The 461373-nt window shown below is 70.7% G+C and carries 373 protein-coding genes and 9 pseudogenes (2 of these 382 only partly in view); 171 read left to right on the top strand and 211 right to left on the bottom strand.

The window, feature by feature from the left end; all coding sequences use genetic code 11:
* The 3 genes from OG381_RS35115 to OG381_RS35125 all read left to right on the top strand — a co-directional run.
* On the top strand, positions 1 to 479 hold the 3' end of the coding sequence (locus OG381_RS35115; protein ID WP_327720014.1) for a beta-galactosidase. The gene continues 1849 nt to the left of window position 1, outside the view; only the last 479 of its 2328 coding nucleotides appear in the window; its start codon lies beyond the left edge, outside the window; its stop codon occupies positions 477 to 479.
* A 114-nt stretch (positions 480 to 593) separates the two neighbouring features.
* Positions 594 to 1655, top strand: coding sequence for a LacI family DNA-binding transcriptional regulator (locus OG381_RS35120; RefSeq protein ID WP_327720015.1), 1062 nt, complete (start codon positions 594 to 596; stop codon positions 1653 to 1655).
* Between the two features lie 205 nt (positions 1656 to 1860).
* Positions 1861 to 4689, top strand: a complete 2829-nt coding sequence (locus tag OG381_RS35125) for a SpoIIE family protein phosphatase (RefSeq protein ID WP_327720016.1) — start codon at positions 1861 to 1863, stop codon at positions 4687 to 4689.
* A gap of 9 nt (positions 4690 to 4698) precedes the next feature.
* Here the strand turns inward: OG381_RS35125 and OG381_RS35130 are convergent, their stop codons facing one another.
* The 3 genes from OG381_RS35130 to OG381_RS35140 all read right to left on the bottom strand — a co-directional run bounded on the left by OG381_RS35130 (position 4699) and on the right by OG381_RS35140 (position 9456).
* The gene (locus tag OG381_RS35130) at positions 4699 to 6540 is read right to left on the bottom strand and encodes an ATP-binding SpoIIE family protein phosphatase (protein WP_327722628.1); all 1842 of its coding nucleotides are present in this window, start codon (positions 6538 to 6540) and stop codon (positions 4699 to 4701) included.
* Between the two features lie 775 nt (positions 6541 to 7315).
* Positions 7316 to 8770, bottom strand: a complete 1455-nt coding sequence (locus OG381_RS35135) for a sensor histidine kinase (RefSeq protein WP_327720017.1) — start codon at positions 8768 to 8770, stop codon at positions 7316 to 7318.
* A complete protein-coding gene (locus OG381_RS35140; protein ID WP_327720018.1) occupies positions 8767 to 9456 on the bottom strand; it encodes a response regulator transcription factor in 690 nt (229 codons plus the stop codon). Before OG381_RS35140 ends, OG381_RS35135 begins: the two co-directional genes overlap by 4 nt.
* 150 nt (positions 9457 to 9606) lie before the next feature.
* Here OG381_RS35140 and OG381_RS35145 point away from each other — a divergent pair, with 150 nt between their 5' ends.
* The 4 genes from OG381_RS35145 to OG381_RS35160 all read left to right on the top strand — a co-directional run bounded on the left by OG381_RS35145 (position 9607) and on the right by OG381_RS35160 (position 15641).
* A complete protein-coding gene (locus OG381_RS35145; RefSeq protein ID WP_327720019.1) occupies positions 9607 to 10947 on the top strand; it encodes a ferredoxin reductase family protein in 1341 nt (446 codons plus the stop codon).
* A 10-nt stretch (positions 10948 to 10957) separates the two neighbouring features.
* Positions 10958 to 11677, top strand: a complete 720-nt coding sequence (locus tag OG381_RS35150) for an FMN-binding protein (RefSeq protein WP_327720020.1) — start codon at positions 10958 to 10960, stop codon at positions 11675 to 11677.
* Positions 11678 to 11679: 2 nt separating this feature from the next.
* Positions 11680 to 12420, top strand: a complete 741-nt coding sequence (locus tag OG381_RS35155) for an FAD:protein FMN transferase (protein WP_327720021.1) — start codon at positions 11680 to 11682, stop codon at positions 12418 to 12420.
* 119 nt (positions 12421 to 12539) lie between these two features.
* Positions 12540 to 15641 carry an ATP-binding protein gene (locus OG381_RS35160; protein ID WP_327720022.1) on the top strand — a complete coding sequence of 1034 codons (3102 nt, stop codon included), beginning with the start codon at positions 12540 to 12542 and terminating at the stop codon, positions 15639 to 15641.
* Here OG381_RS35160 and OG381_RS35165 read toward each other — a convergent pair.
* The 13 genes from OG381_RS35165 to OG381_RS35225 all read right to left on the bottom strand — a co-directional run bounded on the left by OG381_RS35165 (position 15631) and on the right by OG381_RS35225 (position 35021).
* Entirely contained in the window at positions 15631 to 16848 is a 1218-nt protein-coding gene (locus OG381_RS35165; RefSeq protein ID WP_327720023.1) for a cytochrome P450, read from the bottom strand. The two genes, OG381_RS35160 and OG381_RS35165, sit on opposite strands and share 11 nt — an antisense overlap.
* A gap of 113 nt (positions 16849 to 16961) precedes the next feature.
* Complete coding sequence (locus OG381_RS35170) at positions 16962 to 19007, bottom strand: ArnT family glycosyltransferase (protein ID WP_327720024.1); 2046 nt, start codon at positions 19005 to 19007, stop codon at positions 16962 to 16964.
* Positions 19008 to 19186: 179 nt separating this feature from the next.
* The gene (gene fxsT, locus OG381_RS35175; protein WP_327720025.1) at positions 19187 to 22516 is read right to left on the bottom strand and encodes an FxSxx-COOH system tetratricopeptide repeat protein; all 3330 of its coding nucleotides are present in this window, start codon (positions 22514 to 22516) and stop codon (positions 19187 to 19189) included.
* Positions 22513 to 23814: a CHAT domain-containing protein gene (locus tag OG381_RS35180; protein ID WP_327720026.1), complete on the bottom strand. Its 1302-nt coding sequence runs from the start codon at positions 23812 to 23814 to the stop codon at positions 22513 to 22515. The genes fxsT (OG381_RS35175) and OG381_RS35180 overlap by 4 nt, the downstream gene beginning before the upstream one ends.
* On the bottom strand, positions 23804 to 26140 hold the full coding sequence (locus tag OG381_RS35185) for a hypothetical protein (RefSeq protein ID WP_327720027.1): 2337 nt from the start codon (positions 26138 to 26140) through the stop codon (positions 23804 to 23806). The genes OG381_RS35180 and OG381_RS35185 overlap by 11 nt, the downstream gene beginning before the upstream one ends.
* 298 nt (positions 26141 to 26438) lie before the next feature.
* Complete coding sequence (locus OG381_RS35190) at positions 26439 to 27380, bottom strand: AAA family ATPase (RefSeq protein WP_327720028.1); 942 nt, start codon at positions 27378 to 27380, stop codon at positions 26439 to 26441.
* The gene (locus tag OG381_RS35195; protein ID WP_327720029.1) at positions 27377 to 27739 is read right to left on the bottom strand and encodes a CU044_2847 family protein; all 363 of its coding nucleotides are present in this window, start codon (positions 27737 to 27739) and stop codon (positions 27377 to 27379) included. The genes OG381_RS35190 and OG381_RS35195 overlap by 4 nt, the downstream gene beginning before the upstream one ends.
* 76 nt (positions 27740 to 27815) lie before the next feature.
* A complete protein-coding gene (locus OG381_RS35200) occupies positions 27816 to 29018 on the bottom strand; it encodes an FxsB family cyclophane-forming radical SAM/SPASM peptide maturase (protein WP_327720030.1) in 1203 nt (400 codons plus the stop codon).
* On the bottom strand, positions 29015 to 29185 hold the full coding sequence (locus OG381_RS35205; RefSeq protein ID WP_307037131.1) for a YxD-tail cyclophane-containing RiPP peptide: 171 nt from the start codon (positions 29183 to 29185) through the stop codon (positions 29015 to 29017). The genes OG381_RS35200 and OG381_RS35205 overlap by 4 nt, the downstream gene beginning before the upstream one ends.
* Before the next feature lie 181 nt (positions 29186 to 29366).
* A complete protein-coding gene (gene fxsT, locus OG381_RS35210) occupies positions 29367 to 32354 on the bottom strand; it encodes an FxSxx-COOH system tetratricopeptide repeat protein (protein WP_327720031.1) in 2988 nt (995 codons plus the stop codon).
* Positions 32355 to 32433: 79 nt separating this feature from the next.
* Entirely contained in the window at positions 32434 to 33690 is a 1257-nt protein-coding gene (locus tag OG381_RS35215) for an FxsB family cyclophane-forming radical SAM/SPASM peptide maturase (protein WP_327720032.1), read from the bottom strand.
* Positions 33691 to 33725: 35 nt separating this feature from the next.
* Positions 33726 to 33923 (bottom strand): YxD-tail cyclophane-containing RiPP peptide, encoded by a 198-nt coding sequence (locus tag OG381_RS35220; RefSeq protein WP_266821109.1) that lies wholly within the window; start codon positions 33921 to 33923, stop codon positions 33726 to 33728.
* A gap of 15 nt (positions 33924 to 33938) precedes the next feature.
* The gene (locus OG381_RS35225) at positions 33939 to 35021 is read right to left on the bottom strand and encodes a hypothetical protein (RefSeq protein WP_327720033.1); all 1083 of its coding nucleotides are present in this window, start codon (positions 35019 to 35021) and stop codon (positions 33939 to 33941) included.
* Positions 35022 to 35344: 323 nt separating this feature from the next.
* Here OG381_RS35225 and OG381_RS35230 point away from each other — a divergent pair, with 323 nt between their 5' ends.
* Genes OG381_RS35230 through OG381_RS35240 form a run of 3 tightly spaced genes read left to right on the top strand, consistent with a single transcriptional unit; the run spans position 35345 to position 37838 of the window.
* Positions 35345 to 36481 carry an ABC transporter ATP-binding protein gene (locus OG381_RS35230; RefSeq protein ID WP_327720034.1) on the top strand — a complete coding sequence of 379 codons (1137 nt, stop codon included), beginning with the start codon at positions 35345 to 35347 and terminating at the stop codon, positions 36479 to 36481.
* Positions 36478 to 37173, top strand: a complete 696-nt coding sequence (locus tag OG381_RS35235; protein ID WP_266821106.1) for an ABC transporter permease — start codon at positions 36478 to 36480, stop codon at positions 37171 to 37173. Before OG381_RS35230 ends, OG381_RS35235 begins: the two co-directional genes overlap by 4 nt.
* Positions 37170 to 37838 (top strand): ABC transporter permease, encoded by a 669-nt coding sequence (locus OG381_RS35240; RefSeq protein WP_327720035.1) that lies wholly within the window; start codon positions 37170 to 37172, stop codon positions 37836 to 37838. The genes OG381_RS35235 and OG381_RS35240 overlap by 4 nt, the downstream gene beginning before the upstream one ends.
* 63 nt (positions 37839 to 37901) lie before the next feature.
* Here OG381_RS35240 and OG381_RS35245 read toward each other — a convergent pair whose 3' ends face one another.
* Genes OG381_RS35245 through OG381_RS35265 form a run of 5 tightly spaced genes read right to left on the bottom strand, consistent with a single transcriptional unit; the run spans position 37902 to position 42283 of the window.
* On the bottom strand, positions 37902 to 38348 hold the full coding sequence (locus OG381_RS35245) for a RidA family protein (RefSeq protein ID WP_327720036.1): 447 nt from the start codon (positions 38346 to 38348) through the stop codon (positions 37902 to 37904).
* A gap of 46 nt (positions 38349 to 38394) precedes the next feature.
* Positions 38395 to 38997, bottom strand: a complete 603-nt coding sequence (locus OG381_RS35250; RefSeq protein ID WP_327720037.1) for a GTP-binding protein — start codon at positions 38995 to 38997, stop codon at positions 38395 to 38397.
* On the bottom strand, positions 38984 to 39400 hold the full coding sequence (locus OG381_RS35255; protein ID WP_327720038.1) for a DUF742 domain-containing protein: 417 nt from the start codon (positions 39398 to 39400) through the stop codon (positions 38984 to 38986). The genes OG381_RS35250 and OG381_RS35255 overlap by 14 nt, the downstream gene beginning before the upstream one ends.
* A gap of 22 nt (positions 39401 to 39422) precedes the next feature.
* Positions 39423 to 39896, bottom strand: coding sequence for a roadblock/LC7 domain-containing protein (locus tag OG381_RS35260; protein WP_307024543.1), 474 nt, complete (start codon positions 39894 to 39896; stop codon positions 39423 to 39425).
* Positions 39893 to 42283 (bottom strand): sensor histidine kinase, encoded by a 2391-nt coding sequence (locus OG381_RS35265; protein ID WP_327720039.1) that lies wholly within the window; start codon positions 42281 to 42283, stop codon positions 39893 to 39895. Before OG381_RS35265 ends, OG381_RS35260 begins: the two co-directional genes overlap by 4 nt.
* Positions 42284 to 42630: 347 nt before the next feature.
* Here OG381_RS35265 and OG381_RS35270 point away from each other — a divergent pair, with 347 nt between their 5' ends.
* Positions 42631 to 43590, top strand: a complete 960-nt coding sequence (locus OG381_RS35270) for an ABC transporter substrate-binding protein (RefSeq protein WP_327720040.1) — start codon at positions 42631 to 42633, stop codon at positions 43588 to 43590.
* A gap of 81 nt (positions 43591 to 43671) precedes the next feature.
* Here the strand turns inward: OG381_RS35270 and OG381_RS35275 are convergent, their stop codons facing one another.
* The 7 genes from OG381_RS35275 to OG381_RS35305 all read right to left on the bottom strand — a co-directional run bounded on the left by OG381_RS35275 (position 43672) and on the right by OG381_RS35305 (position 51779).
* Positions 43672 to 44247 carry a GTP-binding protein gene (locus OG381_RS35275; protein WP_327720041.1) on the bottom strand — a complete coding sequence of 192 codons (576 nt, stop codon included), beginning with the start codon at positions 44245 to 44247 and terminating at the stop codon, positions 43672 to 43674.
* Positions 44234 to 44590, bottom strand: coding sequence for a DUF742 domain-containing protein (locus OG381_RS35280; protein WP_307024535.1), 357 nt, complete (start codon positions 44588 to 44590; stop codon positions 44234 to 44236). Before OG381_RS35280 ends, OG381_RS35275 begins: the two co-directional genes overlap by 14 nt.
* Position 44591: 1 nt before the next feature.
* Entirely contained in the window at positions 44592 to 45023 is a 432-nt protein-coding gene (locus OG381_RS35285; RefSeq protein WP_046263356.1) for a roadblock/LC7 domain-containing protein, read from the bottom strand.
* A gap of 56 nt (positions 45024 to 45079) precedes the next feature.
* Positions 45080 to 47995: a nitrate- and nitrite sensing domain-containing protein gene (locus OG381_RS35290; RefSeq protein WP_327720042.1), complete on the bottom strand. Its 2916-nt coding sequence runs from the start codon at positions 47993 to 47995 to the stop codon at positions 45080 to 45082.
* Between the two features lie 77 nt (positions 47996 to 48072).
* Positions 48073 to 49074 carry a substrate-binding domain-containing protein gene (locus OG381_RS35295; protein ID WP_327720043.1) on the bottom strand — a complete coding sequence of 334 codons (1002 nt, stop codon included), beginning with the start codon at positions 49072 to 49074 and terminating at the stop codon, positions 48073 to 48075.
* A 251-nt stretch (positions 49075 to 49325) separates the two neighbouring features.
* The gene (locus OG381_RS35300) at positions 49326 to 50141 is read right to left on the bottom strand and encodes an SAM-dependent methyltransferase (protein ID WP_327720044.1); all 816 of its coding nucleotides are present in this window, start codon (positions 50139 to 50141) and stop codon (positions 49326 to 49328) included.
* A gap of 144 nt (positions 50142 to 50285) precedes the next feature.
* Entirely contained in the window at positions 50286 to 51779 is a 1494-nt protein-coding gene (locus OG381_RS35305) for an LCP family protein (RefSeq protein WP_327720045.1), read from the bottom strand.
* 156 nt (positions 51780 to 51935) lie between these two features.
* On the opposite strand from OG381_RS35305, the gene tatA reads away from it, so the two are divergent.
* A complete protein-coding gene (gene tatA, locus OG381_RS35310) occupies positions 51936 to 52151 on the top strand; it encodes a Sec-independent protein translocase subunit TatA (protein ID WP_327720046.1) in 216 nt (71 codons plus the stop codon).
* Positions 52152 to 52965: 814 nt separating this feature from the next.
* Here tatA and OG381_RS35315 read toward each other — a convergent pair.
* Positions 52966 to 53418: a DUF6114 domain-containing protein gene (locus OG381_RS35315; RefSeq protein ID WP_327720047.1), complete on the bottom strand. Its 453-nt coding sequence runs from the start codon at positions 53416 to 53418 to the stop codon at positions 52966 to 52968.
* The gene (locus OG381_RS35320) at positions 53418 to 54089 is read right to left on the bottom strand and encodes a DUF6230 family protein (RefSeq protein WP_327720048.1); all 672 of its coding nucleotides are present in this window, start codon (positions 54087 to 54089) and stop codon (positions 53418 to 53420) included. Before OG381_RS35320 ends, OG381_RS35315 begins: the two co-directional genes overlap by 1 nt.
* A 630-nt stretch (positions 54090 to 54719) precedes the next feature.
* Between OG381_RS35320 and OG381_RS35325 the strand changes: the two genes are divergently transcribed.
* Positions 54720 to 55373 (top strand): Tat pathway signal sequence domain protein, encoded by a 654-nt coding sequence (locus OG381_RS35325; RefSeq protein WP_327720049.1) that lies wholly within the window; start codon positions 54720 to 54722, stop codon positions 55371 to 55373.
* An 18-nt stretch (positions 55374 to 55391) separates the two neighbouring features.
* On the opposite strand, the gene OG381_RS35330 is transcribed toward OG381_RS35325, so the two are convergent.
* Positions 55392 to 56321 carry a lytic polysaccharide monooxygenase auxiliary activity family 9 protein gene (locus OG381_RS35330; RefSeq protein WP_327720050.1) on the bottom strand — a complete coding sequence of 310 codons (930 nt, stop codon included), beginning with the start codon at positions 56319 to 56321 and terminating at the stop codon, positions 55392 to 55394.
* A 350-nt stretch (positions 56322 to 56671) separates the two neighbouring features.
* On the opposite strand from OG381_RS35330, the gene OG381_RS35335 reads away from it, so the two are divergent.
* From OG381_RS35335 to phsA, 9 genes are all read left to right on the top strand, one after another.
* Positions 56672 to 58471, top strand: coding sequence for a S8 family peptidase (locus tag OG381_RS35335; protein ID WP_327720051.1), 1800 nt, complete (start codon positions 56672 to 56674; stop codon positions 58469 to 58471).
* 289 nt (positions 58472 to 58760) lie between these two features.
* On the top strand, positions 58761 to 59408 hold the full coding sequence (locus OG381_RS35340) for a ScbR family autoregulator-binding transcription factor (RefSeq protein WP_327720052.1): 648 nt from the start codon (positions 58761 to 58763) through the stop codon (positions 59406 to 59408).
* A 22-nt stretch (positions 59409 to 59430) separates the two neighbouring features.
* Entirely contained in the window at positions 59431 to 60597 is a 1167-nt protein-coding gene (locus OG381_RS35345) for a damage-control phosphatase ARMT1 family protein (RefSeq protein ID WP_327720053.1), read from the top strand.
* 94 nt (positions 60598 to 60691) lie between these two features.
* A complete protein-coding gene (locus tag OG381_RS35350) occupies positions 60692 to 61666 on the top strand; it encodes an ABC transporter substrate-binding protein (RefSeq protein ID WP_327720054.1) in 975 nt (324 codons plus the stop codon).
* Positions 61663 to 62448, top strand: coding sequence for an ABC transporter permease (locus OG381_RS35355; protein ID WP_327720055.1), 786 nt, complete (start codon positions 61663 to 61665; stop codon positions 62446 to 62448). The genes OG381_RS35350 and OG381_RS35355 overlap by 4 nt, the downstream gene beginning before the upstream one ends.
* A 1067-nt stretch (positions 62449 to 63515) precedes the next feature.
* The gene (locus OG381_RS35360; RefSeq protein ID WP_327720056.1) at positions 63516 to 64250 is read left to right on the top strand and encodes an ABC transporter permease; all 735 of its coding nucleotides are present in this window, start codon (positions 63516 to 63518) and stop codon (positions 64248 to 64250) included.
* Positions 64251 to 64297: 47 nt separating this feature from the next.
* On the top strand, positions 64298 to 65086 hold the full coding sequence (locus OG381_RS35365) for an ABC transporter ATP-binding protein (protein WP_327720057.1): 789 nt from the start codon (positions 64298 to 64300) through the stop codon (positions 65084 to 65086).
* Positions 65087 to 65196: 110 nt separating this feature from the next.
* Positions 65197 to 67359 (top strand): germacradienol/geosmin synthase Cyc2, encoded by a 2163-nt coding sequence (gene cyc2 / locus OG381_RS35370; protein ID WP_327720058.1) that lies wholly within the window; start codon positions 65197 to 65199, stop codon positions 67357 to 67359.
* A 196-nt stretch (positions 67360 to 67555) separates the two neighbouring features.
* Positions 67556 to 69433 (top strand): O-aminophenol oxidase PhsA, encoded by a 1878-nt coding sequence (phsA, locus tag OG381_RS35375; RefSeq protein WP_327720059.1) that lies wholly within the window; start codon positions 67556 to 67558, stop codon positions 69431 to 69433.
* Here phsA and OG381_RS35380 read toward each other — a convergent pair.
* Positions 69421 to 70155, bottom strand: a complete 735-nt coding sequence (locus tag OG381_RS35380; protein WP_327720060.1) for a CTP synthase C-terminal region-related (seleno)protein — start codon at positions 70153 to 70155, stop codon at positions 69421 to 69423. The two genes, phsA and OG381_RS35380, sit on opposite strands and share 13 nt — an antisense overlap.
* Before the next feature lie 85 nt (positions 70156 to 70240).
* On the opposite strand from OG381_RS35380, the gene OG381_RS35385 reads away from it, so the two are divergent.
* Positions 70241 to 71101 carry a LysR family transcriptional regulator gene (locus OG381_RS35385; protein ID WP_327720061.1) on the top strand — a complete coding sequence of 287 codons (861 nt, stop codon included), beginning with the start codon at positions 70241 to 70243 and terminating at the stop codon, positions 71099 to 71101.
* 151 nt (positions 71102 to 71252) lie between these two features.
* On the top strand, positions 71253 to 71837 hold the full coding sequence (locus OG381_RS35390; protein ID WP_327720062.1) for a PDZ domain-containing protein: 585 nt from the start codon (positions 71253 to 71255) through the stop codon (positions 71835 to 71837).
* Here OG381_RS35390 and OG381_RS35395 read toward each other — a convergent pair.
* Positions 71830 to 72573, bottom strand: a complete 744-nt coding sequence (locus tag OG381_RS35395; RefSeq protein ID WP_327720063.1) for a phosphodiesterase — start codon at positions 72571 to 72573, stop codon at positions 71830 to 71832. The genes OG381_RS35390 and OG381_RS35395 overlap by 8 nt on opposite strands.
* Positions 72574 to 72711: 138 nt before the next feature.
* On the opposite strand from OG381_RS35395, the gene OG381_RS35400 reads away from it, so the two are divergent.
* From OG381_RS35400 to OG381_RS35410, 3 genes are all read left to right on the top strand, one after another.
* The gene (locus tag OG381_RS35400) at positions 72712 to 73335 is read left to right on the top strand and encodes a LysE family translocator (protein WP_327720064.1); all 624 of its coding nucleotides are present in this window, start codon (positions 72712 to 72714) and stop codon (positions 73333 to 73335) included.
* A 138-nt stretch (positions 73336 to 73473) separates the two neighbouring features.
* Positions 73474 to 74601, top strand: coding sequence for an aminopeptidase P family protein (locus OG381_RS35405; RefSeq protein ID WP_327720065.1), 1128 nt, complete (start codon positions 73474 to 73476; stop codon positions 74599 to 74601).
* A 49-nt stretch (positions 74602 to 74650) separates the two neighbouring features.
* On the top strand, positions 74651 to 75586 hold the full coding sequence (locus tag OG381_RS35410) for an aminoglycoside phosphotransferase family protein (RefSeq protein ID WP_327720066.1): 936 nt from the start codon (positions 74651 to 74653) through the stop codon (positions 75584 to 75586).
* 14 nt (positions 75587 to 75600) lie between these two features.
* Here the strand turns inward: OG381_RS35410 and treZ are convergent, their stop codons facing one another.
* A complete protein-coding gene (gene treZ, locus OG381_RS35415; protein ID WP_327720067.1) occupies positions 75601 to 77346 on the bottom strand; it encodes a malto-oligosyltrehalose trehalohydrolase in 1746 nt (581 codons plus the stop codon).
* Positions 77347 to 77531: 185 nt separating this feature from the next.
* Here treZ and OG381_RS35420 point away from each other — a divergent pair, with 185 nt between their 5' ends.
* The 3 genes from OG381_RS35420 (at position 77532) to OG381_RS35430 (ending at position 80034) form a co-directional block, all read left to right on the top strand.
* Complete coding sequence (locus OG381_RS35420; RefSeq protein ID WP_327720068.1) at positions 77532 to 78083, top strand: FHA domain-containing protein; 552 nt, start codon at positions 77532 to 77534, stop codon at positions 78081 to 78083.
* Between the two features lie 278 nt (positions 78084 to 78361).
* Positions 78362 to 79609 carry a dehydrogenase gene (locus tag OG381_RS35425; RefSeq protein ID WP_443061960.1) on the top strand — a complete coding sequence of 416 codons (1248 nt, stop codon included), beginning with the start codon at positions 78362 to 78364 and terminating at the stop codon, positions 79607 to 79609.
* Positions 79606 to 80034, top strand: a complete 429-nt coding sequence (locus OG381_RS35430; RefSeq protein ID WP_327720069.1) for an SSI family serine proteinase inhibitor — start codon at positions 79606 to 79608, stop codon at positions 80032 to 80034. The genes OG381_RS35425 and OG381_RS35430 overlap by 4 nt, the downstream gene beginning before the upstream one ends.
* 21 nt (positions 80035 to 80055) lie before the next feature.
* On the opposite strand, the gene OG381_RS35435 is transcribed toward OG381_RS35430, so the two are convergent.
* Both OG381_RS35435 and treY read right to left on the bottom strand, forming a co-directional pair.
* On the bottom strand, positions 80056 to 81306 hold the full coding sequence (locus tag OG381_RS35435; protein WP_327720070.1) for a M14 family zinc carboxypeptidase: 1251 nt from the start codon (positions 81304 to 81306) through the stop codon (positions 80056 to 80058).
* A gap of 328 nt (positions 81307 to 81634) precedes the next feature.
* Entirely contained in the window at positions 81635 to 83995 is a 2361-nt protein-coding gene (treY, locus tag OG381_RS35440) for a malto-oligosyltrehalose synthase (RefSeq protein WP_327720071.1), read from the bottom strand.
* Positions 83996 to 84076: 81 nt separating this feature from the next.
* Between treY and OG381_RS35445 the strand changes: the two genes are divergently transcribed.
* Positions 84077 to 85342, top strand: coding sequence for an MFS transporter (locus OG381_RS35445; RefSeq protein ID WP_327720072.1), 1266 nt, complete (start codon positions 84077 to 84079; stop codon positions 85340 to 85342).
* Here OG381_RS35445 and glgX read toward each other — a convergent pair.
* Positions 85339 to 87456: a glycogen debranching protein GlgX gene (glgX, locus tag OG381_RS35450; RefSeq protein WP_327720073.1), complete on the bottom strand. Its 2118-nt coding sequence runs from the start codon at positions 87454 to 87456 to the stop codon at positions 85339 to 85341. The two genes, OG381_RS35445 and glgX, sit on opposite strands and share 4 nt — an antisense overlap.
* A gap of 180 nt (positions 87457 to 87636) precedes the next feature.
* Between glgX and OG381_RS35455 the strand changes: the two genes are divergently transcribed.
* The 4 genes from OG381_RS35455 (at position 87637) to OG381_RS35470 (ending at position 92005) form a co-directional block, all read left to right on the top strand.
* Positions 87637 to 88461, top strand: coding sequence for a Tat pathway signal sequence domain protein (locus OG381_RS35455; RefSeq protein WP_327720074.1), 825 nt, complete (start codon positions 87637 to 87639; stop codon positions 88459 to 88461).
* A 56-nt stretch (positions 88462 to 88517) separates the two neighbouring features.
* Positions 88518 to 89840, top strand: a complete 1323-nt coding sequence (locus tag OG381_RS35460) for a copper amine oxidase (protein ID WP_327720075.1) — start codon at positions 88518 to 88520, stop codon at positions 89838 to 89840.
* 73 nt (positions 89841 to 89913) lie between these two features.
* Entirely contained in the window at positions 89914 to 91185 is a 1272-nt protein-coding gene (locus tag OG381_RS35465) for an SAV2148 family HEPN domain-containing protein (RefSeq protein WP_266899247.1), read from the top strand.
* Positions 91186 to 91282: 97 nt separating this feature from the next.
* On the top strand, positions 91283 to 92005 hold the full coding sequence (locus OG381_RS35470) for a 3'-5' exonuclease (protein WP_307024472.1): 723 nt from the start codon (positions 91283 to 91285) through the stop codon (positions 92003 to 92005).
* Positions 92006 to 92023: 18 nt separating this feature from the next.
* Here OG381_RS35470 and OG381_RS35475 read toward each other — a convergent pair whose 3' ends face one another.
* Complete coding sequence (locus OG381_RS35475; RefSeq protein ID WP_327720076.1) at positions 92024 to 92887, bottom strand: phosphotransferase enzyme family protein; 864 nt, start codon at positions 92885 to 92887, stop codon at positions 92024 to 92026.
* Positions 92888 to 93086: 199 nt separating this feature from the next.
* Here OG381_RS35475 and OG381_RS35480 point away from each other — a divergent pair, with 199 nt between their 5' ends.
* The 4 genes and pseudogenes from OG381_RS35480 (at position 93087) to mgt (ending at position 97394) form a co-directional block, all read left to right on the top strand.
* The gene (locus tag OG381_RS35480; protein WP_327720077.1) at positions 93087 to 94022 is read left to right on the top strand and encodes a carbohydrate ABC transporter permease; all 936 of its coding nucleotides are present in this window, start codon (positions 93087 to 93089) and stop codon (positions 94020 to 94022) included.
* Positions 94019 to 94852: a carbohydrate ABC transporter permease gene (locus tag OG381_RS35485; protein WP_327720078.1), complete on the top strand. Its 834-nt coding sequence runs from the start codon at positions 94019 to 94021 to the stop codon at positions 94850 to 94852. Before OG381_RS35480 ends, OG381_RS35485 begins: the two co-directional genes overlap by 4 nt.
* A complete protein-coding gene (locus tag OG381_RS35490; protein WP_327720079.1) occupies positions 94852 to 96132 on the top strand; it encodes an ABC transporter substrate-binding protein in 1281 nt (426 codons plus the stop codon). Before OG381_RS35485 ends, OG381_RS35490 begins: the two co-directional genes overlap by 1 nt.
* 22 nt (positions 96133 to 96154) lie before the next feature.
* Positions 96155 to 97394 (top strand): annotated as a pseudogene (mgt, locus tag OG381_RS35495) (macrolide-inactivating glycosyltransferase).
* A 107-nt stretch (positions 97395 to 97501) separates the two neighbouring features.
* Here mgt and OG381_RS35500 read toward each other — a convergent pair.
* Positions 97502 to 99766 (bottom strand): MMPL family transporter, encoded by a 2265-nt coding sequence (locus tag OG381_RS35500; RefSeq protein ID WP_327720080.1) that lies wholly within the window; start codon positions 99764 to 99766, stop codon positions 97502 to 97504.
* A 254-nt stretch (positions 99767 to 100020) separates the two neighbouring features.
* Here OG381_RS35500 and OG381_RS35505 point away from each other — a divergent pair, with 254 nt between their 5' ends.
* On the top strand, positions 100021 to 100569 hold the full coding sequence (locus tag OG381_RS35505; RefSeq protein ID WP_327720081.1) for a DUF1697 domain-containing protein: 549 nt from the start codon (positions 100021 to 100023) through the stop codon (positions 100567 to 100569).
* Here OG381_RS35505 and OG381_RS35510 read toward each other — a convergent pair.
* The gene (locus tag OG381_RS35510) at positions 100538 to 101383 is read right to left on the bottom strand and encodes a transglutaminase-like domain-containing protein (protein WP_327720082.1); all 846 of its coding nucleotides are present in this window, start codon (positions 101381 to 101383) and stop codon (positions 100538 to 100540) included. The two genes, OG381_RS35505 and OG381_RS35510, sit on opposite strands and share 32 nt — an antisense overlap.
* 57 nt (positions 101384 to 101440) lie before the next feature.
* Between OG381_RS35510 and OG381_RS35515 the strand changes: the two genes are divergently transcribed.
* Together OG381_RS35515 and OG381_RS35520 are read left to right on the top strand one after the other, a co-directional pair.
* Entirely contained in the window at positions 101441 to 102448 is a 1008-nt protein-coding gene (locus tag OG381_RS35515; protein ID WP_327720083.1) for a ketopantoate reductase family protein, read from the top strand.
* A 55-nt stretch (positions 102449 to 102503) separates the two neighbouring features.
* Positions 102504 to 103121 carry a mycothiol-dependent nitroreductase Rv2466c family protein gene (locus OG381_RS35520; RefSeq protein ID WP_327720084.1) on the top strand — a complete coding sequence of 206 codons (618 nt, stop codon included), beginning with the start codon at positions 102504 to 102506 and terminating at the stop codon, positions 103119 to 103121.
* Here the strand turns inward: OG381_RS35520 and OG381_RS35525 are convergent.
* The gene (locus OG381_RS35525; protein WP_327720085.1) at positions 103118 to 104401 is read right to left on the bottom strand and encodes an MFS transporter; all 1284 of its coding nucleotides are present in this window, start codon (positions 104399 to 104401) and stop codon (positions 103118 to 103120) included. The two genes, OG381_RS35520 and OG381_RS35525, sit on opposite strands and share 4 nt — an antisense overlap.
* 56 nt (positions 104402 to 104457) lie before the next feature.
* Between OG381_RS35525 and OG381_RS35530 the strand changes: the two genes are divergently transcribed.
* A complete protein-coding gene (locus OG381_RS35530) occupies positions 104458 to 105441 on the top strand; it encodes an ArsR family transcriptional regulator (RefSeq protein WP_327720086.1) in 984 nt (327 codons plus the stop codon).
* Positions 105442 to 105542: 101 nt separating this feature from the next.
* Here the strand turns inward: OG381_RS35530 and OG381_RS35535 are convergent, their stop codons facing one another.
* The 16 genes from OG381_RS35535 to OG381_RS35610 form a co-directional block, all read right to left on the bottom strand.
* Positions 105543 to 106292, bottom strand: coding sequence for a sirohydrochlorin chelatase (locus OG381_RS35535; RefSeq protein ID WP_327720087.1), 750 nt, complete (start codon positions 106290 to 106292; stop codon positions 105543 to 105545).
* 7 nt (positions 106293 to 106299) lie between these two features.
* On the bottom strand, positions 106300 to 107184 hold the full coding sequence (locus tag OG381_RS35540) for an ABC transporter permease (RefSeq protein WP_327720088.1): 885 nt from the start codon (positions 107182 to 107184) through the stop codon (positions 106300 to 106302).
* Positions 107171 to 107956 carry an ABC transporter ATP-binding protein gene (locus OG381_RS35545; protein ID WP_307024443.1) on the bottom strand — a complete coding sequence of 262 codons (786 nt, stop codon included), beginning with the start codon at positions 107954 to 107956 and terminating at the stop codon, positions 107171 to 107173. Before OG381_RS35545 ends, OG381_RS35540 begins: the two co-directional genes overlap by 14 nt.
* Positions 107957 to 107991: 35 nt before the next feature.
* Positions 107992 to 109095 carry an aliphatic sulfonate ABC transporter substrate-binding protein gene (locus OG381_RS35550; RefSeq protein WP_327720089.1) on the bottom strand — a complete coding sequence of 368 codons (1104 nt, stop codon included), beginning with the start codon at positions 109093 to 109095 and terminating at the stop codon, positions 107992 to 107994.
* Between the two features lie 231 nt (positions 109096 to 109326).
* Positions 109327 to 110655: a sulfate adenylyltransferase subunit 1 gene (locus OG381_RS35555; protein ID WP_327720090.1), complete on the bottom strand. Its 1329-nt coding sequence runs from the start codon at positions 110653 to 110655 to the stop codon at positions 109327 to 109329.
* Between the two features lie 2 nt (positions 110656 to 110657).
* Positions 110658 to 111596, bottom strand: coding sequence for a sulfate adenylyltransferase subunit CysD (gene cysD / locus OG381_RS35560; protein WP_327720091.1), 939 nt, complete (start codon positions 111594 to 111596; stop codon positions 110658 to 110660).
* Positions 111593 to 112156, bottom strand: a complete 564-nt coding sequence (cysC, locus tag OG381_RS35565) for an adenylyl-sulfate kinase (protein WP_327720092.1) — start codon at positions 112154 to 112156, stop codon at positions 111593 to 111595. The genes cysD and cysC overlap by 4 nt, the downstream gene beginning before the upstream one ends.
* Positions 112153 to 112863, bottom strand: a complete 711-nt coding sequence (locus OG381_RS35570; protein ID WP_327720093.1) for a phosphoadenylyl-sulfate reductase — start codon at positions 112861 to 112863, stop codon at positions 112153 to 112155. The genes cysC and OG381_RS35570 overlap by 4 nt, the downstream gene beginning before the upstream one ends.
* Entirely contained in the window at positions 112860 to 113039 is a 180-nt protein-coding gene (locus OG381_RS35575) for a hypothetical protein (RefSeq protein ID WP_307024434.1), read from the bottom strand. The genes OG381_RS35570 and OG381_RS35575 overlap by 4 nt, the downstream gene beginning before the upstream one ends.
* Positions 113036 to 114733, bottom strand: a complete 1698-nt coding sequence (locus OG381_RS35580; RefSeq protein WP_327720094.1) for a nitrite/sulfite reductase — start codon at positions 114731 to 114733, stop codon at positions 113036 to 113038. Before OG381_RS35580 ends, OG381_RS35575 begins: the two co-directional genes overlap by 4 nt.
* A 128-nt stretch (positions 114734 to 114861) precedes the next feature.
* Positions 114862 to 114945, bottom strand: coding sequence for a putative leader peptide (locus tag OG381_RS35585; protein ID WP_310591794.1), 84 nt, complete (start codon positions 114943 to 114945; stop codon positions 114862 to 114864).
* Positions 114946 to 115072: 127 nt separating this feature from the next.
* Positions 115073 to 115645: a GNAT family N-acetyltransferase gene (locus OG381_RS35590; protein ID WP_327720095.1), complete on the bottom strand. Its 573-nt coding sequence runs from the start codon at positions 115643 to 115645 to the stop codon at positions 115073 to 115075.
* Positions 115646 to 115720: 75 nt separating this feature from the next.
* A complete protein-coding gene (locus OG381_RS35595; protein ID WP_327720096.1) occupies positions 115721 to 116986 on the bottom strand; it encodes a hypothetical protein in 1266 nt (421 codons plus the stop codon).
* 152 nt (positions 116987 to 117138) lie between these two features.
* On the bottom strand, positions 117139 to 118428 hold the full coding sequence (locus OG381_RS35600; protein WP_327720097.1) for a GAF domain-containing protein: 1290 nt from the start codon (positions 118426 to 118428) through the stop codon (positions 117139 to 117141).
* An 809-nt stretch (positions 118429 to 119237) separates the two neighbouring features.
* Positions 119238 to 120869 carry an acyl-CoA dehydrogenase family protein gene (locus tag OG381_RS35605; protein ID WP_327720098.1) on the bottom strand — a complete coding sequence of 544 codons (1632 nt, stop codon included), beginning with the start codon at positions 120867 to 120869 and terminating at the stop codon, positions 119238 to 119240.
* 133 nt (positions 120870 to 121002) lie between these two features.
* Positions 121003 to 123036, bottom strand: coding sequence for a non-ribosomal peptide synthetase (locus OG381_RS35610; protein WP_327722630.1), 2034 nt, complete (start codon positions 123034 to 123036; stop codon positions 121003 to 121005).
* Between the two features lie 448 nt (positions 123037 to 123484).
* On the opposite strand from OG381_RS35610, the gene OG381_RS35615 reads away from it, so the two are divergent.
* A complete protein-coding gene (locus tag OG381_RS35615; RefSeq protein ID WP_327720099.1) occupies positions 123485 to 124624 on the top strand; it encodes a YihY/virulence factor BrkB family protein in 1140 nt (379 codons plus the stop codon).
* 43 nt (positions 124625 to 124667) lie between these two features.
* On the opposite strand, the gene OG381_RS35620 is transcribed toward OG381_RS35615, so the two are convergent.
* Entirely contained in the window at positions 124668 to 125501 is an 834-nt protein-coding gene (locus OG381_RS35620; protein ID WP_327720100.1) for an NmrA family transcriptional regulator, read from the bottom strand.
* An 80-nt stretch (positions 125502 to 125581) separates the two neighbouring features.
* Here OG381_RS35620 and OG381_RS35625 point away from each other — a divergent pair, with 80 nt between their 5' ends.
* Entirely contained in the window at positions 125582 to 126556 is a 975-nt protein-coding gene (locus OG381_RS35625; protein ID WP_327720101.1) for an AraC family transcriptional regulator, read from the top strand.
* Positions 126557 to 126662: 106 nt separating this feature from the next.
* Positions 126663 to 127349, top strand: coding sequence for a helix-turn-helix domain-containing protein (locus OG381_RS35630; RefSeq protein WP_327720102.1), 687 nt, complete (start codon positions 126663 to 126665; stop codon positions 127347 to 127349).
* Here OG381_RS35630 and OG381_RS35635 read toward each other — a convergent pair.
* Positions 127332 to 127733, bottom strand: a complete 402-nt coding sequence (locus OG381_RS35635; protein WP_327720103.1) for a VOC family protein — start codon at positions 127731 to 127733, stop codon at positions 127332 to 127334. The genes OG381_RS35630 and OG381_RS35635 overlap by 18 nt on opposite strands.
* 86 nt (positions 127734 to 127819) lie before the next feature.
* Complete coding sequence (locus tag OG381_RS35640; protein WP_327720104.1) at positions 127820 to 128452, bottom strand: VOC family protein; 633 nt, start codon at positions 128450 to 128452, stop codon at positions 127820 to 127822.
* Positions 128453 to 128619: 167 nt separating this feature from the next.
* Here OG381_RS35640 and OG381_RS35645 point away from each other — a divergent pair, with 167 nt between their 5' ends.
* Positions 128620 to 129309, top strand: coding sequence for a ThuA domain-containing protein (locus OG381_RS35645; RefSeq protein WP_327720105.1), 690 nt, complete (start codon positions 128620 to 128622; stop codon positions 129307 to 129309).
* 65 nt (positions 129310 to 129374) lie between these two features.
* Positions 129375 to 131033: a serine/threonine-protein kinase gene (locus OG381_RS35650; RefSeq protein ID WP_327720106.1), complete on the top strand. Its 1659-nt coding sequence runs from the start codon at positions 129375 to 129377 to the stop codon at positions 131031 to 131033.
* Between the two features lie 25 nt (positions 131034 to 131058).
* Here OG381_RS35650 and OG381_RS35655 read toward each other — a convergent pair whose 3' ends face one another.
* On the bottom strand, positions 131059 to 132102 hold the full coding sequence (locus OG381_RS35655) for a LacI family DNA-binding transcriptional regulator (RefSeq protein WP_327720107.1): 1044 nt from the start codon (positions 132100 to 132102) through the stop codon (positions 131059 to 131061).
* 539 nt (positions 132103 to 132641) lie between these two features.
* Here OG381_RS35655 and OG381_RS35660 point away from each other — a divergent pair.
* Positions 132642 to 134303 (top strand): carboxylesterase/lipase family protein, encoded by a 1662-nt coding sequence (locus OG381_RS35660; protein WP_327720108.1) that lies wholly within the window; start codon positions 132642 to 132644, stop codon positions 134301 to 134303.
* Here the strand turns inward: OG381_RS35660 and OG381_RS35665 are convergent.
* From OG381_RS35665 to OG381_RS35685, 5 genes are all read right to left on the bottom strand, one after another.
* Positions 134185 to 136038, bottom strand: coding sequence for a glycoside hydrolase family 127 protein (locus tag OG381_RS35665; protein WP_327720109.1), 1854 nt, complete (start codon positions 136036 to 136038; stop codon positions 134185 to 134187). The two genes, OG381_RS35660 and OG381_RS35665, sit on opposite strands and share 119 nt — an antisense overlap.
* Before the next feature lie 100 nt (positions 136039 to 136138).
* On the bottom strand, positions 136139 to 137191 hold the full coding sequence (locus tag OG381_RS35670) for a LacI family DNA-binding transcriptional regulator (protein WP_327720110.1): 1053 nt from the start codon (positions 137189 to 137191) through the stop codon (positions 136139 to 136141).
* 146 nt (positions 137192 to 137337) lie between these two features.
* Positions 137338 to 138768, bottom strand: coding sequence for a rifampin monooxygenase (rox, locus tag OG381_RS35675; protein WP_327720111.1), 1431 nt, complete (start codon positions 138766 to 138768; stop codon positions 137338 to 137340).
* Positions 138769 to 138943: 175 nt separating this feature from the next.
* On the bottom strand, positions 138944 to 139864 hold the full coding sequence (gene mmuM, locus OG381_RS35680) for a homocysteine S-methyltransferase (RefSeq protein WP_327720112.1): 921 nt from the start codon (positions 139862 to 139864) through the stop codon (positions 138944 to 138946).
* A 163-nt stretch (positions 139865 to 140027) separates the two neighbouring features.
* A complete protein-coding gene (locus tag OG381_RS35685; RefSeq protein ID WP_327720113.1) occupies positions 140028 to 142121 on the bottom strand; it encodes an autotransporter in 2094 nt (697 codons plus the stop codon).
* 205 nt (positions 142122 to 142326) lie between these two features.
* Here OG381_RS35685 and OG381_RS35690 point away from each other — a divergent pair, with 205 nt between their 5' ends.
* On the top strand, positions 142327 to 143406 hold the full coding sequence (locus tag OG381_RS35690) for a glycoside hydrolase family 43 protein (protein ID WP_327720114.1): 1080 nt from the start codon (positions 142327 to 142329) through the stop codon (positions 143404 to 143406).
* A 1-nt stretch (position 143407) separates the two neighbouring features.
* On the top strand, positions 143408 to 144817 hold the full coding sequence (locus OG381_RS35695) for an RICIN domain-containing protein (RefSeq protein WP_327720116.1): 1410 nt from the start codon (positions 143408 to 143410) through the stop codon (positions 144815 to 144817).
* Positions 144818 to 144819: 2 nt separating this feature from the next.
* On the opposite strand, the gene OG381_RS35700 is transcribed toward OG381_RS35695, so the two are convergent.
* Entirely contained in the window at positions 144820 to 146502 is a 1683-nt protein-coding gene (locus tag OG381_RS35700; protein ID WP_327720117.1) for a rhamnogalacturonan lyase B N-terminal domain-containing protein, read from the bottom strand.
* Positions 146503 to 146697: 195 nt separating this feature from the next.
* Between OG381_RS35700 and OG381_RS35705 the strand changes: the two genes are divergently transcribed.
* The 3 genes from OG381_RS35705 (at position 146698) to OG381_RS35715 (ending at position 151616) form a co-directional block, all read left to right on the top strand.
* Complete coding sequence (locus OG381_RS35705; RefSeq protein ID WP_327720118.1) at positions 146698 to 147744, top strand: rhamnogalacturonan acetylesterase; 1047 nt, start codon at positions 146698 to 146700, stop codon at positions 147742 to 147744.
* A 164-nt stretch (positions 147745 to 147908) separates the two neighbouring features.
* The gene (locus OG381_RS35710; RefSeq protein WP_327720119.1) at positions 147909 to 149600 is read left to right on the top strand and encodes a DUF2264 domain-containing protein; all 1692 of its coding nucleotides are present in this window, start codon (positions 147909 to 147911) and stop codon (positions 149598 to 149600) included.
* Positions 149601 to 149624: 24 nt separating this feature from the next.
* Positions 149625 to 151616: a PE-PGRS family protein gene (locus tag OG381_RS35715; protein ID WP_327720120.1), complete on the top strand. Its 1992-nt coding sequence runs from the start codon at positions 149625 to 149627 to the stop codon at positions 151614 to 151616.
* On the opposite strand, the gene OG381_RS35720 is transcribed toward OG381_RS35715, so the two are convergent.
* Positions 151594 to 151998, bottom strand: coding sequence for a hypothetical protein (locus OG381_RS35720; RefSeq protein ID WP_327720121.1), 405 nt, complete (start codon positions 151996 to 151998; stop codon positions 151594 to 151596). The two genes, OG381_RS35715 and OG381_RS35720, sit on opposite strands and share 23 nt — an antisense overlap.
* Before the next feature lie 71 nt (positions 151999 to 152069).
* Positions 152070 to 153452 (bottom strand): hypothetical protein, encoded by a 1383-nt coding sequence (locus tag OG381_RS35725; protein WP_327720122.1) that lies wholly within the window; start codon positions 153450 to 153452, stop codon positions 152070 to 152072.
* A gap of 100 nt (positions 153453 to 153552) precedes the next feature.
* On the opposite strand from OG381_RS35725, the gene OG381_RS35730 reads away from it, so the two are divergent.
* Together OG381_RS35730 and OG381_RS35735 are read left to right on the top strand one after the other, a co-directional pair.
* A complete protein-coding gene (locus OG381_RS35730) occupies positions 153553 to 153921 on the top strand; it encodes a VOC family protein (protein WP_327720123.1) in 369 nt (122 codons plus the stop codon).
* Positions 153922 to 153979: 58 nt separating this feature from the next.
* Positions 153980 to 154438, top strand: coding sequence for a hypothetical protein (locus OG381_RS35735; RefSeq protein ID WP_327720124.1), 459 nt, complete (start codon positions 153980 to 153982; stop codon positions 154436 to 154438).
* On the opposite strand, the gene OG381_RS35740 is transcribed toward OG381_RS35735, so the two are convergent.
* Together OG381_RS35740 and OG381_RS35745 are read right to left on the bottom strand one after the other, a co-directional pair.
* Complete coding sequence (locus OG381_RS35740; RefSeq protein WP_327720125.1) at positions 154408 to 155235, bottom strand: alpha/beta fold hydrolase; 828 nt, start codon at positions 155233 to 155235, stop codon at positions 154408 to 154410. The genes OG381_RS35735 and OG381_RS35740 overlap by 31 nt on opposite strands.
* Positions 155232 to 155816 carry a TetR-like C-terminal domain-containing protein gene (locus OG381_RS35745; RefSeq protein WP_327720126.1) on the bottom strand — a complete coding sequence of 195 codons (585 nt, stop codon included), beginning with the start codon at positions 155814 to 155816 and terminating at the stop codon, positions 155232 to 155234. Before OG381_RS35745 ends, OG381_RS35740 begins: the two co-directional genes overlap by 4 nt.
* A 195-nt stretch (positions 155817 to 156011) precedes the next feature.
* On the opposite strand from OG381_RS35745, the gene OG381_RS35750 reads away from it, so the two are divergent.
* The 3 genes from OG381_RS35750 (at position 156012) to OG381_RS35760 (ending at position 157685) form a co-directional block, all read left to right on the top strand.
* Entirely contained in the window at positions 156012 to 156734 is a 723-nt protein-coding gene (locus OG381_RS35750; RefSeq protein ID WP_327720127.1) for a VOC family protein, read from the top strand.
* Positions 156735 to 156774: 40 nt separating this feature from the next.
* Positions 156775 to 157245 carry a hypothetical protein gene (locus tag OG381_RS35755; RefSeq protein ID WP_327720128.1) on the top strand — a complete coding sequence of 157 codons (471 nt, stop codon included), beginning with the start codon at positions 156775 to 156777 and terminating at the stop codon, positions 157243 to 157245.
* A gap of 137 nt (positions 157246 to 157382) precedes the next feature.
* Complete coding sequence (locus OG381_RS35760; RefSeq protein ID WP_327720129.1) at positions 157383 to 157685, top strand: hypothetical protein; 303 nt, start codon at positions 157383 to 157385, stop codon at positions 157683 to 157685.
* Positions 157686 to 157716: 31 nt separating this feature from the next.
* Here OG381_RS35760 and OG381_RS35765 read toward each other — a convergent pair whose 3' ends face one another.
* From OG381_RS35765 to OG381_RS35810, 10 genes are all read right to left on the bottom strand, one after another.
* Positions 157717 to 158286 (bottom strand): hypothetical protein, encoded by a 570-nt coding sequence (locus OG381_RS35765; protein ID WP_327720130.1) that lies wholly within the window; start codon positions 158284 to 158286, stop codon positions 157717 to 157719.
* 46 nt (positions 158287 to 158332) lie between these two features.
* Positions 158333 to 159139, bottom strand: a complete 807-nt coding sequence (locus OG381_RS35770; protein WP_327720131.1) for an ABC transporter permease — start codon at positions 159137 to 159139, stop codon at positions 158333 to 158335.
* Positions 159139 to 159942, bottom strand: a complete 804-nt coding sequence (locus OG381_RS35775; protein ID WP_327720132.1) for an ABC-2 family transporter protein — start codon at positions 159940 to 159942, stop codon at positions 159139 to 159141. The genes OG381_RS35770 and OG381_RS35775 overlap by 1 nt, the downstream gene beginning before the upstream one ends.
* Before the next feature lies 1 nt (position 159943).
* A complete protein-coding gene (locus tag OG381_RS35780; protein ID WP_327720133.1) occupies positions 159944 to 160939 on the bottom strand; it encodes an ABC transporter ATP-binding protein in 996 nt (331 codons plus the stop codon).
* Between the two features lie 124 nt (positions 160940 to 161063).
* Positions 161064 to 163922 (bottom strand): glycoside hydrolase family 2 TIM barrel-domain containing protein, encoded by a 2859-nt coding sequence (locus OG381_RS35785; RefSeq protein WP_327720134.1) that lies wholly within the window; start codon positions 163920 to 163922, stop codon positions 161064 to 161066.
* 27 nt (positions 163923 to 163949) lie between these two features.
* Positions 163950 to 164825, bottom strand: coding sequence for a carbohydrate ABC transporter permease (locus tag OG381_RS35790; protein WP_327720135.1), 876 nt, complete (start codon positions 164823 to 164825; stop codon positions 163950 to 163952).
* Positions 164822 to 165787 carry a carbohydrate ABC transporter permease gene (locus OG381_RS35795; RefSeq protein ID WP_327720136.1) on the bottom strand — a complete coding sequence of 322 codons (966 nt, stop codon included), beginning with the start codon at positions 165785 to 165787 and terminating at the stop codon, positions 164822 to 164824. Before OG381_RS35795 ends, OG381_RS35790 begins: the two co-directional genes overlap by 4 nt.
* 20 nt (positions 165788 to 165807) lie before the next feature.
* A complete protein-coding gene (locus OG381_RS35800; protein WP_327720137.1) occupies positions 165808 to 167064 on the bottom strand; it encodes an ABC transporter substrate-binding protein in 1257 nt (418 codons plus the stop codon).
* A 280-nt stretch (positions 167065 to 167344) separates the two neighbouring features.
* Positions 167345 to 168592 carry an ROK family protein gene (locus OG381_RS35805; protein WP_327720138.1) on the bottom strand — a complete coding sequence of 416 codons (1248 nt, stop codon included), beginning with the start codon at positions 168590 to 168592 and terminating at the stop codon, positions 167345 to 167347.
* A gap of 114 nt (positions 168593 to 168706) precedes the next feature.
* Positions 168707 to 169960: an FAD-binding protein gene (locus OG381_RS35810; RefSeq protein ID WP_327720139.1), complete on the bottom strand. Its 1254-nt coding sequence runs from the start codon at positions 169958 to 169960 to the stop codon at positions 168707 to 168709.
* A 124-nt stretch (positions 169961 to 170084) separates the two neighbouring features.
* Between OG381_RS35810 and OG381_RS35815 the strand changes: the two genes are divergently transcribed.
* From OG381_RS35815 to OG381_RS35830, 4 genes are all read left to right on the top strand, one after another.
* Entirely contained in the window at positions 170085 to 171092 is a 1008-nt protein-coding gene (locus OG381_RS35815; RefSeq protein WP_327720141.1) for a hydroxyacid dehydrogenase, read from the top strand.
* 93 nt (positions 171093 to 171185) lie between these two features.
* Positions 171186 to 171848 carry a pyridoxamine 5'-phosphate oxidase family protein gene (locus OG381_RS35820; protein ID WP_327720142.1) on the top strand — a complete coding sequence of 221 codons (663 nt, stop codon included), beginning with the start codon at positions 171186 to 171188 and terminating at the stop codon, positions 171846 to 171848.
* Between the two features lie 59 nt (positions 171849 to 171907).
* Positions 171908 to 173227 (top strand): radical SAM protein, encoded by a 1320-nt coding sequence (locus tag OG381_RS35825; RefSeq protein WP_307024309.1) that lies wholly within the window; start codon positions 171908 to 171910, stop codon positions 173225 to 173227.
* Between the two features lie 252 nt (positions 173228 to 173479).
* Positions 173480 to 174949: a cellulose binding domain-containing protein gene (locus OG381_RS35830; RefSeq protein WP_327720143.1), complete on the top strand. Its 1470-nt coding sequence runs from the start codon at positions 173480 to 173482 to the stop codon at positions 174947 to 174949.
* Here the strand turns inward: OG381_RS35830 and OG381_RS35835 are convergent.
* The 3 genes from OG381_RS35835 to OG381_RS35845 form a co-directional block, all read right to left on the bottom strand.
* A complete protein-coding gene (locus tag OG381_RS35835; protein WP_327720144.1) occupies positions 174915 to 175472 on the bottom strand; it encodes an ATP-binding protein in 558 nt (185 codons plus the stop codon). The two genes, OG381_RS35830 and OG381_RS35835, sit on opposite strands and share 35 nt — an antisense overlap.
* A gap of 120 nt (positions 175473 to 175592) precedes the next feature.
* Entirely contained in the window at positions 175593 to 176567 is a 975-nt protein-coding gene (locus OG381_RS35840) for an MEDS domain-containing protein (RefSeq protein WP_327720145.1), read from the bottom strand.
* A gap of 66 nt (positions 176568 to 176633) precedes the next feature.
* Positions 176634 to 178751 (bottom strand): ATP-binding protein, encoded by a 2118-nt coding sequence (locus OG381_RS35845; protein WP_327720146.1) that lies wholly within the window; start codon positions 178749 to 178751, stop codon positions 176634 to 176636.
* A gap of 580 nt (positions 178752 to 179331) precedes the next feature.
* Between OG381_RS35845 and rsgA the strand changes: the two genes are divergently transcribed.
* The 3 genes from rsgA (at position 179332) to OG381_RS35860 (ending at position 182437) form a co-directional block, all read left to right on the top strand.
* Positions 179332 to 180423 carry a ribosome small subunit-dependent GTPase A gene (gene rsgA, locus OG381_RS35850; RefSeq protein WP_327720148.1) on the top strand — a complete coding sequence of 364 codons (1092 nt, stop codon included), beginning with the start codon at positions 179332 to 179334 and terminating at the stop codon, positions 180421 to 180423.
* A gap of 176 nt (positions 180424 to 180599) precedes the next feature.
* A complete protein-coding gene (locus tag OG381_RS35855; protein WP_327722631.1) occupies positions 180600 to 181958 on the top strand; it encodes a DNA-3-methyladenine glycosylase 2 family protein in 1359 nt (452 codons plus the stop codon).
* Positions 181955 to 182437, top strand: a complete 483-nt coding sequence (locus tag OG381_RS35860; protein WP_327720149.1) for a methylated-DNA--[protein]-cysteine S-methyltransferase — start codon at positions 181955 to 181957, stop codon at positions 182435 to 182437. The genes OG381_RS35855 and OG381_RS35860 overlap by 4 nt, the downstream gene beginning before the upstream one ends.
* Positions 182438 to 182460: 23 nt before the next feature.
* On the opposite strand, the gene OG381_RS35865 is transcribed toward OG381_RS35860, so the two are convergent.
* Together OG381_RS35865 and OG381_RS35870 are read right to left on the bottom strand one after the other, a co-directional pair.
* Positions 182461 to 182841, bottom strand: a complete 381-nt coding sequence (locus OG381_RS35865; RefSeq protein WP_327720150.1) for a PPOX class F420-dependent oxidoreductase — start codon at positions 182839 to 182841, stop codon at positions 182461 to 182463.
* 67 nt (positions 182842 to 182908) lie between these two features.
* On the bottom strand, positions 182909 to 183391 hold the full coding sequence (locus tag OG381_RS35870; protein ID WP_327720151.1) for a DUF456 domain-containing protein: 483 nt from the start codon (positions 183389 to 183391) through the stop codon (positions 182909 to 182911).
* A gap of 287 nt (positions 183392 to 183678) precedes the next feature.
* Here OG381_RS35870 and OG381_RS35875 point away from each other — a divergent pair, with 287 nt between their 5' ends.
* Complete coding sequence (locus OG381_RS35875) at positions 183679 to 185154, top strand: protein phosphatase 2C domain-containing protein (RefSeq protein WP_327720152.1); 1476 nt, start codon at positions 183679 to 183681, stop codon at positions 185152 to 185154.
* A gap of 27 nt (positions 185155 to 185181) precedes the next feature.
* Positions 185182 to 186924: a pyruvate dehydrogenase gene (locus tag OG381_RS35880; RefSeq protein WP_327720153.1), complete on the top strand. Its 1743-nt coding sequence runs from the start codon at positions 185182 to 185184 to the stop codon at positions 186922 to 186924.
* On the opposite strand, the gene OG381_RS35885 is transcribed toward OG381_RS35880, so the two are convergent.
* Positions 186921 to 188285 (bottom strand): transcriptional regulator, encoded by a 1365-nt coding sequence (locus OG381_RS35885; RefSeq protein ID WP_327720154.1) that lies wholly within the window; start codon positions 188283 to 188285, stop codon positions 186921 to 186923. The genes OG381_RS35880 and OG381_RS35885 overlap by 4 nt on opposite strands.
* A 226-nt stretch (positions 188286 to 188511) precedes the next feature.
* Between OG381_RS35885 and OG381_RS35890 the strand changes: the two genes are divergently transcribed.
* Complete coding sequence (locus OG381_RS35890; protein WP_327720155.1) at positions 188512 to 189126, top strand: hypothetical protein; 615 nt, start codon at positions 188512 to 188514, stop codon at positions 189124 to 189126.
* 824 nt (positions 189127 to 189950) lie between these two features.
* Positions 189951 to 190403 (top strand): ATP-binding protein, encoded by a 453-nt coding sequence (locus OG381_RS35895; protein ID WP_327720156.1) that lies wholly within the window; start codon positions 189951 to 189953, stop codon positions 190401 to 190403.
* 57 nt (positions 190404 to 190460) lie between these two features.
* On the opposite strand, the gene OG381_RS35900 is transcribed toward OG381_RS35895, so the two are convergent.
* Positions 190461 to 191504: a DUF2637 domain-containing protein gene (locus tag OG381_RS35900; protein WP_327720157.1), complete on the bottom strand. Its 1044-nt coding sequence runs from the start codon at positions 191502 to 191504 to the stop codon at positions 190461 to 190463.
* Between the two features lie 305 nt (positions 191505 to 191809).
* On the bottom strand, positions 191810 to 192655 hold the full coding sequence (locus tag OG381_RS35905) for a (2Fe-2S)-binding protein (RefSeq protein ID WP_327720158.1): 846 nt from the start codon (positions 192653 to 192655) through the stop codon (positions 191810 to 191812).
* Between the two features lie 168 nt (positions 192656 to 192823).
* Here OG381_RS35905 and OG381_RS35910 point away from each other — a divergent pair, with 168 nt between their 5' ends.
* Entirely contained in the window at positions 192824 to 193687 is an 864-nt protein-coding gene (locus OG381_RS35910; protein ID WP_327720159.1) for a GntR family transcriptional regulator, read from the top strand.
* 204 nt (positions 193688 to 193891) lie between these two features.
* On the opposite strand, the gene OG381_RS35915 is transcribed toward OG381_RS35910, so the two are convergent.
* Positions 193892 to 194665 carry a hypothetical protein gene (locus OG381_RS35915; protein WP_327720160.1) on the bottom strand — a complete coding sequence of 258 codons (774 nt, stop codon included), beginning with the start codon at positions 194663 to 194665 and terminating at the stop codon, positions 193892 to 193894.
* A 127-nt stretch (positions 194666 to 194792) separates the two neighbouring features.
* A complete protein-coding gene (locus OG381_RS35920; protein ID WP_327720161.1) occupies positions 194793 to 196466 on the bottom strand; it encodes a PucR family transcriptional regulator in 1674 nt (557 codons plus the stop codon).
* 366 nt (positions 196467 to 196832) lie between these two features.
* Between OG381_RS35920 and OG381_RS35925 the strand changes: the two genes are divergently transcribed.
* From OG381_RS35925 to OG381_RS35945, 5 genes are all read left to right on the top strand, one after another.
* On the top strand, positions 196833 to 197723 hold the full coding sequence (locus OG381_RS35925; RefSeq protein ID WP_327720163.1) for an FAD binding domain-containing protein: 891 nt from the start codon (positions 196833 to 196835) through the stop codon (positions 197721 to 197723).
* Positions 197723 to 198325 carry a (2Fe-2S)-binding protein gene (locus tag OG381_RS35930; protein WP_327720164.1) on the top strand — a complete coding sequence of 201 codons (603 nt, stop codon included), beginning with the start codon at positions 197723 to 197725 and terminating at the stop codon, positions 198323 to 198325. The genes OG381_RS35925 and OG381_RS35930 overlap by 1 nt, the downstream gene beginning before the upstream one ends.
* Before the next feature lie 2 nt (positions 198326 to 198327).
* A complete protein-coding gene (locus OG381_RS35935) occupies positions 198328 to 200724 on the top strand; it encodes a xanthine dehydrogenase family protein molybdopterin-binding subunit (protein WP_327720165.1) in 2397 nt (798 codons plus the stop codon).
* A gap of 221 nt (positions 200725 to 200945) precedes the next feature.
* The gene (locus OG381_RS35940; protein WP_327720166.1) at positions 200946 to 202403 is read left to right on the top strand and encodes an NCS2 family permease; all 1458 of its coding nucleotides are present in this window, start codon (positions 200946 to 200948) and stop codon (positions 202401 to 202403) included.
* A gap of 43 nt (positions 202404 to 202446) precedes the next feature.
* Positions 202447 to 203598 carry an XdhC family protein gene (locus tag OG381_RS35945; RefSeq protein ID WP_327720167.1) on the top strand — a complete coding sequence of 384 codons (1152 nt, stop codon included), beginning with the start codon at positions 202447 to 202449 and terminating at the stop codon, positions 203596 to 203598.
* A 220-nt stretch (positions 203599 to 203818) separates the two neighbouring features.
* Here the strand turns inward: OG381_RS35945 and OG381_RS35950 are convergent, their stop codons facing one another.
* On the bottom strand, positions 203819 to 204259 hold the full coding sequence (locus tag OG381_RS35950) for an SRPBCC family protein (RefSeq protein ID WP_327720168.1): 441 nt from the start codon (positions 204257 to 204259) through the stop codon (positions 203819 to 203821).
* A 183-nt stretch (positions 204260 to 204442) separates the two neighbouring features.
* Here OG381_RS35950 and OG381_RS35955 point away from each other — a divergent pair, with 183 nt between their 5' ends.
* The gene (locus OG381_RS35955) at positions 204443 to 205456 is read left to right on the top strand and encodes a DUF2278 family protein (RefSeq protein ID WP_327720169.1); all 1014 of its coding nucleotides are present in this window, start codon (positions 204443 to 204445) and stop codon (positions 205454 to 205456) included.
* A 134-nt stretch (positions 205457 to 205590) separates the two neighbouring features.
* Positions 205591 to 206805 carry a cytochrome P450 gene (locus tag OG381_RS35960; protein WP_327720170.1) on the top strand — a complete coding sequence of 405 codons (1215 nt, stop codon included), beginning with the start codon at positions 205591 to 205593 and terminating at the stop codon, positions 206803 to 206805.
* 15 nt (positions 206806 to 206820) lie between these two features.
* Here the strand turns inward: OG381_RS35960 and OG381_RS35965 are convergent, their stop codons facing one another.
* The 3 genes from OG381_RS35965 to OG381_RS35975 form a co-directional block, all read right to left on the bottom strand.
* Positions 206821 to 207609, bottom strand: a complete 789-nt coding sequence (locus OG381_RS35965; RefSeq protein ID WP_327720171.1) for a polysaccharide deacetylase family protein — start codon at positions 207607 to 207609, stop codon at positions 206821 to 206823.
* Positions 207610 to 207675: 66 nt separating this feature from the next.
* A complete protein-coding gene (locus OG381_RS35970; protein WP_327720172.1) occupies positions 207676 to 209124 on the bottom strand; it encodes a family 43 glycosylhydrolase in 1449 nt (482 codons plus the stop codon).
* A gap of 25 nt (positions 209125 to 209149) precedes the next feature.
* Positions 209150 to 210649 (bottom strand): family 43 glycosylhydrolase, encoded by a 1500-nt coding sequence (locus tag OG381_RS35975; RefSeq protein ID WP_327720173.1) that lies wholly within the window; start codon positions 210647 to 210649, stop codon positions 209150 to 209152.
* 204 nt (positions 210650 to 210853) lie between these two features.
* On the opposite strand from OG381_RS35975, the gene OG381_RS35980 reads away from it, so the two are divergent.
* Positions 210854 to 211261: a (2Fe-2S) ferredoxin domain-containing protein gene (locus OG381_RS35980; protein WP_327720174.1), complete on the top strand. Its 408-nt coding sequence runs from the start codon at positions 210854 to 210856 to the stop codon at positions 211259 to 211261.
* A gap of 51 nt (positions 211262 to 211312) precedes the next feature.
* Here OG381_RS35980 and OG381_RS35985 read toward each other — a convergent pair whose 3' ends face one another.
* Complete coding sequence (locus OG381_RS35985; RefSeq protein ID WP_327720175.1) at positions 211313 to 211786, bottom strand: Lrp/AsnC family transcriptional regulator; 474 nt, start codon at positions 211784 to 211786, stop codon at positions 211313 to 211315.
* Between the two features lie 79 nt (positions 211787 to 211865).
* Between OG381_RS35985 and OG381_RS35990 the strand changes: the two genes are divergently transcribed.
* The 3 genes and pseudogenes from OG381_RS35990 (at position 211866) to OG381_RS36000 (ending at position 214030) form a co-directional block, all read left to right on the top strand.
* Entirely contained in the window at positions 211866 to 212906 is a 1041-nt protein-coding gene (locus tag OG381_RS35990) for a Glu/Leu/Phe/Val dehydrogenase dimerization domain-containing protein (protein ID WP_327720176.1), read from the top strand.
* Between the two features lie 152 nt (positions 212907 to 213058).
* Positions 213059 to 213301: pseudogene (locus tag OG381_RS35995) on the top strand (SAM-dependent methyltransferase); the annotation flags it as partial.
* Between the two features lie 33 nt (positions 213302 to 213334).
* On the top strand, positions 213335 to 214030 hold the full coding sequence (locus tag OG381_RS36000) for an alpha/beta fold hydrolase (protein ID WP_327720177.1): 696 nt from the start codon (positions 213335 to 213337) through the stop codon (positions 214028 to 214030).
* A gap of 3 nt (positions 214031 to 214033) precedes the next feature.
* Here the strand turns inward: OG381_RS36000 and OG381_RS36005 are convergent, their stop codons facing one another.
* The 5 genes from OG381_RS36005 to OG381_RS36025 all read right to left on the bottom strand — a co-directional run bounded on the left by OG381_RS36005 (position 214034) and on the right by OG381_RS36025 (position 221471).
* Positions 214034 to 215167, bottom strand: coding sequence for an FAD-dependent monooxygenase (locus tag OG381_RS36005; RefSeq protein WP_327720178.1), 1134 nt, complete (start codon positions 215165 to 215167; stop codon positions 214034 to 214036).
* A 91-nt stretch (positions 215168 to 215258) separates the two neighbouring features.
* Positions 215259 to 216236: a methylmalonyl Co-A mutase-associated GTPase MeaB gene (gene meaB, locus OG381_RS36010; protein WP_327720179.1), complete on the bottom strand. Its 978-nt coding sequence runs from the start codon at positions 216234 to 216236 to the stop codon at positions 215259 to 215261.
* Entirely contained in the window at positions 216233 to 218416 is a 2184-nt protein-coding gene (scpA, locus tag OG381_RS36015) for a methylmalonyl-CoA mutase (protein WP_327720180.1), read from the bottom strand. Before scpA ends, meaB begins: the two co-directional genes overlap by 4 nt.
* On the bottom strand, positions 218416 to 220224 hold the full coding sequence (locus OG381_RS36020) for a methylmalonyl-CoA mutase family protein (protein WP_327720181.1): 1809 nt from the start codon (positions 220222 to 220224) through the stop codon (positions 218416 to 218418). The genes scpA and OG381_RS36020 overlap by 1 nt, the downstream gene beginning before the upstream one ends.
* A gap of 92 nt (positions 220225 to 220316) precedes the next feature.
* Positions 220317 to 221471, bottom strand: coding sequence for a magnesium and cobalt transport protein CorA (locus OG381_RS36025; RefSeq protein WP_327720182.1), 1155 nt, complete (start codon positions 221469 to 221471; stop codon positions 220317 to 220319).
* Between the two features lie 145 nt (positions 221472 to 221616).
* On the opposite strand from OG381_RS36025, the gene OG381_RS36030 reads away from it, so the two are divergent.
* Positions 221617 to 222720 carry a winged helix DNA-binding domain-containing protein gene (locus OG381_RS36030; RefSeq protein WP_327720183.1) on the top strand — a complete coding sequence of 368 codons (1104 nt, stop codon included), beginning with the start codon at positions 221617 to 221619 and terminating at the stop codon, positions 222718 to 222720.
* Positions 222721 to 222823: 103 nt separating this feature from the next.
* Here the strand turns inward: OG381_RS36030 and OG381_RS36035 are convergent, their stop codons facing one another.
* The 3 genes from OG381_RS36035 to OG381_RS36045 form a co-directional block, all read right to left on the bottom strand.
* Positions 222824 to 223615 carry a S1 family peptidase gene (locus tag OG381_RS36035; protein WP_327720184.1) on the bottom strand — a complete coding sequence of 264 codons (792 nt, stop codon included), beginning with the start codon at positions 223613 to 223615 and terminating at the stop codon, positions 222824 to 222826.
* Positions 223616 to 223839: 224 nt separating this feature from the next.
* Entirely contained in the window at positions 223840 to 226653 is a 2814-nt protein-coding gene (locus tag OG381_RS36040; protein WP_327720185.1) for a helix-turn-helix transcriptional regulator, read from the bottom strand.
* A 144-nt stretch (positions 226654 to 226797) separates the two neighbouring features.
* The gene (locus OG381_RS36045) at positions 226798 to 227622 is read right to left on the bottom strand and encodes a helix-turn-helix transcriptional regulator (protein ID WP_327720186.1); all 825 of its coding nucleotides are present in this window, start codon (positions 227620 to 227622) and stop codon (positions 226798 to 226800) included.
* 114 nt (positions 227623 to 227736) lie between these two features.
* On the opposite strand from OG381_RS36045, the gene OG381_RS36050 reads away from it, so the two are divergent.
* Positions 227737 to 229401, top strand: a complete 1665-nt coding sequence (locus OG381_RS36050; protein WP_327720187.1) for an AMP-binding protein — start codon at positions 227737 to 227739, stop codon at positions 229399 to 229401.
* A complete protein-coding gene (locus tag OG381_RS36055) occupies positions 229398 to 230984 on the top strand; it encodes an AMP-binding protein (RefSeq protein WP_327720188.1) in 1587 nt (528 codons plus the stop codon). The genes OG381_RS36050 and OG381_RS36055 overlap by 4 nt, the downstream gene beginning before the upstream one ends.
* Positions 230985 to 231042: 58 nt before the next feature.
* On the opposite strand, the gene OG381_RS36060 is transcribed toward OG381_RS36055, so the two are convergent.
* Positions 231043 to 231723, bottom strand: coding sequence for a hypothetical protein (locus OG381_RS36060; RefSeq protein ID WP_327720189.1), 681 nt, complete (start codon positions 231721 to 231723; stop codon positions 231043 to 231045).
* A gap of 166 nt (positions 231724 to 231889) precedes the next feature.
* Here OG381_RS36060 and gcl point away from each other — a divergent pair, with 166 nt between their 5' ends.
* A complete protein-coding gene (gene gcl, locus OG381_RS36065; RefSeq protein WP_327720190.1) occupies positions 231890 to 233668 on the top strand; it encodes a glyoxylate carboligase in 1779 nt (592 codons plus the stop codon).
* Positions 233669 to 233921: 253 nt separating this feature from the next.
* Here the strand turns inward: gcl and OG381_RS36070 are convergent, their stop codons facing one another.
* The 4 genes from OG381_RS36070 to OG381_RS36085 all read right to left on the bottom strand — a co-directional run bounded on the left by OG381_RS36070 (position 233922) and on the right by OG381_RS36085 (position 237852).
* Positions 233922 to 234158, bottom strand: coding sequence for a hypothetical protein (locus OG381_RS36070; RefSeq protein ID WP_046262412.1), 237 nt, complete (start codon positions 234156 to 234158; stop codon positions 233922 to 233924).
* A gap of 289 nt (positions 234159 to 234447) precedes the next feature.
* Positions 234448 to 235905: a catalase gene (locus OG381_RS36075; protein ID WP_327720191.1), complete on the bottom strand. Its 1458-nt coding sequence runs from the start codon at positions 235903 to 235905 to the stop codon at positions 234448 to 234450.
* A gap of 174 nt (positions 235906 to 236079) precedes the next feature.
* Positions 236080 to 236970, bottom strand: coding sequence for a 2-hydroxy-3-oxopropionate reductase (locus OG381_RS36080; protein WP_327720192.1), 891 nt, complete (start codon positions 236968 to 236970; stop codon positions 236080 to 236082).
* Between the two features lie 42 nt (positions 236971 to 237012).
* Complete coding sequence (locus tag OG381_RS36085) at positions 237013 to 237852, bottom strand: TIM barrel protein (protein WP_327720193.1); 840 nt, start codon at positions 237850 to 237852, stop codon at positions 237013 to 237015.
* A gap of 139 nt (positions 237853 to 237991) precedes the next feature.
* On the opposite strand from OG381_RS36085, the gene OG381_RS36090 reads away from it, so the two are divergent.
* The 7 genes from OG381_RS36090 to OG381_RS36120 all read left to right on the top strand — a co-directional run bounded on the left by OG381_RS36090 (position 237992) and on the right by OG381_RS36120 (position 243647).
* Positions 237992 to 238243, top strand: a complete 252-nt coding sequence (locus OG381_RS36090) for a hypothetical protein (protein ID WP_327720194.1) — start codon at positions 237992 to 237994, stop codon at positions 238241 to 238243.
* Positions 238240 to 238608, top strand: a complete 369-nt coding sequence (locus OG381_RS36095) for a helix-turn-helix domain-containing protein (RefSeq protein ID WP_327720195.1) — start codon at positions 238240 to 238242, stop codon at positions 238606 to 238608. Before OG381_RS36090 ends, OG381_RS36095 begins: the two co-directional genes overlap by 4 nt.
* Before the next feature lie 121 nt (positions 238609 to 238729).
* The gene (gene uraD / locus OG381_RS36100) at positions 238730 to 239239 is read left to right on the top strand and encodes a 2-oxo-4-hydroxy-4-carboxy-5-ureidoimidazoline decarboxylase (protein ID WP_327720196.1); all 510 of its coding nucleotides are present in this window, start codon (positions 238730 to 238732) and stop codon (positions 239237 to 239239) included.
* A 6-nt stretch (positions 239240 to 239245) separates the two neighbouring features.
* Positions 239246 to 239638 carry a hydroxyisourate hydrolase gene (gene uraH / locus OG381_RS36105; protein ID WP_327720197.1) on the top strand — a complete coding sequence of 131 codons (393 nt, stop codon included), beginning with the start codon at positions 239246 to 239248 and terminating at the stop codon, positions 239636 to 239638.
* 4 nt (positions 239639 to 239642) lie between these two features.
* Positions 239643 to 240566, top strand: a complete 924-nt coding sequence (pucL, locus tag OG381_RS36110) for a factor-independent urate hydroxylase (RefSeq protein WP_327720198.1) — start codon at positions 239643 to 239645, stop codon at positions 240564 to 240566.
* A 100-nt stretch (positions 240567 to 240666) separates the two neighbouring features.
* Positions 240667 to 242043: an 8-oxoguanine deaminase gene (locus OG381_RS36115; RefSeq protein ID WP_327720199.1), complete on the top strand. Its 1377-nt coding sequence runs from the start codon at positions 240667 to 240669 to the stop codon at positions 242041 to 242043.
* Between the two features lie 236 nt (positions 242044 to 242279).
* A complete protein-coding gene (locus OG381_RS36120) occupies positions 242280 to 243647 on the top strand; it encodes a nucleobase:cation symporter-2 family protein (protein ID WP_327720200.1) in 1368 nt (455 codons plus the stop codon).
* On the opposite strand, the pseudogene OG381_RS36125 reads toward OG381_RS36120, so the two are convergent.
* Positions 243648 to 243740 (bottom strand): annotated as a pseudogene (locus tag OG381_RS36125) (chitosanase); the annotation flags it as partial.
* Between the two features lie 3 nt (positions 243741 to 243743).
* Complete coding sequence (locus OG381_RS36130) at positions 243744 to 244544, bottom strand: AraC family transcriptional regulator (protein ID WP_327720201.1); 801 nt, start codon at positions 244542 to 244544, stop codon at positions 243744 to 243746.
* Positions 244545 to 244638: 94 nt separating this feature from the next.
* Between OG381_RS36130 and OG381_RS36135 the strand changes: the two genes are divergently transcribed.
* A complete protein-coding gene (locus tag OG381_RS36135; protein ID WP_327720202.1) occupies positions 244639 to 245493 on the top strand; it encodes an SDR family oxidoreductase in 855 nt (284 codons plus the stop codon).
* A gap of 139 nt (positions 245494 to 245632) precedes the next feature.
* On the opposite strand, the gene OG381_RS36140 is transcribed toward OG381_RS36135, so the two are convergent.
* Entirely contained in the window at positions 245633 to 247069 is a 1437-nt protein-coding gene (locus OG381_RS36140; protein WP_327720203.1) for an MFS transporter, read from the bottom strand.
* 91 nt (positions 247070 to 247160) lie between these two features.
* Here OG381_RS36140 and OG381_RS36145 point away from each other — a divergent pair, with 91 nt between their 5' ends.
* Positions 247161 to 247562: a winged helix-turn-helix transcriptional regulator gene (locus OG381_RS36145; protein WP_327720204.1), complete on the top strand. Its 402-nt coding sequence runs from the start codon at positions 247161 to 247163 to the stop codon at positions 247560 to 247562.
* Between the two features lie 69 nt (positions 247563 to 247631).
* Here OG381_RS36145 and OG381_RS36150 read toward each other — a convergent pair whose 3' ends face one another.
* From OG381_RS36150 to OG381_RS36165, 4 genes are all read right to left on the bottom strand, one after another.
* On the bottom strand, positions 247632 to 248264 hold the full coding sequence (locus OG381_RS36150) for a hypothetical protein (RefSeq protein WP_327720205.1): 633 nt from the start codon (positions 248262 to 248264) through the stop codon (positions 247632 to 247634).
* A gap of 70 nt (positions 248265 to 248334) precedes the next feature.
* Complete coding sequence (locus tag OG381_RS36155) at positions 248335 to 248946, bottom strand: histidine phosphatase family protein (protein ID WP_327720206.1); 612 nt, start codon at positions 248944 to 248946, stop codon at positions 248335 to 248337.
* Positions 248947 to 248978: 32 nt separating this feature from the next.
* A complete protein-coding gene (locus OG381_RS36160) occupies positions 248979 to 250133 on the bottom strand; it encodes a serine hydrolase domain-containing protein (RefSeq protein ID WP_327720207.1) in 1155 nt (384 codons plus the stop codon).
* Positions 250134 to 250200: 67 nt separating this feature from the next.
* Positions 250201 to 251409 (bottom strand): pyridoxal phosphate-dependent aminotransferase, encoded by a 1209-nt coding sequence (locus tag OG381_RS36165; RefSeq protein WP_266886319.1) that lies wholly within the window; start codon positions 251407 to 251409, stop codon positions 250201 to 250203.
* A gap of 87 nt (positions 251410 to 251496) precedes the next feature.
* Here OG381_RS36165 and OG381_RS36170 point away from each other — a divergent pair, with 87 nt between their 5' ends.
* Positions 251497 to 252135, top strand: coding sequence for a winged helix-turn-helix transcriptional regulator (locus tag OG381_RS36170; protein ID WP_327720208.1), 639 nt, complete (start codon positions 251497 to 251499; stop codon positions 252133 to 252135).
* Positions 252136 to 252202: 67 nt separating this feature from the next.
* On the opposite strand, the gene OG381_RS36175 is transcribed toward OG381_RS36170, so the two are convergent.
* From OG381_RS36175 to OG381_RS36185, 3 genes are read right to left on the bottom strand one after another with little or no spacing between them, the layout of a single operon-like run.
* Positions 252203 to 253006, bottom strand: coding sequence for a hypothetical protein (locus tag OG381_RS36175; protein WP_327720209.1), 804 nt, complete (start codon positions 253004 to 253006; stop codon positions 252203 to 252205).
* Positions 253006 to 254277 carry a VWA domain-containing protein gene (locus tag OG381_RS36180; protein WP_327720210.1) on the bottom strand — a complete coding sequence of 424 codons (1272 nt, stop codon included), beginning with the start codon at positions 254275 to 254277 and terminating at the stop codon, positions 253006 to 253008. The genes OG381_RS36175 and OG381_RS36180 overlap by 1 nt, the downstream gene beginning before the upstream one ends.
* A gap of 16 nt (positions 254278 to 254293) precedes the next feature.
* On the bottom strand, positions 254294 to 255808 hold the full coding sequence (locus OG381_RS36185; protein WP_327720211.1) for an IucA/IucC family protein: 1515 nt from the start codon (positions 255806 to 255808) through the stop codon (positions 254294 to 254296).
* Between the two features lie 86 nt (positions 255809 to 255894).
* On the opposite strand from OG381_RS36185, the gene OG381_RS36190 reads away from it, so the two are divergent.
* Genes OG381_RS36190 through OG381_RS36200 form a run of 3 tightly spaced genes read left to right on the top strand, consistent with a single transcriptional unit; the run spans position 255895 to position 258571 of the window.
* Positions 255895 to 257355: an IucA/IucC family protein gene (locus tag OG381_RS36190; protein WP_327720212.1), complete on the top strand. Its 1461-nt coding sequence runs from the start codon at positions 255895 to 255897 to the stop codon at positions 257353 to 257355.
* A gap of 20 nt (positions 257356 to 257375) precedes the next feature.
* The gene (locus OG381_RS36195; protein ID WP_327720213.1) at positions 257376 to 258281 is read left to right on the top strand and encodes a HipA family kinase; all 906 of its coding nucleotides are present in this window, start codon (positions 257376 to 257378) and stop codon (positions 258279 to 258281) included.
* Positions 258278 to 258571 (top strand): SelT/SelW/SelH family protein, encoded by a 294-nt coding sequence (locus OG381_RS36200; protein ID WP_327720214.1) that lies wholly within the window; start codon positions 258278 to 258280, stop codon positions 258569 to 258571. The genes OG381_RS36195 and OG381_RS36200 overlap by 4 nt, the downstream gene beginning before the upstream one ends.
* Here OG381_RS36200 and aceB read toward each other — a convergent pair.
* Both aceB and OG381_RS36210 read right to left on the bottom strand, forming a co-directional pair.
* Complete coding sequence (aceB, locus tag OG381_RS36205) at positions 258561 to 260195, bottom strand: malate synthase A (protein WP_327720215.1); 1635 nt, start codon at positions 260193 to 260195, stop codon at positions 258561 to 258563. The two genes, OG381_RS36200 and aceB, sit on opposite strands and share 11 nt — an antisense overlap.
* Positions 260196 to 260379: 184 nt before the next feature.
* On the bottom strand, positions 260380 to 260979 hold the full coding sequence (locus tag OG381_RS36210) for a nucleotidyltransferase family protein (protein ID WP_327720216.1): 600 nt from the start codon (positions 260977 to 260979) through the stop codon (positions 260380 to 260382).
* 218 nt (positions 260980 to 261197) lie between these two features.
* Here OG381_RS36210 and OG381_RS36215 point away from each other — a divergent pair, with 218 nt between their 5' ends.
* Positions 261198 to 261482, top strand: coding sequence for a DUF5955 family protein (locus OG381_RS36215; RefSeq protein WP_327720217.1), 285 nt, complete (start codon positions 261198 to 261200; stop codon positions 261480 to 261482).
* 1 nt (position 261483) lies between these two features.
* On the opposite strand, the gene OG381_RS36220 is transcribed toward OG381_RS36215, so the two are convergent.
* Complete coding sequence (locus OG381_RS36220) at positions 261484 to 262182, bottom strand: DUF6304 family protein (protein ID WP_327720218.1); 699 nt, start codon at positions 262180 to 262182, stop codon at positions 261484 to 261486.
* Positions 262179 to 262973, bottom strand: a complete 795-nt coding sequence (locus tag OG381_RS36225; RefSeq protein WP_307024138.1) for an IclR family transcriptional regulator — start codon at positions 262971 to 262973, stop codon at positions 262179 to 262181. Before OG381_RS36225 ends, OG381_RS36220 begins: the two co-directional genes overlap by 4 nt.
* 273 nt (positions 262974 to 263246) lie before the next feature.
* Between OG381_RS36225 and allB the strand changes: the two genes are divergently transcribed.
* Together allB and alc are read left to right on the top strand one after the other, a co-directional pair.
* Positions 263247 to 264584, top strand: coding sequence for an allantoinase AllB (gene allB, locus OG381_RS36230; RefSeq protein WP_327720219.1), 1338 nt, complete (start codon positions 263247 to 263249; stop codon positions 264582 to 264584).
* Between the two features lie 46 nt (positions 264585 to 264630).
* On the top strand, positions 264631 to 265746 hold the full coding sequence (gene alc, locus OG381_RS36235; RefSeq protein WP_327720220.1) for an allantoicase: 1116 nt from the start codon (positions 264631 to 264633) through the stop codon (positions 265744 to 265746).
* Between the two features lie 155 nt (positions 265747 to 265901).
* Here the strand turns inward: alc and OG381_RS36240 are convergent, their stop codons facing one another.
* A complete protein-coding gene (locus tag OG381_RS36240) occupies positions 265902 to 266639 on the bottom strand; it encodes an SDR family oxidoreductase (protein ID WP_327720221.1) in 738 nt (245 codons plus the stop codon).
* Between the two features lie 100 nt (positions 266640 to 266739).
* Between OG381_RS36240 and OG381_RS36245 the strand changes: the two genes are divergently transcribed.
* The 4 genes from OG381_RS36245 to OG381_RS36260 all read left to right on the top strand — a co-directional run bounded on the left by OG381_RS36245 (position 266740) and on the right by OG381_RS36260 (position 269735).
* A complete protein-coding gene (locus OG381_RS36245; RefSeq protein ID WP_327720222.1) occupies positions 266740 to 267555 on the top strand; it encodes an AIM24 family protein in 816 nt (271 codons plus the stop codon).
* A gap of 80 nt (positions 267556 to 267635) precedes the next feature.
* Positions 267636 to 268262, top strand: a complete 627-nt coding sequence (locus tag OG381_RS36250; protein ID WP_327720223.1) for a dihydrofolate reductase family protein — start codon at positions 267636 to 267638, stop codon at positions 268260 to 268262.
* A gap of 91 nt (positions 268263 to 268353) precedes the next feature.
* On the top strand, positions 268354 to 269259 hold the full coding sequence (locus OG381_RS36255) for a DMT family transporter (protein ID WP_327720224.1): 906 nt from the start codon (positions 268354 to 268356) through the stop codon (positions 269257 to 269259).
* 86 nt (positions 269260 to 269345) lie between these two features.
* Positions 269346 to 269735, top strand: a complete 390-nt coding sequence (locus OG381_RS36260; RefSeq protein WP_327720225.1) for a ribonuclease domain-containing protein — start codon at positions 269346 to 269348, stop codon at positions 269733 to 269735.
* Between the two features lie 24 nt (positions 269736 to 269759).
* Here OG381_RS36260 and OG381_RS36265 read toward each other — a convergent pair whose 3' ends face one another.
* Positions 269760 to 269960 carry a hypothetical protein gene (locus tag OG381_RS36265; protein WP_327720226.1) on the bottom strand — a complete coding sequence of 67 codons (201 nt, stop codon included), beginning with the start codon at positions 269958 to 269960 and terminating at the stop codon, positions 269760 to 269762.
* Positions 269961 to 270130: 170 nt separating this feature from the next.
* Here OG381_RS36265 and OG381_RS36270 point away from each other — a divergent pair, with 170 nt between their 5' ends.
* From OG381_RS36270 to OG381_RS36280, 3 genes are all read left to right on the top strand, one after another.
* Positions 270131 to 271390, top strand: coding sequence for a sensor histidine kinase (locus tag OG381_RS36270; protein WP_327720227.1), 1260 nt, complete (start codon positions 270131 to 270133; stop codon positions 271388 to 271390).
* 353 nt (positions 271391 to 271743) lie between these two features.
* On the top strand, positions 271744 to 272451 hold the full coding sequence (locus OG381_RS36275; protein ID WP_327720228.1) for a response regulator transcription factor: 708 nt from the start codon (positions 271744 to 271746) through the stop codon (positions 272449 to 272451).
* A gap of 43 nt (positions 272452 to 272494) precedes the next feature.
* Positions 272495 to 273679 carry a cytochrome P450 family protein gene (locus tag OG381_RS36280; protein ID WP_327720229.1) on the top strand — a complete coding sequence of 395 codons (1185 nt, stop codon included), beginning with the start codon at positions 272495 to 272497 and terminating at the stop codon, positions 273677 to 273679.
* 43 nt (positions 273680 to 273722) lie between these two features.
* Here the strand turns inward: OG381_RS36280 and OG381_RS36285 are convergent, their stop codons facing one another.
* A complete protein-coding gene (locus OG381_RS36285; RefSeq protein WP_327720230.1) occupies positions 273723 to 274724 on the bottom strand; it encodes a Gfo/Idh/MocA family protein in 1002 nt (333 codons plus the stop codon).
* A gap of 130 nt (positions 274725 to 274854) precedes the next feature.
* Between OG381_RS36285 and OG381_RS36290 the strand changes: the two genes are divergently transcribed.
* From OG381_RS36290 to OG381_RS36315, 6 genes are all read left to right on the top strand, one after another.
* A complete protein-coding gene (locus OG381_RS36290) occupies positions 274855 to 275592 on the top strand; it encodes a GntR family transcriptional regulator (protein WP_327722632.1) in 738 nt (245 codons plus the stop codon).
* Between the two features lie 167 nt (positions 275593 to 275759).
* On the top strand, positions 275760 to 276908 hold the full coding sequence (locus OG381_RS36295) for an ROK family glucokinase (protein ID WP_327720231.1): 1149 nt from the start codon (positions 275760 to 275762) through the stop codon (positions 276906 to 276908).
* A gap of 8 nt (positions 276909 to 276916) precedes the next feature.
* Positions 276917 to 277498, top strand: coding sequence for a sugar kinase (locus OG381_RS36300; protein WP_327722634.1), 582 nt, complete (start codon positions 276917 to 276919; stop codon positions 277496 to 277498).
* 111 nt (positions 277499 to 277609) lie between these two features.
* Positions 277610 to 280426 (top strand): DEAD/DEAH box helicase, encoded by a 2817-nt coding sequence (locus tag OG381_RS36305; protein ID WP_327720232.1) that lies wholly within the window; start codon positions 277610 to 277612, stop codon positions 280424 to 280426.
* Positions 280423 to 282486, top strand: coding sequence for an SWIM zinc finger family protein (locus OG381_RS36310; RefSeq protein WP_327720233.1), 2064 nt, complete (start codon positions 280423 to 280425; stop codon positions 282484 to 282486). The genes OG381_RS36305 and OG381_RS36310 overlap by 4 nt, the downstream gene beginning before the upstream one ends.
* Before the next feature lie 128 nt (positions 282487 to 282614).
* Positions 282615 to 283607, top strand: a complete 993-nt coding sequence (locus OG381_RS36315) for a hypothetical protein (RefSeq protein ID WP_327720234.1) — start codon at positions 282615 to 282617, stop codon at positions 283605 to 283607.
* A gap of 538 nt (positions 283608 to 284145) precedes the next feature.
* On the opposite strand, the gene OG381_RS36320 is transcribed toward OG381_RS36315, so the two are convergent.
* Positions 284146 to 288534, bottom strand: a complete 4389-nt coding sequence (locus OG381_RS36320; RefSeq protein WP_327720235.1) for an NACHT domain-containing protein — start codon at positions 288532 to 288534, stop codon at positions 284146 to 284148.
* A gap of 248 nt (positions 288535 to 288782) precedes the next feature.
* Here OG381_RS36320 and OG381_RS36325 point away from each other — a divergent pair.
* Both OG381_RS36325 and OG381_RS36330 read left to right on the top strand, forming a co-directional pair.
* Positions 288783 to 288988 (top strand): annotated as a pseudogene (locus tag OG381_RS36325) (winged helix-turn-helix domain-containing protein); the annotation flags it as partial.
* Positions 288989 to 289295: 307 nt separating this feature from the next.
* Positions 289296 to 289652, top strand: a complete 357-nt coding sequence (locus OG381_RS36330) for an ATP-binding protein (protein WP_319135122.1) — start codon at positions 289296 to 289298, stop codon at positions 289650 to 289652.
* 266 nt (positions 289653 to 289918) lie between these two features.
* Here the strand turns inward: OG381_RS36330 and OG381_RS49700 are convergent.
* From OG381_RS49700 to OG381_RS36350, 5 genes and pseudogenes are all read right to left on the bottom strand, one after another.
* A pseudogene (locus OG381_RS49700) lies at positions 289919 to 290071 on the bottom strand (IS21-like element helper ATPase IstB); the annotation flags it as partial.
* A gap of 3 nt (positions 290072 to 290074) precedes the next feature.
* On the bottom strand, positions 290075 to 291655 hold the full coding sequence (locus OG381_RS36335; RefSeq protein WP_319135089.1) for an oleate hydratase: 1581 nt from the start codon (positions 291653 to 291655) through the stop codon (positions 290075 to 290077).
* Between the two features lie 199 nt (positions 291656 to 291854).
* Complete coding sequence (locus OG381_RS36340) at positions 291855 to 292277, bottom strand: hypothetical protein (RefSeq protein WP_319135091.1); 423 nt, start codon at positions 292275 to 292277, stop codon at positions 291855 to 291857.
* Positions 292278 to 292320: 43 nt separating this feature from the next.
* Positions 292321 to 293535 (bottom strand): globin domain-containing protein, encoded by a 1215-nt coding sequence (locus tag OG381_RS36345; protein WP_319135094.1) that lies wholly within the window; start codon positions 293533 to 293535, stop codon positions 292321 to 292323.
* 301 nt (positions 293536 to 293836) lie between these two features.
* Positions 293837 to 295549: a SulP family inorganic anion transporter gene (locus tag OG381_RS36350; RefSeq protein WP_319138174.1), complete on the bottom strand. Its 1713-nt coding sequence runs from the start codon at positions 295547 to 295549 to the stop codon at positions 293837 to 293839.
* A gap of 346 nt (positions 295550 to 295895) precedes the next feature.
* Between OG381_RS36350 and OG381_RS36355 the strand changes: the two genes are divergently transcribed.
* Together OG381_RS36355 and OG381_RS36360 are read left to right on the top strand one after the other, a co-directional pair.
* The gene (locus OG381_RS36355) at positions 295896 to 296801 is read left to right on the top strand and encodes a universal stress protein (protein ID WP_319138176.1); all 906 of its coding nucleotides are present in this window, start codon (positions 295896 to 295898) and stop codon (positions 296799 to 296801) included.
* Between the two features lie 26 nt (positions 296802 to 296827).
* Complete coding sequence (locus OG381_RS36360) at positions 296828 to 297733, top strand: universal stress protein (protein ID WP_319138178.1); 906 nt, start codon at positions 296828 to 296830, stop codon at positions 297731 to 297733.
* 8 nt (positions 297734 to 297741) lie between these two features.
* Here OG381_RS36360 and ppk2 read toward each other — a convergent pair whose 3' ends face one another.
* The gene (ppk2, locus tag OG381_RS36365) at positions 297742 to 298545 is read right to left on the bottom strand and encodes a polyphosphate kinase 2 (RefSeq protein ID WP_319138180.1); all 804 of its coding nucleotides are present in this window, start codon (positions 298543 to 298545) and stop codon (positions 297742 to 297744) included.
* 264 nt (positions 298546 to 298809) lie between these two features.
* On the opposite strand from ppk2, the gene OG381_RS36370 reads away from it, so the two are divergent.
* The 4 genes from OG381_RS36370 to OG381_RS36385 all read left to right on the top strand — a co-directional run bounded on the left by OG381_RS36370 (position 298810) and on the right by OG381_RS36385 (position 305848).
* Positions 298810 to 301539 carry a bifunctional acetate--CoA ligase family protein/GNAT family N-acetyltransferase gene (locus tag OG381_RS36370; RefSeq protein ID WP_319138182.1) on the top strand — a complete coding sequence of 910 codons (2730 nt, stop codon included), beginning with the start codon at positions 298810 to 298812 and terminating at the stop codon, positions 301537 to 301539.
* Positions 301540 to 301552: 13 nt separating this feature from the next.
* Positions 301553 to 302287 carry a CBS domain-containing protein gene (locus OG381_RS36375; protein ID WP_319138184.1) on the top strand — a complete coding sequence of 245 codons (735 nt, stop codon included), beginning with the start codon at positions 301553 to 301555 and terminating at the stop codon, positions 302285 to 302287.
* A 16-nt stretch (positions 302288 to 302303) separates the two neighbouring features.
* On the top strand, positions 302304 to 302801 hold the full coding sequence (locus tag OG381_RS36380; protein ID WP_319138186.1) for a flavodoxin domain-containing protein: 498 nt from the start codon (positions 302304 to 302306) through the stop codon (positions 302799 to 302801).
* 743 nt (positions 302802 to 303544) lie between these two features.
* Positions 303545 to 305848 (top strand): SpoIIE family protein phosphatase, encoded by a 2304-nt coding sequence (locus tag OG381_RS36385; protein ID WP_319138188.1) that lies wholly within the window; start codon positions 303545 to 303547, stop codon positions 305846 to 305848.
* Positions 305849 to 306976: 1128 nt separating this feature from the next.
* Here OG381_RS36385 and OG381_RS36390 read toward each other — a convergent pair.
* Both OG381_RS36390 and OG381_RS36395 read right to left on the bottom strand, forming a co-directional pair.
* On the bottom strand, positions 306977 to 307687 hold the full coding sequence (locus OG381_RS36390) for a CBS domain-containing protein (protein ID WP_319138190.1): 711 nt from the start codon (positions 307685 to 307687) through the stop codon (positions 306977 to 306979).
* Positions 307688 to 307725: 38 nt separating this feature from the next.
* Positions 307726 to 308190: a Crp/Fnr family transcriptional regulator gene (locus tag OG381_RS36395; RefSeq protein WP_319138192.1), complete on the bottom strand. Its 465-nt coding sequence runs from the start codon at positions 308188 to 308190 to the stop codon at positions 307726 to 307728.
* Positions 308191 to 308383: 193 nt separating this feature from the next.
* Here OG381_RS36395 and OG381_RS36400 point away from each other — a divergent pair, with 193 nt between their 5' ends.
* From OG381_RS36400 to OG381_RS36445, 10 genes are all read left to right on the top strand, one after another.
* Positions 308384 to 308584 carry a hypothetical protein gene (locus OG381_RS36400; RefSeq protein WP_086747523.1) on the top strand — a complete coding sequence of 67 codons (201 nt, stop codon included), beginning with the start codon at positions 308384 to 308386 and terminating at the stop codon, positions 308582 to 308584.
* 97 nt (positions 308585 to 308681) lie between these two features.
* Positions 308682 to 309605: a carbamate kinase gene (locus OG381_RS36405; protein WP_319138194.1), complete on the top strand. Its 924-nt coding sequence runs from the start codon at positions 308682 to 308684 to the stop codon at positions 309603 to 309605.
* A gap of 948 nt (positions 309606 to 310553) precedes the next feature.
* Entirely contained in the window at positions 310554 to 311561 is a 1008-nt protein-coding gene (locus tag OG381_RS36410) for an Acg family FMN-binding oxidoreductase (protein WP_319138196.1), read from the top strand.
* 584 nt (positions 311562 to 312145) lie between these two features.
* Positions 312146 to 312586, top strand: coding sequence for a pyridoxamine 5'-phosphate oxidase family protein (locus OG381_RS36415; RefSeq protein ID WP_319138198.1), 441 nt, complete (start codon positions 312146 to 312148; stop codon positions 312584 to 312586).
* 238 nt (positions 312587 to 312824) lie between these two features.
* Complete coding sequence (locus OG381_RS36420) at positions 312825 to 313646, top strand: universal stress protein (RefSeq protein WP_319138200.1); 822 nt, start codon at positions 312825 to 312827, stop codon at positions 313644 to 313646.
* A 128-nt stretch (positions 313647 to 313774) separates the two neighbouring features.
* Positions 313775 to 316156: a phosphoketolase family protein gene (locus OG381_RS36425; protein ID WP_319138202.1), complete on the top strand. Its 2382-nt coding sequence runs from the start codon at positions 313775 to 313777 to the stop codon at positions 316154 to 316156.
* Positions 316157 to 316311: 155 nt separating this feature from the next.
* On the top strand, positions 316312 to 316935 hold the full coding sequence (locus OG381_RS36430; RefSeq protein ID WP_086747366.1) for a DoxX family membrane protein: 624 nt from the start codon (positions 316312 to 316314) through the stop codon (positions 316933 to 316935).
* Between the two features lie 266 nt (positions 316936 to 317201).
* A complete protein-coding gene (gene pflB / locus OG381_RS36435; RefSeq protein ID WP_319138204.1) occupies positions 317202 to 319463 on the top strand; it encodes a formate C-acetyltransferase in 2262 nt (753 codons plus the stop codon).
* On the top strand, positions 319460 to 320206 hold the full coding sequence (pflA, locus tag OG381_RS36440; RefSeq protein WP_319138206.1) for a pyruvate formate-lyase-activating protein: 747 nt from the start codon (positions 319460 to 319462) through the stop codon (positions 320204 to 320206). Before pflB ends, pflA begins: the two co-directional genes overlap by 4 nt.
* Before the next feature lie 141 nt (positions 320207 to 320347).
* Positions 320348 to 321124 carry a hypothetical protein gene (locus tag OG381_RS36445; RefSeq protein ID WP_319138208.1) on the top strand — a complete coding sequence of 259 codons (777 nt, stop codon included), beginning with the start codon at positions 320348 to 320350 and terminating at the stop codon, positions 321122 to 321124.
* A gap of 56 nt (positions 321125 to 321180) precedes the next feature.
* Here the strand turns inward: OG381_RS36445 and adhE are convergent, their stop codons facing one another.
* The 7 genes from adhE to OG381_RS36480 all read right to left on the bottom strand — a co-directional run bounded on the left by adhE (position 321181) and on the right by OG381_RS36480 (position 332077).
* Positions 321181 to 323841 carry a bifunctional acetaldehyde-CoA/alcohol dehydrogenase gene (gene adhE, locus OG381_RS36450; protein ID WP_327720236.1) on the bottom strand — a complete coding sequence of 887 codons (2661 nt, stop codon included), beginning with the start codon at positions 323839 to 323841 and terminating at the stop codon, positions 321181 to 321183.
* Between the two features lie 325 nt (positions 323842 to 324166).
* On the bottom strand, positions 324167 to 324895 hold the full coding sequence (locus OG381_RS36455) for a CBS domain-containing protein (RefSeq protein WP_327720237.1): 729 nt from the start codon (positions 324893 to 324895) through the stop codon (positions 324167 to 324169).
* A 546-nt stretch (positions 324896 to 325441) separates the two neighbouring features.
* The gene (ptsP, locus tag OG381_RS36460) at positions 325442 to 327145 is read right to left on the bottom strand and encodes a phosphoenolpyruvate--protein phosphotransferase (RefSeq protein WP_327720238.1); all 1704 of its coding nucleotides are present in this window, start codon (positions 327143 to 327145) and stop codon (positions 325442 to 325444) included.
* 114 nt (positions 327146 to 327259) lie between these two features.
* Positions 327260 to 329953 (bottom strand): pyruvate, phosphate dikinase, encoded by a 2694-nt coding sequence (gene ppdK / locus OG381_RS36465; RefSeq protein WP_327720239.1) that lies wholly within the window; start codon positions 329951 to 329953, stop codon positions 327260 to 327262.
* 112 nt (positions 329954 to 330065) lie between these two features.
* Positions 330066 to 331076, bottom strand: coding sequence for an alcohol dehydrogenase AdhP (gene adhP, locus OG381_RS36470; protein ID WP_327720240.1), 1011 nt, complete (start codon positions 331074 to 331076; stop codon positions 330066 to 330068).
* Between the two features lie 127 nt (positions 331077 to 331203).
* Positions 331204 to 331806: a universal stress protein gene (locus OG381_RS36475; RefSeq protein ID WP_327720241.1), complete on the bottom strand. Its 603-nt coding sequence runs from the start codon at positions 331804 to 331806 to the stop codon at positions 331204 to 331206.
* Positions 331787 to 332077: a universal stress protein gene (locus OG381_RS36480; protein ID WP_327720242.1), complete on the bottom strand. Its 291-nt coding sequence runs from the start codon at positions 332075 to 332077 to the stop codon at positions 331787 to 331789. The genes OG381_RS36475 and OG381_RS36480 overlap by 20 nt, the downstream gene beginning before the upstream one ends.
* Positions 332078 to 332432: 355 nt before the next feature.
* On the opposite strand from OG381_RS36480, the gene OG381_RS36485 reads away from it, so the two are divergent.
* Positions 332433 to 333125: a response regulator transcription factor gene (locus OG381_RS36485; protein WP_327720243.1), complete on the top strand. Its 693-nt coding sequence runs from the start codon at positions 332433 to 332435 to the stop codon at positions 333123 to 333125.
* A 145-nt stretch (positions 333126 to 333270) separates the two neighbouring features.
* Positions 333271 to 334299, top strand: coding sequence for a type I glyceraldehyde-3-phosphate dehydrogenase (gene gap / locus OG381_RS36490; protein ID WP_327720244.1), 1029 nt, complete (start codon positions 333271 to 333273; stop codon positions 334297 to 334299).
* A gap of 606 nt (positions 334300 to 334905) precedes the next feature.
* Here the strand turns inward: gap and OG381_RS36495 are convergent.
* Together OG381_RS36495 and OG381_RS36500 are read right to left on the bottom strand one after the other, a co-directional pair.
* Positions 334906 to 335583 (bottom strand): hypothetical protein, encoded by a 678-nt coding sequence (locus tag OG381_RS36495; RefSeq protein WP_327720245.1) that lies wholly within the window; start codon positions 335581 to 335583, stop codon positions 334906 to 334908.
* Positions 335580 to 336503 carry a hypothetical protein gene (locus tag OG381_RS36500; protein ID WP_327720246.1) on the bottom strand — a complete coding sequence of 308 codons (924 nt, stop codon included), beginning with the start codon at positions 336501 to 336503 and terminating at the stop codon, positions 335580 to 335582. Before OG381_RS36500 ends, OG381_RS36495 begins: the two co-directional genes overlap by 4 nt.
* Positions 336504 to 337266: 763 nt before the next feature.
* Between OG381_RS36500 and OG381_RS36505 the strand changes: the two genes are divergently transcribed.
* Positions 337267 to 338256 (top strand): Acg family FMN-binding oxidoreductase, encoded by a 990-nt coding sequence (locus OG381_RS36505; protein ID WP_327720247.1) that lies wholly within the window; start codon positions 337267 to 337269, stop codon positions 338254 to 338256.
* 162 nt (positions 338257 to 338418) lie between these two features.
* A pseudogene (locus OG381_RS36510) lies at positions 338419 to 338631 on the top strand (hemin transporter); the annotation flags it as partial.
* Between the two features lie 9 nt (positions 338632 to 338640).
* On the opposite strand, the gene OG381_RS36515 reads toward OG381_RS36510, so the two are convergent.
* Both OG381_RS36515 and OG381_RS36520 read right to left on the bottom strand, forming a co-directional pair.
* On the bottom strand, positions 338641 to 339771 hold the full coding sequence (locus tag OG381_RS36515; protein WP_327720248.1) for a hypothetical protein: 1131 nt from the start codon (positions 339769 to 339771) through the stop codon (positions 338641 to 338643).
* Positions 339772 to 340021: 250 nt separating this feature from the next.
* Positions 340022 to 340603 (bottom strand): Rv1733c family protein, encoded by a 582-nt coding sequence (locus OG381_RS36520; RefSeq protein WP_327720249.1) that lies wholly within the window; start codon positions 340601 to 340603, stop codon positions 340022 to 340024.
* A gap of 169 nt (positions 340604 to 340772) precedes the next feature.
* Between OG381_RS36520 and OG381_RS36525 the strand changes: the two genes are divergently transcribed.
* The 4 genes from OG381_RS36525 to OG381_RS36540 all read left to right on the top strand — a co-directional run bounded on the left by OG381_RS36525 (position 340773) and on the right by OG381_RS36540 (position 345065).
* Complete coding sequence (locus OG381_RS36525) at positions 340773 to 341474, top strand: PE-PGRS family protein (protein WP_327720250.1); 702 nt, start codon at positions 340773 to 340775, stop codon at positions 341472 to 341474.
* Positions 341475 to 342222: 748 nt separating this feature from the next.
* Positions 342223 to 342528 (top strand): FeoA family protein, encoded by a 306-nt coding sequence (locus OG381_RS36530; RefSeq protein WP_216827027.1) that lies wholly within the window; start codon positions 342223 to 342225, stop codon positions 342526 to 342528.
* Positions 342525 to 344474: a ferrous iron transporter B gene (gene feoB / locus OG381_RS36535; protein WP_327720251.1), complete on the top strand. Its 1950-nt coding sequence runs from the start codon at positions 342525 to 342527 to the stop codon at positions 344472 to 344474. Before OG381_RS36530 ends, feoB begins: the two co-directional genes overlap by 4 nt.
* A gap of 9 nt (positions 344475 to 344483) precedes the next feature.
* Positions 344484 to 345065, top strand: coding sequence for a NifU family protein (locus OG381_RS36540; protein ID WP_327720252.1), 582 nt, complete (start codon positions 344484 to 344486; stop codon positions 345063 to 345065).
* 103 nt (positions 345066 to 345168) lie between these two features.
* On the opposite strand, the pseudogene OG381_RS36545 reads toward OG381_RS36540, so the two are convergent.
* The 6 genes and pseudogenes from OG381_RS36545 to OG381_RS36570 form a co-directional block, all read right to left on the bottom strand.
* Positions 345169 to 345447: pseudogene (locus OG381_RS36545) on the bottom strand (DUF6457 domain-containing protein); the annotation flags it as partial.
* 48 nt (positions 345448 to 345495) lie between these two features.
* Complete coding sequence (locus OG381_RS36550; protein WP_327720253.1) at positions 345496 to 346131, bottom strand: vitamin K epoxide reductase family protein; 636 nt, start codon at positions 346129 to 346131, stop codon at positions 345496 to 345498.
* On the bottom strand, positions 346128 to 346913 hold the full coding sequence (gene narI, locus OG381_RS36555; protein ID WP_327720254.1) for a respiratory nitrate reductase subunit gamma: 786 nt from the start codon (positions 346911 to 346913) through the stop codon (positions 346128 to 346130). Before narI (OG381_RS36555) ends, OG381_RS36550 begins: the two co-directional genes overlap by 4 nt.
* Positions 346910 to 347737, bottom strand: a complete 828-nt coding sequence (gene narJ / locus OG381_RS36560) for a nitrate reductase molybdenum cofactor assembly chaperone (protein ID WP_327720255.1) — start codon at positions 347735 to 347737, stop codon at positions 346910 to 346912. The genes narI (OG381_RS36555) and narJ (OG381_RS36560) overlap by 4 nt, the downstream gene beginning before the upstream one ends.
* Positions 347734 to 349269, bottom strand: a complete 1536-nt coding sequence (gene narH, locus OG381_RS36565) for a nitrate reductase subunit beta (protein ID WP_327720256.1) — start codon at positions 349267 to 349269, stop codon at positions 347734 to 347736. The genes narJ (OG381_RS36560) and narH (OG381_RS36565) overlap by 4 nt, the downstream gene beginning before the upstream one ends.
* Position 349270: 1 nt before the next feature.
* Entirely contained in the window at positions 349271 to 352969 is a 3699-nt protein-coding gene (locus OG381_RS36570; protein ID WP_327720257.1) for a nitrate reductase subunit alpha, read from the bottom strand.
* Between the two features lie 401 nt (positions 352970 to 353370).
* Here OG381_RS36570 and OG381_RS36575 point away from each other — a divergent pair, with 401 nt between their 5' ends.
* From OG381_RS36575 to OG381_RS36630, 12 genes are all read left to right on the top strand, one after another.
* Positions 353371 to 354201, top strand: coding sequence for a DUF2249 domain-containing protein (locus tag OG381_RS36575; protein WP_327720258.1), 831 nt, complete (start codon positions 353371 to 353373; stop codon positions 354199 to 354201).
* A gap of 104 nt (positions 354202 to 354305) precedes the next feature.
* The gene (locus OG381_RS36580) at positions 354306 to 354809 is read left to right on the top strand and encodes a hypothetical protein (protein ID WP_327720259.1); all 504 of its coding nucleotides are present in this window, start codon (positions 354306 to 354308) and stop codon (positions 354807 to 354809) included.
* Between the two features lie 342 nt (positions 354810 to 355151).
* The gene (locus tag OG381_RS36585) at positions 355152 to 356426 is read left to right on the top strand and encodes a TIGR04053 family radical SAM/SPASM domain-containing protein (RefSeq protein ID WP_327720260.1); all 1275 of its coding nucleotides are present in this window, start codon (positions 355152 to 355154) and stop codon (positions 356424 to 356426) included.
* Positions 356407 to 359025 carry a multicopper oxidase domain-containing protein gene (locus OG381_RS36590; protein WP_327720261.1) on the top strand — a complete coding sequence of 873 codons (2619 nt, stop codon included), beginning with the start codon at positions 356407 to 356409 and terminating at the stop codon, positions 359023 to 359025. The genes OG381_RS36585 and OG381_RS36590 overlap by 20 nt, the downstream gene beginning before the upstream one ends.
* Positions 359025 to 359471 carry a hypothetical protein gene (locus tag OG381_RS36595; RefSeq protein WP_327720262.1) on the top strand — a complete coding sequence of 149 codons (447 nt, stop codon included), beginning with the start codon at positions 359025 to 359027 and terminating at the stop codon, positions 359469 to 359471. Before OG381_RS36590 ends, OG381_RS36595 begins: the two co-directional genes overlap by 1 nt.
* A gap of 429 nt (positions 359472 to 359900) precedes the next feature.
* Complete coding sequence (locus tag OG381_RS36600; protein ID WP_123994598.1) at positions 359901 to 360242, top strand: ArsR/SmtB family transcription factor; 342 nt, start codon at positions 359901 to 359903, stop codon at positions 360240 to 360242.
* A gap of 68 nt (positions 360243 to 360310) precedes the next feature.
* A complete protein-coding gene (locus tag OG381_RS36605) occupies positions 360311 to 361954 on the top strand; it encodes a SulP family inorganic anion transporter (protein ID WP_443062059.1) in 1644 nt (547 codons plus the stop codon).
* Positions 361951 to 362271 carry a pyridoxamine 5'-phosphate oxidase family protein gene (locus tag OG381_RS36610; protein ID WP_327720264.1) on the top strand — a complete coding sequence of 107 codons (321 nt, stop codon included), beginning with the start codon at positions 361951 to 361953 and terminating at the stop codon, positions 362269 to 362271. The genes OG381_RS36605 and OG381_RS36610 overlap by 4 nt, the downstream gene beginning before the upstream one ends.
* Positions 362268 to 362693: an ATP-binding protein gene (locus OG381_RS36615; protein ID WP_327720265.1), complete on the top strand. Its 426-nt coding sequence runs from the start codon at positions 362268 to 362270 to the stop codon at positions 362691 to 362693. Before OG381_RS36610 ends, OG381_RS36615 begins: the two co-directional genes overlap by 4 nt.
* A gap of 19 nt (positions 362694 to 362712) precedes the next feature.
* Positions 362713 to 363033 carry an anti-sigma factor antagonist gene (locus tag OG381_RS36620; protein ID WP_216827026.1) on the top strand — a complete coding sequence of 107 codons (321 nt, stop codon included), beginning with the start codon at positions 362713 to 362715 and terminating at the stop codon, positions 363031 to 363033.
* 49 nt (positions 363034 to 363082) lie between these two features.
* Complete coding sequence (locus OG381_RS36625) at positions 363083 to 363436, top strand: zinc ribbon domain-containing protein YjdM (RefSeq protein WP_327722635.1); 354 nt, start codon at positions 363083 to 363085, stop codon at positions 363434 to 363436.
* A gap of 415 nt (positions 363437 to 363851) precedes the next feature.
* Positions 363852 to 364214 carry an ArsR/SmtB family transcription factor gene (locus OG381_RS36630; RefSeq protein WP_123994594.1) on the top strand — a complete coding sequence of 121 codons (363 nt, stop codon included), beginning with the start codon at positions 363852 to 363854 and terminating at the stop codon, positions 364212 to 364214.
* A 554-nt stretch (positions 364215 to 364768) separates the two neighbouring features.
* On the opposite strand, the gene OG381_RS36635 is transcribed toward OG381_RS36630, so the two are convergent.
* Positions 364769 to 365191 (bottom strand): pyridoxamine 5'-phosphate oxidase family protein, encoded by a 423-nt coding sequence (locus OG381_RS36635; RefSeq protein ID WP_123994593.1) that lies wholly within the window; start codon positions 365189 to 365191, stop codon positions 364769 to 364771.
* Positions 365192 to 365583: 392 nt separating this feature from the next.
* Between OG381_RS36635 and OG381_RS36640 the strand changes: the two genes are divergently transcribed.
* The 6 genes from OG381_RS36640 (at position 365584) to narI (OG381_RS36665) (ending at position 374434) form a co-directional block, all read left to right on the top strand.
* The gene (locus OG381_RS36640) at positions 365584 to 366795 is read left to right on the top strand and encodes an MFS transporter (protein WP_327722636.1); all 1212 of its coding nucleotides are present in this window, start codon (positions 365584 to 365586) and stop codon (positions 366793 to 366795) included.
* Positions 366796 to 366842: 47 nt separating this feature from the next.
* Entirely contained in the window at positions 366843 to 367319 is a 477-nt protein-coding gene (locus tag OG381_RS36645; RefSeq protein ID WP_327720266.1) for a hemerythrin domain-containing protein, read from the top strand.
* Between the two features lie 260 nt (positions 367320 to 367579).
* Entirely contained in the window at positions 367580 to 371308 is a 3729-nt protein-coding gene (locus OG381_RS36650; RefSeq protein ID WP_327720267.1) for a nitrate reductase subunit alpha, read from the top strand.
* Positions 371308 to 373008: a nitrate reductase subunit beta gene (narH, locus tag OG381_RS36655; RefSeq protein WP_327720268.1), complete on the top strand. Its 1701-nt coding sequence runs from the start codon at positions 371308 to 371310 to the stop codon at positions 373006 to 373008. The genes OG381_RS36650 and narH (OG381_RS36655) overlap by 1 nt, the downstream gene beginning before the upstream one ends.
* Entirely contained in the window at positions 373005 to 373667 is a 663-nt protein-coding gene (gene narJ / locus OG381_RS36660) for a nitrate reductase molybdenum cofactor assembly chaperone (protein WP_123994589.1), read from the top strand. The genes narH (OG381_RS36655) and narJ (OG381_RS36660) overlap by 4 nt, the downstream gene beginning before the upstream one ends.
* The gene (narI, locus tag OG381_RS36665; protein ID WP_327720269.1) at positions 373664 to 374434 is read left to right on the top strand and encodes a respiratory nitrate reductase subunit gamma; all 771 of its coding nucleotides are present in this window, start codon (positions 373664 to 373666) and stop codon (positions 374432 to 374434) included. Before narJ (OG381_RS36660) ends, narI (OG381_RS36665) begins: the two co-directional genes overlap by 4 nt.
* On the opposite strand, the pseudogene OG381_RS49705 reads toward narI (OG381_RS36665), so the two are convergent.
* Together OG381_RS49705 and OG381_RS36685 are read right to left on the bottom strand one after the other, a co-directional pair.
* A pseudogene (locus tag OG381_RS49705) lies at positions 374383 to 375698 on the bottom strand (DASS family sodium-coupled anion symporter). The gene narI (OG381_RS36665) and the pseudogene OG381_RS49705 sit on opposite strands and share 52 nt — an antisense overlap.
* Positions 375699 to 375846: 148 nt before the next feature.
* Positions 375847 to 377586, bottom strand: coding sequence for a sensor histidine kinase (locus OG381_RS36685; protein ID WP_327720272.1), 1740 nt, complete (start codon positions 377584 to 377586; stop codon positions 375847 to 375849).
* A gap of 791 nt (positions 377587 to 378377) precedes the next feature.
* Between OG381_RS36685 and OG381_RS36690 the strand changes: the two genes are divergently transcribed.
* The 3 genes from OG381_RS36690 to OG381_RS36700 all read left to right on the top strand — a co-directional run bounded on the left by OG381_RS36690 (position 378378) and on the right by OG381_RS36700 (position 382520).
* On the top strand, positions 378378 to 379475 hold the full coding sequence (locus tag OG381_RS36690) for an IS110 family transposase (RefSeq protein WP_327720273.1): 1098 nt from the start codon (positions 378378 to 378380) through the stop codon (positions 379473 to 379475).
* A 348-nt stretch (positions 379476 to 379823) separates the two neighbouring features.
* Positions 379824 to 381527 (top strand): B12-binding domain-containing radical SAM protein, encoded by a 1704-nt coding sequence (locus OG381_RS36695; RefSeq protein WP_327720274.1) that lies wholly within the window; start codon positions 379824 to 379826, stop codon positions 381525 to 381527.
* 36 nt (positions 381528 to 381563) lie between these two features.
* Complete coding sequence (locus OG381_RS36700) at positions 381564 to 382520, top strand: NAD-dependent epimerase/dehydratase family protein (RefSeq protein ID WP_327720275.1); 957 nt, start codon at positions 381564 to 381566, stop codon at positions 382518 to 382520.
* Between the two features lie 168 nt (positions 382521 to 382688).
* Here the strand turns inward: OG381_RS36700 and OG381_RS36705 are convergent, their stop codons facing one another.
* The 3 genes from OG381_RS36705 to OG381_RS36715 are packed head-to-tail and all read right to left on the bottom strand — an operon-like array spanning position 382689 to position 387730.
* Entirely contained in the window at positions 382689 to 384557 is a 1869-nt protein-coding gene (locus tag OG381_RS36705) for a hypothetical protein (protein ID WP_327720276.1), read from the bottom strand.
* Positions 384554 to 385435, bottom strand: coding sequence for a hypothetical protein (locus OG381_RS36710; RefSeq protein WP_327720277.1), 882 nt, complete (start codon positions 385433 to 385435; stop codon positions 384554 to 384556). Before OG381_RS36710 ends, OG381_RS36705 begins: the two co-directional genes overlap by 4 nt.
* A 6-nt stretch (positions 385436 to 385441) precedes the next feature.
* Positions 385442 to 387730, bottom strand: a complete 2289-nt coding sequence (locus OG381_RS36715; protein ID WP_327720278.1) for an NACHT domain-containing protein — start codon at positions 387728 to 387730, stop codon at positions 385442 to 385444.
* Positions 387731 to 387878: 148 nt separating this feature from the next.
* Between OG381_RS36715 and OG381_RS36720 the strand changes: the two genes are divergently transcribed.
* Positions 387879 to 390233, top strand: coding sequence for a WD40 repeat domain-containing protein (locus OG381_RS36720; RefSeq protein WP_327720279.1), 2355 nt, complete (start codon positions 387879 to 387881; stop codon positions 390231 to 390233).
* Here the strand turns inward: OG381_RS36720 and OG381_RS36725 are convergent.
* From OG381_RS36725 to OG381_RS36740, 4 genes are all read right to left on the bottom strand, one after another.
* Positions 390230 to 391360, bottom strand: coding sequence for a polyprenyl synthetase family protein (locus tag OG381_RS36725; protein ID WP_327720280.1), 1131 nt, complete (start codon positions 391358 to 391360; stop codon positions 390230 to 390232). The two genes, OG381_RS36720 and OG381_RS36725, sit on opposite strands and share 4 nt — an antisense overlap.
* A gap of 5 nt (positions 391361 to 391365) precedes the next feature.
* Entirely contained in the window at positions 391366 to 393363 is a 1998-nt protein-coding gene (locus tag OG381_RS36730; protein ID WP_327720281.1) for a hypothetical protein, read from the bottom strand.
* A 493-nt stretch (positions 393364 to 393856) separates the two neighbouring features.
* Positions 393857 to 394063 carry a hypothetical protein gene (locus OG381_RS36735; protein WP_327720282.1) on the bottom strand — a complete coding sequence of 69 codons (207 nt, stop codon included), beginning with the start codon at positions 394061 to 394063 and terminating at the stop codon, positions 393857 to 393859.
* Positions 394060 to 394359 carry a hypothetical protein gene (locus OG381_RS36740; RefSeq protein WP_327720283.1) on the bottom strand — a complete coding sequence of 100 codons (300 nt, stop codon included), beginning with the start codon at positions 394357 to 394359 and terminating at the stop codon, positions 394060 to 394062. Before OG381_RS36740 ends, OG381_RS36735 begins: the two co-directional genes overlap by 4 nt.
* Between OG381_RS36740 and OG381_RS36745 the strand changes: the two genes are divergently transcribed.
* Both OG381_RS36745 and OG381_RS36750 read left to right on the top strand, forming a co-directional pair.
* Positions 394315 to 395070 carry a transposase family protein gene (locus OG381_RS36745; protein ID WP_327720284.1) on the top strand — a complete coding sequence of 252 codons (756 nt, stop codon included), beginning with the start codon at positions 394315 to 394317 and terminating at the stop codon, positions 395068 to 395070. The genes OG381_RS36740 and OG381_RS36745 overlap by 45 nt on opposite strands.
* 97 nt (positions 395071 to 395167) lie before the next feature.
* The gene (locus OG381_RS36750) at positions 395168 to 395515 is read left to right on the top strand and encodes a helix-turn-helix domain-containing protein (protein ID WP_327720285.1); all 348 of its coding nucleotides are present in this window, start codon (positions 395168 to 395170) and stop codon (positions 395513 to 395515) included.
* A 96-nt stretch (positions 395516 to 395611) separates the two neighbouring features.
* Here the strand turns inward: OG381_RS36750 and OG381_RS36755 are convergent, their stop codons facing one another.
* The 7 genes from OG381_RS36755 to OG381_RS36785 all read right to left on the bottom strand — a co-directional run bounded on the left by OG381_RS36755 (position 395612) and on the right by OG381_RS36785 (position 403267).
* Positions 395612 to 396004 (bottom strand): hypothetical protein, encoded by a 393-nt coding sequence (locus tag OG381_RS36755; protein WP_327720286.1) that lies wholly within the window; start codon positions 396002 to 396004, stop codon positions 395612 to 395614.
* A 133-nt stretch (positions 396005 to 396137) separates the two neighbouring features.
* Positions 396138 to 397118, bottom strand: coding sequence for a ComEC/Rec2 family competence protein (locus OG381_RS36760; protein ID WP_327720287.1), 981 nt, complete (start codon positions 397116 to 397118; stop codon positions 396138 to 396140).
* Positions 397119 to 397157: 39 nt separating this feature from the next.
* Positions 397158 to 397913, bottom strand: coding sequence for a hypothetical protein (locus OG381_RS36765; protein ID WP_327720288.1), 756 nt, complete (start codon positions 397911 to 397913; stop codon positions 397158 to 397160).
* 2 nt (positions 397914 to 397915) lie between these two features.
* Positions 397916 to 399004: a ComEC/Rec2 family competence protein gene (locus OG381_RS36770; protein ID WP_327720289.1), complete on the bottom strand. Its 1089-nt coding sequence runs from the start codon at positions 399002 to 399004 to the stop codon at positions 397916 to 397918.
* Between the two features lie 1539 nt (positions 399005 to 400543).
* Positions 400544 to 401776, bottom strand: a complete 1233-nt coding sequence (locus tag OG381_RS36775; protein ID WP_327720290.1) for a hypothetical protein — start codon at positions 401774 to 401776, stop codon at positions 400544 to 400546.
* Positions 401773 to 402228 (bottom strand): hypothetical protein, encoded by a 456-nt coding sequence (locus tag OG381_RS36780; RefSeq protein ID WP_327720291.1) that lies wholly within the window; start codon positions 402226 to 402228, stop codon positions 401773 to 401775. Before OG381_RS36780 ends, OG381_RS36775 begins: the two co-directional genes overlap by 4 nt.
* Positions 402229 to 402589: 361 nt before the next feature.
* Complete coding sequence (locus tag OG381_RS36785) at positions 402590 to 403267, bottom strand: hypothetical protein (protein ID WP_327720292.1); 678 nt, start codon at positions 403265 to 403267, stop codon at positions 402590 to 402592.
* Between the two features lie 458 nt (positions 403268 to 403725).
* Here OG381_RS36785 and OG381_RS36790 point away from each other — a divergent pair, with 458 nt between their 5' ends.
* The 3 genes from OG381_RS36790 to OG381_RS36800 all read left to right on the top strand — a co-directional run bounded on the left by OG381_RS36790 (position 403726) and on the right by OG381_RS36800 (position 408520).
* The gene (locus OG381_RS36790) at positions 403726 to 404166 is read left to right on the top strand and encodes a hypothetical protein (protein WP_327720293.1); all 441 of its coding nucleotides are present in this window, start codon (positions 403726 to 403728) and stop codon (positions 404164 to 404166) included.
* 1157 nt (positions 404167 to 405323) lie between these two features.
* Positions 405324 to 405992 (top strand): DUF6308 family protein, encoded by a 669-nt coding sequence (locus OG381_RS36795; RefSeq protein ID WP_327720294.1) that lies wholly within the window; start codon positions 405324 to 405326, stop codon positions 405990 to 405992.
* A 479-nt stretch (positions 405993 to 406471) separates the two neighbouring features.
* Complete coding sequence (locus tag OG381_RS36800) at positions 406472 to 408520, top strand: ATP-binding protein (RefSeq protein WP_327720295.1); 2049 nt, start codon at positions 406472 to 406474, stop codon at positions 408518 to 408520.
* 373 nt (positions 408521 to 408893) lie between these two features.
* Here the strand turns inward: OG381_RS36800 and OG381_RS36805 are convergent, their stop codons facing one another.
* From OG381_RS36805 to pglW, 6 genes are read right to left on the bottom strand one after another with little or no spacing between them, the layout of a single operon-like run.
* Complete coding sequence (locus OG381_RS36805) at positions 408894 to 411014, bottom strand: DEAD/DEAH box helicase (RefSeq protein WP_327722638.1); 2121 nt, start codon at positions 411012 to 411014, stop codon at positions 408894 to 408896.
* A complete protein-coding gene (gene brxD, locus OG381_RS36810; protein WP_327720296.1) occupies positions 411014 to 412306 on the bottom strand; it encodes a BREX system ATP-binding protein BrxD in 1293 nt (430 codons plus the stop codon). The genes OG381_RS36805 and brxD overlap by 1 nt, the downstream gene beginning before the upstream one ends.
* Positions 412303 to 415038 carry a BREX-2 system phosphatase PglZ gene (gene pglZ, locus OG381_RS36815; protein WP_327720297.1) on the bottom strand — a complete coding sequence of 912 codons (2736 nt, stop codon included), beginning with the start codon at positions 415036 to 415038 and terminating at the stop codon, positions 412303 to 412305. The genes brxD and pglZ overlap by 4 nt, the downstream gene beginning before the upstream one ends.
* Entirely contained in the window at positions 415035 to 418781 is a 3747-nt protein-coding gene (locus OG381_RS36820; protein ID WP_327720298.1) for a hypothetical protein, read from the bottom strand. Before OG381_RS36820 ends, pglZ begins: the two co-directional genes overlap by 4 nt.
* Positions 418778 to 422317: a BREX-2 system adenine-specific DNA-methyltransferase PglX gene (gene pglX / locus OG381_RS36825; RefSeq protein ID WP_327720299.1), complete on the bottom strand. Its 3540-nt coding sequence runs from the start codon at positions 422315 to 422317 to the stop codon at positions 418778 to 418780. The genes OG381_RS36820 and pglX overlap by 4 nt, the downstream gene beginning before the upstream one ends.
* Positions 422314 to 426552, bottom strand: coding sequence for a BREX system serine/threonine kinase PglW (gene pglW / locus OG381_RS36830; RefSeq protein ID WP_327720300.1), 4239 nt, complete (start codon positions 426550 to 426552; stop codon positions 422314 to 422316). The genes pglX and pglW overlap by 4 nt, the downstream gene beginning before the upstream one ends.
* Positions 426553 to 427485: 933 nt before the next feature.
* Here pglW and OG381_RS36835 point away from each other — a divergent pair.
* Positions 427486 to 428382 (top strand): DUF5655 domain-containing protein, encoded by an 897-nt coding sequence (locus tag OG381_RS36835; protein ID WP_327720301.1) that lies wholly within the window; start codon positions 427486 to 427488, stop codon positions 428380 to 428382.
* 176 nt (positions 428383 to 428558) lie between these two features.
* On the opposite strand, the gene OG381_RS36840 is transcribed toward OG381_RS36835, so the two are convergent.
* From OG381_RS36840 to OG381_RS36935, 20 genes are all read right to left on the bottom strand, one after another.
* Positions 428559 to 429926, bottom strand: a complete 1368-nt coding sequence (locus OG381_RS36840) for a DUF317 domain-containing protein (RefSeq protein WP_327720302.1) — start codon at positions 429924 to 429926, stop codon at positions 428559 to 428561.
* Between the two features lie 65 nt (positions 429927 to 429991).
* Positions 429992 to 431110, bottom strand: a complete 1119-nt coding sequence (locus OG381_RS36845; RefSeq protein WP_327720303.1) for a DnaB-like helicase N-terminal domain-containing protein — start codon at positions 431108 to 431110, stop codon at positions 429992 to 429994.
* The gene (locus OG381_RS36850; protein WP_327720304.1) at positions 431110 to 432381 is read right to left on the bottom strand and encodes a DNA cytosine methyltransferase; all 1272 of its coding nucleotides are present in this window, start codon (positions 432379 to 432381) and stop codon (positions 431110 to 431112) included. The genes OG381_RS36845 and OG381_RS36850 overlap by 1 nt, the downstream gene beginning before the upstream one ends.
* A complete protein-coding gene (locus OG381_RS36855) occupies positions 432378 to 434168 on the bottom strand; it encodes a type IV secretory system conjugative DNA transfer family protein (protein WP_327720305.1) in 1791 nt (596 codons plus the stop codon). Before OG381_RS36855 ends, OG381_RS36850 begins: the two co-directional genes overlap by 4 nt.
* Before the next feature lie 31 nt (positions 434169 to 434199).
* On the bottom strand, positions 434200 to 434400 hold the full coding sequence (locus tag OG381_RS36860; protein WP_327720306.1) for a hypothetical protein: 201 nt from the start codon (positions 434398 to 434400) through the stop codon (positions 434200 to 434202).
* A gap of 3 nt (positions 434401 to 434403) precedes the next feature.
* Entirely contained in the window at positions 434404 to 434631 is a 228-nt protein-coding gene (locus OG381_RS36865) for a DUF317 domain-containing protein (protein WP_327720307.1), read from the bottom strand.
* A gap of 15 nt (positions 434632 to 434646) precedes the next feature.
* Positions 434647 to 434844: a hypothetical protein gene (locus OG381_RS36870; protein WP_327720308.1), complete on the bottom strand. Its 198-nt coding sequence runs from the start codon at positions 434842 to 434844 to the stop codon at positions 434647 to 434649.
* Positions 434841 to 435353 (bottom strand): hypothetical protein, encoded by a 513-nt coding sequence (locus OG381_RS36875; protein WP_327720309.1) that lies wholly within the window; start codon positions 435351 to 435353, stop codon positions 434841 to 434843. Before OG381_RS36875 ends, OG381_RS36870 begins: the two co-directional genes overlap by 4 nt.
* 73 nt (positions 435354 to 435426) lie before the next feature.
* Complete coding sequence (locus OG381_RS36880) at positions 435427 to 436245, bottom strand: DUF317 domain-containing protein (RefSeq protein WP_327722639.1); 819 nt, start codon at positions 436243 to 436245, stop codon at positions 435427 to 435429.
* On the bottom strand, positions 436236 to 436592 hold the full coding sequence (locus OG381_RS36885) for a hypothetical protein (RefSeq protein WP_327720310.1): 357 nt from the start codon (positions 436590 to 436592) through the stop codon (positions 436236 to 436238). The genes OG381_RS36880 and OG381_RS36885 overlap by 10 nt, the downstream gene beginning before the upstream one ends.
* 28 nt (positions 436593 to 436620) lie before the next feature.
* Positions 436621 to 437424 (bottom strand): DUF317 domain-containing protein, encoded by an 804-nt coding sequence (locus OG381_RS36890; RefSeq protein ID WP_327720311.1) that lies wholly within the window; start codon positions 437422 to 437424, stop codon positions 436621 to 436623.
* Positions 437421 to 437804, bottom strand: coding sequence for a hypothetical protein (locus OG381_RS36895; RefSeq protein ID WP_327720312.1), 384 nt, complete (start codon positions 437802 to 437804; stop codon positions 437421 to 437423). The genes OG381_RS36890 and OG381_RS36895 overlap by 4 nt, the downstream gene beginning before the upstream one ends.
* A 275-nt stretch (positions 437805 to 438079) precedes the next feature.
* Positions 438080 to 438487 (bottom strand): hypothetical protein, encoded by a 408-nt coding sequence (locus OG381_RS36900; protein ID WP_327720313.1) that lies wholly within the window; start codon positions 438485 to 438487, stop codon positions 438080 to 438082.
* Between the two features lie 14 nt (positions 438488 to 438501).
* The gene (locus OG381_RS36905) at positions 438502 to 439152 is read right to left on the bottom strand and encodes a hypothetical protein (protein ID WP_327720314.1); all 651 of its coding nucleotides are present in this window, start codon (positions 439150 to 439152) and stop codon (positions 438502 to 438504) included.
* The gene (locus OG381_RS36910) at positions 439149 to 439904 is read right to left on the bottom strand and encodes a hypothetical protein (protein WP_327720315.1); all 756 of its coding nucleotides are present in this window, start codon (positions 439902 to 439904) and stop codon (positions 439149 to 439151) included. Before OG381_RS36910 ends, OG381_RS36905 begins: the two co-directional genes overlap by 4 nt.
* 23 nt (positions 439905 to 439927) lie before the next feature.
* Positions 439928 to 440623, bottom strand: coding sequence for a hypothetical protein (locus OG381_RS36915; protein WP_327720316.1), 696 nt, complete (start codon positions 440621 to 440623; stop codon positions 439928 to 439930).
* 11 nt (positions 440624 to 440634) lie between these two features.
* Complete coding sequence (locus OG381_RS36920) at positions 440635 to 441480, bottom strand: relaxase/mobilization nuclease (RefSeq protein ID WP_327720317.1); 846 nt, start codon at positions 441478 to 441480, stop codon at positions 440635 to 440637.
* A complete protein-coding gene (locus tag OG381_RS36925) occupies positions 441477 to 441902 on the bottom strand; it encodes a hypothetical protein (protein WP_327720318.1) in 426 nt (141 codons plus the stop codon). The genes OG381_RS36920 and OG381_RS36925 overlap by 4 nt, the downstream gene beginning before the upstream one ends.
* Positions 441903 to 442000: 98 nt before the next feature.
* On the bottom strand, positions 442001 to 442498 hold the full coding sequence (locus OG381_RS36930; RefSeq protein WP_327720319.1) for a hypothetical protein: 498 nt from the start codon (positions 442496 to 442498) through the stop codon (positions 442001 to 442003).
* Positions 442499 to 442753: 255 nt separating this feature from the next.
* The gene (locus tag OG381_RS36935) at positions 442754 to 443224 is read right to left on the bottom strand and encodes a hypothetical protein (RefSeq protein ID WP_327720320.1); all 471 of its coding nucleotides are present in this window, start codon (positions 443222 to 443224) and stop codon (positions 442754 to 442756) included.
* Between the two features lie 394 nt (positions 443225 to 443618).
* On the opposite strand from OG381_RS36935, the gene OG381_RS36940 reads away from it, so the two are divergent.
* Together OG381_RS36940 and OG381_RS36945 are read left to right on the top strand one after the other, a co-directional pair.
* On the top strand, positions 443619 to 445646 hold the full coding sequence (locus OG381_RS36940; RefSeq protein WP_327720321.1) for a hypothetical protein: 2028 nt from the start codon (positions 443619 to 443621) through the stop codon (positions 445644 to 445646).
* Positions 445647 to 445804: 158 nt separating this feature from the next.
* The gene (locus OG381_RS36945; RefSeq protein ID WP_327720322.1) at positions 445805 to 447037 is read left to right on the top strand and encodes a hypothetical protein; all 1233 of its coding nucleotides are present in this window, start codon (positions 445805 to 445807) and stop codon (positions 447035 to 447037) included.
* Between the two features lie 326 nt (positions 447038 to 447363).
* On the opposite strand, the gene OG381_RS36950 is transcribed toward OG381_RS36945, so the two are convergent.
* The 16 genes and pseudogenes from OG381_RS36950 to OG381_RS37025 form a co-directional block, all read right to left on the bottom strand.
* Positions 447364 to 447744: a hypothetical protein gene (locus tag OG381_RS36950; RefSeq protein WP_327720323.1), complete on the bottom strand. Its 381-nt coding sequence runs from the start codon at positions 447742 to 447744 to the stop codon at positions 447364 to 447366.
* 67 nt (positions 447745 to 447811) lie between these two features.
* A pseudogene (locus OG381_RS36955) lies at positions 447812 to 448991 on the bottom strand (hypothetical protein).
* Positions 448988 to 449446, bottom strand: a complete 459-nt coding sequence (locus tag OG381_RS36960; protein WP_327720324.1) for a hypothetical protein — start codon at positions 449444 to 449446, stop codon at positions 448988 to 448990. Before OG381_RS36960 ends, OG381_RS36955 begins: the two are co-directional and overlap by 4 nt.
* Positions 449447 to 449749: 303 nt before the next feature.
* The gene (locus tag OG381_RS36965) at positions 449750 to 450493 is read right to left on the bottom strand and encodes a glycosyltransferase family 2 protein (RefSeq protein ID WP_327722640.1); all 744 of its coding nucleotides are present in this window, start codon (positions 450491 to 450493) and stop codon (positions 449750 to 449752) included.
* A 48-nt stretch (positions 450494 to 450541) separates the two neighbouring features.
* Complete coding sequence (locus OG381_RS36970; RefSeq protein ID WP_425911349.1) at positions 450542 to 450988, bottom strand: hypothetical protein; 447 nt, start codon at positions 450986 to 450988, stop codon at positions 450542 to 450544.
* A 211-nt stretch (positions 450989 to 451199) separates the two neighbouring features.
* Positions 451200 to 452264 carry a hypothetical protein gene (locus OG381_RS36975; protein ID WP_327720326.1) on the bottom strand — a complete coding sequence of 355 codons (1065 nt, stop codon included), beginning with the start codon at positions 452262 to 452264 and terminating at the stop codon, positions 451200 to 451202.
* Positions 452265 to 452286: 22 nt separating this feature from the next.
* The gene (locus OG381_RS36980; protein WP_327720327.1) at positions 452287 to 453060 is read right to left on the bottom strand and encodes a hypothetical protein; all 774 of its coding nucleotides are present in this window, start codon (positions 453058 to 453060) and stop codon (positions 452287 to 452289) included.
* 30 nt (positions 453061 to 453090) lie between these two features.
* Positions 453091 to 454014 (bottom strand): hypothetical protein, encoded by a 924-nt coding sequence (locus OG381_RS36985; RefSeq protein WP_327720328.1) that lies wholly within the window; start codon positions 454012 to 454014, stop codon positions 453091 to 453093.
* A gap of 278 nt (positions 454015 to 454292) precedes the next feature.
* Positions 454293 to 454865 carry a hypothetical protein gene (locus tag OG381_RS36990; protein ID WP_327720329.1) on the bottom strand — a complete coding sequence of 191 codons (573 nt, stop codon included), beginning with the start codon at positions 454863 to 454865 and terminating at the stop codon, positions 454293 to 454295.
* Between the two features lie 14 nt (positions 454866 to 454879).
* Positions 454880 to 456394 (bottom strand): VirB4 family type IV secretion system protein, encoded by a 1515-nt coding sequence (locus tag OG381_RS36995; protein WP_327720330.1) that lies wholly within the window; start codon positions 456392 to 456394, stop codon positions 454880 to 454882.
* A gap of 28 nt (positions 456395 to 456422) precedes the next feature.
* A complete protein-coding gene (locus OG381_RS37000) occupies positions 456423 to 456884 on the bottom strand; it encodes a DUF6238 family protein (protein ID WP_327720331.1) in 462 nt (153 codons plus the stop codon).
* Positions 456885 to 456975: 91 nt separating this feature from the next.
* Entirely contained in the window at positions 456976 to 458448 is a 1473-nt protein-coding gene (locus OG381_RS37005) for an SCO6880 family protein (RefSeq protein WP_327720332.1), read from the bottom strand.
* A gap of 81 nt (positions 458449 to 458529) precedes the next feature.
* Positions 458530 to 459900 (bottom strand): SCO6881 family protein, encoded by a 1371-nt coding sequence (locus OG381_RS37010; protein WP_327720333.1) that lies wholly within the window; start codon positions 459898 to 459900, stop codon positions 458530 to 458532.
* A 36-nt stretch (positions 459901 to 459936) separates the two neighbouring features.
* Positions 459937 to 460629, bottom strand: a complete 693-nt coding sequence (locus tag OG381_RS37015) for a hypothetical protein (RefSeq protein ID WP_327720334.1) — start codon at positions 460627 to 460629, stop codon at positions 459937 to 459939.
* Entirely contained in the window at positions 460629 to 460943 is a 315-nt protein-coding gene (locus OG381_RS37020) for a DUF6112 family protein (RefSeq protein WP_011031268.1), read from the bottom strand. Before OG381_RS37020 ends, OG381_RS37015 begins: the two co-directional genes overlap by 1 nt.
* Positions 460944 to 461078: 135 nt before the next feature.
* Positions 461079 to 461373, bottom strand: partial view of a C40 family peptidase gene (locus OG381_RS37025; RefSeq protein ID WP_327720335.1) — the end only. Its footprint extends 830 nt past the window's final position; the window shows 295 of its 1125 coding nt (coding positions 831–1125); its start codon lies off the right edge, out of view; it ends in the stop codon at positions 461079 to 461081.

Raw genomic sequence — 461373 nt, forward strand, 5'->3', positions numbered from 1 at the left:
CCGCCCGGGAGGGGGCGCCGGACGGGGTGTTCACCCGGTACACCCTGGCGGCGGACGGCACCGGTGCCGGGGAGGCGCCGGTCACCCTCCTCAGACCTGCCGGTCCCGCGCCCGAGCCCGCCACCGGGGTGCAGGGGCGGGCCAGTGCGCCGGCCGACAAGTACTTCGACACGGCGGCCGCCGAGTACCGGGTCGACCTGCCGGAGGAGGTGCCGCCGGGGACACTGCTGCGTATCCACTGGACCGGGGACGTGGGGCGCGCCTACGTGGGGGACACCCTTGTCGCCGACCAGTTCTTCTCGGGACGGGTGTGGGACATCGGGCTGGACCGGATCCCGGCGGGGCCGCTGCGGCTGCGGGTGCTTCCCGGATTCGAGGGCGCCGACGTGTACGTTCCGCCGGAGGCCCGGGACGGCTGGGGGAGGGCGGACGTCGAGCGGGTGGAGCTGGTGACTGTTCGCCGTAGGGCCGTGGGGTGACGTGTCGGCCGCGGGTGCGTGGGGGGCTGGTCGCGCAGTTCCCCGCGCCCCTTGGGTGCGTGGACCGGTCGTATGCTGAAGCCGTCCCGGCAGCCTACTGAGGAAGCGCCTCCGATGAGCTCCAGCGCCGCTCCCGCCCCCAAAGGGCGCAGTCGACGCAACTTCGCGGGCTCGCGGCCGGTCATGGACGACGTGGCGCGGCTGGCCGGAGTGTCCAAGCAGACCGTTTCGCGGGTGCTCAACGACAACCCGGCCGTCCGTCCCGAGACGCGTGAAGTCGTGCAGGCCGCCATGCGGAGCCTCGGCTACCGGCCCAGCCGCAGTGCGCGGTCGCTGGCCAGCGGACGGACGCGGATGCTCGGGGTCATCTCCTTCGACGCCGCCCGCTACGGACCCGCCAGCACCCTGACCGCCATCAACACCGCCGCCCAGAAGGCCGGTTACCTGCTGAGCTCCATCGCCCTGGACGACACCGCCGACCACGCCACGGTCGCCGCGGCCGTGGAGCGGCTGTCGGCCGAGGGCGCGGACGGCGTCATCGCCATCGCGCCCCAGCACCGGGTGGGACAGGCGCTGGCCGACACCCACCTCGACACCCCGCTGGTGGTCCTGGAGAACGAGATCAGGGGCGGCACCCAGCTGGTCACCGCCGACTCCCGCAACGGCGCCCGCAAGGCCGTCGAGCACCTGCTGCGCCTCGGACACCCCACCGTGTGGCACATCGCGGGGCCCACCGGCTGGACCTCCGCCGACCAGCGCCTCATCAGCTGGCAGGACACCCTGAAGGCGGCGGGCGCCGAGGTGCCCGAGCTGCTCATCGGCGACTGGAGCGCGGACTCCGGCTACGACCTCGGCCGGCGGCTGGCCCGGCGCCCGGACGTCACCGCCGTGTTCGCCTCCAACGACCAGATGGCCCTCGGTCTGCTGCACGCCCTCCACGAGGCGGGCCGCCGGGTCCCCGAGGACGTGAGCGTCGTCGGCTACGACGACATCCCCGAGGCGGCCCATCTGCTGCCGCCGCTCACCACCGTCCGCACCGACTTCGCCGCGATCGGCCGGCGTTCGCTGCGGCTCCTGCTGGACCGGATCGACGGGCGGACCGAGGAGCGGGTCGAGCCGCTGATCCCCGTCGAGGTCATCGTCCGCCGCAGCTGCGGCCGGCCGCCGCGCGGCTGACAGCCCGCCTCGTCTCTTCAACAGGCCTCTGACCGAACGTCAAGGACGACGGTCGAACATGGGGACGAAAGGTGCCTCCGGGGCGCTTCAGGACTTTGTTGTGATCGGTATCACAAAGGGTCTAGGGTGAAAAACGACTGGGAGGACTCCGCCGGGGGGCGAGCCGAACGGCGGCGCGCCACCGGGTCCGTCGCCGGGTAGGGAAGTGATCCTGTTGTCCGTCGCCTGGGACGACATCGGCGGGCTCGTCGATGCCCACGAACGTTTTCTGGCCGGGGCCCGAGTGGACGCGGACGTCCGGGGCTCCGTGCTCGACTCCTGGAAACGGTGCAGGTCCGTCGGGCTGGAACCGGACCGCCTCCAGGCCGCCTACGCGCCGGACCTCACCCTGGACGACCCGCTCCTGCACGCGGCCGAGCCGGTCCTGAAGAACCTCGCCACCTCGCTCTCCGAGGCCGGCATGACCATCGCGCTGTGCGACGGACAGGGCCGCATGGTCCAGCGGCTCGGCGGCGGACGACAGCTCTGCGACCGCCTCGACGAGGTGAACTTCGCCCCCGGCTTCGACGCCTCCGAACGGGTCGTGGGCACCAACGGCGTCGGCACCGCGCTCGCCGAACGCAACCCCGTCTACGTCGTCGGCCGTGAGCACTTCGCCGACTGCCTCCAGCCCTTCGCCTGCGCCGGCGCGCCCGTCCGCAACCCGCTCAGCGGACGCATCGAGGCCGTCCTCGACCTCACCTGTCTGCGCGACGCGGGCGACCCCGCCATGCTGCGGCTGGTCCGTGAGGCCGCCCACGCCATCGAGGCACGGATGCTGGAGGTGGCCACGGACCGCGAGCGGGCCCTCCTCGCCGCGTACCGGCGGGCCACCGCCCACGCGTCGGCACAGTGGCGGCAGCCGGGGCGCCCGGACGGGGACGAACTCGGCCCCGTCGACCGGGCCGTGCTGCGCGAGAAGGCCGAGGAACTCCTCGCCTCCCCGCACCGCACCCTCGACGAGGTGACCCTCTCCGGCGGCCGCACCGCCACCCTGCTGCGCCGTCAGGTCCGGGGCGCGGCGGGTGAGACGGGCGTCGTCGTCGAGGCCCGCATCGTCGGCAGCCCGCACGTGCGCCAGGTCTGCCTCAGCGCGCCCGCCGCCCCGGTCACCCCGAACGCGGCCCTTCCACAGCCGGCCCCCTCCCCCGCACCGGTCCGGCCCGCGGTGGGATCCGCCGGACTGCGGACGGTCGTACCGACACCCGCCGAAGTGCAGTGGGACGCGCAGGGCGAGCCCGGGGCGACCGTCACGAGTGTCGGCGCGCTCCCGTCCGTCGCCGAGCGCGGCAGCGACGCCCCCGGGACGGACGCCCCAGGTGCCGACGCCCGGCTGCTTCTCCTCGGTGAGCCCGGTGTCGGACGGCTGGCCCTGCTCGCGCGCCGGCGCCTGGAGTTCCTGCACGACGCGGGCATGCGGATCGGTACCACCCTCGACGTCACCCGCACCGCGGAGGAACTCGCGGAGGCGACCGTCCCCCGGTTCGCCGACTTCGTCGCCGTGGACCTGCCGGACGGGGTGCTGCTCGGCGAGGAGCCGGGACCGCTGGGCGCGGACACCCCGCTGCGGCGGGTCGCCCTGGGCGCCGTACATGAGGAACCGCGTCTGCACCCGGTCGGCGGCCTCGTCCGGTACGCCGCGTCCACACCGCAGGCCCGCGGGCTGGAGGCCCGGCAGTCGATGCTCGAACCCGTGCTCGCCGCCGCCGGTATCCACTCCCTGGTCACGGTGCCGCTGCGGGCCCGCGGCGAGACCCTCGGCCTGGTCAGCTTCTACCGCGCCGAGAAGACCGCCCGCTTCGAGGACGACGACCTCTCCCTCGCCCAGGAACTGGCCGGCCGCGCGGCCATCTGCATCGACAACGCCCGCCGCTACACCCGCGAGCACAACACCGCGCTCGCCCTCCAGCGCAGCCTGCTGCCGCGGGGCCGGTCCGAGCAGAGCGCCGTCGAGGTCGCCTACCGCTATCTGCCGGCCCAGGCCGGCGTCGGCGGCGACTGGTTCGACGTCATCCCGCTCTCCGGCGCGCGGGTCGCGCTCGTGGTCGGGGACGTCGTGGGCCACGGACTGCACGCGGCCGCCACGATGGGCCGGCTGCGCACCGCCGTCCACAACTTCTGCGCCCTCGACCTGCCGCCCGACGACCTTCTCACCCACCTCGACGACCTCGTCGGCCGCCTCGACCGGGGCGAGGGCTGGGCGGCGGAGAACAGCCCCGACTCCGGGATCGTCGGGGCGACCTGTCTCTACGCCGTCTACGACCCGGTGTCCCGGCGCTGCACCCTGACCCGCGCCGGGCACCCGCTGCCCGCGGTCGTCGACCCCGACGGCACGGTGACCTTCGTCGACCTGCCCTCCGCCCCGCCGCTCGGGCTCGGCGGGATGCCCTTCGAGACCGTCGAGCTGGAGCTGGCGGAGGGCAGCCAACTGGTGCTCTACACCGACGGGTTGATCGAGGACCGGCAGCGGGACATCGACGCCGGGATGCAGAGGCTGGGCGCCGTCCTCGCCCAGGCCGGACGGCCGCCGGAGGAGACCTGCGAGGCGGTCCTGGACGCGCTGCTGCCGGCCCGGCCGAGCGACGACGTGGCCCTGCTGGTGGCCCGTACGCACGCCCTGGACTGCGACCGGGTCGCCCAGTGGGACGTGCCCAGCGACCCGGCGGCCGTCTCCCGCTTCCGCGCGGCGGTCACCGAACAGCTCACGGCCTGGGGCCTGGAGGAGCTGTCGTTCACCGTCGAACTCGTCGCCAGCGAACTGGTCACCAACGCCATCCGGCACGCCACCGGCCCGGTCCGGCTCCGGCTGCTCCGCGACCGCGCCCTGATCTGCGAGGTCTCCGACGGCAGCAGTACGTCCCCGCGACTGCGCCGTGCGAAGAACGAGGACGAGGGCGGCCGCGGGCTGTTCCTCGTCGCCCAGCTCACCGAGCGGTGGGGGACGCGCTACACCCCTGAGGGGAAGATCATCTGGACGGAGCTGGCGTTGCCGTGACGGACCCGGTCACGGCCGGTCGAGCTCGAACCAGACGATCTTGCCGGTGCTCAGCCGGGACGCTCCCCAGTGCCGGGCCACCCTGTTCACCAGGTACAGGCCCCGTCCGCCCTCGTCCGTGGCCCGCGCCTGCCCGAGCACCGGGAGCCGGGGCTCGTCGTCGGTGACCTCGCAGCGCAGCACGTGGGTGCGCAGCAGCCGCACGGTGATGGGCCGGGACGCGTACCGCACGGCATTGGTGACGATCTCGCTGACCAGCAGCTCCGCGGAGTCGCTCAGCTCCTCGAGCCCCCAGCGGGACAAGGTGCGCCGGACCAGCCGCCGCGCCCGGCCGGGTGTCGCCTCCGACGGTTCCAGGAACCAGTACGCCACGTCACTCGGCGCGATCCCCTCGAAGCGGGCGGCGAGCAGTGCGATGTCGTCGTCCCGGTCGCCCGGTCCGAGCATGTCGAGCACCTCGTCGCACAGCTCCTCCAGCGGCGGCGGACGCTCGGGGCCGGTCAGCCGCGCGGTCGCGGCGAGCTTCTCGCGCAGCTGCTCGATACCGGTCCACACGTCCCGCAGGCGCGATTCGACCAGCCCGTCGGTGTACAGGAGCAGGGTGGCGTCGGCCGGGGCGTCCAGCTCCACGGCCTCGAAGGCGACGCCGCCGACCCCGATGGGTGCGCCCGGGGGCACCCGCAGCACCTCGGTGCGGCCGCCCAGGTGCACCAGGATGGGCGGGGGATGGCCGGCGTTGGCGATGGTGATGCGGTGCGCGACGGGGTCGTAGACGCAGTAGACACAGGTTGCCATCCGGTCGGCGCCCAGCCGCTGGGCCTGTTCGTCGAGGTGGTGCAGCACTTCCTGCGGCGGCATGTCGAGACCGGCGAGCGTCTGGGCCGTCGTCCGCAGCTGGCCCATGACCGCGGCGGAGGTCATGGAGTGGCCCATGACATCGCCGACGACCAGCGCGACACGGCTGCCCGGCAGGGGGATCGCGTCGTACCAGTCGCCGCCGACACGGGCCGTCTCGGCGGCCGGGAGGTAACGGGAGGCCAGCCGGACGCCGGTCGGGCGGGGCAGGGTCTCGGGGAGCATGGCGCGCTGGAGTTCGTCGGCGATGTACGCCTCACGGCCGTACAGGGCCGCCTTGTCGATGCCGAGGGCGCTGTGGGTGGCGAGCTGGGCGGCGAGCAGGAGGTCGTCCTGTTCGAAGGCGGGGCGTTCGGGGCTGCGCAGGAAGAGGGCGGCGCCGATGACACGGCGGCGGCCGCGCAGGGGGGCGAGGATGGCGTGCTGTCCGGCCGGGGTCACCGACTCGCTGCCCTTGCCGAGGAGTTCGGGCAGGGCGGCCTGGGCCGCCGGGGAGTTGGTGAAGACGGGGCGTACGCCTCGCAGCACCTCGGCGAGCGCGCCGCCGCCCGGCACGGTGCAGCGCTCGGCGACGAGTTCGTCCAGCGCGGGTGGCCTGGGCCGTGGGTCGTCCACGAGCCGGAGACCGTCCTCCTCGGGCGGGATCCGGTCGGTCCGGTGCAGCCGCAGGACGAGCGGTTCGACGGGACGTTCGTCGCCGACCGGCAGCGGTTCGCGGAGGTACACGAGGATCGCGTCCGAGAAGGTCGGCACGCTGGCCCGGCACAGCCCGATCACGATCTCGTCCAGGTCGATACCGCGAGCGATCCGGCGGGTCGCCGCCCCGGCGAAGCGCAGCCGGTCGCCCTCGCGGCTCATGGGGGCGGGGGTCGTTGCGGAGGTCGGGGACGGTGGGAACGGTTTTCGCGTCCCGGCGGCGGGGGGTGGTGGTGAGGCGGTCGTCGGGGGTGCGGAGGCCGTAGACAGTGGGTCCGCGGTGTCGGTCGTGTCGGTCATGGCGGGTGTGGCTGCCGTGCGGGGTGAGGCTGTCGCCTCGCTCACGCCGAGTGCGGCCTGTGCCGAGAGCCGGTCGGCCGTCAGCACGTCGTCGGCGTCGAAGGCCTCGCGGTCGGGGCGGCGGAGGAACACGGCCGCGCCGAGCACGCCCCGCGCGTCGGACAGGGGGGCGAGGAGGACGCGATGCCCCTCCGGCAGCCCGGGAGCCTGGCCCAGCAGTTCCCGCAGCGCCGGTTCGATCGCGGGGGAGATCCGGCTCAACGTCTCACCCGCACGCAGGACTTCGGCCAGGTCACCGGAGCGCGCCACCGAGGCGAGAGCCGGTACCGGAGCGCCGGTCGAGCCGACCAGGTCCGGCCCGTCTGCCAGGAACCGGCTCGCGGTCAGGTGGAGTCGGCCGGGGACCGTTTCCCGCTCGTACGAGGGGCCGGGGCCGGGCGCGAGGTAGACGAGTACCGCGTCCGCGAAGTGCTCCACGCCCACCGCACAGAGTTCATGGACGACCTCCGCACGGTCCTCGGCGCGGGCGATGCGGCGAACTGCCGTGGCAAGCAAACGTTGGGGATCGGACCGCATCGCCTCTCCGCGCAGGTGACCACGGGGGTTGCCTCCCAGGGCACGGACTCCACAGCCCGGCGACTGCCATCCTGGGGGAGCCCGGAAGATCTGTCCAGCCGTTCATGGCGAGCCGGGCCTGCCAACTTGGCTTCCGCAAACGAGACTTGCCCGTCCGGTGACATTTCGTCGCCCGCGGGCCCGGCCGGGCCCGGTCCGTTCAGCCGCCCGCCGCCCCGCCTCCCAGCGGCAGCGACACCGTGAACACCGTCCGGCCCGGCTCGCTGCTCACCTCCACCGTGCCGCCGTGGGCCCATACGAGGGCGCGGGCCACGGCCAGACCCAGGCCACTGCCGCCGCGGTCGCGACTGCGGGCCTTGTCGACGCGGTAGAAGCGGTCGAAGACCTTCTCCTGGTCGGCGGGCGGGATACCGGGGCCCGCGTCCGTCACACGGACCAGGACCCGGGCGGAGTCGACCGTGACCGCCACCGACACCGGGGTGCCGGCCGGAGTGTGCACGGCCGCGTTGGTGAGGAGGTTGTCCAGGACCTGGCGGATGCGGTGCGGGTCCAGGCGCAGCATCAAGGACTGCGGGCCCTTGGTCAGCGTCAACGGGCGGTCCGGGTGTGCGGCGCGGAAGGCGTCGGCCGCGTCGTGGACCAGGTCCACCAGGTCCGTGTCCTTGGGCCGCAGCGGGGTGTCCACCTCCGCGGCGTCGAGCCGGGCGAGCATCAGCAGGTCGTCCAGCAGGACACCCATCCGGGCCGCCTCCGCGCGCAGCCTCGCCAGATGCCGGTCCCGCTCCTCGGGCTCGTTGGCGGCGGCGTACTGGAAGAGGTCCGCATAGCCCCGTACGGACATCAGAGGCGTACGGAGTTCGTGCGAGGCGTCCGCGACGAACCGGCGCAGCCGCTGCTCGGCCTCCGCGCGCACCGCGAGCGAGTCGTCGATGTGCTCCAGCATCGTGTTGAACGCGGTGCGCAGTTCCTCGACCTCCGGGCCGCCGCCCTTGCGGTCCGCGCGCAGCGGCAGCCGGGCCTCCGGGTCGCTGAGGTTGTGCGAGGAGATGCCGTGCGCGGTGTACGCCATGTCGCTCAGCGGTTTCAGGCCCTTGCGCAGCACCTTCCGCCCGAACAGCACCAGCGCCAGCAGCGCGAGGCCGAACGTGACGACCTGGATCGTGATCAGCTGCCCCACGGTCTCGTCGATCTCGTCCATGGGTGCCGCGCTGACCAGGACCACACCGGGCTCGACCTCACAGGCCCGCAGCCGGTAGTCGCCCGCGCCCCGGAGATGCGCGGTGCGCAGCAGCTCGCTGCCGGCGCCGGTCTGCGCCTGCGCCAGGGACGTGAAGTCGTCGACGTCCTCCGGCAGGTCGGTGGCGTCCTCGGGGGTACGGAGCCGGGCGGTGCCGTCCTTCACGTCGTACACGGCGTAGTACCAGCGCCAGTACTTCTTGCCCGCCAGCGAGCCGTGGTCCAGGATGCTCTTGGACTGGGCGACCTGGGCGATCTGGAGCTGCTCGTTGAGCTGGGCCGACAGATAGTCCCGCATGTACGTCGTCAGCGCGGTGCCCACGACGCCGAACACCAGCAGCGCCAGCACGCCGAGGCCGAGCGCCAGCCGGGTGCCGAGCCGGAGTCGGCGATACGCCTGACGGATCCGCCGGATCACCCGGCCGCCTGCCGGATCACATAGCCGAAGCCCCGGACGGTGTGGATGAGCGGATCACCCGTGTCGTCCAGCTTGCGGCGCAGTCGGCTCACGACCAGCTCGACGACGTTGGAACGGCCGCCGAAGCCGTACTCCCACACATGGTCGAGGATCTGCGCCTTGGTGAGCACGGTCGGTGACTTGCGCATGAGGTAGCGCAGCACCTCGTACTCGGTCGGGGTGAGGGTGAGCAGTTTGTCACCGCGGCGCACCTCGCGGGTGTCCTCGTCCATCGTCAGATCGGCCACCCGCAGCACCGACCGCTGGAAGCCGGGCCCCGCGGAGCGCCGCAGCACGGTCCGCAGCCGGGCCATCAGCTCCTCCACCGCGAACGGCTTCACCAGATAGTCGTCGCCGCCCCGGGTCAGCCCCGCCACCCGGTCGGCGACCGCGTCCCGGGCGGTGAGGAACACCACGGGCACCATCGTCCCCGAGCTGCGCAGCCGCTCCAGGACGCCGAAGCCGTCGATGTCGGGCAGCATGAGGTCGAGGACCACGATGTCCGGACGGAACGACGCGGCACGGCTCAGCGCCTCCTCCCCGGAGTTCGCCGTCACCGCGTCCCAGCCCTCGTAACGGGCGACGGTCGCCACGAGGTCGGCGATGGGCGGGTCGTCGTCCACGACGAGGAGGCGTACTTTTTCCACCCGTTCATAGTGCGTCACGCGGGCCCCGACTCCAGAGCCGATGCTCCCTCACGGCCACATCGATAACCACTTGAAAGTTGTACGACAGTAAATCGACAGGTCGCTCAAGCGAAGCTCGATTACCCAGGCCCCGATCAAGGAGCTCCGTCCGTGACGACGACCGTCAATCCGCCCACCGCGCCCCCCACGGCGATACGGCCCAAAGTGGTGGCCCGCACGGGCCTGTACGCCGTGATCGCCGCGAACGTGGCCGTGGTCGCCTTCTTCTTCGCCCAGGCCGGGTTCGCCTCCAACGCACTGATCGTGACCGGCCGGCTCGCCGGTCTCTACGGCGCCCTGTTCATGGCCTTCCAGCTGCTCCTGGTGGCCCGCCTGCCGTGGCTCGACCGCCGCATCGGCATGGACCGGCTGACCTCCTGGCACCGCTGGACCGGCTTCGGCATCCTGTGGACGCTCCTCGCGCACCTCGTCTTCATCGCCTTCGGCTACGCCGAGGGCACCGAGGTGGGCCCGGTCGGCACGGTCGTCGACCTCGCCGAGACCACCGAAGGCGTGCTGCGCGCGCTCACCGCCTTCGCGATCATCCTCGTCGTCGGCGGTGTCTCGGCCCGCTACGCCCGCCGCCGGCTGGCCTACGAGACCTGGCACTTCATCCACCTGTACACCTACGTCGCGGTGCTGCTGGCCTTCACCCACCAGGTCGCGGTCGGTACGACGTTCACCTCGTCGAACGCCGCGAAGACGTACTGGTACGGACTGTGGACCGTCGCCCTCGGCTCGGTGGTGCTGGGCCGGATGGTGCTGCCGCTGTGGCGCAACCTGCGCCACCAGTTCCGTATCCAGGCCGTCGTCCCCGAGTCCGACAACGTCGTCTCGATCTATGTCACCGGCCGTGACCTGGACAAGCTGCCCGCCCAGGCCGGCCAGTTCTTCCTGTGGCGCTTCCTGACCAAGGACCGCTGGTGGCAGGCGAACCCCTTCTCCCTGTCGGCGGCCCCCGACGGCCGCACCCTGCGCCTCACCGCGAAGGTCGCCGGTGACGGCACCGCCGCCCTGCGCCACCTGAAGCCCGGCACGCGCGTCTTCGCCGAGGGCCCCTACGGCGCCTTCACCGCGCTGCACCGCACCCGCCCCGAGGCCGTCCTCATCGCCGGCGGCGTCGGCGTCACCCCGATCCGGGCGCTCCTGGAGGAGCTGCAGGGGCACGCGGTCGTCATCTACCGCGTCGCCACCGACCGGGACGCCGTCCTCTACGAGGAGCTGCGAGAGCTGGCCCACGCCAAGGGCGCCGAGCTGCACCTGGTGACCGGCCCGCCGGTGCCCGACAAGCTGGCCCCGGCCGAGCTGCTCCGGCTGGTCCCCGACATCACCGACCGGGACGTCTTCCTGTGCGGCCCGCCCCCGATGATGAACGCCGTGCTCGGCAGTCTCCGTGAGCTGGACGTGCCCAAGGCGCAGACCCACTTCGAGCGCTTCAGCCTGGCGGGATGAGGAAGAGATCGTGAAGCGAGCCATACCTGTAGTCGTCCTCAGCATCGCGGGCCTGGTCCCCATCTGGCGCTACGAGCCGTCCATCGGCGGCAGCACGTCCACCACGGAGGCGGCCTCGACGCCGTCGGACTCCTCCTCGTCCTCGGGTTCGGGTGCGTCGTCGGGCACCGTCGTCAAGGGCACGACGGTCACCACCGAGAAGGGCCCTGTGCAGGTCCAGGTGACCTTCCAGGGCGACGAGATCACCGCCGTGAAGATGCTCCAGCAACCGAACCACCCGCAGACGACGGCCGCGGTGCCGAAGCTGATCGCGGAGACGCTGGAGGCGCAGAGCGCGGACATCGACACCGTGTCCGGTGCGACGATCACCACCGAGGGCTACAAGGAGTCCCTCCAGGCCGCGATCGACGCGAACGCCGAGGCGGCGGCCGCCTCGCCCTCGCCGTCCGCCTCGCCCTCCACCGCCTCGGCGGCGCGGACCGTCGACGGCCCGGCGGTGAACACCGAGAAGGGCACCGTGCAGGTGCAGGTGGCCTTCGAGGGCGACGAGATCTCCGCGGTGAAGATGCTCCAGCAACCGAACCACCCGCAGACGACGGCCGCGGTGCCGAAGCTGATCGCGGAGACGCTGGAGGCGCAGAGCGCGGACATCGACACCGTGTCCGGTGCGACGATCACCAGCGACGGCTACAAGGAGTCCCTCCAGGCCGCGATCGACGCGAAGGGCTGACCATGCACAGGGTCGAACATGTCATGGGGTTCCCGGTCTCGCTGCGGGTCGACGACGCGCATATCGGCGAGGAGACCGCGGACGCCGTCTTCGCGTGGCTGCGCGAGGTCGACGCCCGGTTCAGCCCGTTCAAGCCCGACAGCGAGGTGTCGCGGCTGGGCCGGGGCGAGCTGGCCGAAGGAGCGGTGAGCGCGGATCTGCGGACCGTGCTCGACCTGTGCGAGCACTACCGGGTCGCGACGGCCGGCGCGTTCGACATACGGCTGCCGGGCCGGGGCCTCGACCCCTGCGCGGTGGTCAAGGGCTGGTCGGTGCAGCGCGCCGCCGAGCTCCTGACGGCGGCCGGCGCCCGGCGCTTCGTCCTCAACGCCGGCGGTGACGTGGTCGCCGCCGGCGGGCCCTGGCGGGTGGGCGTACGCCACCCCGAGCACGCCGACCGGCTGTGCACGGTCCTGGAGCTCACGGACGGCGCGGTCGCCACCTCCGCCCGCTACGAACGCGGCGACCACATCCTCGACGGCCGCACCGGCCGACCGGCCACGGGCCTGCTCAGCCTCACGGTGGTGGCCGACACCCTGACCGAGGCCGACTCGGTCGCCACGGCCGCCTTCGCCATGGGCGCGGAGGGCGTCGACTGGGCGGCGGGGCTCCCGGGTTGCGAGGTCTTCGCGGTGGACGCCGAGCGCCGGGTACTGCGGACGCCGGGGTTCCCCACGGCACGGGAGCGCTCGACGGCGGCATGAGAACGTGCCGAAACCGGGTGCGGGGCGGGCGGGTTCGGTCCGCCAGCCTCGGTCCTCCCGGTGACTGCTCGTGGTCCCGACCAGGGGCGGTCGTGCGATCGGCTGACTAACCTGGCGCGGTGACCATCGAGTTGACGTTGCTGACGACCGTGGCCCATCAGGGGCGGGAGATCACCGCGCCCCGGCTGCGGGGGCTGCTCGCGCTGCTGGCGGGGGAGTTGCGCACGGGGTGCGGTGCCGGGCGGCTCATGGCGGGGCTGTGGCCGGAGGAGCAACCGGAGAACCCCGCGAAGGCGCTGCAGATCCTGGTCTCCCGGGCCCGGCGGCAGCTCGGCACCGAGGCCATCGCCGGCACCCCCACCGGATACCGGCTCACCCTGCGCGAGGACCAGGTCGACGCCTGTGCCGTCCTCCTGCACACCGCGGCCGCCACCGAGAAGTCCCGCGCCCAGGACCACGCGGGCGCCCTCGCCGAGGCCGAGGCCGGACTCGCGCTCTGGGACGGCGCCGAGGCGCCCGACGAGGAGGCCGTTCCCGGCGACCCCCTGGGCGCGCTGCGCGCCGAACGGGCCGCCGCCCACCACACCCTCGTCCGCTCCCGGGCCCTCGCCCTGGCCCGCACCGGCCGCCGCGAGGAAGCCGTCGGACCGCTGACCGCCCTGGCCGCCGCCCACCCGCGCGACGAGGAACTCCTCTTGGAGCTGATGCGCTGCCAGACGGCCACCGCGGGCGCCCCGGACGCGCTCGCGACGTACGACCGCCACCGCCGACGCCTGCGCGACGAACTCGGCACCGACCCCGGCCCAGCCCTCCAGGAACTCCACCAGGAACTGCTGCGCGGCGAGGCACCCGTCGTGCGGCGCGGCGTACCGCACGAGCCGAACCCGCTGCTCGGCCGGGACGCCGACGTCGCCGAGGTGACCCGGCTGCTGCACGGCTCCCGGGTCACCTCCGTCGTCGGCCCCGGCGGCCTCGGCAAGACCCGCCTCGCGAGCGCCGTCGCCCGCGACGCCGAGCAGCGGATCGTGCACCTGGTGCCGCTCGCCGGCGTCCGGGAGGACTGCGACGTCGCCGCCGAGGTGGCCTCCGCACTGGACGCCGCCGGGCCCGACCCGGTCACCGCCGTGGTCGGAGCCCTCGGTACCGGACCCGCACTGCTCGTCCTGGACAACTGCGAACAGGTGGTGCGCGGCGTCGCCGACCTCGTGCAGACCCTCGTGTCACGCACCCGGGACCTGCGGATCCTCACCACCAGCCGGGCCCCGCTCGGGCTGTCCTCGGAGACCGTCCACCCGCTGCCCGAGCTGGACCCGGCCACCACCGTCGAGCTGTTCACGCAGCGCGCCCGCGCCGCCCGCCCCGGCGTCGACCTGCCCGCCGACGCCGTGGCCACCCTGTGCCGCCGCCTCGACGGGCTGCCGCTCGCCGTCGAACTCGCCGCCGCCCGGGTCCGGGTGATGTCGGTCGCGGAGATAGCCCGGCGTCTGGAGGACCGGTTCAGGCTGCTGCGGGGCGGGCCCCGGGACGCCCCGCAACGCCACCGCACCCTGCACGCCGTGGTCGACTGGAGCTGGAACCTCCTGGAGGAACCGGCACAGGCGGCGCTGCGTGCCCTGTCCGTCTTCCCGGCCGGGTTCACGGCCGAGGCGGCCGGTCAACTCGTCGACGACGCCTGGGAGTTCCTGGAGGACCTCGTCGACCAGTCCCTGCTGAAGGTCACCGACACACCGTACGGTGCGCGCTTCAGCATGCTGGAGACCGTCCGCGAGTTCGCCGCCGTGGACCGGGAGGACACGGTCACCGACCGATTCCTGCACTGGGCACGGGAGTTCGGCGCCACGCACCACGACGCCCCCTTCGGCACCGACCCGTTCGCCTCCTGGCAGCTGATCCGCGCCGAGCAGGACAACCTCGTCCAGGCGCTGCGGCTCGCGCTCGCCCGCGAGGACCTCGCCACCGTCGCCACGGTCACCGCCGTCCTCGGCGCCCTGTGGAGCACGGAGACCAACTTCCTGCGGATGATCACCCTCCTGGAGGACACCGCCCGGCCCCTGTCCCACTACCGGCCCACCGCCGAGTACGTCGAACCCACCCGCACCGCGGCCACGCTGCTGACCGCCAACCTGTTCCTGGGCGTCGGACCGGGCGCCGTACGCACCCTGGTCACCCTGCGCCGGCTGCCGCCCGCCGAACCGGACACGATGGTGCGGGCCATCGCGACGGTGCTGCGCGCCTTCCCGCACGTGCTCGCGGACCACGAGGAGCTGGACGCTCTGTGCCACAGCGACAAGCCGCTGCTCGCGGGCGTCGCCAACTACGTCGCCAGCTATGTGTGGGAGAGCGAGCACCGGCCGGACCTCGCCCTGGCCGCCGCCCGCCGCATGGTCGAGGCGCTCGGCGACGGGGACATCCCGGTGCTGCGGATCTGGCCCGCCTCCCGGCTCGCCGAACTCTGTCTCCGGACCGAGCGCGGCGGCGAGGCGCTGGTGCACATGCGGGCCGCGCTGGACGCCCTGGAGAGCCTCGGCGAGTGGAGCGACACCATCGGCATGCGGTGGGGTCTGATGCTCGCCAACCTCCAGACCGGCGACCTCGACGCGGCCGAGCACTGGCTGGAGGAGGCGCTGCGGCACGAGCCGGAGTCCACCGCCCTGGACGCCCTCACCCCCGACCTGGGCGCCCGCGCCGAGATGGCGCTGGCCCGCGGCGACGTCGAGACCGGGCTCGGGCTGTGGCGCCGGGCCGTGGAGCGACTGGAACACGCGGCGAGCCCCGCCCCCGGCGAGGAACTCGTCATCCAGGGCTGGGTGCTGGAGCTCCAGTGCGCCGCCGTCATCGCCCACGCCCGGCACGGCCGCACTCACCTCGTCGCGCCCCTCGCCGCCGCGCTGCCCGACCGCCTCACCGCCCTGCTGACCCGCCCGGCGGCCACCCCGCGGTATGTGACCGTCGACTTCCCGGTGTGCGGCGCCCTGCTGCTCGCCCTGGGCACGATCGCCCTGGCCGACGGCGACGGCGCGCGCGGGGCCCGGCTGACCGCCCTCGCCGAACGCTTCCGGGTGCTGCGCAACTTCCAGCCCACGATGTCCTCGGCACTCGCCCGCGAGGCCGCCCGGAACGCCGATATGACGGCTTACGAGGACGCGGTGGCCACCTATGCCGCCCTGGACCCGCGGGGGCTTAGGGAGGCCGCTCTGGGGCTGGTGCGGGTCACAGTCTGACCGGCAGGCCGAGCAGGTGGAAGCCGTCGCCGGGCCAGTGCCCGAACGGTACGTCGGCGCGGTCCACCGCCAACTCCGGCGCCGCCGAACGCCGTACGACGAGCTGCTCCAGCACCACGCCGGTCACCAGCCGGCCGAGGGCCGCGCCGATGCAGTAGTGCGGGCCGTGGCCGAAGGCCAGATGGCCGTCGCCGCGGCCGAACTCCCGGGACACGTCGAGGCGTTCGGGGTGGTCGTAGGCGCCCGGGTCGTGGTCGGCGGCGAACAGGGCGACCGTCACCGCCTCGCCCTTCCTCAGCCGGGTCCCGGCGAACACGAACTCCTCGGTGGCGTAGAGCGTGGCGCCCATGCGGACCAGCGTGACGTGGCGCAGCAGCTCGGGCACCGCCCGGCCGAGCAACTCCGGCTTGGAGCGCAGCAGTTGCAGCTGCTCGGGGTGGTCGAGTAGGGCGAGGACGGCGTGGGCGAGGAAGAGGGCGGGCGGGGTGATACCGGTGTTGATGAGCAGGAAGAAGACGGTGACGATCTCGTCGTCGGTCATGCCGCCGTCCGCCAGCAGCGCCGACACCAGGTCGTCGGCGGGCTCGGCGCGGCGCCGCGCCACCAGGTCCTTCGTGTACGCGACGATCCCGCCGAGCCCGTCCAGGACGCCGCTGCCGTCGCCGTACGCGAAGTCCCGGATCCAGCCGCACACCCTGTCCCGGTCGGCCGCGTCCACGCCGACCAGCTCGCAGATCAGGGCCGTGCTGAGCGGATAGGCGAACTCGCCCAGCAGATCGGCCCGTTCGCGTCCGGCGAGGGCGTCGGCCAGCTCCTGTGCGGTCTTCTCCACGAAGGGGCGCAGCGCGGCCACCCGGCGGGCGGTGAAGGCGCGGGTGAGCGGAGTACGGCGACGGGTGTGCTCGTCGCCGTCGAAGAGGGCCAGGTGTCCGGAGAGGTACGGCACGTACTCCTCGGGGAGGCCCTCCAGGCCCGATGCCAGCAACTCCGCCTGCGGATCCGGCATGTCGGAGTCGGTGACCGTCGACCGGTCCCGGACCAGGCGGGGTTCGGTGAGTGCGGCCGTCACGTCCTTGTGTCGGGTGACGAGCCGTACCGGCGTGCTCAGGCCGGGCAGGACGACATGGCCGAGCCCGGGGCGGGAGCGGAGGTCCGCGTAGGCGCCGAGGGGGTTCTGGACGAGGTCGGGTGTGAGGTGGAGGGTCATGGCGGGGAGTGTGCGGTGGGCCGCCTTCAGCGTGGTTTCAGCGCGGTTTCAGGGCGTACGAGGGACGGGCCACCGGCAGGGGAGTCCGGTGGCCCGTCCGGCGGGGAGGGTGGTCAGCCGACGTCGGAGGCGTCCAGGCGGTACAGGCCGCTGTAGTCGGAGACCGCCGTGCCGTTCTTCTTGACCCAGGTGGAGATCTCGGTGTTCGAGGAGCCCTGGCCGCTGTCGCCGATCACGATGTAGTGCAGCTTGCCCGCCTTCACCAGGCTCTTGAGCTTGGCGAGCGTCATCGCGTCGTCGCTGCCGGACCAGCCGCCCATCGAGATGACCGGCTCACCGGACTCCAGGATGATCGAGGAGGCCGTCTGGTCGGTGGCCACCGCGACCAGCCAGGTGGCACCGTCCTGGTGCTTCTTCAGATACGTGATCATCGCGGACGAGACCTGGGTGCCGCCGCCCATGCCGCCGGCGGACCCACCGCTCCGGGACGCGCCGTCGGACTCGGTGCCACCGCTTTCCGTGCCGGGCGTCGGCTGCCCCGCGGACTGCCCGTCCGAACCGCTCTGGCTGGTGCTGCCGTCAGGGCCGCCGCTGGGACGCTGCCCGCCGCCCATGCCGCCGGCACCCATGCCGCCACCGGTGCTCGGGCCCGCCGTCGGGTTGGTGCCGTTCGTGCTGGAAGCGGCCGCCGACACCGAGTACGCCGCGGGACCGGCCAGCAGGGCGACCACGGCCGCCAGCGCCGCGAGCCCGGTCAGCCGCTGCCGGCCGGTGAACCGACCCAGCAGCAGCCCGATCACCGCGACCGCGCCGGCCACGCCCGCCACGACCTCCGCCACCGTGTACAGCGTCCCGGACCCCGACACCCGCTGGAGCAGCACGACCGCCCACACCGTGCTCACCGCGATCGCCCCCGGCAGCACCCAGCCCCACTTCGCCGCCGAACCCTCCACGAAGGCCCGGTACAGCTGCACTGCGCCGATACCGGCCAGCGCCGCGACACCGGGTGCCATGGCGGTGACGTAGTACGGGTGGAAGGTGCCCTCGGCGAGCGCGAACGTCAGATAGTGCAGGACGAACCAGCCGCCCCACAGCAGCAGCGCCGCCCGCTCGGCGTCGGTCCGCGGCGCCCGGCCCCGCAGCACCAGCCCGCCGACGAGGGCGATCAGCGCGAACGGGATCAGCCAGGAGATCTGGCCGCCCATGATGCCGTTGAACAACCGGTACAGGCCCGCCTCGCCGCCGAAGCTCGCCCCGTTGCCCTGCGAGCCCACCGACGAACTCGCCCCGAAGATCCGGCCGAAGCCGTTGTAGCCGATGACGAGGTCCCAGACCGTGTTGTCCGTGGAGCCACCGATGTAGGGGCGGGAGGAGGCGGGGATGAGATCGACGACCACCATCCACCACGCCGAACTGGCCACCAGGGCGACCGTGCCGACGGCGAGATTGCGGACACGGCGGACCAGCGGCGCGTTCGTGGCCCACAGATGGACCAGGAAGAACGCCGGTAGCACCACGTACGCCTGCATCATCTTCGTGTTGAACGCGAAACCGATCGCGACCCCGGACCACACCAGCGGCATCAGCCGGCCCGTGCGCACGGCCCGCATCAGGGCGGCCGCGCCGAGCAGCATCAGGAAGACGAGGACCGGGTCCGGGTTGGTGTCCCGGTTGATGGCGACGGTGATCGGGGTCAGCGTCAGGGCCAGCGCGGCGATCGTCGCCGCCACCGCGCCGAAGTCCCGCTTCACCATGCGGTACAGCAGAGCCACCGACCCGGTGCCGAGCGCCACCATCGGGAGTGCCAGCTGCCAGGTGCCGTAACCGAGGACGCGGGCCGAGATCCCCATCACCCACAGGGCGAACGGCGGTTTGTCGACGGTGATGAAGCTGCCGGAGTCCAACGCGCCGAAGAAGAAGGCCTTCCAGCTCTTGGTGCCGGAGTAGACGGCCGCGTTGTAGAAGGTGTTGCCGGTGACCGAGGCCAGGTTCCAGGCGTACAGGGCCGTGGCCAGCACCAGGATCGCCCACAGGGCGGGCCGGGCCCAGCGGGGGTCCTCGGGGGCGCCGGTGAACAGCCTGCCCACACGGCCGCGCGCGGCGGGCGGCTCGGCCCGGTGCCGGGCCTCCTGGACGGGCGGCGGGGCGAGAGTCGTCATGACGCGTACTCCAGGTGGTCCGGGGCGAGGAGCGGGGCGGGCGCCCTGGCAGTGACGATCGGGGCGGTGTCTGGGGGAACCCTGAGCCCTCGCTGAGGGAGGAATGAGAATCAGCGGACTCACAGGTGGCTCAAAGAAGGCCCACGCCCGAGCCCAAGGCCCGGCTCCGGAACGGCGGTTCAGATGGGCTGCGGTTCGAAGTCGGAGTCCGGCGGGTCGTCGGCCGCCGTCGTCAGCGCCCGCGTGCACGCCAGCAGCAGCGGATGCCCCTCGTCCACGACCTGCCGGGCCCGCCGCAGGGTGTCCTCGCGCAGCGCGGCGGCCTCCTCCTGCCGGCCCGAGAGATGGCGCACCGCCGCCACGTTCAGGGCACAGCCCAAGGACCAGGGGTGGTCGTCGCCCACCGCCGTCCGCATCCCGCGCAGGGCCTGCTCGATCAGGCTCCGGGCGTCGTCGTGGTTGCCCAGACGCCAGTACACCAGCCCCAGATTGCCCAGCACGCCCAGCGTGTTCGGATGGTCGTCACCGAGCAGGTGCCGGTAGTCCTCGCAGACCTGGAGCGTGAGGTCGGCGGACTCGACCGGGTCACCGTGGGAGCGCAGGAAGGACGCGCGGTCCGACTGGATCATCAACGTCATCGGGTGCCGGGCGCCCTGCAACTGGCGGCACTGCTCCACGAGACCGCGCAGCAGGTCACCGGCGCTCTCGTAGTCGCCCGAACGACGCAGGCACAGAGCCTGGTTGTGCAGGGCCAGCAAGGTCTGGGTGTGGTACTCGCCCATGGTCTCGCGGTGCAGCCGGGTGTTGGCGTCCTGGAGCGCGGCGGCCTCCTGATGGCGTCCCAGGAGCCTGAGCGAACGGGCGTAGGTGAGACCGGTGAGCAGGGTCAGCCGATGGTTGCGGGGCAGCAACCGCTCCCGCAGGGCCAGCAGTTCGCGGTGGACGGCGGCCGCCTCCAGATAGCGGCCCAGCAGCCCGAGGGCCACCCCGAGATTGTGCAGCGACCCCTGGGTGTGCGGCGCCTCCGGCCCCTCCAGGGCGTCGTACGCGCGCCACACCCGGTCGCAGAGCTGGTGCGCCTCCTCGAACAGGCCCAGCGCCATCAAGGTCCCGCCGAGTCCGACCTGCGCCCGCAGCAGCTCCGCGTCGTCGGGCGCCCGCTCGTACTCCAGCTGCTCCACGACGGCCCGTCCGACGGCCTCCGCCTCCCGGTAACGCCCGCAGCGCCGCAGCATGTTGGCGTGCTGGTGGACCAGCACCAGCATCGACGGATGGGTCGGCGGCAGCCGCACCCGCCAGCGCGCCAGCACCTGTTCGCACAGCGTGAGCCCGGTGCTCTCCTCGTCCCGCAGCCGCAGGTACTCGATGCAGTTCAGGACGAGTTCGCGCACCGAGTCCTCGGCGCTCTCCAGCGCCCCGGACGGATACAGATGCGGCAGCAGTCCGGCGTACGTCGGCCAGGCGCGCACGTCCGAGGGGCGCTGCGGATCGGCCGAGACCAGCACCCGGCAGGCGACCGCGGACAGTTCGTCCCGGTCGGCGGGGGAGAGCGTACGGCGCAGGAAGCGGTGGTAGAGGCGGTGCATCTCCACGCTGTCGACATAGGTCTCGCCGTCCGAGGTCTGCACGAAGTCCCGGCGCACGGCGGTGGACTCGGCCAGCCGGGCCAGCGCGTTCTGCCAGCGCACCGGGTCCGCGGCCAGCTCCGCCAGATGGGGCGGCAGGTCGCCGGGGCGGGCGTGCTGGAGCTGGCGCACCGGGATCGAGCCGGGCGAGAACATGGCGAACAGACGTAGCAGTTCCGTCGTCTTGGGGTTGTCCTGCTCCAGGGAGTCGAGGGTGATGGCCCAGCTGGTCCGGAAGCCGATCGGGTAGTCGGAGGAGACCTGGATGCCGATGACGTCCGCGTCGGCCCCGCGCAGCCGGGCGATGTAGTCGGCGGCCGGCACCGGGCTGTTGGCCTCCAGCCAGGCCGCGGTCTGCCCGAGCAGCAGCGGGAAGTCCTCGACCGCCTCGGCGAGTTGGTCGGCCTCCTCCTCGGTGAGCCGCTCCACGTGCCGGCGGGCGTAGCTGATGCTCTCCGCCCGGGTGAACCGGTCCACCTGGATCTCCGCGACCCCGCCCGAGGCCGCCCAGCCACGGGTGAGGGTGGTGATCGCGACATGGCCGCCGCTCTCCGGGAGCAGGTCGTCGACCTGTTCCATGTCGTCGGCGCTGTCCACGATGAGCAGCCAGCGCCGGCGACCGGTGCGCAGGGCCTCCCGCACCGCGCGCACCCGCTCGCCCAGCGCCCGGGCGTCGGTGAGCTGGAGCCGGTCGGCGAGGTCGGCGAACTGCTGGCGGGCGGTGGCCCGGAAGCTCGCGCTGATCCACCAGACCACGTCGTACTCGTTGGCGAACCGGTGCGCGTACTCGATCACGATCTGACTCTTGCCCACCCCCGAGATCCCGCGCAGCGCCACCCGCGCCCCGGCCGGACCGCCGCTCTCGAACAGGGCGCGCAGCTCCTCCAGGACCGGATCGCGGCCCGTGAAGCGGAAGTTGCGGCGCGGCACGTTCCACACGGCGGGCGGCGCGTCCGGGAAACGCGGCGCGACGGGTACGTCCTCCTCGGTGTCCGGCTCGGTGTGCTCCAGACCGAGCGCGGCCAGCAGCCGGCGCAGCGCCTCCGCCGGGTCCAGGTCCCTGAGCGCGGGCGGGCCCAGTACGGCGGCCGCGGCGGGCAGGGCACGGGTGGACAGGTCGACCGCCGCGAACCGGTCGGGACGCGGCGCGACCACGTCGGCCAGCGCCCCGGCCCACTCGGCCTCGGTGCGGTGGCCGAGCCGCAGATACCCCTCGTCCAGGAGCAGCAGAACGCGGCCCGGGGCACCGAGCAGCTCGCTCAGCAGGGAGTTGAGCGGTACCCCGGGGGGCGGGTCCCAGCGCAGCAGGTCGGTACGGCAGCCGTGCCGCTCCAGCTGGTGCGCGGCCCAGGTGGCCCAGGCACGGTGGGTGCCCGCGTAGCTGATGGTGACGTGGTCGGGGGACCAGGAGTCGGAGGGGCGGGGTGCGGGGAGCGTGCCGGGGCGGGGGGAGCCGGGGAGGGCGGCGGGGCGGCCGTTCGCCGAGGGCACCACGATCTGTCCCGGCCCCGTGGGGACCGTCTCGGCGACGATCTCGCTGGGCAGCTCGACCGTACGGACCGGCACTCCCCAGCGGTTGGTGATGGTCAGCCAGATCGTGCCGGGCCCGGGCGTGCCGTCGGCGGTCACCACGAATCGCGCCGGGCCGTAGGTGCCGCCGAAGCGGTGCAGGACGACGCTGGGCTCGCTCAGCGCCTCGCACACGAAGTGAGGGGCGCCGTCCAGGGCCACCCCGAAGTCGAACTCCTCCTCTTCGTAAGGCCAGTCCTCGTCCCCCGTCGGCCCGTTGAGGTCGACGGTGACGAGATAGCTCTGCCCGGCCTGCGCCGTGCGGGGCCAGCCGACCAGGGGCTCGACCAGCAGGGAGGAGGCGTCGCCGGTCATGCCCTCACCTCCTGGGCGCGCACCCGCAGCCGGAGCGTGGTGAGCGGATGTCCGAAGTAGAGGAACATGAAGCTGTAGAGAACCAGCAGGATCTCCTGCTGCCGTTCGGTGTAGGCGCGGCTGCCGACGTCGAGCCACGACAGCGGGTCGGGTAATCGGGCCACGGCACTGGCCCGGAACTCGCGCAGGGCACGGGCGACGGGCAGGTCCGGGTCGGCGCACACCCGGCCCACCAGTTCCTTGATCAGCAGATGGGCGATGTCGTCGCCGACCTTCCCGGACGTGGCGATACAGCCGCCGGCCCCCTTGCGCAGGAACAGCTCGGCGAAGCCCCGCAGGGCGTTCTCCCCGCGCCCACGGTTGTCGAACAGGCGCCCGGACTCACAGGCGTTGAGGCAGACCAGGGTGGACCCGTCCCGGAGCGCGGGCATGGCCTGCCGGTTGAGGTCGCTCCAGCTGACGGAGGCGATCCTGACCTCGTGGGCACGGGCGCCGTACTCGGCGTGGCACCCCATGTACACGAGGCCGGCGCCGAGGTCGGGCCGGGTGAGTTCGGTGAGGAAGGTTCGCGGGGTGCCGATGTGCGCGCGGTGCACGTACTCCTCGAACACCTCGACGTCCCGTCTCATCTGCTCGGCGTAGTAGCCCAGGACATGGCCCGAGCAGGACGCCGGGGTCCCGAAGGGGGTGGTTCCGGCCTCCCGGACGGTGGTCCAGCGCACCACGGTCACCAGGGCGCCCAGGATCCCGGAGACCAGCCCGTGCTCCTGGTCGCCCGTCAGATGCAGCAGCTCCCAGGGGATGTCGTAGTCCGTGTCGTCCCAGACCACGAGCTGCAGTTCCGCACCGTGCCGGGCCCGCAGCACATTGATCCAGCGGACCAGGGGTTCCTGGCCCTGGGACCATTCGGCCAGCCCCAGGAGGATCTCGCTCGGCGGCATCGAGCTGCCCGGCCGCAGGTTGTGCAGCACCAGGTCGTCCGGGCGCAGCCGGGTGTACTCGGAGTCGAGGCGGCTCTCCAGCTCACCGCTGTGCCCGGTCAGCCAGAACGCGTCCTGCCCTGGCTCGCCGTAGGCCCGCTGCACCGAGAGCTTCGCGAACCCGGCGGGCAGCCGGGCGTCCGGATCGACGGGTGCGGCGGGCAGCCGTACGGCTTCAGGGGGCTCGGCCACATGCTCCGGTACGGCGGCGGGGCGCGGCGCGACCAGCGGCTCGGGCGCCGGCGGCCGGGCGGGCATGCCGGGCCCCAGCGGGATCGCCCCGCCGAGACCGCGGGGGCCGGACGGTTCAGCGGACACCGGTCACCCCCCGCGCGGTGCGTCCGGCGACGGTCACTCCGCCGAGCGCGTCGGCGAGCAGGAACGTCAGGTCCGGGTACGGCTGTCGGGCGGCGTCCACGACCACGGAGTGCAGCCGCATCCGCCCCATCGCGCCGATCCGGCCGGCCGCCGAGAGCGCGTCCTCGATGCCGGTACGGCGCACCGGGCCGGGCAGCCGGTCGCCCGTGCCGGTGTCGAGCGGAACGTTGCCCCGACCGTCGGAGACGACCACCAGCCACGCCTCGACGAGGTTGGAGCGCTGCTGGAACGCGCGGCGCAGCAACTGGTCGGTCATCGCCAGCCCGTGGGCGAGGGGACTGCTGCGCCCGGCGGGGCGGTGCAGGGCGCGGCCGACGCGGGGGTCGAGGACGCTGCGGGCCACGAAGTGGTCGGCCTTCAGCTCGTGTGCCGCGTCCCGGTTGCCGACCTCGACCACGCAGATGGAGGCCCGTCCGGTGTACGCCCATTGCAGATACGGGGCGAGGGCGGGCTGCCAGTCCCAGCCGCGGCGGCAGGTGTGGTCGAGCAGCAGCACCAGCATGCGTTCCGCGACGGGGAGCCGGGCGTAGCTGCGGAAGTCGCCCGGCAGCACCACGAGACGGCCGTCGCCGTCCGTGCGCAGGGCGCGGCGGCCGGGGAGGTTCTGGTGCTTGGCGGCCTCGATGGCGGTGGCGACGAAGGCGAGGTCGCGCAGGGTGGTGGCCGACCGTACGCCGATCACGGGACCGCGCGCCGAACTGGGCTCCGGGCGTCGCTGCCAGGGGATTCGCAGCGGGGCGAACTCCCGCAGGAACCGGGCGTCGTCCTCGGGGAAGGGGGAGCCGACGCCGTCTCCGGTATCGGCGGCGAAGGTGTCCAGGGCCTCGGCGGGTCCGGCGGGCACGGCGACGGCGGCGCCGGGTATCCGGTCCGCGGGACCGTCGTCGGCGACCGGGTCCGGCTTCGCGGGTTCGGGCACGGGCCGCCGCTCGCCGTCGGCGTCGTGGGTGACGGGACCGCGGTCGGCGGGCAGCCCGGAGCCGGGCGGTACGGGGGGCCGCGCGGCGACGCCGATGAGCCGGGCGGCCTCGTCGACCCGCTCGGTCCCACAGCTGTCGTCACCCCCGAACACGGCCAATGCCCGCGCCAGCCGCGCCAGCCCCAGGGCCCGTCGGCTGCCCCGGTCCCCGTCGAACAACGCCACGACCCGAGCGGCGGCCTCCTCGTCGATCGCACACCCCACCCGCCGCCCCGCCACCAGCACACCCCGCCACGCCTCGGGAAGCTCGCCGAGAACGAGGCCGCGCTGGAGGCTGCCGAGAGGGCCGCCGGGGTCATCGGGGGCGAGGTGAGAGAACGGGGTGCCGGGGCTCGGAGAGCGCTCCCGGGTGTAGAGGGAGCCGGGTTCGCCGTGTCGGGGTGGTGAGGGCGGGGCGTCGGGGTCGCCGGGGCTCGGCGTGGGCTCCTGGGTGTCGAGGGCGTCCCGTTCGCCGCCCCCTCGGGGGGAGTGCGGGGCGTCCGGCGGGCCCGGCTCGTGGGGCTCCGGAGTGCCGGGGCCGAGCGGGGAGGCGGCGCTTGGATCTTGTCGTCCGAGGCTCGGCGCGGGGGCCGGGGTGGGACGCTGGGGGAGTCCGGCGCGTTCGGGTCCGTCGGATGTGGCCTGTACGTCGGAGACGGAGCCGGAGAGGGCGTCGGGGGCCTGTCGGGGGTCGACGCGTGGCGTGGTCGAGCCGCTCGGTCCACGGCTCTGTCGCGGTCGGTCCCGTACGTCGAGCAGTAGGTCCGGTTCCAGTCCCGCCGCGTTGAGGCGGATCGGGAAGCGGTCCAGGAGATGGGGGGAGAGGCGACCCACTTCCGACTCACGGCACGCGGCGAGCCAGCGGGCCCGGGGGCGCCAGCGGGCGCGGAAGCCGGAGCGCTCGACCGCGGCGACGTCGGCACCCAGCAGCTGTACCGCGGCCCGCATGCCGGGCAGGCTCAGCCGGACCAGATCGGGGACCACGACCAGCGTCGACGCCTCCGGGTCGATGTCGACCAACGGGCCCGGGGCGAGCGAGAAGTTGATCCCGGCGCCCTCGTGCCGCAGCGTGGGCCGCAGCCACAGCTCGTCGTCCCCGGTGACCGAGCCGAGCATCGCCCGCCGCACCGGCCGCCCGTTCCGCAACCCGAGAACCCGAGCGAACGCGTCCGTCACCGGCGCCACCATCTCCGGCTCCAGATCGAACAGCAGCACCCCGTCCAGCCCGGGCCCCAACGCGGAACACGCCAGCACCTGCAACAGCCGCTGCCGCGGCCCGGCCACCCGCCCGTTCATCTCCGCCGTCATCGCGGCCCTCCGCCCCGGCCGCCCGCCGACCAGGAGTGCACCGGCATCCGCGGGAGTCGCGCACACGCCCCGACCGCCCGCCGGCACACGGCGTCCGTCATCGCGGCGCCGCACGGGGGAGCGGCCCCCAGGAGGCGCCCGCACGCCGGGGTCACGCACCCGCGTACGGTCGTCGTCCCGGCACACCGTTCCCCCCTGACGGAGGCCGGCGCCCGCAGCAGCCCGGACGCCCACCCGGGCCCGGAGGCCACCGGCATCGTCAGGAGACGCGATCCGGCCGTGCGCCCCCGTCCCGTCGTCATCCCAGCAGCCCGTCGAGCAGGTCCGACTCCTCCGGTGTCCAGTCGACGGGGCCGCCGTGGGCCGCTTCGGGGCGGCGGTGGCGGAGGGAGAGGGGGGCCACCTTGCGGACGTGGTGAGGGGTGACCTCGTCCGTGCCCTCGAAGGCCGCCAGCGCCCGGGCGGCCCAGGCGGTGACCACCTCCCCGCGGTGCCCCACCGCCCGCAACTGCGTGGCGACGTCGGCGCAGAGCTTGGCGATGTCCTCGCTCAGCCGTACGTCCTGCACGGCCGCCCGCGCCGCGTCCAGCCGCTCGCGCAGCGCCTCGTCCGAGGCGATCCCGTCCGCCAGCCAGGAGGACTCCGTCCCGGCCTCGTCGTCGAAGCGCAGCACGGCCAGCACCATCGCCCGCCGCGCCTCCTGGTCCAGCTCGGACACGGCGACCATCAGCCCGAAGCGGTCGAGCAACTGGGGCCGCAGACCGCCCTCCTCGGGGTTCATCGTCCCGACCAGACCGAAGCTGACGCTGCGCACGGTGTCGATGGCCTCGCGCTGCACCGACAGCACCCCCGTGGAGACGACGTCGAGGATGATGTTGACGATGTGGTCGTCCAGCAGGTTGACCTCGTCGATGTACAGCATCCCCTTCTCGCCGGCCTCCTCGAGCAGCCCCGGCTGCGTCCGCGCGACCCCCTGCATCAGCGCGTCGAGTTCCCAGCCGCCCAGCACCCGGTCGTCCGTGGCGTTGATCGGCAGGGTGACCGGCAGTTCTCCCCGGGTCAGCAGCGAGAACGCCCGCACCACCGTGGACTTGGCGGTGCCGCGCTGCCCGCTGACGAGGACGCCCCCGATCCGCGGCGCGATGTAGTTCAGTTCGAGCGCGAGCTTCAGCTCGGTCTGTCCCACCACATAGCTGTACGGCAGGATGTGGATCCCGGAGCCGGCGGTCCCACCGGTCACGAGGCGCCGCCCGTGTTCCAGCGGAACGTGACCTGAAGCTGTGCCTCCGCCCCGGACTTCACCAGCACCGCGCCGAGCTCGGCGTCCAGCTTGATCGACAGCTGGAGTTCCACCTCGTCGGGTCTCAGCCCCTCGCCGAGGTCGTGCAGCTGTTCCGCCGCCTGCCGCGCGCACCGCCGGGCCAGGTCGAGACCGTCGGCGTAGACGTCACGCGCCACCTCCAGCACCCGGTCGGCGGGGCCCCGCGTGTCGATCCCCCGGTACACGTCGTCGACGCCGCCCGCGGCCGGAACACCGTCCACCTCGACGTACACCGGCCCGTCCCGGCCGTCCGCCGCCACCCCTGTCACGATCGTCATGCAGCACTCCCCCGTCCTGCGAGCCTGATCCCTGTGCTTTCCTTCCCCGTTCCCGGCTCGCTCAACAGCCCTGTGCTCAGCGGTTGTCGACCGTCTCCGAGGGCGTCCCCAGATCGGCGGCACGGCGTACCCGGTCGGCGATGTGCCGGATCAGCCGGTCCAGGTCGGCGCAGTACACCGAGGGGTTGAGAAAGCCCTCGTCGGCGCGGTAGCGGTGGGCGTAGTTGCCCCCGCCGCACACGGCCGCCAGCGGACACACCAGGCACTCGGGGGACAGCGCGCGGCGGCCCAACTGCCGTGCGACGACGCCGGGATGGTCCAGGACGTCGTCGAAGGAGTGCCGGAAGACGTCACGTCCGGTGGCGGGCGCCCCCTCGTAGGCCGTCTTGAGCGAGTCCACCTGCTCGATCGCCCCGTCGGTGTCGACGACCACGGCGACCATCGGGGAGTTCCCCACGGCCTCGGCCCCGCCGTCCAGGCCGAGCAGCAGCCCGATGATCTCGCGGAACAGCCGGACGGGGACGGCTTGTCCGGCGGAGTCGAACCAGAGGTCGAAGACCTGGATCAGCCAGTCGGCGTAGGGGTGGGGTCCTGTCGCGGCCGGTGGATGCGCCCAGTTGGCGTGCGGCAGCAGCAGATCCATGGAGGGCGGTTCGAGTGCGGTGAGGGACGTGTACACCTCGACGGGGTCGGAGTCCGGGTCGATCACGCTCAGGATCCCGGCGTACGCCTGCGGATGGCGCCGCAGCACCTCGAGCCCGGCCGATACCGCCGGCCAGGACGAGCGCCCGGCGTGGTTGACGCGGTGCCGGTTCAGCCACGGGGTGCCGCCGTCCACGCTCACCCCGATGCCGATCCCGGCGTCGGCCAGCCGACGCACCCGGTCCTCGGTGAGCAGCGTGCCGTTCGTCTGCACGCTGGCGTCCACCCGGCAGCCCGCGCCGACGGCCTCCCGCACCGCGGTGACATAGCCGACCAGGGTGTCCACCCCGGCCAGCAAGGGCTCTCCGCCATGCAGGTTGAGCTGTAAGGAGGACAGTCCGTGGGCCGTGGTGTGTTCGGCGATCCGTGCCGCGGTCCGCCGGACCACCCCGGCGGACACCGCCGTCGGGCGGTCCCGCCAGCTGCTGTCGGCGCCCTCGTAGACGTAGCAGTAGTCGCAGGCCAGGTTGCAGCTGCTGTGGACCTTCAGGACGAACTGCCGGAAGGGCACGGCCCGTACGCCGGACCGCCGTAATCCGGCGACGTCCAGGGTCTCAAGAGGCCACCGTGCGGTCACAGTTGATACGGACCGTCCTCGTAGAAGGCCATCGCGGGGCCGCCGCGCAGCTTGCGGGGCAGCAGGCCCGTGGCGACCGCCGCGAGCACCGGATGCGATGACTCACGGGACAGCGCCAGCAGGTCGAGATCGGTGAGGTCGGGCAGCGCGCCGCCCGGCTCCCGCACTCCACGCAAGGGAGGCCTGTCCCCTTCTGTACCCCGCACGCTCAAACCTCTCCAAAACGGCCGAACCGGCCTCTTGACACACGGCGCGGCCCAGCCTAGTGGCGCGGCGGTCCGGAAATGTCCGCGCCGTGCTGTTGCGCAGGTCTCAAGTTGGCAGCGGTCGCTGGGGTCTGGCTGTACGTCAGGTCGGGAGCGGCTCGAAGTCCCAGTAGGGCCGTTCCCGTCGGCGGACCGAGAGGGTGTGCGGATGCTGGGCGCCCAGGGTGTCGGAGAGCTGCTGGAGCGCCTCGTGCTCCAGCTTGGACGCCTCCTGCCCGCGTCGCAGTATCCGCAGGTCGGAGGCGAGGGCCGCCTTGCAGGAGAGGGTCAGCGGGTGGGTCTCGCCCAGGGTCGTGCGCGCCGACTCCAGAACGGCGCGGGTCAGTTCGGCCGCGCCTTCCTCGTCGCCCGCGAGGCTGCGGGCACCCCCGGCGTTGAGTCCGGCGCCCAGGGTCCAGGGATGGGACGGACCGACCGCTGCACGCATGTCCGTGAGCGCCCGTTCCGCGAGCCGGAGCGCCTCGTCGCGCTCCCCGTACTCCCACAGGGCCAGCGCCACATTGCCCGCCGTGCCCACCGCGTAGGGGTGCTGCGGACCGACGAGTCTGGCGTACTGCTCGGCGACACTCGCCGCCGACTCCCGGGCCTGCTCGAGGTTGCCGTGTTCGCGGTTGAACGTGGCGAAGTCGGCCTGCACCAGCAGCGAGTCGGGGTGGTGGGGGCCCTGCCGCTGCACGAACCGCTCGACCACGCTGCGCATCAGCGACTCGGCGCCGAGCAGATCGCCCTTGCGTCGCATGCACAGCGCCAAGTTGTGCTCGGCGTACAGGGTTTGGGGGGTGTAGCGGTCCATCGTGCTGCGGTGGGCGCGGACGTTGAGCTCCTGGCGTGACGTCGCCTCGTCGTAGCGGCCGAGAAGGCGCAGCATCCAGGCGTAGAACATGCCCGAGCGCAGGGTGAGATGGTGCCGCGGGGTCAGCAGCCGCTCCCGGATCAGCAGGATGTCGCGGTGCAGCTCCAGGGACTCCTTGTAGCGGCCCAGCAGGCTGGTGACCACGGCGAGGTTGCCGCGGTCCTGGAGGGCGCGCGGGGCGTCGGCGCCCAGGGTGCTGGTGTATGCCTGCACGCACTCCTTGAACATGTCGTGCGCCTCGTCGTAGCGGCCCAGCGACACCAGGGTGCCGCCGAGGCCGTTCTTGGCGCGCAGCAGGTCGGGGTCGTCGTCGGCGCGGGTCTCCGAGAGCTGGTCCAGGACGGCGCGTCCGACGGCCTCCGCCTCCCGGTAACGGCCGCTGCGGCGCAGCATGTTGGCGTGGTCGTGAATCAGGATCAGCATGTCCCGGTCCTCGGGACCGAGCCGGGTCCGCCAGCGGGTGACGGCCTGCTCGCACAGTCTGAGGGCGGCCCGGTTCTCGCCCCGGACCCGCATGTACTCGATGCAGTTCAGGACGAGTTGGCGCACCACCGGGTCGGGGCTGTCCAGGGCCCCCGCGGTCTCCAGGTGCGGGATGAGCTCGGCGTAGCGCGTCCACTCGCGGGTGTCGATGGGGCGGCGCGGGTCCGCGCCCGCCAGCAGGGTGCAGGCGATCGTCGACAGTGCCTCGCGGCGGTCCTCGGTCAGGGTGCTGACCAGGAAGCTGTGGTAGAGGCGGTGCATGGAGACGCGGTCCACGGCCGGTTCGGCGTCGGAGGACTCGACGTAGTCCAGCCGGACCGCGGTCGACTCCGACAGCCTGCGCAGCGCGGTGTGCCAGCGGATCGGGTCGCCCGCCAGGGCCGCGAGGTGGTCGGGCAGGTCGGAGGGGTGGGCGGCCTGCATCAGCCGGACCGGGATGGCGTCCGGGGAGAACAGCGCGAACAGGTGGAGGAGCTCCACGGCCTCGGGGTTGTTCTCCTGGAGCGTGTTGAGAGTTATCGACCAGCTGGTCTGGAAGCCCATCGGGTAGTCGGAGGAGATCCGGATGCCGATCTGGCTGGCCTCGCCGCGCCGGATCATCGAGATGTAGTCCTTGGCGGGCATCGCGTTGGCGTCGAGCCAGGCCGCGGTCTGCGCCAGCAGCAGCGGCAGGTCCTGCACGGCGTCGGCGAGCTGGTCGGCCTCGGTGTCGTTCAGCCGCTGAGCGCGCCGGCGGACGTAGGCCACGGACTCGGGCCGCCTGAAGGGCAGCACCTCGATCTCGGTGACATTGCCGGAGGCCGCCCAGTCCTGGGTGAGGGTGGTGATCAGGACATGGCCGTTGCCCTCCGGGAGCAGATCCTCGATCTGTTCCATGTCGTCCGCGGAGTCCAGGATCAGCAGCCATCTCTTGTACGGCGTCCCGGTCCGCAGCGCCTCGTGGACCGCGCGGATCCGCTCGCCCAGCTCCTGGCCGACCGGCAGTTCGAGACGCGGGGCGAGCTGGGCGAACTGCTCGCGCGCGGGCGCGCGGAAGCGGGCGCCGACCCACCACACGATGTCGTAGTCGTTGCCGAAGCGGTGCGAGTACTCGTTGGCGATCTGGCTCTTGCCGACGCCGGAGATGCCCCGCAGCGCCACCCGCGCCCCGCTGCGGCCGCCGCGCTCGAAGCGGGCGTGCAGCTCCTCCAGGATCGCGTCGCGGCCGGTGAAACGGACATTGCGGCGTGCCACGTTCCACACCGACGGCGGGTCGTTGGGGAAGCGGGGGGCGGAGATGCCGGACGGGGCGGCGGGCTCCGCGGACGCCTCGAAGTCCAGGCGGCGCAGGATACGGCGGCGGGCCTCGCGCGAGTCCAGGTCGCGCAGGTCGACCGGGCGCAGCGGGGCGGCCGTCGCGGGCAGCGCCCTCGTCGCCACGCTGACCGCGGAGAACCGGTCCACATGGGCCGGCACCACCTCGTGCAGCGCCTGCGTCCACTCGGCGTCCGAGCGGGGGCCCAGCGAGAAGTACCAGTCGTCCAGGACCAGCAGCACCCGGCCCGGCGCCTGGAGCAGATTGCGCAACGCCTCGGTGAGCGGCATCCGCACCGGAGGGTCCCAGCGCAGCAGGGTCGTCTCGTGGCCCAGCTGCTCCAGCTGGTGCGCGATCCACGTCGCCCAGGGCCGGTTGAATCCCGCGTAACTGATGGTGAAGTGCTCGTGGGACTCGGCGCCCTTGGACCTGTCGGCCATCCGAACGTCTCCCCTTACACCGAAATCAATAGAATGACGGATTTTGTCGGTTTCGCTTGCACTTTATGCGATACGTCGCTCAATCCGGGGGCATCACCGCGCTCAGCCGCCCGGCCGCGTGCCGCACGAGACGCTCCAGGTCGGCGCAGAACACGGACGGGTGCCGAAAGCCCGTACCGCGGGAGTAGCGGTGGCCGTAGTTGCCGCCCCCGCAGACCCGGCCCACCGGGCAGGCCCGGCACTCGTCCGCGAGACCCGCCACGCCCAGCTGGCGCGCGACGATCCCCGGATGGTCCAGCGCCTCGTCGAAGGCGTGCCCGAAGACGTCGAGACCGGTGGCGGTCGCCTGGTCGTAGGCGAGATTGAGGGAGTCGATCTGCTCCACCGAGCCGTCGGTGTGCACGACCACCGCGCAGGTCGGCGAGAGCCCGATCGACTCGGTGGTGCTGGGCACCCCGAGCAGCAGCGCCACGACCTCCGTGAACAGCCGCACCCGGGGCTGGGAGCCGTCGGGCGCGCCGTCCCACCACAGGTCGAAGGCGGCGGCCAGCCAGTCACCGTACGGGGTGGGCACCGCCGGCCACGCCCCCGGGGCGCGGGCGGGCAGGCCCGGCGGCGGGCTCGACCAGTTGGCGTGCGGCAGCAGCAGGTCGAGGCGGGGCGGGCGCAGCTCGGCGAGCGAGGAGTACACCTCGCCGGGGTCGCTGGTGATGTCGATGGCGCACAGGATCCCGGCGTACAGCTCCGGCCGGTCCGCCAGCAGCCGCGCGGCCCGCTCCGCCGCGGGCCAGGACGGCCGCCCCGCACGGTCCACGCGGCGGGAGTTCAGGTGCGCGGTGCCGCCGTCCAGGCTCAGCCCGACCCGGATGTTCGCGTCGGCGAGCCGGTCCAGGGTCCGGTCGGTGATCAGCGTGCCGTTGCTCTGCACGGTGGCCCGCAGCGCGACGCCGGTCGGCAGCGCCCGGCGTACGGCGGCCGTGTACTGCAGGGCGGTGTCGGCGCCGGACAGCAGCGGCTCCCCGCCGTGCAGGTCGATCCGCACCTCGGACAGCCCGTGGGTGACCGCGTGTTCGGCGATCCGCCGGGCCGTCTGCCGCATCACCCCCGGCGACACCCGGGCCGGCCGGCCGCGCCAACTGGCGTCCTCGCCCTGGTAGATGACGCAGTAGGTGCAGTCGAGATTGCAGCGACTGTGCACCTTCAGGACGAACTGGCGGAAGGGGAAGGGGCGTTGTCCGGCACGTCTGAGGGCCGCCACGTCCAGCTCGGCGTGCGGCCACGGCGCGAACTCCCGGTCCCGGGCGATCCGTAAGCTGTCGTCCGAAGCGGTCTGCACAGCGTCGCCTCCCCCTGGGCGGCCCGGTGCCGCCGCTACCGTTCTACCCCCGGGGAGTCCTCGTGATACGCCACGAGGCCGCCGTCGGCGTCGCACGACCGGGCCAGCAGGGTGGCCAGCACCGCGCCCAGCACGGGGTGGTCGACCCGGGCGCGGAGCGCGGCCAGATCGACGCCCCGGTAATCGGGGAGCGGGGTCCCCGTATGTCCGTCCCGTCCGGTCGGCTCCGTCACCCTGCACACTCCCCTTCACCGTCTCCCTGTTCCGGCGAGCGCGGTCATGCGCTCGAACGTCGAGCGTGCCTGCGGCCCCTGAGCCGCCCCGGCCCGCTGCCACAGCGCCCAGGCCGTCCGGTACGACTCCAGCGCGTGCTCCGGTCCCGCCGTCCGCTCCAGGACCGCTCCGCGCTGGTGATGCGCCCGCGCGGCCAGCAGCGGCTCACCGGCCCGCTCCGCGCTGCGTACGCCGTGGTGGTACGCGTCGGCCGCCAGGTCCAGCCACTCGGGCGCCCCGGCGTCCCCGGCCAGCGTCAGCAGGACGTCGCCGCGCTCCAGCCACGCCAGCGCCGCCGTACGGTCGTCGCGCGCGCCCCGTGCCGCGCGGGCCAGCACCCACTCGGCCTCGTGCAGATCGGTCGGCGTTCCGCCCGCGCCGTGATGATGTCGCAGCGCCCGCCCGAACAGAAGCCGCCGGTCGGCCAGATGGGGATCACTGTCGGCCGTCAGCGCCAGCGCCGCGCGCAGCACCCGTACGGCGTCGGTGGCCACCGCCAGCTCGCCGGCCCGTTCGGCCCGGGCGACCAGCACCTCGCCACGGCCCGCGAGCAGCTCCGCCCGCTCCGGGTCGTCCCGGTCCAGCAGGGCCTCGGCCTGGGTGAAGTACCCGTCGGCGGCGACGAGTTCGGCGGACTCGGCGGTGTGCCGGTAGCGGGCCGTGTGTGCCTCGGCCAGCCGGCGCAGGGCCGGCACCCGCAACGCGGGCCCCTGGTCGCGGACCGCCTCCACCGCCCGCTCCAGCGCCTCCAGGACCCCCGGGTGCCCGGTGTCACCGGCGGCCACGGCGCGGGCCTCGGCCAGGTCCAGCAGGGCCCGGCAGCGTACGGCGGAGGGGGCGCTGTGCCGGCCGTCGAGCCGTACGCCGCTCTCGAAGTCCGCCGCCGCCCGCAGCGCGAGCGTCCGCGCCTCGTCGGCCGCGTCACGGCCCCGGGCGTCGTCGGCGAGCGCCAGCAGCAGCCGCCCCCGGGCCAGTACCGCCGGGTCGAAGCCGGGCCGGCCGGGAAGGGAGGAGGGGAGTCGGGGACCGCCGCCCGCGGCCGATCCGCCGGAGGCCACGGCCGGTCACCGGGCCCGGCGGACGGAGACGGTCACATACGAATCGTTTCGGTCACTGACGTGCGGCGGACGCGTGACGGGGCACCGCATCGCGTGGCTGCGCCGGTCGCTCACGTCGCGCTCCTCGTCATGGACGGTCGGATGCGTGCGAACTCCATGACAGTACGCGCGCCCTGCCCGGTCAACAGTGCTTTCCGGCCGCCCCACCGGATCGTGCCCGCTGACGTGCGTCAACACGGGCCGTCTAGACTCACCCGCAACGGCCCGCCCCACCACGGCCGAAAGCGGTCCACCTCGGCCAGACCCGAAGGGTATTCGGCGTTTTGATACGGATAGATTCAGTCACCAAGCGGTACCCGGACGGCACGGTGGCGGTCGACCGGCTCTCGTTGGAGATACCCGACCGCTCGATCACCGTTCTCGTCGGCCCCTCGGGCTGCGGCAAGACGACCACCCTGCGGATGATCAACCGCATGGTCGAGCCCACCGAGGGCACCATCCTCCTCGACGGCCAGGACATCCTGCGGCAGCCGGTCAACACCCTGCGCCGGTCCATGGGGTACGTCATCCAGAACGCCGGACTCTTCCAGCACCGCACCATCATCGACAACATCGCCACCGTGCCCCGTCTCCTCGGCTGGAGCAAGGACAAGGCCCGGGAGCGGGCCCGCGAACTGATGGAGCGGGTCGGACTCGACGCCGCGCTCGCCAAGCGGTACCCCTACCAGCTCTCCGGCGGCCAGCAGCAGCGCGTCGGCGTGGCCCGGGCACTCGCCGCCGACCCGCCGGTCCTGCTCATGGACGAGCCGTTCTCCGCCGTCGACCCCGTGGTCCGCAAGGGACTCCAGGACGAACTCCTGCGCATCCAGGAGGAGTTGGGCAAGACGATCGTCTTCGTCACCCATGACATCGACGAGGCCGTCAAGATCGGCACGATGGTCGCCGTGATGCGCACCGGCGGCAGGCTCGCCCAGTACGCGCCGCCCGCCGAACTGCTGACGAGCCCGGCCGACGCGTTCGTCGAGGACTTCCTCGGCGCCGACCGCGGTATCCGCCGGCTCTCCTTCTTCCCGTCCGCGGGGCTGGAGTTGTCGACCGGGCCGGTCGTCGCGGCCGACGCCACCGCCGAGCAGCTCGCCGAGCGGGTGCGCGACAGCGCGGACGCCCCCTACCTCCTCGTCACGGACGCCGACGGCAGGCCCCTCGGCTGGAGCGAGCCGCGGCACCTGACGGCGGGCGAGGTCGAGGTCGGCCGACTGCTGTCGCACGGGCGGCCGTTCGTCGCCGGCACCGACTCGCTGCGGGCCGCGCTGGACTGTGCGGTGCTCTCGCCCACCGGCTGGGCGGTCGCCGTGGACGCCGACGGCAAGGTCGCCGGGGTCGTCTCCCAGCAGACCATCGCGGAGGCCATCCGCGGCGCCCACGCGCAGGGCCGTACGGACGCGAAGGTCGCCGGATGAACTGGGACCGTATGTTCGACATCCCCAGCGACCTCCAGCACAGCTGGCTGGGCCTGGTCGGGCTGCATCTGCGCGAGGCCCTGCTGCCGGTGCTCGCCGGACTGCTGATCTCGCTGCCGCTGGCCCAGCTCTGTGTACGCTTCCGCTGGCTGTACCCGCCGGTGCTGTGGGTGACGACCGTGCTCTACGCCATCCCCTCGCTGGCCTTCTTCGTACTGCTCATCGACTACACCGGCATGACCGAGCTGACGGTGATGATCCCGCTCACCGTCTACAGCCTCGTCGTCCTGGTCCCGGCCGTCGTCGACGCCGTCCGCTCGGTCCCGCAGGAGACCCTCGCGGCCGCGAAGGCCATGGGCCTCGGACCCGTACGCCGCTACGTCCAGGTCCAGTTGCCCATCGCCGTGCCCGCGATCATCGCGGGACTGCGGGTCGCCACCGTGTCCAGCGTCAGCCTCGTCAGCGTCGGCACCCTCATCGGCAACCAGGGCGCCCTCGGCAACCTGCTCAACGACGCCAACATCTACAACCGGCCGGAACTCGCCGTGAACGCCGTGCTGTCCATGGCCGCCCTCGCGATCCTCGCCGACGCCGCGCTGGTGCTCCTGCGCCGTCTGCTGACGCCGTGGATGCCGCGCCCGCAGCGCGGAAAGCGGAAGGCCGCCCCCGTCCTGGAAGAGGCAGCACGGTGAACCTGCTCACCCACATCGGCAACTTCTTCAACGACAGCGCCCAGTGGCAGGGCTACGACGGCATCCCCACGCGGGTGGCGGAGCACCTCCAGTACACGGTGGAGGCGCTGCTCATCGCCGCCGCGATCGCCCTGCCGGTCGGACTGGTCACCGGCCACTACGGGCGCGGCGGCACCGTCCTCTCCCTGATCGCCACCGCGGGACGGGCCCTGCCCACCTTCGGCCTGCTGGTGCTGCTCACCCTGCTGGTGGGCTTCGGCCTGGTCAACGTGATGACCCCGCTCGTCATCCTCGCCATCCCGCCGATCCTGGTCACCACGTACGAGGCGATGCGCACCGTCGATCCCTCCTCGGTGGACGCCGCGCGAGGCATGGGCATGAGCGAGGCCGGGGTCCTCTTCCACGTCGAACTCCCGGCCGCGCTCCCGCTGATCCTCAGCGGCCTGCGCTCCGGAGCCATCCAGATCGTCTCCACGGCGACCATCGCGGCCTACGTCAGCCTCGGCGGCCTGGGCCGCTACATCGTGGACGGGCTCTACCAGCGCAACTACGAGAAGGTCGTCGGCGGCGCCACGCTGGTCGCCGGACTGGCTCTGCTCACCCTCGCGCTGTTCTGGGCGGTGGGACGGGCCACCGTGTCCAGGGGAGTGCGCCGGAGCGCCTGAGCGGTCCGGGCGGAGTCGACCACGGGCGGACCGCGACCCGTCGCGGCACTTCCGGCGGGGCGCTCAGTGGCCCGGCCGGACGGCCACCGCGTCCACCTCGAAGAGCATGCCCGGCAGGGCGAGGGCGGCGACCCCGCTGAGCGTCTGGGCCGGGAGCCGGTCGCCGATGGGGGCACCTCCCGCTCGAGCGAAGCCGAGAGTGGGGGAGGGCGTGCAGGCCTTGCCGAGGACCTCCAGCTTGGCGAGGTCGTGGTCGACGACGAACGAGCCCAGCCGGACGACGTGTTCGAAGCCGAGGCCGACGCCCTCCAGGGCCGCGTGCAGCCGGTCGAAGGCGAGCTCCACCTGCGCCGCGAAGTCGCCCGGCACCGGGGCGCCGGTGCCGTCGGAGGCGTACTGCCCCGCGATGAAGACGAGTTCGCCGGGCGCCGAGACGGCGTGGCTGTAGCCGAAGGGCGTCGGGTCGTGCAGGGCGGGCGGGTTGGTGATGGTGCGCTCGTCGTGGCTCATGTCAGGCCACAACTCCCGCACACGCCCGCCCATTCCGTGCCCCGCGTCAGCTCTCCGTCCGGGCCAGGGCCAGTTCGAGGACGACCAGCAGCGCGTCCCGGACCGAGCCGCGCTCGCGGGCGTCGAAGACGACGACCGGGACGTGGTCCGCGACGTCGAGGGCCCAGCGAACCTCCTCCAGCGTGTGCTCGACCTTGCCGTCGAACGCGTTCGCGGCCACCGCGAACGGGATCTGCCGGTGCTCGAAGTAGTCGACCGCGGCGTAGCAGTCGTCGAGACGGCGGGTGTCCACGATGACCAGGCCGCCCAGCGCGCCCTCGACGATGTCGTCCCACATGAAGCCGAACCGCTCCTGCCCGGGCGTGCCGAACAGATACAGCTTCAGGGTCGGGTCGATGGTGATGCAGCCGAAGTCCATCGCGACCGTCGTCGTGGTCTTGCGCGGGGTGTGCGTGAGGTCGTCCACGCCCGCCGCGACCTCCGTGATGGCCGCCTCGGTGGTCAGCGGCTCGATCTCGGAGATGGCGCCGACGGCGGTGGTCTTGCCCACGCCGAAGCCGCCCGCGATCACCATCTTGACCGGGAGCGGCGGCCGCGCGGGGGCGGCCGGACCGGACCCGTCGAGGGTGGCCGGTTCAGTCGGAGTCACGGAGTACCCCTCGGGAGTCGGGGATGGCGCGCAGGCCATCGATCACTCTTCGCAGGACGGAAGCGTCGTGCGTGTCGTCGGAGTCGGGCACATGCACCGTCAACTGCCCCTCCGTGCGCAGGTCCTCGGCGAGCACCCGCACCACGTTGAGGTGCAGCCGCAGCCGGGCCGCGAGTTCCGCGATGGACTGCGGACGGCGGCAGGCGGCGACGATGTCGTGCTGCTCGAAGGAGAGCCCGCCGAGCGCCTCGAGACCCTCGACGGTGGCCACCACCTGGGTCTCGACGGGCATCGGCCGGCCGGCTCCGCCGGGTGCCACCCGGCCGGCGGTGACCAGGAACGGCCGCACGGCGGAGGCGGGCCCGACCGGGTCATGCCCCGGGGCTGAGGAGCCGTCCGCCATGGCGTGTCCGTCCCGGTCCCGGTCAGAGCGCCGACGGGGAGCCGACGCTGTTCTTCAGCGCCAGCACCAGTTGGGGACTGAGCGCGCTGCCCGCCCGATTGGCGAACAGTGTCATCTCGTAGGCGATGTTGCCCAGCTTGGCCTCCTTGTCGGTGACCACGCCGAGGACGGCGCCGCTGCCGATGGCGGAGACCAGGACATGGCCGCCCTCCAGGTCGATGATGACCTTGTTGAGGCCGCCCAGGCCGTAGTTGCCGGACGCGCCGGCGGCCAGGCTGGTGATGCCGGAGACGATCGCCGCGAGGCGCTCGGAATCGGCGTGCTCACGCAGTTCGGAGACCGCGATGAGCAGTCCGTCCGAGGAGACGGCGATGGCGTCCACGACGCCCGCGGTCTCGGTGGCGAAACGATTCAACAGCCAGGTGAAGTCGGCTGCCGCGGCCTTGAGATCGGCCGGTGTGTTCCCCGTCGGAGTGTCACCTGTCGACGTACTCACTGTTCCGCTCCTTCCGGGAGGTGGTTCAGGTCGTGCTTGCGGGGGGTCTGGTGCGGTTCCGTGTCGCTGTCGCGGTGGGCGCGTTCCACCGCGGCCTCGAACTCCTCGAGGGAGCTGCGGACGGCCTCCGGGTCGGCGGGGCGGGGTGCCTGGCGGGTGCTCGCGGGGGCGGCGTCGGCCGTGGTGCGCAGGGTGGCTCCGCGCACGCGGCGGCGCAGCGGGCGGGCGGCGCCGGAAGCGTCGTCGGCGGGTGCCGGTTCCTCGGCGCGGGCCTTGGGGATGAAGGGCAGGCCGTCCTCGGGAGCGGCCGGGTCCTCCTCGCGGCGCACCCGGCGGGGGAGGGGTCCGTCGTGTTCGCCGGCGGGGACCGGAGGCCGGGGGCCCGTGTCGTCCGTGGCCGCCGCCGGTGTGGTCGGTGCCGCCGGCCGCACCGCGGCCGCCGTCAGCAGCAGCGACTGCGGGAGGGTCACCTCGGCCGTGACACCGCCGCCCGGGGTGCGGGACAGGGCGACGTCGATGTCCCAGCGGCGCGCCAGCGAGCCGACCACGAAGAGGCCGAGCACCTTCGAGGGCACCAGGTCGAGACGCTCACGGCGCACGATGCGGGCGTTCTCCTCGTCGAGCCGCTCGGGGTCCATGCCCAGGCCGTGGTCGGCGACCACGATCGCCGCGCCCTCGGCCGAGTTCTGCACGAACACCTCGACGGGGCTGTCCGCGGGCGAGAACGACACGGCGTTCTCCACCAGTTCGGCCACCATCAGGGTCAGGTCGCCGATGATGTCGGGCGCCACCGCGACCTCGGTCCGCGCGAGCAGCTGGACCCGCTGGAAACCCTCGATCTGGCCGAGCGCGGCCCGTACGACATTGGTCAGCGCGATCGGCCCGGCGTCCAGGACGGTCTCGCGGATGCCGGCGAGCAGCATCAGGCTGTCGGCGTTGCGGCGCAGCCGGACGGCGATGTGGTCGATGCTGTAGAGGCGTTCGAGGAGCTCAGGGTCGGTCTCGCCGCGCTCCACCGCGTCGATCAGGGCCAGCTGCCGGGTGGTCAGGTTGCTGACCCGGCGGCCGACGTTGCCGAACATCTCGGCGACGTTGCGGCGGCTGAGCACCTGACGCTCCAGGAGCGCGACCGCGGTGGTCTGCACGTGGTTGAAGGCCTCGGCGAGGTCGCCGATCTCGTCGCGTGCCGTGGCCGGCATCTCCCGCAGCCGCGCCGGGCGGTCGTCCTCGGCGTCGTCGTCGGCCACCCGGGCGAGCTCGCGCTCGGCGTCCTCGGCGACCTGCTGCGCGGCGTGGGTCAGCGCCTGGACCGGGCGGACCACGGAACGGCGTACCACCACCGAGAACGCGAGCCAGATGACGAAGCCGAGCAGGGCGAGACCCAGCAGCAGGACGGCGTTGCGCAGCGCTTCGTCGGAGGCGCGGTCGGCGCGGTCGGCGATCTGGTCGATCAGCGAGGTGGTGATCCCCAGCCGGATCGCGGCCTGCTTGCGGTAGGAGGGGTACGAGTCGAGCGACGTCTCGAACTTGCGGCGGATCTCGGCGGGGGAGTCGGCCTGCAGGGAGCTGGGGTCGATCTGGAGCTCGGCGAACTGCCGGTTGATCGCGGCCTGCGGGCTGTTGTGCTCGATCTCGGCGAGCTGCTCCGTCTGCTCCTCGGTGGCGAACCGCGCGAACCGGTCGGCCTGGTGGGTGTACTCGTCGTAGGAGCCGATCGCGCCGATGAACTCGATGAGCGCGTTCGAGTCACCGGTCGTCGCGGAGAACACCCCGGTCTCGAAGGCGCTGTGGGCGGCGTCGGCGCGCAGCAGGGAGTCGAGCAGGTTGCCGGTGAAGGTGGTCGCCAGGGCCGTGTTGCGGTCCAGGCCGAGGCCGTCGATCAGGCCCTTGGCGGCACTGGCGTAGGCGGGGTCGATGTTGTCGGCGGGCAGATACGCCTGCTCGATGGTGTTGCGCAGGCTCTCCAGGCCCTCGATCTCCCGCAGTGCCCGGGCCTCGTCCGCGGGGAGCCGGTCACCGAAGGCCCCGCGGACCTCCTCGACCTGCTTGTCCACCGCCACCTGCGCCTTGCGGTACGGGGCCTGGGAGGGGGTACCACCGTCGTTGGTGGCCTCGTGCCGCACGGAGAGCAGGACGGCCTGCTGGTGCTCGGCCTCCAGCCGGTCCACGAGCGTGGCGACCTCGGTGCTGGTGCGCACGAGCCGTGCCGCGTCCGCCGCCTCCGAGGACTGCTGGACCTGGTCGGTGATGAGGTAGGCGAGCAGGACCGCGACCACCGTCAGCGGCACGCCGACCAGCACGTTCAGCTTGTGCCGGAACGGCCGGCGATCGGCGAAGCCTCGTATGCCACCCGGGGCCGAAGGCGGGGCCGACTCGCTCGTGGACACCAGGCCTCCTTCATGGGGGGTGACGGCGCGCGAAGACGTCACGTGACCGATTCTGATCGTGTCGGAAGGTGTCGAAATGCACCAATGGGGCACCGGCACGCCACTGTGTCCGAACGCCAACGACCCGGAGACTACCGTCTCTTCGGAAGATCGATCATGCCACCCTGAGTCAAGAATCCGTTACAACGGGACGGCATCTGAACGACGGGCCGCCGACGCTTTTCACAACCGGTCGCGCATTGACGCCAATTGGTGACCAGGCTGCCCTTGACTGAGTGAGAACTGGCTGGATTGGATCAGTGTCAGAGCTTGTTTCTCATCAGCCCACACAGTCCGGAACGGGAATCGTGACTTCCAACGCCGCACGCAGCAGGTCCATCCGGAAGCATCCCGGCGTAGCCGCCGTCGCGCTCGCCGCCACCGCGGCACTGCTGGCGGGATGCGGCTCGGACGACGCCTCCGACCCGCTCAAGGAGGACAAGGGGAGCGGCAGCGGCGACACCGTCGTCGTCGGCTCCAACAACTTCGCTGAGAGCATCCTTCTCGCCGACATCTACGGCGAGGCCCTCAAGGCCAAGGGCATCAAGGTCACCTACAAGCCCAACATCGGCAGCCGCGAGACCACGTACGGCCTGCTGAAGAACGGCTCCATCACCGTCCTGCCCGAGTACAACGGCTCACTGCTGTCCTACCTCGACCCCAAGGCCGAGCAGAAGACGGCCGAGGCGGTGAACGCCGCGGTGAAGACGAAGCTCGACAGCACGCTGACGCTGCTGGAGTCGTCGCCCGCCGAGGACAAGGACTCCGTCAGCGTCAACGCGGCGACCGCGAAGAAGTACAACCTCACCGCGGAGTCCACCCTCGCCGACCTCAAGGACGCAGCCCCCGAGCTGGTCATCGGCGGCTCGCCCGAGTTCCAGACCCGGCAGCAGGGCCTGCTCGGCCTGAAGTCCGTGTACGGCCTGGAGTTCAAGTCCTTCAAGGCGCTCGACGCGGGCGGCCCGCTGACCCAGGCGGCGCTGACGAAGAACACCGTGCAGGCCGCGGACATCTTCACCACCGACCCGACCATCACCAAGGAGAAGTTCGTCGTCCTGAAGGACCCGGAGAACCTCTTCGGCTTCGCGAACGTGACCCCGCTGGCCTACAAGTCCGGCCTCGCCAAGGAAGGCGTGGACGCGCTCAACGCGGTCTCCGCCAAGCTGGACACGGAGACGCTCCTGGACCTCGACTCCCAGGTGCAGCTCGACAACAAGGACCCGCTGGACGTCGCCCAGGCCTGGCTGAAGTCGGCCGGACTGTCCTGACGCCCCACCACGGACGAACCGGCGCGGGTGCCCTCCGACACGGAGGGCACCCGCGCCGTTTGTCGGCGGAGTCGTGGCTCGCTACGGGACCGCGGTGGCGATCAACTGGTCGATGAGAGCGATCAGCACGTCCCGGGAGGACTCGCGGTCGCGGGCGTCGCAGAGCAGGACCTGGACATGGTCCGGCAGGGCGAGCGCGTCGCGGATCTCGTCGGGCGGGTAGGGGTGGTCGCCGTGGAAGCCGTTGACGCCGACGACGAAGGGGATGCCCCGGCGTTCGAAGAAGTCGAGCGCGGCGAAGCTGGACTCCGGGCGGCGGACGTCGACGAGGACCACGGCACCCAGGGCGCCCAGCGCCAGGTCGTTCCACATGAACCAGAACCGCTGCTGGCCGGGGGTCCCGAAGAGATAGAGGATCAGATCCCGGCTGATGGTGATGCGGCCGAAGTCCAGGGCCACGGTGGTGGCCTTCTTCTCCTCGATGCCGTGCAGGTCGTCGATGCCCAGGCCCGCCGCGGTCAGTGACTCCTCGGTGCGCAGCGGGGCGATCTCGCTGACCGAGCCGACCATGGTGGTCTTGCCGACGCCGAACCCTCCGGCGATCAGGATCTTGACCGTGTCGGGTGCCGGCCGGGCGATGGTGTCAGAGTCGGCCAAGACCGTCCCTCACTTTCTGCAGCAGATCCAGGTCGACGCCGGGGGCGACCGGATGCGGCGGGCGGACCGTGATGCGGCCCGCTTCCAGCAGGTCGCAGAGCATGATGACGATCACGCTCATCGGAAGGTCGAGCAGAGCGGCGAGTTCCGCGACGGCGATCGGCTCGGCACACCGGCGCAGGATGCGCTGGTGCTCCGGCTGCGGGCGGGGGGCCCGGACCGGCGGCGGGTCCACCGCGGTCACCGTCGAGATGAGGGTGAAGTCGGCGCGGCTGGGGCGGGTGCGTCCGCCGGTCAGGGCGAACGGCCGTACGAGACGGCCCGCCGTATCGCCTCCGCTCACCTCACGCGCCGGAGTCGGCGGTGGGGCCGACGCCTGCCCGCGGTGCCGCGCTGAGGTGCTCGCCGATCTTCTTCACGAGCATGTTCATCTGGTACGCCACCACACCGACGTCGGCGCCCTGATTGGTGAGGACGACCAGGTGGGCGCCGGGGCCGGCGGAGGTCAGGATCAGATAGCTGTGCGCCATCTCGATCAGCGCCTGCCGCACCGGGCCACCGCGGAAGTCCATGCTGACGCCCTTGCTGAGACTCATGAGCCCGGACGCGGTCGCGGCGAGCCGCTCGGCGTCGTCACGCAGGAACCCGGTCGACTTGCTGACGACCAGCCCGTCCTCGGACAGCACGACGGCGTGGTTCACCTCGGCGACCCGCTCCACGAGTCCGGTCAGCAGCTGGTCGAGCTGGGTGTGGGTGGCGGGGGTGGGGCGTGTCATGAGGGCGTCCTTCGTCGGCGGGGGCGGCGGCGGGGTGGGCGGTCGGAATGGGAAGGTCAGCGGTCGGCGGGGGCGTCCGTGCCGGTGGCCGGGGGCTGGGGGCCGGGGGTGTCCGGTGTGGTTGTTTCCTCCTGACCGTACGGCGCTTCGGTGAGGGCGGAGGGGCGGGGGTGCGGGTTTTCCGGTTCCTTGCCTTCCGGCGCGTCAGCCTCCTCGTCCCGTGCGCGGAACGTGCCGCGCTGGAAGCCGGCGAGTGAGGAGGCGGCGCGCTCCGCGGTGAACTCCTCGCCGCAGCCGTCCTGTTCGACGGGCACGGCGTCCTCGCGGAGCTCGACGGCGAGGCTGGTCTGCGGGACACGGCGGGGCAGCGGGGCCATGCCGGGGCGGCGCCCGGGGTACCCGGCCTCGCCCGCACTACCCACGTCCCCGGGGACCCTGAGTTCTCCCGGCCGGCCGGCCTCACCCGCGCGGGAGTGCTCCGAGTCGTCCTGTGCGCCTCGTCGGCGCGCGGGCAACGGCGGGGCAGCCGTCCCGGCGTCCCTGCTGTCGTGCCGGACAGCGACTCCGGCGTCGGAGTCTGCCGGTTCGGCCGCTCCTGGAGTCGCCCTCTGCCGCACGCTGGGTGTGCCGGCGTCCGTGCCGCCGTGTCGGGCGGCGACTCCGGCCTCGGAGTCGGGGGGGTGAGCCGCCCCCGGGGGTGCACTCCGCAACCCGCCGGTCCCGGCAGAACTCGCGTCGCCGTGTCGGAGGAGGGCTTCGGCGTCGGTGCGGGCCGGTTCGGGGGCGTCCTGCCGCACGTCGGGTTCGTCGGCTGTCGTGCTGCCGGGTCGGGGCGGGACTCCGACGTCGGCGTGCGTCTGCTCAGGAGTCTCTGTGGTGTCGCTGTGGACGGCAACTGCCGTGCCGGTGTGGGTCAGTTCGGGGGAGTCGCCCGCCGTGGCGGGTTGGCGGACCGGGCCTCCCGGACCGATGCGGGTCCGGCCCGTGAGCGTGTCCCAGGTCGTGCCCGGCCCGGGCGCCACCCCCGTACCCGGCGCATCGGCATCCGCGACATCGCGTACCACGATCTCCTGCGGCAGCAGCACGATCGCCGTCGTGCCGCCGTACGGCGACGGGCGCAGGGTGACCGCTATGCCGTGGCGGGTGGCGAGGCGGCCGATGACGAACATGCCGAGGCGGAGATCGTCGGCGAGGGCGACCACGTCGAACTTCGGAGGCACCGCCAACTGGGAGTTGAGGGAGGCGTAGTCCTCCTCCGACATGCCGAGGCCACGGTCCTCGACCTCGACGGCCAGGCCCTTGGCGACCGACGAGGCCTGCACCGTGACCGGCGCGGGTGCGGGCGAGTACACGGTCGCGTTGTCGATGAGCTCGGCCAGCAGATGGATCACGTCGGCCACCGCGGGCGGCGCGAGATACACGTCCTCCTCGGTGTGCACCTCCACCCGCTGGTACTCGGCGACCTCGCCCACCGCACTGCGCAGGATGTCGATCAGCGCGACCGGCTCCTGCCAGCTGCGCCCCGGCCGCTCACCGCTGATGACGACGAGATTCTCCTCGTACCGCCGCAACTGGCTTGCCGTGGAGTCCAGTTCGTACAGACCTTTGAGGACGTCGGGGTCGGTGTGCCGGCGTTCCAGCGCGTCGAGCTTGGTGAGCTGGAGGTTGACCAGGTTCTGGCTCTGCCGGGCGATACCGAGGATCACCTTCTGGAAGCCGCGCCGGGTGTCGGCGAGTTCGATCGCCGTGTGTACCGCCGTACGTTGCGCCTTGTTGAACGCCCTTGCCACCGCGCCGAGTTCGTCCCCGCCGTAGTCCAGCGGCGGCGCCGCGAGATCCGCGTCGACCTTCTCGCCGCGTTCCAGCCGCGACACCACGTCGGGCAGTCGCTCCTCGGCGAGGCTCAGCGTGGCCTCCCGCAGGCCGTGCAGCCGCCGGGACAGGGAGCGGGTGATCCGCCAGGACACGCCGACGCACACCAGCAGCCCGAACAGCCCGCCCGCACTCAGCGAGGCGGCGGTGAACAGCAGACTGTCCGCCTTGTCCGCGCTGCGGTCGAGCAGCCCGGCCGTCTGGTCCTGGATCAGCCGGGTGTACGCGGCGGCGACCTTGTCCAGCGCGGCGGTCCACTTCTTCTGCGCGTCGGGCAGCACGACCTTGCCGTCGGAGGCCCGCGCCCGTGCGGCCAGCACCTGGTCCTCGATGTCCGCCAGGGTCCGCCACTCGGGGCTCTGCAGGATCCGTTCGGTCTGTGTCTTCGCGCTGCCGCTCAGCTGCGGGACGATCTGGTCCTCGACGAGCCACCGGTGGGCGTCGACCAGCTGCGCGAACGCGATCCACTCCTTCTCGCCGAGATGCCCGGTCGGCCAGGCCAGGGTGAGCCGCGCGTCCTCCTGCGAGACCAGTTCCGCCGCGTGCTCCAGCGCGACCAGCGGTCCGGCCTGTGAGGTGAGGTCGCCGTCGTCGACCTGGGAGAGCTCCTGGAAGGCGTGGATCTGGTCGTCGATGATCGAGCTGTACTGGTCCAGCACCTGGGCGGGGGTGATGTCGGTCGGGTCGTCGACCTGGTCCCGGTAGTACTCCAGGCTGCCCACCGAGCCGAGCACGGAGTACAGCTGGTCCGAGATGCGCGACGGCGCCTCGGCGATCGCGTCGGACTGCCCGACCAGTTTGGCGACCGCCCGGTCCGTCTCCGCGCGCTGCGCGTCCAGCGCGGTCCGGGAGCCGCCCGGTGAGGCCAGCAGGGCCGCCGACAGGCTGCGTTCACGCTGGAGGGCGAGCGTCGCGTCGGTGCCCATGGCACCGGTCGACCGGCTCAACTCGGTCTGTCCGCGCAGCCGCAGGCCCTCGGTGAACATCTGCGTCGTCGTCACACCCCACAGGGCGGTGAGCGTGACGCTGGGCACCAGGGCCAGCAGGATCAGGGAGAGACGTATGGAGCCGAGTCGGCGCCGGGCACCTCGTGGAGACATTCGTCGTCCTAGGCGATGAGCAGGGAGGGGGGTGGGAGAAGAGAGGGGAGGGGAGGGGAGGGATGGGATCGGGCCGGTCAGCGTGTGCCGTTGGCCGCGAACCTCGCCACCGCGTCCACGTTCGCCTTCGTCACGAACGCCGGACCGGTGAGGACGGGGGCCACCCCGCCGCCGCTGACGTTGCCGTTGGTCCGGTACAGCCACAGCGAGTCGACCGCGAGGTACCCCTGAAGGTAGGGCTGCTGGTCCACGGCGAACTCCACGGCACCGCTCTCGACCGCCTTCACCAGGTCCTTGTTGAGATCGAACGTGGCGACGCGTGCCTTGCTGCCCGCGTCCTTCACCGACGCGACCGCGGTGAGCGCGAACTGCGCGCCGTTCGTGACGACTTCGTCGACCGTCGGGTCCTGCCGCAGCTGGGCCGTGATGGCGGCGGCGACGGCCTTGGTGTCGGTGCCCTCCACATAGAGGTTCTCCGTCTCGCCGCCGAAGGTCTTCTTCACCCCGGCGCAGCGGGCCTCCAGGGCGACGTTGCCGCGCTCGTGGATCACACAGAGCGCGTGGCGGGCGTGGAGGTCGTCCAGCTTGTCGCCGACGGCCTGACCGGCCACGCTCTCGTCCTGGCCGAAGAACTCCAGCAGCCCGCCGGACTGCCATGAGTCGATACCGGAGTTGAGGCCGACCACGGGGATACCGGCGGCCTTGGCGGCGGCGACGGGTCCGCGCATCGCCTGTGGTTTGGCGAGGGTCACCGCGATGCCGTCCACCTTCTCGCGGACCGCGTCACGCACCAGCTCGGCCTGTCCGGCGGCGTCGGGGTCGCCGGCGTAGGTCAGCTCGATGCCGTCCTTGGCGGCGGCCGTCTCGGCGCCCTTCTGCACCAGGTCCCAGAAGGTGTCGCCGTCGGGGGCGTGCGTGATCAGGGCGATCCTGAGCCCGGCTCCGCCCGCCTTGCCGGCGGAGGTGGCGGAGTCCGACGTGTCACCGGATGCGGAGCAGCCGGCCGCGAGCAGACAGACGGCGGTGGCCAGGGCGGCAACGCGTCTGGGGGAGACGGGAGGTGGGGGAGGAGTGTTCATGATGGTGCGGCACCTCGCTGTGCGGCCGAGCTGGAGGAACGGCGAGAGGGAGCACCCGGTGGACGTTCGAAGGGTTGTACGTCGTCCGGGTGACTCTCGCTCGCCGGAGCCAATCGCGTGAGGCCGTCGATAGTCAAGTGAGCAGCGACTTTATGTGAGTTGTCGGTGCCGCTTCGTGATGTTCAGGTGCGGACCAGCCGTAAAGCGTGGGGACTCTGTGGCGAAGGGACACGGCCCGTTCGTGGCAGGGGTCATGGCGTGCGGCCCACCGCCCCGTACATCGCGATGTCCTCGTCCCGGATCGGCCGCGTGTCCGTGCCGTCCGGGTGCCACTTGTGGACCTGGACGATCCCGGGGGCGACGAGGTCGAGGCCCGCGAAGAACTCGGCGGCCTCGGGGTGGGTGCGCAGCCGCATCGGCATGTCGCGGGCCGCGTACTCGCGGGCGACGCGGCCGACCTCCTCGGGGGCGAACTCGGCGGTGCCGATGGACATCGCCAGGTAGCTGCCGGTGGGCAGCGGTTCGAGGAGCCGGCGGACGATGCCCACGGCGTCGTGCTCGTCCAGCATGAAGTGGACGATCGCGATGACCGTCAGCGCTACCGGCTCGCCGAGGTCGAGGGTCTCGCGGAACTGGGGGGAGCCGAGAATGGCCGCCGGGTCGCGCATGTCCGCCTCGACGTACGCCGTCCTGCCCTGCGGTGTGCTGTTCAGCAGACCCGCGGAGAGCGCGAGGACCAGGGGGTCGTTGTCGACGTAGACGACGCGTGCGTCCGGGGCCGCCGACTGGGCGATCTCATGGATGTTCGGCGAGGTGGGGATGCCGGAGCCGATGTCCAGGAACTGCCGTATCCCCGCCTCCGCGGCGAGCCATCGCACGGCCCGGTGCATCCAGTCGCGGTTGGCGCGCATGTGCACGGGCAGCGCGGGCCACTCGCGGCACATGGCGTCGCCGGCCTCGCGGTCGGCGGGGTAGTGGTCCTTGCCGCCGAGGATGTAGTCGTAGATCCGAGCGGCGTGCGCGGTCTCGGTGTCGATGCGGTCGGTGGGCCGTCCGTCGGCGGGCAATGTGCCCCTCCTGTCGCGTGGATGACGAGCTCAGGGTTCAACTTCCCATCAGAAGCAGGGCAGTTGTGCGCCCGCGCGAGAAATCCCGGCCCCCGGACCCCCGGTGCCTTCGACGGGACGCACCCTCGCTCCCAGGCCGCGTTGTCATCCGTACGTCAGATTCGAGCAGGGATCGTCGTCCGCGGACCGTGCGCCGTCCGCGACCTCGGTGGGTACGGCCGTCGGGGTCGCGGTGGGGGCGGCGGCGTACGACCGGCCGAGCACGACGCTGACCCCGGCCGCCGTGACCGACTCCAGCTCGGCACCCGGGAAGGCCTCCGCGACGGTACGGGCCCGGGACAGCTCGCCGGGCCCGTACTCGACCGACGTGCCGGTGTGGTCCTGCGTGGCCGCGGTCGCCGTACCGGTGACCGTGAACCCGTCCGACGTGAGTGTCGCGGCGGCCCGTGCGGCCAGGCCGGTCACCGTGGTGCCGTTGTAGACGAAGACGCCGATCCCGGCCCCGGAGACGGGCGCGGCGGAGGTGGCCGCCGCCGCCTTCTTCTTCCCGCCCGCGTTCTTGCCGTCGATCGTCCGGTCCGCCTTCAGCGTGGCGAACAGCTCGCTCGCGTCCGGCTGCACGACCGCGACGCGTGACCCCTCGTACCGCCAGGGCACGGTCACGAACTTGGTGTTGTGCAGGTCGATGTCCTTCAGTGCCATGGCGAAGGAGATGAGCTTGTCGGCCGTGCCCAGTCCCGAGTCGACGGTCAACGACTCCGTGGCCGCGTCGGCGAGCGGCAGCAGCCTGGTCGGGGTGAGACCCCTGCTCTTCACCTCCTTGAGCAGGCTGGCCACGAACGCCTGCTGGCGCTTGATGCGGCCGATGTCGGAGCCGTCCCCGAGACCGTGCCGGATCCGGACGTAGTCCAGCGCCTTCTGCCCGGAGACGGTCTGCTCGCCCTTCCTGAAGAGCCGCTTGCCCGGGGTCGTGCGGTGAGGGTTGAGGTCGCTCTGGTAGATGTCCTGGGGCAGGCACACCTTCACCCCGCCCACCACCTCGGTCAGCCGGGCGAAGCCCTTGAAGTCGACGACGACGGTGTGGTCCACGCGCAGCCCGGTGAGCTGCTCGACGGTGTTCTGGGTGCAGGCCGGGTTGCCCTTGGCGGTGTCGCCGACGGAGTAGGCGGCGTTGAACATGGTGTCGGGCTGTGTCTTCGTCCAGCTGCCGTCGGGGAGCTTGCACGGCGGGATGGCCACCAGGGTGTCGCGGGGGATGGAGACCGCGAGGGCGTGCTGGTGGTCGGCGTAGATGTGCAGCAGGAACGTGGTGTCGGAGCGCCCGATGTCGCCCTTGTCGCCGCCGCCGAGCTTGTCGTTGCCGCCGGTGCGGGCGTCGGAGCCGATCAGCAGGACGTTCTCGCCCTTCTGGGAGGCCGCCTCGGGGCGGTGGTCGGAGAGGCCGCCCGAGTCGAAGGTGCTGATGTTGCCGTCCAGCTTGAGGTAGAGCCAGCCGGCACCGGCGGTCGCGAGCACCAGTACGGAGAGGCAGACCAGCAGCGCGAGGCGTATCCGGCGGCCCCGGCGACGTCCCGTCCGGCGGCGGCCGCTCTGCCGGTGGCGCGCGGGTGCGGGCCTTCGCGTGCTGGTGATCGTCATGCGCGCCCTCTTGCGTATTACGGGGGTTTGTCATGTTCGCCCTGAGTTGTACAGTTGCGCACCACAGCAACCGTCATCCGACGGGCGGCCGGGGCAAGTGTGCTCGACCGACGTAAGAGCGAGTTGAGAAGAACTCCGAGGAAAGAGGCCGCGGCCGTGCTCCGTAACGGACTGGAACCCTGGCACCTGCTGATCGTGGCGATAGTCGTCATCGTGCTGTTCGGCTCGAAGAAGCTGCCCGACACCGCACGAGCGCTCGGCAGGTCCATGCGCATCCTCAAGAGCGAGGCGAAGGCGCTGAAGGACGACGACACCACGGCCCCGGCGACGGAGCCACCGGCCACCCCACAGTCGGCGGGCCCCACGCCCTGACGCGGGCCGCCCCCGGCCAACCGCCCCCCACCGACCCGCACCTACGGCGACGCACCGGGCAGCGTCGCTGCCTACGCCGACGTACCAACCCAGGATCGCCTCGGCCCCGCAAGCCGGCTCACTCTCAGGCCCGCCCGGCATGTCGAGCGCCAGGTCCGTCGCGCCCCGGCGCGGCGCGGCGCGGTGCGGTGGGGAGCGGCCGCAACCGCGTGCCGCTCCGGATCACGGTCCGCGGGGGTGCCCCCGCACGGACCGGCCCGAGCTCTCCGGTCGTCCCGGTATTTTCCGGTGTGTCCCGTGCAGGGGAGCGGCCGCAGCCGCGTGCGGCTCCGGATCGCGGCGGTGTTCCCGCACGGCCTGGCCCGAGCTCCGGTCGTTACGGCATGTCCCGTGCAGGGGTCGTCGTGCTCGGCGTGGTGCCGCGGGGGACACCGCAGCCGCGTGCCGCTGCGGTGTCCCCGTACGGACCGGCCCGAGCTCTCCGGTCGTCCCGGCATGTCCACTGTCGGGTGCGGCATCTTCTTACCGCGGTGCGTCGGTGTGCGGCCCGCGGCAGTGCGCCGTTCCCGGCGGCGGGCTGCGGTGTGCCGCCAGGATCGGGCCTTGCCCGCGCGGAGCGGCTCAGCCCTTCCGGGCCGTACGGCGACGGCCGGCCTCGGCGTGTCGTGGCGGCGATGCAACCCCACCATCGGACGTTCCGCTGACCAGCCCTCCACACGCGAACTCCCCCTGAAACACCGGCTGTTCATCCCGCGCGCATCACGTGGTCGGGGTGGACAGCCGGTGGTTCAGAGGGAGCCGGTGGGGGGCGAGGTCAGGCGGGCTGCTCTTTGGCGGAGCCCTGCGGCACCGCCGCCCGCGCGGCCTTGCGCCGCTTGCGGTGGCTCACGCGCGGCTCCTGGTCCGGCAGCCAGCCGAAGGTCAGGCAGCTGCCGACGACACCGAGCAGGAGCCCGATGAAGAAGCCGCCCAGGTTGGAGGTGAGCCAGGTGCCCAGGGTGAGCAGGACCCCGGTGATCGAGTAGAAGAGGCGCTGGGTGGGGTTGAACAGGATGAGCAGCCCCAGCACCACCATCAGCGCCGGCAGCAGATAGCCGGCCAGCCCCTGCATACCGATGTGCATGATGACCTTCAGCGAGGCCTTCTCGGTGAGCAGGATCCAGGCGCCGCCCAGGGTGAGCAACAGCCCGCCCCAGAACGGACGGTCGGCCCGCCAGGCACGGAAGGCCGACCGCACTCCGGTTCGTGGAGTTGGTGTGTCCGACATCAGCAACCCGTGCTGCTGAAGCTGAGCTTGAGACCCGGAAGCTTGAACACCGCTGCCGTGGTGGCGTAGTTGGTCTGCCGCAGGTTGGCGATGCGCACGGTGTCGGACTGCTGGCTGAAGACGCCGATCGGACCCTTGACCCCGGCCTTGGTGAGCGTGCTGGCGTCGTTGCCGATCTCGATGTTGGTGAAGGACGCGTCGCCCGTCAGCTCCGTCGAGTCGGTGGTCAGGTCGGTCGCCTGCACCTTCTGCGATCCGCTGCCCGCCTTGATGAGCAGGTTGGTGCCGCCGAGGTCGACGCTCTGGCACAGGCTGTCGAGGGTCGCGCTCTTGATCGCGGAGGTCACGACCAGCACCTGCCCGCCGGTGTCACCCTCGTTGGGGCTGCCCGGCGCCATGTTGTCGAGTCCGCCGAACTGCTCGAACCCGGTGCCGTTCAGCTCCTTGGCGGTGACCGTGAACGGCATCCCGGAGATCGCGAACTGCACGCCGAGCGCGCCCTCCGCGGTGAGAACCGCGAGCGTCGCGGCGATCAGCGTGGCCGGCACCGCCATCACGGCGGCCCGGCGGGCCCGGACCCGTCCGCGTCTGACGGGGTCGGGCGAGGAACCGCTTTCCGGGTTCTCGGGGGTGTTGTCGGCGGACGACGAGACGTCCGTGGACGAGGCCATGTCTGCTCCCAGTGCATAGAAAGTGCGGTCTGGCATCTCACTGGCACGTTGTCCTGGCGCGGACAGCGCATGCGGCGCGCGACCCCTCACAACTCCCGGCTGGCGCAAGGGCTTTCTCGCTACTCCGCAGTAGCCGCTGAGGAAGTTACCCGGGGTTACATTCGAGGGTCAAGGGAGTTGTGAAAAAAGGGTGCCGGTTGTGCCCCACCTGTGCGTCAAGGAATTCCAGTGCCCCGGCAAAACCATTGAACGATCGTCAACTACCGCGCTTTTCCTTGACGTTGACTGACCATCAGGTCTACAACTCTCACTGCTCACCCGGATCCGTGGCGCCGGATCCGTCTCGCGGCACTGCCCGCGTCTCCCGGACGTCCTGTCCGCTCCGGGCACCTTCTGTGCCCGCCTCCTCCCAGGCACCCACACGGTCGCTTCCCCCCTCGATCCGTGCCGTGTGCCTTTCCGCCCGGCCCGGCCGGAGGCCACCCCACGGTTCTCCGGCCGGTCACCGGCCGGCTGCCGTTTCCGGTTCGTCACGTACGGAGAAGGCGTGACGAGCCGGTGACGGCGGACGCCGCGACGCGTCCCCGCACCCCTTTCAGACCCCCCACCTCGGAAAAGAGGCACCCCCGCATGCGTACGCGAACCCTGCTCACCCTCACCGCCGCCCTCGCCGCCTTCACCCTCCCGGCGATCTCCCCGGCATCGGCCGCCGACAACGTCCTCACCACCGGATCCGCGGGCGGCGACGCCGTCGCCGAGGGCACCGCGCTCACCGCACCCCTGGCGAGCGGCACCACGGCCACGCTCTACTCCAGCGCGACCGGCACCACGGGCATCACCTGCACCACCTCGCAGTTCACCGCGACGGTCGACAGCAACCCGGCCGCTCCCGGTACGGCCTCCGAGTCGCTCACCGGTCACACCTTCAGCAACTGCACCTCGAACAACGTGGGTGTGCTCGGCGTCACCAGCGTCACGGTCAACAACCTGGCGTACACCACCACCGTGGCCTCCGACGGCACCGTCACCGTGGCTCCGGGGAGTGCCGGGGCCATCCAGACCACCGTCGTGCTCCGGACCCTGCTGGGCAGCGTCACCTGTGTCTACCAGGCGACGAACGGCAGCCTGACCGGCGCGGCCTCCAACACCGACAACAGCATCCAGTTCGCCAACCAGCAGTTCACCAGGACCTCCGGCTCCTCGCTCTGCCCGAGCAGCGGTTTCTGGACCGCGAAGTACGCCCCGGTCGCCACCTCCGACGGCGCGGCGGTCTTCGTCAACTGACCTTCGCGCGTACGGCGTTCAGCGTCGACGCAGACGCAGCGCCAGGGCGGCGCCCCCGGTGATCACCAGCACCGCGGCGGCGCCGCCCGCCACGAGCGGGGCCGAAGGGCCGGAGTCCGCGGTGGGTGTGGAGGCCACCGGAGTGGTGTCGGGGCTCGCCTGCGACGGCGTCGGCGCAGGTGTCGCCGTCCGGGGCCGGGCGCTCGGTGAGGTGCTCGCGGAGGTCTTCGCGCCCGCGCCGACGGACGGCGAGGGCGACGGCGTACCCGGCTCCTTCGTCTTCTTCTCTTCCGCGTTGTCTTTCGCGGCCGCCGGGAACACCACGTCGGAACACGAGTAGTAGGTGTCCGGCGTACTGCTGTTCTGCCAGATCGTGTACAGCACATGGCGACCGGTCCGGTCGGCGGGCAGCTTCGCCGGCAGACGGTACGCGCCGCCCGTCAACGCCGGGTCCTTGACCTCGGCGAAGGGCTGCGACGGCAGGTCGGACCAGGTGAGCGGCTTCGACGGGTCGTAGCCCGGCTTGGTCAGGAACATCTTGAACGTGCCGGTGTGCGGGATCGTCGAGGCGTACGTCATCGTCATCGACGCGCCCGGCGTGAGGCGCGTCGACGGCCAGTCGGTGCGGGTCAGGTCGAGGCCCTTGTAGGCCGGCAGGCCGCCACTGCACAGCTCGCCGTCGGGAACGGTCTGCCGGTCGCGGCCGTTCACGTTCGCGATCCGCAGGTTGTCCCAGGCCGCGAAGGAACTGCCGTTCGCGGCGACGGCGGCGCGGCAGGCCGCCGTACCCGCCCGCTCGCCGCCCTCGGGGGAGCAGGCGTAGGCGCGGCTCACCGGATCGGTCGGCGCTCCGTGCGCCTGTGCCGGACCCGCGGCCCAGACGGTGAGCAGCAGCGGGGCGGCGGCGGTGGCCGCCAAAGCGGTGCGGTATGCGGTCATCCGGGGCATCCGGGACGTCTCCTCGGCCGACGCGGGAACGGTTTGCTCCCGTGCAGTACGGAAACCGGGCCCGGCGCGTTCAGTGCGGTACAGCGGGGGTGAAAGGTCTCATTTCCGCTCAACTCCTCGACGGCGAGGGTGTGTTTCCCGCCGGATCGAGGGTTTCCCCTGTATTCACATGACCTTCCCTTTGCCTATCGTTCGACCACAGCCGAACCACAGGTAACCCCTTCATCGATTCGGCTCATGCGCTTGGCCGGCCGCCGCGCCGCTTTTCGATCTACCCCCCGCCGCTTCACCGACGAAGCGATCAGACCGCCGCTCCGCGCTGCCCGGAGACGGCTACGAAAGGCAAGCCCTTGCGTACCTCCCCCTCCCTGCGACGGAAGCTGGTCTCCGTCGCCGCGGTCTCCGCCGCGCTGTTCTCGGCGGCCGGTACCACCGTCGCCGTGGCCCAGGAGTCCGCCCCGCAGGCCGCCGCCGTCCCCACCGCGCAGACCGAGGCCGCCCCCGGCATCGCGGCCGAGCGCCTCATCGTCGGGTACAAGTCCGGTGCCACCGAGGCCAAGTCGAACAAGGCCGCCGAGGCCGACGCCGCCGCCAAGGGCAAGGAGGCCGGCGAGGACGTCGACTTCCAGCGCCGCCTCGGCACCGGTGCCGCCCTCGTCGACCTGGGCACGGACCTGACCCGCACCGATGTCGCCGACGTGGTCGCCGAGTACAAGGCCGACCCGCAGGTCGCCTACGTCGTACCGGACCGCCTGAACACGCCGCAGGCCGACCCGAACGACACCGAGTACGCCAAGCAGTGGGACCTCTTCGAGTCCACGGCCGGCATGAACGTCCCCGGCGCCTGGAACACCACCACCGGCTCCGGCGTCACCGTCGCCGTCATCGACACCGGCTACGTCGCCCACACCGACCTCGCCGCGAACATCGTCGCCGGTTACGACTTCATCGCCGACACAGCGGTCTCCGTCGACGGCAACGGCCGCGACAGCAACCCGGCCGACCCCGGTGACTACTACGCGGCCAACGAGTGCGGCTCCGGCATCCCGGCGTCCGGCTCCTCCTGGCACGGCACGCACGTGGCCGGGACCATCGCCGCCGTCACCAACAACAGCAAGGGCGTCGCGGGCATCGCCTACGGCGCGAAGATCTCCCCGGTCCGCGTCCTCGGCAAGTGCGGCGGCTACGACTCCGACATCATCGACGCCATCACCTGGGCGTCCGGCGGCACCGTCTCCGGCGTGCCCGCCAACACCAATGTCGCCAAGGTCATCAACATGAGCCTGGGCGGCGACGGTGCCTGCACCAGCGCGACCCAGAGCGCCATCACCGCCGCCGTGAACCGCGGCACCGTCGTCGCCGTCGCCGCGGGCAACGACAACGACAACGTGGCCAACCACTCGCCGGGCAACTGCAACAACGTCATATCGGTCGCCGCGACCAGCCGCACCGGCGCCAAGGCGTCGTACTCCAACTACGGTTCCCTGGTCGACATCTCGGCGCCCGGTGGCCAGACCAGCACCGGCACCGCCAACGGCATCCTGTCGACGCTGAACTCCGGCGCCACGACGGCGTCCACGGAGAGCTACGCCTACTACCAGGGCACCAGCATGGCCACCCCGCACATCGCGGGCCTCGCCGCGCTGCTGAAGTCGGCCAACTCCTCGCTGACCCCGGCCCAGATCGAGACCGCCATCAAGAACAACGCCCGTGCCCTGCCGGGCGCCTGCTCGGGCGGCTGCGGCGCGGGTCTCGCGGACGCGGCGAAGACGGTCGCGGCCGTGAGCGGCGGTACGAGCACGGGGACGACGTTCTCCAACACCACCGCCGCGTCCATCCCGGACAACGGCTCGGCGATCGAGTCCTCCATCGCGGTCACCGGCCGCACCGGCAACGCCCCCTCGGCCCTCCAGGTCGCCGTGGACATCACCCACACCTACCGCGGTGACCTGGTGGTCAGCCTTGTCGCCCCGGACGGCACGGTGTACACCCTGAAGGCCGCGAGCTCCTCGGACTCCGCGGACAACGTCAACACCACCTACACCGTGAACGCCTCGAGCGAGACGGCCAACGGCACCTGGAAGCTCCGCGTCCAGGACACCGCCGCGCAGGACACGGGCACGCTCAACAGCTGGAAGCTGACCTTCTGAGCCCAGGGGCTCGAACTCTCTGAGCGCGCCCTGAGAGGCGGGCCGACCGGTGCCGACGGGGCACCGGTCGGCCCGCCTTTTCTGTGCCGTCCGCCCGGTTTCTCCCGCCGACGCCTGCGGTACGCACACGCGTGAGCCACAAGTTGTGGGAGGTCTGGAAACCGGACGGAGTTGGGGTGTCCGGTGATTGTCGCCGGACGGTGAGATATCGTTTGCAGGGAGTAAAAAACAAACGGCATGGCCTGTTCTTTTCAGGGCATGCTCTCTCGCCCCCAGGAGAGACTCGCCTATGGCCAGGCAGTTACGAGCCGAACAGACTCGCGCGGCGATCATCGCCGCCGCCGCGGAACTGTTCGACCGGCGCGGATATGAGTCGACGAGCCTCAGCGACATCGTCGATCACGCCCAAGTCACGAAGGGCGCCCTCTACTTCCACTTCGCGGCGAAACAGGACCTCGCTCACGCCATCATGGAGATCCAGTACAGGAATCTGAACCGGCTCTCGGAGGAGATGGACAGCCGCGGCTGTACCGCGCTCGAGGCCCTGATCCGCTCCACGTTCGGCATGGCACGGCTGTCCCTGGAGGGGCCGCTGCCGAGCGCGGGCCTGCGGCTCGCCACCGGCGGACCGGACCTGCCGCCCGAACTTCCGCACCCCTTCACCCAGTGCCTGGGCATCGCCACGCGCAGACTCCACGACGCGGTCAACGAGTCCGACCTGCATGCCGACATCGATGTCGACGCCGCCGCGCACTCCCTCGTCGCGTCCCTGGTCGGCACACGGGTCGTGGGCCACTCCCTCGAACCCGTCACCCGCCACCCCCGCCGACTGGCCGGGCTGTGGCACATCCTGATCCGCGGCATGGTGCCGGTGCCCCGCCGCGCCCGCTATCTGAGCCTGGTCACCCACCTGGAGCGGGAGCTCAGAACCGCGTGATCCGCGCGGTACCGTGGCGCCCATGCCCGACAACCCGCCCGTGATCCTCGCCGACGAACCCGGCTCGTTCCCGCACAGCGTGCTCGCCGAGCGGCATCCCGCGATCATCCGGCAGGTTCGGGAGGCCTTCCCCTACGGCCCCGAGCAGCACCGCGCCCTCGACGCGCTGCTGGAGAACTGCACCAAGGGCGTCATCGAACCGCTCCCCGCCACCGCGCCGGACCGCGCCGACTGGGCGGCCTGGGGAGTGGACGAGTACACCGGCCGCTCCTGGTTCGATGTGCCGTGGCTCTGGTCGGAGAGCTGGTTCTACCGCCAACTCCTGGAAGCCGTCGGCTACTTCGGCTCCGGACCCTGGCAGGGCATCGACCCCTTCCGCCCCTCCAAGCTCGCCGAACTCGACGCCCCGGAGACCGACGAGGAACTGGCCGCGCTCGACGCCCTCGACGACCGGCCCGCCGACGACCAGGCCGCGGCCCTGCTGCACGGCTCCCTGTGGGGCAACCGCGCGGACCTCGGCTTCCGCCTGTCCGACGCCGACGCCGAGAGCCGGGACGCCGTCCCGGGGCTGGTCGCCGACGACAGCGCCGCCCTCTGGCCGCTTCTCGACGGCGCGGACACCCTCTGTCTCGTCGCCGACAACGCGGGCCGCGAACTCGTCCCGGACCTGCTCCTGATCGCCCACCTCCTCGCCCAGGGACGCGTCCACCGGGTCATCCTGCACGTCAAGCCGTATCCGTACTACGTCTCCGACGCCACGACCGCCGATGTGGTCGACGCCGTGCGCCGACTGACCCGGGCGCCGGGCGCGGCGGCCGGTCACGGGCGCGAGCTGTGGTCGGCGATGGCCGACGGCAGCCTCACTGTGCGCGCCCACCCCTTCTCCTGTGCCCCGCTGCCGTACCAGGCGATGCCGGACGACCTCCGTGCCGAGTTCGCCGCGGCCGCGGTGACCGTCGTCAAGGGCGACCTCAACTACCGGCGCCTGGTGGGCGATCGGATGTGGTCTCCCACGACCCCCTTCGCCGACGTGACGGACTACTTCCCGGGCCCGGTGGCCGCGCTGCGCACCCTGAAGTCCGACGTGATCACCGGCCTCGCCCCGGCGACGGAGGCCGCGCTGGTCGCGGCGGAGGGGCAGCGCTGGCGGACCGGGGGCACCCACGCGCTGATCCAGGTACGTCCCTAGCGCTCAACCGGCCTGTATCGGCGGCGAGATGGGGGCGGATGGTTGGCTTGCTTTTGTGTAGTGATCATGCCAAGCGGGGCGTCATCATGCGCGGATGGCGTCACGTCCATCGTGTTCGGGAAGAGGAAAGGCGGCGGCCGCCGCGATCGCCCTCGCGCTCGCACTCACGGCCTGCGGCGACGACAACGACTCCACGTCCTCGGACGGTGACCGGCGGACGGTCACCGTGGCCGCGCTGCCCCTGGTCGACTCGGCCATGCTCTACATCGCGCGGGACCGGGGCCTGTTCGAGAAGGAGGGCCTGGACGTCCGCGTCCAGCAGATCCAGCAGAGCCTCCAAGCGCTGCCGGCCCTGTCCAAGGGGCAGATCGACATGGTCGCGAGCGCGAACTACGTCACCTACTTCCAGGCCCACGACAAGGGCACTCTCGACATCCGCATCGTCGCCGAGGCGATCAGGGCCGCGCCGAAGATGATGGACGTGCTGGTGCCGAAGGACTCCGACATCAAGTCCGTCGCCGACCTCACGGGCCGCAAGCTCGCCGTCAACGTTCTCAATAACGTCCAGTCGCTGACGTTCAACGAGATCCTCGCGGAACAGGGCGCCCCCGGTGAGCCCGTCTACCGGCAGATCCCCTTCCCGCAGATGGGCGCGGCCCTGGACAAGGGGCAGGTCGACGCCGTGCACGCCGTCGAGCCCTACGACAGCGCCATCCAGGACGAGTTGGGAGCCAGGGTGCTCGTGGACGGGGCGTCCGCGCCCGTCCAGTCCATCCCGCTCAGCGGATACCTCACCACCGAGAAGTACGCCTCCGAGAACGCCGATGCGCTGGCCGCGTTCCAGCGGGCCCTCAAGGCGGCCGTGAAGATCGCCGAGGCGGACCCCGGGGCCGTGCGCGAGGTGCTGCCGACCTACACCAAGGTGACGGAGAAGCAGGCGGACTCCATCGACCTGCCGGTCTTCCCGGCGACCATGGACGCGGCGCAGATCGCCCGGCTCACCCAGCTCATGAAGAAACAGGGGATGTTGAGCAAGCCGATCGATCCGGCGACGTTGCTGGTGCGGTGAAGCGGGCGGGACGGCTGCGGGAGTGGTGGCTGGGCGCCCTCGGCGTACTGCTCGCCTTCGGCGTGTGCGAGGCGGTGAGCCGGGCCGGGATCGTGCGGCGCAGCTACTTCCCGCCCGCCTCCGAAGTCCTCGTACGGGCCGTGGAGTTGGCGGGCGACAGCGTGTTCCTGGCCGGAGTCGGCGCCACTCTGCGCGCCTGGGCGCTCGGCCTCGGACTGGCCTGCGCCATCGCCGTCCCGCTAGGCCTCCTCTTCGGCAGCGTGCCGGTCGTCGACGCCGCCGTACGCGCGATCGTGGAGTTCCTGCGGCCGCTGCCGTCCGTTGCGCTGATCCCGCTGGTCTCCCTGCTGCTCGGCTCGGGCACCGAGACCAAGGTCGCGCTCGTCACCTACGCCTGCGTGTGGCCGATCCTCTTCAACACCGTCTACGGCCTCGGCGAGACCGACCCCCTCGCCAAGGACACCCTGCGGGCCTTCGGCTTCGGCCGGCTGTCGGTACTCCTGCGCGTCCAACTCCCCGGCACGGCCCCCTTCATCGCCGCCGGCATCCGCATCTCGGCCGCCGTCGCCCTCATCCTCGCCGTCGCCACGGAGATCCTCGCCGGGTTCGGCGAGGGCCTCGGCATCTACATCGCCCAGGCAGGCCTCGCCACGGACGGCACCCGCGACGTCCTCGCAGGCGTGGTCTGGGCCGGGACACTCGGCCTCGTCATCAACGGGGCGCTGGTCTGGGCGGAGCGAAAACTGTTCCCGTGGACACCGGCACACCGGGGGACGGGGTGACGTCATGAGACAGCTGGAGACCGGGGCCGGGGTGGCGTCATGAAGCGGCGGAGCACCGGGACCGAGGTGACGCGATGAGCACCGGCCGGGAGCCGGTCGACGGTCAGGAGGGCGCGGGGGAGGCCATACGTGCCACGGACCCGACCGGGCACGGCCTCCCGCGCCCCCCGGCGTCGGGCCCGAGCGGGGACGAGCCGGCCGATTCGGCACGGCCGACGCCAGGCTCCCCCCGCAGGGCCCAGCGGCACAGGACGGCCGAACGCCGGCCCGCGAAGGGGGTGCAGCGCGGGCGACCGTCGACCGGTCTACGTCACGCTCTCCTGCGCCGGCTCGGTCTTCCGCGCGCCGCACCGCCGGACCCGAGCGGGGGTGGGTCGCCCGATACGGCGTGGCCGGCGCCAGGTTCCTCTCGCCGGAGCCGGCGGCACAGGACGGCCGAACGCCGGCCCGCGAAGGGGGTGCAGCGCGGGCGACCGTCGACCGGTCTTCGTCACGCTCTCCTGCGCCGGCTCGGTCTTCCGCGCGCCGCACTGCCGGACCCGAGCGGGGGTGGGTCGCCCGATACGGCGTGGCCGGCGCCAGGTTCCTCTCGCCGGAGCCGGCGGCACGGGACGGCCGAATGCCGGCCCGCGAAGGGGGTGCAGCGCGGGCGACCGTCGACCGGTCTTCGTCACGCTCTCCTGCGCCGGCTCGGTCTTCCGCGCGCCGCACTGCCGGACCCGAGCGGGGGTGGGTCGCCCGATACGGCGTGGCCGGCGCCAGGTTCCTCTCGCCGGAGCCGGCGGCACGGGACGGCCGAATGCCGGCCCGCGAAGGGGGTGCAGCGCGGGCGACCGTCGACCGGTCTACGTCACGCTCTCCAGCGCCGGCTCGGTCTCCCGGGCGCTGCGTCGCCGGACCCGAGCGGGGACGGACCGCCCGATTCGGCACACCCGGCGCCAGGCGCCCCCCGCCGGAGCCGGCGGCACGGGACGGTCGAACGCCGGTCCCCGAAGGAGGCGCAGCGCGGGCGTCGGTCGACCGGTCTACGTCACGCCCTCCTGCGCTGGCTCGTTCTCGTCGTCGCCGTGGTCCTCTGGGAGGTGGTTGCCCGGGGGCACGGCAGCGTGTACTTCCCGCCCCCCGGCCGCATCGTGCGCCACGCTCACGAGCTGTGGTTCTCCGGGCCCGTCCGGCATGGGTTCCTCTCCGAGGCCGCCGTCGCCGACATCCTGCCCAGCCTCGGCCGGATGGGTGCCGGGTTCGGGCTCGCCGCCGTCGCCGGGATCGCGCTCGGCGTCGCGGTCGGCCGCTCGCGGTCGGCGTACGCCCTGTGCAACCCGGTCCTGCAGTTCGCACGCGCCGTCCCGCCGCCCGCGCTGGTCCCGGTCTTCGTCGTGGTCCTCGACTTCGGTACGCCGATGCAGATCGCGTCGATCGCCTTCAGCGCCGTCTGGCCGGTCCTCATCAACACCGCCGAAGGCGCCCGCAACACCGACCCGCTGCGCCTCGACGTCGCCGCCGTGCTCCGTCTGAACCCGGTCGAACGGCTCTGCCTCCTGATCCTCCCCTCCGCGCTGCCCCGCATCTTCGCGGGTCTGAGACTGAGCCTCTCGCTCTCCCTCATCCTCATGGTCTTCTCGGAACTCCTCCCGGGCACCGCCAACGGCATCGGCTTCACCCTCACCGACGCCCAGACCCGCTCCGACCTGCTCACCGTGTGGGCGGCCCTGGTCCTGCTCGGCGCCCTCGGCTATCTGCTCAACACCGGCCTGCTGGCAGTCGAGAAGCGTCTGGTCGGCAGCGGCAGGGCCACCGGATGACCCGTACCGAGCCACCCCACGACCCCCGGGCCAGGTGAGACACGCACATGCTCCGCCTCGACGCGGTCGGCCAGTACTACGGCGACCATCCGGTCCTCACCGACCTCACCCTCACCGTCCCCGACGGCCAACTCCTGTGCGTGGTCGGCCCCTCCGGCTGCGGCAAGTCCACCCTGCTGCGCACCGTCGCCGGACTGCTGCCCGCCCGCGAGGGCGAGATCACCGTCGACGGCACCCCCGTCACCGGCGTACCCGACCGGCTCGCGGTCGTCTTCCAGGACTACGGCCGCTCCCTCTACCCCTGGCTCACCGTCCGCGACAACGTCGCCCTCCCACTGCGCCGCCGCGGCCTCGGCCGGGCCGAGCGACGCGCCGAGGCCGAGCGCATCCTGGAACGCGTCGGTCTCGACGGCACCGCCGGACGCCACCCCTGGCAGCTCTCCGGGGGCATGCAACAGCGCGTCGCCATCGCCCGCGCCCTGGTCTGCCGCCCCTCGCTGCTGCTCATGGACGAACCCTTCGGCTCCCTGGACGCCCAGACCCGCGAGGACCTGGAGGACCTCCTCCTGGAAGTGCACCGCACCGAGGGCACGACCATCGTGTTCGTCACCCACGACATCGACGAGAGCGTCTACGTCGGCGACCGCGTCGTCGTCCTGTCCCCGGGCCCCGGCTCCCACGTCGTCCTCGACCTGCCCGTCGAACTGCCGGGCAAGCGGGAGCAGATCGGGACCCGGGGACTCCCGGAGTTCGTGGCGCTCAGAGCGGAGGTGGGGCGGGCGGTACGGGGCACCTGGCCCCCGACCAGCCGGGGCGAAGACCGCGCGGAGAGATGAACGCCACAAGACCCGTCCAGAACTCCCGAGTTCGGCCCCGATTCACGCGATGGTGTGATCATGTGCCGTGCCGCGGATGCCCCCGGAAGGGCCTGGGTAGGGCCCCGCCCATGACGCAGCCCTTCGAACTCCCGCACTTCTACATGCCGTATCCCGCCCGGCTGAACCCGCACCTCGACGAGGCACGCGCCCACTCGAGCCGGTGGGCACGCGACATGGGCATGCTGGAGGGATCCGGGGTCTGGGAGCAGTCCGACCTCGACGCCCATGACTACGGTCTGCTCTGCGCCTACACCCACCCCGACTGCGACGGCCCCGCCCTGTCGCTGATCACCGACTGGTACGTGTGGGTCTTCTTCTTCGACGACCACTTCCTGGAGATCTTCAAACGCACCCAGGACCGCGCCGGCGGCAAGGCCTACCTCGACCGGCTGCCGCTGTTCATGCCGATGGACCTCGCCACGCCGATGCCCGAGCCGCAGAACCCCGTCGAGGCGGGCCTCGCCGACCTGTGGACGCGGACCGTGCCCGCCATGTCGGCGGACTGGCGCCGCCGCTTCGCCGTCGCCACCGAGCATCTCCTGAACGAGTCCCTGTGGGAACTGTCCAACATCAACGAAGGGCGTATCGCCAACCCCGTCGAGTACATCGAGATGCGCCGCAAGGTGGGCGGCGCCCCCTGGTCGGCGGGGCTCGTCGAGTTCGCGAGCGCCGAAGTGCCCGTGGCCGTCGCGGGGTCCAGGCCGCTGAGGGTCCTGATGGAGACGTTCTCCGACGCCGTCCATCTGCGCAACGACCTCTTCTCCTACCAGCGTGAGGTCGAGGACGAAGGCGAGAACAGCAACGGCGTGCTGGTCCTGGAGACCTTCTTCGGCTGCACCACCCAGCAGGCCGCCGACACCGTCAACGACATCCTCACCTCCCGGCTCCACCAGTTCGAGCACACCGCCCTCACCGAGGTACCGGCGCTCGCCCTGGAGAAGGGTCTCGCCCCGGGGGACGTCGCCGCGATCGCCGCCTACACCAAGGGACTTCAGGACTGGCAGTCCGGCGGCCACGAGTGGCACCTGCGCTCCAGTCGCTACATGAACGAGGGCGCCACCTCCACCTCGCCCTGGCACGGTCTCACCGGCCCCGGCACCTCCGCCGCCGACATCGGCGCCCTGCTCGCCTCGGCCGGTGCGGAACGGCTGCGCGCGTACACGCATGTCCCGTACCAGAAGGTCGGCCCTTCCCGGCTCCCCGACTTCTTCATGCCCTTCGAGGTCGAGCTCAGCCCGCATCTGTCCGCCGCCCGCCCCCGGCTCATCGAGTGGACGCAGCGGATGGGCATGCTCCAGGAGGGCGTCTGGGACGAGGACAGGCTGGCCGCGGCCGATCTGCCGCTGTGCTCGGCGGGACTCGACCCGGACGCGACACCCGAGGCCCTCGACCTCAGCGCGCAGTGGCTCGCCTGGGGGACGTACGGCGACGACTACTACCCGCTGGTCTTCGGCCACCGCCGCGACCTCGCCGCCGCCCGGCTGATCACCCAGCGTCTGTCGGACTGCATGCCGGTGGCGGGCGAGCAGGTCCCGGTGCCCCTGAACGGCATGGAGCGCGGCCTGATCGACCTGTGGCCGCGCACGACGGCGGGGATGACGCCGGACCAGCGCCGCTCCTTCAAGGACTCCGTGAACGTGATGACCGAGAGCTGGGTCTGGGAGCTTTCCAACCAGCTCCAGAACCGGATCCCCGACCCGGTCGACTACCTGGAGATGCGCCGCGCCACCTTCGGCTCCGACCTCACGATCAGCCTGTGCCGGATGGGCCACGGCCCCGCCGTCCCGCCGGAGGTCTACCGCAGCGGCCCGGTCCGCTCGCTGGAGAACGCGGCCATCGACTACGGCATGCTCATCAACGACGTCTTCTCGTACCAGAAGGAGATCGAGTACGAGGGCGAGGTCCACAACGCGATCCTCGTCGTGCAGAACTTCTTCGGCGTCGACTACCCGACCGCGCTCGACGTCGTCCACGACCTGATGACCCAGCGCATGCGGCAGTTCCAGCATGTCGCCGCGCATGAACTGCCCATCGTGTACGACGACTTCGGCCTCTCGGACGAGGCGCGCGCGATCATGCGGGACTACGTCACCGACCTCCAGAACTGGATGGCGGGAATCCTGCACTGGCACCGCACCGTCGACCGCTACAAGGCCGGATATCTGTCCCGCCGGTCCCACGGCTTCCTGCCGGACCGGCCGCCGGCCCTGACACTGCCGCGCGTCGGCTGACCCGCCGCCGGGCTTCCCGGAGACCGGTCACGTCACCGTACGTGACAGCGCCCGCTGTCAACGGGAGTTCGCGCGTCCATGCGCGGTTTTCGGACCTTCTCGTGCGGAACGGGATATTCAGGGAACTTCGGCGATGCGCCGGAAGTCTGTCGGGGTGAAGGAAGCAAGACCACAGAACACACGGGGGTGTTCGACCTTGACCGACATCATCGACAGGATCACGGAGAGCGACAAGAGGGAGCGTGAGGCGGCGCCGGGCGAACTGGCGCCGTACGTCGCGCCGTTGCCCGTCCCACCCGTCCTGCGGCCCGCCACCGGCGATGTGCTGCGTGAGACGGAGATCGCCCTGCAGCCGACCTGGGTGCGGCTGCACCCGCAGCTGCCGCCGACCCTGATGTGGGGGTACGAGGGCCTGGTGCCCGGCCCCACCATCGAGGTGCGGCGCGGCCAGCGGCTCCGCGTCGCCTGGACCAACCGCGTGCCCAAGGGCAGCGAATACCCGGTCACCGCCGTCGAGGTGCCGGTCCGCCCGGCGGGCACCGCGCCCGCCACCACCGAGCCCGGCCGCGACGGCGTCAAGCCCGACGAGGACGTGGCCGCGCTGCCCGCCTGGTCGGTGACCCATCTGCACGGCGCCCAGACGGGCGGTGGCAACGACGGCTGGACGGACAACGCCGTGGGCTTCGGCGACGCCCAGCTCTCCGAGTACCCGAACGACCACCAGGCGGTCCAGTGGTGGTACCACGACCACGCCATGAACATCACGCGGTGGAACGTGATGGCGGGCCTGTACGGCACCTACCTGGTCCGCGACGAGGAGGAGGACGCCCTCCATCTCCCTTATGGGGAACGGGAGATCCCGCTCCTGCTCGCCGACCGCAACCTCGACACCGACGAGGACGGCCTCCTCAACGGCCGGCTGCTGCACAAGACGATCGTGGTGAACCCGTCCCACCCGGAGACGGGCAAGCCGGTCACGACACCGTTCCTCGGCCCGTACACCACGGTCAACGGCCGCATCTGGCCGTACGCCGACGTGGACGACGCCTGGTACCGCTTCCGGCTGGTGAACGCGTCGAACGCGCGGATCTACGACCTGGTCCTGGTGGACGAGGACGACAACCCGGTGCCGGGGATCGTGCACCAGATCGGCAGCGACGGCGGGCTGCTGCCGCGGCCCGTGCCGATCGACTTCGACGGCGCGCTGCCCACCCTGACCGCCGCCCCGGCCGAGCGCTTCGACCTGCTGGTCGACTTCCGCGGCCTCGCGGGCCGCAGGCTCCGGCTGCTCAACAAGGGCCCCAACCAGCCCGTGGGCGTGCCCGACCCGGTGGGCAATGTGCGCTACCCGGCGGTCATGGAGTTCCGGGTCCGTGAGTCCTGCGAGACCGACACCTTCGAGCTGCCCGAGATGCTCTCGGGCTCCTTCCGCCGGATCACCCACGACGTGCCGCACGGCCACCGGCTGATCGTGCTCACACCGCCCGGCACCAAGGGCGGCGGCGGACATCCCGAGATCTGGGAGATGGCCGAGGTCGAGGACGCGAGCGGCATCCAGTTCCCCGCCGAGGGGATCATCCAGGTCACCGGCCCGGACGGCACCACGAAGACCTACCGGCGCACGGCCCGGACCTTCAACGACGGCCTGGGCTTCACCATCGCCGAGGGCAGCCACGAACTGTGGAGCTTCCTCAACCTCGCTCCGATCCCGCACCCGATGCACATCCACCTGGCCGACTTCCAGGCGCTGGGACGGGACCCGTACGTGGTGACGGGCTTCGACCAGGCGGTGGGCGGCACCCGCACACCGATCGCGTACGACCCGGCCAGGACCATTCCGCTGGCGCCCAACGAACGGGGCTACAAGGACGTCTACCGGGTCCCGGGCAACCAGATGCTGCGCATCATGGGCAGGTTCGACGGGGCGTACGGCCGGTTCATGTACCACTGCCACTTCCTGGAGCACGAGGACATGGGCATGATGCGGCCCTTCGTCGTCCTGCCGCCCGAGGCCCTGAAGTTCGACCACGGCGGCGGCCACCACGGCGGGCACAGGGAGGGTCACACGGGCTGACCCCGGTACCGCACGGCGTGCTCCACCGCGGCTCGCGCCAGCGCCCGGACCATCGGGTGCGGGCGCGAGCCGTCACCGGCCAGCTCGGGCTGGAACAGCGAGGCCAGGAAGAAGGGGTGGCCCGGCAGTTCGGCGATCCGGACGTGTCCGTCCTCGTCGTACCCGGAGAAGCGCAGTCCGTGCGCGCGCAGTGTGTCGAGATGGCGGGACGCGCCGTAGGCGCAGAAGTAGCGCTCGACCGTGCGTTCCGATCCGATCACGGACTGGGCGAGCGAGCCCGGCTCGATGGTGACCGCGCCCTCGTGGCCGACGAGGGAACACGCCAGCGGCTCGATGAGCAGGTCCTCGGCGTCGGGGTCGGTCTCGGCGTGCGCCACACGCACGAGGCCGCACACGTCACGGGCGTACTCCAGCAGCGCGTGCTGGAACCCGGCGCACGTACCGAGGAACGGAAGGCCCTCCACGCGCGCGGTGCGGATCGCCGCGAGCACGCCCTCCTCGCTGCGGTACGGGCTGCCCGGCACCACCCACACCGCGTCGAACCCGCTGACGGCACCCTCCTTCTCGGCGTCCTCGGACGGGATCCAGTAGGCGTCGAGGACGAGCCGGTCACGTTCGGCGAGGGAGTCCATCAGCAGGGGGATGCGGGTGTGGGACACGACGCTGGGGGAGCGGTCGCCGACCAGGGCGATCCGGGCGGTCACGCTTGCTGGGTTCGTCATGGCCTCATCCTGGGCGCGGCCTTCGGATCGCGTCCAACGATGATTTCTGCATTCCCGATAAGCAGAGCTGATGGGACCCTGGGGCATGGACCCGCACCTCCTGCGCACCTATGTCACCGTCGCCCGCCTCGCCTCCTTCTCCGAGGCCGCCCGCGAGCTGGGCTACACCCAGTCGGCCGTCTCCCAGCACATCCAGGCCCTCGAACAGGACCTGGGTGCCCCGCTGCTGACCCGCCGTCCCGTCCTGCCCACGGCGGCCGGCGAGCGGCTCCTCGAACACGCGGGCCCCCTGCTGCTGCGTCTGGACGCGGCCCGCGTCGACGTCGTACGGATGGCGGCCGCGCCCGAGTACGGGCTGACCCTCGCCGCCGCCCCGACCGCGCTCGGGGCCCATGTCCTGGCCGCGCTTCCGGCCGCGGGCGTGACCCTGCGGGTGCTCGCCCGCGAGGCCGTCCCCGTGGCCGTCGCCACCGGTACGGCGGACCTGGGCCTGGTCGACGGCCTGGCCGCCCCCAGCGACCCGCTGCGGCTGCCCGACGTGGCACCGCTGACCACGCGCGGCGCCGGCGAGGAGCCCGTGTGCGTGCTGCTGCCCGACGCGCATCCGCTCGCGCGCCGCCCCGGTCTGCGCATCGCCGACCTCGCCGACGCCCGCTGGCTGGACGCCCCGGACGCGGGCCTGCCCCTGGCCCACCTCCGCGCGGCGAACGGCGGTCACGGGTTCCGCCCCGCACTGCGCTACGACGGCACGGACGTCCGTACCCTCACCGCCCTGGCCGCGGCGGGGCGCGGCCTGACCCTGCTGCCCCGCTCGGCGGCGACGGGAATTCCCGGCACGGTCGCGGTCGCGGTCACGGAGCCACGAATCGTCCATCGCACCGAACTGGTCCACACGGGGGTGCTGCGGGGAGCGGCGGCGGTGCTGGCGGACGTGCTGACGGGCTGAGCTCGGACGTGTGTGTCGTAGATCGGCCCGAACACCCATGGCTTCCCGTTCTTGACCGCCAGTCAGTCTCACTCGTTCGTGGCTCGTCCGGGGCCGCTGTCACGGGTAGAGCACCAGCCGGGAGCGACCCTGTGCCCGCCGGAGGCAAGCCATGGAACAGACCGCGTTGCGTCCGAAGCCGATGCCCGGCCAGGAGCCCGGCGGCGGCAGCAGACCCCGTGCCACCCGGCACCCGCACGCCGCGCCCCGCCGCGGCCGGAAGCTGCGGACCCTGCTGCTGGGGCTGTTCGTCGGAGCGGTCCTGGTCCTGTCCGGCGTCGGGCTCGGCACGGTCGGCGCCACGGTGATCGGCATGAGCAGACTCGCCGAGCTGCAGCGGCAGACGGAGCGGACCCCGCCCGCCCCGACCCGCTCCGCCGCCTCGTCGCCCTCGCCGTCCTCCGCGACGCCCGCCCCCGCGCCGGCCCCGCCCACGGCGGTCCTCGGCGTGGAGGCCGTCGACGCCGAGAAGACGGGCGCCCTGATCGTCGGCGTCCATGTGCCGGGCCCCGGCTTCACGGCGGGCCTGGTCCGCGGCGACGTACTCCTCCAGGTCGGCAAGGCCCGCGTCGACTCGGCCGCCGACCTCGCCCGCACCGTCTCCGGCACCCGCCCCGGCAAGGAGATCACTTTGACGGTCCGTCACCAGAGCGGCGGCTACCAGCAGTTGACCGCAGTGCCCGGCATCGTCACATGACCACCCGGAAGTGGCTGGTGAGCCGCCCCGCGTCGTCGAGGATGTGGAACGCGAACCCGACCGGCGCGTCCCGGTCCGCGATCTGCTCGCCCTCCCAGGGCATCCGCAGCGTCCACGTCACCCCCGGTCCGACCACCAGCGGCCGCCCGGCGAAGACGGTCGCGGCGGGCGTGTGGGCGTGACCGGTGATGATCCCGGCGATCTCGGGGCGGCGCTCGAGCAGCGCGGCCAGCCGGTCGGGCTCCCGCAACGGGTACGCGTCCGGCAGCGGATGATGCAGCGCGACCGGGGGGTGGTGGAAGGCGAGCAGCGCGCGGCGTTCCTGGCCGAGGCCGTCCAGCGTCGCCTCGATCCAGTCGTACGTCTCCTCCTCCAGGGTGCCTTCGTCCTTGCCCGGGACGCTGGAGTCGCACATCAGCACCGCGGCGTCATCGAAGACCCGCACGCTGTTGACCGGGCCGTCCGCCGCAGGCAGCCCCAGCAGGGCCTTGCGGTACGGGGCACGGCTGTCGTGGTTGCCCGGGCAGGCCAGCACCGGGAACGGCGCGTCGCCCAGGATCCGCGCGACCTCCTCGTACTCCGCCTCCGCGCCGTGGTCCGCGATGTCCCCCGTCACCAGCAGGGCGTCCACCCGCCCCGGCAGGTCCCACAGCCGGTCGCGCACCCGCTCCGCGCGCTCCGTGGCCCGTTCGCTTCCGTCCAGATGCAGATCGCTGATGTGCGCGAGTACGAGCACGATCGGATGCCCCCCCCTGAAATCGACCCTAATGGCGTATGTGAATCTAAGCATTAGGGCTAATGCTTGAGCAATCCTTAACCGTTAAGGCGGGAAAATCGGTGGTCGGCCTCCTCGACGCGGGCCACGATGAGCCCCATGCCGAGCACCCTCATCGCCTTCCTCGGGGCCTGCACCCTCGTCGCGGCCTCACCCGGACCGAGCACCGTGCTGATCATCAAGCAGTCGCTGCGCAGCAGGCGCTCCGGTTTCCTGACCGTGCTCGGCAACGAGACCGGCGTGTTCGTCTGGGGCCTCGTCGCCGCGTTCGGCCTGACCGCACTGCTGACGGCCTCCGAGGTGGCCTACGACGTCATGCGCGTCGTCGGCGGGGTCGTCCTCGTCGCCTTCGGCGTCCAGGCGCTGTGGCAGGCCCGCCGGAGCCGGGCGGGCCGGGCCGACGAGGGCTGGGCGGGCGGTGAGAAGAGCGGCTGGGCCGCCTACCGCGGCGGGCTGCTGCTCAACCTGGCCAACCCCAAGGCGGCCGTCTTCGCCATGTCCTTCCTGCCGCAGTTCGTGCCGGACGGCGCCCCGCACCTGCCCACGATGGTGGGACTCGCCGCGCTCTGGGCCGTCTACGAGGTCGGCTACTACGGCTTGTACGTGTGGTTCGTCGGCCGGATGCGCACCCTGCTGTCCCGTGCCGGAGTACGCCGGCGCCTGGAGCAGGTCTCCGGAGGCGTGCTGCTCCTGCTCGGTGTCCGCCTGGCCCTGGAGAACTGACGCCACGACCGGCGGCCCCCCGCACCCATCCGCCGCACCCCCGGAAAACACCGCGAACCGGCTCGCGCTGCCCACGCTGTCCGGGCAGGATGCTGCCCGTAGCATCCGTTGTCCCATTGTCCGCCCAGGGAGGCCCGGATGACCGGCAGCACGCTCGCGCCCTTCACCGCCGACGACTACCGGGCCCGCATGGAGCGCGCCGCCCGCGCGGCTGCCGACGCCGGGCTCGCCGGACTCCTCGTGGCACCCGGCCCGGACCTGGTCTGGCTCACCGGCTACAACCCGCCCGCGATCACCGAACGGCTCACCCTGCTGGTCCTCGCCGCCGGCCAGGATCCCGTCCTCGTCGTCCCCGCCCTGGAGGCCCCGGACGCCGCCCGCGCCACCGGAGCGCCCGCGCTGACCCTGCGCGACTGGGTCGACGGCAAGGACCCCTACGCCGCCACCGCCGCCCTCCTGGACTCCGGCGGCCGGTTCGGCATCAGCGACAACGCCTGGGCGATGCACCTGCTGAGCCTGCAGAAGACGCTCCCCGGCACCTCGTACGCCTCCCTCACCGACGCCCTGCCGATGCTGCGGGCCGTGAAGGACGCGGCGGAGCTGGAGCTGCTGGCGGCCGCGGGAGCGGCCGCCGACGCGACGTTCGAGGAGATCCGCGAGGTTCCCTTCGGCGGCCGCCGGGAGTCCGAGGTCGCCGCCGACCTCGCCCGTCTGCTGCGCCGCTTCGGGCACTCCCAGGTCGACTTCACCATCGTCGCCTCGGGCCCGAACGGCGCCAACCCGCACCACGAGATCGGCGACCGGGTCATCGAGCGCGGCGACATGGTCGTCCTCGACTTCGGCGGCCTCAAGGACGGCTACGGCTCCGACACCTCCCGCACCGTCCACGTCGGCGAACCCACCGACGAGGAACGCCGGGTCCACGACCTCGTGCGCGAGGCCCAGGAGGCCGGTTTCCGCGCGGTACGCCCCGGCGTGGCCTGCCAGGAGGTCGACCGGGCGGCCCGCAAGGTCATCGCCGACGCCGGGTACGGCGAGTACTTCATCCACCGCACCGGCCACGGCATCGGCGTCACCACGCACGAACCGCCGTACATGATCGAGGGCGAACAGCAGCCCCTCGTCCCCGGCATGTGCTTCTCCGTCGAGCCCGGTGTCTATCTGCCGGGACGTTTCGGGGTACGCATCGAGGACATCGTCACGGTCACCGAGGACGGCGGCCGCCGCCTCAACGACACCACCCGCGACATGGTCATAGTGGACTGAGCAGCCATCAGGAGCCCCGGCACATCCCCCGAGTGACTACGGCGCGACCATGACCCAGGCACCGACACCCACCGCGGACACCGTCCGCCGGCTGGTCCGTTCCCTCCTCAAGGACGCCTCGGCCGGCGCCGGACCCGAGGTCCGTCCCGTCGCCGAGAGCGCCGAGCCCGCCACCTGGTGGGTCGGCAGCCGCCATGTGCTGCGCCTCGCCCCCGACCGCGAGGCCGCCCTGCGCCAGCGCCGCGAGCTGCGGCTGCGCGACCTCGTCCGACCGCACATCCCGGCCGCCGTCCCGGCGAGCGTGGCCCACGGCGAGTGGACGCCGGGGCTGACCTACACACTGGACGCCCTGCTCCCCGGCGGCTCGGCGCGCGATCACGACGTCTCCGCCGTCGGCGAGGCCGACCTGGCCGCGCTGCTGACGGGGCTGCGCGAGGTGCCCGCCCGCCAGGCCGAGACCCTCGGCGTTCCGCGCACCGCCCCGCGCTCCCTGGAGGCGCTGCGCCGAGCCGCCGAACGCTCGGCCCGACGCCTCGCCGCCGCCGACGAGTTCGACGCGGGCCGCCTCCACCAGCTCACCTCGGCGGCCGCCGTCCAGCTCGCCGCCCAGCCCGGCACGGCCGTCCTCGTCCACCACGGGCTCACCGGCGACCACCTCGTGGTCAGCGCCGACGGCCGGGTACGCGGTGTGCTCGGCTGGGCCGAGGCGATCGTCGGCGACCCCGCCGAGGACATCGCGGGGCTCGCCCTCGCCGTCGGTTCTCCCGCCGCCGTCCGCGCCGCCACCCTCGCCGGGTACGGCGCCCGCCCGTGCCTGCGCGGCCTGTGGCTCGCCCGCTGCGACGCGGTCGTCCGCCTCGCCGAACGCCTGGAGGGCCGCGGCGCCACCCCGCTCCCGGAGCTGCGGGTGCAGCTCGGGCACGCCTGGGAGGCGATCCTGCTGGAGCGGGTGACGGAGCTGCGGGAGGGCGACGAGGAGGAGTAGCCGCGCCGGACCCCTCACTCCTGCAGAAGCACCACGCACGACTCCCCGGGCACATGCAGCACCCCGTCCGCCCCCGGCCCCTCCACGGGCTCCCAGGCGGCCAGCACACGCGCCCGACGCGGCCCCAGAGGGATCGCGGCGGGCCCCTCGGCCAGATTCACCACCACCCGCACGTCCCCGCGCCGGAAGGCCAGCCAGCGCCCCTGCTCGTCGTACGCCACCTTCGTGTCGGCGAGGTCCGGGTCGGTGAGGTCGGCCTGTTCGTGGCGCAGGGTGAGGAGCCGGCGGTACCAGTCCAGTACGCGCGCGTGGGGCTCGCGGGCCGGCTCGGACCAGTCGAGGCAGGAGCGGTCCCGGGTCGCCGGGTCCTGCGGATCGGGCACGTCCTCCTCCTTCCAGCCGTGCGCGGCGAACTCCCGCCGCCTGCCCCGCCGTACGGCCTCCGCCAGCTCGGGATCGGTGTGGTCGGTGAAGAACTGCCAGGGCGTCCCCGCCGCCCACTCCTCGCCCATGAACAGCATCGGTGTGAACGGGGCGGTCAGCGTCAGCGCCGCCGCGCAGGCCAGCAGACCGGGGGAGAGGGACGCCGCGAGCCGGTCGCCCTGGGCGCGGTTGCCCACCTGGTCGTGGGTCTGGCTGTAGCCGAGCAGACGGTGCGCGGCCACCCGTGAACGGTCCAGCGGACGCCCGTGCCGGCGGCCCCGGAAACTCGAGTACGTGCCGTCGTGGAAGTACCCGCCGGAGAGCGTTTTCGCCAGCGCGGCGAGGGGGGCGCGGCCGAAGTCGGCGTAGTAGCCCTGGGACTCGCCGGTCAGCGCGGTGTGCAGGCAGTGGTGGAAGTCGTCGTTCCACTGCGCGTGCAGCCCGAATCCGCCCTCCGCGCGGGAGGTGATCAGCCGCGGGTCGTTCAGGTCGGACTCGGCGACGAGGAACAGCGGCCGGCCCGCCTCGGCGGCGAGCGTGTCCACCGCCGTCGACAGTTCCTCCAGGAAGTGGAACGCGCGCGTGTCGGCCAGCGCGTGCACCGCGTCCAGGCGCAGTCCGTCGATCCGGTAGTCCCGCAGCCACGCCAGCGCGCTGCCGAGCAGGTACGTCCGCACCTCGTCCGACCCGGGCGCGTCGAGATTCACCGCGGAGCCCCACGGTGTGTGGTGGGTGTCGGTGAAGTACGGCCCGAACGCGGGCAGGTAATTGCCCGACGGCCCCAGATGGTTGTGTACGACGTCCAGGACCACCCCGAGACCGAGCTCGTGCGCCCGGTCGACGAACCGTTTCAGTCCCTCGGGCCCGCCGTACGGCTCGTGCACGGCCCACAGCGAGACGCCCTCGTACCCCCAGCCGTGCCGGCCGGGGAAGGGGCACAGGGGCATCAACTCGACGTGGGTGACGCCCAGTTCGGCGAGGTGCCCGAGGCGCTCGGCGGCCGCCTCCAGGGTGCCCTCAGGCGTGTACGTGCCCACGTGCAGCTCGTACAGGACCGCGCCCGGCAGCGGCCGTCCGGCCCACTCCGTGCGCCACGTGTACCGCCCGTGGTCGACGACCGCGCTCAAGCCGTCCGGGCCGTCCGGCTGGCGGCGCGAGCGCGGGTCCGGCAGCACGGGGCCGCCGTCCAGCGCGAAGCCGTACCGGGAGCCGTCCTGCGCCTCCGCCTCACCTCGCCACCATCCGGTCCGTTCCGGATCGCGCTCCAACGCGCGCGTGGCGCCGTCGCACTGGAGCGTCACACGGTCGGCCTGCGGTGCCCACACCTCGAACTGCACGGACGGTTCCCCTTCGTCTGCTCACCGTGATGTAGCCCGTCCATGGTGCTTCAAACAGAACCGCTCCGCTTTTGAATCTTCCCTTTTGCGGCCGGTGTCGTGGCAGGTGGCGTCCGGTGCGCGCGCGTGGCGGCTGTTCTCACGTTTTCTGGACACCCGGCGTTCGCTGCCCGACAATCACGAACGTGACGTCGTCCTTCGAGTTCAACACGTACCCCGCGCGGCTCTCCGACGCGGAGCGTGACAAGGCGCTGAGCGTGCTCCGTGACGGCGTCGCGATGGGCCGGCTCTCGCACGACACGTTCATCCGGCGCATGGAGCTGGCGCTCGCCGCCCGCCGCTCGGACGAACTCGCGGCGCTCACCGCCGACTTGCCCTCGGAAGGGCGCTTCTCCCGGCTGGTGTTCGGCTCCGTGGAGGCGGTCTCCGGCTTCACCCAGCGGCTGCGCCGTGCCTGGCAGGCCGAGCGGCTGCCCAAACTGCTGCTGCCGCACCCCGGCAACGGATACCCGCTGCGGATCGGCCGCGACCCCGCCAACGGACTGAGGCTGACCCACGAGACGGTGTCCCGGGTGCACGCCGAGCTGAGCCGCCAGGGCGGCATGTGGGTGCTGCGGGACCTCGGTTCGACCAACGGCACGACGGTGAACGGGCGGCGTGTCATCGGGGCCGCCGTGGTCCGTGAGGGCGATCAGATCGGCTTCGGGCGGATGTGGTTCCGGCTCTCCGCCGACTGAGCCGGGGCGTCCGTGAACTGAGCCGAACCTTAGCTCTGGCCTGGGGTTTACGTGCTGTCGAGGGCTCAGATCCCTTTGCCGACCGCGGTGTTGACGTACCCCACAAGTCGTGACTCACTGTGCGTACACCATGCACATCAGGTGAACCGACGGCACCACATTCGTGGAGGTGTGCCCTGCCGCCACTCCTCCGCTACCCGACCGTCGACGAGCTGGGCGCCCGGGCGTCCGCACTCGTCGCCCGCCACCCCGGCGACGCCAGACTCCGCACGGTCGGCATGTCCCGCGCGGGCACACCACTGTGGCTGCTGTCCGTCGGCCACGGCACCCGCCAGGCCCTCGTGGTCGCCGGCCCGCACGCCAACGAACCCGTGGGCGGCGGCACCGTCCTGCGGCTCGCCGAACGCGCCCTCGCCGACCCCCTGCTCACCGAGGGCGCCGACGCCACCTGGAACCTGCTGCTCAGCCTCGACCCCGACGGTCTGCGCCGCAACGAGGGCTGGCTGCACGGCCCCTACACCCTCGGCCGGCACTTCCGGAACTTCTTCCGGCCCGGTTTCCTGGAACAGCCCGAATGGCTGCCCGACGGTGCCGACGCCGTCACGCTGCCGGAGACCCGCGCCCTGCTCGACGTCCAGGACGAGCTCCGGCCCTTCCTCCAGTGCTCCCTGCACGGCGTCGACGTGGGCGGCGGCTTCGTCGAGCTGACCCATGACCTGCCGGGCCTCGCGGGCCGCGTCGCCCACCACGCGGCCCGTCTCGGCATCCCGCGCGAACTCGGCCCGTACGACACCCTGTACTGGCCGGTCCTCGGGCCCGCCGTCTTCCGTATCCCGCCGCCGCGCCGGGGCGACCTGGCCGCCGCCATCACCGAGGCCGCCGTCGAGTCGACCTGGTACCACCCGCACCGGTACGGCACCGTGACCGCGATCGTCGAGGCACCCATGTGGGGCGTGACCGCCGTCGAGGACGGCACCCCGCCCCTGGACGCGGCCGCCGTACTGCGCGGCGTCAGCCGCACCCTGCGCCTCGACACCCAGCGCCTGGCGCGCCTCTACGCGCGCGTCCGCCCGTTCGTCACCGCCGCCCCGGACGCGGAGCGCCTGCTCGCACCGGTCGACGACTATTTACTGGTCTGCCCCGGCATCGCGGACTCCTGGGACCCCGATGTCGACGACGGCTCCCATCCGCTGCCGCCCCTCAGCACCGCCCACCTGGCCGCCCTGCGGATCTCCGGCCGCCGTCTGACGCTGCGCACCGCGGGCCTGCTGCACCAGCTCGTGAGGGCCGCCGGGACCGATCCGGTCGACGCCCTGCCCGAGCTGGACCGCCTCATCGACGAGTGGTGCGCCGACTACCGCGACGGCTGCGGGGCACGCTGGATCCCCGTCCAGCGCCAGGTGGAGTACCAGGCGCGGGTGGTGCAGACCGTGTTCGAACTGGCCGGGCGGCACACGCGCGTGGGCTCCCGTTCGGGTGAGCCGGGGTGGGGATCCGAGGCCCCCGTGCCGATGCATCGGGAATGAAGAACTGCACCGCATCGAAGGCGGTACGAGGCACCCTGCTCGCCGCGGCCGCCCTGCTCGTCGCCACCACGGCCCCCGCGCAGGCGGCGCCCGAGGACGTCCGCACCGACAACTGGCTCTACCTCACGGTCACCAAGGGCGACGCCCGGTCCAGCGACACGCGCGGCACCCTGCTGCTGTGCGACCCGCCCCAGGGCCACGCGAAAGCGGCCGAGGCCTGCGCGGAACTGGAGGCGGTGACCGGTGACCTCGCCGCCCTCCCGGCGAAGCACACCTACTGCCCGATGCACTACGCCCCGGTGACCGCACGCGCGCAGGGGCAGTGGAACGGGCGGCCGGTCGAGTACGCGCAGACCTTCTCCAACGGCTGTGTGATGGCCGGGCGGACCGGATCGGTGTTCGCGCTCGACGGCCTCGCCACCTGAGTGGGCCGGTGGCGGCGGGGCTCAGACGCCCCTCGCGCGCGCGTGGATCGCCGCCGCCACCACCGTGCGGGACTGGTGCTCGATCTGATGCTCCAACGGCACCCAGCGGGCCCGGAAACGGTCCGCGAAGGCCTCGCTCCAGGACGCCACCAACCGTTCCAGACGGGGCGCCGCGCGGTCGTCGTGCTCCAGCAGCACCCGCAGCAGCATCGACGCCGCCCGCAGCGGCAGCCGACGCGCGAACGCGTCCACGCTGCCCACGTACGCGCGCGTGTTGTCGGCGGGCGGGGTGTGCATCCAGTCCGCGGCCAGCCCCGGCACCAGCTCCAGGCCCCACCGGGAAGCCCGCAGCAGCGGCCCCTCGACCTCCGGCAGCCGCGGCGCGGCATCGGCGAGCACCCGCTCCACCTGCCGCGTGTCCCGCAGCAGCCGCCCCGCCAGGCGTCGCAGCGCGACGGCCGGGGCCGGATGCGGTGCCGGGTCGTCGACCAGGTCGCTCGCCCACATCGGCACCTCGACGATCGCCGTCAGCCCCCCGTAGCGGTGCGCGTGGTACCAGGTGCTGTTGCGCGCGTCGTCCGGCATGCTCGGGTACGCCGCCCCCGCGCCCGGCGCCGGCATCACATGCACCCCGGGCCCTGACGCGGGCCAGCCCGCGGCGTCCGAGGCGCCCCGCTCCACCGGGATGTTCAGCTCCGCCGCGGACTTGGCGAACGGCTCCGCGAGACCCGGGATGTCCTTCGTCAGCTGCACCCAGCTGCCGCCCAGGTCGGTGCCGTGCAGGGTCACCTGGAGGTAGGGGCGCAACTCGTCGATGACGCCGGTCAGGGCCCGGGTCTCCGGTGGCAGCCGGTCCGGCGGCAGCACCGCCGGGGACCACTCCGGCTGCTCGTGACCGGCGGGCCGGAAGAAGCCGAGGTGGTAGTCGAACAGGCTGCGCGGCGCGGGCGTGCGGTGCAGGCTCGCCCCGTCGGGGTCCGCGCACAGCAGGAAGTGCCAGGACGTCTCGAACCGCAACTCCCTTTCGTTCAGCACCCGTTCGGCGACGTCGAGGAGGGTCGCACCGCCGGTCGGCTCGTTGGAGTGGGCGCCGGCGACGACGAGCACGGCCCGCCGGGCACGGCCAACGGACAGCAGATGCAGAGGTCTGCCGGCCCGGGACCGGCCGACCTCGCGCAGGGTGCAGAGAGCGGGGCTGCGAGCGGCCAACGCCCGTGCGGACGTAAGGATTTCGGTCACTGTGGGGTAGCGCAGCTCCGGCAGGAGACTCACCCCCGACACATCCGCCCGGCTTCGCAATCCGCAGTACCCCACGCCCTCTGTGAAGTGTCAAGCGCGCAACGGGGGAGCCTCCAGGGGGCGCCCGGATGCATTTACCGCCAGGGGTAAGGGCCGTTGGTGCCAGCGGGGGTGCCGGGGCGCGGGTGGGCCGGTTCCGGTGGCCGTTCACGGTGCGGCCGAGCGCGCGCCGCCGCCGGTCACCGCGCGCCGGCCGCCCGGCCCGGGCTCCGGGAGCGCACGCGGTCACGAGCCGGTGGGCGGGCCGAGCGACGGCGTACGGCGAAGACGCCCACGCCCGAGGTGAGTTCGCGGATACGACTCAGCCGCGGTCCCCTTCCACCCGCTCCAGCAACGCCACCGGCAGCCCTTCGAAGAGCTCCGCCACGCGCACGTGCCCCGTGAACTCCCGACCCTCGGACAGGACATCGGCCCATCGACCCGGTGGCAGCGGCAACCGGGTCTCGCGCCAGCCGCCCTCCTCCGCCAGCCGCAGCGACAGCCGGGTCACGGCGGTGACGACATCCCCGGAGCGGGCGAACGCCAGGCAGTGGGCCGCCGCCGGGCCCTCGGCCGTCAGCGGGGCGTACGTCGCCGAGTCGCCGAACGCGGCGGGGCGCCGGGCGCGCAGATGCAGCGCCGCCGCGGTGAGCGCGCCCTTCTCGCCGGGCTCCTCGGGCGGGAACCGCACGGGCCGGCGGTTGTCCGGATCCACCAGGGCCCGGTACTCGGCCTCCGTCCCCTGGTAGATGTCGGGCACCCCCGGCATGGTCAGATGGAGCAGCGCCGTGCCGAGCATGTTCGCCCGGACGGACGGCTCCAGCGCGCTCCGGAAGGCGGCCACGTGCTCGCCCGGCGCCCCGGACGGCCCCGCCGCGACAAAGGCCGCCACCGCCTCCTCGTACGGCGGCTCCTGCTCCGTCCAGCTCGTGAACAGCCCGGCCTCGCGCACATGCTTCAGCAGCGCCTGCTGCACCCGCTCCGCGTCCGCCGGGCCGAGCCCGAACACCGTCTGCCAGGCCGCCCACGCCACCTGCGCGTCCGGCACCCCCTCGCCGGTGCGCGTCACCTCGGCCAGGACGTCGGCCCAGCGCTGCGGGCACTCGGTGAGCACGGCCAGCGCGGCCCGTACGTCGGCGCTGCGCTTGGTGTCGTGCGTCGACACGACCGTGCCGGTCGCCGGCCAGTCGCGCTGCACGCGCGCGCAGTACGCGTGGAAGTCGTCCGGGGACACCGCGGGTGCGCCCGGGTTCCCGCCCACCTCCGTCGCCGACAGCAGTGGTACATAGCGGTAGAACGCCGTGTCCTCCACGGACTTGGCCCGCAGCGCCGACGAGGTCTGCGCGAACCTGGTCCCGAACTCCACGTGCTCGGGCCCCTCACCCGCCCGCCCCAGCACCAGATCACGGACCACGTCCACCGCGCCTGCCTCCTCGGGCACCACGAACGCCTGCCGGGCCTCCTCCGCGGCCTCCTCGGTGACGACGGAGGCCGCGTCGACGGAGCCGTAGGGCCGGTAGACCTCCATGCGGACCAGCAGTTCCTGCAGCGCGGTGCGCAGCGCCCACGGCGCGCGGTCGCGCAGCGCGGGCTCCGGGGACGTGGCGCACAGCCGGACCGCCACCCGGGTCAGCCGCTCGGTCTCGGCGGCCAGCTCGTGCGCGAGCACCTTGTACGCCGCCCGCCGCACCGTGGCCTGCCAGTCTCCGCCCCGGTCCGTCTGCGGGGCCGCGAACCGCCGGTACTGGCCGAGGAGTTCGCCGAACCCGGCCGGGTCCGTGAGCACGCCGTCGATGTGCCGCAGGGCGTCGTACCCGGTGGTGCCCGCGACCGGCCAGGCCGCCGGCAGCGGCTCGCCGTCCGCCAGGATCTTCTCCACCACCGTCCAGCGGCCGCCGGTCGCCTCGTGCAGCCTGCGCAGATACGCGTCGGGGTCGGCGAGACCGTCGGGGTGGTCGATCCGCAGCCCGTCGACGACGCCCTCGTGGAGCAGCTGGAGGATCTTGGCGTGGGTGGCCTCGAACACCTCCGGGTCCTCCACCCGCACCCCGATGAGCTCCGAGATGCTGAAGAAACGCCGGTAGTTGAGCTCGGTACGGGCCAGCCGCCACCACGCCGGGCGGTACCACTGCGCGTCCAGGAGCCGCGGCAGCGGCAGTTCCCCGGTGCCCTCGCGCAACGGGAAGACGTGGTCGTGGTAGCGCAGGACGTCGCCGTCGACCCGCAGGTCACCGATGACCGAGCCGAGCGGACCTCCCAGGACCGGCAGCAGCACCTGTCCGCCCTGGGCCTCCCAGTCGATGTCGAACCATCGCGCGTACGGCGACTTGGGGCCCTCCCTGAGCACCTCCCACAGGGCCCGGTTGTGGCGCGGGGCCATGGCCATGTGGTTCGGCACGATGTCCACGACCAGGCCGAGTCCGTGCTTCCGCGCGGTGCCTGCGAGCGCGCGCAGCCCCTCCTCGCCGCCCAGTTCGGCCCGCACGCGCGCGTGGTCGACGACGTCGTAGCCGTGCGCGGAGCCGGGGACCGCCTCCAGGACGGGGGACAGGTGCAGATGCGAGACGCCGAGCGCGGCCAGGTAGGGCACGGCGGCCGCCGCGGCGTCGAAGGGGAACTCGGGCTGGAGCTGGAGCCGGTATGTGGCGGTGGGCACCACCGGGTCGGGTCGCTCAGGTGTCATGCAAACCTACGTACCCGCCCCACCGTCTTTCGTGTCATCGGTCCGTGCACGTCCCCCCGCGCGCGTGGCTACCTTCGAGCGATGGGAACCATGGGACGCGCCTACCGCGAGGTCATCGGCCTGACCGGGCCGCTGCTGCCGGTCGTGTCCTTCCTGGGCCGACTGCCGACGGCGACCATCCAGTTCGGCAGCGTGCTGCTCGTCGCCCGCACCAGCGGCTCGCTGAGCGCCGCGGGGCTGACCGGCGGTGCGCTGGCGCTCGGCCAGGTGGCCTGCGGGCCGCTGGTGGGCCGGCTCGCCGACCGGCACGGTCAGCGGACGGTCGTGCTCGTCTTCTCCCTCGTCAACGCCCTGGCGATCGCGGCGCTGGTCGCCGGAGCGCTGAGCGGCCTGCCCACGCCGCTCCTCGCGGTCCTCGGCGCGACGGCGGGTGCGACCGTGCCGCAGATCGGCCCCCTGGCCCGGGCCCGCCTGATCGCCCTGGCCCGCCGCGCGGACGCCCCCGACACCACGGTCGCCACCGCCCTGTCCTTCGAGAGCACCCTGGACGAGATCTCCTTCGTCCTCGGGCCCGCCCTGGTCGGCCTCGCCGCGGTCCTGGCCCACCCGGCCCACGCGCTGGGCGCCGCCGCGCTGTCGGTGGCCGTGTGCGGGACCGGCTTCGCACTGCATCCGACGGCGGCGCGAGAGGCCGCCCCCGCAGCCACGTCACCCACCCCCGCCGTCCGTCCCCGCGTCCCCCGCTCCGTCCACGCCCTGCGCGCCGCCCTCGCCCTCCAGGGCGCCATGTTCGGCGCCTGCCAGGCCGGCATCACCGCGCTCACCGAACGCCTCGGACAGCCCGACCAGGCGGGGCTCGTCTACGCCGCCATGGGAGTGATGAGCGCCGTCGCGGGCCTGTCCATGGCCGCCGTACCCGCGCGGGTCCCGCTCGCGACACGCTGGCGGACGGCCACCGCGGCGGCCTTCGCACTCTCCCTGCCCCTGCTGTGGACGGACGGCCTGGTCGCCCTCTACGCGGTCGTCACCGTCCTCGGTGTCGCCTACGCCCCGCACCTCATCACGGTGTTCGGGCTCACCGAGCGAGCGGTGCCACCGACGCGGCTCGCCGAGGCGATGGCCTTCGCGACGAGCGCCCTGGTCGGCGGCCAGGCCCTCGCGATCGCCGGCACGGGGCGACTCGCCGAGTCGTACGGCCCGGCGGCGGCGTTCGGCGCGGCGAGCGTGGCGGCCGCGCTCGCCTGCGCGATCGCGCTGACGGCGAGGCCGACGCCGTACGTCCGGGACGCCGGCAGCACGCTCCACGCGCGCGTGCCCACCGGCGGTCCCCGGACGGGCGGCTTCTAGACCGGCCGCTGCAACACCGTCATGCTCCGGTCCACCAGCGTCAGCCGGTCCCCGGCCTGCACCTTGGGGCCGGTGCCCGGCGGGACGCCCTCGGGGAGGGCGGTGTCGACGACCACCTCCCACTGGCGGCCGTGGTTGACCGGCACCACGAAGTCCAGCGTCCGGTGCGAGGGGTTGAACATCAGCAGGAACGAGTCGTCGCTGATGCGCTCCCCGCGCGGTCCCGGTTCGGAGATCGCGTTGCCGTTGAGGAACACCGAGATGGCCGACGCCTGCGCCCGGTCCCAGTCCCGCTGGGTCATCTCCCGGCCCTCGTGGGTGAACCAGGCGATGTCCGACAGCTCGTCATGAGTGCCCTCCACCAGTCGCCCGTGGAAGAAGCGCCGCCTGCGGAAGACCGGATGGTCCCGGCGCAGCCCCACCATCGCGCGCGTGAAGGCCAGCAGGTCGCCGAAGACCTCGCCCTCCTGTGGCCACTGCACCCACGCCAGCTCGCTGTCCTGGCAGTAGGCGTTGTTGTTGCCGCGCTGCGTTCGGGCGAACTCGTCGCCGTGGCTGAGCATCGGCACGCCCTGGGACAGCATCAGGGTGGCCATGAAGTTCCGCATCTGCCGGGCGCGCAGCTCCAGCACGTCCGGGTCGTCGGTCTCGCCCTCGGCGCCGCAGTTCCAGGACCGGTTGTGGCTCTCGCCGTCCCGGTTCTCCTCGCCGTTGGCCATGTTGTGCTTGTCGTTGTACGAGACGAGGTCGTGCATCGTGAACCCGTCGTGACAGGTCACGAAGTTGATGGAGGCAAGCGGGCGCCGCCCGTCGTCCTGGTACAGGTCGGAGGAGCCCGTCAGCCGGGACGCGAACTCCGCGACCGCCCGCCGCTCACCGCGCCACAGGTCCCGCACGGTGTCGCGGTACTTCCCGTTCCACTCGGTCCACAGCGGTGGGAAGTTGCCCACCTGATAGCCGCCCTCGCCGACGTCCCACGGCTCGGCGATCAGCTTCACCTGGGAGACCACCGGGTCCTGCTGCACCAGGTCGAAGAAGGACGACAGCCGGTCCACCTCGTGGAACTGGCGGGCCAGTGTCGCCGCGAGGTCGAAGCGGAAGCCGTCGACATGCATCTCGGTGACCCAGTAGCGCAGCGAGTCCATGATCAGCTGGAGGACGTGCGGGGAGCGCATCAGCAGGGAGTTGCCGGTGCCCGTGGTGTCCATGTAGTAGCGGGGATCGTCGGTGAGACGGTAGTACGACGCGTTGTCGAGCCCTCGGAAGGACAGCGTCGGGCCCAGGTGGTTGCCCTCGGCGGTGTGGTTGTAGACCACGTCGAGGATGACCTCTATGCCCGCCTCGTGCAGCGCCCGCACCGCCGACTTGAACTCCAGGACCTGCTGGCCGCGGTCGCCCCAGGAGGCGTAGGCGTTGTGGGGGGCGAAGAAGCCGATGGTGTTGTAGCCCCAGTAGTTGTTCAGGCCCATGTCGACCAGCCGGTGGTCGTTCACGAACTGGTGGACCGGCATCAGCTCCAGCGCGGTGACGCCCAGTTCCGTCAGGTGCTCGATGATCGCCGGGTGCGCGAGGGCGGCGTAGGTGCCGCGCAGTTCCTCGGGCAGGCCCGGGTGGCTCATGGTGAGGCCCTTCACATGGGCCTCGTAGATCACCGTCTGGTGGTAGTCGGTGCGCGGGCGGCGGTCGTCGCCCCAGTCGAAGTACGGGTTGACCACGACCGAGCTCATGGTGTGCGGAGCGGAGTCCAGGTCGTTGCGCTTGTCGGGCGAGTCGAAGTGGTAGCCGTAGACCTCCTCGCCCCACTGGATCGCCCCGCTGATCGCACGCGCGTACGGGTCGAGGAGCAGCTTCGCGGAGTTGCAGCGATGTCCGCGCTCCGGGGCGTACGGGCCGTGCACCCTGAATCCGTAGCGCTGGCCCGGCATCACGCCGGGCAGATACGCGTGCCGGACGAACGCGTCGCTCTCCCGCAGCTCCACCGCCGTCTCCGAGCCGTCGTCGTGCAGCAGACACAGCTCTACTCGGTCCGCGGCCTCGGTGAAGACCGCGAAGTTGGTCCCGGCGCCGTCGTACGTGGCACCGAGTGGATATGCCTCTCCAGGCCAGACCTGCATGGATACGACTCTTTCAGCTCGTGCCCGCCGCCGGGGCGCCTTGACCACGAGTCTCCCCGAAAGTGATGGAACCACCCCTGACTTACGCCCCTCTTACCGATCGACCGGTGCATACGTGGTGTGCACAGACCTGTGGGGCAATCACATACTCCCGTGACCAGGGGGAGCAGGGGGAAAGACGTGCGCGAAATAGTGCGCCGCCACCTTGGCAAGGTGGTGGCCGGTGCGGCCATCGCGGTGGCCTCGACCGCCGTGATGGTCGGAATCACCCTGCCGGGCACGGCCGGGGCCGACGAAACGGGGGGCACCAAGGGGGGCGGCCAGGCGGCCGCCGGGCAGCAGCAGGACCAGGAGGCACAGGGTTCGGCCGGCGCGCCGGGCGTCGTCGAGGAAGCCCCCGCCGAGGGTGACAAGGGCACGGGCCGCGACCCGCTGACCGACGACGAGATGGAACGGGTCGCGAAACTCGCCCTCAACCGGCAGCTGTTCAACGCCAGTGAGGACGTCGACGGGGACCGCGGCCCGCAGCAGCTCGGCATCGACCTCGCCGACCCCGAGACGAGCGAGCTGGACGACCCGGACGCGCCGCGCCGCGCCGACGTGACGTTCTACGACTACAAGGACGACACCCTCGTCACCCGGACCGTCAATCTCGACACCGGCAAGGTCGAGGGGACCTCCACCAGCCACGGCGTACAGCCGCCGCTGAGCCGGGCCGAGACGGCCGAGGCGGCCCGGCTACTGCTCGCCGACCCGCTGTCCGCGGGGCTGAAGGGCGACTTCAAGGACGCCACCGGCAAGGAGCTCACCTCGCCGGACCAGCTCCAGCTGAACAGCATGGTCTTCCGGGCGAACCCGGGGGTCCGGCCCGCCGCGCTCACCGCCTGCGGCGAGCACCGCTGCGCGACGCTGACCCCGAAGGTCAGGAACGGACCGTGGATCGACACCCGGGACCTGGTCATCGACCTGAGCACCCGCAAGGTCGTCGAGATCGTCCGCGGCTGAACCGCCCGCCCGTCGACTTTTCCCCTTCGTACCTCCTGTAAGGGAGTCATTTCTTCATGCGTGTGAACAGAATGAGCCGTGCCCGCAGAGGGACGCTCCTGGGTGTCGCCGTGATGGCCCTGGCGGCCGGCATGACCACCGGTGCGGGCCCGGCCACCGCCCAGCCGAAGGCCGCCCCGACCGCGGCCGCCGACTGCAGCACGGCGTACCAGATCGAGAAGAAGCTCGCCTCCGGCACGACCTGGCGGATGTGCTGGCGCTTCGAGAGCAAGGCCGGGATCGTCCTGGAGGACATCTCCTACCAGCCGCCCGGCGAGACCAAGCCGATCAAGGTCCTCAACAGCGCCAGGCTCGCCCAGATCCACGTGCCGTACGACGACGGCAGGAGCGAGTACAACGACCTGACGACGTACAACTTCGGCGACGGCCTGATGAACCTGACCGCCGCGGAGTGCCCCGGCGGCACGATCAAGACGGTCAAGGTCAAGAACACCTCGTACTACCAGGACCCGAACATCAAGGGCCTGTGCACCACCACCAAGACCCGCGGCCACGCCTACCGCCTGATGAACTACGACCAGAACAACACGGTCTACCAGGCGCAGGGCAAGGACCTGCTCGTCTACACGGTCAACAAGGTCGACTGGTACGAGTACATCACCGAGTGGCGCTTCCAGGACGACGGCACCGTCCACATGAACGTCGGCGCCACCGGCAGCCTTTCGCCGTACGACTACGACGCCGGTGACGGCCGCAGCTGGCCGATCGGCAAGGGCGCGGCGGCCAAGGCGGACAGCCACAGCCACAACGTGTTCTGGAAGCTCGACTTCGCCCTCGACGGTTCCTCCAAGGCGAAGGTCGAGCAGTACGACTCGAAGGTCACCGCCCCGGCCGGCGCCGGCAACGGCCCGACCGCCAAGACCACCCGCACCACGGTGACCAAGGAACTGGCGGGCGACAACAAGAACATGCGCTGGTGGCGCGTGGTGAGCTCGGCGGGCAAGAACAAGGACGGCCACCCGCGCTCCTACGAGCTCGTCCCCGGCCCCACCAGCAAGTACTCCGGCCGCCCCTTCACCCAGCACGACGTGTACTTCACCGAGTACAAGAAGTGCGAGAAGTACGCCAGCGAGAATCAGCCGGGCTGCGCCACCGGATCGGGCTCGTCCGTCGACAAGTTCGTGAACGGACAGGCCCTCACCCACCCCGTGGTGTGGATGAACATCGGGTTCCACCACATAGCCCGGGACGAGGACCAGCAGCCGATGCCGGTCCACTGGCAGGGCTTCTCCATCGCCCCGCGTGACGTCACGGCTATGAATCCGCTCACTCCCGCCGCCCTCGCCGGGCAGAACGGCGACTGGAACCGCGGTAGTTGAGAAACGACCCTGTCCATCCGGCTGCACCGCCGACCGCTCCCGGAGTACCCTTCCTTGATCGTTGGCAAGGGTGGTGCTCGGGGGAGCGGAAGGCGGTGCGCGGGTGGGCTCGGGAGGGCTGGAGTTGCCCCCTGGTGACGAGGGTCACGAGGGGAACTCCGCAGACGTCCCGCCCGGCACGGTGTCGCTGGCACGGCCCATGGACGCCGCCGGTTCCATCGGGCCGGAGCTGGACTGGGACGCCGACGCCTGGCGCGAGGTGCGTACGCGCGCCCAGCGGGCCGGCCGGGCCTACATCTGGCTGAACCTCGTCGAACAGCGGCTGCGCGCGGTCGTGGCCGCTGTTCTGCGTCCCATCTACGAACCCGTCCACGGCGACGACTGGGTGGTCGCCGCCGCGGGGCCGGCCGGCCAGGAGTGGGTGCAGCGCGCGGTCGCCGTACGCGAAGTCAGCCGCCGCAAGGGCTACTTGCTCGACCCGGCCGACGACAACGTCCTGAGCTTCCTGACGTTGCCGCAGCTGCGGGAGCTGATGGTGCAGCACTGGCCGTGCTTCGAGCCCTACTTCGACGAGCGCCGGGACGTCGAACTCGCCCTGGACGAGCTGGAAGTGACCCGGAACGTCGTCTCGCGCAACCGGGCCCTGTCCGAGGCCGTCCTGGGCCAGGCCGAGCGGGCCTCGGCGAAACTGCTGGAGATACTCGGCGCCGGCGGTGACGTGCCGTCCGCGCGCAGACTGCCCGTGGACGCGGTCGAGGACCTCGTCGGCGACCGGTACGCGGACGTGGTCGCCGTCCACTCCGACCGGGTGCGGCTGCTGCGCCAGTTCCCCGCCGAGGACATCTTCGGCGGCGCCCGCCGTCTCGACGCCGTCGGTATCGGCCTCAACCTGCTCGTGCAGAACTTCTCCGGCCGCCGGCTGCTGCGCCTCGCCGAGGCCGGGTGCCGGGCGCGGCTGCTGTTCCTGAACCCGGCGTCCAGTGCCGTCAAGCGGCGCGAGCGTGAACTCGGCATCAAGCGCGGTGAGTTGAGCCGCGCCGTCGAGATGAACATCCTGCACATGCGCCGGGTGCGGTCCCGGCTGCGCGACCCGGGCGCCTTCGAGATCCAGGTCTACGACGAGACGCCGCGCTTCACCGCCTACCTCGTCGACGGGGACGGCGCGGACGGGGTCGCCGTCGTGCAGTCCTATCTGCGGCGCTCGCGGGGCATGGAGGCCCCGGTGCTGGTGCTGCGCAACGGGAACAAAGTCGTCAAGCCGGGCGAGATCGACGACAGCGGGCTCTTCCCGACCTACCGCGAGGAGTTCGAGACGTCTTGGGTGGATTCACGGCCGGTGTCCTGAAAGTTCCGTAAGCGGAACGCGGTCCTCTGATTGTCAGTGGCGCATGGGATCGTGGAGACCACTGGGGGAAAGCACCACCAAGAAGGGGGGCCGCCACATGGGCTGGCACCAGGAGCTGCTGATCGGCTTCGACCTGGAGACGACCGGAACCGATCCGCGCGAGGCGCGCATCGTGACGGGGGCCGTGATCGAGGTCAGGGCGGGACAGCCCATAGGGCACCGCGAATGGCTGGCGGACCCGGGCGTGGAGATCCCCGCGGACGCGGTGGCGGTCCACGGGATCAGCAATGAACGCGCGGCCACCGAGGGCCGCCCGGCCGACCAGGTCGCGGACGCCATCGCCGACGTCCTGGCGACCTACTGGAAGACGGGGGTCCCGGTCGTCGCCTACAACGCGGCCTTCGACCTGACCCTGCTCTCGGCGGAGCTGCGCCGCCACGGCCTGCCCTCGCTGCGGGACCGCCTGGGCGGCGTCGATCCGGCGCCGGTCGTCGACCCGTACACGATCGACCGGTCCATCGACCGCTACCGCCGCGGCAAGCGCAACCTCGAAGCGGTGTGCGGGGAGTACGGAGTCCCGCTCGACGCCGCTCACAACGCCTCGGCGGACGCCCTCGCCGCGGCCCGGCTCGCCCACGCGATAGCCGACCGCCACCCCAAGATCGCCTCCCTCGGCCCGGCGGAACTGCACCGCCGCCAGATCGAGTGGTACGCGGAGTGGGCGGCGGACTTCCAGAGCTTCCTGCGCCGCAAGGGCGAGGCGGACGCGGTGGTCGACGGGACGTGGCCGCTCAGGGAGTTGGCGGACGAAACGGTCTGACCCTTCGGGGCGAACCGCTCAGAACGGATACCAGCGCACCGTCTCGTCCCCGTCCCGCAAAGACGCCACCCGACGCTCGAACTCGGCCAGCGCCGCCGGGTTGACGGGTGCGTGCTGGGCCACCCAGGCGCAGCTCGCCGTCTCCCGGGCGCCCCGCAGCACACCGCAGCCCTCCCACTCGCGCACGTCCCAGCCGTACGCCTCGGTGAAGGACTCGTAAGCCGCCGCGGGCAGCCCGTAGCGGTCGCGGGACAGGGCCATCACCACCAGGTCGTGCTCGCGCAGGTCGGCGGAGAAGGTCTCCAGGTCCATCAGGACCGGGCCGTCGGGGCCGATGTGCACATTGCGGGGGAGGGCGTCGCCGTGGATGGGGCCGGGTGGCAGCTGCGGGGTGAGCGCGGCCGCGGCCGCCGCGAAGCCGTCCCGGCGCTGTCGGAGGTACGCGGCGTCCGCGGGGTCGACCGCGTCGCCCGCGAGACGCAGCCAGCGTTCCACACCGCCCAGCAGCTCGCGGGGCGGGAGCGCGAAGGCGGGGGAGGGGAGAGCGTGGACCACCCGTAGGAGTTCGGCCAAATCCCGGGGCTCGGCGGGGCGTACGGGATCGGGCAGCCGGCGCCACACCGTCACCGGGTGCCCCTCGACGAGCAGGGCCTTCGGCTCGGCCGCCCGCACCGCCGGCACCTCCGCCTCGGCGAGCCACGCCGCGATGGCCAGCTCCCGGCGCGCCCGGTCCAGGAGTTCGGCGTCCCGGCCCACCTTGACGACCAGGTCACCGACGGCGAACACGGCGTTCTCGCCCAGCGCGAGCAGTCGCGCCCCGGCGCCCGGCCCGGGCAGCACGCCAGCCGCGGCCAATACGTCCCGCGCCCGTGCCTCGTCCATCGTCCGCCTCCGTCTCCTCGGCCCTGCCCGTAACGGATGTCCCGGATGTGCCGATGTGCTCGCGCACACGGCGTCGACTTCCCGCCATCCGTCGGCCAGTCTCGCATTCGTACAGGTCGGACGGTGTGCGCGGTGCCTTGACGACCCATAACCCCTTCACGACCATGACGGAGGCCCACCGGGGGAAGGAGCCGATCACGTGACCACGGTGACCGTGACCAAACGCTCGACGCGGGGAGCGCCACGCGCGGGCGGGGACCGGCGGACGGTGGACCGCGGGGCCTGGTTCCTGGTGCTGCCCGCGCTGATCCCCATCCTGGTGCTGAGCGTCGGCCCGCTGCTGTACGGCATCCTGCTGGCGTTCACGGACTCCCAGTCCGGCCGGACCCGGTCCACGCAGTGGATCGGCACCCTCAACTTCCAGGACCTGCTGCACGACACGCTGTTCTGGGAGTCGTTCCGGATCGGTCTGGTGTGGGCCGTCGGGGTGACCGTGCCGCAGTTCCTGCTCGCCCTCGGACTCGCCCTGCTGCTCAACCAGGACCTGCGGCTGCGATGGCTGGCCCGCGCGCTGGCGATCATCCCGTGGGCCATGCCCGAGGTCGTCGTCGGTGTGATGTGGCGCCTCGTCTACAACCCGGACGCCGGCGTCCTCAACGAGACCCTGCGCGACCTCGGACTCGGTGACGGCCGCGACTGGCTCAGCGGTCTGGGCACCGCCCTGCCCGCGGTGATCGTCGTCGGCATCTGGGCCGGCATGCCGACCACCACGGTCGCGCTGCTCGCGGGCCTGCAGAACACCCCGCGCGAACTGCACGAGGCGGCGGCGGTCGACGGAGCCGGTGCCTGGCGGCGCTTCCGTACGGTCACCTGGCCCGCCCTGAGACCGGTCGCCCTCGCCATGGTCGCCCTCAACCTGATCTGGAACTTCAACTCCTTCGCCCTCGTGTACGTGCTCACCAGCGGCGGACCCGGCGGCCGCACCCGGCTGCCCATGCTCTTCGCCTACGAGGAGGCCTTCCGCTACGGGCAGTTCGGGTACGCGGCGGCCATGGGATGTGTGATGGTCGCGGTGATCTCCCTCCTCCTCGCCGTCTTCCTGGTGGGCCGGATCAGGGGAGGTGACGAGGGATGAGGACCAGCACCGCGGGCCGCGTCGGACAGTACGCCGCCCTGCTCGCGTACCTCGTCTTCCTCGCGTTCCCGTTCCTCTGGCTGCTCTCCACCGCGTTCAAGCCGCCCCGGGAACTGGGCAGTCTGCACCCGACCTGGATCCCCGAGAACCCCACCCTCGACAACTTCCGGCAGGCCTTCGACGAACAGCCGCTGCTGCGCGCCGCGGGCAACTCCCTGCTCGCCGCGCTCGGCGCCGCCCTCGTCGCCGTCCTGATCGCGACCCCGCTGGCGTACGTCATGGCCCGGCACCGCACCCCGCTCGCGCGGGCGGCGACCGGCTGGGTGGTGGTCAGCCAGGCGTTCCCGCTGGTGCTGGTGATCATCCCGCTGTTCCTGGTGCTGAAGAACCTTCAGCTGATCAACTCGCTGTTCGGGCTGGTGCTGGTGTACGTGGTGTGGGCGCTGCCGTTCGCGCTGTGGATGCTCGTCGGGTACGTCCGGGCGGTGCCCGTCGAACTGGAGGAGGCGGCGGCCGTCGACGGGGCCGGGAAGCTGCGGACGCTGGTGTCGGTGACCGCGCCGCTGCTGGCGCCGGGGATCGTGGCGACGGCACTGTTCGCGTTCATCACGGCGTGGAACGAGTTCTTCTTCGCGCTGGTCCTGCTGAAGACCCCGGAGAAACAGACCCTGCCGGTCGTCCTCACCCACTTCATCGGTGCGGAGGGCGTCGCCGACCTGGGCCCGCTGGCCGCCGCCGCGTTCCTGGCGACCCTGCCCTCCCTGGTCGTCTTCGCGATCATCCAGCGGCGGATCACGAGCGGCATGCTGACCGGGGCGGTGAAGAGCTGATGCGTACGCGAGGGATCGTCGCCCTGTGCCTGATCCTGCTGCTCACCTCCTGCACCGGCGGCGGTGACAGCGGTGACGCCGGCACCGTCACCCTGCGCTTCCAGTCCCTGGCCTGGCAGGAGGAGTCCGTCGAGGCGAACCGGCAGCTGGTGAAGGAGTGGAACGCGAGCCACCCGGACGTCAAGGTCGAGTACGTCCAGGGCAGTTGGGACAGCGTCCACGACCAGCTCCTCACCTCCTTCGAGGGTGGCGAGGCGCCGGACATCATCCATGACGCCTCCGACGACCTGGCGGACTTCGCGTACGGCGGCTATCTCGCCGACCTGAGCGACCTGCTGCCCGCCCGGCTCAGGTCGGACATCCCGCAGCGGAGCTGGGACACGACCACCTTCGGTGACGGTGTCTACGGAGTGCCCTTCCTCCAGGAACCGCGGGTGCTGATCGCCAACGCCACGTGGCTGAAGGAGTCCGGCGTACGGATCCCGACACCCGAGGACCCCTGGACCTGGCCGGAGTTCCGGCAGATCACCGACCGGCTGAGCGGCGAGGGGAAGTACGGCGTCGCCTGGCCGCTCAAGGAGCCCGTCTCGGCCACGCTCAACCTGTCCCTGTCGGCGGGCGGACAGCTCTTCCACCGGGGCTCCGACGGCAAGGTGACGATCCGGTTCGAGGAGGGAGACGAGGTCGTGCCGCGCACCATCCACGACCAGGCGAACACCGATGACAGCGCCTCGCCCACCACCCTCGGCAGCGGCGGCTCGGACACCCTGCCCGGCTTCTTCGGCGGCAGGTACGCGATGGTCCCGCTCGGCTTCTCCTACCGCCAGCAGATCGTCCAGCAGGCGCCGAAGGGTTTCGACTGGCAGGTGCTGCCCGCCCCGGCCGGTGCCGACGGGCTCAGCCAGGGCGTCAGCCCGCAGACGCTCTCCGTCGCCGAGGACAGCCCCCACAAGAAGGAGGCCGTCGAGTTCGTCGACTTCCTGCTGCGGCCGAAGAACATGGTGCGCCTCGCGCTGGGCGACTGGATGCTGCCCACCGGCACCGCGGCGCTGAAGGACCCGGCCCTGCGCACGGGCGAGAACGACTGGGCCACGGGGACCGCGCTCGCCGGTCGACTGCGCTCGGCGCCCGCCCAGTCCGTGCGCGGCTACCCCGAGTGGAAGGACAAGGTCGCCACGCCCGCCTTCCAGGAGTACTACAGCGGGGCGATCGGACTCGACGAGCTGCGTGAGCGGCTGGAGAAGGACGGCAATCTGGTGCTCGCCCGCTATCAGCGCTAACCGCGAGGTTCACGAAAACAGTTTGCACGAGACGTATCGTCTCGCCTACGGTCGGCGCCATGACCACTCCCGCACACATCGCCATGTTCTCCATCGCCGCCCACGGCCACGTGAACCCGAGCCTGGAAGTGATCCGGGAGCTCGTCGCGCGCGGCCACCGCGTCACGTACGCCATCCCGCCGGTCTTCGCGGAGAAGGTCGCCGAGACCGGCGCCGAGCCCAGGCTCTGGAACTCCACCCTGCCCGGCCCCGGCGCCGACCCGGAGGCATGGGGCAGCACCCTGCTGGACAACGTGGAGCCGTTCCTCGCCGATGCCGTCCAGGCGCTCCCGCAGCTGATCGAGGCGTACGACGGGGACGAGCCGGACCTCGTCCTGCACGACATCACCTCGTACCCGGCCCGCGTCCTCGCCCACCGCTGGGGCGTGCCCGCCGTCTCGCTCTCGCCGAACCTCGTCGCCTGGGAGGGCTACGAGGAGGAGGTCGCCGAGCCGATGTGGGCGGAGCCGAAGAAGACCGAGCGCGGACAGGCCTACTACGCCCGCTTCCACGCCTGGCTGGAGGAGAACGGGATCACTCAGCACCCCGACGACTTCGCCGGCCGGCCCCCTCGCTCCATCGTCCTGATCCCCAAGGCGCTGCAGCCCCACGCCGACCGCGTCGACGAGACCGTCTACAGCTTCGTCGGCGCCTGTCAGGGCGAGCGCGGCGCGGAGGGCGACTGGCGGCGGCCCGCGGACGCCGAGAAGGTGGCGCTCGTGTCGCTCGGGTCGTCCTTCACCAAGCAGCCCGGCTTCTACCGGGAGTGCCTGAAGGCCTTCGGCGACCTGCCGGGCTGGTATCTGGTGCTCCAGATCGGCGGGAGCGTGGACCCGGCCGAACTGGGCGACATCCCCGCGAACGTCGAAGTGCGCTCATGGGTGCCGCAGTTGGCGATCCTGCGGCAGGCCGACCTGTTCGTCACCCACGCCGGCGCCGGCGGCAGCCAGGAGGGACTGGCCACCGCCACACCGATGATCGCCGTACCGCAGGCCGTGGACCAGTTCGGCAACGCCGACATGCTCCAGGCGCTCGGCGTCGCCCGGCACATCCCCACCGAGGAGGCCACCGCCGAAACGCTGCGGGCCACCGCCCTCGCACTCGTGGACGACCCCGAGGTCGCGCGGAAGCTGAAGGACATCCAGGCCCGGATGGCTGATGAGGGCGGCACCCGGCGGGCAGCCGACCTCATCGAGGCCGAACTGCCCGCCCGCCAGGAGTAGTTCGGACCGTCGCGCCCCCGCGATCGAGGATGTCGGCCGAACAGAGGGCAGGCGAAGGCCCGTTGGTTCCCCCGGGATACCAACGGGCCTTCGGTCAAGGGGCGGAATCAGACGGGGACGCGATCGCCCTCGTCGTCCCGCGCCGACTGCACCACGGCCTCGGACGCCTCGTCGTGCGTGAGGTCCGGCAGCCGGTTCAGCCACTTCGGCAGATACCAGTTGCGCTCACCGAGCAGTGCCATGACCGCCGGGAGCAGCACACCCCGGATGATCGTCGCGTCGATGAGCACCGCGGCCGCCAGGCCCACACCCATCTGCTTCATGGACTGCATGGACAGCGTGCCGAAGATCCCGAACACGGCGACCATGATGACCGCGGCGCTGGTGACGACACCGGCGGTGGTGACCACACCGTGCTGGATCGCGTCCTTCGTCGTACGGCCGCGCAGCCGGGCCTCGCGGATCCGGGAGACCACGAACACGTGGTAGTCCATCGACAGGCCGAACAGGATCACGAAGAGGAACAGTGGCAGCCAGCTGATGATGGCGCCGACGCCCTCCGCGCCCACCAGGGACGCGCCCCAGCCGTGCTGGAAGACGGCGACCAGGATGCCGTACGCCGCACCCACCGACAGCAGGTTCAGCACGATCGAGGTGATCGCGATCGTCAGCGAGCGGAACGACAGCAGCATCAGCAGGAAGGCGAAGACCACGACGAACGCGAAGACCGGGACGACCGCGCCGGTCAGCTGGTCGTTGAAGTCCTTCGACATGGCGACCCCGCCGGTGACCGGCGCCTCGAGGCCGTCGACCTTACCGAGCGTGGCGGGCCGCACCTCGTCCCGCAGCTTGTCCAGGCTCTCGCCCGCCTTGTCTAGGTCGGAGCCGCCGACCAGCGGGACGTACACGAAGGCGAGGTTCTGCGCGTCGTGCAGCTTGATCTCCACCGGGCCGCGCGAGGCACCCGAGGCGATCGCCTCCTGCTTGAAGGCGGCCAGCGCGTTGGTCACCTCCGGGGCGTTGATGTCGTCCGCCTTGACGATCACCTCGGCGGGCTCCGAACCGCCCGGGAAGGCCTCGTTGACCCGGTCGTAGGTCTGCACGATCGGCAGCGAGTCGCCGAACTCCTGGTCCAGCGTGAGGTTCTGGGTCTTCATGCCGACCGCGGGCGCCGCGATCGCGAGCAGCACACCGGCCGCGACGACGACCGAGACCATGGGACGCTTCAGCACACCGCCGAGGACGGCCGTCCAGAACCGGCTCTCCCGGTTGACGGGCCCGCGGTTGCGGCGAAGGCGGCTCTCCGGGTGGAGGAAGGGGATCTTGCCCTTCTCGACCCGGTGGCCCAGCAGCGACAGCACCGCGGGCAGCACGGTGATCGAGCCGACCATGGCGACGGCGACGACGATCAGCGAAGCCAGGCCCATCGCCTCGAAGTCGGCGATCCCCGTGAAGAGCATGCCGGCCATCGCCACACACACCGTGACACCGGAGACGATGATCGCGCGGCCACTGGTGGCGGCGGCTATGCGCAGGGCCGTCTGGGCGTCCCGGCCGGCCTCGCGCTCCTCGCGCTCACGGCGCAGATAGAACAGGCAGTAGTCGACGCCGACGGCCAGACCGACAAGGAGCATCACCGAGTTGGCGACATCGCCCATCGGCATCACATGGCTGACGATGCCCATCAGGCCCATCGTCGCCATGATCGCGGTGACCGCCAGCAGCACCGGCACCAGCGCCGCCACGAGCGCGCCGAAGGCCACGAGCAGAATGCCGAGGGCCACGGGCAGGGCGGAGTACTCAGCCTTCTTGAAGTCGTCGCCGAACGCGTCGTCGAACGTCTTCTGCATGCTGGCGCTGCCGATCTCCTCGATTCGCACCGAGGAGTGGTCCTGCTGCACCTTCTCGACCGCGTTCAGCACCGGCTCGACCCGCTCGAACGCGGTCTCCGCCTCCCCGCGCATGTCGAACTGCACGAGCGCGCTGCGGCCGTCCTTCGAGATTGTGTCGGCGGTGTACGGCGACTGGACGTCCGTGACCTTGCCGGTCCCTTCGACGGCCTTGACGACCGCGTCGACGGCCGCCCGGAACTCGGCGTCCGTCGCCTTCAGCCCACTGCCCTTCGCCTGGACGAGGACCGTCTCACCGGCCGGCTCCTCGATGTCGGCGTCCTTGATGATCGTCGCCGCGGTGTGCGTCTCGCCTTTCAGGCCGCCGCTCTCGTCGACGTCGACCCGGCCCGCCGCCGAACCGAGTCCCATCGCCAGGACCACGAACAGCACCCAGATGCCGACCGCCGCCCAGCGATGCCGGGCGCTCCAGCCGCCGGCCCGGGCCGCAAGGCCCCGCACGCGTGTTTCTCCGTTCCCCATGACGGGCTTGCCCCCTTGATCGAGGTGACGGCCCCCTGCCGCCACCGGACGATGGCGACCCGTGCCGCACACCGTTCGATTCGAAGGTATGGCGCGGATAAAGCCATCTCGTCGTTCTGCCTGGTGAAGTGAGGTGGCCGGGATCGTCCGCTCGGACCCCCCGGACCCTCCTCACTGAGGAGGAGGGTGACCCTTACACCTACCGGCGGCTCTGCGGGGAGGCCGTCGGGGGCAGGCCGCCCTAGGGTGTGCGCATGACGACGTATGCGGCGCTGTTGCGCGGGATCAACGTGGGCGGAGCCAGGAAGGTCCCGATGGCGGAACTGCGCACCCTGATGGAAGGCCTGGGCCACACCGGCGTGCGCAGCCACCTCCAGAGCGGCCAGGCCGTCTTCACCGCCGGCCACGGCGACGAGGAGTCCCTCGCCGCCGAGCTCACGGCCGCGATCGAGAAGCACTTCGGCTTCCCGGTCGACGTGATCGTCCGCGACCACGCCTATCTCGCCGCGATCGCCGACGCCTGCCCCTTCCCGGCCGCCGAACTGGAGGCCAAGCAGCTCCACGTCACCTACTTCTCGCAGCCGGTCGACGCGGACCGCTTCGCGGCGATCGACCAACCGGCTTTCCTCCCGGAGGAGTTCAGGCTCGGCGACCGTGCCCTGTACCTGTACGCCCCGAACGGCCTGGGCCGCTCCAAGCTCGCCGAACAACTCGCCAGGCCACGCGTCAACAAGGGCCTGATCGCCACCACCCGCAACTGGAACACCGTCGTCAAGCTGGTGGAGATGACCGCCGGAGAGTGACCTGCCGCGGGCCCGAGTACACGGTGTACGAGGTCACCGTGTCCGGCACGGACGCCATCCCGTCGGGCACCTCGCCCGCGGCGACCGCGTCCATCAGGGCGAGGTCGTCGGCGGTGAGATCCGCGTCGTCCATGACCTGCCGCGGTCCCCAGCCGTCCCAGGGGAGCGGCTCCACTCCGTTCAGGGCCGCCAGGTCCTGCAGAAGCCGGGCCCGCACGAGCCACAGCCCCCTCAGCCCCGCGACGCTCCAGAACCCGAACGTCGCGGGATCGGCGGCCCCGTCGCGGCACGCCCGCCAGGCGTCCGCCGCCAGGAGGAAGCGGTCGCGGGGTACGTCCAGCGGGTCGAAGGGGATGTCGTACGACGGGTGCGTGACCTGCGGGTCGACCAGCCGCCAACTCCCGTCCGGCAGGCGGTACTCGGTGACCCAGTGGTCTTCGTGGAACCCCGTCACGAAGTAGGTCGCGAAGCCGCCGCGGATCCGCGCGGGCGTCCCCGTCGCCCGCAGCAGTGAGCACAGCAGCAGGGAGAAGTCCCGGCAGGTGCCCACGAACCGCTCGTGCGGCGCGCGTGCCTCGGTGAGCGGCGCGTCCCGGCGCTCACGCAGGATCCGCAGGATCTCGGTGACGTACCGCGACTCGGCTTCCTCGCGCAGCCGTTGCTCGGGGACGGTGTACCCGAACCGCGGTCCCTCCAGCCGATGGATGATCAGATCCCGTACGAGAACGGCGAGTTCACCCGGACCGGACGGCAGGCCGGTGACGTCCAGGTTTCCCGGGTCGCTGTACGGGGTCTGTCGCAGATAGCTGTCCATGGCCGGGGAGTCTCGGCCTTTACCCAGGGACAAGGTCAAGCGTGCGAGGCTCGTCCCATGCGCTACATCATCATCGGAGCAGGGGCGGTCGGCGGCACGATCGGCGGGCGGCTCGCGGGTTCGGGGCACGAGGTGGTCCTGGTCGCGCGCGGCGCCCATCGCGCGGCACTGGAGGACGGCGGGCTGCGGCTGAGGGTGCCGGAGGGCGAACTGACCTACCGGCTGCCGGTCGTCGAGGGTCCCGCCGGGCTCGGCGAGCTGCGCGCTGACGACGTGCTCGTCCTCGCCGTGAAGACCCAGGACAGTGCGGCCGCCCTCCAGACCTGGGGTCCGGCACCGGTCGCGGGCGGCGGTACGGCGGCCGAGCGGCTGCCGCTCCTCTGCGCCCAGAACGGTGTGGAGAGCCAGCGGCTCGCCCTGCGGATCTTCCGCGACGTGTACGGCGTCTGCGTCTGGCTGCCCTGCACCTACATCGAACCGGGCGTCGTCAGCGCCGCGGGCAGTCCGCTCACCGGCATCCTCCACCTCGGCCGCTACCCGCACGGCACCGACGAGACCGCCCGGCTGGTCGCCGCGGACCTGGAGAAGTCGCACTTCGAGGCGCCGGTCACGCCGGACGTGGCGCGCTGGCAGTACGCCAAGCTGCTGGCCAACCTCGGGAACGCGCTGGAGGCCGTCACCGGGCCGATGGAGAGCGCGGAGGCGGTGGCGCTGTTCGAGCGGGTGAAGGCCGAGGGCTCGGCCGTCCTCGCGGCCGCCGGGATCCCGTACGCGGGCACCGAGGAGCAGAAGGCGGTCCGCGGCGACAAGGTCTTCCTCGCCCCGCTCCACGGCACCCCGCGCGGCGGCGGCTCCTCCTGGCAGTCCCTCACCCGCGGCACCGGCACCATCGAGGCCGACTACCTCAACGGCGAGATCGCCCTCCTCGGCCGCCTCCACGGCGTACCGACCCCGCTCAACGACCTGCTCCAGCGCCTCGCCAACACCTTCGCCCGGGAGCGCCGGACAGCGGGCTCGATGCCGGTGGCCGAGCTGATGCGGCTGGCCGACGAAGTGGACCACTGAGAAGCACCATGATTGGGCCGGGATCCTGCACCAATGGGCGACTAGCGTCTGCGCCATGACCACCGCAGAACCCACCCGCGTCGACTTCTGGTTCGACCCGGCGTGCCCCTTCGCCTGGATCACCTCCCGCTGGCTGCTGGAGGTCGAGCGGACCCGTCCGCTCGACCTCCGCTTCCACGTGATGAGCCTCTACCTGCACAACCTCGGCAACGAACTCCCCGACTGGTACCGGGACCTGGTCGACCGCTCGATCGGCCCGGTGCGCGTCGCCGCGGCCGCCGCCGAACGGCACGGCGAGAAGATCCTTCGCGACCTGTACACCGCCATGGGCACCCGGATCCACGAGCGGAAGGCCGAGGACTTCGACGGTGTGATCGCCGAGTCCCTCGCCGAACTCGGACTCCCGGCGGACCTGGCCGCCGCCGCCCACGACCCGTCGTACAACGAGGCCGTACGCCGCAGCCACGACGCCGGCGTCGAGCCCGACTCGGGCGGCTATGTGGGGACGCCCACCCTTCACGTCGACGGGACGGTGTGGTTCGGGCCCGTGCTGCGAGCCGTCCCGCGCGGCGGCCGGTCGGCCGAACTCTTCGACAGCTTCCGGGTGTTGGCCACGGACCCCGACTTCTTCGAGCTCAAGCGGACCCGCACCGGCGGGCTGTCCTTCGACTAGCTCCTGTCGCCGCGCCACTCGCCGTCGCGCTGCGCCCAGCGGACCGTGGGTGCCACCGCCAGCCCCGCGGCCGCGAACAGGACGCCGAGCACCGCCCAGCCCGCCGAACCGTGCTGGATCGCGGTCACCGTGACCAGAGCGGGGCCGGCCATCATGCCCGCCGACATGCCCGCGCCGAACACGCCCTGGTACACGCCGTGGGCGCGGGAGTCGGCGAGCTCGTAGCCGAGCGTCCAGCCGCCCGCCGCGGACAGCACCTCGGCGAAGACCTGCACCACCGCGCCGACGCCCAGCGCGAGCACCGCCCACACCGGCGACAGGCCCGCCGACAGCGCGTACACCGCACAGGCCGCCGCGAGCAGCAGCCCCGAGAGGCCCATCGCCCGTACCGCGGAGGGGACTTGGGAGGCCCTGCGGGCCACCCTTACCTGGAGCAGGGCCACCAGCACACAGTTGAGGATCATCAGCAGGGCCGCCGTCCAGCGCGGCGCCTCGGTCCGCTCGACGATCCACAGCGGCAACCCGACCTCGCTCAGCGTGTACTGCGCGACCAGGATCGCGTTCAGCACGGTCACCGCGAGGAACGGCAGGTCGCGCACCGCCCGCCAGCGGTCGGCGGCCGGGGCACCGGGCGCATGGGCCGTCCGCTCCAGGGCGTGCGGTGCCAACGGCAGCCGGGGGAGCAGCAGGGCGGGTCCCGCGAACGAAAGGGCGTTGACCACGATCACCGTCATATAGGCGCCACGGGTGTCGAGTTGGAGCGCGATCGCACCGAACAGGCCGCCCACGCCCATGAAGACGTTGGTCACCATCCGCAGATAGGCCCGCGCCTCCACCCGGGTCGCCGCGGGCAGCACATCGGCGTAGATCGCGCCCTGCACCCCGCGACTGGCCATCTGCAGACCCGTCGCGCAGACCACCGCGACAAGGAACCCGAGGTACGACTGCACCAGGACGTACGCGGCCGTCGCCACGCCCGTCCCCGCCCACAGCCACGCCCCCACCTGACGGGCACCCCACCGGTCCGCGGCCCGCCCCGCGGGCACACCGGCCGCGACCCCGACCAGGCCCGCGCCCGTCATCCCGAGGCCCACCGAGGTCGCGTCGAGGCCGACGATGCGGGTGAAGTAGAGGACGCCGAGCGGGAAGTAGAGGCCGTTGCCGAGGGAGTTGACGGCGGTGAGCAGGGCGGCGCGGCGCAGGGTCGGGTCGGTGGGGAGCCGCGAGGGACGCAGCTCCTGGCCCGCGGAGGCGGGCACGGCGGCGGGTGTCGTGGTCATGCGGACATCCCACCCGGCGGCCGGCCCGCGCCGACAATGATTTAGCGTGGCACTAAATGATTGAGTTCCGCTTCGAGGTCGGTGACCTCGCCACCACCTCCTTCGCGTACTCCCCGCTCCAGGAGACGGTGTTCTCGCTGCGCTGTCTGCACGACCCGGCCCGCTACCCGCACCACCGGCCGTGGCTGCGCCGGATGCGCCCCCGCCTCGAAGCCCTCGACCACGAACTCCTCACCGCCCTCACCACCCCCTGGCTGTGGGTGCCGGACTTCCTCACCCCGCGCCCCGACCGGGCCCGCCCCGCCTTCGCGGACGAGCTGGACCGGGTCCGCCGTACGCCCCTTGACGTCCTGGAGGCCGACTTCCGTGCCGCCTACCGGACCGGGGACGCGCTGCCGCCGGTCGTCGCCCGGGGGCTCGCCGAACCGGAGGCCTTCCTCGCCCGGGTCGCCGACGCACTCGCCGCCTACTGGCACAGCTGCCTGGTCAGCGACTGGTGGCCCCGCGTGCAGAGCATCCTGGAGGCCGACCTCGCCCACTACGGACGGGTGCTGGCGGAGCAGGGGGCCGGCGCGATGTTCGAGGACCTCGACCGGCGGCTCTCCTGGACCGACGGCCGACTGAGGCTGTCCACACAGGACTTCATGCAGCAGGCGCCCTGGGGCGACACCAGCATCGCTGGACGCGGCCTCGTCCTGCTGCCGACGATGTTCGCCCGCGGCGCCCAGCCCCTGATCGACCCCGACCGCCCGCCGACGCTCGTCTATCCGGCCCGCGGCCGCGCCACCCTCTCCGAGGAACCGCCCCCGGTCACCGACGACGCCCTGGCCCGTCTGCTGGGCCGCCCCAGGGCCGGACTCCTGCTGCTCCTGGCGGAACCGGCCTCGACGACAGAACTGGCCCACCGCCTGAACGTCACCCCGGGCGCGGTGAGCCAGCACCTGGCGGTGCTCTACGACGCGGGCCTGCTCAGCAGGACGCGCCAGGGGAGAGTCGTACGGTATGCGCGTACCGCATTGGGGGACGAGCTGTGCCGCTGAAGGGGCAGTGGCCAAGCGCCCCTTCAGGGGCGCGGGGAACTGCGCGACCAGCCACGACGGCGCCGCAGACGACAGACGGCCCCTCGCGGCCAGCGGAGCGGCTACGCGCCGACGACCGCCAGTGTCGGCACCCGCGCCTCGTCGTACCGCTCCAACAACACCCGCGCCACCTCCGGCGACGGCCCCAGCACATCGGCAAGCACATCCGCCTCGACCGCGCCCCGCGCGATCCGGTCCGGCAGGAAGCCGGGAGCGAGGACATACGGCGCGACGGCCACCCGGGAACACCCCGACTCCCTGAGTTCCCGCACCGCGTCCTGCGTGCGGGGCAACGCCGCGGAGGCGAACGCAGGCCGCACGGCACACCAACCGGTGCGCCGCCACTCCCGCGCGATTTCTGCGATCACTGCGATCGCCTCCGGGTCCGTGGACCCCGCCGAGGCCAGCACGACCCCGGTCGAGGACTTGTCGGCCGGCGTCAACCCGGCCTCGTACAGCCGCCGTTCCAGCGCCGACAGGAGCAGCGGGGACGGGCCCAGCACCTCCGCCTGACGGATCCGCAGCTGCGGCGGCGCGTCCCGCAGGACCGCCGGGATGTCCGCCTTCGCGTGGAACGCGCGCGTCAGCAGCAGCGGCAGGGCGACCACCTCACGGACGCCCTCCGCAGCGAGCGACTCCAACACCCCCTGGACGGAGGGGATGTTGAAGTCCAGGAAGCCGGTCTCCACCCGTACCCCGGGGCGCATGGAGCGCACCCGGCGGACGAGGGCGTGCACCGTCGCGGCGTGCCGGGGGTCACGGCTGCCGTGGGCGATGACCAAAAGGACGGGGCGGACCGGCTTGTTGTGCATGCGAACCTCAGCTCTTCACCAGCAGACCGCGACTGCGCAGCACCCGCCGCTCCAGGGGGCTGAAGACCAGCAGGTCGACGGCGATACCGACGAACAGGATCAGGAAGATGGCCTCGAAGATCATCGGCATGGAGCTGGCATTGCGGCCGTTCTCCAGCAGCGCGCCGAGACCGATGCCCAGATCGGGTGAGGAGGCGATGATCTCCGCCGCCATCAACGAGCGCCAGGAGAACGCCCAGCCCTGCTTCAGACCGGCCAGGTAACCGGGCAGCGAGGCCGGCAGGACGATGTGCCAGGCACCCTTCCACCCGGTCGCGCCCATCGTGCGTCCCGCCCGCAGGAACAGCGGCGGCACCTGGTCGATGCCGGAGACCAGACCGTTGGCGATGGACGGGACCGCGCCGAGCAGGATCACCGCGTACATCATCGAGTTGTTCAGGCCCAGCCACAGGACCGCCGGCGGCACCCACGCCACCGACGGCAGCGACTGGAGGCCCGACAGGACCGGTCCGATCGCCGCGCGCACGAACTTCACCCGGGCCACGATCAGACCCAGCGGGGTGCCGATCGCCAGCGCCAGCAGGAAGCCGAACAGACCGCGCTCCACGCTGGTCCAGATGTAACCGAGGAGCTTGCCCTCCAGCCAGGCGTCCTTGAACTCGGCGGCCACATCGCCGGGAGAGGGCAGCTTGGTCGGGTCGGTGACGATGTCGAGGGTGATCAGCGCCTGCCAGATCACCAGGACCACGGCGGTCGCGACGAGCGGCGGAAAGATCTTCTCGCGGAAGGTCTGCCGGAACGTCGGCCGGCCCGTGACCTGGGTGTCCAGCGCGTCGAGGCCCGCCTCTACGCTCCCGGTCTCCTGGACCGGTGTCGTGTCAGTGCTGGCCATGACGGCGGATCTCCCCACGCAGTACATCGGTGATCTCAAGGGACAGTTCGGCCACGGGCGCGTCCTCGATACGGCGCGGCTGCGGGATGCCGACCGTCCACTCGCGCGCGATCCGGCCAGGGCGCGAGGACAGCAGGATCACGCGCTGAGCGAGCCGCACCGCCTCACGCACGTTGTGCGTCACGAACAGGACGGAGACCCCGGTCTCCTGCCAGATACGGGTGAGCTCGTCGTGCAGCACGTCCCGCGTGATGGCGTCGAGCGCCGAGAACGGCTCGTCCATCAGCAGCAGGCTGCTCTCCTGGCCGAGGGCCCGGGCCAGCGCCGCGCGCTGGCGCATACCGCCCGACAGCTCGTGCACCCGCTTGCCGTACGCGCCCTGCAGCCGCACGAGTTCGAGCAGCGACTCGGCCTTCTCGCGCCGCTCGTTCTTCGGAACTCCCCTGAGCTTGAGGGCGAGTTCGATGTTCTTGCCCGCCGTCAGCCACGGCAGCAGAGCGTGTTCCTGGAACATCAGGGCAGGACGCCCGTCCGTCTTGATGCTGCCCGCGCTCGGGTCGTCGAGACCCGCGACCAGGTTGAGCAGCGTGGACTTGCCACAGCCCGAGGCCCCCAGGAGGGTGACGAACTCGCCCGGTGCGACATCGAGGGTGATGTCGTCGAGGACGAGCTGCTGCCCGGCGGGACCGGCGAAGGACTTCGAGACATGCTCGATCCGGGCGGCGTACTCGACTGACTCGGCCTGCTCGGCCTTGGCAACCGCGGTGGCCATGGTCGTCACCTCCTGGGGACTTAGGGGGTCAGGACTTACTTGACGCCGAGACCGGCGTCGTCGACCGTGCTCTCACCCGCGGCCTTGAGGACCTTGTTCAAAAGCGTGAGGTCGTAGATGCCGTCCAGCAGCGGGTCCTCCAGGAGACCGGCCTTCACCGCGTGCTCCGCCTCGGTGTTGAGGGTGGCGGCCAGCGGGTCGTTGGTGAACTGGATGGACTTCCACGCCGGGTCCAGGACGTCCGCCGGGAGCGCCTTGCCCGAGTCGGCCTCCAGCTGCTTGTTCGCCGCGGCCTTGGCCTCGTCCGGGTTGGCGTTGATCCACTTGTTGGACTCGACCGAGGCCTTCAGGACCGCCTCGACGGCCTTCGGGTGCGCCTTGAGGAACTTCTGCGACACGATGATGTTCGTGATCACGAACTTCTTGTCCGGCCACAGGTCCGCCTCGTCGAGCAGCACCTTGCCGCCCTCGGCGACCAGCTTCGACGCGGTCGGCTCCGGCACCCAGGCGCCGTCGATGGAACCGGACTTGTAGGCGTCCGGGGTGACCTTGTTGTCGGTACGGACCACCGACACGTCGCCCTTGCCGCTCTCGGCGTCGACCTTCCAGCCCTGCTCCGAGATCCAGTTGAGGAACGCCACGTCCTGCGTGTTGCCCAGCTGCGGGGTGGCGATCTTCTTGCCCTTGACGTCCTTGACGGACTTGATCTTCTCCGGGTTGACGACGAGCTTCACACCGCCGGACGCCGAACCGCCGATGATGCGCAGGTTGGTGCCCTTGGACTTGGTGTAGCCGTTGATCGCCGGGGAGGGGCCGATCCAGCCGATGTCGATGGATCCGGAGTTGAGCGCCTCGATCTCGGAGGGACCGGCGTTGAAGGTCGCGTACGACGCCTTGGTGGCGCCGAGTTCCTTCTGGAAGAAGCCCTTGTTCGCGCCGACCAGCGCGGTGGCGTGGGTCAGGTTCCCGAAGTAGCCGATCTTGACGGAGTCGAGACCGTCGATCTTCTTCGCCCCCGCGGCGACCTTGGCGGTGTCGTCGTCCTTGGCGTCGGAGCCGTAGCCGCAGGCGGCGAGGGTGAGAAGGGGGAGCGCGGCTATGACCGCGAAGGTGCGGCGAAGAGCGGATTTTGCAGGCACGGGAGGTGTTCCTCTCGGAGGCCCGGCGGTCACGGTCTCTCAGGTCGTGGCCGGGAGGTCGGCAGGTCTTCGTCTCGTCCGGGACGTCGGGTGGGGGGACGGGGCGCGCAAGCGGTGCGCGTACGTCAGCGCACACATCGCGCCACTCCGCCCTGCCCGCTGCCGAGCGCACCGCTGCCGACGCGGCCGCCCTCCTTCGCGAACGTGGAGTAGATGTCGGGAGAGTTCATGTCAGAAGTCCCACCCGTCGTCCTCGGAGGCGTCCTTGACGGGCTCCGGGGACGCGAACGACTCGCCGACCATGCCCGCGGTGAGCGTGGTGCCGTCGTTGGGGTCGATCAGGATGAACGAACCGGTACGCCGGGAGTCCGAGTAGGAGTCCACCGGCAGCGGCTCCGCGGTGCGGATCTTCACCCGGCCGATGTCGTTGGCGACGAGCTGTCCCGGGTGCGGGTGCAGGGACAGGTCGTCGAGCGTGAGACGGGACGGGATGTCCTTGACGATCGCCTTCACCGTGCGGGTGCCGTGCTTGAGCAGCACCCGGTGACCGACGGTCAGCGGCGCGTCGGCCACATGGCAGACGGTCGCCTCGATGTCCTGGGTGGTCGGCGGGGCGTCCTTGCTGGGCACGATCAGGTCGCCGCGCGAGATGTCGATGTCGTCCTCCAGGAGGACCGTCACCGACTGGGTCGTCCAGGCGATGGAGACCGGCTCGCCGAGCAGGTCGATGCCGGAGATCTTCGAGCTGCGGCCCGAGGGCAGCACGGTCACCGACTCGCCGACCCGGAACGAACCGGCGGCGATCTGACCGGCGTAACCGCGGTAGTCGGGGTGCTCGGCGGTCTGCGGACGGATCACGAACTGCACGGGCAGCCGCGCGTGGCAGTGGCTGAGGTCGTGGATGACCGGGACCGTCTCCAGGTGCTCCAGGACGGTGGGGCCGCCGTACCAGTCCATGTTCGCGGACGGCTCCACCACGTTGTCACCGGCGAGCGCCGAGATCGGGATCGCGGTGACCTCCGGGACGCCTAGTTCGAGCGCGTACGCCGTGAACTCCTCGGCGATCGCGGCGAACACGGACTCCTGGTAGTCGACCAGGTCCATCTTGTTCACGGCGAGGACCACGTGCGGCACCCGCAGCAGCGCCGCGAGGGCGGCGTGCCGGCGGGTCTGCTCGACGACACCGTTGCGGGCGTCGATCAGGATCACCGTCAGCTCGGCCGTGGAGGCGCCCGTCACCATGTTGCGGGTGTACTGCACGTGCCCCGGGGTGTCCGCGAGGATGAACCGGCGCTTGGCGGTGGCGAAGTAGCGGTACGCCACGTCGATCGTGATGCCCTGCTCGCGCTCGGCCCGCAGACCGTCGGTGAGCAGTGCGAGGTCGGGACCTTCCTGCCCGCGCGCGGTCGAGGCGCGCTCCACGGCCTCCAGCTGGTCGGTGAGGACCGACTTGGAGTCGTGCAGCAGCCGGCCCACCAGCGTGGACTTGCCGTCGTCGACGGAGCCGGCGGTGGCGAACCGCAGGAGCGTGGTCTCGGAGAGTTCCGTGGTCGTGCTCATGCTTAGAAGTACCCCTCGCGCTTACGGTCTTCCATCGCGGCCTCGGACATCTTGTCGTCGGCGCGGGTCGCGCCCCGCTCGGTGAGCCGGGAGGCGGCGATCTCGACGATGACGTCGTCCAGCGTCACCGCGTCCGAGTCGACCGCGCCGGTGCAGGACATGTCGCCGACGGTCCGGTAGCGCACCAGGCGCTTCTCGACCGTCTCGCCGTCCTTGGGGCCGCCCCACTCGCCGGGAGTCAGCCACATGCCGGAGCGGGAGAACACCTCGCGCTCGTGCGCGAAGTAGATCTCCGGCAGCTCGATGCCCTCGCGGGCGATGTACTGCCAGACGTCCAGCTCGGTCCAGTTGGACAGCGGGAAGACGCGGACGTGCTCGCCGGGGGCGTGCCGGCCGTTGTAGAGGTTCCACAGCTCGGGGCGCTGGCGGCGCGGGTCCCACTGGGAGAACTCGTCGCGCAGGGAGAACACCCGCTCCTTGGCGCGGGCCTTCTCCTCGTCGCGCCGGCCACCGCCGAAGACGGCGTCGAACTTCTCCGCCTGGATCTTCTCGGTCAGCGGGAGGGTCTGGAGCGGGTTGCGGGTCCCGTCCGGGCGCTCCTTGAGGACACCGCGGTCGATGTAGTCCTGCACGGAGGCGACATGCAGCCGCAGACCGTGCCGCTCGACGGTGCGGTCGCGGTACTCCAGGACCTCGGGGAAGTTGTGCCCGGTGTCGACGTGCAGCAGCGAGAAGGGGATCGCCGCGGGGGCGAACGCCTTCAGTGCCAGGTGCAGCATGACGATGGAGTCCTTGCCGCCGGAGAACAGGATCACCGGCCGCTCGAACTCACCCGCCACCTCGCGGAAGATGTGCACGGCCTCGGACTCGAGGGCGTCCAGGTGGGAGAGGGCGTACGGAGCGTCCGTACCCTCCGCCACCGCCGCAACGGTCGTCGTCATGCCAGTCCCCTCTCGGTGAGCAGCGCGTGCACAGCCGCCGCGGACTCCTGGACGGTCTGGTCCTGCGACTCGATCCGCAGGTCGGGCGAGTCGGGCTCCTCGTACGGGTCGTCGACGCCGGTCAGCCCGGTCAGCTCGCCCGCGGCCTGCTTGGCGTACAGACCCTTCACATCGCGTACGGAGCACACCTCGACCGGAGTGGCCACGTGGATCTCCAGGTACGCCGCCCCGCTCTCCTGGTGGCGCTTGCGCACCGCGTCACGGCTGTCCGCGTAGGGCGCGATCACCGGGACGAGCGCCTTGACGCCGTTGCGGGCGAGCAGTTCGGCGAGGAAGCCGATGCGCTGCACGTTCGTGTGCCGGTCCTCGCGGCTGAAGCCGAGGCCCGCCGAGATGAACTCGCGGATCTCGTCGCCGTCGAGCACCTCGACGAGATGGCCCTCCTCGCGCAGCCGGCCCGCCAGCTCGTACGCGATGGTGGTCTTGCCGGCACTCGGCAGACCCGTGAGCCAGACGGTGGCTCCGGTCGTCACGTGCAACTCCTTCTCGGTGATGGTCATGCGTGCAGCCCGCACTCGGTCTTGCCGCGGCCCGCCCAGCGCCCGGCGCGCGCGTCCTCGCCCTCCAGGACCCGGCGGGTGCAGGGGGCGCAGCCGACGGAGGCGTAGCCGTCCATCAGCAGCGGGTTGGTGAGGACGCCGTGTTCGGCGACGTACGCGTCCACGTCGTCCTGGGTCCAGCGGGCGATCGGGGAGATCTTGACCTTCCGGCGCTTCTCGTCCCAGCCGACGACCGGGGTGTTCGCCCGGGTCGGGGACTCGTCGCGGCGCAGCCCGGTCGCCCAGGCCAGGTAGTCCTTCAGGCCCCGCTCCAGCGGCTCGACCTTGCGCATCCTGCAGCACAGGTCGGGGTCGCGGTCGTGCAGCTTCGGGCCGAACTCGGCGTCCTGCTCGGCGACCGTCCGCGTCGGCGACAGCGTGATGACGTTGACGTCCATCACGGCCTCGACCGCGTCGCGGGTGCCGATGGTCTCCTCGAAGTGGTAGCCGGTGTCGAGGAAGACGACGTCCACGCCCTTGCGGACCCGGGACGCCAGATGGGAGACGACCGCGTCCTCCATCGAGGAGGTCACGCAGAAGCGGGCCCCGAAGGTGTCGACGGCCCACTGGAGGATCTCCAGCGCGGAGGCGTCCTCCAGGTCGCGGCCCGCCTGCTCGGCGAGTGCCTTGAGATCGTCGGTGGTGCGCTCTTCCTGAATCGCGGTCATATCTGGTCTCCCCCTGCGTCGGAGTGCTGAAGGCCCCGGGCGAGCAGCCCGAGGAACTTCAACTGGAATGCGCGGTTGCACGCCGCGCATTCCCAGGCGCCGTGGGACTGCTCGCTCGGACGGAGGTCCTCGTCACCGCAGTAGGGGCAGTAGAAGGGGGCGGCCCGCTCGCTCATGACAGGGCCTCCTCGCTGGCACGCGAGGCCCAGGCGGCGAAGCGCTCGCCCTCCTCGCGCTCGGCCTGGAACCGCTTCAGGACCCGCTCGACGTAGTCGGGCAGCTCCTCGGAGGTGACCTTCAGACCACGCACCTTGCGGCCGAACCCGGCCTCCAGACCGAGGGCGCCGCCCAGGTGCACCTGGTAGCCCTCGACCTGCTCGCCCTGGTCGTTGAGCATGAGCTGGCCCTTGAGACCGATGTCCGCCACCTGGATACGGGCGCAGGCGTTCGGGCAGCCGTTGAGGTTGATGGTGAGCGGCTCGTCGAACTCCGGGATCCGGCGCTCCAGTTCGTCGATCAGCTGCGAGCCGCGCGCCTTGGTCTCGACGATGGCGAGCTTGCAGTACTCGATGCCGGTGCACGCCATGGTGCCGCGCCGGAACGGAGAGGGCTTGGCGGTGAGGTCGAGCGCCTCCAGGGCCTCGACCAGCGGCTGGACCTGCGCCTCCTCGACATCGAGGATGATCATCTTCTGCTCGACGGTGGTCCGTACCCGGCCCGAGCCGTGCGCCTCGGCGACCTCGGCGATCTTCGTCAGTGTGGTGCCGTCGACGCGGCCGACGCGCGGGGCGAAACCGACGTAGAACAGGCCGTCCTTCTGGCGGTGGACGCCGACGTGGTCGCGCCAGCGGCCGGAGGGCTCGGCGGGCGCGGGGCCGTCGACCAGCTTGCGCTCGAGGTAGTCGTCCTCCAGGACCTGGCGGAACTTCTCCGGGCCCCAGTCGGCGACGAGGAACTTCAGACGCGCGCGGGTGCGCAGGCGGCGGTAGCCCCAGTCGCGGAAGATGCCGACCACGCCGGCCCACACCTCGGGCACCTCGTCCAGCGGAACCCAGGCGCCGAGCCGGACGCCGAGCTTGGGGTTGGTGGACAGGCCGCCGCCGACCCACAGGTCGAAACCGGGGCCGTGCTCGGGGTGCTCGACGCCGACGAAGGCGATGTCGTTGATCTCGTGGACCACGTCGAGCAGCGGGGAGCCGGAGATCGCCGTCTTGAACTTGCGCGGCAGGTTGGAGAACTCCTTGCTGCCGATGTACCGCTCGTGGATCTCGTCGATGGCCCAGGAGCCGTCGATGATCTCGTCCTCGGCGATACCGGCGACCGGCGAGCCGATGACCACACGCGGGCAGTCGCCGCAGGCCTCGGTGGTCGACAGGCCGACCGCCTCGAGGCGGTTCCAGATCTCCGGGACGTCCTCGATGCGGATCCAGTGCAGCTGGATGTTCTGCCGGTCGGTGACGTCCGCGCTGCCGCGCGCGAACTCCTCGGAGATCTCGCCGATCACCCGCAGCTGCTGGGTGGTGAGGCGTCCGCCGTCGATCCGCACCCGCAGCATGAAGTACTTGTCGTCCAGCTCCTCCGGCTCCAGGATCGCGGTCTTGCCGCCGTCGATCCCGGGCTTGCGCTGGGTGTAGAGGCCCCACCAGCGCATCCGGCCGCGCAGGTCGTTGGGGTCGATCGAGTCGAAGCCCCGCTTGGAGTAGATCGTCTCAATGCGTGTCCGCACATTGAGACCGTCGTCGTCCTTCTTGAACTGCTCGTTGCCGTTCAGCGGGGTGTGGTGTCCCGCGGCCCACTGACCCTCACCGCGGTGACGGCTCACCTTGCGGCGGGGAGTCGTGGCAGCAGGGTTCTGCGGGGTGGCGGCCATGGTTATTCGTCCTTCGGGACAGGCGGGAAAGCGGCTCTGACCTGCGCGTACGGGCGCATACGTGTACGTGCGCAGCATTGCGCAGGGATGAGACCGATGCGGGAGATGTCGGGCGGCGCTGCGGCTCGCTAGCGCGCCGGACAGATGGCGCTGGACATGCGGCCGAGGTCGACGTGCCGCCGACTCACCAAGGCAATTCCAGTTCCAGACATGACGGAAGCGTGTCACGGCGATCTGGACACAGTCCAGCTTCGTCCATCATGCGGACACCCTGGTCCCGAAGAGTGAGACGAGGGTGGTCTCGATCACATACCGCGCGCGGAGTCTTGTCCGCGCAGGTCAGACCGGGTAGGCGCCCGGCCAGGGCCCCGGAGCGGCCACGTCGGGCTCCTCCTCGACCTTGGTGTCGAAGAGCTTGAAGCCCCGGCGCAGGTAGTTGTCCATGGCGTGCTCGCCGTCCAGGCTGCACGTATGCAGCCAGACCCGCTTCGTCGGCGCCAGCCCCGGCCAGCGGTCCGCGAGGTCCCAGGCGCGGGCGGCGCCGTACGACAGCAGGTGGCCGCCGATCCGGCGGCCCCGGAACGCCGGGATCAGCCCGAAGTAGACGATCTCCACGACCCCGTCGTCCTGCGGCTCCAGCTCCACGTACCCCGCGGGCGTGCCCCGGTCGTACGCCACCCATGTCTCCACGCCGGGCCGGCCCAGGTGCTCCTCCCACTGCCGGTACGTCCAGCCGAGCCGGTCGATCCAGCGGATGTCGCCGCCGACGGAGGCGTACAGGAAGCGGCTGAACTCGGGGGAGGGGACCTCGGAGCGCACGATCCTGACGTCACCGTCCGGCCCGGCGGCCGGGAGGACGTCGGTCGGGTCGGTCTGTTCCAGGGACCAGGTGGTCACGGGGATGTTGGCCATGTCTGCCAGGGAACCATCCGGCCCGATCATCTGTCGAACGGCTCCGTGATCCGCCCGGCGGGCCGTGGTCCTGCCCTAACCCAGCGCTCGGTCGACCGAGGCCAGCGGCATGGCGAACAGCATCCGGCCCGACTGGGACCAGACCTCACCGGTCGCCTCCCAGTAGGAGAGGGACTCCGACTCGGTGCTCCAGCACTGGCGGGTCTCGTCGGTGCCGCACCGGGTGGCCCGCGCGCCGGTCGCGCTCTGCCGCCACAGCGTCCCGTGGCCGCCGTCCGCGTCCGCGGCACGGCCCAGGTACCAGTTCGAGCCGTACGACAGCACGGCGCCGACACCGGCCGCCTTCGTCTCGTACGCCTCGTCGACCCGGGTGTACCCGGCGGGGTCGGTGGTCAGGAGGCCGGCACGGTCGGAGGCGGCGCTGAAGTCGTAGCGCCACAGCCGGACGTCCCGGTCGTCGTCCTTGGAGACCCACTCGCTCGCGACCAGGCTGTCGGGGGAGGTGCTGCGGTCCAGGGAGAGATAGCCGGGCTGCGCGGCGGCCTTCCCGCCGGCCAGGCTGTAGGTGCCGACCGCGGGCAGGACCCAGCGGCTGCCGTGTGCCGCCCAGCCGCCGTCCACGCGGCCGACGGCGGGGCTGTCCACCGTGGTGCGCTGGACGCGGTCCATGTCGTACACGTACAGCCCCTCGGCGGCGGTCACCAGCAGTTTGTCCTGGTACCAGACCATGCCGGAGACCCGCGAGTCGAGGGCGCGGTAGTCGCGGCCGCCGTCGACCGGGACCGTGAGCAGGACCCAGGAGTAGGTGGGCCGCTCCAGGTCGTTGGCGTCGATGAACGCCACCCGGGCCAGATCATGGGCGCCATGCGACCAGGCGGAGAGGATCACCCGGTTCTGACCCCACAGGCCGTCGTCGTCCGCGTCGCCCGACGTGGTGACCGCGCCGGCCCGCCAGGAACGGGTGTCGGCGGCGTCCCAGCAGTACGCGCGGGTGGCGGCCGGCTCGACGGGCAGCGCCTCGCGCTCGGTGGGAGCGCAGTCGGCGGCGGTGCGCAGCGTGTGGTCGGCGCTGTCGAGGACCGCGCCGACGCCGGTCGGTGTGCCCATCGAGGAGGAGAGCCGGTCGAGGCTGCGCTGCGGCTCCAGGTGCTCCCGCAGCCGCAGGACGTCCGTCTCGGCGGACGTGGCGAGCGGCTTCAGCGCCCCGGGATCGTCGGCGACCGTGGCCTGTGAGGCACTGATCATCGTGGCGGCGGCGGTGAGGGCGAGGGCGGTCCCGGCCAGGAAGGCGCGTGCCGCTCTGCCCCGCTTCTGCCTGCGGTGTCTGCCGCGCTGCATCATGTCGTCCTCCCGAGGCGAGCCAACTGCGCCTGGTGATCCGTACGTTGACGGAGGAGCAGGTGGGGTGGCCCGTACAGGGATGCTACGGCAGTCAGACCCTGCCGGGGACGAAGACCCTGCAAATATGCGAAAGATGCCGCCTGTTGGGTGCTTCAGGGCAGGTGTGCGGACAACCGCTTGCCGGTCACCGCGGGTGCCGTGGAGTGCGGCAGCAGGTCGTGCGGGTCCGCGGGGCGGAGAACCTCGACCTCCGCACCTTCGCAGAAACGATACGGCCGGTGTTCCAGAAGTCCCCCGAGATATCGGCGGATCCGGGACATCTCCGCACGCACCGTCACCCTGCGCTCCGGGTCGCCGAACATGTCCTCGGCCAGGCCCGCCGCGCTGCGACCGCCCCGGTGCACGGCCAGCAGATACAGCAACTCGGCGTGCCGAGGACTCAGTTCGTGGCTCCACGACCCGGCGATCCCGGACACCGTCACCGACCAGCGGCGCGGCTGCGACAGATCCAGGACGATACGGGCGGTGCCCGCCGGTACCGGCTCCGCCGCCGCCCGCACCAGCCAGCCCCCCGCGAGGGGCTCCACCGAGCACAGGCCCAGCGTCGGCAGCCACCGCCGGCCCGCCGTCAGCGACCTGGGCAGCCCGATCCGGTTCTGGTACGGCATCCCGGTCACCGCGGCCGTCCAGCCGTCCCCGTCCACCACCAGGGCCCGGCCGCCGAGCCGCGCCAGCACCGGCGCCCCCACCGCGCGCAGCTGCTCGAGGGAGGCCTGGTGCAGCTCCCGCAGCCGGGCCTCGGCGAGCTTGGCGACCGAGTCGACCCAGGCGAGGGTCGCCGGATGCATCGTGTCCAGCGGGCCGCTCACGTCCACCACACCGATCAGCCGGCCGTCCCGCGGGTCCGTGATCGGCGCCCCGGTGCAGGTCCAGGAGGTCTGCGAACGCACGAAGTGCTCGGAGGCGAAGACCTGCACCGGCCGGCGGGCCACCACCGGGGTGCCGATGCCGTTGGTGCCGATGACGCTCTCCCGCCAGTCCGCGCCGAGTTCGAAGCCGGTCCCGTCGGCCTTGCGCAGCACCGGGGAACTGCCCTCCCGCCACAGCACCCGGCCGTCCTCGTCGGCGACGACCATGATGTGGTGGGCGGCGTCCGCGACCGACACCAGCCCCTGCCGCAGCACCGGCAGGACGTGCCGCAGCGCCGAGGTCTCGCGCCGCCGCTGCACCTCCTCCCGGGACAGCAGCCCGGTCCGGAAGTCATGGTCGGGGTCGACCCCGCCGCGCAGCATCCGCCCCCAGGACTGCTCGATCACCGGACGGGGTGCGACCGGGGCCCGCTGCCCGGAGAGCGTGGCGGAGCGCACGTCGCTGAGCACCCGTGCCGCGCGCGCCGCGTCCACGGCGGCGAGCTGGGTGACGTCCGTCGGCGGGTGCGCCACGGGATCCTCCCGGTTGAAGGGCTGACGAGGGGCTGATGAAGGGCTGCGGACAACCGGTTCCTCGTCGCCTTTCGGCCACGTGGGCGAGGTCCGTCCTGACTGTCTGTCTCATAGTGCCGTTCGGCCCTCGCGGAGGGACACAGTCCGGCCACAGTCAGCAGCAAGTTGCAACCCCCTGCAACCCTGGTGGACGGCCAGGCCTTGTTTGAAACTTGAGCGACGCCGTCCCGAGCGGCGTTCGCGGCCTCGAACGGGCCAAGGCGGGGGTGGTGCCGTGTCGGCGCAGCACCACCCCCTACCTCCGGCGGTTGCGCGGTTCGCGTCCTGGGGTGCCTGGTGATGTGCGTTGGCGTCTGCGGGCCGGTTGGTGGCTGGTCGCGCAGTTCCCCGCGCCCCTGGGTTGGTCGGGCGCGGTTCATGATGGAAGTCAGCGGCGGACTGTGGGGCAGGGTGCCGAGCACCACCGCCTACCTCCGGCGGTTGCGTGATTCGCGTCCTGGGGTGCCTGGTGATGTGCGTTGGCGTCTGCGGGCCGGTTGGTGGCTGGTCGCGCCGTTCCCCGCGCCCCTGGGGTGGTCGGGCGCGGTTCATGATGGAAGTCAGCGGCGGACTGTGGGGCAGGGTGCCGAGCACCACCGCCTACCTCCGGCGGTTGCGTGGTTCGCGTCCTGAGGTGCCTGGTGATGTGCGTTGGCGTCTGCGGGCCGGTTGGTGGCTGGTCGCGCAGTTCCCCGCGCCCCTGGGTTGGTCGGGCGCGCTCCACGATGGAAGCCGGCGCAGGGTGCCTGGTCGCGCGGTTCCCCGCGCCCCTAGGTCGGTCGGGCGCGCTCCACGAGGGAAGCCAGCGGCAGACTGTGGGGCAGGGTGCCGAAGGCTGTGCCGCCGTCTCCGCCTAGGCGGGACGCGCAGAAGGCGTCGGCTACCTCCGGGGGTGCGAAACGGACCAGTAGGGAGCCCTGGAGGACGAGGGCGAGGCGTTCGGTGAGGCGTCGGGCTCGGGCCTCTACGCCCTCCAGGTCGGCCAGTTCCGTCAGGAGGTTCTTGATCGCGCCGTCCAGGCGGTGGTCGGCGCCGCGGGCCTTGCCGACCTCCTGGAGGTAGGCGTTGAGCGCCAGGGGCTCTCGTTGCAGGGCCCGCAGCACGTCCAGGGCCTGGATGTTGCCCGCGCCCTCCCAGATCGAGTTGAGCGGGGACTCGCGCACCAGCCGGGGCATGCCGGAGTCCTCGACGTAGCCGTTGCCGCCCAGGCACTCGGCGGCCTCCAGCGTCACCGGGGGGCAGCGCTTGGTCACCCAGTACTTGGCGGCCGGCACCGCGATCCGCAGGAAGGCCCGCTCCTGCTCGCCGCCGTCGTCGTAGGCCGCCGCGAGCCGCAGCGCGAGGGTGGTCGCCGCCTCGGACTCCAGGGCGAGATCGGCCAGCACGTTGCGCATCAGGGGCTTGTCGACGAGCTTGCCGCCGAAGGCCTCGCGGTAGGTGCAGTGGTGGACGGCCTGGGTGACGGCCTGCCGCATCAGACCCGCCGAACCGAGCACGCAGTCGAGCCGGGTCGCCGCGACCATCTCGATGATGGTCCGCACCCCCCGGTCCTCCTCGCCGACCCTGCGTGCCCAGGTGCCGTCGAACTCGACCTCGGCGGAGGCGTTGGAGCGGTTGCCGAGCTTGTCCTTGAGGCGCTGGATACGGAACGGGTTGCGGGTGCCGTCGTCCAGGACGCGCGGGACGAGGAAGCAGGTGAGGCCCTCGGGGGCCTGGGCGAGGACGAGGAACCCGTCCGACATGGGGGCCGAGCAGAACCACTTGTGGCCGGTCAGCTCGTAGGTGCCGTCCTCGGCCAGCGGGGTGGCCCGGGTGGTGCCCGCCCGTACGTCGCTGCCGCCCTGCTTCTCCGTCATCCCCATGCCGAACAGGGCGCCCGCCTTCTGGTGCGCGGGCCGCAGCTCACGGTCGTAGACCATCGAGGTCAGCCGGGGCTCCCACTCCTCGGCGAGGGCGGGGTCCGTGCGGAGGGCGGGGACGGCGGCGTGGGTCATCGACAGGGGGCAGAGGTTGCCGGCGTCGACCTGGGTCCAGATCAGGAACGCGGCGGCTCGGCGGACGTGGCCGGCGGGGCGGGTCCAGGCGGCGGTGAGACCGGCGGAGACGCCCTTGCCGAGGAGGCGGTGCCAGGCCGGGTGGAAATCGACCTCGTCGACGCGGTGGCCGTAGCGGTCGTGGGTCCTCAGACGGGGCGGGTTCTCGTTGGCCTGTGCGCCCCATTCCTGGACCTGGGCGGAACCGGAGGTCTTGCCGAAGGCGACCAGTTCGCTTCGGACGTCGTCCAGGTGTAGGGGGTCCACATGCCGTTCCACCGCCGCCACCAGGGCTTTGTCGGCTGTGTAGACGTCGTGGCCGATCAGGGGCGGGGGCTGGTTGGTCACCGTGTGCGTGCTGCCTGCCATGGGGGGGAACCTACCCGCCGCGGGCGCGTGAAGTCGTTCGGCGGGTGCGGGTCCGTCGTGGCCTCCTCGCGCTCACGCGGCGGCCGGACCGGGCGTCGCCCTCGGTGACCTAGCCGATGCCGCCGGCGCCGACTCAGGCGGTCCGGTCGAGCAGGCCCGCGAGGTCCGCGAGGACCGGATGGCGGACGACGTCCTTGAGGGTGATCGCCCGGTCCAGGGCGGTCGCCAGCTTCACGGCGGTCAGCGAGGTGCCGCCGCGGTCGAAGAAGTGGTCGTGACGGCCGATCCCGTCGGCCGGGATCCCGAGCACCTCGGCCCAGGCGGCGGCGAGCCGCAGTTCGACCGGCGTACGGGGCCCGTCCGTGCGTGTGTCGAGGTCCTCGGCGAGCGCGGTCAGCGTGCGCCGGTCGGTCTTGCCGTTGGCGGTCAACGGCAGCCGCCGGTGCCAGTGCACGACCGACGGGATCATGTGCGCGGGCAGCGAGCCGGCCAGCTTCTCGCGTACGACATCCGCGTCGACCGGCGCCGCCCCGGTGCAGAACGCGACCAGTCGCGTCCCCCGTACGACGACCACCGCCGCGTCAAGGACGCCGGGCACCCGCAACAGCGCGCTCTCGATCTCGCCGATCTCGACACGGAAGCCGCGGATCCTCACCCGGGTGTCCCGGCGGCCGAGGAACTCCAGCCTCCCGTCGGGCAGCCGGCGCCCGTGGTCACCGCTGCGGTACAGCCGCTCGCCGGGCCGGAACGGGTCCTCGGTGAACGCCGCCTCCGTGCGCTCGGGATCGTCGACGTATCCGCGGCCCACGCACACCCCGGAGAAGACGATCTCGCCGGGCGCGCCCAGCGGCACGGGCAGCAACCGCTCGTCGACGATGTAGATCCGCACGTTGGCGATGGGCCGCCCCAGAGGGACCCGCGCCCCGTCAGGCACCCGGTCCATGACCTCGTGGTGGGTGTCGCCCGAAGTCTCCGTCAGACCGTACGCGTTGACCAACGGGATCCCGGTGCGGGCCGCGAACCAGCGCTCCACCAGCTCCTTCCTCACCGCCTCCCCGGTCACCGACACCCGGCGCAGATGGGGCAGTTCACGTGGCCGGCGCTCCAACTCGGCCAGCACCGCCTCCAGATACGGGGGCACCACCTGGAGCACGTTGACCCGGCCGCGCTCGATGGTGTCCAGGAACCGCGGCACGTCCTGGATCGTGTCCTGCCCGATCAGCAGCGTCCGCCCGCCCACCAGCAGCGCGGCCAGCAGCTGCCACAGGGAGACGCCGAGGCACTGCGGCGCGGTCTGCGCGACCACCTGCCCGGGGCCGATGTCCAGGTCCTCCAGCTTGGCGAGGACGTGGTTGACGAAACCGGCGTGCTCGCACATCGCGCCTTTGGGCTCGCCCGTGGAGCCCGACGTGAAGCAGATGTACGCCAGTCGGTCCGCCGCGACGGGGACACCGAGGTCGGTCCCGGCGTGGTCCTCCTCGTAGGCGGCCGCCACGGAGTCCTTGGTGAGGACGAGGTCGTAGTCGGCGCGGGTGAGGATCGCCCTGACGCGTCCGGCCGGGAGGTGCGGCTCGATCGGCAGATACACACCGCCCGCCTTGAGGACGCCCAGGACGGCGGCCAGCCAGTCGAGGTTGCGTTCCATGATGACGCCGACGACACCCTCGGGCCGCAGTCCGTGCTCCAGCAGGGCCCGGCCGATGCGGTTCGCCCGGGAGTTGAGTTCGCCGTACGTCCACTGCCTGTCCCCTTCCACGGCGGCCACGGTGCCGGGGTGGGCCGCCGCCCGCTCCTCGAACAGTTCGTGGACCCGCCGGTCGGGCAGCGGGCGGCGCGGACCGGCGAGCTCCTCCAGCTGGAAGCGGAGTTCGGCCTCGGACAGCAGGCTGCGCCGTACCGGGGTGGTGAGGGCGCTCAGGTGGTAGCCGGTGATCCGGGCGGCGGCCTCGCGGTCCAGGACGTCGGTGCGGTAGCGCAGACGCAGCGTGCGGCCGGTGAGGGTGACGTGGAGGACGGTGTCGTCGCGGTCCGCGGAGAAGGTGGCGAGCACCCTGTCGTGTGCGGCCCGGACGGCCTGTGCGTCGACCGGCAGGCCGTCCGGCAGCCTGACCTCGTACACCGCGGTGCCGGGCCTCGGGTCGAGGGTCCATTGCGGGATCGTGTTCATGGCCGTACCCGCATCGACGTTCGGCACAGAGGGCTCCTCGGTGATGGGTGCAGTTCCCCGGGGGAGTGAGAAATGCGGTGCGACGCGTTCTGAAGGTGAGGGGAGTGGCCGCGGAAAAGGGCGTGTCACAGGCGACGCGGCTGAAAAAGGTCATGGTCAGTGACCTGTGAATTCCCCCGTGTCGTGTGCGCCCGAGTGATCCTCGGCAGACGCAACGAATGCAGTCAGGATTGTTTCGACTGATTCATGAACACTTCAAGACATTTTCGGTCATTGACCTGTTTCTGAACCCCGGGAATTTCCGGACCGGGGTGTTCACATAAGTGACCGAACATTCACGCCAACGCGGACATGACAGGAAAATGGTTCGAATCGCCTACCTGCCCGCACACGCCCGGCGCCCACCCGGGGGATGAGTGCAGCCTCCCGCGACGGATACCTTTAGGGCGTGCAGCCAGCAAGTGAATCCCCCCAGCGGCCCCCCTCCGGCCGCCTCCACCGGGCGCGTGCCCTCTATCGGGACGTCTCCAAGCGCAGGACCGCCTGGCTGCTGCTCAAGGACACCGTCAACTCGTGCATGGAGTACCGCATCCTGGGCCTCGCGGCCGAGGCCGCGTTCTTCACGCTGCTGTCCGTGCCGCCGCTGCTGCTCAGCATGATCGGCCTGCTCGGCTACGTCGACGACTGGACCGGAACCGACAGCATCAGCAGCCTGGAGGCCAACCTCCTGGAGGCCTCGCGCACCGTCCTGTCCGACAAGGGCGTACGGCAGATCGCGCAGCCGATCCTCGACGACGTGATGAACGGCGGCCGCCCCGACGTCATCTCCATAGGCTTCCTCTTCGCCCTGTGGTCCGGCTCCCGCGCGGTCAACGTCTTCATCGACACCATCACCGTCATGTACGGCCTCGACGGCGTCCGGGGGATCGTCAAGACTCGACTGGTGGCGTTCCTGCTCTTCCTCGCGGCCCTGCTGATCGGCTCCATCGCGCTGCCGCTGATGGTCGCGGGCCCGGACGCGGTGGTGCGGATCGTGCCGTGGTCGGAGACCCTCGTGCAGATCCTGTACTGGCCGGTGGTGATGGTCCTGTCGATCGCCTTCCTGACCACGCTCTACCACGTGTCCGTCCCTGTGCGCTCTCCCTGGATCGAGGACGTGCCCGGCGCACTGGTCGCCCTCGCCATGTGGGTGCTCGGCAGCTTCCTGCTGCGCATCTACCTCACGAACACCATCGAGGGCGCGTCGATCTACGGCTCCCTCGCCGCCGCCGTCGCCGTGATGCTGTGGATCGGCGTCTCCGCCTTCGCCGTCCTCGTCGGCGCCGCGGTCAACGCCGCGATCGACCGCGTCTGGCCGGCCGCCGCGACGGCGGCGGCCCGCGCCGCGAACGAGCGGGTCCGCGAGGCACAGGTCGCCGAGTACGTCGCACGCGCCGCGGCCCACCACAAGATCGACCCGGAGGACCCCGACATGCCGTCGGAGTTCCCGGAGCGATGGTCGCGGTTCCTGCCGCCGGAGGACGTGACGGCGAGACTGCGGGCCCACGCGAAGAGCACGCACCCCCCGCACAAGGAGGACGGTTCGTAGAAGCCGCCGGGTTGCCGGGTGTGCCCGGGGGCCCGCGCGTGCGCTACCCCTTCCAGACCCCCGCCGCCGCAGCCTCCCGGACAAAGTCCCCGAAGTCCCGAGGCGCACGCCCCAGCACCTCCCGGACCCCGTCCGTGAGACGCGCGTTCCGCCCGTCGAGCAGTCCCTCGAACACCTCCACCAGGAACTCCGCCTCCTCCGGCGGCACCCCGAACCCCACCAGCGCCTCCCCGTAGTCCCGCGCCGGAACCGGGATGTACGCCAGATCCCTCCCGGTGGCCCCGGCGATCTCCGCGACCGCCTCCCGGAACGACAGCAACCGCGGCCCCGTCAGCTCCAGGGTCCGCCCCACATAGGCGTCCCCGGACGTCAACGCCACCGCGACCACGTCCGCGATGTCCCGCACATCGAGGAACGGCTCCGCGACCTCACCCGCCAGAAACGCCAGCTCCCCCCGGCGCAGCTCCGCCACCAGCGGCCCCTCACTGAAGTTCTGCGAGAACCACGACGCCCGTACGACCGTCCACCGCGCCCCCGACGACTTCAACGCCTCCTCCGTCGCCAGCGCCTGCGTCTCACCCCGCGCCGACAGCAGCACCAGCCGCCGTACGCCGAGGCCGACCGCCTCCCGGGCGAGTGCCCCGACACCCTCGGCCGCCGCGGGGGAGCCGACGTCGGAGGGGTACATCAGATACGCCGCGTCCGCGTCCCGCAGGGCCTCCGCCCAGGTCGTCGGGTTCTCCCAGTCGAAGCCCCGGGCCCGGGACGCGGCCCGCACCTCGAACCCCGCCGCCCCCACCGCCTGAGCCACCCGGCTGCCCGTACGACCCGAGGCCCCGGTCACCACCACTGTCTTCTTCACCGTGTTGTCTGCCATGCCTCAAGTCAACGGCCGCACGCCCCAACTCCCCATCGCTGAACGGCTCATTCCCATACGCGGCCGTCTAGGCTGGCCGCATGGACGCTCTCGCAGGCCTCTTGGAGGGTCCCCGCGCGCGGGGCGCCTTCATGATCCGAGCGTGTTTCGAACCCCCCTGGTGCATACGCATCGAGGACCGCGCCCCCCTCACCGTCATGCTCATGATCCGCGGCGAGGCGTGGATCACGCCGGACGCGGGCGAGCGGAGCGAGATGGGGGTCCCCCCGGCCGAAGGCTGGGGGAGGGTACGGCTGCGGGCCGGCGACCTCGCCATCGCCCGCGGCCCCGACCCGTACACCTGCGCCGACGACCCCGGCACGGAACCCCAGGCGGTGATCCTGCCGGGCGCCGAGTGCCACTACCCGGACGGGCGTGCCCTGAACGGCTCCATGGACCTGGGCGTGCGGACCTGGGGCGACCGGCTCGACGGGTCCGCCGTGATGCTGATCGGCACGTATCTGTGGCAGGGCGAGGTCAGCGCGCGACTGCTGGACGCGCTGCCGCCACTGCTCACCCTCACCTCCGACGTGTGGGACTGCCCGCTCACGCCGTTCCTCATGGACGAGATCGTGCGCGACGAGCCCGGCCAGGAGGTCGTCCTCGACCGGCTGCTCGACCTGCTGGTCATCGCGGCACTGCGGGCGTGGTTCTCCAGGCCCGAGGCGGCGGCACCGGCGTGGTACCGGGCGATGGCGGACCCCGTCGTCGGGCGGGTGCTGCGACTGGTCCAGGACGATCCGGCCCACCCGTGGACGGTGGCGTCGCTCGCGGCGAAGGCCGGGGTTTCCAGGGCCGCCCTCGCTCGGCGGTTCACGGAGCTGGTGGGGGAGCCGCCGATGACGTATCTGACCGGGTGGCGGCTGGCGTTGGCCGCGGATCGTCTTCGGGACAGCGACGCGACGCTCGACGCGATCGCCCGGCAGGTGGGGTACGGGAGTGCGTTCGCGCTGTCCAGTGCCTTCAAGCGGGTGTACGGGGTGAGTCCGCAGGAGCATCGGGGGAGGGTGGCGTAGGAGCGCTGCCGGGTGCGGGTTGTCCGTGGTTGCTCGCGCCCACGCGGCGCAGCCGCAGATCGATCAGTCCCGCGCCCCTGGGTGGGTGCCGCGTAGCCTGGTTGTTATGTACGCGGAGTGGGCCTCCCGGCTCGACGGTGCCGTCGTCTGGACCAATACCCCGTCCGGGTCCGGCCCGGGGCGCGTCCTGCCCGACGGGTGCATGGATCTGCTGTGGCACGAAGGGCGGCTGCTGGTCGCCGGGCCCGACACGCGTGCGTACGTCACGGAAGGCGCGCCGACCGCGTGGGCGGGGGTTCGGTTCCCGCCCGGTACCGCGCCCGGGCTGCTCGGCGTTCCCGCCCGGGAGTTGCTCGACCGGCGGGTGGAACTCGCCGACCTGTGGCCGGCCGCCGAGGTACGGCGGCTCACCGCGCGTGTGAACGCGGCCGCCGATCCGGCGAGCGGGCTCGAAGAAGTGGCGTTGCGTCGGGCGGCCGACGTCGGACCGGCCGATCCTCTGCTACGACATGTCGCGGACGCCCTCGACGCGGGCCGGCCGGTCGCGGCGACCGCCGACGAAATCGGGCTCGGCGCCCGCCAGTTGCACCGCAGATGCCTCGCCGCATTCGGATACGGCCCCAAGACCCTGGCCCGGGTGCTGCGCTTGCAACGGGCGCTCGGCCTGGCCCGGGGCGGGGTGCCGTACGCGGAGACGGCGGTGCGCGCCGGCTTCGCCGACCAGGCCCATCTGGCGCGGGATGTCAGGGAGTTGGCCGGTGTGCCGCTGACCGAGCTACTGGGCCGCGGGTAGCGGCGCGAACAGGTCGACGCCGTTGCCGTCCGGGTCGAGCAGGCTCGCGTACCGCTGGCCCCACACGGCGTCCCACGGCTTCAGCTCGCCGTGGTGACCGGCGTTCACCAGCTCCTCGTACACCGCATCCACCTCGGCGGGACTGTCGCACCGCAGGGCAAGGGCCGTGCGACCGCCGCCCGTCGGCGGCTGCCAGCTCGCGTGGAAGGACCGCACCACCTCCTCGGTGTCCAGCAACAGCCGCAGGCCGCCCGGCAGTTGTGCCTCGACATGCCCCTCCTGCTCGGCCCCCTCGGGGAACTCGAACCCCAGGCGGCGGTAGAAGGCGACGGAGGCGGCCATGTCGGAGACGATCAGGCCGATGGCATCGAATCGTGGAGTCATACGGCCACCGTAGGCAGAGCGGGAGCGGCCGGTCTTGAAGGAATCGGACGTGTCCTCTTCCTCGATGACGACGCCGCCGCCCGCCGTCAGTCGAAGCTGACCGGCCCCAGCGGGGTGTCCACCGTGAAGGAGAGCCCCACCGGCCCCTCGGTGACGGGGAGTTCGGTGTCGAGGGTCGCGAGCAGGGCGCGGATCTCGCCCGGGTCGGGGGCGGTCGCCGACAGTGCCAGCAGGGGAGTGGCGGGCAGACCGGAGGCCGACGGGTGGACCGCGGTGCCCCAGTCGATGAGGAACGGCACCAGACCGGAGGGGTGTTGGGTCTCGCCGTCCGTCAGCCGCCACTCCAGCAGAGTGCCGTCCGGTCTGCGACGGCTCATCGGATGCACCATGCCCGGGTCGTACCCCCGGGCCCGGGCGGTCGTGACCGCCGCGTCCAGGTCCGGCGGACTGATCGCCCAGGTCACCGTGCGGGGCGCCGCCAGCGTGTCGACGTCGAAGGGGCGCGGCCCCCGCGGCTCGGGCTGCTCCGGGTCCGGACCGATGATCTCCAGATAGCCCGTGCCGCCCAGCGACACCAGGTGGTTGCGGGTGCCGAAGCCGATGTGCACCCCGCCCGGAGCGGGCGCCACACCGGTACGCCGCGTGAAGTCGGCGACCGTCGCCGCCAGATCGGGAGTTGCGAGGACGAGGTGGTCAAGTCGTGCGGGAATGGTGTTCATCGTGCAGCCGAGGCTACGCAGAGCCGCCTCCGCGATGGAACACCCAGGCGGTGGCCGGTCGCCTCACGCGGAGGCCAGGATTGCGTCGGGCTGCCGGAGTTTTGGGCCCGGTCACTTCGGCGTGACCTCGGCGGGACCTGAACCACCCGCGGCATAGGGTCGCCGGCATGGCACCCCGACTCCTCGTCCACACCCGCACCACCGACTACCGGCACGACTCCATCCCGGCCGCCGTCGCCGCCGTACGCACCCTCGGCGCCTTCGAGGTCGACGCGAGCGAGGACCCGACGGCACTGGAGTCACCCCTGGAGCGGTACGCCGCCATCGTCTTCCTCTCCACCAGCGGCGAGATCCTCACCCCGACGGGCCGCGAACGCCTTGCCTCGTATGTCGAGTCGGGCGGCGGCTTCGTCGGCGTACACGCGGCGGCCTGCACCGAGTACGACTGGCCGTACTACGGCGAACTCCTGGGCGCCCGCTTCGACCGGCACCCCGAGTACCAGCCCGGCAAGGCCGTCATCGAGGACCGCGAGCACCCGGCCACCCGACACCTGCCCGCCGTATGGGACTTCACCGACGAGTGGTACGACTTCCGCACCAACCCCCGCGGCACGGTTCGGGTGTTGGCCCGCGCCGACGAGTCGTCGTACGACGGCGGCGGCATGGGTGCCGACCACCCGCTGGTCTGGTGCCGCGAGCAGGGGGCGGGGCGCGTCTTCTACACGGCGCTCGGCCACGCCGCCGAGGCGTACGAGGACCCGGACTTCCGGGCGCATCTGCTGGGCGGGATCAGGTGGGCGGCCCGGCTGGACGGTCCTGGTCCCGAGCCTGGTCAGCGGTCACAGAAAACCCTTTAGGCTGCTGCTGTGTCGCACGTGTGATCGGACCGATGCGACAGGGGATCAGGGGAGCAGGGGGACAGGTGAACAACGCGGCTGACGTGTTCCAGCCACTTCAGGTGGACGATCCGCCCGCGGTGGCCGGTTACCGTCTCGCCGCCCGGCTCGGCGCGGGTGGCATGGGTCGGGTCTATCTGTCGCACACGGCGGGCGGCCGACCGGTGGCGATCAAGGTGGTACGCCCGGAGCTGGCCGACGACCCGGACTTCCGGCGCCGTTTCGGCCGGGAGATCAAGGCGGCCCGCCGGGTCCGGGGCGCCTACACCGCCGAGCTCATCGACGCCGACGCGGACGCCCGTCCGCCCTGGCTGGCCACGCTCTACATCCCCGGACCCTCCCTCGCGGAAGCCGTCCACCGACGCGGCCCGCTGCCGGTACCGGCGGTGCTGTGGCTGATGGCGGGCGTGGCCGAGGCGCTCCAGGCCATCCACGGCGAGGGAATCGTCCACCGGGACCTGAAGCCCTCCAACGTGCTCCTGGCCGCCGACGGCCCCCGGGTCATCGACTTCGGCATCTCCCTGGCCGCCGACACCACGGCCTACACGGCCACCGGCGCGGCCGTCGGCACACCCCAGTTCATGGCCCCCGAGCAGGCGGTCGCGGGCGACATCACACCGGCGACGGATGTCTTCGCGCTGGGCCAGACGGCGGCGTTCGCGGCCCTGGGCGAGGCGCTGTACGGGGACGGTCCCTCGGCGACCATCCTCTACCGGATCGTCCACTCCGACCCCGACCTGTCCCGGCTGCCCGAGGCGCTCCGGCCGCTGATCGAGCGGTGCCTCGCCAAGGCCCCTCAGGACCGGGCCACCCTCGCCGAGGTCGTCGAGTGGTGTCGGCAGCGGCTCGGCCGGGACGCGGACGCGGGCGGTGGACCGGCGGTGTGGCAGGAGATCACGGGGCCCGAAGTGACCGTCCCGGCCCCGGTCCCCGACCCGACGCCGGTGCACACGATGCCGCTGATCGCCCCGGCGCGGGCGACGGTACCGGCGGTGCCGGAGCAGCGCCGGGGCCGTCGACGTCGTACGGCGCTGATCGCGGGCGGGGTTGTGGCCGCGGGCGCGTTGCTGGTGACGGGGCTGGTGTGGAACGTCGGGGGAGGGGCGGACGGTGACGAGGGGCGGGGTCCGACCACGTCTTCGACGCCGGATGCGACGGTGTCGGGGCGGGCGGCGGGGGCGTCGGCGTCGGCTGGGACGGACACGGAAGTCGAGGATGCGGCGGAAGAGACGTCGAGTTCCTCCTCAGCCTCGACGTCCGCTGGGCAGCCTCGCGCGATATCGGCGGACGTGCCCCAGATGCTGAACGAGAAGAACTCTCTGTACCTCCACGACGGCAAACGCCCGGCGACCCGTGAGGACCGCCAGGGTGACGTCCGCTTCACCTGCGAAGACGTCGGTTGTTCGCTGGCGAGCGACGACAGCTTGATCGTCCAGTACATCGCCGAGGAACCGGGTGCCACCTTGGGGGACTGCCGTTGGATCCTCGGTGGCGCCGAGGACGAGGGCGGCAAGACCTACCACGACTTTCCGCTGGCCGCCGCCTCCGCCGGCAGCGAGTTCTGTGTCAGGCACCCCTCCGGGGACATCGCGTTGCTCGTGGTCCAGGTGAAGAACACCGCGCTGTGGGACACACCCGGAATCAGCTCCCTGATGGCGGACGTGACGGTCTGGCGGGCAACCTAGGCCCCGTAAACCCCGCCGACCCGCCCTACCCCCGAGGCCGTCCCGTACTCGCCCGCTCCACCAACCGCGTCGACAACTCCGTCCGCGTCCCCTCCGGCCGCGTCCCCTCCATCATCCGCACCAGCAGCCGCGTGGCCGTCGCCGCCATTTCCGACAGCGGCTGGCGGACGGTGGTGAGGGCGGGGCTGGCCCAGCGGGCCTCCGGGAGGTCGTCGAAGCCGACGACGCTGATGTCGTCCGGGATGCTCAACCCCTGTTCCGCCAGGGCCTCGTAGACGCCGAGAGCCATCCGGTCCGAGCAGACGAAGACGGCGGTGGGCGGCTCGGGGAGGTCGAGGAGTTCCCGCATGCGTTCGCGGGCGACGGACTCGTCGAACCCGGCGTGGCGTACGTACTCCGGCCGCTGCCGCACCCCCGCCGACGCGAGCGCCGAACGGTAGCCCGCCACCCGGGCGGTGCTGCACATCTTGCGCCGGTTCCCGGCGATCACCGCGATCCGCTCATGGCCCAGCGCCAGCAGATGTTCGGTCGCGGCCATCCCGCCCTGCCAGTTGGCCGCGCCCACCGACACCACGCCCGCCGGCGGGTCCACCACGGGGTCGATCATCACGAACGGGATGCGGTGCTGCTCCAGCCACGCGTACTGGGAGGGCGTCAGCTCGGCCAGGTTGAACAACACCCCTGACGAACCACGGGCGATGAGCTTGTCCAGCCAGCCCCGCTCCGGCCGGCCGCACCGCTGGCGGGTCAGCCCGGCCGACACCACCACCTCCAAGCCCGCGTCGTGAGCGGCCTCCTCCACGCCGTGCAGCACCGCCCCCGACCAGGAGCTGTTGAGTGAGTGCACGACGAGGTCGACCAGCGCCGGCGGTTTCGCCGCGTCGAAGCGGGGTCTGCGGACATAGCCGAGCCGGTCCAGGGCCTCGGTGACGCGGCGGCGGGTCTCGGGTGCGACGTCCTCCCGGCCGTTGACGACTTTGGAGGCGGTGGGCACGGACACCCCCGCCTCCCGGGCCACGACTGCCAGCGTCGGCCCGGCCGCCACACTCGCACTCCCCGTACGGACCATCGGGAACCACCTCTCCGGCCCGCCCGAGGGCCATGGAAAGTTATCGACCAAGGCGGATAGTAAGCGCTTCCTATCCTAGGTTCGCCGGGGAAAGTCGGAAAGACGCCGAGAGCTGGCGGCAGGTCAGGCGAAATCCCGTGAAATCGGCGGTGAACGCCGCGTCGACGAGGTCCACGGCGTGGATGCCGGACATCGCTCCGGTGAAACGGAGCCTGGAACCGAACCGTGGTCGTCGGAGAGCTTGCCGAAGTCGAGGAGCCCGCCGACCGGGGTGCGTGTGCCGCCCCGGACTTACCAGAACTGCGCGTCCACGCCGTCGACCGTCACCCCGAGACCGATCGGCGCGCCCGCCTCCACGTCCACGGCGGCCACCTCGGGTCCTGTACACAGCACAGCGCAAACCGTGTACGGACGGTAGCGGACTGTATGCGATGTACCCCGAACAGCCTCCAGACGCCCTCGTGCGCCGGAATAGCGCGCCGTGATGTGGTGCTCTGTTGTTACCGGTGCACGAGTGCGGCGAGGAGGCTGGTGGGCGGATGACGGCAGCAGTCCAGAAGGATCCCGTGGTTAGCACGCCGTACGGAGCCGTGCGCGGCCGTCAGGAGAACGGGATCGCGGTGTTCCGGGGCATCCCCTACGCGGCACCCCCCTTCGGCCCCCGAAGGTTCCGGCCGCCGCTCCCGCCCGAGCCGTGGGAGGGGGTGCGGGACGCGGGGGCCTTCGGGCCCACGGCACCGAAGCCGCCGTACTCCGAAGCCTTCGCGCAGTACCTGTCCGACCCGGTCGTGCCCGGCGACGACTGTCTCAACCTCAACGTATGGACACCGGAGCCGGGCCGCGGGGCCCGGCTCCCGGTTCTGGTCTGGCTGCACGGCGGCGCCCTGACCAGAGGTTCTTCCGCCGTGCCGGTGTACGACGGGCATGGGTTCGCCCGTGACGGCGTCGTCTTCGTCTCGGTCAACTACCGGCTGGGGGTCGAGGGCTACGGTCTGTTCCCGGACGCCCCCGCCAACCCGGGCCTGCGCGACCAGCTCGCCGCGCTGGAGTGGGTGCACCGGTCGATCGAGGCCTTCGGTGGCGACCCGGCCCGCATCACCCTCGCGGGCCAGTCCGCGGGCGCCATCAGCACCGGCGCCCTGCTCGCCGCGCCGCAGGCCCAGGGTCTGGTGCGGCGCGCGATCCTGCAGAGCGGGCCGCCCGAGGCCGCCGACCGCGACAAGGTGCGGCGGATGGTGCGCCGGATGGCCGCACGGCTGAAGATTCCCGCCACCGCGGCCGCCTTCGCCGAGGTCGACCGCGACCTGCTGCTGCGCACCCAGGGCGAGGTCGGCCGGCTCAGCAGCCCGGTGCTCGGCGGCCCCGCCTTCGGCATCGTCGTCGACGGCGACCTCGTCCCGCGCGACCCCCTGGAGGCCCTGATCGAGGGCGACGCGGCCCGTGACGTCGACCTGATGGTCGGCTGGACCCGGGACGAGTACCGGCTCTGGCTGGTGCCCGGCGGCCTCCTGGAACGCGTTGACCGCCTCGGCGCCGTCGCCCTGGCCGGCGCCATGGCCCGCTGCCACGCCGGCCACGAGGTGCCGCGCGGCTACCGCGTCCTGCACCCCGACGCCGGCACCGCCGAGATCGTCGGCCAGATGGTCACCGACCACCTGCTGCGCCTCCCCCTGCACCGCCTGGCCGAGGCCCGCCCCGACGCCACGTACGTCTACGAGTTCGCCTGGCCCTCCAACCTCCCCGGCCTCGGCTCCTGCCACGCCCTGGAACTGGGCTTCGTCTTCGACACCGGCGACAGCCCCGAGTCGGCCAAGCTCGCCGGGGAAGGGGCGCCGCACGAGCTGGCCGAGGCGATGCACGGGGCGTGGGTGCGGTTCGTGGTCGACGGGGATCCGGGGTGGGAGGCGTGGGACGAGACGCACCCGGTGCGGATCTTCGGTGACGTCGGCGACGGTCGGACGGACTACGCGATCGACGACCGCCCGGTGTCGACAGCCGACGGTCGCCCGGATTTCGCATACAGTCCGCCGTACACGGCACACGGCCCCCGCGACACCGGTCTCGCCCTCTGGGCCGCCGCCGTCACGCCTCCGGAATCCACACCCGCATCGGCCCCTCCTGACGGTTCGCCCACGCGTAGTACGGAACTGCGGTCAGTGGTACGGCGTCTCCGCCTCCCCGGCGCAGTCCGTCGGCAGTGACGACACCGATCCCGCCCAGCAGCCCGGGGTCGTGCCGGACCGTGAGACGGGAGCCGTGGGGCAGGGTCAGGTCCTCGAAGGGAATGCCGGGACGTTGGTCCACGCCCTCCAGGCAGTGGACCAGGGGGCCGCGTTCGATGGCCACGCAGCCGCGTACGGCGTCCACGTACGGGTCGGGGCGGGTGAGCCGGGCGTCCAGTGCGAGGTCGAGGGTGAAGGTGTCGCCCGGCGACCAGCGACGACGCACCCGCAGCCAGCCGGGGCGGGTCTCGGCGGGCGGTTCGCCGTCGGGGGCCGTCGCCGTGAACTCCGTGCACCAGGACGGGAGCCGCAGCGACAGCGTCCAGTCGGCGTCCGGCGCCTCCTCGACGGTCACCGCGATCCGCCCGTCCCAGGGGTAGCCGGTCGCCACCCGGACCCGGCCGCCGCCGGCCTCGTACACGCCCGTCGCGTACTGATGGAGCTGCAGCCCCTCGGCGTCGCCGCTCGCCATGTAGTGGGGGAGTGAGGCGAGCAGCCGCATCACGTTCGGCGGGCAGCAGGCGCAGCGGAACCAGGGAGTGCGGCGGGCCGCCTTGTCCGGTTCGTACGCGCCCTCGTACCCCTCGCGGACCTGGAGCGGGTTGACGTACAGCCAGCTGTCGCCGTCTAGGCCGACACCGGCCAGGAAGCCGTTGTAGAGGGTGCGTTCGACGAGGTCGGAGTACTTCGCGTCACCGGTCAGCAGCGCCATGCGCCACGACCACTGGATCGACGCGATGGCGGCGCAGGTCTCCGCGTAGGCCCGGTCCGGCGGGAGCTCGTACGGCTCCCCGAAGGCCTCCCCCTCGTGACGGGCGCCGACGCCGCCCGTCAGATAGGTCTTGGTCCCCACCATCACGTCCCACAGTCGCTCGGCGACCGCATACAGTTCACGGTCGCCCGTCTCCGCGGCGAGGTCCGTCACACCCGCGAGCAGATACAGCTGCCGCACGGCGTGACCGGAGACCGTCGTGGCCTCGCGCACCGGTATGTGGTCCTGCCAATAGGCTCGGCCCAGATGGGGGTTGACGTCGGCGTCGAGGAGCCCGTGTCCGCGCCGGTCCACGAAGTGGCCGGCCAGCTCCAGCCAGCGCCGCTCCCCGGTCTCCCGGTACAGCTCCACCAGCGCGGTCTCGATCTCGGGGTGTCCGCACACGTTGTCGATCCGCCCGCCCGGGCCGAGGACCGAGTCGATGTGCGCGGCGAACCGCTCGGCGACGTCGAGGAGTTCACGGCGTCCCGTCGCCCGGTGATGGGCCACCGCGGCCTGCAGCAGATGGCCCGCGCAGTACAACTCGTGGCCCCAGCCCAGTTCCTGCCAGCGCCGGTCCGGGCGGGCGACCTGGTAGTACGTCTGCAGATAGCCGTCGGTGTCCTGTGCGGCGGCCAGGAGAGCCGTCAACTCGTCCACATGAGCGGCCAGTTCGGGATCACCGGGGCGGTCCGCGAGCTGCCAGGACGCCGCCTCCAGCCACTTGTGCACGTCCGAGTCCTGGAACGGGAAGTCGCCGGTGAAGGCGCCCTTGCCGTCGGCGGCGGCGCGGAGGTTGCCGAGGTTCCCGGCCGCCTCCAGCCGGGCGGGGCCCTGCGCAATGCTGACGTCGGCGTTGGTGGCGCGGCGGGCGGCCCAGAATCCGTCGGTGATGCGGGCGGCTGTCGCGGGACGGAGGGCGGTGTGCGCGCCCGGGGTGAGACGGATGGGGCCGGTGCTCATGCGGGAGGCTCCAGGATCGAGAGCGTTGCCAAGATCGTGAGCATAGGAAGCAACCGGTTCCGCGACAAGAGGCCCATGGCGCCCGTAGCCGCGCCGCCTCTTACTTCAGCGGCGCCACCGAGTCCCGTACCACCACATGCGTGCCCAGCAGCAGATGCTCGTCCGGGGTGTTCGGTTCGCGCCCCAGCGCGGTCCGCACGGCGAGCCTGCCCAGCTCCTCGTAGGGAACATGCACGGTCGTCAGCGCCGGATGCAGATCCCGGGCGAACGGGATGTCGTCGTACCCGGCCAGCGACACATCGCGCGGCACACTGAGGCCCGCCTCGTGCAGCGCGGTGAGCGCGCCCGCCGCGACCATGTCGGTGGCGGCGACCACGGCCGTGAAGTCCAGCTTCCGCTCCAGCGCCTCGCGCATCAGCCGGTGGCCTGAGTCGCGGGTGAAGTCGCCGTGCCGCACCAGTTCCCCGGCGGGCTCGACACCGCGCGCCCGGTGGGCGGCGAGGTAGCCGCGCTCGCGCCCCTGTGCCGTGCTGTGGTCGGACTTGCCGCCGAGGAACAGCACCCGCTGGTGGCCCTGGGCGAGGACGTGCGAGACCAGGGCGTAGGCGCCGCCCTCGTTGTCGTACTCGATGACCGTGACCGGTGCCCCGGGCCCCAGCGGCGGGCGCCCGCACAGTACGAGGCGTGAGCCGGCCGAGGCGAGCGAGTCGGCCATGCGGCGGGTGCGTTCGCGGTACTCGGCGGTGTCGGCGCCGCCGCCGACGAGGATCACGGCGGCCGCCCGCTGCGCGCGCATCATCTCCACGAACTCCCGCTCGTGCCGCGCGTCGCCCTCCGTGCTGCACACCAGGCACAGATGGCCCAGCCGCATCGCCTCACGCTCCACGCCGTGCGCCATCAGCGCGAACGACGGGCCGGTGATGTCCTCGAGCACGAACGCCAGGGTGGGCGTGCCGACGCCCGCGATCGCCTTGGCGCGCGCGTCGGCGACGTAGTCCATCTCGCGGACCGCCCGCATCACGCGCGTACGGGTCGCCGCGCTCACCGGATAGTCCCCGCCCAGCACCCGGGACACGGTCGACGCGGACACCCCCGCGCGCGCCGCCACGTCCCTGATGGTGCTGCGGCTCGCGTCCTCGCTCTTCCTGGTCATCCCTGCCTCGTCCCTGTCCCGGGGCTTGTCGGCCCACCCCTCGGGAACTGCGGCAACATGGATGGAAACCGGTTCCCGACCCGGAGGCTAGCAGCGGGGAGGGCCGGGACGGAGGGGATGCGGCAGGAACCGCGGCGGCCGTGCGCTCAGCCGGTGGCGGCGCCGAACCAGCGGGGCAGCCGGTCGAGCAGCTCCTCCTGGTCCTCACCGACCCACGCCACATGGCCGTCCGGCCGCAACAGCACGGCGGGCACGTCCAGTTCCTCGCTGCTGTCGACGACGTGGTCGACCCGGTCCGCCCAGCCCGCGAGCGAGAGCCGGCCGCCGGTCTGGTCGAGCAGCAGCCCGCGGCCGCTGTGCATCAGCTCGTACAGACGCCCCTGCTTCAGCTTCACGTCGCGCAGCCGCCGGCCGAGCAGCTCGTGGCCCTCGCCGACGTCGTAGCGGATGTCGAGCGCGGTGACCTTCTCGATCAGGTGCCGGGTGACGCCCTCGAAGTCCATCAGCTCCGCCATCAGCCGCCGCACCGCCTGGGCGGTCGGGTCGGTGGAGATCAGCAGGCTCTGCACGCGGGTGTTGTCCAGCACGGCGGCGGCCACCGGGCGCCGTTCGCTCTCGTAACTGTCCAGCAGTCCCTCGGGAGCCCGCCCTGTGACCTCGGCGGCCAGCTTCCAGCCGAGGTTGAACGCGTCCTGGATACCGAGGTTGAGCCCCTGTCCGCCCAGCGGCGGGTGGACGTGCGCCGCGTCGCCGGCCAGCAGCACCCGGCCGACCCGGTAGTGCTCGGCCAGCCGGGTGGCGTCACCGAACCGGGAGAGCCAACGCGGCGAGTGCACCCCGAAGTCGGTGCCCGAATAGGCCCGCAACTGCCGCTTGAACTCCTCCAGGGTCGGCGGGACCGAACGGTCCTCGGTCACCCCTTCGGCGGGCACGACGACGCGGTAGCGCCCCTCACCGACGGGTCCGAGGCCGAACCGCTTCTCGGTCTGCCGGATCTCCGTCACGACGGCGGTGATCGTCTCCTGGGTCTCCGTCACCTCCATCTCGCCCAACAGCGTCTCGGTCTGGGCGGGTTGACCGGGGAAGCCGATCCCGAGCAGTTTGCGTACCGTGCTGCGCCCGCCGTCGCAGCCGACGAGATAGCGCGAGCGCAGCCGTGTGCCGTCGGCGAGTTCGACGCTCACCCCGTCCTCGTCCTGGCTCACCCCCACCACCTCGCACCCGCGCCGGATCTCGGCGCCGAGCTCGGTGGCGTGCTCGGCGAGCAGACGATCCGTGACGGGCTGCGGGATGCCGAGGATGTAGCCGTGGGCGGTGTCCAGCTCGGGCACCGGCTTGTCGATGGCGGCGAAGTAGCCACCGCTGACGGGGTATTGCCGGCCGTGGGCGAGGAACGTCTCCAGCAGACCGCGCTGGTCCATCACCTCGATGCTGCGTACGTGGAGGCCGAGCGAGCGGACGTACGCGGCGGGCTCGGCGTCCTTCTCCAGCACGAGCACCCGCACGCCGTGCAGCCGCAGCTCCCCGGCGAGCATCGCGCCGGTCGGTCCGCCACCGGCGATGATCACGTCGATCATGAGACTCCCATAAGCGCATGTAGTGCGCGAATCGCAGATTTCAGCCGCTTCTGGCTTCGACCGGAGATTCTGCGGTACGAGGGGGGTCTTGCCGCAAGGCCCCCAGTGCGCTATAGGTTGATAGTGGCAAGGAGAAGCTGACTCCTTGCCTTTCCTTTTGTCGCCCGTCGTCGCGCTACGCCTGTGCCAGCGTCCCCGCGATCGACGTGATCGCCCGCGGCCCCACCCGGCAGCACCCGCCGATCAGCCGGGCCCCGGACTCCCGCCAGGCGCGCACCTGGCCGGGGGCGAAGGAGGAGCGGCCGGTCCAGGCGCGGGCCTCGGCGTCCCAGGCCTCGCCGCTGTTGGGATAGACGACGACCGGCTTGCCGGTGACCCGCGCGGCGATCTCGACGGCGGCGTCCACGTCCTCGGGCGCGCAGCAGTTCACGCCGACCGCGATCACCTCGTCCGCGTCGGCGGCCAGGGCGAAGGCCTCCTCCAGCGGCTGGCTGGCGCGGGTGTGCCGACCGTCGATCGAATACGAAAGCCAGGCGGGTGTACGCAGTCCACGGACCGCCCGCACCAGCGCCTCCGCCTCGTCCGCGTCCGGCACCGTCTCCAGAGCCAGTACGTCGGGTCCGGCGGCGGCGAGCACCTCCAGCCGGGGCCGGTGGAAACGTTCGAGCTCGTCGACGCTCAGGCCGTACCGCCCGCGGTACTCGGAGCCGTCCGCCAGCATCGCCCCGTACGGGCCGACCGACGCCGCCACCCACAGCGGCCGTGTGACGCCCTTCGCCTGGGCCTGTGAGGCCGCCTCGCGGGCCAGCTCGACGCTCGTCGTGAGCAGTTCGGCCGCCCGCTCGTGGGAGATGCCGCGCTTGGCGAAGCCCTCGAAGGTGGCCTGGTAGCTGGAGGTGATCGCCACGTCCGCGCCCGCCTCGAAGTAGGCGAGGTGCGCCTCGGTGATCGCCTCGGGCCGCTCGGCGAGCAGCCGCGCCGACCACAGCTCGTCGCTGAGGTCGTGCCCGGCGGACTCGAGCTGGTTGGACATGCCGCCGTCGAGCACGACGGTTCCGGCGGCGAGGGCCTCGGCGAGGGAGGAGTTGCTGGTCATGCCGTCGACGGTACTCCGGGGACCGGCCTCGGGCCGTGCTTGTCCACCCCGCGAACAGGCCCGGAAAGGCGGGACGTGATCGTGTCGCCCCCGCTCGGCCCAGCGTCGGGGGAGGGCAGGCGCCGGGCGGGCGCCGAGGGTCGCTCCGGGGGTGCGAGCGGTCTCAGCCGTTCGCCGCGTGCCGTCCGCCCCCTCGGCGGTTCCCGCGCCGCAGTCTGGTCGCCGGGACCGCGAGTCCGCCCAGCAGACCGAGCCCCAGCGCGTACGGCCACCAGCCGAGGCGGTCGTCCTCCGCGGCGCCCACGGTGCGGGTCGCCACCGCGGCCGAGGGCGAAGTCGCGGACGGGGAAGGGGACTTGCTCGCGGCGGTGGCGGTGAGCACGACGTCGTTCCCGTCACCGCCCCGGTAGCTGATCCGATAGGTGGTGTCGGCGAGCTTGACCTTCGTGCCCTCCTTCAGCCCGGTGAACGTCCCACCGGTCTTCGAACCGCCCGTGTGGTTCAGCACGGTGATGTCGCGCGCGGGCTCGGTCCCGGCGGCCGCGAGGTCCAGGGTCCCGGCCAGGCGCACCGCACCGGTCACCTTCAACGGCTTGTCGCGCAGGACGAGTTCGCCCTTCGCGCTCTGCGTGTAGTTCCCGGAGACCGTGAGCCCGCCGGCGACGACACCGTCGTTGGTCACCGAGCCCTTCACCGTGCCCTTGCCGCTGAGCGTGGTCGCCACCCGCAGCCCCGTCGGGCCCGCGTCCAGCCGGGAGCCCGCGGAGGTCAGCCGGATCGCCTTGCTGCGCCGCAGTGTGGCCCCCTGCCGCAGCGCCAGCGTGCCCTTCTTCACCGTGGTCGTCCCCGTGTACGCCACCCCGCTCCCCGTCAGGGTCGTCGTCGCGGCGCCCGACTGGGTGACCGACCCGCTGCCGGTGATCCGGGACAGGGCCAGGGCCCTGCCGGCGTTGTTCAGCACGAGCGAGCCGTTGTTGCCGACCTTGTACAGACTGCCTGCGGTATACAGTCCACCGTCGCCGCCCGACCGGCCGTTGCCCAGCCGCAGCACCGCACCCTTCTCGACGGTCGTGGAGCCGTCGTAGTACTGCACGGCCGCGAAGGTGACGTCGTTCCCGCGCGTTCCGGCGATGACGATGTCCCCGGCGCCGGGTGCGGACAGGGTGTCGTGGAACGTGCCGCCGCCGATGGGGGCGCCCAGCGTCACCGGCCCGTTGTAGTCGAAGGTGAGCAGCGAGCGGGAGCGTGCCGCCAGCAGGTTGATGTAGACCGTCTCGGCCGTCCCCGGCATGAAGATCCTGTGCGTCGTGCCGTCGCCCCACCGGACGTTCGCGCCCTTGATGTTGGTGCCGCGCTTGTTGACGTTCTTGCGTGCGGGCGACCAGTTGAGGGACGGGTCGCTGAGCGAGGGGTCGGTGTCGCCGCCCTGGTCCGACCAGCTGTACTGGCCGGTGAGGACGACTTTGCCGCCCGGCCGGGACTGGACGTTGATGTCGCTGCCGTACTCGCGCTGGTAGAAGTCCATGCCCTCGGTGACGGTCTGCCCCAGCGGGGTGTCCACGGTCCAGGTGCCCTGGTTGAGGACCTTGCGGACGTTGGGCAGCGCGGTCGCGAACTCCGGTCGCCCGGCGTTTACCTGCGTGCCGTTGTCGATCACCCCGGAGAAGGGGTGGGTGCCCGACAGGTCCCATGTGCCCCAGAGGAAGCGCGGCTGGGTGATCAGCCCGGAGCCGCTGATGGTGCCCAGGTTGTAGGCGGATTTCAGGGACAGCCGTAGCGTGCCGTCGACCCGGATGTTGTCCTGGTTGAGCGCGAACTGCGGGGTGCCGTAAGGGAAGTGGCCGATCAGACCGGTCGAGCCGCCGTTGCCGTACTGAAGTGTCGCGCCGCGTGCGACCGTGATCGCCGGCGGGTCAGGGGTGGTTGTGGTGACGTAGGGATGGTTGCCGCCCTGGACCGACACCTTCTGCCGCTGCCGGGCCTTCGGCAGCGTGAAGTCGCTGTTCCTGGTCAGGATCAGTGTTCCGGTGCCGCGCACGGTGAGCGTGCCCTCGCCGCGCAGGACTCCGTCGTACGTCGTCGTGCCGGAGGGGACGGTGACGACCGTGTCGCCGGCGAGCGTCACGTTCCGGCCCGCGAGCACGTCGGCGGTGATGTCGCGGGTGCCGGCTGCCCGCGCCGGGGGAGCGGCGATCAGGAAGGCGACGGTCGCGAGGGCGCCGGCTGCGGCTGCTGTCTTGTGGGTATGGCTGCGCACGGTTACGGAGACGGGCCGGACCGGCCGTCGATAACAGAAATGTTCCTGCGAAGAGCCCGCCCGGTAGAAAGCGCCTTCTTTAGTCGCGTCCGACCCGTTGACCTCCTCGTTCCCCAGCCTTACCTTTCGGCTGTTCGCAATAACAACAGATGTTCTCAATATCGAACATCACTCTCAGGACACCCCCATCCGAGAGGCAGTCCGTATGAGCCGCACCCCCGAGGTCCCCGACAGGCGACTGCTGCTGAAAGGCGCCCTGGCCGCGGGCGCCCTCGCCGTGACCCCCACCGTCGCCGCAGCCGCTCCGAGCCCGAAGAAGACACCCCCGTTCGTGAACCCGCTCGTCCGCAACCGCGCCGATCCCCACATCCACCGGCACTCCGACGGCCACTACTACTTCACCGCCACCGCCCCCGAGTACGACCGGATCATCCTGCGCCGCTCCCGCACCCTGAACGGGCTGGCGACCGCACCCGAGTCGGTCATCTGGACCAAGCACGCGACCGGCCCCATGGGCGCCCACATCTGGGCGCCGGAGATCCACCGCATCGGCGGCAAGTGGTACATCTACTTCGCCTCCGCACCCGCCGAGAGCATCTGGGACATCCGTATCTGGGTCCTGGAGAACGCCAGTCCCAACCCGTTCAAGGGGACGTGGGTCGAACGCGGCCAGCTGAAGACGGCCTGGGAGACCTTCTCCCTCGACGCCACCACCTTCACCCACCGCGGCAGCCGCTACCTCGCCTGGGCCCAGCACGAGCCCGGCATGGGCAACAACACCGCGCTGTGGCTGTCGAGGATGGCGAACCCGTGGACCCTGACGGGCCCTCAAGTGCGGCTGTCCACACCCGAGTACGACTGGGAGTGCATCGGCTACAAGGTCAACGAGGGCCCCTCGGTCATCGCCCGCAACGGCCGTCTGTTCATGTCGTACTCGGCCAGCGCCACCGACTTCAACTACTGCATGGGCCTGCTGACCGCCGACGCGGACGCCGACCTCATGGACCCCGCCACCTGGTCCAAGTCGCCCACCCCGGTCTTCACCAGCAACGACACCACGAAGCAGTACGGCCCCGGCCACAACAGCTTCACCGTCGCCGAGGACGGCCGCAGCGACGTCCTCGTCTACCACGCCCGGCAGTACAAGGAGATCGTCGGCGACCCGCTGAACGACCCCAACCGGCACACCCGGGTCCAGAAGCTGGGCTGGAACGCGGACGGCACCCCGGACTTCGGCATACCGGTGGCGGACACCGCCATCGACTCGGTGAAGGAGAGTGCGTGAGATGAGACGTGCGTACGCGGTACTGCTCGCCCTCTGTCTGGCCCTGGCAGGCGCCCTGGTCACCGCGGGACCGGCCCAGGCCGCCGCCCTGACGATCCCCAACGGCGTCCAGTTCACGGACAGTTCGGGAGGCGCCCTGCACGCCCACGGCGGCGGGGTCATCAAGGTCGGGTCGTACTACTACTGGTTCGGAGAGAACCGCAACTCCGACAACACCTTCCGGTACGTGTCCGCCTACCGCTCCACCGACCTGAAGAACTGGGAGTTCAGGAACAACGTCCTGACCCAGTCCTCCGCCGCCGAGCTGGGCACCGCCTACATCGAGCGGCCCAAGGTCATGTACAACGCGTCCACCGGCAAGTTCGTGATGTGGATGCACAAGGAGAACGGCACCGACTACAGCGAGGCCCGCGCTGCCGTCGCCGTCTCCGACACCGTCGACGGGAACTACACCTACCAGGGCAGCTTCCGTCCGCTGGGCACCCACATGTCCCGTGACATCACGACGTTCGTCGACACCGACGGCACCGGCTACATGGTGTCCGCCGCCAACGAGAACTACGACCTGCACATCTACAAGCTCAACTCCGCCTACACCGCCATCGACAGCCTGGTCGCCAACCCCTGGGCGGGCGGCCACCGCGAGGCCCCGGCCCTCTTCAAGCGGGGCGGCGTCTACTTCATGCTGACGTCGGGCGCGACCGGCTGGAGCGCCAACCAGCAGCAGTACGCCACCGCGACCTCGCTCGCCGGACCGTGGACGTCGATGGCCAACGTCGGCGACTCCACGACGTACAACTCGCAGACCGCGTACGTCCTTCCCGTGCAGGGCACTTCGGGCACCTCGTACCTCTACATGGGCGACCGCTGGGGCAACTCCTTCGGCGGGACCGTCAACGACTCCCGTTATGTGTGGCTGCCGTTGACCTTCCCGAGCTCCACCACGATGTCGATGTCCTGGTACCCCGAGGTCACCGTCGACGCGGCCGCCGGGACGATCTCCGGGCGGAGCGCCACGTACAACACCCTGATCGCCCGCAACAGTTCCAAGTGCGTCGACGTACCGAACCAGTCCCTGTGGCAGGGCATCGCCCTCGCCCAGTACACCTGCAACAGCGGCAACAACCAGAAGTTCTGGTTCAAGGACCTCGGCACCGGCTACTACCAGCTCGTCGGCCGCGGCAGCTCCCTGTGCCTCCAGGAGAACGCGTCCACTGTCACCCAGGAGAACTGCGGCAGCGGGACCACCCAGCAGTGGTCGGTGGTCACTTCGGGCTCGTACGTCAACATCAAGGCCCGCGCCTCCGGCGAGTGCCTGGACGTGAACGGCGCGTCCACCGCCAACTCCGCCGCGATCATCACGTACACGTGCAACGGAGCGACCAACCAGCAGTGGACGCGCGGGACCTGACGTCAGGCCAGCAGATCGATCGCGTCGATCGACGTACCGGCACTGAGGAAGGACGTCGACCCCGAACCGCTCGCCACGTAGATCTTCAGCGTGTTGTAGGCGCTGGTGTCCGTCAGCCAGGCGGACGCCGGCACGCTGTAGGTGAACGTGTTGTTGTTGCCCCGGTAGGAGCCCACGGTCAGCGACCGGGTGCTCGGCTGGGTGGGCGGCGAGGGGACGGCGGACGTCCAGGTGTCGTTGACGACGACCTGCGGGCGGCCGTTGGCGTACGCCGTCGTCACACCGATGCGCAGGGTGTGCGCGGCGGCGGCCTGGGCGGCCGTCAGCTTGAAGTAGACGATGATCCCGCTGTTGACGTCCTTCCACAGATAGCAGGGGAACGCCGAGGTCTCGGTGCCGCTGCCGATGACGACGTTCCCGGTCCAGGAGGCGGCGCGGACGTCGGACGGATGGGCGTACGTCATCAGGTCGGCGTTCTTGAAGCCGCTCGGCGTGCCGTTCCAGTCGTTGATGCGCCAGATCGTGCCCGCGTTGCTCGGGTCGTTCGAGGACGGGATCGCGATCGAGTTGAGGGTGGTCGTGCCGCCCGCGCTGACGGACACCGAGGTGGTGTGGACGGCGAGTTCACCCTTGAAGACGGTCAGCGTGTACGTCCCCGGAAGGACACCCGCGATGGAGAAGTAGCCGTCCGACGCCCGTGCCGAACCCCAGTACTGGGCGGCGGAGTTGGCGAGCCCGACCGTGTAGGCGTACGCGGTGTTCCGGCCGGTGATGCCGACTCCCGCGACCTTGCCCCGGCCGCTCGCGGGGACGTAGCCGGAGATGCCGAGCGAGTCCGCCCACGAGGTGGTGAGGGTTCCCGGGTACAGCGCCGAGGAGGGGGCGCCGCCGTCCGTGAAGGCGATGACGTAGGGGCCCTGGAGGCCGAAGCGCTGGGCCTCCGTCTGGTTCTCGCCGTAGTACAGGATCTCGTACAGGCCGCCGCCGTCCGCGCTCTGGTGGCGCAGGAGGGAGCGGTAGAACGGGCCGCCGGAGGCCTTCTCGTGGTTGGAGCGCACGATGTAGAGGCCGACGCTGCCGGTGGTCCAGCCGACGTAGTTGTAGTCGATGACCCGGGACTTCGTGTAGTGCTTCGAGCGGGTCTGGCCGTCGGACTTCGCGAAGACGTCCTGGGCCTCGATGGTGGTGGGCGCGTAGGTGTAGGAGTCGGACTCGTCGTTGAGGAACTTGCCCGCGTTGACGCGCAGGATGTAGCGGGTCGCCGAGACCGAGTCGTCGGCCTTGTTGGTCCACAGGTAGACGTTGTTCTCGCCGCTGCGGGCCGCGTAGTAGTGCTTCAGCGTTCCGTACGCGACCGAGATCAGGATCGTCGTGCCGGACTGCTTGATGCTCACGGTGGAGGTGCCGAGGCCGGACTCGATGTGCGAGTTCTTGCCGCCGTAGCCCTGGTACTGGGTGCCCTTGTAGACCAGCGAGGTCAGGTCGCCGTTGGTCTTGCTGACCTTGAAGACCAGGTTCGCGCCGGTGTCGACGACGTAGTTGGAGCCGTCGTCGCTCCAGCCGAAGGTCGCGGCGGAGGCGGTCTGGGCGAGTGGGCCGGCCAGGGCGGCCGTGCCGGCGGTGGCAGCGGTGCCGAGGACGAAGGTGCGGCGGCGGACCGGTCTGTTCGCAGCGGATCCGGACATGGGGGGAGCCTCCTCCGAGGACATGTGGGGGTGGTGCGGGTGAGAGCGAGGGTGACAGTTGAATCGATTTCGCGAAAGGGCTTTCGCTTGCTGGAGGTTGGCAATCTTGTGAAATCGCCCCGAGGTCTAGAAAGCGCTTGCCGATGGGGGTACGGTCCAGCCGCCAGGCCTTGTCGTGTGTCGTAGGAGCCTCGAATGAGACGTTTCAACCTCGCCCTGCTGGCGACGGTCGCACTGAGCACCGCACTGACCGCCGCCCCGGCCCATGCCGCCGCCGAGGGGCGCCATGCCCTCGGCATCGAGAACTGCACCGCCACCGCATGTCACTTCGACGTCCCCGCGGGCACGTACGACGTGAAGGTCCTCCTCGGCGGCGACGCCGGATCGAGCACGAGCGTCAGCGGTGAGACCCGGCGTTCCCTGCTCCCCGAGACCGCCGTCGCGGCCGGCGAGCGGACCGCCCGCAGCTTCACCGTGAACGTCCGCACCCCCGAGGGTGAACCCACCGGCGCCGAGGGCACCCCCGGCCTGGACCTCGTGCTCGGCGGCTCGGCCCCCGCGCTCGCCGACATCAAGGTCACCCCAGCCCGCCACGCCCGCCAGATCTTCCTCGTCGGCGACTCCACGGTCTGCGACCAGCCCGGCGACCCGTACTCCGGCTGGGGCCAGCAGTTGCCCCAGTACCTCCGCAAGGGCGTCTCCGTCGCCAACTACGCGGACTCCGGCGAGAGCACGGTGACCTACCTGTCCAATCCTCAACTGTTCGCCACCGTCCAGCCGTTGATCCGTCGCGGCGACCTCGTCCTGGTCCAGCTCGCGCACAACGACAAGACCACCGACGAGGTGACCTACCGGACGAACCTGGAGACACTGGTCGCCGGTATCCGGGAAAAGGGCGGGGAGCCTGTCCTCGTGACGCCTATCGTGCGACGCTGGTTCAACTCCGACGGCACCCTGAACAACAACACCGCACTCCTGGTCAACGGACTCGGCGTCGACCACCCCGCAGTCACCCGCTCGGTCGCCGCCGCGCAGGACGTCCCGCTGATCGACTTGACGGCGAAGACGAAGTCGCTCGTGGAATCCTTGGGAGTCGAGGGTTCCAAGGCGATTTACCTCTACAACGAGAAGCGGGACAACACGCACACCTCCGTGCACGGGGCCACGGTGTACGCCGGCCTCGTCCGCGATGAACTCCTCGCCCAGCACCTGGTGCCGAAAGGCCTGGTGCGGGCGGGATGAGCCCCTGGGGCGCCCCGACCGGAACCGGGGCGCCCCAGGCCTGTTCGCCGCGCTTGCTGAGCCGTGAGACGCCGCGGGCCGGTGGGGGCTGGTCGCGCAGTTCCCCGCGCCCCTTGAGGGGCGCGGTGCGCACCGGACGTTTCCAAAGAACCGAAAGAGAGACCATGCATCTCCCTCCCGACGACCGCATCCGTAGCCCGTACACCGGATACACCCGTGCCCACTGGGAGGCCGTGGCCGACGGCCTGCTCGCCGCTACGGAGCCGTACGCCGCCGAGGGCGGTGCCCTCTACTACTTCCCCGGCGACCGCACCAGCTGGTCGGGGCGGCTCTCCGACGGCCTGGAGGGGTACGCCCGTACGATCCTGCTGGCCGCCTTCCGTCAGGACGAGACCGCCCTCCAGCGCTACGCCGAGGGCCTCGCGGCCGGTGTGTCCGGCGTCTGGCCGCGCATCGAGGACCGCAGCCAGTCGCTGGTGGAGGCGGCGTCCATCGCGGTGGCGCTGCGGCTGACGCGCCCGCTGCTGTGGGACCGGCTGGACGAGGGGGTGCGCCAACGGGCCGCCGCCTGGCTCGGCGACGCGCTGACCGCCGAGGCCTGGCCCTGCAACTGGGAGTTGTTCCCGGTCACCGTCGGCGGTTTCCTCCAGGAGATCGGCCACGAGCCCGAGGCCTCGCGCAAGGCGATCGACCGCGGTCTTGAGCGCATCGAGGAGTGGTACGTCGGCGGCGGCTGGTACACCGACGGGGAGGGGCGCAAGTTCGACTATTACAACGGCTGGGCGATGCACCTGTATCCGGTGTTGCATGCCTGGTTCGCCGACGACAGTCGGCTGTCGACTGCATACGGTGAGCGGCTGGAGGCCCACCTCGCCGACTACGCCCGCCTGTTCGGCGGTGACGGCGCCCCCATGCATCAGGGCCGCTCGCTGACTTATCGTTTCGCCACGACGGCCCCCCTGTGGCTGGGCGCCCTGACCGGCCGTACCCCGCTCACGCCGGGGCAGACGCGGCGGCTGGCGTCCGGGGCGCTGAAGTACTTCCTCGACCGGGGCGCGGTGAACTCCGACGGTCTGCTGACCCTCGGCTGGCACGGCCCCGACACCGCCGTCCTCCAGGGCTATTCGGGCCCCGCGTCCCCGTACTGGGCGAGCAAGGCCTTCGTCGGCCTGCTCCTTCCGCCGGACCACGAGGTGTGGACGGCGGAGGAGGAGCCGTCCCCGGTCGAGAACGCGGACGAGGTCCGACCGGTCGCCGCCCCGAACTGGCTGATCCAGTCGACCAGTTCGGACGGTCTGGTCCGTCTCCACAACCACGGCAGCGAGGACGTGCGCTACGACCCGTTCTACACGCGCCTCGCGTACTCCACGGTGACGGCGCCCTCACCGTCGTACGACAACAGCGTGATCGTCGGCGACGATCCGAGCCGTACCGACATCGAGCCGCTCGGGCTGGGGGACGGATGGGTGGCCTCGCGGCACGCGGCCGGCGGGGGAGCGCGGGTGACCAGTGTGGTGCTGGCGCGTGGGGCCGTGGAGGTGCGGGCCCATCTGGTGTCCGGAGCCGAGCCCGGGACGCCGGTGAGGGTCACCGGGTGGGCGGCCGGGGACGGTGTGCTGGCGCAGGCGTTGCCCGCGGTCGGTCTCGACGCGGCGCTGACCGGGGTCACCGGCGAGGGCGGGACGCTCTTCGCCGCGCTCGTCCGGCTCACCGGCGAGCCGGATCCCGTGCCGCTGGACGAGGCCGTGACCGTACGGGCCGACGGCGCGGGCGAGTTGACGGTCCACTGGCGTGCGGGAGACGAGGTGCGGGTCCGGCTCGACGACTCCGGGGTGTCGGTCGGGGTCGAGGGCTGAGCCGTCTCGGGCAGTATGGGGATCATGGGTGGGACGGATGAACTCGTAGAACTGCTGGGGCGGGCCGGGCTGGAGGTCGTGGGGGAGCGGCGGGTCGAGCAGGTGCTGCCGACCCCGTTCGCGTGGTGCCATGTCGCCGAGCGGGAGGCGGAGCCGGCCGTGGCGGTGGGCTCCGATCGGGCCGACGCGGTCGCCGAGATCAACGCTCAGTGGTTCCGGCTGGCGTCCGAGACGGGGATCCTCGGCGAGGACAGGGTGTTCCTCGTCCATGCCGGGTGCGCGTCCCGGCGGTGGACACGGGTCCGGCTCGCCGCCGACTGGGATCTCGCCGGGGTGCTCGGGGAGCGGCCCGGGCAGCCGGAGTTCCTCACCATGTCGCCGGACGGGGACACCCTGCTGGGCGTCACGACCGAGGAGCGCGCCGTCCGGCTGGTCGCCGTCGACCGGATCAGGGAGCGGCAGGAGGAGGCCGCGCGGCTTGCGGGCCGGGAGACGGCGCAGGACCGGGCGGCCGCCTGGGAGTCGCTGTTCCAGGGTCCGAGGCCCTCGGAGGAGGTGATCGACGCCTGGGCGAGCGGGCTCTCGCTCAACGGGGCCACCCCGAAGGAGCTGCGGTCCCAGCTGGTCGACAGGTCTTCGTATGCGATGTACAGCGCATTGTCGACAGAAGCCCTGGACGCGGCCTTGACCCATCCGGACTCGGATCGGCGGATGCGGGCGGCCGAGCACCAGAACATCACTCCCGAGCAGTGGGACCGGCTGATCCTCGCCGAGCAGGACGAGCGCCAACGCTGGTTGCTCACCTTGATCGCCGCCGAGCGCTGGGCCGAACTCGACGAAGGCACCTGCCGCAGACTCGCCACCGACCCGTCCCCGCGCGTCCGCTCCGAGACGGCCCGCCTCAAGACCTTGCCGCCCGACGTGTCGGTCGCGCTGGCCGCCGATCCCGACGGCGGCGTGCGGGCCGTGGCCTGTCTGACGGCCTGGCCCCATCTCGACGCCGCCGCACAGGAAGCGCTCCTGGCCGATCCGCACGGCACCGTGCGCGTCCGCGCCCGGCTGCTGCACCACCGGCAACACCCCATGCCCCGTGCCGTGTTCGAGATCCAGGAGATCCAGGAGGTCCAGGACATCCGCCGCCAGGCACTGGAGACGTGCCGCCTGGAGCGGAGCCTGGCCGAACACCTGGCACGGCACGGCACACCGGACGAACGCCGCTCGCTGGCACGCAACCCGCGCCTGGACCCGGACCTCGTCGCCCTCCTCGCCGAGGACCCCGATGCCGACGTGCGCTACGTCGTGGCGCAGCGGGCCGACCTCACCGAGGAGCAACGCGCGCGCATCGACTTCGAGTTCGACCTGAGCCAGCACTCCTGGGCCCTCGACTGGGTCGTCGCCCTCCACGAGGACGAGGACGCCATGCGCCGCCTGGCCGCCTCCTGCCACCCGCTCATCCGCAGAAGCGTCGCCCGCGCCCGCCGTCTGCCGCCGGACGTCGTCGCACGCCTGGCCCGGGACGAGGACCGCGTCGTCCAGCTCTTCCTGGCCGAGTCCTGCGACGACGCGCCCGCCGACATGCTCCTGAGGGTGTGGCAGTGGTGGACCGGCAGCCTCAGCTCCCCCGACCGGCCGCGCGCCCACCCCAACTTCCCCCGCCACGGCCTCCTGCGGTACGCCGACGACCCCAGCCCCCGCATGCGCCAACTGGCTCTGGACGACCCGCGGTCCACGCCCGAGCTGGTGGAACGGCTCAGCAGGGACCCCGACGAGGAGGTTCGCTACCGCGCCGCCACCGACCCCCGGCTCTCGGCGGCGGGCGCCGCGCGGCTGCTGGAGGATCCCCACGAGCACATCCGGCATGCCGCCGCGCTCCACCCCCGGTTGCCGGTCCGGCTCCTGGTCATGCTGCTGCGGACGGGCACCGGCAACGCGGAGACGGCGGCCCGGAATCCGGCGCTGCCCGCCGACGTCGTACGCCGGATGGTCGGCATACTCACCGCCGGGGCAGCCGACTGACCGCGACGAAAGTCGCCATGGCCACCAGCGTCCACAGGGCGTCGATGCCGTACTCGCCCCACAGCGAGCCGGAGGAAGGCACCGAGGCGTGGGCGAGCTCGCTCACGCCCACGCCGGACGCCAGGGCGGCCACGAAGGCGGGCCGGCCGTGGCGTACCCCCTCGGACACGTCGTCCAGCAGGCTCAGCAGCGCCACCGTCATCATCACGAAGGGGGCCTCCTCCTCCCAGCCGAGAGCCGCACACAGCGCCCCGAGCGCCAGGCAGAACAGCCAGACCCGCACGGTGGGCCACACCGGGGCGGGAGGATGCGGCTCATCCGGCGGAAGCCTGAGGAAACGCTGTACAACCCGCTTGAACCGCTTGAACCGTTCGCCGGACATCGCACCGACCTCCCCCGTCCGCGTGCATCGCACCTAGGAGACACGCCGGACGGGGAGGTGGTTGTACGCGTTCAGGGAGCCAGGCGGCTGATCTTCAGCGTCTTGGTCGTCGGGGACGCCCCGGTGAGGGCGGTCGCGTACGACGGGGTGACGGGCACGGACGCCCAGGTCAGCGCGCCGTCCTTCTGGACCGCGATGTCACCGGTGATCCGGGTGTTCACGATCTTGTCCGCGCCCTGGAACTTGCCGTTCCAGTCGATGAGCCGCAGATGAGTGCCCGCGAAGGTGCCGGTGCAGGTGCCGGCCGTGCACCGGGCGTTCTTGACGGACTCCCAGGAGAGCAGGAGCCGGTCCTTGCCGTACGGGGCGAGGCGGACGTTGACGTGATCCGTGCCCTTGGTGGTGGAGAGGTAGACCGCCTTGCCGGGACCGGAGTCGCGGTTCTTCATGAACGCGACGGCGACCTGGTGGGTGCCGGTCTTCGGCGTGACGCTCCAGCCGCGCCCGCTGGAGTCGTCGGGGTTCTTCTTGGCCGACGCGGCACCGCGGGAGGCGAAGGCGGTGGCGTAGCGGCCGGTGGCGGACTTCACCAGGTCGCCCGTACGGCCCGCGAACGTACCGCCGCAGTAGCCCGCCCAGCACTGCTCGCGCTGCACGACCGGCGCGACGTCGGGGGCGCCGATACCGGTGGACACGAACAGGCCCGAGCGCCAGTCGTCGAAGCACAGGGAGGTGAAGGCGCCGGACGTCTCGGGGTGCAGGGCGATGCCCTCGTTGTGGCTGCAGCCCCAACTCCAGCCGCCGCTCAGCTTCTTGCCCGTGCCGCTGAGGTACGACAGTTTGTCGCCGAAGTGCCCGTCGGCGAAGCCGCCCGCGCCGTGGACCACGAAGTAGGCGCCGTACTTGGTGCCGTTCCAGGTGAGTTGTCCGTCCAGGGTGGGGGACGTGTCGTGGGTGGCGGTGCCGGTGAGCTTGGTCTGGAAGGTCTTCGTGCCGTTCGTGTAGCGGACGATCGCGGCCGCCGTCTCCTTCCACTTGTTGGTGTCGGCGACCCGGGTGAGCAGCGCGAACCCGTTGTTGTGCGCGACCAGCCCGCCGACCTCCTTGGCGCCCTCGACGATCGTGTCCGCGCCCGAACGCTTGCCGGCCGCCGTCAGCGGTGTGACGTGGATGCCGTCGGAGGCGGGCCAGGCCACCCGCAGGGTGCCGTTCGGGGCGGCCGCCGTCGCCGTGCGCGTCCACTCCCGGCTGTTGTTGTAACCCGCCGACAGATAGGGGAACTTGGCGGACAGGGACACCGTGGTCGTGGACACGGTGAGCCCGGTGGCCGTGCTCGCCCCGGCGGTCGCGTACCAGGCGCCGACGAGCGCGGCCGTGGCGGCGAGCCCCGCGATCAGCGGCTTGCGGGCGCCCCGGACACGGCGGTGGCGCGTGGTGCGTGGTGCTGAAGTCATGCCCTGATGTGGCCACGGCCGGAGGAATGGTTGCCGCGCGCGTCGATCTCTTCGAAAAGCGCATTGATCTCCGCGAAGGCGCTGCACGAGAATCCGCCGTATGACTTCCGCCATCCGTCATACGACGATCGACTGCGCCGACGCCTACGCCCTCGCCGGTTTCTGGTCCGAGGTCCTCGGTCTGCCGCTGCACGAGGACGACCATCCCGGTGACGAGGAGGCGCTGATCGAGGCCGCGGGTCTGCTCTTCGTCACCGTTCCGGAGCCCAAGACGGCCAAGAACCGGCTCCACTTCGACATCCAGCCGCAGGACCGCACCCGTGACGAGGAGGTCGAGCGGCTGCTCGGGCTGGGCGCCAAGCTCTTCGACGACCGGCGCAAGCCGGACGGTACGGGATGGGCGGTGCTGGCCGATCCGGAGGGCAACGAGTTCTGTGTGGAGCGCAGTGCGGCGGAGCGCGGAGCGTAGCGGGCCCCTCGGGGACACTTCGGCGAGCGCCGAACCGACACCCTTCTAGCGTGCCGGTATGACCGAGAACCCGCAGGAAACCCCCGCCCTGGCCGTCACCGGGATGGTCGACCACGTGCTCGCCCTGGCCGCGACCTGGACCGCCTGGGACGGCAGGATGTACGAGACCGACGGCCGTGTCTACACCCCGCACAAGGCGATCCGCCGGGTCGCCGACCACCTCGTCGACCATCTCGCGGAGATGGAGGCCCGGCTGGCGGGTGTGGACCCCCGGCCGGACCACTGGCACGCCTCGGCGATCACGACCGGGGCGGACCTGGCGCCCTTCACCCAGGAGGACCTGGACGAGGCCCGCAGCCGTCTGGACCGGCTGGCCCGGATCTGGGCCGCCCGCCTGAACGCGCTCACCGAGCGCGAACTCGACGACTCTCCCGGCGAGGGCTGGAGCTTCCGTGAACTCGCCCTCCACCTCCGGGAATCGACGTACTACGCGGACGCGGTGGGCGACCTGTCGTGACCGCGCTCGCCGAACCCCACCACGCCGACGAGATGTTCGGCGAAGGCGTCGGGATGCTGGGCGACGCCGAGGTGTCCGCCGGGGAACTCGGCGAAGGCGGTCCCGGTCCGCCGGGCAGTGAACTCCGCAGTGCGGTAGAGGAGTTGGCCGCGCGAGTCGCTGCCGGCCGCGAGGGTGAGAGCGGCGGAGGCGAGGGCGGTGAGATCGAGGTCGTAGGAGGTGAAGGGGACCAGGACGTGCGCGAGGGTGAGCGCCAAGGGATTGCCCAACTCCTCTTGCCGGGTGAGGGGTTGACCCACCAGGGGCGCCTCCGCGGCCGGGGCGGGCTGGTCGGTGAGCCCGGCGGTCATCCGCGCGGCGGCGGCTCGCAGCCCAGCCCTGCGGTAGGTGTCGACCACCTCCCGGAACATGGCCCGGTGCCGGTGCCCGTCCGGGAGTACGCCCACACAGGGCGGCTCGTGCGCGACGACGTGCCGCAACCGCTCCGGGTGCCGGGCGAGCAGGTCGAGGGCGACGACGGCGCCGGCGCTGGTGCCGAGGACGTACGCGGTGTCGTCGTCGGCGAGGACGCTGTCGAGCACCCGTCGGGCGCTGTCGCTCCAGTCCTCGACGCGCTGGTCGTCGACGGGTGAGCCGAGCCGGCCGTGGGCCAGGCCGAGCGGGTCATGGACGACGACGGTGAACCGGTCGGCGAGTGCCTCGGTCAGCGGACCGAGCCCCATGGGGTGGCCCGCCCCGCCGGGGATGATCAGCAGCACGGGACCGCTGCCGTGGACGTCGTAGTAGAGGTCGGTCACTCTTCCTCGCTCTCCTCGCGGGGCCAGTTCTGCAGCAGGACGTGCAGGGCGTCGATGGCGCGTTTCCAGGACTTCTGTACATCACGGGGGGCGCCGAAGCCGCCGCTCGCCTCCAGTGCGCAGTAGCCGTGGAAGGTGCTGCGCAGCAGGCGTACGGCGTCGGTGAGGTCGGGTTCCTCGAGGCCGTAGGCGCGGAGCATGCCGTAGGTGATCTCGGTGGTGCGGCGCAGGCCGGGGGAGTCGGCGACGAGGGCCTGGTCGATACGGATCTGGGTGGCCGCGTACCGCCCCGGGCGCTCCAGCGCGTACTCCCGGTAGGCCCCGGCGAACGCGGCCAGCGCGTCCTTCCCGGCCCGCCCCGCCACGGCGACGGCGATCCGGTCGATCATCTCGCCCCCGGCGAGCAGCGCGACCCGGGTCCGCAGGTCCTGAAGGTTCCTGACGTGCGAGTACAGGCTCGCGTCCTTCACCCCGAAGTGCCGCGCCAGCGCGGAGAGGGTGACGTTCTCGAACCCGACCTCGTCGGCGAGGTCGGCGGCGGCCGCGGTGAGGCGGTCGGGGGTGATTCCTGCGCGGGCCATGGGGCTCCGGGGTGCCGAAGGGAAACCTGGACTGTTCAGAAACCTAGGGTCTCTAGGTCGCATGCTAGTACACGAAGGTCACGTCGAATATTGGGCTGCGCGCGATGCCGGCTCGCCCCTAGGCTTCCGCCCCGGGGAGCCGGCGAGGCGTCCTGTCGGCAGTGGCCGGGCAGCGGATCGGGAATGCGCGGGGCTATGACTTGTCAACTGTTCGCGATGTGTTTCGGTGCGAGTGAGCCACGGAGTCTCGCGGGATTCTGGTCCGGGGTCCTGGGGCGGGAGCTGATCGACGACCCGCACGACGGAATCGCGCTGCTGCCCGCCGAGGAGCACGGGTTCCGGCTCCGCTTCCTTCCGACGCAGGAGAAGAAGGTCGGCCAGAACCAGATGCACTTCGACCTGACGAGCGCGTATCCGGAGCAGCAGCAGGAGACGGTGGACCGGGCGTTGCGACTCGGCGCGCGGCACATCGATGTCGGCCAACTCCCGGAGGAGGGGCACGTGGTGCTCGCCGACCCCGAGGGCAACGAGTTCTGTGTGATCCCGGCGGGCAACAACTTCCTCGCCGACACCGCGTTCATCGGAGCGCTGGCCGGCGACGGTTCGCAGGCGGTGGGGTACTTCTGGAGCGAGGCGCTGGGCTGGCCGCTGGTCTGGGACCAGGACGAGGAGACCGCGATCCAGTCGCCGCACGGCGGGACGAAGATCACCTGGGGCGGCCCGCCGGTCGCGCCGAAGACGGGCCGGAACCGACTGCACTTCGACCTCGCGCCACCCGTCGGCGGTGACCAGCGGACCGAGGTCGAGCGTCTCCTCGCCCTCGGCGCCGAGCTCGCCGACACCGACCCGGGCGAGACCGGCAGGGTCGAGATGCTCGACCCCGACGGCAACGAGTTCTGTGTACTGACGCCCCGGTAGCGCGGGCCGCGGCTCAGGCCGACCACTTGGGGCGGACCGGATGGCGTACGACCTGAAAGCAGTGATCGCCGAAGAGGAGTCGCTGCGCCGCGCGGCGCGGGACCTGCCCGCCGCCCGGACGGCGTCGCTCGGACAGGGCCTGGCCCTGATGCCGATGACGCACACCCTGTTCGAGTCCGTCGCGCTCGGCGGGGGCGGGGGCGCGCTGGGGTTCTCCCGGTTGCCGGAGCCGTTCGCGAAGACCGTCGCGGCCTGGTCGGCCGGCGGCCCGGTGGCCTATGTGGAAGCCGAGTACTTCGGCGGCGTGGGCGAGCAGCGGGCCGTGGTCCGGGACGGCGGCACCGTCGTGCTGGGACCGCTGGGGGTGGAGGAGGGGGAGCCCTTTCCCCCTGACGGCGGCCCGGTCTCCCGAGCGCTGCGGCGGCTGGGGGCCGTGGCGGGGCCCGCCGAGGACGAGTTCTCCGCCGTAGGACTGGAGCGGCATCGGCACGGCGGGGCGTGGATCGTCTGATACGCCTGATACGTCGGCCCGCCGTCGCGAGTCCCGGATGCCGCTGGCGGTGAACACGCCCGTCAGCGAAGCCTGTTGACCCGGTCGCCGCGGATCCCGGAGACCGGGCGAACCCTGCGGAACCGCCGGGTTCAGCTGTGGGCGGCGCCCACTTCCTGGTGGGCCTCGGGGTGATGTGGTTCGACGTCAACCTCAACTCCCGCCAGACCGCGGTGACTCCGGACGCCCTGCGCAGCCGCGTGACCGGCGCGTTCGGCACCGTCAACTACGGCGTACGCCCCCTCGGCGCACTCACCGGAGGGGCGCTCGTCCCGGTCGCCGTCGGCGGAGTGCTGTCGGTGCTGTGGCTGCTGCCGTCGCCGATACCGCGGATCCGCTCCCTGGCGGACCTCCCGGCCGACCAGTCGTTGCAGAGCGCCGGGTTGAGCCCGTGCGGGTAGTCAACCCGCTCGGGCACACCACAGGAAACGGCTACTCCTGGGGGCCGCGGTCACCTTCCGTCGACGCCCCCACCCGGCAGGGTGCCGTCAACGCGTCCAGCGCGCGCCACACGGCACCCTCCTTCTCGTGGTCGAACTCCAGGAGCGTGCCGTCGGGCGCGGACACGGTGTACGACACCGGCTGCGACGACAGGGCGCCCCACGACTCGTACCGATGCACCAGGGCGAGGATGCGGCCGCAGCCCTCGCACCGCATCCACGGCACCAGCGCCATGCCGTCCCTGTCGACCGGCTCCAATCCCTCGAGAACCCGCAACCGCCCCTGAGAACCGGGCAGGTCGACGATGTCCGTGGCGAGCTGGTCCCACACCCCCCACTGCGAGGCCATCGCCGCGAGTTCGGCCCGTGCCGGGTCGTCCACGGACAGCTCCAGCTCGAACAACCGGTCCACCAGCTGGAAGAGGCCGCCCTCCTGCTCGCCGATGTCCCAGCACGCCTGGATCAGCTCCACGTCCTCGGGGCCCGGCAGCAGCCCGGCGAGCCGGGACCAGACGACCCCCTCGGCGGCGTACGCCCGCACCCGTTCCTCTCGCTCGTCCATCGCGCCCGAGCCTAGCTCCCGGCCAGGACCACCCGTGCGGTCCCTTTCATCCGTTGACCCCGGTGTAGTGCTTGAGGCTGAACTGCCACAGCCGGCGCGAGCCGAGGTACGCCAGCGCCCCCAGCAGTGGCGAGGCCGCGGCCAGCCAGTACGGGACGCCGGTGTCGTGGCCGTGGCCGGTGAGCACGGCGGCCGGGAAGTAGGCGACGAACGCGAGCGGGAGGCCGTACGTCAGGAGGCCGCCCACCGCCCTCGGCAGCACGTTGAGCGGGTAGCTGCCGAAGGTGCCGAGGAGCTCCTCCAGCCAGCGCCCCCAGTAGTCGGCGGCCGGGAAACGCAGCGACGCGCAGGCGACCGCCGTGAACAGGGCCGCCTCCAGGAGCAGACCGCCGAGCACGGCCACGACCAGGTACGAGATCCGGCCCGCCGTCCAGTCGAGGTCGCTGCGGCTGAGGGCGCCCGCCATCAGACCCACGGCCACCGTCAGGTCGCCGATCGCGTTGGTCGGGAAGTAGGACAGCTGGAGCTGGCGGTGGACCGGCATCGGACGGACCAGATAGGTGTCGATGACCCCCTCCTGGATGCGCCGGCCAAGCCCGTGCACCCGGCCGAGGAACAGCACGAACAGGCCGTGCGCCAGCATCCGGGTCGCCGGGATCAGCAGCACGTCCGAGCTGTCCCAGCCGCCCATCCCGGTGAACCGGGTCAGCAGCACCGTCGCGAACACGATCACCGACACCTGCCAGATCGCACCGATCGCGATCATCATCAGGAACTCGGAGCGGTACTCCAGCTGGGCACGGAAGTTGAGACGCGTGATGCGCCACGCGATCCGGACGGCGTTCACAGGCATCAGCCTCCCTGGGAGACGACACGGCGGGCGGCCCGCCGCCACAGCAGACGGGTGAACAGGGCCAGCGCGAGGACCCAGGCGGCCTGGATCGCCAACTGGACGGCGGCGTCGGAGAGTTCGATGCGGCCGATGTAGATCGACAGGGGCACGCTCAGCGTCGCCTGGAACGGCAGGAACGTGCTCAACGTGATGAACCAGTCGGGGAAGAACCACAGCGGCGCGTACACACCCGCCAGGAGGTTCTGCGCGAAGATCAGGATGAGCATCGCGGCGCCGTTGCGCAGCGTCCAGAAGCACAGCTGGTCGATGACGAGCATGACGTAGTACAGGACCCACTGGCCCAGCAGCAGACTGAGCGCGAACACCCCGGCCACGGCTGCCGACTTCGGGGGTTCCACGACACCGGACGCCAGACAGACCGCGTATCCGCCCAGTGCCCAGACCAGGCCGTACAACTGCTCGCCGAAGGCGCGCAGGGCGTAGTACCGCTGGGGCTTCAGCGGGCGCAGGTACCAGTAGATGATCGTGCCGAAGTGCATGTGCTGCAGGACCGTGTCGCGGCCCGCGTACTGGTCCAGCTCCCGCAGCCGGGAGGCCAGTACGGCGAGGACCGCGTAGGTCACCGCCTGATCGCGGTCGAGTCCGGCCGTGGTGCCGGTGTTCTGGTACAGGCCGTGCCACAGGGACGCCACCAGCACGATCTGCACGGTCAGGCGGAGCAGCGCGGCCGTCATACGGGGCGGGGTGTGCAGTTCGCCGAGGGGCGTGACGCGGGCGGCGCGCCAGGCGTGGATCGCCGCCATGTCAGACCCCTTCCGCATGGACGTAGGCGGCCCGCATCACGTCCTCGAGGTCGGCCTCGTCGAGCGCGATGTCCGTCACCTCGTACCGCTCGATGACGGCCTTCAGCGCCTGGTGCACGGTCGGCGCGTCGACGCCGTCCGGGCCGAACACCAGGCGTGGGCCCGTCTGCTGGAGCAGGGTGATGCCCGGCAGCGGGACGATCTCGGCGTGCGGGTCGGCGAGGGTGGCCCGCACCTGCCAGGTCGAGCCGAACTTGCGGCGGATCTCGTCGAGGGAGCCGTCGAGGACCAGCCGGCCGTGGTTGACGAGGACGACCCGCTCGGCGAGCCGCTCGACCTCCGTCATGTCGTGGGTGGTGAGCAGGACCGTGCGGCCCCGCTCCTCGACCTGGTGCCTGAGGAACTCCCGGACCTGCTCCTTGACGACCACGTCCATGCCGATGGTGGGCTCGTCGAGGAAGACGACCGGCGGATCGTGCAGCAGGGCGGCGGCGAGGTCGCTGCGGACGCGCTGGCCGAGCGAGAGGTGGCGCACCCGGGTGTCCCAGAACGACGACAGGTCCAGGAGGTCGTCGAACTCCTGTAGACGGGCGGCGTGTTCGGCGTTCGGCACCTCGTAGATGTCCCGCAGGATCGCGAACGACTCCCGCACGGGGAGGTCCCACCACAGCTGGGTGCGCTGCCCGAACACCGCGCCGATGTTGCGGGCGTTGCGCTCGCGTTCCTCGTAGGGCACCACGCCCGCGACCCGGGCGTGGCCGGCGGTGGGGGTGAGGATGCCGGTGAGCATCTTGATGGTGGTGGACTTGCCCGCACCGTTCGGGCCCAGCAGGGCGAGGAGTTCGCCCGGGGACACGTCGAAGGTGATGTCGGTGACGGCGTGCTTGGCGACCCGCTCCGGGTTGACCAGGGAACGGACCGCGCCGGTGAAGCCCGGCCGGCGGACGGTGGTGTGGAAGGTGCGGGACAGTCCGCGGACCTCGATGCTGCCGACCAAGTGGCATCAACTCCTCTGTGCGCAAACACAAGTGCGGCCGGTCGGCAAGGATGCCGACCGGCCGCTGGCGACGTTCCGACAGTGTCGGAATGTCGATCAATCAGTCAATCGATTAATGGATCTCTTACCCGGCGGTCGAGAACACGAACGAGAACTCGGCCGGCTCCGCCTTCAGGTGGTACTGCGGCAGCGGGCCCGGTCCGCAGGACTGCGAGCCGAGGCCGTGCTGGCCGTGGTCGAGGTTGACCCAGACCGTCTCGCCGGGGGTGAGGTCGGTGAGGTGGGTGGCCGCGTCCAGCTGCTCGGTCGTCCAGCGGCGGGCGGTGAACCAGAACTCCGGGTCGCCCTCGATCCGCAGCCCGCCGATCTCCGCCCAGCGGACGTCGGCACGGGCACCGTTCTCCTGCGGGCGCACGTACGGCGTCTGAAGAGCGTCCACCGTCGACTGCCAGCGGCCGACGGCCGACGCCAGACGGCTGTCCGGATACGCCTCACCGGGACCGCCGCCGAACCACCGCACCGCGTCCGCCTCGGCGAGCCCGAGCCGGATGCCCAGGCGGGGCAGCGGCACCGTCCAGTCGCCCTCGGGTGCCACGGACACCGTCAGCTTCAGCTGGTCGCCGTCGGAGGTCCAGCGGTACACCGTGGCCAGGCCCACCTCGCGGGCGGCCGGGGACACCCGGGTCCGCACGGTCAGCGCGTCGTCGGACAGCTCCACCGCGTCCAGCCGGTGCTGCATCCGGTGCAGGCCGAGCGCCCGCCACAGCGTCCCGTAGCGGGTGTCCGTCTGCCACTCGGCGCCGTCGTCGTTGTCCGTCGTCGCCCGCCACACGTCCAGGCGCAGGCCCTCGACCGGCACCCCGCCGACCGACCGCAGGGCACCGGTGCGGGCGTCGAAGGAGGCCGGGCCGAGCGTGATCCGCCCCTCGCCGCGCACGGGCCCTTCGGCGGGCGCGACGGACGGCAACGGGCGGGCGGCGAGCGGGAACTGACCCCACGCCACCACATGGCCCGCAGGCCCCCACGAGGCGTCCTGCGCCAGCAGCGCCCGCACGGTCCACTGCGTCTCCGCGCCCCGGTGGTCCGCGGGCGGCTCCGGCAGCTTCACGTCGGCCGTCTCACCGGGCTTCAGCGCGGGCACCGACAGCGAGCCGGACTCCACCGTCTCGCCCTCGACCTGGTACGACCACTCGAAGGCCAGCGCCGACAGGTCGGCGAAGTCGTACTTGTTGGTCACCCGCACGGTGCCGTCGGCGCCGTCGCCCTCGATCCGGACCGGCTCGATGACCTTCTTGTACTCGACCAGGCCGGGGGAGGGCGTGCGGTCGGGGAAGATCAGGCCGTCGCAGACGAAGTTGCCGTCGTGCAGCTCCTCGCCGAAGTCGCCGCCGTAGGCGTAACCCAGCTCGGGATGGGTGATGCCGTGGTCGATCCACTCCCAGATGAAGCCGCCCTGGAGCCGGTCGTGCCTCTCGAACAGCTCCTGGTAGTCGGCGAGTCCGCCGGGGCCGTTGCCCATGGCGTGTGCGTACTCGCACTGGATGAAGGGGAGTTCACGACGCTTGTGGGTGCCGCCGTCGAGCTCCTTGCCGATCTGTTCGACCTCGGTGTGGTTGGCGTACATCCGCGAATAGACGTCCGTGTCGCGGCAGTTCCAGTCACCCTCGTAGTGCACGAGGCGCGAGGAGTCGCGGCCGTGGATCCACTCGGCCATCGCGGTGAGGCCGCGTCCGGTGCCGGCCTCGTTGCCCAGCGACCAGAAGACGATCGAGGGGTGGTTCTTGTCGCGCTCGACCATGCGGGCGGCGCGGTCCAGGAGGGCCGGGGCCCAGCGGTCGTCGTCGACCGGGTTGTCCCGCCAGTCCTGCTCGGTGAAGCCGTGGGTCTCCAGGTCGCACTCGTCGATGACCCACAGGCCGTACTCGTCGCACAGGTCCAGGAAGGCCGGGTGCGGCGGGTAGTGGGAGGTGCGCACCGCGTTGAGGTTGTGCCGCTTCATCAGCAGCACGTCCTCGCGCATGGTCTCCAGGTCGAGCGCGCGCCCCTTCTCGGGGTGCCACTCGTGCCGGTTGACGCCCTTGAAGAGGATCGCCTTGCCGTTGACCTTGAGCAGGCCGCCTTCCAGCACGATCGTGCGGAAGCCGATGCGCAGCGGGACCCGCTCGCCCTCGGTGACCAGCTCGCCGTCGTACAGCCGGGGTGTCTCGGCGTTCCACGGCTCCACGGCGACCGTCACCGACTCGCCGGTCGCGACATCGATGTCCAGGGCGGGCACGGTCACCCGCCCGTCGACGTCGGAGTCGACGCGCAGGGTGCCCTCGCCCGTGACGTGGTCGTAGCCGGCGTGCACGAAGAAGTCCAGGACGCTGCCCGCCGGACGGTGCAGCAGCGTGACGTCACGGAAGATGCCGGGCAGCCACCACTGGTCCTGGTCCTCCAGGTAGGAGCCGGCCGACCACTGGTGGACGCGGACCGCGAGGACGTTGCCCTTCGGCTTCAGCAGATGCCCCACCGCGAACTCATGGGGCAGCCGCGACCCCTTGAACTCACCGATGTCCGTGCCGTTCAGCCAGACCCGGGCGCAGGACTCGACGCCGTCGAAGCGGACCACCGCACCGCCCTCCGCCGGCCAGCCCTCGGGCAGGTCGAAGACGCGCAGATGATCACCGGTCGGGTTCTCGGTCGGGACGTGCGGCGGGTCCACGGGGAAGGGGTACAGATGGTTCGTGTAGATGGGCGAACCGTGCCCCTGGAGGACCCAGTGCCCGGGGACCTGGACCTCGGCCCAGTCCCCGGCGTCGTAGCCCTCCTCGGCGAACGAGTCGTCCTCGGCGTCGATGGTCGCCGAGACGCGCAGGCGCCAACTGCCGTTGAGCGACAGCGCCTTCGCGTCGGAGGCGGCGTACCAGGCGCGGGGCGGCAGGGCCCCGCTACCGGGCGAGACGTCCTCGACGTAGTCGACGGCGGTGGTGCGGAAAGACATCGGTCTCCAGGTCTTGAGAAGAGAACGTCAGCCCTTGATGCCGGTCTGCGCGATCCCCTGCACCAGCCAGCGCTGGAGGAAGAGGAACACGAGCAACAGGGGCAGGATGGAAATGGCCGTGGCCATGAAGATCAGGTGGTAGTTGACGGTCTGGTTGGTCATGTACGAGGACAGGGCCACCTGAATGGTCCAGGAGCTCGGGTCCTGGCCGATGACCAGGGGCCACAGGAAGGAGTTCCAGCCGCTGATGAACGTGATCGTGGCCATCGCCGCGAAGAAGTTCAGCGAGTTGGGCACGACGACCCGCCAGTACGCCCCCCAGTACGAGAGTCCGTCCACGCGTGCCGCCTCCTCCAGCTCCTTGGGGAACCCCAGGAAGTACTGCCGGAACAGGAAGCAGGTGAAACCACTGAACAGGCCCGGGATGATGAGGCCGCGGTAGGTGTCGACCCAGCCCAGCGACGACACCAGCACGAAGCTCGGCACGAAGGTGACGGCCGTCGGGATCATCAGGGTGACCAGGACGCCGTAGAAGACCTTGTTGGCGTGCCGGTACGGGATGCGGGCGAGGCCGTAGCCGGCGAGCGAGCAGATCAGCAGGATGCCGCTGGTGTGCAGGACGGCGACGACCCAGGAGTTCCACAGGGCCCGGCCGAAGTCGACGGTCTCGTCGTTGAACGGTTCGGTGATGTTCCCCCACTGGATGTCGGTGGGGAACCACTTCCAGTCCTCGCCGGTGATCTCCGGGTCCGTCATCAGGGCGTTGCGGACGATCAGATAGAACGGGACCAGGAAGAGCAGGGCCGCGACACCGGTGGCGATGTAGAGCCCGGTGTTGCCGATGACCTTGCCCCCGCGCTTCTTGCGGGGGGTCTTCGTCACGTCAGGTGCGGTGGTGGTCACTTGGACTCCTCACCCCTTCCAAAGCCCATGATCTTGCCCTGGAACAGCGTGATGATCAGGATGAGCACGGTGAGGATGACCGCTCCGGCGCTGCCCTGGCCGTAGTCCTGGCTCTCACCGAGGGCCGTCTTGTACAGCTCGACGAGGGGTGGTTGACCCCAGGTCGCCTTGCCGAGCAGGTTCCAGAACTCGTCGAAGGCCTGGTAGGCGGCGATCAGCAGCAGCAGGATCACCGCGGTCGAGGTGGCCCGCAGCTGGGGCAGGGTGATGTACCGGAAGGTCTGCCAGCCCGGCTTGGCGCCGTCGATCGAGGCGGCCTCGTAGAGCTCCGCCGGGATGTTCTGGAGCGCCGCCAGGAACAGGATCATGTAGAAGCCGGCCTGGAGCCACAGCCGCAGCGTCACGATGACCAGCCAGTACCAGGGCGGGTCCGGGTTGGCCAGCCAGGCGGTGTTCTCGACGCCGAACCAGCCGATGACGGTGTTCGCCAGACCGAAGCGGACGCCGTTGAAGATGGACATCTTCCAGATCAGCGCCGCGGCCACGTAGGAGACCGCGGTCGGGATGAAGAACACCGACCGGAAGAACGCCTTCATGAACGTGAGCCGGTGCACCAGCAGCGCCAGGCCCAGCGAGAGCGCCCACGTGGTGGGCACGATGAACGCGGCGAAGACGGTGAAGGTGACCAGGGACCCGGTGAAGTCCGGGTTGTCCAGGATCGCCTTGTAGTTGTCCAGGCCGATGAACTCGCTCGGCGAGACGGTGAAGCGTGCCTCGAAGAAGCTGAGGTAGATGCTCCAGCCCATCGGCACGAAGACGAAGATCACCAGGCCGATCAGGAAGGGGCTGGTGAAGAGCCAGAAGTTGAGGGTGCTGTTGGCCCGCAGACTCCGCCGCGGCCGCGCCTTCTCAGGCTTGGCCGGGGCGGCGTCCGTGAGGTCGAGCTTGGTGGTGGTCGACATGTCGAGGTCCGCCCGCCGGCCTATCCGAACAGCTTCTTGAGCTCTGCGTTGACCTTCTTGTCACAGGCGTCGAGTGAGGCCTCCGGACTGCCGCCCTTGCGCACGGAGTTGGCGATCACGTCGTTCACCGAGGCGATCATCGACTGCGTCCAGGCGATGTTGTCGAAGTGCCCGTACTCGCTGAAGAGCTTGACGCCCTCGGCCGGCAGACCCGACTTGAGCTTGGTGGCCGACTGCGCGATCGAGGTGCGCGGCGGGATGTGGAAGCCGTAGGACAGCGCCCAGTCCTCCTGGTACTCCTTCTGGTCGATCCACAGCCACTTGACGTATTCCTTGGCCGCGTCGAGGTTCTTGCTCTTGGCGTTGACGAACATCGACCAGCCGCCGTTGGTGACCGAGAACTTGCCGGAGTCGCCGACCTTCGGGAACGGGAAGATGCCGACATCGTCGCCGAGCGCCTTCTGGATCACCGGCATGGCCCACATGCCGCACCACTGGATCGCGGTCAGGCCCTGGGTGAAGGCCGAGGGGTCCCACCAGTCGGCGGGGGCGTCCAGGAGCAGGTTGCCGCTGGTGAACAGCTTGCGCAGCTGGCTCAGACCGTCCGCCACGGCGTCCGTGTGGTAGGCGATCTCGTTCTTGTCGTTCAGGGTGTCCGCGCCGGCCGACCAGATCAGCGGGGACTGCACGGGGGTGATGTCGTTGCCGAGGAAGGCGCCCTTGACCTTGCTCGTGGTGAGCTTGTCGATGACCTCGATCAGCTCCTCCAGCGTCTGGGGGACCTCGACCTTGGCCTTCTCGAAGAGCGAGGGCCGGTAGTAGAAGAACTGCGGGTCGTCGATCATCCGGACGCCGTATATCTTCCCGTCGACCGTGTGCGAGGCGATGTCGGCCGGGTTGAAGTCGTCCTTGACCGGGTTGATGATGTCGCTCAGGTCCGCCACCTGGCCGCTCGTCACCATCTGGAGCTGCGGGTGGAACTCGAAGACGTCGGGCGCGTTCTTGGTGAGCAGAGCCGGGAACAGCTTGTTCTCGAAGTTGGAGCCGGTGATCCACTGGGTGGTGACGTTGGCTTCCTTGTAGGCCTTCGCGTACCGCTTGATGGCCTGCTCGGTGCCCGCCTCGCCGTACGCGTGGAAGTACTGCGTGAGGCCCTCGCCGGAGCTGCTGCGTCCGGTGTTGCCCCCGCACGCGGCCAGTCCGCCGGCGGCGGCCATACCCATGGCGGCCCGAAGAACGGTACGGCGGTCCCAGTTGACGTTACTCATTGCCGACATGCTTGACGTCCTTGTCTCGAGTACGGCTGCGGCCCTGCGCCCGGTGCCTGAAGCGGCTCAGCGCCAGGTGGCTCAATTGGTGTCGCGGTGCGGGACGTTAACCTTCGGCTAAGGCTTCGGCAAGGGGTTGGACGAAGTCTGTTCGAAGCGTTGCGGAGTGTTCGGGATACCGGACATCACGGGTCACGGGCCGCCGCACCAGCGGCCCGCGACCCCCCTTCGGGTACTGCGGGTTACTGCCTTCCGGGCCCTGCGGCCCACTGCCGGAACCAGGCTGTGACTAACGCGGGTTGTGCGTCTTGGCCCTCGCGGGCGTGATGGTGCGTTTCGGCGACTTCTGGCCGACCGACTGGAGGGCGCCCTCCAGCGCGAACGTCGCCGCGCCCAGGCACACCGGATCCGTGGGGATCGGGGACAGGACGATCTCGGTGGCCGCCATCGGCCGGGGCAGCGCGTGCCGGGCGACGGCCTCGCGCACCTCCTCGACCAGGGGCTCGCCGAGGGCGGCCGCGACCCAGCTGCTGAGCACGATCACCTCGGGATTGAACAGGTTGACCAGGTTGGCGATCCCCGCGCCGAGGTAACGGACGGTGTCGCGGAGCGTGCCGACCGCCACCGGATCGCTGTGCCGCAGCCCCTCGGCCAGGGCGGCGATGGTGGCCGTCTGGTCGTCCTCGTGCAGCAGCGGGCTGCCAGGACTCAACTCCCGCAGATTCAGCATGATCCCGGACGCGCCGACGTACGCCTCCACGCAGCCGTGCTTGCCGCAGCGGCACACCCGGCCGTCCAGGACGATCGTGGTGTGGCCCCACTCGCCGGCGCTGTTGCTCACCCCCCGGTGCAGCCCGCCGCCGAGCACGAGCCCGGCGCCCACCCCGGTGCCGAGGTTCACCACCACGGCGTTCCCGCGTCCGCGCGCGGCCCCGAACCACAGCTCGGCCACCGCGGAGGCGCGCAGCGGATTGTCCAGGTACAGCGGGTAGGCGATGTGCTCGGTGAGCAGATCGAGCAGCGGCACGTCGTGCCAGTCCCAGTTGGGCGCGTACTCGCAGAACCCGGTGTCCCGGTCCACCTGGCCCGGCACGCTCACCCCGACCCCGAGGACACGGGCGCCCTCGATGCCGGCCTGCGCGACCACCTGGCCCACGACCGCGGCGACATGGCCGACGACCTGCTCGGGCAGGCTCTCACCCGGGCGGACGTCCTCCTCGGCGCGGGCCAGCACGTTCAGCCCGAGGTCGAACAGCTCGACATGGACGTAGGTCTCCGCGATGTCGACACCGATCAACGCGCCCCCCGACGCGTTGACCGCGACGAGTCCCCGGGGGCGGCCTCCCGCCGAGTCCTCGAACCCGACCTCCGTGATCATCGAGAGATCGAGCAGCTCGCCGACGAGCGTGGCGACCGTGGCCAGGCTCAGCCCGGTGGCGGCCGCCAGCTCCTGCCGGGACGTGGGCGACGCGGCGATGATCTGGCGCAGCACCTCGTAGCGGTTCGCGGTACGGATGTCACGTGAGGTGCGCTTCACCGGGTTGCCCCCGTCCCTTCGGCTCTCGCCGGGACGGCATCGGCACCGGCGCGGCGCAAGGCTATGGGCTGCCGGGGACTTTCGACAAGGGGTTAGGAAAGGGGCTTTATAAAGTCAGTCGGCGAGCACGTCCCGGACGAAGGCGTTGGCGAATTTTGCCTCAGGGTCCAGGCCGTGCGCCAGCGCCCGGAAGTCGTCCAGCCTGGGGTAGCGGCCCCGCAGGACCCCGCCCGGCGTGGTGAACACCTTCCCCCAGTGCGGCCGCGGCCCGAAGCCGTCGAGCACCTCCTCCAGCCGTCGCACCACCGGCAGCACGGCCGCCGTGTCCTCGATCCAGGTGAAGTGCAGCGCCACCGTGTCGCGTCCGTACGACGGGCTCAGCCACTGCTCGTCGGCGGCGACCGTACGCACCTCGCAGGTCTGCAGTACACCGGCGACCGTCTCCCGAATACCGTCGATCGCATACAGCGCCTCGACGGCTGACTGCCGCGGCAGCAGATACTCCGACTGCAGCTCCGCCCCGCTGCTCGGCGTGAACTCCGCCCGGAAGTGCGGCAGCCGCTCATGCCAGGGTCCCGGCACCCCGAACTGCTCGGTGCAGTTGACCGCGGGCATCCCCGGCACCGGGTGCAGCTTCTCGGTGGCGGGCGCGGCCCAGGTGAACTGGTCGAGTGGCTGATCCACCCGCCGCTTCAGCCACACCTGCCGGAAGCCCGGCTCCCGCCAGTCCGTGAAGAGGCTGACGCTGTACGCGGCCGACATGGCCGCCGAGAACGTCTCGAAGTCCAGTCCCTCCAGCGGCAGTTCGGTGAAGACGTGCTGCTCGACCTCGAAGGCCGGCTCCAGGTCCAGGGTGAGCGCGGTGACGACACCCAGCGCGCCGAGCGAGGTCACGGCACCGCCGAAGCGCTCGTCGTCCCGGCCGATCGTCACCCTCGACCCGTCGGCGACGACCAGCTCCACCTCCCGCACCGCCGAGCCCAGCGGACCGTTGCCCACACCCGAGCCGTGCGTCCCCGTCGCGACCGACCCCGCCACCGAGATGTGCGGCAGCGAAGCCATGTTGGGCAGCGCGAACCCCTGGGCGTGGACCGCGCGGGCGAGCTCCGCGTACCGGACACCGCCCCCGACCCGCACCGTACGGGCCGCGGAGTCCACGTCGATCACCGCGGGGAGCCCGGCGATCGACAGCAGCACGCCGTCGGGGCCCGGTTCGGCGATCAGGTTGAAGGAGTGCCCACTGCCCAGCACCCGCACCTTCGCGCTCCCGGCCACGAGGGCGCTCAGCGTGTCGAGCGAGTACGGGCGGTGCAGCTCCTTCGCGCCGTACGTGATGTTGCCCGCCCAGTTGGTGACCGTCTCCGTCATCCCTGTCGTCCCTTCCCTGGAACGCCGGCCCTCGCCGGCATGCCTCTGCGTTGACCCTCTCATTCGCCGCCACCTAACTTAGAGAGCGGTTTCTATCCGTTTTCCTCGACCGGGGGTCACCACCTTGCCCGAGCGTCCCCAGGCGCTGTTCGCCATGACCGCCGCCAACCTGGCCCACGTCTTCCCCTCGGAGGTGCTGGAGCGGCTGCGGGAGGCGGTGGACATCGACCCGGATCTCGTGGCCGAGGACTTCAGCGACCCGCGCGTCAAGGAGGCGCTGGCCCGCACCGAGATCCTCGTGACGGGCTGGGGCTGCCCCCGCATCGACGCGACGGTCCTCGACGCCGCCCCCGGACTGCGGGCGATCCTGCACTCCGCCGGCTCGGTCAAGGGCTTCGCCACGCCGGAGATCTGGCGGCGGGGCATCGAGGTCACCTCGGCCGCCGACGCCAACGCGCTCCCTGTCGCCGAGTACACCCTCGCCATGATCCTCCTCGCCGGGAAGGACCTCTTCGTCGCCCGCGAGCGACTGCGCGCCTCGCGGGCCCACCCCGGCTGGGGCATCGTCCCCGGCATCGGCAACCACGGCCGCCGGGTCGGCGTCATCGGCGCCTCCCGCATCGGCCGCCGCGTCCTGGAACTCCTGCGCCCCTTCGACCTGCGGCCCGCGCTCACCGACCCGTACGTCACGGAGGCGCAGGCGGCCCGACTCGGCGTGCCCCTGCTGGAGCTGGACGAGCTGCTGCGGAGTTCGCAGATCGTCACCGTCCACGCGCCGGAGACCCTCGAGACGCATCACCTCATCGGCCGCCGTGAGCTGTCCCTGATGCCCGACGGGGCGGTCCTCGTCAACACCGCGCGCGGCGGGCTGGTCGACCACGACGCCCTGGTCGCCGAACTCCGCACCGGCCGCCTCAGCGCGGTCCTCGACGTGACCGACCCCGAACCGCTCCCCGCCGACTCGCCCCTGTACGAGCTCCCCAACGCCTTCGTCACACCGCACCTCGCGGGCTCCCAGGGCAATGAGCTGGCCCGGCTCGGCGCAGCGGTGGCCGAGGAGGCGGAGCGGCTCGCGACCGGTGCCGGACCGGCGTATCCGGTGGAGCTGGCGGCACTGGAGCACGGCGCCTGAGGGGCTGCGGATTTCGTAGCTGGAGAAGGTCCTCGGTATGGATATCGATAAATGTCTGGCGTCAAAGCGGCGATATCAGTAGCTTCCCTCGTCATGACGCTCGACCCGCTCCCTGAGACCGACCTCACCCGCCACCGCCGCCTGCGCGACCAGGGCAGCCTCGACCGCGCCGACCTGAACGCCATCCTCGACGCGGGCTTCGTCTGCCACCTGGGCGTGGTGGTCGAAGGTCGGCCGCTGGTCGTCCCGACCGTGTACGGACGGGGTGACCGGGAGCTCTATCTCCACGGCTCGGTGGCGAGCCGCAGTCTCTCCGGCGGCGTCCCCGTCTGTGTCACGGTCACGCACGTCGACGGGCTGGTCCTCGCCCGGTCCGTCTTCGAGCACGGCGTGAACTACCGCAGCGCGATGATCCACGGCGAGGCCCGCAAGGTCACCGACCCCGAGGAGAAGCTGGCGGGCCTGCGCCGGCTCACCGACCACGCGACCCCGGGGCAGTGGTCGTACGCCCGCGGCCCGAGCCGCAAGGAACTCGCCGCCACCACGCTCCTCGCCCTCTCCCTCGAAGAGGCCTCGGTCAAGATCCGCAGCGGCCCGCCGGACGATGGCGACGGACCCGACGCCGGGCTCGGTCTCTGGGCCGGGACCCTGCCGCTGACCTCGGTGTGGGGCGCACCCGTCGCCGCCCCCGAACTGCCGGACGAAACGCCCGTACCGGAACACATCGCTCGACGCGAGGGGACCCGGTACGCGTGACGGGCGGGCGGGGGCATAACGTGAGGAGTCGAACGCCTGAGCCGGGAGGAGATTTACGGATGGGCAGCCGCACCGCACTGGTCGAAGATCTGATGGAGCGATTCCCGCACGTACCGCGGGAAGCCGTCTTCAAGGAGGATCTGCTGCGCGGCGGGGTGGCCTTCGATCCGTCCGCGCTCAGCGACAACGAGGGTGGAGAGGTCAAGCCGAAGTCGTACTTCATCTTCTCCTTCGACCACGGCACCCTGCCCGAACTCGGCGAGGCCGCGCTGCGGCGGCCACCGGAGGAGATCATCCTCACCGGCGGTCCGTACGACCTGCGCCGCACCGTCGTCTCCGTGCGCGTGAACCCGTCGTCGCCGTACCGCGTCGCCGCCGACGAGGAGGGCGTGCTCGGCCTCTACCTCGACGGCAAGCGCATCGCCGACGTCGGTGTGCCGCCGATGCCGGAGTACTACAAGCACAAGCTCTCCAACGGGAAGTCCGTCATGGAGGTCGCCCCCACCATCCAGTGGGGCTACCTCATCTACCTGACCGTCTTCCGGGTCTGCCAGTACTTCGGCGCCAAGGAGGAGTGCCAGTACTGCGACATCAACCACAACTGGCGCCAGCACAAGGCCGCCGGCCGCCCGTACACCGGCGTCAAGGACGTCGAGGAGGTCCTCGAGGCCCTGGAGATCATCGACCGGTACGACACCGCGAAGACCTCCACCGCCTACACCCTCACCGGCGGCGCGATCACCAAGACGGTGGCCGGACGCGACGAGGCCGACTTCTACGGCCACTACGCCAAGGCCATCGAGGAGCGCTTCCCGGGCCGCTGGATCGGCAAGGTCGTCGCCCAGGCGCTGCCGCGCGACGACGTGCAGCGCTTCAAGGACTACGGCGTGCAGATCTACCACCCCAACTACGAGGTGTGGGACGAGTACCTCTTCAAGCTCCACTGCCCCGGCAAGGAGCGCTACGTCGGCCGCGACGAGTGGCACAAGCGGATCCTGGAGTCGGCGGAGATCTTCGGCGCGCGCAATGTGATCCCCAACTTCGTGGCGGGCGTGGAGATGGCCGAGCCCTTCGGCTTCAAGACCGTCGACGAGGCCATCGCGTCCACCACCGAGGGGCTGCGCTTCTTCATGTCGCAGGGCATCACGCCCCGCTTCACCACCTGGTGCCCCGAGCCGACCACCCCGCTCGGCAAGGCCAATCCGCAGGGCGCCCCGCTGGAGTACCACATCCGGCTGCTGCAGGCCTATCGCCAGACGATGGAGGACTTCGGTCTCTCCTCGCCCCCCGGATACGGTGAGCCCGGGCCCGGCCGCGCCGTCTTCTCCGTGAGCTCCTTCATGGACAGCCTCCCGGCACAGGAACCCGCCGAGGTGTAGTCGCGGCGAGAGCCGATGAAGCAGTCAGGGTCCGGATCGAGTCGTCCGGGCCTTTTCTGCGTATGTCTCCAGGAGTAACAGACGCAACAGCGGCAACGAGGTGTGGGCGGGCTCGAACTCCTGGTAACCGGATTTGAATGGTGAGCTTGTCAGTTGTGTGGAAGCCGTGAAAAGCTCGTGCACTGCCGCGAGGTTCCCCACAACTCCGTTGCCAATAAGGTGAGTTGACCTCGCTTTCGATGCAGGAGTCCGATGCCCGACCTGCCGACCCCCCAGGACGCCGCCGAGGCCGTGCTGTTCACCGAGTGCTGGGACGCCGTACTCTCCTACGCCGACCTCTGCACGGCCGGCTCCACCGCGGCCACCCAGCTGGCCACGGAGGCGTTCGCCCTCGGCATGCGCGAGGCCCGCACCGACGGCGGCGGCACCGCCAAGGGCGTGGGCCGCCGTGCGCCCCGGCTGCCCGTGATACCCCTGCTGCTGACGGCCGTACGCACCACCGCCGCCGCCTGGGAGACCGCCGGCCAGGGCCACCGGCTCGATCCCGACCTGCGTCTGTGGCTCAACTCGGACAAGGCCGCACGCTACACCGGCCCGCCGTTGCAGCGCCCGCTCGCCCTGCGCGGCCTGCGCGACATGCAGGAACACGACGCGGATCTGCTGTGGCTGGCCGAGGTGGAGGCGCTGCCGCTGTCCGTGGTGGCCCGCAGGCTCGGTCTGGACCCGGCCCATCTGCCGGAGGAACTCGCGCAGGTGCGCGGCCTGTTCCGGGACCGCAGTCACCGCAACCACCTCGACAGCCCGATGGCCCCGCAGTGCCGCAGCTACGCCCGCCTCCTCGACGCGGTCACCCGCGCGAGCACCGCTGACACCCCGGCGGACCTCTCCCGGCACCTCGCCACCTGTGTGCAGTGCGCCGAGGCCGCCGCCTGTCTGCGGCTGCACGGCGGCGGACTGCCCGGGGCGCTCGCGGGCGGAGTGATCGGCTGGGGCGGCCTCGCCTACCTGGAGCGCAGACGCCGGGCCGCGGAGGTGCGGCTGGGCGCCGGACGCCCGGAGACGGCCGACGCCGGTCCGCCGAACCCCGGCGCCCACAAGGCGCGTGTCGTGCGCAGCGGACTGCTCGTCACCGCCGTCCTGGTCTCACTGCTGGCCCTCGCCGTCTCGATGATGCCGGCGGGCGGCTCCATGGACGACAAAGCTTCGCTGCCCACCGACCGCCAGCCGGTGGCCGATCCCGGCGCCACCGTGCCCTCGCCGTCCGCGACCTCCGGGCCGGCGGCCTCGCCCACACCGTCCGCGGCCGGCAGCACCACCGCGAAGAAGAACCCCGGCCCCGAACCCCAGGGCACCACCTCCTCCGCCGCCCGCGACGACGAGAAGCCGAGCCCCGCCACGAGTGCGGCGGCCACCTGTGAGGTCCGGTACGAGCTGGTGAACCAGTGGCCCGACGGCTTCCAGGCCACCGTCACCGTGACCACCGACGAGGCCCTCGACGACTGGCGCGTCGCCTGGTCCTTCAAGGACGGCCAGAAGGTCGGCCAGATGTGGGACGCGAGCTTCGCCCAGGACGGCTCCCGTGTCACCGCGAGCGCCGCGGACTACAACAGGACCGTGCGCGCGGGCGCCGACCTCGCCTTCGGCTTCCTCGCCTCCTGGCAGGGCACGAACTCCCCGGCGTACGCCTTCACGTTGAACGGGCACACCTGCTCGAAGGCCTGACGGCATCCGTCGGACGCAGCAGCACCGGCACCGTGGCCCGGTCGGGCAGGCACCACCTCGGCGCGGACGTCCACGCGGGGCCCGTCCTGCCGGCCGCCGCGTCCGGAGCGGCGGCCTCCAGCTCGAACCACACCTCGGTGCCGACGCTGTCCTCGACGTGCCCGCTGCCCCACCGGTCGGCGAGCGCGTCGACCAGCAGCAGGCCGCGCCCGTTCTCGCTGTCCGCGTCGGAGCCCTCGCCGTGCGTCCCGGGCAGGCCCGGCCCCTCGTCCGCGACCGTGCAGCGCAGCCGGCCGGCCGTGAGGGAGAGGGTGAGCCGATAGCGGCCCCGGGCGTGCACGACCGCGTTGGTGGCGAGTTCGCTGACCAGCAGTTCGGCGGTCTCCGCCTGGTCCTGGAGCCCGTACTCGGCCAGCCACGTCCGCACGGCGGCCCTGGCGAGGCGGACCGAGGACCGTCCGGGCCCCAGGATCGTCGTACAGCCACCGCCCAGGGACAGACCGGGCGGACGGACGTCGGGCATGGTCGCTTCCCTTCACCCCAGCGGCTCGACCTCCACCATGCCGTCGGCGAGCCCGCGGGTCGCGGGGGAAACTACGCGCATCCGCGCCCCGGCCCGTCAGCCCCGGACGTCACCAGGCCGTCACCCCGACGACGCCAGCGCCGTCTCCATCCGGATCGTCCACCCGTCCTCGGCCGCGTCCCCGGACCTCAGGTCCACGAACTCGCAGAACTGACGGGTCTGCCACAGCCCGTCCTCCGGGCACGTCTCGGGACCGGGCGGCCGGAAGCCGAGGAACGGGTCGGTGATACGGCCGTACGGCGTGCGCAGTTCGCAGACGATCCGTTCCCCGGTCGACCACAGCAGCAGCCGCGCGCTGTCCAGGCCCTGGGCGGCCGCGTAGCCGGTGGCCCCGGACACGGCCACCCCGAACCGGTCGGCCCGCTCGCCCGTCATGCCGCGGGCCTTCGCCTGCTCCGCCGCGAACCGGCGGGCACCGGCCATGTCCCCGGCGAGCGGGACCCCGACGGCCTCCGGCGGCGGCTCGGGCAGCGGAGCGAGGTCCCGGGTCGCGTACGCGGCGGGCCGGGTGAACAGGGGGCTGGGCCGGATGCCGAGCCGGTCCAGCACGGTCGGATGGGTGTGCCGGGCGGCCTCGACGACGTCGGGCGGTGCGACGCGGGTGTCGTACAGACACATCAGGTCCGGCGGCGCGCCGGTGAACAACTCGGTGGCCAGGGCCTCGTACCGCTTCCACTCGGCGATCTGGCGCGGCGAGCGGCCGTTCCAGACCGGTTCGCCCGCCATGTGCAGCCGGCCCGTGGGGCCCGCGTGCGTGACGTAGTAGTCGAGGGCGGTGGCCATGCTGTTCGCGGGTGTCCCGTGGTACCAGTGCGCGGAGTTGTGGAGGTCCACGTGCCGGGCGTCGGGGCCGAGCGCCTCGCGCAGCAGGTCCAGCTTGCGCGGGGTGGTGATGGCCACCGGGTCGGGCTCGTCCTCGGCGGCGATGCCGTCCCTGAGGAAGGGCACCGTCACCGTCAGGAACTCCTCGTCGCAGGAGTGGATGCCGGCGTGATGCTTGGGGGGAGAGGTGGTCCGCTGCTGGTGATCCGTCATGTCCGGTTCCTTTTCATGCGATTCGTGTCGAGCGAGGTCCAAGGACAGCGAGGTCCAAGGACGTCGTCAGGGGCGCGGGATGCCGCGCGACGCGGTCCAGACGGCGACCTGGCTGCGGGAGGTGAAGCCCAGCTTGCTGAGGATCCGCTCCACATGGCCCTCCGCCGTCCGTACCGCGACGACCAGCCGGTCGGCGATCTGCTGGTTGGTGAGGCCCTGCCCGAGGAGTTCGGCGACCTCCGCCTCGCGGCGGGTGAGCGGACTGTCGGGCACCGCGCGGGCGGGTGACGTGCGCTCACCGAGCGCGTAGCCGACCGCGTCGTCCAGGGCGTGTTCCAGGCCCTCGCGGTGGGCGTGCCCGAACGCCTCGCCCAGCAGCGCCCGGGCGCCTTCCTCGGCCTCGTCGCGGACGGGGCCGTGGGACGGGGTGCGGTCCAGGGCGACATGGGCGTCCCGCCAGATCCGCCGGGCCGCGCCCAGCAGGACCGCGGCGGGCCGGCCCTCGCCGACGCGGGCGTGGACCGCGGCGAGCAGTTCCAGCGTCATGCCGATCCCGAACACGTCGCCGACCGCCCGCTTGAGCCGCAGACACTCCCGGGCGTGCGTCCTGGCCGACACCTGGTCCCCCTGGGACCACTCGGCGAAGGCGAGGATGCGCAGGAGGTACGAGTGGATCCACTGCTCGCCGTGGACCAGGCAGATCCCGCGGAACTCCGCGCACAGGGCCATGGCCCGCCCGTGCTCGCCCAGGAGGCTGAGGACATGGGCCAGTTCGACGTACTTGAAGCCGACCAGGCTCATCGACTCGTCCTCGCGCGGCGGCCCGGCCAGCGCCTCCTCGTACACCTCCCGGGCCCGCTCGTAGGCGCCGCTGATCAGGAGGGCGCCGCCGCGGCCGAAGAAGGTGTGCGCGGCCTCGGTCTCGTCGCCGAGCCGCAGGGCCAGCTCGTGCGACTCCTCGGCGAGCGGCCCGCCCCGGATGGCGTCGCCCTGGCTGAGCAGCATCAGCGACAGGCACCACAACGCCCGGGCCCGTGCGCGGCTCGGCTCCGGGTCGGCGGCCAGCAGCCGCTCCAGCCAGAACCTGCCCTCCGTCAGGGCACCGGTCGCGAACCAGAAGAACCACAGATGCCCGGCCAGCTTCAGCCCGGCCCGTACCTCGCCCGGTGTGCTCAGACAGAACTCCAGCGCCGAACGGACGGTGTCCGACTCGGCGTACAGCCGCCGCACCAGCTCCGGCTGGTCGGGGCCGAACCACCGCCGCTCGCACTCCTCGACGAAGCCCAGGCACCAGTCCCGCACCCGGCGCCGGGCCGCCTCCCGCGCGCCGGCGCCGCTCTCGCACAGCCGGTCGAGGCCGTAGTGCCGGATCGACTCCAGCATCCGGTACCGGGCGTGCACGGTGTCGCCGTCGCGGACCAGGAGCGACTTGTCCACCAGCCCGGCGACGGCGTCCACCGTCGCGTCCCGGTCGAGGCCCGCGCCTGCGCAGACCTCCTCCACCGCGTCCAGGTCGAAGCTCCCGTCGAACACCGAGGCGTGCGCCCACACCGCCTGCTCCTGGGGGGTGCACAGGTCGTGGCTCCAGTCGACGGTCGCCCGCAGGGTGCGGTGCCGGGCCGGGGCGCCCTCGGTGTCGGCCAGCAGCCGGTACCGCCGGTCCAGCCGGTCCAGCACCTGCCGCACACCCAGCGCGCGCATCCGGACCGCGGCCAGCTCGATCGCGAGCGGCAGCCCGTCCAGGCGACGGCACAGGGCGGCCACCGCCTCCTGGTTGTCCGCCGTGAGCGCGAACCCGGGCAGCACCTCCGCGGCCCGGTCGGCGAACAGGGCCAGCGCCGGATACTCCAGGGCCGGCTTCGCGGGCAGCGGTTCGCCCGGCGCGGGCGTGGGCAACGGCTGCACCTCCAGCACATGCTGCCCGGCCAGCCCCAGCGGATGCCTGCTGGTCGCCAGCACCCGCACCCGCGCGGTCCGCGCCAGCAGCGTCCCGACGAGCCGAGCGCAGGCCTCGGCCAGGTGCTCGCAGTTGTCCAGCACGAGGAGCAGATCGCGTTCCCCGAGCTGCTCGACGAGCACCTCGACCGGCGAACGCCCCGACACATCACGGATGTTCAGTGCCTCGACCAGGGCGAGCGGCACCAGCGAGGCGTCCCGCACACCGGCCAGCTGGACCAGGTGCACCCCGTCGGCGAACCGCTTCGCCAGCGCGGGCAGGACATGCAGGGCCAGCCTGGTCTTGCCGACGCCGCCCGGCCCGGTCAGGCTGACCAGCCGGTGGGCGGCCAGCAGCCGCTTGACCTCCGCGACCTCCTGCCGCCTGCCGACGAAGCTCGACGCCCTCAGACTCCGACCGGCCGTTGCTCGCGTCGCGGATGCTTGCAGAATCGGAACCCGCCTCCGAACGTGGTACGCCCCGTGCGCGCCGTGGTCCGCGGTGGGCGGAGGTACGGCGGCCCTACCAAGAACATTAGGAGCGAGACCCAGGTCAGGCGCCTGTAGTGCGACATTGCCAACTGAAGGCGCTTACCTGACAGAACGTGCCCATGTCCTGTCGCGCGGCGTAAAAAACCCGTGGCGCACGCGAACGCACCTGTCTAAGGTGGGGGACGTTCCGGCGTTGACCGTGTGCGTACGAGGAGGTGTTTGACCGATGGCTGTCACTGCGACGAGCGCTGCCCGCATCCAGTTCATCAAGTCCACCTCCGTGGCCGCCGGCTGACCACCTCACTCCTCGCCGGGGCCACCCTGTGAAGGGTCACCCTTGACTTCCAGCTCTCTTTTCACCGCGCTCGCTCCCTACGGCTGGGACGACGCATGGGCGGACGAGTTCGCCCCCTACGACGCCGAAGGACTGCTGGCCGGGCGGGTCGTCCGCGTCGACCGCGGGCAGTGCGACGTCGTCACCGCGGACGGTCTCCTGCGGGCCGACACCGCGTTCGTCACCCCCCACGACCCGCTGCGGGTCGTGTGCACCGGGGACTGGGTCGCCGTCGAGCCCGGCGGCAACCCGCGCTACGTCCGCACGTATCTGCCGCGCCGCACCGCCTTCGTACGCTCCACCTCCTCCAAGCGGTCCGAGGGGCAGATCCTCGCCGCCAACGTCGACCACGCCATCGTCGCCGTCTCCCTCGCCGTCGAGCTCGACCTCGGCCGCATCGAGCGCTTCCTCGCGCTCGCCTGGGAGAGCGGGGCGCAGCCCGTGGTCGTGCTCACCAAGGCCGACCTCGTACCGGACGCGGCGACGCTCGCGCATCTCGTCCAGGACGTGGAGACCACGGCGCCGGGCGTCCCGGTGCTGACGGTCAGCGCCCACGACGGCGATGGGCTCGACGTCCTCGTCGCCGTCGTCTCCGGGGGTACGAGCGTGCTGCTCGGCCAGTCCGGAGCGGGCAAGTCGACCCTCGCCAACGCCCTGATCGGCGAGGACGTCATGGACGTCCGCGCGGCCCGGGACGTCGACGGCAAGGGGCGGCACACGACGACCACCCGCAACCTCCTCGCCCTCCCGGGCGGGGGAGTGCTGATCGACACCCCGGGGCTGCGCGGAGTCGGTCTCTTCGACGCCGAGAGCGGTGTCGGGCAGGTGTTCTCCGAGATCGCGGAACTGGCCGAGCGGTGCCGCTTCCACGACTGCGCCCATGAGGCGGAGCCGGGATGTGCGGTGCTCGCCGCGGTCGCCTCCGGCGAGCTGGGTGAGCGGCGCCTGGAGAGTTACCGGAAGCTGATCCGGGAGAACCAGCGGATCGTCGCCAAGACCGATGCGCGGGTCCGTGCGGAGCTTCGGCGGGACTGGAAGCGTCGGGGCGCTGAAGGGAAGGCTGCGATGGAGGCCAAGCGCGGTCGGGTGCGGTAGCGCCTATGGGGGCGCGGGGTTGTGTCGTCGGGCGGCTGCGGGTGCGTTGTGGCTGGTCGCGCCCACGCGGCGGAGCCGCATATCGATACAGCCCCGCGCCCCTTCGGGGGCGCCTCAGTGCCGTGTCCGAAATCCGCCAGCCCTGTTTTCGTCCAGGTCGCACACTGGACTGTGTGATGGACGAAGACAGCAGGTACGAGGCGGTGCGGAGTCGGGACGGGCGGTTCGACGGGGAGTTCTTCTTCGCCGTCGAGACGACCGGGATCTACTGCCGGCCCAGTTGCCCCGCCGTCACGCCGAAGCGGCGCAATGTGCGGTTCTTCGCGACGGCCGCCGCCGCGCAGGGTTCCGGGTTCCGGGCCTGCCGGCGGTGCCGTCCCGACGCCGTGCCGGGATCGGCGGAGTGGAATGTACGGGCCGATGTCGTGGGCCGTGCGATGCGGCTGATCGGCGACGGTGTCGTCGACCGGGAGGGGGTCGCCGGACTCGCGGACCGGCTGGGCTACAGCGCCCGGCAGGTCCAGCGGCAGCTCACCGCGGAACTCGGTGCCGGGCCCGTCGCCCTCGCCCGCGCCCAGCGCTCGCACACCGCGCGGGTCCTGCTGCAGACCACGGAACTGCCGGTCACCCAGATCGCGTTCGCCTCCGGGTTCGCCAGCGTGCGGCAGTTCAACGACACGATCCGCACCGTGTACGCGCAGACCCCGAGCCGGCTGCGCGACGCCGCGCCCGCGTCCCGCCGTACGGCCACCCCCGCGGCCGGTGTGCCGCTGCGGCTCGCCTACCGGGGCCCGTACCGGTCCGACGCCGTCTTCGACCTCCTCGCCGACGAGGCCGTCCCCGGCGTCGAGGAGATGAGCGGACCGGAGGGCAAGCGCACCTACCGGCGCACGCTGCGACTGCCGTACGGCAGCGGGATCGCCGCCGTCGAGGAGCGGCCGCGCGGCTGGCTCGACGCCCGGCTCCACCTCACCGACCTGCGGGATCTGACGACCGCCGTACAGCGGCTGCGGCGCCTGTTCGACCTCGACGCCGACCCGTACGCCGTCGACGAACGGCTCGGCGCCGACCCGCGGCTCGCCCCGCTGGTCGCGGCCCGCCCGGGACTGCGGTCACCGGGCGCGGCCGACCCGGAGGAGCTGGCGGTCCGGGCGCTGGCCGGCCCGGCACGAACCGCGCGGCTCGTGCAGCGGTACGGCAAGGCGCTCGACGCGCCCTGCGGCAGCCTCACCCACCTCTTCCCCGAACCGGCGGTCCTCGCCGAGGCCGAGCCCGAGGGCCCCCTCGGCGCGCTCACCACGGCCCTCGCCGACGGCGCCGTCCACCTGGACCCCGGCGCCGACCGCGACGACGCACAGGCCGCGCTGCTCGCCCTGCCCGGCATGGACGCCCGTACCGTCGCCGTCGTCCGCACCCGCGCCCTCGGCGACCCCGACGTGGCCCCGCCCGACCTGAACGCCCCCGACACCTGGCGCCCCTGGCGCTCCTACGCCGTACAACACCTGCGCACCGCAGGGGAGCTGGAGACCCGATGACCACGCACTGGACGACCGCGGACAGCCCCGTCGGCCCGCTCCTCCTCACCGCCGACCCGACCGGCGTGCTGACCTCCGTGTCCGTACCGGACCAGAAGGGCGGCCGTACGGTCCAGGACGGCTGGCTGCACGACCCCGCCCTCTTCCACGAGGCCGTGGAGCAGCTCACGGCGTACTTCGCCGGTGAGCTGAAGGAGTTCCGGCTGGAGCTGCGGGCCGAGGGCACGGAATTCCGCGAGCGGGTCTGGGCCGCCCTGGACGACGTCCCCTACGGCGCCACGACGACCTACGGCGAGATCGCCACCCGCATCGGGGCGCCCAGGGCCGCGGTACGCGCGGTCGGCGGCGCCATCGGCGCGAACCCCCTGCTGATCGTCAGGCCGTGCCATCGGGTGATCGGTGCGAACGGTTCGATGACGGGGTACGCAGGGGGCCTGGAGCGCAAGACGACGCTGCTGACGCTAGAGGGTGCTCTCTGAAGTCCGGTGTGCTGTCGGCATGACTACGACCCTTCCACCCCATCGAGCCCCCAACTGTGAATCCGCCGAGGATGGATCCGGATGACCTCCTCGCTGAAGTGCGGGCCCAACTCGTGCGGGCCGATCAGGAGTTCCGCCTCGCCGCGGATGTCGATGCCCCGGACGGTCCAGGGGCGCAGACTGACGATGTCGTCGACCACGAGCGCGACCTTCGGGTTCTTCTGAAGGTTGCGCCACTTCTTGCTGCGCCCCATCTCGTAGCCGCCGACCAGGATCGTCCCGTCGTCCTGGGGGAAGAACCCGACCGGGTTGGCCTGGGGCTGCCCCTGGGGGGACACCGTGGCGAGCCGCCCCAGCCGCTGCGACTTCAGATACGCGCGTTCGGCCTCGCTGAATTCGGTCATGCCGCCATCCGAACACGCCCGCCCCGGCGGGCACATCGGTTCCTCGGCCTAGGGCCGCGGCCCTACGTCACCCCCACAGCACCACCCCCAGCCACGCCCCCATGATCAGCAGGCAGGTGAACAGCTCCGCCAGCACGCTGGAGCCGCCCGAGCGCATGACCGTGCGCAGTGCCGCTTTCGCCTCGCCGTGGCGGCCGAGGCGGAGGCGTTCGTGCAGGTAGATGCCGGCCATGAAGCCGGGGATCGCGCCCAGTACGGGGACCAGGAAGAAGCCCAGGAACGCGCCGATCCCGGCGTACACACCCATCCGGGGAGTGGCGCCGCTCGTGCGCAGACGGCGGGGCGGCAGTGCCCAGCGCACCACCTGGGACAGGAACAGCACCACGGTGGCCCCCACCAGCACCCACCAGGCGACCGGCCGCGGATCCTTCAGCGCCCACCACGAGACCGCGGCCCACACGAGCCACGACCCCGGCACCCCGGGCACCAGCACTCCGCACAGGCCGAGCAAGAGGACCAGGCCGACCAGCAGGAGGTCCCACACTCCCATGCGTCCAGGGTGCCGGACGGTCGGAGAAACCGCAGGTCAGGACCGCCTCGCGGCAATCAGGTGGTCACCTCGCCCGGCGCTCCGCGGTGCTCAGGGCCAGGTCACAGGTGTGAGGGGAGCCAAGGCTGGGGTACCCCGGTGTCGCCGGGCGGTTCTGCCGTGGGGGGTGGAACCGTCCGGCGGCTCCATTCGTACGGCCGTTCTGTGGATCACCCGCCGTGCGGCGTGCCGCCGATTTTTCCGGATGCCCCGTTTCCATCCGGCCCTCGCGGTGGACAATTAGGGGCATGAGCCAGCAGGGGGGAAGGCCCACCGGTCACGAGGACGACTGGTGGGGTCAGCTGTACGACGACACCGAGGACGCGGGCCCGGCCGCCGCGCCCGACTCGCTGGACGACCGGTTCGCCTCGGCGGCGGGGACGGTGAACACGGGCACGGGGGTTCCGGCGCCGAGGGCGGGCGAGGAGGACACCCCGCCGACGAGGTCCCGGGCCCCCTGGGAACCGACGCAGACGACCACAGGCCCGCCGGGCTTCGCGACGGGCGGCGCTCCGCCGGGGCCCGGGAGCGGTCCGCCCGCACAGCCCCCCGACATCGCGTCCGCGGAGCCCGCGGACCGTCGTGCCGCCGGGACGGCCCCCGGATCCGGGCCGGGCGGCACCCCGCAGGCGCGGGCGGCCGAGACCCATCCGCCCGCGAAAACACCGGCCGACGCGGCGCCCCCGCCCGCGGAGACGCCACCCGAACCACCACCCACCCGCACCCCCACCCGGGTCGACCTCCCCACGCTCCCGCCCGGCCCCCTGGACTTCGTGGGCTCCGGCCCGCCCACCTACGACGCCGAACCCACCGCCCTCCCGCCCGCGGACCCCGACGACCTGGACGACCTGGTCGCCGACACCGTCCTCGACGGCGCCCACTACGGCTCCTGCACCCTGCGCGCCGCCTCCGTACGGGGCGACTCCGCCCGCTTCCGGGGCGAACCCCGCCGGGACTCCCTCCTCACCGCCCGCTTCGGCACCGGGGACCACGCCCTGGTCCTCGTCGCGATGGCCACCGGCGCCCGCGCGACCCCCGGCGCCCACCGGGCCGCCGCCGAGGCCTGCCACTGGATCGGCAGGGCCGTCGGCCGCAGCCACGCACGCCTCGCCGAGGACCTCCGCGCCGGCCGCCGCGGCGACCTGAAGTCGGGGCTGCACCGCCTCACCGACCGCAGCCTCGGCAAACTCCGCGCCAGCGCAACCGAGCAGGGCATCGACCCGGAGGAGTACTCCGCCACCCTGCGCTGCCTTCTCCTGCCGGCCGACACGGGCTGCCGTACCCGCGTCTTCTTCGGCGTCGGCGAGGGCGGACTGTTCCGTCTCAGGGACGGCGAGTGGCAGGACATCGAGCCGCGCGTCCTGGACGTCACCGGCGAACCCGTCGTCGGCTTCGGCTCGCTGCCCGCCGAGACCCCCGAGGGCGACCGCCTCACCATGGACCTCGGCATCCCCACCCCGCCGAGCCCGTACGAGGCCGCCCCCGAGCCGCCCCGCGAACCCTTCCGCTTCCGCGCCTCGGTAGCCCGCCCGGGTGACACGCTCCTGATGTGCAGCGGCGGCCTCGCGGAGCCCCTGCGCGGCGAACCGGAGCTGTGCGAGTACCTCACGGACCGCTGGTCCGGCCCCACCCCACCGGGTCTCGCCGCCTTCCTCGCCGACACCCAGGTGCGGGTCAAGGGCTACGCGGACGACCGTACGGCCGCCGCCGTGTGGGAGGCGTGACGGCGGGGGTTGTGGATTGATGGACCCATGGCCAAGCAGAACGTCGCCGAACAGTTCGTCGACATCCTCGTCCGCGCCGGTGTGCAGCGCCTCTACGGCGTCGTCGGCGACAGCCTCAACCCGGTCGTCGACGCGGTACGCCGCAACGCCGCCATCGACTGGGTGCACGTCCGGCACGAGGAGACCGCCGCCTTCGCCGCCGGCGCCGAGGCGCAGATCACCGGGAAGCTGACCGCCTGCGCGGGCTCCTGCGGTCCCGGCAACCTGCACCTCATCAACGGCCTGTACGACGCCCACCGCTCCATGGCCCCGGTCCTCGCCCTCGCCTCGCACATCCCCTCCAGCGAGATCGGGCTCGGCTTCTTCCAGGAGACCCATCCCGACCGCCTCTTCCAGGAGTGCAGTCACTACAGCGAGATGATCTCCAACCCCCAGCAGATGCCGAGGCTGCTCCAGACCGCCATCCAGAACGCCGTCGGCCGCTCCGGCGTCAGCGTCGTCACCCTGCCCGGAGACATCGCCGACCAGCCCGCCCCCGACAAGGCCGCCGAGACGGCCCTCGTCACCTCCCGGCCCACCGTCCGCCCCGGCGACACCGAGATCGACCGGCTCGTCGAGATGATCGACGCGGCCGACAAGGTCACCCTCTTCTGCGGCAGCGGCACCGCGGGCGCGCACGCCGAGGTCATGGAGTTCGCGGAGAAGGTCAAGTCCCCGGTGGGGCACGCCCTCAGGGGCAAGGAGTGGATCCAGTACGACAACCCCTTCGACGTCGGCATGAGCGGGCTGCTCGGCTACGGCGCCGCCTACGAGGCCACCCACGAGTGCGATCTGCTGATCCTGCTCGGCACCGACTTCCCCTACAACGCGTTCCTCCCCGACGACGTCAAGATCGCCCAGGTCGACGTCCGCCCGGAGCACCTGGGCCGCCGCTCCAAGCTCGACCTCGCCGTGTGGGGCGATGTGAAGGAGACCCTGCGCTGCCTCACGCCACGGGTGCGGACCAAGCAGAACCGCAAGTTCCTCGACAAGATGCTCAGGAAACACGCCGCCGCGCTGGAAGGCGTCGTCAAGGCGTACACCCGCAAGGTCGACAAGCACGTCCCGATCCACCCCGAGTACGTCGCCTCCGTACTCGACGAACTCGCCGACGACGACGCCGTGTTCACTGTCGACACCGGCATGTGCAACGTCTGGGCCGCCCGCTACATCTCACCCAACGGCCGCCGCCGCGTGATCGGTTCGTTCTCGCACGGGTCCATGGCGAACGCGTTGCCCATGGCGATCGGCGCGCAGTTCACCGACCGGAAGCGACAGGTCGTGTCGATGTCCGGGGACGGCGGGTTCTCCATGCTGATGGGCGACTTTCTGACCCTCGTGCAGTACGACCTGCCCGTGAAGGTCGTCCTCTTCAACAACTCCTCGCTCGGTATGGTCGAGTTGGAGATGCTGGTCGCCGGGCTCCCCTCCTACGGCACCACCAACAAGAACCCCGACTTCGCCGCGGTGGCCCGCGCCTGCGGTGCCCACGGTGTCCGGGTCGAGAAGCCCAAGCAGCTGGCCGGCGCCCTCAAGGACGCCTTCCGGCACAAGGGACCCGCCCTCGTCGACGTCGTCACCGACCCCAACGCCCTGTCCATCCCCCCGCGGATCAGCGCCGAGATGGTGACCGGGTTCGCCCTGTCCGCCTCGAAGATCGTGCTCGACGGCGGCGTGGGGCGGATGCTGCAGATGGCGCGGTCCAACCTCCGCAACGTGCCGCGGCCCTAACCCCCAGACGCCCACCTGCGGTTGGTCCAGTCGTACGAGTACTGCGGGAGCTTCTTGTCGCCCGTGGTGCGGAACGGGCTGCCGTTGTCGGTGATCCGGGCGGTGCCGGTGCGGCCCTGGGAGGACCAGTCCAGCTCCAGGTACCAGCTGCAGTCACAGGTCACCGTCCGCGCGGTGACCAGCAGGATCTCCGGATCCTCGGCCGAGACGCGGTAGGGCATCCGGATCGCGGGGATCTCGTTCTCGCCGTCGGAACCGGCTTCCGAGCGGGCGATGGGGCGGTCCGCGTCGAGGTCGACGGAGAACTGACGCGGGGTGAGGGCGCCGCCGCAGCCGTTGTCCATGGCATAGGAGTTGCCCTCGGCCGGGGCCGCGCGCCTGACGACCCGGACCCGGAGCGCCTCGAGCACCACGGCCGTGGAGCTGCGCCCCTGCACGGAGATCTGCACCATGGTCTCGCCGCCGTGCAGCGCGCCCAGGGTCGACGCCCAGACCGGGGCGTCCTGCGCGGTCGGGGGCGGCGGGACCATGGTCGTCGGCTTGTCGATGACGTAGTGATGACCGCAGCCCGCGTTCCAGACATGGGAGTTGACGGTCCAGGTGAGGGGCACGGCAGCGCCCGGGGCGGCACCGCCGGTGGGGCTGCCGGGGCCCTTGCCGGACGGCGCGGAGGTCGGCCCGCCGGTGCCGGCGGAGGGGGACGGGGAGGTCCGGTGCGGGGAGGGCGAGGGGCTCGCCGACTTCCTCGACGCGGTGGGATCCGGTGACCTGGGAGCGGCCGACGTCGTGACGGCGGGGTCGGAGGGGCGTACGGCGGCGGAGGACGGGGAGCGGTCGTTCGACAGGGCGGACAGACCGGCGAGGGTGGCGGCGGACGCGACGGCGACCGCCGTCGTCACCAGGATCCGCCGACGGCGGTACCAGGGGAGCGGGGCGGGAGGGGCACCGAGGTTCGTGACCGTCTCGGCCTCGGGCACCGGCTCCGGCTCCGGCTGGGTTTCCGGCACCGGCTCGGAAACGGGCTCGGGATCAGGAGTGGGATCAGGAGTGGACTCAGGGACAGGAGCGGGCTCGGGCTCCGCCACCGGTGTCCGTGGCCGCTGCCGTGCCGCCACCGCCGGTAACCACAGCCGGTGCAGCTCCAGCCGCTCCTCCGGAGTCGCCCCGCACAACGCGGCGAAGCGCTCCACGGGGGCGAAGTCGAGGGGGACCGCGTCACCCGCGCAGTAGCGGTGCAGCGTCGAGGTGTTCATGTGCAGACGCCGGGCCAGCTGGCCGTAGCTGCGGTCCGTACGTTCCTTCAGCCGCGTGAGCAGCGCCGCGAATTCCGCGACCTCGTTCACGCCGTCCCGCTCTGACAACGTTCCCCCTGTGTCTCCCGGACCGGTGACCCCATCCCAGGCACCTCATATACCTGCACGTCAGACGGGCTGGGATGGTTCCACCGTGGTGGATCGGGCGCCGGCTGTTGCGCAGGCCGCCTGTGACGGCTGATGCTCTTGGTGTCGCACCGACCGGGCCGGACCGACCATCCGCCGTCGGCGGCATTCTCTATCCAAGCACTCACTCGTACACGGGGGACCATCCATGCCCAAGCGCACCCGAGCCGGCGCCCTGTTCGCCGTCGCTGTCACAGGCCTCGCCCTCGGCGCGACGCTCGCCGCACCGGCGGACGCCGCACCGCAGACCACGCCGAAGTTCCTGTCGGCGGCCGAACTGCCGCCGCACCCCTCGTCCTCCTGGAAGGCGGGCAAGGTCACCGACGGCGTCCCGGACGAACTCCTGAGCTGCCTGGTGGAGACGATGCCCGGCTACGACTCCAGGTACCGCTCGTTCACCACCGAACTGGAGACCAACGCCCAGCAGCTCACGATCGTCGTCGGCACCACCGCCAAGGCCAAGGCCCTCGCCGACCGCCTGAACAAGGACATGCGCGACTGCGCCACGCGCATCGAGCAGGCCGAACCGGAGATCGACGCCACGTACAAGAACTACGGCGCGCTGTCGGTGGAGGAGGGCGCCCGCGTCCACGGTCTGCACACCGAGGCCTCCTGGGGCGCCACCGACATCCACCTGGTGTCGGTGGGCCGGGACGGGCGGACCGTCACCGTCGTGCAGTGGGGGCAGATGGGCGACTTCGACGACGCGCCGGTGAAGGCGTTCAAGAAGACGACCACCACCGCGGTCAACAAGCTCTACTGAGCCCGGCCCTCATGTGAGACCAACCGAAGAAGCGGAGCCGCCCTCCTGCGACGGGGGTACGGGAGGGCGGCTCCAGCTGCGTGAAATCCGGTACGGAAGCGGTGAATTCAGGCCAGATTCAACGGCGGGCGGAAGCTCGCCCCGTTCCGGCGTCCAGGACCAGCCGTCCCACCTCTGCCCCCGGTACGGCCGGATCGGCAGACCGGGGTAGACGGTGCGGTCGATGCCGGTGGTCAGCGTGTCGCCCCGGAGGTAGGCCGGAAGCCGTCCCGGAGTACCGGGCCGACCGCAGACCGCGGGGGCGGATGCAACCGCGAGCCTCCGCTCCCGGACACGGACGGTTCCGCCGGTGTACGCCGTCGAAGGCGCCGCCGGGGACGTTGTGCGGGGGAGAGGCCAGGTCGGCGGGTGCCGTGGCGGCAGTCCGGGGCAGCAACCGGAACCCGCGGATCGACCAGGGGTTTCCCCGCCCTCCGGCGCCGGCCGGTCGGGACGCCGTACGAGCAGCACATGCCACCCGCCGGAACCGGCGGCACGCGCCCCCGCGCCGACCGTCCCGCACGAACTGCCCCGGAGCCCACCTCGGCCCCAGGCGTCCCGGGCTCCGGCCGCCCCGCACCGGGCTCCGAAACGCCCGGGCACGCGTGGTCCGCCCTCGCTCCGGTGAGCCTCAACCATGGCCGAACACCTGGTCGTTGATGATTCGACATGACTGGCGCGTGCCCGACGGGGCATGGATCCCGTGAACGTGTTCGAGCAGGAGGGGAACCGACATCGGCACGCGGGCGGGGGTCATGAAGAGGCAGGCGCGAGGAGGCGGTCCCATGGCGATCGGGGCCTTCTCGGCACAGACAGTGGAGGACGTGACCGCGAGCGCCGGGGGTAAGGCGCAGGCGTCTCAGCTCAGGCGCAGACTCGGGAAGGCGGACCTGCGGGCGGTGCCCGAAGTCCGCAGAGCGCTCCGGGAGTTGTTACGGCATTGGGGGAGGCCGGGGCGATCGGAGATAGCGGAACTGCTCACCAGTGAGCTCGTGACCAACGCGCTCATCCACACCGATCACGACGCGGTGCTGACGGCCACCGTCGCACCCGGTGGACTCAGGGTCGAGGTACGGGACTTCGTGGCCCGCCGGCCCAGCCTGCACGTACCGAACGCCGACGACGGTACGCACGGCCGGGGCCTGGTCCTCGTCCAGTCCCTCGCGGACGCGTGGGGCGTGCGGGCGCACGCGGTGGGCAAGGCGGTGTGGTTCGAACTCGACGCCGGGACCGCATGACGAACGGGAGGGGGGTACGGCGTGCAGCCGTACCCCCCTCCCGTGATGCCCGAAGACTTAGCCGAACTGCTGCTCGAGGTCCTTGAGCTTGCGCTCCAGGGAGTCGAGTCGCGGCAGGGCCATGGTGTCGTCCTCGGCGGTGAGGTCGACGGTGATGGGGTCAGTACCCTTGCGGACGGGCTGCAGGGACGGCCGTGAGCGTACGGGCAGTTGCTCCGGCGTCGATATGGCAGGCTCCGCGGAGACCACGTCGGAGCCCCGCTCCAGAGCCTGGGCCTCGCCCGGTCGGCCGCCACCGCGGCCGATGAATCCGCGGTGACCGCGGCTGATGGCCTTGAGCTGGGCGCGCTCCATGCGCTCCTTGTCGCGGCGGCGCAGCCGGGCGGTCTCCTTCTGGCGCTTGTCCTCGCGGACCTCGTCGACCGCCTCGTCCAGGCTGCGCACGTTCTCCAGCAGCATCAGCGACCAGGCCCTGTAGGTCTCGCGAGGCGCCCGCAGCCAGCGCACGATGCGGATCTGGGGCAGCGGACGCGGCACCAGACCCTGCTCGCGCAGGGCGGCCCGGCGGGTCTGCTTCAGCGCGCGGTCGAAGAGGACGGCCGCCGAGAGGGACATGCCGGCGAAGAAGTGCGGGGCACCCGCGTGGCTGAGGCCCCGGGGCGCGTGCACCCAGTTGAACCAGGCCGCGGCGCCCGCGAACGTCCACACGAGTATCCGGGAGCCGAGGGCCGCGTCACCGTGGCTGGCCTCGCGCACCGCGAGGACGGAGCAGAACATCGCCGCGCCGTCCAGGCCGAACGGCACCAGGTACTGCCAGCCGTTGTCCAGGCCCAGGTTCTGCTCACCGAAGCCGACCAGGCCCTTGAAGGAGAGTGCGGCCGCGACGGCGGCGCAGCAGAAGAGGAGTACATAGGAGGCCGTTCCGTATATGGCTTCCTTGCGCCTGCGGCGCTCCTCGCTGCGCTCCCAGGAGTCCTCGGTCTTCACGTGCTCCCCGGCGGACCGCTTGCCGCGCGCCAGCACCGCTACCGCTGCCAGCATGCCCAGGAGCAGTACGGCGCCCGGAAGCAACCAGTTCAGCGATATGTCGGTCAGTCTCATCTGGGGTCCCTTGCATTGGGATAGGGCGTGTAACGCCCGCCATAGTGGCCCAATCCCACTGGCCCTCAGGGGGTTTCGGGGCAAGAGGCCGCCAAGGAAGTGCAAGGGAATGCCCAGGGCGGCGTTCTGCTCGAACTGCCGCGTGAGGGGCGGGAGTTGAGTTCGAATAAGACTACCCGTACGGGTGGTTCCACGGAAAGTTCCTGCGCCAGGTGAGGAAATTGTGAATCGCCTGTAACCGAGTGGCAGCCCTGTTCGCGGATGATCTTAACGGACGTCCGTTCGCCCGCGCGCCCGAGGGGCCCTCAACTGGCGGCTTCGGCCAGGAGTTTGACGACCCGGTCGACATCGCAGGTGCGCGGGCAGGTGGCGCAGGTGTCCTCGGGCTCCAGCGTGTAGTACATGCAGCAGCTGACCCGGTCCCGGGTGGGCAGCGCCTCGCCGTGCGGTCCCGTCAGCTGCCGGAAGGCCGCCGCGCCGACGTACGGCTTCGTCGAGCCCGGCAGCAGCAGCTCCAGCTCCCGCTGGGCCCGCGCCCGCTCGCTCTCGCCGAACAGCTGGGCGACGTACCAGAGCCCCTCGACGATCTCGTCCGTCACCATGCCCCACAGCGCCCGCCCGCGCCGCCGCATCCGCGGCCCGAACCCGCCGAGCACGGGCTCCAGGTGCTCGGCTATCGCGTCCCGCACCTCGGCCCGCAGTGCCTCCTCGTCGGGGACGACGCGGGCACCCGGCAGTGCGGCGGCGGGATCGCCGGGCAGGCAGGCGAAGGTGCCGGTCCGCACGGCGAAGGCCATCGGCCCCTCGGTCCGGTCGTACGAGACATGCGTCACGGGGAAGCGCGGCACCCGGCGCTCAAGGAACCACGGTGCGGTGATCAGCAGACAGGCGGGCCAGGCGTACCGGTGCAGCCCGAAGCTCGCTATGACGTCCGGGCGTCCGCTGCGCCCGTGGTCCCGCAGCACCTGCGCGTCGTCCCACGCCAGAAAGGCGTCGAGGCCGGCCCCGCCCTCCGCGAGCGAGGCGGCGGTGACCCAGCCGCCGCCCCGGGGGGCCTGGTCGGCACGGTCCAGCTCCGCGACGGTGAATCCCGGGAAAGCCTCGGTCAGACGGCTGTAGGCGTCAGTGAGGGCCGAGGTGCGCACGGTCATGCGGGGTCCACCGATCCAAGACAGTTGTACGACTGTTTTGAAGGTAAGCCTAACCTTACCCAAGATCGCCGGAATGTGAACCAGGGGCTTCTGCGCCTATGGTGCTTGACGGACGAGTAACAACCCGCCGTAATGACCCCAAGTACCGACACGTCCCGAGGAGGACCCGTGAAGCCGAGCGCGCAGGGCTCCACCGGGGTTCCACCGGCGGTACGGGTACCGCAGCAGCTCACGGCGGCACGGGGTGAGCACACGCACGGCGAGCGGCCCGTGCCTCCCGTCGGTGTGGCGCGACCGCGCCCCGAAGGCTGTGTGCCCGAGCCCCGCACCGAGCGCACCCGCACCGACGACGCAGTCGCCCCGCAGGTCCGTGCCGACCGGCCCCCGGCCGAGCCGCCCGTCCGTCCCGTCGTGCAGCGGGCCTCCGTGCGCGGGCAGATCCTCGACGCCCTGCGGACCGCGCTGGTCTCCGGTGAGCTGAGGCCCGGTGAGGTCTACTCGGCGCCCGTTCTCGGTGACCGTTTCGGGGTGTCCGCGACGCCGGTCCGTGAGGCCATGCAGCAGCTCGCGCTGGAGGGTGCCGTCGAGGTCGTGCCCAACCGCGGGTTCCGGGTCGTGGAGCGGGGGGCGCGGGAGCTGGGTGAACTGGCCGAGGTGCGTGCGCTGATCGAGGTGCCGGTGATGCTGCGGCTGGCGCGGACCGTGGCGGTCGAGCGGTGGGCCGAGTTGCGGCCGCTCGCCGAGGCGACGGTGCGGGCCGCGTCGACCGGCAGCCGGGCGGCGTACGCCGAGTCCGACCGCGCCTTCCATCGTGCGGTCCTCGCCCTCGCCGGCAACGACCAGCTCGTCCAGATCGCCGACGACCTCCACCGTCGCGCCCAGTGGCCCCTCGTCGGCGCCCCCGCCTTCCGCGGCCGCGCGGATCTCGTGGCCGACGCGGCGGAACACACCGCGCTGCTGGACGCGTTGATCGCCGGGGACGTGGACGTGGTGCGAGCCCTGGTGGGCGAACACTTCACGGGCGCAAACTGAGGCGTTTCTCGCCCCCGCCGCCCCTACCCGTCCCGTCCCTGGGGGCTGCGCCCCCAGACCCCCGCTTCGGCCCTGAAGGGGCCTCGTCCTCAAACGCCGGACGGGCTGGGTTTCTCAGCCCCTCCGGCGTTTGAGGAGCGGGGGTCCAGGGGGCGGAGCCCTCTGGGATGGGAACGGGTAGGGGCGGCGGGGGCGAAAAAAGCTTCAGGCCGTGGCCGCCGGTGGGGGTGCCAGCTGCTGGGAGAGCCACGTCGGTACGCCGCCCAGCAGACGGAACAGCCGCCGCGCCTCCTCCCGCAACCGGGAGGCCTCCGGCTCGACTTCCGCGTCCGCCAGGGAGGCCAGCGCGGGGGCGGTCCCGACCAGGTACCCCAACTCCTCACGGATCCGCAGGGATTCGGCGAAGCCGTGCCGGGCCTCGGCCAACTCTCCGTCCCGCAGGGCGAGTCCGGCGAGATGACGCCAGGTGAAGGACAGCAGCAGCGGATCGGCATGGGCCACCGCCCCCGCATGCGCCCGCCGATACGCGGCCCGCGCCGACTGCGGCGAACGCGCGAGGTTCTCCGCCACCAACCCCCGCCGGAAGTCCAGCAACGCCCGCCCCACCGCCCCCGGAGGGATCAACGCCGCCGCCCGCCCCAGCGCCGCCCGCGCCTCGTCGGCCCGGTCCCGCACCCCGTGCAGCGTGGCGGCGTACGCAAGGTGCCCGCGTTCACAAGCGGCCGCGCCCCGCTCCTCGTCGGTGTGTGCCAGCGCCTCCGCGGTCCGCAGCGCGTCCTCGGCGTCCTGCCAGCCCTGTTCGGTGTAGAGACAGCGCTCGACCAGCAAGGACGCCCGTTGCAGCGCGACCCCCGCCTCCACCGGCTGGAGCAGCGCGGCCGCGTCGACCCAGCAGGCGCGTGAGCGCAGCCGCCATACCGCGGTCTGGAGTGGATCGTCAGGGGTCGTTCCGTTACCAGACATGGCGGTATACGCCACCTCGCCCTCCCCGGCACACCATTGAGCTGTTGAGTGGTGGCCGCATCTCAGCACGAATTCCGTGGCCCGGCCAAGAGGGTGGGTGAAGGATTTCACAAAGTCGTGGGTTACCTGGCCCCGCCAGGTTTCAGCTCATCCGCAGTGCCAGGAAGAAATCCAGCTTGTCCTCCAGCCTCGACAGGTCACGACTCGTCAACTGCTCGATTCGCCCCACCCGGTAGCGCAGTGTGTTGACGTGCAGGTGGAGACGGGTCGCGCACCGCGTCCACGAGCCGTCGCAGTCGAGGAAGGCCTCGAGGGTCGGGATCAGTTCCGCGCGGTGGCGGCGGTCGTAGTCGCGCAGCGGGTCCAGCAGCCGCGCGGTGAAGGCTCTGCGGACGTCGTCCGGCACGAAGGGGAGCAGCAGGACGTGCGAGGCCAGTTCCTGGTGGCCGGCCGCACAGACCCGGCCCGGCCGCGCCGCCGCCACCCGCCGGGCGTGCCGCGCCTCCTCCAGCGCGCCCCGCAGCCCCTCCGCCGAGTGCACGGCCGCGCTGACGCCCAGCGTGACCCGGCCGTCGTCGTCCAGACCGGCGGCGAGGGGGTCCCGTACGGACTCCAGGAGCACGTCGGCGAGGATCCCCGCCTCCGAGCCGTCGTGCTCGGTCGACACGGCCGGCAGCGGGACGAGCGCGATGGCCTCGTCACCCGTGTGGGCCACGGCGATGCGATCGGAGTGCTCGGGTCCGGCGGACAGCGGGTCGACGAGGATCTCCTCGAGCAGCGACTGGGCGACCGCGCCGCTCTCGATGTCCCCGCCGTCCCACTCGACGCGGGCCACGACGACCTGCCAGTGCGGGGCCGCCCCGAGTCCGGGCAGCAGCACCGGCGCGGCGACCCTGAGACGCGCGGCGATCTCGGCGGGCGCGGCACCCGTCTGGACCAGTTCCAGGACCTCCTGGGCCAGCCGGCGGCGGACGGTGCGCGCCGCGTCCCTGCGGTCCCGTTCGACCGAGATGAGCTGCGTGACGCCCTGGAGCAGGTCCAGGCGCTCCTCGGGCCAGTCCCCGGCGTCCGCCTCGACGGCCAGCAGCCAGTCCGACAGGACCGTCTCGCGCACGTCCCGCGAGGCCTGCGGGGAACGGCCGCTGCTGCGGACCGGGAAGAGCGAGTACGTCGTCGAGCCGAGCGGCAGCCGGTGCGGCCCGCGGCGGCCGGTGCGGGCCGCCGCCAGGTGCTCCGCGGCGAGCTTCGCGCAGATGTCGGCGGGCAGCGCCGGGCCCGTGGTCTTCGAACCCGCGATCAGCCGCCCGGTCGGCGAGAGCACCCACGCCCGCAGGTCCAGGTCCGAGCCCAGCAGGTCCAGGACCACGTCCGGGCCGCCGCCCGCCGGACCCGAGGTCATCATCCTGCGGTGCCGTTCCACGACCGCCGCGAGGTCTCCGGCGCGCTCGCCCGACACCTGCCGCACGACATGCTCGGTGATCGTCGCGAACGCCACCGACTCGTGCACCGCGAACAGCGGGAGCCGGTTGCGGGCACAGGCCAGCACGAGGTCGTCCGGCACAGCGCCCAGCTCGGCCTCACCGGCGGCCAGCGCGGCCACCCCTGCCTGCACCAGGATCCGTACGAACGCCTCGGAGTCCTCGGCGTCCCGGCGCCAGGCCAGGCCCGTCAGGACCAGTTCCCCGCCCGAGAGATAGCGGCTCGGGTCACGGAGGTCGGTGGTCATCACACCCCGCACGGTGCGATCCAGCTCGTCCTCGCCGCCGAGCAGCCGCAGGCCCAGCGCGTCGGTGTCCAGCAGTGCGCGCAGCCGCATTCTCGTCGCCGCCGATCTTTGTCTCGAAACCTACGATGAACTATGAGGGTCTTGTGGGGTCGGAGGCCCGTCAGGTGGACCGGGGGCACGTCTCCCGGTCGTCCGGGCTGTGTCCCAGGTCACGCCCACTGTGTCGCGCGTTTCCCCAGGAAAACATGGAGGTTACTGAGGCCCTCCGTTCATACGAATCTACAAGATGCCTGCCCCGACCAGCCAACTCCTTCAGAGTTTCCGTGACTGACCCCGTCGGAGCACACCGCTGTGTACTGAGCCCACTCCGCGTAAACAGCACATGAACGAGCCGGTCCCGCCGCACACGGTTTGGCTCGATCCGTACGACTCACGAGACGCAGAAGAGAGCCGGTCATGGACTTCCTTCGCCCCGCCAGCTGGGAGGAGGCGCTCGCCGCCAAGGCTGAGCACCCCACCGCTGTGCCCATTGCGGGCGGCACCGATGTGATGGTCGAGATCAACTTCGACCACCGGCGGCCCGAGTACCTGCTCGACCTGAACCGGATCACCGACCTCACCGAGTGGGAGGTCGGCGAGGAGAGTGTCCGGCTGGGTGCCTCCGTCCCGTACACCGCGATCATGGAGAACCTGCGCGGCGAGCTCCCGGGCCTGGCGCTCGCCTCGCACACGGTCGCCTCCCCGCAGATCCGCAACCGCGGCGGCGTCGGCGGCAACCTCGGCACCGCCTCCCCGGCCGGCGACGCCCACCCCGCCCTCCTGGCGGCAGGCGCCGAGGTCGAGGTCGAGTCGGTGCGCGGCTCGCGCCTGATCCCGATCGACGCGTTCTACACCGGCGTGAAGCGCAACGCGCTCGCCGCCGACGAGCTGATCCGCGCGGTCCACATCAAGAAGGCCGACGGCCCGCAGCAGTACTCGAAGGTCGGTACGCGCAACGCCATGGTCATCGCCGTGTGCGCCTTCGGCCTCGCGCTGCACCCCGAGACCCGCACCGTCCGCACCGGCATCGGTTCGGCGGCCCCCACCCCCGTCCGGGCCAAGGCCGCGGAGGAGTTCCTGAACGCGGCGCTCGCGGAGGGCGGCTTCTGGGACAACGGGAAGATCATCACCCCGTCGGTCGCCAAGCAGTTCGCGGACCTGTGCTCCGGCGCCTGCAACCCGATCGACGACGTCCGGGGCACGGCGAGCTACCGCCGCCACGCGGTCGGCATCATGGCCCGCCGCACGCTGACCTGGGCCTGGGAGTCCTACCGCGGCACCGCCGCTCGCACGGAGGGAGTCGCGTAATGCGCGTCAATTTCACGGTCAACGGCCGTCCGCAGGAAGCCGACGACGTCTGGGAGGGCGAGAGCCTGCTCTACGTCCTGCGCGAGCGCCTGGGCCTGCCCGGCTCCAAGAACGCCTGCGAGCAGGGTGAGTGCGGCTCCTGCACGGTCCGCCTGGACGGCGTGCCGGTGTGCTCGTGCCTGGTCGCCGCCGGTCAGGTCGAGGGTCGCGAGGTCGTCACCGTCGAGGGCCTGGCGGACTTCGCCAAGCAGCGCGCCGAGCACGGCGGTTGCGCCTCCGGTGCCTGCGGTACGTCGGGCAAGTCGGGCACCTCCGTCCAGGAGGCCCAGCAGTGGGCCGCCAAGGGCCAGGACTCGCACACCGGCGAGGGCACCGAACTCGCCCCGATCCAGCAGGCGTTCATCGACGCCGGAGCCGTCCAGTGCGGCTTCTGCACCCCGGGTCTGCTGGTCGCCGCCGACGAGATGCTCGAGCGCAACCCCAACCCGACCGACGCGGACATCCGCGAGGCGCTGTCGGGCAACCTGTGCCGCTGCACCGGCTACGAGAAGATCATGGACGCGGTCCGCCTCGCGGCCGCCCGGCAGGGAGAGGCGGTCTGACCATGCCTACGAAACCCACCAGCGGCGCGCCCACCAAGATCACCCAGGGTTCGCAGACCAAGGGCGGCATCGGCGAGTCCACGCTGCGCCCGGACGGCACCCTCAAGGTCACCGGCGAGTTCGCGTACTCGTCCGACATGTGGCACGAGGACATGCTCTGGGGCCAGATCCTGCGCTCCACCGTCGCGCACGCAGAGATCGTGTCCATCGACACGAGCGAAGCCCTCGCGACGGCGGGCGTCTACGCCGTCATGACGTACGACGACCTGCCCACGGACGTACGCAACTACGGCCTGGAGATCCAGGACACCCCGGTGCTCGCGCACGGCAAGGTCCGCCACCACGGCGAGCCGGTCGCGATCGTCGCCGCCGACCACCCGGAGACCGCGCGCCGCGCGGCCGCCAAGATCAAGGTCGAGTACCGCGAACTACCCGTCATCACCGACGAGGCCTCCGCGACCGCCCCGGACGCGATCCTCGTCCACGAGGGCCGCGACGACCACCACATCGGCCATGTCCCGCACCCGAACATCGTGCACCGCCAGCCGATCCTCCGCGGCAACGCCGAAGAGGCCGCGAAGCGCGCCGACTTCGTCGTCAGGGGCGAGTACACCTTCGGCATGCAGGACCAGGCCTTCCTCGGCCCCGAGTCCGGTCTCGCGGTGCCGGACGAGGACGGTGGCGTCCACCTCTACATCGCCACCCAGTGGCTGCACAGCGACCTCAAGCAGATCGCCCCGGTCCTCGGCCTGCCCGAGAGCAAGGTCCGGATGACGCTCTCCGGCGTCGGCGGCGCCTTCGGCGGCCGCGAGGACCTCTCGATGCAGATCCACGCCTGTCTGCTGGCGATGCGGACCGGCAAGCCGGTCAAGATCGTCTACAACCGCTTCGAGTCCTTCTTCGGGCACGTCCACCGCCACCCGGCCAAGCTCACCTACGAGCACGGGGCGACGAAGGACGGCAAGCTCACCCACGTGAAGTGCCGCATCGTCCTGGACGGCGGCGCCTACGCCTCCGCCTCCCCGGCGGTCGTCGGCAACGCCTCCTCGCTGTCGATCGGCCCGTACGTGGTCGACGACGTCGACATCGAGGCCATCGCCCTCTACTCCAACAACCCGCCCTGCGGCGCCATGCGCGGCTTCGGCGCGGTCCAGGCGTGCTTCGCCTACGAGGCGCAGATGGACAAGCTGGCCGACGCGGTCGGCATGGACCGGGTGGAGTTCCGTCAGCTCAACGCGATGGAGCAGGGCACGATCATGCCGACCGGCCAGCCGGTCGACTCGCCCGCCCCGGTCGCCGAACTCCTGCGCCGCGTCAAGGCGATGCCGATGCCGCCGGAGCAGCAGTGGCTCGCGGCCGGCGAGGCCGCCGACGTACGCCAGCTGCCGGGCGGTCTGTCCAACACCACGCACGGCGAAGGCGTCGTCCGCGGTGTCGGCTACGCGGTCGGCATCAAGAACGTCGGCTTCTCCGAGGGCTTCGACGACTACTCCACCGCCAAGGTGCGCATGGACGTCATCGCCGGCGAGCCGGTCGCGACCGTGCACACCGCGATGGCGGAGGTCGGCCAGGGCGGTGTCACCGTCCACGCGCAGATCGCCCGCACCGAGCTGGGGGTCACCCAGGTGACCATCCACCCGGCCGACACCCAGGTGGGCAGCGCCGGTTCGACGTCCGCGTCGCGTCAGACGTACGTCACCGGCGGGGCCGTGAAGAACTCCTGCGAGCTGGTCCGGGAGAAGGTCCTGGAGATCGGCCGCCGCAAGTTCGGCTCCTACCACCCCGCCTGGGCCACCGCCGAACTGCTCCTGGAGGGCGGCAAGGTCGTCACCGACGGCGGCGAGGTCCTCGCGGACCTGGTCGACGTCCTCGAGGGCGAGAGCGTCGAGGTCGAGGCGGAGTGGCGGCACCGTCCGACCGAGGCCTTCGACCTGCGCACCGGACAGGGCTTCGGCCACGTCCAGTACTCCTTCGCGGCCCACCGTGCCGTCGTCGAGGTCGACACCGAGCTCGGCCTGGTCAAGGTGATCGAGCTGGCCTGCGCCCAGGACGTCGGCAAGGCGCTCAACCCGCTGTCGGTCGTCGGCCAGATCCAGGGCGGCACGCTCCAGGGCATGGGCATCGCCGTCATGGAGGAGATCGTCGTCGACCCCAAGACCGCGAAGGTCAGGAACCCCTCCTTCACGGACTACCTCCTCCCCACCATCCTCGACACGCCGAGCATCCCCGTCGACGTGCTCGAACTCGCTGACGACCACGCCCCCTACGGGCTCCGCGGCATCGGCGAGGCCCCCACCCTGTCGTCCACCCCGGCCGTCCTCGCGGCGATCCGGAACGCGACCGGGCTGGAGCTCGACCGCACGCCGGTACGTCCCGAACACCTCACGGGAACGGCGTAGCAAAGCTCTCCGGGCGGCGCGCGGGAACGTCACACTTCACCGCGCCGCCCGGAGCACCAGGTCCCGCACCGCTCGCGGCACCTGGAGCATGTCCCAGTACCAGATCTGATCGTTCGTCTCGGGCCGTCCCCCGGGTCGTGCGGCCGAAGCACCTTCCCAAATCCCGTAGCCGCAGCAGCGGTTGGTACGGGTGCCCCTGTGAACCTTGGGAGTAGGCCCACATGACCCAGCAGTCACTGGAGCCGGAGACCGTCGCCGACGACGCGGGAGAAGGCACCCGCGTCCCGGCCGGACGGTCCTGGCTCGACCGGTACTTTCACATATCCAGGCGGGGATCCACGGTCGCGCGCGAGGTGCGCGGCGGTACGACCACCTTCATGGCGATGGCGTACATCCTGCTGCTCAACCCCCTGATCCTGTCCGGAAAGGACGCGGCCGGGGACACCCTCGCCCCGCAGGCCCTCATCACCGCGACCGCGTTCGCGGCGGCCTTCTCCACGCTGCTGATGGGCTTCTTCGGCAAGGTGCCGCTCGCCCTCGCCGCCGGTCTCTCCGTCTCCGGCGTCCTGGCCTCCCAGGTCGCCCCCGCGATGACCTGGCCGCAGGCCATGGGCATGTGCGTGATGTACGGCGTGGTCATCATGCTGCTGGTCGTCACCGGCCTCCGCGAGATGATCATGAACGCGATCCCGCTCGCCCTCAAGCACGCGATCACCATGGGCATCGGCCTCTTCGTCGCCCTGATCGGCTTCTACAAGGCCGGCTTCGTGCACCAGGGCGAGGCGACCCCGGTGACGCTCGGCCCGGCGGGTGAACTCGCGGGCTGGCCCGTGCTGTTGTTCGCGGTGACACTGCTCGCGATCTTCATGCTCCAGGCGCGCGGTGTCCCCGGCGCGATCCTGCTCGGCATCGTCGGCGGCACGGTCCTGGCCGTGGTACTCAACGCCCTCGACGTCATCGACCCCGGGCAGTGGGCGAGCGGTGCTCCCGAACTCCACGGCAGCGCGGTCTCGATGCCGGACTTCTCGATCTTCGGCAACGTCGAGTTCGGCGGCTGGGGCGAGGTCGGCGCGATGACGGTCGGCATGATCGTCTTCACGCTCGTCCTGGCCGGGTTCTTCGACGCGATGGCCACCATCATCGGCGTCGGCACGGAGGCCGAGCTGGCCGACGAGCAGGGCCGGATGCCGGGCCTGTCGAAGGCCCTCTTCATCGACGGCGCCGGCGGCGCGATCGGTGGCGTCGCGGGTGCCTCGGGCCAGACGGTGTTCGTGGAGTCGGCGACGGGCGTGGGCGAGGGTGCCCGTACGGGCCTCTCCTCGGTCGTCACCGGCCTGTTCTTCGCGGCCTGTCTGTTCTTCACCCCGCTGACGGCGATCGTCCCGGGCGAGGTCGCGGCGGCGGCCCTGGTGGTCATCGGCGCGATGATGATGATGAACGCGCGCCACGTCGACTGGGCGGACCGCGCGACGGCGATCCCGGTCTTCCTGACCGTCGTCATCATGCCGTTCACCTACTCGATCACGGCGGGCGTCGCCGCGGGCGTCATCTCGTACGTGGCGATCAAGGTCGCCCAGAGCAAGGCGCGGGAGATCGGGGCCTTCATGTGGGCCCTGACACTGATCTTCTTCGTCTATTTCGCCCTCAGTCCCATTGAGAGCTGGATGGGCGTGCACTAGCCGCCCTGTTGCCTACGACCGCTGTTGTGAAGGAGACCGAGAGATGCTGGACATCGCCGAAGAGCTGCACCGGTGGGTCGAGCAGGGACGCGACTTCGCCGTGGCCACCGTCGTGGCCGTCGGTGGCAGCGCCCCTCGCCAGCCCGGCGCCGCCCTCGCGGTCGACGCCGACGGCACGGCGATCGGCTCGGTCTCCGGCGGTTGTGTGGAGGGCGCGGTGTACGAGCTGTGCCAACAGGCGCTTGAGGACGGCGAGACGGTCCTGGAGCGCTTCGGCTACAGCGACGACGACGCCTTCGCGGTCGGTCTGACCTGCGGCGGCGTCATCGACATCCTGGTCACGCCGGTACGGGCGGGCGACCCAGTCCGTCCGGTGGTGGCGGCGGCGCTGGCCGCGGCCTCGTCGGGTGAGGCGGCGGCGCTCGCCCGGATCGTGTCGGGCCCGTCGGACCTGCTGGGCCGTGTGCTGCTGGTCCGCCCGGACGGCTCGTACGACGGCGGCTACGGCGGCCACCCGGAACTGGACCGCACGGTCGCGGCCGAGGCCGGCGCCTTCCTGGACGCGGGCCGCACGGGCACCCTGGAGATCGGCGAACAGGGCTCCCGCTGCGGGGCCCCGCTGACCGTCCTGGTCGAGTCCTCGGTCCCGGCGCCTCGGATGATCGTCTTCGGTGCGATCGACTTCGCGTCGGCGCTGGTGCGGGTGGGGAAGTTCCTGGGCTACCACGTCACGGTGTGCGACGCGCGACCGGTCTTCGCGACGGCGGCCCGCTTCCCGGACGCGGACGAGATCGTCGTCGAGTGGCCCCACACGTACCTGGAGCGCACGGACGTCGACGCCCGCACGGTCCTGTGCGTCCTGACCCACGACGCGAAGTTCGACATACCCCTGCTCCGGCTGGCCCTCCGTCTGCCGGTCGCCTACGTCGGCGCGATGGGCTCCCGCCGCACGCACCTGGACCGCAATGAGCGGTTGCGCGAAGTCGGCGTGACGGAAATGGAGTTGGCTCGGCTGCGGTCGCCCATCGGCCTGGATCTGGGCGCCCGCACACCGGAGGAGACGGCCCTGTCGATCGGGGCGGAGATCGTCGCCAACCGGCGTGGGGGGAGCGGGGTCTCCCTGACGGGGGCGCATACGCCGATCCACCATGACGCGACGTCGGTGGGGGTGGGGCGGATCGGGTCGGTGGCCTGAAGGGGTGGTTCTCGCCCCCGCCGCCCCTACCCGTCCCGTCCCTGGGGGCTGCGCCCCCAGACCCCCGCTTCGGCCCTGAAGGGGCCTCGTCCTCAAACGCCGGACGGGCTGGGTTTCTCAGCCCCTCCGGCGTTTGAGGAGCGGGGGTCCAGGGGGCGGAGCCCCCTGGGATGGGAATGGGTAGGGGCAGCGGGGGCGAAAACCGCTCGGCGCGCACTCGTCACCCCCACCGCAACAGCCGATTCACCGCCCGCCCGAACACATACCCGGCCACCCGCCGCACCACCGGATCCATCACCCCGGGCAGAAACCGGAACCCCAGCTCCTCCCGCCACACCACCCGACTGCGCCCACCCGGCCCGGGACCGACCTCGATCTCGGCCCAGCCGGTCACCACGCGCCCCCGTTTCTCCAGCCGGCACAGCCCGCCCGCCCCGGACACCGGCGGCCGCCACACCGTGACCTCCATACGGTCGTCGAAGGTGAACGGCCCGACCCCCGAGCGGGCCACGAAGACGGTGCCCACACCCGTCGGCCCCGCGGTCTCCACCGTGACGCGGGTCAGCGGGACCACTTCGCCATGGCGGCGCCACAGCGTGAGGCGGCGCCAGGCCTCGTCGGGCGGAAGCGGTGCCGTGCGTTCGAGGAGGAAGTTGACCACGCGACGATCTTAGGGAACCCTGCCGGCTCAGCACCGTATTCATACCCGGCTCACATACTTGGCCCCCTCGGCGGTCGTCGGACGGGCGTACCCCCGGCGAACCCGCCCCGCGCGAAGGCCCGCAACCCCTACGATTCCGACCATGGGTGGGCATTCCGCCCGCCCCAGGGGGAGTTGGTCACCATGCCACTGAAGGCATACGGCGTACTGATCACACGGGCGGTCGACACCCGGCGCGAGGGCGCCGTCGACACCCCGCACTACCAGATCCATCTGACCGACGATCAGAACATCCACTACCGCGCCGCCGTCAACGTGCTGTCCCAGGAGCGGCCCTCGGAGCTGCTCTACCTCGTCGACGAGGACTTCCGGCACCCGGTCACGGCTCGGCTCGCGGGACTCGGCAGCGGCTGGAACCCCCTGCCGCCCGGCCCCGGCGGCCCCAACCTCGACTTCGTGCGCGGCAACCTCTTCGACCCGGCGACGATGCGCACCCTGCCCCCGGACGCCCCCGGTGCCGACGACGACCTGGCCGACATCCTCGATCACTACGTACGGCGTGCCGTCGCGGACCCGGACGCCCGGCTGTACGTCTTCGGCGAGCGCTTCGGGCCCGAACCCCGCGTCAAGGACAAGGTGTTCGGCTTCCTGCCCGGCAACGGCATCCACGACATCCACATGAACCAGGGCAACAGCCGGAAGTTCCGTGGCGACGACGGTGTCTGGCAGGACGGCGGGATCCTCGTCCACTTCCCGGGCCAGGACCGCTGGGTGGGGATCTTCCTCGCCTTCCAGAGCCAGGCCTGGCACACGGACGATGTCACCGGCCACGCCCTGGAGGACGTCGAGGGCAACCGGCCCGAGCCGGACAGCCTGCCTGTCCGGATCGTCGCGGCGCTCGTCAACCCGCGCGGCCCCGCACCCGAGGCGGAGACGGTCACCCTGCTCAACGCCTCGCCCGACCCCGTCGACCTCACCGACTGGCGCATCGGGGACCGGTTGGGCCAGAAGTCGCCGGTGCCGGGCGGTCCGCTCGCCCCCGGCGCCTGTCTCGTCGTCCCGCTCGGCGCGAGCGGCGCCCGACTCGGCAACCACGGCGGCGAGATCACCCTCCTCGACGCCAAGGGGCTCAAGGCGCACGGCGTTTCGTACACGAAGGACCAGGCGGCACGGGAGGGATGGTCGGTCGTCTTCTGACGGGATGCACGGGGGTGTGCGGGGTGAACGGAGCGACAGGCGCGGCCCGTTGACGTCCTGGCGTCTATCGCATCCCTACACCCGTGCGGCACCATGAGCGCGACCTCGCACCGCCAGCGGCCGGAGGGCGTCCCGTGGACCGTGAACTGCTGGGGAGACGTGATGAGTTGCAGCGCGATCCCTATCCGCACTACGAGCGGGCGCGGCAGGCCGACGGGCTGACGTACCTGGACGAGCTGGACGCCTGGCTGGTCGCCCGGGACGCCGATGTGCGGGAAGTCCTGCGCAGGCCCGAGGACTTCTCGTCGGCCAACGCGCTCATCCCGGACGTGCTGCCCTCGCCCGCCGCGCTCACCGTCCTCGGCGGCGGCTTCGGCGGGCGGCCCGTCGTCGTCACCTCCGACGGCGCCCGGCATCAGGAACTGCGCGCGCCGATCGTCCGCGGGCTCTCGCAGGCGCGGGTGGCCACCGTCCTGCCGTACGCCGCCGGGCGCGCCATCGAGCTGGTCGAGGAGTTCGCCGAGGACGGCGAGGTCGAGCTGATGTCGGCGTACGCCGGAAAGCTTCCCGGTGACGTCATCGGCCGTGTCGTCGGCCTCGATCCCGAGGACGTGCCCGGCGTCGTGCACGGCGGTCATCGTGCCGAGGAGCTGCTGTTCCGTCCGCTGGAGGAGGCCGAGCAGGTCGCCGCCGCCGAGGACGTCGTCGCGATGCAGCACACGCTGGACCGGTGTGTGCGGGAACGGCACGCCGAGCCCCGTGAGGACCTGTGCACGGAGCTCGTCGGCGCCGTCGCCGGGCCTGGTGAGCTCACCCTGGAGCACCGGCACGAGCTCGTCGCCCACCTTCAGAACCTGCTGATCGCCGGGCATCTCACGACCACTGCGCTCATCGGGACGACGGTCCTGCATCTGCTGCGGCACCGGGAGCAGTGGGAGCTGCTGTGCGCCGAGCCGGAGCGGATACCGGCGGCGGTCGAGGAGGCCGCCCGCTACGACAGCGCCTTGCAGGGCTTCCGCCGGGTCACCACCGGCCCGGTCACGGTCGGCGGGACCGAACTCCCGCCCGGGGCGACGGTGTTCGTGGCGTTCGGCGGCGCCAACCGGGACGCCGCCCGCCATCCGCGCCCCGACGCGTTCGACATCACCCGCGCTCCGGGCCGCCATCTCGCCTTCGGGTTCGGTGTGCACGGCTGCCCCGGCTCCCAGCTCGCCCGGGAGCAACTGCGGCTCACTCTGGAGGAGTTGACCCGGCGGCTGCCCGGGCTGCGACTGGCGGACGACCGGCCGGTCGAGATGCGGCCCACGATGATCCACCGCTCCCCGTACCGTCTGCGCCTCACCTGGTGAAGGCCCCGCAGGGCCTCAGCGGTACACCTTCCCCGGCTCGGCCTTCCCGGGGGCCAGCAACTGCGGCACGGTCACGAAGACGTACCCGCGCGCCTTCAGCGCGTCGATGATCCCGGGCACGGCCGGCACGGTGCCGTCGTAGAGGTCGTGGAGCAGGATGATCCCGTCGCGGGACACCTGGTCGAGCACGCGCTTCCGGATCAGCGCGGAGTCGTTCGTCTTGTAGTCCTTGGCGGTCACGCTCCACAACACCTCCGCCATGCCCAGCTCACGGCAGATCTCGTGGACGGTGTCGTCCGTCCGGCCCTGCGGCGGGCGCATGAGCGTCGGTCTCTGCCCGGTGAGCCGCTCTATCTCCCTGTTGGGGTGCTCCAGTTCCTCGCGTATCTCCTCGGACGTCAGCTTCGTCAGGATCTTGTGGTCCCAGGTGTGGCTGGCCACCTCGTGGCCCTCGTCGGCCATGCGTCCGACGAGCTCCGGGTACTTCTCGATGTGCCGTTTGCCGAGGAGGAAGAAGGTCGCCGGGACCTGTTTCTCCTTGAGGATGTCGAGCAGCCGGGCGGAGTGCTCGCTGGGCCCGGCGTCGAAGGTGAGCGCGACGCACTTGGCGTGGCGGCAGTCGACGGTCCCGAACGGGGCCGTCCGGGCGGTTTCCGCGGCCTGGTTCCGAGCGGTGCTGGGCGCGGTCGTGTCGAGCGATCCGCAGCCGGTCAGCGACAGCGCCAAGGACGCTGCCGCCGCCGACATCAGCGCCGCTCGGAACCTGTTCCCCGTTTTGTTCATCTTGTTGGTCGCAGAAGGCATGCCGGGACTATACATAGCGATTATACATGCAGTGTATAGTCTATTCGATCATGCCTTCGGGGCCGCCTACTGGGCGTAGAAGGTGGCGTCCGCCCGGTCCGTGGAGGTGCTCACTGCCTGCACGTACAGCAGGTAGTCGTAGTGCCGCACATACCGGCCGGCGTAGTTGTACGACTCGTAGGAGACCCCCGCCGAGTCGGCCAGCCCGGCCCGCCGGTAGAAGCTGGCGGACGAGGCGAAGGCCGAGGTGCCGTCGTTCTTCTCCACCCACACCTCGAAGTTCTTGTGCCGCAGGAAGTACCCGGGGAAGTTGGCCGACTCCAGGGAGACCGTGCCGGTGCCGGCGAGGCCGGTGACGACCCGGAACTGCGAGTCGGCGAGCGGCGAGACGTTCGCCTCGATGCGGGCCCGGTACTCCCAGTGCCGGATGAAGCGGTCCGCGAAGTTGTACGACGACAGGCGCTGCGGGGTGACCCCGTCGGCGACCGGGATGCCGAAGTCGGGGGTGCCGTCGGACTTCCAGTACACCTTCTGCACCCGGGTGCGGCGGTTCGGGTCGTTCAGCGGGTCACCGGTGATGTCCTTGTAGCTGCGGTCGTGGTAGACGAGGATGTCCGACTTGCCGTCCTCGGAGACGGTGAAGGAGTTGTGGCCCGGGCCGTACTGCGAGGTCGCCGCGCTCGTCTGGAAGACCGGCGTCGGACTCTTCGTCCAGGAGGCCGGGTTGGTGAGGTCGGCGGTCGCCGACGCGGTCAGCATCCCCAGGCAGTAGTTGGCGTCGGTGGCGCTCGCCGAGTACGTCATGAAGACCTTGGAGCCGTGCTGGATCAGCGCCGGACCCTCGTTGACCTTGTAGCCGACGGTCTCCCACGACAGCGTCGGCTGCGAGAGCTCCGCCGGAGTCCCGCTGATCGTCCAGGGGTTGGACATCTTCGCGATGAACAGGCTGGTGTTGTTGTTCTCCGACGGGTTGCGCTGCGCCCACGCCAGATAGCGCACACCGTTCACGACGAAGGTGGTCGCGTCCAGCGAGAAGCTCTCCCAGGTCGTCTTGATCTGGCCCTTCTCGGCCCAGGTCGCGGTGAGCGGATTGGCGCCGGTGCCCTCCAGGACGTACATCCGGATCGCCCACACATCACTGGTGGACCCGGCGGCGAAGTACACGTACCACTTGCCGTCGATGAAGTGGATCTCCGGAGCCCAGATGTGCGCGCCCATCGCCCCGCTGGTGTGCTTGGTCCAGATGGTGACCTCGGCGGCCGTCGACAGCCCCTGGATGGTGGTCGCGCGGCGCAGCACGATGCGGTCGTACTCGGGGACCGTCGCGGTGAAGTAGTAGTAGCCGTCGGTGTGTTTGAAGATGTGCGGGTCGGCCCGCTTCTCCGCGATCGGGTTGGTGTAGGTCACTGCGGGGGAGTCGGGCACGGCGGCCTGGGCGGGGGAGCCCGGGCCGACGAGGCAGGCCGCGAGTGCGACCAGCATCGCCAGCAGCAGGCGAACGGCGTTGCGTCTCAAGGGAGTTCTCCAGGAATGACGAGGATCAGGTGGTGGGGACGAGGCGCCACTGCTGGCAGGTGTTGTTCAGCCAGGTCCACTGGCGTACGTCGGCGCCGTTCGCGGTGGAGCAGTCGGCCACGTCGGCGACCTTGCCGGTGGACTCGTTGACGATCCGGACGTAGTCGCCGGTGGCGGTGAACACGAGCCGGAAGCGCTGGCACTTGTTGTTCAGCCACGACCACTGCCGGATGTCCGCGCCGTCCGCGGTCGAGCACTCGGCGACATCGGCGATCTTGCCGGTGGCCACGTTGACCAGCCGGCTGGTGTCGTCGCCCAGGTCCTCCAGCTTCCACTTCTGGTTGGTCCCGCCGTTGCAGGCCCACTGGAGGATGTTGGTCCCGTCGGCGGTGGCGCCGCCGTTCACGTCCAGGCACTTGCCGCTGTTGCGGTTCACGAGGGTGTACGACGTCGGGGTCGGCGCCGTCTCCCCGGAGGGGCCGGGCAGGGTGGTGCCGAGGGCGACCGGGGTGCCGAAGTTCGGGGTGCCGTCGGCGTTCCAGGTGAACTTCTGGGCGCGGGTGGTGCGTCCGTTGCCGCAGCCGCCGGTCGAGGACGAGTTGGCGTGGTAGACGATCCAGTTCTCGGTGCCGTCCGGCGAGGTGAAGAAGCCGTTGTGGCCCGGCCCGTACACGCCGCCCGCGTCACTGCGCTGGAAGACCGGCGTCTGCTTCTTGGTCCAGGAGGCGGGGCTGAGCGGGTCGGAGCCCGTCAGCTCCAGCTGGCCGAGCTTGTAGTCGGCGGTCTGGCAGGAACTCGCGGAGTAGGTGAGGAAGGTGCGGCCGCCCCGGTACAGCGGCTCGGGCCCCTCGTTGACGGGGCTGCCGGACCGCTCCCAGTCCAGGGTCGGGCTGGAGATGATTGAGAAGGTGTTGCTCGCGAGGGTGTACGGGTTGCTCATCGGCGCGATGACGAGGCTCTGCGTACTGCCGTTGATGAACCCGCTGCCGACCAGATACAGCCTGTCATTGGCCTTCAGCACGCTCGCGTCGATCAGCCAGCCGCCCGGCGTGAGGTTGGAGCCGGTCAGCGACCCCTTGTAGGTGTACGTCCCCATCGGGTCGGTGCCGGAACTCTCCAGCACATGCGTGCGCTGCGAGTCGCAGCAGGCGACACCGCTCTGGCCGGCCGAGTAGTACAGGTACCAGTGGCCGTCGAGGAAATGCAGCTCCGGCGCCCAGATGTTGGTGTTGCGCGTCGACGTGGTGTCCGACCACACCTGCACGCTGGGCGCGGTGGCGAGGCCCGCCAGCGTCGGCGACTTGCGGATGCCGAGGATGCCGGTGAACGTCGTGGTGACCAGGTAGTAGTTGCCGTCGTAGTACTCCAGCCAGGGATCGGCGCCCTTGGCCGACTTCAGCGGATTGGTGTACGGGCGACCGTCCGCCGCCGACGCCGGCTGGGTCGCCGACACCAGGGCGAGCAGGAGGGTCAGCACGCAGAGAAGCAGAGGTCTGCGGCGTTTCCCGAGGCGAGTCCGAACCATACGAGACCGTCCCTGTCCGTAATTTCGAACGCAGTTCGTTATGTCGGTCAGAAGATAGGAGTGGGGCATGCCCCCGTCAACGCTTTCGTCACAGGAGCCTTCTCCGGTCCCGAGATCGCCCGGGCGGAGTTGCGGGGCAGGCGGCGGTGTGTGCATCTTGATCGCCGACGGTGTCGCGTGGGCGCCCACGGGGAGGGGACAGAGTTGAGTCCGGTCGTGTTCGGGGCCGCGGCCTCACGGCCCTGCACGCTCGTCGTGTGCCGGGGCTGCTGCTGCGGCAGCGCGAGCAAGTATCCCGACGTCGACCATCAGTGGCAGCTCGACCGGTTGCAGGCCGCCGCCGCGGAGTCCGGCGGCCGTCTCGCCGTCCGTACGACCGACTGCCTCGGCCCGTGCGACCAGGCGAACGTCCTCGTGGTCCAGCCCTCGGGAGAGGGGCGCCGCCGCGGCGGCCGCGCCACCTGGGTCGGCTGGTCCGGCGACGACGACTGCACGGACGACGTCCTGACCTGGGCCGCGGCAGGCGGCCCCGGCGTGGCGCAGCCCCCGGCCACGCTCACGCTGCAGTTCATACGACCGCCCCGCCCCGAAGTCCGACGAGCCCGCCGCTGACCCCGCCCGGCGGGGCGGTCCGGGGCCCGCGGGTGCTGCCGAACTCCGCGCTCAGGGCGCCGGGTTCACCTCGGCCAGTGGCTCCAGGACCGGGTTGGTCAGGTGCTGGAAGATGATCGAGGTCCGGAAGCTGACTATCTCGCGCCGCTCGGTGAACCGTTCGAGCAGGAACGCGTGCAGATGCTCGATGTCCGGGGCCGTGACGTGGACCAGGAAGTCGTCGCTGCCCGCCATGGTGTACACGGACAGCACCTCCGGCAGGCCGGCCACCGACTGCTCGAACGCCGCCACCACCTCCCGGTTCAGCGGCCGCACCTGCGCCGAGACCATGGCCTGCACACCGCGGTTGAGCGCCGGCAGCGCGACCCGTGCGTGATAGCCGCGGATCACCCCGCGCCGTCTCAGCAGCCGGATCCGCTCCAGACATGTGGACGGGGCGATGCCCACCTTCTGCGCGATGGCACGGTTCGGTTGCCGCGCATCCTCCTGAAGATGCCGCAGGATCGCCGTATCAAGTTCGTCCACGATCGCCTCCTCATACCTGATTCCGAAGGAAATTCGGCATGTTCCCCAAGAGACGGAACATGAACCTAGCGTCCGGGCCATGACGCAGACACTCGAACACGAAGAGGTGCGGATCCGCCGCGGCCCCCGCTCGGGGCTCCCCTTGATCGTCGCCATCCACTCCCGTGCCCTCGGCCCCGCCGTCGGCGGCTGCCGGATGCGGCGCTACGACAGCTGGCGCGACGGACTCGCGGACGCCCTGCGGCTGTCCGAGGCGATGACGTACAAGTGCGCGGTCTCCGGGCTGGACTTCGGCGGCGGCAAGAGCGTGGTCGTGCTCGACGCGGACCAACACGCCGAGCCCGGACCGGAGTTGCGTGCGGCCGCGCTGGCCGACCTGGGCGAGTTCATCGCGTCCTTCGACGGGACGTACCGCGCGGGACCCGATGTCGGCACCTCGCCCGTGGACATGGTCGCCCTGCGCGGCTCGACGCCGTACGTCTACTGCCTGCCCGAGGAGCACGGCGGCACCGGTGACTCCGGTGTCCCCACGGCGACCGGGGTGCTGGCCGCCCTGCGCGGGGGCGCCGAGCACGTGTTCGGGGCCGCGTCGTTCGCCGACCGCACGGTCGTGGTGAGCGGCTTCGGTTCCGTGGGGAGCCGGGTCGCGGCGGGTCTCGCGGCCGACGGCGCCCGCGTCCTCGTCTCCGACGTGGACGGGACCAAACGGGACGCCGCCCGTCGCGCGGGGTTCGGGTGGGTGGAGCCCGGTGACGTCCTCGGCACGACGGCGGACGTCCTGGTCCCGGCCGCCGTCGGCGGAGTGCTCACCCCGGAGACGGCCGCCGGGCTCGACGTACGGCTGGTCGTGGGCCCCGCCAACAACCAGCTCACCGACGACACCGTCGCCGACGTCCTCGCGACCCGCGGGATCGTGTGGGTGCCGGACTTCGTCGCGAGTGCGGGCGGGGTCGTGTACACGCTCGGCCGGGAGAGCGAAGGCCTGGACCACGACGCCGCCGTACGCCAGGTCGAGGGGATCGCCGACACCGTACGACTGCTGCTGAAGGGCGAGAATCCGCTGCGGGAGGCGAAGACGCTCGCCGCCCGGCGGATCCTGGCGGCGAAGCGGTCGGCCTGACCCCGTCCGACCACTGAGGCACCACCGAGCAGGGACGGCTCTCCGGCATCCCGGCCGCACCCGTGACCGCCGCCGGTCCCCGGACGCCCTTCGCGGGTGCGGTCCTCGCGGCCGCCCAGGTCGGCTTCGGCGCCGCGCCGACGCTGGCGCGGCGACTGGGGTTCGACACCTACGACGTGGCCACGCAGCGGATGAGTTCGCACCATGTGAGCGTGGTCGACGGGCGCGGGACATACGACGAGATCCCTTTCCGCTACGTGTGGCCCGCCGAACTCGACCTCATGGCACAGCTCGCCGGACTGCGGCTGCGCGAACGCTGGGAAGGGTGGACGAGGGACCCCTTCACCAGCGACAGCGCCGGCCATGTTTCCGTATGGGAGAAACCCGCGGACTGACCGCGGCGAACCCACCGGCACGAAAGGCCCGACGTGCGACTCCACACCCGTGAATGGGACACCGGCGACAGAACCGCCCTGCTCGTGCACGGCATCATGTCCGACTCCCGTACCTGGCGCCGCGTCGGCCCGGCGCTCGCCGACCACGGCTACCGGGTCATCGCGGTCGACCTGCGCGGCCACGGTCTGTCGCCGCGCGGCGAGTACAGTCCGCGGCACTTCGCCGACGACCTCGTCGACACGCTGCCGACGGGAGCCGACCTCGCCGTCGGGCACTCCCTCGGCGGGCTGAGCCTCTCCCTGGTCGTGGAGCGGCTACGCCCGCTGCGGGCGGTCTACTCGGACCCCGCCTGGTCGGCCCGCAATCCCGAACAGCCGCTGGACACCGAGGCGTTCGCGTCCGCCAAGAACCTCACCCGCGAGCACATAGCGCGGATCAACCCGCACTGGGCGGCCGAGGACATCGACGTGGAGGCGGCCACGCTGGCGGACTGGGACGCGGACACCTCGTACTTCCTCGACGGCCGCCCGCTCACCGGCTTCGTCCCCGACCGCCCGGCCGTGCCCTCCCTGGTCCAGCTCGCCGACCCCAGTCACCTGGTCGGCGACGACGACGTGGTGCGGCTGCGGGCGAGCGGTTTCGAGGTCCGTACGGTGACCGGCGCGGGACACACCATCCACCGCGACGACTTCGACGGGTTCATGAAGTCCCTCGACGGCTGGATCTGACGCTCACCCGGAGACGGCCGTGCCCCAGTCGAGGAGCCGGGGGAGGTCCTCCTCCCGGGGCCGGGGGACCGTACCGCCCCGGCCTCCGCGGGACAGACTCCCGCTGACCACCGTGTTGTGCTCCACACGCGGGCGGCGCAGCGCCTCGTACAGGGCGAGCCCGGTGCCGGTGTCCGGCGTGTCGCGCAGGGACTTCGCGAGCACGACGGCGTCCTCCAGGGCCATCGAGGCGCCCTGCCCGGTCGCGGGGGAGGCCGCGTGGGCCGCGTCGCCGACGAGCAGGGTCCGCGCGGAGCGCCAGGGGGTGCCCGGAGGTATCTCGGTGGCGTTGGTGACCAGCACCTCGCCGGCGCCGGGTCCAGTGGCCGCCACGATGTCCGCGGCGGGGCCGGTGTCCCGGCGCAGCAGCGACACCAGCGGGTCGCGCCATCCGCCGCGGGTCAACTCCTCGGCGGTCAGCGGGTCGTCGGTCACGCGGGCGAACCAGTAGGTCTCCCCGTCGGGCGACACCGTGTACCCGAAGGCGGCCTCGCTGCACCGCACCATGGTGAACTGCCCGTCCTCGCCGGGCGGTCGGGCGTCGCGCGTCATGCCGTAGAAGACGCGCTGGGCCGCGTAGACGGGGCGGACGTCGGGCGCTATGGCCTTCCGGACGGTGGAGTTGACGCCGTCGGCGCCGATGAGGAGGTCGCCCGTCGCGCTGCTGCCGTCCGTGAAACGGGCGGTGACGCTGTCGGGGCCCTCCTCTACGGAGGCGAGCCGAACGCCGTGCCGGACGGGGACGCCCCGGCGGGAAGCCTCCTTCTGCAACGCCGAGTTGAGGTCGCCGCGGCGCAGGCAGCGAAACCGCAGGAGCGGGTCGTCGGCCTCGCCGAGCGGGCCGTTGGCCACCTCAGCGCCCTTTGCGTCGAGCAGCCGCATCGAGCGCAACGGGAAGCCGATCGCGGTGACCGCGTCGGTGGCGTCGATCTGCGCGAGCGCCCGCATGCCGTTGCCGGCCAGGGTGAGGAACGCGCCCAGGTCCTCCGCCGAGTCGGGATGCGCCTCGTGCACTTCGACGTCGAAGCCCGCCTTGTGCAGGGCGAGCGCCGTCGCCGTACCGCCTGTTCCACCGCCGATGACCAGGATGCGCGCCATGCCACGACCGTACACGCCGAGGTCAACTGAACTTCGGAGCAGGGAGGTTGAGCGCGCGCCAACAGGTCACCCCCGCCCTCTGAGGGCGGGGTCAGCTCTCCCCGAACGCTCCGAGGATCCGCTCCGCGGCCAGCGTCGCCGTCAACTCGCCGTTCCTGACCTGCTGTTCGAGCCCGGGCGCCAGCGCGCGTACCGCGGGATCGGCGTGCAGCCGGCCGAGGAGCTCGTCGCGAACCATGCTCCACGTCCAGTCGACCTGCTGGTCACGGCGCTTGGCGGCGAGCCGCCCGGTCGAGTCCAGCAGGGTGCGGTGCTGCTCGAGCCGCTCCCACACGGTGTCCAGGCCCGTCGACTCCCGCGCGCTGCAACTCAGCACCGGCGGCGTCCAGAACGCGTCCTTGCCGTGCATCAGCCGCAGCGCACCCGCCAACTCCCGGGCCGCGGCCTGCGCGTCCCGCTGGTGCGGGCCGTCCGCCTTGTTCACCGCGATCACGTCGGCCAGCTCCAGGACGCCCTTCTTGATGCCCTGGAGCTGGTCGCCGGTACGGGCGAGGGACAGGAGCAGGAAGGAGTCGACCATGTTCGCCACGGTGGTCTCGGACTGGCCGACGCCGACCGTCTCGACCAGGATCACGTCGTAGCCGGCCGCCTCCATCACGACCATCGACTCGCGGGTCGCCTTGGCGACGCCGCCGAGCGTGCCCGCGCTGGGGGAGGGACGCACGAACGCCGCCGGGTCCACGGCGAGGCGCTCCATCCGGGTCTTGTCGCCCAGGATGGAGCCGCCCGTACGACTCGACGACGGGTCGACCGCGAGGACGGCGACCCGATGGCCCTGACCGGTGAGCTGGGTGCCGAACGCGTCGATGAACGTCGACTTGCCCACCCCCGGCACGCCGCTGATCCCGATCCGCCGGGCCCGGCCGCTGTGCGGGAGCAGCTCGGTGAGCAACTCCTGTGCCAGCGCCCGGTGCCGGGGCCGGGTCGACTCGACGAGCGTGATGGCGCGGGCGACGAGCGCACGCTTGCCGTCGAGCACACCCTTCACATACGCGTCGACATCGATCACAGGTCGTGCCCGAGGTCGTCCGACAGTCGCTTGACCAGGTCGTACGCCGCGTCCGGGATCACCGTCCCCGGCGGGAAGACGGCGGCCGCGCCCATCTCCAGGAGCGTGGGAACGTCCTGCGGCGGGATCACCCCGCCGACCACGATCATGATGTCCTCGCGGCCCTCCTCGGCCAGCTGCTCCCTGAGCGCCGGTACGAGGGTGAGATGCCCCGCGGCCAGCGAGGAGACGCCGACGATGTGCACGTCCGCCTCGACGGCCTGCCGGGCCACCTCGGCCGGCGTCTGGAACAGGGGGCCGACGTCGACGTCGAAGCCGAGGTCGGCGAAGGCGGTGGCGATGACCTTCTGGCCGCGGTCATGGCCGTCCTGGCCCATCTTGGCGACCAGGATGCGCGGCCGTCGGCCCTCCTCCTCGGCGAAGTCGGACACCAGGGCGCGGGTGCGGTCCACGGACGGGGACTCGCCGGCTTCGTTGCGGTACACGCCGGAGATCGTACGGATCTGGCTCGCGTGCCGCCCGTACACCTTCTCCAGGGCGTCGGAGATCTCCCCGACGGTGGCCTTGGCGCGGGCCGCGTTCACCGCCAGTTCCAGCAGGTTGCCCTCACCGCCGGCCGCCCGGGTGAGCGCGTCCAGCGAGTCCTGGCACGCCTGCTCGTCCCGCTCCGCGCGCAGCCGCCGCAGCTTCTCGATCTGCTGGGTGCGCACCGAGGAGTTGTCGACCTTGAGGACGTCGATCTTCTCGTCGGTCTCGACGCGGTACTTGTTGACACCGATCACCGGCTGGCGCCCGGAGTCGATACGGGCCTGGGTACGGGCCGCCGCCTCCTCGATGCGCAGCTTGGGGATGCCCGCGTCGATGGCCTTGGCCATGCCGCCCGCCGCCTCGACCTCCTGGATGTGCTGCCAGGCCCGGCGCGCGAGGTCGTACGTCAGCTTCTCCACGTACGCGCTGCCGCCCCACGGGTCGATGACCCGGGTCGTGCCGGACTCCTGCTGGAGGAGGAGCTGGGTGTTGCGGGCGATGCGCGCCGAGAAGTCGGTGGGCAGCGCGAGCGCCTCGTCGAGGGCGTTGGTGTGCAGCGACTGGGTGTGGCCCTGGGTGGCGGCCATCGCCTCGACGCAGGTGCGCGTGACGTTGTTGAACACGTCCTGTGCGGTCAGCGACCAGCCCGAGGTCTGCGAATGGGTGCGCAGGGACAGCGACTTGGCGTTCTGCGGGTCGAACTGCTTCACCAGCTTCGCCCACAGCAGGCGGGCCGCGCGCAGCTTGGCGATCTCCATGAAGAAGTTCATGCCGATCGCCCAGAAGAAGGAGAGCCGGGGTGCGAACGCGTCCACGTCCAGGCCCGCCTCGCGGCCCGCCCGGATGTACTCCACACCGTCGGCGAGGGTGTACGCCAGCTCCAGGTCGGCCGTCGCACCGGCTTCCTGGATGTGGTAGCCGGAGATGGAGATGGAGTTGTAGCGCGGCATCCGCTGCGAGGTGTACGCGAAGATGTCGGAGATGATCCGCATCGACGGGGTCGGCGGATAGATGTAGGTGTTGCGGACCATGAACTCCTTGAGGATGTCGTTCTGGATGGTCCCGGCCAGCTTCTCCGGCGGTACGCCCTGTTCCTCCGCCGCGACGATGTACAGCGCGAGGACCGGCAGCACGGCGCCGTTCATCGTCATCGACACGGTCATCTTGTCCAGCGGGATGCCGTCGAACAGCTGCCGCATGTCGTAGATGGAGTCGATGGCCACGCCGGCCATGCCGACGTCACCGGTCACCCGCGGATGGTCGCTGTCGTAACCGCGGTGGGTGGGCAGGTCGAAGGCGATCGACAGGCCCTTCTGGCCGGCCGCGAGGTTGCGCCGGTAGAAGGCGTTGGACTCCTCGGCGGTGGAGAAGCCCGCGTACTGGCGGATCGTCCAGGGCTGGTTGACGTACATCGTCGGGTAGGGGCCGCGCAGATACGGGGCCGCGCCCGGGTAGGTCGCCAGGAAGTCCAGGCCCTCCAGGTCCTGCCCGGTGTAGAGGGGCTTGACCGGGATGCCCTCCGGGGTCTCCCACAGCAGGTCGTCGCCGCCGGCCGCCTTCTTGAGCGCCGCCTGCCACTCGTCGGCGCCGCCGGCGGGGGCCGGGGCCCCCAGTTCGATCCCGGAGAAGTCGGGGACGGAGGGGGTGGTCATCAGGACACTCCCATGCGGTCGAGGGTGGCGGACAGGACGGCGACCGCGTCACAGCCCGCGAAGACGTACGAGTCGACACCGGTGTACTGCCCGGGCCGCCCCGCGAGGGACACATGCGAGGCACCGGCGGCCCTCAGCTCGGCCGCCGCACTCTCGGCCCGCTCCTCGTACAGGGCGTCGCTGGAGCACAGACAGACCTCGCCGGCCCCGCTGTCCTCGAACGTGCCCCCGGTGACGGGCTCGATGCCGCCCGCCTGGAAGAGGTTGGCCGCGAAGGTGAGCCGGGCGGTGTGGGCGGCGGCCGGACCCAGGGCCGCCAGGAAGATCCTGGGCCGGGCGCCGGTCGCGGCCAGATGGGTGTCGGAGCGGGCGCGCAGCGCCTCGTACGCCTCGTCGCGCCGGACCCGGGGCAGACCGCCGGACGGCGGCTCGGGCGCGGGCTCGCGCACGACGGGCTTCTCGCCCAGGTTCGGGAACTCGCTGACGCCGGTGATGGGTTCACGCCGCTTGGCGAGCTTGGCGCTGCGCGCGGCCCAGGTCTCGGCGAGCCGGTCGCGGAGCAGTCCGGAGCGCAGGGCGGCCGCCTGGCCGCCCGCCCGCTCGATCTCCTGGAAGAACTCCCAGCCCGCGTGGGCGAGTTCGTCGGTGAGCCGCTCCACGTACCAGGAGCCGCCCGCCGGGTCGATGACCCGGGCCAGGTGCGACTCCTCGATGAGGATCGTCGAGGTGTTGCGGGCGATGCGCCGTGCGAACGCGTCCGGCAGCCCGAGCGCGTCGTCGAAGGGCAGCACCGTGACGGACTCGGCGCCGCCCGCACCGGCGGCCAGCGTGGCGATGGTCGCGCGCAGCATGTTCACCCACGGGTCGCGGCGCGTCATCATCACCGGTGAGGTCACCGCGTGCTGGAGCTGGGCCCCCGCGCCCGGTGCCCCGCAGGCCTCGGCGACCCGGGCCCACAGCCGGCGCGCGGCCCGCAGCTTGGCGATCGTCAGGAACTGGTCGGCGGTCGCCGCGTACCGGAACTCCAGCTGCCCGCAGGCCTGTTCGACGCTCAGCCCGGCCTCGGTGAGGAGCCGCAGATACGCGACACCGGTCGCCAGTGAGGCGCCGAGCTCCTGCGCGGCCGAGCCGCCGGCCTCGTGGTACGGCAGCGCGTCCACGGTCAGCGCCCGCAGCCCCGGGTACTCCCCGGCGCACTGCCGGGCGAGCGCGGCCACCGGCGCGACGTCCTGGCGCTGCCCGGTACGGGCCTCGTGGCCGAGCGGGTCGGCGCCCAGATTGCCGCGCGCCGCCTCCCTGGCGACGCCCCGCTCCTCGTACAGTCGCAGCAACTCGCGTGCGGCGGGCTCGAGTTCGGTTCCGGCATCGAGGACGACCGGCGCCAGGTCGAGGTAGACGCCGTCGAGGACGCGGCCCAGCGACGCCACCGGGATGGCGCCCTCACCGACACCCAGCCACAGCGAGCCGACGCCGTTCTCCAGGTCGGCCAGGACGGCGGCGCCGTCGGCCGCCGTGTGCCGCTGCCGTACGTCCCAGCCGCCGACCGTGTTCCCTTCGGGACGCCCCGCGCGTACGAAGGGGGCGAAACCGGGCAGGCCGGGGTCGGGCGCGGCATCGGGCGCGGAGTACAGAGGCCGGGTGCGCAACCCGTCCTCCAGCGCGGTGGACAGGGCTTCCTCGGCCGCGGAGTCCTCGACGTCCTTGCCCGCCTTGCGCAGGACACCCGCCACGAGGCGCTGCCACTGCTCGTGGGGAACGTCAGGGAACTCACCGGCCAGCTCAAGCCCGTCGTCAGGCAGGACCGTCATGCGTCGGATGCTAGGCCAGCGGGCTCCAGCCGGAGCAGAGGAACGCCTGTGACGTTTCCCTCGCGGATACTGTGACGCCGCCCACCTGCCCGTTAGAGCCAGTCCCGGCGCTTGAAAATGACGTACAGACTGACGCAGACCACGCCCATCAGACCGACCGCGAAGGGGTAGCCGAAGCCCCAGCTCAGTTCCGGCATGTGGTCGAAGTTCATGCCGTAGATCGTCCCGACGAGGGTGGGGGCGAACAGGATCGCCGCCCAGGACGAGATCTTCTTGATCTCCTCGTTCTGCTCGAACCCCGCCTCCGCCAGCGCCCGCATCTCCGCGTTCTGCTGCTGGGTGACCAGGGTCGCGTTCACCGTGAGGATCTCGGTGAGGGCCAGGCGGAAGCCGTCGACGCGTTCGCTGGTGTGGGTGACGTGGTCGGCGACGTCGCGGAGGTAGCGCTGGAGTTCGTCGTCGGTGCCGTATTTGGAGAAGCCGGCCATCAGACCGTGCAGCATGCCGACCAGGGGGCGGGTGGCGCGCTGGAACTCGACCATTTCGCGGGAGAGTTCGTAGATACGGCGGGAGACTTCCGGGTCGCCGCGGAAGACCTCCGTCTCGATCTCGTCGACGTCGTTCTGGACCCCCGACACGACCGGCAGATAGCCGTCCACCACCGCGTCCAGGATCGCGTACAGGACCGCCTCGGGACCCAGCTTCAGCAGCTCCGGCGTCTCCTCCATGCGGCGGCGCACCGCGGACAGATCGGGCGCCGCGCCGTGCCGGACCGTGATGACGAAGTCGGGGCCGAGGAAGACATGCAGCTCGCCGAAGTCGACCTCCTCCGAGGCGTCCAGATAGCGGGCCGCGCGCAGGACGACGAAGAGTGTGTCGCCGTAGCGCTCCAGCTTGGGCCGCTGATGGGCCTCCATCGCGTCCTCGACCGACAGCGGGTGCAGGTCGAACTCGGCGGCCAGGGAGAGGAGTTCGGCCTCGGTGGGGCGGGCCAGACCGATCCACGCCATGCCCGAGGGCTGCTCGCGCAGCTCACGGAAGGTGTCGGCGAGGGTCGCGGGGGAGGAGACCCGGACCCCGTCCCGGTACAGGGCCGCCTGGACGACGCTCGCCTGCTCGGGTTCCGCCTGTGCCGCCTCGGCCCGCCGGGCCGACGGCTGCTCCGGCGGGGGCGGTGAGGTCAGGGCACGGCGCCAGGCGGACCTTCCCCCGCTCTTGGAGGTCGGACGGGCGCGTCGCTCGGCCATCGCGGCTGCCTCCCGGATCGAGCCGACGGCTGGGTGATCACGGGCAGGATATACGGGACATACGGCGTCGGCGTGTCCGCGGGAGGCGGGAACCGGTGAGAGTTGCGGACAGAAGGTGTCCGCAAGCCTCCGTAACGTGTTCCCCATGACGAAGACGACGGCCCCCGTGCTCGACACCCGCGCCCTGAACCGCGCGACCCTCGACCGGCAGCTGCTGCTGCGCCGCGCGGACCTGTCCGCCGAGGCGGCCGTCGAGCATCTGCTCGGCCTCCAGGCCCAGAACGTCAAACCCCCGTACTACGCGCTCGCGGCCCGCCTCGACGGCTTCGCGCCCGAGGAGCTGTCCGCCCTGATGGCCGACCGCGAGGTCGTCCGCATCGTCACCATGCGCTCCACCATCCACACCCACACCGCCGAGGACGCGCTCACCCTGCGCCCGCTGGTGCAGGCCGCCCGCGACCGCGAACTCACGCTGTTCCGCAAGGGGCTCCAGGGCGTCGACCTCGACCGCCTCGCCGCCCTCGCCCGCGACCTCGTCGAGGCCGAGCCCCGCACCATGAAGCAGCTGCGCGAGGAGCTCCTCGCCCAGTGGCCGGACGCCGACCCGCAGGCCCTCGGGATCGCCGCCCGCTGCCGGCTCCCGCTCGTCCAGGTCACCCCGCGCGGACTGTGGGGCAGGAGCGGGCAGGTCGCCCTCACCACCGCCGAGCACTGGCTGGGCCGCCCCACCGAACCGGCCCCGGCACCGGACGCGACCGTGCTGCGCTACCTCGCCGCCTTCGGTCCCGCCTCCGTCAAGGACATGCAGACCTGGGCCGGACTGACCCGGCTGCGTGAGGCCTTCGAGCGGCTGCGCCCGCGGCTGGTGACCTTCCGTGACGAGAAGGGTGTCGAGCTCTTCGACCTCCCCGACGCTCCCCACCCCGACGCCGGCACCCCGGCCCCGCCCCGCTTCCTGCCCGAGTTCGACAACCTCCTCCTGTCCCACGCCGACCGCACCCGCGTGATCCCGCCCGCGTACTGGGGGCGCAGCTGGGTCGGGAACATGGCCTACAGCACCCTCCTCGTCGACGGCTTCCTCGCCGGGGTCTGGAAGCTGGAGGAGAACGCGCTGGTCGTCGAACCCTTCGGCACGCTCACCAGGGCGCAGCGCGAGGAGGTCACCGAGGAAGGGGAGCGGATGCTGGCCGTCATGCACCCCGGGTCGTCGTACGACATCCGCTTCGGGACCGTCGTACGGGAGTCCTGAGGGACGCCTGGCGGACATGGATAGGGGGCGCTGCGGGCCGCTCGTGGAGGCCCGCAACGCCCCCTGGTATTTCACCTGAGGGGTGCTCAGGAGAACTTCCGGGTTATGAGTTGACCTGCGTGGTCACCAGGCTCGAGAAGGTGGTCAGCCGGGTGTAGACACCCGGGTAACCGGCCTGCGCGCAGCCCTCTCCCCATGAAGTGATCCCTGCCAGGACGCCCCCGATGAGCAGGGGACCGCCGCTGTCGCCCTGGCAGGTGTCTGTGCCGCCGGAGGTGTATCCGGCGCAAACCATGTCGGACGCGATGAAGTCCGAGCCGTAGCTGCTCGCGCAGCTGGTGTTGGAGACGATCGGCACCGTCGCGGTGCGCAGCTGGTTGGACGAGCTGCCGCCCGCCGACGTGGTGCCCCAGCCGAGGATGCGGGCCGTGGTGCCGGCCGCGTACACGCTGGTCTGGGACGAGGAGACGTACGACGCCGGGGTGTACGACATCGCCGTCGAGAGGGTGAGGACGGCCACGTCGTCACCGTTGGTGGCGTCCGTGTAGGACGGGTTGATCCAGATCTTGCTGACCCGGCTGACCGTGCCGTTCGTGCCGTTGAGGTAGGTGCGGCCGCCGACGACTCTCACGCTGCTGGTGGTCTCGCCGACCATACAGTGGGCCGCGGTCACGACCTTGGTGGAGGAGACCAGGGTGCCGCCGCAGAACTGGTTCTGCGAGGCGTCCGTGATCTGCATCATGAAGGGGTACGTGGTCGTCGTGGTCGTCGTACCGCCGACGATGGGCTGGGGAGCGGCGACGGCGTTGGGGGCGCCGATCAGTGCTGTCGCTGCGGCGGCAGCGGTCGCCGCGAGGAGCGCGGCGGTCTTCTTTGCGCGGTCGAGCCCGAACATGAGTCTCCTCAGTGGGGGTTGCCGGTGGGGTTCGCGCGGGTGTGGGGGGTGGAGCACGGGGGTCGCGGGACCGACCCCCGTATGCCCGGGCGAGCGGCACGTTCATAACCTAGAACTCGGAAGTTCCCCTTCCCAATGAGGGAACCCCCTAGGGGAGTTGGACAGGGAAAACCCTCGATGGGAGCACGGCAAACCCCGCGCGGGCCACGAGGACCCGCGGCCCGTCACTCGGTACGGCGGCCCGCCGCCAGTCGGACGATGTCCACGCGTGACCGGATCCCCAGCTTGCGGTAGACCCGGGTCAGGGTCGCCTCGACCGTCTTGACGCTGATGAACAGCCGGGCGGCTATCTCCCGGTTGGTCGCGCCCTCCATGACGAGCGCGGCGACCTGACGCTCCATCGAGGCGAGGCCCTCCAGGGCGTCCGCCGTCGGTACGGGCGCGGGCTGTTCCGGTGCGACCGCCGGCCGGGCGGTCGCCGCGTCCACCTGGCGCAGCCAGGGCAGCGCCCGGCAGCGGCGGAACAGCCGTGCCGCCTCGTCGTACGACGTCGGTCTGGGCAGCCTGGTGCGCAGCTGGACCACCGCGAAGGCGGTACGGGCCTCCTCCAGGCCGTAGCCCAGCTTGGCCAGCCGGTCCTGCACCGACGTCAGCCGGGCCAGCGCGGCCTCGTGTTCGCCCCGTGCGGCCCGCACCAGGGCCTCCGCGCGGTCCACCACCGCGAGCACGCTCTCGCGGCCGAGCCGCAGCGCCTGCTCGCGGGTCACGTCGACGACGTCCTGCGCCTCGCGCAGCTCCCCGATCCGCACGAGGGCCTCGGCGAGGTCGCCCTGCCAGCGGCCGCGCGCCGGGTCGGTGATGCCGAGACCGTCCTCCAGCTCCCGCACCCGGCGCAGCGAGCGCACCGTTCCCTCGGCGTCCCCGGCCACCAGCTGGGCGTAGCCGAGGGCGGCGAGGCCGCGGGAGACGTACATCTGGTCGCCGTCCCGCTCGGCGTGCTCGACCGCCTCCCGGGCCAGCTCCAGTGCCCGCTCCACGTCGCCGCCGGAGGCCTCGCAGAGCGAGGTGAGCACGGCGGAGGCCACCTCGCCGATGCCGGTGTCCCGGGCCAGCATGAGGCTCTCCCGGGCGAGGTCGAGGGCGCGTCCGCAGTGCCCGGAGCGCAGCTCGGTCTCGGCGACCCCGCGCAGGAAGTGCACCTCGCTCTCGACGGACCCGCGGCGCTGCACCTCGCGCAGCAGCCCGGTGACCGTCGCGCGCGCCTCGGACAGCTGGTCGCTCATGATCAGCCAGCGGAACCGCGAGTAGCCGGCCCCGTTGTGATGGCACGCCACCCTCGGGTCCTGGGGTTCCGTCAGCGCGCGCTTGATGGTCGCGGGGGCGTCCGGATGGCCCATCAGGGTCTCGATCTGGGCCTGGAAGGCGAGCGCCATCAGCTCGTTGTAGCGGTCGTCGGCCCGCGCGGCCAGCGCCGCCGAGTGCGCGGCCTCCTCGCGGGCCTGGTCGAAGTCGCCGTCCACCAGCAGGGCCCGCCAGGTCAGCTGGTAGTGGATCAGGGCGAGCAGCTTGGGGTCCTCGCCGGCGTCGGCGAGGGCCTGGGGGAAGACCGAGTCGACCTCCGTCATGGCGTGGCCCGCCGTGTCGATCACGATGATCCAGGCCCGTACCCGGTCCGCGGGCACGGTCGCCCGGGTGAGCACGTCCCGGGCGATGTCCCGGGCGAGGTCCAGCTCGCCCGCGGTGATCGCGTCCTCGGCGGCCTGGAGCCGGCGCGCGTCCGGATCCGGGGTGCCGTCGGCCGGGGTGTGCCGGGCGGCGAGCAGTCCGAGGGAGGCGGCGACCGAGGGGGCCCCGCGGTCCCGGGCGAGGGCGGCGGCCTCGGCGAGGCTGTTGGCGGTCCTGGGGTCGGTGCCGGTGGTGGCCAGGGCGAGGTGCCGGGCCCGCTCGATCGGGTCGGAGGCCGCCTCGGACAGCGCGGCGTGCGCGGCCCGCCGTTCGTGCGCGGGTGCCTCCGCGTACAGCGCGGCAGAGATCAGCGGATGCGCGAACCGTACGGCGGGCCCCTCGGGATCGGTGGCCAGCAGTCCGAGCGCCGCCGCCTGGGCGGTCTCGGCCTCCGCGTTCTCGCGGCCGGCCGCGCGCAGCAGGGCGGGGGTGGGGCGGGCGCCGGCGCTGGCGACGAGGAGGGTGCGGCGGGCTTCGTCCGAGAGCATCTCCAGCCGGTTCAGGACGAGGGTGCGCAGCGAGGTGGGCACGGGCAGCGGCTCGCCCGGTCGGGGCGGGGTGGGGTTCTCGCTGAGGGCTCGGCCGAGTTCCAGGGCGAAGAGGGGGTTGCCGCCGCTGGTGCGGTGGATGTCCCGGACCGTGGAGCGGGGCAGGCCGGTGTAGCCGCGGTGGCCGAGCAGTTCGGAGACCTGGGTGCGGGTGAGCGGATTGACGCGCAGGGCGAGGGTGTCCGGCGGGGACGCGCGTAGATGACGGTCGTACTCCTGGCCCTCGGTGCGGACCGCGCACAGCATGCGCACAGGTGTCTCACCGAGGCGCCGGGCGGCGAAGCCGAGGAGCTCGGCGCTGGCCGAGTCCAGCCACTGCACGTCGTCGGCGACGATCAGCACCGGCCCCTCGGCGGCGAGCGCGCGCAGCGCCGACAGCACCGCGAGGCGCAGGGCGAGGCCGTCGCGTTGCAGGGTGGACTCGCCGCGGCCGGTGAGCGCCGACTCCAGGGCGGTGAGCTGGGCCGCGGGCAGTTTGCCGGACACCTCGTCGAGGACCAGACCGAGCAGATCGGCGAGGGCGAGGAAGGGGAGGTGGGATTCGGACTCGGTGGCCGAGCAGCGCAGGACGGTGCGGGCCGCGCCGCCGTTTTCCGCGGCCAATGCCCGCAGGACGGTCGACTTTCCTATTCCGGCGGGGCCGTGCAGGAGCACGCTGCCGCCCCGGGTGAGCTGCTCACGGGCCTGGCCGAACACCTCGTCCCGGCCGATGACCAGGTCAGGGCGGCATCTGGCAGGCTCCTTGAAGTCCCGTCGCACGGTCACCGCTCCCCTCGTGTGTCGTGTCCGGGCCAAATTCTAGGCAAGGTCTCTTTGAAATTCGGACCGACGACGCGGTGAGGGAAATAACAACCTTGCAGCATGGAGAAATTCAAAGTGCCGTTCTATGAATGAATTGTCAACGGTGTGTTACGGCAGCACCCCCGCCCGGCGCGCCGCCACCACCGCCTCCCCGCGGGTGTGCGTCCCCAGCTTCCGCATCGCCGAGCGCAGATAGCCCTTGACCGTCTCGGGCCGCAGCCCCAGCCGCTCGGCGGTCGCCGCGTTCGTCGCCCCCGCGGCCACACAGGCCAGGACGTCCAGCTCACGGGGTGCGAGAGCGATCTCCTCGGCCGGTGCCCGGGGGGCGAGGAGGCCGCAGGCGTCCAGCAGTTCGGCCCGCAGCGCCGGATCGGTGATCCGCGGCGCCAGGGCCCGCAGGGCCGCATGCGCTTCCCGCACCTGTTCCCGGCCCACGGGGTCGACCGCGCGGGCCGCCTGCGACGCCTCCACCAGCCCCCGCGCCTCGTCCCGCACCACCAGCGCCTGCTCCACGTCCCGCGCCGCGTCCACCACCGCGCTGAGCGTGCGGTCGCCCAGCGGCTGGGCGGTGCGCAGCGCGCCGTAGAGCACGCCCCGCACCCGGCGTCGTACGACCACGGGCACCGCCACGATCGCCCGCAGCCCCTCGGCGGCGACCGGCAGGTCGTACTCGTGGCTGATCTGCCGTGAGGAGGAGTAGTCCGTCACCGCGCAGGGGCGGGCCAGGGCGACCGCCTTGCCGCCGAGGCCGCTGCCGGAGACCACCGCCAGGGAGCGGAGCGCGACCGTGGCCGTGCCGCTCAGTTCACTGATGCGCATCCGCGGCCGCCCCGGCTCCACCAGCCCGCCGAAGGCGACGGGCAGCCCCGTCGTCCGCCGCAGCCGCGCCAGCGCACCGCGAATCTCCACCGTCCCGGCCGTGTCCACCGCCACGCGTTCGTCCCTTCGCTGCAGCGCACACCCCCGTTCGGGGGTAGTGAGACCTGCATCACGGATTACACGATGGCAGAGAGCCGCCCGGCAATGGTCCGGCACAGAGGAGAAGACATGACGACGGCCGCCTTCCGCAGCGCGCGGGACTTCCTGCTGCAGCATCGCGAGGACTACGCGACGGCCTACGACGGCTTCGGCTGGCCCCGCCCCGACCGCTTCAATTGGGCGCTCGACTGGTTCGACGTCATTGCCGAAGGGAACGACCGGACCGCCCTGCACATCGTCGAGGAGGACGGCAGCGAGATCCGGCTCTCCTTCGCGGAGCTGTCCGAGCGCTCCGACCGTGCCGCCAACTGGCTGCGCGCGCAGGGCGTGGGCGCCGAGGACCGCATCCTCGTCATGCTCGGCAACCAGGCCGAACTGTGGGAGACGGCCCTCGCGGCGATGAAGCTCCGCGCCGTCGTCATCCCGGCCACCCCGCTGCTGGGCCCCGCCGATCTGCGCGACCGGGTCGAGCGCGGCCGGGTCCGCCATGTGCTCGTACGCGCCGAGGACACCGCCAAGTTCGACGACGTGCCCGGCGGCTACACCCGGATCGCGGTCGGCGGCGCTCCCCGGGACTGGCGCCGGTACGAGGACGCCTACGAGGCCTCCCCGCGGTTCACACCCGACGGCGAGACCCGGGCGGACGACCCGCTGATGCTCTACTTCACCTCGGGCACCACCGCCCGCCCCAAGCTGGTCGAGCACACCCACACCTCGTACCCGATCGGGCACCTGGCCACCATGTACTGGATCGGTCTCAGGCCCGGTGACGTGCACCTGAACATCTCCTCGCCCGGCTGGGCCAAGCACGCCTGGTCGAACCTCTTCGCGCCCTGGAACGCGGAGGCGACCGTCTTCATCCACAACTACACCCGCTTCGACGCGGCCCGGCTGATGGCGGAGATGGACCGTGCGGGCGTCACGACCTTCTGCGCCCCGCCGACCGTCTGGCGCATGCTCATCCAGGCCGACCTGACCCAGCTGCGGACCCCGCCGCGCGAGGTGGTCGCCGCGGGGGAGCCCCTCAACCCCGAGGTCATCGAGCAGGTGCGCCGGGGATGGGGCGTCACCATCCGGGACGGCTTCGGGCAGACCGAGACGGCCGTCCAGGTCTCCAACAGCCCCGGCCAGCCGCTGAAGACGGGCTCCATGGGGCGGCCGAGCCCCGGCTACCGGGTGGAACTGCTGGACCCGGTCAGCGGGGCTCCCGGCGCCACCGAGGGCGAGATCGCGCTGGACCTCTCGGCGCGACCGGTCGGGCTGATGACCGGCTACCACGGCGACGCCGACCGTACGGCGGAGGCGATGGCCGGCGGCTACTACCGCACCGGTGACGTCGCCTCGCGCGACGAGGACGGATACCTGACCTACATCGGCCGCAGCGACGATGTCTTCAAGGCCTCCGACTACAAGATCAGCCCCTTCGAGCTGGAGAGCGCCCTGCTGGAGCACGAGGCGGTCGCCGAGGCGGCCGTCGTGCCCGCGCCGGACGAGCTGCGCCTCGCCGTGCCCAAGGCCTATGTCGTCCTCGCCGAGGGCTGGGAGCCCGGGCCCGACACCGCGAAGGTGCTCTTCGAGCACTCCCGGGACGTCCTCGCCCCCTACAAGCGCGTCCGCCGGCTGGAGTTCGCGCCGCTGCCCAAGACCGTCTCCGGCAAGATCCGCCGGATCGAGCTGCGCGAGGCCACGGCCGCCGGCTCGGACGCCGAGTACCGCGAGGAGGACTTCCGGTGACATCCCTGTCGTACAGCCACGGAACGAGCGGGACTTCGCTGCTCGGTGACACGATCGGCGCCAACCTGGACCGGGCGGTGGCGAGTTGGCCGGACCGCGAGGCGCTCGTCGACGTGCCGTCCGGGCGGCGCTGGACGTACGCCCGGTTCGGCGCGGCCGTCGACGAGTTGGCGTACGCGCTGCTCGCGAGCGGTGTCGCCAAGGGTGACCGGGTGGGCATCTGGGCGGTCAACTGTCCCGAGTGGGTGCTGGTCCAGTACGCCACAGCCCGCATCGGCGCGATCATGGTGAACATCAACCCGGCGTACCGCACCCATGAGGTCGAGTACGTCCTCAACCAGGCCGGGATCTCCCTCCTCTTCGCCTCCCTCGCCCACAAGACCAGCGACTACCGGGCGATGGTGGAGGAAGTGCGCGGCAGGTGCCCGCAGTTGAGGGAGACCGTCTTCATCGGGGACCCGGGCTGGGACGCGCTGATCGCGCGCGGGACGCCGGTGCCGTTCGAGGAACTGTCCTGCGACGACCCGATCAACATCCAGTACACCTCGGGCACGACGGGCTTCCCCAAGGGGGCGACCCTCTCCCACCACAACATCCTCAACAACGGTTACTTCGTGGGCGAGATGATCGCCTATACCGAGCAGGACCGGATCTGCATCCCCGTGCCCTTCTACCACTGCTTCGGCATGGTCATGGGCAACCTGGCGGCCACGTCCCACGGTGCCTGCATGGTGATCCCGGCCCCGTCCTTCGACCCGAAGGCCACCCTGGAGGCCGTCCAGCAGGAACGCTGCACCTCGCTGTACGGCGTCCCGACCATGTTCATCGCGGAGTTGAACCTCCCCGACTTCGCGACGTACGACCTGTCCTCGCTCCGCACCGGGATCATGGCCGGCTCGCCCTGTCCGGTGGAGGTGATGAAGCGGGTGGTCGGCGAGATGAACATGGCCGAGGTGTCGATCTGTTACGGCATGACGGAGACCTCGCCGGTCTCCACGCAGACCCGGCGCGACGACGACCTGGAACACCGCACGGGCACGGTCGGCCGGGTCCTGCCGCACGTCGAGGTGAAGGTCGTCGACCCGGCCGGGGTGACCCAACCCCGGGGCGTGGCGGGGGAGTTGTGCACCCGCGGCTACAGCGTGATGCTCGGCTACTGGAACGAGCCCGAGAAGACCGCCGAGGCCGTCGACGCCGGACGCTGGATGCACACGGGTGACCTCGCGGTGATGCGGGAGGACGGCTACGTCGAGATCGTCGGGCGGATCAAGGACATGATCATCCGGGGTGGCGAGAACATCTACCCGCGCGAGATCGAGGAGTTCCTCTACGCCCACCCGAAGATCGCCGACGTCCAGGTCGTCGGGGTCCCGCACGAGCGCTACGGCGAGGAGGTCCTCGCCTGTGTCATCGCGCGCGACCCGGCGGATCCGCCGACGCTGGCGGACGTGCAGGCCTTCTGCGAGGGGCGGCTGGCCCACTACAAGGTGCCGAGCCGGTTGCAGGTGCTGGAGTCCTTCCCGATGACGGTGTCAGGGAAGGTCCGGAAGATCGAGCTGCGCCAGACATACGCGGCGGGCTAGCCCCGGCGCACGGGGGGCGTGGGCGGCGTCCGGGGATTCCGTGGCCTGCCCCGCCGCCCTACGCGCCCGTTGAGTCCAGGTCGTCCGCCAGGGTGTTCACCGGCTGGGGGGTGCCGGTCAGGTCGAGGACGAAGAGGGGGACGCCGAGGGTGTCGGCCACCGCGCGGGCCTCGGTGGCGTAGCCGGACAGGGAGAAGTAGACGCAGGTCGCGGACTCCGTCATGGCCGTCAGCCACAGGCACTCCACGTCCCGCAGGGAGGCCGGACGGACCGTCGGGTCGACCTGGGCGAGCAGGCCGCGGGCGGCGATGCCGATGCCGTTCGGGGGGCGCTGGTCGGCGCGGCGGATGTCGCGGTAGCCGAGCCAGCGCAGATACAGGGCCGCCGCCGTGACCGCGTCGCGCGCGGTGCGGATCGTCACGGGCTGGAAGGCCCGCCGCGGGGCCGGCTCGGCCCGCTCGAGGGCGGCGCCCGCCGCGACCGGGACCCGCAGCACCGTCCCGCACGGGCAGCCCAGCTCCGGGTGCGGCCACTCGCCCGCGCGGCCGCAGGAGGCGCACAGCACGGTGACCCAGTCGTCCTCCCAGGAGCGCTGCGAGACCGCCGTCGCCCGGGCACGCGGATCCAGCGGCGGCACCACGGGTGCGCCACACACGCACGGATACTCCGGCGCCGTGAAGAGGTGCTCGCGCCGGCAGACCGGGCAGCGCACCGCCACGCTCTCGGACATGGAGCCCATCGTCCTCCAGGAGGCCCCCGCTTGTCCGTCTCTTGACGACCTACGCCTGCCCACTTACATTGCTTCCAGATAGTAGAAATTACTTTCCGCATTACGGAAGTACTCACGGCGGGGCGCGACGGGAGTACACGTCCGACAGCCGAAGCAGGAGTACTCAATGGCTCGTATGACCGCTGCCCGTGCGGCAGTCGAGATCCTCAAGCGCGAAGGCGTCAGCAACGCGTTCGGCGTGCCGGGCGCGGCGATCAACCCCTTCTACGCGGCGCTCAAGGCCTCCGGCGGGATCAACCACACCCTCGCCCGCCATGTCGAGGGCGCCTCGCACATGGCCGAGGGGTACACACGCACGCACCCGGGGAACATCGGCGTCTGCATCGGCACCTCCGGCCCGGCCGGCACCGACATGATCACCGGTCTGTACTCGGCGATCGGGGACTCGATCCCGATCCTGTGCATCACCGGCCAGGCCCCGACCGCCCTGCTCCACAAAGAGGACTTCCAGGCCGTCGACATCGCCTCCATCGCCAAGCCGGTCACGAAGATGGCCGTCACCGTCCTGGAGGCCGCGCAGGTTCCCGGCGTCTTCCAGCAGGCCTTCCACCTCATGCGCTCCGGGCGTCCCGGGCCGGTTCTCATCGACCTGCCGATCGACGTCCAGCTGACCGAGATCGAGTTCGACCCGGAGACGTACGAACCGCTCCCGGTCTACAAGCCGGCCGCGAGCCGCGCCCAGATCGAGAAGGCGCTCACCTTCCTCCTGGAGTCCGAGCGTCCGCTGATCGTCGCCGGCGGCGGCATTATCAACGCCGACGCCTGCGACCTGCTGGTCGAGTTCGCCGAGCTCACCAACACCCCGGTCGTGCCCACCCTGATGGGCTGGGGCGCCATCCCGGACGACCACGAGCTGAACGCCGGCATGGTCGGCCAGCAGACCGGTCACCGCTACGGCAACGCCACGTTCCTGGAGTCGGACTTCGTCCTCGGCATCGGCAACCGTTGGGCCAACCGGCACACCGGCTACAAGCTGGACGTCTACCGCGAGGGCCGCACGTTCGTCCACGTCGACATCGAGCCGACCCAGATCGGCAAGATCTTCGCCCCGGACTACGGCATCGCCTCCGACGCCAAGGCCGCCCTCGAACTCTTCGTCGAGGTCGCGCGCGAACTCAAGGCCGCCGGCAGGCTCCCGGACCGCTCCGCGTGGGTCGCCTCGCACCTGGAGCGCAAGGGCTCGCTGCACCGGCGTACGCACTTCGACAACGTGCCGATGAAACCGCAGCGCGTCTACGAGGAGATGAACAAGGCGTTCGGACCCGACACCCGTTACGTCACCACCATCGGCCTCTCCCAGATCGCCGGCGCGCAGATGCTGCACGTCTACAAGCCGCGCCACTGGATCAACTGCGGCCAGGCGGGACCGCTCGGCTGGACCATCCCCGCGGCCCTTGGTGTCGCCACCGCGGACCCGGAGGCCCAGGTCGTCGCGCTCTCCGGTGACTACGACTTCCAGTTCATGATCGAGGAACTGGCGGTCGGCGCACAGCACCGCATCCCCTACGTCCACGTCCTGGTGAACAACGCCTACCTGGGGCTGATCCGGCAGGCGCAGATCGGGCTGGACATCAACTTCCAGGTCAACCTGGAGTTCGAGAACCAGAACTCGCCCGAGCTGGGCGTGTACGGCGTCGACCACGTCAAGGTCGCCGAAGGGCTGGGCTGCAAGGCCATCCGCGTCACCGAGCCGGACCAGCTCCTGCCGGCCTTCGAGGAGGCCAAGAAGCTGGCCGCGCGGTACCGGGTGCCGGTCGTCGTCGAGGCGATCCTGGAGCGCGTGACCAACATCGCGATGAGCCCGACCGCCGACATCAGCGCGGTGAAGGAGTTCGAGGAGATCGCGACCGAACCGGGCCACGCGCCCACCGCGATCATCCCGATCAGGGCCTGACCGGCCGCACAGCTCAACCGCTCTGCCGAGGGGGCGGTCCAACCGGGGGGTTGGGCCGCCCCCTCGGCGCGTCCCCCCGGTGCGGATCCCCCGCCGAGGCCCGCCGCCCCCGTGCCGGCGGGCCCCGTGTAGAGGAGAATGTGCCCTGACCCAGGGGCAGTTGAAGCCCCCGGAGGCGGGTTCAGAGGTTGATTTGAGGGTTCCGTAGCCCGCGTACGCCCGGTGGCGTAGGCGGGCCGAGTGCGTACGGGGCTCAGTGCTCGTGGTGCTCGGACAGGCCCGGCCAGTCGTCCGGGCCGCCGCCCTGCCATTCGACGATGTCGCTCACCTCGACCTCGACCACGTCGAGATCGGCGAGCCGCAGCAGTTCCACGACGTCGTCCAGATGGGAGGCGACGCCGAGGTTGTGGTCGTCCGCGGTGACCCGCCGGGAGCCGTCCAGGGCCGGCGAATGCACCACGACATGCGGATGGTGCGCTGGATGTGCCATGCCTCCAGCGTCCTGCGCGGACGCCGGGAGCGCACCCCCGGAGACGGCGAAGAGCGCCCGCACGGGACCGTCCGTGTCAGGCGCTCTTCGTCTTCTCTGGGACCGCGGCGGCGGCGACGGAGCCGGGGCGCCCTTCCCTCAGGTCGAGAAGGGGGTCCGGTCCTTCACCACCGCACTGGCTCGCACGCCGCCGCGGTCCGCACCCTGCCCGTGCCCCGTACCGGGGACCACCCCTCATCCGGGTCGCCCGGCGTCCGGGCGCGAGCAGGGAGCTCTTCTCCCGGGAGGCTCAGTCCTCGCGCAGGGCGCGGACCGCCTCCTCCACGCGCTTGCCGTACTCCGGGTCGGCGGCGTGGAAGTGGGCCAAATTCTTCTCGATCACGTCGTCGCGGGAGACCTGCGAGAGGCCGCCGGCGATGTTCGCGACCAGCCGGGACCTCTCGTCCTCGGACATCAGGCGGTACAGCTCGCCGGCCTGGAAGAAGTCGTCGTCCTTGGTGTGCTGCGGGGCCTCGTGCGTGCCCGTCCAGCCGTGGAGGGCCAGCGGCGCCGACAGCGGGCGGCCGGTCTCGGCCGGGCCGTCGTACGAGTTCGGCTCGTAGTTCTTCGCCGCGCGGCCCTGGGAGTTGGACGCCATGACACCGTCACGGCCGTAGTTGCGCGCCGTCGTCGCCCTCGGGGCGTTCACCGGGAGCAGGGTGTGGTTGACGCCCAGACGGTAGCGCTGCGCGTCCGCGTAGGCGAACAGCCGGCCCTGGAGCATCTTGTCCGGCGAAGGACCGATGCCCGGCACGAAGTTGTTCGGGGAGAACGCGGCCTGCTCGACCTCGGCGAAGACGTTGTCCGGGTTGCGGTCGAGGACCAGACGGCCGATGCGCTGGAGCGGGTAGTCCTGGTGCGGCCACACCTTGGTGAGGTCGAAGGGGTTGAAGCGGTAGTCCGCCGCCTCGGCCGCCGGCATGATCTGCACGTACAGCGTCCAGGACGGGTTCACGCCCCGCTCGATGGCCTGGAGCAGGTCCGTCTGGTGCGAGTTGGCGTCCTTACCCGCGAGTTCGGCACCCTGCTCGGCCGACAGCGACCGGACGCCCTGGTTCGTCTTGAAGTGGTACTTGACGAAGAAGGCCTCGCCCTCGGCGTTCGTCCACTGGTAGGTGTGCGAGCCGTAACCGTTCATGTGGCGGTACGACGCCGGGATGCCGCGGTCGCCCATCAGCCAGGTGATCTGGTGCGTGGCCTCGGGGGAGTGCGCCCAGAAGTCCCAGACGTTGTCCGGCTCCTGCCTGCCGGTGAACGGGTCGCGCTTCTGCGAGTGGATGAAGTCCGGGAACTTGATGGGGTCCTTGATGAAGAACACCGGGGTGTTGTTGCCGACGAGGTCGTAATTGCCCTCCTCGGTGTAGAACTTGACCGCGAAGCCGCGCGGGTCGCGCACCGCGTCCGCGCCGCCGAGCGAGTCGGCCACGGTCGAGAAGCGCAGGAAGACCTCGGTGCGCCGGCCGACGGAGCTCAGGAAGTCGGCGTACGTGAAGCCGGTGACGTCGTCCGTCACCTCGAAGTAGCCGTACGCGCCGGAGCCGCGGGCGTGCACCACGCGCTCCGGGATGCGCTCACGGTTGAAGCGGGCGAGCTTCTCCAGCAGGTGCTGGTCCTGGAGGAGGAGCGGACCGCCGGCGCCGGCGGAGGCGGAGTTCTGGTTGTCGGCGACCGGGGCGCCGGACTCTGTCGTGAGCACGCGCTGCGACATCAAGGACCTTCCGTACGGGAGTCAGCGGAGGCTTCGGAAAGGAACTTCCGCTTTGTGGAGCCTAGGTTTGGGGCGATCTGGACGTCAACACTTTGTTGAAGTTGATTCCGGGCGGCGCCGCCGCTTGGGCGCGACAGGACAGGTGTCAGCGGCGGCGCCGCCCGGGGTCTTGGGTCAGACCTGGGCGCCGGAGAGGCGCTCCACGGCCCGGAGCAGTGCGGAGTGGTCCAGTCCGCCGTCGCCCTGCGCACGCAGCGAGGCGACCAGCTGGGCGACGACCGCGCCGACGGGCAGGGCCGCGCCGACGTTGCGGGCGGCGTCGGTGACGATGCCCATGTCCTTGTGGTGCAGGTCGATGCGGAAGCCCGGCTTGAAGTCGCGGCTGAGGAAGTTGTCCTTCTTGCGGGTCAGCACGGTCGAACCCGCGAGTCCGCCGTTCAGGACGTCCAGCGCGGCCTTCAGGTCCACGCCGGACTTCTCCAGGAAGACCACGGCCTCCGCGCACGCCTGGATGTTCACGGCGACGATCAGCTGGTTGGCGGCCTTCACGGTCTGGCCCGAGCCGTGCGGACCGCACAGCACGATGGTCTTGCCGAGGGCGTCGAGAATCGGCTTCGCGGTGTCGAAGTCGGCCTGCTCGCCGCCGACCATGATGGACAGCACGGCCTCGATCGCGCCGGCCTCGCCGCCGGACACCGGGGCGTCCAGGACGCGGATGCCCTTGTCCTTCGCCGCCTTCGCCAGGTCGACCGAGGTCTGCGGGGTGATCGAGGACATGTCGATCACCAGGGCGCCCGGCCGGGCGTTCTCGAGGATGCCGTCGGGGCCGTAGGCGATGGCCTCGACCTGCGGGGAGGCCGGCACCATCGTGATGACCACGTCGGCGTCCTTGACGGCCTCGGCGATCGAACCGGCGGCCCTGCCTCCGGCGGCGGCCAGGCGGTCCAGCTTGTCCTGCTCCAGGGTGAAGCCGGTGACGTCGTAGCCCGCCTTGACCAGGTTCTCGGACATGGGGGAGCCCATGATGCCGAGGCCGATCCAGGCGATCTTGGGAAGAGTGCTCATGACGGGGGTGCCTCTCTGCGTCCTACGTGGGTGGGGTGGCCCTCAACGGGCCGCGCGGGCCTCGGCGGGCAGCCAGTCGAAGGCCTCGGCGCTCGGACGGTCGCCCGGCTTGTACTCCAGGCCGACATGGCCCTCGTAACCGGCCTTCCTCAGCTGGTCGAGCAGCTCCTCCAGTGGCAGCGTCCCCGTGCCCGGGGCGCCGCGACCGGGGTTGTCGGCGATCTGCACATGGCCGGTGACCGAGGCGAACTCCTCGATCACCGACGGCAGGTCCTCGCCGTTCATGGACAGGTGGTAGAGGTCCATGAGGAAGCGCGCGTTGTCCAGTCCCGTCGCCTCGTTGACCTTGGCGACGATCCCGGCCGCGGCCGGCGCCGACACCAGCGGGTACAGCGGCGACTCGGGCTTGTTCAGCGCCTCGATCAGCAGGATCGCGCCGATCCGGTCGGCCGCTTGCGCCGCGAGGACCAGGTTCTCCAGCGCGAGCGCGTCCTGCTCGGCCGGGTCCACGCCCTCGACGCGGTTGCCGTACAGGGCGTTGAGGGCCTTGCAGCCCAGGGACTCGGCGAAGTCCGTGGCCACGTCGATGTTGGCGCGGAACCGCTCCGACTCCTCGCCCGGCAGCGACAGGGCGCCGCGGTCCGGGCCCGGCAGCCGCCCGGCGTAGAAGTTCAGCCCCGTGAGCTGGACGCCCGCGTCCTCGATCGCCCTCTTCAGGGCGTCGAGCTCGGACTGCTCGGGAGTGGGGGAGTCGATCCAGGGCCACCACAGCTCGACCGCGGTGAAGCCCGCCGCGGCGGCGGCCGCGGGGCGCTCCAGGAGCGGGAGTTCCGTGAAGAGGATCGACAGGTTGACGTTGAAGCGCTGCTCTGCGAATCCCATCGGGGGTCTGCGCTCCCTTCCGTGTCGAGTGATTCCGTATTGCGGAAGTTCGTTTCTGCTTAATGGAAGATTGCCGCCGGGTGTCGCTGCTTGTCAAGAGGGGTCGGCGGAAGTACGTGCCGCGCGTTAGGTTGTGCGCGTGCGATTGAGAGTGGAGTTCACGACCGAGCCGTTCGACCTGGACGAGGCACCCGCGCACGCGCTGGTGGCCCGCGAGGTGGTCGAGGCGGCCGAGCTGGACGCGGTGGACGTCGGCCCGTTCGGCAACACGGCGGAAGGCGGGGCCGACGCCGTGCTCACCGCTGTCGACGCGCTGCTGCGCAGGTCCCTGGCGGCCGGTGCCACCCGGGTCTCGCTCCAGGTCAATGTGATCGGGGAGGGCGAGAAGTGACCGGCACGGGCGACGAGCCCTTCATCACGGCGGTGAAGCCGCTGGTCGACGCCATGGGCGGGGAGATGGTCCCGCCGGACGAGGCCGGCCCCGACGACGTGGTGCTCAGCTGGGCGGGCTCCGACGTGGTCGCCGTACGCCTGCCGCAGCTCGCGGACTCCCTCGATCACATCCTCGCCGCCATGGAGCGCAAGCAGGGCAAGCCGCTGGCCGACCTGGACCGCAAGGCCAAGCAGGAGGTCGTACGGATACTCGAGGCGCGTGGCGCCTTCTCCGTACGGCATGGCGTGGAGACCGTGGCGAGCGCGCTCGGGGTGAGCCGCTTCACGGTCTACAACTACCTCAATCGCGACAAAGGCGTCTGAACCGCACCCGCGCGCTTCGTAACCCGGAATTTTCAACAAAGTGTTGACGTGGTGTTGCGGAGGGCGTTAGCTAACGGGAGCCCGTTCAGTACGAAGGCCGTTCGCGGCCACGGAGGCTCCCGTGACTTCGACTTCCACGCCGCCGGGCCTTACCCGGTTCAACGCTCTCGAGGAGCACGCGGCGTTCGCCGCTCTCCACGAGGCGTGCGCCTCCATGGCATGGGCGCGACGGCTGCTCGCCGCCCGCCCGTATCCCACCGTCGACGCCCTCTACGCCGCCAGTGACGCCGCCATGGCCGAGCTGACCGCGGCGGACCTGGAGGAGGCGATGGCCGGGCACCCGCCCATCGGCCGCCCCAAGGACGGCGACCCGACCTCGGCGCGGGAGCAGCGCGGCATGTCCGGCGCCTCCGAGGACCTCAAGGCGGAGATGCTGGAACTGAACCTGGCCTACCAGGACCGGTTCGGCCATGTCTTCCTCATCTGCGCCACCGGCCGGACCGGCGAGCAGATGCGCGACGCGGTCAAGGAACGGATCGGGAACTCGCCGGAGCAGGAGCGGGAGATCGTCCGCACCGAGCTGGGCAAGATCAACCGTATCCGGCTCGCCCGACTCGTCGAAGAGGACTGACGCAGCATGAGCACCAGCACCACCGCCTCGGTGTCCACGCACATCCTGGACACCAGCCTCGGCCGCCCCGCGCAGGGTGTCGCCATCCAGCTCTCGGCCCGCGCGGGCCGGGACGCCCGGTGGCAGCCGCTCGGCGGTTCGGCGACCGACGCGGACGGGCGGTGCAAGGACCTCCCGGCCCTGCCGGAGGGGACCACCCACGTACGGCTCGACTTCGCCGTCGAGGCGTACTTCGAAAAGAAGCAAGCCGATGCGCAGCAGGACGCCCCCGCGAGTCGGGACAGCGGTGCCGTGTTCTTCCCCGAGGTGGCGATCACCTTCGCCGTCGAGCCCGGGGAGCACTACCACGTACCGCTGCTGCTCAACCCGTTCGGCTACTCCGTTTACCGAGGGAGCTAGCTAAATGCCCACGATCCTGGGACAGAACCAGTACGGCAAGGCCGAGAACCGAGTCGTAAAGATCACGCGGGACGGCGCCACCCACCACATCAAGGACCTCAACGTCTCGGTCGCGCTCTCCGGCGACATGGACGAGGTCCACTACTCCGGCTCGAACGCCAACGTCCTGCCGACCGACACCACCAAGAACACGGTGTACGCGTTCGCCAAGGAGCACGGCATCGAGTCCGCCGAGCAGTTCGGCATCCACCTCGCGCGGCACTTCGTGACCTCGCAGGAACCGATCAAGGTCGCACGGATCCGCATCGAGGAGTACGCGTGGGAGCGGATCGCCGCCTCCGACGCCAACTCGCAGTTCATCGGCGCGGACGAGGTCAAGCACTCCTTCGTCCGCAAGAACCAGGAGACCCGGGTCACGCAGATCACCTACGACGGTGAGAAGTGGGAGGTCGTCTCCGGCCTCAAGGACCTGGTGGTGATGAACTCGACCAACTCCGAATTCTGGGGCTACGTCAAGGACAAGTACACGACCCTGCCCGAGGCGTACGACCGCATCCTGGCCACCCAGGTCTCCGCCCGCTGGCGCTTCAACTGGACCGACGACGAGCAGCGGATGCCCAACTGGGAGAAGTCCTACGAGCAGGTGCGCAAGCACATGCTCCAGGCCTTCGCCGAGACCTACTCGCTCTCGCTCCAGCAGACCCTCTACCAAATGGGTTCGCGGATCATCAACAACCGCAGCGAGATCGACGAGGTGCGCTTCTCGCTCCCGAACAAGCACCACTTCCTGGTGGACCTGGAGCCGTTCGGGCTCAAGAACGACAACGAGGTGTACTTCGCCGCCGACCGGCCCTACGGCCTGATCGAGGCGACCGTCCTGCGGGACGGCTGTGAGCCGAAGATCCCGGTGGACCTCACCAACCTCTGATCAACTCCATCTGCGGCACCCGCGGCCCGCCTGGGCGGGCCGCGGCACTCAAATCCCGGGGTCCTGCCGTGCCCACTCCACACCGCGCAAAGGACGAACCATGGCAGCAGCCCAGCGCATCGTCATCGAGAACTGTTCGATCGCGACCGTCGACGCCGACGACACGGAATACGCGAGCGGTCACGTCGTCATCGCCGGCAACCGCATCGAGGCGCTCGGCGCGGGCAGGGCACCCGAGGGCCTGGAGAACGTCGTCCGCAGGATCGACGCCACCGGCCACCTGGTGACCCCCGGTCTGGTCAACACCCACCACCACTTCTACCAGTGGATCACCCGGGGCCTGGCCACCGACCACAACCTCTTCAACTGGCTCGTCGCGCTGTACCCGACCTGGGCGCGCATCGACGAGCCGATGGTCCGGGCCGCTGCCCAGGGCTCCCTCGCGATGATGGCCCGCGGCGGCGTCACCACCGCCATGGACCACCACTACGTCTTCCCGGAGGACTCCGGCGACCTGTCCGGCGCGATCATCGGCGCAGCGCGTGAGATGGGCGTCCGCTTCACCCTCGCCCGCGGCTCCATGGACCGCAGCGAGAAGGACGGCGGCCTGCCCCCGGACTTCGCCGTCGAGACCCTCGACGGTGCCCTCGCCGCGACCGAGGCGACCGTGAAGGAGCACCACGACTCCTCCTTCGACGCCATGACCCAGGTCGCCGTGGCCCCCTGCTCGCCGTTCTCCGTCTCCACCGAACTCCTGCGCGAGGGCGCCGAGTTGGCACGCCGTCTCGGGGTGCGTCTGCACACCCACGGTTCGGAGACCGTCGAGGAGGAGCAGTTCTGCAAGGAATTGTTCGGCATGGGTCCCACCGACTACTTCGAGTCCACCGGCTGGCTCGGCGAGGACGTGTGGATGGCGCACTGCGTCCACATGAACGACTCCGACATCGCCGCGTTCGCCCGGACGAAGACGGGAGTGGCCCACTGCCCCTCGTCCAACGCCCGGCTGGCCGCCGGTATCGCACGGGTCCCGGACATGCTGAAGGCCGGCGTCCCGGTCGGCCTCGGTGTCGACGGCACCGCCTCCAACGAGTCGGGCGAACTGCACACCGAACTGCGCAACGCGCTGCTCATCAACCGCCTCGGAGCCCACCGCGAGGCCGCCCTGAACGCCCGCCAGGCCCTGCGCCTGGGCACGTTCGGCGGCGCCCAGGTCCTGGGCCGCGCGAGCCAGACAGGTTCCCTGGAGCCGGGCAAGCTCGCCGACCTGGTGCTGTGGAAGCTGGACACCCTCGCCCACGCCTCCATCGCCGACCCGGTCACGGCACTGGTCTTCGGCGCGGCCGCCCCGGTCACGGCCTCCTTCGTCAACGGCCGCCAGATCGTCGAGAACAACCGTCTGCTGCACGTCGACGAGGACGCGATCGCGCGCTCCACGCGGGAGCAGGCACAGCGCCTGGCGAAGATCGCCGGTCACTGAACACCGTAGTGAAGTACGGCACCTGACTCCGGCCGGGAGGGACGGCTCCTGGCCGGCAGCCGTGAACCCGAGCGGGGTTCACGGCGGCCGTGTCCGGGGCGTGCGCCACACGCGCGCGCCCCGGAACGGTCTCCGCACCTCTCGCACGGCCCCGTCCTCCGGTCCCGCACGACCGCGCACCACCTCCAAGAAACCCACGTCAGAGCCGACGTGTTAGCTGACCCGGAGGAACCGCAGTGACCGCTCACCCCGTCGACGAAAAGCTCCCCGCACTCAAAATGGCCACCACGGGCCTCCAACACGTGGCCGCCATGTACGCGGGAGTCGTCGCCCCGCCCCTGATCGTCGGCGCGGCCATCGGCCTGTCCGGCACCGAACTCACCTTCCTGACCGGCGCCTGTCTGTTCACCGCCGGCCTAGCCACGTTCCTCCAGACCCTCGGGATCTGGAAGATCGGCGCCCGCCTGCCCTTCGTCAACGGGGTCACCTTCGCCGGCGTCGCCCCGATGACCGCGATCGTCGCGTCCACCGACGACAAGTCCGACGCCCTGCCGGTCATCTTCGGCGCGGTCATCGTCGCCGGTGTGCTGGGCTTCATAGCGGCCCCCTTCTTCAGCAAGGCGGTCCGGTTCTTCCCGCCGGTTGTCACGGGAACGGTCATCACGCTCATCGGCGTGTCCCTGCTGCCGGTCGCCTTCGGCTGGGCGCAGGGGCCCGACCCCGCCGCTGACGACTACGGTTCGACGACCTATCTGGGCCTGGCGGGCGCGACGCTGGTGATCGTGCTCCTTCTGCGCCGCTTCACCCGCGGGTTCGTCAAGCAGATCGCCGTCCTGCTCGGCCTGGTGATCGGCACCCTGGTCGCGATCCCCTTCGGGGTCACCGACTTCGGCCCGGTCGCGGACGCGGACGTGGTCGGCTTCCCGACGCCGTTCCACTTCGGCGCCCCGCAGTTCCAGATCGCCGCGATCGTGTCGATGATCGTGGTGATGGTGGTCTCGATGACCGAATCGACCGCCGACATGCTGGCGTTGGGCGAGATCGTGGACCGCCCGGCCGACGAGAAGACCATCGCGGCGGGCCTGCGCGCCGACACCCTCGGCTCGGCGATCAGCCCGCTCTTCAACGGCTTCATGTGCAGCGCCTTCGCCCAGAACATCGGCCTGGTCGCGATGACGAAGATCCGCAGCCGGTACGTCGTCGCCACCGGCGGTGCCTTCCTGGTGCTGATGGGCCTGTGCCCGATGGCCGCCTCGCTCATCGCCGTCGTACCCCGTCCGGTGCTCGGCGGCGCGGGCGTGGTGCTGTTCGGCTCGGTCGCGGCGAGCGGCATCCAGACCCTGGTCCGGGCCGGTCTGGACAAGGACAACAACGTCCTGATCGTGGCCGTCTCACTGGCCGTCGGGATCATCCCGATCACGGCGCCGGAGTTCTACCACGCGTTCCCCGAGACGGCGAAGATCGTCCTCGACTCGGGGATCTCGACGGGCTGTGTGGCCGCGGTGGTGCTCAACCTGGTCTTCAACCACCTCGGCAGGCAGCGCGACGCGCAGGACGTCACGCACCCGATGGAAGCTGGGGAGGAGATCGCGGCGGCGCACTGAGCCGATCGCGCAACTGTCCCCGCACACCTTCCACTTGAGTGGTGTGTCCAGGTCGAGATCGCCCTTGCGGAGAAAGACCCGCCGGGCGGTCTCGGCCTACGGCTTCAGGGGCCGCGGGTTCGCCTGGCACGGGGTGGCCGCGGGGAGCCGGCCGGTGAAGTACGAGCGGGGCGGGACGCCCATCAGGTCGCGGAAGTCGGACGTCATGTGCGACTGGTCGTAGTAGCCCGTGGCGGTGGCGAGTTCGGCCCAGGGAGCTGTCGTGGCGTGGGTGAGGACCGCGTGCACGCGGTTGATACGGGCGTAGTGCTTGGGGGACAGGCCCACACCCTCCGCGAAGAGGTTGCGCAACTGGCGTTCGCTGACGGCCAGTTCGCGGGCCACCTGGCTGACCTGCCCGGGGGCGCGGCCGATCCGCACCGACATGGCGTCGACCCCGGCCCGCACCAGCTCGGCGCGGTCGGACGTCCTGGTGAGCCGGTCCGGCAGCACGTCCGCCAGATGCGCCGCCGTCTGCTCGGGGGCCAGCCATCGCAGGTCACGGCCGAGTTCGCGTGCCGTGCCGGCCGGCAGTTCGTCCAGCGTGACGACCTTCCCCACCAGTTCGACCGCCGGAACGCCCAGCAGGGGGTGGGCCGTTCCGGGAGCGAGGCGCATCTCCAGGCAGGAGGCCAGGGCCTTGCCTTCGTGGTAGGAGGCCCGGACCCGAGGACCGACGGCGATGACGTCACGGTGCCCGGTCACTGCCACGCGTACGACGATCTTCGTGCCGACGTCCGGGAGATGGACGAACGACTCCTCGGGCGGGCCGAGGGCGGCCACGGTGCTGATCCCGGTGATCCAGGGACGCAGGGCCTCGGGCAGCGAAAGGGCCTGCTCTGCACGGGAGTTCGTCACCTCTTCACCGTAGACGAGCGCACGGCGCGCGGGGCGGGCGAACCGTGCCGGAATTTCCAAGAGCCTGGGCGCCTGTCCGGCGCACGGTGGGGACATGATCCTCGTTACCGGTGCCACGGGCACCATCGGAAGTGAACTCGTACGACAGCTCGCGGCGCGCGGCGAGAAGGTCCGCGCCCTGACCCGCGACCCGGCGAAGGCCCAGGTGCCGCCGGGGGTGGAGGTGGTGCGCGGGGACTACCTCGACCCCGGCTCCCTGGAGGGCGCGACGGCGGGGGTGACGGCCGCGTTCCTGCTGGGCGCCCCCGGTCCGGGCTCGCGGCACGACCAGGCGCTGGTGGCGGCCGCGGCCGCGGCGGGCGTCCACCGGCTGGTGAAGCTCTCCGCGATCGGGACGGGTGATCCCGAGGTCGGTCCGTCCGGCGAGTGGCATGTGCCCGGGGAGCAGGCGGTGCGGGACAGCGGCGCCGAGTGGACGATCCTGCGCCCCTCGTCCTTCGCCTCCAACACGCTGAGCTGGGCGCAGGCCGTCGGGCGGGGCGAGCCGGTGCCGAACATGACCGGTGACGGACTGTCCGGGGTGATCGATCCGCGAGATGTGTCCGAGGTCGCGGCCCGGGTCCTCGCCGACGGCGGGCACGCGGGGCGGACGTACACCCTGACCGGACCCGAGGCGATCAGCGTCCCCGAGCAGGCCGCGGTACTCGCCTCGGTCCTCGGCCGGCCGGTCGCGACCCGGGATCTCTCGCCGGAGGAGACCCGCGACCACCTGCTCACCGCGTGGGGCTTCGACGAGGCGCAGGCGGCGGGCGTCCTGGCGGGTACGGCCTTCGTGCGCCGGGGCGGCAACGCGGTCGTCACGGACGATGTGCCGGAGGTGCTGGGCCGGTCGGCCCGGACGTACCGGGAGTGGGCGGAGGACCACCGGCAGGCGTTCACAGCGGGGTGACAGGGTGGCGCGGTGGCGGACAGCGGGCCCGCCACCGACCCCGGCTACGGAACCGCGCCCCCTGAGGGGCGCGGGGCTGTATTCATGTGCGGCTACCGCCGCGTGGGCGCGATCAGCCCTTACCGGCCCGCAGGTTGGCTCACTTCCGTCCCGGCCGCAGTACTCCCGCCGCCAGCCCCAACGCCACCACCGCGATCCCGGTCCCGACCCCGAAGGCGAGCTGATACCCCTCGGCCGTCGCCGCGAGGCGCCCCGCACCGCCGTCGACCAGCCCCTCCGTCCGGCTCGCCGCCAGTACCGACAGCACCGCCAGTGCCAGCGAACCACCCACCACCTGGGTGGTGTTGAACAGTCCGGACGCCAGCCCCGCGTCCTCCTCCCGCGCCCCCGACATGGCCAGCCCGGTCAGCGCGGGCATCGCCGCGGCGAACCCGGCGCCCAGCAGGAGCAGCGACGGGAGTACGTCGGTGACATAGCGGCCGTCGACGGGTGCGCGACTCAGCAGAGCCATGCCGGCGACGATGAGGACGAGCCCGGCGAGCAGCACCCGGTACGCGCCGAACCGCCCGATGGTCCGCGCCGACAGGCCGAGCATCAGCGCCCCGATCACGATCGGTGCCGGCAGGAACGCCGTACCCGTGGCCAACTCGCCGTAGCCCAGGACGCGTTGGAGATAGAGCGCGGCGATGAACTGGAAGCCGTACATGGTGGCGATCATCAGGATCTGCACGGCGTTCGCACCGCTCAGCACCCGGGAGCGGAACAGCCGCAGCCGCAGCAGCGGCCGGGCGGTCCGTGCCTGGCGGACGGTGAACGCCACGAAGAGCGCGACGGCGAGGGCGGCCAGCAGGAGCGTGACGGTCAGTCCGCGGTCGCCGGCGCCGACGATGACGTAGACCGTGAGCATCAGGGCGCCCGTGACCAGCGTCGCGCCGGGATAGTCGGCGCCCCTGCCGAGTCCCTCCCCGCTGTCCGGGGCCAGGACACGGGACGCCGCCAGCAGGGCGACGATGCCGATGGGGAGGTTGATGAGGAAGATCCAGTGCCAGTTCAGGACCTCGGTCAGCGCCCCGCCCAGGAACGTGCCGAGGGAAGCGCCCCCGGCGCCGACCGCGCTGAACACCGCGATGGCACGGGCCTGTTCGCGCGGGTCGGGGAACAGGGCGACCAGCATGCCGAGGACCACGGCCGAGGTCATCGCCCCGCCCACGCCCTGCAAGGCGCGGGCCGCGATCAGCACACCCTGGCCGGTCGCCACCCCGCACAGCACGGACGCCACGGTGAACACGGCGAGCCCCGCGGTGAACATCCGCTTGCGGCCCACGAGGTCGCCGAGCCGGCCGGCGAGCAGCAACAGCCCGCCGAAGGCGATGAGATAGGCGTTGACGACCCACGCCAGGCCCGAGGCCGAGAAGCCGAGGTCGCTCTGGATGGCCGGCATGGCGACCGTGACGATGTTGCCGTCCAGGACCGTCATCAGCGTCCCCGCGCACAGGACGGCAAGGGAGGCCCAGCGGGAGTACGTTCGCTGTGTTCGGTGCGGTGTCCGGCTACGGGACTCGATGATGGCCGTCATGGCGGCGTTGCCTCCGGTCTTCCTTGGTGCACGACTTGTAACGGGGTTCATCGTGGGTGACCATGGAGGCCGGTCGTAAGGAGGCAGTCCGATGTCCCAGAGGAACACCGGTGTTACCGTCCAGGCAGTGAACGCGCACGCCTGCCCCGTCCGCGAAGTTCTTGACAGGGTCTCCGGCAAATGGAGCGTCCAGATCCTGGTGGCCGCCGCCCACGGACCCATCCGCTTCACCGAGTTGGAGCGCAGCATCGAGGGCATCAGCCGCCGCATGCTGACCCTGACGCTGCGCAACCTGGAGCGCGACGGACTCGTGACCCGTACCGTGTATCCGACGGTCCCGCCCAAAGTCGAGTACGAACTCACCACGGCGGCCAGGGAGTTGCACGAGACCCTGCAGCGCCTGACCGACTGGGCCGAGCGCAACAGGGTCTACATCGCCGAGTCGAGGGCCGCCTACGACACCGAGCACCAGCCGGAGCTGGTCGACGTGTAGGCCTTCCTACGGTGTGGCCGGTGCCTCCGCCCCCGTGGGTCCGGGGCGGCCGCCGCTCCTCGCGGTGCCCTACACCCGGCGCGGGGAGGCCAGCAGGTACCGGGCTCTGGTCCGCGGCTCGGTGTACTCGCCGACCTGCCAGCCCGCCCCCTCTAGGGTGGCCGCGCAGGCCCTGAGCGCGCCGGCGTCCGGCTCGCGCACGGCGACGGCCTCGGGCTGCGGGGTCACCCGCACCCGGTATCCCTCGGTGCCTTCTCCGGTCGCCGGACGGTGCCCGGCCGCCTCCAGGGCGAGCGCGGCGGCCTGCACCAGATGGGTGCGCTCCCAGCCGCAGGGCCGGTCCGTGGCCCCGTCCGGGTTCGTCATCCGGCGCAGCTCCAACAGCCCCTGCCAGGCGCTGTGCACCTCCCGCACCCGTGCCGCACCGGCGGCCGGCGGATCCTCCTCGCCGCCGATGCGCGCGGCGAACACCCCGGCGGCCGAGGGCGCCTCGGGCTCGGGTGGGGGCGCCGTCGGTTCGGCCTCCCGGATCCGGTGTCCGGCCGGGGTCAGGAAGTGGTCGTGCGGCGGCCGGGGGTGCCGGAACGCGAGCCCGTGCTTCACCAGGGCCGCGAGCTGGGCCTCCGTACCTCTGAGCCGTCCGGTGACGGGATCGGCGCCGTCGATGACACGCCGCTGTGCGGCGGTCGGCGGTCGTGTCACGGCGTGCTCCTCCCCGTCGGCAGGCCGGTAGGACAGGCGGTCGCCGTGCGGCGATCAACCCACTCGAAGACTACGACGGGGGTCTGACATCGGGTCTGACATTCCATCCCGCCACCACCGGCCGCCCGTGCTCCGTGCCCAGTCGGCACACCGTCCCCGTCGCCAGCTGGAACAGCGCGCCCTGGGCCGCCGGCAACCCGAGCCGGCGCGCCGTGAGCACGCGCAGGAAGTGCCCGTGGGCGACCAGCAGCACCACGCCCTCGGTGTTGGCGAGGGCCGCGTCCACCTTGGCCAGCACCCGGTCGGCGCGCTCACCGACCTGTTCCGGCGTCTCCCCGGGACGGTCCGGCGGTCCCGGTGCGACCCCGTCCGTGAACAGGAACCAGTCCGGCCGGGTGCGCTGGATCTCGACGGTGGTGATCCCCTCGTAGCCGCCGTAGTCCCACTCCCGCAGGTCGACGTCGACCCGGGCGTCGGGCACCCCGATGAGCTCGGCCGTCTCGCGGGCCCGCTGGAGCGGACTGACGAAGGCCGCGCCGATGCGGTGCGAGCGGATCAGCGGCACCAGGCCGCGCGCTTCCGCCCGCCCGCGCTCGGTCAGCGGAACGTCCGTCCATCCGGTGTGCCGTCCGGACCGCGACCACTCGGTCTCACCGTGCCGGACGAGAAACAGGTCACCCACGCCGTCCTCCTGCCATGCCTGTCAGCACGGTGTCACGCCGCGCGGGCGGCCCGCACGACGGACTCGGCCAGACGGCCGTTCTCGGGGGAGGCGCCCTCGCCGGAAGGGAACGCGAAACGGCGCCGCGTGTAGGCGTACGCCACGCCGCTCGCCGGGTCGGCGAAGCCCAGCGAGCCCGTCGCGCCGCTGTGCCCGATCGTGTCCTCGCCGAGGAACGGGTACAGCCTGGTCAGATACTCGAATCCGAGTCCGAAGTGGCCCGACTGCCCGGTCACCAGATCCGTCCCCGGTGTCCGCCGGCCCCCGAACGCGGCGACCGTCTCCCGGGTGAGCAGCGGCGGCCGCCCGTCCACCGTGCCGATCGCGGCGGCGTACATCCGGGCCACCCCGCGCGCGTTGCCCACCCCGCCCGAGGAGGCGGGACCGAGCACCCGTACGGCGCGGGTGTTGCCGAAGGCCACGATGTCGGTCCGCTCGGGCGCGTTCGCGTTCATGGCGACGCCCGGGATGCTGTCGGGCTCGGCCGCCCGCTCCCGCAGTGCCGCGAGCTGCTCCGCTGTGGGTTCCAGCGGCAGCACCTCCCGCCACCGTGGCTCCAACTCCTCGGGCAGCCCGAGGTGGAAGTCGATCCCGTACGGCGCCCGGATGCGCTCCTCGTACAGCTCCTGGACCGACCGCCCGGTGACCCGCCGCACCACCTCTCCGGTGAGCGCGCCGATGACGAAGGCGTGGTAGCCGTACGCGGTCCCCGGCTCCCACAGCGGCTTCTGTCCGGCCAGCCGCGCGGCGATCAGCCGGTCGTCGGCCAACTCCCGCGTGGTGAAGCCGCTGTCCACGCCGACCACACCCGACCGGTGCTCCAACAGCTCCCGCAACGTGAGTCGGTCCTTGCCCTCGGCAGCGAACTCGGGCCAGTAGGAGGCCACTTCACGGTCAAGGTCGAGGACACCCTCCTGCACCAGCAGCGCCACGACCAGATGCGCGGCACCCTTGGTGATGGAGTACAGGCTGGTCAGCGAGGAGCCGCTGGTGTCCTCCCCGGCCCACAGGTCGACCACCTGCCGGCCGCCCACGTACGCCGCCAGCTGTGCGCCCGGGTCGTGCGTCTCCTCGGCGACGAAGGCGGCGAACTCCTCGCGCACGCCCTCGAAGCCGTCGGCCACGGTGCCCTGCACGTCGTACGACATCCCGCTTCCCCCCCAGTCGTCGGTCCCGTATGGAGTCGATCAACAGGAGGCGGACGTTTTGCATTCCCTACTGCCGGTAGCCGCTCAGGAACCGCCCGATCCGCCCGATCGCCGCCTCCAGGTCATCGGCGTGCGGGAGCGTCAGGATGCGGAAGTGGTCGGGGGTGGGCCAGTTGAAGCCGGTGCCCTGGACGACCTGGATCTTCTCCCGCAGCAGCAGGTCCAGGACGAACTTCTCGTCGTCGTGGATCTTGTACACCTTGGGGTCGAGCCGCGGGAACGCGTACAGCGAGCCCTTCGGCTTCACGCACGACACCCCGGGGATCTCGTTGAGCTTCTCCCAGGCCACGTTGCGCTGTTCGTACAGCCGCCCGCCCGGCACGGTCAGCTCGCGGATGGACTGGCGGCCGCCGAGCGCGGCCTGGATGGCGTACTGGGCGGGGGCGTTGGCGCACAGCCGCATGGAGGCCAGCATGGTCAGGCCCTCCAGGTAGTCCTTGGCGTGCTGCTTGGGGCCCGTGATCACCAGCCAGCCCGAGCGGAAGCCGGCCACGCGGTACGTCTTGGACAGACCGCAGAACGTCAGCACGACCAGGTCGGGGGCGAGGGCCGCGGCCGAGTGGTGCACGGCGTCGTCGTAGAGGATCTGGTCGTAGATCTCGTCGGCGAAGACCATCAGGCCGTGCCGGCGGGCGAGGTCGAGGATGCCCTCGACGATCTCCTTCGGATAGACCGAGCCCGTGGGGTTGTTGGGGTTGATGATCACGACGGCCCGGGTGCGGTCCGTGATCTTCGACTCCATGTCGGCCAGGTCGGGGTACCAGTCGGCCTGTTCGTCGCACAGGTAGTGGACCGCCTTGCCGCCGGCGAGGGTGGTGACCGCCGTCCAGAGCGGGAAGTCCGGGGCGGGGATGAGGACTTGGTCGCCGTCCTCGATCAGCGCCTGCACGGCCATCGAGATCAGCTCGGAGACGCCGTTGCCGAGGAAGACGTCGTCGACGTCGATCTCCAGGCCCAGGGTCTGGTAGCGCTGCGCGACCGCCCGGCGGGCGGAGAGGACGCCCTTGGAGTCGGTGTAGCCGTGCGCCTGCGGGAGCATCCGGATCATGTCCTGGACAATCTCCTCCGGCGCCTCGAAACCGAAGAGCGCCGGGTTGCCGGTGTTGAGGCGCAGCACGCTGTGGCCTGCCTCCTCCAGCGCGTTCGCGTGCTCGATCACCGGGCCGCGGATCTCGTAACAGACCTCGCTGAGCTTGCTGGACTGCCGGAACTCCATGCGCTGCCGCCTCTCCGGTTTCTGGTGTTGCTTGGTTTTACCAAGTAGCCGCTTGGAAAGTCCAACGACTTGTCTAGACTGCGTCGCATGTCACCTCGCCGAAGCTACGACCAGTACTGCTCCGCCGCGCGTGCGCTCGACACCGTCGGCGACCGCTGGACCCTGCTGATCGTCCGCGAGCTGCTCGCAGGCCCGCGCCGCTACTCGGACCTGCACGCGGATCTGCCGGGCGTCAGCACGGACGTACTCGCCTCGCGGCTGAAGGACATGGAGCGCGACGGACTGGCCACCCGGCGCCGGCTGCCGCCGCCCGGCGCGGCGAACGTCTACGAACTCACGCCCCGGGGAAGGGAGTTGCTGCCCGTGCTGCAGGCGCTGGGCGCGTGGGGCGAGGCGGAACTCGGAGAGCTGCGGCCGACGGACGCGGTGCGGGCGCACTGGTTCGCGTTGCCGATGCTGCGCGCCCTGCGGGACCGGGGGGAAGGCGAGGGGCTCGTCGAAGTCCGGCTGGAGGAAGGGCACTTCCATCTGAACGTCGGCGCCGGGGACGGGCCGGTCTACGGCGACGGGCCCGCGCCCGGGGAGCCCGACGCGCGGCTCGTCCTGGACACGGCGACCTGTACGGCGATCAGTCGCGGAGAGGTGAGCGTGACCGACGCGGTCCGGGACGGCCGTATCGAAGTGACCGGCGACGGAGCGCTCGCGAAGGCCCTGCGGGAGGCATGAGGCAGACATGCGAGAAGGCCCGCCGTACTGAGCGGCGGGCCTTCTCCCAGGGCCTCTTGAGGTGCCGTCAGGCGCCCGGCGGCACCTGCCGCGGACGTCCCGCCCCGCGCGTCAGCGTGTATCCGCCGACCCCCGCGAGCGCGGCCAGCACACCGCCCAGCACGGTCCACACCCAGCGGTCGGACCACCAGCCCGAGGACCAGCCGTCCTCGGGCTCGATCGCGGACAGCACGGCCGACGACTCCGAGGTCTCCTCGTCGGACGCGGACGTGACCGCGATGCCCGGCACCAGCGGCTCGGCCAGGGAGCCGTCCACCGCCGCCGCGCCGCCGATGTCCTTGGAGTCGGCCCGGACCGAGGTGTCGACCGGCTGGCCGAGGTCGGCCGTGGCGAGGCCGACGGCCGTCAGCCGGATGTAGTACGTCCCCGGCAGCGGGTCGTTCGCCCACGGCTCCGACCAGGCGCGGACCGTGCGCAGCACACAGGCCAACTCCACGGAGGCGGCGTCCGCCGCGGCGGTGCGGGTCTGCGCGCCGTACTGGCAGGCCTGGCGGCGGCGCAGTCCGTCGTACACGTCGACCTGCCAGGTCTGCGCGGCATGCGTCTTCGGCAGCTTCACCGTCGCCTTCACGGTGGGGCGCTGACCGGCGTCCGCGGGGAACGACCAGTACTGGTAGTCACCGGTGGAGCCGCTCGCCGTGGCGTCCTGCCCCTGCTCGATCTCGGTCGCCGTACGGAACGACGTACCGGCCGAGGTGGGGGCGGCGTCGTCGGCGGAGGCCGAGGGGGAGGGCGACGAGTCGGCCGTCGCGGGGGAGACCGCCAGCCCGAGCATGAGCGCCGCGGCGCCCAACACGCGTGTGATCCTCATCAGTTGGTCCTCCAGACCGCGAACCGCCAGCGCGACAGCCAGCCCCAGAGCACACCGGCGAGGAAGCCGGTGAGGATCAGTACGCCGAGCAGCCACCAGCCACGTCCGAGACCGAACGAGGCGACGTCGTCGGCGGCCGAGGGCGCGTCCACGACGTCCACGGTCAGTTCGAGCGGCAGACCGGGCGTGGTCTTCACACCGGAGGCCGCCGAGAAGGAGTGGGTGACCTGGAGGCAGACGACCTCGGGTGCCGGCTTGTCGCTGTCGTCGTCCCGTTCGGGCTTCGGATAGCGCAGCCCGGTGGAGACGACGTCGGTGCGCCCGTTGCCGGCGGCCTCGCCGCGCACGATCTCACGGCCGTGCACGGTGACGGCCCGCAGCAGTGTCCCGTGGGCGGGGTTCACGGCCCGGTCGGCCGCCACACTCACCGAGGCACGCAGCTCCTGTCCGTCGAAGACCTCCACGCGGTACCAGCGCTCCTGCCCGAACTCCTCGCGGTCCGTGTAGAGCCCGGACTTCAGGGTGGGCGCCTTCGCGCACTCGGCGGCGCCCTCGGTGGCCACCGGCGTCACCACCGGGTCGGCCGCCCGGTCCACCAACTGGTTGACCTTGTCGGTGAGTTCCTCGGTGTGCTCCACCGAGGTGTACGTACCGCCCGTCGCCTCCGCGATGCAGCTCAGCTGCTGCCGCATCTTGGTGTTCGGGACCAGGCCGAGCGTGTCGATGGTCAGACCGATGCCCTTGGCGGCGATCTCGCGGGCCACCTCGCACGGGTCGAGCGGGGCGCAGGTGTCCTCGCCGTCGCTGATCAGGACGATCCGCTTGGAACCGGCACCCTCGGTGAAGTCGCCGGCCGCCTTCAGCAGCGCGGGCCCGATCGGCGTCCAGCCGGTGGGGGAGAGGGTCGCCACCGCCGTCTTGGCCTCGGTACGGTCCAGCGTGCTGACCGGATAGAGCTGCGCGGTGTCCTTGCAGCCCGTCTTCTGGTTGTCGCCGGGATAGTTGGCGCCGAGGGTCCGGATGCCGAGCTGGACCTCCTCGGGCGTCGCGTCCAGCACCTCGTTGAAGGCCTGCTTCGCGGCGGCCATGCGGGTGCCGCCGTCGATGTCCGCCGTCCGCATGGAGCCGCTCACGTCGAGGACGAGGTCGACCTGGGGCGCGGTCCCGCCCGTGGGTTCGCCGGCGGCCGCCCCGGTCGGGAGGGCGATCCCGGCCGTGAGGGCGGCGAGCAGGGTGCACACTCCTGCCGCCAGCCGTTTACGTGTGATCATCGGCGGATCCTATTGATCAGGAGTGCCGCACTCCAAAACGGGCCGGGTTCGGCAGCCGCGCCCACTGATCCCCGGGCGTCCCCGGCGACAGCCTCATCAGCGTCAACGCCTTTGCGGGCAGCGGGTTCTCGAGAAGCGCCACCAGATCCGGTGTGCGCGGAAGATCTCCTACGACGGTCTCCAGCGCCGCGCCCAACGCCGTACCCGAACCCGCCGTCCCCGCCAGGGCTCCGGCGACCAGTGCCCCGAACAGCTTGCGCCGCAGGGCGGTTTCGTCGTCCGTGACGATCCGGCCCGTCAACTCCGGTACCGGGAGCCCGTGTCGCGTCAGCCGTGCCGGGCTGACCCGGATGTCGGCCAGGTCGCGATAGACCAGCCGCAGCGGGGCGCCGGCCGAGGAGAGCACCACCAGGAGGTTCTGGCCGTGTGCCTCCAGCGCCACGCCCAGCTCCAGCAGCCGCAGCCCCACAGTGAGCGCGAGCCGCGCGAACTCCGCCAGCCAGCCCGGGGATCGGGGCAGCCCGGTGGTGGCGAGCGCGGCCACCGGGACGACGCGCTCGCCGCTCCCGGCGTACGTCTGCGGCGATTCGCGCAGGACGGCGGCCAGGTCAGGGGAGTCGGCGGTCGCCGCGCCCAGGGTGCGGGTGAAGTGCAGCAGACCGTCCGTGTGCGCGGTGAGCGTCTCCGCGAATGCCGACAGGGTCGCCGACAGGCCGATCGAGTAGACGGAGATGTCCCGCACCGAGGACGTCAGCCGGGCACTCAGGGCCGTCTTCACATGCGGACCGCCGTCGGCCAGGGCCAGCGTGCGCAGGGACATCAGCGGATGCGCCACCGGCCCCTCGTCGCCCGCCCGCTTCAGCACATGGGCCGCCTGCCAGGGATGCACCGGGATCAACAGCCGCCCCCCGTCCCGCATCCCGTCCGGCCACCCGCCGGTCACCAGGCACTCGTCCGCCCCGACCGGCATCAGGCGCAACGCGACGAGCGGCCGGTGCTCGGGACCGTACGCCAGCTGCTCGGCCACCGAGAAGCCGGGTCGGGAACGGCAGTTGGGGTGGTACGGGTGCCCGTCGACCACGCGCTGCTCCCACTCCCAGTCGGTCCCGGGCCACTCGTCCGAAGGGTTCTCCTGCCCGGCCCGGGACAGCGCCGTCGAGGCGACGCTGTGGCCGAGCTCGGCGGCCAGATCCGGGCCGTGCGGTACGCCGAGGTCGGTCGTCAGCCGTGCCGGATCGTCGTACGCCCGGTCGTCGAGGTGGACGACGGTGACGTACGCGGCGGTCGCGTACGGGTCGGCGGGCGGCCCCTGGAGCCGGCGTCCGTCACGAAGGCGCAGGACGAGGGCGTCCCGGGTGCTTTCGCGACGGGTGACCCAAGGCAGCGGCTCATGGGCCAGCGCCCGCCACAGCCGGGTCAGTACGGCCGCGCGGGCGCCGGGGAGCTCGGCCGTGTACCGCGACACGAGGCCGGGGCGCACTGCGGCCAGCTCTTCGGCGACCTCGGCCTCGGCGGTGGGGGGACGGTGCACGGGCGGGCTCCTCGGGTACGAGTAGGGCGTCACGGCGGGGGTGACGACATAGATACTGATCGTCTCCGCCCGCCCGTAGAGAACGAGTGAACCGCGTGGACCTCATTCCCCCGGCCGCCGCCGACGCCCATGCCGCGGCGCCGCTGCTCAACTGTCTGCTGCGCGAGGTCGCCGAGCCGCTCCCGGGCTCCGGCGAGCCGCGCACGCACAGGCTGCCGAGCGGGCGACTGCTGCGGGTGCGCGGCGACCGGCGGCCCGCGGACCCCGAGGTGGACACCGGCGGTCACTGGCGGCGCATCGGCCACACCGAGCTCGTGAAACTCGTCGTCGAGGAACTGACCCGCCACACCGGCCTGTCCAACCCCGACCTGCCCGCCGAGATGATCGACAGCCGGGACGCGGTGGCCGCGATCCTCGCCGCACGCGCGCGTGCCACGCCGCCCACGGACCCGTACCTGCTCTCCGAGCAGTCCCTCCTCACCGGCCACCCGTACCACCCCGCCCCGAAGGCGCGCGGCGGCGGTCCGGCCGCCGGCTGGCTGCCGTACGCACCCGAGGCGCACGCCCGTTTCCCGCTGACGCTGCTCGGCGTACGCGAGGACACGGTCGTGGACGAGGGCGACACCGCGGCCCTCGACGCCCTCGGTGCGGCCCCGCCCGGCTACCGGCTGCTGCCCGCCCACCCCTGGCAGCTCGACCTGGTCGACCTCTCGGACGCCTTCGCCGACGGCCGTCTGATCCGCCTCGGCACCACCGGCTTCGACGCCTGGCCCACGGCCGCGATCCGCACCCTGTACGCCCCCGAGCACGACCTGTTCCTGAAGTTCAGCCTGGACGTGCGGATCACCAACGACATCCGCCGCCTGTGGCGCCACGACCTGCTGAGACTCCGCAGGACCGACGCGGCGGCGGTCCGCGCGTTCGCCGGGGGGCCGGCGGCCTGGCTGTCGGACCGCGGCTACCGCACCGCCGACTTCGCCTTCGAGGAACTGGCGGTCCTGGTCCGCGACGGCTTCCACGGCCACCTCGAGGCCGGCGCCACCCCGCTGCTGGCCGCGGGCCTCGTGGAGGGCTTCGAGGGCAGCCCGTCCGGCGGCGCGGCCTGGTGGGAGGCGTATCTGCGCGCCGTCGTGCCGCCCGCCCTCGCGGCCTTCGCCGACCACGGCGTCGTACTCGAAGCACATCTGCAGAACACGCTGGTCGCCGTCGACGCCGGCGGAACACCCGTGCAGGCGCTGTTCCGGGACGCCGAGGGCGTGAAGCTGCTCTCGGACGTGGGCCGGGCGGCCGGGTGGGAGCGGCTGGTGTACACGCTGGTCGTGAACCATCTGTGCGAGGTCGCGGCCGTCCTCGCCGAGCGGCATCCCGGTCTCGACCCCTGGCCCGCCGCCCGCCGCGAACTGGCCCGCCACGACCTCCCGGAGATCAGAGCCCTGCTCGCCTCGCCCACCCTCCCCGGCAAGACCAACCTGCTGCTGCGCTGGACCGGAGCCGACGGCGCGGACGCGCGCTACCTCCCCCTGCCGAACCCGCTGGCCGCCACATGATCTGAATTACCCTGGCCCGTGTGCTGCGCTATGTGACTGCTGTTCGATACGTGACCCCGCTGCGGTCCGGCGGCTCCGTGCCCGGAGTCGTCGAGGCCGACGACCTGGGGACGTACGTCGTGAAGTTCACCGGCTCGGCACAGGGCCGCAAGGCCCTGGTCGCCGAGGTGATCGTCGGCGAGCTGGCCCGCGCGCTCGGACTGCGCTTCCCCGAACTGGTCCTCGTGCACTTCGACCCGGCGATCGCCGACAGCGAGCCGCACCAGGAGGTGCGCGAACTCCACGGCGCCAGCGCGGGGGTCAACCTCGGCATGGACTACCTGTCGGGCGCCGCGGACTTCACCCCGGACGTCGCCAAGTCGTTCCGGGTCGACCCTCTGGAGGCGGGCCGGATCGTCTGGCTCGACGCCCTGACCGTGAACGTGGACCGTACCGTCCACAGCTCCAACCTCATGGTCTGGCCCACACTCGGCGTCGCGCCCCCGCGCCTGTGGCTGATCGACCACGGCGCGGCCCTCGTCTTCCACCATCGCTGGGACGGCTCGGACCCCGCCAAGCGCTACGACTTCCGCCACCACGCCCTCGGCCACTACGCCCCCGACGTACGCGCCGCCGACGCGGAGCTGGCGCCGAAGGTCACCGAGGAACTGCTGCGCGCCGTCGTCGCCGAGGTCCCCGACGCCTGGCTGACGGACTTCGACGCGCCGCCCCTGGCGCGGGAGGCCTACGTGGAGTACCTCCACGCGCGCGTCCAGGCCTCCCACGCCTGGCTGCCCACCGACTTCCCCACCCGGGAGGAACTCGCCGCGGAGGAGGCCCGCCGCGCGGCGAAGACACAGCAGGGCCGTCCGGACTGGCTGAAGCGGGTCCCCGACCTGCACGGCAAACCGGCGGCGGAACAGGATTGGTCGGTACACCTCGGATGAGTCCCGTCGTACAGATCGAGTACTGCACCCAGTGCCGCTGGCTGCCCCGCGCGGCCTGGCTGGCGCAGGAGCTGCTCACGACCTTCGAGACGGAGCTGGGCGAGCTGTCGCTCAAGCCCGGCACCGGTGGCGTCTTCGTCGTCCGGGTCGACGACGAGGTCGTCTGGGACCGCAAGGAGCAGGGCTTCCCGGAGCCCACCGCCGTGAAGCAGGCCGTACGCGACCGAGTGGCCCCGGGAAAGTCCCTGGGCCACTCGGACAGGGCCGCGCAGGAGGACGTCAGCCCTTGAGCTGCTCGTACGCGGGCAGCGTCAGGAAGTCCGCGTAGTCGGCGTCGAGGGAGACCTCCAGGAGCAGGTCGTGCGCCTGCTGCCAGTGGCCGGCGGCGAACGCCTCCTCGCCGAGCTCCGCGCGGATAGCGGTGAGCTCCTCGGCGGCGATCTCGCGGGCCAGCTCGGGCGTGGCCTTCACGGTCTCTCCGGCGTGCTCGAACTCGACGCCCGCGTTGATCCACTGCCAGATCTGCGAGCGCGAGATCTCGGCGGTGGCCGCGTCCTCCATCAGGTTGAAGATGGCGACCGCGCCGAGACCGCGCAGCCAGGCCTCGATGTAGCGGATGCCGACCTGGACGGCGTTGACGAGACCGTCGTACGTCGGCCGGGCGTCCAGCGAGTCGATCGCGATCAGGTCGGCCGCCTCCACGTGGACGTCCTCGCGGAGGCGGTCCTTCTGGTTCGGCCGGTCGCCGAGGACCTTGTCGAAGGACTCCAGGGCGATCGGGACCAGGTCGGGGTGGGCGACCCAGGAGCCGTCGAAGCCGTCGCCGGCCTCGCGGTCCTTGTCGGCACGGACCTTCTCGAAGGCGACCTTGTTGACCTCGGCGTCCCGGCGCGACGGGATGAACGCCGCCATGCCGCCGATCGCGTGCGCGCCGCGCTTGTGGCAGGTGCGGACGAGGAGTTCGGTGTACGCCCGCATGAACGGGGCCGTCATCGTCACCAGGTTGCGGTCCGGCAGGACGAACTTGGCGCCGCCGTCACGGAAGTTCTTGACGATGGAGAACAGGTAGTCCCAGCGGCCCGCGTTCAACCCGGAGGCGTGGTCGCGGAGTTCGTAGAGGATCTCCTCCATCTCGTACGCCGCCGTGATCGTCTCGATCAGGACGGTGGCGCGGACGGTGCCCTGGGGGATGCCGACGTAGTCCTGCGCGAAGACGAACACGTCGTTCCACAGGCGGGCTTCGAGGTGCGACTCGGTCTTGGGGAGATAGAAGTACGGGCCCTTGCCGAGGTCGAGCAGGCGCTGGGCGTTGTGGAAGAAGTACAGGCCGAAGTCGACGAGGGCGCCCGGCACCGGGGAGCCGTCGGCGTCGACGAGGTGGCGCTCGTGGAGATGCCAGCCGCGCGGCCGCATCACGACGGTGGCGAGCTCCTCGTCCGGGCGCAGGGCGTACGACTTGCCCGACTTCTCGTCGGTGAAGTCGATGCTGCGGGTGTACGCGTCGGCGAGGTTGACCTGGCCGAGGATCACGTTCTCCCAGGTGGGCGCCGAGGCGTCCTCGAAGTCCGCGAGCCAGACCTTCGCACCCGAGTTGAGGGCGTTGATCGTCATCTTGCGGTCGGTGGGGCCGGTGATCTCGACGCGGCGGTCGTTCAGGGCCGCGGGGGAGGGGGCCACCTTCCAGGAGTCGTCCGCGCGGATCGCGGCCGTCTCCGGCAGGAAGTCGAGCGTGGAGGTGCGGGCGATCTCGGCGCGGCGCTCCGCACGGCGGGCGAGGAGCTCGTCACGGCGGGGCGTGAACCGGCGGTGCAGCTCGGCCACGAAGGCGAGGGCCGCGTCGGTGAGCACCTCCTCCTGCCGGGGCAGGGGCTCGGCGTCGACGATGGCCAGCGGGGACGGCGCTGGTGCGGACATGAGCTGTCACTTCCTTCAGCGTTGGCACCGGGTGCCACTCGAACCGGGTACGGCGAGGAACGCCCTGGGAGGGGTAGGGCGCTTCTGATCAGTGGATACTAGTTTCCTCATCGTGGAAGTTCAATGGTTTGTTGATGTCGAGATTCTCCGAGTCGAGGGAACGTGGCGCTGAGTGCCACCTCGCTCACTCAAGGTGCTGCAGATCTTCGGCGGTGTCGATGTCGTAGGGCCGGGCGACGTCCCCGCACTCGACGAGGGTGATCTCCCCGGCGCGTTCCTTCAGATAGGCACGTGCCCCCCGGTCTCCCGTGGCAGTCGCGGCGATCCCCGCCCAGTGGGCGGACCCGAAGAGCACGGGATGCCCGCGTACGCCGTCGTACGCGGCCGAGACCAGGGAATGGGGGGACGCGTACGCGCCGAGCACGCGCGCGTACGCCTCCGGTCCGATACCGGGCTGGTCGACCAGCGACACGAGCGCGGCCCGCACGTCCGTGCCGGAGAACGAGTCGAGACCCGCTCGAAGCGAGGAGCCCATGCCCTGCTCCCACCCGGGGTTGTCCACGAGCACGCAGCCGTCGAGCCGCGCGGTCTCGCGCACGGCGTCGGCGGCCGCGCCCAGCACCACGTGCACGCGCGCGCAGCCCGCGGCGCGCAGGACGCCCACTGCGTGTTCGATCAATGGCCTGCCACGATGTCCGAGCAGTGCCTTGGGGCGTCCGCCCAGTCGCCGGCCGCCCCCCGCGGCGAGGAGCAGCCCGGCGACCTGGCGCGTGTTGTCCGTCATGGGTCCTGCATACCTGACGCCCCGCGTACTGGCCGGTTTCCCGGGGCTGAATTTCGGTCCGCGGAGTGGCGCGGCCCCTGCCGGCTGGCGTTTACTGACCCGCGTCCCCGGCGCCCGACCAACGCCATGGGGCGGTTCGGGCGGGATCACGACGTAGGGCGCACCACGGCGTGCGAGGGGGGAGAGCTGTGTTGCGGAGCTTGGGACAGAGGCCGTCAGTGACCGGCAGCGACGAGGACCCCAGGGTGGCGGGCCTGCGGACCGCGGTGTCCCGGCTGCGCCGCGAACTCGCCGCGCATCCGGCCGAGTTCCCCGACCGGGGCATCGCCGAGGACGAACTCGCCGCGCTGGCCGCGATGACGATCGACGGGACACCGGAGGTGCCCCGGCTGCGCAGGTCGCTGCTGCTGATCGCGGGGGCGATCGGGTCGGTGAGCGCGCTGTCGCGGGGCCTGAGGGACGTACGCGACGCGGTGGATCTGTTCGGGCAGCCGCGGCGCTAGGTCAGAGCGACCCGCGGTAGGGGAACGGCCCCCGGTAGCCGTGGTCCGAGGTGCGGTGCTCGAACTCCTCGCACAGCCAGGTCTCCTGGACGAGCTCGGTCTGCGCTTGCCAGACCGCGAAGATGCCGTGCGGCCCGTGCTTGCCGTCCACCCGGCGGTAGAGGTCCTTGGCGTCACGGAAGCAGGCCAGCCCCGCCATCATCGGGCTGCCGGCCGGGTGGTAGTCGGACCAGGCGCACGCGACGCAGGCCCGGAGCCGGGCCGCTCGGGGCAACGCGCGCTGGAGGGCGTGCAGGGCGTGCTCGAGGTCGCCCGGGCCGTCGACGACCTGGTACTCGTGTCCGTCCAGCCGCAGGGTGGCGGTCAGGGTCTCCGCGTCCAGGCCGCGCCCCGGACCCGCCGGTCCCCCCATCCGCAGCGCGCAGTGCAGCACACCGGGCCGTACGCCGTCCCCCGCCACGTCGACGGGCAGCGCAACCTCCCACTCCAGGAGGCACGAGCACAGGCCTCCGTCGAAGAAGGAGAACGGGAGGCCGGGCGGCGTACCGCCCAGGGCGCCGAGGTCGTCCATCGTGTCGCCCTCGAAGCGGACGCCCCTGATCGTCGTACGGATCAGTTCGCGGCCGTCCGACTCGAAGGTGATCTCCTCGGTGCCGTGCCGGTCGGTGTACCGGCCCGGCCAGCGCACTAAGCCGGTCATGCGGGGCTCTGGGTGGCCAGCGCCTCGGAGAGTTCCCCGGCCACCTGCTGGAGCACGGGCACGATCTTGTCCGTCGCCGCCTCGGTGACCCGGCCCGCGGGGCCGGAGATCGAGATGGCGGCGGCGGTGGGGGAGTCGGGGACCGACACCGCGAGGCAGCGGACGCCGATCTCCTGCTCGTTGTCGTCCACCGCGTAACCGAGCTGCCGTACGTCGGCCAGGGCCGCGAGGAAGCCCTCCGGCGTGGTGATCGTCTTCTCCGTCGCGGCCGGCATGCCGGTACGGGCGAGCAGGGCGCGCACCTCGGCGTCGGGGACGTTCGCCAGCAGGGCCTTGCCCACGCCCGTGGAGTGCGGCAGGACGCGCCGGCCGACCTCGGTGAACATGCGCATCGAGTGCTTCGACGGCACCTGGGCGACGTACACGATCTCGTCGCCGTCGAGCAGCGCCATGTTCGCCGTCTCGCCGGTCTCCTGGACCAGCCGGGCCAGATAGGGGCGGGCCCAGGTGCCCAGCAGCCGGGCCGCGGACTCGCCGAGGCGGATCAGACGCGGGCCCAGCGCATAGCGGCGGTTGGGCTGCTGACGGACGTATCCGCAGGCCACGAGGGTGCGCATGAGACGGTGGATGGTCGGCAGCGGCAGTCCGCTGCTCGCGGAGAGCTCGCTGAGGCCGACCTCGCCGCCCGCGTCCGCCATCCGCTCCAGCAGATCGAAGGCGCGCTCGAGGGACTGGACCCCGCCAGTGGTGGACTTGGCGGAGTCGGTGGTGCTGGCGCTGGACGTCGGCACGGCGCGTTCCTTTCGGGGCGGGCGGGAAAGGGCAGAAGCCTACCCGCCAGTCGGTTGACTCCCCGCTGGTGCGTAGCTACGTTCTGCCTGTCGGAATTCTAATTCCGCCTTGTGGAAACGTCCAGAGTGTGGCGCATCGAAGCCCTCTGGAGAAGTGTGCCCTTGACGGCACGGAAGCGGGAGTGAAGACTCCTTCAACAGAACGTTGAATTCCGTTGCGTGGAAGTAAATTCCATTTCCCGGAAGTAACAACGGCGACAGAGAGGGGTCCGGGTGTCCGACGTAGAACTGGTGCTGCGCTCGACGCGCGTCATCACTCCGGAAGGGACGCGAGCCGCTTCGGTCGCCGTCTCCGCCGGGAGGATCACGGCCGTCCTGCCGTACGACGCCGCCGTCCCGGAGGGTGCCCGGCTGGAGGACGTCGGCGACCACGTCGTCCTGCCCGGCCTGGTCGACACCCATGTACACGTCAACGACCCGGGCCGCACCGAGTGGGAGGGCTTCTGGACCGCCACACGCGCGGCGGCGGCCGGCGGCATCACCACCCTCGTCGACATGCCCCTCAACTCCCTGCCGCCGACGACGACCGTCGACAACCTCCGTACGAAGCGGGAAGTCGCCGCCGACAAGGCCCACATCGACGTCGGCTTCTGGGGCGGCGCCCTGCCCGACAACGTCAAGGACCTGCGCCCGCTGCACGAGGCCGGTGTCTTCGGGTTCAAGGCGTTCCTGTCCCCGTCCGGCGTGGACGAGTTCCCGCACCTGGAACAGGACCGGCTCGCCCGGTCGCTGGCCGAGATCACCTCCTTCGGCGGCCTGCTGATCGTGCACGCCGAGGACCCGCACCACCTGGAGGCCGCCCCGCAGCAGGCCGGCCCCCGGTACGCCGACTTCCTGGCCTCCCGTCCGCGCGACGCCGAGGACACCGCTATCGCCCAGCTCATCGCCCAGGCGAAGCGGCTGGACGCCCGCGTGCACGTCCTGCACCTCTCGTCGAGCGACGCGCTCCCGCTCATCGCCGCCGCCAAGGCCGAGGGCGTCCGCATCACGGTCGAGACCTGCCCGCACTACCTCACCCTCACCGCCGAGGAAGTCCCCGACGGTGCCAGCGAGTTCAAGTGCTGCCCGCCGATTCGCGAGTCTGCCAACCAGGACCTGCTCTGGCAGGCGCTGGCCGACGGCACCATCGACTGCGTGGTCACCGACCACTCGCCCTCGACGGCCGACCTGAAGACGGACGACTTCGCGACGGCGTGGGGCGGCATCTCGGGCCTCCAGTTGAGCCTCGCGGCCGTGTGGACCGAGGCACGCAGGCGCGACCACTCGCTCGAGGACGTCGTCCGCTGGATGTCCACCCGGACCTCCGAACTGGTCGGCCTGGACCACAAGGGCGCCATCGAGGCCGGCCGTGACGCCGACTTCGCGGTCCTCGCGCCCGACGAGACCTTCACCGTCGACCCGGCACGTCTCCAGCACCGCAACCGCGTGACGGCGTACGCGGGCAAGACCCTGTACGGCGTCGTGAAGTCGACCTGGCTGCGCGGCGAACGCATCGTCCAGGACGGCGAGTTCACGGAGCCGAAGGGCCGGCTCCTCACCCGGGACCACTGATTCAGACCTCCGCACCCGCAGCGGCCGACTCTCGAAAGGCAGACCTTTGACGGCGATTCCGAGCTTCACCGGCGACGCGAACCCGTACGGCGGCGGTGACCCGTACGCGGACTACCGCACCGCCGACTTCCCCTTCACCCAGTACGCCGACCTCGCCGCCCGGCAGCTCGGTGCCGGAGTCATCGCCGCCAACGACGAGTTCTTCGCCCAGCGCGAGAACCTGCTGATCCCCGGGCGCGCCGAGTTCGACCCCGAGCACTTCGGGCACAAGGGCAAGATCATGGACGGCTGGGAGACGCGCCGCCGCCGTGGTGCCTCCGCCGGGCACCCGTGGCCGACGGCCGAGGACCACGACTGGGCGCTGGTCCGCCTCGGCGCGCCCGGCGTGATCCGCGGCATCGTCGTCGACACGGCCCACTTCCGCGGCAACTACCCGCAGGCGGTGTCGGTCGAGGGGACGTCGGTGGCGGGCTCGCCGTCGCCGGAGGAACTGCTGGGCGACGACGTGAAGTGGACGACGCTCGTCCCGCGCACGGCGGTCGGCGGCCACGCGGCCAACGGCTTCGAGGTCTCGGTCGAGCAGCGCTTCACCCACGTCCGCGTCAACCAGCACCCCGACGGCGGCATCGCCCGCCTGCGGGTCCACGGCGAAGTGGTCCCGGACCCGCAGTGGCTGTCGGTCCTCGGCACCTTCGACGTGGTCGCCCTGGAGAACGGCGGCCAGGCCGAGGACGCCTCCAACCTCTTCTACTCCCCGGCCTCCAACACCATCCAGCCGGGCCGCTCCCGCAAGATGGACGACGGCTGGGAGACCCGCCGCCGCCGCGACCAGGGCAACGACTGGATCCGCTACCGCCTGGTGGCCCAGTCCCAGATCCGCGCGATCGAGATCGACACGGCGTATCTGAAGGGCAACAGCGCCGGCTGGGCCTCGGTGTCCGTCAAGGACGGCGAGGACGGCGAGTGGACGGAGATCCTCCCGCGCACCCGCCTCCAGCCCGACACCGACCACCGCTTCGTCCTCCCCGCCCCGGCGGTCGGCACCCACGCGCGCGTGGACATCTTCCCGGACGGCGGCATCTCCCGCCTGCGGCTGCACGGCTCCCTGACGGAGTCCGGCGCGACAGCCTTGGCGGCCCGGCATCAGGAACTCGGCGGCTGACAGGCGCAGGGCGTCAAACGCCGGAGGGGCTGAGAAACCAGCCCGTCCGGCGTTCGAGGACGAGGCCCGTTCAGGGCCGAAGCGGGGGTCTGGGGGCGGCAGCCCCCAGGGACGGGACGGGTAGGGGCGGCGGGGGCGAGAACATCACATGGGCGTCACGCCGCGTGCCCCCCGTCCACCGACAGCTCCGCCCCCGTCACGTAATCCGCCCCCGCCAGGTAGGCGACCATCCCCGCCACCTCGCCGGCCGTCCCGAACCGCCCGAGCGCCGTCATCGCCGCCTGCCCCGCCGCGTAGGGCCCGTCCGCCGGATTCATGTCCGTGTCGACAGGACCCGGATGCACGATGTTCGCGGTGATACCGCGGGGGCCGAGTTCCCGGGCGAGGGCCTTCGTGAGGCCGATCAGGGCCGACTTGCTGGTCGCGTAGAGGGTCCCGCCGGGGCCCGGCACCCGCTGGGTCATACAGGTGCCGACGGTGATGATCCGGCCCCCGGACGACATCCGCGCGGCCGCCGCCTGCGAGGCCAGGAACACCCCGCGCACATTGACCGCCAGCACCCGGTCCACCTCCGCGAGCGACAGGTCCTCCAGCGGCCCCAGCACCCCCACGCCCACGTTGTTGACCAGCACGTCCAGGTCGCCCAGCGCCTCCACCGCACGGTCCACGGCTCCCGCCGCCTCGGCCGCGTCCGCGGAGTCCGCCCGCAGGGCCACCGCACGGCGCCCCACCGCCTCGACGGCCCGTACGACGTCCTCGGCCGCCTCCTTGCCGTTCACGTACGTGAGGGCCACGTCCGCGCCCTCCCGGGCCAGCCGTACCGCTGTCGCCGCGCCGATACCGCGGCTGCCGCCCGTGACGAGAGCCACCTTGCCGTTCAGAGAAGCAGTCATGGCTCCATCCCAGTGGTCCGCGGGCGCCCGTGCTGGCGGCGAACGGACACCGAGGTGGGATGCCCGGAACTCTTTCCTCCGCTTCCCGCGTTCTCCAGACGTGACCCTTCAGCAAGACATCGTCGGCAACGCCATGCAGATGGCGGTCGTCAGCCTGCAGCCCGGTCAGACCGTGTACTGCGAGGCCGGAAAGTTCCTGTTCAAGACCACGAACGTCACCATGGAGACCCGCCTCGGCGGCCCGTCGAACCCCGGTGGCCAGCAGCCCCAGGGCGGCGCCGGCGGTATGGGCGGCATGCTCCGCCAGGCCATGGGCACCGCCATGCAGGTCGGTCAGCGTGCCCTCGCGGGCGAGTCGCTGGCGTTCCAGTACTTCACGTCGACCGGCGGCGAGGGCACCGTCGGCTTCGCGGGCGTCCTGCCCGGTGAGATGCGGGCCCTGGAGCTCGACGGCACGCGCGCGTGGTTCGCGGAGAAGGACGCCTTCGTCGCCGCCGAGTCCACCGTCGACTTCGGCATCGCCTTCCAGGGCGGCAGGACTGGCATGAAGGGCGGCGAGGGGTTCGTCCTGGAGAAGTTCACCGGCCGCGGCACCGTGATCATCGCTGGCGCCGGAAACTTCATCGACCTCGATCCGGCGGACTTCGGGGGCCGCATCGAGGTCGACACGGGCTGCGTCGTCGCCTTCGAGGAGGGCATCCGCTACGGCGTCCAGCGCGTCGGCGGCCTCAACCGGCAGGGGCTCATGAACGCCGTCCTCGGTGGCGAGGGCCTCTCCCTGGCCACCCTGGAGGGCAGCGGCCGCGTCATCCTCCAGTCCCTCACCATCGAGAGCCTCGCCAACGCCCTGAAGAAGGCGCAGGGCGGCGACAAGCAGGGCCCGACGGGCGGCCTGTTCTCCACGAACGCCGGGTGACGCGCCACCGATGAGTTGCGGGTGCCCGTGGGGTCTGAGCTGATGACAACAGACCCCACCCGAGAGGGAAGGCACCCGTCATGGGCAAGCTCGTCTCCCAGATCTTCGTCAGCCTCGACGGCGTCTACCAGGGCCCCGGCGGCCCCCAGGAGGACACCAGGGGCGGCTTCGAGCAGGGCGGCTGGACCGTCCCGTACGCCGACGAGGACTTCGGCCGGTTCGTCGGCGGGGTCTTCGCCGACGTCGGCGCGTTCCTCCTCGGCCGTCGCACGTACGACATCTTCGCCGGGTACTGGCCGAAGGTGACCGACCCCGCCGACCCGGTCGCCGCGAAGCTCAACGCCCTGCCGAAGTACGTCGCCTCCTCCACTCTCACCGACCCGGAGTGGTCCGGCACCACTGTCATCGGCGGTGACCTCGCCAAGGAGGTCACCTCCCTCAAGGAGCGCACCGACGGCGAGATCCAGCTCCACGGCAGCGGAGCCCTCCTGCGGTCCCTGCTGAACCTCGACCTGATCGACACCGTCCACCTGATCACCTTCCCGGTCGTGCTCGGCGCCGGCCGCCGCCTCTTCACCGAGGGCGGCCTGCCGACCGCCTTCACGCACCGGAGCGGGCTCATCACCTCCACGGGCGCCTCCATCCAGACGTACGACCTGGCGGGACGGCCGGAGTACGGGTCTTACGAGCTCCCCGAAAACCCCTAGGCGAAGTCCGGCCGCGCGAGTACGGTGATCGCTCCGCGTGCGAGCCACCGACGTCTCCACATCACCGAGGGAGACCGGGAGAGCCGCCCAGATGTCCTCGATCGCCGTACCGGGCGTCCTCGCGCCCCGCCGCACCTGGCTGACCGACCTGCCCGTCCTGCTCGTGGCGGTGGTGTGGGGCGCGAGCTATCTCGCCGCCAAGGACATCACCACCGCCCGCACGGTGATCGCGGTCCTGGTGCTGCGCTTCGCGATCGTCCTGCCCGCCCTCGTGGCCGTCGGCTGGCGCTCGCTGCGCACCCTGAGCGCCGTCCAGTGGCGCGGGGCCGGACTCCTCGGGCTGATCCTCAGCGGGATCTTCCTGCTGGAGACGTACGGCGTCGTCCACACCTCGGCCACCAACGCGGGCCTCATCATCAGCCTCACCATGATCTTCACGCCGCTCGCCGAGGCCGCCGTCACCCGCACCCGCCCCTCACGGGCCTTCCTCGGCGCCGCCGCCCTCTCCGTGCTCGGCGTCGTCCTGCTCACCCAGGGCGGCGGCTTCACCTCGCCCTCCCTCGGCGATCTGCTCATGCTGCTCGCGGCCCTGGCCCGCACGGTCCACGTCCTGGCCATGTCCCGCGTCAAGTCCGTCCAGGGCGCCGACGCGCTCTCCCTGACCACCGTCCAACTCGGCGCCGCCGTGGCGGTGTTCGCGCTCCTGGCGACCGGCGCCGACGCCACGCCCTGGCAGACGGCCGTGGACTTCGGGCCGCGTGAGTGGGCCGGGCTGCTGTTCCTGTCCGTGTGCTGCACGTTGTTCGCCTTCTTCGTGCAGATGTGGGCGGTCCGCCGCACCTCCCCCTCCCGGGTCAGCCTGCTCCTGGGCACCGAACCCCTGTGGGCCGCCCTGGCCGGTATCACGCTCGGCGGGGAACGGCTCGGCGTCCTCGGCCTGGCGGGCGGCGCGCTGGTGCTTGTGGGGACCGCGTGGGGGCGCCGGGCGGCAGGTTAACTCCGGGAAAACTCATCGGACTTGACGGTGAAAATCTCCGAAGTTGTCATTGACATGCCACTGTCTACGCGCGTCATCATGAGGGCATGAGATTCCCCCCACGAATCACTCGTATCGGCGCCGCGGCCGCCGTCCTGTCCGCGCTTCTCGTCGGCGGCACCGTCGCCACGGCCTCCCCGGCCGCCGCCGCGGTCGGCAGCATCTGCTACAGCGCCCTGCCCTCCCAGGCGCACGACACCCTCGACCTGATCGAGCAGGGTGGTCCCTTCCCGTACTCCCAGGACGGCGCCGTCTTCCAGAACCGGGAAGGCGTCCTGCCCAGCCAGTCGAGCAGCTACTACCACGAGTACACGGTCATCACGCCCGGATCGTCCACGCGCGGAGCCCGTCGTATCGTCACCGGCCAGAAGACCCAGGAGGACTACTACACGGCGGACCACTACGCCACGTTCAAGCTGGTCAACTACGGCTGCTGAGCCGGCCGGAGCTCCGGTCCGCGTTCAGCCCGGCTTCCGGCTCTCCGCGGCGGCGAACAGAGCGATCGCCAGCACGAGCAGGGCGACGCTCGCGTAGAGCCCGTAGCCGTCGAGGAAGCCGATCCGCTGCACGAGTCCCCAGTGCCAGTCGGTGAACTCGTGCACCAGGCCGGCGACGCCCTGCACCAGGGCGAGGAATCCGAGCAGTTCCAGCAGTTGCTTCATGCGCATACGCTCGCCCCGCGGACCCCCCACGCACATCGGCCGCGGGGCGAGGCGCGTGCGACGGAAGTCTGCGGTCCGCGCGGTCCGGCCGCGCCGAAAGTAGGCGGCCCGCCGACTTTGGTCGGAGATCGCGTCCGCGCGGAGGTGACACGGACCTTCCGTGCGTAGATTTGTCGACCGTGAGTGGAGACGAGCCCGTAGCGGTGCCCCCGGCGTTCGCGGGGCGGCGCTGGCTGATGCCCTCAGCCGTTCTGAAGGAGCTCGACCCGGACGGCGAGCGCCCCGGACAGCGGCCCCGGCGTACCGCGCGCGACTGGCTCGTCGACTTCAGCTGCTTCGCGGTGGCCGTGATCATCGGCCTGGTCGGCGCGGAGGCGGTGACCTCCAACCCCCATGTCCCGGACGCCCTCGCCCGCCTCGACCAGGTGATCGGCGCGATCGCCTGCGCCGCGGTGTGGCTGCGCCGCCGCTGGCCCGTCGGGCTGGCCGTCGCCATGCTCCCCGTGGGGCTCGTCTCGGACACCGCGGGCGGCACCTGCATCATCGCCCTGTTCACGCTCACCGTGCACCGGCCGTTCCGGTACATCGCGTGGGTGGGCGGGGCCAACATGGCGCTGATCCCGCTCTACTGCTGGATCCGTCCCGACCCCGACCTGCCGTATCTCGCCACGGTCGTCATCTTCGTGCTGATGACCGCGGTGGTGGTCGCCTCGGGCATGGTCGTACGGTCCAAGCGGCAACTGGTGCTGAGCTTCCAGGACCGCGCCCGGCGCGCCGCGACGGAGGCCCGGCTGCGGGCCGAGCAGGCGCAGCGGCTGGCCCGCGAGGCCATCGCCCGCGAGATGCACGACGTCCTCGCCCACCGGCTGACCCTGCTGAGTGTGCACGCGGGCGCGCTGGAGTTCCGGCCCGACGCACCCCGGGAGGAGGTCGCCCGCGCGGCCGGCGTCATCCGGGAGAGCTCCCACGAGGCGCTCCAGGACCTGCGCGAGATCATCGGGGTCCTGCGGGCCGGGGAGCAGGACGACACGGGCCGCCCCCAGCCGACCCTCGCCGCTTTGGACGCGCTGGTCGCCGAGTCCCGTGAGGCCGGCATGAAGGTCAGCCTCGACACCCGCGTCACCGACCCCGCCGCCGTCCCCGCCTCCGTCGGCCGCACCGCCTACCGCATCGCCCAGGAAGGCCTGACGAACGCCCGCAAACACGCCCCCGGCACCGAGGTCACCGTCGCGGTCGAGGGCGCGCCCGGCGAGGGCCTCACGGTGACCGTCCGCAACCCCGCACCCGAGGGCGAGGTGACCCCCGTACCGGGCTCAGGACAGGGGCTCATCGGGCTGACCGAACGGGCGACGCTGGCCGGCGGGCGACTCGAGCACGGGCCGGAGGCGGGCGGAGGGTTCGGGGTGCGGGCGTGGCTGCCGTGGACGTGAACCGGGCGCCGCGCGTGGGGTGTTCGCGCCTGCCGCGAACCGGCCTGCCAGCAAAGGGTGCGCGCCGCCCGAGTGGCAGGAACCGAGGACCGTGACGACACGGGCACCGGGCGCGCCGGGTTCGGTGTCCGCGGAACCGCAGCAGCGCCGTGTCGCCCGGGTGGCCTGGGCGTCGTACGGCGTCCGTGTCTCGGTCGCCGCGCTCCGGGAGCCGAGCCAACTCCACGCCGACCGCGCGCCGTTGACGCTTCCCCCGCGGTACGTCGGCGCGGTGGCGGCGGTTCCGGAACGGAGTGCGGTTGTGTGGCCGACGACAGCCGGTAGGACCCCGAAACCGTGATTACGTAGGCCTCATGACCGCGATCAGACTGCTCCTCGTCGACGACGATCCGCTGGTTCGGGCCGGCCTGTCCCTGATGATCGGCGGTGCCGACGGCATCGAGATCGTCGGGGAGGCCGCCGACGGCAAGGACGTCGACGCGCTCGTCGACCGCACCCGCCCGGACGTCGTCCTCATGGACATCCGGATGCCGTCCATGGACGGCATCACCGCCACCGAACGGCTGCGCACCCGGCCCGACGCGCCCCAGGTCGTGGTCCTCACCACCTTCCACGCCGACGAACAGGTCCTGCGCGCCCTGCGCGCGGGCGCCGCCGGGTTCGTCCTCAAGGACACCCCGCCCGCACAGATCGTCGACGCGGTGCGCCGGGTCGCGGCCGGCGACCCGGTCCTGTCGCCCACCGTCACCCGGCAGTTGATGCACCACGCGGCCGGCACCGCCGCCGACACCCGCCGGGCACGCGCACGCGCACGGATCGCCGCCGTCAACGACCGTGAGCGCGAGGTGGCCGTCGCGGTCGGCCGGGGCCTGTCCAACGCCGAGATCGCCGCGGAACTCTTCATGAGCGTGGCCACCGTCAAGACCCACGTCTCCCGCGTCCTGGCCAAGCTCGGCCTCAACAACCGGGTGCAGATCGCGCTGCTCGCGTATGACGCGGGGCTGTTGGAGGACGGGACCGACGCCGCGGAATCCGGGGAATCGAGGGAGGGCGGGCACTAGCGGGTCGCGCTGTCCGTTCTCGGAGTGAGGGGAAGGGATCTTCATGGCAGAAGTGGTCGACCTGGGCGAGTTCGGCGAGGCCTTCCGCACGGACCCGCATCCCGTGTACGCGCGACTGCGTGAGCGCGGCCCGGTGCACCGGATCCGGCCGCCGGGCTCCGATCCCGGCTACTGGGCCTGGCTCGTCGTCGGGCACGAGGAGGCGCGGGCCGCGCTCGCCGACCCCCGGCTGTCCAAGGACGGCCGCCCGATCGGTGTGACGTTCCACGAGGAGGAGCTGATCGGCCGCCATCTGCTCGGCGCCGACCAGCCCGAGCACACCCGGCTGCGCGGCCTAGTCTCCCGCGCCTTCACGATGCGCCGCGTGGAGGAACTGCGGCCCAGGGTCCAGGAGATCACCGACGACCTCCTCGACACGATGCTGCCCTATGGCCGCGGCGACCTGGTGCAGTCCCTCGCCTACCCGCTGCCGATCACCGTGATCTGCGAGCTCCTCGGCGTGCCCGAGATGGACCGCACGGAGTTCCGGAAGGTCTCGACGGAGGTGGTCGCGCCCACCAGCCCCGAGAGCGCCTACGACGCCGTCGTCCGGCTCGACGCGTACCTGCGCGAGCTGATCGAGGACAAGCGGTGCGCCGGGCCGGGCGACGACCTGCTGAGCGACCTCATCCGCACCACCGCCGAGGACGGCGACCGGCTCTCCCCGCAGGAACTGCTGGGCATGGCCTTCCTCCTGCTGATCGCCGGCCACGAGACGACGGTCAACCTCATCACCAACGGCGTCCACGCCCTGCTCACCCACCCCGGCCAACTCGCCGCCCTGCGCGCCGACATGAGCCTGATCGACGGCGCGGTCGAGGAGACCCTGCGCTACGAGGGACCGGTGGAGAACGCGACGTTCCGCTACGCCGCCGAGCCGCTGGAGATCGCCGGCACCGCCATCGCCGGGGGCGACCACGTCATGGTCGGCCTCACCGCGGCCGACCGCGACGGCGCCCGCTACCCGGCCCCGGACACCTTCGACATCCGCCGCGACCCCCGGGGTCACCTCGCCTTCGGCCACGGCATCCACTACTGCCTGGGCGCGCCCCTGGCCCGCCTGGAAGCGCGGACGGCGATCCGGAGCCTGCTGGACCGCGCCCCGGACCTGGCCCTGGACGGACCGCCGGGGGAGTGGCTGCCGGGGATGCTGATACGGGGGCTGCGGAGCCTGCCGGTGCGCTGGTAGGCAGACAGGGCCAGGTTCGGCCGTTACGGGGTCGGAGGACCGCTCAGCCCGGCAGCTCCGTCATCCGTACCGGCCGCCGCTCCCGCCGCGACACCTCGCACGCCTCCGCGATCCGCAGCGCCTGCAACGCCTCGCGCCCGTCGCAGGGGTTGGGCCGCTCGCCCCGGACCACCTCGACGAACGTGTTCAGCTCGGCCTCGTAGGCCGGCCCGAACCGTTCCAGGAACCCCGTCCACGGCTTGGTCGCGGCCGGTGGCCCCGTCGGTTCGGTGGAGGCGATCGGCGTGCGGTCGTCCAGGCCGACGACGATCTGGTCCAGCTCCCCGGCCAGCTCCATCCGGACGTCGTAGCCCGCGCCGTTCAGCCGGGTCGCCGTCGCCGTGGCGAGGGTGCCGTCGTCGAGGGTGAGGACCGCCGCGGCCGTGTCGATGTCGCCCGCGTCACGGAACATCGCGGGTCCGGCGTCGGAACCGGCCGCGTACACGTCCACGACCTCCCGCCCGGTCACCCAGCGCAGGACGTCGAAGTCGTGGATGAGCGTGTCCCGGTACAGCCCGCCCGACAGCGGCAGCCACGAGGCCGGCGGCGGCGCCTGGTCCGAGGTCAGCGCCCGCACCGTGTGCAGCCGCCCGAGCCGCCCCGACCGCACCGCCTCCCGGGCGCCCGTGTACCCGGCGTCGAAGCGGCGCTGGAACCCCATCTGGAGAACGGTCCCGGCCGACTCGACCTCACCGATCGCCTGGAGCGTGCCCGGCAGATCCAGGGCGATCGGCTTCTCGCAGAACACCGGCAGCGCCGAGCGTGCCGCGCGGCCGATCAGTTCGGCGTGTGCCGAGGTGGCGGTGGTGATCACCACCGCGTCCACGCCCCATCTGAAGATCTCGTCCACCCCCGGCGCGGCCGTCTCCCCCAGCCGGTTCGCGAGCTCCTGGGCCCGCGCGCCGTCCGCGTCCGTGAGGATCAGAGAGCCGACGTCGCGATGACGACTGAGCGTGTTCGCGTGAATGGTGCCGATCCGGCCCGTACCGATGACGCCGATGCGCATGTGAACAAAATGTGGCCGGAGACCCCACCCTGTCAATGCATATGTCCTGACAATCGAACTACACAACTTCCCGTCAACAGCGCGCGGAGCTACGCTCGGGCCCGTGCCGAAACCAGATGGGGACCCGACCGTGTCGCTCGAACTCAGTGTGGACCGCAGCAGCCCGGTGCCGTTGTACTTCCAGCTGTCCCAGCAGCTGGAGGCCGCGATCGAGCACGGAACGCTCACCCCCGGCAGCCTGCTGGGCAACGAGATCGAGCTCGCCGCGCGCCTCGGCCTGTCCCGGCCCACCGTCCGCCAGGCCATCCAGTCACTCGTCGACAAGGGCCTGCTCGTACGCCGCCGCGGCGTCGGCACGCAGGTCGTGCACAGCCAGGTCAAGCGCCCGCTCGAGCTCAGCAGCCTCTACGACGACCTGGAATCGGCAGGTCAGCGCCCCGCCACCAAGGTCATGGTCAACACCCTCGTCCCGGCCTCCGCCGAGGTCGCGGCCGCGCTCGGGGTGGCCGAGGACAGCGACGTGCACCGCATCGAGCGGCTGCGCCTCGCGCACGGCGAGCCCATGGCGTACCTCTGCAACTACCTGCCGACCGACCTGCTCGACCTGGAGACCGGCCAGCTCGAGGCCACCGGTCTGTACCGGATGATGCGCTCCGCCGGAATCACCCTGCACAGCGCCCGCCAGTCCATCGGTGCGCGCGGCGCCACCGCCGCCGAGGCCGAACGGCTCGCCGAGGAGGAGGGCGCCCCGCTGCTCACCATGCAGCGCGTCACCTTCGACGACACCGGGCGCGCGGTCGAGTTCGGCACCCACACCTACCGGCCCACCCGCTACTCCTTCGAGTTCCAACTGCTCGTGAGGCCCTGAAGGCGGCCCTGGGATCCGCTCGAGTGTCGCCGCATTGGTTCCAATGTCCGGACAATGCGACCGGTGCGCGGCGGGCCGCAGTGCACCCGCACCCGGCACAGCACAGGAACCGCCCCTTTGCGCCCCCGCACAGCACCCTTACTCACCGTGAGGCACAATCGGGCCTGATGAGCACCTACGGCAATTTCACGGCCCCGATCGGCTCCCGGCGTGCCCCCGTCCTCCGCACGGTCGGCACCAGGGAACGCCGCTCACACCTGACCGCACCCCGCGTGCCGACGGTCGGGATCGACATCGGCGGCACCAAGGTGATGGCGGGTGTCGTCGACGCCGACGGCAACATCCTGGAGAAGCTCCGCGCGGAGACCCCGGACAAGTCCAAGAGTCCCAAGGTCGTCGAGGACACCATCTGCGAACTGGTCCTGGACCTGTCCGACCGGCACGACGTGCACGCCGTCGGCATCGGCGCGGCCGGCTGGGTCGACGCCGACCGCAACCGCATCCTGTTCGCCCCGCACCTGTCCTGGCGCAACGAGCCGCTGCGCGACCGCCTCGCGGGCAGGCTCGCCGTGCCCGTCCTGGTCGACAACGACGCCAACTCCGCCGCCTGGGCCGAGTGGCGCTTCGGCGCGGGCCGCGACGAGGACCACCTGGTCATGATCACGCTCGGCACCGGCATCGGCGGCGCGATCCTCGAGGACGGCCAGGTCAAGCGCGGAAAGTTCGGTGTCGCGGGCGAGTTCGGCCATATGCAGGTCGTGCCCGGCGGCCACCGCTGCCCGTGCGGCAACCGCGGCTGCTGGGAGCAGTACAGCTCCGGCAACGCGCTGGTCAGGGAGGCCAAGGAGCTGGCCGCGGCCGACTCCCCGGTGGCCTACGGGATCATCGAGCACGTCAAGGGGCAGATCGGCGACATCACCGGCCCGATGATCACCGAGCTGGCCCGTCAGGGCGACGCCATGTGCATCGAGCTGCTCCAGGACATCGGCCAGTGGCTCGGCGTCGGCATCGCCAACCTCGCGGCCGCCCTCGACCCGTCCTGCTTCGTGATCGGCGGCGGTGTCTCGGCCGCCGACGAGCTGCTGATCGGCCCCGCGCGGGACGCCTTCAAGCGTCAGCTCACCGGCCGCGGCTACCGCCCCGAGGCGCGCATCGTCCGCGCCCAGCTCGGCCCCGAGGCCGGCATGGTCGGCGCCGCCGACCTCGCCCGCCTGGTCGCCCGCCGCTTCCGGCGCGCCAACCGGCGCCGGGTCGAGCGCTACGAGCGCTACGCCAAGTACACGGAGGCCCGCCGGACGACCCAGGGGCAGGCGTGAACCCGTCCGTGACCCCTTCGGTGCCCCGCCAGGGCGACTCCCCGGAGGAACCGCGGCGGCCGGCCGAGGACCGCCGCCACCGCAACCGCCGCCGGGCGCTCACCCTGCTCATCATCGTGCTGCTCATCGGCGTCCCGGCCGGCTACCTGGTGATCTCCGCGAACCAGAGCCGCAACAGCGGCAAGGACAAGGAGGCCAAGTACTCGGCGACCGGCCTCACCGCCGGCTGGCCCTCCAAGGTCCAGCGCCGCCTCTACCAGGTGCCGATCCCGCACCCCGCGGACCGGATCGCGTACTACGAGACCAACAACTGGAAGACCAGCCGCCTCTACGTCCAGTTCCGCACCAGCAACGCGGGCCTCGACACCTTCCTCGCCGGCGTCGGCGTCAACCGCGACGACCTCAAGGGGGGCGCGATCACCATCGGCACCCGCGACCAGAAGATCACCGGCTGGCGGTTCACCGGACCCGGTCCCTGGTCGGGCCTCGTCCACAAGCAGAAGAACCCGGCGCCCACCCAGGACATCGTGGTGAACACCGCGGACCCGGCCAACCCGATGGTGTACGTCGTCTCCCGCACGGTTCCGTAGAGCGAGCGGCCCCTCCCGTCCGTCGGCCCGTCGCCGGAGCCGATTGTCAGACCCCGCCCGTAGAGTCGAAGACGTCTGATCCGACACGCGGGACGGGAGGTGGCAGGACGTATGAGTGACACGGTCGCGACGGCCGGGCGAGCGACGGACCCGGTCTCCGTGCGGCTCGCCGCCGTCTTCCTGCCCGCACCCCTCCCGCGCGAGGGCCGGATGGCCTTCTGGGACCCCGAGGACGGGCCGCTGCCCGACGGACACACGGATCTCACCGTCGTACGACCACACGGCGCCGGGGTGCGACGCAGGACCGCCCCCGCGCTCGAACTGCCCCTGGCCGAGGCCCTGCCCCTCCTCGTGCGCGCCCGGCGCGACCCCGCCGCCCACCCCGCCACCGCCTGCTGGGGCGCGGCCGCCCTGCACGCACTGCGGCTCACCGCCCGCGGCCGGCTGCTGCCCGGCCTCACCGCCACCGGCCACGACGCCTGGCGGGCCGGCCCCCTGGACCCGGACGACATCGCGCACCTGCGCGCGATCGCCGCCGCCCTGCCCCACGAGGGCCACGCGGTCCCGCTGCCCGGCCCCGGCCCGCTCCGCCTGCCCGCACCGGAAGCGCTGATGCGCTCCTTCCTGGACGCCGTCGCCGACACCCTCCCGCGCACCCCGGCCGCACCCCTCGCCTCCGGCAAGCCCTTCGCGGACCGCCGCCCGCAGCGCCTGCCCGGCGCGCAGGACTGGGCCGCCGAGGTCGCCGCCGGCATGGACGCGGGCGTGCGGATCTCGCTCCGCCTCGACCTGTCGGCGTACGACCTCTTCGACGAGGGCGGCCGGGCCCGCAGCGCCGGTGCCGCGATCGTCCAGGTGCACAGCCTCGCCGACCCCACCCTCGTGGCCGACGCGGCGGCCCTGTGGTCGGGCGAGGCGGACACGGTGTTCGGCCCCCGCGCCCGCGTGGACGCCGCCCTCGCGGTGCGGCGCGCCGCCCGGGTCTGGGCGCCACTGGACCGCCTCGCCGAGCAGGACGTGCCCGACGTACTGGCCCTGTCGGAGGAGGAGTTGGGCGACCTGCTCGGCGTCGCCGCGACCCGGCTCGCGGCGGCCGGGGTCGCCGTGCACTGGCCCCGTGACCTGGCCCAGGACCTGAGCGCGGCCGCGGTGGTGCGGTCCGCGCCGGGTTCGGCCACCGACGGCACCGGCTTCTTCGAGAGCGAGGAACTCCTCCAGTTCCGCTGGCAGTTGGCGCTCGGCGGCGACCCGCTCAGCGAGGCCGAGATGGACGCGCTCGCCGAGGCCCACCGGCCCGTGGTCCGGCTGCGCGACCAGTGGGTGCTCGTCGACCCGGCGCTCGTCCGCAAGGCCCGCAAACGCGAACTGGGCCTGCTCGACCCGGTCGACGCGCTGTCCGTCGCGCTCACCGGCAGCGCGGAGGTCGACGGCGAGACGGTGGAAGCCGTACCGGTCGGCGCGCTGGCAGTGCTGCGGGACCGGCTGACGGCCGGGGTGCGGCCCGCCGAACCGCCGCCGGGTCTGCACGCCACCCTGCGCGACTACCAACTGCGGGGTCTGGCCTGGCTGGACCTCATGACCTCCCTCGGCCTCGGCGGCTGCCTCGCCGACGACATGGGCCTCGGCAAGACGATCACGGTGATCGCCCTGCACCTGAAGCGCGCCCGCCGCGAGCCGACTCTGGTGATCTGTCCGGCCTCGCTGCTCGGCAACTGGCAGCGGGAGATCACCCGGTTCGCGCCCGGCGTCCCCGTCCGCCGCTTCCACGGCCCCGACCGCACCCTGGAGGACCTCGACGGCGGCTTCGTGCTCACGACGTACGGCACCATGCGATCCGCGGCACCGCGGCTGGCCGAGCAGCGCTGGGGCATGGTCGTCGCGGACGAGGCGCAGCATGTGAAGAACCCGTACTCGGCGACGGCCAAGGCGCTGCGCACCATCCCGACACCCGCGCGCGTGGCGCTGTCCGGCACCCCGGTGGAGAACAACCTCTCCGAACTGTGGGCCCTGCTCGACTGGACGACCCCCGGACTGCTCGGCCCCCTGAAGTCCTTCCGCGCCCGCCACGCACGCGCCGTCGAGAACGGCGAGGACGAGGAGGCCGTGCGGCGGCTGGCCCGGCTGGTCCGCCCCTTCCTGCTGCGCCGCAAGAAGTCCGACCCCGGCATCGTCCCCGAACTGCCGCCCAAGACGGAGACGGACCACCCGGTCCCGCTCACCCGCGAACAGGCCTCCCTCTACGAGGCGGTGGTCCGCGAGTCGCTGCTCGCCATCGAGACGGCGCAGGGCATCGCACGCCGGGGCCTGGTGCTGAAGCTCCTGGGCGCGCTGAAGCAGATCTGCGACCACCCCGCGCTGTATCTGAAGGAGGAAGCCGGAGCCGCCGACCGGCTCGCCGTCCGCTCCGGCAAACTGGCCCTGCTGGACGAGCTGTTGGACACCCTGCTGGCCGAGGACGGCTCGGCACTGGTCTTCACGCAGTACGTCGGCATGGCCCGGCTCATCACCGCCCACCTGACCGACCGGGCGGTCCCGGTGGAGCTGCTGCACGGCGGCACTCCGGTGACGGAGCGCGAGCACATGGTGGACCGCTTCCAGAGCGGTGCGACGCCCGTCCTGGTCCTGTCGCTGAAGGCGGCGGGCACCGGCCTCAACCTCACCCGCGCGGGCCACGTCGTCCACTTCGACCGCTGGTGGAACCCGGCCGTCGAGGAGCAGGCCACCGACCGCGCCTACCGCATCGGCCAGACCCAGCCGGTCCAGGTCCACCGCCTCATCACCGAGGGCACCGTCGAGGACCGCATCGCCGAGATGCTGGAGGCGAAGCGGGCCCTGGCCGACGCGATCCTCGGCTCCGGCGAGGCCGCCCTGACCGAACTGACCGACCGCGAGCTGTCCGACCTCGTCTCCCTGCGGAGGACGTCATGACGGGCGGGCCGGCGGACGAGGTACGCCGGGCACTGCGGGAGGCGCGGGAACGCCGGGAGGCGGAGGGGACCGCGGAGGGCGGGACGGAGCCGAGGGAGCCCGCGGGCGACGGCTCCGCGCCGGGGACATCCGCCGGATCCGCCGGTTCCACCGCAGCCGTCGGCGAAGGGTCCGCGGCGCGGCAGCCGGAGCCCGGTGAGGCCCGGCCGGGGGACGTCGCCCGCGAGGCGCTGCGACGCGCGGCCGCCGACCGGCGGGGCGCCGGAGCCGAGGGACCGGCGCAGGAGACCGGGACGGCTGAGGACGAGGCGGACACACCTGCCGGGCCGGACGCGTCGCCGAGCGGGTCCGGTGCGGAGACCGCCCGGCTCGGTGACACGGCGGATCCCGCCCCGGGAGCGGTGAACGGGGGAGGAGCCCCGCAAGGAGGGCGCCCCGCGGACCGGGCGCGTGAGGCCTTGCGGGCCGCCCGCGCGGAAGAGCGGCGGCTGCGCACGGAGGTCACGGGCGGGGGCACCGAGGTCGGGGCCCGGCCGCGTCGGACGACACCGCCCGCCTTCGCCCGAGGCGCTGCGGCCGGCTCGACCGCCGCCGAACGGGCCCGCGCCGTACGGGAGTCGCTGGCCGACGCCTTCCGCATGCCCGACGACGGGGCGGACCAGGGGAGCCCGGCCGAGTGGGGCCAGGACGCCGTCCCCGCCGACGCCTCGCGGGACACGGGCCCCGACCCGTACGGCACCGGCACCGCCCTCTCGGACTCGCCCCCGTCCGCCGCGCCCCGCCACCCCCGCTCCATGGGCGCCCCCGACCGGGACGGTGAACTGCGCCGTACCTTCCCGGCGTTCACGTCCCGTGCCTCCGGTGAGGACGGCGGATTCGCCGAGACCTGGTGGGGCAACGCGTGGGTGGACGCCCTCGAGACAGGTGCGCTGGACGCCAAGCGGCTGGCGCGGGGGCGTGGTTACGCGGAGCAGGGCAACGTGGACGCCATCACCGTGACGCCGGGGCTCGTCCTCGCGTACGTCCAGGGCAGCCGGCCCCGGCCGTACCGGGTGCAGGTGCGGCTGCGGACGCTCGACGACGCCGACTGGGACCGGTTCCTGGACGCCGCCGCGGAGCGGACCGGGCACATCGCCGCCCTGCTCGACAAGGAGATGCCCCACGCCCTCGCCGAAGGCGGTGTCCGGCTGCTCCCCGGGCCCGGCGACCTCGAACCGCAGTGCAGCTGCCCCGACCGCGGCCACCCCTGCAAGCACGCCGCCGCCCTCTGCTACCAGACCGCCCGCCTGCTCGACGCCGATCCCTTCGTCCTGCTCCTGCTGCGCGGCCGCGGCGAGCGCGAACTGCTCGACGCGCTGTCCCGGCTGAGCGCCGCCCGCGCGGCCCGTGCCGCCCAGGACAAGGGCCCGGCACCCCTGCCCGGCGTACGCGCCGCCGAAGCCCTCGCACCTCGTCGGCTCCCGCCCCTGCCCGCCCCCCTGCCGGTGCCCCCGCACCCGGAGCAGCCCCCGGTCTACCCGGCGGCCCCGGGCGGCCCGGACCCCTTCGCGCTGGACCAGTTGGCGACCGACGCCGCCGGTCGCGCCCACGCGCTGCTCGCCACCGGACGCGACCCGGTCGCCGAACTGACGCTGTGGCAGGACGCGGTGCGGCTCGCAGCGGCCCGCCCCGGCTCCGGCCTCACCGCAGCCACCCGCTCGCTCTACGCCGCGCTCGCCGCCGCGGCCGGCCGCACCCCGGCCGACCTGGCACGCGCGGTCGCCGCCTGGCGGCAGGGCGGGTTCGAGGGCCTCGCCGTCCTGGAGGAACCCTGGGACCCGCCGGCCGGCCGCTTCGACCGCGCCCGCCCGCTCCTGCTCGCCGCCGACCTCCCGGCCTTCCGCCCCTGGCGCAACCGCCTCACCCACCCCCGCGGCCATGTCCAACTCCGGCTGGGCCGCGACGGGCTGTGGTACGCCTACGAATCCGATCCGGGCGCCGACGACTGGTGGCCCCGCGGCACCCCCGACCTCGACCCGGTCGGCGCGCTGACCGGCCTGGGCGCCTCACCCGAGGGCTGACACGCTTCACACAACCACCACACACAGTTCGCACAGTGGCTGCGAGGAGCGGCGACTCACGTGCCACTAAAATGCCGCGATGTCGCTCTGCGACACACCAACTGACCTAAAGCGAACGGGGGAGCGGCATGGCTACGGGGGGATGGGGTCCCGGCACGGGACAGCCCGGCGGCAACGGAACGGGCGGACAGGGCTGGGGCCCTCCGCCCGGAGCGCCGGCCAACAACCCCTACGTACCGCCACAGGCGCCGTACCCGCCGCAGAACCCCTACCCGCCGCAGAACCCGTACCCCTATGTGCCCCCGGCCCCCGTGCCCGGTCGCGCGCCGCGCCGCCGCAGCCGCCTGTGGTTCCTCTCCGCGCCCTACCTCGTCACCGCCATCCTCCGCTCCGCGCACCGCGTCGCGGTCCGCCTCTTCGTGCAGGAGGGCGACGGCCGGATCGAGGACCGCACCGTGGACCGCGTCCAGGTGACCCGCACGGTGCTCGGAGCTCTCGCCACGGTCGCCCTGTTCATGGCCTACGGCGCGGAGAAGGACGGCTGGGAGGACGCGGCGACCGGTGGCGTGGCCAACATGATCATCGCCCCGGTCCTGCTGATCGTCGGCGGCCCGCTGGTCATCCTCGCCTTCGTCTTCTACGCGCCCCAGCACCTGAGGCCCCATCTGCGCTCCAGGCTCCACGCCCCGTTGAAGGCGGTCGGCTGGTACCTGCTGACCGTGGGCGTCCTCGCGGGGACCCTCCTGGGAATCGGGCAGGCGTCCAAGAACGACCTGAGCGGGTGGCAGGGCTTCGTCGTGGGGCTCTCGGGGCTGGCCGTGCTGGCCTGGGGCATTCCCTTCTTCCTCCTGGCGTCGCTGTACTCCGCGCGCAGCGCGTTCAACACCGCCCACGTCCATCCGATGCTGCCGCCCGTGGTGACCGTGGCGCTGGTGTGGGTGCTCGCCGTCTTCAACGCGATCGACAGCGGCATGCCCCAGGGACCGCCGGCCGTGCAGTACTGCTCGCTGCTGGGCGGCCCGCTGTCGGTGACGGCCGTCTCGCTGTGGGAGATGCGAAGGATGCGGACCCGGTACGGGGTCACCGTCCGCGGCGCGGCCCCCGTCCCCGTCCTCCGGTGAAGGCCGTGTGAGCATTCGCCGGTGATGTCCGGGAGCCGGGTGTGAGGAGTGGGGGCCCAGGGGCCGGGGATCAGGGAACGGCGGTTAGCGTGGAGCGGTGAGTGAGACGCAGACCCCCGCCCTCCAGTACCGCCTCGACGGCCCGGACGACGCCCCGGTCCTCATCCTGGGCCCCTCGCTCGGCACCACGTGGCACAGGTTGTAGAGACCGTCCAGGGGCGTCTACGCCAGTCCAGCGCGGGCATGAAAACGCAGGTCAGGGCATCCTGGTCCGGCAGGGGCCGCCCAGTTGGTGATGGCTGTGTGATAGGTGGGTGATACGGCGAGGCCCCGCCGAGGACCATCCTGGTGGGACCTGTGCGCGGAGCCGTGACACGACGAAGCCGCACCGGAGAGCTCCGGTGCGGCTTCGTCGTGAGGGCGGCTGCGCTGTCGGGCGCGTGGGGTCGGTTCCTCATGCGGCCTGTCCGTGTGACGCTTTGGGGGGTGCGCCTACTTTGCGATTGCACTTGCCTATGCGCCTAAGAAGCCGGTTTCGTCAGGTGTTCCGTTGTGCTGAGCTGCGGATGGTGCAGTCGAGGACGAACGCTCGGACGTTCAGGTTCCTACTCTCGTTGAGCTGAGCGGCCTGGGCATCGTAGGTCTCCTTCAGGCCGGCAGGTGTCTGCCTTGCAGCTGGCCGCTTGCGTTCCTTCGCCGTCCACTGGTCGGTGGGGAAGAAGGCGATCAGGTAGATGCCGTTGCGAGTGCCCAGCGCGGCGAGGTAGTCGTCGGCGAGCTGGGTTTGCATGGCGGTTTTGATCTTGTCGTGCCAGTTGCCCTTTACTTCGATAGCGACCTGGGCCACGGACTCTTCCTGCCGCTGCGGTGAGGAGTGAGTCGCCGCAGCGGTGGGCGCCTGCAGGAGCAGGTCGATGCGGTCACCTGCTCCCTTGATGTTGCGGTACACCTGCACTTCGCGGTTGATGAGAATGCCGCCTTCGACGAGGTCTCGTCGTAAGGCGTAAGCGAGGTAGTCGGACACCAGGTTCTCGTCCTTGGGGAATCGCAGCCGTTGCTTTCCGCTCTGGCCGTTCGGCAGGGTTTCCAGCTCGGTTTCGTTCCACAGAATTGCCGCGGGGAGAGTCCCTTGGGTCAGGTCTTCCTGCATTTTGTTCAGGAGAGCGATGACGACGTCCATCAGATCCGTTCCGTTTCTGACAAGTCGTCGACGTGGGTCGTGGATCAGCTGACTGAGTTCGTCGGGGCTGGGGCGGACCCAGGAACCTTCCCTGTGCGCTTGCACGGCTTTCTGTGCCGCCGCTCGGATAATGCTGGTCTTGGGCCAATCGGCCGCCAACTCTCGTAGGAGACGGATGGCCTCACCGGTGCCCCGCGAGGCGAGGTGGTCGAGTACGACATCAATGTGCGTCTGCGCAGCAGTCGCACCCGGCGGGGACGAGCCAGCCGAGTCCGTCGAGGGGAAGCGGCCCAGGAGGATGCGGGCGATTTCGGCCAGTGCCGGTTCGGACAGTTTGAAGAGCCACGCCTGAGTGCTGTGAGAGCGGGAAAAGGCGCCGGAAACGGCTACGAGCGCGGTGCCGTCGGTACGAAGACGGTGCTCTGCTGTCGGCCAGATTTCTGTGGGTGTCTCCAACAGGAAGACACGCAGATAAGCGGCGTCCAGACGCTCGTCGCTTGCTGGGTTGGGCTCGCTCAGCGGCGCACCGAATCGGTCCCGTACTTGGTGGCAGACACGGGGGCTGCCTTGACGTAGAAGGATGGTGAGGACACGAGCGAGGACATCGTGGCCGCCAGGGCCGATGGCGGGAGCCTTTTCGTGAGCTTGCGCGGTGAGGTCAGTGAGTGTCTGCAGCAACCTGGTCTCCAGCTCCGGTGTCCAGATGTAGGAGGCCAGGTCGAGGACAGGCGAGGTCTCTTCCGCCTCGTACAAAGCCCGGACCAGCGTGTCGTAGGTGGTCTCGAGTTGCAGCGCGGCGTGGAGGAGGGCCATTTCCAGCAGCTGGCCGCGCGGGCCGACGTGGCGGGCCGCAGTGCTGGTGAGGGGGAAGGCCAGGAGTGTCGGTGCCCAGGCTTGCCATTGGCCTGAGGGCAGCGTGGCCAGTATCTCGCCGTCGTCGTTGAGGAGTGCTGTGAAGGCAAAGATTGCTGCCCATGGACGGGCGGGAAGGCTGTTGGTGCCGATCCAGCTGCTGTCGGTGGGCAGGCCGTTCGTGACGAACCTGCGTGCTACGGCCAGCAAGCGGTGTTCATAGCCGTCGGCGAGGATGACGGTACCGGGAAGAGACAGCAGATCGGTGAGCAACTCGGTGGCCGCGAACCTGCCTGTGTCCGGATCGCATTGCAGGTTCCAGCACAGGGACACGAAGCTGTCGTGGTCGCCCGACTCCGCCTGTGCGAGAAACTCGCGGGTGGTGGTGATGTACTCGTCGCGGCCCTGCCATGGCTCCGTTCGCGACTGACGTCTTGCCGCCTGGGCCCTGAGCTGGTCAGCGCGAGGGCCGTCGATGGGAATGGCCTCAAGGTCTTGAGCGAACACCTGTGACCAGACTCTGGTGCCTTGAGTGGACCATGCTGTGTCCTGCCCGGCGTCTGTCGTCCTGGCCATGGACCACACGTGCTGCAGCATGGGCCAGGCATGCGGCGCCTTTTGGTCGCTGAGGCTCTGTTCGAATTTTACGAGCCAGGCGAGATCTGTGGCGTCGAGCAGGCTGGTGCGCTGTTCTCGTTCAGGGCCGACGGATGTCTCAAAACGCGAGCGGACGGTCCGTGTGGAATGCGGGTCCCATCCCTCGGCCAGCTGGAAGGCATCCTCTGCGTCTTGGGCGACGTCGATGAGGTGTCGAGTGAGCGTGCGGCGCAGATGGCGAGCGTGCTGGTTGTCAGGGTCGTCCAACGGTGCGCACAGCGGCGCGGGAACGGACAACTGTGGGTACGTCTGCAGGTAGATACGCAGCCACACAGCCACAATGGGAACACGCGCCTCGGCTTCCGGCCCGCTCAGTGCGCGGTCGAGGAGGCCCTGGACCATGGCTGCTTCGTCGGACCAGCCGGCCCACAAGGAATTGGGATTCATGAGATGCGATCCGGCCCAGCCCAGAAATGGCGCGATCTGGTCCTCCGAGAGAGAAGCAGGCAGACGGCGGCAGAAAGAGGTGTAAAGGCTGGGATCGGTTCGTGGCGGCGTCAGGGCTGCGAGGAGTTCATCGAGGGTGAGCCAGGGCTGGCATGTCTGAAGGACAGCGCCGCGCAAGCCGTCGGCGGGATCGTGCTCGGGCTGTTGAGCTAGTTCGGCGAGGATGGGCCTGAGCAGTGGAGCAGCCTCTGTCTGGTCCAGCATGCCAGCACATTGGGCAGCCAGGCGGCGCAGGCGGTGAGGATGCTGGGCATCACAGGCAATGGAAGCTACTGCCTGCAAAAGCTCCCCGACCTCGTTCTCGGCGATCAGGTTGAGGATGAGTTCGAGTTCGTGTGTGATGTGGGGCGCGCGGTTCACGGCTTCGTGAAGAGCCTGCTCCAACTGGCGGGTAAGGCCGGGATGTCGCAGGGGCGTCATGCGCCACCAGGGCAGGCCGTCGCCAGTCGTGTCCTGTCGGGCTTGGCGCAGCAAGCCATCGACGATGAGTTCGGCGCAGTGCGGGTCCTCGATGTAAGAGCTGTAGGAGGCTATGGCCTGCGGGTCGACCTCGATCAGCCAAGGGCCGAGGTCTGGGCACAGGGAGATGAGCCAGGCAGCCAGTTCATGAAGGTCTGTGGGAATGCCAGGCTCGCCGACCTCCCCCCGGTGGACGAGAAGTCCCTGCAGTTGTTCGCGGGGGACTTGGTGGTCGGTGAGGTATTGAGCGGTGAGGTAGGAGGCGATGGAGGCGTGAGCAGGACCAGCGGCTGCAGGGCCGCGGTTGCTGAACAGCGAGCTGTTCAGGACCCCCTCAACGATGGGGCGCTCGATCGTGAACGTGTCACCGGGGGTGCCCTCTCGTGTGCCGAGGAAGGTGTCGATGGCCAGCAGAGCCTGGCCGGGCTCGGTTCGGCGCCTTGTGGTGATGCCCTCGGCGCCGGTGAGCACGCAGTAACAGGCGAGGCGGGCTGCGGTGGCGAACCTCTGGGACTGGCTTCCAGCAAGGTCGTCAGGGGCACGGTCATCTCCTTGGTGCATGACGGCATGCGGGAGGGCGAACGAGTAGAGGCTGGCGCGGCTGGCAGGCAGTGTGCTGTGTTCCAGAAACGTGTCGAGCAACAGGTCCAGAGTCAAAGGGGTACGCGCGAGGGCTTGTGCGCCGGCTTCGGTCACAGCTTCGAGAAAGAGCTTGGGATCCACGCCCTTGGTAGAGGCGGCTGCGACCAAGTCGCTTCGGCGGAGAGGTGCCAGTGTGTAGGTGCGGGCTTCGTCGATACCGAAGGCGGCGATCACTGCCTGGCTCAGGACGTCGGTGTAGGCCATGCTGCGGCAAGCGATCAGTACTTGTAGCCAACGGCAGTCATAGGTGGCGGCCAAGTCGGTGAACCAGCCGGCAATTTCTTTGCCGGTGGCCCGGCATTCATCAACGCCGTCCACGACGAGAAGGTGCCTATGCCCCGCCTCGGCATCGGATGAGCTGGCAGCGGGCGCATGTCCTGTGGGGCCAAGTCGGCTGAGTACCGAATCAGCCTTGCGAGTCAGGTCCTCCCAGGACCGGACCTGGCCGAGATCAACCCGCACTTGCGCATCCCAGCCCCTGCTCATCTGGGTCGCCTCGAGAACGGTATCCAGCGCCGATGACTTGCCAATGCCAGCTTCCCCAAGCAGTACCGCAGAAGCAGAACAGGCGTCGATCAGCGGCACAACCGAAGGTGGCTGGCGATACCAGCTCGATGTGTCAATGAGGAACCCATGGGAGTCGACCGGGAGGTCCTCTCCCACGGGGACGCAGAATCTGTCCAGTCGCATACGGCACCCCTTCGGCCAAGGACACCGAACTTACCGCCGCAGGGCTACGCCTGGCACTCCGTTCACCCCAACAACCCGCGCTTGACTCTGGCGGTCAGGACTCAACCCTCGGGGCTTGGAATGGCTCCAAGGGAGTGGCACCACATGGGAGAGGATGAGCCTCTGTGATGCTGTTGTCGGCTCCTTGCCTGCCTGTACAGGACCGACAGCCGCCTGAGCCGCCTGCACGCAGGAACGGGTTGCTGCTGCTCAGTGACGAGCTGTTCGCCGTGCTGGAGCAGGAGCTGCCCCAAGGGGGCCGGTGGCGCAGGGCTGGCCGGACCAGACCTGGACTCTGTCACGGATCAAGACCCTCATCGGGCGCCGGTTCCATGAGAGCTACACCGTGCAGAGTGTTGCCGCGCTGCTCAAACGGCACGGCTGGAGCTGCCAGGTGCCGGCCCGCCGGGCGGTTGGCTGTGTCGCTTCCCGTGGATGTCGTTTCAGCGTGAGTTCGGGAGTCACCTGGCGCGCAATCGCATGATCAATGTCGATGAGAAGCGATGTCACTGTGCCGCTGCTTCAGTGCTTGAACGGAAAATCCCCCGTTCTCGAACTCCGGGGCGAAATCTCGCAAGGCATCAGTCTGGTGTCCGGTCAGCGAGCCGCCGTTCGTAGTCCGTGAGAGTGACGGCTGCATGTTTCCTGGATGAACCGATCTGCCCAGGGCACGGTAGGAATCTCGAGGACCGAGCCGTCGGAGACCGTGCTGGTGCATCCCCCTGAAGGACCGCGGGCCCCTTGACGATGACAGAGACCTTCGGGCGGTTAGGCAGGTCAGGGGTGTGGCCCGCGGGTTCCTGGCTGCCGCCGCGCCGGAGGGCGAGGAGGCGGTGGACGCAGTGTTGTTGGTGGTTTCGGAGCCGTTCACCAACGCGGTGCGGCATGCCGGCGGGGTGACCGGGTTCCGGCTGGAGGCCGGGCCTGGAACGGTGACCGTGGCGGTCCACGATGCCAGCACCGTCCCTCCGCTGTCCCTGCCCTTGGATGCCACCAGGCCGGGTGGGCTCGGCTGGCTTCTGGTGCAGGAGCTGTTGGTGGACGTGCGGGTCAAGGTCCATGCCGTGGCAAGTCGGTGAGGGCCGTCGTTCCGTGTCCCACGGGTGTCAGGCTGCAGGGATGAAATGCATGGCCGGATGCTGACGTGAGCGTGTCTGCCGGGTGCCGCGCGCGTTGACCTGGTGACACGTCAATATGTGTACGTGTTGTGTCGGCAGCCCCGTCAGCTCTCCCGGCGATCATGGCAGGGGGCTGCACCTCTCCGGTTGAACCGGCCGGTGATGGGCGGCTGCGGACGTCATGGCATCGACCCCTCCGCAGCCGCCGTTCCTCACCGGTGAGGGATTCAGCTGGCTGCGGCGCGTTCGGCCTGTGCCTTGGTGTGGGTGAGCCGGTAGGACTCCGTGCCGGTCTGGATGATCGCGCCGTTTAGTCAGACGGTCGACGACGGCCGCGCAAGCCGCGGGTCGGTGAAGGTCTTCGTCCGACTCCCACGACTAGATCACCAGCTGTAACCGCGATGCATGCTCTCCAGAGCGGCGGCCAGGACGTGGGGATCGTGATGGCCCTTGTAGACCGCGGGCGGCTGCTTGTCGAGCTTGAGGAGCTCGGCCACCGCGGTCCAGGCGGTGCGGACCGAGTACTCGACGGTGAAGACGACGTCGTCGGGCACCTCGGCGAACTGACCGATGAAGGCGAGGTTGACCGATCCCTTGGGCACGACGTGTGGCCTGTCGTCGCGGCGGCGGGCCAGGAACTGGCTGGTGATGTAGGGCATGAGGCAGGGCACGACGGTGGAGGTCTCCAGGACACGGGCTGCTGTCGGCGCGTCGAAGGGCAGGTGGTGCAGGACCTCTTCGAGGATCTCCCGGCCGGAGCACATCGTCATCGGCTTGGGTGTGTGGTTGCCCGCTCGGCCGGGGAATAGGCCGTAGCCCCACCACACCGCGACGTCCTCCGGCTGGTCGCGGTAGACGGGCTGACGGTTGGCGACGATGGTGAGCAGCCAGTTGGAGTCGGTGAATGTCATCAGGCCGCCCCGGCCGGTCTCGCGGCCGCTGAACTCCTCCAGCGCTTTGAGGAAGGCAGGATCCTTGGTGGTGACGGTGAACGACTCCCAGCGGGACTCCTTGACGTGCTTGTCGAAGGCGTCCGGGTTGCCGAAGTCGTCGCGTCCCCGTGCCAGCCGGTGCCAGAGCAACCAGGCGTCCGAGCTGTGGGGAGGCGGGGGCGGTGCGGCGGTGTGCGAGCCGAGGCTGGAGGCGTCGGTCATGGAGCCGTTGGTCACCAGAACCAGGTCTTCGGGGGCTACCTCGATCTGCTCGTCACGGCCGCTACGGGACAGGTAGATGCGCTCAACCCTCGTACTCCTGCGTCCCGGTGCGAGTGCGAGGTCGGTGACGTGGCAGCCGGTGTGGATGGCGACGCCCCGTTCGTGGAGCCAGGCGGTCAGGGGGCGCACGATGGAGTCGTGTTGGTTGTAGCGGGTGCGGTAGATGCCTGACATGGAGGCGAATTCGGGGAAGAGGTGGATGAAGCGCCTGAGGTATCGGCGGAACTCGATCGCGCTGTGCCAGGGCTGGAAGGCGAACGTGGTGCACCACATGAACCAGAAGTTCGTGGTGAAGAAGTGCTCGCCGAAGCAGTCGGTGATGCGCTTTCCGTCCAGGTGTCCCTCGGTGTCAGCCAGGCATCGGACCAGGTCCAGTCGGTCGCGTTCGGAGAATCCCATCGAGCGGGCGTCGACGATCTTCCCGTCGCCGTCGACGAGGCGTGCGATGTCGTCCCAGGAGAAGTCCTCGTGTCCGGCCAGGATCTCCTGCGTCACCGACACCGAGGGGTCGTCGAGGGTGGGAATGCCGGACAGCAGGTCGTACGTGCAACGGTACTCGGCCTCGAACATCCGCCCGCCGCGCATGGTGTAGCCGGCGTCGGCGGTGCCGCCCGCGTCCAGGCTGCCGCCGATGTTCCGCTGCTCCTCGAAGAGGTGGATGTCCGCTCCGTCGAATCCGCCGTCGCGGATGAGGAACGTGGCCGCGGCGAGCGCCGCGATACCGCTGCCCACCAGATAAGCCTTCGCCATCACACAACTCCTCGTTATCGCCCGTCGATCGGGAACCGCACAACACCAGCGTTTCCTGCGCCTGCGAGCGCTGTCAGTGGGCCGTTGGTCACCCGTCTGGTCCGAACGGCCCGGGATGTGGGCTCCCATGCACAGGCGCGCGGAAGCACAGATGCCCGGTCGGTGGACCGTCACCGACCGGGCTGTACTCACCGCGGGCTCACGCCGGGTAAGAGTTCGCCGCGCTGCCGCTGTCTTCAGTAGGGCGTGGCTCAGCCGCCCCGCCGCGCCACGGCGGTGCCGGTGCGTGGTGGCCGTGGTGCCCGGTGTGGATCGCCTTGTCGGTCTGGCGGCGCAGCCGGTCTTGGAGCTGGTCGACGACCTCTCGGCCGGTGGCTTCTTCGGCGAGCACGACCACTTCACGCCGCCCGACGTGCAGGGTGGCCGTCGCCGACCAGGGGCGGTCTGCGTGGTGGGCGGCTGCTCTCGTGATCCGCACCTCACCGGTGACGGGAGGCAGTCCCGGCCGGTCCACGACGGCGTCGATCTTCGTGCGGGCGTAGGCCAGGGTGTCCTCGTCCACCTCTCCGTCCGAGCGCAGCAGCACGATGGCAGTGGTGGCCTGGGTGTCCTTGCTGGTCATGTCGGTTCCTCTCCTGGAAGTGCGGTGGGATGTCCGACCTCGTTCAGGCCGCCGGGCCGGGCAGCCACAGGTCGGGGCCGAAGACCTCGTAGCGGATGCGCTGTGCCGGAACCCCGGCGCGCAGCAGCTGTCCGCGGACGTCGCGCATGAACGGGAGCGGGCCGCACAGGAATACCGTGGCGCCGTCGGGCAGTTCGATGCCGTCGAGGTTCATCAGGCCCTCGCGGGCGCCAGGTTCCTCCGAACCGGGGTGCTCGTACCAGAAGATCGCGCGAGCGCCCGGCAGTTGCTCGACTAGTTCGCCCGTCTCGGTGCGCAGGGCGTGGTCGGTGGGGGAGCGGTCGGCGTGCAGGACCAGCGCCGGGCGGGTCGAACCGAGGGCCGTGAGGTGGGCCAGGATGCTGGTCATGGGGGTGCCGCCGATGCCCGCGGAGACCAGTACGACCGGAGTGGTGGCGTCGGCCGGGTCGTCGAGGAAGACGTCGCCGAAGGGAGCGGAGAGCGTCAGTTCGTCGCCCTCGTGGACCTGGTCGTGCAGCAGGTTGGAGACCTCGCCGTCCGGCCCGTCGGCCGTGCCGGCGACCCGCTTTACGGTGATGCGCCGCAGATCCCCGCCCGGGTCTGAGGACAGGCTGTACTGCCGCAGTTGGCGGACCCCGTCGGCCATCAGGACCCGCACGCTCACGTACTGGCCTGCCCGCGCCCGCGGCGCCGGTTCGCCGTCGGAGGGGCGGAGGACGAAGGACACCACGTCCGGTGTCTCGGTGCGGCGCTCGACGACCGTCCACTGCCGCCAGACCTGGCCGGGCTGGACGCCCGCGTCCTGGTACAGGCGGGCCTCACGGCCGATCAGGGCGCCGGCCATCAGCCAGTAGACCTCGTCCCAGGCGGCCGCGACCTCCGGGGTGACCGCGTCGCCGAGTACCTCCGCTATCGCGCCGAACAGGTACTTGTGCACGATGGTGTACTGGTCGTCGGTGACGCCGACCGCGGCGTGTTTGTGCGCGATGCGGTCCAGCAGGGTGTCCGGGCGGGTGTCCGGGTCGTCGAGGAGCGTGGTCGCGAACCCGGCGATCGAGCCGGCCAGTGCGCGGCGCTGGGCCCCGCTGGCCTGGTTGCCGCGGTTGAACATCCCGTCGAGTAGTTCCGGCCGGTCGCGGAACATCGCGCCGTAGAAGCGTGTCGTGATCTCGTCGAGCGCTCCGGCCACGGCGGGCAGGGTGGCACGGACGACGTCGGCGGATTCTGCGGACAGCATGAAGCCTCCCGGGCAAGGGATGAGGTGGGAAGGACAGCCGCATCGCATCGGGCGGCATCTTCTGTGTAGCAGGCACCTGGCTGCGTTTCGGCGCTGTTTCACGGCGCTGGGCGAAGAGGGGCCGAACGGCCCCATTGATTCAGGAACATCGGCCCCACAACCCGCCCCGCCGCAGGGCCGCACGGCACCGGGTCGACCTCCTGTCGGCCCTGTCCGCTGCGTCCTGGGCGAGCGCCGACAGCGGCGACATCGTCAGGCACCCTGCAAGCGTCGTGCTGTGGACGACGGATCCCCGGGCGGCTTACTGATCGCGGGACCACTCCCTGTATGCGGTCACGGCTGTCGGCAGGGTGGGGAAGATCCGCTCGCTGCCGACGGTGTCCGCCAGGCCGTACGCTGTCAGGTCGTCCAGCAGGTCCTGCTTGACCCGGGCGAGGGCGAAGACGATGCCGCGGTGGGCGAGTTCGCGGCGGAGTTCGTCGACCGCGTCCAGGGCGGTGATGTCGACCTCCACATTGGCCTCGGTGTTGAGGACGAACCAGCGGACCGGTTGGGTCTGTGCGTCGAGTGCGGCCAGGGCCCGGTGGCGGAAGTCCTCCGCGTTGGCGAAGAAGAGCGGGGAGTCGTAGCGGTAGACGAGTAGGCCGGGGATGGTGCGGGCCTGCGGGTAGTCGTCGACGTCGTGCATGCCGGCCACGCCGGGCACCAGGCCCTCGATGGCGTCGTGCGGGCGGGCCACCCGAGTGAGCAGTTCGGCCACGGACAGACCGACGGCGACCAGCACGCCGTACAGGATGTCCAGGGCGAGCACCCCGGCCAGGCAGCCGAGCGCCAGTAGCAGTTCCCGGCGGCGGAAGGACGCCAGCCGTCGGAAGCCCGCCAGGTCGATCATGCGGACGGCCGCGTACACGACGAGCGCGCCGAGGACCGCCGTGGGCGTGCGGGTCAGCAGAGGGCTCAGGAAGAGCAGGACCGACAGGACGGCCGCGCCGGCCACCAGCGAGTACGCCTGACTGCGCCCCCCGGCTGAGGAGGCCAGCGCGGTACGGCTGGCACTGCTGCTGACCGGGAAGCCGTGCACCAGGCCCGCGCCGAGGTTGGCGGCGCCCAGCGCGAGGAACTCCTGGTTGGGGTCGAGCCCGGAGCTCCCGTCGTCGCGCTTGGTGAAGGCCCGTGCGGTGAGGATGAAGTCCGTGTAGCCGACCAGGAGGACGCCCAAGGCGGGGAGCACCAGGTGCGGCAGTTCGGCCAGGTCCGGCAGAGCCACGGTGGGCAGGCCCGAGGGGACGTCGCCGATCACCTTGATGCCATATTCGCCGTCGAGGTCGAAGACGGACACGGCCGCCGTGCCGAACACCACGGCGAGCAGGGGACCGGGGACGGCGCGGAAGAAGTGGGCCACTGTGAAGAGGACCCCGAGCGCCGCGACGGCGAACAACACCGTGGCCAGGTGGAGCCGCGACAAATGCCCTGCGAACGACCACAGTTGGGAGAAGAAGGCTGAGCCTGTCGTCCGGACACCGGTCAGTTTGGGAAGCTGGTCCACGATCATGATCAGTGCCACGCCCGCCAGATACCCGATCAGCACCGGCCGGGACAGCAGGTCAGCGATGAAGCCGAGCCGCGCCGCCCATGCCAGCACGCACAACAAGCCGACCGCGATCGCGAGGGTGGCTGCCAGGGTTGCGTATCGGGCCGGATCTCCGACGGGGAGTGGCCCGACCACAGTCGCCGTCATCAGTGCGGTCGTCGACTCCGGGCCGACCGAGAGCAGGCGGGAGGAGCCCAGCAGGGTGTACAGGGCGAACGCAGGCAGGATCGCCCACAGTCCGGCGACCGGCGGCAGGCCGGCCACCCCCGCGTACGCCATCACCTGGGGTACGAGATACGCGGCCACTGTCACCCCGGCCAGGACGTCACCCCCCAGCCACGAGCGCCGATAGCCGAACAGGGCACCGAGCCCGGGCACCAGGCGGCGCCACCCTGGAGTACGGCCGACCGAGCTCTGGGACATGATCCTCCTTGAGCCGAAGGACCTCATGATCCTCCGGGACCCTGGTCGGCCGCGAGATGCCGAACGGCCCGCGGGTGCCGTTGCTCCCAGGTGTTCTCGGACGCGGTTCGGCTCCGAGTGCACGACTCTCGGCGGATCGGGTTGGTGACCCTCGGTCTGCTCGACACCGGCCTCGCCTTGCTCGCACGTACCGCTCTGTCGCGGCCGGCGGGCGCGGGCACTGCGATGGCGCGGACACCTCGGCCGATGGGGCCTGTCGGCCCCAGACCGGGGACCTGCGGGCTCTGCACCGAGTCTCTCCTCGTCGCCACTCTGGATTCAGAACCCCGATCAGGAGGTGGACAACATGTCCCGCAACGTCACCGTGGGCCTCGACGGCTCGACCGAGAGCCGTGCCGCTGCCGAGTGGGCGGCGCGCGAGGCGAAGCTGCGCGGCCTGCCGCTGCGGCTGGTGCACGTCTGGGAGCCCGTCCCGGAGCCCATGGCGCAGGCCCCGCTCCTGAGCGCCGAGACGCAAGTGCACTGGAGCGAGCGGATTCCGCGCGAGACTGCCGAGGGCCTCCGCCTGCGCCACCCCGGCGTGCATGTGGAGATGGAGCAGATTTCCGGCAGGCCGGCGGATGCGTTGGCCGAGGCGGCGAAGGACGCTGAGCTGCTCGTCCTCGGCTCGCGCGGGCTGAGCGGGATCGGGGGATTCCTCGTCGGGTCCGTCGGCACGGCAGTGATCGCGCACACGGAGACCCCTGTCATTCTGGTGCGGGCCGGGGAGCAGGCCGCCGACGAGCACGAGGCGGATCCGGCGGGCATCCCGTCCGCCGCCACCGCGTACCGGCCCGTGGTCCTCGGCCTTGACACCGGCCACCCCGACGACACGGTGATCGCTTTCGCCTTCGAGGAGGCCGCCCGTCGAAACACCGCGCTGAGGGTCGTGCACGGCTGGAACCTTCCGCCCTACTTCGCCTACGGCCTCCCCGCCGACCCCGAGCTCAACGCCGAACTGGGCCGGCAGGAGGCTGCCGCGCTGGCTGGGGTGCTGCGCCCCTGGCGGCAGAAGTACCCGGAGATCGAGGTCGTCGAGGTGTCCCGCTGCGGCAGCCCCGCCAACCACGTCATCGACGCCTCCCGCGCGGCCTCGCTGGTCATTGTCGGTCGTCGGACGCGCCGCAGCCCGATCGGCGCTCACATCGGCCCTGTGACGCACGCGGTACTGCACCATGCCACCGCCCCCGTCGCCGTCGTCGCGCACGACTGAGCGCATTCTCTGAAGGAGTGGAGATCATGAACACAGCGGTGGAACGAGCCCTCGGTGGGCCCTTGGTCGTGGGCGTGGACGGTTCCGAGCCGAGCTTGCGTGCCGTCGACTGGGCGGCCGACGAGGCCGTGCTGCGCGGGGTGCCGTTGCGGGTGGTGTACGCCTGCCTGTGGGAACGGTACGAGGGTGCCGCGCTCGCCCGGGACATCGGGAAGCCGACCGCTCTGCCGTTGGCCCAGGATGTCGCCGGCGCCGCTGCTCAGCGGGCACGTGCCCGGCACCCCGACCTGAAGGTGACTGCCGACGTGGTGTTCGAGGAGCCGGAGTACGCCCTGGTGCGCGAGGGGCGGAACGCCTCCGCGCTGGTCGTGGGCACCCGCGGCCGCAGCGGCATCGCCGAGATGCTGCTCGGCTCCGTCAGCCTGGCCGTCGCCGCCCACGCCGACTGCCCGGTGATCGTGCTGCGCGGCAGCCACGACAACCAGGCGACGCCCCCGGTACGTGGCCGCGTCGTCGTGGGCGTCGGCGAGGACGTGAAGGAGTCGGCGGCCGTGCGCTTCGCCGTCGAGGAGGCACGGCGACGCGGGGTGCCCTTGGAGGCCGCGCGGGCCTGGCGATGCCCCGCGCACGAGACCACCGACCACCCACTCATGGCCGGTGAACCCGCCCGCCTGCACGAGGAGCGGGCGGTCGAGGAACTGGGAGCGGCGTTGCAGAATGTCCCGGCGGACATCGATGTGCGCCGGCGCACCGTCGAGGGCCATGCCCGCCGGGTGCTCGTGGACGCCTCGCACGAGGCCGACCTGCTGGTCGTCGGCGCTCGGCGCAGCGAGGGGCGCTTCGGGCTTCAGCTCGGTCGGGTCGCCCATGCGGTGCTGCACCACTCCGCCTGCCCGGTCGCCGTCGTACCGCACCGGGCGTACGACGCCTGACCGGTGCCTCAGAGGCTCGCCGCGTGATCGGGGACGTAGGTCTGCAGATCGCGCGGCGGGCGCTGGTAGCCGGTCGACGGCGGCCGCTCCGGCAGCTCCAGCACCGGCGGCGGCACCTCCTGGTAGGGCACGGAGTCCAGCAGGTGGGCGATCATGTTCAGCCGCGCCCGGCGCTTGTCGTCGCTCTCGACGACGAACCAGGGAGCCTCCGGGATGTCGGTGTGCACCAGCATCTCGTCCTTGGCCCGGGAATACGCCTCCCAGCGGGTGATGGACTCCAGGTCCATCGGGGACAGCTTCCAGCGCCGCGTCGGATCCTCCATCCGGCGCCGGAAGCGCTCCTGCTGCTCCGTGTCGCTCACCGAGAACCAGTACTTGCGCAGCAAAATCCCGTCCTCCAGCAGCATCCGCTCGAAGATCGGGCACTGGCGCAGGAAGAGCTGATGCTCCTCCTCGGTGCAAAAGCCCATCACGTGCTCGACTCCGGCCCGGTTGTACCAGGACCGGTCGAACAGCACGATCTCCCCCGCCGCCGGCAAATGCTCGACGTACCGCTGGAAGTACCACTGCGTGCGCTGGCGCTCGGTCGGCTTGGGCAGGGCCACGATCCGGGCGACGCGGGGGTTGAGATGTTCCGCGACCCGTTTGATGGTGCCGCCCTTGCCCGCCGCGTCCCGGCCCTCGAAGACGACGACCAGCCGGGTGCCCTCCGCACGCACCCACTCCTGCAGCTTGACCAGCTCCGTCTGCAGGCGCAGCAGTTCCCGTTCGTATGCCGCGCGCGGCACCTTCGCCGCCTTCTTGCTGGCCATGCCGCCTCCATCGCCCGATGGGTTCCGTCGATGACTTCAACGTAGTCACTGGTGCCCCGGTCGAAGACGGGACAGCACCGTACTGACCGGCGGGGAGCGGCGCACCCTGAACGTGCACCGTCAGGCATGCCTCCCGGCGCCTGCCGGGGACGACCGGCGAAATCTTGGGCCTACCGGCCCTCACATCGCCCCCGGACAGCCCATGGGACCACCCCCCGATCCGCCGGATGCTCGAAATGACAAGAGGCTTGGAGGAGTCCCGCGATGACGCACGACGTGACCGACCGACCCCCCGCCCACGCCCTGCTCGCTGACGGCACCACTGTGTGCATCCGTCCCGTGAGGCCGAGCGACCACGATCAGTTGGAGGGGCTGTACGAGGAGATGTCCCCAGAGAACCTGCGCCTGAGGTTCTTCGCCGCGAGCCGCCGGTCCGCCGGTCTGGCCGCCGACCGGGCCTGTGCTCCGGCCCGCACCGGCTACCGGGCGCTGCTGGCCGAGACGCAGGGCCAGGTGATCGGCCTCGCCGAGTACGACACAGGGGACGAGAAGGACGCGGCCGAAGTGTCCATCGCTGTCGCCGACGGGCTGCACCACCGGGGCGTGGGGACCCTGCTCGTCGAGCACCTCGTCTCGGCCGCCCGCGCGGAGGGCATCACGACCTTCACGGCCGACGCGCTCAGTGAGAACCACGAGGTGTTGAAGCTCTTCGCCGACCTCGGTCTACGCACGGACCGCCGCTTCGAGGGCCCGGAGGTGCGCTGCACCATCGTCCTCGACCAGAGCGACAGCTACCTCACGGCGGTCGAGGAACGCGGCCGGGCCGCCGATGTCGCCAGCCTGGAGCCGCTGCTGCGGCCGAAGGTGGTCGCCGTCATAGGCGCCGGGCGCAAGCCGGGTTCGGTGGGCCGGGCGATCCTGCACCAGCTGCACTCGGGCGGTTACACCGGGCGCCTGTTCGCGGTGAACTCCGCCGCGCACGCGATTCTCGGCGTGCCGTCCTACTCGTCGGTCAGCGCCCTGCCCAGGACGCCTGACCTCGCGGTGCTCGCCGTACCTGCCGCCGCGATCCCGGAGACAGCCGAGGAGTGCGGCAAGGCGGGCGTACGCGCCCTCCTCGTCGTCACCGCAGGCATTCACGCCGACCAGGCCCAAGCCCTGCTGGCGTCCTGCCGTTCGTACGGCATGCGCCTCGTCGGACCCAACTGCCTCGGCATCGCCAACACCGACCCGCAACTGAGCCTGGACGCCACGTTCGCTGCCGGACATCCGCGCCCCGGCACCGCGGGCGTCGCTGTGCAGTCCGGCGGCGTCGGCATCGCCCTGCTCGACGGGCTGTCCCGGCTCGGTATCGGCGTCTCTTCCTTCGCCTCTCTCGGCGACAAGTACGACGTCAGCGGCAACGACATGCTTCAGTGGTGGGAGAACGACGGCCGCACCGACCTCGCCCTGCTGCACCTGGAGTCGTTCGGCAGTCCACGGGCGTTCTCCCGCACCGCCCGGCGCGTGACCCGCCGTATGCCCGTACTGACCGTCGACGCCGGGCGCACCGACGCGGGCCGGCGCGCTGCCGCCTCGCACACAGCGGCCGCCGCCACCCGCACGATGACCCGCGGCGCGCTCTTCACCCAGGCCGGCATCACCGCAACCCGGTCGATCGGCGAACTCCTTGAGACCGCCGCGCTGTTGCACTCGCAGCCACTGCCGCCAGGCAGCAGGGTGGCGATCGTCACCAACGCGGGCGGGGCCGGTGTCCTCGCGGCCGACGCCTGCGCCGAAGCCGGGCTGTCGCTCCCGGCGCCCACACCGGAACTCATCGACGACCTGCTCGCCGTCCTGCCGGACGGGGCTGCCGTGGGCAACCCGGTCGACGCCACCGCCGCCGTCACGGAGGAACAGCTCACGGACTGCGTGGACCGGATCATGCGGTACGGCGGCGTCGACGCCGTCCTCGTGGCCCTGGTGCCCACGGCGGTCGCCGCGGCGACCGGCGACGACCTCGTCCGGGCCCTCACCCTCACCCACTCTCGGCTGCGCTCGAGCGGGGGGACCCCCATCCCCGGCCGGAGGGCGAAGCCGATCGTCGTGGTACGGCTCGAACAGGGCCTGCCCGTAGAGCTGTTGCCCGCTGCAGAGGGCGGCACCGTCCCGTCGTACGCCGAACCCCAGGCGGCGGCACGGGCGTTGGCGCACGCCGCCCACCGCGCGGCCTGGCTCGCCCGTCCCGCCGGGACCGTCCCCGACCCCGACGGCGTCGAGGCGGAACGAGCCCGCACCATCGTCGAGACCTACCTCGCCGCACACCCCGACGGCGGCTGGCTGGACCCGCGTACCTGCGCCGACCTGCTGGCCTGCTACGGCATCCCGCAGATCCCCTGGGCCTGGGCCGAGACGGAGGACGACGCCGTCTTGGCCGCCGACCGGCTGCGCGGCAGCGATGGCCGGGTGGTAATGAAGGCCCACTGGCCCGGGCTGGTGCACAAAAGCCAGCAGCACGCCGTCCACCTCGACCTGCGCGGCGATTCCGCAATTCGGGCCGCCTTCCGAGACCTGGAAGCCCGCTTCGCCGGACTGATGACCGGTGTCGTGCTGCAGCCGCTCGCCATCCGCGGTACCGAGCTGTTCGCGGGCGTCGTCCAGGACCAGGTCTTCGGCCCGCTCGTTCTGTTCGGGCTCGGCGGTACGGCCACAGAGGTCCTGGCCGACCACGCGGCCCGTCTCGCCCCGCTCACTGACCACGACGTGCACGACCTGATCACCTCCCCGCGCTGCGCCCCGCTTCTGTTCGGCGCGCACGGCGACGGACCCGTCGACCTCGAGGAGCTGGAGCAGCTGCTGCTGCGGCTGTCCCGAATGGCGGCGGATTTGCCGCAGCTCGCCGAGACCGACTTCAACCCGGTCCTCGCGACGCCGGGCGGCGTCACCGTGCTGGACGCGCGGATCCGCCTGGTGCCGTGCAGGCCCCAGGACCCCTATCTGCGCCGGCTCCGCTGAGGAGGGAACGGACATGAAGCACAACAAGGTCGGCTCCGTGATGACCACGGACGTCGTCCGCGCCACCTACGGCACCCCGTTCAAGGAGGTCGCCAGGCTGCTCGCGGCCCACCGGATCAGCGGGCTGCCGGTGGTCGACGAGGACGAAAAGGTCATCGGCGTCATCTCCGAAACGGACCTGGTGGCACGCCAGGCGGCCACTCCCGAAGCGTACGAACCGCGCCGTCGCTTCGCGTTCCTCCACGGGCTGACGCGCGGTGCCCGACGGCAGGCGGCGAAGGTGCACGCCCGCACCGCCGGCCGGCTGATGATCGAGCCGCCCGTCACCGCGCACGCCGACGACACCATCGTCGAGGCCGCCCGCACCATGGCCCAGCACCAGGTGGAACGTCTGCCGGTGCTCGACGAGACGGACCGGCTGGTCGGCATTGTCACCCGCCGCGACCTGCTCCAGGTATTCCTGCGGCCCGATGGGGAACTCCGCAATGAGGTGATCGAGGACGTACTGGTGCGCACCCTGTGGCTGCCGCCCCGCAGCATCGACGTGTCCGTGGTGGAAGGCGTCGCCACCCTCACAGGCCACATGGAACGCAAGAGCGAGACGGAGATCGCCCTGTCGATGACCCGGCGGATCGGCGGCGTGGTCGGCGTGGTCGACAGGCTTACCTACCGACTGGACGACGCGCACCTGCGCCCCCAGGAGCAGGCGCTGCACGGCGTGGCCGACGACTGGCTGCGCCGAGTATGAGAGGAGGCGTACCGCCATGATCGGCACCGTGTTGGTCACGTACGGAACCACGAACGGATCGACGGCGCAGATCGCCGAGGCCATCGCCGACGTCCTGCGCAAGTACGGGCTGAAGGTCGAGTCCCTTCCGGCCCAGTCCGTGACGAGTGTGGCGTCGTATGACGCAGTGGTCGTGGGTGGCGGACTGTACGCCGGACGCTGGCAGAAGCACGCCCGCCGGTTCCTCCGTCGGCACCGAGACGACTTGGCCGAACGCCCACTGTGGCTGTTCAGCAGCGGCCCGCTCGACGCCTCGGCCTCGGAGCGGGACATCCCGCCCGCACCCGGCGTGAAGAAGGCAATGGTCGAGCTCGACGCCAGGGAGCACGTCACCTTCGGAGGCTGCCTGGAGGAAGGCGCGAAGGGATGGGTCGCTCGGATGATCCTCCGCGACGGAAAGGGCGGAGACTTCCGAGACTTCACCGCGATCGAGACGTGGGCGGCACATGTCGCCGACGAGCTGACGCACAGATGAGGGCGGGCCGGAGTGCTCCGCTCCGTCCAGACCCCGGTGTCCGGCACCGGGGTCGCCGCGTGGCCGCGCCTACGACAGCACCACGGCTACGGGGCACGTGGCCTCTTGCAACAGGGACCGATCATGTACCCCGCTCGGCAGTCTCCGCCTTGCTCCTGGAGTCGGCGCTGACCGGTGTGCGCGACCTGAGCACCGGCATGAAGTACGAACCACGTGCGGGCGAGAGTGCGCTGGACCGACGGTGACGGAACCGTCCGCATCGACAACGCGAGCGTGAAGGTCGGCATCGTGGTGTAGGTGGACGGACGGACACGAGCAGCTGGTGTCCGCACCGATCGGCCCGGCGGAGGCGGCGGCGCGCGTGGGGCTGACTGACACCAGGGCGGCCTTGGCGGGCGGTCTGGTGATCCTCGCGGGCGGACACGCGGTCCGTCTGCGGATGGAGCCCCGGGCCACCGACCTTTGGGGCGAGGAGTGGGACCGGGGCGGGCCGCAGTGGGGCGCAAGACCAGCTGAGGGCCGGCCGCAGGCGCGCGTCACGTTTGCCTGCGGTCCGCCTCGCGTGCTGGCTCGGGTTGATCCTCCCGAGGTTCGGCGGACAGTGGGGCGCACTCAGTCGAAAGTGGGCGGGTTGGGCCATTGCGGAGCCAGTAAGTGACACCTGAGCGTGGATGTGGCCGGGACGCGGTGAGATTGCCCGATTCACCGTAAGCAGTCAGCCGGTTGGGGTCGATATGGGCGACATGATCACAGCAGCGGCCCTCGACGGAGCCACCGCGCGCACGCACAACCACTGTGCCGTACGGCCTCGTGAGGACGAGTCGCCCCGTATCGAGGACCGGTTCCGTGGGCTGTTGGAAGCGGCTCCGGACGCCATGGTGATCGTCGATGACGCCGGGACGGTCAGACTCGTCAACGCGCAGACGGAGACGCTCTTCGGGTATCGGCGCGAAGACCTCCTCGGCCGTCCGGTGGAGATGCTCATCCCCGGCCGGTTCCGCGCCCAGCACGGCGTCCACCGCGATGGATATGTCGGCACCCGGCAGGTGCGGCCGATGGGCGCAGGGCTGGAGCTGCACGGGCTGCGCAGGGACGGCAGCGAGTTCCCCGTCGAGATCAGCCTCAGCCCCCTGGAGACCGCCGATGGCCTTCTGGTCTCCGCCGCCGTACGCGACGTCAGCGAACGCAAGGCCGCCGAGGAAAAATTCCGGGGGCTGCTGGAGGCGGCCCCGGACGCCATGGTGATCGTCGACGACGCCGGCACCATCAAACTCGTCAACGCCCAGACCGAGACCCTCTTCGGCTACCGGCGCGAAGAACTGCTCGGTCACCCGATCGAGTTGCTCATCCCGCACCGATTCCACGCCCACCACACCCGGCACCGGGCCCGCTATGCCACCAACCAGCAGGTGCGGCCGATGGGCGCCGGGCTCGAACTCCACGGGCTGCGCAGGGACGGCAGCGAGTTCCCCGTCGAGATCAGCCTCAGCCCCCTGGAGACCGCCGACGGCCTCCTCGTCTCCGCCGCCGTACGGGACGTCAGCGAACGCAAGGCCGCCGAGGCCCGCATCAACGAACTCGCCGCGCTCGTCGAGTCCTCCCAGGACGCGATCCTCGCCAAGACCCTCGACGGCCGCATCACCTACTGGAACGCCGCCGCCCAGCGGCTGTACGGCTACACGTCCGAGGAGGCCATGGGCCAGCACGTGTCGATCCTGGCGCCACCGGACCGCAAGGACGAGATCACCCTGCTCGTGGAACGGCTCCGGGAGGGCGAGAAGATCGAGCACTTCGAAACCCTACGGCTCACCAGTACCGGTGGGATGCTCGACGTCGACGTCACCCTGTGGCCCACTCGCGACCCCGGCGGCTCGGTCATCGGCGCCTGCGCCATCGTGCGCGACGTCAGTGACCGCAAGAGAGCCGAAGCCGAACTGACCGTCCTGTACCAGCAGCAGAAGCACATCGCCCTCACCCTTCAGCGCAGCCTCATGGGCACCCCGCCCGCCATTCCCGGCCTGGCCGCCGCCAGCCGGTACCTGCCCGCCACCCAGGGCGCCGGCGTGGGCGGCGACTGGTTCGACCTCATCCCGCTGGGGGCCGGCCGGGTCGGGGTCCTGATCGGCGACGTCATGGGCCGCGGTCTGGAAGCGGCCTCCGTCATGGGCCAGTTGCGCTCCGCCGCCCACGCCCTGGCCAAGACCGGCATGCAGCCCCGCCAGCTCATGCAGGCCCTGGACGCGGTCGTCGCCGACCTCGACGTCCCCGACCAACTGGTCACCTGCTGCTACCTGGTCATCGCACCGGACGCCGGATCCGTCACCACCTGCTCGGCCGGCCATCTGCCCACCCTCGTCGCCAGCCCCGGCGACCACGTCCGCCGACTCTCCGCGCCCGTCAACGCTCCGCTCGGTGTCGGCGACATCCTCTACCAGCAGTCCTCCGCGGTGGTCCCGCCCGGTGCCACCCTCGTGCTGTACACCGATGGCATGGTCGAAACCCCCGGCAGCGACATCGAATGCCAGATCGACAAGCTGACCAAGGCCCTCGGTGACGCCTTCACCTCCGGCGCCGGCCTGGAGACCGCCGCCGACCACGTACTGGCCACACTGCTGCCCGATGCCGAGGGGCACGACGACGACGTCACACTGCTGCTGGCCCAGCTCCCCGCCGCCCCGCTGGCCACCGCCACCGCGGAACTGCCGGCCACGGCCTCCGCGGTATCCGAGGGCCGCTCCTTCCTGGTCGAGGCGTTCACCTCCTGGGACTGCGCGCACAGGGCAGACGACGCCAGGCTCTTGGTCTCCGAGGTGCTCACCAACGCCGTCCAGCACGCAGAGGGTCCCCTTCTCCTTCACCTGCGCCGTACCGTCACCGAACTCGCCGTCGAAGTCAACGACCTGAGCCCGCACCTGCCCCAGCCGCGGCTGGCCGCCGAGGACGAGGAGTCCGGGCGGGGGCTCATCCTCGTCGACGCCCTCGCCGACAGCTGGGGCGTCCGCCCCACCGACCAGGGAAAGACCACCTGGTTCACCCTCCGGCTGTGAGTGATGGCACTCCTGGCCCACTCGAATCGGAGGACGCAGTCCTGCCTGTTCACTGCCCGGTCATCGAGGCGACTCCCCGTTCATGATGCGCCGCCCCACACATCCTGCCCAAATGGCCGGCAGGGCCTGGTAAGCCAGGAACTCGCACACGGGCTTCGGGAGATCGGTGGCGAACGACATCGCGGCGGCAAGAGTGTCCCTTATCTTCAGCGTCCCCGCTGCCACTTCGATGGCGAGATCGATGACCGTTCCAGCAGGAAGCTCGACATCAGCATCACTTCCCGCCAAAGGGCCTGCCCCAACGTGGAGTTGACTTCACCGAGACCGCTTGGTCTTCGAACACGGAAAGGGAAGCTGCGCCACCGCCCAGTCGCACGCAGTCCGTACCGCGCACTGGCCCCCAGCCCCCGAGCCTGGAGAGACGACCGAACTCTCAGGGAAACCGGAGCCCGCATCCCGCGACGGGTCTGCGGCTCCGATCCCTCGCCCTCCGGCCCAATGGGGCGAACTCCCCTACGTCCCAACGACCGTGAGGACGATCCCGCGCGAGGTCTCGCGCCATGGGAAGAGGCGAGCCCTCGCGCAGACGGCCGCCGCCATCACCGACGACAGGGCGGCGGCCGCCACACCCGAACGTTCCCAGGTGCCAACTACCGACCTCCGCAACCGGTGCACGGCACACGCGGGCAACGCCCACATGCCCCTCACGCCCCGGGCATGAAACTGCGCAGACACGAATCCGCAGCCGTCAACCCGAAAGGGAAGTGCCCGCGCGGGCCGGCCGCACGGGCACGCAGCCGGTGGCCTCCCGCAAACGACCGACCGCAGCCTCGGCAGCACCGACTCCGCCGTGACCTCCCCGACAGGGCATCCCGGCGCGGCAGCCACAGCTTCGGGAAGCTGCCACCTGTCGCCCCGCCGTCCCGGCGGAGCCCGACACTCCGCCCGCCTGCATCCTCATCCCACCCACCCCGACCGGTCGAGCCGTTCAGCCCGGAACACGGGCCGAACGGCCCTGCACTGTTGCCAGTTCACGCAACTACACCCGCTCGGGTTCGGCTGGTCTCTCTCGCCGTGGCTCTGGTTGTCTCTGGAGGTGATCCCCTGAGGCTGGCCACTCGCGGTGGGTCATGACGGCGACGCGTTCTCGCCCTCGCTGTGGCCTGAATGGGCAGCGGCCGACTCGGAGGAACCGCCGTGCTCGGCGAGGTCGAAGTCCACGTTGACGACACCCTCGACGGCCCGGACCAGACGTGCGGCCACAGGCACCAGGGATGTGTCCCGGATGCGGCCGCTGAGCGTCACGACTCCGTCCCCCACCGTCACGCGTACGGCTGACGCCGGCGCGGGGAAGAGGTACGACACCACCTCCCGGCGTACCTCCTCCGCGATCTCCTCGTCGTCGCGCAGGAACACCTTGAGCAGGTCGGCGCGGCTGACGATGCCCTGCAGCATGCCCAGTTCGTCGACGACCGGCAGCCGCTTGACCTTGGCGCGCGCCAAGGCCCGCGCGGCCTGCGCGAGCGTTGCGTCGGCGTGGACCGTGAGGGCCGGAGAGGTCATCAGTTCCCCGGCGGTGACCGCGCCGGCCTTGGCGAGGTCGGACAGGCGTCGCAGCTGGGTGTACCGGTCGGGGTCGCTGTCCCGGAACTCCTCCTTGGGCAGCAGGTCAGCCTCGGACACGACTCCGACGACGCGGCCCTCGCCCTCCAGGACGGGCAGGGCGCTGACCTTCCAGTCGTGCATCATCCGCACGATCTCCTTGAACGAGGCACCACGGCCGATGGCGGCGACGGTGTGGGTCATCACGTCGCTGACGATGTGCGGGGTGCCGTGCATGATGCCTCCTTGGCGACGGTCGCTTCCACTCGGCGCGATCACAGGAGGCTGCCGCTGCCGTAGGGGGCATACAGGTCCAGCAGCCGGGTGCGGGCCGAGCGCAGGCGGTGGGCGAGGACGCAGCCCACCCACTGGGCGACGCTCGCGCCGAGCGCGGGGTCGTCCTGGCACATCGACCGGATCGTGGTGGCGTCGAACTCGTAGGCGCGCACCGGGCTGGTCGCCTCGGCGCCCAGGTGCCAGCTGTGCGGGGCGAACAGCCAGGACCAGCCGATGAGTTGGTTGTGGTCGAGGGCCTCGATGACGGCCGCGCGGCGGCCTGGCACGTGCATGTCGAGAGCGACGGTGCCGGTACGGATTATCCAGAACCTATCCGCCTTGCCGCCTTCCTCGAAGAGGCGGGTGCCCTGCGGGAACGACACCTCCCGGGCGAAGCGCATCAGCCGATGGCGGTGCTCGGCCGGCAGTGCCTGGAGCATGCCGGCCGTGGCGGGAGCGTTCATGACGTGCCTCCAGTCAGGGCGTACGAACCTGCCACGTCCAGCGTGCTCCCGTGCCCCGTGCCGGGCGATGGGCCACCCGGCCCCATGGCCGGGCCACCCGGCACCACGTCCGGGTCCTTCGGCACCCTGTGCTTGAACGGTCCCGGATGTTCGATGAAGACGAGCGACGACTCGGCAGAAGGAGGTGTGCATTGTGGGTACGTCACTTACCTCGGAGTTCTGGAGGCTGTTCGCGGTTCTCCTGGTGATCTCCACCGCGGTCACTTTTGTGCTCAGCGCCGCGCTCGACGCGCTGGCGCTGCGGGCACAGCGGCGCCGCATCCGTCGCCGGTCGGCCGTCGTGCGGGCGACCGAGGCACCCCGCCGATCTGATCGGACCCCGGTCCATCGCTGAACCCGGATGCCTTTAGCTGCCCTTCCAGGTCAACGGCAGGACGCCGACTGGACACCATCAAGGCCGTACTTGTGGCCCCCATGGAGGAACTCAAGCCATGCGCATCGTCATCGCTCTCGGCGGCAACGCCCTGCTGCGGCGGGGCGAACGCCCCGACGCGGCCGTGCAGCAGGCGAACATCGACCGGGTGACCACCGCCGTCGCCGCTCTCGCTCTCGAACACGAGATCGTCCTCACCCACGGCAACGAGCCGCAGATCGGCCTGCTCGCCATGGAGAGCGCGGCCGACCCGGTCTTGACCACCCCCTATCCGCTGGACCTACTGGGAGCCCAGACCGAGGGCCTGATCGGCTCGCTGCTGGTCCGGGCCCTGCACGACACGCTGCCCGGCCACAAGATCGCCGCACTCGTGACCCATACCCTGGTACGGGCCGACGACCCGGCCTTCGCACGACCCGCAAAGCGCGTCGGCCCCGTGTATCCCCGGGACGTCGCCCGCACCCTTGCACGAAGGCGCGGCTGGCACATCGCCAAGGACGCCACCGGGTGGCGCCAAGTCGTCGCCTCACCCATGCCCGAGGGCATCGTCGAGACCGAGACCATCCACGACCTGCTCACCTGCGGAGCGCTCGTCATCTGCGCCGGCGGCGGAGGCGTGCCCGTCACCGCCGACAAGGACACCGGCGCGCTGAACGGAGCGGACGCGGTCGTCGACAAGGACTTCACCGCCGCCCTGCTCGCCGAGGAACTCAAGGCCGACTTCCTGCTCATCCTCACGGACGTTCCATGCGTCTACACCGGCTACGGCACCCATGACCCGCGGCCCGTCCTCGACGCCACCCCCGACGACCTGCGCCGCGCAGGCTTCCCCGCCGACTCCATGGGCCCCAAGACGGAGGCAGCCGCCCGGTTCGTCGAACGCACCGGGGGACTGGCCGCCATCGGTTCCCTCGACGCGGCGTACGAGATCGTTCACGGGAGGTCGGGGACCCTGGTGCGCCCCGATCTGGCTGTCGGCTGAAATGCGGCCGGAACGAGTTGGACCGACCGTGGGAGAGGGGCAACCAGGTCCGGCGCGCCGGCCCGGGCGGGCGACGGCGTCGTCGTTGCGCACCCAGGTCGGCCGTGGCCCCCATAGGTTCAACCCGCCCCAAGACATCCTGCACGGCGCATCGGGCCGGCGGACGACGCACCGGATGCCTGGCCCGTTGGTTGATGCGCTGCTGGTCGAGCCGCCACCGTGCGACGGGTTGCCTGGACCGACTGCCATCAGGCGTCTGCGCTCCGGCGCCGTAGATCATCCTGCGAACGCCACCGCGGCCGCGGTGGCCAGGAAGCCGGCTTCGACGGCCGCTTCCGTCGGAGTCGGCGGCTCAGCGGTGATCTCACCCATGCCGTCCGTCCGGACCGCGATTTCGGACCCGGCCTTTCGACCGGTGCCCACCAAGGTCTTGCTGGTGTGGACGAAGCCATCGGGGTCCGCCCAGCGAACCCCGCGCCGCGATCCTGTCGCTCGTGCCCCCAGCCTTGCTGCGAGGGACCTCGGTGAGGAGCACCCCGCGCACGGAATACCGCTCGGCACGATGCCGCGCAAACACCTCATCGGCGGCGTGAGCCGTCACGGGGCCGGCGGTCGTACCGCCCACGGCGATGACCGCCCACACGGCCGGCACGATCCAGGCATCGATGATGTCGACGCGCCGTCGCAGCGGGTTGGTCCGCCACCGCCACAGCCGCTGAGGTCGGTCGGGGTTCAACCCACCGTCGTGTTGCGCCTGTTCGCCCTTGTCCCAAGGTGGGAAGGGGCGGCGTCGCGGGTCTGGGGCCCGCGACGCAACCCACTTGGTGCCGGTGTGGCCCGTCCGGACCCCGACGGCGGGACCATCGGCCCCTCACAGGGCGGTGGCCGGGGGACCCACGCTCGGAGGACGGCACAACCTGTCGCGCGCCGACACGTGAGGAGGGCGTCATGCACACCACATCCCCGTTCCTGGATGCCGCAACGGTGGAGACCTCCGTGGCGGCCGCGGTCGCCGCACCGTCGATCCATAACACCCAGCCGTGGCGCTTCGGCCTGGATCCCGAGACCCTCACGTTCCAGGTGCGCGCCGCCCCTGAACGCGGCTTGCGGCGCGCCGACCCGGCAGGGCGTGCCCTGCATCTTTCGGTGGGAGCGTCGGTTCTCAACCTCAGGGTGGCGATGGCCCACTTCGGGTGGTCACCGGTCAGGCGCCTACTGCCCGCGCCGGAGGACCCGGGCCTGCTCGCCGTGCTCCGCCTGGCAGGACGCGACACCCGGTCCGCGACCGGCCATCGGGCCCACCTCTACGAGGCGATCTGGCGCAGGCACAGCAGCCGCCTGCCGTTCGCGGGCCGGCCGCTGCCCTCGTACCTGCGCACCGAACTCGGTGAAGCCGCCCGGGTGGAGGGCGCGCGCCTCTGGTTCCCCGACGCTGCCGGGACGGCGCGTCTGCTTCGCCTGACCGCGGAGGCCGAGCGCCGCAACCGGGTCGACACCGACCGTGCCACGGAGGGCAGCCGCTGGGTGCATCGAGACCTTGATCCGATTGCCGACGTCGGCCTGCCGCGGGCGGTGCTCGGCCCTCAGGACACGCGCGAACTCCTTCCCATGCGGGACTTCACCGCGCAGCAGCACACCGAGCGACTGGTCGCCCGGCCGTTCGAGGCAGCTCCGCACATAGCTGTGCTGATCACCGAACACGACAGTCGCGCCGACTGGCTGCGGGCGGGGCAGGCTCTGCAGCACATGTGGCTCCTCGCCACGGCCCACGGCCTGCGCGCCTCCCTCCTGCACCAGGCACTGGAGTGGCCGGACCTGCGAAGGTCCATGAGCCCGGTTCCCGGTCCGGCCGGGCACGCGCAGATGCTCATCCGATTCGGATACGGCCCGGAGGGCCCCGCGAGCCCGCGGCGCGCCCCGCGCACCGTGGTCGACGACGTGCTGGCGAGTCGATAGCCCATCCGCCCTTCACCGTGTGGAGGCAGGCGCGGCGACGGCCTCCACACGGTGAAGGGCCAGGTCCGTGCTCAGGCTGGTGTGCAGCTCGAAGATGGCAGGCCCAGACCGGCGCAGTCGATGAAGGCCGTCGAGTGCAGGTCCAGCACCAGATCGGGGTGCGGGCCGGCGGTCAGGGGCGTCCAGCCGGGCCGCGAGGGGCGGCGCGGTGAAGATGTCGAGCTCGCCGCGCAGCTCCACGACGCTTGTTTCGCCGACGGTGCGTTCCGTGTGATGAGACGCGGACCCTGGGTCGATATCGGACATGGTCCGAGACAACAGGGAGGGGCGAGGCACGGGTGGGGCCGATGGACCCTACTGCCGGGTTTTGTGGGATATGCCGGGCTGCTGGCGGTGCGATCCGGTCGGCTGGCCCGAGTGGCACCCACACGCCCAGGAGAGGCCGGGCGGGCCCATCGAGCGCGGCGTGACCCGGGCCGTTCTCCGGCATGGCCGGGACCGATGGCCCCTCACCTCCGGGCCGCATCCGGCTCAGGATGGAATGACGCAGATCCGCTGTTACCAGGCGAAAGACGGGCTGGCTGATGCACCCCAACGACGGTTTCCACGAACTCGGGCGGCAGGAGTGCCTGCGGCGGCTGGCCAAGGTGCCCGTCGGCCGCATCGTCTACACGCGCCAGGCCCTGCCCGCCGTGCTGCCGGTGAACTTCAGCCTGGACAGTGGCGGAGCGGTGGTGTTGCGCACTTCCGCTGCCTCGGAGCTGGTCCGCGCGATCGACGGCGCGGTGGTCGCCTTCGAGGCTGATGACGTCGACGCGGTCCGGCACTCCGGCTGGAGCGTCGTGGTCACCGGCGCAGCGATGGTGGTGACCGACCCCGCCGAGATCGAACGCCTGGCCCGCACCGGGCCGGTCTCCTGGGTGCCCTCGCCGCAGGAGGTCTTCGTCCGCATCGAGCCCGAACTGGTCACCGGCCGTGAGCTCGTCGGCGGACACACTCTGTACGGGGTGGACCTCACCGTCTGAACGTTCTTTCCTTTTCTTCTCATCCGTCCGGGTCCGGGACCGGCTGGCCCGACGGCGCTTGGGCCGTACGGGGTGTCCATGGGCTCTGTCGGCCCCTGTCCCGGAGGGGCCTTGGACGACGAGCATCCTGCGTGGAGCAGCCGCGGGATCGAAGCTCAGTCCCGACGGCGAGCTTGCCCACGGTCCTCGGTCCCACGAGGACTGCATACCCCGCGCACGAAGAGAAGGGAACAAGACGATGACTCTCCGTCATGTAGCTGTCGGTGTGGACGGTTCACTGGTCGCCGTACGAGCGCTGGACTGGGCCGCCGAGCAAGCGGCGCACCGTGGCACCGCGTTGCGCATCGTGTTCGCCGTGGGCGACCGCGACGAGGCGGGACCGGTTCTGGCATCGGCCGCCGCACGGGTTCACGAGCGTCATCCCGGCCTGTCGGTGGACACTCGGGCCGTGGAGGACGGCGCCGTGCGGGCGCTGGCGCGGGAGAGCGAGAGCGCCGTCCTCACCGTCGTGGGCACCCGTGGGTTCGGCGGAGTCACCGGCCTGCTGGCCGGCTCGGTGAGTCTGCGGCTGGCCGCGCACACGCACGGTCCGCTGCTCGTCGTCCGCGGAGACCACCCCTGCGACAACGGACGCGAAGCGCTGCTCGGCCTGGAGAGCAACGCCGACGCGGACGCAGCCGCCTACGCCTTCCAGGAAGCCGAACGGCGCGGGACTCGGTTGCGCGTTCTGCACTGCGCAACCCACCGGCACACCACACCCGAACTGCCCTCGCTGGTACCCGCGACGAGCCCGGGCCAGCAGCGCCAGGCCCGCAACGACCAGGCGGAGGAAGCCGTCGCGCGGTTCAGCATCGCCCGACTGAAGGAGGAGTACCCCAAGGTCGACGTCGAGAGCCGCACGGTCCGCACCGGTCCGGCCCACGCCCTGCTGGCGGCCACTCGCGAGGCCGGCGTCGTGATCATCGGCGCGCACCGCCGCATCGGTCGGCTCGGTCCGGTTGCACACGTCTTGTTGCACCACTCCCACTGCCCGGTGGTGCTGGTGCCGGCGGCGACCTGATGGCGAGCACGGTGGTCAGTGATGGCCCGGTCGGCCCTGGCGGGCCCCGGCCCGGTGGGCGGAGAGTGGAGAGGTGCGGACCGTTGCGCACCGTCTGACCGACGCACCGACCCGGAAGGGAAGCTCACATGCCAGCCGACACGCAGCAGGCGCCCGGCGTACTCACGGACGAGGAGCTCAGCGCCCTGGATGCCCACTGGCGCGCCGCGAACTACCTGGCCGTCGGCCAGATCTACCTCATGGCCAACCCCCTGCTGACCGAACCGCTGCGCCCCGAGCACGTCAAGCCGCGTCTCCTCGGCCACTGGGGCACCTCTCCCGGCCTCAACCTGGTCCACACCCACCTCAATCGCGTCATCAAGAATCGCGAGCTGGACGCCCTGTGCATCTGGGGCCCCGGCCACGGCGGGCCCGCCGTCCTCGCCAACGCCTGGCTGGAAGGCTCGTACACCGAGACCTACCCGGACATCACCCGGGACGCCGACGGCATGGCCCGGCTGTTCAAGCAGTTCTCCTTTCCCGGCGGCGTGCCCAGCCATGTCGCCCCGGAGACCCCGGGCTCCGTCCACGAGGGCGGTGAACTCGGGTACGCCCTCTCGCACGCCTACGGCGCCGCCCTGGACAACCCCGGCCTGGTGGTCACGTGCGTGATCGGCGACGGCGAGGCCGAGACCGGTCCGCTGGCCGCGTCCTGGCATTCCAACAAGTTCCTCGACCCCGTCCACGACGGCGCCGTCCTGCCGATCCTCCACCTCAACGGCTACAAGATCGCGAACCCGACGGTGCTCGCCCGTCTCCCCGAGTCCGAACTCGACGAACTGCTCCGGGGCTACGGTCACGACCCGCTCCATGTCACCGGCGACGACCCGGCGGCCGTCCACCAGGCGATGGCCGAGGCCATGGACACCGCGCTGGACCGCATCGCCGCCCTCCAACGCGCCGCACGCGAGGACGGAGCAACCGAACGCCCCCGCTGGCCGGTGATCGTGCTGCGCACCCCCAAGGGCTGGACCGGCCCGGCGGAGGTCGACGGACTGCCGGTGGAAGGCACCTGGCGCGCCCATCAAGTTCCCCTCGCCGCCGTCCGCGACAACCCCGACCACCTGCGTCAGTTGGAGGACTGGCTACGCTCCTACCGCCCCGAGGAACTGTTCGACGAGCACGGCCGCCCACGCCCGGACGTCCTGGCCTGCGTCCCGGACGGCGCCCGAAGGCTCGGCGCGACCCCGCACGCCAACGGCGGACTCCTACTGCGCGAACTGCCCCTGCCCCCGCTGGAGCGGTACGCCGTCCCCGTCGACAAACCCGGCGCCACCCTGCACGAGCCCACCCGCGTCCTCGGCGACTTGCTGGAAGACGTCATGCGGAACACAGCCGACCGGCGCGACTTCCGCCTGGTCGGCCCGGACGAGACCGCCTCCAACCGCCTTCAGGCGGTGTACGCGGCCACCGGTAAGGCGTGGCAGGCCGGCACCCTCGAGGTGGACGAACACCTCGACCGGCACGGCCGGGTGATGGAGATTCTCTCCGAACACACCTGCCAGGGCTGGCTGGAGGGATACCTGCTCACCGGTCGGCACGGGCTGTTCTCCTGCTACGAGGCGTTCGTGCACATCGTCGACTCGATGGTCAACCAGCACATCAAGTGGCTGCGCACCACCCGCCGGCTGCCCTGGCGCGCGCCCATCGCCTCCCTCAACTATCTGCTCACCTCGCACGTGTGGCGCCAGGACCACAACGGCTTCTCCCACCAGGACCCCGGCTTCGTCGACCACGTCCTCAACAAGAGCCCGGAGGTCGTACGCGTCTACCTTCCGCCGGACACCAACACCCTCCTGTCGGTGGCGGACCATGTGCTGCGCAGCCGCGACTACGTCAACGTCGTCGTGGCCGGCAAACAGCCCTGCTTCGACTGGCTCACGATGGAGCAGGCCAAGGTCCACTGCGCGCGCGGCGCCGGGATCTGGGACTGGGCGGGCACGGAGAACAGCGGCGAGCCCGACGCCGTCCTGGCCTGCGCCGGTGACGTGCCCACCCAGGAGGTCCTGGCCGCCGCCCAGCTGCTGCGCCGGCACCTGCCCGAGCTGGCCGTCCGGGTGGTGAACGTCGTCGACATCGCACGCCTGATGCCGCGCGAGGAACACCCGCACGGCATGAGCGACTTCGAGTACGACGGGCTGTTCACCCCCGACAAGCCGGTCATCTTCGCCTACCACGGCTACCCGTGGCTGATCCACCGCCTCGCCTACCGCCGCACCGGCCACAAAAACCTGCACGTGCGCGGCTACAAGGAGATCGGGACCACGACCACGCCGTTCGACATGGTCGTCCGCAACGACATGGACCGCTACCGACTGGTCATGGACGTCATCGACCGCGTGCCCGGGCTCGCGGTGCGCGCCGCGCCCGTACGCCAACGGATGGAGGACGCCCGCCTGCGCCACCACGACTGGATCCGCATCCACGGCACCGACCTGCCGGAGGTCGCCGACTGGGCCTGGGACGGCTGACGGTTGCCAACGGGGGCCCAGACGGGGGACGTTCGGCCCTGTGTCCGGGCCCTGCAGCCCCTCGGATGGGCGTCGTCGACGCGGGACATTGAAGGTGCGACGAGAGTCGTCCACCACATTCCGCGCGTCGTACCCCCTCGAAAGGGATGAGCATCATGGCAGTGCACGGCCACCCCCACCGGTACCGCGGATTCCGCTTCCCGTCCCTGGTCAGGGCCGGGACGGCTCCGGCCTCCGCCGAGACGACGACCGCCGCCGCGACGGCGACCCGTGCGTACGTGTTCGCAGGGCTCCGTCTCCTGACCGGCTTCGTCTTCCTGTGGGCTTTCCTGGACAAGACATTCGGCTTCGGTTACGCGACCGGCTCCGGCAGGGGCTGGATCGACGGCGGTTCGCCGACCAAGGGCTTCCTCGGCGGTGTCGCTGTCGGCCCGATGGAGTCCACGTTCCACGACTGGGCCGGGGCCGCTTGGGCGGACTGGCTGTTCATGCTGGGCCTGCTCGGCATCGGCCTCGCCCTGATCGCGGGCATCGGCCTGCGGCTCGCGGCGGTCGCGGGCACCGCCATGATGGCGCTGATGTGGATCGCCGAGTGGCCGCCGGCCAAGCACCTCTCCGACGGCTCGGCGAGCATGTCGACCAACCCGTTCGCCGACTACCACCTCATCTACGCCATCGTCCTGATCGCCCTGGCGGTCGCGGGCGCCGGCACCACCTGGGGCCTGGGCAAGGCGTGGGCGCGGCTGCCGTTGGTCAGCCGCAACCGTTGGCTGCTCTGAGAGCCGGCGCGTTCGTCGGACCGGGGCACCTCCGCTCGTAGGAGGAGGTGCCCCGGTTGCTCGTGTTCCTGCGAGGCAGCCCACGGGCGCGCCCTTGGTCCAGGCGATGAGAAGCGGGGCCTTGCCTGACCGGGACCTACGGCCCGGCGAGAGAGGGACGGGTGGCGCGCCTCAAGTACGCCAAGAGGCCCTCCCCGGCGGCATCGCGAGCGACGAGCATCAAAAGCGGAAGAAGTTCTACGGGCAGAGTGAGGGAGAGACCGGCGATGACGGCAACGGTGACAGCTGGAGCCCGGGCGGCGACCGAGGCGTGGCGAGGCTTCGCCGGTACGTGCTGGCGGGACCAGGTCGACGTGCGTGACTTCATCCAGGCGAACTACACGCCCTACGAAGGAGATTCGACGTTTCTGGCCGGGCCGACCGGACGCACGCTCGCCGTCTGGGGCAAGGTCGCTCGCCTGTTCCCCGAGGAGCGGCGCCGGGGCATCCTCGACGTCGACCCGGGCACCCCGTCCACCATCACCTCGCACCGGCCGGGCTTCATCGACCGCGACCGCGAGTTGATCGTCGGCCTGCAGACCGACGCCCCCTTGCGGCGGGCCATCATGCCGAACGGCGGTCTGCGGATGGTGGAGAACGGGCTGAAGGCGTACGGCTACCAGGCCGACCCCTTCGTCACGCGGGTCTTCGGCACCTACCGCAAGACCCACAACGACGGCGTGTTCGACGCCTACACCTCCGAGATGCGTGCCGCCCGCAAGGCGGGGATCATCACCGGCCTGCCGGACGCCTACGGTCGAGGCCGGATCATCGGCGACTACCGTCGCGTCGCACTGTACGGAACGGGCCGCCTGATCGACGCGAAGCGGGCTGAGCGGGCCCTTCTCGACGGGAGGCCGTCCAGCCCCGACGTCATCCGCGACCGCGAGGAACTGGCGGAGCAGATCCGGGCGTTGGGCGAACTGACCCAGATGGCGGCCTCGTACCACTGCGACGTCTCCCGGCCCGCCGCCACCGCCCACGAGGCCGTCCAGTGGCTCTACCTCGGCTTCCTGGCCGCGGTGAAGGAGCAGAACGGCGCTGCGATGTCGCTGGGCCGCACCTCCACCTTCCTGGACGTCTACCTCCAGCGTGACCTGGACGAGGGCACCATCGACGAGACCCGCGCCCAGGAGCTGATCGACGACTTCGTGATCAAGCTGCGGATCGTACGGTTCCTGCGCACCCCCGAGTACGACGCCCTCTTCTCCGGCGACCCGACCTGGGTGACGGAGTCCATCGGCGGCATCGGCACCGACGGCCGGCCGCTGGTCACCCGCACCTCCTTCCGTTTCCTGCAGACCCTGTACAACCTGGGCCCGGCCCCCGAGCCCAACCTGACCGTCCTGTGGTCGCCGCGGCTGCCCGAGGGCTTCAAGCAGTTCTGCGCCCAGGTCTCCATCGACACCAGCGCCATCCAGTACGAGTCCGACGACCTCATGCGGCCGCGCACCGGAGACGACACCGCGATCGCCTGCTGTGTCTCCGCCATGGCGGTCGGCAAGCAGATGCAGTTCTTCGGAGCCCGCGTCAACCTGGCCAAGGCCCTGCTGTACGCGATCAACGGCGGCCGGGACGAGATGACCGGCGAGCAGATCGCGTCGCGGATGACCGCGCTGACGGGGGAGTACCTGAACTACGAGGAGCTGTCGGCGGCATACGACCGCATGCTCGACTGGCTCGCGGCCACGTACGTCAACGCCCTGAACGTCATCCACTACATGCACGACAAGTACGCTTACGAGCGCATCGAGATGGCCCTGCACGACTACCCCGTGCACCGCTTCATGGCGTGCGGCATCGCCGGCCTGTCGGTGGCGGCAGACAGCCTCTCGGCCGTCAAGCACGCCCGCGTGAAGGTCATCCGGGACGCCACCGGGCTGGCCGTCGACTACGAGGTCGAGGGCGAATTCCCGGCGTACGGCAACAACGACGACCGCGCGGACGCCCTCGCAGCCGACCTGGTCCAGTCGTTCATGGCCAAGGTGCGCCGCCACCCCACGTACCGCAACGCCGAGCACACCCAGTCCGTACTGACCATCACCTCGAACGTCGTCTACGGCAAGCACACCGGCAACACCCCCGACGGCCGCCGCGCCGGCGCCCCGTTCGCGCCCGGCGCCAACCCGATGAACGGTCGCGACCGCCACGGCGTGGCCGCCTCCGCCCTCTCGGTCGCCAAGCTGCCCTACGAGCAGGCCCGCGACGGCATCTCGCTCACGACGACGATCACCCCCGAGGGCCTCGGCCACGACCCGGCCGAGCGCGCCGCGCACCTGGCCGGCATTCTCGACGCGTACACGGCCTCCGGCGGCTTCCACATGAACGTCAACGTGTTGGACCGGGCCACGCTGGAAGACGCCATGGAACACCCGGAGAAGTACCCGGAACTGACGGTGCGGGTCTCCGGATACGCCGTCAACTTCGTCCGCCTGACCCGCGAGCAGCAGCTCGACGTGATCAGCCGCACCTTCCACGGATCGCTGTGAACACCACGGCCGAGCCGGTGACGGGCCGCATCCACTCCTGGGACCTGTCCACGGGAGTGGACGGTCCCGGGACCCGGTTCGTCCTCTTCGTCAGCGGCTGCCCGCTGCGCTGCCTGTACTGCGCCAACCCGGACACCTGGCACATGCGCGACGGCAAGCAGACCACCGTCGACGAGGTGATGGCCGAGATCGAGAAGTACCGGGCCTTCATCACCACCGCCGGCGGGGGAGTGACGCTCACGGGCGGCGAGGCGCTGCTGCAGCCGGCCTTCACGGCCGCGGTCTTCCGCCGCTGCAAAGAACTCGGCGTGCACACCACGCTCGACACCTCCGGCTTCCTCGGCGCCCGCGCGACCGACGAGCTGCTCGCCGACACCGACCTGGTCCTGCTGGACATCAAGTCCTTCGACGTCCGCACCTACCGGAACATGACCGGCGGCGACCTCTCCCCGACCCTCAACTTCGCCACCCGCCTGGACCGCCTCGGCGTCCCGGTGTGGATCCGCTACGTCCTCGTGCCCGGCTGGACCGACGACCCGGCTGCCATCGACGGCCTCGGCGCGTTCCTCGCCGGGCTGGGCAACGTCGACCGGGTGGACGTCCTGCCCTTCCACAAGCTCGGCGCCCACAAGTACGACGCGCTGGGGATTCCCTTCCCGCTACGCGACACACCCGCGCCGGACCCGGACCTGACCGAGCGAGTGCGCGAGCAGTTCCGGGAGCACGGGCTGCGGGCGCTGTGACTGCGGTGCCTCGCACGGCGTGGGCGAGGCACCGCAGGCTTGAGATGCAGGCACCCCGCCTGCCCCGGGCGGGTCACGCCGGTTCGAGACCTGCCTGGGAGGGGTAGCCCGCATCCACTGACCGTTGGAGGAGGGAGCGGGATGACGGACGCAGGTGCGCTCAGGCAGGCTTGTGCGCAACTCGTCGCGAGCAAAGCGCAGTTGGACGACTGGCTGGCAGAAGGTGACGCGCGAGGTGAGCGCCGATCGCTCGTCGGCGACGGCTATTCCGCTTGGCGAAGGTGGCAGGCGCGTCAGCCGTCGCCTTATGTGAGCCCTGGTCACTTTCACGACAGTCCGTGGCGCAAGGTGCCGGAGCCCTGTCACTTCCTGGCCACGGCACTCCCCGGAGCCGACTTCCAGGCCGTTCGATTCGATCGGGCCCATGCCGGCCCGGACAAGCGCCCACGGACCGAGGTCGACTCCTCACTCGTCGTGGGTGGCTTGTGGCGCAGACCGTTCGAGCGTGACCTGCGGGGGGATCCCCGGGCTGTCTTGGCCGCGATCAACGCGAGTGGCGGGGCACAGTACGCTCGCGCGGGGGCTTTGCCACTCTACGCGGCCGTCGAGGGCAAGAACCGGGTGAGCCTCGCCCAGCGTGAGGGTCTACCGGTTACCGCCGAGGTGGCCACGGCTGCGTTTCCCGAAGCAGGGTGTCTGCGTCTCCACCGGGTCCACGACGAGGACACCGTCGCTGTCGCCGTGTCGCAAGTGGACGGCGGCGAACCGCAATTCCTGCCTCTCCCACAGGAGTCCACCGCCGTGTTGGCCGCCTACGGCGTCTTGTGGCACCGAAGCGTCATGGGGGCCTGGGAAAGGCAGCAAGCCGCACTTGACGCGGTCAGGGAGCGCCTTGTCGGGCGGACCTTGATGCCCTGAGACGGCAGGCCGGGCTTCCTTTCCCTGGTGGGCGCTTGCGTGCCCACCAGGGAAGGCTATTCGCCAGGTGTACCGACGGAGCCGTAGTAGGCCGCTCGCATCAGCTCCTGCATGTCGTCGAGCATGGGCATCCGCGGGTTGGCCGGGGCGCACTGGTCCTCGTAGGCGTTCATGGCCTGCTGGGGCAGGGCGTCGAGGAAGGAGCGCTCGTCGACGCCGAGGGACCGGAACGACGGCTCGATGCCGACGGCTTGGCGCAGGCGCTCAACGGCCCGGGCGAGTGACTCCACGCCGGCCTGCGGGGTGGCGGCGGGCAGACCGAGGGCGCGGGCGATGTCCTGGAAGCGCTCGGGAGCCCGGTAGCTCTCGTACTTGGGCCAGCCGGTGAGCTTGGTCGGGACGGTGCCGTTGTAGCGGATGACGTGCGGCAGCAGGACCGCGTTGGTGCGGCCGTGCGCGATGTGGAAGGTGGCGCCGAGCGTGTGGGACATGGCGTGGACGATGCCGAGGAAGGCGTTGCCGAAGGCCATGCCCGCGATAGTGCCGGCGTTGTGCATCTTCTCCCGGGCCTGAGCCGAGCCCTCGCGGTCGTTCACCGCCGCTTCGAGGTGGTCGAAGATGAGCCGGATCGCGTGCAGCGCCAGCCCGTCGGTGAAGTCGTTGGCGTAGACGGACACGTACGCCTCGATGGCGTGAGTGAGCGCGTCGAAGCCGCTGTCGGCGGCCAGCGCCGGGGGCAGGGCGGTGGTGAGGAGGGGGTCGATGATGGCCACGCTGGGGGTGAGCGCGTAGTCGGCCAGCGGGTACTTCTTGCCCGTAACCGGGTCGGAGATGACGGCGAAGGGCGTGACCTCGGCGCCGGTACCGGAGGTGGTGGGCACGCACACCAGGCGGGCCCGGCTGCCCAGCGTCGGGAAGCGGAAGGCGCGCTTGCGGATGTCGGAGAACTTGTGCCGCATGTCGGCGAAGTCGATGTCCGGGTGCTCGTAGAGCAGCCACATCACCTTGGCCGCGTCCATGGGTGAGCCGCCGCCGAGCGCGATGATCGTGTCCGGGCGGAAGTCCCGCATGAGGCGGGCGCCGCGCTGCACGGAGCCGATGCTGGGTTCCGGTTCGACGTTGTCGATGATCTGTAGTGTCACGGGCTCGGGACGGCGCTTGAGGACGCGGTCGACGCGGTCGACGAAGCCGAGGCGGGTCATGGTCGCGTCGGTGACGATCGTGACGCGGTGGACGTCCGGCATGGAGGCGAGGTAGCGGATGGCCTGCGGCTCGAAGTAGATCTTCGGCGGGACCTTGAACCACTGCAGGTTGTTGCGGCGCGTGCCAACCCGCTTGACGTTCAGCAGCTGGGCGGCGGAGACGTTGTTGGACACCGACGTGCTGCCCCAGGAGCCGCAGCCGAGCGTCAGGGAAGGCAGGAGGCTGTTGTAGACGCCGCCGATGGCGCCCTGCGAGGAGGGTGCGTTGACGATGATCCGCACGGTCTTGATGCGCTTTCCGTACGCCTCCGCCAGCGCCCGGTCCTCGGTGTGGATGACGGCGCTGTGGCCCTGGCCGTGGAAGGCGACCATGTCGGCGGCCAGGTCGAAGCCCTGCTGCTCGGAGCCCGCGCGCAGGACGGCGAGGACCGGGCAGAGCTTCTCGCGGGTCAGCGGCTCGTCCGGGCCGACGCGCTCGGCCTCGACCAGGATGACGGAGGTGTCCTCGGGCACGGTGAAGCCGGCCTGCTCGGCGATCCACGCCGGGCTCCGACCTACGGCCGTGGCGTTGACCTTGGGCTCGCAGCCCGCGCCCGCCCGGCCGGAGGGGAACAGGAACGCCTCCAGCTTCGACTTCTCCTCGGCGGTCGCCAGGTGGGCGTGCAGCGTGCGGAACTCGGCCAGGGCGGCGTCGTAGATCTCGTCGTCGAGGATGACGGCCTGTTCGGAGGCGCAGATCATCCCGTTGTCGAACGACTTGGACAGCACCAGGTCGTTGACGGCCCGGCGTAGCTTGGCGCTCTTGTGCACGTACGCGGGGACGTTGCCCGCGCCCACGCCCAGGGCGGGCTTGCCCGCCGAGTAGGCGGCCTTGACCATGGCGTTGCCGCCGGTGGCGAGGATCAGCGAGACGCCCGGGTGGTGCATCAGCGTGCCGGTGGCCTCGACCGACGGGGTCTCGATCCACTGGATGCACTGCTCCGGCGCGCCCGCGGTGACGGCCGCGTCCCGCACGATGCGAGCGGCCTCGGCGCTGCAGCGCTGGGCCGAGGGGTGGAAGGCGAAGACGACCGGGTTACGGGTCTTCAGCGCCATCAGCGCCTTGAAGATCGTGGTGGAGGTCGGGTTGGTGACGGGCGTGATGGCGCACACCACCCCCACCGGTTCGGCGATCTCGACCATGTCCTCGATGTCGTCGCGGGCGATGACCCCGACGGTCTTCATCCGGCCCATGCTGTGCGTGACGTGCTCGCACGCGAACATGTTCTTGGCGGCCTTGTCCTCGAACACGCCGCGTCCGGTCTCCTCCACCGCGAGTCGTGCGAGCGCGGTGTGCTGGTCGAGGGCGGCGACCGACGCCTTCTTGACGATGTGGTCGACTTGCTCCTGCGTCAGTTCCTCGTAGTCGGCGAGTGCCTTGAGCCCGTTCGTGACCAGCCGGTCGACGGCGATGGCGGTCTCGGACGGCTCGCCGCCCGGGGCGGCAGCTCGGGTTCGGGCGTCCTGTCGGGTCATGGGGGTTGCGCCTCCGTCGTCGAGGTCGTGGGCCGGGAGACCGGCAGCGTGCGGCGTGGGGAGCGGCACCGCGGAAGATCGGTACTGCTCCTACTGCCACCGTCTCGCAGAGGGGAGCCGCCACCCAGACGTCAAAGGTCCCGGCCGGGGGCCGACCGGCCCGGCGGGGTCGGGGCCGATCGGTCACCTGACGGCGAGGGGCGCCGGATCGCGTACAGGGGCGGGCATCCGGCAGCGCCTGTAGGCGCTGCGGACGTCCCGGGGTGATGGTGGGGGGTATGCGCTTGCCGGTCCTCCCTGAGCGCCGCCTAAGCGGCGCCCGGGACTACCGCTCGGGGAGCCAGTCGTGGGCGATCCGGCGCGAGGGGTGCGTCTCGCGAGGGCGGGTGTCGTCGACGCGGAAGGTGAGGCGGTTCATCACGCCCACCACGCCGTCCACCCGCCAGGCCAGCTGGACCACCAGCGGGATGTCGCTGCGGCGTTCCAGGCGCCCCTCCAGCGTGGCCGTGCCGTCGTGGACCGAGACGATGACGGTGTGGGGCGGCAGACACATGGCGCGGGTGAGGACCTCGTCGATGATCTCCTGGCGGATCTCCCCGTCGGTACGCAGGAAGACCCGCAGCAGGTCACGGCGCGTAGCGATGCCGATCAGACGGTCCTCCTCGTCCACCACCGGAAGCCGTTCGATGTGGTGGCGCTCCATCACCCGTGCGGCGTCCGCGACGCGCTGTTCCGGGTGCACCGTGATCGCGGGTGTCGACATCAGCTGCCCGGCGGTCATGGCACGGGCCTTGGCGGCCGCGCTTCGCCCCGTGCGGCGTAGCGGCGGCAGCCGGAAGCGGCGTCCCCGGTGGTCCGGTTCGGCCTGAGCCGCCTGTCGGCGTATCAGGTCGGTCTCGGAGATCACGCCGAGGACCTTGTCGTCGGCGTCCACCACGGGCAGCCCGCTGATCCGATGCCGAGCCAGCAGCTGTGCGACGTCCTTGAACGGTGTCTCCCGGCGCGCCTCGATGACCTCGGAGGTCATCACTTCGCCGACCTTGCAGGTCTTCACGGCAGTTCCCTTCTCCACCGGTGCATGCGGGGTGCGCTCGGTTTCCCTTGCGTACGACCCGCGCAAACGGTCCCGTATCCCCGCTGGGCGATGTGCTCCTGCGGTGGGCATCGGGGGCCGGAACTCGCGGGTGAGGGCGGCCGGTCCGTCGCTGTTGTCCCGTTGGAGTGTCCCGGGTAGCCGGCCCCTGATGCCTCTTCAGCCTCCCGCGCACCGGCTTGGCGGTGCAGGGGCCAACCGGTCCCGAGCTCCCGGGCCGAACCGCCCTCTCCTCGGCTGGACACGGTCGGTGACGAGATCACCACGGCAAAGGCGGGGACGGCTGTCCCACCCCGCCGTGGGGCGGCCGGGAGGAACGCAACCATCAGGCGGAGCAGGACAGTTGCACTCACCGCTGACACGAAGACGGCAGAGCTGAGGGCGCGGTGGGGATGCGCAATGCCGCAGGGTTCAAGCCGCGATGGCCCGCAGTCGGCCGGACTGCACCCGGCCGCTTCCGTACTTTCCGGTGCCGAGTGCCGGCGGATGCGACCGGGCGCGGGGCGGTCAATGGCATCCGGCAGTCGCACTGACCGGCTCGTCCATCCCGGACAGGGCGGTGCGGGCTGCTGCGCGTGCCTCCTCGGCGGTGTCCGCGGCGAGGGCTGCAGCGGCTGCTCGCCGGCACTGGGCGAGGGTATGCCGGGCCAGTTCGGCGCGTACATAGGGCAGTGCTGCGGCGCCCATGGACAGGCTGGTGACGCCGAGTCCGGTGAGCACGCAGGCGAGCAGTGGATCGGCGGCGGCCTCGCCGCACACCCCGCAGCTCTTGCCTTCGGCGGTCGCGGCGTCGGCGGCCGCAGCGATGAGGTCGAGCAGGGCGGGCTGCCATGGGTCCTGCAGTCGCGCGAGCGCGCCCACCTGTCGGTCGGCGGCGAAGGTGTACTGCGCGAGGTCGTTGGTGCCCAGTGACAGGAACCCGGCCTCCTGAAGGATGGACCGGGCGCGCAACGCGGCCGAGGGAATCTCGACCATCGCGCCGATCTTCGCCCGCAGGCCCGCCTGACGGCAGGCGTCGACGAACGCCTGGGCGTCCGCGCGGTCCGCGACCATCGGCGCCATCACCTCCAGCTGTACCGGCAGGCCCGCGGCCGCCGTGGCCAGCGCCCGTAGCTGCGACTGCAGCACGTCGGGGTGGTCGAGCAGTGTACGTAGCCCGCGCACGCCCAGCGCCGGGTTCGGCTCGTCGGCCGGGGTGAGGAAGTCCAGTGGCTTGTCGGCGCCCGCGTCCAGCACTCGGACCACCACCCGGCCCTCGGGGAATGCCTCGAACACCTTGCGGTACGCATCCACTTGACGTTCCTCGGACGGCGCCTGCCTGCTGTCGTCGAGGAAGAGGAACTCGGTGCGGAAGAGGCCGACGCCTTCGGCCCCCGCCGCGAGGGCGGCCGGTACGTCCGCGGGGCCGGCGATGTTCGCCAGGAGCGGCACCCGGTGTCCGTCCGCGGTGGCCCCAGGACCGGAGGCGGAGGCCAGGGCCGCCTCGTGGGCGGCGGCCTGGCGCTCCAGCTCTGCCCGCGTGCGGGCATCCGGTTCCAGGAACACTTCGCCGGTGCTGCCGTCGACCGCGACGACGGTGCCTTCGGCCACCCCGGTGGCGCCGGGCAGCGCCACGACCGCCGGTACGCCCAGGGCGCGGGCGAGGATGGCGCTGTGGCTGGTCGGCCCGCCCTGCTCGGTGACGAAGCCCAGGACCAGGTCCGGGTCGAGCAGCGCGGTGTCGGCCGGGGCCAGGTCGCGGGCGAGCAGCACGTAGGGTTCTTTGCTGTCCGGCAGGCCCGGCATGGGCACGCCCAGCAGCCGGGCGATGATGCGGTCACGTACGTCGTCCAGGTCCGCGACCCGGCCCGCGAGGTACTCACCCGCCTGGGCCAGCAGCGCCCGGTAGGCGGCGAAGGCGTCGAAGACCGCGCGCTCGGCGCAACTGCCCCCGGCGATACGCCGCTCGACATCGGCTATGAGTTCGGGGTCCTGGGCCATCAGGGCCTGGGCTTCGAGGACCGCTTGTGCCTCACCGCCGGCCAGGTCACCGCGCGCCGTGAGATCTGCGGCGACCGTGTCCACCGCCCGCCGGGCGCGGCCCTGTTCACCCCGCACGGCCTCGGCCGGGATCCGCCGGTCGGGCGGCTGAAGGACCGCGGCCCCCATATGCCGTACCGCGCCGATCGCCACACCGTGGCTGACGCCGACGCCTCGAAACGTTGTCTCCATCTTGCCTGTCTCCGAATAGGTGCGGCGGCGACCGCCGCACATCGTCATCTCACTTGCGGCCGGCGGCCCGCCGGGCCGAGGCCGGGCCTTTCGCCTCCGGCCCTGCGGGGTGTGTCACCGGCTGTCGCTGGTCTGCGTCTCGGGGAGTGCGGCTCGTCCGGCCTCCAAACGGGCGACCGGGACACGGAATGGCGAACAGGAGACGTAGTCCAGCCCCACGCCGTGGAAGAAGTGCACGGAATCCGGGTCACCGCCGTGCTCGCCGCAGACACCGATCTTCAGCCCGGGCCGGGCCGCACGGCCCTCGGCGACCGCGATCTCGACCAGGCGGCCCACACCCTCGCGGTCGATGGTCTCGAACGGGGACGCCTTGAAGATGCCCTTGTCGAGGTAGGCGGAGAAGAAGGCCGCCTCGACGTCGTCGCGGGAGAAGCCCCAGGTGGTCTGGGTCAGGTCGTTGGTGCCGAAGGAGAAGAACTGTGCCTCCTCGGCGATCCGGCCCGCCGTCAGAGCAGCCCTCGGCAGCTCGATCATCGTGCCGACCGGGCACTCCACAGGGACACCGGTGGCCCTGCTGACCTCGGCCAGGACCTGCTCCACCTCCTCGCGCACAATCCGCAGTTCCTCGACCGTGTCGATCAGCGGCACCATGATTTCCGCCTGCGGATTGCCCCCGGCGCGCTTGCGTTCGACAACCGCCTCGGCGATGGCCCGTACCTGCATGGCGACCAGGCCCGGTGCCACCAGGCCCAGGCGTACGCCGCGCAGGCCGAGCATCGGGTTCTCCTCGTGCATGCGGTTGACGGCGTCGAGCAGTTCGGAGTCGTGCTCGCTGGGTGGGTTGCCGTGGGCCTCGGCGGCGGCGAGGCGTACGGCGAGTTCGGTGCGGTCGGGCAGGAACTCGTGCAGGGGCGGGTCGAGGAGGCGGATGGTGACCGGCAGGCCGTCCATCGCCTCCAGGATGCCGACGAAGTCCTGCCGCTGGAGCGGCAGCAGCGCGTCGAAGGCCCGTTCGCGTTCGGCGTCGGTGCGGGCCAGGATCATCGCCTCGACCAGCTGGCGGCGGTCGCCGAGGAACATGTGCTCGGTGCGGCACAGTCCTATGCCCTGCGCGCCGAACCGGCGGGCGCGGGCGGCGTCCTCGGGGGTGTCGGCGTTGGCTCGCACACCCAACCGCCGTACGCCGTCGGCTTGTCGCATGGCGCGGGCCACGGCGTCGACCAGTCCGGCCGCTCGCTCACCCTGCCCGCCGGTCTCGAAGTACCGCATCACGATGGAGTCGACCAGCGCAGCCGCCCCGGGGTAGACCGCGCCTTCGGTGCCGTCGACGGAGATGACCGTGCCCTCCTCGACGACGGTGCCGCCCACGCTGAAGCGACGGCCCTGCGGATCCACGGTGATTTCCTCGGCACCGCACACGCAGACCTTGCCCATGCCGCGGGCGACCACGGCCGCGTGGCTGGTCTTGCCGCCCCGGCTGGTCAGCACGGCCTGGGCGGCGACCATGCCGGGCAGGTCGTCGGGGGTGGTCTCCTGACGTACGAGGACGACCTTCTCCCCGGCGGCGGCGCGCCGGACCGCCTCGACGGAGTCGAACACCGCGGCGCCGACGGCGGCACCCGGCGAGGCCGGGATGCCGTGCGCGAGCGCCTCACCGACGGCCGGGGTGTTGAAGCGGGGGAACATCAGCCGGGCCAGCCCGTCGCCGCTGACCCGTGCCAGGGCCTCGTCCGGGGTGATCAGTTCCTCGTCGACGAGCTCCGCGGCGATGGCGAAGGCGGCCTCGGCGGTGCGCTTGCCGACCCGGGTCTGCAGCATCCACAGTCGGCCCCGCTCGATGGTGAACTCGATGTCGCACAGGTCCCGGTAGTGAGTCTCCAACGTCCTTATGTGTTCGAGCAGTTGGGCGTACGACGTCGGATCCAGGTGCTCCAGGTCGGTCAGCGGGACGGTGTTGCGGATGCCCGCGACGACGTCCTCGCCCTGAGCGTTGGACAGGTAGTCGCCGTACACGCCTCGGGCGCCGGTGGCCGGGTCGCGGGTGAAGGCGACGCCGCTGCCGGAGTCGGGCCCGAGGTTGCCGAAGACCATGGTCTGTACATTGACCGCGGTGCCGAGGTCGTCGGGGATGTGTTCGCGGCGGCGGTAGAGGCGGGCGCGTTCGCCGTTCCAGGACTCGAAGACGGCCAGGACCGCTCGGCGCAGCTGCTCGGCAGGGGACTGCGGGAAGTACTCGCCCGTCTCCTGACGGATCAGCTCCTTGGAGATCTCGACGAGCCCGGCCAGATCGGCCGCGTCAAGGCTTAGATCGTCCGGCGCGCCCCGGGCCTCCTTGAGGCGGGTCATGGCGTCTTCGAACAGTGCACTGCCGACGCCCATGACGGTGCTGCCGAACATCTGCACGAGGCGGCGGTAGGAGTCCCAGGCGAAGCGTTCGTTCCCGGAGGACTTCGCCAGCCCGAGCACGGACTCGTCGTTGAGACCGATGTCCAGGATCGTCTCCATCATGCCGGGCATGGAGAACCGGGCCCCGGAGCGGACGGACAGCAGCAGCGGGTCGTCCGGCTGGCCCAGCCGCCGTCCGGCCGCCTCCTCCAAGGCCGTCAGATGATCGGAGATCGCGCGGGCCAGGCTGTCCGGCTCGGTGCCGGTGGCCAGGAAGGAGCGGCAGGCTTCGGTGGTGACGGTGAACCCGGGCGGCACCGGCAGGCCCATCCGGGTCATCTCGGCCAGGTTGGCGCCCTTGCCGCCGAGCAGGTCGGCCATGTCACGGCCGCCCGCGGCGAAGTCGTACACGTAACGGACCATGACGGTGTGCCCTTTCAGCCTGCTGTCCCGTGGGAAGTTGTGGGGCCCGGTCGTGTCCGCCGGGCGTCGTGGCCGGTCGGCGTACGACGTGCGGCGGACCCGCGCGGGTGTTTCACATCTCGAAGACGATGCGTGCCTTGATCTGACCGTTGAGGACTTCGGCGATGGAGTCGTTGACGGTCTCCAGCGGCCGGGTTTCGTAGATCACCTTGGTGCGTCCGGCGGCGTGCAGCTGGAACACCTCGTCCAGGTCCTGGCGGGTGCCGACGATCGAGCCGATGACGGAGGTGCCGTTGAGCACGGTGTCGAAGATCGGCACCTGAATGGTTCCGCCGGCGGGCAGGGCGACCATGACCAACTTGCCGCCGCGCCGCAGTCCGCCGTAGACGGACGCGAACGCCTGCTCGTTGACGGCCAGCGCGATGGCCGCGTGGGCGCCCCCGTGCTGCTTGAGCACCTCGGCCGGGTCCTCCTTGCGGGCATCGATGAGAATGTCCGCGCCGAGCTCCCGGGCGAGTTCGAGCTTCTCGTCGGTGACGTCGATCGCGGCGACGGTCGCCCCGGCGATCTTCGCGTACTGCACGGCGAGGTGTCCGAGACCGCCGACACCGGAGATCGCCACCAGCTGGGTCGGGCGGACGCCGGCAACCTTGAGCGCCTTGTACGTCGTGACGCCGGCGCAGGTCAGCGGGGCGGCGTCGCGCGGGTCGATGCCGTCGGGGACCACAGCGGCGAAGTCCGCGGGGGCGAGCATCTTCTCGGCGTAGCCGCCGTCCACGCTGTAGCCGGTGTTCTGCTGCTGCTCGCACAGTGTCTCCCAGCCGGACAGGCAGTGCTCGCACCGCCCGCAGGCCCAGCCCAGCCAGGGGACGGCCACCCGCTGCCCGACCTCCAGATGAGTCACCCCGTCTCCGAGCGCCTCGACGATGCCGACGCCCTCGTGACCGGGGATGAATGGCGGGGTCGGCTTGACCGGCCAGTCGCCGTGGGCGGCGTGGATGTCGGTGTGGCACAGCCCGGACGCCTCCAGCCGGATGCGGATCTGGCCGGGGCCGGGCTGCGGGTCCGGGCGCTCCTCGATCACCAGCGGCTGGCCGAAGGACCGGACGACTGCTGCCTTCATTTTGATGCTCCTCGGTTCTGTCTGTTCGGTGCGGTTCCAGCGTCGAACGGGCCCCGACGCGGCGGGCAGGTCCTGGACGTCCTCGCGTGTGGGGCCCCTCGGCCCTCAACCGTGCGGAAACCGGCCCTCAGCCGTGCGGGACGACGGCGACCGGGGCGACGGCGTGGTGCAGGACGGCATGGGCGACCGGCCCGATGCGCATACCGAGAGCGGGCCGGTGCACCCTGCGGCCGACCACTACGAGTCCGGCCTGCGCGGCGGCCTGCAGTACGACTCCGGACGCACGGGCGAGATCGACCGTGCAGGCGACCGGGACCTGCGGGTACTTCTCCCGCCACGGCCTGAGGGCGTCGGACAGTGCCTCCTCCGCCTGACCCGTGATACCGCCATCCTGGCTGGCCGGCTGCCCCACAGCGGGGCCGTATCCGTACAGCGGCGGCAGACTCGGCGCGTGCACAGCGCGCAGCGCGGTTCTGCGGGCGGCGGCCGTCTCGAAGGCGAACTCCAGCAGCGGCCCGGCCGGGCCGTCGAGGTCGTCGAGCCCGACCACGACATCTCCACCGTCGTGCTTGGCGGCCGAGCGGGCGTTCGCCCGCACCATGACCACCGGGCCGTTCGCCCGAGCCAGCACCTGCTGCCCCACGGAACCGAGCAGGAACCCTGCGATGGCGCCGTGACCGCTGGAGCCCAGCACCAGCATCTGGGCCTTCTCAGCCTGGCCCAGCAGCACCCCGGCCGCGGTGTCGGATATCTGACTCGGTGCTGACCGTCAGTTCCGGATGCCGCCCGCGCAGCTCCTCCTCGGCCTCCCGCAGTATGCGCAGTGCCCAGTGCTTCTGCGTGTCCAGATCCTGTGCGACGGGCACGTCGTGCGGCTGCCGGATCCGGGCATGCACCAGATGCAGCGGCAGATCGCGGCGCTGTGTCTCGCGGGCTGCCCAGTCAGCGGCGGCGACGCTTTCGGGGGAGCCGCCCAGGCCGACGGTGATGGGGCGAATCATGGGAAGCGACCTCCGGATACGGGACCAGCGGGCCGCGGACGATGGCGTCGGCCCATGTCCCGAGCCTTACGAGGGGGCGGCCGCGGTTCCAGGAGCCGATGGTCCCGACTCGGACGGCATGGTCCCCAATGGTGAAGAAGGCACACCCGGGTCACCTCGGCGTTCGGCACCGGCCGGCGCCGGGTAGGCGATCAAAACCGGTACGCGGGGGAATGCGGGAACAGCGGAGCGAAAAGGGCCGGTCGGCCCTGGCCGTTCGGCCCGGAATCGCGCAAGATCTGTGACAGGGAAGGACCGGTCCCGCCCATCCGGCGGTTCCGTGCCGGAGAATGACGACACAGGACAGGAGCCGTCGATGGCGGACAGCGAGCGACCCGGACCAGACAACCCGATCCGGGTCTTCCTGCTGGACGACCACGAGGTGGTACGCCGGGGGGTACACGACCTGCTGAACGACGAACCGGACATCACCGTGATCGGCGAGGCCGCGAACGTGGAGCAGGCACTGGTCCGCGTCCCCGCGCTGCGCCCGCAGGTGGCCGTGCTCGACGTGCGCCTGCCCGACGGCGACGGAGTGACCGTCTGCCGGGAGCTGCGCTCCCAGATGCCGGAGCTGGCCTGCCTGATGCTCACCTCCTTCGACGATGAGGAGGCCCTGCTCGACTCGATCATGGCCGGCGCCTCCGGATACGTGCTGAAGCAGATCCAGGGCTCCGACCTGGTCTCGGCTGTGCGCACAGTGGCCGCGGGCCAGTCTCTGCTCGACCCGAGCGCCACCACCCGGCTGATGGCCCGGCTGCGCAAGGACCAGCAGCCCGAGGAGGAGCCGGACGCCCTGCCGGGGCTCACCACCCGCGAGCGGGAGATCCTGGCCCTGATCGGCGAGGGCCTGACCAACCGCCAGATCGGTCAGCGGCTCTACCTCGCCGAGAAGACCGTCAAGAACCACATCTCCCGCCTGCTCGCCAAGCTTGGTGTGGAGCGGCGCATCCAGGCGGCGGTCATTGCCACGCAGGCCCAGGACCGGCTGCGGCACGAAGGGCGCTGAGCCTCCACTCGCAGCCGAAAAGCCCGCAGGGCCGAACGTCCCTCACCTGACCCCCGTGCGGCCCAAGCCGAACCCCCTCCCCGGCCGCCAGGCTGGCAGCGCACCCGGACACCGCCGGGCGCCACTGAGCGGGAGGGCGACGGACATGACCGTGCGCGTGGGCATCAACGGCTTCGGCCGCATCGGACGGAACTATCTGCGCTGCGTGCTGGAGCGCGCGGAGAGCGGTACCGGCGCACCGGTCGAGGTCGTGGCGATCAACGACCTCACCTCGCCGGACGCACTGGCCCATCTGCTGGCGTACGACTCGACGTATGGCCGCCTCGCCCGCACTGTCGAACACGACGACACTTCGATCACCGTCGACGGCCACCGCATCGCCGTGACCGCCGAGCGTGACCCGGCCGAGCTGGACTGGGGACACCTCGGTGTGGACGTGGTCATCGAGTCGACCGGCCGCTTCCGCACCCGTGAGCAGGCCGGTCTGCACCTGAAGGCGGGCGCCCGCAAGGTACTGCTCTCCGTGCCGGGCAAGGGAGTTGACGCCACGATCGTGATGGGCGTCAATGAGGCCACGTACGTCCCGGAAAGCGACCACGTGGTCTCCAACGCCTCGTGCACCACCAACTGCGTGGCGCCCATGGTGAAGGTGCTCGACGAGCACTTCGGCCTGGTCAAGGGCCTGATGACCACCATCCACGGCTACACCAACGACCAGGTGGTCCTCGACGGCCCGCACAAGGACCTGCGCCGCGGTCGCAGCGCCGCCGTCAACATCATCCCCACGTCCACCGGCGCTGCCCGCGCGGTCGGCCTGGTCCTGCCGGAGCTGACCGGGACCTTGGACGGCATCGCCGTCCGCGTGCCGGTCGAGGACGGCTCGCTGACCGACCTGAGCGTGGTTCTGGAGCGGCCCGTGACTGCGGACGAGGTCAACGCCGCGTTCCGGGAGGCCGCCGACGGGCCGCTGAAGGGCATCCTGCGCGTCTCGGACGCCCCAATCGTCTCCCGCGACGTCGTCGGCGACCCCGCCTCGTGCGTCCTGGACGCCCCGCTGACGCAGGCGCACGGCGATCTGGTCAAGGTCTTCGGCTGGTACGACAACGAGTGGGGCTACACGAACCGACTGCTCGACCTCACCGAGTACGTCGCCGCACGCCTCCCTCGGATCTGACAGAGGAAGACTGAGGCACGACGGGTGACCGCCGACCGAGTCCGGTATCCGGATCGGCGGGGCCCTACCACCGCATCGTGACACTCGGACGTCCTGCGGCGTGTTCGTCTTTGTCTCCTCCACGGCATATGCGGGCCGGCAACCGGCAAACAAGCAACCCCGGGATCCAGCCCGCCCCGGCAGCCGTCCCGGAGATCGCCTTCCGGCTGCCAGAGCACGGCCTGACCGCAGGCGGCCGGTGCCGGTCGAGCAGGATGGACGGCATGAAGTCGGAATTCGACGACCACAGCGGCCTCTCGCACCCGGACGGGAATCCCCCCGGGCAACACATCGTCCGCCTTCCCCACGGGCGGGTCGCACACAGCACAGGACACCAGTCGACCCGCAAGACCTCTGATCCCCTCGCCCTGCAGCGGAGACAGACGCTCGGTCTGATTATTCGGTGGGGCGGACACGGCTCGTCCCCCCGCCCACCGTCGTCCTGCCACCGCTTCGATGCCCGTCAGGCGGTGCATCGGCCGCGGGATGGGCGTGGGGGTGGTGCGGAAGCCGACGGCGACCGCCGCGCGCACGACGTCGGCTGACAGGCCAGACGGCACTGCCTTCTCAGCGACGTGCCGGGGCGGCGCGTTCGCCCTCAGCCCGCTGCCTCAGACGGCGGAACTGCCGGGTTTGCATGATCCAGTGGGCGGGCTCCCAGACCACGAGGTTGGCCAAGCCGGCTGGGAGAGCCGGGCGTGCCGCTGCGTAGCCGCTGACGACGAGGCGGGTACGGCCGGGTGCGGGCTCGCTGAGCAGGAATCCCCACAGGGAGTCGCTGTAGTACCGGGGCCTGTCCGTGGCGGGGTCGAAGGGGTGCCCCCACAGGTTCAGCGAGGCCCTCAGCCCCAGGAAGCGCTGCGGCTCCAGGGCCGCGACCTCGAACCAGGTGTTGCCGCTCGGCGTCGAGGCGAGGTGGTCGCCGAGCGCGATGCCCTGCCACTCCGGGTGGATGCGGTCGGCGCTGGGGCGTCCGGCGTTGTCGAGGCGGTCCCAGCTGTACCAGCCGGCGCGGTCGCAGCCCATCTGCACCAGCCAGGGCCATACCTGGGACACCGGTGCGTCGATGGTCACCGCCATCGTTGCGCCGCGCTTTCCAGCGGGGACGATCTCGGCGCCCGGGTAGGTCATGCGCAGTTCGTCGTCGGTGGCACCCCATCGCAGCAGCCTCGGGCGCACGGTGACCGACCAGGCGGCAGCCGTCGCTGCGGCTGCGATCAGGGCGTTCGTGTGGTTTCGGATCATGGTGCTGCCTCCTTCACCGGCTGTGGAAGCGCCGGCCGCAGCGTGGTGAACAGGGTGAGCGTCAATGCCGTGAAGAGCAGGCCGAGCACTGTCATCGCTGCGGCCTGCCCGGCGGAGGCGTCGGGGAGATCCCGCAGCCAGGCGGCGACTGCCATGGCTCCGACGGCCGGGCCGACCAGCGCCAACCATCCCGACAGCGCCAGAGCCGTCTTGCGGGCCCACGCAGCTCCGTGACGCATACCGGCTGCTGCGGCGATGGCGGCGGGCAGGCCCACGCCGAGGTCGAGCAGCGCGATCGTCCAGAAGTAGCCGGGGCCCTCCTGGTAGTCCGCGGCCGAGGGGTGCGATCCGGCGGCGTCGAGAAGAGCAGGTATGTAGCGCGCGAAGGCCACGACAGCCAGGAATGGGATCAGAATGCCGCCGACGATCCGCTCCCGCCTGGCGGGCGGCACCCAAGCCGCCGGGTCCAACTGCTGCCAGGCGAGCACGGCCGTGGTCCAGCCGAGGACGAACAGGGCGAGGTGCAGCGGGAAGAACGCCTCGCTGTTGCCGTCGTAGCGCAGGTACTGCGGTCCCAGGACGTACTGCGGAGCCATGTACGCCGCGTATACGGCCGGTGCGAGGGCGACCATGGCGCCCAGCCGGTGCCGGCGCAGCACGAGGACGCCGGCGCACACCGCGAGCGGGGCGACGACGGCGACCGCGAAGATGTCGAGCGCCACGAGCTGGCTCTTGAGCGCCCCGTCGTCGGGGACCGGGTACTCGATCACGGCGGACCCGACGGGACCGAGCAGCGTGTTGATCACGCTCAAGGCCGCCAGGGCCAGCAGGCCACCGGCGAGCAGTCGGCCACGAATCAGCGCTCCGGCCGCATGGGGCGGCGCCTCGGAGCTGCTGGCAGGGACGGGCAGTTCGGCCATCGCACACCCCTTTCCCACACCACAGTAGGAAGCGCGGCAAGGCGTGGAGCAGGGCCGAAGGTCCCCGCAAGAGGGCCGGGAGTCTGCCGACGCCGGGCCGCCGGCCACCAGTCTCGTCCCGTGGACCTATAGCGCAGGCACGCAGTCCCAGGGAGCGCTGCCTGGAGTGGCCTGCGGCGTTCGCCGTGACCCAGACCCGTATGGGGCCCACCGGCTCTTCCGCTTCATCCGCCCCGCCCTACGGTGGAGGGGTGATCAACCGCTCCGCGGGAGGAGAGCACGTAAAGATCGTCGCGTGCGGGCGGCCTCGCGAACGAGGAGCTGCTGCGTGGTAGACCTCGCCGGCCGGAGCGGCGACAACGCTCTCGTCCGCGTTAAGGCGACCTGAACCCCGGGACCACGCACGGCCACGGATCTTCGAACCGGAGCCGAGGTCTCGCGCGGTGTGGGGACGGGGAGCCCTCGCGGATGCCGATCCCGACGCCCGCGCCTGACTCGATGATCACTCCGAAGGACCGCGTGTCAGAGGGCCGATTGGCCCCTGCGGGGGGACGATGAGGTCCTTGCGGGGCGTGTTCTGGCGTGGTGTCTGGAGGTAGGGCGCAACAGCGTCGTGCGGCGAATCCCGGCCCGGCCCGGCCCGGCCCGGCTCGGCGAGTGGAGTGGGAACGGATCGTCGCGGCGCCGGCAGAAGCGGCAATCCGCTCGGCTGGGTACCCGACGGCTGGGACCTGTCGCATCGGCAGCACGTGAGGAGGATGCCATGGCACCGCGACTGGATGAGAAGACGGTGGCGAAACTGGTGGCCGAGGCCACGACGGCTCCGTCCATGCACAACGCCCAGCCGTGGCGCTTCCGCTTCCTGACCGGCGAACGTCTCGTGCTGCTCTACGCCGATCCCGAGCGGGCCATGCCCCGCTCGGATCCGGACAGCCGGGCGCTGCACATCGGCTGCGGGGCCGCACTGTTCAATCTACGGGTGGCAGCCGCGCACGCGGACCTTGTCCCCGACACGCGGCTGCTGCCCGAGCCTCAGGACCCGCTGCTGCTCGCCGCCGTGCACCTGGCCGACCCCACGGGGCGCTTCCGGGACGACGACCTGGCCCGGCTGCACCCGGTGGTCCGGGAGCGGCACACCAGCCGCCACCCCTTCGCCGAGAAGGGCGTGCCCGAGGACGTGCGGTCCACCTTGCAGGATGCTGCCGCGCGGGAAGGGGCCGAGCTGCTCTTCCCCGGCCTGTGGCATACCGAGACCGTACTCGACCTCGTCCGTGACGCGGAAAGCCGCGACTTCATGGACGCCGAGGCCAATGAGGACCTGGTGCGCTGGACCCGGCTCGGGCCCGAGGCGGACACTGCCGTCGACGGCGTCCCCGAATACGCCTTCGGGCCTCGTAAATGGGACGGCAAGGCTCCCGTACGTGACTTCACCGGACGCCGGCCGGTAGCCGACCGCGGCACCACGACCTTTGAACACACCCCGCACCTCGCCCTGCTCAGCACCCTCGGTGACGGCCCCGCCGACTGGCTGCGCGCCGGGCAGGCACTCGAACGCGTCCTGCTGGAGGCCACCCTGGTCGACCTGGCCACCTCCCTGACCTCCCACGCCCTGGAGGACCGCGAGCTGCGCCTGCTTGCCCGCGACCCGGGATTGGGCGCCGGCCAGGTGCAGATGGTGCTGCGTCTGGGCTACGGTCCGCGAGGCCCGGCCACGCCCCGCCGCCCCGTGGGGGATGTCCTTGAGATCGCGTGATCAGACGCCGTGGCGGTCCGGGCGGGAAACGAGGCGCTCCGGAGTGCAGACGCCGTCCTGACGGGATCGACGACTTGTGATTATTTGCCTCTGGCCTGGGGCCGAAGTGCCCCGGGCTGGACGCTTGGCGGCCTTCGAAGACGCGCATTGCCGCGGAACGGCGAGGAGGACGCTGCCGGCGAAGCAGGCGCCCGCGTCGGCCTGATGGACCTCGCCGATGTGGATCTGCCCGCGGACGCGGACGTCTACCTGTGTGGCTCGCTGCCGTTCATGCGCGCTGTACGAGCACAGTTGCTCCAGGCCGGCATCCCCGCCCGGCACATCCGCTACGAGGTCTTCGGCCCGGACCTGTGGCTGGCCCACGCCGAGAACTGAGCGTTGGGCCTATGGCACCTGCGGTGGTTCGGGCAGACGGCCGGTCAAGGATTCGATGTACTGCCGCACCAGATCAAGATCGATGTCGGCGAGGAAGGCGGTCTCTGTGTGCCCGCCGTACTTCATCTGGCCGGCGGTCAGCGCCGGCGGAATTCCCCGGCCGCGCACCCAGGTCTTGATCTGGCGCTCGAAGGCCCACGCGTCACCGGTGAGCTCGAAGTTCCAGCGCGCGACAAGTCGCCAGCCCTGGGACACGTGTTGGGTGATGCGTTGGTCGAGGTTGGCAATGCCCCACTTCAGAGCGCGATGGCCATCATGGACGACGAGGTAGAGGTGGCCCGGCCGGGCGGGGTTGATGCCGCGCTCGGCGCAGGTCGGGCAGCCTCCCTGCGGGCCTCGGATGTTGTGCAGCGTCGGCCCAGGGGCCAGGACCGTCTCACACGTCAGGCAGCGCGCCCTCCAGGGCAGGTCCGTGCTGCCCGGATAGGGGACGAGCGGTTCGAGTCCCTTCTCCAGCATGCTGGCGATGGCCTCTGCCTCGTCGAGCCGCAGCGCGTCCGCGATCTTCTCCGAGCGGCACGACCAGCATTGGCGACCGCGGGCGCGGACCTTCGCATAGGTGGGGGTGCCGACGTGACTGCAGCGCATGCAGCGACACAACCAGGGCTGCAGCGACCCCGGATAGCCGACCAGGGGCTCCAGACCAGCCTCCGTCATCAGCTTCCGCGCGGGCTCATCGGTGACATCGCGGCCGGCACAGTTGGTGCAGCCGCCGCGCCCGTTCTGGACGTGGGACAGCTTCTTCGGCTTGATGACCCCGCAGTGGACGCATCTGGCCGACCACGGCTTGCCAGCCCCCGGATAGTCCTCGAGCGGGTCCCAGCCCCATGTGAGCATGACGGCAGCAGCCTGCGCCCCATCGCGGGTGAGCTTGGCTGCGATCTTGAGAGACCGGCAGGTCTTGTTGCAGACACCGGTTCCCTTGTTCACGACGTCGTTGTAGCGCGGCGCGCTCACCGCATTGCATGTCAGGCAGAGGCACATCCAGGGAAGTTGTGTGCCCGGGAAGGGCTCGATCGGGCGCGCTCCGCGGCTTGTCAGGGCCTCGATGGCCTCAGCTTCGGTTACCTTGCGTGGCACACGGTCCCCCTTGGCGGCGCGCCGGGCGCCATCTCTGCTTGAGGGAGATCCTATTCCAAGGAAGGTTGCAGGGCAGGGGCTGGGCGAGAACCGGGGCGGGTCGTCCCGCCCACTATCTCGCGGTTCCGGAACGCTCTCCCGCCGATGGCTGGTTGGTGTCGCCCTGGTGAAGCCGTAGAACGCTGTCCGCCTGCACCTGGCCCTGCTCCGTCCCCTCGGCGGCGGTGCGGGCCCCGCAGTTGGAGGCGTTCTACGCGTGCCGGTGTCCCCGGTTGGCGTCGAACTCGGCCCAGGCGCGTTCCCACCGCGCCATGCGCCGCACATCCAGCCGTACCCGGGCGACCCACCAGCCGCCCACTACCAGTACGCACACACCTGCCCCGGCGGCCGCGCCGAGGGCGGCTCCCTGTGACCTGGCCTGGGCGGGGGTGGGCGGTGCGGGACGGAGGCGGTCGGCGTCGTCGAGCCACACCGTGGTGTAGGAGCCCGCCTTGCTGCCCGCTGCCACTGGGGCCTCACCGGTCTTGGGGGAGCCGTCGGGGGTCGTCCACCGCACGGTCGTCCGCACGTGGTCTTCTGCCATCCCGGAGAACCGTGACGGCGTCGCGGGGGCGTCCTCGACGAGGCGCGCTGCAGTGCGATGCAGGACATGCGCCTGGTCGAGAGCGGAGCGCTCGCCCACGGCAGCCGTCACCACGCCCACCGCGGGCACCATGAGCAGGAGCAGCGCCGCTGCTGCGACGCCGATCCAGGCTTCGGCGACGTCGGAGCGCCGCTTGAGCAAGTTGCGCCGCCAGCGCCAGAGCAACACCCTGCCACCGTGTATCAGCATGTGTGCATCCCTCCGGGCATGACGGACCTGAACATCACACCGCTACGGTGACGGATCGGCGAGCGATGGCGGCAGAGACCATCGGGGTCGTCTTGGGAGGGCCGATCGGCCCTGTTGCAAGAGCCGGCCGGGCCCGGCTGCCGAAGCGCCGCCGGGCACAATGCCGTTCATGACAGACGACGTGGGCGATGGCATGGATGCTCCTCAACTGGGTGAGGCCGTGGCGCTGCTGGCGGACTTCCTTGGCGCCGAGCCGTTGACCGCGGCCATCGCCTCACTGGAGCGGGACCTGGCGGGAAGGCCCGCGAGACAGGTCGGTGACCTGGCCGCCACTCGGGGAATCAGTCCCGACCTGATGGTGGCTGCGCTGACCGTGCGTGAGAGCCTCGGCCGGCTGAACGACCTCATCCATGCGGCCGGGATCGTTTTGGCGCTGCCTCATCTCCTGGAGGAGGGGGAGGAGATCTCCGTACGTCCTTCGCTGGCTGCCGGCAACGATCCGCGCCGACCGTTCGACCTGGAGACGAACCGGCGCGTGGCCGAGTTCAAACTGGCGCGGTGGCGCGGCGCGGACGCCATGCGCAAGCGGCAGACGTTCAAGGATCTGGTCATGCTTGCCGCCGACCGCACGAGCCGGCGCGCCGAACTGTTCGTCGTCGGACCCGAGCCCGGCCGCTTCCTGCGCACCTCCAGGGCGACGGCCGCCTGGGCGCTGGACCGCACGCCGCACGCCCGCCGAGTGTTCGAGGAGTCCTTCGGCTCCCTGGACCTCTCCGTCGCGCAGTTCACCGCGCACCACGCCGGCCATGTCCGGGTCACCGACCTGTGCGACGTGCTGCCGCCCATGGTGGCAGCGGCGCTGGTGCGCTGATCACGGCCGGGCACACGGCCGGGCGTCGGTCATGCGGGTGAACGCTACGACCGGCTCCTGATGCGGTGCCCGGCCGAAGCGCCTGATGTGGGTGGGCCGGACGGTCCTGGTCGTCGCCCGTTGCACGGGACCAACAGCCCTCGGAAAAGGGACTGTTCGGCCCGAGTGCCGCCTTCTGGGGTTCGAAGAAGCTGCTTTCGAGACCGAACGGGAGGAGGCAAGGCCACGGACCGCCGCTTCCATCTGCCGGCTGCGCGTTCTCCAAATTTTGAGGCCGCAGTTGGAAGCGGTGCCTTTCCGGCTCGGTCACCGTTCGGCCGCCTGCCACACCCGTCCCGGCCGGCCGGACGTACCCGGCTTGCTCGGCGACGACGCCGAGCGCTGCGCCCTCCTGCGGCAACCCGGCCGTCGGCCGGCGCGACGGGTCACTGTCTGCCGCGGCTCAGCAGCCGCCGAGAGGTTCCGCTCCGCCACGGTCGCCTTCTGCAACCGCTGCTCCTCTGCCCCACCTCGGCGACACCGACCTCACGCAACTCGCCCCGTGCGTCCTTGACGTATGCCTGCGGGTTTGAGGCCAGCTCGCTGCTGTGGGCCGTGTGGGCCGTGTGGTCCGGTTTGATGGGGCCGGCAGGCCCATGCCTGAGGGTCACAAGCCCCACGCCTTCCCCATGCAGGAAAGCCTAGCCTCACCTTTGTCGGTGATCGATTGCTGGGCGGACTTGCCCGGCGCGATGTGGCGGAGACACACATGAGTCGCACAGATGGGGTATTCGACGAAGCAGGCGGCCTGGGGTTCACCGTCATGGATGCCCCGCCGCTCTCTCTGGCGGACCTGGCTCCCGGCGCCCGTGCCGCGGTGATCGGGTTTGCCGCCGACGGTGAGCCCACCGTTGTCCGCCGGCTGCACGACCTCGGATTCACCCCGGGCGCGGTGGTGGAGGTGGTACGCCGGGCGCCGCTGCGTGACCCGGTCCTCTACCGGGTCAAGGACTACGAGGTGTGCCTGCGCCGGGCGCAGGCCGCGTGCGTTCACATCGGAGAGGAGACGAGGTGAGCGCGAACTGCCATGCTGCGGGCGGCGCGGACGCGACCCTGACCGGGGCGCCCCGGATCGCCCTGGTCGGTGCCCCCAACTCGGGAAAGACCAGCGTCTTCAACGGCCTTACCGGCCTGCGCGCCAAGACCGGCAACTACCCCGGAGTGACCGTGTCCCGGTTCGTCGGGACCTGCCGGACCGGCCCGCACCGGCATGTGATCGAGGATCTGCCGGGCACCTACAGCCTGGAGCCGATCAGCCCGGACGAGCGGATCACCGTCGATGTGCTGGAGGGCCGGCTGGAGGGTGCGCACCGGCCGGACGCGCTGCTGGTCGTCGCGGACGCCACCACGCTGGCGCGCTCCCTGGGATTCGTCGCCCAGGTCCTGGCCCGTGGACTGCCGGCCTGCGTGGTGGTGACCTTCACCGACGAACTGGCCCGACGTCAGGGCCGCCTGGACCTCGACGCGTTCGCCGAGGCGCTCGGCGTGCCGGTGCTGCCCGTGATCGGCCACCGCGGATACGGCATCGCGCGGCTGCGCGAGCAGCTCACCACCTGGCGCACCTGGCCGATCCCGGCCGTCGCACCGCCCATCGAGCCGGGCGAGCGGGACGCCTGGGCGCAATCGGTGCTGGCCTACGCCGGCTACCGGCCCCCCGAGCGCCACCGGGTCACCCAGCGGGTCGACGCGGTGCTGCTGCATCCGGTGTGGGGCACGGCGGTGTTCTTCGCGGTGATGGCGTTGTTCTTCCAGACCGTCTTCACTTTGGCCTCCCCGTTGCAGGGCGGGGTGGAGTCCCTGTTCGCTTGGCTGTCGGGCCAGGTGGACGCCCATATCGGCAATCCGTGGCTGTCCGGGCTCCTGGGGGACGCTCTCATCGGCGGGGTCGGCGGCGTGCTGGTGTTCGTCCCGCAGATCGTGCTGCTGTTCCTGCTCCTGGCCCTGCTGGAGGGAGTGGGGTACATGGCGCGGGCGGCGTTCCTGATGGACCGGGTGATGGCCCGCTTCGGCCTGGAGGGCCGGGCCTTCGTGGCGCTGCTGTCCTCGTTCGCCTGCGCGATCCCCGGCATCATGGCCACCCGCACCCTGCCCTCGGCCAAGGACCGCCTGGCCACCATGATGGCCGCACCGCTGATGACCTGCTCGGCCCGGCTCCCGGTCTACGTGCTGCTCATCGGCCTGCTGGTCGACCCGTCCGTGCGTGTCGGCCCGTTCGGCGCGCAGGGCCTGGTCATGTTCGGTCTCTACCTGCTGGGCGCCGTCTCCGCGATGCTGGCCGCCTGGGCATTCAAGAAGCTCGGCGACCGCCACGGCCAACCGGTGCCGTTCTTCATGGAGCTGCCGCCCTACCGCTTGCCCGCCCCGCGCGCGGTGCTGGTGGCGATGTGGTCCTCCGCGCGCGCCTTCCTGCGCAAGTGCTCGACCGTCATCGTCGCCACCAGCATCGTCCTGTGGCTGCTGCTGAACCTGCCGCTGCACACGGCCGCGCAGATGCAGGCGGCAGGCGTGGACACCACCAACCCCACGGCCGTGTCCGCCTACACCGTCGACCACAGCTACGCCGCCGGCCTGGGCCGGGCGGTGGCTCCCGTCTTCGACCCGCTGGGCTTCGACTGGCGCATCAACGTCGGCGTGCTGTCGGCACAGGCCGCCCGCGAGACCTTCGTCGCCACCCTCGGTCAGGTCGCCGCCGCCGAGGATCCCGAAGAGCCGGCACAGGCCCTGCAGGCCATGACCTACCCCGACGGGCCCCGCGCCGGACAGCCGGTGTTCACCGCGCCCACCATCGCCGCGCTGCTGGTCTACTTCGTCTATGCGCTGCAGTGCATGGCCACCGTGGCGGTCCTGCGCCGGGAGACCGGCACCTGGAGATGGCCGGCCATAGCCTTCACCTACCTGACCGTGCTGGCCTGGCTGATGGCCTACCTGGCCCGGACGGTCACCGTTCTGCTGGGCGGGTGAGCCGCGGCCATGATCCCCATACACCCCCAGCAGGTGCCCGGTCGGTCCGACCGGCTGCGCTGGATCATCCCCGCCGGACACCTCACCGGCACCGGCCCACTCACGGAGGTACCCGAACCGCTGGCAGCGTTGCTGGCCGACGGCACCCTCGCTCAGATCACCCTGGACGGCGAGGCCGTCGTCACCAGCCTCGGTGCGGGCCGCACCTGGTCCCAGGAGGGTGCCAGGGTTCGCGGTGCGCTGCACACCGCCCTCGGCGACCCCGACGGATGGATCCCAGTCACCAGCAGCGCCGCCTACGATGACGACGCGCTGCTGTACGGGGTGGCACGCGAGGTTCTCGCCGGACAGATGGGTGACTTCGCGCGGTCCCACGGCGGGAGCATCGACCTCGTCGGCGTATGCGACGGCGTCGTCACGGTCCGTCTCGGCGGCGCCTGCCACGACTGCCCCGCCTCCTGGTTCACGCTGCATCAGCGGCTGGAGCGTCAGCTGCGGCGACGCCATCCCGGTCTGCGGGAAGTCCGCAACGCGGCCTCACCGGCAAGCCTGTTCGGCCGGCTGTGCGACTCCCCCGAGGCGTCCTCCTGACCGCGCCGGCTCAGCCGCAAGCCGCTGCGCCCCTCACCTTGCCAACTGTCTGCAAGGTGAGGGGCGCCGGGGTTCTGGGCGTGGCTGGTGGCGGGAGGTCTTGCTATACGGCCCCGGGGCCGAGGCTCTGGTCGGTCTCAGCGGACCACCGGGCGGCGAGTTCGCCGGCTCGCCGGGCTGCGGCGGCCACCGCGTCAGGACCGCCGCCCGCCTGGCCTGCCGCGTACCCGACCAGGAAGGTCGTCAGGGGGGCGGCGGGTCGGGCGACGCCGTGAGCGGCATCGCCCGCGAGGGCGAGGAGGAGGGCGCGGTCGACTTCGAGGTCGATGAACAGGTCGGCCTTGAGAGCGGCCGTCCACTCCTGCAGTCGTCGTCCATGATCGTCGTTCTTTCATTCCTGTGCCGGTGAACGGGTTGGCGCGGTGGTCGGCTACAGCAGGCTGCTCCAGTACGGCCAGAAGCGGGTGAGGACGAGCAGCGCGATCACCCCGTACCAGGCGCCGAGGAGCACCCAGTGGGTGTCCCGGACGAGCACCAGCACGCCCCGGCGCACGGGGACGATTCCCTGTTCCAGGCAGTGCAGGGTGACATGCCAGAACAGGACGATGGTGACCGCCCAGACGACGGCGCAGTAGGGGCAGAGCTTGTTGAGCTCGTACAGCGACTGCCCGATCAGCCAGTGGACGAACACCACCCCCACCAGGGCCCCTGCGTCCAGCGCGAGCCATAGCCGGCGGTGCAGGCACGCTCCGGAGAGTACGGCGATGCCCAGGGCGATCACGGCGGAGAAGGCGCCCAGTCCGAGCAGCATGTTGGGGAAGCCGAACAGGCTGCCCTGCGGGCTGGACATGACGCTGCCACAACTGACGACGGGGCTGATGTTGCACGGCGGTCGGTAGGCCGGGTCTTTGAGGAGCCGCCAGTCGTCCACGGTGAGCTGGAAGGAGGCGAGCCAGCCGACGGTCCCGGTGAGGACCATCACCCATCCCGTTCGGCGGCTCGCGCCCACTGTGTGCCGGCGCCGGATGGTCGTGGCGTCCGGCGCGAGCACGGGTCCATGACTCATGCGGCGCGCCGGGAGCCGGAGGCCGGCCGGGTCCGGCCGTCTGCCGTCGGGGCCGGCGCCGGTGCGGCACGCCGCCGGTAGACCAGGTACGGCCGCGCCAGGTAGCCGATCGGGGCGCTCCACACGTGCACCAGCCGGGTGAACGGCCAGGCCGCGAAGAGCAGGAAGGCGGTCAGGGCGTGCAGTTGGAACAGTAGCGGGGCTCCGGCGATCGCCTCCGGGTGCGGCTGGAGGACGAACAGGCCGCGGAACCAGACGGAGACGGTGGAGCGGTAGTCGTAGCCGGCGCCGAAGACGTTGTGGGCGGCGGTGGCGGTGATGCCGAGCAGGACGGTGGCGGACAGCAGGGGGAAGAGGAGTTTGTCGCTGCGGTCGGTGCCGAGGCGGATCCGGCGGGTCAGGAGCCGACGGGCGCACAGCATGCCCAGGCCCGCGACCATGGCGACGCCCGCCACTGATCCCGCCCAGACGGCTGTGGTGTGGTAGGCGTGCTCGCTGATGCCGACGGCCTCGGTCCACGAGTCGGGAATGGCGAGTCCCACGACATGGCCGGCGATCACCATGAAGGCGCCGAGGTGGAACAGCGGGCTGCCCCAGCGCAGCCAGCGGCGTTCGAGGAGCTGGCTGGTGTGGGTGGTCCAGCCGAACTGGTCCTGGCGGTAACGCCAGACGTGCCCGACCACGAACACGGCGAGGCAGATGTAAGGGATGGCGACCCAGAGCAGGAGGTCGGTGCCGCTCGCCGAGGCGGCGGCCGACGGGGACAGGGGTGCGGTGCTCATCGGGTGCCTTCCATACGGCTGGTGGTCGGGTCGGCGGGCGGCACACGGGTCGGCGGAGCGGCCATCGGTGGCACGAACGTGCCCGGCGGGGCGAACTCCCCCTCCCCGTACGTCCCGTAGGGATCGAGGCCGACCTCCTCGTTCGGCGGTCCCTCGGCGACCAGCTGGGCCACCGCCGCGCGGTCCGCCTCGGTGGGCGGCGGCAGCAGGGTGAGTAGCGCGGCCAGCACGTGCCGGTAGGGCGAGTCGGCGTCGGCCAGTGCCCGGTGGATCAGCTCCAGGCCGCGCCGGTGCTGGCGCAGCGGTGCCTCGCCGCCCCCCGGGCCTACGAGGGCGGCGAACTCCAGGACGACCGGCAGGTGGTCGGGCAGTTCACCCCCGTCGATGTCCCAGCCGGCGGCCTTGTACCGCTGGTTCAGGGTGAGCAGGGCCATGCCGCGGCGGCGGGTGTCGCCGTGCAGGTAGTAGGTGAGGTAGAGGCTGCTCTTGCGGCGCAGGTCGAACATCTCGACGTAGTGCCGCTCCAGCGCCTCCGTCTCCTGACCCGTGAGCCAGGTGGTGAAGTCGGCCAGGTGTTCGGCGGCGGGCGAGGGCGGCAGCGCCTCGACGGTGGCGGTGAGCACCTGGCGGGCGGCGGCGAGTTCGGCGTCCGGGTACTGCAGCAGCAGCGAGCACAGGCGCAGCAGCAGGGTGCGTGCCTGGGCTTCCTCGGGGGTGAGGCGGGACGGGCGGCGTATGGCTGCCCGGACGCGGGTGCGGACGAGGGCGGGGATCGATGGGGGTCCCCCCAGGCGTTCAGCTCTGGGGGAGGGCAGCGGGCTCACGGACGGCCTCCGGCGGGGGTTTCGGGCGAGCGGCGGCGCAGGGCGGGGATGCCGAGCATGATCTTGCGGGGTTCGGCGGCGTCGGACGACTCGACCGGGCAGCGGTTCTCCATCGCGGTCAGCGCGGCGGCGTCTTCCTTGTGCGCGGCCGGGACGACGTACCGGTCGGCGTACTTGGCCACGGCGAGGAGCCGGTGCAGGTCCTCCGCCTCGCGGGGGGTGAGGCCCACGGCCTTCAGCGCAGCCTCGTCGCCGGACTCGCCGAGGGTGCGTTCACGCATGTACGAGCGCAGCGCGGTGAGCTTCATCAGCACTCCGGCGACCACGTCCGTGTCCCCGGCGGTGAACAGCTCCGCCAGGTATTCCAGCGGGATGCGCAGCCGGGTGACGGCGGCGAACACGTGGTCGGGGTCGTCCTGGTTGCCGCCCGCCGCGTCGACGGCGTCGAGGACGGGGGAGAGCGGGGGCACGTACCAGACCATCGGCATCGTCCGGTACTCCGGGTGCAGCGGCAGCGCCACCTTGTACCTCATCACGAGGTCGTAGACCGGGGAGCGGCGGGCCGCGTCCAGCCAGTCCTCCGGGATGCCGGCCTCCCGTGCCGCCGTGATCACGGCGGGGTCGTGCGGGTCGAGGAAGACGCCGCGCTGGGCGTCGAGCAGGTCCTTCTCATCCGGGGTGGCGGCGGCCTCGCCGACGCGGTCGGCGTCGTACAGCAGCAGACCGAGGTAGCGCAGTCGGCCGACGCAGGTCTCGGAGCAGACGGTGGGCTGGCCGGCCTCGATGCGCGGGAAGCAGAACGTGCACTTCTCGGCCTTGCCGGTGGCGTGGTTGACGTACACCTTCTTGTACGGGCACGCCGTCACGCACATCCGCCAGCCGCGGCAGCGGTCCTGGTCGACCAGGACGATGCCGTCCTCGACGCGCTTGTACATCGCGCCGGACGGGCAGGCGGAGACGCAGGCCGGATTGAGGCAGTGTTCGCACAGGCGGGGGAGGTGGAAGAGGAAGGTCTGCTCGAACTCGAACTTGACCTTCTGAGCCCATTCCCCGGTGAGGTTGGGGTCGCCGGCGGCGTTCTCGGGGGCGCCGCCGAGGCCGTCCTCCCAGTTGGCGCCCCAGGTGATGGCGGTGGGTTTGCCGGTGAGGACGGAGCGGGGGCGGGCGACGGGTATGTCCTTGCCGGCCGGGGCGTTGACGAGGTTGTCGTAGTCGTAGGTGACGGGCTCGTAGTAGTCCTCGATGGACGGCAGGTCCGGGTTGGAGAACAGGGACAGGAGCCTCTTGATCCGGCCGCCGGAGCGCAGGACGAGGCGTCCGCGCTTGTCGAGCATCCAGCCGCCCTTCCACTGCTCCTGGTCCTCGTAGCGGCGGGGGTAGCCGACGCCGGGTTTGGTCTCGACGTTGTTGAACCAGGCGTACTCGACGCCGGTGCGGTTGGTCCACGTCTGCTTGCAGGTGACCGAGCAGGTGTGGCAGCCGATGCACTTGTCGAGGTTCATCACCATGGCGATCTGGGCCATCACTCGCATGTCAGTACTCCACTTGCTGGCTGCGGCGGCGGATGACGGTGACCTCGTCGCGCTGGTTGCCGGTCGGGCCGTAATAGTTGAAGGCGTAGGTGAACTGGGCGTAGCCGCCCGCGAGATGGGTGGGCTTGAGCAGGAGCCTGGTGAGGGAGTTGTGGATGCCGCCGCGTTTGCCGCTGACCTCGGTCTTCGGCACGTTCACGTTGCGGTCCTGGGCGTGGTACATGTACACGGTTCCCTCGGGCATGCGGTGGGTGACCACGGCCCGGGCGGCGACGACGCCGTTGCGGTTGTACGCCTCGATCCACTCGTTGTCCTTGACGCCGATCTTCTCGGCGTCGGCGGTGGACATCCAGATCGTGGGTCCGCCGCGGGACAGGTCGAGCATGTACTTGTTGTCCTGGTAGTTCGAGTGGATGGACCACTTCGAGTGCGGGGTCAGATAGCGGACGGTGACCTCCGCCCGGCCGTCCTCGCGCAGCTGCTCGTCGCCGTAGTGCCGGGGCGTGTTCAACGGCGGTCGGTAGACGGGAAGTTGCTCGCCGAGTTCGGCGATCCAGTCGTGCTGGACGAAGAAGTGCTGGCGGCCGGTGAGGGTGTGCCAGGGCTTCTTGTGCTCGGTGTTGATCACGAACGGGGAGTAGCGGCGCCCGCCGGTCTCCGAGCCCGACCACTCGTACGACGTCATCACCGAACGGGGCTGGGTGCGCGTGTCGGCGAAGGTGATCCGGTCGGCCTCGCGCTCGGCGGCGAGTTCGACCAGGCCCTCGCTGCCGGTCTGCCGCTCCAGCTCCCGGAAGCCTTCGGTGGCCAGGCGGCCGTTGGTGGTGCCGGACAGGGCGAGGATCGCCTCGCACATGTCGGAGGCGGTGGCGAGGGAGGGCCGTCCGGCGGCGATGCCGTCCCTGACGGTGCCGTTGCGGTGCCGGAGGTCGTCGATCTCCTGGTTCGGGTGGACGGTGACGCCCTTGGTGGTGGTGCCCAGCGTGTCGAGCAGCGGGCCGACGGCGCGCATTTTCTGCGCGATCGCGGCGTAGTCCCGCTCGATGACCACGAGCTTGGGCATGGTCCGCCCGGGGACCGGTTCGCACTCGCCGGCCTTCCAGTCCCGTACCACCCCGCCCGGCTGGGCGAGTTCGTCCGGGGTGTCGTGCAGCAGCGGCACCGCGAGGACATCGGTGCGGGTGCCGAGGTGGTCGGCGGCCAGTTCGCTGAACTTGTCGGCCATCGTCAGGAACATGTCGTAGTCGGTGCGGGCCTGCCAGGGCGGGGCGATGGCCGGGGTGAAGGCGTGGACGAAGGGGTGCATGTCTGTGCTGGACAGGTCGTCCTTCTCGTACCAGGTGGCGGCCGGCAGGACGACGTCGGAGAGCAGGCTGGTGGAGGTCATGCGGAAGTCCATGGTGACGAGCAGGTCGAGCTTGCCCTCGGGGGCCTCCTCCCGCCACACCACCTCCTTCGGACGGCCCTCGGACGGGGTCTGCTCGGAGCGGACGGCCGCGTCGGTGCCCAGCAGGTGGCGCAGGAAGTACTCGTTGCCCTTGCCGGAGGAGCCGAGCAGGTTGGCCCGCCACACCGTCAGCACACGCGGGAAGTTGGCCGGGTCGTCGGGGTCCTCGACGGCGAACCGCAGCCGCCCGGACTTCAGCTCGTCCACGATGTGCTCGGCGACCGGCCGGCCCGCAGCGGCTGCTTCGTCGGTCAGATCGAGGGGGTTGCGGTTGAAGCCGGGGTGACCGGGAGTCCAGCCCAGCCGCACGGCCTGCGCGAGTGTGTCCGCGAACGCCTTGCCCTTGAACCGGCCTTTCCCGAGCGGGGAAGCGAGCTCGTCGGGCCCGAACGCCTCGTGGCGCCACTGGTCGGAGTTCAGGTACCAGTACGAGGTGCCCGCCATGTGCCGGGTGGGCCGCTGCCAGTCGAAGGCGAACGACAGGTGCTGCTGTCCGGTGACCGGGCGGACCTTCTCCTGGCCGACGTAGTGCGCCCAGCCGCCGCCGTTGACGCCCTGGCAGCCGGTCATCGTGATCAGCGCCAAGAAGGCCCGGTAGATGGTGTCGGAGTGGAACCAGTGGTTGGTGCCCGCTCCCAGCGCGATCATCGAGCGGCCGTTGGTGCGCTCGGCGTTGCGTGCGAACTCCCGGCCGATGCGGGCCGCCTGCTCCGCCGGGACCGAGGTGATCGTCTCCTGCCAGGCCGGGGTGTACGGCTCGGACGCGTCCTCGTACGAGGCGGGCCAGTTGCCCGGCAGCCCGGGGCGTGCGACGCCGTACTGTGCCAGCATCAGGTCGAAGACCGTGGTGACGAGCCGGCCGCCGACCCGGCGCACCGGCACCCCGCGCACCAGGACCGAACCGCCTTCCGTGCTGCCCTCGTCGAAGCGGGGCAGCGCGACCTCGGCCGTCTCCTCGGCCCGCTCCAGCAGGCTCAGTTCGGGCACGACGTCGCCCAGGTCCAGGTTCCAGCGGCCTCGCCCGGCTTCCCCCCACCGGAAGCCGAGCGAGCCGTTGGGGACCACGGGTTCGCCCGTGGCCCCGTCCAGGAGGACCGTCTTGGACTCGGCGTGCTCCGTGTCGTGTCCGAGGTCGGCGGCGGTCAGGAACCCGTCCGGGACGAGACCGTGCTCGTGCTCGCGCAGGGTCACCAGGAACGGCGCGTCGGTGAACTTGCGCATGTAGTCCTGGAAGTAGGGCACCTCGCGGTCGACCAGGAACTCGCGCAGGATGACGTGGCCCATGGCCATCGCCAGCGCCCCGTCCGTGCCGGGGTGCGGGGCGACCCATTCGTCGGCGTGCTTGACGTTGTCGGCATAGTCGGGGCTGACCGCGACGACCTTGGTGCCGTTGTAGCGGGTCTCGGTGAGGAAGTGCGCGTCGGGCGTGCGGGTGACGGGGATGTTGGAGCCCCACATGATCAGATAGCCCGCGTTCCACCAGTCCGCGGCCTCCGGCACGTCCGTCTGGTCGCCGAAGACCTGCGGCGAGGCGATGGGCAGGTCGGCGTACCAGTCGTAGAACGACAGCAGTGTGCCGCCGATCAGCGAGTGGAACCGCGCCCCGGCGGCGAACGACGCCATCGACATCGCCGGGATGGGCGAGAAGCCGGCGACGCGGTCGGGGCCGTATGCCTTGATCGTGTGCACCTGGGCGGCCGCGATCAGCTCGCTCACCTCGTCCCAGTCGGCGCGCACCAGGCCGCCCTTGCCGCGGGCCCGCTTGTAGGCGCGGGCCTTGGCCGGGTCGCCGGTGATCTCGGCCCAGGCCGCCACCGGGTCGCCGAGGCGCTTGCGGGCCTCGCGCCACAGCTTCAGCAGCGTGCCGCGCACGTACGGGTAGCGGACCCGGCTGGGAGAGTAGGTGTACCAGGAGAACGATGCCCCGCGGGGGCAGCCGCGCGGCTCGTACTCGGGGCAGTCCGTGCCGATCGACGGGTAGTCGGTGGCTTGGTGCTCCCAGGTGATGATGCCGTCCTTGACGTACACCATCCACGAACACGAACCGGTGCAGTTCACACCGTGGGTGGAACGCACCACCTTGTCGTGGGCCCACCGGTCCCGGTAGAAACTCTCCCACTTCGGGTCGCCTTCACCGAACACCGCTCGCCCGTCCGCGGACACCTCCCGGCGGGTCAGCAGCCTGCGGGCTGCCAGCGGCCAGCCCTCACCGGTGGGCGACGCCTGGCGCCGTGCGTTCTGATCGTTCTCCATGGCTGGGAACGCTAGAAGGCGCAGGCCATGGTGCACCTGGGGCTGGCGGTCCCTGCCGGATGACCTTCCGGCCCCATCTGGCCGGTCGTAGTAGGGACCTTTGGTCCCCGTACTGGGGTCCGGTCGGCGGGGGCGTCGGCTGCGCCCGGCGTGCATGCTGGGCACTGATCGAACCGCAGATGCCCATCTGTACGACCGCATTCCGTGCCTGCCTGGCGGCCGATTCCCCCGTCCCTGGCCGCCGCAGGTGCAGCGCGTACGGCGCGTGGCGCCCGGTTCGGTCGAGCGTCCGGCCGCTCACCGCGGCCGGACGCGGCATCCGCCCCGAGAGTCGGCACCCGGAATGCCATCCCCACCCGCATCGGCCGGCCGCGCCGGCCCGACCTGCTGGAGACACGACCATGAGCGTGCTCACCCTCGCCTCGGACCCGCAGGACGCCACAGCCCTTGAAGGTGCGGAGGCGCACCACGCCCGCCTGGCCGGGGAGCTGGCCGGACGAGTGAAGATGCTGCTCACGGCCGTGGACCGCGACCCGGGCGCCGCCGAGAAGATCCACGCCGGTCTCGTCACCTTCTGCGACCGCTCGCTGCTGCCGCACGCGGCAGCGGAGGAAGCCGTGCTCTACCCCGTCGCGCACGGCATGCCCGAGGCCCGTCTGCTGATCGAGAGCCTGATCGGCGAACACCGCTGTCTGACCGCGCTCGTCGACGCGCTGCGCGCCGCACCCAGCCCGGCGGGGGCGGCGGCCGACGCGCGGGCCCTGCAGGTGCTCTTCGAGGAGCACGTGGCCAAGGAGAACGGCCTCGTGCTGCCGCTGCTCGCCATGACGCCCGAGGTCTGTCTGGCGGAGCTGCTCGCGGACATGCACCACCGGCTCGCGAGTGACGTGTCCGCCGCGGGCGCCCAAGGAGATCAGAACATCAAGGAGGGACAGGACATGCAAGAGCAGATCGAGGAGACGGGCGGCTGCGGCGGAGTCTGCGCCTGTGGTGGCACGGAGGAGACGGCCGAACCCGAACTGGACGTGCGGGAGGTGCCGCACGCCCTGCGCCACGCCACGGTCTTCGGCGCGCTGGACGCCGTTCCGGCGGGCACCGCGATGGTGCTGGTCGCCCCGCACGACCCGCTGCCGCTGCTCGCGCAGATCGAACAGCGCAGCCCCGGCACGTTCTCGGTGGAGTACCTGGAGCGCGGCCCCGAAGCCTGGCGGCTGCGGCTCAGCCACCGCTGATCCAAAAGCCACTCCAACCTCCAGGCGGCGCGCGGACGTTGTTCCACCCGGCGCGCTCGCGCCGCCGTACCCGCAGCACACGAGCAAAGAAGGAAGGACACGTCATGGACGGATCCCGCCGTCGGGCCGGAACCCTGCTCGGGACGGTCGGCGCGGCCCTGATGGTCGCCGGACCGGTCATGCTGCTGCGCGGCCGCAGCGGCAGGAAGGAGATCCGTGCCGAGCTGGCTGACCAGAAGATCACCTTCCCCGAGCGCGGGCTGCCTGCCGAACTCGCCGCCTACGCCGGCCGGCCCGTAAAAACCGGCCCCGAGGCGCACGCCTACGCCGAGTTCATCAAGGGCAATCTCGCCCACGCCACCGGCGGCCGCACCTATGCCGAGATCACAGCGGAGCTGCACGCAGCGGGAGGCGACGACGAGAAGCTCTCCAAGTTGCGCCAGACCGCGTTCATGGGCCAGTCCCTGCGCGCCTCGCTGATGTCCGCCTACCAGGCATGGCACCTCACCACCCTGGTCACGGGCCTGGGCACCGCACTGACCGGCCTGGGAGCCGCGCTGGTGGTCACCGCGGACGCCCTGGCACCCTGCTCCCCGAACCACCCCTGATCACGCCCGGCCTGGGGAACAGGGCCGCTCGCGGGCGTCCCCGGGCAGGGCGTCGGCTTCCCGACAGCCCAGTCCCCCCTTTCCGAAGAGGGACCATCGGCCCTGCCAGAGAAGACCATCGGCCGCCGCGCCGACCACCCCCGCCGGTGGATGCTGACGGCGACCGATCCGGAGGTATCCCGTGCACCACCACATCGACCGCCCTCGAGGCCGATTCCACCGCTGTCGCTCGCGGTGGGTGCCGCGCCCCGTCCGGCCCGGTCACCGTCCGGCCGCCCGCCTCGTCTGCCCTGACTCCAGGGCGGCCGGACACAGCCCCGGGTCGCTGGGAAGGACCGCGCGATGAGCGCCGCCCCCCATGCCATCCGCCGCCAGCGCCACGACGCGGCCGACCGGCCCTTCATCGTCATCTGGGAGTCCACCCGGGCCTGCCCGCTGGCCTGCCGCCACTGCCGCGCCGAAGCCGTACCCGACCGCGACCTGCGGGAGCTGGACACCGCCGCCGCCAAGGACCTGCTGGACCAGGTGGCCGCTTTCGGACAGCCCGCCCCGCTGTTCGTGATCACCGGCGGCGACCCGTTCCAGCGCTCCGACTTGACCGAACTCATCGCCTACGGCAGGGAGATCGGGGTCCGGGTGGCGGTGTCCCCTTCCGGCACGCCGACGCTCACCGAGGAGCGGTTGCGGGCCGTGCACGCCGCGGGCGCGTCCGGGCTCTCGCTCAGCCTGGACGGCTCCACCGCCGCACTCCACGACGACTTCCGCGGGGTGCCCGGGGTGTTTCGCTGGACCCTGGACGCCTGGGACACCGCACGCGCCCTCGGCATGAAGGTGCAGATCAACACCACGGTCGCCCGGCACAACCTGCACGACCTCCCTGACATCGTCCGCCTCGTCGCCGACCACGGAGCGATGCTGTGGAGCGCCTTCTTCCTCGTGCCCACCGGCCGCGGCCGCACCCTCGGCGCGCTGACCGCCGGCGAGGTCGAAGACGTCCTCAACTTCGTCTACGACATGGGCCTGACCATCCCCGCCAAGACCACCGAGGCCCACCACTTCCGCCGCGTCGCCCTGCAACGCCAGGTCCTCGCCGACGCCGGCGACGACCACGTGGCGGTGCTCGGACTCGGGGACCTCTACCGGGAGCTGACCGACCGGGCCGCGGTCCTGGGCCTGTACGCCGCCACGCGCCGGGTACGGCGACCGCCGCTGGACGTCAACGCGGGCCGCGGCTTCGTCTTCGTCTCGCACACCGGCACCGTGCACCCCAGCGGCTTCCTGCCGCTGAGCGCGGGAAGCGTCCGCAGGACGCCGCTGACGTCGATCTACCGCACCTCACCGCTGTTCACCGCCCTGCGTGCCCCCGACATGCTCGGCGGCCGCTGCGGGGCGTGCGAGTTCCGCCGGGTCTGCGGCGGTTCGCGCTCCCGCGCCTACGGCGTCACCGGCGACCCGTACGCCGAAGAGCCGTGGTGTGGCTACATTCCCGGCTCCTTTCCGCACCAGCGGGAACTGGCCGCACTGCTGTCCGGCGGCGCGGGCACGGAACCCCTCGTTCGTCCCCGCCCGACCGGCGCCCCCGGCGGCAAGGAGCACCATGTACAGCAAGAACCATGACCCAGGTGCCGGCGATGGCCCACCGCCCAGCAGGTTCAAGGCGTCCGGTCTGCGCAGCCGGCACCTGGCCGCACACGTCGTAGTCGCGGTCTGGGTGGTGCTCGCGTTGCTGGCGGCGAGCACCCAGCAGACGCTGCCCGTGGCCCGCTGGCTGGCCATCCACCTGTTCCTGCTCGGCGCCGCCACCACCGCCATCGTGGTGTGGAGCGAGCACTTCGCCGTCGCCATGCTGCACGCCCCGCTGCCCGACCGGCGGTGGAGCAACGCCCGGCTGGCCGGCCTCAACACAGGGGTCGCGGGCGTGCTCACCGGCGTGTGGGCCGACCTGCCGGTCCTGACCGGTGCCGGGTGCGTGCTGCTGGTCACCGCGGTCGGCGCGCACCTGGGGGTGCTGGTCCGCATGGGCCGGGGTGCACTGGGCGGACGACTCGCCCCGATCGCCGACTACTACCGGGCCGCCGCGGCGGCACTGATCATCGGCGCGGTGCTGGGCTGGCTGCTGGCCACCGGCAAAGCCGGACCCGGGCACTACACCGGGCTGAAGCTGGCCCACGTGCACGTCACCCTCCTCGGCTGGATCGGACTGCCCGTGCTGGGCACGCTGTTCATGCTCTGGCCCACCGTGCTGGGCGTCCGCATGGCCGAGAACACCACCCGGCTGGCGCGACGGGTACTGGCGCTGACCGGGGGCGGCCTGCTGACCGCGGTCGCTGGGCTGACGGCCGGATGGCGCCCCGCCGCCGTACTCGGCATCGCCGGCTACACGGTCGGCGTCGCCGTCGCGGCGCAGCTGTTCGCGCGCACCGTGCGTCGACGGCCCGCGATCTCGGCGGCCGCCGCGTGGATGCTGGCCGCCGCCGCGGGATGGCTGGTCGTCGGCGTGGTCGTGGACCTGGTGGTGCTGGCCGCACGGCCGCTCGGCGAGATACAGGACGACATCGGCTCACTGGTCCCGGTGCTGCTCGTCGGCCTCGTAGCGCAGGTCCTCATCGGTGCCCTCACCTACCTGCTGCCCATCGTGCTGGCCAGTGGTCCCAAGGAACGAGCCGCGCTGCGGGCGGTACTCGAGCGGGGCTGGGCGCCACGGCTCGTCGTGCTCAACCTCGGCATAGTCCTGCTCGCGCTTCCGCTGCCCGGCCCTCTCGGCACAGTGGGCATGCTGCTCGCCGGCGCGGCCGGGGCCGCGTTCCTCGCCCTGGCCCTGCGCGTGCTCGTTCGCAGCGCACGGGGGCTCCTCCAGGACGCGGACAAAGCCGGTGTGGCGCGACGCCCCGCTGTGTGGGGCACCGCCGTGGGCGCCGTAGTGACGGTGCTGGCCGTGCTCGTGGCCAACAGCGGTGGGGACACGAGCGGCGGGACGAGCGCGGCCGGGACGGCGGGTGCGGGCGCTGGAACCACCCGCACCGTCGCCGTCACCCTGGCCGACATGCGCATCCGTCCGGCCCGCGTCGAGGTCGCCGCGGGGACCGACCTGCGGCTGAAGGTCACCAACACCGACGCCCAGCGCCACGACCTCAAGGTCGAGGACGGCCCGTCCACTCCCATGCTCGCCAAGGGCCACACCCGCGTACTCGACCTCGGGCAGGTCACCGAGGACCGTGAGGCGTGGTGCACCCTGCCGGGCCACAAGGCGGCCGGGATGACCATGGACATCGTCGTCAAGGACGACACGGCAACAGTCAGCAGCGGACACGAGGGACACCCATCGGCCGCCGCCGACAGCGGCGGCCTGGATCTCTCCGCCGACTTCTCCTCCGGCTGGCAGCCACGCACCGCCGATCTCACCCCCGCGCCCGGTGGGACGGTCCACAAGGTCGAACTGCATGCCGCGCACACCACGGTCGAAGTGGCCCCGGGCGTGAAGCAGCAGATGTGGACGTTCGGCGGCACCGCACCCGGCCCCACCCTGCACGGAAAGGTCGGCGACGTCTTCGAGGTCACCCTCGTCAACGACGACCCGTCCATGGGCCACGGCATCGACTTCCACGCCGGCTCCCTCGCCCCGGATCGCCCCATGCGCACGATCCAGCCCGGCGAGCGCCTGGTCTACCGTTTCCGAGCCGAGAAGGCCGGGGCATGGCTGTACCACTGCAGCACCGCACCGATGCTCCAGCACATGGGCAACGGCATGTACGGCGCCGTCATCATCGACCCGCCCGGCCTGAAGAAGGTTGACCACGAGTACGTGCTGGTCTCCTCCGAGCTCTACCTCGGCACCCCGGGCAGCACCGCCCAAGTGACCAAGATGCGCCAGAACACCCCGGACGCCTGGGCGTTCGACGGCATCGCCAACCAGTACACCCAGCGGCCCCTGAACGTGAAGGCCGGCGAGCGGGCCCGCTTCTGGGTCATCGCCGCAGGTCCCAGCGACGGCATCGCCTTCCACCTCGTCGGCACTGTCTTCGACACCGTGTACAAGGAGGGCGCCTACCTGCTCAAGCCGGACCAGGCGGGCGGCTCGCAGGTGCTGGACCTGGCCACGGCGCAGGGCGGCTTCGTCGAGACGACGTTCCCCGGGGCCGGCCACTACGCGTTCGTCGACCACGACATGCGCCACGCCGAAGCCGGCGCGCACGGCATGGTGGAGGTGAGTGAGTAGTGGACACCGTCGGCTGGTGGTCCCTCGTGCGGTTCGCGCACGTGGCCGGCGCCGCCCTGTGGGTCGGTGGCCAACTGGCCCTGTCCCTGGTGATCCTGCCGCTGGCCCGCCACCTGCTCGACCCGGAGGCCAAGGACCGCTTCACCGCCGCGGCGGGACGCCGGTTCGGGATGCTGACCGGGGTGGTGTTCCTGCCCGTGCAGCTGGCCACCGGCTGGGCCATGGCCTGGCACCGGGGAGTCACCTGGGCTTCCCTCGCCGAACCCGGTTACGGCCGCACCCTGGCGACCAAACTCGCCCTGTTCGTGGTGGTGATGCTCGCCGCGGCCGGACACGGCATCGCCCACGCCAAAGGCCGCGCCGACCTGGCCCGGGCCCTGGCGGTCGTCTCTCTCGTCGGCTCCCTCGGGGTCGTCCTGCTGGCCACCGCCCTGCCCGCCACTTGACCCGCGGCCACGAAGAGAAGCGAGGAGGCAGCATGCACACCCACGTCCTGCCGGACGCGGCCACCGTGGAGGCGCTCCTGGCGGCGGCCGTGACGGCCCCGTCGATCCACAGCACGCGAGCCCTGGCGGTTCCGCCTGGGCCCTGACCGCCAGGTGCTGGAGGTCCGTTCGGCGCCGGTGCGAACGCTGCCGCTTACCGACCCGATGCACCGCGCCCAGTACCTGCCCGGGGGCGGGCCGACAGACGGCAGGCCAGTCTGAAGCTGCGGCGCTGAACGGCCTGGCCTGCGGATCGGATATGCGTAAATCCGTGAATTGCGAAATTCTGCAATTCACTACATGCTGTGTTAGTTATGTCCGCAAGTGGCCGCGGGCATGGCGCCAGACGACACCCCCGAGCTATCGGGGTGGTGAAGGGAGTCCCAGGTCGTGCCGGTTCCGCTGTATGAGGCCAAAGCTGAGTTCTTCCGGATGCTGGGGCACCCGGTCCGCATACGCGCACTCGAGCTCCTGCAGGGTGGGCCGATGCCGGTACGTGACCTGCTGGCCGCGATCGAGATCGAGCCCTCGGGGCTCTCCCAGCAGCTCGCGGTCCTGCGCCGCTCGGGCATCGTCACCTCGGCCCGTGACGGCTCCACCGTGGTGTACGAGCTGGCAGGCGGGGATGTGGCGGAGCTGTTGCGGGCCGCGCGCCGGATCCTGACCGAGATGCTGGCCGGGCGGAACGAACTCTTGGAAGAGCTGCGGGAAGCCGAGGTCGGGAGTCCGTGAGTACGTTCCTCACCCAGGCCGTGGGCCGGGTGCGCTCCTTGCTGCCTGCCCGCGCCGACTTCGCACTCATGGCCCGCAACCCGCGCCGGGATCTGCTCGCCGGCCTCACGGTCGCCATCGTGGCGCTGCCGCTCGCGCTCGGCTTCGGGGTCTCCTCCGGGCTCGGAGCCGCATCGGGACTTGCGACTGCCGTGGTGGCCGGTGCCCTGGCGGCGCTGTTCGGCGGCTCCAACCTCCAGGTCTCCGGCCCTACGGGAGCGATGACGGTCGTGCTGGTGCCGATCGTCGCCCAGTACGGGCCCGGCGGAGTGCTGACGGTCGGGCTGATGGCCGGTGTGCTGCTGATCGCGCTGGCCTTGCTGAAGGCCGGCCGGTACATGCGCTACATCCCCGCGCCGGTGGTGGAGGGCTTCACCCTCGGCATTGCCTGCGTCATCGCACTGCAGCAGATCCCGAACGCGCTGGGGGTGGCCAAGCCGGAGGGCGACAAGGTCCTGGTGGTGACCTGGCGGGCGATCGAGGAGTTCGTGAAGGCGCCGAACTCGACCGCCGTGATCCTCGCGCTCGCCGTGGCAGCCGTGATGCTGCTCGGAGCCCGGTGGTGGCCCACCATCCCGTTCTCGATCGTCGCGGTCATCGCCGCCACCCTCGTGTCCCAGCTCTTCCACCTGGACGCCGCCAAGCCGATCGGCGAGCTGCCCTCCGGACTGCCCGCCCCCTCCCTGGCCTTCCTCGACCTGTCCGCGGTGGGTTCGCTGCTCGCCCCAGCTGTCGCAGTCGCCGCGCTGGCCGCGCTGGAGTCGCTGCTGTCGGCGACGGTCGCGGACGGGATGACGGTGGGCCAGCAGCACGATCCGGACAAGGAGCTGTTCGGGCAGGGCATCGCGAACCTGGCCGCCCCGCTGTTCGGCGGCGTCCCCGCCACCGCGGCGATCGCCCGGACCGCCGTCAACGTCCGCACCGGCGCGGGCTCCCGGCTGGCCGCGCTCACCCACGCCGCCGTTCTCGCGGTCATCGTGTTCGCCGTCGCCCCGCTGGTCTCCAAGATCCCGCTCGCCGCCCTGGCAGGGGTACTGCTGGCGACCGCGATCCGGATGGTCGAGGTCGGCGCACTGCGGGCGATAGTGAAGGCGACCCGCTCGGACGCGATCGTCCTGGTCCTGACGGCCGTCGCCACGATCGCCCTGGACCTGGTCTACGCGGTGGTCATCGGCCTGGTCGTGGCCGGCGCCCTGGCCCTGCGGGCCGTCGCCGACCAGGCCCGGATGGATCAAGTGGACTTCAGGACCGATCTACCCGGTGAGCACAGTGAGGAGGAGCACGCCCTGCTGGCCGAGCACATCGTCGCCTACCGGATCGACGGGCCGCTGTTCTTCGCCGGCGCCCACCGCTTCCTCCTGGAACTGAGCGAGGTGGCCGACGTCCGCGTGGTGATCCTGCGCATGTCGCGGATCACGACATTGGACGCCACCGGCGCCCTGGTCCTCAAGGACGCGGTGGAGAAGCTCAACCGGCGCGGCATCGCCGTGCTGACCTCCGGGATACGCCCCGGCCAGCACCAAGCCCTGCAGTCCGTCGGCGTCCTGGACCTGCTCCAGCTGGAGGGACGGCAGTACGCCACCACGCCGGAGGCCATCGCCGAGGCCCGCGCCCACCTGCACCGGGCCGGACTTCTGCCCGGCATCCGTGTCACCGAAGAGGCTTCCCGATGAGCACTCCCTCCCGCCGCACGACTGAGGTTTCCGGCAGCGAGGCGCTGGGGCTGCTCCAAGGCGCCGCCCAGGGGAGCATGGTCCATGTGCGGCGTGAGATGCCTGTGGTCCGCCCGACCGTCCATGTCCGGGAGTACGGACGTCTGATCGTCCGTACTCCCGCGCAGGCCGCCGCTCTGGCCTGCCGGCCGTCGCTCACCGCTCACTACCGCCGTATCCTGCCCGGCTGGGCGCACGACCCGCACGACACCCTGGTCCGCATGCGCCCGCAAGCGGTGGCAGGGTTCCGCCTGGCCCACGCCGAGGCCGCCCGATGAGCGCCCAACTGGAAACCCTGCCCCTGCGGCATGTGCTGACCCTGCCGGCGATGGGCTCGGCGGTAGGGATCGCTCGCGAGACCACCGAGCAGGTCCTCGCCGAGTGGGGCATCAGCCGACGGCATCCCACGGTGGATCCGGCGTTGCTGATCCTGTCCGAGCTGGTCACCAACAGCGTCCAGCACGCCGCCAGTCTGTCCCCGAACGTCACCGTGATCTACGCGGCCGGCTCGGACACGTTCGCGTTCGCCGTGCACGATCGCCACCCCTACCAGCCCGCGCTGTTCGCCGCGGTGACGGGAACGGGCGGCGGCGGGCTGGGCACCGTCATGGAGCTGACCCTGGGCCTGGGCGGCACCGCCGTCATCCGCGGTGACGCGGACGGCAAGGGAAAAAGCATCTGGATCACCCTCCCCCTGTGAAAGATCGAGGCGGCAGCGGATGACCATCGAGTGGCGCAACGCCACCCACCCCGGCCCGGGTGTTCTCTCCCTGGCCGGGCACCTGGGCCCCGAGGCGGCCGCCCGGTTCACCGGCGCGATCGGCTGGGTCCTGGCCCGGGCGCCGGGCGTCATCCTGGACCTGACCGCACTGCGTGGCTGGTCGGCCGGCGGCCAGGTGGCCGTGACCCAGTCGGCCCGCCTGCATCCCCGTGCGTTTGGACTGTGCGCCGCCCTCGCCGTTCACCGGGCCGTGGTGAGCAGCGCCAGTGGTGCAGGGACGCGTGGCCCGGCGAGCCCGCCGCGGCGATATGAAGCCTGATGTAAGTGATGCACACGAAGAACCAAGGCAAGGAAAGACCATGAGCGATGTGACCGAGACGCTGCCGCCGTGCCCCGAGTGCTCCGGCACGTACACCTACGAGATGGGCGCGCTCCTGGTCTGCCCCGAGTGCGGCCACGAGTGGTCGCCCGCAGTCGCAGAACCGGTGGGCAGCGCCGAGGACGGGGTGATCAGGGATGCGGTGGGCAATGTGCTCGCCGACGGCGACACGGTGACGGTGGTCAAGACCTTGAAGGTGAAGGGCAGCCCGTCCGGGATCAAGACCGGCACCAAGGTGCGCAACATCCGCCTCGTGGACGGGGTGGACGGCCATGACATCGACTGCAAGATCGACGGATTCGGCCCCATGCAGCTCAAGTCCAGCGTGGTCAAGAAGTCCTGACGGAGCGGCCCGTCGACATCGCGGACTGAACGCAGACCCAGGTGGTCCTGTCCTCGGTCGTGGACGAGACCACCTTGTTTGTCGGCACCGGGCGCCCACCCGCGGGGCCGAGTCCAAAGTGTCCAGCGCGGCGTCCCGATCGACATGCAGTGGGCCCTCGCGCTGGGCCAGCACCCAGCCGACCGGTGAGGACCGGCGCTGCGCGGGGGCCGGGCAGTCGTGGGATGCGCACCGAACCCCAACCTCCTCGGATTGCCGAATTGCTAATATGAGCAATTCACGAGGTCATCATGTGAGAGTGAGGGCGCGAGGATGTCCCCATGACGAAGAGTTTTGGGTGGATGCGATGCACGGTGCACGCACGACAGCGGCCGTCCGGCACTCCGGCGGTCTCTACGGGAGTGGGGAGTGCGCGGTGAGCGCGCCGCTTTACCAATTGAAGGCGGAATTCTTCAAGACCCTCGGCCATCCCGTACGGATCCGCGTGCTGGAACTCCTCAGCCAGCGCGAGCACGCGGTCTCCGAAATGCTCGGTGAGGTAGGTGTCGAAGCCGCCCACCTCTCCCAGCAGCTGGCCGTGCTGCGCCGGGCCAACCTCGTCATCCCCCGCCGGGAGGGCTCGGCCGTCTATTACTCGCTGGCCAGTCCGCAGGTGGCGGAGCTGCTGCGGGTCGCGCGCACCATCCTGTCCGGCGTACTGGCGGGTCAGGCCGAACTGCTGGCCAACCTGGAGGCCGCCGAGCCCGACGCCGAACCCAGGCGGCGCAGGCCGTCGTAGACGGCCCCACTCCAGCGGCGGCCGTCTCCCGGCGGAAACCCATTGAGCGCTCTGACGGCGGGAGGCGGCCGCCCTCTCCCCCCTGCCTGCGGGGCCCATGGCGCGGGCGGTCGAAGCAGACGGTATCCGGTCACCAGGTCAGGCCGGATCCGCACGACGTAGCCCCCCTGCCCACCGGTCCGGGAGTCAGCGCGCCGCCGGCGGGCCACGTTCCAAGGGCGCCGTCCCGGTGACGATCACGCTCCAGCCCGTATGGGACACCGGCGCGATCCCCGCACGGGCCCTGCTCTGTGCCGGGGCCGCGGTCTTGAGGCAGTGCTGTCGGCGAGCCGCCGCCCCAGGACGGCTCCGTCAGCCAGCTGGAAATCGACGGTCTCGTTCGCGTCCTGGAGGCCCGGACGGCTGGTGTTTTTTCACAAGGCGGGACGCCAGACGGCCGCGACGGGCGGCACCTGGGGCGGTGCGGCACATCCGCTGCCACCACCCCCACGACGCGGCGGGCGATCGTGGCCCGCGCAGATCGAGGACCGTGGCCAGGCCCTCTCTGCCGCTCCTCACGGATTGCCGCGTGCCCCGTTGAGCTCCCGGCCGGTGACCATCTCGGATTCGATCCGCACGTACACGGCCTCTTGCAGGGGCATCCAGGACATGGGGCCGTCCTGCGACAGGCGCTCGTGCTCGGCGGGCTCGGTCACCACGGTGGCCCGTCCGGTGACGACCACACTCCAGCCGGACCGGGTTGCCGCGTCGAACTCGTCCGCTTCGAAGGCGACCACGACGCCGTCGATGGCGCGTACGAGGTCCGAGTCCGGCGAGGTGCACAGCAGGACGGAGGCGTCCGTGTCCAGGGAGAAGTTGATGGGGAGGACCGCGGGCAGCGCCTGCCTGGTGTAAACCACGCGGCCGACCGGCACCTTGGAGAGCAGCCGCAGGCACTCCTGCCGGTCGAGTGAGCGAAAGGCGTCGTTCTGGGACATCAGTCCATCGTCCCCGCGGGAGCCGGGAGGGGATAGGGCCAGTCGGCCCTATCCCCTCCCGGCTCCCGCGGGGACGGCCGATCGCAGCCGTCGTTTCGCGTGAGCCGCTCGCGCAAGGCGGTTCAGAGGGCTGTTTGGAGGGACGGCCGGGTCCGAACCCGGGGACCGTCTGTCCGTCGGTAGGGACTGATGGCCCATGCCCCTGGTGCGTCCTGATGCGGACAGTGGTGACGTGACGCTGTTCTGCAGGCAAGGAGCCTGCGGTGCGCGTGCGATCCCGGTGGCGCAGTACCACCATGAAGTGGAAAGGGGCGGACAACATGGTCCAGCCGTTGGAGTCGAAGAGCGGCAGCTCACCGTCAACTGGGTCGGTGTCCGGCCGGGCGTGGCTGATGCTGGCCCTGGCCACGGTCGGTTTCGCCGTGAACTTCTGGGCGTGGGCGCTGCTCAGTCCGCTCGGCCCCCGGTTCAAGGACGGCCTCGACCTGTCGTCGTTCGAGCAGTCGCTGCTGGTGGCGGTGCCGGTCGTGGTCGGTTCGCTGGGCCGGATCCCGGTCGGCGGCCTGACCGACCGGTTCGGCGGCCGGGTCATGTTCCCGATCGTGTCGGCGGCCACCATCGTGCCGGTGCTCTACCTCGGCCTGGCCGGGCACTCCTCCCTCGCCGCCCTGCTCATCGGCGGGTTCTTCCTCGGCGTCGGCGGCACTGCCTTCGCCGTCGGTGTGCCGCTCGTCAACGCCTGGTTCCCGCCCGAGCGGCGTGGTCTTGCCATCGGCGTCTTCGGCGCCGGCATGGGCGGCACCGCGATCAGCGCCCTGACCACGGTGAAGCTGGTCGACGCGAACAGCATGTCCACTCCGTTCCTGGTCACCGCCGCGGTCCTGGCCGTGTATGCGGTGGCCGCCGCGCTGCTGCTGCGTGACGCGCCCGGCCGCACCGTGCCGACCGAGTCCTTGGCCCGCCGCCTGGCCGCCACCGTCCGGCTGCCCATCACCTGGCAGGCGTCCGCGCTGTACGCGGTCGCGTTCGGCGGCTACGTCGCCTTCTCCGTCTACCTGCCCACGTACCTCAAGACCGGCTACGGCCTGACCCAGGCCGACGCCGCGAACCGCATGGCCGGGTTCGTGCTCCTCGCAGTGGCGATGCGCCCGGTCGGTGGCTGGCTGTCCGACCGGATCGGTCCGGTCCGGGTGCTGGCCGGTGCGCTGACCGTGGTCGTGGCCGGTGCCGTCGTGCAGGCGTTCACCCCGGCCCTGGCGCCGGTGGGCACCGTCGCCTTCCTGGCCATGGCCGGCGCGCTCGGCGCGGGCAGCGGGGCGACCTTCGCCCTGGTGGCCCTGCGCACCCCGGCCAACCAGGTCGGCTCGGTCACCGGCGTGGTCGGCGCCGCGGGTGGACTGGGCGGCTTCCTGCCGCCGCTGGTGATGGGCTCGCTGTACGGCGCGTACGGCTCGTACGCGATCGGTCTCGTCCTGCTCGCGATCGTGGCCGCCGCGGCGCTGGTCTTCACCCTCACCGGTGTCCGCGCGGCGGCCGAAGGCGGCGAGAGGAAGCCGCGCACCGGCGGTCGGCGAGAGCACCGCACCGCCGGCACCACCGCGTAGGGGCGAGCGGCGCACAACGGCAGCAACGAAAGGCAGGGAGTAGACCAGTGTGCGAGTACTGCGGCTGCCAGTCGCTGGCGTCGATCGACGAGCTGACCCGCGAGCACGACGAGGTCGTCCGCCTGATCAGCCACCTCCGCCCGGCCCGCCAGGACGGTGACGTGGACCGGATGGCTCAGATCGCCCGCGAGATCACCATCGTGCTCGACCCGCACACACGGGTCGAGGAGTACGGCCTGTTCCCCGCGATGGCAGTGGACTTCCCCGAGCAGATCGCCGCCCTGGAAGCCGAGCACCGCCGTATCGAGGTGGTGCTGGCCGAGGCCGCCGACGGCGCGACACCCTCGGACCCGACCTGGCCGGACCGGCTCATCGAGGCGATGGCCCTGCTGCGCGATCACATCCTCAAGGAGCAGGACGGGGTCTTCCCGGCCGCGCTGGCCAACCTCAGCACCGAGGAGTGGGAAGCGGTCGAGAGGGCGCGCGCGCAGGCAGGCGGTGCCCTGTCCCGGCCGGCCGTCTGACCCCATGCTCCCGCTCTCTGGGGAGCCCTGCAGATCCCGCGCCCCCGCTCGCAATGAGCGGGGGCGCGGGATCTGCAGGGGCAGGTATGGCCTCGCGGAGCCCGGGTAACCGCCCTGCCCGCAGGCGATCTTTGGCAGGCCGCATGTTGGTCGTGGTGTGGCTGTTGACCTTCCGGGGCACGGCGGTCGTAGAGTCGTGTGCGGCCGGAACCGATCATAATTCGAACGGGCGCCCGGTGCGCCCGGGGCGGAGTGGCACGGTGAGCACGGAGACCAGCGGGAAACAGACGCGGGCGGGCCTGGACGGCGAATTGGCGGAGGCGCTGGTGCGCAGCCGCCGGTTCTTCACCAGGGCGGAGGTCTCCGACGATCTTCGCACCCTGCACCGGAAGGGCGGCCGTCAGGCGGACGATTTCTACCGGGACCGCTGGTCGCACGACAAGGTGGTGCGCTCCACCCACGGCGTGAACTGCACCGGCTCGTGCTCGTGGAAGGTGTACGTCAAGGACGGCATCATCACCTGGGAGGCGCAGCAGACCGACTACCCCTCGGTCGGCCCGGACCGCCCCGAGTACGAGCCGCGCGGCTGCCCGCGCGGGGCTGCCTTCTCCTGGTACACCTACTCGCCCACCCGGGTGCGCTACCCGTACGTGCGTGGCGTGCTGCTGCAGATGTACCGGGAGGCCAAGGCCCGCCTCGGCGACCCGGTCGCGGCCTGGGCGGACATCGTCTCCGACCCCGAGCGCGCCCGTCGCTACAAGAAGGCGCGCGGCAAGGGCGGCCTGGTGCGGGCGAGCTGGGACGAGGCGGTGGAGATGGTCGCCGCCGCGCACGTGCACACCATCAAGGAGTACGGGCCCGACCGGCTGGCCGGGTTCTCCCCGATCCCGGCGATGTCGATGGTCTCGCACGCGGCCGGGGCCCGTTTCTACTCGCTGCTCGGCGGGGCGATGCTGTCGTTCTACGACTGGTACGCCGACCTGCCGGTCGCCTCCCCGCAGGTCTTCGGCGACCAGACGGACGTCCCGGAGTCGGGGGACTGGTGGGACGCCGGCTATCTGATCATGTGGGGTTCCAACCTGCCGGTGACCCGCACCCCGGACGCGCACTGGATGGCCGAGGCCCGCTACCGGGGTCAGAAGGTCGTCGCCGTGTCGCCCGACTACGCGGACAACGTGAAGTTCGCCGACGAGTGGCTCGCCGCCCAGCCCGGCACCGACGGCGCCCTCGCCATGGCCATGGGACACGTGATCCTCAAGGAGTTCTTCGTCGACCGGGCCACGCCGCAGTTCACCGACTACGTCAAGAAGTACACGGATCTGCCTTTCCTGGTGGCCCTGGACGAGGTCGAGGGCGAGCCGGACACGTTCACGCCGGGCAAGTTCCTGACCGCCGCCGACCTGGGTGGCGAGTATGCGCGGGCCGAGCACGCGGAGTTCCGCACTGTGCTGCTGGACGCGGCCACCGGCCGGCCGGTGGTGCCCAACGGAACGCTCGGCGACCGTTACGGCGAGGCAGGCGCCGGCAAGTGGAACCTCGACCTCGGCGACATCCAGCCGTTGCTGTCCGCCGAGGGCGGCGAGGAGGCGCCGGTCGCCGTCGCCCTGGCCCGCTTCGACGCCCCTGACGGCAGCGCGGCGCTCCTGCGGCGCGGCGTACCGGTTCAGCGGGTCGCCGGGCGGCTGGTGACCACGGTGTACGACCTCCTGCTCGCCCAGTACGGAGTGGCTCGCGACGGCCTGCCCGGCCGGTGGCCGTCCTCCTACGAGGACGCGGAGGAGCCGTACACCCCGGCCTGGCAGGCGGCGATCACCGGAGTGGAGGCCGGGAAGGCGGCGCGGATCGCGCGGGAGTTCGCGGCCAACGCCGAGGAGTCCGGCGGCCGTTCGATGATCATCATGGGGGCGGGCACCAACCACTGGTTCCACTCCGACACCATCTACCGCGCGTTTCTGACCTTGACGACGTTGACCGGCTGCCAGGGCGTCAACGGCGGCGGCTGGGCGCACTACGTCGGTCAGGAGAAGGTCCGTCCGATCACCGGCTACTCGGCGATCGCGACCGCCGGCGACTGGAACCGGCCGGCCCGGCAGATGATCCAGACCGCCTACTGGTACCTGCATGCCGACCAGTTCCGCTACGACCCGTTCTCCGCCGACACCCTCGCCGCGGCCGGTCCGCGAACGGGCGGCCCGTTCGCCGGGAAAACCACGGCGGACGTGATCGCGCAGTCGGCGCGGATGGGCTGGATGCCGTCCTATCCGACCTTCGACCGCAACCCCCTGGACCTGGCCGACGAGGCCGAGGCCGCGGGCCGGCCGGTCGCCGAGCACGTCGTGGACGAACTGAAGGCGGGGCGGCTGCGGTTCGCGGGCGAGGACCCCGACGCCCCCGAGAACTTCCCGCGCGTGCTGACCATCTGGCGGGCCAATCTGCTGGGCTCCTCGGCCAAGGGCAACGAGTACTTCCTCAAGCACCTCCTCGGCACCGACCACTCAGTGCGGGCCACCGAGGCGCCGCCGGAGGCCCGCCCCCGAGACGTGGTGTGGCGGGAGGAAGCCCCCGAGGGCAAGCTCGACCTGCTGCTCACCCTGGACTTCCGCATGACCAGCACGACCGTCTTCTCCGACATCGTCCTGCCCGCCGCCACCTGGTACGAGAAGCACGACCTGTCCAGCACCGACATGCATCCCTTCGTGCACGCCTTCAATCCGGCCATCGCCCCGCCCTGGCAGACCCGAACCGACTGGGACGCCTTCCACACGATCGCCAAGGAGTTCAGCCGCCAGGCCGCCGATCACCTGGGCGTCCGCAAGGACGTGGTCGCCGCCGCGCTGCTGCACGACACCCCCGACGAGATGGCCAACCCGCACGGCCGGGTGCTCGACTGGAAGGCGGGCGAGTGTGAGCCGGTCCCCGGCCGCACGATGCCGAAACTGGTGACGGTGGAACGCAACTACGGCGCCGTCGCCGACAAGATGGCCGCCCTCGGCCCCCTGCTCGACACCCTGGGCGCCACCACCAAGGGCGTCACCTTCAAGGTCGAGCGCGAGCTGGAGTACCTGCGGCACAAGAACGGCACCGTGCGCGGCGGCACGGCCGACGGGCGGCCCTCGATCGCCCGCGACACACACGCCTGCGAGGCGATCCTCGCCCTGTCCGGCACCACCAACGGCCACCTCGCCACCCAGGGCTTCCACACCCTCGAAGCCCGCACCGGCACACGGCTCGCGGACCTGGCCGCCGAGCACGAGGGCAAGCAGATCACCTTCGCCGACACCCAAGCCGCCCCCGTGCCGGTCATCACCTCCCCGGAATGGTCCGGCTCCGAGACCGGAGGACGCCGCTACTCCCCGTTCACCATCAACGTCGAGCGCCTCAAGCCCTGGCACACCCTCACCGGCCGCCAGCACTTCTACCTCGACCACGACTGGATGACCGCACTGGGCGAACAACTGCCCGTCTACCGACCACCATTGAACATGCACGCCCTGTTCGACGAGCCCCGCATCGGCGAGACGGGCGAACTCGGCGTGACCGTGCGCTACCTGACCCCGCACAACAAGTGGTCCATCCACTCCGAGTACCAGGACAACCTCTTCATGCTCTCCCTGTCCCGGGGCGGCCCGACCATCTGGATGAGCACCCAGGACGCGGCCAAGGTCGGCGTGAAGGACAACGACTGGGTCGAGGCGGTCAACCGCAACGGCGTGGTCGCCGCCCGCGCCATCGTCTCGCACCGCATGCCCGAGGGCACCGTCTACATGCACCACGCCCAGGACCGCCTCATCGACGTGCCCCGCACCGAGACCACCGGCCGGCGAGGCGGCATCCACAACTCCCTGACCCGCCTGCTGATCAAACCCAGCCACCTCATCGGCGGCTACGCCCAGCTGACATACGCCTTCAACTACCTCGGCCCCACCGGCAACCAGCGCGACGAGGTCACCGTCATCCGCCGCCGCAGCAACCAGGAGGTGACGTACTGATGCGCGTGATGGCTCAGATGGCGATGGTGATGAACCTCGACAAGTGCATCGGCTGCCACACCTGCTCGGTCACCTGCAAGCAGGCGTGGACCAACCGCACCGGCGTCGAGTATGTGTGGTTCAACAACGTCGAGACCCGCCCCGGCCAGGGCTACCCCCGCCGCTACGAGGACCAGGACAAGTGGCGCGGCGGCTGGGAGCTGAACAAGAAGGGCCGTCTCGCGCTGAAGGCGGGCGGCCGGTTCAAGAAGCTGATCCAGATCTTCTCCAACCCCGTCCTGCCGTCCCTGGACCACTACTACGAGCCCTGGACCTACGACTACGAGACGCTCACCAACGCCCCGCTGCAGGAGCACACCCCGGTTGCCCGCCCCAAGTCCCTGATCTCCGGCAAGGACATGAAGATCGCCTGGTCGGCGAACTGGGACGACGACCTCGGCGGATCGGCCGCGACCAGCGAGAAGGACGTGCTGCTCAACCAGGTCTCGGAGAAGATCAAGTTCGAGTTCGAGCAGACCTTCATGTTCTATCTGCCGCGGATCTGCGAGCACTGCCTCAACCCGTCCTGCGCGGCGTCCTGCCCCTCCGGCGCCATCTACAAGCGGGAGGAGGACGGCATCGTCCTGGTCGACCAGGACCGCTGCCGGGGCTGGCGCATGTGCGTGACGGGCTGCCCGTACAAGAAGGTGTACTTCAACCACCGCACCGGCAAGGCCGAGAAGTGCACCTTCTGCTTCCCGCGCGTCGAGGTGGGCCTGCCCACCGTCTGCTCCGAGACCTGTGTCGGCCGGCTGCGCTACATCGGCCTCGTCCTCTACGACGCCGACCGCGTCCTGGAAGCCGCCTCCACACCCGACGACACCGGACTGTACGAAGCCCAGCGACAGGTCTTCCTTGACCCCGACGACCCTCAGGTCATCGCCGCAGCCGAGAAGGCGGGCATCCCCCGGGACTGGATCGAAGCCGCCCAGCGCTCACCGATCCACGCACTGATCAACACGTACAAGGTGGCCCTGCCTCTGCACCCGGAGTACCGGACGATGCCCATGGTCTGGTACATTCCGCCGCTGTCGCCGGTGGTCGACGCCGTCCGTGACACCGGCCGCGACGCCGAGGATCACCAGAACCTGTTCGCGGCCGTCGAGTCCCTGCGTATCCCCGTCGACTACCTCGCCCAGCTGTTCACCGCGGGCGACCCGGCACCGGTTGACGCGGTCCTGCGCCGGCTGGCAGCGATGCGGGCGTACATGCGTGACATCAACCTCGGCCGCGAGCCCGATGCCGCGATCCCGAAGGCCGTGGGCATGGGCGAAGAACAGATGTACGACATGTATCGGCTGCTGGCCCTGGCCAAGTACGACGAGCGGTACGTCATTCCGCCCGCGCACGCCGAACAGGCCCACAAACTCGAAGAGTTGGCCACCGAGTGCAGCCTCGACTACGAGGGCGGCCCCGGCATGGGCGGCTCGGGCCCCTTCGGTGAGACCTCCGGCGGTGCCGCCCCGATCGCGGTGGAGAACTTCCACGCCCTGCGCGACCGGCAGACCGCCGACACCCCGGCCACGCCCAGCGACAAGGCCACCCGAGTCAACCTCCTCAACTGGGACGGCAAAAGCTCCCCTCCCGGCCTGTTCCCGGACAAACCATCCGGCAGCGGCGTCGGCGCGGCCGGCGACGGGGAGGTCGAGCCGAAACCATGAAACAGAAGACCACGCGCGCGGCCCGCACCGAGTCCTGGCACTCCCACGCCTGGCAGGCCCAGTCCCTGCTGCTCGCCTACCCCGACGACCAGTTCGAGCAGCGCCTGGCGCTGGCCGGTCAGGTCACCGCCACCCTGCCGGAACCCGTCGCCCGCCCCCTCCTCCGCTTCACCACGCACGCCGGGCGGACCGCCACCGCCGACTTGGCCACCTCCTACGTCGCCACCTTCGACCACCGCAAACGCTGCTGCCCCTATCTGACGTACTACGCCCACGGCGACACCCGGAAGCGTGGCATCGGCCTGCTGCGGTTGAAGCAGACCTATGCGGCGGCCGGCTGGCGCCTGGGCGACGACGAGCTGCCCGACCACCTCGCCGTTGTCCTCGAGTTCGCCGCCACCGAACCGGGCACGGGAGCGCGTCTGCTCACCGAACACCGTGCCGGCCTGGAACTCCTGCGCCTGGCCCTGACCGACGACGGCTCGCCCTGGGCTCACGTCCTGGACTCCGTCTCGGCCACCCTGCCCGCCCTCGCCGGCGACGACCGCGAGGCGGTCATGCGCCTGGCCGCCCAGGGCCCGCCCGAGGAGCAGGTCGGCCTCGATCCGTACGCATCCCCCGTGTTCCTGCCCGACCCCGTCGTAGGAGGTCCCCGATGACTGCGCCCGCGCAACCCCTCACCCTGGCGGCCGAGACGGGCACCGGCGGCATTCTGCTGTGGGTCGTGCTGCCGTACGTCGTCCTCGCGGTGTTCGTGCTCGGCCATGTCTGGCGCTACCGCTACGACAAGTTCGGCTGGACCACCCGCTCCTCCCAGCTGTACGAGAGGCGGCTGCTGCGCGTCGGCAGCCCGCTGTTCCACTTCGGGATCCTGGTCGTACTCCTCGGCCACATCGGCGGCCTGGTCATTCCGGAGAGCTGGACCGAAGAGGTCGGTATCAGCGAGGACGCCTACCACGTGTCGGCCGTTGTCCTCGGGACGATCGCGGGCGTCGCCACCGTGGGCGGACTGGCCATCCTGATCTACCGACGCCGCACCGTCGGGCCCGTGTTCTCAGCCACCACCCGCAATGACAAGGCCATGTACGTCTCCCTGACGGTGACCATCGCCCTGGGCCTGGCCGCCACGGTGGCCGCGAACATCGTGGGCGGCGGCTACAACTACCGGGAAACGATCTCCCCCTGGTTCCGCTCCATCTTCTACCTCCAGCCCGACCCCGCCCTGATGGCCGAAGCCCCGGTGCTCTTCCAACTTCACGCGATCAGCGCCCTCCTGCTGTTCGCGGCTTGGCCGTTCACCCGGCTCGTGCACATGCTCACCGCACCGCTCGGCTACCTCACCCGCCCCTACATCGTCTACCGCAGTCGCGACACTCAGCTCGGCGCCCGCGCCCCGCGCCGTGGCTGGGACCGCGTGGGATCATGAAAAGCCAGGCCGGGAAACGAGTGAGGCGCTGGGGCTGACAGTCGGGACTGGTCGGGCCGGTACGTCAGATACGGAGTACCGACAACTTGACTACGTTCTCTTGCTGTCCGACGGCTTCTGCCGAGGTCTCCGGCCCGTTCCGCAAGCAGAACGGGCCGGGAGGCCATCATGAGCAGGACGGCGAACCACACCAGGGTGGTCCAGGCCGCCTTCTCCGCGGCCAGGTCGCCCCAGGTCAGTACGCCGGTCACGAGCAGCAGTGCCACGCCGGTGAAGGCGGAGACGGTGGCGGACAGGTCCCAGACCTGGCCGCCGACCGACCGCAGCAGGAGCAGCAGGACGAAGACGCCTGCCATGGTCCATTCCTGGCGGGACATCCGGCCCAGCTCGGCGAGCTGAGCGCGGGCCTGGTCCGGGGCCTCGGGGGTGGCGCGGACGGCAGGCGGGAAGACGCGGTACAGCAGCGCGGGGAGCACCAGCAGGGCCACCAGTCCGGGCACGATGGCCGCGAGCGCTCAGGAGCTCCAGCTGAGGGCGATGCCGTGGTCGGCGGCGAGCTTCTGCACCAGGGGGTTGGCGGCCACGGAGGTCAGGAACATGGCGCTGGTGACCGTGTTGATCTGCATGGCGGTCACGCTGAGGTAGGCGCCGAGCTTGCGGCGGCTTTCGTCGCCGGGGTGCGAGCCGGCGTTGGTGCTGAGCGAGCCGATGACGGGTTGACGACGCCGCCGTAGCGGGCGGTGTTGCTCGGGGTGGCCGGGGCGAGCACCAGGTCGGTGAGGGTGATGCCGTAGGCCAGCCCCAGGCTGCTGCGGCCCAGGGCACGGACGAACAGCAGGGCGATGCGACGGCCGAGGCCGGTCTTGGTGAATCCCAGTGAGATGAAGAACGCGGCCACGATCAGCCAGATGGTCGGCTCGGAGAAGCCGCCGAGCGCGACGTCCGGCTCCAGCGTGCCGGTGATCATCGCCGCTGTCAGGCCGACGAGGGCGACCGCGCCGAGTGGCAGCGGCTGCAAGATCAGGCCCAGTACGGTGCCGGTGAAGATGGCGAGTACCGCCCACCCGCCGGCCTTGATTCCGTCCGGCTGCGGCAGCAGGTAGACGGTCAGACCCACGGCCACGGGGACGGCCCACTTCAGTGCTGTCCCTGTCGTGGCGGCACGCGCCTTGGCCGGGGCAGGGGACGGCGCCGACCTGGCTGGTGTTCCTTCTGCGTCCCGGAAGGGGCTCATCGTTGCCAGCCCGTGGGTGGGGCCCGGCATGTCTCGGACGACTCAGCCGGACCAGGGTCGAGTTTGCGCCTCCACGGTGACGTTTGGGGAGGAGACCAGGCGCGAGGTGACCGGCCCTCGTCGTGGGGCCGCACGGCACCGAGGAGGGAGCGTGTTGGTCCCGCCCCCGCCCCGGGGCTCAGGCGTCCGTCTGCGTGGGGAGAGGCACGGTCCATTCCGCGATGGTGCCGGTGGGTTCGTTCGGCGTGAGAGTGAAGCCGCCACCGAGGTCGGTGGCGCGCCGACGGAGGTTGTCCAGGCCGCTGCGCCGGGTGACGGCCGGGTCGATGCCGCTGCCGTTGTCGGCGACGCGCAGGTGGAGCCGTCGGCCGTCCGTCTCGGCGGTGACCTCGACGGCGGTGGCGTGCGCGTGCCGGGCGGCGTTGGAGAGCGTCTCGCGCAGGACAGCGAGCAGGTGCTCGGCATGGTCCGCGGGCACGTCGGTGTCGAGCAGGCCGGTCATGCGCAGGGCGGGAGTGAAGCCGAGCACGTCGGCGGCCTGGTCGGTCTCGGCCAGAAGCCTTGCGCGCAGCCCGCCGCGGCTGTCGGAGCGGTCGCGCTCGTGCAGCGCGTAGATCGTGCCTCGTACGGTCTTGATGGTGTCGTCGAGGTCGTCGACCACGCGCTGGACGCGCTCGGCCACCTCGGGCCGGTCGGAAATCCGGCCGAGTACGGAATTGAGGGTCAGGCCGGAGGCGAAGAGCCGTTGGATGGCAAGGTCGTGCAGGTCGCGAGCGATGCGGTCGCGGTCGGTCAGGACCACAAGGTGTTCGGCCTCGCGCCGGTGCTCGGCGATCTCCAGGGCGAGTGCGGCCTGGTCGGCAAAGCTGTCGATCATGGCCATGGTGGCGTCGGAGAACTCCGCGCCGCCGGGCAGGTTGGCCACCTGCAAAACTCCGCGCACGTTCTCGCCGCCGCCGAGAGGGAGCAGGAACCCCGGCCCCAGGCCCAGCTGTGCCGCTGAACCGCCACCGGCCTGCGGCTCGGCGGACAGCGCACTGCTGCTGATCCGCTGGTTGGAGTGGTAGACCTTCGCGGCCAGTGTGGTGGCCGGCAGGACCAGTCCTCGCACCTGCTCGGCGCCCTCGCCGTCGGCGGCCTCGATCACCAGCTCCTCGCCGCCGTCGAACCGTACCGCCAGCGTCACCAGGTCGGCGCCGGACAGCGTCCGGACGGTGGCGGCGACCTGATGCAGAACCTGGTCCGGGTCGGTGCCCGACAGCAGGCTGCGGGTCAGTTCGCTGCTCGCCGCCAGCCACTGCTCCCGGCGCCGGGAGCCCTCGTACAGGCGGGCGTTGTCGATGGCCACACCGGCCGCGGCCGCGAGCGTACGCAGCACCGCCTCGTCATCGTCGTCGAACTCCGACCCTCCGCGCTTGTCGGTCAGGTACAGGTTTCCGAAGACCTGGTCGCGCACGCGCACCGGCGCGCCCAGGAAGGTGGTCATCGGCGGATGCCCCGCGGGGAAGCCGACCGAGTCGGAGTGGCGGCCCAGGTTGGCCAGGCGCAGCGGCTCCGGCTCCCTGATCAGGAGTCCCAGGATGCCATGGCCCTCGGGATAATGGCCGATGGCACGGATGGTGTCCTCGTCCATGCCGACCGTGATGAACTGCCGGATCTTCCCTTCCTCGCCCAGCACGCCGAGGGCCCCGTACTGGGCGTCCACCAGGGTGACCGCGGACTCGGTGATCCGCCGCAGCACCACGTCGAGATCCAGATCGGTGCCGATGGTGAGGACCGCGTCCAGCAGCGTGTGCACCCGGTCCCTGGCCGCGCGAACCCGCTCCACCTGCGCCTGCAGGCCCTCCAGCAACTCATCCAGCCGCAACTGGGGTGCCGCCGGGCCGCCCCTGCGCCCCTGCGCTGGACTCTCCGCCATTTCCGCTCCCTCCGGAAAAGGTGCCGTTGGCACCTTCTCATCATGCCCGAATGGCTCTGCTTGCACCCGAACGCCTGTGTTGGACGGCCGCCCCAGATCCTATGGCCCTGCGACGTGTGTGAACGATGCGCGGTGTGAGATCCCGGCGGGCGCCACCCACCGCACCCCTCCCGGGGTCATTCACAGCCGCCCCGCGGAGTGGATGCCGTTCGGCCGCTTCTCGGAGACGAATGGCCCTGGCCGGGGCGGCGGGATCGCACAGACCCTGGGAACAAGGATGCAGGGAGCGTTCCGGTGGACGGCTCAGACGCTGCGGTACGCCGACCGTCGCGGGTCAGCCGCAGCGTGCTGGGCCGCCTGATCCTGGAGGGTCCGAGGCCGTTCGTGCCAAGGGCGACGAAGGACTGCCGGTAAGGCTGGCCACACGGCTGTTCGTCAAGGCCGGTCATGAGTGGACGAAGAGTCAACTCATTGTCAGCCCGCCCCGGCCAGGTTGAGCAGCGGTTCGGACGAAGCCATCCGGCTGTGGTCGGGGCATGCCGTTATGCCGGGATCGATGGGAGGGTTGCGCAGTGCCGTCCCGGACGGGGGTCTGACTCATGAGATCTATGACCGAAGTGTCCAGTCACAGGCATGTCGACTGTCGTTACGGGATGGCGCCTGCTGGTACCGAGCCACAGGGCGTGTCCCAATAGGGGCCTTGCCGACGATCAGGCGCCATCACGGTTCAGACCGCCCGGGCAGGCCGGTGCCATCCACCCAGCACGTCACCACGCGGGAGGCGAACCACCATGACGACCAGACAGCGCAGCACCTCCTCCAGCATGAATCCTTCCGTTCGGGGCGAGGTCGTCCTGGGCGTGGACACGCACGGCGAGGTTCATGTTGCCGCCGTGCTCTCTCCGCTGGGGAAGGTCCTGGGAACCGAGTCCTTTCCGGCCACGGCGGCCGGCTACCGTCGGCTGCTCGCCTGGGCCGGCAAGCTGGGGACGGTGCGCCGGGCCGGTGTGGAGGGCACCGGCACCTTCGGCGCGGGCCTGGCCCGTTACCTGCTGGCGCAGCAGGTCGAGGTATATGAGGTGAACCGGCCGGATCGCTCGGCCCGTCGGCTGCTGGGGAAGTCGGACCCGCTCGACGCGCAGGCCGCCGCGCGGGCCGTGCTCAGCGGTCGCGCCCGGGCCCGGGCCAAGTCCGGCGACGGTCCGGTGCACAGCGCCCGGATCTTCAAGCTCGCCAAGGACTCCGCGGTCAAGGCTCGTACCCAGGCGATCAACCAGCTCAAGGCCGTCCTGGTCATCGCCGATCCCGCACTGCGGGAACGGCTGACCAGCCTCGGCAACGCCGAACTCTTCCGCACCTGCGCGCGCCTCGGCCCACCCGACGATGAAGGAGAAGAGGACGCGGTGGCCCAGGCCACCCAGATGACCCTGAGCATGCTCGCCCAGCGCATCGAACAGCTCACCGCGCAGATCAATGAGCTGAACCAGCGCCTGATCCGGCTCGTCGAACGCCACGCCCCACAGCTGCTCGTACCGGTGGGCATCGGCCCGGACAGCGCCGCCACTCTCCTGATCACCATGGGAGACAATCCCGAGCGGCTGAACACCGAGGCGTCCTTTGCTGCCCTTTGCGGAGTCAGCCCCATCGAGTACTCCTCTGGCCGGCGGAGCACGCGTCGGCTCAACTACGGCGGCGACCGCCAGGCGAACGCCGCCCTGCACCGCATCGTCTTCACCCGGCTGCGCCACGACCCCCGCACCCAGGCGTACTTCGAACGCCGCACGCAGGAGGGCAAGACCCGACGTGAGATCATCCGATGCCTCAAGCGGTATGCCGCCCGAGAGGTCTTCAACCTGGTCAGACCGGTTTCCAGCGCCCCCGCGTTATAGGGGCGTCCGTGCTCGGCCGCACCACACTGACAGAGCAGACAACCCCTGAGCCGAGCACCGCTCCAAGACGTTGCCCTTGGCCTCAACACCACCCCAACCGGCGGCTGGAGTCAACGCATAGAGCCTCCACCAATCCCGGAGCGGTTCGCCGAGACCGTGCAGCCAGCGCAGCCCGCCGCCCTCACCCGCCACCGGCGTAGTCACCAAGGCATCCGCCGCCGGGGGCCTACCCACCACCGACAACGGCGGCTAACGTCAGGTCTCTTGAGCGCCGATGTGCCGACACGAGGCAGGTCGCCTCCGACGTCGTCGGGCTTTCCTTCATACGGATCCGGACAGGCGGTTCGAATGAAAAAGATCAAAATGATCCTCATCCAGGCCGACGACAGCGGGAATTACGGAACCTACTTCAATTCACCACCCCTCGGCATTCATCGCATCAGGAAATGGCTGGAGAGTGAGTTTAGGGAAAGAATCGAAATGACCTGCTTCGATCCCAACCTCTATGCGGACGCCCGCGAGACACTCAATGATCTCCTAGAGGCAGTGCAATTCGATATCGTGGGGTACAGCCCTCTGCATGACACCCTATCGCGGGACGTCGGCCACATGCTGGACGCCGGCGGCATACTCCCGCACGCATTACATATAGCAGGAGGCCAGCAAGCGGGACTCTCGCGGGAGCTGCTTTTCCCGCATGTCCCGAATCTCAGTCTGATCGCTCGCGGGGAAGGCGAAAAATCTCTCACCGAACTGGTGGAAAAGGTTCACAAGTACGGGATCGATGCGATCAGGAGGAATCCACGGCAGTATTTGTCTCGGGTCCGGGGATTTTACATCAGAGACGGTGGAAAGTCATTCTTCACCGGATATCCCGAACCGTTCACGGCGGAAGAATTTACACGCGCCACACTCGCAGTGGACTTCACGGATGTGGGGCTGGATCTGTACTGGGACCAGTTGAAGGCCCACTATTCCGCGGAGCAGCTCGGCGACCCGGTCCTGTTGGGGAAGATCCTCACCATCAAGCCGTACACGAGTAACTACTGCCCTCTGGGCTGTGCATTCTGCAGCACGACGACCTTTCACCGCGACGGCAACGGCCGGACCGCCAGGGTCATCGCCATCCGCAAACACGACTTGGCCGCGTACGTGCGGAGTCTGCTCCTGAAGAATCCGCAGGCCCGGAAGGTGATGTTCAAGGATGACCTGTTCTTCCTTAGGGGCGGTTCGCGGAGCGATCTCCTGGAGGATCTCCAAGCTCTTGAGGACGTTCGGCACGAGATGCACGCCCTCGACGGCAGGGACGTCACTTATCACGGCAAGGCCCGGGTCGACACCTGGGTCGACCCGAGGACCCTCACGGTCGACACCCGCCTTCTCGAAGCCACGCGGCGCGCGGGATTCACCGGGGTGAGCATGGGCCTGGAGACCTTCGATCCTGATGAACTGGAGGCGTACAACAAGAAGCTCGGGCCCCGCGGGGCTGAGATCAACCGGTTGGCGTTGGATGCCTGCCGACGATACGGGATGAACGTGGTCTCCTACATCATCCTGTCCGGCCTGTACTCGACAGTAAAATCGCTGACCCAGAACGTCCGCTGGATCACGCGGTCCTTGTCGGACGGACACGTCATGCGCATTAATGATCGGCTCTTCAGTCTGCCCGGCACGAAAATAGATCTGGACCTGCGGGAAAGCGGCGAGGGAATCACCCTTGAAACAGATTCCCCCGTGGTAGGACACGAGCACATCCGGGTCAGGCGTGTAGTGTCCGTCTTCCCCCGGGATCCCGAGGCCCGAGAGGTGATGGACGAATTCGAGAGGTCACTCGCGTCCTCGCGAAGAGAGTGGCAGCAGAGACTTGGGGTGAGTCACTGGATTCCTGAGGTCGAAGGTCCGCACAAGATGTGGCTGCTCAATCGGGTCCTGGCCGGGCGCGCGCACCTGCCCGCCGGGGAGAGCGAGCGGATCGAGGAGACGCTGGAGGGCATGCTGCTCGGTTACAGCGGCTCCCACAGATCCGTCTCGAACGAGCAGACCACCGCCTGACCGAAGGATGTCCGCGGGCCGAGGGGAAGGACGTTGGTGGAGCGCGTACTCGTCACCGGAAGCAACGGATTCATCGGCTCACACCTGGTCGAGTACCTGGCCGGGCTCGGTCTGTCGGTCCTGGCCGTCGACCACCGGCCACCGCGCTTCGGAGAGCCCTGGCGGCGGCCCGGCGTGCGCACCCTCGACGTCGACCTGCGGACCGATCCGCTCGGGGAGCTGGTTGAAGGACGCGACGTGGTCTTCCACCTCGCCGCACGGCCGGGAGTGCGAGGCTCCTGGGGAGCGGATTTCGGCGACTACCTCTCCGCCAACGTCACCGCGACCCACAGGCTCGTGAACGCTTGTGTCAACGGCGGCGTACCGCGCTTGGTGTTCGCGTCCTCGTCGAGCGTCTACGGGGAGGCCGCAGGGCCGAGTTCGGAGGGCGACGCTTGCCGGCCGCTGTCGCCGTACGGCGTGACCAAGCTGGCGGCCGAGCAGCTGTGCCTCGCCTACGCGCGCCGTCCCGGCAGCCCGCTCAGTGTCGTCGCGTTGCGCTACTTCACGGTCTATGGTCCGCGTCAGCGCCCCGACATGGCCTTCTCCCGGATGTTGTTCGCCTGCTACTCGGGCGTGCCGTTCAGGATGTTCGGCGACGGTACGCAGAAGCGGGAGTTCACCTACGTCGGCGATGTCGTCGACGCGACGGTCGCGGCGGCGGGGACAGCGGCCCGAGACGAGATCGTCAACGTGAGCGGCGGCGCGAGCGTGTCGCTGCTCGACGCGCTCACGGTGGCCGCCGCGGTCACGGGACGACGCGTTCCGCTGGACGTGACCGGCGCACGGCCGGGTGACGCGCGGGCCACCGTGGCCGATCCGTCGCACGCTCGGCGGCTGCTCGACCACCGGCCCCGGGTGTCCCTCGCCGAGGGCCTGGCGCGGCAGGCTCGGTGGCTGCGTGGCCTCGACCAGGACCAGCTCAAGGTCTTCGTCGCCGAGGAGGGCCGGTAGCCGCCGTCGGGCCCGCACGGAAGTCGGGCCTGGTGGCCGGTCGCTGCTCCGTCGACCGTCTGTCCGCTCTTCGGAGAACAACCGGGTGTGCACCGGGCCACCGGCCGCGCATCGGGCGTAAGCGCGCCCTACCTCACACTGGGCCACCAGTGATGTCGGCCTGCCTGATCAGTCCCGGCGGCCCGGGACCTCGCCCACCAGCTCCGGCCAGTGCCCGGTGATCACCTCGCGCAGCGCGTCATGGAACAACCGGTAGAGCGTCACTCCGTCCTCCTGGTCCGTGGTGAGGTACGCCCCCGCGCGGGAGGCGAGCAGCCAGGCGATCTCCTCGTCGCCGTAGGGGCGCGAAGGGGAGTCGGAGGACAGGGCGTTGGCGACCACGGGCCAGATGCCCCGCCACGGCATTCCCCGGCCGTAGGCGTACGCCACGGCGCGGAGCAGTTCGACCGCGACGAGCCGGTCCCCCGGGTCGGGGAACATCCGGCGCAGGTCGTCTCGGAAGATCCCCATGAGATCCTCCTTGAGGACGGCCCGCCATTTCCGGTCGAGCGGGTCTACGGCACGGTCCCGGGCGGCGAGATTCCCGGCGGCCGCGCGGGCCATCAGGTACGACGGTCCTGCGGCTTCGGCGACGGCACGGGCGACCTGGTCGGCCAGCGACTCCTTCTCGGCGTACGGGGACTTCTCGTCTCCGAGCAGGATGGCCCGCACACAGGCGGCGACGTGGTCCCGCCGGAAGTACGGGAGTTCGTCGATCCGTACGCGCTCGGCGCGCAGCAGAGCTTCGGCACGGTCCGCGAGGGTGTGGCCGGCGGGTTTCGCCCCTCCCGGCGACCGCATGCCGACGATCAGCCGCAGTCGGCGGTGCCTGGTGTGCGGCGGCTCCAGCCGGCCCAGCAGATCCTGGAGGAGGCGGTCCGGGTCGGCGGCCTCGTCGGGCGCGTCCACCACCACGGTGATCGGTTCCGACCCGCTGTCGCGCCAGTCCGCCCAGGCGTCGAGCCACTCCTGCAGCGAGGGCGATCCTCCCCGTCGGCCAGGGGCGAGAATCGCCAGCGCCGCGAAGATCCGGGCCATGACCTCGGTGCCGCTCAGCCCCGCGGCGTCCACGAACGCGTCCACCCGGTACGAACCGCCGTGTGCCGCCAGTTGTGCCAGGGCCGCCGACTTCCCGCTGCCCGCACACCCTGTCACCAGCAGCGCCTGCGGAGGTCCGGCGGCGGCCCGTGTCAGCCGCCGCATGAGGGCGCGGCGGCCGAAGGCGTCCTCCTCGTCCTCTTCGTCGTCCTCGTCCACCGGGGCACCGGTGTACGCCGGATGCGGCAGACAGGGATGCGGTCCGTAACGCTGGGATCCGAGCGGGTGGAGCGTCCGCCCGAGCCTGCTCTGCACGCCCAGGACGAACTCCTCGACGTGGAGCAGCGGGCCGGGCTTGTACGCGTACGGGCGGGCCACGACGTCCTTGAGGAACTCCGAGATGGCCGTGGTCAGCGCGCGGCTGTCCGCCTCCTCGTCACGCGCGGCGCTCGGCAGGATAAGCCACCCGGGGGGCAGTGTGCTCTCCCGTTGGACGAGATCGGCGCTGAGCTTCTCGGCGTGGCACTCGTCGACGATGACCAGCAGGTGCTCGATCCCGCTCTCCGCGAGCCAGGCGATGAGCTGACCGGTGCGCTGCGCGGTGCCCGCGTGGCCGCCCTTCGTCGTGCGCCGCAGGACACTCCAATGGGTTTCGTCGGCGACCGTGCCGTGACCTGTGATGTAGACCACCGCGGCGTCTGCGTCACGCCACCGCGCGTGCGGCTCGGGGTCCTGCAGGGCGTGGCTGATCTCCGTCAGGGTCGGGTTGTCGGCGAGGTGCGGGTGGACAGGGGTGAAGCGCCGTCGGCCCAGCGTCCTGGCGCAGAGCCAGTCCCGCATCACGCGGACCTCGTCGTCCACCGGCAGTTTCTGTGGCTGCCAGCGCGGGTCGTCGTAGTCGGCAGTCGCGATCGCCACGAAGTGGCGTCTGAGGACCGCCTCGTCGGCGACCCCCGTCACGGGGCCGTCGCAGTGAGGACCTCCCGCACCGCCGCCCCTGTCTCCCGTTTGCCGAGATACCGGGTCACGGAGTGCGCGTCGGCCTGGTTGTCGACCCGCCGGTCGTCCACCTTGGACCACCAGTCGGCCAGCTGCCTGCCGCCGGTCACGGGGTCGCGGGGATCGAGGACGTTGACCCAGGAACGCGCCCCCACCGGGAGGCCGTGCACCGCGCCGTAGCGGGGATTGGGCATCCGGGACCGCACGATGCGCAGGCCCAGCGGCGACCCCATCGTCAGCAGCAGGTCGAGGCGGCGGCGCCCGTGCCGGCGCACGTACTCGAACGCGACAACGGAGCCCAGGGAATGGCCCATCAGCACCCGGCAGTCCTCGGGGACGGCGGCGTCGACGCGGTCGTCCACCTCCTGCTTGAGGGCCGGGTCCCCCAGATATCTGCGCACCTGCCGGAAGGCGCCCACGTACAGCAGGGCGGCTCCCGGGCCGTAGCGGCGGTCAGCGGCACGCAGGACTGTCTGGACAGGTCTCGGTACACGGGTGTAGCCCTTGGCCGGTGCCGCCTCGGCGTCCGCGATGTCCTGTGCGCTGACGATGTCCGAGAGGGCGTCGAGGAGTTCCTCTTGTGTGGTGCCGTCATTCGGGTCCGTGAGCCAGGAGGCGATGTCCTCCGTGTTCGGTCCTGAGCCCTTGGAGGCGCGGCCGTCCGGGGGCTTTCGCAGGAACAGGTCGGCGTAGTAGACGAGGTCGAACGCTGGGACGGCGGCGGGGCCGCCGGCCGCTCGCTCGAGTCCGTCCCCGAAAGCGGGGCCCCACTCCGCGAGCATCTGTCGGCGGCCGAGTTGTTCCTTGCCTATGCCGTGAACGCCTACAACGGCTGCCATACGGTCCTACCTTTCCTTGGCGGACGGTGCCGGGGGACCGGACCGGGCTCCTCGTCCGCCCGCCCGGTGCCCGGTGAGTTCGGCGGAGAGGGCGGCGAAGTGGTCGCGGAGGTCGAGGTGGCGGAACTGGTAAGCGATGCCGGCGCGGCGGAGCAGTCCGGCGTCGTGTGCCTGGGCCAGCACATGAGCCAGGCGGGGGGCCAGCGCGCCCCGGCAGCAGATGAGCAGGGCGATGTGCCGCCGCCAGGCGTCGGCGACGAATCCGAAGCCGAGCGAGAAGCCGGCTGCGACGGACACCAGGGCGACCTGGAGCGCCGACGCCGGGAGCGGCAGGAACCACAGCAGGACAGCGGTGATCGCCGCCAGTACGGAGCCGGACACGCAGGCGGTCAGGATGTCGTTGGCGATGAAGTCCTCGAACACGGGGTTGCGGACGTGACGGGGTTCGGCGCCGCCCCGCAGGGCCGCGCGTACCGCGAGCACAAGGGCCAATCCGCCGCCGCCGGTGCCGACCAGCATGCCTCCGGCCGGGCCGAGCGACCCTAGGGCGAGACAGGTGGCCAGTCCGAAGACCAGTCCCACGGCCAAGGCGACGGCGGCCAGGACCCGTACGTCCGCCCCGTCCCGTACCGCGAGGGCCGATCCGCTTCCGAAGATCAACGCGAACATGGCCGCATACGCGGCGGTGAATTCTGGGGCGCCGGTGGCGGCGAGGAGGATCAGCATGAGCAGGCCCACCGCCGCGGCGGCCGAGAGCCGTCTGATGCCCGTCGGGGTGCGGAACCTGCCCAGCACGACGTTGCGGGGATGCGGCCACTGGGCGAGGCTCGTGTGGGCGGAGTAAGCGGGGAAGAGACCGAGCACGCCGTAGACCACGGCTTTCAGCCAGAATGGCCATGCCATGTGTCCGACGGTCCAGAGCACGGCCGCCGCGGCTGGCGTCCACAGCAGCACGCTGAGCGCGGCGGTGACGTAGCGCGGGGCGCGCGGCCCGCCCACCGGCCACAGTTCGTGCACGACCAGGTCCACACCCGAGAGCGTCCTGCCTTCCTCCACACCCGGAAGCGCCTTTCCCTCGCCATCGCGGCGGCGCTTGTCGTGGAGGTACGCGGCGAGGGTGGCGAGGGTGCGGCGGGTGGGTTCGCGGCGGTTGGCGACGGCGGGTCGGCTGAGCAGTTCCTCGACGAACCGCCCCACAGTCACGGGTGGTGTGTCGTCGGACCATCCGGAGGCTGTGAGGTCGGAGAGGTCCCGCGCGTACCCGTCACCGGACTTCTTGTCGTAGATGATGACCGCCATGGCCAGTCGCCAGGGCAGGCTGAGGTATTGGGCGAGACGGCCGTTGGCGTCCTTCTCCAGATGGGAGAGGACGTCCGCCCAGCGCTCTTCGTCCGCGACGCTCTTGATGTGGCGCTGCACCTGCTTCGGGCTGAGCCGGAGCATCTGGACGGCGACGGTGTCCGCCAGCCGTACTCCTCGGCTGACGAGTCTGTCGTGGGTGTCGGTCCTGCAGGTGAGCACGAACGGGATCGGCTTGTCGAAGCGCTGGGCCTCGTTGAGCTGTTCGACCACTGCGGCGGCGCGGGTCGGGAACGGCGTGTGCGGGGGGTCCATCTCGTCGAGGCCGTCCAGCAGCGGCAGAACGAGTCCGCGGGTCACCAGGTCGTGGGCCTGGGTCAACGGTATCCGGGTGTCCCGGGAAATCTCCTCCGCCATCCAGGCGGACAGTTTCCGCGAGGTGTCCCACCGCGAGAGTGAGAACCTCCACGCGACAAGTCCCCCGGGCGCGCGCTCGTCCAGCATCTGCAGGAGCAGATGGACGAGGAGGACGGTCTTGCCCGATCCGCCCTCGCCGAGGAACAGCAGACGTTCGTGCTCGCAGCCGCGGTAGTAGGAGGCGATTTCGGTCAGCCGGCTGGTGCCGCTTCCCCGCGGATGGCCCGCCGAGTCCCGTAACCGCCGGAACAGCAGGTCCATCGGTGCTCCGGTCTCCACCATCTGGCCGAACTGATGCCGCTCGCGCGCCACGCAGATCTCGGCGAGTCTGTCGGCGAGCGCGGGTGCGGAGAGGTCCTGTGCCTCCCCGGTGGCCGAGAGCACGCGCACGGCGTGCAGGGCGGCCAGTGCGGCCGCCGCGAGGATCGCGGTGGCGGCGCAGACCGGACGTCCGATGTGCGGTGGGCTCCAGCCGTAGAAGGTCTGCGCGATCAGCGCGGCGAGGGACATCATCAAGAGACCCGCGACGGCGAACGTCGCGGCGGCTCTGGCGGTGAACGCCTGCCGGTAGTCGTGCACGGCCGGCGCTCCATCCGACGAACGTGAAATGGCACGGACCCAACTGGTGTCAGAATATAGCCCCTTGTACGCCAGAGAGAGGGTCTGCGAAGGTCGGACGGCTTGTACGGATCGAGCCGGTCCGCCTCGCCGACCGGGGAGGGCGCTTATGACGCACGACACCGACGCCCGGGCGCACCGGCGCATCGCCCAGGCCCTCGCGGCCACCGTCGCCGGCTCCTCGTCCGAGGCCGGCCCCCACCCCTACATCCGGCGCTATCTGGCCCGTCACGCGGCGTCGGGAGGCGTGCTGGACGACGCCCACCTCGCTCCGGCGTTCCTGCCCTGGGAGTGCGGCGCGGCAGTGCGGGGACTGCTGGGCCTTCCGGTGGCCGGCTCACCGCACACGCGGGCACTCGCCGCGTGGGCAACCGTCGAACCCTTCCTCGGTGACGCCGACCACCACTCCCGCGCCTCCAGCCTGCACCTGGCCCTCTTCGCGGGTGAGCGGGACCCACGTCATCCAACGCAGGCGGTGCCCGGCTCACTGGTGCGGCCCCTCTGGTCGGACTGGGAGCTGCCGGCCAACGTGGTGGCCCGGACCGCCGCAACCGTGCGCGGCCTCGCCCTGGTTCCGGTGCCCGGTGGACGGCGGCTCCTGGCCGCCGGGGATGCCGAGGGGACCGTCCGCCTGTGGGACCCCGTGACCGGTGCTGCCGTGGGCGGACCCATGACCGGGCACCGGGACGGCGTCGACGCCCTGGTGGCGCTCACGGCGCCCGGCGGCCCCGTGCTCCTCGCGTCGGCCGGACGGGACCACACGGTGCGAGTGTGGGACCCGATGACAGGGGCCGAAGTGCGGGAATTCACCGGCCACGGCGACTGGGTCAACGCGCTCACCGTGCTCCCGGGGCCAGACGGCTTCCCGCTCCTCGCGTCCGGGGACGGGGAGGGCACCATCCGCGTCCAGAATCCGGCGACGGGCGCCGAGAAGGCTGTCATCTGGTCGGCGCACGCCGCGCCGGTGCGCGCTCTAGCGGCCGTCACGACGGCGCGGGGGCGCACCCTCCTCGTCTCGGCCGGCCACGACGGCGCGGTGCGCCTGTGGGACCTGTCGACGGACGCGCCCGTACGGGAACTGCGCGGCGGCGACGCCCGGATCAACGTGCTCGCCGCCTTCACAGGAGCGGACGGGCGGGCGCTTATGGCCGCCGGGGACGGCGAGGGCGTCCTGCGCCTCTGGGATCTCGACCGGTCCGACGTGCCGACGGTCCTCGGAGTCCACGAGGGCAGGGACAGCCAAGAAGGCCACGAGGCGCACACGGGGCAGATCACCGCCCTGAGCGGGTTCGAGGGTGCGGACGGACAGCCTCTTCTGGCCGCAGGGCACGCCACGGGCGCCGTCCGGGTCTGGGACCCGGCCACAGCGACCGTCCGGCACGCCCGCAGCGGGCATCAGGGCGCCGTCACCGCCATGGCCGTGCTCACCGGGAGCCGCAACCGCCAACTGCTGGCCACCGCCGGCGACGACCAGACGCTGCGACTGTGGGACCCGACCGCCTTCGCGGACGCGCCCGAACCCCATACCCGGCGCCGCCACCGGACGCGGACTCTCGTGGCGGTCACCGGTACCGAGGGCCGCCCGACGGCCGTCTTGGCCGACCGGGACGGCATGGTGGAGGTCCGCGACGCCCGATCGGGTGCCGTCACCAGCCGGTGGGGCGAGCGCGTCCGCGTGCCGGTCACCGCCGCCGCGGCTGTGGCGTCCGGAAGGCGCCTCCTGCTCGTCGCCGCGTCGGCGGACCGCCGGGTACGGTTCACGGTGGCGACGACAGGTCAGGAGACCGCCGCACCGCTGGCGTTGGTCGCGGAGCCCGGGGCGACGGTGACCGCGGCGGCGGCGTTCGCCGCCGCGGACGGCAGCCCGCGGTGCGCCCTGGCGGTCACCGACGGCACGGTCCACGTGTGCGATCCGGCGGGCGGGACGGCGTACCAGTACCCCTCCGGTCATCGGGCCGCCGTCACCGGCATGACCGTTTTTCCCGGGCGCGGCAGGCGCCCCCGCCTCGTGACGGCCGGCCGTGACGGGCTGGTCCTGGTCCGGGACGCCCTCACGGGCAGCGACGCCGGAAACCGGATGGCCGGGCACAAAGGGGCGGTCAACGACGTGGCGGTGTTCCAGGACGACAGGGCGAGGAGCCTTCTTGCCACGGCGGGTTCGGACGGAACCGTGCGGTTGTGGGACGCGTCGACCGGGTCCGAGGAAGGTGTCATCACCGGCCACGGCGGCGAGGTGAGCGGTGTGGTGGCCTTCACAAGCGGCCGGCACCTGCCCCTGCTTGCCACCTCAGGCGACGACTGTTTCCTGCGGGTGTGGGATCCCGGCACCGGCGAGTGCGTGCTCAGCGTGGTGTGCGGCGCTCCCGTCCGGATCACCGGTGTGCCGAACGGCTTGCGACCCGCCTTGCTGTTGAGCGGCCCGGCTGGCTATCTGTGCTTCGAGATCGACACCGAGGCGCTCTAAGGGGCCAGGACGTGGAAGCTCAGCGCGGTGTCCACGTTCTGCTCCAGCACAGAGCGCGCTCCGGCCGGAAAGGCCCCCCAACCGGCGGCGGTCCGGGCCTCCTCGGCGAGCGTCAGGACAGCACGTTCGGCCCTGGCACGGGCACCGGTCGCCTCCAGCACAGACTTGATCTCACGCACCTGCGCGTCGGACAGGTCCTCCCGGCCGGCCAGGTCCAGGACCCCCGCCTGCCGGCCAGTCGCCGTTGCACGCGCATACCCGATCAGCATGCTCAGCCGCCGCTCTCGCAGGTCGTTCGGCGGCTTGCTGCGCGCGGTCCCAAAGACTCCCTCAAGGTCGTTCCTGAGGATGTAGGCCCTGCCCAGGGGCTCGGCGTACGCGCTCAGCGCGGCCATCAGAGAGGGCTCGCCCCCGGCGAGCGCGCAGCCGATCTGCAAGGGCAGCAGCGCCACATAGCGGCCCTTGAGGGTGACGACTCGCTCGGCGGAGCCCGGAGGACCGGTGTTCCCCTCCTGCGCCGAGATGACCAGGTCGATGTGCTGGGACGCCCACAGGTCGGCGGCTGACCTTCGCCACACGTGCTGTGCGCCACTCACGCACGACGGTTCGACGGCGAGCAGGGCGCGGGCGAACGCGTCCTCCGCCCAGCGCAGCAGGAGGGCGCCCTGCCAGAGCGCCACACCGCGGCCGAACGACCCGGCCCACGGCTCCTCGGCGTGCAGCGAAGCGTACGCAGCCCACACCGTCGGCTGCCGGCGCCTGTGGTGCGACGAGTCCACGATGTCGTCGTAGATCAGTCCGGCCTCGTGGAAGAACTCGGAGGCGATCGCCGCGAACGCCGGCGCATGCGACTCCGCGTCTCCTCCCGCCAGCAGCCAGCCCAGATAGGTGAGCACCGGGCGCGCGGGAAGCCGGTGTACCGGCAGTTCCTCGATGACGGTCATGAGGCAGGAGCGGGCCGGCTCGGGCAAGTCCGCCGCCAATTCCCGGTGTTCGTCGAGGATCCGCGACCTCAGCGGTACCACTGTCGACGCGTGGTAGTCCATGATCTGCTCGGCGTCCACGTCGTCGTCCCCCCGTCGCGACGCACCAGCGCCGAAGGGCGCGTCGGCGCAGCCCGCCGTCACGGGCGTCAGCGTAGTGCAACGTGCGCGAAATGGTCCCGCAGTTCGAGATGGCGGAACTGGTAGGCGATTCCGGCCCGTCGCAGGAGACCGGACCGGTAGGACTGCTCCAGGGCGGCGCCCAGCCGGACCGGAAGGCGCCCGCGCGCCAGGAGGAGCATGGCGACATGCCGCCGCCAGGTGTCGGCGACCGCGCCCAGGCCCACGGACAGGCCGACCCCGCCAGCCGCCACGGCGATCTGCAGCAGTGAGGCCCTCAGGCCGGGCAGGAGCGCGAGCAGGGCCGCGGTGACCGCCGCGGTCAGTGTGCCCGAGACCAGTCCGGTGCGCAGGTCGTCGCGCACGAACTCGCCGAAGACGGGATTGCGCACATGTCCGGGCGCCGCCTCCGGCAAGCGCAACGCGGCCGCCACGGCGGCGAAGAGGGCCAGCCCCGCCCCGGCGGTGCCGAACAGCAGTCCGCCGGCCGCACCGAGGAAGCCGACCAGCACCCGCCCCAGCAGTCCCAGGAGCAGGCCCGTCGCAGTGCCGGTCAGGACGAGCAGTCGGCTGTCCGCGGTGTCCCGTACTGCCAGCGCGATCCCGGCGCCGAACACCACCGCGAACGAGACCGCGCACGCCACCGTATAGTCGGGCCGCCCGGTGGCCGCCAGCACCGCGCCCAATGCGAGGGCGCCGGGGAGGGTCATCGCCAGCCGCGCCCGACCGGCCCTGGTGCGCAGCCGGCCGAGCACGATCCGTTTGGGATGCGGCCACCAGGCGAGGCTGGACCACAAGGAGCGCAGCGGCAGCAGGGACGCCGCGACGGCGATGCCCGCGTCGAGCGCCGCGGGCCAGTCCATCCGTCCCAGGACCCACCAGACGACGCATGCCGCGGGCATCCACAGCACCATGCTCAGGACGGCGCTCAGCCAGCGGGCCGAACGTGATCCCGTTATCGGCCACAGCCGGTGAACGACGATGTCCACATGGGGCAGCGGTTCACCGCCGGTCCGGCGCTGCAACGCCTGGTTGTCCACTAGGTAGGCGGCGAGCTCGCTCAGCATGCCGCGGATCCGGCGCGCTTCGGTCTCGTTCGAGCCGCCGGCACGCAGCAGGGTGGCCGCGTACTGGGACACCGGCCCGGCGTCCGGCAGGGCCGACTCTGTCCGGATCAGATCCGAAGGATCCCGCAGATGGCCCCCGTCGTCGTCCCTTTCCTCGTACAGGGCTGTTACTACAGCCAGGTGCCACGGGACGGACAGCTGTTGGGCCAGCCTGCCGTATGGGCGGCTCTCCAGCTCGCCAAGTACCTCGTGCCATCGTTCGTGTCCCGGAAGGCCGCCGACGCACTGGCGGATCTGCTCGGCGTCGAGCGCCGACATGACGACAGCGGGCGTGGCCGGATGACCATCCGACGCGGCCAGTATCTGGTGGACACCGTCCCGGCAGGCCGTCACAAAGGGGGCCGGCTTGCCCTCTCGCGTCCGTTCGTGGAGAGTGCGCCATGCCGCCGCGGCCCGGCACGGGTGTTCCGCGCCCGAAGGGTCCATCTCGTCCAGGCCATCGAGCACCGGCAGGATCATTCCCTCCGAGACGAGCAGAGCGGCCTGGCCGAAGGACAGACCGCTGTCCCTGGCCAACTCCCTCGTCATCCACCGGTCCAGACCCTCTCCAACGTCCCAGCCGGCGGCGGAGAGTCGGTAGGGCACCGCCTCGCCCGGCCGGCGAAGGTCCAGCAGCCCGAGCACCATGCGGATGAGAAGGCAGGTCTTGCCCGTGCCGCCCCCGCCCACCACGACCAGACGGGCGTCGGCGGTCCGCCGGTAGAAGTCGGCGATGCCGGCGCTGGGCGTCGTCTCGGGATCGGACGGCCCCAGTCCCGGCACCGCGAGTGGCCGGAAGCCCACGTCCATGGCGGGACTGTGGTGGATTAGCTGACGCAGTTGCTCGGTCTCCCGCCGCAGTACGCTCGGGGCGAAAGCGCCCGCCAGCGCGCGTGCGTCGTCCCGCCGCCCGGTCCTCATGACGCTCACCTCATCAACCCGGCGATGCTGTCCCCTTCACCGTAGTGGCGTTCGGGACCGATGGATCCGAAAGCGCCTGCAAACAGAGGGGGAACAGCGGGCGACCCTCACCGTGCTTCAGGTCAACGGTACTCAAACCCCTGCGGGGTGATGGTGGGCGCGGGATGATTGTCCGCGCGGTCGTTGTCTCTTGACAGAGGTCGGGAACTGGTGCCAGAGGAATTATCCGCTTGACCTTGCGTGCCGCGACGAGTGTCGGCGGGCGTCGGCTGAAGCACATAGCGGACCAGCCGCGCGCTGAACGGCTTTACGACGAGCGGGAGGAAGACCACGGGGATAGGGCGGTGCATGCCCGCACCGGGCCGGCGAGCTGTGTCCTGATAGGTATCTCGGGTTCTGAAGAAGTCAAGCAGCTTCTGCCGTTGTGGAAGTCGTGAGCAGATGGAAGGCGCGTTCTTCGTCGAAGTGAGTCCTACGGTGAAATGTCACCCAGTCACTGACCTCGGAAGGCGACCGCGTCGGGATGGTTGGTGAGCCACCAGTGGCACACCTTCCAGTGGTTGTCCTTCCCGCCGGCGTCGTCGAGCGTCGCCACGGCAACGGCCGGGCCACTGCAGTGAGGACTCGGCGGGGTGTGCATGCTGCACCTGAGCTGGTTGTCCGGCGACACTTCGTCGATGGCCGTGATGACGGATTTCATGACATCAGCCTAACGAGCTCGTGCATGGTTGGCGGTGAGACGTCGAGCTCTTGATCGTTGATCATGGTCATGTGGTGGGGAATGCAACTCGCGCAGTGCTCGTCAGCAACCGGCGGATCACGGGCCTGACGGCCGACGTGATCGGTGAACTCGTCGCGGAGATCGGCCCGTTGTGGCACGAGCGCCACCAGGCCAGGCTCGTATCCCGGCCACGGAAGCGGGCCGTAGGCGCTGGTGCGAAGCACCAGCTGGTGTTCGTCGACCGGCTGCTGGCCACCTTGGTCCATCTCCGTCATGGGGCCACCCACGACGTGCTGGCCTGCTGGTTCGACGTGGACCGCTCGACCATCACCCGGGCGATCAGTGAGGTGCGGCCCCTGCTCGCCGAGCGTGGGTGCACCATCAGCCTTGACGTGCGGCTGCGAAGCCTGGCCGAGGTCGTCGACCATCTCGGAGCTACCGGGAAGACCGGCATCATAGACGGCACCGAGATCCGGGGCCGTCGCCCGGCCGCCGGACGCAAGGACCGGGACAAGTTCATCTCCGGCAAGAACAAGCAGAACGCCGTCAAATCCATGGTGGTCACGGACGAGGACGGACGGGTGCTGTTCTGCAGCCCGACCAAGCCCGGAAGCTGCGCGGATATCACCCACGCCCGCCAGTTGGGGCTGGTCAAGCTCCTGGCCGACGGGCCCGCGGTCGAGATTCTCGCCGATGCCGGCTACCAGGGTCTGGGCGCCCAGACCGGCGGACGCGTGGTGACACCACCGCACCGCAAGTTCAAGAAGAACGCCCCGGACTGGTACGAGGAGATGTACGAGCGCCAGCGCAAAGCGCACTCCTCACGCCGCATCCGCGTCGAACACGGCATCGCACACCTTAAGAACTGGCGGGCACTCACACGCCACCTCGGCCGCCGCGAGCACATGAGCGAAACGGTCCAGGCCGTCGCCAGCCTGTTGTCCCATCAGCAAATCAGCGACCTGACGTCAGCGCAGCAGATGTGAACCCCGAGCCCCATCCAAGTCCTCGACGTCTCACCGCCAACCATGCACGAGCTCGTTAGAGGGCGGCGGGGGATGGGCACTTCCGAGGGTAGAGCCGGTGACGCCGGATCCTGCAGTAGCAACAGAAGTCCGCGAGTGCCGGATGCTGTCGGCCGACGAGGTGGCCGAGCTGGTCGAGGCGTATCGGCGTGGCGCCACCGAGCTATCGCTTGCCCGTAAGTTCGGGGTCCACCGCCAGACGGTGGATCGACACCTGGAGCGCGCGGGTGTCGCAAAGCGGCCGGTGGTCAAGATGACACCGGCCAGGGTGGAGCAGGCTATAGAGCTTTACGAGCAGGGACTCAGCACCAACCAGATCGGGAAGAAGTTCGGCATCAGCGGCAGCACGGTCTGGAAGGCACTGAAGCGAGCCGGGATACAGATGAGGGCGCCGGTTGCACGGTAGGCAGGCGGCGTACTTGCGCCACAGAAGTGCCCGGCTACGGGGGGAAGCCGGGCGCTTCGAGGCGGATCGTAGCCTTTGCGCTGGTACTTCACCAGGTCAGCGGCGCTTCTCGGCTTGCAGCAGGGCAGCAACGATGGTCTCGAAAGCCTCGACGTTCTTCGGCGACTTGATGCCCAAGTGCTGAGCGGCCAGCTGTGCGGTCAGCGGAGGACTCTGCTGGGCAGGTTTGTCCTCCAATATTCCAGCCGCTCGGAGTAGATCTTTCTGCTTCTCGCCAATGGCCGTAGCCAGGGGCTTGAGCAAGTCAGTTGGTACCTCGTACTCGCCCGCGAGGATCTTGGATATGTCTGCTTCCGACATACCTGAGGCTGCGGCCAGCTTGGCTTTGCCATCCCCTGATGATGAGCCGACCGCGAACCCCTTCCTGATGGCTGCTTCTTTCACAAATCGAGCAAACATCCGTGCTGTGGCATCCGGCCGCTGCGCCATCCGCTGCCCCTTCCTTTACAGGAAGAATTAGGATGCCATCCGCGCGTCGTTTCCGGTAGAGCGCAATCCCTCTGCAGTGCCGACGCAGACCTAGGAGGTTGCTGGACTAAGTCGCGCGGCGCAGTGTCACAACTCAATCGATCGTATAGATACGTTCGCCCTTATGGTTGTTTACCCATACATCACCGTCACCCCAGATGGTAACTGTGATAGTTCCGTGGTATCGCGTTGAGAGGACCTCGGCACCGTGGCTCTTGTATTCGTCAGAGGCATCAGTGCTCGGCTTCTTGCCGACTGAACAAATCACTACCTCTGGGGACATAGCATCAACAGCATCCTCGTGATAACCCGACTCACGCCCATGGTGCGAAGCTTTTAGGATGTCGCATGAAATGGCATCCTCCCCAGGCTTGTCGAGGACAGACTTCCAAGCAGCCGCCTCCGCATCACCCGGCAGGATAACCGTACGACCTGCATATGTCATTTTGATAACGTAGGAGCAGTTGTTGTAGCTCTCACTCGCGGCGCAGAGATCGATAAGATCTTGCGTCGGCGACAGCACCTCAATTCCGTCGTCGGCCCAATATTGCGCCGTAGCTCCTCTAAGATTCTTCAGCACCTTGTGCTTGCAGTCGTCAGGCCCCATGCCCGAACCTAGGCATTTGTACACCAACCAATCAAGGTACGAAAACTTGCTGTGTTCAAAATCCGACTCCTCTAGATGCTTATCATGATCGACGTCCCAGAAGTTTTCGAGGCCAATCTTGTCCTGCCAAAAGAATCGATGCAGGCCACTCATGTGGTCCATGTCAGGGTGGGTCTGAATGTAGCGGAAGACTCTCTTGTCTGAAAATTTCTCCGCGAAATAGTCCGCTGGATCGACCAGGAGAGATTTATAGTAGTCCTCCCATGTTCGAAACTCGCCTTTAACCAGCTGCGAGCGACGGTAGCGGAAGTCGTATAGCGACACCCCTTTGCTTTCCGCCAGCGCTTCTTCGTCTGCCTCAGGAAGGCTCTTCGAGTTGTTGATATCAATCATCATCAACCGGCCTGACGGAAACTCGACGATCGTGCAGTCCCCGTGCCCGACATTGAGAAAATGGATTTTCATCATCGAAAGTCAAACCAGCCTTTCGGAAATTGGGCGAGACTACTACTCTTGCGAACCTGATCTGGACTCGGCCTTCTCGGCAGCAAGGACAACCGCTGCTTGTAGCAGCTCGTAGGCATACCTCTCCGCTGCATTCTTCATCCGTACGGGCGAGGGAAGGACCCACCAGATAGCGAGACAGACGACGGTGGCAAGAAGGGCGAGAGAATTCGCGAGCGTTAGCGCAGGCTGATGGTCGACGTTCGCAAGCCACAACATGTACGCCAAGACGCCGAGCACCACCAGGAGTGCAGCGCTCCGTCCGGTCCAACGGATGCCATAGAGATTTCGATGAAAGCCGTAGCTTCGGTTCTCGGCGCGTACGATAGGGAACTTTGTTTCATCTCGGGTGAGGCTACGGATCTGCCCTATGGCAACCTCGATTGCCTCATCGGCCTTCCCGGGGTTCGCCCGCTCGCTACGGGCCGAGGAAAGCTCGATCCCCGTTACAGATGCCACGGCCTTCCGCCAAGTCTCCCGCTGTAGTGAGTTCTGGCCCTCTTGCCGTAGACGGAGCTTCTGGACGGTCGGGGAGCCGCCCCATGATGCCCAGAGTGATTCTTGAACCTGCCGCCCCTGGTGACGCACCAGTTCAGCCAGGACGATCGGACCGCCGGCCAGTGACAGCGCGGTGATAACCGATACAATAACCGGAGCCTTGCTGAGACCAAGGACTGCCAGCGCAAGGCTGACTGGAAGCAGCGCGAGCAGGCCAGGCGCAAGCCGCGCCCGGCGTTCGTAGTCGTCTAGCCACAGCACGGCTACGCGTCCCCGCCTTCCTCTACTTGCGGATGCAGTGGTAGCGCCATGATTGGGACGTATCCGGCTCGGCTGGGAGCGTCATAGGAGTGATGAATCGTCCGACCTTGTGTGGCGTAGACCGGGTAACCCCGCCGATGGAAGGCGTTCGTGGTTTTCTTTGCTGGGTGCTTGTTCTTCTCGTTCTTCTTCGGCGCGGACACGAACGCCTCCCCGAGAACGGTTGTCTCTCCCTTGGTGCCGAGCAGGCGGTCGAGTAGTGATGGACCGACGTTGCGGCGGCTGCCATGGTGAGGAACCTGCACGAAGTCAAGGCTCCCGGGCTGGAAGCTCTCATCTTCGAGAACGTCGAGGGCTTGTCCGAGAGCGGGAATGCCAGCATCTCCGGTGAACAACAGCTTCCGGCCGTCCACTTCCAGGAGGCAGATGGCGCTGGTGTTGTTCTTGGCGGATGTCTCACCATCCTCGCCTAGCGTCTCGGTCCAGAGCGTCTCCGGCACCATTCTGGCGAGCAGATGCCGGATGGTCGCTTCCCAGCTCTTCTTGGCCTCCTGTGCAGAGTCGGGCTCGACGATCTCAGCCAACAACTCCCGGTAGTAGTCCTCGGTGGGACCGAGAATGCGCAGGACGCCGTCGTCACTCGTCCAGTCAAGGAACGGTTCCTCGATGGGGACACCCTGCGCCTTGGCGACTTCTTCAAGGTCGGTTGCGCCCTGAAGTGAATCTCTCAACTCCGTACGCAGCGCCCGCGCGTTGAGGGAGAGGATCATCTTGGCTCGCGCCACGTCCGCGGAATGGCTCCAAGGCAGGTGCATGAGGAGCTTCTTGACGGTCATCTGCTCCAGGACGACCCGCAGCCCGTTGATGTGGTCCCTGTCCGGGTGGGTTGAAACCACAAGATCCACGATCCCGGTTCCGTAGTACTTGCGGATGTGCTCGACGAGCGCTTCGCCGTCGTCGAGGTACCCGCCGTCGATCACGATCACGGTCTGCTCTTCGCGTGGACCGTGGAGGTTGCCGTAACGAAGAGCGATGGCATCGCCACCGCTCGACTCCTCCCCGACGGGGAGGAAATCTATCTCGTAGCCCATGATCTTCCTTCAGCCATGGCCCCGCTGGGCGGATCGCACAAGAGTCGGGCGGCAGGACTTGCGTGCCTTCGCCTAACGGGCAACACACAGTAGCTGACTACTTCGAGATCTAATTACGCTCCGTCAAACTACAAGCCCACAAAAGGAGTAGACCACCATCCTGACTGACTGAAAGTGATCATTGTCGATCTTTCGCGACCGCCAGTTGTGCGCCCCTGATGTCACGCGAACGCCGTGTCAGGCATGGGAAACTCCAGACCCGGACGAACTCCGTTCACGCTCGGTGATGGCTTCGTTGCCACATGTATTGGAAGGGTGAGGTCCACGTCCACGGGGTGGCTGCTGCATGTGGCGTATAGAAATCAGTCGAAAATTTCAAGGCGAGATTAAACGAGATCAACGCACAACACGTGTCAGAGGGCCACTGCCAACATGAGTTGGCAGTGGCCCTCTGACTAACTGCTCAGTAGCTGTTGTCGCTCCGATCTTGAGGGGTGTGTGTCGAACGGGAGTCTCGATCGGGTGATCGCAGCTGGTCGCGGGCATGAAGGGATTAGGGCCTCTTGGTAGTCATCCCGGGCCCTGTCGGTCCCGCCCCGTGGCCGGGAAAATCGGTGCTGGTGCCCGTCCGTAGGACGTCGATCAAGCTTGGTGCCGAATATGAGCCCGTTTGGTAGTCGGACGCGGGGGCCGAGCGCAGGATTCCAGTGATGTTGCCGCGAGCACGCAAGAGAGCTTCTTTGAACCCTGTGGTCCCTGATGGGCGGGTGCCGCTACTGGTGCACGTCAGGAAGGGCGGGGCGGGACATGGATGTGATCGAAGAGCGGTGCGGGGGGCGCCGACTTGGGCAAGACGGATGTCAAGGTATGCATCCGGGTCCCGGGCGCCGGCAAGCGCGCCCGTTGGGGCAGCTCGGCGATCGGGGTGCGGTGCCCACTACAGGGCCCGGTGCATGATGTGCAGTCCCACGTGGCCAGCGCGAGGCCATCGGTGAGGTGGCTGACGAGGTCGGCGCCCAGGTCCCCACTCTTGCCGCTGGTGACCTCTGATCGCACTGCTTGCCTTTACGTGCTGTTGCGCTCGGTCGGGATCAGGTTCGGGGTGTTGCGTGAAGGGGATTGAGCATGTCCTGCGGTTCCTGAGTGGTGGTGAGATGGGGGCGGGAGGATGGGCGGGTGCTGTCCCGGGCCCATGGTCTGACTCATGATATTTCTGACCGAAGTGTCCTGGTGTCACAGTGTCGGCCGGTGGTCGGGGATGGTGCGTTGTCGGTGTGAGAATTTTAGCGAGACATGGCACTTGCCAACGGTGGTTGGCACTACCTGATGGCCGTCACAGATCAATTGGTCCTGGGCTGCCGCTTGCGTTGGTTAATCGAAAATGTGCCTTTAAGGTCGCTATTTAGCCCCGAATCAAAGGCTGGCTCCGCATCTCGCGACGTCCGCCGGATAACCCAGCAGACGCTTGCCTCTCGTCCATGCCTTGCGCTGGTGCGAACTAAATGCCCAGTACTATTGAGGCATGCGGAGTATGGAGAATCACTCCAGACCGAAGGACATTGGGGTGTCCCACGTGACACCTTGACGTTTTTCTTCAGAAGCAAAAGCGATTGCTTCGACCATGCCACCCGGTAGTGCTGCAGATGCGCGCTTCAGCACATCGATAATTACCTCGAGCGTCATGGCGTTCACATTTTCGAACCCGTATAGGCTTTCATACATTCCTTTTAACTGCTCAAGCCGATATGCATAAGGGGGGTGGGTGTCATAGGCTGGCCGCATTCCGGTGTGTCGTTCATGCGCCTCATCTAAAGCAGCTGCGGCCATCAGGAAGAAGTTTGCCCCAGCCAGATCAAAGTCGTAAAGGTAGTCGACCATTACCCCTAAACCGCCTCCCTCACGACCTTGCGGATAATGCCTTCGATGCGCGTAGGTGTGACTCAAAAAGTAGCCAGTAACGTCCGCTTCGATCTCTAGTTCGTGGTTTCGGCTAAGCGTCGTTACTTCGACCCCTCGAATTTGGGTACTCGCGACACTTACTGCGGATCCTTCAACTCCTTGAGCCACATGCCCGAACTCGTGGCCGGCGACGAATCTTTCGGCACCGGAAAGCAACGCCGTCCTCGTTAGGCCAACAAGGTCGACAGGGCCCGGGGTGACAACGGTCGGCGGCTGCTGCACCGGGAGAAGATAGGGAGCCTCAAAGGCAAAAGCAGCCAGAACAGTCGCGAATCGCCGGGTGATGAGCTCATTTTCCCGCAGCACTTTGTCGACTGCATGCCGATATCCTTCTCGGGGGTCTTCACCTGTCTCGTTCAGTTTGTCGTAGACCGAAGGCGGAACAGCGTAATGCACCATGAGGGCAATTTTGGCGATACGATTAAGGAAATGCGGAAGTCCCGACGTGAATGCTACGATTACGCGATCATGGCCAGGGGCCCACAACGTGCATGCATTGCATCCGAATGTCGGCAAGGTGCCGAAAAGCGGCTCGCTGTCAGCGGCATTTATTCCAGCCGAGCGGGCAACCTCGTAAATTTCCAGGAGGCGCGGCCGTATCATTGCATCAGTGGCTGCATCGTTGCCCGTTGCCACCCTTGAGAGATTTGCGGACAGCTTTCCTCGGATGCTGTCAAGGTCTAAGTCATTCCTATGAATGAGATGACGCAAACGGGCCTCAATACGCTCTTCATACTCCTCGGGTGAGAGTGGTTCACTTTCCGGGCTCGACATGGCCCGCTGAAGGAACGCTAGGTACTCTTCCGGCGTCACGGAATCATCCTTCCGCGCACGACCTCTGCGGTGGCGCCGACCTGATTCACAATGGAGACTATTTCGGTCGCCGTCCCTCCGGAAGCCACTTCGATGACCGCACTCAAGTCAACGAGATGCCCAGGGTCAGTGACTTGCACCTGTGTGCCGTCGCCGCACACGACGATCGTGCGGCCTCGTCGCTCTCGGCAATCGTAGGTCACTTCAATCCTTCCCTCCTGGACGTTGACGATCATTAGGCAAGCGAGTTGGCGGCGAAGCCATGCCCAGAGCGAGGCAATTCCTCCGACCCCAGCGAGTGTCGCGGTCACAATAGTCGGAATGAGCGAAGGATCCATGTTCTTCGGGCCTACTACGGTGACATCAGATGCAGAGTATCCGCGCAACTCGTCTTCTAATGCATGCGCGATCCGCTCGTCCGGAATCGCCGCAAGGAATGCAATCTCTGCCATGCTGCCCCTATTCGGCCGTGGGCCCACCACTATACTCACTTAGCCGTAGGCTAGATACTAGGAGGCTAGCCTTTCCGTCAACTGTCTCATGCTGATTTGGTGTGACACGGGACGCTTCCTGGAAGGAATGCGTCTGCTGATGATGGTGAGGCCGGAGGGAATACCAAAAAGTCACAACCTGTCGTTTCAGGGCCAACAGTTTCGGCATCATTCTTACGAATACCCCATGATCTAGAAGCTCAGCGGGAACCGGCACCGCTTCTGTGTCACCGCTCGGTGGCTTGACCTTGTCCGGCGTTCTTCAGGTCCAGGGACTGGCCTCGTTGGACGGGGTCTCGCCGTGGTCGATGATGGGGGTCAGCTAGGCGGCGTACTCGTGGAGCGCCGTGATCAGCATGTTGTCGGTGGGCCTTGTAGCGCCGTGTCGCATGCGGGCCCAGACCGCGGCGACGCTCATCTGCCATTTCTTCTGGGTCTGCGGGTCTTGTTGATCGCAGATGGGGGTCGGTGCGAAGAAGTGCTCACTCTGGGTCACGAGAGCCCAGAGGATGACGGATCCGATGTTCCTCTTGCGGTCGGTGAGGTCTTTGGGGAAGCCCCCCGCCTGGGCGTGTCCCCCGCCTGGAACGGCGATTCTGGCCTTGATCTCTTGCCATGGCTGGGGACCGATGCACCAGTTCGCCAGGACCTTCCGTCGCCTTTCGTAGTCGATGAGGTCCTCTCGGGCGTCGAGTTCGGCTGCAAGATTACGGATGGCAGCCTCAAATTCGAGAGGGTCCGGGCGGTTTCTGGCCCATCGGTGAACGCGTTTAGGACTGTCGGCGATCCTGGCTGCGATAGCGGGGTCGCCGAGATAGAGACCCATCCGGTCGGCGGCTTTCTCGTCCGGCGCAACGCCGGCGCAGCCGGACCGCGGCAGACCGACCTCGTCGCCGGCTACGACAACACCTGGTACATCATCGAGGCCAAGTGGGAGCAACACCCCGTCGGCACGAACGTCGTCGATGACGTCAGAATCCCGGTGGAGGGGGTCGGCCAAGGCCCGATCGGCGTGACCTGCTTCAACGACGCCGCTGTCAAACGGTTTTCCAATACCGGGACCGGCAGGTCGTCCCTCCTCATCGGCGAGAAGGAGCTACTGCAGGCTCTCCAATCCCCAGAGCTCCTCGCCAATCTCCTGAAGAGAAGCGGGACCAGCTTGTCGCCCATGGACGTGTGCACCTCGGTTCGGACACCACGAGAAAGACTCGACGGCGTTCGACCGACGACCTTCCGGAGTCGAGCTTCAGCCTGCTCAGCGGAGACCAGGCACCACTGCCGTACCTCGCGGCCGAGGATGGCTTCTCCGGAGGCCCTCCAGATGCGGTTGGATGCACCCACCCTTTGTGGCGCTGCCCAGCAGTGCTGTAAGGCCGGCGGTCGGGCCAACGAGAGTGAGTCGGTATCAGAGGCGTCGCTGATACTCGGATGCTTTATCAGGGGTGAGAGGGACTCGGTGTGAAGAAGTTGCGGGACGGCATAACCTGCCTACTGCCTGACGTGGTCAAGGCGGAGATTGAACCAGAGAGCTGTCCGATCTGGTTGCGGCGGCCAGGGCGGACCGAGTGCGTCGGCATGTGGGGGACTGTCGCGGCCATCTACGGCGCGCTCACTGGGCTGGTCCTGCCGGAGCAGGCCCCTTCTCGCGAGCGGCGGAGCCTGGACGTCCTGCTGACCTACGAGAACGGGCAGCAGCAGATCCTGGAGGTTGACGAGAAGCAGCACTTCACCGCAGCCCGCGCTCTGACGCTGGAGTACTACCCGGCAGGCGTGAAGCTCGGCTTCGACGCTTCTCGATGGTTGGCCCGCTCGCAGGCTCTGACCGGGCGTGAAGCCGGCGGCGGCTTCGGCAAGTCAAAGCCGCCGTTGTTCCCTGGCGAGGGTCTCGCCTCTGAGTGAGACGGCGCGGCGGCCCCCGCCGTTCAATGGCAGAAGCGAAGCGCCTGGCCGGCTCATCTGCCGGCCGGCGCACTGCTGGCGCCTTTGAGGCGACGGAGCCCGCCGGAAAACTCCGGCGGGGCGTCTGCGCACGGCGGGCTACGACGGCGTGCAGTGTCCGGCGAGGGCACCGTTGTACTCCGGCTCTCCGCTTTCCAGGACGCGGAGCAAGGATGCGGTGACGACACGTGTCGTACGGCCGATGCGTAGCACGCGGCACGGGAACTCCCCGCGACGCACCAGGTCGTAACCCTTCGCCCGAGAGAACCCCAACGCCCTGGAGGCGTCTTCCACGCTCCCCGTTCCGTCCCAGGTGGCGCGGATGTGCGTGGGGCTGTAACGGGTGCCGTGCACCTCATTGGTCTGTCCGTGCAATTCAGATTCTCCAGTCGTTAAGACGGTGCGGCTGTGGATCACGGTGCCGACCCGGAAGTTGATCAAAACAACAAGTGACGTAAGCAAAGTCACCCGCATTGCGCGCTGAGGCTTATACCGATGAGCAGGCCCCCGGTGCAGGTCGACTCCATCCCCGGGTGCACTCGGGGATGCGATAGTCGACCCTCTACGGTGGGGGCGAGGCGGGGGTGCTGCTACGCCACCTACGGGGCCTTGAGCGCCACGGCACCTGTTCCGCAGGATCTCTGCGGCAGCGCAGAGCGCTGACACACGCGCGACGCTTTCAATTGACAGCCGTCGTGGCGATTCCTTTCGACGTAGGGGCAGGCAGTGTCGGTGGGCCATCAATGATCCGCGCGATCGCCGGTTTGGCTAACCGGCGATCGCGCGCTATGTTGCTCCGCTTCGAAGCTGTCTGGGCCGACATACGTCCACTCGTGGGGACCGACTGGTGCAGCCCGGGCCGTTTCCTGCTGCTCTCTCTCCAGCAGGAAACGCCTGTCCGGTTCGGTGCTCGTAATTGCCCCGGCCTTCCGCTACTCCATCGGCAACGGCACCGACACCGACGTCTGGACCATCCTCTAGAAACCACCCACACCTCAAAACGGCGTAACGCAGGCGTACGTGTTGGCGGCGGCTTCCGCCCGTGCCACCGCATGGTCTCAGCTGGTGTACCGTCCACCGACACAGCACTGGTCGTAAGGGAGTTGGGGGGCTTCTCGGTGATCGAACTGAAGATCCCGGAGATCTACTGGGACGACGACACGGCCGTGAGCCTGCTCGTCGAGTACTTCACCCGACGACGCTCAAGCGGCGACCTGTTCTATTCCGGCGCGCACTTCGAGCGCCTGGGCGGGGGCGGGGACGCCGAGCACGTCGCGGACCGCTTCGACAGCAACGACCTGGTGGCCATCACCACGCTCAGTGTCTCCCTCGAGCCGCACGGGGCGATGAACTTGCTGACCGACCCCGACGGGCACTGGATGCGCCTGCTGTCGCTCATCCCTCGTGACGCACGTTTGGAGAATCCTGGAAGCGATGCCTTCATGGAGGAGGGCGGACCCGCGTGGGAGTTGTGGGAACGCCTGGCTGGCAGCAAGCAGTACCTCAACAAGCCCGACGGCAGCGGCCCGGTTGTCGCAGGCAAGTTGCTGGCCCGTAAGCGTCCTCACCTCATCCCCATCTACGACATCCGCATAAAGCAGCTGTTCGAGCGACCGAAGGCGGACCACTCCTTCTGGGCCGCGCTGGCTGCGGCCCTGCGGGCGGACAACGGCGCCTTTCGCGATCAGTTGGTCTGTCTCCGGGGCAAGGCGAGTATCGGTGAGGACATCGGCGTCCTGCGTGTGTTCGACGTCATCGCCTGGATGCATCAAGGCCGGCAGGATTAGGTCGCGACGAGCTGAACTGTGAGGTGGAGCGTGGAGGGGAGCGCATGCGAGGTCGCCGAGGGCGACAGTCCGAACCGCTCTCCTCGAATTTGATGTGTTTCCGATGACCCATCATGTGGAGTGCGTCGCGATCCTTGAACCGGTCGCGAAGGGCGCCTGACCTGCGGTTTTGTCCGTGCGCATTATGTGCGGTGTGGGCGTTACGGGCGATATCTTGACGCCGAGATGACGCTCGTGACGCTCATTTGACGCTCGTTCTGATGGAGTGTCAGGCCGCTTGCCAGGCAGGCTAGGCTCTGCGAGTCGGCGGGACATCAAGCCAGGCACTTGGCAGCTTCAGCCGAGGCTGCGAGTGGCGGACTGCGGGTTCAGCAACGGGCCGTGGCGAGCAGGTCACTTCGCCGGTACTTCGGCCGCCCAGCACGCTTTGCTCCAAGCCCGCCGATAGGGTGGGCGGCCTGGGAGCGAGGAGGAAGACGATGGCGCTGACCACGTCGCTGGCCGGCCGGGTCCGGAACACGAGTCTGCCGAAAAGCCATGCCCTTCTGCCGCTCCTGGAGGCCGTGGTCAACGGCATCCAGGCGATCGACGCCCGGTTCGGCGACGACATGGAGCCCGGTCGTTTGAGCATCAGGATCCGGCGCAGTCAGCAGGAAGCACTCAACTTCGGCCACGTCGGCCCAGGGCGCGCGGCGTTGAAGCCCATTGTCGGCTTCAGCGTCGAGGACAATGGAGTGGGCTTCACTCCGGAGAACATGACATCGTTCGAGACGCTGGACAGCGACCACAAGGCCGACATGGGCTGCCGCGGTGTGGGGCGCCTGCTCTGGCTTAAGGCGTTCGACAGGGTTTCGGTCCGCAGCGCCTACGAGGACGAAGCCGGATGCCTTAACGGGCGGCAGTTCCGCTTCTCCGTCCAGGAAGAGGTCGAGCCGGACGGGGAAGGGGAAATTCCAGCTGAGGTCGGCACGACCGTGAGCCTCGACGGGTTTAAGAGGCCCTTCCAGCAGAGCGCGCTGAAGACCGTAGAGGCCATAGCTCGTGAGGTCTTCGAGCACTGCATCTGGTACTTCCTGCGCCCCGGCGGCGCGCCCGACATCACGGTGGCTGACGATGACGGGGCAGTCTCGCTTAATAGCCTCATGCACGACTTCGTGTACTCCGACATGCAAAGGACATCGATCGAGGTCAAGGGGGAGAGGTTTGAGATGGTGAGCCTCCGCCTGAAGTCCTCGCCGAGGAATCTCGCGCCACGGCTGTACTGGTGCGCTGCGAACCGTGTGGTGGTGGAGGAAAACCTCACCAGCAAGGTGCCAGGGCTCTACGGAAGGCTCAAAGACGCGGAGTCCTCCCCGTTTACATACGTCTGCTACCTATCCTCCGACTTCCTGGACAGCCACGTCCGCGCCGACCGTACAGCCTTCGACATCAGCGAACGTGTGCCGGGCACCCCACTGATCGAAGATGTGTCGATGGACGACATCCGGGAGAGCGTGCTCAAGGAAGTCGAAAGCATCCTCGCTGGACCGCTCAGCGCAGCACGCGAGGAGGGCAAGGCCCGGGTCCACGAGTTCGTCAGCAACCGCGCTCCGAGGTACCGGCCCGTCCTGTCGCGGCTCGAGCAGCTCGGCGTATCCGTGGATCCGTCCACGAAGGACCACGACCTCGAACTGCTGCTGCACAGCAACCTCCAGAAGCTCGAAGCGTCTGCGCTCGCTGAAGGCCACGCCGTCCTGGGCGAAGCAGGCTCCGCCCAGCCGGAGGGCTACGCCGAACGGCTCGCCCGGTACTTGAATACAGTGACCGACATCAACCAGTCCGACCTGGCCGCCTACGTCTCGCGCCGAAGAACGATCCTCGACGTACTCGCCAGGCAGATCAGGTCCGACGACCAGGGTAGATACAGCAAGGAGGACGCGATCCACTCCCTGCTAATGCCGATGCGGACCGACTCGAACGAGATCGGCACCGATGCCTCCAACCTCTGGATCATCGACGAGCGGCTCGCGTTCCACGACTACCTCGCTTCTGACAAGACGCTTAAGAGCATGCCGATCACGGGTTCCGATTCGACGCGGGAGCCCGACCTGCTCGCGACTCGGCTCGTCGGCTCGCCGGTGCTGGCCGCGGAAGGGGGAACGCTCCCGCTGCCGTCCATCGTCGTGATCGAGGTCAAACGGCCGATGCGCAATGACGCCTCGGAGGACAAGGACCCGATCCAGCAGTGCCTGGAGTACGTGAAGCGTGTACGCGCCGGCGGAGTGAAGACCGCGCTGGGGCGGCCGATCCCCCCGACGCGTGAGGCACCTGCCTTCTGCTACGTTCTCGCGGACCTCACGAAGACGATGGTGGACAGATGCGAATACGCGGGCTTGCGGCCCACCCATGACGGCATGGGTTATTTCGGTTTCAACGAGCCGTGCAAGGCGTACATCGAAGTAGTGAGCTTCGACCGTCTCGTCAACGCCGCCACCGAACGCAACCGGGCGTTCTTCGACAAACTCGGACTCCCCTCCAGCTGGCAATGAGTTGAGCTATTCCGTCCGACCCCCGGAGGAACAGTAGGCGTCGATGCTCCGGCTGGCCCTACAGAGCTGGAAGGGGCCGCTCGTGCAGAGTCGAGGCCCGGTGTCCACCCGTCGGCTCAGGACTACTGTGCTGCCTCGCGTAGATGCCTGGCCAGCGTGGTCACCGCGGTCAGGGGGTGCGGTGGTGGACTGGATGCAGGTGGACAGGTGCGCATGAGGGGCTTGCAGGGTCACTCGCTCATTCCCGACGTCTGCTGTCCCGGAGATGGGGCAGCAAACGTCGGTACTCTTCCTGGAGAATCCGGCGGCGGGCCGCCGAGGCGTTTGGCTTTGGGCATAGGCCGTTCCTTCGGACAGGCCGCCGGACTGCTGCCTAACGGCTCAGTCTCAAGGTATGACGGACAGGTTCGCCGAGGACAGAGGCGGCCCGGTCAGTGGCGGCTAGACGCTGTGCCACGGTCGTGCGGGCTAGGTGGGCCGGCAGAGCTTCGTTAAATTTCAGGCCGCGCAGGGCTTTGTCATCGATCTCGGGAAGGCAAAGGCGTTCGGCGGCATCAGCTGTGTGCGCAGCCCACATCTGGGGCGTCAGGTCGGGACGCAGGCGGACGTACAGCTCGTTGAAGCGCTGCTTTTCATCGGTGAGCCCGGCGAGCGTTGCGGTCAGAGTGGCGTTGGCGCGAAAGCCAGCCCAGGTCCACCAGCGGACATCCTCGTCGGCGCGTGTGATGACGGTGCCGCCGGGGTGGACGGTCTCGATGGCGTTTTCGCGGAGCTGTGTGAGGTACGTGACGGCGCGCTTGGTGAGTTGAACCGGTGGGTCCTGGCCGAGAATGACGTTTCGCATGGCACGTGCGAGTTCGTACGAGGCGCCATCGAGGATGCTTCCGTACCAGCGAGCTTTTCCGCCGCCATCGGCGGGTTCGACGAAGCAACGGCGCCGGGCCCAGTCGATCCAGTTGACGCGCCAGCTGCGGCCGGCGAGGAGGAGAAGCCGAGGGCCCTCCACTCTTTCGGTGAGCAGCATGGGATCGGTGCGGCCGATCTCGGTGCGGCCGGAGAGCACGACGAACTCTGGGGCCGCAGTGAAGACGGCGGTGAGGTTCATGAAGTGCCGCTGACCAAAACGACGTTCTGCTTCAGGCCCGATGAAGAGCATGCCGCTGTCGGAGTCCACGAAACCGTTGTCGACGAGGTGCTGGACGATGGGGGCAGCGCTCTGGCTGAAGGGTTCAAGGCCGTTCCAGCTCTCGGTCCATGTTTGGTCGCCGACGCGGCCTTCTTGCAGGCAGAGAGCGAGGAACTGCTGTGCGGCGATGTGCCGAGGCTCGGGGGGTGCGACGACGGGTTCGACGAAGCCGCTGCCCCAGAGTGAGAGAAGGCCGGCGGCATGCAGCAGTCGCTGTTCGTCCAGGGCAAGGAAGAGGCAGTTGCGGGATGTGCCAGCGCGGCGACCGGTGCGGCCGAGCCGCTGGAGGAACGAGGCGACGGTGGCGGGCGCGTTGACCTGAATGACTCGGTCCAGGTCGCCAACGTCAATGCCGAGTTCCAGCGTGCTCGTGGAGACGATGACGCAGTCCCTCTCCTCGGAGAACGCCTGCTCGGCGCGTCGCCGCTCGTCTACAGCCAGTGAAGCATGGGACAGGAAGGTAGTGACGCCCCTCGCCCGCAAGGATGCGGCGAGCTCTTCCACCAGTTGCTTGGAGTCGCAGAAGACCAGGCGTTTTTCGCCACGGTGGAGGGATGCGATGACCTTTGCCGCGTTAGCCACGCTGCCGACGTAGTCGAGGGTGACGTCTCCGGCGGGGGGGATGGATGCAGTTGCGGGCGTGATGGGGATGTCCGGCGCGACTACCTGGGATGGTCGCGAGCCTTTGCTGGAACCTTGGAGCCAGCCCAGTAGGTCCTGAGGGTTTCCCACGGTGGCGGAAAGTCCGATGCGCTGGATCGGTCGCCTGGTGATTCGGGTAAGTCGTTCCAGGACAGCCAGGAGGTGCCAGCCCCGGTCGTCACCGGCGAATGCGTGGACTTCGTCCACGATGACAGTGCGGAGGTTCTCGAAGAAGGTTTGGTGCTCCACCTTGGTGCTGACGAGCATCGCTTCGATCGACTCGGGAGTCGTGAGCAGCACGTCCGGCCGCTCGCGCAGGATCTGCCTTCGTTGGCCGGGCGAAACGTCTCCGTGCCACAAAGCCACCCGGCGGCCGAGCCACCCGGCATATGTCTCCAACCGGGGAAGAAGGTTATTGAGGAGTGCCTTGATCGGGCACACATATAGTACTGACATGCCCTGCCAGTTCTCCTTCCCCATCCGGGAGAGCAAGGGGAAAGAGGCAGCCTCGGTTTTGCCGCCAGCCGTCGGTGCCAGCAGCAGTGCGTCATGTCCAGCCAGCAGCGGTCTGATGGATGCTTCTTGGAGCGGGCGCAGACCGGGCCAGCCGAGTGTGTTGACGATGTGGTGCAGGACGACAGGGTGAAGCTCGTCGAGCGGGTCCATCATGGCAAGTCCAGCGCTACGTCGCTGGCAGCCTCAGCTGGCCGAGTGGCGAGGTTGCGCTCAACTTCGTTCAGCTCGTTTGGACTCAAAGTCAGAGCGTAGTGCTGTCGCGGATCGAAGTCTGAGAACTGGTCGACCCGGTCGAGTACGTCACCGACCAGTTTCTTCAGGAAGATGCGTGGCGCTACCCCGGTTCGTCCTCCGAGCCCGCCGGCCACAGCCATGGCCAGGTCATTCACGTACGCGTCGTCGACCAGATCGGCCACGTGGTCGCGATCCCCCGCGGTGTCGAGGTAGATGTCCCTCACCCGTCTGCCGACTTCATGAAGGGAATCCAGGGTGAAGCCCGGCAGCCGGATCTGAACGGCACGAGGGTTGTCGAACTGCGCCGCGGTAGTGAAGTCGACGGCCAAGCGCTGCGCCAGGGGCGCGAGACGCTGTACGCCTTGGGTGCCCTCAAAGAAGGCCGGAGTCCCGGTGATAAGGAGATAGAGCCCCGGGAACCGGCCGGAATCGACTTCGTCGATCAGCTGCCGCAGGGCGTTGAGAGCCTTCTCCCGGACGTCGGAACGGACCCGCTGCAAGGTCTCGACTTCGTCGAGAACGACTAGCAGACCCGGATGTCCAGAGTCCCGCAGCACGGTCAACAGGCCCTGCAAAAAACCGAATGCCCCGAAGTGATCGAGTTCTCCGCGGACTCCGGCATTGCGGCGCACGCCAGCAGCGACGTGTGGCTGTCCACCCAGCCAGGCCACCAGCCCCTCGGCGGTGGCGGTGTCTCCCGATGCGACCGCCGCATGGTAGGCGCGTAGCGCCGCTGCGAAGGCCGGAGTGGTCTGGGACACCGACGCGAGACGTCGCTCCAAGACGTCTGCGACGCTTCCCCCGGCCTCCTGCTCGAGAGCAAAGAGCCAGGCGTCAAGGATCGGCCGGAACGCAGAGGGGGGGAACTCTGCGGTCTGTAGAGACTCTGCGATGCGCCGGTAGACGGTTTCGAGCCGATGCAAGGGTGTCTCGGTCTCGGAGACCTGGACTTCAGCGACAGCCATGCCCAATCGCTTTGCCCGTTCGCCGAGCCAGCGAGCGAAGAATGTCTTGCCCGAGCCGTATTCGCCCCGCACAGCCTTGAACACGGCTCCGCCACCGGTAACCGTAGCGAGCTCGGTGTCGAGCGCGTCCTCGAACCGGGCGAGCCCGACGGCAAGGACATCAAGTCCGTTGTGCGGCACCGTTCCACGCCGCAATGCGTCGATGACCTCACGGCGGCGCCTGGGGCTGAGCTGTGCGGTCACTCGGCTACCTCGAACTGTTCACACAGCAGAGCGGTGTCGAGGACAACGGCGACACCATCGGCATCCCTACTGAGGACCGGGTACTGCTCGACGTTGAGCAACCGCTGGACCTGCCCGAGAGCACCGGAGAACTGGACGGTGGCGATCCCCAGCGAGGCGGCAGCCGACTCGTTGTCGAGCCGGTTCGCGGGCGCGGCCAAGAGCGCTCGCAGCAAGCTGCTCACCTGATCATTGGTAATCAGGACACGAGCCGCGCGCGAACGCTGGTCACGATAGGTCGACGAGGCGACCACTGCGGTGGCGAGGTCCTCACGTGGTGTGGGGGCCGGGGCTGTTACGTCAAAGAGCGTGGGGCTGCTCTTCGCCTGCTGGCTACGTGGGGACGCCGCGGGTGAGACCGCCGGTTCGGCGGACGGCTCGACGGCGACGGGGCCTCGCCACCAGTCCGGCGACTGCGGAGGCGCGTATCGCCATCCCTCAGGCTCTCTGGCTGGAGTCAGGACACAAACCGGGACGACGACCTCTGCGGGAGCGCCGCCACCGTGGTAGCCAGCCTTCAGATTCCCGTACCGCAGACGCTCGTCGACGGCGAGAATGGCGTCGCCACCGTGCAACAGCACGCGAGGACCATGTACGCGTACTTCTCCCTCCTCCGCAGGGGTGCCAGTGGTGGGGCGAGATCGGTTGCTGGAGGCGCCTGCAATAGCCAGGCTTCGGCCCTCGCGACGCTCGACGACATGCCCGTGATCGGACGTGAGGACGACGATTCGCCCCGAGCGACGGGCCGCATCGAGCAAGGGGCGCAGGTGCTTGATGTTGCTGGCATTCCAGGAGGTGCCGCCAGGGTCAGATCGGTCGAGCGCATCGTCGATCGTGTTGAGAACGCAAGCGACAAGCTGGGTGCCTGCGACGTCGTCGATGGCAGCGGTGACATCGTGGCTGAGTTCGAATCCGGCTTCGCTGCTGTCAAGCGGTCGTTTATGGAACAGCGCCCCCTTCACGCCAGCGGCTCGGCACAGGTTCTTGAAGCCGTCCTGTTCCTCGGCTTGGCCGCCGTCGCGGAGCTCACCGCAGAGCAGACTCGTGCGCGACACGCGCGTCAGGGTAGGCAGCAGGGCAAGCGCCGCGCCACGGCGGTCCTGATTTTGGGGTACGCACTCCAACCATGACTCGTAGCGGTGCACCATGTCGTCGACGACCTCGCTGGCAACGGACGCACTCATGCCGTCGGCAATGATCAGAAGCACCGGTTGGGCCTTGGCCAGCGGGAGGACTGTGCGTCCCATGACCTCCTCAAGGTTGGCCACCTCACCGGGGGCGCTTTTGCCGTCGCCTTCGTGGCGCGCGAGGGCAGCGGCGAAGGCGAGATCGTGAGAGCTGCGCCGGAGTCGGGCGGCGGCCAGGACTGTTCTCAGCCCCTGGGCGAGTCCTTCATCCGAGACGCCGGTCCAGACGTCGTCTGCGGCGCGGTCAACCCATGCGTCATGGTCGCGGTGCCGCGCGACATGGGAGTCGAGGTGCTTTGTCGGTAGGGGGTGTGCCGGCCGGGCCAGCCAGCGCGTCAGCCGGACGGCCGCATGAGCACGAGGAACGCGCGATTCGTCAGGATGCCCGGCGAGAGCATGACTCTCCACTTCCGCGAGTGCCTGCTCGACTGCCGGCAGCCGGGCGAGATCCGCGAGTGGTGCGTCGGACCCGTGGGAGCGGGCGCGGACAGAGGCGCGCTCTGTGGCCAGACGGAGCGCCTCGCCAAGTGTGGCAAGCCGTGAAGAGAGCCCACGGCGAAGAAAACCGGAGGCGTCGGCGAACGATCCGGCTTCCAGGGTGTCGAGCAGGGTCTCGGCGCGCGCAAGAACGTGGGCGGAAGCATCACTGTCACGTACGAGGAGGTCGGTGGTGACGGTTTCGCTGTCACTTGCCCATGCCTGGAGTACAGGGTCAGAGAGCCGTTCACCGAGCTGGGCGCGCAGGAGGGCCCGCGGACCAGATTCCATGGCCGAGCTGAGGACTGCGCGGGTGACAAGTCCAAGGGGCACCGCGTCGCGTGAGCGTCCGCTGCGCAGGAGAGGCGCAACGGCCTTTCCGGTGGCACCAGTGCGTCGGCCGATCCAATCGAGCAGGGCATCAACGATGGTGTCACCGGCAAGGGAACGCAGGTCTGCCAGGCTGGTTGCTGACGCCGGATGGCTGGACCAGGCGAGCACGGCACCAGAGTCGATCTCGCCGCCGGCTCGGCCGAGGCCGAGGCGGGCGGAAGCAAGACTGCTGAAGGCATGGTCAGGCGTGAGGAGACCACCACGGGCTGGAGCCCAGCCTCCTTCGGGTGTGGCGGTCAGGAATCCGTTCGCGAGGTCGCGCGGGTGCGGCGCTGTCACTAGGCGATGGTCCAGGCGTGTGGCCCCGAAGCCGTCGCGCACGGCCTCCCAAGGGTCGGGTTGACGCAGTGTCTTGCCGACCAGGTGCGCCGTAATGCCAAGCCCGAGGTCATCCGTGTCGCGGTCGGTGAGTACGACCAGCCAGCGCTCCGACGAGCGGCTGAGCAGCGCTTCCCGGACTGCCAGAGCTGAGGGGCACGGCATCACGCGCACCGGGACACTCTCATGCTCGAACTCCGCAGGGCCATCCCACTCCGGGCGGGCAAGAATGCCGATCACGCCTCCCTCGAACTGCTTGCTACGCGCCTGGTCGATGAGAGCACGGATAACGGGCAGCGAAGCGGATGTCGCTGTCACGACTCGGCCCGCCATTCCACGATGACATTCCTGCCCTTGTGTTCGTCGATGAAGGCGTGCAATGCATCAACCGCGTCGTCGAGCTCGGCGCGCGATGACACACTCCTGCGCATAGGACGCGCAGCAGGCTTCGTTGGTGGGACAGGCGCGTCTGTGTCCGCTTCCGCGGGCTCGTCCGCGGGGGCAGGCGACGGCGTGGTGACAGCCCACGAGAAGGACTCGTCTTCTGCTCGCTTGAGCGCCTGGGCGAGCGGTTGGACCAGTTCGTCGGCGAGCAGAGTTGCCCGCAATCGGTCGAGGATCGCCTTGGCGTTCAGCCCTCGCTCGTCGTTGGCCTTGGCTGCGGTGAGCAGCGGCTTCAACCGATCCCAGTTGTAGTCGGCGAGCGCACGAGAGACCGCGCCGGCAGAGCTCAGTGTCTTTGCCACGGACTGATCCGTGGCTGGGAACGCTGCCGCAGCCAACGCTTCGATCAGGGCGACACGATCGGGAGCCCGCTTCAGAGCGGTGACGAGGTCGCGGGACGCGGTTGCGGTCGCGAGACGGCCGGTGTCTGCTGCGGTGAGGCCAAGTCGCCGGTAAGCGCCCTCGACGTGCTTCACGAGGTCGTTCGCATGTGCAGCACCTTCACCGACCTCGTCCAGAACGGCCTGGGCGAGTTCGTTGACGGATGAGCCGGTGAGATACGGGTTGCCGACAGCCTTAAAGATTACTCCGGCCCGGAGGACCGCGGCCTCCCAGTCACCTGCGGAGGGCAGCTTTTCAGGGCGGAGTTCTGCGTCCGGGGTGAGCGCTCCGGGAACGGGAGCAGGAACGAGCGGGCCTCCGTGCCGGTACCAGGCCCGGTTCTGCTGGACAGCCCAGGCGCAGATGATCAGATCGGCCAGTTCTGGCCGCAGGCCCATGGCCGGCTCAAGCGCGCTGATCCAGCCGCGCAATGACTTGACCTGGACGGGATCGGTGGCCGCGAGCCCGTCGCGTCCCATAGCTCGCTCGAATTCCATGGCCCAACGGAACCGCTCGGGGCCAAAGAGAAAGTGGGTCTCTCCCATGTGGCCGACGCTCAGCGGGTTGGCGACGCGGCGCACGGCATCGCGCTGACGGGTCTCTACGAATGCGCGGCCGTCCTTTTCCCGGTTGGCGCTCTGGACGGCGTTGAGCACTGCGGTGATCTCGTTTGCCCGTACTTCGCGGTCCTCGGGCTCGAACCGGGGATGGCCTGGGAAGGTGGCGGTGAATGCTTGCTCGATCAAGTTGCCGAACGCGGCACCGAGGTCGTGTCCGACTGGCGCGGCCGGGGTGAACTCCGGGTCGAGACTCAGCAGGACACGGTCGTGCCCTTCTTCCGCCTCCAGCGTCCCGGGGATCGCGGCGGAGGCACCGTATGCCTGTTGCAGGGCACGACTGACCCGGTTGCGCAGCGCATCACGCTGAGACTCCAGGATGATCTTGGCCTGTACGCGGTCGGCCTCGGCGAGGTGGTTGGCGTGCGAGGTCCAGCGGTCCCCTGGGCCGCCGAGGAGCCAGTCGAGTATGACGAGGCGTCCCAGATCGTCACGGCGTTCTCGGGAGAGGAAATAGGGCACCCACGCTACGGTGCGGCTGACCACGCCCTGCGCGCGGAGCTCCTCAAGCCGGTTGAGGTCGTCCCGGGCGCTGCGGCCGTCTTCGTCAAACGGGTAGTCGATGACGAAGCGCCAGGTGTCCTGGCCGGCTTCGAAAGCAGCGTCGGGAAGCCAGGAACTGTCTCGCACATTACCGAAAAGCACTTCGACGTCGCGGCGGGAGCCGCGCCAGACGTGACTCTGGCGCGAGACACCAGAGATGTCGCCGTCCAGGTCTGAGAGCCCGAATGCCTCCCATGCGAGTTTCTTCAGTGTCTCGCGACGGCGCCCGTCGTTGTCTTCTCCCTTGGCCTTCTCGATGATCGATTCGTAGTCGACTTCCGAGATCCGCAGCCGGATCACGGGGTTGCGGCTGTCGCGGGCAATTTGGATCTCGGGGACGTCTCCGTTCCACCGTTCGAGCTTGCCCAGGACGACAGATGCCTCCTTGCCGGGCAAGGGGCTGGTGATGGACCCATGGTTGAGGGCGGCCAGCCGGGATGCGGTGATCTCCTTGAGCGCGGGTACCTCGGGCGCCACCGCGGAAAGGACCAGGGTCTTGGCCAAGCGATCGTCTGCGCGATACGGGTGCTTCGCCGGTAGCGCCGCGATTTCCGACAGGGTGAGTCCGTGTTCCCGGAGAAGGACGGGGCGCAGTTTCTCCTCGTAGAGGGAGCGGGCGTTCTTGAACCGGCCGGCCATCTCAGGAGTGAGCGCCTGGTTGCCCTCGACGACGAAGTCGAAGATGTCGCCGACGGGGATGACGTCCTCGACGGTCAGGGTGTCGCGCTGCCGTACCAGCAGCTGCTGCATGACCTTCAGCGCGGTGCGGTCCCGCTGCATGGCTGAGGCGAGGGTCCGCAATGTCGAGACGAGTGCGGGGGAGAACGGGTAGGTGCGCCGGAAGGCGACCTGGTCGGCGCCCCGGTTCTGATCGTCCGTGTTGACGCCGTCGAGCAGTACGTCCCACACCTCGGGACGTCGCTCAAGCCGGCGGAAAGCGTCGTCGAGGGTGCCCTTTGCCTCGTCGTCCAGAGGCTTCAAGAGACGCTTCTCAGCGACGTAGGGCAAGTTATCGTCGCCCAGGACGATGGTGGCGAAGCGGCCTTCCTGGTGCCGGAAGGCGCTGTCGATCGCTTCCTGCTCGGATCCGATGCCGCCGCTGGCCTCGTTGAAGTAGCGTCGCAGGTCCATCTGACGGGCGACGAACGAGATGATCGGGACGGCTCGCTCACCGGAGCCAGCCTCGATGAACTTAGTGATCTTCTGGGCCTCGCGGCCGAAGAGTTCCTTGTTGCGCACATTGAACGCGAGCCAGAGAACGAGCTCGTCGAGGAACATCACAACGGCGTCGTACCCAAGGCCCTTCGCGTGCCGGGTGATTGCGAGCAGCCCCTCGTCCAGGGAAACGAACTCTGCCGTGTTGGTGTAGGCAGTGAAGAATGTCCGGACCAGAGCGCTGACAAGTCCTTGGCGCTGTTCGCTGCCGGGTGCTGCGGCGCGCGCCGTGTCGTAGGACTCGGTGTCCCAGGCGGGAGTGCCCTCCAGCACGGCCGTCCACGGGTCTGCTCCGACTGAGCTGCCGCCGTGTTCGTTGAGCGCAGCAAAGAAGGGGTCGTCGCCCAGGCGCTGACGCATCTGCTCGCCATCCGCGAGGACTGAGTCGCCGCGGTGAACGGCAGGCAGATCGGCATCGGGCTCCATGGCTTGGATCTGCGCGACGTAGCCACCGAGGATCGCATCCTCGATGCTCTTGGCGTCGAGAAAGTGGTAGGCGAGTCGCAGGACCTTCTTTCCCTCGAGCTGAGGGTCATGCTTGGTAATAACGCTGGCGAGTTCGTCCTTGGACCGCGCCGATGCGTCGTGGCCAAGCAGGGCATGCAGGACGGCCATGAAGTGGCTCTTGCCGGAGCCGAACGAACCGGACAGGAACGCCGCGCGGCTCTGGCCGTCGCGCAGGGCTGCGGAAACGAGGCCGAGGGACCTGTCGAAGGCTTCGGCAAGTCCGTCGGTAACGACGTACTGATCGACGGTGCCAGCCAGTCGACCCTTGCCTACACCCTCCGTGAGGCGCAGGACATAGTCGTTGTCCCCTGCGGCGAGCGGGATGTTGATGACGTCACGGAGAAAGGTGCTCATGAGATCGCCTTCCGGCGGGTGGAAACGGGACGCCAATCGGCGAGCTGTTCACGGGTCTTGCCAACCTGCCGGGCGAGCAATTCTAGCTGCTCGTGGAAGAACTCCGATGGGGATACGCCGCCGTAGAAGGGGTCAGGAGCGGAGTGCCACTGTTCGACCCAGGGCTGCAGCTCGGAGAGACCGGCTACGAGGGGGACCAGCCGGTCGTCGGACCAACCGTCGCTCTCGCGGCTCTGGATGAGCTGGGCGAGGCCAAGAGCCTTCTGGGCGTGGTCCCAGCCGGCCCACCCGAGAACCGGAGTGGGGTCAGTGTCGCGACCGGCTCCCGGATAAAGGATGAACCGCTCCTTGGGCACATCGTTTCGGCCGCGATGCGTCCAGTATTCCTTGCGGGCGAAGTCGCCAGCCTTGTACTTCGGCGGGACCGCAATCGGCCCGGTCTTCTCCCCTGCGTCTTCCTGGCGCTGCACGGCCCACGTCCGCTCCCATGCTGCACGAGTGCGCAAGCCGGAATCCTTATAGCGGTAGGCCGCGAGAAACGGGACGGCTTCCTCTGCGAGTAGTCGCTGCAGGCTGGCTGTGACGGAGACATCGGGGCGCCCTTCCCACAGGGCGAGGACGGCTACGAGGTCAGGATCGCGGGAGACATCATCAGCGAGATGCGCGATGCTGCGTGGGGTGGGACGGCCCGCTGAGTCGAACCAGAACCGCGTGTGCTCCAACCGGTCAAGGAGCCAGGAACGGAGGGCGCGCTCCTCCCGCTTGCCCCAGAGCTCACTTTCCCACCGGCGCTTGTACTCCGGCTGCTCCAGGAGTTGAAGTGCCGGGTTCCCCTCGATCAGCGCAATGCGCCGCTCTACCACCTTGCGGTATGGAGCCGGCCAGTCGTGGGGAATGTCCTGGATAGGAGTCGAGCGGTGCCGCTCGAACCAAGTGGTGCCGTTTGCTTCTGCTGAGGGCTGTCGCGCGAGAACGATCTCGAATGCTCGTTCACCTAGTGCCAGTGCTGGCAGATCAGAGCCCGGGTAGGTCAAATCCTCACTCGTCAGTCCGTACAGGCGGTAGACCTCCCAGTCCAACTCCTCCTGCAGGGACACCATGGCTGCCAGCGTAGCTTTGCTATTGCGGCAAGCGGAGTCCAAGGCTGCGCGCGTCGGCGTTGTCGCTGCCGCAACAGCTGAGGGTGCCTGATCTGCAAGATGCGTGGCGTGTTGAGCGAGCTGCAGGCCGCGGTCGGCTGGAAGATCTACGGGTAGAGGGAATTGGCGAAGTGTGGTTCCCGTGAACTCGTAAAAACGCTCCCAGGCTTGGGACTTGAATCCTTCGTTAACTCCTTGGCTCCCCTTGTCGTGGCTTTTCTGCTTGAGCCAGAAGCAAGCGGTTGACGAGTTCAATACAGCCAAGAGCCCGCAATGATCGCTCTCGTCGGCGCCTTCGCGGAGCTCCACACGAAGACTGCTCGGCTTTTCCACGAGCCCGGAGAGAGCAATAGCGAAATGATTGTGGGTTGAAATCTTCGCGAAGGAGATGTGGGTCTGGAGAGGGTCCGTCACGCTGAGCTGGTGCCAGCTGAGCCAGTGATGACCGGCAGCGCGGTAGTCGCCGTCGGCGAAGGTGGCTCGCGCCCACAGCGGGGTGCGCCAGGGCCACAGCGCACGCTCTGTTTCAGGCGCGGGCGTGGGGTGCGTCACCGGACCAGGTGCGAGGAGGAGCTCGCCGGTTGCCGTCATCTGCCAATCGCGCAGACCGTTCCCCGCATTGACGCTAACGATGTCATTGCTTGACACGCCGAGCCGGGAGAGTGCGCCTGGATCCGCCGCGAAGATTTCCTCGGCGTGGCTGTCTCCGAACATTCCAATTCTGCTAATGAGCGCGTTGAGGCGGCGTGGGGTTGCCTCGATCAGTTGCTGCAGTTCGATGGCGCCGCCACCGCTGAGTGACCAGGGGTGCTTGGCCAAGGACGCGCGCTCCAGATCGGTGACTGTCACCCACTCGTCGGCATACTGCGGGTCGCCGACGTGAGCGGCGATCGATGACCAGACCTTGCCCTTGGCGGGGTCCCCCAGGGGGCGTCCCGGTTCTCCGCGGCGCCCCAGGACCGTCCTCACAGTGGAGGTGACAGGCTGCCGATTGCGACCGATCATGATGACCGTCGGCGTGCCGTGCCCTGGAATGAAGGCTCCAGACGTATCTGCGACAAGCGTCAGGTCTTTGGTCGGGAAAAATCGCTCGACAAGAGGTTTCCCGAACTGGCGCTGCATGAACGAATTACTGGTGATCTGCCCCACGCGGCCCGCGTTGCGGCCAGTCTTGGCCAGATCGAAGAACCGTTCCATGAACGGGACGGTATAAACGAAAGCACCCTTGCAGTAGTTGTAACGCGTTCGATAGGCGTTCTTGAGTGCTTTGTCGTTGATTGCAATGTAGGGGGGGTTTCCGACCACGACATCGTAGCGCTCGGATTGCAGTATTTCGCCGAGGAGGTCAAGGTTCTCGGTAGAGTAGCTGTGCCCCGCCAAGAAGTTCCCCGTATTATCCATGCCCGGCAGGGTGTTCTTCTCGGTTCCGTGGAGCAGTGAATCTCCGACAGCGAGATGATATTTGAAGGCCGGAGCGTCCTCTAGCTGCCGAATACTTCCGGCCACAAGTGCGGCAACTGTCAGGCGGAATCGTGCGATTGCCACGGCGAAGGGATTGAGGTCAACGCCGTGGATGGCGTCCAGGGCTTTCTGCACTCGCGCCCACGGCTCCAGGGCAGGGGATTCGTTGTGCCAGCGGTCGAGTAGGCGGGTGAACGCTCCGAGGAGGAAATGCCCGGAACCGCAAGTGGGGTCGATTACCCTGAAACCGTTGAGAGAACGCTCAGCCAGGGCCGGCTCAAGTGTGTGATCGAGGATGAATTTCTCGACGAAGATCGGAGTCTGCTTCAGCGCGTAGCGTTCCTGGGCGTCCAAGGACAGGTTCTGGTAGAGGTCGCCCAGGAAACGGGTGCTGAGGCTCTCATCAGTCAGATCGCGCAGAAGCTCGCCGTTTTCATCACGCTCGCGCCAGAAGGAGAGCAAACGTGAAGCCGCGTCACCTGAGGGGGTCACGAGCCACAACGCGGATGTCTCGTCGACCAGCGCCCGGGTCGCCGGAAGCTCTCGCAGGTACGCAACTGCGGCCTGCAGCCATTCTCGGTCTGTGACGTCCGGGTTGGTGCGGGCTGTCTCACGCAGGAACTGGGCCTGCGCAGCGAACGCCTCGTCACGCCGAGACTGAGGGCCGGAGATCCACACCGGCTTGACCAGCTGGTTGTCTTCGGCGAACCGGATGAAGACTGTTACCAGCACCCAGGCCACTGCGGCTTGAGTGACGCGGTCATCTGCCCACTCTTCCCAGGACTCGGTCGTCCGCTCCGCATCCAGAGCGAGCTGATATTCCGCCTGCCACGCGTGGTCCACCGCTGGCTGAGCAGTAACTCGATTCCGGAGATCGCTTTCCAGCCAGGACATCTCGGCGCGCAGCTCGGCGGTAAGCGTGTCGGACGCGGTCACGCAGATTCTCCTTCAGGCGTGAGGGCGCGGAGCCAGTCATCGAGGCAGAGGAACTGTCCGCCGTGAGTAAGCGGTACGGGTACGCGATCGATCAGGGGCGCTCGGTCACTGCCGAGCGGGAGGACCAGCCAGACTGCCTGGGCGCGACTGGTGGTGATGTCGGCCAGTCGCGCCACAATGTCGAGGTGACCGTAGCGAGCGAGCGGTGCGGCCTCGACGAGCAGTACAGGCCGGGTACTGCCAGGGGCGCTGGCGATCGCGGCTGTGATGGCTTCCTCCACTGCCGGAGCTGCCTGTTGCACAAGGGCTGATAGGCCCTGCATGTCCCGGGTGCCGGGCGCTGCGGCATCGGCTGCTTTGACCAGCTCCCACGGGATCCCCGCTGCGTTCGCCCGGGTGCGCAGGGCTTCCAGGAGAACCGCTGAGAGATCGAGTGAGATGGCGCCGTGGCGGGCTACGAGTGCTTCGGCAACGGCATCTTGGCCGCCGGCGGGGGCTCCCAGAGCGAGGAAGGACCGGCTGGACGCACTCTGCCTAAGCTGTGCGTCTTCGCGTGTGGCGGCACCATCCGAGCTACGGCCCAGGGGGATGCCTCGCGGGGCGAACATCGTGCGACTGGCGAGGCTTGTGCCATCAGAGCGACGTGACGGGATCGCGAATGCCTCGCCGTCCCAGCTCAGCGGCAGCTTCGCCTCAGTGATCACCTGGTCGAGCCGCGGGCGGTTGGGGAGTGCCGCCAATTCCGGGAAGCGTGCCCGGACGCGACGCTTCACGTCGTCCACGGTGAGCTTCTGAGACGGGGCGAGCCCTCCAAGAGCAATTCGGATTGCCACGGCAGCGTCGAGATCCCGGTCGTGGAGCTCGCCGCGCCTCGACGCGTGGGCCCGCGTCGAGAGCCTGGCCGCGATCTTGGCCAATCGAGTGTCGTCTGGAGCGGTGACGCTTTGGGGCCATGCCGGGCGCAAACGGGCTGCTGCCCGACCGACTGGCACCACATGATCGCCGGTCGCGGTCGCGTCCGCGACGAGTTCGTCCGCAATCGATCCGAGGGTGTCGGCTGCGTCCAGAAGAACCGGGGCAGTGGTGAGCAGGATGCTGCGACCGCCACGCCGACGCCGGCGGGTGACGGGCGACGAGTCCCCTCCGCCCCTTTCGACCAGTTCAGCGCGGTCGAGAGCGGCGACGAGCAGCCCGGCCGCGACCCGACGCTGTGCGGCCTGCGACTCCAGCTCTGATTCCGCGGTTCCGGCAGACGCCGCCAGTACGGCCACGACATCGTCGGCAGTGGCGATGCCACCTAGCGAGGTCAGGGCTTCGGTGGCACGCGCGAGGACGTCATCCAGCCGCCGCCGCGCCGAGGGATTGTCAGCCCAGGAATCTTGTACCGCAGACAGTGCGTTGGACGCCTGGGGGGCGCCGCTGAGCCCGCAGGCCGTGGCGAACTCGGCCCGGGTCGCGAAGGCGTCCGCTCCCGGTGCGAGGCCCAGCAGGATCCGGGCGGCGCGACGTCGTCCGGTTGCGCGGGTGGACCCGGCGGCCTGGGCCAGGACTTCCGCGGTTTCTGAGGGATCGCTGAGCGGATCGTCTAGGTGCTTAACAGCGGCCGATGGCTGCGTCGTTGCCGCCAGTTCTGCGGCAAAACGCTCGCGCCACTGCTTGGCTCGGGAGCGGACTTCCCGACGGCTGACGTCGGCGACGCCAGCCAGCCGGGAGAGCTTTCCCGGGTCGGCAAGGGCCAAGTCTGCGACCGTTGCGAGTCCAAGCGGTTCCACTGCAGACAGGGCACGAGCCGAAAGGCCCGCTTCGGAGAGCGACATTGTCGGTGTTGCCGCTGCGGCTCGCTCGTCGGCGTCTTCCGGCGGGGCTGTGTCGGTGCCGGTAAAGACGGCACGCCAGGCGGCGTGCATCTCTGCGGCAGTGTGGTGCCGCTGCCGGGAGTCACGGCTCAGGGCAGTCCGGAAAAAGGCGGTGAGCTGGTCAGTGAGGCTCGGATCGAATGCACCCGGCTCGAGAGTTACCTCGTCACGGAGTACGGATGGATCTGACAGCCCGTCGCCGTATACGGGCGCGCGACCGGTCGCCATCTCGTACAGGGTTACCGCTGCGGCGTATCGTTCCGCAGCAGAGTCCCAGTTCGGGCGAAGCGGGGTGCCAAGGAACGGGTCGAGGTACGGGGGTGTGCCTGCTTCGATGGACGCGGCGCCGGCACGCGAGAGCGAGAAATCGAAGAGGACGAGGTGCTTGGCACGATCCGAGCGCTGCTCGCGGATGCCGAGGTTGGCTGGCTTGATATCGCGGTGGTCGACCCCCGCTTTGTCGAGCCCGACGAGCGCTTCAAGTACGTCTGTTCCCCAGCGGTCGAGCAGGTCGAGCGAGAGCCTCGTGCGCTCGCGGAGAGCGTCAGCGAGAGTCTCGTCGCCGGCGCTCTCCAGGAGAAGAGCGGTGCGGCGGCCGACCCGCAGGATTTGCTCGTCCGACAGGCGGACGATGCGTGGGTGAGCCTTGGGCCTGAGCGTGAGGAGCACCTCGGCCTCGTCGACGAGGCGTCGGGCGGCCGAGTCGTCCCGGGCGACTTTCAGGACGCGACGCTCGTCGCCATTCTCGCGGTCCTTGACGAGGAGCCCGACGGCGGTGGAACCCGAGCCGAGGCGGCGCAGGAGTTCGAAGCGCTGGCCGATCAAGGTTCCAGGGGCAGCTTCGAGGGGGTCGCCGTCGGCGCCGGCCCCTGGTGAGGAAACCTCCCGGTCGACGTCGTCGAGCAGGGCGAGAAATGCCTGCATGTCTCGCAGCCGCCGAGTGACTACCGGGCGAGTCGCTTCGAGCACGAGGCGGCGCAGAGTTCCGGGCACCTCGGGGATATCGACGGTCAGGTCGAGGCCGCCGTCACGGTTGAGGCGTTCGCGCAGGTCAGCGCCATCGGTTGCCGGAGGCTGGCCTGCAACCAGATGGTAGGCAACGGCACCGAGAGCGAAGACATCAAGCCGGATCCGGTCCGCCGTTGGGTCCCAGCGCCCCTCCGGTGCAAGGTATGCCTCGGCGTGCCGGCGCTCTGGGTCATTAGAGGAGCCCTCCTCTTCGAGGGCTCGCATGATCCGCGTCGAGGCACCGTGCGAGGGGCGGGTGGCGTTCGCGGGGTCGTCCCGGCCGGCTACCTGCCAGCCGCCGAGCCGGACCTTTACGTCGGGATCGGCAGACCGCACTTGCACAGCTGCTGGTGTGAGGCCACGGTGCACTACGTGGTTACGGTGCGCGTAGGCGAGTACCTCGGCCAGCTGTCGGATGACAGAGACCTGTGCGTTGAGGGACGCACTTCCCTGCTGGTCGTCCAGCCAGAGGTCGAGTCGCTGGGCCTCCCGGTCGTCCGGGAACACGAGACCCACGCCAATCTCGTCCTCGACGAGATCGCGCGGGAGCAGCAGCCCGTCGTGCTGCAGGCGGCGAGTGAGTCCGTATTCGCGCTCTACCAGTTGACGGGACGCCTGACGCTGGGCGTCCGACGACCCGGGCGGGGTCACCATGAATCGAATGCGGGCGCGGTCGCGAGCGATCCGGTGCTCAGCAGGCCACTCCTGCCAGTCCACACCTTCCGCTTCAGGCTGGCCGGTCAGTCGCCATGATCCCACTACGTGCTCGCGTCGCTGAGCGAAACCAATCCGCTCGAATAGGGCTGGCAGTAGATCGTCGTGGTCGATCAGTCCTGGCCGACGCCGTGCACCGAGAGGTTCGAGCAGCCTCTCCGCAATACTCGGCAGACCGCTGCGCGACTGCTCTCCGTCGAGGCCGAAGAGATCGGTTCGGTCCCCAGAAGGAAGCTGGCAGCGGCTGTCGGGAGCATGAAGGAAGATGGATTCTTGGATGAAGGGGACATCCCGGCTGCCCAGCTGAGGCGCCAGCTCGCGCAGGGCATCCTTGACTACGGTGGCCAGCCGCTGGGCCTTTCGGCGGGCCAACGGCAGCGGTGAATCTTCGCTGCGGTTGTTGCGCTGCCAGGTGTAGGCGTTACCGGAGATCGTTCCGCGGTAGTGCTTGAGCTCGACAAGGTGCAGTCGGCTCTCGCCAAGGACCAACAGGTCGACTTCGTGCCATTTCCCCTGGCGATCACGGAATTCGAAGTTGCTCCAAGCCTGGAACGGCGGCCGGTCGGGGAGCAACTCGCGTACCAGAGCCAGACCAGCCCGCTCATGAGGGAACTCTGACTTGCTGACCTCATGCCAGCGAGGGCTGTCAGCACGCACGCCAGTTCTCACCCCTGCGCTTAGAAAAACCAGGACGTAGCCAGGCTACGAAGCTACCTCGGCCCCCAATATTGTCAGAAGCCGCTGACAGCCGTTGGCCGCGGGTGAGTAACTCGCCCATGCCCCCCGTCTGCGTCCTTCCTCAAGCATCCCCGGTCGGGAGCCGCTGACCCTGTAGGCCGAGGCGTCGGCTCGGCTGGAGGGGGCTCTCCGTATCGGATCATCATGCCCCATGCCCCTCTGCCATCGCACCTACATGATTCAAACTGACGCTGTAACCCACGCGTCCAGAACATGTGTGGCGCGATCTGGACGCTGCCGTGGACGGTCTTGGCGTATGAACCTCAGGGCGCCGTCGACGTTGGCGGCTTCCCAGCGACGGTAACCAGGTTCGAGATAGCTTCTGGCGAGAGCGGCGGCGGACCCCGTTCGGGCACTGTCCAGCGCATCCCAGCCGCGGTTGCCTGCGGCCAGCGGTGTTACCGCAGGTGTTCGGCGGCTCCGGCATTGCCTACCGTGCTCCTGGCCCAGCCCCCTGGCGGCAGGGCCTGGTGGGCGGCGGTGGCCATGCGGAAGCCGTCTTGGCCCGCACCGCGCAATGATGATCTTGTTGGGTGTGGCTGACGGTCTGGCGACGCGGGCCGTCAGGGGCACCCTGGCAGGACTCGAACCTGCGGCCAAGCGCTTAGAAGGCACGTGCTCTATCCACTGATCTACGGGGGCTGACCTGCGTAAACGCACCTTCCGGGCGCTGTCCCCCAGGTTGCGGGGGACACATGGGGGAATCGCGGTTTCACGGTGGCCGGTGGACGCGAGCGCTCCTCGGTCGGGCCGTACGTAGGGTCTCACATTATCTTCACGCCCCCGAAGCCTCTCGCGGAAACAAACGCGCACCTCATCGGCGTTGGTGGTCTCCGAGCCGAGGAGGGGAAGGTGTCGGGCCTGAAGCTGTTCCGCACGGACACGACGAATAGCGGCATGACCGAGGTCATGCCGCGTCTTGCTGAGATCGAGGCCGATGTGCAGGGTCTCGTCGAGGCGCACATGGAGACGCTGCTGGGCGTCCGATTCCTGGCGAGCGAGTACGGCACTGGGCCGGTGCACGGGGGCCGGATCGACTCGCTCGGGCTGGACGAGAACGGATCGCCGGTCATCGTGGAGTACAAGCGCGGTGTCGACGCCGGCGTCATCAACCAGGGGCTGTTCTACCTCTCGTGGCTGATGGACCACCGGGCGGAGTTCGAGCACCTGGTCCGCGACCGGCTCGGGGTGACGGCCGCGTCCCAGGTCCTGTGGAGCGGCCCGCGCCTGATCTGCATCGCCGGCGACTTTACCCGCCACGACGCGCATGCCGTGCGTGAGCACCGGAGGTCGATCGACCTGGTCCGCTACCGACTCTTCGGCAGGGACCTGCTCGGGCTTGAGACCGTGGCCTCCGTGAGCGGCAGCGTGCAGGTGACCCGCCGGGCACGGCGCGGGGCGGTTGCTCGGGCGGCGGCCGATGCCCAGGGCGCGGCGATGGTGGAGTTGGCGGGCGCGGTCGACGAGGTCCTGCTCGGGCTCGGGGACGGCGTGAACCGGGTTGAGCGCAAGACCTACCGGGCGTATCAGCGGCTGCGGAACTTCGCCTGCCTGTGCCCGCCGCAGCGCAGCAAGCTGCTGGTCTACCTGAAGGTCGACCCGAAGGAGGTCGACCTTGTTCCGGGCTTCACCCGGGACGTGTCCGGTCTCGGTCACCACGGGACGGGTGATCTGGAGGTGCAGCTCCGTACGCCGAGGGACGTGGAGCGGGCGCAGGAGCTGTTCCGGGCGAGCTACGCGGCGGCGTGATCGCCTGCCGCTGGCGGCCTCGTGGCGGGCCGCGCTACGTGTCGTGTCTGCGGCCGTGGGAGGACCTCTCGACGTGCGGGCAGGGGGTGGCGGTGGACTATCTATGGTGCGCGGGATCGCCGGTTTGGCCAACCGGCGATCCCGCGCTATGTTGCCCCGCTCGTGTGGGCCGATGATCAGCGTGAACGGCTGGCGGGTCGGCCGGCCGTGACCGCCGGAGCCGCCGGCGCACTGGCGGCGAGGCGGGCCTTGTGCTCGGGGCCCAGCTGGGCCTGGCGCGTGCCGGTCTCGTGGGCGAGGGATTCGGAGAGATCGGCCAGCAGCGAACTCGGGGTGTGCGGGGACGCGGTGATGGCCCAGGTGGGCCGGTCCGGACCAGAGCCGGCCCAGATGGTCCAGGTGGCCAGGTTCTGACTCGCGTGCTGTGCGGCGAAGGCGTCGAACTGGACGCCCGCGTCCCCATCGGGGGACGTCCAGCGGATCCATCGTCCGTCCGCGGTGTGCTTCCATCTGGCGTCGGAGAGCGGCTGGGTGGCTGCGGTGACCATCTTCTCGTCCACCGGGGCCCCGATGACCGTGTCCCAGCCGTTGCCGTCGGCGAGGTGGATCAGCAGGTTCTGCAGCACCGGGGCGGGGGTGGCGCCGGTCGCGGTGAGGACCCACATGCGGTCGGAGACGGGGGTTTCGTAGGCGGCTACGGTCCAGGCGGTCTCGTGGGCGGAGGTTTCGTGGACGCGCTCGATACGCAGGGTCTGCGATTCGTGGATGGCGTGGGTCGTGTCATCCGACCAGGTTCGCCACTTCTCGAACTCGCTGTGCGCGTCGAGGAAGGTGTCGAGGAGCGCGTCGTGGTCGCCGGCACCGGACAGGTAGACGGGGACGGTCTCCGGCTCCGGGCGGGAGGGTTCGGGCTTGGCTGTGGTGACGTCGAAGACGGAGCGGGCTTCGATGGCGGCGCGTTCGGTGTCGGTCAGGGGAGCCGGGCCGGGGCGCATCTCGGCCGAGTGGACCTTCTCGAAGGCGAGCAGGGCCTTGGCGGGTGAGTCGAAGGTGTCGGCGATTTGGCGCAGGTGGTCCTCGCCGTGCAGGTAGACGGACTTGCCGCCTGGGTGGAGGTAGGTGCCGACCGCGACGGTGGTGTGGCCGTCGTGGGCGTGGGCGTGGATGAGGAGCTGGCTGTGGCGGATGTCGTCGTGGATCTTCTGAGCCTGGTTGGAGACCTCGCGGATTTCGCTGCGGGTGCACCAGGGCATCGGGTAGTTCGCCCAGGTCCATTCCTCGTCGATGGCCTCTTGGAGCCGAGGGGTGATCTCGACGGTGATGCCTTCGGCGATCAGGTGCTTGGCTGCGTCCTCGGCCCAGTAGGGCTCCTCGTGATCGATGCGGGCCAGGACCAGGATGTTGTCGGCGGCGACGCTCCAGTCGGCAGCCTCCAGAGCGATGAGAGCGACGCGGGCCTGACTGCCGGTCAGGATGGCGGTCACGGCGCTCGGGTGAGTGGGGTGGGTGTCGAGGCGGACGTGGGCGTCGATGGCGGGAGTCACGTTGGGGTCTCGTCTCTTCTGCCGGTGGCCGGGCCTTCGAGCCCGGCCACCGAGGTACGCGGGGGCTACCGGGTTGCTCGTGTGGACCGGGCGGCGTGCGCGGCCGTGGTGGTCGGCGGGTCGGCGCGGGTGGTGGGCGCTGGTCGCTGCCGCTGTGTCGGGGCGGCTCCGGTGGCGTGCTGCCAGCGGGTGCGGATGGCGCTGATGTCGGCGAGGCCGCGGCGGGCGCCGACGACGAGCTGGAACGGAGTGTTCGCCGGGTCGTTGGCATACGCCTCGATGCGTCGGCCGGTTTGTTCGGCCGTGGCCAGAAGGGAGCGCTGCAGGGCTCTCTCCCCCCAGTGCTCGACGGAACCGGCCGGTTCGGTCAGCAGGCGAAGCACCTCGCCCGGTTCACTGCCGTCGTCCAGCAGGCCGCGCTGCTGGGCTTCCCACAGAACCGTGACAGGGTCAACGGGCTCGCGGCGGCGGGCCAGGGTGGTCAGGCACTGCCACAGGCCGGCGTGCAGCGGCAGGGTGAGGTCCTCGGGGAGCAGCCACCGGACGGCCTCGATGTCGGCGGGGTAGGCCGTAGCGGTGGCGAGCAGAATCTGTTCCTCCTCGACTGCCTCTGCGGGGTCGGGTGCGGCGGGCGGCGGCGGGGCGGTGGTGCGCGGCAGCACGCCTGCGCGTGGCGGGAAGCGGTTAGCGATGTCATCCACGACCGCAGCGAGTGCGTCCGCCTCGGCGAGCACCGTCTGTACGGGGTGCGGGAGGCTGGCGTCGTGGACGGTGTGGACGAGGCGTTCTGCAGCCGTCCGTAGGCAGCGGCGGGCGTGTTCGGCTTCGACCATCCGGGCGTAGGCGGGGGCGTGGCTGGCCCAGGGGCAGACTTGGATGAGGGTGTGCAGGTAGGAGGCGGTGAGTCCGCGCGCCTGCTCCCGGCCTGTGGCGAGCACGCGGTCGAGCCACTTGGTGTTCTTCGCGTGCTCGGCGGTGTCGGGCGGCGGCAGGGTGGTGATCGCGGCGTACAAGGCGGAGTGCGCGGCGGTGGAGAACGAGTCGGCGGCGATGCCGGTCACGTTGCTGAGGCGGTGCGGTTCGAGGAGGAGGGCGCCGAGGAGGGCCTGCTCGACGTGGAACACCGGCTGGGGCGGTGGGATGGCGTCGAGGTCGTCTTCGTCGGGTTCGGGGGCGTGGGGCATCAGGCGGCGAGGGTGAAGTCGTCGGGGTCGAGGGTGACGCCGAGGTGTGGGGCGAGGAGGTGGCCGGCGAGCAGCGGGGGCACGGCGTTGCCGATCTGGGAGAACTGCTGGCCCTTGTTGCCGGCCCAGGGGTAGTCGGCGGGGAAGGTCTGCAGGATGCCCGCCTCGTGGGCGGTGATTCGGATCGGCTCGGGAACCGCTGGCGCGTCGACATCCATGGCCGGCGGTGAGGCGGGCTCGGCGATCCAAGTGCACTCGTTCGCGCGGTGCCCGAAGAACAGCGTGCCAGCCGGCTCGGACAGTGGACGGACAGTGGCGTTTGCCTGGTTGTTGCTGCACAGGGACCAGGACCAGCGGTGGGCCTCAGCGGTGAACGGCGGCGTCGGAGCGTCGGCGGCTCGGTTCTCGTGTGTGCCGTGCGGGGCCGCCCATCCGGCGCCTTCGGGGCGGGACTGCAGGACCACTCCGTCCGGCCGGGGCATCCAGGTGCCGCGCTCACGGGCGTCGGACAGCGTTTTGCGGGAGCCCGACGGGAACGGTTCGGGTCCGCCGCCGGGTCCACCGCCCGCGCAGACGGTGGGGACGGGCCGGTCGGTGGCGCCCCATCCCAGAGCCTCGGCCATGCTGACCCAGCGGGCGCGGCCGGGACCGAACAGCGACTCCGGTTCGGCCAGTTGGGAGTGCGTGGGGGTAGGAGGCCGCGCCGTACGGACGCGGGAGGCCAGGAGTATCGCCCGCTTCCTGGTCTGCGGGACGCCGAAGTCGGCCGCGTTGAGGATCCCGTACCAGACGGAGAACCCCCACCCGCGCAGGACGGCCGCGTACTGCTTCCACAAGGGCAGGACGTGCGGCACTTCCTCCATGGCGACCCAGTCGGGCTCGCCGACCATGTTCAGGGCGTACAGATAGCGCATCGGCTCGGCTGCGAGCAGGGAGCGCTCGTCACGGCATGCGGCGAGGAGGCGTTCGCGGGAGTCGCGTCCGGCGGCCAGGTCCGCGACCGCCGCGTGCACCAGCGGCTGGTCGAGCAGGCCGAGGCGTTTGCCGGCCATGCTCCACGCCTGGCACGGAGGGGAAGCGATCATTCCGCGGGTGCGGCCGATGAAGGGCCAGGTCGGATACCTTGCCACGTCGGTGCGGATGGTCAACTGCCCAGCCGCGGCCCGGGACTTGCACGCCCACTCGTCCCATTCCAGCCCGATGTCGCGCACGCCGAAGACGTGCAGCGCCCTGCTCCAGCCGCCCGGCCCCGCGAAGAGGTCGAGTATCACGTGGCCAGCCCGAAGTCGGACTGTGTCGGCGCGTGCTTCGCGACGGCGCGGGCGGTGATCGCTTGCGATGCGCGGGCGGACGCCGCGGACAGTTCCTCCGCGCCGGGCTCCCGATACCACGGCCGGAGGTCGAGCATGGCGGCGCGCATGCCGGTGGCGAAGCAGAGCGCGGTGCCCTTGGGCAGGGCGCGGATCGCGTCGGCGGGCAGGATCCGTTCCTGCCGCATCGACACTGACGTGCTCTTGCCGGACTCCGAGTGCGAGGTGGACGTGGTCTCCACGTCGTGGTCGCCGATCAGGCGGCTGAGCTTGTCCGCGAAGTCCGGGTCGTCAATACCGCTGCCGATCACCTTGACAGTCGAGGCGGACCACATGGCGTCCATGCCCGCGTCTCCCCAGACCTTCTGGCCTTGGCGGTAGGACTGGAGGATCGTGATCGGGATGATCCCGCGGCTGCCGAGGTGGGAGTACAGGTCTGGCAAGTCGCTGATCTTGCACACGTTGGCGGCCTCGTCGAGGATCGCCAGCATGGGCGGATCCAGGCGCCCGCCGGCACGTTCGGCCTGCGCGGTCGCGGCCCGCATCACCGAGTCCGCGCACGCGGCGATCAGCGCCGAGGCTCCGCCGCCACCGTCCTTGCTGAGTAGGAACAGCGTGTCGGTGGACGTGACGAACTGCTCCGGCCGGAATTCCGGAACGTCCCTCTGCGGCGTCACCCACGCGGCGATTTCCGCGTTCAGGAGCGCGGAGGCGTACTGCCGGGCTGTCTCGTAGATACCGTCCCTCGTTTCCGGGGGACCTTCGACGGTGCCCTTGAGCTGAGCGGCGACGGCGGCGAAGTCGTGGTCGCGCAGGATGTCCAACGGAGTGCGGTCGGCGGGGAAGGCGAGCCACTGCATGATGTCGGTGATGGGCCGCTCGTCGAGCGCCGCGGCCAAGAGCAGCTGGGACAAGATGTTGCTGCCGGCCTTCGACCAGAAGTCGCCCTGCTGGGAGGCGTCCACCGTGGCCGCGAGGAAGTGTCCGGCCAGACGGTTCGCCCCGTCCAAGGTGGTCGCGCTGGCGAGAGGGTTCCACCACATCTCGCGGGCGGCATGCGCGATCTGCTGTGGATCCATGGTCCACACCGCCCCCACCCGGGCCCTTGCCTCGTAGGCGGTGGTGAAGGCGTCGCCGGCGGCCTTGTTCGACGTCAGCAGGACCGGGCCGGGTGCGCCGAGCATGGACGGGATGGCGAGCGAGGTGGTCTTGCCGGACCGGGGCGCCATGATCGCGACGGCGACGTCCTCGAACCCCATCCGTACCTCGTGGCGGCTGCCCTGCAGGTTGCCGAGAAGGATGCCGGTGTCCTTCGCGTCGATGTGCTTGCTGTCCTTCAGGCTGGGGCGCAGGGAGCGGGCTTTGTCGGTGATCGCCTTGGCCATCAGCGGCTCGATGTCCCGGGCCTTGGCCATGTCGGTGATCTTCTTCCGGCTGCCGCTTCGGTTGTTGTGCCGGGCCCACAGGACGCCAGCCCCTGCCCCGAGAGCGAGGAGCAGGAGAACGGGGACGATGCGGGCACCGATCAGCAGGGACGCTTCTCCTGCGTCGGACCAGACCTGCTCGGGGTGGAGCAGGGCGTTGGTCGGCTGGTAGGGGGCCCAGCTGGTGCCGGTGAGGTAGGCGGTGATGTTGCCGGACAGCCAGGCCAGGTGGGACAGGGGGACGACGACGGCGAGCACCCCGAGGAGGAGGCGCAGGACGAGGTCGTATCCGTCGGTGTTGCTGCTGGAGGAGGAAGGTGGCAAGGGCTATGTGCTTCCGGGCGGGGAGGGAGGATTAGCGGCTGCGGTCGTGCCTGGGCGGCGCTGGCCGTGAGGGGATCGAGGCCGTCGGCGTGGTGGTGTGCCGGGCAGCGAGGGAGTGAACGCGGTCTTCCAGCTCGCCGGCGACGTACGCGGCGAGCACGTCGGTCGTCCGGCGGATGACGACGTTCGGGTCGAGGATCGGCAGACTGCGCCCGCTGTCGGTGCGGTGCACGGGCTACGGATCGCCGAGCGTGGCGGTGAACGCGGCGACAAGGTGTGGCGGAGTGTGCGCACCGAACTGGGCCTGCCGGAGCGCTCCGTACGGGTCGCGCGGCCCGGCAGCGGCTGGGGCCGGGTCGGTGAGGGCGTCGGTGAAGGCGGCGATCAGTTTGACGGCCGTGCGGGCGCCGAAGCTGGCGTGCCAGGCGGGCCGGTCCGGCTCGGCGACGTGGTGCGGGGTCACCACTGGTCGTCGGGGTCAGGCTCCAGGGCGCAGGAGAGGCTTCTGGTCGGGGCTGGAGAGCAGGACGCGTGGCACCAGGGGGTCGTTGCCGTGGCTCCATCCGCAGGCACGGTGGAGGGGAACGGTGATCCAGGCGGGGTCACCGCCGCCGGCGAGGTGGCGCGGGGTGATGAAGTCGACCTCGACGGTCTCGGGAGTCGGGGCCCTAGTCACTTCCGTGCCGCGGTTCGTCGCACGGGTGCGAGGGCAGGCATGGGAACCAGGGATGAGGGGGCCTTGCGGGCTGCGGTGTTGATCTCCCGGAGCGCTTTGCCGTGGGTGGCCCAGTCGTCGAGGTAGCTCCAGGATTCGGCGTGATGTTCGGCGAGGGCGTCGTCGAATTCGGCGGTGCCGGGCTTGGCGGTGGCGGGCAGGGCGTCACGGGTGAGCAGCCATTGCTCGTGCAGTTCGTCGAGACGGTCGAGGGCCGTGTGCAGGACGCCCAGCTGGTATACCCAGCGGCTCTGCACCGTGTTCTCCGGCAGTTGGGCCAGCTGTGTCTCGGCGGTCGCCAGCAGGTGCCGGGCGCCGTAGCGGAGCGGCTCGAACGCGTCGGCGGTGTCGGCATCGCGCTGGCTCTTGCGCATGCCGTAGGCGTGGTCGTCGTAGGGCCAGCCGTCGAGGCCGGTGTGCTCGTCGGAGTAGGCGTCCCAGGCGTCGAGGATCTTATGGCTGTCCCGCACGTAGTGGTCGAGGTGGCGCAGGAAGTCGCGGTGTGCGTGGTGGTCTCGGGAGATGGGGAGGGGTCCTGTCAGGTCAGCGGCGAGCGGCCGGCTGCGCGGTACTGGCGTGCGCCGGGATCGTCGCGGGTTTCGTCTGCTGGCGGTGGGCTGAGCGTGCCTGGGCGCGCAGATGCTTGATGCGCGTGGCGTGGGCGTCGACCACCTGCTGCGGGCGCAGCGGGCTGGGCTCCTGTATGGCGCTGTAGTGGCCGGTGCGTTCGAACATGCCGCGCTGGAGCGGGCTGCGGTCGGTCAGCGCGGTGAGGAACGCGCTGACCAGGTGAGCGGGGGTGTACTCGTCGAGGTAGGCGTGCCAGATGCGCGGGCCGAAAAACTCCCCGTGGCCGGGCTCGCGGGTCTCGATGTGCCAGGACGACCGGTTGTGGAATTCGCTCAACGGCCGCAGTTCGATGTGGCACATGGAGTCCGGCGAGCGCGCGCCGTCTGGCTCGTGGTGCCATCCTGCCGAGGTCACCTGCTGCCACGGGTCCGGCTGGTGTGGCGGCGGGGCGGTGAGGGCGTCGGTGAAGGCGGCGAGGACCTCGGCGGGCACTAGTTCGCCGAACTCGGCGTACCAGCCGGGCTCGGTGCCGACGGGCTCCGCCCGTAGCCGCCACCACGCGGAGGTGCGGGACTGCGGGTCGAACTGGAGCCGGTGGCGAAGGTCAGGGCTTGCCAGGATGATCTCGGCGCTCAGGGGGTCGGAGACGGCGTTCCATCCGGCGGCGGCCAGACCGTGGGTGACGTGGCGGGCGTCTCCGGGGTCGGCGAGGTGGCGAGGGCTGGTGTCGTACGGGATCTGCGTGGCGTGCTTGTCGGCGAAGGCGGCGAGCTGCCGTTCGCTCAGCGGCACCAGCAGTACCCCGGCTCGTTCGTGGGCGAACATCCGTACAGGTCGCGGAGATCGTCCAGCACGTAGTGGAGGGTGTGCTGGTCGGCTAGTTCCCAGGCGGCCGTGCGCAGCTCGGTGATCAGAAGGTCGCCCTGCGCCGTGCGCGGCGTGTCCGGGTTCTCTTGTACGGCGCGGGCGAGGGCGCGCAGTGTGTCGGCGAACTGGACGGGTAGGCCCGTGTACTCGTCGAGGAGGGGCCCGACGAGGGCGAGGGCTTTTGCGGGGTCGGGGTTCTCGCGCAGGTAGTCGGTGAGGTCTGCGAGCGTTTCGGTCAGGGCGTGGATGGTGTCCGGGGTGAGTGCGGGCATCGGGCTCCTCGGGGCGGGGGTGTTGCGGTCAGCGGCGGGTGCGTGCGCCGCCGGCCGGGGTGTAGGGACGGGCGCTGGTGCGCGGCCTGGTGGTGCGGGCGCTGTTGCGGGACCAGGTGGCGGCGCGGGCGGCCGTGATGCGGGCCTGCTGCCACGCACTGAGCTGGGAGGGCTTCACGGACACCGACCAGGTACGGATCTGCGCGCTGTGCGGCACGCGTCCGCGTGGGCGCATCACGGGGCCCGGGCTGGCGAGTTCGGCGGAGAAGGCTTGCACCAGGTGCATTGGGGTGTTCGGCGTGAAGTTGGCGGTCCAGCCGTTGCCCTGCTTGTCCCGCGCTCCGGTCCACCACATCGCCGCCCCGTCGGGGCTCTGCCGGTACTGCATCCACGCGGTGCCGTCGGGGCTCGTCGCCATGTAGTCCTGGCCCTCGAAGCGCGTGTGCCAGTTCTGCTCCTGCAGAGGGGCCCAGACGTTGGGGGCATGGGCGTAGCGGGGGCGGGTGAGGGCGTCGGTCAGGCCGGCGACGATCTCCACCGGCGTTTGCCGACCCAGGTGGGCGGACCACTCGCCGTTCGCTCCGTCTGCTCTGCCGCGGATGGTCCATCCGCCGGGGAGGACGTAGGGGTCGTAGGAGATGCGGACGGTGCGGTCCGGGCTCTCCATGTGCAGGGGGCCGCCCGTCTTGGACTTGTCCCGCCAGCCGGAGGCACGCAGGAACTCCGAGACGTGCCGGACGTCGCCGCCGCTGGCCAGGGCGCGGGGTTGGACGAGGTAGTGCTGCTCGGCCTGCTCGTCGGGTCCCCAGCCCTGCCACTGCTTCTTCTTCACCGGCGGCGCCGGACGACGAGCGGTGCGGGTGCCGGGGGCTTCGCCGCCGTAGTGGCGGGCTGGGCGCCGACGCGCTGGAGGGTGTCTTTGTGTTCGTCCAGGTCGAGGGTGATGTCGCCGAGTTCGTTCGAGGCACGGCCTAGGGCGAGCCACACCTCCGCGGGGAGCGCGCCTCGCTCTGCCTGGTCCTTGGCGAACACGCTGCCGGTGGCGACGAGGTGGGTGACGCCGCCGAGGACTCCGGTGTCCGGGTCGAGCACGCGGGCGATGACCTGAGCGGCCTGGGGCGGGGGAAGCTGAGAGAGGTGGTCGGCGAGCTGGCCGAGCTGGCGGGTGATCTCGTCGGCCAGCCTCACCGGGTAGGGGGCGGGGTGGGACATGCTCCTCCGGGGCGGTGGACGGTCAGTGGTGGTGGCGGTGCCCGACGCGCTGTGTCTCGGCGAGGGCGGCCTCCGGGCGGGCGCCGGCCAGCGGGGAGGTGCGGTCGGGGCCGGTCGGAATACAGGCGCGCAGATAGCGGCGGAAGAGGGCCGTGGCGAGGCGGGGCTTGAGCCGGTTGCTGATCGGCGGGGGTGTGCGGGTTGCTACGGGTTTCTCCGGGTCTCGGGTGGTGAGGCGGGCGGTCCCGGCGCGGTGCCGGGACCGCCCAGGCGCCTTATGGGGTGCGGCGGGCCGGGGTTGGAGGCGAGGGGGAGCCGATCGGTGCCTGTTGCCGCACGGCAGGGCGGCCCGCTCGGGTGCGCAGGTCCTGCACGGCCTGCCGGTAGGCGGATTCGTCGAAGACTTCGGGCGTGCAGTTGACCTCGTACCCGGCCAGGAGCAGGACGGGGATGGCGCGGGTTGCCAGCCGCTTCTGCTCGCCGGCGTCGAGGTGTTCGGGCACGGTGTGCCAGATGTAGAGCGGCGCGTCCGTGGGGTATGCGTGGCGTTCCAGGCCGAGGTGTTCCAGCAGGTCGTGAAGCTGGGCGGGGGCGCCCGTTGGGGTGTCGGCGTGGATGGTGGTCGTCAGGGCCTTGATGTAGATCTCGACGTCCGTGCCGTATTCGTCGGCCAGGTTGGCCATGTGGTTCTCCGGGGTCAGCGGCGGCGGGATTCCGCGGGCTGGGCGCGGCTCGGCGGTGGTGAGGTAGTGGCCGGCCGCTGCGCAGGGCGCGCGGCGTGGTTGCGGGCGTGGAGGATGGCGCGCGCGGCCTCGCTCATGGAGGTGGCGGTGCTTCCGAGCCGTGCGATGGGATCGGGTTCCCCGGCGGGCGCGGCCCCTTGGAAGTCGCCGGCGGCGATCCAGGCGCGGACGACGACCTCTCTGGCGAGGGGCAGCAGCCCGTGGACGGGGGCAGCGACCTCGGTCAGGACCTCGGCCACCTCGTTGCTGGTTGTGGCGGCTGCGGCTCGCTCAGCGAGGCTCGCCAGGTAGCGCAGGGCGGCCTCACGTTCACCGTCCGGTGCGACCAGCATGTTCAGCGTGGGGTCGAGGTGGACGCTGTGCCCGGCGGCGAGCAGGGCGTGCGAGGCTGCGGTCGCCTTCCGGCGCTGCTGCTCGACGGGCAGGCCGTGTGGAAGCCGGTGATAGTCCCCGCGCGGTCCGGGAACGGAGAGGAAGCCGCCGGTTCGCTGGAGGATGTCCGCAGCCTTGTCGGTGCCGCCGATGGCCACGACCAGGTCGGTTCGGGGGTCCTTGGTGATGGTGACGTACTCCAGAACCGAGAAGTCGGGCTCCGTCTGCTTCACCGAGACCGGGTGGCCGGCGTACGGAGACCCGCCGGGACGGGCGGCACGGAAGCGGCGGCGGTGGGCGCGGTCCGGCCTGCGGGATGCTGCAGAGCGGTCCCGATGCCGAGCGCGTCGAGGCGCGGGCCGATCTCGCGCAGGGCGCGGGCCTGGGCCTGGGTGTCGTCACCACTCAGGCGGTAGATGCCACTCTGCGGGTCCTGGACGAAGCCGTGGGCCATGAGGACAGCGCTGGCGCGGTCGTCGGCAGGGGCAGTGGCGATGCTGCCGTCCGGCTGCCAGGTCAGGACGACCCGGTCCGGCTGGGAGGGCTGGATGCCGCCCAGGGCGTTGTGGCGGACCTGGGCGAGGGCGCTGTCGTATCGGGCGAGCAGGTCGCCGGCAACTTGCTCGGCGCTCAGGAACGGGTCATCGGCCAGGGCGATGCCGTTGGGCTCGGGAACGCCGCGGAACGCCTCGTCGGGCAGGGCGTGCGGGGCGACGGCGGCGATGAGGAAGCCGTCGCGCTCGTCGTGCCGGTCCAGAAGGACGAGCTGCGCACCGTCCTGTCGGCTCAGGACGGCGGCCTGCTGCAGGGGGTGCTCGGCGAGAGAGGCGGCGACCAGGTCCAGGTCCCAGATGCGGTTGGCGAGTTCGGCGAGGTCGTCCTTGGCGTGGGCCGGCAGGTGGGAGCCGGTCCAACTGTCGGGGAGTTCGCCGGCGAGAACGTCGGCGTACGAGGCGAGGCGCTCGGAGGTGTCGTGGTCGTGCATGGTGTCCTTGGGCGAGGTGGGAGTCAGCGGCGCAGTCCGGCGGCCATCGGGGGCGGCGGGGCCGGGAGGGTGCGCGGCGGTGGCGGGCAGGCGCACACGGCAGAGCGCTCTTGCTCGGTTGACGGGACTTCCCCGGTGCAGGTGCTGCGGCCGGGGTGCGGGGCATGCCGGTCGGCGAGCTGGTTGCGGGTCTCGGAGAGGTCGGTACGGATGACGCGAAGGTGCTCGTCGGCGAGGTAGCGCAGCCGCCGCGCGATGTAGGGGTCGGCCGCCTGGCCGAGCCCGTCGTGGAAGTCGGCGGTGGCGGTGAGGACTTCCTCGAGCGCGGCGAGGACGCCGTCGTGGGCGGCGGTCAGCTCAGTCAGCGCATCGGCCGCCTCGTCCGTAGTGGCGGCCTCGCGAAGGCACTCGGCGACGTGGGCAACGGAGGATCCCAGCGGCAGGTAGCTGGCCGGACGCGAGTCGGTGTCGAAGTCCGCGTCGCAGTCGACGTGGTATCCGGCCGCCCGCAGGCGGGCCACGGCGTCGGTGGCGAGGCGGGACTCGTCGTCCTCCGCTAGGCCGGTCGGGGCGCGGTGGTACGTCTCATGGACTCGGACGACGGCGACGAAGCCCGCGCGCTGGAGGATGCTGTGTGCCTCGGAGTCGCCGCCGCGGGCAAGGAGTTCGTCGGAGTGCGGGTCGCGGCGGACGTCCAGGAAGCGGTCGGTGCGGGGCAAGGAGACATTTCCTACGGCGATCGGTGGGCGTTGTGCCGGACGGCGTCCGGGGCCGGGACGGCGCGGGGCTGGGCCAGGCGGTTTGCGGTGGTGTCCAGGTCCTGCTGGATGGCGTAGAGGCGGCGGGCAATCAGCTCCAGGCGGTGTGCCGTATCGGTGTCGGCTGCTCCCGGCTGGCGGGCGATCCGGTGCGAGGTGTGCTCGACGAGTCCGCGTACCGCGGCCAGAGGGCCGGCCTGTTCGTCGGCGAGCTGCCTGAGGATGGTCGCGAGCTGGGCCGACGCCGTGAGCGCCGCGCGGACGGCAGGCCGCGAAGGGGGGTCGGATCGGACAGGGATCAGGTGGAGGTCCTGTTCGATGCGACGCGCCTCCTGTGCCAGGCGCCGCAGTTTGTCCGCGGGGGGAGCGTGCCACGCGCCGTCGAGGTGGATCAGGTTGGCGATCAGATCGAGGCGCCCTGGCTGCGCCTGGACAGCGATCCATCGGCAGCCATGTTCCTTGCCGGGGATCTCGATGCCGGCGGCTCGTGCGAGCCGTTGAGCGACCTCGGCCCACTCCGGTCCGGTCAGTTCCCGGTCGTCCGGGTGAAGGCGGATGTCTAGGTGGAGGATCGCCCGCCGGTCGTCGTCGGGGCTGTCGGCGAACGGATGCTCCAGGTAGGGGTCTTCGAGGTGCTCGGCCCACTGGACGGACGTCCAGATCCTCTGCTCGTCGTCCAGGGTGAAGTAATCCAGGCCGGGCCAGTGGGCGACGATCGTGTGCTCCGTCAGGCCCTCGTTCGGTGAGACCGGCCGCCCCAGCGCCTCTTCGAGCGGGTCGTGGGGCCGGTGGGTCCGCTCGTGCAGGCGGGGGATCACCGGCCGCTCCGGATGTCGGCGATGTGCACGAGCTGGCCCAGGGCGGTGGTGGTGTACCAGCCGCAGTCGATCAGCTCGTCGCGGTCGGCGAACCGAGCGAGGAGGGTGTTCTCCATGGCCCGTAGATAGATCAGGCAGTCAGGGCAGCGGCGTGAGAGGTGCACGAGGTAGCGGGGGTGGGCGGTGACGTAGGACTGGGCGCCGCCGGTCGCATCCCGCAGACGCCACCCGTCCTCGTCGGTCGGGGTGTGCCAGGAAGGGGCAACGACGCGCATCGCGTCGCCCCACAGTTCTCCGCCGGCCACTCCCTTCAGGACGACGACGGTGTCACCGGCCTGGAAGTGGGCGTGGGTGATGTCCCGGTCGGGGGTGAGCGGGTCGGGCGTCGGTGCGAAGGCCGAGGTGGGCGGGGGCTGGGACATGAGTTCCTTCCGCGCGGTTGCTGGCGGGTGGGAGCATCAATAGTCCGGAGGAACGCCGGTTTGGCTAACCGGCGTTTCCCGGCTATGTTGCCCCGCCGTCAGCGGAAGGGGTTCTCCGTCCCGCGGTCCGCCTCACTGGCCGCGTCGAGGAGTTCGAGCAGGTCAGTGCCGTCGGCGTCGCGCTGGTCGATCCACCATCCGGCACGGGTGATGGAGCGGGCCTTCTCCTCCAGCTCCGCCCAGTCCGCCTCGTCCCACGTGCCCTCGACGACGAGCGCGGTGTGCGCGGCCGTCATCAGTTGGTGGCGGGAGCGCTCGCCCCAGTCCAGGGCCTTCTCCGGGCCTTCCAGCTGCGGCATGTCGAACTGCTTGGCCCACGCGACGGCTGCCTCCTGCTCCTCGGCACGCTTGGTCGCGAGCCACTCGTCCTTGGACTCGGAGTCGGCGTCGCGCGCCGCCTTCCAGCAATCGGTGCAGTCCTTCGACGCGAGCCAACGGGCAAAGCCTGCCCGCTTGTCGGCAGGGCGATTGGACAGGTCATGATCCACGCTGTGGGAGCAGGCGTGCTCCACGGTCCAGTGCGTACGCACGGCCATAATTCGTTCTCCTCAAAAGGGGTTGGAAGGTGGGGGTGCGCCCAGATCAGGGCGTCTTGTGCCGGCCCCGGAGTGGGCGGCGGTGTCGGCCGCGCGGCCGGTGTCCGGCGGGGCGGAGCTGTCGGCGCGCGGCGAGAAGGACGGCGAGGGCGAAGGCCGCGCCGGCGGCGGGGAGCACAGCGCTGGTGAGCGGCTGCTCGGCGAGGCGTGCGGCCAGGGCGGTACCCGCGGACTGTCCGACGCCGATCGAGAGGATCAGCCACGCATACGCCTCGCTGGTTCAGCCCGCAGGGGGAGGGCATCGGTGGTCACGTGGGCGCAAGCGACCACGACGGTCAGGAACGCACCGGGCACTGCGATGGCGGCGGTGCCGCGAACGGCGCGGGCAGGGTTACGAGCGGGAGCCACCCGGCGAGGAACGCCGCTGGCGATGATCAGCCGGTCGGCGGTGGTCCGACTCCAGGTGCGGCGCCCGTAGACGAGGCCGCCCAGGAGGCTGCCGGTGGAGAACGCGGCGGGGATGATTCCCGAGAGCATGTCCTGTTCGTGGTCCTCGGCTATGGCGATCGACCACACATTCATGGCCCCGATCGCGAACGCGATGCCGGTCAGCGAGACGAACAGGAGCAGCAGGCCGGGGCTGGTCAGCCGTCCAACGGGACCGTGCAGGGTGCCGACTGACGGCGTCGATCGCCAGCGCCGCGATGGCGGAGCGAGGACGACCACGGTGGTGCCGGCCAGGCCGAGGACGGCGGTGACGGTGAGCGCGACGCTGGGGTTGTACGCGGAGGCAAGGGCGGCGACGAGAAGGGGGCCGACGATGTACAGGAGGCCCTGCGTGCCGGTGTCGAGGGCGAGCGCGGCGTGCCGAAGGCGGGCGTCGGGCAGATCGCACCCAATGTCACGTACAGCGTCCTGGTTTCATGTCCCCGAGGCAGAGTGGTTCGACCCTCGACGGACATCGGCTCGGCGTGCCAACGGTGGTGACGCCCTGGCTGGACCTGTGGCAGCGCACCGAGTCGGCTTCATCGGTCGGCCCGGAGAAGCCGCGCGCCACCAACTCCGACTATCTGCAACGGCTGGGCAGCAGGATCGATGACGTACACAGTAGTGTTCTGCGATGCGCTACACGGTGTGGGATCCGCATGCAGTTCGGTCGTTCGACCGGGCTAACCTCACTCAACAACAGCGGGCCTTGGCGGAAGGTGTGCTTCGTGCGCTCGAACCGGGCACCTATCTGAGCGAACACGTCGCCGGCGCGAACAGTGCCGTGCTGGCGCTCACCCGGTCCCACCACGTACTTGAGAGCCACGCCCGCGTCGATCAGCCGCGCGTGGGCCTGACTCGAACCGTGCTTGCGCAGGCCCTGAGTGATGTGGAGGCGGCGGTACCCGCGCACAGCGTCACGCCGAACGGCGCCTTCGTTATTGGGCAGGCCCAGCAGCTTCTGACGCTGGTGAACAGCGCCATGGTGGGAAGTCCCACGCGAGTGGTGAAACAGACGTACGCCAAGCAACTTGAGGCTCTCGTCCAGCCCGTCGCGAGCGCCGTCCGCTCCGCGCTTGCGACATTGTGGAACGGCGCTGTTCTGACCCCGGCCGTAGCCGGTCAAATCCGCGGCCAAGTCGCAGTTCTCGTAGCGCTCGAAGGGCGGGACGGGCTCGCTCTCAGGGACGATCTCGTCGCGGCGTTCAATCGCGGTCCGGTGGATGCGGCAAAACTGGCTGCCATCCTCTGGCCCGCGCGGAAGCAGTACCGGGTCGCCCTGACTGTATCGGGCACACGGCTCTTGGAGGAACTGGATCGGCTCCTCCCTGGAGCGGCGCAGTGGCCATTGGTCGGCCCCGCCCTTCCTCCAGGGGTTCCTCGAAGCCCTGCGGTGCGCGGCCTGGTCACGGCCGTGATCGGAGGGGTCGGCTCCGGCACGCTGGTTCAGGTACCTGTGCAGGCCGCGGACGCCCACAGTGCGATCGCCCAGGCCCGGAGGGAGCTGACGGAGACACTGGACCAATATGCGGCAGGGCAGCGACTCCTGGACTTGGGTCTCAGCCCGCTTTCGGTCGTAATCGACCCGACTAATAGGCCGCTGCTGACGGAGAGCCGAGTGAGTGGCGGCAAGAGCGCTCGCCCCCTCACCAGCGGGTGGTCCGCTTCTCTCAGACCAGCCCTGCGCATGGCGAATCTGGCGGGCCAGGTGGATGCCCCGGTGGCCAGTGTGGCCCTGGCCTGGAGCGCCATCGAATCGATCGGGGTCACGGCGGCTGACTTCGAGACCATAGCCAAAGCGTGTGCTTTGCACAGCGTGAGACAGCAGTTGCTGAGCGTCTATAAGTCTGTGACGGATTCAGCGAACGCGCAGCTGCGTCACACACGGTGGTATGCAGACAGCTTCGTAGCTGTGCTGGCCAAGGCCGAGCGCTCGCTCGCGGCAGCCGACCGGGGCACCACTGCCGCCGCGCAAGAGGCGGCATCCCGCCTCACGGACTCGCTGGCAGGTATCCGCCGACGGCAAGCCGAGGCTCAAGTGAATGCCGCGCAGCTGGAGAAGGTTCTCGCCCCGGCCATTGCCGTCGTCCGGCAGAACCTCCTGCAGGGTGGCGACCGCGACCATCCATGCAACATGTCCAGCTGGAAATTGGATCTGAACGACTTCCTGGATGCCGTACTACCACGTCAGGCGTCAACTCCCCCCACCGTCCAGCAGACGTCGGACGCACTGACCGTACTGGCTGATGTGGCAGGTGGCCTGGCCAGGGAGCAGCTGACAGCCTGGCAACACCGACTCGCGGCACCGTCAGCTCTCGTCGACTGGCTCAAAGGTCAACAGGAGCTCTTTCACGGCCTTTTGGCGTGGATGTACGCAAGCCGAAACCTGGCCATCCACACCGGTCAGTTCTCTCTCCCCGCCGACATCCTGACTGCCCACGCAGGCAGAGGAATCGCCGACCTAATCCTAGAATTTCTCGGGCACTGGCATCAGGACCAACGGGGACGGGGACTGCCAGACGACGCACCGAGGGACATCGTCATTGAGCTAGCCGGCCGGCGGGACGAACTCGTCCAGCATCTGGGCAGCGCCGCCTCGTGCCACCCACTTAACGTGGCCACGATCAGCGCCCCATACCGCGACTGTTGGCACAGGACGTGAACAGGCAGCGACGAGCGGTGCCAATCGCGGCGGCTTATTCGGTAGCGTCGCACCCGAGTGAAACGGGACTATGACATAGATCGTGCGACGCTGAATGAGCCGGCCGTGGTAGTGGCAACCGACCGACACTTGTGTAGTTGTAGGGGCAGGAGTCCATCGTGTGGGAGCAGGACATCGGTTGCTTCCCGGTCCCCTTCGCGGAAGATGGTGACGAATGGGCTCACCACCTCGGGAATGTCATGGGTTCCGGTTTTCACCGCATCAGTGGTACCGATGGTGTCGGAGGGCCTGTGGAGATGGGGCCGCCCCTGCACGGATCTGTAACGAGCATCCTTCGCGTTCACCCGCACCCCGCCGGCATCGCCTGCACTGTCGTCGGCGAGGACGGCACGCTGGCCCCTGACCAGGTCGATCCCTGGCGTATTGGTGCGCACGCGGCAGTGAGCGAGATCGGCCGTCACCAGCAGCCTCAGGTCTGGGATGCACTGGTAGGTCTCAGCCCCTCGGTCGGCCTTGGACCTGACACCTTGGGAGAGCTCGCAGCAAGGAGCCTCGGGCCTCTTGACCTGGCCTCTGCTGGTGTCTACATGCGCGAGTTCCGAGGACCAGAGCGCGTCGACTCTCACTTCATCGGCATACGCCGCACCTTCCCGGTGATCGTCACCGGTCGAGTTACGACATACCACTGGGATCGCGTCGTTCCGGTTGCGCAGGTCCAGTTGCGCCGCGTCTGCGCCCTGTTGACGCTGAGTACCAGACTGCTCTGGGAGCCGCGGTCACACCCTTGGCCCCAGAGCCCCACCGGTCCGACCTTGAAGGTTCCTATCTCGGTCAACCCGGGGTTCTCGATGCCGAAAGGCCAGGAGTGGACCGGCGACGTCCCTCCGGGAACCGGGAACTGGAAATTGCCGTGGTGGGTGGACCAGGCGTGGGAGAGGCTCGAGAACGACTCCGGACTAAACATCGCGCTCAACGCGTACTACGAGGCCGTGCGCCTGCAGAGACGCCACCCCTCGCTTGCGCTGCTCACTTACGTCGCCGCAATTGAGGGCGTCGGTATGCGCTTCGTCCCAGACGCTCTCTGTAACTGCCATCCCGAATGCACTCACAGCAAGGGAGTTGCCGAGAAGCGCTTCCGAAAAGCACTCAAGACAGTGCTGACGCAACGCGAGGTGAAAGAACTCGCTGGCCCGCTGTACGACAAGCGGTCGCACACGGGACATCGAGGAACGCTTTTCGGCTCGGAAGAGGTTTTCGGATACGCCCCCACCGGGATGTTCCAGGCCAGTCCTTACTTCGGATTCGAAGCATTGCTCCTCGGTCAATTGGCAACGGTCGCCAACGCGGTGCTGGTTAAAGCGTTCAGTGCCGCAGACAGTGGCCCCGGATAATGGCCACTTGGCGAAGAGCCTGATGAAGAAACCTCACTGCGGATTACCAAAACTACTGCAGTTAGCATCACCCCAGGTTAGACGAGGCGTTGAGTGTCACCTAAATGTGCTGTTCACAGGTTGTTGCGACGTGGCGCTGTGAATGCATCACCGTACGGATCATCAGCAGGGACACTGCATCGAGACCTGAAGTTACCGGAGAAACATCCCCTGACCTGCGGTGTACCACTGTGCCCAACTATTTCTCTGATTGCGTGTTCGAGTCATAGAATCTAGTTGGCATCAGGCAGGTCACGAACCTGCCTGATGCCAACTACCGATCCTGCTCACAGCAGCACGCTGGGCCGCAGGGCCCGCAGCCCGGCATCCAGGGACGGGGTGGGCAGGCGGGCGGCGACGACGATGGCCGTGGCGAGGCCCGGTCCGCCGTACGGTCCCGTCAGCGGAAGGGTCACCAGGAGAGCCGAGTTGAGTACGGCGGCCGGAAGATGCACCGCCGTCTGGCCGTGGCGGTCCATGAGGCGTCCCTTGACGGGCTGCACCACCGAGGAGGACAGCCCGTACAGAGCGCTGAGCAGTCGGCCGAAGGCGATGCTGCTGCCGCTTGAGGTGGCCCACAGGAGGATGGCGACGGGCGCCATGCCGTGGGGGAGTCGGCCAGTGAGGGGGCCGCCGAGGAGGCGGGCGACGTACGGGCTGCTCAGCACCGCGCCGTAGGTGATGCGCGGTGCCGGGGCCGGGGGCGGTCGGGGACAACGGGTGCTTTCTCGGGGTCTAGCGGTGACGGGCGGTCGTGCTGGCACGGGGTGGCGGCGTGGGCGGGGTGGTGTCCACGGCCGGGCGCGGGCGGGCGCGCAGCACGGGGGCGCGGTGCGGGGGCAGGACGGCAATGGTTCGCGCCGAGGTATTCGGCCACCTCTTCGACTTCGCGGGTGAGGAACTCGATCTGCGGGCCCAGCGCTGAGAGGCGGGCGGCGATCTGGCGGCCCTGCACGGTCTCCAGGGCGCTGGCGAACTGGCTGCTCGTCTCCAGGAGTTCCTGCAGGCGGACCATCGGGCCGGCGGCGTAGCCGCGCTGGACGGCTCCGAGGAGAGCGTTCGATGCGTCACCGGCGGTGTGGCCTTCGACGACGTCGCGGATGAGTTCCTGCAGGGACACCTCCGGGGCCGGTGCCGGGCGGTTGAACCGGGAGACGTCCGCGCGCAGGATGCCGGGCGGGACCGGAGCGGGCAGGGCCTTGCCCGCCTCGTACTCGTGGGCGTAGTACCCGATCACCTGCCAGCCCGGTACCCCCGGATCGCCGCGCAGCGCGACCACCGTCGAGTCGTTGTTCTCGACCAAGTAAGCGAGGGTGAGCGGCTGCCCGTCGGCGGCATACCACGACTCGGTCAGCTCCAGCTCGCCGCGCCGCTGCGCGGCCTGGGCCCTCTCGGTCCATATCTGCTGCTCCTCGTCGGTCAGCGGAGCCTTGTGGTGCTGGTCGGCGAGGCTGCTGGCGATAGAGCTGTGGTCCGCCCAAGCGGTGAGGTGCGGCCACAAGGCCGCGTGCTGAGTGAGTTCGGCCTGGGAGCCAGGGGCGGCCGGCCGGTCGAGGGCGCGGCGGATCTCGCCGGCGGAGGCAGCCAGGCCGTCCAGGACGGCCCGCCACCCGGCCAGGTGCCGGGCGGGTGGCAGCTCGTCGAGCACGAGGCGGGCGGCATCAAGGAGAGCCTCGGCGTGCGGGGCGAGGTGAGTGGCGTACACCTCCACGGCTGCCTTTTCGCGGTGGGCTCGTGCGGCTGCGGCGGCGCCTGCGTGGACGGTACGGCCGTAGCGGTCGCGTGTCATGTCGAGCGCGGCCTCGGTCTCGCTGTCGATGACCGCCATCCGCAAGCGGAAGTCGCGTGCCCCGTTGGCCAGTTCGGGAGCTGTCGGCAAGTGGCCGTCGGGGGCCGGGCTGCTCGCGGGTTTCATCGGGACCGCCCGCCGGTCGCGGCTGTCAAATGGACGGTCGGAGCGTACGTGGGCTTCGGCGGGATCGGCCGGGCCGCTGGCGGGGAGGTGGTGGGCGGTGCGGAGCGCTGCGTCGTCCGGCCGGCTGCGGCCTGGGCGAGACGGCTGCGGCGCTCCTGGAGTCCGTTGGGCCGGACGGGGCGCGGCGGGCCGGCCGAGAGGGACGGGTCGAGGCGGATGTCGGCCTGCACGGTGTAGCCGTTGCGGCGCAGGTCGTGGACGGCTTGGCGGGTGCGGCGGACTCCGTCGCGCTCGGGCTCGCTGAGCCGGTACAGGCCGGGTTCTCCGGGAACGGGCTCGAACTGCTCGCGCTCCAGGTACCAGTGGGCGAGGTGGGCGGGCAGGGCGGCGGTGAAGGAGGCCACGAAGCCGTGTTCCTCGTGGTCGCCGAAGGCGAAGTGGGTGCCGGGTCGCAAGGGGCGGGGCTCTCCTCGGGGCGTGGGGCGGAAGGGTCAGGGGCCGCGGTGCGCGGGCCGGGCCGCGGTGAGGGGGCGGGCTGACGCGGTGACGGGCGGGGCCGGGTGACGATGGGGCGCGCTGATGCGGGCCTGACGAAAGGACGTTCCGCCGTCGGCGAGCCACGTCTCGATGGCCGGCCACGCGTGTGCTCGGCGCTCCTGCTTCGGCACGGAAGGGCGGTGTGCGCCCACCGGTACTGCTCGCCCGAGGCGATCGCGACGATCCCGGACTCCCGGCTGTGCGACAGGACGATCTGCGCCTCAGCCACGGACCAGGTTTTCGCCACCGCGCAGGACGGCGCGCAGGCTGCGGCCGTACGCCCAGGCGTGCTCCCGGGCAGCTGCCTCCAGCCGGTCGTATCCGACCTGGGCCGTCATCTGCCCGTCCCACTTGCGGTACCTGTACACGGGTACTGGCAGCAGGATGCCGGGGGCGAGAGCGGTGACACCGAGGGCCGCGCAGTAGTCCTCGCCCTGGACGAGGCCGCCCATCGGAGCGGCGCGCACGAGGTCGGTGCGGGCGAGGATCGTGGTCGGCCCGATGGGGATGGTGTCCGCAGGCGACTTCCAGTACGTCCACACGTCACCGGCCTCATGCCGGCCGGGCGGCGTGGGGCAGCGCCACAGGGTGGTCGAGCCGTCGAGGTGCTGGTCCTCGCTCCAGCCGGCGCACCAGCCGACTCTCGTCGACTCCAGGGTGTTCAGCCGTACGGCCATCGCATCGTCGGGGAACAGGTCATCGTCGTCGGCCCAGTTGGTGTACGGGGTGCGTACGTGAGCAAGGGCCAGGTTCCTGGCGCAGGCGGCGCCGACCGGACGGGGCAGCGCCAGCGTGCGAACACGCGGGTCCTGGGCGAGCGGGGCCGGCAGACGGTCGGGCGAAGCACCGTCGAGCGCGATCACGGCCTCCCACGGCACGGACTGCCGGGTGAGGCTGGCGTGCATGGCGGTCAGGTAGTCCAGCCTGTCTTCGCGCAGGCGGCTTGCGATGACGACGGTGATCAGGGGCGTGGTGTACGGGGGCAGAGAAGGCTCCGGGAAGACGAGGGGGAACTAGCGTCGGGCGGCGGGGCGCGGGGCGCCGGCCTTCGCCGGGGCTGCGGCAGGAGCGCTCTGGGGCTGCCTGCCGCGCGATGCCCGCATGGCGGGCGGGGAGTCGAGGGCGGACCAGGCCGCCGGGTGGTCGTTGAAGGCGGTGCGCGGGTCGGTGGACCAGCTCACGATCGGGCCGATGTCCTCGTGCAGGAGGCTGATCACCTCGACGCCCTCCTTGTGCAGGACGTACCCCCACTGCACGTCCTGCTCGTCGGCGGTCGTGTCGGTGACGGACATGCGTACCGGGGATGAGCCGTCCGGGGTGATCAGGTGATCGAGGGTTCGGCTGGGCCAGTGCTCGCCGCCGGTCAGCGCGGTCACGAGTGCGGGCGGGGCGTCGTCGAGGAGATCGGTGCCGAGTTCGTCCCAGCCGACGGCGACGTCGTCGATGAGGTGCCGGGACATGGCCTCGATGTCGCGTCCGAACTTGTACTGGTAGGCGGCCAGGAGCAATGGGAGGCGGTGGCTGGGTACGCCGTCGAGCTGGACGTGGATGCCCGTGTATCCCGTACCGCGGGTGGGACGGGCGATGAAGGAGCGTGTGGACAGGGGATTCTCCGGAGCGAGCGGGGTGCGGGGGATGTTCGGCGGCCGTCACGGTGGCGCGCGGGTGCGTCTACGCGCGGTCGGACCAGGACGGGACCGGAGGGCCGGAGGCGTCGGTACGCGCGCAGGTGTAGCCGATCAGGCGGGAGGGCTCGGCCTTCGCGGGGACGGTGGCGGCGTCGTTGCACGCGAATGTGTAGCGGATGGAGGTGCGGGGCACGTCGTGGAGCCAGGCCCGGTCGTCCTTGCCGGGGTTGATCTGCAGGCCGGAGTGCGCGACGGCGTCGGTCTGGGTGTGCGTGTGGGAGAAGAGAATCAGCGCGCCGCCGTCGGTGGTCTTGAGGGCGTAGGCGTCCGTGTAGCGGTTGGCGGCGCCGGCGAAGACGGTGGTGCCCTGGGCCCCGAAGCGGGTGCCGGTCTCGTCGTGGACTTCGATCTGCCGCTTGCTCGCCTTGGTCGGTGTGAAGACCTTCGTCCCCGTGTTTGTGCCTCCGGTGGCGAAGTTGTCGAGGACCGCGGTGCGCAGCAGCTTGGCGTCGGCAGCGAGGTTGTTGCCGTCGGCGGTGACGGCCGTTGCATGTCCGTCGTGGTCGAGGGCGATGTCCGGCAGGTCCGGGCTGTCGAGGTCGACGACGGAGACCATCTCCCAGCGCTTGTGCTGGGGGCGTTCGGCGAACACGGCCAACCGCGAGGGGGCCTTGCCCTTCTGGTCCGAGAGCGCGGCGGCGAACCAGCGGTCCTGTCCGGCTCCTAGGCGCGGGATGTACAGCTTGGCGTCCGCGGAGTCGTAGGACCACGGCTTGTACGGCTTGCGGTCTGCCGCGGGGAGCCCTTCGGTCTCGGTGTAGTCCGATACGGACATCGCGTACAGCGGGCCGTCCTCGACCGTGTCGAGCAGGCGCCGGTCGCGGTCGGTGTTGGCCTCATTGTTGATCTTCGAATAGCGGGTGATGACGTCGCGGGCCTGGGCGGCGCTGAGAGCGGGCACAGGCTTCGGGGCGGTGCTGGCGCGGGGCGTCTGCCGGGCATGGGCGGGGCCGTCTTCGCCGGCGCAGCCGGTGAGGGCCAGGGCGAGGCAGGCGGCGCCGACGAACAGCGGCAGGGTACGGCGAGCGGTGCGGATAGGGGGCTCCAAGGATCTGATGGGCGGATGGGGATCAGCGAGCACGACTGGTCGTGGGCGCTGTCTTCGGCGATGACGGGGGAAGGGCCGCGCTGGTGGTGGGCGCCGAGTGGCGGAGGTTCACACCGATGCCCTTGGCCGTGAGCTGCTGGACCACGCCGTGGACGCGAAGTGCGCGACCGTTGTCCCCGTAGGCGGCGGGAAGGAGGAACGCCGTTTGGTGCGGGTGGTACTGGAAGCCGTGGGCGTACAGCGTCATGCGGGCGTCCACCGGCACGCTCTCGTACGGTGCGCCGAGGGCTCCGTCGCTGTACAGGGTCAGGGTGAGGATCTGGTCGACCTGTGGCGGGCCGGGCCGGTGCGGAGGCTCGGGCTGGTTCGCTGCGTTGGTGAGCACTGCCTGAACAGCCTGCTCGTAGCGGGGCAGCACCCGCTGGACAACTCGAGCCGCCGCCTGGGCAGGATCCTTGGGAACGGTGATGCCGTTGGGTTCCGTGACTGCTTCGAAGTGGTGCGGCTTGATGTGCGTGCCGACGGGGGCGAGCGGCGCGACGACGAACTGGTGCGGGTACCGGGGCCGGTCGGTCACATACAGCCGCTGGTTGGCCGGCCCGTGGAGCACGGCGTCGTGGGTGAGGACGTACTGGCTGACGACATAGTCGACGTGACCGGCGTCCCAGAGCTGCTCGGTACGGGGAAACTGGTCCGCGTACTGCGCGTGGCGCTGATAATCGCTGGTCCAGATGCCCGGCAGGCGGTCAGCGAGGCCGGTGGCGAAGGCGGACAGATCGGTGCGGGGCGAGGCCATGTGTTCCTAGAGGGAGGCGGCGGTGCGGCGTCAGCGCGTGTGCCGCGGCGGAGCTGACGGGAGGGCTCGCGGCGGAAGGGACGGTGCACGAGCCGGGGTGGAGGGCAGCCGCGGTGCGGGCGCGAGCGGGGTGAGGGCCCGCATCCGGTCCTCGGCCACGTGCAGGACCTCTCCGAGGCTGCGGATCTCGGCAGCGGCGTCGGCGAGGTCGTAGGACAGGTCGAAGCCGTCGTCCTCCTCGGCTTCCTTGGCTTTCTCGCCAGCTGCTTCGAAGAACTCGCCGAGCTGTGCCAGCAGGCCGTCGGTGGGTTCCAGGATCTGATGCAAAAGGGCAGCGGCATCCGCGTGCGACTCGGCTCCGTTGAGCCGGTCGGTCAGTTCGCGCAGCGCGTCGCCGTAGACGTAGGCGGGGCCGCGGTCTGGTTTGCCGGGGATGTCCCGGGACGGGGACGGGGGCGTCGGTTGGGCCGGGTGCACGTGGGGGCTTTCGTGGGGCAGAGCGGGGTGCGGTAGCAGTCCGAGCTGGGCGAGGCGGAGGTCGATCGCCTCGATCATGGGTTGGGCGCTGCCGCCGTGGCGGGCTTCGGGCCGCCGGCGAGCGCCGGGGTTGTCGGAGGGGGCGGAGTCGTAGAGGACCTCGAACAGCGTCTGGTCGTCGGGGTGCTCGCGGGTCGCGATCCAGCCCTCGGGATCTCCGGGCGGGTGGTCGGAGGACGGTTCCTGCGGCGGACTGATGATCAGGTAGCTGTCGTCGGGGAGCGAGACGCGCACGATGTAGGCGCTGAGGCCGAACTCGATGTCGCATGGCAGTCCCCGCGCTCGCAGCGGCGTGGTGATGTGCGCGTGGCGACGCCACAGCTCCTGCCACCACGGCATGTTCACGTCGCGGTGGTCGGGAAGTGGCGCGATCGGAGCCGCGCGGGCGTCCGTAGCGTTCGCCTCGTCAGCGGCCACGGATTCTCCTGCGAGACGCCGGTCGGTGTGACGGAGGCGTTCGGCGAGCGAGGTCGGCTTCTGGCTTCGGAACCGGACTGGAGTCGAGTTCGTACTCGTCGTAGGCGGCGATCAGATCGTGTTCCAGCTGGGCTTCACGATCGGCGACTTGCGCCATGAGGTCGTCGTGCTCGGCCTGGTACTGCTGGTATTCGGCCCAGTCGGCGTCGCTGAAATGAGCGGGGCGGTTCAGAGCATTCCTTGGGATGTGCGTGGATCGGGCTTCGGGGCAGGCGCGGTCAGCGGTGGCGACCGCCCGGCCTGGGTGGCGGAGGCGCCGGCGGGCCTTCCTGACGGTTGAGCGTCGCGAGGAAGCGTTGGAAGCCGAGGTGGTCGTCGAGTTCCTTGGCCGCGTCACGAAGGGATTCCGAGGTACGCCGCAGGAAGGCGCGGGCTGAGGCATGGTCGATGATCATGCGATTCGCGAGGTAGTGCCGGTCGATCGGGTTGGCAGACCGGGGCAGGGCCAGGGCACACTCCGCAGACTCGGTGAAGTGCGGGGCTGCGTGGCTCGACATGGTCGCCGCCGTGCCGAGATGCTTCAGAACGGTGCTGCCGGCGCGGGTGGTGTGGTGTGGGCTCCGGGCGAAGTCAGCAGTGAGCCGGAGGGCATCGCGGGAGAGGTTCTGTGCGTCGGTGGCGTGCTGGAGCAGCGCGGTGTAGGAAGGCGTGGCCGGTACGTGTCCGTTCTCGTCCAGCAGCTCCCACTGCTGGGCAGCGTTGAGCAGTTCGTCCTTCATCGCATTGAGCGCGCCGATAAGCTGGAGCACCTCGGCGCTCGGTATCAAGTCGCGTTGGAAGTCGGGCCTCACGGGCCTCTTGGTCCTCAGTGCATACGGGCGTCGGTGTCGAAGAGCGCCAGTTCGTGGCTGTGCAGGAGGTGCTGAACAATGAAGCTCCGACCTGCGACTTTCCACAGGCCACGCCCTCGGTTGAGGTGCGCGATAGCGTCCATCTCGACGGAGGTCAGGCCGAGCAGGGATGCCGCGGCGTGGAGCTGGTCGGTCTCCTGGCGGTAGATGATCCGGGTGCTGCAGTCGGCGAGGAGTCCCTCGGCCAGGGCCCGGCCTTGTGATCCGGCGTCGCCGGCGGTGAGCAGGTCGGACAGCCGGTGGATCACCATGAGGTTGGCGATGCCGAGGCCGCGGCTGAGCTTCCACTGGGCCTGCATCCGCTGGAGTAGGCCGACGTGCTGCATCAGGCGCCATGCCTCGTCGTACACGATCCAGCGCCGGCCGCCGTTCGGGTCGGAGAGGGCGGATTCCATCCAGGCGCTCGCGCAGGTCATGGCGAGGACGAGGGCGGTGTCGTCCCCGGAACCGCCGAGGCGGGACAGGTCGATGGTGAGCATCGGCGCGCTCGGGTCGAAGGCGACGGTGGAGGGGGCGTCGAACATGCCGGCCAGGTCACCGTGGACCAGACGCCGCATGGCGTGGGCCAGGTCGCGGGCGGCGTCGCCGAGTTGGCCCGACATCATCCCGGCAGCCTCGTCGAGCGCGTGGGGGTTGTTGAGAGTGGTGGCGACGTCGCCGAGGAGCGGGGTGCGGTGCGTGTCGGCGGCGCGGGTGACGACGGCGTCGAGGGCGACGTCCAGCGCGGTGTGCTCCATGGGCATCAGGTCCCGGCCCAGGACGGTGCGGGCAAGGGAGCCGAGCAGGAGCAGGCGCCGCTTGCGGATCTCGCCGACCCAGTCGGCCTCGGACACGCTCTCCGGGCGCGGCGCCGCGTCAAGGGGGTTCAGGCGCCCCGGCAGTCCGGGACCGAGGGCGACGGACCGGCCGCCGAGGGCCTCGGCGACCGGCGTCCACTCGCCTTTCGGGTCGCTCGGTACGTAGACGCGGTATCCGAAGGCGACTGACCGTAGCGCGAAGGACTTCGCGAGGGCGCTCTTGCCCTGGCCGATCACGCCGGCGAGCAGCAGGTTCGGGTTGGTGAATCCCTCGACCTTGCCGTACAGAGCGAACGGGTCGAAGACGAACGACGCTTCTGCGTGGACGTCGCGGCCGATGTAGATGCCCTCGGCGCCCAGGCCGCCTTCGGCGAGGAAGGGATAGGCGCCGGCCGCGACCGCGGTGGTCATGCGGTGGGCGGGCAGCCGCAGCTGGTTCCCGCGCGCGGAGGCGGGCCCGGGGCGTCCGCCCGCTGGGTAGAGCGCGGCGGGCATCTGGTGCTCGGCGGTCGGGCTGTCGCTCTGGTGGGCGCCTGCTTCGGCGCGGGCTTTGGCGGTGGCCTCGGCGAGCTGGCGGCGGGCGGCCTTGCGGCTGGCGCGGTCGGTGCCGTGGGGGGTGAACAGCGGGCTGGCGGACGCGCGGCGGGCGCGACGGGCGGGCCGGTGGCTCATCGGGGGCCCTCGATTCTGCGGGTGGTGCTCATCGCACGCAGGCCGTGGTGTGCGGGCGGAGGTCGGTGGGGGTGGTTTTGCGGCGGACTACGTGTCCGGCGGCGAGGTGGCGTTGGCAGATCGTCAGCACGGGCGGGCCCTCGGGGAGCCGCTCTGGATGGCAGGCGCTTGTCTCGGCGTCCGCCTGGGGTGTGCCGGGCAGCAGGTGGAAGGCGGCGTGGACTTCGCTGGTGGCCTGCCAGAGCCTGGTGTGGGCGGTGGCCAGGTGACGTCCGGCGACTGGGTGCGGGGGTCGGGTGTGGTCGGCGAGCCGGTCCAGAAGCTGGAGCAGAGCGGTGAGGTGGGCGTGCAGCACGTCAAGGTGCAGACGATCTCCGGGCTTGGGCGGGTCCGCGTCCGACGGCGCCAAGGCCCGTGCGTGGTAGCGGATGGCGGCGCTCGCGGCGCGGAGGTAGGGGTGCGCGTCGTCGGGGCGCGTAGGAGAGGTCAAAGGTGGTGGTCCTTCCTGCCGGTAGGCAGGGCAGTGAGGGGCGTCCCGTCGCGGGTGATCCGGGTCAGGGGTGCGCACGGGCGCGGCTGGTTCACAGGGCGGTGCGGGCGAGCGGCAGCGCGGTGAGGGCGAAGGCGTCGGGCTGCTGGTAGTTGAGCCGACGAAGGTCGACGCCGGAGGTGACGGCGTGGGTCTCGATCTGTGCGCAGGCGGCGTCCAGGAGGGCGTCGGTCTCGGCGGTGACGGTGACCAGGCCGGTCAGTGCGACGTCCGCGTGCCCGGCGATGAGCTGGCGTTCGCGGGTTTTGACGTCGGCGTACTCGACGGAGTCCTCTTCGGAATCGACCTGTCCGCGGCGGGCGCGCTCGTTGGCGTCGGCGATGATCGCGGCCTTCTTGCGCTGGACGTCCCGCAGTGCGGACTCGAGCCCCTGCGGCACGTAGATAAGGGAGAGGCTGCGGCGCACGCCGGCCGTGAACATCAGCCCGTGCAGGAACCCGGCCCCCATCTCGGTCCTCGGCCAGTTCTCCACCCAGTACGTCGCGTGCCGCGCGCTGTCGGTGGCGAGGCGGTCGTACTCCTCGAACTGGACGACGGGCCCGGCAGCTGCGGGGTCGGCCTCGGCGCGGCCGGTCTCGGACCACTGCTGGAGCGCGGCGAGGGCCTTCGGGTCGTAGGCGGTGCGAATGACGGCGGCGATCTCCCGCGCGCTCAGCCAGCCGGTGACCTGGAGACCTGCGTTGCGGGCGGCCTGCGCGATGGACGCGGTGGTCTGCTCCATGACGGTGAACGCCCCGGGCAGCCCTCCGCCGGCCTGGCTGATCAGGCGCCGGGCGGCCTTGAGGTCGAGGGAGATGGCGAGGTAGGTCTCGTGCGGGGCGGCGGCAGGGCCGGCAGAGGAGACCAGCTCCGAGTAGATCTGTCCGGCGACGGGGGTCTGGGGCTGCCCGTTGTGGGTCCAGTGGCGGGTGAGGGTGTCGCCCGAGTCGGGGACGGTGCGTTCCAGCACCTGCACGGTGGCGATGTGCCCGGTGCGGGCGATGCCCGCGAGCGCGCGTCCCCAGCTGCTCACGTTGTGGTTCTGGGTGGCGGGGTCGAGGAGAGCGAAGGCGCGGCTGGTGACGCGGGCGATGGCGGTCAGCGTCTGTTGATGCGGGTCGTGGACGGCTGCGGCGCCGTTGGCGGAGTCGCCGGGGGTGACCACCTTCAGGGAGGCGACGGTGCCGGGCAGATGGAGGACGCCGTCCTGCCGGGGCCGGGTGACGGGCCGGGCAAGCCAGAGGGTCTGGCCGGTGCGGCGACGGTGCGCATACCGGGTGACGATCGGCGCCCAGTCGATCAGGGAGCGGCCGTGCCGGCGGATCGCGACGAGTGCCCCGGATGCCGCCCACAGCGGTGCCAGGGCGACGGCGCCGAGAAGCCCGGTGGAGATCACCGTCATCAGCAGCAGGGCCAGCATGCAGGAGACGAGGACGAGTTGAGGCAGGGAGAGGCCGAGGAGGATGCCGCGGCGGCTGCGGTGCGGGAACTTCACCGTGACCGGGGCGACGGAAAGATCAGTCAAGGGGCGGGTCCTGGAGGCGCGGGTGGAACCCGGGGGCGGGAGGGCACGTGCACGTCCCGCCCCCGGGAGTCGGTCAGGGAATCAGAGGCCGGTCGGAGGCGGCGGGGGGCCGCTCGCCTCGCTGGACGGGGCGTTCTGCGTGCCGGAGGACGGCGGTGCCCCCTGCGGCGGCGGGGTTGTGGTCGGCGGGGTGGACTGCCATCCGCCGCTCTGCCCAGACGCGCTACTCGCGCCGGATCCGCCAGGCCCCGGGCTGCCGCCCACCTGGCCGCTGGTGTCGTCGGACACGCTCGTCGGCGCGGGCTGGACGGCCTTCTCCAAGCCGGACTTGACCGCGTCGCCGCCGGGCGAGGAACCCGTTCCGCCGCTCTGCGATCCCTCCTTGCCCTCGCCGCCTCCGCCGGTCGGGTTGGCAGCGATGTCGCCGGGGAACCCGCCGCCGTCGGGGCCCTGCGGTGCGGCACCCGCGCCGGCGGCAGCGCCACCGGTTCCGGCGGTGGCCGCAGCAGCGGCGGCCTTGCGGGCGGCCTTCTCGGCGTGAGCCTTCGCGATCTGCGCACCGGCGCCGCCGGCACGGTGGATGGACTCCCCGTCGGTCCCGTCGGCCGCCCAGTGCACGAACTTGAAGACCGCGTACGGGCACAGCAGCACCAGGATCATGATGACGATGCCGGACATGACGTCGGCGAGGGCGGCGATGCCGTCCTCGGCCTCGGTCTTGCCCATGGCAGCGATGCCGAGCACGAAGATCACGGTCATCAGCAGCTTCGAGACCACGAGGGTGGCGGTGGCTTCGATCCAGCCCTTGCGCCAGCGCCGGGCGACTTCCCAGCCGCCGCCGGCGGACGCGAAGACGGCGAGGGTGACCATGACGAGGATGCCGACCTTGCGGACCATCATCACGCACCAGTAGAGGAAGGCGCCGATGGCGGCGCCGAGCCCGACGACGACCGGGACGAGCCAGCCGAGTCCGGACAGCGATCCGATCTGGTTGACCTTCACGATACGGCGCACGGCTGACTCGATGTTCAGGTGCGCGGTCTTGAACAGGCCGTCGCTGACGGCGTCGACGACTTCGACGGCCACCGTGGTCAGGGCGATGGCGCAGAAGGCGAACAGGACGCCGCTCATGGTGCCGGTGAACGCTTGTGTCAGCGCTTGCCCGTCGCGCCGGATGGCGGCCCGGACCAGCTGTGCGCAGAACGTGGCGACCAGCAGGACCAGGCCCAGTGGCAGCAGCATCTCGTAGTTGTCACGGAACCATCCGGCGTTCAGATCCACCTTCGTGGTGGTGTCGACCGCCTCGGCGGCCAGGTCGGCTGCGGCGGCGGCCAGTTCACCGGCGGACTTCGCCATCCAGTCACCGATGGCCTTGCCGGGGTCCGAGGCGAAATCCACCGCGTCGCCGACCGTGCACAACTTGTCGGCCAGGGGGTAATCACAGAAGCCCACGGGGAGTTACTCCTCCTTTCGTGTCTCAAGCGCGGGTCACTGCGTGACGCTCGGAGCGATGGCGGCCAGGGTGCAGTCGTGGTTCGGGCGGCACTGGACGGCGAGGGTCACGGCCCGTTCCTCGGCCCCTCCGCCGCCCTTCTTCCAACTGAGCGTCTGCTTGCCGTTGACGGTGACGACGTAGATGTGCGCCTCGGTGATTGCGGACGGGTCCTCGGCTAGGGCTTGCTTGAACGCGCCGGGGTAGTGGCCCTCGGTGACGTGGGCGGTGGCGTGCTGGTCCTGGTCGGCCATCCGTGACCACAGCACCGGGTCAGGAACCTGGCCGGAGACCGAGGCCCAGTCGGCGTACTTGGTCTCGGCGGTCATCCAGGCGCGCATGCCGGCGAGCTGCTGGTCGCGGCTGGTGTCACGGGTGTCGTAGGACCACAGCATCTGGGCTGCTGCCTTGGCGTAGGCGACCGGCTCGGAGATCTGCGGCGGCTTGGGCACCGACCCGGATCCGGAGGAAGGCTTCGGGGCGGCCTCGGAGGAGGACGGGCTGCCGGTTGGGGCAGGCGCCACGGCGCCCGGAGCCTGGTGGCTATTCCCACCTCCGGTCAGCAGGGCGACGACCCCGGCGATGGCGAGCAGGACGGCGACGGCGGCGGCGACGATCGCGATGCGCCGGTTGGCCGACCACCCCGAGCCGTACGAGGACAGTGAGAGGGACGGGGATCGTTTCCGCATCAGTGGACCTGCGAGCCCAGGCCGGAGAAGAAGGCCACGATGCCGTTCGCGGCGCCCAGACCGAGGGCGGCGCCGGCGGCGACCACGGCGCCCTTCTTCCCGTTGGCCTCGGCCTGGTGGCCACCGGTGTGGTGGCCCCAGGCCCAGACGCCGAGCGAGACGGCGAGGGCGCCAACGACGGCGATGATGCCGAACATGTTGATCGAGTTGACGACGTTCTTCAGCACGCTCAGGCCGGGCAGACCACCGCCCTTGGGCGAAATTCCTGGGTCGTAGGCGAGCTGGATGACGCGGTCTGCGAGGGGGACGGACATAGGGGTGGTGGGGCTCCTTGCATACGCGGGCCCAGTGAGGGCCGGCGGGGAAGGCGAAAGCGGAGGGGGCGCGCGAAGGGCGCGGAAGTGGCCGTGGGGCCAGGGCGCCCGGGGCGATGCCGGGCGGGGGCGGCGTCAGAGGACGCGGCGGGCGGCGAGAATCGTCCAGTCCTTGATCGGGGTGATCCGGACCGGCTTGGTGGTGCGCGGCGCCTCGATCACGAGGCCCTCGCCCATGTACATGCCGACGTGCTCGGGCCGGGCGGCGGTACCGCGGCTGAAGATCAGGTCACCGGGCTTGAGATGAGCGGGCGAGATCGCCTTGCCTTCGTTGACCTGCGTGTACGTCGTGCGGGTGAGCGTGATTCCGGCGTGGGCGTACGCCTGCTGCATCAGCGAGCTGCAGTCGCAGCGGCCCATGGGGTCAGGA

This window comes from Streptomyces sp. NBC_00490, assembly GCF_036013645.1.
Classification (GTDB): domain Bacteria; phylum Actinomycetota; class Actinomycetes; order Streptomycetales; family Streptomycetaceae; genus Streptomyces; species Streptomyces canus_F.

What these genes read in the sequence shown, in the direction of transcription:
- OG381_RS35965 (WP_327720171.1), bottom strand. Translation starts at nt 207,609, where the DNA reads ATGCCTTCTGCGACCAACAAGATGAACAAAACGGGGAACAGGTTCCGA.
- OG381_RS36415 (WP_319138198.1), top strand. Translation starts at nt 312,146, where the DNA reads ATGCACCCCAACGACGGTTTCCACGAACTCGGGCGGCAGGAGTGCCTG.
- OG381_RS36900 (WP_327720313.1), bottom strand. Translation starts at nt 438,487, where the DNA reads ATGGCCAACCTGGCCGACGAATACGGCACGGACGTCGAGATCTACATC.
- OG381_RS36530 (WP_216827027.1), top strand. Translation starts at nt 342,223, where the DNA reads ATGAGTCGCACAGATGGGGTATTCGACGAAGCAGGCGGCCTGGGGTTC.
- OG381_RS36635 (WP_123994593.1), bottom strand. Translation starts at nt 365,191, where the DNA reads ATGTCCCAGAACGACGCCTTTCGCTCACTCGACCGGCAGGAGTGCCTG.
- OG381_RS35380 (WP_327720060.1), bottom strand. Translation starts at nt 70,155, where the DNA reads ATGACGAACCCAGCAAGCGTGACCGCCCGGATCGCCCTGGTCGGCGAC.
- OG381_RS35895 (WP_327720156.1), top strand. Translation starts at nt 189,951, where the DNA reads ATGGCGATCGGGGCCTTCTCGGCACAGACAGTGGAGGACGTGACCGCG.
- OG381_RS35410 (WP_327720066.1), top strand. Translation starts at nt 74,651, where the DNA reads ATGACCCAGGCACCGACACCCACCGCGGACACCGTCCGCCGGCTGGTC.
- OG381_RS35500 (WP_327720080.1), bottom strand. Translation starts at nt 99,766, where the DNA reads ATGGGGAACGGAGAAACACGCGTGCGGGGCCTTGCGGCCCGGGCCGGC.
- OG381_RS35170 (WP_327720024.1), bottom strand. Translation starts at nt 19,007, where the DNA reads ATGACGACTCTCGCCCCGCCGCCCGTCCAGGAGGCCCGGCACCGGGCC.
- OG381_RS35975 (WP_327720173.1), bottom strand. Translation starts at nt 210,649, where the DNA reads ATGGTTCGGACTCGCCTCGGGAAACGCCGCAGACCTCTGCTTCTCTGC.
- OG381_RS36160 (WP_327720207.1), bottom strand. Translation starts at nt 250,133, where the DNA reads ATGTCGTACGACGTGCAGGGCACCGTGGCCGACGGCTTCGAGGGCGTG.
- OG381_RS36755 (WP_327720286.1), bottom strand. Translation starts at nt 396,004, where the DNA reads ATGGCGCAGCGGCCGGATGCCACAGCACGGATGTTTGCTCGATTTGTG.
- OG381_RS35775 (WP_327720132.1), bottom strand. Translation starts at nt 159,942, where the DNA reads ATGGCGGCGATCCACGCCTGGCGCGCCGCCCGCGTCACGCCCCTCGGC.
- OG381_RS35935 (WP_327720165.1), top strand. Translation starts at nt 198,328, where the DNA reads ATGCCTACGAAACCCACCAGCGGCGCGCCCACCAAGATCACCCAGGGT.
- narI (WP_327720254.1), bottom strand. Translation starts at nt 346,913, where the DNA reads ATGAGCACCGCACCCCTGTCCCCGTCGGCCGCCGCCTCGGCGAGCGGC.
- OG381_RS36405 (WP_319138194.1), top strand. Translation starts at nt 308,682, where the DNA reads ATGCGCATCGTCATCGCTCTCGGCGGCAACGCCCTGCTGCGGCGGGGC.
- OG381_RS35870 (WP_327720151.1), bottom strand. Translation starts at nt 183,391, where the DNA reads ATGGGAGTGTGGGACCTCCTGCTGGTCGGCCTGGTCCTCTTGCTCGGC.
- OG381_RS36845 (WP_327720303.1), bottom strand. Translation starts at nt 431,110, where the DNA reads ATGCCCCACGCCCCCGAACCCGACGAAGACGACCTCGACGCCATCCCA.
- OG381_RS36390 (WP_319138190.1), bottom strand. Translation starts at nt 307,687, where the DNA reads ATGCACGGCACCCCGCACATCGTCAGCGACGTGATGACCCACACCGTC.
- OG381_RS35535 (WP_327720087.1), bottom strand. Translation starts at nt 106,292, where the DNA reads ATGCACAACAAGCCGGTCCGCCCCGTCCTTTTGGTCATCGCCCACGGC.
- OG381_RS36575 (WP_327720258.1), top strand. Translation starts at nt 353,371, where the DNA reads ATGAGCGTGCTCACCCTCGCCTCGGACCCGCAGGACGCCACAGCCCTT.
- OG381_RS36025 (WP_327720182.1), bottom strand. Translation starts at nt 221,471, where the DNA reads ATGGCCGAGCGACGCGCCCGTCCGACCTCCAAGAGCGGGGGAAGGTCC.
- OG381_RS35900 (WP_327720157.1), bottom strand. Translation starts at nt 191,504, where the DNA reads ATGAGACTGACCGACATATCGCTGAACTGGTTGCTTCCGGGCGCCGTA.
- OG381_RS35700 (WP_327720117.1), bottom strand. Translation starts at nt 146,502, where the DNA reads ATGTCCGGATCCGCTGCGAACAGACCGGTCCGCCGCCGCACCTTCGTC.
- OG381_RS36285 (WP_327720230.1), bottom strand. Translation starts at nt 274,724, where the DNA reads ATGCGCATCGGCGTCATCGGTACGGGCCGGATCGGCACCATTCACGCG.
- OG381_RS36305 (WP_327720232.1), top strand. Translation starts at nt 277,610, where the DNA reads ATGAGTGACACGGTCGCGACGGCCGGGCGAGCGACGGACCCGGTCTCC.
- OG381_RS36005 (WP_327720178.1), bottom strand. Translation starts at nt 215,167, where the DNA reads ATGGCGCGCATCCTGGTCATCGGCGGTGGAACAGGCGGTACGGCGACG.
- OG381_RS35875 (WP_327720152.1), top strand. Translation starts at nt 183,679, where the DNA reads ATGAGCCAGCAGGGGGGAAGGCCCACCGGTCACGAGGACGACTGGTGG.
- fxsT (WP_327720031.1), bottom strand. Translation starts at nt 32,354, where the DNA reads ATGGCCGACAGGTCCAAGGGCGCCGAGTCCCACGAGCACTTCACCATC.
- OG381_RS35645 (WP_327720105.1), top strand. Translation starts at nt 128,620, where the DNA reads ATGGCACCCCGACTCCTCGTCCACACCCGCACCACCGACTACCGGCAC.
- OG381_RS36800 (WP_327720295.1), top strand. Translation starts at nt 406,472, where the DNA reads ATGGCGCTGACCACGTCGCTGGCCGGCCGGGTCCGGAACACGAGTCTG.
- OG381_RS35555 (WP_327720090.1), bottom strand. Translation starts at nt 110,655, where the DNA reads ATGAGCACGACCACGGAACTCTCCGAGACCACGCTCCTGCGGTTCGCC.
- OG381_RS36210 (WP_327720216.1), bottom strand. Translation starts at nt 260,979, where the DNA reads ATGACGGACAACACGCGCCAGGTCGCCGGGCTGCTCCTCGCCGCGGGG.
- OG381_RS36980 (WP_327720327.1), bottom strand. Translation starts at nt 453,060, where the DNA reads ATGGCCTCGCCCCGCACCGATCTGTCCGCCTTCGCCACCGGCCTCGCT.
- OG381_RS35590 (WP_327720095.1), bottom strand. Translation starts at nt 115,645, where the DNA reads ATGGCCAACATCCCCGTGACCACCTGGTCCCTGGAACAGACCGACCCG.
- OG381_RS36070 (WP_046262412.1), bottom strand. Translation starts at nt 234,158, where the DNA reads ATGGCACATCCAGCGCACCATCCGCATGTCGTGGTGCATTCGCCGGCC.
- OG381_RS35350 (WP_327720054.1), top strand. Translation starts at nt 60,692, where the DNA reads ATGGCGTCACGTCCATCGTGTTCGGGAAGAGGAAAGGCGGCGGCCGCC.
- OG381_RS35490 (WP_327720079.1), top strand. Translation starts at nt 94,852, where the DNA reads ATGCGTACGCGAGGGATCGTCGCCCTGTGCCTGATCCTGCTGCTCACC.
- OG381_RS36505 (WP_327720247.1), top strand. Translation starts at nt 337,267, where the DNA reads ATGGCACCGCGACTGGATGAGAAGACGGTGGCGAAACTGGTGGCCGAG.
- OG381_RS36175 (WP_327720209.1), bottom strand. Translation starts at nt 253,006, where the DNA reads ATGAGGATCACACGCGTGTTGGGCGCCGCGGCGCTCATGCTCGGGCTG.
- OG381_RS36995 (WP_327720330.1), bottom strand. Translation starts at nt 456,394, where the DNA reads ATGAGCCACCGGCCCGCCCGTCGCGCCCGCCGCGCGTCCGCCAGCCCG.
- OG381_RS35840 (WP_327720145.1), bottom strand. Translation starts at nt 176,567, where the DNA reads ATGACGGATCACCAGCAGCGGACCACCTCTCCCCCCAAGCATCACGCC.
- OG381_RS35505 (WP_327720081.1), top strand. Translation starts at nt 100,021, where the DNA reads ATGACGACGTATGCGGCGCTGTTGCGCGGGATCAACGTGGGCGGAGCC.
- OG381_RS35325 (WP_327720049.1), top strand. Translation starts at nt 54,720, where the DNA reads ATGCGTACGCGAACCCTGCTCACCCTCACCGCCGCCCTCGCCGCCTTC.
- narI (WP_327720269.1), top strand. Translation starts at nt 373,664, where the DNA reads ATGACTGCGCCCGCGCAACCCCTCACCCTGGCGGCCGAGACGGGCACC.
- OG381_RS35695 (WP_327720116.1), top strand. Translation starts at nt 143,408, where the DNA reads ATGAGACGTGCGTACGCGGTACTGCTCGCCCTCTGTCTGGCCCTGGCA.
- OG381_RS37020 (WP_011031268.1), bottom strand. Translation starts at nt 460,943, where the DNA reads ATGTCCGTCCCCCTCGCAGACCGCGTCATCCAGCTCGCCTACGACCCA.
- OG381_RS36350 (WP_319138174.1), bottom strand. Translation starts at nt 295,549, where the DNA reads ATGTCCCAGAGCTCGGTCGGCCGTACTCCAGGGTGGCGCCGCCTGGTG.
- OG381_RS35730 (WP_327720123.1), top strand. Translation starts at nt 153,553, where the DNA reads ATGACTTCCGCCATCCGTCATACGACGATCGACTGCGCCGACGCCTAC.
- OG381_RS36260 (WP_327720225.1), top strand. Translation starts at nt 269,346, where the DNA reads ATGAGATTCCCCCCACGAATCACTCGTATCGGCGCCGCGGCCGCCGTC.
- adhE (WP_327720236.1), bottom strand. Translation starts at nt 323,841, where the DNA reads ATGACCCGACAGGACGCCCGAACCCGAGCTGCCGCCCCGGGCGGCGAG.
- OG381_RS35185 (WP_327720027.1), bottom strand. Translation starts at nt 26,140, where the DNA reads ATGACGGCGGAGATGAACGGGCGGGTGGCCGGGCCGCGGCAGCGGCTG.
- OG381_RS36250 (WP_327720223.1), top strand. Translation starts at nt 267,636, where the DNA reads ATGGGCAAGCTCGTCTCCCAGATCTTCGTCAGCCTCGACGGCGTCTAC.
- OG381_RS35475 (WP_327720076.1), bottom strand. Translation starts at nt 92,887, where the DNA reads ATGGACGAGGCACGGGCGCGGGACGTATTGGCCGCGGCTGGCGTGCTG.
- OG381_RS36375 (WP_319138184.1), top strand. Translation starts at nt 301,553, where the DNA reads ATGAAGCACAACAAGGTCGGCTCCGTGATGACCACGGACGTCGTCCGC.
- glgX (WP_327720073.1), bottom strand. Translation starts at nt 87,456, where the DNA reads ATGCAGGTCTGGCCTGGAGAGGCATATCCACTCGGTGCCACGTACGAC.
- pucL (WP_327720198.1), top strand. Translation starts at nt 239,643, where the DNA reads ATGCCCACGATCCTGGGACAGAACCAGTACGGCAAGGCCGAGAACCGA.
- OG381_RS36370 (WP_319138182.1), top strand. Translation starts at nt 298,810, where the DNA reads ATGACGCACGACGTGACCGACCGACCCCCCGCCCACGCCCTGCTCGCT.
- OG381_RS36340 (WP_319135091.1), bottom strand. Translation starts at nt 292,277, where the DNA reads ATGACCAGCAAGGACACCCAGGCCACCACTGCCATCGTGCTGCTGCGC.
- OG381_RS35405 (WP_327720065.1), top strand. Translation starts at nt 73,474, where the DNA reads ATGACCGGCAGCACGCTCGCGCCCTTCACCGCCGACGACTACCGGGCC.
- OG381_RS35510 (WP_327720082.1), bottom strand. Translation starts at nt 101,383, where the DNA reads ATGGACAGCTATCTGCGACAGACCCCGTACAGCGACCCGGGAAACCTG.
- narH (WP_327720268.1), top strand. Translation starts at nt 371,308, where the DNA reads ATGCGCGTGATGGCTCAGATGGCGATGGTGATGAACCTCGACAAGTGC.
- OG381_RS36020 (WP_327720181.1), bottom strand. Translation starts at nt 220,224, where the DNA reads ATGACGGTCCTGCCTGACGACGGGCTTGAGCTGGCCGGTGAGTTCCCT.
- OG381_RS35635 (WP_327720103.1), bottom strand. Translation starts at nt 127,733, where the DNA reads ATGACTCCACGATTCGATGCCATCGGCCTGATCGTCTCCGACATGGCC.
- OG381_RS36720 (WP_327720279.1), top strand. Translation starts at nt 387,879, where the DNA reads ATGACGCACGACACCGACGCCCGGGCGCACCGGCGCATCGCCCAGGCC.
- OG381_RS36740 (WP_327720283.1), bottom strand. Translation starts at nt 394,359, where the DNA reads ATGACGGAGATGGACCAAGGTGGCCAGCAGCCGGTCGACGAACACCAG.
- OG381_RS35630 (WP_327720102.1), top strand. Translation starts at nt 126,663, where the DNA reads ATGTACGCGGAGTGGGCCTCCCGGCTCGACGGTGCCGTCGTCTGGACC.
- OG381_RS35120 (WP_327720015.1), top strand. Translation starts at nt 594, where the DNA reads ATGAGCTCCAGCGCCGCTCCCGCCCCCAAAGGGCGCAGTCGACGCAAC.
- OG381_RS36030 (WP_327720183.1), top strand. Translation starts at nt 221,617, where the DNA reads ATGACGAAGACGACGGCCCCCGTGCTCGACACCCGCGCCCTGAACCGC.
- OG381_RS36240 (WP_327720221.1), bottom strand. Translation starts at nt 266,639, where the DNA reads ATGACTGCTTCTCTGAACGGCAAGGTGGCTCTCGTCACGGGCGGCAGC.
- OG381_RS36590 (WP_327720261.1), top strand. Translation starts at nt 356,407, where the DNA reads ATGTACAGCAAGAACCATGACCCAGGTGCCGGCGATGGCCCACCGCCC.
- OG381_RS35625 (WP_327720101.1), top strand. Translation starts at nt 125,582, where the DNA reads ATGGACGCTCTCGCAGGCCTCTTGGAGGGTCCCCGCGCGCGGGGCGCC.
- gap (WP_327720244.1), top strand. Translation starts at nt 333,271, where the DNA reads ATGACCGTGCGCGTGGGCATCAACGGCTTCGGCCGCATCGGACGGAAC.
- OG381_RS36730 (WP_327720281.1), bottom strand. Translation starts at nt 393,363, where the DNA reads ATGAGGACCGGGCGGCGGGACGACGCACGCGCGCTGGCGGGCGCTTTC.
- OG381_RS36895 (WP_327720312.1), bottom strand. Translation starts at nt 437,804, where the DNA reads ATGTCCCACCCCGCCCCCTACCCGGTGAGGCTGGCCGACGAGATCACC.
- cysC (WP_327720092.1), bottom strand. Translation starts at nt 112,156, where the DNA reads ATGACCATCACCGAGAAGGAGTTGCACGTGACGACCGGAGCCACCGTC.
- OG381_RS36930 (WP_327720319.1), bottom strand. Translation starts at nt 442,498, where the DNA reads ATGGCCGTGCGTACGCACTGGACCGTGGAGCACGCCTGCTCCCACAGC.
- OG381_RS36480 (WP_327720242.1), bottom strand. Translation starts at nt 332,077, where the DNA reads ATGATTCGCCCCATCACCGTCGGCCTGGGCGGCTCCCCCGAAAGCGTC.
- OG381_RS35445 (WP_327720072.1), top strand. Translation starts at nt 84,077, where the DNA reads ATGGGAACCATGGGACGCGCCTACCGCGAGGTCATCGGCCTGACCGGG.
- OG381_RS36265 (WP_327720226.1), bottom strand. Translation starts at nt 269,960, where the DNA reads ATGAAGCAACTGCTGGAACTGCTCGGATTCCTCGCCCTGGTGCAGGGC.
- OG381_RS35920 (WP_327720161.1), bottom strand. Translation starts at nt 196,466, where the DNA reads ATGCGGCTGCGCGCACTGCTGGACACCGACGCGCTGGGCCTGCGGCTG.
- OG381_RS36500 (WP_327720246.1), bottom strand. Translation starts at nt 336,503, where the DNA reads ATGGCCGAACTGCCCGTCCCTGCCAGCAGCTCCGAGGCGCCGCCCCAT.
- fxsT (WP_327720025.1), bottom strand. Translation starts at nt 22,516, where the DNA reads ATGACCGGCGACGCCTCCTCCCTGCTGGTCGAGCCCCTGGTCGGCTGG.
- OG381_RS35425 (WP_443061960.1), top strand. Translation starts at nt 78,362, where the DNA reads ATGTCCCGCGCGGGCACACCACTGTGGCTGCTGTCCGTCGGCCACGGC.
- OG381_RS35605 (WP_327720098.1), bottom strand. Translation starts at nt 120,869, where the DNA reads ATGGCAGGCAGCACGCACACGGTGACCAACCAGCCCCCGCCCCTGATC.
- OG381_RS35930 (WP_327720164.1), top strand. Translation starts at nt 197,723, where the DNA reads ATGCGCGTCAATTTCACGGTCAACGGCCGTCCGCAGGAAGCCGACGAC.
- OG381_RS36220 (WP_327720218.1), bottom strand. Translation starts at nt 262,182, where the DNA reads ATGACCGGCTTAGTGCGCTGGCCGGGCCGGTACACCGACCGGCACGGC.
- OG381_RS36540 (WP_327720252.1), top strand. Translation starts at nt 344,484, where the DNA reads ATGATCCCCATACACCCCCAGCAGGTGCCCGGTCGGTCCGACCGGCTG.
- OG381_RS36115 (WP_327720199.1), top strand. Translation starts at nt 240,667, where the DNA reads ATGGCAGCAGCCCAGCGCATCGTCATCGAGAACTGTTCGATCGCGACC.
- OG381_RS35655 (WP_327720107.1), bottom strand. Translation starts at nt 132,102, where the DNA reads ATGGTCCGTACGGGGAGTGCGAGTGTGGCGGCCGGGCCGACGCTGGCA.
- OG381_RS35525 (WP_327720085.1), bottom strand. Translation starts at nt 104,401, where the DNA reads ATGACCACGACACCCGCCGCCGTGCCCGCCTCCGCGGGCCAGGAGCTG.
- OG381_RS36425 (WP_319138202.1), top strand. Translation starts at nt 313,775, where the DNA reads ATGCCAGCCGACACGCAGCAGGCGCCCGGCGTACTCACGGACGAGGAG.
- OG381_RS36520 (WP_327720249.1), bottom strand. Translation starts at nt 340,603, where the DNA reads ATGCTGATACACGGTGGCAGGGTGTTGCTCTGGCGCTGGCGGCGCAAC.
- OG381_RS35940 (WP_327720166.1), top strand. Translation starts at nt 200,946, where the DNA reads ATGACCCAGCAGTCACTGGAGCCGGAGACCGTCGCCGACGACGCGGGA.
- OG381_RS36170 (WP_327720208.1), top strand. Translation starts at nt 251,497, where the DNA reads ATGTCACCTCGCCGAAGCTACGACCAGTACTGCTCCGCCGCGCGTGCG.
- OG381_RS35725 (WP_327720122.1), bottom strand. Translation starts at nt 153,452, where the DNA reads ATGACTTCAGCACCACGCACCACGCGCCACCGCCGTGTCCGGGGCGCC.
- OG381_RS35390 (WP_327720062.1), top strand. Translation starts at nt 71,253, where the DNA reads ATGGAACAGACCGCGTTGCGTCCGAAGCCGATGCCCGGCCAGGAGCCC.
- OG381_RS36075 (WP_327720191.1), bottom strand. Translation starts at nt 235,905, where the DNA reads ATGTCGCAGCGCGTGCTCACGACAGAGTCCGGCGCCCCGGTCGCCGAC.
- OG381_RS35865 (WP_327720150.1), bottom strand. Translation starts at nt 182,841, where the DNA reads ATGACCGAATTCAGCGAGGCCGAACGCGCGTATCTGAAGTCGCAGCGG.
- OG381_RS36085 (WP_327720193.1), bottom strand. Translation starts at nt 237,852, where the DNA reads ATGGGATTCGCAGAGCAGCGCTTCAACGTCAACCTGTCGATCCTCTTC.
- OG381_RS35785 (WP_327720134.1), bottom strand. Translation starts at nt 163,922, where the DNA reads ATGTCTTTCCGCACCACCGCCGTCGACTACGTCGAGGACGTCTCGCCC.
- OG381_RS35835 (WP_327720144.1), bottom strand. Translation starts at nt 175,472, where the DNA reads ATGCCCGACGTCCGTCCGCCCGGTCTGTCCCTGGGCGGTGGCTGTACG.
- OG381_RS35660 (WP_327720108.1), top strand. Translation starts at nt 132,642, where the DNA reads ATGACGGCAGCAGTCCAGAAGGATCCCGTGGTTAGCACGCCGTACGGA.
- OG381_RS35620 (WP_327720100.1), bottom strand. Translation starts at nt 125,501, where the DNA reads ATGGCAGACAACACGGTGAAGAAGACAGTGGTGGTGACCGGGGCCTCG.
- OG381_RS35745 (WP_327720126.1), bottom strand. Translation starts at nt 155,816, where the DNA reads ATGGCCCGCGCAGGAATCACCCCCGACCGCCTCACCGCGGCCGCCGCC.
- OG381_RS35530 (WP_327720086.1), top strand. Translation starts at nt 104,458, where the DNA reads ATGATTGAGTTCCGCTTCGAGGTCGGTGACCTCGCCACCACCTCCTTC.
- OG381_RS35825 (WP_307024309.1), top strand. Translation starts at nt 171,908, where the DNA reads ATGGGCAGCCGCACCGCACTGGTCGAAGATCTGATGGAGCGATTCCCG.
- ppk2 (WP_319138180.1), bottom strand. Translation starts at nt 298,545, where the DNA reads ATGGCCAGCAAGAAGGCGGCGAAGGTGCCGCGCGCGGCATACGAACGG.
- OG381_RS35315 (WP_327720047.1), bottom strand. Translation starts at nt 53,418, where the DNA reads ATGTCGGACACACCAACTCCACGAACCGGAGTGCGGTCGGCCTTCCGT.
- OG381_RS35880 (WP_327720153.1), top strand. Translation starts at nt 185,182, where the DNA reads ATGGCCAAGCAGAACGTCGCCGAACAGTTCGTCGACATCCTCGTCCGC.
- OG381_RS36420 (WP_319138200.1), top strand. Translation starts at nt 312,825, where the DNA reads ATGACTCTCCGTCATGTAGCTGTCGGTGTGGACGGTTCACTGGTCGCC.
- OG381_RS36140 (WP_327720203.1), bottom strand. Translation starts at nt 247,069, where the DNA reads ATGACGGCCATCATCGAGTCCCGTAGCCGGACACCGCACCGAACACAG.
- OG381_RS35945 (WP_327720167.1), top strand. Translation starts at nt 202,447, where the DNA reads ATGCTGGACATCGCCGAAGAGCTGCACCGGTGGGTCGAGCAGGGACGC.
- OG381_RS36780 (WP_327720291.1), bottom strand. Translation starts at nt 402,228, where the DNA reads ATGGCAGAGATTGCATTCCTTGCGGCGATTCCGGACGAGCGGATCGCG.
- OG381_RS35285 (WP_046263356.1), bottom strand. Translation starts at nt 45,023, where the DNA reads ATGACACGCCCCACCCCCGCCACCCACACCCAGCTCGACCAGCTGCTG.
- OG381_RS35715 (WP_327720120.1), top strand. Translation starts at nt 149,625, where the DNA reads ATGGGTGGGACGGATGAACTCGTAGAACTGCTGGGGCGGGCCGGGCTG.
- OG381_RS36685 (WP_327720272.1), bottom strand. Translation starts at nt 377,586, where the DNA reads ATGGCGGAGAGTCCAGCGCAGGGGCGCAGGGGCGGCCCGGCGGCACCC.
- OG381_RS36315 (WP_327720234.1), top strand. Translation starts at nt 282,615, where the DNA reads ATGGCTACGGGGGGATGGGGTCCCGGCACGGGACAGCCCGGCGGCAAC.
- uraH (WP_327720197.1), top strand. Translation starts at nt 239,246, where the DNA reads ATGAGCACCAGCACCACCGCCTCGGTGTCCACGCACATCCTGGACACC.
- OG381_RS36805 (WP_327722638.1), bottom strand. Translation starts at nt 411,014, where the DNA reads ATGGACCCGCTCGACGAGCTTCACCCTGTCGTCCTGCACCACATCGTC.
- OG381_RS36035 (WP_327720184.1), bottom strand. Translation starts at nt 223,615, where the DNA reads ATGTTCGGGCTCGACCGCGCAAAGAAGACCGCCGCGCTCCTCGCGGCG.
- narH (WP_327720256.1), bottom strand. Translation starts at nt 349,269, where the DNA reads ATGCGAGTGATGGCCCAGATCGCCATGGTGATGAACCTCGACAAGTGC.
- OG381_RS36605 (WP_443062059.1), top strand. Translation starts at nt 360,311, where the DNA reads ATGGCCCGCAACCCGCGCCGGGATCTGCTCGCCGGCCTCACGGTCGCC.
- OG381_RS35485 (WP_327720078.1), top strand. Translation starts at nt 94,019, where the DNA reads ATGAGGACCAGCACCGCGGGCCGCGTCGGACAGTACGCCGCCCTGCTC.
- OG381_RS36580 (WP_327720259.1), top strand. Translation starts at nt 354,306, where the DNA reads ATGGACGGATCCCGCCGTCGGGCCGGAACCCTGCTCGGGACGGTCGGC.
- OG381_RS35130 (WP_327722628.1), bottom strand. Translation starts at nt 6,540, where the DNA reads ATGACCGACACGACCGACACCGCGGACCCACTGTCTACGGCCTCCGCA.
- OG381_RS36355 (WP_319138176.1), top strand. Translation starts at nt 295,896, where the DNA reads ATGTCCCGCAACGTCACCGTGGGCCTCGACGGCTCGACCGAGAGCCGT.
- scpA (WP_327720180.1), bottom strand. Translation starts at nt 218,416, where the DNA reads ATGACCACCCCCTCCGTCCCCGACTTCTCCGGGATCGAACTGGGGGCC.
- OG381_RS36585 (WP_327720260.1), top strand. Translation starts at nt 355,152, where the DNA reads ATGAGCGCCGCCCCCCATGCCATCCGCCGCCAGCGCCACGACGCGGCC.
- OG381_RS35755 (WP_327720128.1), top strand. Translation starts at nt 156,775, where the DNA reads ATGGCGTACGACCTGAAAGCAGTGATCGCCGAAGAGGAGTCGCTGCGC.
- OG381_RS35640 (WP_327720104.1), bottom strand. Translation starts at nt 128,452, where the DNA reads ATGAACACCATTCCCGCACGACTTGACCACCTCGTCCTCGCAACTCCC.
- OG381_RS35540 (WP_327720088.1), bottom strand. Translation starts at nt 107,184, where the DNA reads ATGGCCAGCACTGACACGACACCGGTCCAGGAGACCGGGAGCGTAGAG.
- OG381_RS35595 (WP_327720096.1), bottom strand. Translation starts at nt 116,986, where the DNA reads ATGATGCAGCGCGGCAGACACCGCAGGCAGAAGCGGGGCAGAGCGGCA.
- OG381_RS36280 (WP_327720229.1), top strand. Translation starts at nt 272,495, where the DNA reads ATGGCAGAAGTGGTCGACCTGGGCGAGTTCGGCGAGGCCTTCCGCACG.
- OG381_RS35820 (WP_327720142.1), top strand. Translation starts at nt 171,186, where the DNA reads ATGACGCTCGACCCGCTCCCTGAGACCGACCTCACCCGCCACCGCCGC.
- OG381_RS35905 (WP_327720158.1), bottom strand. Translation starts at nt 192,655, where the DNA reads ATGACCGTGCGCACCTCGGCCCTCACTGACGCCTACAGCCGTCTGACC.
- OG381_RS36615 (WP_327720265.1), top strand. Translation starts at nt 362,268, where the DNA reads ATGAGCGCCCAACTGGAAACCCTGCCCCTGCGGCATGTGCTGACCCTG.
- OG381_RS36410 (WP_319138196.1), top strand. Translation starts at nt 310,554, where the DNA reads ATGCACACCACATCCCCGTTCCTGGATGCCGCAACGGTGGAGACCTCC.
- OG381_RS35750 (WP_327720127.1), top strand. Translation starts at nt 156,012, where the DNA reads ATGACTTGTCAACTGTTCGCGATGTGTTTCGGTGCGAGTGAGCCACGG.
- OG381_RS35340 (WP_327720052.1), top strand. Translation starts at nt 58,761, where the DNA reads ATGGCCAGGCAGTTACGAGCCGAACAGACTCGCGCGGCGATCATCGCC.
- OG381_RS35195 (WP_327720029.1), bottom strand. Translation starts at nt 27,739, where the DNA reads ATGACGATCGTGACAGGGGTGGCGGCGGACGGCCGGGACGGGCCGGTG.
- OG381_RS35165 (WP_327720023.1), bottom strand. Translation starts at nt 16,848, where the DNA reads ATGACCCTCCACCTCACACCCGACCTCGTCCAGAACCCCCTCGGCGCC.
- OG381_RS36485 (WP_327720243.1), top strand. Translation starts at nt 332,433, where the DNA reads ATGGCGGACAGCGAGCGACCCGGACCAGACAACCCGATCCGGGTCTTC.
- OG381_RS35245 (WP_327720036.1), bottom strand. Translation starts at nt 38,348, where the DNA reads ATGAGCCACGACGAGCGCACCATCACCAACCCGCCCGCCCTGCACGAC.
- OG381_RS35460 (WP_327720075.1), top strand. Translation starts at nt 88,518, where the DNA reads ATGCGTGTGAACAGAATGAGCCGTGCCCGCAGAGGGACGCTCCTGGGT.
- adhP (WP_327720240.1), bottom strand. Translation starts at nt 331,076, where the DNA reads ATGAAGGCAGCAGTCGTCCGGTCCTTCGGCCAGCCGCTGGTGATCGAG.
- OG381_RS36820 (WP_327720298.1), bottom strand. Translation starts at nt 418,781, where the DNA reads ATGAGCACCTTTCTCCGTGACGTCATCAACATCCCGCTCGCCGCAGGG.
- cyc2 (WP_327720058.1), top strand. Translation starts at nt 65,197, where the DNA reads ATGACGCAGCCCTTCGAACTCCCGCACTTCTACATGCCGTATCCCGCC.
- OG381_RS35860 (WP_327720149.1), top strand. Translation starts at nt 181,955, where the DNA reads ATGACCACGCACTGGACGACCGCGGACAGCCCCGTCGGCCCGCTCCTC.
- OG381_RS36710 (WP_327720277.1), bottom strand. Translation starts at nt 385,435, where the DNA reads ATGGCAGCCGTTGTAGGCGTTCACGGCATAGGCAAGGAACAACTCGGC.
- OG381_RS36295 (WP_327720231.1), top strand. Translation starts at nt 275,760, where the DNA reads ATGAGCACCTACGGCAATTTCACGGCCCCGATCGGCTCCCGGCGTGCC.
- OG381_RS36430 (WP_086747366.1), top strand. Translation starts at nt 316,312, where the DNA reads ATGGCAGTGCACGGCCACCCCCACCGGTACCGCGGATTCCGCTTCCCG.
- OG381_RS35800 (WP_327720137.1), bottom strand. Translation starts at nt 167,064, where the DNA reads ATGTCGGCAATGAGTAACGTCAACTGGGACCGCCGTACCGTTCTTCGG.
- OG381_RS36885 (WP_327720310.1), bottom strand. Translation starts at nt 436,592, where the DNA reads ATGCCCGCACTCACCCCGGACACCATCCACGCCCTGACCGAAACGCTC.
- OG381_RS36360 (WP_319138178.1), top strand. Translation starts at nt 296,828, where the DNA reads ATGAACACAGCGGTGGAACGAGCCCTCGGTGGGCCCTTGGTCGTGGGC.
- OG381_RS35365 (WP_327720057.1), top strand. Translation starts at nt 64,298, where the DNA reads ATGCTCCGCCTCGACGCGGTCGGCCAGTACTACGGCGACCATCCGGTC.
- OG381_RS36385 (WP_319138188.1), top strand. Translation starts at nt 303,545, where the DNA reads ATGATCACAGCAGCGGCCCTCGACGGAGCCACCGCGCGCACGCACAAC.
- OG381_RS36060 (WP_327720189.1), bottom strand. Translation starts at nt 231,723, where the DNA reads ATGGGCTCCATGTCCGAGAGCGTGGCGGTGCGCTGCCCGGTCTGCCGG.
- OG381_RS36395 (WP_319138192.1), bottom strand. Translation starts at nt 308,190, where the DNA reads ATGAACGCTCCCGCCACGGCCGGCATGCTCCAGGCACTGCCGGCCGAG.
- OG381_RS35580 (WP_327720094.1), bottom strand. Translation starts at nt 114,733, where the DNA reads ATGGCCGCCACCCCGCAGAACCCTGCTGCCACGACTCCCCGCCGCAAG.
- OG381_RS36380 (WP_319138186.1), top strand. Translation starts at nt 302,304, where the DNA reads ATGATCGGCACCGTGTTGGTCACGTACGGAACCACGAACGGATCGACG.
- OG381_RS36690 (WP_327720273.1), top strand. Translation starts at nt 378,378, where the DNA reads ATGACGACCAGACAGCGCAGCACCTCCTCCAGCATGAATCCTTCCGTT.
- OG381_RS35545 (WP_307024443.1), bottom strand. Translation starts at nt 107,956, where the DNA reads ATGGCCACCGCGGTTGCCAAGGCCGAGCAGGCCGAGTCAGTCGAGTAC.
- OG381_RS36760 (WP_327720287.1), bottom strand. Translation starts at nt 397,118, where the DNA reads ATGATGAAAATCCATTTTCTCAATGTCGGGCACGGGGACTGCACGATC.
- OG381_RS36925 (WP_327720318.1), bottom strand. Translation starts at nt 441,902, where the DNA reads ATGTCCCAGCCCCCGCCCACCTCGGCCTTCGCACCGACGCCCGACCCG.
- OG381_RS36335 (WP_319135089.1), bottom strand. Translation starts at nt 291,655, where the DNA reads ATGGCGAAGGCTTATCTGGTGGGCAGCGGTATCGCGGCGCTCGCCGCG.
- OG381_RS35795 (WP_327720136.1), bottom strand. Translation starts at nt 165,787, where the DNA reads ATGTCGACCACCACCAAGCTCGACCTCACGGACGCCGCCCCGGCCAAG.
- OG381_RS35705 (WP_327720118.1), top strand. Translation starts at nt 146,698, where the DNA reads ATGAGACGTTTCAACCTCGCCCTGCTGGCGACGGTCGCACTGAGCACC.
- OG381_RS36770 (WP_327720289.1), bottom strand. Translation starts at nt 399,004, where the DNA reads ATGGGCTACGAGATAGATTTCCTCCCCGTCGGGGAGGAGTCGAGCGGT.
- OG381_RS35770 (WP_327720131.1), bottom strand. Translation starts at nt 159,139, where the DNA reads ATGCCTGTGAACGCCGTCCGGATCGCGTGGCGCATCACGCGTCTCAAC.
- OG381_RS35295 (WP_327720043.1), bottom strand. Translation starts at nt 49,074, where the DNA reads ATGAACACTCCTCCCCCACCTCCCGTCTCCCCCAGACGCGTTGCCGCC.
- narJ (WP_123994589.1), top strand. Translation starts at nt 373,005, where the DNA reads ATGAAACAGAAGACCACGCGCGCGGCCCGCACCGAGTCCTGGCACTCC.
- OG381_RS36255 (WP_327720224.1), top strand. Translation starts at nt 268,354, where the DNA reads ATGTCCTCGATCGCCGTACCGGGCGTCCTCGCGCCCCGCCGCACCTGG.
- mmuM (WP_327720112.1), bottom strand. Translation starts at nt 139,864, where the DNA reads ATGACCAGCAACTCCTCCCTCGCCGAGGCCCTCGCCGCCGGAACCGTC.
- OG381_RS35570 (WP_327720093.1), bottom strand. Translation starts at nt 112,863, where the DNA reads ATGACCGCGATTCAGGAAGAGCGCACCACCGACGATCTCAAGGCACTC.
- OG381_RS35585 (WP_310591794.1), bottom strand. Translation starts at nt 114,945, where the DNA reads ATGTCTGGAACTGGAATTGCCTTGGTGAGTCGGCGGCACGTCGACCTC.
- OG381_RS35855 (WP_327722631.1), top strand. Translation starts at nt 180,600, where the DNA reads ATGGACGAAGACAGCAGGTACGAGGCGGTGCGGAGTCGGGACGGGCGG.
- OG381_RS35925 (WP_327720163.1), top strand. Translation starts at nt 196,833, where the DNA reads ATGGACTTCCTTCGCCCCGCCAGCTGGGAGGAGGCGCTCGCCGCCAAG.
- OG381_RS36345 (WP_319135094.1), bottom strand. Translation starts at nt 293,535, where the DNA reads ATGCTGTCCGCAGAATCCGCCGACGTCGTCCGTGCCACCCTGCCCGCC.
- OG381_RS35515 (WP_327720083.1), top strand. Translation starts at nt 101,441, where the DNA reads ATGCGCTACATCATCATCGGAGCAGGGGCGGTCGGCGGCACGATCGGC.
- OG381_RS35735 (WP_327720124.1), top strand. Translation starts at nt 153,980, where the DNA reads ATGACCGAGAACCCGCAGGAAACCCCCGCCCTGGCCGTCACCGGGATG.
- OG381_RS35235 (WP_266821106.1), top strand. Translation starts at nt 36,478, where the DNA reads ATGAACTGGGACCGTATGTTCGACATCCCCAGCGACCTCCAGCACAGC.
- OG381_RS36320 (WP_327720235.1), bottom strand. Translation starts at nt 288,534, where the DNA reads ATGCGACTGGACAGATTCTGCGTCCCCGTGGGAGAGGACCTCCCGGTC.
- OG381_RS35890 (WP_327720155.1), top strand. Translation starts at nt 188,512, where the DNA reads ATGCCCAAGCGCACCCGAGCCGGCGCCCTGTTCGCCGTCGCTGTCACA.
- OG381_RS35670 (WP_327720110.1), bottom strand. Translation starts at nt 137,191, where the DNA reads ATGACCAGGAAGAGCGAGGACGCGAGCCGCAGCACCATCAGGGACGTG.
- OG381_RS36640 (WP_327722636.1), top strand. Translation starts at nt 365,584, where the DNA reads ATGCTGGCCCTGGCCACGGTCGGTTTCGCCGTGAACTTCTGGGCGTGG.
- aceB (WP_327720215.1), bottom strand. Translation starts at nt 260,195, where the DNA reads ATGTCCGCACCAGCGCCGTCCCCGCTGGCCATCGTCGACGCCGAGCCC.
- OG381_RS35320 (WP_327720048.1), bottom strand. Translation starts at nt 54,089, where the DNA reads ATGGCCTCGTCCACGGACGTCTCGTCGTCCGCCGACAACACCCCCGAG.
- OG381_RS35765 (WP_327720130.1), bottom strand. Translation starts at nt 158,286, where the DNA reads ATGGACGAGCGAGAGGAACGGGTGCGGGCGTACGCCGCCGAGGGGGTC.
- OG381_RS35470 (WP_307024472.1), top strand. Translation starts at nt 91,283, where the DNA reads ATGGGCTGGCACCAGGAGCTGCTGATCGGCTTCGACCTGGAGACGACC.
- OG381_RS36940 (WP_327720321.1), top strand. Translation starts at nt 443,619, where the DNA reads ATGCGCTACACGGTGTGGGATCCGCATGCAGTTCGGTCGTTCGACCGG.
- OG381_RS35610 (WP_327722630.1), bottom strand. Translation starts at nt 123,036, where the DNA reads ATGAACACGATCCCGCAATGGACCCTCGACCCGAGGCCCGGCACCGCG.
- OG381_RS35520 (WP_327720084.1), top strand. Translation starts at nt 102,504, where the DNA reads ATGACCACCGCAGAACCCACCCGCGTCGACTTCTGGTTCGACCCGGCG.
- OG381_RS36310 (WP_327720233.1), top strand. Translation starts at nt 280,423, where the DNA reads ATGACGGGCGGGCCGGCGGACGAGGTACGCCGGGCACTGCGGGAGGCG.
- OG381_RS35255 (WP_327720038.1), bottom strand. Translation starts at nt 39,400, where the DNA reads ATGGCGGACGGCTCCTCAGCCCCGGGGCATGACCCGGTCGGGCCCGCC.
- OG381_RS36495 (WP_327720245.1), bottom strand. Translation starts at nt 335,583, where the DNA reads ATGATCCGAAACCACACGAACGCCCTGATCGCAGCCGCAGCGACGGCT.
- OG381_RS36525 (WP_327720250.1), top strand. Translation starts at nt 340,773, where the DNA reads ATGACAGACGACGTGGGCGATGGCATGGATGCTCCTCAACTGGGTGAG.
- OG381_RS35575 (WP_307024434.1), bottom strand. Translation starts at nt 113,039, where the DNA reads ATGAGCGAGCGGGCCGCCCCCTTCTACTGCCCCTACTGCGGTGACGAG.
- OG381_RS35305 (WP_327720045.1), bottom strand. Translation starts at nt 51,779, where the DNA reads ATGACGATCACCAGCACGCGAAGGCCCGCACCCGCGCGCCACCGGCAG.
- OG381_RS36445 (WP_319138208.1), top strand. Translation starts at nt 320,348, where the DNA reads ATGACGGACGCAGGTGCGCTCAGGCAGGCTTGTGCGCAACTCGTCGCG.
- OG381_RS35810 (WP_327720139.1), bottom strand. Translation starts at nt 169,960, where the DNA reads ATGACGGAGACGGTCACCAACTGGGCGGGCAACATCACGTACGGCGCG.
- OG381_RS35955 (WP_327720169.1), top strand. Translation starts at nt 204,443, where the DNA reads ATGCCACTGAAGGCATACGGCGTACTGATCACACGGGCGGTCGACACC.
- cysD (WP_327720091.1), bottom strand. Translation starts at nt 111,596, where the DNA reads ATGACGACGACCGTTGCGGCGGTGGCGGAGGGTACGGACGCTCCGTAC.
- ptsP (WP_327720238.1), bottom strand. Translation starts at nt 327,145, where the DNA reads ATGGAGACAACGTTTCGAGGCGTCGGCGTCAGCCACGGTGTGGCGATC.
- OG381_RS36910 (WP_327720315.1), bottom strand. Translation starts at nt 439,904, where the DNA reads ATGCACGACCACGACACCTCCGAGCGCCTCGCCTCGTACGCCGACGTT.
- OG381_RS36620 (WP_216827026.1), top strand. Translation starts at nt 362,713, where the DNA reads ATGACCATCGAGTGGCGCAACGCCACCCACCCCGGCCCGGGTGTTCTC.
- OG381_RS35290 (WP_327720042.1), bottom strand. Translation starts at nt 47,995, where the DNA reads ATGTCTCCACGAGGTGCCCGGCGCCGACTCGGCTCCATACGTCTCTCC.
- OG381_RS35690 (WP_327720114.1), top strand. Translation starts at nt 142,327, where the DNA reads ATGAGCCGCACCCCCGAGGTCCCCGACAGGCGACTGCTGCTGAAAGGC.
- pflB (WP_319138204.1), top strand. Translation starts at nt 317,202, where the DNA reads ATGACGGCAACGGTGACAGCTGGAGCCCGGGCGGCGACCGAGGCGTGG.
- OG381_RS35385 (WP_327720061.1), top strand. Translation starts at nt 70,241, where the DNA reads ATGGACCCGCACCTCCTGCGCACCTATGTCACCGTCGCCCGCCTCGCC.
- OG381_RS36610 (WP_327720264.1), top strand. Translation starts at nt 361,951, where the DNA reads ATGAGCACTCCCTCCCGCCGCACGACTGAGGTTTCCGGCAGCGAGGCG.
- OG381_RS36735 (WP_327720282.1), bottom strand. Translation starts at nt 394,063, where the DNA reads ATGAAATCCGTCATCACGGCCATCGACGAAGTGTCGCCGGACAACCAG.
- rox (WP_327720111.1), bottom strand. Translation starts at nt 138,768, where the DNA reads ATGATCGACGTGATCATCGCCGGTGGCGGACCGACCGGCGCGATGCTC.
- OG381_RS36165 (WP_266886319.1), bottom strand. Translation starts at nt 251,409, where the DNA reads ATGGAGTTCCGGCAGTCCAGCAAGCTCAGCGAGGTCTGTTACGAGATC.
- OG381_RS36135 (WP_327720202.1), top strand. Translation starts at nt 244,639, where the DNA reads ATGATCCTCGTTACCGGTGCCACGGGCACCATCGGAAGTGAACTCGTA.
- OG381_RS35400 (WP_327720064.1), top strand. Translation starts at nt 72,712, where the DNA reads ATGCCGAGCACCCTCATCGCCTTCCTCGGGGCCTGCACCCTCGTCGCG.
- OG381_RS36145 (WP_327720204.1), top strand. Translation starts at nt 247,161, where the DNA reads ATGTCCCAGAGGAACACCGGTGTTACCGTCCAGGCAGTGAACGCGCAC.
- OG381_RS35990 (WP_327720176.1), top strand. Translation starts at nt 211,866, where the DNA reads ATGACGCAGACACTCGAACACGAAGAGGTGCGGATCCGCCGCGGCCCC.
- OG381_RS36570 (WP_327720257.1), bottom strand. Translation starts at nt 352,969, where the DNA reads ATGGAGAACGATCAGAACGCACGGCGCCAGGCGTCGCCCACCGGTGAG.
- OG381_RS35330 (WP_327720050.1), bottom strand. Translation starts at nt 56,321, where the DNA reads ATGCCCCGGATGACCGCATACCGCACCGCTTTGGCGGCCACCGCCGCC.
- OG381_RS36050 (WP_327720187.1), top strand. Translation starts at nt 227,737, where the DNA reads ATGACGACGGCCGCCTTCCGCAGCGCGCGGGACTTCCTGCTGCAGCAT.
- OG381_RS35430 (WP_327720069.1), top strand. Translation starts at nt 79,606, where the DNA reads ATGAAGAACTGCACCGCATCGAAGGCGGTACGAGGCACCCTGCTCGCC.
- OG381_RS35345 (WP_327720053.1), top strand. Translation starts at nt 59,431, where the DNA reads ATGCCCGACAACCCGCCCGTGATCCTCGCCGACGAACCCGGCTCGTTC.
- OG381_RS36275 (WP_327720228.1), top strand. Translation starts at nt 271,744, where the DNA reads ATGACCGCGATCAGACTGCTCCTCGTCGACGACGATCCGCTGGTTCGG.
- OG381_RS36080 (WP_327720192.1), bottom strand. Translation starts at nt 236,970, where the DNA reads ATGAGCACTCTTCCCAAGATCGCCTGGATCGGCCTCGGCATCATGGGC.
- OG381_RS36200 (WP_327720214.1), top strand. Translation starts at nt 258,278, where the DNA reads ATGAGTCCCGTCGTACAGATCGAGTACTGCACCCAGTGCCGCTGGCTG.
- OG381_RS35710 (WP_327720119.1), top strand. Translation starts at nt 147,909, where the DNA reads ATGCATCTCCCTCCCGACGACCGCATCCGTAGCCCGTACACCGGATAC.
- OG381_RS35155 (WP_327720021.1), top strand. Translation starts at nt 11,680, where the DNA reads ATGCACAGGGTCGAACATGTCATGGGGTTCCCGGTCTCGCTGCGGGTC.
- OG381_RS35720 (WP_327720121.1), bottom strand. Translation starts at nt 151,998, where the DNA reads ATGTCCGGCGAACGGTTCAAGCGGTTCAAGCGGGTTGTACAGCGTTTC.
- treY (WP_327720071.1), bottom strand. Translation starts at nt 83,995, where the DNA reads ATGACACCTGAGCGACCCGACCCGGTGGTGCCCACCGCCACATACCGG.
- OG381_RS35830 (WP_327720143.1), top strand. Translation starts at nt 173,480, where the DNA reads ATGCCCGACCTGCCGACCCCCCAGGACGCCGCCGAGGCCGTGCTGTTC.
- ppdK (WP_327720239.1), bottom strand. Translation starts at nt 329,953, where the DNA reads ATGGTCCGTTACGTGTACGACTTCGCCGCGGGCGGCCGTGACATGGCC.
- OG381_RS36550 (WP_327720253.1), bottom strand. Translation starts at nt 346,131, where the DNA reads ATGAGTCATGGACCCGTGCTCGCGCCGGACGCCACGACCATCCGGCGC.
- OG381_RS35665 (WP_327720109.1), bottom strand. Translation starts at nt 136,038, where the DNA reads ATGAGCACCGGCCCCATCCGTCTCACCCCGGGCGCGCACACCGCCCTC.
- OG381_RS36695 (WP_327720274.1), top strand. Translation starts at nt 379,824, where the DNA reads ATGAAAAAGATCAAAATGATCCTCATCCAGGCCGACGACAGCGGGAAT.
- gcl (WP_327720190.1), top strand. Translation starts at nt 231,890, where the DNA reads ATGACCGCTGCCCGTGCGGCAGTCGAGATCCTCAAGCGCGAAGGCGTC.
- OG381_RS36180 (WP_327720210.1), bottom strand. Translation starts at nt 254,277, where the DNA reads ATGATCACACGTAAACGGCTGGCGGCAGGAGTGTGCACCCTGCTCGCC.
- OG381_RS36970 (WP_425911349.1), bottom strand. Translation starts at nt 450,988, where the DNA reads ATGTCCCGGCACCTCATCGACGACGTCGCCGTCGGCTGGGACGAACTC.
- OG381_RS37015 (WP_327720334.1), bottom strand. Translation starts at nt 460,629, where the DNA reads ATGCGGAAACGATCCCCGTCCCTCTCACTGTCCTCGTACGGCTCGGGG.